General features: G+C 65.6%; 438 protein-coding genes, 4 tRNA genes, 1 other RNA gene and 1 riboswitch (2 of these 444 running past the window's edge). Of the genes, 294 read left to right on the top strand and 149 right to left on the bottom strand.

Annotation, left to right across the window (positions count from 1 at the left end; translation table 11 throughout):
• The 10 genes from CH249_RS24865 to secA form a co-directional block, all read left to right on the top strand.
• Nucleotides 1–741, top strand: the end of a protein-coding gene (locus CH249_RS24865) for an amino acid permease (RefSeq protein WP_032398289.1). Its footprint begins 777 nt before the window's first position; the window shows 741 of its 1,518 coding nt (coding positions 778–1,518); its start codon lies off the left edge, out of view; it ends in the stop codon at nucleotides 739–741.
• Nucleotides 742–1,007: 266 nt separating this feature from the next.
• The gene (locus CH249_RS24860; RefSeq protein WP_045199982.1) at nucleotides 1,008–2,111 is read left to right on the top strand and encodes an alkane 1-monooxygenase; all 1,104 of its coding nucleotides are present in this window, start codon (nucleotides 1,008–1,010) and stop codon (nucleotides 2,109–2,111) included.
• Nucleotides 2,112–2,232: 121 nt separating this feature from the next.
• On the top strand, nucleotides 2,233–3,717 hold the full coding sequence (ahcY, locus tag CH249_RS24855; RefSeq protein ID WP_032397661.1) for an adenosylhomocysteinase: 1,485 nt from the start codon (nucleotides 2,233–2,235) through the stop codon (nucleotides 3,715–3,717).
• Nucleotides 3,718–3,737: 20 nt separating this feature from the next.
• On the top strand, nucleotides 3,738–4,403 hold the full coding sequence (locus CH249_RS24850) for a dTMP kinase (protein ID WP_094656957.1): 666 nt from the start codon (nucleotides 3,738–3,740) through the stop codon (nucleotides 4,401–4,403).
• A 4-nt stretch (nucleotides 4,404–4,407) separates the two neighbouring features.
• Nucleotides 4,408–5,085, top strand: a complete 678-nt coding sequence (mtrA, locus tag CH249_RS24845; RefSeq protein WP_027496508.1) for an MtrAB system response regulator MtrA — start codon at nucleotides 4,408–4,410, stop codon at nucleotides 5,083–5,085.
• Nucleotides 5,082–6,767 carry an MtrAB system histidine kinase MtrB gene (mtrB, locus tag CH249_RS24840; RefSeq protein ID WP_094656958.1) on the top strand — a complete coding sequence of 562 codons (1,686 nt, stop codon included), beginning with the start codon at nucleotides 5,082–5,084 and terminating at the stop codon, nucleotides 6,765–6,767. The genes mtrA and mtrB overlap by 4 nt, the downstream gene beginning before the upstream one ends.
• Nucleotides 6,768–6,802: 35 nt before the next feature.
• Nucleotides 6,803–8,545, top strand: coding sequence for an MtrAB system accessory lipoprotein LpqB (gene lpqB / locus CH249_RS24835; protein WP_052050429.1), 1,743 nt, complete (start codon nucleotides 6,803–6,805; stop codon nucleotides 8,543–8,545).
• Between the two features lie 46 nt (nucleotides 8,546–8,591).
• Complete coding sequence (locus tag CH249_RS24830; RefSeq protein ID WP_032397664.1) at nucleotides 8,592–9,275, top strand: ComF family protein; 684 nt, start codon at nucleotides 8,592–8,594, stop codon at nucleotides 9,273–9,275.
• Between the two features lie 201 nt (nucleotides 9,276–9,476).
• The gene (gene hpf, locus CH249_RS24825; protein WP_032397665.1) at nucleotides 9,477–10,145 is read left to right on the top strand and encodes a ribosome hibernation-promoting factor, HPF/YfiA family; all 669 of its coding nucleotides are present in this window, start codon (nucleotides 9,477–9,479) and stop codon (nucleotides 10,143–10,145) included.
• A gap of 307 nt (nucleotides 10,146–10,452) precedes the next feature.
• Entirely contained in the window at nucleotides 10,453–13,359 is a 2,907-nt protein-coding gene (secA, locus tag CH249_RS24820; RefSeq protein ID WP_094648150.1) for a preprotein translocase subunit SecA, read from the top strand.
• Between the two features lie 37 nt (nucleotides 13,360–13,396).
• On the opposite strand, the gene CH249_RS24815 is transcribed toward secA, so the two are convergent.
• Nucleotides 13,397–13,972, bottom strand: a complete 576-nt coding sequence (locus CH249_RS24815; RefSeq protein ID WP_094682904.1) for an Rv3235 family protein — start codon at nucleotides 13,970–13,972, stop codon at nucleotides 13,397–13,399.
• A 185-nt stretch (nucleotides 13,973–14,157) separates the two neighbouring features.
• On the opposite strand from CH249_RS24815, the gene CH249_RS24810 reads away from it, so the two are divergent.
• The 5 genes from CH249_RS24810 to CH249_RS24790 all read left to right on the top strand — a co-directional run bounded on the left by CH249_RS24810 (nucleotide 14,158) and on the right by CH249_RS24790 (nucleotide 20,162).
• Nucleotides 14,158–15,603 (top strand): wax ester/triacylglycerol synthase family O-acyltransferase, encoded by a 1,446-nt coding sequence (locus CH249_RS24810; RefSeq protein WP_094657225.1) that lies wholly within the window; start codon nucleotides 14,158–14,160, stop codon nucleotides 15,601–15,603.
• A gap of 11 nt (nucleotides 15,604–15,614) precedes the next feature.
• A complete protein-coding gene (locus tag CH249_RS24805) occupies nucleotides 15,615–16,139 on the top strand; it encodes a hypothetical protein (protein ID WP_032397668.1) in 525 nt (174 codons plus the stop codon).
• Between the two features lie 124 nt (nucleotides 16,140–16,263).
• A complete protein-coding gene (locus CH249_RS24800; protein ID WP_032398293.1) occupies nucleotides 16,264–17,379 on the top strand; it encodes a ferredoxin reductase in 1,116 nt (371 codons plus the stop codon).
• Between the two features lie 108 nt (nucleotides 17,380–17,487).
• Complete coding sequence (locus tag CH249_RS24795; RefSeq protein ID WP_032398294.1) at nucleotides 17,488–18,789, top strand: fatty acid desaturase; 1,302 nt, start codon at nucleotides 17,488–17,490, stop codon at nucleotides 18,787–18,789.
• 122 nt (nucleotides 18,790–18,911) lie between these two features.
• Nucleotides 18,912–20,162 (top strand): fatty acid desaturase, encoded by a 1,251-nt coding sequence (locus CH249_RS24790; protein WP_032397669.1) that lies wholly within the window; start codon nucleotides 18,912–18,914, stop codon nucleotides 20,160–20,162.
• Between the two features lie 50 nt (nucleotides 20,163–20,212).
• Here the strand turns inward: CH249_RS24790 and rsgA are convergent, their stop codons facing one another.
• Genes rsgA through ybaK form a run of 3 tightly spaced genes read right to left on the bottom strand, consistent with a single transcriptional unit; the run spans nucleotide 20,213 to nucleotide 23,013 of the window.
• A complete protein-coding gene (gene rsgA / locus CH249_RS24785) occupies nucleotides 20,213–21,247 on the bottom strand; it encodes a ribosome small subunit-dependent GTPase A (RefSeq protein ID WP_045195765.1) in 1,035 nt (344 codons plus the stop codon).
• Nucleotides 21,199–22,515: a 3-phosphoshikimate 1-carboxyvinyltransferase gene (gene aroA, locus CH249_RS24780; RefSeq protein ID WP_032397670.1), complete on the bottom strand. Its 1,317-nt coding sequence runs from the start codon at nucleotides 22,513–22,515 to the stop codon at nucleotides 21,199–21,201. Before aroA ends, rsgA begins: the two co-directional genes overlap by 49 nt.
• A 6-nt stretch (nucleotides 22,516–22,521) precedes the next feature.
• Nucleotides 22,522–23,013, bottom strand: a complete 492-nt coding sequence (gene ybaK, locus CH249_RS24775; RefSeq protein ID WP_094656960.1) for a Cys-tRNA(Pro) deacylase — start codon at nucleotides 23,011–23,013, stop codon at nucleotides 22,522–22,524.
• Nucleotides 23,014–23,103: 90 nt separating this feature from the next.
• Here ybaK and CH249_RS24770 point away from each other — a divergent pair, with 90 nt between their 5' ends.
• Together CH249_RS24770 and rsrA are read left to right on the top strand one after the other, a co-directional pair.
• Nucleotides 23,104–23,886 carry a sigma-70 family RNA polymerase sigma factor gene (locus CH249_RS24770; RefSeq protein ID WP_230596997.1) on the top strand — a complete coding sequence of 261 codons (783 nt, stop codon included), beginning with the start codon at nucleotides 23,104–23,106 and terminating at the stop codon, nucleotides 23,884–23,886.
• The gene (gene rsrA, locus CH249_RS24765; RefSeq protein ID WP_176459171.1) at nucleotides 23,883–24,191 is read left to right on the top strand and encodes a mycothiol system anti-sigma-R factor; all 309 of its coding nucleotides are present in this window, start codon (nucleotides 23,883–23,885) and stop codon (nucleotides 24,189–24,191) included. The genes CH249_RS24770 and rsrA overlap by 4 nt, the downstream gene beginning before the upstream one ends.
• A 71-nt stretch (nucleotides 24,192–24,262) precedes the next feature.
• On the opposite strand, the gene CH249_RS28780 is transcribed toward rsrA, so the two are convergent.
• On the bottom strand, nucleotides 24,263–24,337 hold the full coding sequence (locus CH249_RS28780; protein WP_370878772.1) for a 50S ribosomal protein bL37: 75 nt from the start codon (nucleotides 24,335–24,337) through the stop codon (nucleotides 24,263–24,265).
• Between the two features lie 119 nt (nucleotides 24,338–24,456).
• Between CH249_RS28780 and CH249_RS24760 the strand changes: the two genes are divergently transcribed.
• Nucleotides 24,457–24,672, top strand: a complete 216-nt coding sequence (locus tag CH249_RS24760; RefSeq protein WP_008717734.1) for a biotin/lipoyl-binding carrier protein — start codon at nucleotides 24,457–24,459, stop codon at nucleotides 24,670–24,672.
• 21 nt (nucleotides 24,673–24,693) lie between these two features.
• Nucleotides 24,694–26,172, top strand: coding sequence for a sensor histidine kinase (locus CH249_RS24755; protein WP_094682903.1), 1,479 nt, complete (start codon nucleotides 24,694–24,696; stop codon nucleotides 26,170–26,172).
• Between the two features lie 110 nt (nucleotides 26,173–26,282).
• On the opposite strand, the gene CH249_RS24750 is transcribed toward CH249_RS24755, so the two are convergent.
• Both CH249_RS24750 and CH249_RS24745 read right to left on the bottom strand, forming a co-directional pair.
• Nucleotides 26,283–26,537: a WhiB family transcriptional regulator gene (locus CH249_RS24750; RefSeq protein WP_032366305.1), complete on the bottom strand. Its 255-nt coding sequence runs from the start codon at nucleotides 26,535–26,537 to the stop codon at nucleotides 26,283–26,285.
• 265 nt (nucleotides 26,538–26,802) lie between these two features.
• Complete coding sequence (locus tag CH249_RS24745; protein ID WP_032398298.1) at nucleotides 26,803–27,756, bottom strand: diacylglycerol kinase family protein; 954 nt, start codon at nucleotides 27,754–27,756, stop codon at nucleotides 26,803–26,805.
• Between the two features lie 191 nt (nucleotides 27,757–27,947).
• On the opposite strand from CH249_RS24745, the gene CH249_RS24740 reads away from it, so the two are divergent.
• Nucleotides 27,948–28,367 (top strand): hypothetical protein, encoded by a 420-nt coding sequence (locus CH249_RS24740; RefSeq protein ID WP_094656961.1) that lies wholly within the window; start codon nucleotides 27,948–27,950, stop codon nucleotides 28,365–28,367.
• Between the two features lie 18 nt (nucleotides 28,368–28,385).
• Here CH249_RS24740 and CH249_RS24735 read toward each other — a convergent pair whose 3' ends face one another.
• Both CH249_RS24735 and CH249_RS24730 read right to left on the bottom strand, forming a co-directional pair.
• Nucleotides 28,386–28,862, bottom strand: coding sequence for a GNAT family N-acetyltransferase (locus tag CH249_RS24735; protein ID WP_094682902.1), 477 nt, complete (start codon nucleotides 28,860–28,862; stop codon nucleotides 28,386–28,388).
• Complete coding sequence (locus CH249_RS24730; protein ID WP_094648146.1) at nucleotides 28,859–29,500, bottom strand: acid phosphatase; 642 nt, start codon at nucleotides 29,498–29,500, stop codon at nucleotides 28,859–28,861. Before CH249_RS24730 ends, CH249_RS24735 begins: the two co-directional genes overlap by 4 nt.
• 180 nt (nucleotides 29,501–29,680) lie before the next feature.
• On the opposite strand from CH249_RS24730, the gene CH249_RS24725 reads away from it, so the two are divergent.
• Complete coding sequence (locus CH249_RS24725) at nucleotides 29,681–31,147, top strand: DHA2 family efflux MFS transporter permease subunit (RefSeq protein ID WP_094682901.1); 1,467 nt, start codon at nucleotides 29,681–29,683, stop codon at nucleotides 31,145–31,147.
• Nucleotides 31,148–31,206: 59 nt separating this feature from the next.
• Complete coding sequence (locus CH249_RS24720) at nucleotides 31,207–32,001, top strand: ParA family protein (protein WP_045195745.1); 795 nt, start codon at nucleotides 31,207–31,209, stop codon at nucleotides 31,999–32,001.
• Nucleotides 32,002–32,022: 21 nt separating this feature from the next.
• On the opposite strand, the gene CH249_RS24715 is transcribed toward CH249_RS24720, so the two are convergent.
• Together CH249_RS24715 and CH249_RS24710 are read right to left on the bottom strand one after the other, a co-directional pair.
• Entirely contained in the window at nucleotides 32,023–33,267 is a 1,245-nt protein-coding gene (locus tag CH249_RS24715; protein ID WP_094682900.1) for a hypothetical protein, read from the bottom strand.
• Nucleotides 33,268–33,276: 9 nt separating this feature from the next.
• The gene (locus CH249_RS24710) at nucleotides 33,277–34,956 is read right to left on the bottom strand and encodes a DEAD/DEAH box helicase (protein ID WP_094657227.1); all 1,680 of its coding nucleotides are present in this window, start codon (nucleotides 34,954–34,956) and stop codon (nucleotides 33,277–33,279) included.
• Nucleotides 34,957–35,240: 284 nt separating this feature from the next.
• Here CH249_RS24710 and CH249_RS24705 point away from each other — a divergent pair, with 284 nt between their 5' ends.
• On the top strand, nucleotides 35,241–35,972 hold the full coding sequence (locus CH249_RS24705; protein WP_032397678.1) for a ferritin-like fold-containing protein: 732 nt from the start codon (nucleotides 35,241–35,243) through the stop codon (nucleotides 35,970–35,972).
• 106 nt (nucleotides 35,973–36,078) lie between these two features.
• On the top strand, nucleotides 36,079–36,306 hold the full coding sequence (locus tag CH249_RS24700) for a DUF3107 domain-containing protein (protein ID WP_032397679.1): 228 nt from the start codon (nucleotides 36,079–36,081) through the stop codon (nucleotides 36,304–36,306).
• Nucleotides 36,307–36,379: 73 nt separating this feature from the next.
• Here CH249_RS24700 and CH249_RS24695 read toward each other — a convergent pair whose 3' ends face one another.
• Nucleotides 36,380–37,033 (bottom strand): TetR/AcrR family transcriptional regulator, encoded by a 654-nt coding sequence (locus CH249_RS24695; RefSeq protein ID WP_032397680.1) that lies wholly within the window; start codon nucleotides 37,031–37,033, stop codon nucleotides 36,380–36,382.
• Between the two features lie 300 nt (nucleotides 37,034–37,333).
• Here CH249_RS24695 and CH249_RS24690 point away from each other — a divergent pair, with 300 nt between their 5' ends.
• From CH249_RS24690 to CH249_RS24680, 3 genes are all read left to right on the top strand, one after another.
• The gene (locus tag CH249_RS24690) at nucleotides 37,334–38,413 is read left to right on the top strand and encodes a DUF3152 domain-containing protein (RefSeq protein ID WP_176459170.1); all 1,080 of its coding nucleotides are present in this window, start codon (nucleotides 37,334–37,336) and stop codon (nucleotides 38,411–38,413) included.
• Nucleotides 38,414–38,506: 93 nt separating this feature from the next.
• Complete coding sequence (moeZ, locus tag CH249_RS24685) at nucleotides 38,507–39,673, top strand: adenylyltransferase/sulfurtransferase MoeZ (RefSeq protein WP_094682899.1); 1,167 nt, start codon at nucleotides 38,507–38,509, stop codon at nucleotides 39,671–39,673.
• Nucleotides 39,674–39,731: 58 nt separating this feature from the next.
• The gene (locus tag CH249_RS24680; RefSeq protein WP_032398302.1) at nucleotides 39,732–40,586 is read left to right on the top strand and encodes a TIGR02569 family protein; all 855 of its coding nucleotides are present in this window, start codon (nucleotides 39,732–39,734) and stop codon (nucleotides 40,584–40,586) included.
• Here the strand turns inward: CH249_RS24680 and CH249_RS24675 are convergent.
• Nucleotides 40,576–41,286, bottom strand: coding sequence for a FadR/GntR family transcriptional regulator (locus tag CH249_RS24675; RefSeq protein WP_094682898.1), 711 nt, complete (start codon nucleotides 41,284–41,286; stop codon nucleotides 40,576–40,578). The two genes, CH249_RS24680 and CH249_RS24675, sit on opposite strands and share 11 nt — an antisense overlap.
• A gap of 81 nt (nucleotides 41,287–41,367) precedes the next feature.
• On the opposite strand from CH249_RS24675, the gene CH249_RS24670 reads away from it, so the two are divergent.
• The 6 genes from CH249_RS24670 to CH249_RS24645 all read left to right on the top strand — a co-directional run bounded on the left by CH249_RS24670 (nucleotide 41,368) and on the right by CH249_RS24645 (nucleotide 49,238).
• Nucleotides 41,368–42,609, top strand: a complete 1,242-nt coding sequence (locus CH249_RS24670) for an MFS transporter (protein WP_045199967.1) — start codon at nucleotides 41,368–41,370, stop codon at nucleotides 42,607–42,609.
• A gap of 224 nt (nucleotides 42,610–42,833) precedes the next feature.
• Nucleotides 42,834–44,237: a NarK/NasA family nitrate transporter gene (locus tag CH249_RS24665; RefSeq protein WP_052050432.1), complete on the top strand. Its 1,404-nt coding sequence runs from the start codon at nucleotides 42,834–42,836 to the stop codon at nucleotides 44,235–44,237.
• A 61-nt stretch (nucleotides 44,238–44,298) separates the two neighbouring features.
• Nucleotides 44,299–46,794 (top strand): nitrite reductase large subunit NirB, encoded by a 2,496-nt coding sequence (gene nirB / locus CH249_RS24660; protein WP_094656964.1) that lies wholly within the window; start codon nucleotides 44,299–44,301, stop codon nucleotides 46,792–46,794.
• 121 nt (nucleotides 46,795–46,915) lie between these two features.
• The gene (nirD, locus tag CH249_RS24655; RefSeq protein WP_032398305.1) at nucleotides 46,916–47,308 is read left to right on the top strand and encodes a nitrite reductase small subunit NirD; all 393 of its coding nucleotides are present in this window, start codon (nucleotides 46,916–46,918) and stop codon (nucleotides 47,306–47,308) included.
• Nucleotides 47,305–48,510, top strand: coding sequence for a uroporphyrinogen-III synthase (locus CH249_RS24650; protein WP_094632495.1), 1,206 nt, complete (start codon nucleotides 47,305–47,307; stop codon nucleotides 48,508–48,510). Before nirD ends, CH249_RS24650 begins: the two co-directional genes overlap by 4 nt.
• Nucleotides 48,510–49,238, top strand: a complete 729-nt coding sequence (locus tag CH249_RS24645) for a sirohydrochlorin chelatase (protein WP_094632493.1) — start codon at nucleotides 48,510–48,512, stop codon at nucleotides 49,236–49,238. The genes CH249_RS24650 and CH249_RS24645 overlap by 1 nt, the downstream gene beginning before the upstream one ends.
• Here CH249_RS24645 and CH249_RS24640 read toward each other — a convergent pair.
• The 4 genes from CH249_RS24640 to CH249_RS24625 are packed head-to-tail and all read right to left on the bottom strand — an operon-like array spanning nucleotide 49,192 to nucleotide 52,551.
• The gene (locus CH249_RS24640) at nucleotides 49,192–50,976 is read right to left on the bottom strand and encodes an NTP transferase domain-containing protein (protein WP_094682897.1); all 1,785 of its coding nucleotides are present in this window, start codon (nucleotides 50,974–50,976) and stop codon (nucleotides 49,192–49,194) included. The genes CH249_RS24645 and CH249_RS24640 overlap by 47 nt on opposite strands.
• Nucleotides 50,977–50,989: 13 nt before the next feature.
• Nucleotides 50,990–51,436, bottom strand: coding sequence for a PaaI family thioesterase (locus CH249_RS24635; RefSeq protein ID WP_045195734.1), 447 nt, complete (start codon nucleotides 51,434–51,436; stop codon nucleotides 50,990–50,992).
• Nucleotides 51,433–51,774: an MGMT family protein gene (locus tag CH249_RS24630; RefSeq protein WP_094682896.1), complete on the bottom strand. Its 342-nt coding sequence runs from the start codon at nucleotides 51,772–51,774 to the stop codon at nucleotides 51,433–51,435. The genes CH249_RS24635 and CH249_RS24630 overlap by 4 nt, the downstream gene beginning before the upstream one ends.
• Entirely contained in the window at nucleotides 51,775–52,551 is a 777-nt protein-coding gene (locus tag CH249_RS24625) for an alpha/beta hydrolase (RefSeq protein ID WP_094632535.1), read from the bottom strand.
• A gap of 100 nt (nucleotides 52,552–52,651) precedes the next feature.
• Between CH249_RS24625 and CH249_RS24620 the strand changes: the two genes are divergently transcribed.
• Nucleotides 52,652–55,969 (top strand): ATP-dependent DNA helicase, encoded by a 3,318-nt coding sequence (locus CH249_RS24620; RefSeq protein ID WP_094682960.1) that lies wholly within the window; start codon nucleotides 52,652–52,654, stop codon nucleotides 55,967–55,969.
• Entirely contained in the window at nucleotides 55,966–59,379 is a 3,414-nt protein-coding gene (locus tag CH249_RS24615) for an ATP-dependent helicase (protein ID WP_094682895.1), read from the top strand. The genes CH249_RS24620 and CH249_RS24615 overlap by 4 nt, the downstream gene beginning before the upstream one ends.
• Here CH249_RS24615 and CH249_RS24610 read toward each other — a convergent pair.
• Nucleotides 59,342–59,728: a hypothetical protein gene (locus tag CH249_RS24610; RefSeq protein ID WP_094682961.1), complete on the bottom strand. Its 387-nt coding sequence runs from the start codon at nucleotides 59,726–59,728 to the stop codon at nucleotides 59,342–59,344. The genes CH249_RS24615 and CH249_RS24610 overlap by 38 nt on opposite strands.
• A gap of 105 nt (nucleotides 59,729–59,833) precedes the next feature.
• Between CH249_RS24610 and CH249_RS24605 the strand changes: the two genes are divergently transcribed.
• Nucleotides 59,834–60,901 (top strand): TrkA family potassium uptake protein, encoded by a 1,068-nt coding sequence (locus CH249_RS24605; protein ID WP_032398311.1) that lies wholly within the window; start codon nucleotides 59,834–59,836, stop codon nucleotides 60,899–60,901.
• Between the two features lie 24 nt (nucleotides 60,902–60,925).
• Nucleotides 60,926–61,828 carry an NAD(+) diphosphatase gene (gene nudC / locus CH249_RS24600; RefSeq protein WP_032398312.1) on the top strand — a complete coding sequence of 301 codons (903 nt, stop codon included), beginning with the start codon at nucleotides 60,926–60,928 and terminating at the stop codon, nucleotides 61,826–61,828.
• A gap of 7 nt (nucleotides 61,829–61,835) precedes the next feature.
• On the opposite strand, the gene CH249_RS24595 is transcribed toward nudC, so the two are convergent.
• Nucleotides 61,836–62,105 carry a mycoredoxin gene (locus CH249_RS24595; RefSeq protein ID WP_032398313.1) on the bottom strand — a complete coding sequence of 90 codons (270 nt, stop codon included), beginning with the start codon at nucleotides 62,103–62,105 and terminating at the stop codon, nucleotides 61,836–61,838.
• Nucleotides 62,106–62,221: 116 nt separating this feature from the next.
• Here CH249_RS24595 and CH249_RS24590 point away from each other — a divergent pair, with 116 nt between their 5' ends.
• The 3 genes from CH249_RS24590 (at nucleotide 62,222) to CH249_RS24585 (ending at nucleotide 65,260) form a co-directional block, all read left to right on the top strand.
• Nucleotides 62,222–64,336 carry an ATP-dependent DNA helicase UvrD2 gene (locus CH249_RS24590; RefSeq protein ID WP_373453537.1) on the top strand — a complete coding sequence of 705 codons (2,115 nt, stop codon included), beginning with the start codon at nucleotides 62,222–62,224 and terminating at the stop codon, nucleotides 64,334–64,336.
• 143 nt (nucleotides 64,337–64,479) lie between these two features.
• Nucleotides 64,480–64,785 carry a hypothetical protein gene (locus CH249_RS27665; RefSeq protein WP_032397689.1) on the top strand — a complete coding sequence of 102 codons (306 nt, stop codon included), beginning with the start codon at nucleotides 64,480–64,482 and terminating at the stop codon, nucleotides 64,783–64,785.
• 154 nt (nucleotides 64,786–64,939) lie between these two features.
• On the top strand, nucleotides 64,940–65,260 hold the full coding sequence (locus CH249_RS24585) for a WhiB family transcriptional regulator (protein ID WP_037189857.1): 321 nt from the start codon (nucleotides 64,940–64,942) through the stop codon (nucleotides 65,258–65,260).
• Between the two features lie 34 nt (nucleotides 65,261–65,294).
• On the opposite strand, the gene CH249_RS24580 is transcribed toward CH249_RS24585, so the two are convergent.
• The 3 genes from CH249_RS24580 to CH249_RS24570 all read right to left on the bottom strand — a co-directional run bounded on the left by CH249_RS24580 (nucleotide 65,295) and on the right by CH249_RS24570 (nucleotide 69,112).
• Nucleotides 65,295–66,605, bottom strand: a complete 1,311-nt coding sequence (locus CH249_RS24580; RefSeq protein WP_032398314.1) for an AarF/ABC1/UbiB kinase family protein — start codon at nucleotides 66,603–66,605, stop codon at nucleotides 65,295–65,297.
• 92 nt (nucleotides 66,606–66,697) lie between these two features.
• Nucleotides 66,698–67,591 carry a hypothetical protein gene (locus tag CH249_RS24575; protein WP_094682959.1) on the bottom strand — a complete coding sequence of 298 codons (894 nt, stop codon included), beginning with the start codon at nucleotides 67,589–67,591 and terminating at the stop codon, nucleotides 66,698–66,700.
• A gap of 123 nt (nucleotides 67,592–67,714) precedes the next feature.
• Nucleotides 67,715–69,112, bottom strand: a complete 1,398-nt coding sequence (locus CH249_RS24570; RefSeq protein WP_032397691.1) for a zinc-dependent metalloprotease — start codon at nucleotides 69,110–69,112, stop codon at nucleotides 67,715–67,717.
• A gap of 146 nt (nucleotides 69,113–69,258) precedes the next feature.
• Here CH249_RS24570 and CH249_RS24565 point away from each other — a divergent pair, with 146 nt between their 5' ends.
• A complete protein-coding gene (locus CH249_RS24565) occupies nucleotides 69,259–70,284 on the top strand; it encodes a PDZ domain-containing protein (protein ID WP_094682893.1) in 1,026 nt (341 codons plus the stop codon).
• A 13-nt stretch (nucleotides 70,285–70,297) separates the two neighbouring features.
• On the opposite strand, the gene CH249_RS24560 is transcribed toward CH249_RS24565, so the two are convergent.
• Nucleotides 70,298–70,876: a PPA1309 family protein gene (locus CH249_RS24560; protein WP_094648193.1), complete on the bottom strand. Its 579-nt coding sequence runs from the start codon at nucleotides 70,874–70,876 to the stop codon at nucleotides 70,298–70,300.
• A gap of 277 nt (nucleotides 70,877–71,153) precedes the next feature.
• Here CH249_RS24560 and CH249_RS24555 point away from each other — a divergent pair, with 277 nt between their 5' ends.
• Nucleotides 71,154–74,114: a UPF0182 family protein gene (locus tag CH249_RS24555; RefSeq protein ID WP_176459168.1), complete on the top strand. Its 2,961-nt coding sequence runs from the start codon at nucleotides 71,154–71,156 to the stop codon at nucleotides 74,112–74,114.
• 152 nt (nucleotides 74,115–74,266) lie between these two features.
• Here the strand turns inward: CH249_RS24555 and CH249_RS24550 are convergent, their stop codons facing one another.
• A complete protein-coding gene (locus CH249_RS24550) occupies nucleotides 74,267–74,830 on the bottom strand; it encodes a transglycosylase family protein (RefSeq protein ID WP_032397693.1) in 564 nt (187 codons plus the stop codon).
• 502 nt (nucleotides 74,831–75,332) lie between these two features.
• Here CH249_RS24550 and CH249_RS24545 point away from each other — a divergent pair.
• Together CH249_RS24545 and CH249_RS24540 are read left to right on the top strand one after the other, a co-directional pair.
• Nucleotides 75,333–75,409, top strand: a tRNA-Met gene (locus CH249_RS24545).
• Nucleotides 75,410–75,519: 110 nt separating this feature from the next.
• Complete coding sequence (locus CH249_RS24540; RefSeq protein ID WP_094682892.1) at nucleotides 75,520–76,032, top strand: putative immunity protein; 513 nt, start codon at nucleotides 75,520–75,522, stop codon at nucleotides 76,030–76,032.
• 177 nt (nucleotides 76,033–76,209) lie between these two features.
• Here CH249_RS24540 and CH249_RS24535 read toward each other — a convergent pair whose 3' ends face one another.
• Nucleotides 76,210–76,407: a hypothetical protein gene (locus CH249_RS24535; protein ID WP_256988451.1), complete on the bottom strand. Its 198-nt coding sequence runs from the start codon at nucleotides 76,405–76,407 to the stop codon at nucleotides 76,210–76,212.
• A gap of 51 nt (nucleotides 76,408–76,458) precedes the next feature.
• On the opposite strand from CH249_RS24535, the gene CH249_RS28250 reads away from it, so the two are divergent.
• Both CH249_RS28250 and CH249_RS28245 read left to right on the top strand, forming a co-directional pair.
• Nucleotides 76,459–76,653 (top strand): GNAT family N-acetyltransferase, encoded by a 195-nt coding sequence (locus CH249_RS28250; protein WP_218828409.1) that lies wholly within the window; start codon nucleotides 76,459–76,461, stop codon nucleotides 76,651–76,653.
• A complete protein-coding gene (locus CH249_RS28245) occupies nucleotides 76,650–77,003 on the top strand; it encodes a GNAT family N-acetyltransferase (RefSeq protein ID WP_218828410.1) in 354 nt (117 codons plus the stop codon). The genes CH249_RS28250 and CH249_RS28245 overlap by 4 nt, the downstream gene beginning before the upstream one ends.
• Here the strand turns inward: CH249_RS28245 and CH249_RS24525 are convergent.
• The 4 genes from CH249_RS24525 to CH249_RS24510 all read right to left on the bottom strand — a co-directional run bounded on the left by CH249_RS24525 (nucleotide 76,976) and on the right by CH249_RS24510 (nucleotide 81,493).
• The gene (locus CH249_RS24525; RefSeq protein WP_094656971.1) at nucleotides 76,976–78,271 is read right to left on the bottom strand and encodes an RNA polymerase sigma factor; all 1,296 of its coding nucleotides are present in this window, start codon (nucleotides 78,269–78,271) and stop codon (nucleotides 76,976–76,978) included. The genes CH249_RS28245 and CH249_RS24525 overlap by 28 nt on opposite strands.
• A gap of 16 nt (nucleotides 78,272–78,287) precedes the next feature.
• Nucleotides 78,288–78,632, bottom strand: a complete 345-nt coding sequence (locus CH249_RS24520) for a YciI family protein (RefSeq protein ID WP_094682891.1) — start codon at nucleotides 78,630–78,632, stop codon at nucleotides 78,288–78,290.
• 185 nt (nucleotides 78,633–78,817) lie between these two features.
• Entirely contained in the window at nucleotides 78,818–80,038 is a 1,221-nt protein-coding gene (locus CH249_RS24515) for an acyl-CoA dehydrogenase family protein (protein ID WP_094682890.1), read from the bottom strand.
• Nucleotides 80,039–80,083: 45 nt separating this feature from the next.
• Nucleotides 80,084–81,493: an acyl-CoA dehydrogenase family protein gene (locus CH249_RS24510; RefSeq protein WP_094629880.1), complete on the bottom strand. Its 1,410-nt coding sequence runs from the start codon at nucleotides 81,491–81,493 to the stop codon at nucleotides 80,084–80,086.
• Nucleotides 81,494–81,636: 143 nt separating this feature from the next.
• Here CH249_RS24510 and CH249_RS24505 point away from each other — a divergent pair, with 143 nt between their 5' ends.
• Nucleotides 81,637–82,005 (top strand): DUF1304 domain-containing protein, encoded by a 369-nt coding sequence (locus tag CH249_RS24505; protein ID WP_032398320.1) that lies wholly within the window; start codon nucleotides 81,637–81,639, stop codon nucleotides 82,003–82,005.
• A gap of 7 nt (nucleotides 82,006–82,012) precedes the next feature.
• On the opposite strand, the gene hisN is transcribed toward CH249_RS24505, so the two are convergent.
• Nucleotides 82,013–82,804 carry a histidinol-phosphatase gene (hisN, locus tag CH249_RS24500; RefSeq protein ID WP_094682889.1) on the bottom strand — a complete coding sequence of 264 codons (792 nt, stop codon included), beginning with the start codon at nucleotides 82,802–82,804 and terminating at the stop codon, nucleotides 82,013–82,015.
• Nucleotides 82,805–82,862: 58 nt separating this feature from the next.
• Nucleotides 82,863–83,354, bottom strand: a complete 492-nt coding sequence (locus tag CH249_RS24495; RefSeq protein WP_094629871.1) for a carbonic anhydrase — start codon at nucleotides 83,352–83,354, stop codon at nucleotides 82,863–82,865.
• Nucleotides 83,355–83,578: 224 nt separating this feature from the next.
• On the opposite strand from CH249_RS24495, the gene prfB reads away from it, so the two are divergent.
• The 19 genes from prfB to CH249_RS24400 all read left to right on the top strand — a co-directional run bounded on the left by prfB (nucleotide 83,579) and on the right by CH249_RS24400 (nucleotide 101,335).
• Entirely contained in the window at nucleotides 83,579–84,691 is a 1,113-nt protein-coding gene (gene prfB / locus CH249_RS24490) for a peptide chain release factor 2 (RefSeq protein ID WP_032398321.1), read from the top strand.
• Nucleotides 84,692–84,729: 38 nt separating this feature from the next.
• Nucleotides 84,730–85,629 (top strand): mechanosensitive ion channel family protein, encoded by a 900-nt coding sequence (locus CH249_RS24485; RefSeq protein WP_032397701.1) that lies wholly within the window; start codon nucleotides 84,730–84,732, stop codon nucleotides 85,627–85,629.
• Nucleotides 85,626–86,072: a hypothetical protein gene (locus tag CH249_RS24480; RefSeq protein ID WP_094682888.1), complete on the top strand. Its 447-nt coding sequence runs from the start codon at nucleotides 85,626–85,628 to the stop codon at nucleotides 86,070–86,072. The genes CH249_RS24485 and CH249_RS24480 overlap by 4 nt, the downstream gene beginning before the upstream one ends.
• An 86-nt stretch (nucleotides 86,073–86,158) precedes the next feature.
• The gene (gene ftsE / locus CH249_RS24475) at nucleotides 86,159–86,848 is read left to right on the top strand and encodes a cell division ATP-binding protein FtsE (RefSeq protein WP_027496574.1); all 690 of its coding nucleotides are present in this window, start codon (nucleotides 86,159–86,161) and stop codon (nucleotides 86,846–86,848) included.
• Between the two features lie 66 nt (nucleotides 86,849–86,914).
• The gene (ftsX, locus tag CH249_RS24470) at nucleotides 86,915–87,820 is read left to right on the top strand and encodes a permease-like cell division protein FtsX (RefSeq protein ID WP_094629868.1); all 906 of its coding nucleotides are present in this window, start codon (nucleotides 86,915–86,917) and stop codon (nucleotides 87,818–87,820) included.
• 83 nt (nucleotides 87,821–87,903) lie between these two features.
• Nucleotides 87,904–88,377 carry an SsrA-binding protein SmpB gene (gene smpB, locus CH249_RS24465; protein ID WP_032397704.1) on the top strand — a complete coding sequence of 158 codons (474 nt, stop codon included), beginning with the start codon at nucleotides 87,904–87,906 and terminating at the stop codon, nucleotides 88,375–88,377.
• Between the two features lie 8 nt (nucleotides 88,378–88,385).
• Nucleotides 88,386–89,240: a DMT family transporter gene (locus CH249_RS24460; RefSeq protein WP_094629867.1), complete on the top strand. Its 855-nt coding sequence runs from the start codon at nucleotides 88,386–88,388 to the stop codon at nucleotides 89,238–89,240.
• Between the two features lie 31 nt (nucleotides 89,241–89,271).
• A complete protein-coding gene (locus tag CH249_RS24455) occupies nucleotides 89,272–90,723 on the top strand; it encodes an SDR family NAD(P)-dependent oxidoreductase (RefSeq protein ID WP_254924073.1) in 1,452 nt (483 codons plus the stop codon).
• A 65-nt stretch (nucleotides 90,724–90,788) separates the two neighbouring features.
• Nucleotides 90,789–91,159, top strand: a transfer-messenger RNA (tmRNA) gene (gene ssrA / locus CH249_RS24450).
• A gap of 115 nt (nucleotides 91,160–91,274) precedes the next feature.
• The gene (locus CH249_RS24445; protein WP_094648190.1) at nucleotides 91,275–91,970 is read left to right on the top strand and encodes a S9 family peptidase; all 696 of its coding nucleotides are present in this window, start codon (nucleotides 91,275–91,277) and stop codon (nucleotides 91,968–91,970) included.
• Complete coding sequence (locus CH249_RS24440; protein ID WP_373453539.1) at nucleotides 91,949–93,238, top strand: NAD(P)/FAD-dependent oxidoreductase; 1,290 nt, start codon at nucleotides 91,949–91,951, stop codon at nucleotides 93,236–93,238. Before CH249_RS24445 ends, CH249_RS24440 begins: the two co-directional genes overlap by 22 nt.
• Nucleotides 93,229–94,008 (top strand): DUF1365 domain-containing protein, encoded by a 780-nt coding sequence (locus CH249_RS24435; RefSeq protein WP_094682887.1) that lies wholly within the window; start codon nucleotides 93,229–93,231, stop codon nucleotides 94,006–94,008. The genes CH249_RS24440 and CH249_RS24435 overlap by 10 nt, the downstream gene beginning before the upstream one ends.
• Complete coding sequence (locus tag CH249_RS24430) at nucleotides 94,005–95,306, top strand: cyclopropane-fatty-acyl-phospholipid synthase family protein (RefSeq protein ID WP_176459087.1); 1,302 nt, start codon at nucleotides 94,005–94,007, stop codon at nucleotides 95,304–95,306. The genes CH249_RS24435 and CH249_RS24430 overlap by 4 nt, the downstream gene beginning before the upstream one ends.
• Nucleotides 95,303–96,628, top strand: a complete 1,326-nt coding sequence (locus CH249_RS24425; protein WP_045195697.1) for a cyclopropane-fatty-acyl-phospholipid synthase family protein — start codon at nucleotides 95,303–95,305, stop codon at nucleotides 96,626–96,628. Before CH249_RS24430 ends, CH249_RS24425 begins: the two co-directional genes overlap by 4 nt.
• Nucleotides 96,616–97,416, top strand: a complete 801-nt coding sequence (locus CH249_RS24420; RefSeq protein WP_094629879.1) for a DUF1295 domain-containing protein — start codon at nucleotides 96,616–96,618, stop codon at nucleotides 97,414–97,416. The genes CH249_RS24425 and CH249_RS24420 overlap by 13 nt, the downstream gene beginning before the upstream one ends.
• A 71-nt stretch (nucleotides 97,417–97,487) precedes the next feature.
• The gene (pgm, locus tag CH249_RS24415) at nucleotides 97,488–99,128 is read left to right on the top strand and encodes a phosphoglucomutase (alpha-D-glucose-1,6-bisphosphate-dependent) (RefSeq protein WP_094648128.1); all 1,641 of its coding nucleotides are present in this window, start codon (nucleotides 97,488–97,490) and stop codon (nucleotides 99,126–99,128) included.
• Nucleotides 99,125–100,378, top strand: a complete 1,254-nt coding sequence (locus CH249_RS24410) for an MFS transporter (RefSeq protein ID WP_373453538.1) — start codon at nucleotides 99,125–99,127, stop codon at nucleotides 100,376–100,378. The genes pgm and CH249_RS24410 overlap by 4 nt, the downstream gene beginning before the upstream one ends.
• A 10-nt stretch (nucleotides 100,379–100,388) precedes the next feature.
• A complete protein-coding gene (locus tag CH249_RS24405) occupies nucleotides 100,389–101,135 on the top strand; it encodes a DsbA family protein (protein ID WP_254924069.1) in 747 nt (248 codons plus the stop codon).
• 127 nt (nucleotides 101,136–101,262) lie between these two features.
• Nucleotides 101,263–101,335: transfer RNA gene (locus CH249_RS24400), tRNA-Ala, on the top strand.
• Between the two features lie 114 nt (nucleotides 101,336–101,449).
• Here CH249_RS24400 and CH249_RS24395 read toward each other — a convergent pair.
• Nucleotides 101,450–101,794 (bottom strand): Lsr2 family protein, encoded by a 345-nt coding sequence (locus tag CH249_RS24395; RefSeq protein WP_094648189.1) that lies wholly within the window; start codon nucleotides 101,792–101,794, stop codon nucleotides 101,450–101,452.
• A gap of 537 nt (nucleotides 101,795–102,331) precedes the next feature.
• On the opposite strand from CH249_RS24395, the gene CH249_RS24390 reads away from it, so the two are divergent.
• Complete coding sequence (locus tag CH249_RS24390) at nucleotides 102,332–103,435, top strand: N-acetylmuramoyl-L-alanine amidase (RefSeq protein WP_094682956.1); 1,104 nt, start codon at nucleotides 102,332–102,334, stop codon at nucleotides 103,433–103,435.
• 11 nt (nucleotides 103,436–103,446) lie between these two features.
• Complete coding sequence (locus CH249_RS24385) at nucleotides 103,447–104,487, top strand: GTP-binding protein (RefSeq protein ID WP_094682886.1); 1,041 nt, start codon at nucleotides 103,447–103,449, stop codon at nucleotides 104,485–104,487.
• A gap of 4 nt (nucleotides 104,488–104,491) precedes the next feature.
• Here CH249_RS24385 and CH249_RS24380 read toward each other — a convergent pair whose 3' ends face one another.
• The 3 genes from CH249_RS24380 to glp are packed head-to-tail and all read right to left on the bottom strand — an operon-like array spanning nucleotide 104,492 to nucleotide 107,086.
• On the bottom strand, nucleotides 104,492–104,905 hold the full coding sequence (locus CH249_RS24380) for a molybdenum cofactor biosynthesis protein MoaE (protein WP_094648126.1): 414 nt from the start codon (nucleotides 104,903–104,905) through the stop codon (nucleotides 104,492–104,494).
• The gene (gene moaCB / locus CH249_RS24375) at nucleotides 104,898–105,899 is read right to left on the bottom strand and encodes a bifunctional molybdenum cofactor biosynthesis protein MoaC/MoaB (RefSeq protein WP_094682955.1); all 1,002 of its coding nucleotides are present in this window, start codon (nucleotides 105,897–105,899) and stop codon (nucleotides 104,898–104,900) included. The genes CH249_RS24380 and moaCB overlap by 8 nt, the downstream gene beginning before the upstream one ends.
• Nucleotides 105,896–107,086: a gephyrin-like molybdotransferase Glp gene (gene glp / locus CH249_RS24370; protein WP_094682885.1), complete on the bottom strand. Its 1,191-nt coding sequence runs from the start codon at nucleotides 107,084–107,086 to the stop codon at nucleotides 105,896–105,898. The genes moaCB and glp overlap by 4 nt, the downstream gene beginning before the upstream one ends.
• Before the next feature lie 177 nt (nucleotides 107,087–107,263).
• Between glp and moaA the strand changes: the two genes are divergently transcribed.
• The gene (moaA, locus tag CH249_RS24365; RefSeq protein ID WP_045199932.1) at nucleotides 107,264–108,322 is read left to right on the top strand and encodes a GTP 3',8-cyclase MoaA; all 1,059 of its coding nucleotides are present in this window, start codon (nucleotides 107,264–107,266) and stop codon (nucleotides 108,320–108,322) included.
• Nucleotides 108,315–108,569 (top strand): MoaD/ThiS family protein, encoded by a 255-nt coding sequence (locus tag CH249_RS24360; RefSeq protein WP_045195687.1) that lies wholly within the window; start codon nucleotides 108,315–108,317, stop codon nucleotides 108,567–108,569. The genes moaA and CH249_RS24360 overlap by 8 nt, the downstream gene beginning before the upstream one ends.
• 47 nt (nucleotides 108,570–108,616) lie before the next feature.
• Here CH249_RS24360 and nadE read toward each other — a convergent pair whose 3' ends face one another.
• Nucleotides 108,617–109,462 carry an ammonia-dependent NAD(+) synthetase gene (gene nadE / locus CH249_RS24355; RefSeq protein ID WP_094682884.1) on the bottom strand — a complete coding sequence of 282 codons (846 nt, stop codon included), beginning with the start codon at nucleotides 109,460–109,462 and terminating at the stop codon, nucleotides 108,617–108,619.
• Between the two features lie 61 nt (nucleotides 109,463–109,523).
• Between nadE and CH249_RS24350 the strand changes: the two genes are divergently transcribed.
• Nucleotides 109,524–110,306, top strand: coding sequence for a fructosamine kinase family protein (locus CH249_RS24350; protein WP_032397718.1), 783 nt, complete (start codon nucleotides 109,524–109,526; stop codon nucleotides 110,304–110,306).
• 9 nt (nucleotides 110,307–110,315) lie between these two features.
• On the opposite strand, the gene CH249_RS24345 is transcribed toward CH249_RS24350, so the two are convergent.
• On the bottom strand, nucleotides 110,316–110,915 hold the full coding sequence (locus CH249_RS24345; protein WP_032397719.1) for a TetR/AcrR family transcriptional regulator: 600 nt from the start codon (nucleotides 110,913–110,915) through the stop codon (nucleotides 110,316–110,318).
• Nucleotides 110,916–111,019: 104 nt separating this feature from the next.
• On the opposite strand from CH249_RS24345, the gene CH249_RS24340 reads away from it, so the two are divergent.
• The 7 genes from CH249_RS24340 to nrdF all read left to right on the top strand — a co-directional run bounded on the left by CH249_RS24340 (nucleotide 111,020) and on the right by nrdF (nucleotide 117,674).
• Complete coding sequence (locus CH249_RS24340; RefSeq protein ID WP_045195685.1) at nucleotides 111,020–111,586, top strand: NAD(P)H-dependent oxidoreductase; 567 nt, start codon at nucleotides 111,020–111,022, stop codon at nucleotides 111,584–111,586.
• Between the two features lie 43 nt (nucleotides 111,587–111,629).
• On the top strand, nucleotides 111,630–111,752 hold the full coding sequence (gene ykgO / locus CH249_RS24335) for a type B 50S ribosomal protein L36 (RefSeq protein WP_032397721.1): 123 nt from the start codon (nucleotides 111,630–111,632) through the stop codon (nucleotides 111,750–111,752).
• Between the two features lie 411 nt (nucleotides 111,753–112,163).
• Nucleotides 112,164–112,397: a redoxin NrdH gene (locus CH249_RS24330; RefSeq protein ID WP_032398330.1), complete on the top strand. Its 234-nt coding sequence runs from the start codon at nucleotides 112,164–112,166 to the stop codon at nucleotides 112,395–112,397.
• Nucleotides 112,398–112,421: 24 nt separating this feature from the next.
• On the top strand, nucleotides 112,422–112,883 hold the full coding sequence (gene nrdI / locus CH249_RS24325; RefSeq protein WP_032397722.1) for a class Ib ribonucleoside-diphosphate reductase assembly flavoprotein NrdI: 462 nt from the start codon (nucleotides 112,422–112,424) through the stop codon (nucleotides 112,881–112,883).
• A 36-nt stretch (nucleotides 112,884–112,919) separates the two neighbouring features.
• On the top strand, nucleotides 112,920–115,085 hold the full coding sequence (gene nrdE, locus CH249_RS24320; protein ID WP_094682883.1) for a class 1b ribonucleoside-diphosphate reductase subunit alpha: 2,166 nt from the start codon (nucleotides 112,920–112,922) through the stop codon (nucleotides 115,083–115,085).
• Between the two features lie 67 nt (nucleotides 115,086–115,152).
• Nucleotides 115,153–116,547 carry a DUF2252 domain-containing protein gene (locus CH249_RS24315; protein ID WP_094682882.1) on the top strand — a complete coding sequence of 465 codons (1,395 nt, stop codon included), beginning with the start codon at nucleotides 115,153–115,155 and terminating at the stop codon, nucleotides 116,545–116,547.
• A 161-nt stretch (nucleotides 116,548–116,708) separates the two neighbouring features.
• Nucleotides 116,709–117,674 carry a class 1b ribonucleoside-diphosphate reductase subunit beta gene (gene nrdF / locus CH249_RS24310; protein ID WP_008717549.1) on the top strand — a complete coding sequence of 322 codons (966 nt, stop codon included), beginning with the start codon at nucleotides 116,709–116,711 and terminating at the stop codon, nucleotides 117,672–117,674.
• 24 nt (nucleotides 117,675–117,698) lie between these two features.
• Here the strand turns inward: nrdF and CH249_RS24305 are convergent, their stop codons facing one another.
• From CH249_RS24305 to CH249_RS24290, 4 genes are all read right to left on the bottom strand, one after another.
• Nucleotides 117,699–117,896: a hypothetical protein gene (locus CH249_RS24305; protein ID WP_032397724.1), complete on the bottom strand. Its 198-nt coding sequence runs from the start codon at nucleotides 117,894–117,896 to the stop codon at nucleotides 117,699–117,701.
• A gap of 3 nt (nucleotides 117,897–117,899) precedes the next feature.
• On the bottom strand, nucleotides 117,900–118,817 hold the full coding sequence (locus tag CH249_RS24300; RefSeq protein ID WP_179273219.1) for an SPFH domain-containing protein: 918 nt from the start codon (nucleotides 118,815–118,817) through the stop codon (nucleotides 117,900–117,902).
• Nucleotides 118,818–118,916: 99 nt separating this feature from the next.
• Nucleotides 118,917–119,390: an NUDIX domain-containing protein gene (locus tag CH249_RS24295; protein WP_032397726.1), complete on the bottom strand. Its 474-nt coding sequence runs from the start codon at nucleotides 119,388–119,390 to the stop codon at nucleotides 118,917–118,919.
• A 4-nt stretch (nucleotides 119,391–119,394) separates the two neighbouring features.
• On the bottom strand, nucleotides 119,395–120,435 hold the full coding sequence (locus CH249_RS24290; RefSeq protein WP_094682953.1) for an iron-siderophore ABC transporter substrate-binding protein: 1,041 nt from the start codon (nucleotides 120,433–120,435) through the stop codon (nucleotides 119,395–119,397).
• A 347-nt stretch (nucleotides 120,436–120,782) separates the two neighbouring features.
• Between CH249_RS24290 and ctaD the strand changes: the two genes are divergently transcribed.
• The 3 genes from ctaD to CH249_RS24275 all read left to right on the top strand — a co-directional run bounded on the left by ctaD (nucleotide 120,783) and on the right by CH249_RS24275 (nucleotide 124,765).
• Nucleotides 120,783–122,573 (top strand): cytochrome c oxidase subunit I, encoded by a 1,791-nt coding sequence (ctaD, locus tag CH249_RS24285; RefSeq protein ID WP_032397727.1) that lies wholly within the window; start codon nucleotides 120,783–120,785, stop codon nucleotides 122,571–122,573.
• Between the two features lie 144 nt (nucleotides 122,574–122,717).
• On the top strand, nucleotides 122,718–123,944 hold the full coding sequence (gene serB, locus CH249_RS24280) for a phosphoserine phosphatase SerB (RefSeq protein WP_094682951.1): 1,227 nt from the start codon (nucleotides 122,718–122,720) through the stop codon (nucleotides 123,942–123,944).
• Nucleotides 123,945–123,985: 41 nt separating this feature from the next.
• On the top strand, nucleotides 123,986–124,765 hold the full coding sequence (locus CH249_RS24275; protein ID WP_094682952.1) for a peptidyl-tRNA hydrolase: 780 nt from the start codon (nucleotides 123,986–123,988) through the stop codon (nucleotides 124,763–124,765).
• Between the two features lie 658 nt (nucleotides 124,766–125,423).
• On the opposite strand, the gene glgX is transcribed toward CH249_RS24275, so the two are convergent.
• Entirely contained in the window at nucleotides 125,424–127,589 is a 2,166-nt protein-coding gene (glgX, locus tag CH249_RS24265; protein WP_094682881.1) for a glycogen debranching protein GlgX, read from the bottom strand.
• 31 nt (nucleotides 127,590–127,620) lie between these two features.
• Here glgX and CH249_RS24260 point away from each other — a divergent pair, with 31 nt between their 5' ends.
• The 5 genes from CH249_RS24260 to CH249_RS24240 all read left to right on the top strand — a co-directional run bounded on the left by CH249_RS24260 (nucleotide 127,621) and on the right by CH249_RS24240 (nucleotide 132,478).
• Entirely contained in the window at nucleotides 127,621–128,463 is an 843-nt protein-coding gene (locus CH249_RS24260) for an ABC transporter ATP-binding protein (RefSeq protein WP_094648183.1), read from the top strand.
• Between the two features lie 64 nt (nucleotides 128,464–128,527).
• Complete coding sequence (locus CH249_RS24255) at nucleotides 128,528–129,358, top strand: NUDIX hydrolase (protein ID WP_094682880.1); 831 nt, start codon at nucleotides 128,528–128,530, stop codon at nucleotides 129,356–129,358.
• Between the two features lie 11 nt (nucleotides 129,359–129,369).
• Nucleotides 129,370–130,149, top strand: coding sequence for an enoyl-CoA hydratase/isomerase family protein (locus tag CH249_RS24250; RefSeq protein WP_045195673.1), 780 nt, complete (start codon nucleotides 129,370–129,372; stop codon nucleotides 130,147–130,149).
• Between the two features lie 58 nt (nucleotides 130,150–130,207).
• Nucleotides 130,208–131,266 carry a class I SAM-dependent methyltransferase gene (locus CH249_RS24245; protein WP_094682879.1) on the top strand — a complete coding sequence of 353 codons (1,059 nt, stop codon included), beginning with the start codon at nucleotides 130,208–130,210 and terminating at the stop codon, nucleotides 131,264–131,266.
• A 39-nt stretch (nucleotides 131,267–131,305) separates the two neighbouring features.
• A complete protein-coding gene (locus CH249_RS24240) occupies nucleotides 131,306–132,478 on the top strand; it encodes an SAM-dependent methyltransferase (RefSeq protein WP_094682878.1) in 1,173 nt (390 codons plus the stop codon).
• On the opposite strand, the gene CH249_RS24235 is transcribed toward CH249_RS24240, so the two are convergent.
• Nucleotides 132,466–133,788: a PQQ-binding-like beta-propeller repeat protein gene (locus CH249_RS24235; RefSeq protein WP_094682877.1), complete on the bottom strand. Its 1,323-nt coding sequence runs from the start codon at nucleotides 133,786–133,788 to the stop codon at nucleotides 132,466–132,468. The two genes, CH249_RS24240 and CH249_RS24235, sit on opposite strands and share 13 nt — an antisense overlap.
• Nucleotides 133,789–133,937: 149 nt before the next feature.
• Between CH249_RS24235 and CH249_RS24230 the strand changes: the two genes are divergently transcribed.
• Entirely contained in the window at nucleotides 133,938–134,699 is a 762-nt protein-coding gene (locus CH249_RS24230; RefSeq protein WP_032397734.1) for an acyltransferase, read from the top strand.
• Between the two features lie 11 nt (nucleotides 134,700–134,710).
• On the opposite strand, the gene CH249_RS24225 is transcribed toward CH249_RS24230, so the two are convergent.
• From CH249_RS24225 to CH249_RS24215, 3 genes are read right to left on the bottom strand one after another with little or no spacing between them, the layout of a single operon-like run.
• Nucleotides 134,711–135,958, bottom strand: coding sequence for a glycosyltransferase family 4 protein (locus CH249_RS24225; RefSeq protein WP_094682876.1), 1,248 nt, complete (start codon nucleotides 135,956–135,958; stop codon nucleotides 134,711–134,713).
• The gene (locus CH249_RS24220) at nucleotides 135,955–137,493 is read right to left on the bottom strand and encodes a glycoside hydrolase family 57 protein (RefSeq protein WP_094682950.1); all 1,539 of its coding nucleotides are present in this window, start codon (nucleotides 137,491–137,493) and stop codon (nucleotides 135,955–135,957) included. The genes CH249_RS24225 and CH249_RS24220 overlap by 4 nt, the downstream gene beginning before the upstream one ends.
• A gap of 23 nt (nucleotides 137,494–137,516) precedes the next feature.
• Nucleotides 137,517–138,356: a bifunctional 2-polyprenyl-6-hydroxyphenol methylase/3-demethylubiquinol 3-O-methyltransferase UbiG gene (locus tag CH249_RS24215; RefSeq protein ID WP_052050271.1), complete on the bottom strand. Its 840-nt coding sequence runs from the start codon at nucleotides 138,354–138,356 to the stop codon at nucleotides 137,517–137,519.
• A 155-nt stretch (nucleotides 138,357–138,511) separates the two neighbouring features.
• Here CH249_RS24215 and CH249_RS24210 point away from each other — a divergent pair, with 155 nt between their 5' ends.
• From CH249_RS24210 to ligA, 10 genes are all read left to right on the top strand, one after another.
• Nucleotides 138,512–139,312 (top strand): electron transfer flavoprotein subunit beta/FixA family protein, encoded by an 801-nt coding sequence (locus tag CH249_RS24210; protein ID WP_032397738.1) that lies wholly within the window; start codon nucleotides 138,512–138,514, stop codon nucleotides 139,310–139,312.
• Nucleotides 139,313–139,354: 42 nt separating this feature from the next.
• Nucleotides 139,355–140,311 carry an electron transfer flavoprotein subunit alpha/FixB family protein gene (locus CH249_RS24205; protein ID WP_032397739.1) on the top strand — a complete coding sequence of 319 codons (957 nt, stop codon included), beginning with the start codon at nucleotides 139,355–139,357 and terminating at the stop codon, nucleotides 140,309–140,311.
• Between the two features lie 146 nt (nucleotides 140,312–140,457).
• Nucleotides 140,458–141,276, top strand: a complete 819-nt coding sequence (locus tag CH249_RS24200) for a GNAT family N-acetyltransferase (RefSeq protein WP_094682875.1) — start codon at nucleotides 140,458–140,460, stop codon at nucleotides 141,274–141,276.
• Entirely contained in the window at nucleotides 141,273–142,199 is a 927-nt protein-coding gene (locus tag CH249_RS24195) for a 1-acyl-sn-glycerol-3-phosphate acyltransferase (RefSeq protein WP_230596999.1), read from the top strand. The genes CH249_RS24200 and CH249_RS24195 overlap by 4 nt, the downstream gene beginning before the upstream one ends.
• An 82-nt stretch (nucleotides 142,200–142,281) precedes the next feature.
• Entirely contained in the window at nucleotides 142,282–143,520 is a 1,239-nt protein-coding gene (locus CH249_RS24190; protein WP_052050274.1) for a cysteine desulfurase family protein, read from the top strand.
• Nucleotides 143,520–144,608: a tRNA 2-thiouridine(34) synthase MnmA gene (gene mnmA / locus CH249_RS24185; RefSeq protein WP_032397742.1), complete on the top strand. Its 1,089-nt coding sequence runs from the start codon at nucleotides 143,520–143,522 to the stop codon at nucleotides 144,606–144,608. The genes CH249_RS24190 and mnmA overlap by 1 nt, the downstream gene beginning before the upstream one ends.
• Complete coding sequence (locus CH249_RS24180) at nucleotides 144,605–145,624, top strand: methionine synthase (protein ID WP_094631808.1); 1,020 nt, start codon at nucleotides 144,605–144,607, stop codon at nucleotides 145,622–145,624. Before mnmA ends, CH249_RS24180 begins: the two co-directional genes overlap by 4 nt.
• 132 nt (nucleotides 145,625–145,756) lie before the next feature.
• Entirely contained in the window at nucleotides 145,757–146,944 is a 1,188-nt protein-coding gene (locus tag CH249_RS24175; RefSeq protein WP_052050278.1) for a diguanylate cyclase, read from the top strand.
• Nucleotides 146,945–147,017: 73 nt separating this feature from the next.
• Nucleotides 147,018–147,200, top strand: a complete 183-nt coding sequence (locus CH249_RS24170) for a hypothetical protein (protein WP_032398339.1) — start codon at nucleotides 147,018–147,020, stop codon at nucleotides 147,198–147,200.
• A gap of 55 nt (nucleotides 147,201–147,255) precedes the next feature.
• Nucleotides 147,256–149,406, top strand: a complete 2,151-nt coding sequence (gene ligA / locus CH249_RS24165; protein ID WP_176459312.1) for an NAD-dependent DNA ligase LigA — start codon at nucleotides 147,256–147,258, stop codon at nucleotides 149,404–149,406.
• A 30-nt stretch (nucleotides 149,407–149,436) separates the two neighbouring features.
• On the opposite strand, the gene CH249_RS24160 is transcribed toward ligA, so the two are convergent.
• Nucleotides 149,437–150,087: an amino acid-binding protein gene (locus CH249_RS24160; protein ID WP_032397744.1), complete on the bottom strand. Its 651-nt coding sequence runs from the start codon at nucleotides 150,085–150,087 to the stop codon at nucleotides 149,437–149,439.
• Between the two features lie 340 nt (nucleotides 150,088–150,427).
• Between CH249_RS24160 and gatC the strand changes: the two genes are divergently transcribed.
• From gatC to CH249_RS24145, 3 genes are read left to right on the top strand one after another with little or no spacing between them, the layout of a single operon-like run.
• The gene (gatC, locus tag CH249_RS24155) at nucleotides 150,428–150,727 is read left to right on the top strand and encodes an Asp-tRNA(Asn)/Glu-tRNA(Gln) amidotransferase subunit GatC (protein ID WP_032397745.1); all 300 of its coding nucleotides are present in this window, start codon (nucleotides 150,428–150,430) and stop codon (nucleotides 150,725–150,727) included.
• The gene (gatA, locus tag CH249_RS24150) at nucleotides 150,724–152,196 is read left to right on the top strand and encodes an Asp-tRNA(Asn)/Glu-tRNA(Gln) amidotransferase subunit GatA (RefSeq protein WP_094648114.1); all 1,473 of its coding nucleotides are present in this window, start codon (nucleotides 150,724–150,726) and stop codon (nucleotides 152,194–152,196) included. Before gatC ends, gatA begins: the two co-directional genes overlap by 4 nt.
• Nucleotides 152,197–152,202: 6 nt before the next feature.
• Nucleotides 152,203–153,285 (top strand): esterase family protein, encoded by a 1,083-nt coding sequence (locus CH249_RS24145; protein WP_256988450.1) that lies wholly within the window; start codon nucleotides 152,203–152,205, stop codon nucleotides 153,283–153,285.
• Nucleotides 153,286–153,302: 17 nt separating this feature from the next.
• Here CH249_RS24145 and CH249_RS24140 read toward each other — a convergent pair whose 3' ends face one another.
• Entirely contained in the window at nucleotides 153,303–154,694 is a 1,392-nt protein-coding gene (locus CH249_RS24140; protein ID WP_094682874.1) for an alpha/beta-hydrolase family protein, read from the bottom strand.
• Complete coding sequence (locus tag CH249_RS24135) at nucleotides 154,691–155,347, bottom strand: hypothetical protein (RefSeq protein ID WP_143544575.1); 657 nt, start codon at nucleotides 155,345–155,347, stop codon at nucleotides 154,691–154,693. The genes CH249_RS24140 and CH249_RS24135 overlap by 4 nt, the downstream gene beginning before the upstream one ends.
• A gap of 217 nt (nucleotides 155,348–155,564) precedes the next feature.
• Between CH249_RS24135 and CH249_RS24130 the strand changes: the two genes are divergently transcribed.
• From CH249_RS24130 to CH249_RS24120, 3 genes are all read left to right on the top strand, one after another.
• Nucleotides 155,565–156,752: a sensor histidine kinase gene (locus CH249_RS24130; protein WP_094682872.1), complete on the top strand. Its 1,188-nt coding sequence runs from the start codon at nucleotides 155,565–155,567 to the stop codon at nucleotides 156,750–156,752.
• A 10-nt stretch (nucleotides 156,753–156,762) separates the two neighbouring features.
• Nucleotides 156,763–157,425 carry a response regulator transcription factor gene (locus tag CH249_RS24125; protein WP_094648112.1) on the top strand — a complete coding sequence of 221 codons (663 nt, stop codon included), beginning with the start codon at nucleotides 156,763–156,765 and terminating at the stop codon, nucleotides 157,423–157,425.
• 101 nt (nucleotides 157,426–157,526) lie between these two features.
• Complete coding sequence (locus CH249_RS24120; RefSeq protein WP_032397750.1) at nucleotides 157,527–158,558, top strand: ATP-dependent 6-phosphofructokinase; 1,032 nt, start codon at nucleotides 157,527–157,529, stop codon at nucleotides 158,556–158,558.
• A 19-nt stretch (nucleotides 158,559–158,577) separates the two neighbouring features.
• Here CH249_RS24120 and CH249_RS24115 read toward each other — a convergent pair whose 3' ends face one another.
• A complete protein-coding gene (locus CH249_RS24115) occupies nucleotides 158,578–159,042 on the bottom strand; it encodes an acyl-CoA thioesterase (RefSeq protein WP_179273223.1) in 465 nt (154 codons plus the stop codon).
• A 163-nt stretch (nucleotides 159,043–159,205) separates the two neighbouring features.
• Here CH249_RS24115 and gatB point away from each other — a divergent pair, with 163 nt between their 5' ends.
• Nucleotides 159,206–160,717 carry an Asp-tRNA(Asn)/Glu-tRNA(Gln) amidotransferase subunit GatB gene (gene gatB / locus CH249_RS24110; protein ID WP_094631802.1) on the top strand — a complete coding sequence of 504 codons (1,512 nt, stop codon included), beginning with the start codon at nucleotides 159,206–159,208 and terminating at the stop codon, nucleotides 160,715–160,717.
• A 60-nt stretch (nucleotides 160,718–160,777) separates the two neighbouring features.
• On the opposite strand, the gene CH249_RS24105 is transcribed toward gatB, so the two are convergent.
• Nucleotides 160,778–161,926, bottom strand: coding sequence for a sorbosone dehydrogenase family protein (locus CH249_RS24105; protein ID WP_032397753.1), 1,149 nt, complete (start codon nucleotides 161,924–161,926; stop codon nucleotides 160,778–160,780).
• Between the two features lie 93 nt (nucleotides 161,927–162,019).
• Here CH249_RS24105 and CH249_RS24100 point away from each other — a divergent pair, with 93 nt between their 5' ends.
• Nucleotides 162,020–162,994, top strand: a complete 975-nt coding sequence (locus CH249_RS24100) for a DoxX family protein (protein ID WP_032397754.1) — start codon at nucleotides 162,020–162,022, stop codon at nucleotides 162,992–162,994.
• A 75-nt stretch (nucleotides 162,995–163,069) separates the two neighbouring features.
• Here the strand turns inward: CH249_RS24100 and ilvD are convergent, their stop codons facing one another.
• Together ilvD and CH249_RS24090 are read right to left on the bottom strand one after the other, a co-directional pair.
• Nucleotides 163,070–164,911: a dihydroxy-acid dehydratase gene (gene ilvD, locus CH249_RS24095; RefSeq protein WP_045195643.1), complete on the bottom strand. Its 1,842-nt coding sequence runs from the start codon at nucleotides 164,909–164,911 to the stop codon at nucleotides 163,070–163,072.
• A gap of 60 nt (nucleotides 164,912–164,971) precedes the next feature.
• Nucleotides 164,972–165,520, bottom strand: coding sequence for a PH domain-containing protein (locus CH249_RS24090; RefSeq protein ID WP_179272765.1), 549 nt, complete (start codon nucleotides 165,518–165,520; stop codon nucleotides 164,972–164,974).
• 257 nt (nucleotides 165,521–165,777) lie between these two features.
• Here CH249_RS24090 and CH249_RS24085 point away from each other — a divergent pair, with 257 nt between their 5' ends.
• From CH249_RS24085 to CH249_RS24065, 5 genes are all read left to right on the top strand, one after another.
• A complete protein-coding gene (locus CH249_RS24085; protein WP_032397757.1) occupies nucleotides 165,778–167,721 on the top strand; it encodes an acetolactate synthase large subunit in 1,944 nt (647 codons plus the stop codon).
• On the top strand, nucleotides 167,718–168,221 hold the full coding sequence (gene ilvN, locus CH249_RS24080) for an acetolactate synthase small subunit (protein WP_032397758.1): 504 nt from the start codon (nucleotides 167,718–167,720) through the stop codon (nucleotides 168,219–168,221). Before CH249_RS24085 ends, ilvN begins: the two co-directional genes overlap by 4 nt.
• A 60-nt stretch (nucleotides 168,222–168,281) precedes the next feature.
• Nucleotides 168,282–169,283: a ketol-acid reductoisomerase gene (gene ilvC / locus CH249_RS24075; protein ID WP_170944858.1), complete on the top strand. Its 1,002-nt coding sequence runs from the start codon at nucleotides 168,282–168,284 to the stop codon at nucleotides 169,281–169,283.
• A gap of 185 nt (nucleotides 169,284–169,468) precedes the next feature.
• Nucleotides 169,469–171,064, top strand: a complete 1,596-nt coding sequence (gene serA, locus CH249_RS24070; protein WP_094648107.1) for a phosphoglycerate dehydrogenase — start codon at nucleotides 169,469–169,471, stop codon at nucleotides 171,062–171,064.
• A gap of 49 nt (nucleotides 171,065–171,113) precedes the next feature.
• The gene (locus CH249_RS24065; protein WP_032397760.1) at nucleotides 171,114–172,124 is read left to right on the top strand and encodes a 3-isopropylmalate dehydrogenase; all 1,011 of its coding nucleotides are present in this window, start codon (nucleotides 171,114–171,116) and stop codon (nucleotides 172,122–172,124) included.
• 81 nt (nucleotides 172,125–172,205) lie between these two features.
• Here CH249_RS24065 and CH249_RS24060 read toward each other — a convergent pair whose 3' ends face one another.
• Complete coding sequence (locus CH249_RS24060) at nucleotides 172,206–173,429, bottom strand: MFS transporter (protein ID WP_179272764.1); 1,224 nt, start codon at nucleotides 173,427–173,429, stop codon at nucleotides 172,206–172,208.
• Nucleotides 173,430–173,559: 130 nt separating this feature from the next.
• Between CH249_RS24060 and CH249_RS24055 the strand changes: the two genes are divergently transcribed.
• From CH249_RS24055 to CH249_RS24045, 3 genes are read left to right on the top strand one after another with little or no spacing between them, the layout of a single operon-like run.
• On the top strand, nucleotides 173,560–174,333 hold the full coding sequence (locus CH249_RS24055; protein WP_094631800.1) for a fumarylacetoacetate hydrolase family protein: 774 nt from the start codon (nucleotides 173,560–173,562) through the stop codon (nucleotides 174,331–174,333).
• A gap of 7 nt (nucleotides 174,334–174,340) precedes the next feature.
• Nucleotides 174,341–175,816, top strand: a complete 1,476-nt coding sequence (gltX, locus tag CH249_RS24050) for a glutamate--tRNA ligase (protein WP_094648106.1) — start codon at nucleotides 174,341–174,343, stop codon at nucleotides 175,814–175,816.
• A 46-nt stretch (nucleotides 175,817–175,862) separates the two neighbouring features.
• Entirely contained in the window at nucleotides 175,863–176,867 is a 1,005-nt protein-coding gene (locus CH249_RS24045) for a YihY/virulence factor BrkB family protein (RefSeq protein WP_179272763.1), read from the top strand.
• On the opposite strand, the gene CH249_RS24040 is transcribed toward CH249_RS24045, so the two are convergent.
• Nucleotides 176,825–178,444 carry a bifunctional 3'-5' exonuclease/DNA polymerase gene (locus tag CH249_RS24040; RefSeq protein ID WP_094682871.1) on the bottom strand — a complete coding sequence of 540 codons (1,620 nt, stop codon included), beginning with the start codon at nucleotides 178,442–178,444 and terminating at the stop codon, nucleotides 176,825–176,827. The two genes, CH249_RS24045 and CH249_RS24040, sit on opposite strands and share 43 nt — an antisense overlap.
• Nucleotides 178,445–178,689: 245 nt before the next feature.
• Between CH249_RS24040 and CH249_RS24035 the strand changes: the two genes are divergently transcribed.
• Together CH249_RS24035 and CH249_RS24030 are read left to right on the top strand one after the other, a co-directional pair.
• A tRNA-Gln gene (locus CH249_RS24035) sits at nucleotides 178,690–178,761 on the top strand.
• A gap of 91 nt (nucleotides 178,762–178,852) precedes the next feature.
• Nucleotides 178,853–178,925, top strand: a tRNA-Glu gene (locus tag CH249_RS24030).
• A gap of 62 nt (nucleotides 178,926–178,987) precedes the next feature.
• Here the strand turns inward: CH249_RS24030 and CH249_RS28095 are convergent.
• Both CH249_RS28095 and CH249_RS24025 read right to left on the bottom strand, forming a co-directional pair.
• Nucleotides 178,988–179,155, bottom strand: coding sequence for a DUF5302 domain-containing protein (locus CH249_RS28095; RefSeq protein ID WP_170946045.1), 168 nt, complete (start codon nucleotides 179,153–179,155; stop codon nucleotides 178,988–178,990).
• 113 nt (nucleotides 179,156–179,268) lie between these two features.
• Nucleotides 179,269–179,997, bottom strand: coding sequence for an IclR family transcriptional regulator (locus CH249_RS24025; protein ID WP_094631797.1), 729 nt, complete (start codon nucleotides 179,995–179,997; stop codon nucleotides 179,269–179,271).
• Between the two features lie 150 nt (nucleotides 179,998–180,147).
• Here CH249_RS24025 and leuC point away from each other — a divergent pair, with 150 nt between their 5' ends.
• From leuC to CH249_RS24010, 3 genes are all read left to right on the top strand, one after another.
• Nucleotides 180,148–181,572, top strand: coding sequence for a 3-isopropylmalate dehydratase large subunit (leuC, locus tag CH249_RS24020; RefSeq protein WP_032398343.1), 1,425 nt, complete (start codon nucleotides 180,148–180,150; stop codon nucleotides 181,570–181,572).
• A gap of 44 nt (nucleotides 181,573–181,616) precedes the next feature.
• Complete coding sequence (gene leuD, locus CH249_RS24015; RefSeq protein ID WP_032397767.1) at nucleotides 181,617–182,234, top strand: 3-isopropylmalate dehydratase small subunit; 618 nt, start codon at nucleotides 181,617–181,619, stop codon at nucleotides 182,232–182,234.
• Between the two features lie 148 nt (nucleotides 182,235–182,382).
• On the top strand, nucleotides 182,383–183,072 hold the full coding sequence (locus CH249_RS24010) for an HU family DNA-binding protein (RefSeq protein WP_032397768.1): 690 nt from the start codon (nucleotides 182,383–182,385) through the stop codon (nucleotides 183,070–183,072).
• A gap of 95 nt (nucleotides 183,073–183,167) precedes the next feature.
• On the opposite strand, the gene CH249_RS24005 is transcribed toward CH249_RS24010, so the two are convergent.
• The 3 genes from CH249_RS24005 to cofC all read right to left on the bottom strand — a co-directional run bounded on the left by CH249_RS24005 (nucleotide 183,168) and on the right by cofC (nucleotide 187,181).
• Complete coding sequence (locus CH249_RS24005) at nucleotides 183,168–184,103, bottom strand: NUDIX hydrolase (protein ID WP_032397769.1); 936 nt, start codon at nucleotides 184,101–184,103, stop codon at nucleotides 183,168–183,170.
• Nucleotides 184,103–186,223, bottom strand: a complete 2,121-nt coding sequence (locus CH249_RS24000) for an RNA degradosome polyphosphate kinase (RefSeq protein WP_230597037.1) — start codon at nucleotides 186,221–186,223, stop codon at nucleotides 184,103–184,105. Before CH249_RS24000 ends, CH249_RS24005 begins: the two co-directional genes overlap by 1 nt.
• A gap of 193 nt (nucleotides 186,224–186,416) precedes the next feature.
• Complete coding sequence (gene cofC / locus CH249_RS23995; RefSeq protein WP_371828404.1) at nucleotides 186,417–187,181, bottom strand: 2-phospho-L-lactate guanylyltransferase; 765 nt, start codon at nucleotides 187,179–187,181, stop codon at nucleotides 186,417–186,419.
• A gap of 102 nt (nucleotides 187,182–187,283) precedes the next feature.
• Between cofC and CH249_RS23990 the strand changes: the two genes are divergently transcribed.
• Both CH249_RS23990 and CH249_RS23985 read left to right on the top strand, forming a co-directional pair.
• The gene (locus CH249_RS23990; RefSeq protein WP_032397770.1) at nucleotides 187,284–188,282 is read left to right on the top strand and encodes an NAD(P)H-dependent glycerol-3-phosphate dehydrogenase; all 999 of its coding nucleotides are present in this window, start codon (nucleotides 187,284–187,286) and stop codon (nucleotides 188,280–188,282) included.
• Between the two features lie 73 nt (nucleotides 188,283–188,355).
• The gene (locus CH249_RS23985; protein ID WP_045199902.1) at nucleotides 188,356–189,462 is read left to right on the top strand and encodes a D-alanine--D-alanine ligase family protein; all 1,107 of its coding nucleotides are present in this window, start codon (nucleotides 188,356–188,358) and stop codon (nucleotides 189,460–189,462) included.
• Between the two features lie 18 nt (nucleotides 189,463–189,480).
• On the opposite strand, the gene CH249_RS23980 is transcribed toward CH249_RS23985, so the two are convergent.
• On the bottom strand, nucleotides 189,481–190,086 hold the full coding sequence (locus CH249_RS23980) for a DUF3515 domain-containing protein (protein WP_032397771.1): 606 nt from the start codon (nucleotides 190,084–190,086) through the stop codon (nucleotides 189,481–189,483).
• Nucleotides 190,087–190,089: 3 nt separating this feature from the next.
• Nucleotides 190,090–190,338 carry an Lrp/AsnC ligand binding domain-containing protein gene (locus tag CH249_RS23975; protein ID WP_094648103.1) on the bottom strand — a complete coding sequence of 83 codons (249 nt, stop codon included), beginning with the start codon at nucleotides 190,336–190,338 and terminating at the stop codon, nucleotides 190,090–190,092.
• Between the two features lie 191 nt (nucleotides 190,339–190,529).
• Here CH249_RS23975 and CH249_RS23970 point away from each other — a divergent pair, with 191 nt between their 5' ends.
• Genes CH249_RS23970 through CH249_RS23960 form a run of 3 tightly spaced genes read left to right on the top strand, consistent with a single transcriptional unit; the run spans nucleotide 190,530 to nucleotide 192,771 of the window.
• Nucleotides 190,530–191,519 (top strand): thiamine-phosphate kinase, encoded by a 990-nt coding sequence (locus CH249_RS23970; protein ID WP_306436636.1) that lies wholly within the window; start codon nucleotides 190,530–190,532, stop codon nucleotides 191,517–191,519.
• 38 nt (nucleotides 191,520–191,557) lie between these two features.
• Nucleotides 191,558–192,082: a gamma carbonic anhydrase family protein gene (locus tag CH249_RS23965; RefSeq protein ID WP_094682869.1), complete on the top strand. Its 525-nt coding sequence runs from the start codon at nucleotides 191,558–191,560 to the stop codon at nucleotides 192,080–192,082.
• Entirely contained in the window at nucleotides 192,079–192,771 is a 693-nt protein-coding gene (locus CH249_RS23960) for a uracil-DNA glycosylase (protein ID WP_032397775.1), read from the top strand. Before CH249_RS23965 ends, CH249_RS23960 begins: the two co-directional genes overlap by 4 nt.
• 5 nt (nucleotides 192,772–192,776) lie before the next feature.
• Here CH249_RS23960 and CH249_RS23955 read toward each other — a convergent pair whose 3' ends face one another.
• Both CH249_RS23955 and rpmB read right to left on the bottom strand, forming a co-directional pair.
• The gene (locus CH249_RS23955) at nucleotides 192,777–193,571 is read right to left on the bottom strand and encodes an enoyl-CoA hydratase/isomerase family protein (protein ID WP_032397776.1); all 795 of its coding nucleotides are present in this window, start codon (nucleotides 193,569–193,571) and stop codon (nucleotides 192,777–192,779) included.
• Nucleotides 193,572–193,702: 131 nt separating this feature from the next.
• A complete protein-coding gene (gene rpmB / locus CH249_RS23950) occupies nucleotides 193,703–193,894 on the bottom strand; it encodes a 50S ribosomal protein L28 (RefSeq protein ID WP_008717389.1) in 192 nt (63 codons plus the stop codon).
• 275 nt (nucleotides 193,895–194,169) lie between these two features.
• On the opposite strand from rpmB, the gene CH249_RS23945 reads away from it, so the two are divergent.
• The 14 genes from CH249_RS23945 (at nucleotide 194,170) to smc (ending at nucleotide 211,707) form a co-directional block, all read left to right on the top strand.
• On the top strand, nucleotides 194,170–195,849 hold the full coding sequence (locus CH249_RS23945; RefSeq protein WP_094682868.1) for a DAK2 domain-containing protein: 1,680 nt from the start codon (nucleotides 194,170–194,172) through the stop codon (nucleotides 195,847–195,849).
• Between the two features lie 13 nt (nucleotides 195,850–195,862).
• Nucleotides 195,863–198,139 carry an ATP-dependent DNA helicase RecG gene (recG, locus tag CH249_RS23940; protein ID WP_094682867.1) on the top strand — a complete coding sequence of 759 codons (2,277 nt, stop codon included), beginning with the start codon at nucleotides 195,863–195,865 and terminating at the stop codon, nucleotides 198,137–198,139.
• Nucleotides 198,140–198,271: 132 nt separating this feature from the next.
• The gene (locus CH249_RS23935; protein WP_094699025.1) at nucleotides 198,272–201,688 is read left to right on the top strand and encodes a pyruvate carboxylase; all 3,417 of its coding nucleotides are present in this window, start codon (nucleotides 198,272–198,274) and stop codon (nucleotides 201,686–201,688) included.
• Nucleotides 201,685–202,239: a 16S rRNA (guanine(966)-N(2))-methyltransferase RsmD gene (rsmD, locus tag CH249_RS23930; RefSeq protein ID WP_045195615.1), complete on the top strand. Its 555-nt coding sequence runs from the start codon at nucleotides 201,685–201,687 to the stop codon at nucleotides 202,237–202,239. The genes CH249_RS23935 and rsmD overlap by 4 nt, the downstream gene beginning before the upstream one ends.
• Nucleotides 202,240–202,275: 36 nt before the next feature.
• Nucleotides 202,276–202,764 carry a pantetheine-phosphate adenylyltransferase gene (gene coaD, locus CH249_RS23925; RefSeq protein ID WP_094682865.1) on the top strand — a complete coding sequence of 163 codons (489 nt, stop codon included), beginning with the start codon at nucleotides 202,276–202,278 and terminating at the stop codon, nucleotides 202,762–202,764.
• Nucleotides 202,765–202,883: 119 nt separating this feature from the next.
• Nucleotides 202,884–203,675 (top strand): DivIVA domain-containing protein, encoded by a 792-nt coding sequence (locus tag CH249_RS23920; RefSeq protein WP_032397782.1) that lies wholly within the window; start codon nucleotides 202,884–202,886, stop codon nucleotides 203,673–203,675.
• A gap of 91 nt (nucleotides 203,676–203,766) precedes the next feature.
• Nucleotides 203,767–204,375, top strand: a complete 609-nt coding sequence (locus CH249_RS23915; RefSeq protein WP_032397783.1) for a DUF177 domain-containing protein — start codon at nucleotides 203,767–203,769, stop codon at nucleotides 204,373–204,375.
• A complete protein-coding gene (gene rpmF, locus CH249_RS23910) occupies nucleotides 204,376–204,558 on the top strand; it encodes a 50S ribosomal protein L32 (RefSeq protein ID WP_032397784.1) in 183 nt (60 codons plus the stop codon).
• Nucleotides 204,559–204,584: 26 nt separating this feature from the next.
• Nucleotides 204,585–205,367 (top strand): ribonuclease III, encoded by a 783-nt coding sequence (gene rnc / locus CH249_RS23905; RefSeq protein WP_032397785.1) that lies wholly within the window; start codon nucleotides 204,585–204,587, stop codon nucleotides 205,365–205,367.
• The gene (gene mutM, locus CH249_RS23900; RefSeq protein ID WP_094682864.1) at nucleotides 205,367–206,233 is read left to right on the top strand and encodes a bifunctional DNA-formamidopyrimidine glycosylase/DNA-(apurinic or apyrimidinic site) lyase; all 867 of its coding nucleotides are present in this window, start codon (nucleotides 205,367–205,369) and stop codon (nucleotides 206,231–206,233) included. The genes rnc and mutM overlap by 1 nt, the downstream gene beginning before the upstream one ends.
• 58 nt (nucleotides 206,234–206,291) lie before the next feature.
• A complete protein-coding gene (locus CH249_RS23895) occupies nucleotides 206,292–206,720 on the top strand; it encodes an OsmC family protein (RefSeq protein ID WP_094682863.1) in 429 nt (142 codons plus the stop codon).
• The gene (locus tag CH249_RS23890; RefSeq protein WP_256988445.1) at nucleotides 206,720–207,628 is read left to right on the top strand and encodes an SMP-30/gluconolactonase/LRE family protein; all 909 of its coding nucleotides are present in this window, start codon (nucleotides 206,720–206,722) and stop codon (nucleotides 207,626–207,628) included. Before CH249_RS23895 ends, CH249_RS23890 begins: the two co-directional genes overlap by 1 nt.
• Nucleotides 207,625–207,900 carry an acylphosphatase gene (locus CH249_RS23885; protein ID WP_094682949.1) on the top strand — a complete coding sequence of 92 codons (276 nt, stop codon included), beginning with the start codon at nucleotides 207,625–207,627 and terminating at the stop codon, nucleotides 207,898–207,900. The genes CH249_RS23890 and CH249_RS23885 overlap by 4 nt, the downstream gene beginning before the upstream one ends.
• Before the next feature lie 60 nt (nucleotides 207,901–207,960).
• Complete coding sequence (gene smc / locus CH249_RS23880; RefSeq protein ID WP_256988444.1) at nucleotides 207,961–211,707, top strand: chromosome segregation protein SMC; 3,747 nt, start codon at nucleotides 207,961–207,963, stop codon at nucleotides 211,705–211,707.
• A gap of 16 nt (nucleotides 211,708–211,723) precedes the next feature.
• Here smc and CH249_RS23875 read toward each other — a convergent pair whose 3' ends face one another.
• Nucleotides 211,724–212,356 (bottom strand): pyridoxamine 5'-phosphate oxidase family protein, encoded by a 633-nt coding sequence (locus CH249_RS23875; RefSeq protein ID WP_045195605.1) that lies wholly within the window; start codon nucleotides 212,354–212,356, stop codon nucleotides 211,724–211,726.
• Nucleotides 212,357–212,460: 104 nt separating this feature from the next.
• Between CH249_RS23875 and ftsY the strand changes: the two genes are divergently transcribed.
• The 12 genes from ftsY to trmD all read left to right on the top strand — a co-directional run bounded on the left by ftsY (nucleotide 212,461) and on the right by trmD (nucleotide 225,226).
• Nucleotides 212,461–213,813, top strand: coding sequence for a signal recognition particle-docking protein FtsY (gene ftsY, locus CH249_RS23870; protein WP_094682948.1), 1,353 nt, complete (start codon nucleotides 212,461–212,463; stop codon nucleotides 213,811–213,813).
• 202 nt (nucleotides 213,814–214,015) lie between these two features.
• A complete protein-coding gene (locus CH249_RS23865) occupies nucleotides 214,016–215,305 on the top strand; it encodes an ammonium transporter (protein WP_176459326.1) in 1,290 nt (429 codons plus the stop codon).
• A 72-nt stretch (nucleotides 215,306–215,377) separates the two neighbouring features.
• Nucleotides 215,378–215,716 (top strand): P-II family nitrogen regulator, encoded by a 339-nt coding sequence (locus CH249_RS23860; protein WP_019664269.1) that lies wholly within the window; start codon nucleotides 215,378–215,380, stop codon nucleotides 215,714–215,716.
• Nucleotides 215,706–218,237, top strand: a complete 2,532-nt coding sequence (locus CH249_RS23855; protein WP_032398350.1) for a [protein-PII] uridylyltransferase — start codon at nucleotides 215,706–215,708, stop codon at nucleotides 218,235–218,237. The genes CH249_RS23860 and CH249_RS23855 overlap by 11 nt, the downstream gene beginning before the upstream one ends.
• A 257-nt stretch (nucleotides 218,238–218,494) precedes the next feature.
• Complete coding sequence (locus CH249_RS23850; RefSeq protein ID WP_045199891.1) at nucleotides 218,495–219,439, top strand: M23 family metallopeptidase; 945 nt, start codon at nucleotides 218,495–218,497, stop codon at nucleotides 219,437–219,439.
• 130 nt (nucleotides 219,440–219,569) lie between these two features.
• Complete coding sequence (gene ffh / locus CH249_RS23845; RefSeq protein WP_032398352.1) at nucleotides 219,570–221,129, top strand: signal recognition particle protein; 1,560 nt, start codon at nucleotides 219,570–219,572, stop codon at nucleotides 221,127–221,129.
• Between the two features lie 19 nt (nucleotides 221,130–221,148).
• The gene (locus tag CH249_RS23840) at nucleotides 221,149–222,255 is read left to right on the top strand and encodes an amidohydrolase family protein (protein ID WP_094638054.1); all 1,107 of its coding nucleotides are present in this window, start codon (nucleotides 221,149–221,151) and stop codon (nucleotides 222,253–222,255) included.
• Entirely contained in the window at nucleotides 222,252–223,082 is an 831-nt protein-coding gene (locus tag CH249_RS23835; RefSeq protein ID WP_179273221.1) for a type II CAAX endopeptidase family protein, read from the top strand. Before CH249_RS23840 ends, CH249_RS23835 begins: the two co-directional genes overlap by 4 nt.
• Before the next feature lie 187 nt (nucleotides 223,083–223,269).
• Nucleotides 223,270–223,746 carry a 30S ribosomal protein S16 gene (gene rpsP, locus CH249_RS23830; protein WP_032397793.1) on the top strand — a complete coding sequence of 159 codons (477 nt, stop codon included), beginning with the start codon at nucleotides 223,270–223,272 and terminating at the stop codon, nucleotides 223,744–223,746.
• Entirely contained in the window at nucleotides 223,743–223,985 is a 243-nt protein-coding gene (locus tag CH249_RS23825; protein ID WP_027496687.1) for an RNA-binding protein, read from the top strand. Before rpsP ends, CH249_RS23825 begins: the two co-directional genes overlap by 4 nt.
• 14 nt (nucleotides 223,986–223,999) lie before the next feature.
• Nucleotides 224,000–224,542: a ribosome maturation factor RimM gene (rimM, locus tag CH249_RS23820; protein WP_045195597.1), complete on the top strand. Its 543-nt coding sequence runs from the start codon at nucleotides 224,000–224,002 to the stop codon at nucleotides 224,540–224,542.
• 3 nt (nucleotides 224,543–224,545) lie between these two features.
• Nucleotides 224,546–225,226 (top strand): tRNA (guanosine(37)-N1)-methyltransferase TrmD, encoded by a 681-nt coding sequence (gene trmD / locus CH249_RS23815; RefSeq protein ID WP_094682862.1) that lies wholly within the window; start codon nucleotides 224,546–224,548, stop codon nucleotides 225,224–225,226.
• A 5-nt stretch (nucleotides 225,227–225,231) separates the two neighbouring features.
• Here trmD and CH249_RS23810 read toward each other — a convergent pair whose 3' ends face one another.
• Nucleotides 225,232–226,185, bottom strand: a complete 954-nt coding sequence (locus tag CH249_RS23810; protein WP_094631787.1) for a serine hydrolase — start codon at nucleotides 226,183–226,185, stop codon at nucleotides 225,232–225,234.
• 68 nt (nucleotides 226,186–226,253) lie between these two features.
• On the opposite strand from CH249_RS23810, the gene CH249_RS23805 reads away from it, so the two are divergent.
• From CH249_RS23805 to CH249_RS23745, 13 genes are all read left to right on the top strand, one after another.
• Nucleotides 226,254–228,608, top strand: a complete 2,355-nt coding sequence (locus CH249_RS23805) for a Tex family protein (protein WP_179273222.1) — start codon at nucleotides 226,254–226,256, stop codon at nucleotides 228,606–228,608.
• Nucleotides 228,609–228,715: 107 nt separating this feature from the next.
• Nucleotides 228,716–229,570 carry a hypothetical protein gene (locus tag CH249_RS23800; RefSeq protein WP_032398353.1) on the top strand — a complete coding sequence of 285 codons (855 nt, stop codon included), beginning with the start codon at nucleotides 228,716–228,718 and terminating at the stop codon, nucleotides 229,568–229,570.
• A gap of 132 nt (nucleotides 229,571–229,702) precedes the next feature.
• Entirely contained in the window at nucleotides 229,703–230,044 is a 342-nt protein-coding gene (rplS, locus tag CH249_RS23795; protein ID WP_027496692.1) for a 50S ribosomal protein L19, read from the top strand.
• Nucleotides 230,045–230,228: 184 nt separating this feature from the next.
• A complete protein-coding gene (gene lepB / locus CH249_RS23790) occupies nucleotides 230,229–231,005 on the top strand; it encodes a signal peptidase I (RefSeq protein ID WP_032397798.1) in 777 nt (258 codons plus the stop codon).
• A complete protein-coding gene (locus CH249_RS23785; RefSeq protein WP_082073708.1) occupies nucleotides 231,002–231,763 on the top strand; it encodes a ribonuclease HII in 762 nt (253 codons plus the stop codon). Before lepB ends, CH249_RS23785 begins: the two co-directional genes overlap by 4 nt.
• 37 nt (nucleotides 231,764–231,800) lie before the next feature.
• Entirely contained in the window at nucleotides 231,801–232,106 is a 306-nt protein-coding gene (locus tag CH249_RS23780) for a DUF2469 domain-containing protein (protein ID WP_008717288.1), read from the top strand.
• Nucleotides 232,107–232,533: 427 nt separating this feature from the next.
• Nucleotides 232,534–232,878: an Lsr2 family protein gene (locus CH249_RS23775; protein ID WP_045195586.1), complete on the top strand. Its 345-nt coding sequence runs from the start codon at nucleotides 232,534–232,536 to the stop codon at nucleotides 232,876–232,878.
• A gap of 346 nt (nucleotides 232,879–233,224) precedes the next feature.
• Entirely contained in the window at nucleotides 233,225–233,581 is a 357-nt protein-coding gene (locus CH249_RS23770) for a YraN family protein (protein WP_032398354.1), read from the top strand.
• Nucleotides 233,581–235,086, top strand: coding sequence for a YifB family Mg chelatase-like AAA ATPase (locus tag CH249_RS23765; protein ID WP_094682861.1), 1,506 nt, complete (start codon nucleotides 233,581–233,583; stop codon nucleotides 235,084–235,086). The genes CH249_RS23770 and CH249_RS23765 overlap by 1 nt, the downstream gene beginning before the upstream one ends.
• On the top strand, nucleotides 235,083–236,204 hold the full coding sequence (gene dprA / locus CH249_RS23760; RefSeq protein ID WP_094631786.1) for a DNA-processing protein DprA: 1,122 nt from the start codon (nucleotides 235,083–235,085) through the stop codon (nucleotides 236,202–236,204). The genes CH249_RS23765 and dprA overlap by 4 nt, the downstream gene beginning before the upstream one ends.
• Nucleotides 236,205–236,299: 95 nt before the next feature.
• Nucleotides 236,300–237,082, top strand: a complete 783-nt coding sequence (locus CH249_RS23755; protein WP_094648096.1) for a siderophore-interacting protein — start codon at nucleotides 236,300–236,302, stop codon at nucleotides 237,080–237,082.
• A 69-nt stretch (nucleotides 237,083–237,151) separates the two neighbouring features.
• Nucleotides 237,152–238,078 (top strand): tyrosine recombinase XerC, encoded by a 927-nt coding sequence (locus CH249_RS23750; protein WP_094648095.1) that lies wholly within the window; start codon nucleotides 237,152–237,154, stop codon nucleotides 238,076–238,078.
• 208 nt (nucleotides 238,079–238,286) lie between these two features.
• Nucleotides 238,287–239,465, top strand: coding sequence for a MinD/ParA family protein (locus CH249_RS23745; RefSeq protein WP_306436634.1), 1,179 nt, complete (start codon nucleotides 238,287–238,289; stop codon nucleotides 239,463–239,465).
• Nucleotides 239,466–239,468: 3 nt separating this feature from the next.
• On the opposite strand, the gene CH249_RS23740 is transcribed toward CH249_RS23745, so the two are convergent.
• On the bottom strand, nucleotides 239,469–239,975 hold the full coding sequence (locus CH249_RS23740; protein ID WP_094631784.1) for a M23 family metallopeptidase: 507 nt from the start codon (nucleotides 239,973–239,975) through the stop codon (nucleotides 239,469–239,471).
• 345 nt (nucleotides 239,976–240,320) lie between these two features.
• On the opposite strand from CH249_RS23740, the gene rpsB reads away from it, so the two are divergent.
• From rpsB to CH249_RS23710, 6 genes are all read left to right on the top strand, one after another.
• On the top strand, nucleotides 240,321–241,211 hold the full coding sequence (rpsB, locus tag CH249_RS23735) for a 30S ribosomal protein S2 (RefSeq protein ID WP_032397806.1): 891 nt from the start codon (nucleotides 240,321–240,323) through the stop codon (nucleotides 241,209–241,211).
• A gap of 160 nt (nucleotides 241,212–241,371) precedes the next feature.
• Nucleotides 241,372–242,196 (top strand): translation elongation factor Ts, encoded by an 825-nt coding sequence (gene tsf / locus CH249_RS23730; protein ID WP_032397807.1) that lies wholly within the window; start codon nucleotides 241,372–241,374, stop codon nucleotides 242,194–242,196.
• Nucleotides 242,197–242,373: 177 nt separating this feature from the next.
• Nucleotides 242,374–243,102 (top strand): UMP kinase, encoded by a 729-nt coding sequence (gene pyrH / locus CH249_RS23725; RefSeq protein WP_032397808.1) that lies wholly within the window; start codon nucleotides 242,374–242,376, stop codon nucleotides 243,100–243,102.
• A gap of 55 nt (nucleotides 243,103–243,157) precedes the next feature.
• The gene (frr, locus tag CH249_RS23720; protein ID WP_032397809.1) at nucleotides 243,158–243,715 is read left to right on the top strand and encodes a ribosome recycling factor; all 558 of its coding nucleotides are present in this window, start codon (nucleotides 243,158–243,160) and stop codon (nucleotides 243,713–243,715) included.
• 37 nt (nucleotides 243,716–243,752) lie between these two features.
• The gene (locus CH249_RS23715) at nucleotides 243,753–244,667 is read left to right on the top strand and encodes a phosphatidate cytidylyltransferase (RefSeq protein WP_032397810.1); all 915 of its coding nucleotides are present in this window, start codon (nucleotides 243,753–243,755) and stop codon (nucleotides 244,665–244,667) included.
• A gap of 38 nt (nucleotides 244,668–244,705) precedes the next feature.
• On the top strand, nucleotides 244,706–245,404 hold the full coding sequence (locus tag CH249_RS23710) for a class I SAM-dependent methyltransferase (RefSeq protein ID WP_256988468.1): 699 nt from the start codon (nucleotides 244,706–244,708) through the stop codon (nucleotides 245,402–245,404).
• Nucleotides 245,405–245,448: 44 nt separating this feature from the next.
• Here the strand turns inward: CH249_RS23710 and CH249_RS23705 are convergent, their stop codons facing one another.
• Nucleotides 245,449–246,291, bottom strand: a complete 843-nt coding sequence (locus tag CH249_RS23705) for a CoA ester lyase (RefSeq protein WP_094648093.1) — start codon at nucleotides 246,289–246,291, stop codon at nucleotides 245,449–245,451.
• Nucleotides 246,292–246,397: 106 nt separating this feature from the next.
• Nucleotides 246,398–246,817, bottom strand: a complete 420-nt coding sequence (locus CH249_RS23700; protein WP_032398357.1) for a lipopolysaccharide assembly LapA domain-containing protein — start codon at nucleotides 246,815–246,817, stop codon at nucleotides 246,398–246,400.
• Between the two features lie 127 nt (nucleotides 246,818–246,944).
• On the opposite strand from CH249_RS23700, the gene rlmN reads away from it, so the two are divergent.
• Nucleotides 246,945–248,096: a 23S rRNA (adenine(2503)-C(2))-methyltransferase RlmN gene (gene rlmN / locus CH249_RS23695; protein ID WP_094682859.1), complete on the top strand. Its 1,152-nt coding sequence runs from the start codon at nucleotides 246,945–246,947 to the stop codon at nucleotides 248,094–248,096.
• 8 nt (nucleotides 248,097–248,104) lie between these two features.
• On the opposite strand, the gene CH249_RS23690 is transcribed toward rlmN, so the two are convergent.
• Nucleotides 248,105–248,374: a DUF2631 domain-containing protein gene (locus CH249_RS23690; protein WP_032397812.1), complete on the bottom strand. Its 270-nt coding sequence runs from the start codon at nucleotides 248,372–248,374 to the stop codon at nucleotides 248,105–248,107.
• 217 nt (nucleotides 248,375–248,591) lie between these two features.
• On the opposite strand from CH249_RS23690, the gene puuE reads away from it, so the two are divergent.
• A complete protein-coding gene (puuE, locus tag CH249_RS23685; protein WP_176459324.1) occupies nucleotides 248,592–249,491 on the top strand; it encodes an allantoinase PuuE in 900 nt (299 codons plus the stop codon).
• A 13-nt stretch (nucleotides 249,492–249,504) separates the two neighbouring features.
• Here puuE and CH249_RS23680 read toward each other — a convergent pair whose 3' ends face one another.
• On the bottom strand, nucleotides 249,505–250,026 hold the full coding sequence (locus CH249_RS23680) for a DUF1990 family protein (protein WP_094631779.1): 522 nt from the start codon (nucleotides 250,024–250,026) through the stop codon (nucleotides 249,505–249,507).
• A gap of 121 nt (nucleotides 250,027–250,147) precedes the next feature.
• Between CH249_RS23680 and dxr the strand changes: the two genes are divergently transcribed.
• The 5 genes from dxr to CH249_RS23655 all read left to right on the top strand — a co-directional run bounded on the left by dxr (nucleotide 250,148) and on the right by CH249_RS23655 (nucleotide 256,569).
• The gene (gene dxr, locus CH249_RS23675) at nucleotides 250,148–251,287 is read left to right on the top strand and encodes a 1-deoxy-D-xylulose-5-phosphate reductoisomerase (RefSeq protein WP_094657251.1); all 1,140 of its coding nucleotides are present in this window, start codon (nucleotides 250,148–250,150) and stop codon (nucleotides 251,285–251,287) included.
• Between the two features lie 6 nt (nucleotides 251,288–251,293).
• Entirely contained in the window at nucleotides 251,294–252,514 is a 1,221-nt protein-coding gene (locus CH249_RS23670) for an RIP metalloprotease (protein ID WP_094682858.1), read from the top strand.
• Nucleotides 252,515–252,551: 37 nt separating this feature from the next.
• Nucleotides 252,552–253,715, top strand: a complete 1,164-nt coding sequence (ispG, locus tag CH249_RS23665; protein WP_176459303.1) for a flavodoxin-dependent (E)-4-hydroxy-3-methylbut-2-enyl-diphosphate synthase — start codon at nucleotides 252,552–252,554, stop codon at nucleotides 253,713–253,715.
• Between the two features lie 120 nt (nucleotides 253,716–253,835).
• Entirely contained in the window at nucleotides 253,836–254,672 is an 837-nt protein-coding gene (locus tag CH249_RS23660; protein ID WP_094631777.1) for a GNAT family N-acetyltransferase, read from the top strand.
• Nucleotides 254,673–254,805: 133 nt separating this feature from the next.
• Nucleotides 254,806–256,569, top strand: coding sequence for a penicillin-binding transpeptidase domain-containing protein (locus CH249_RS23655; protein WP_094682945.1), 1,764 nt, complete (start codon nucleotides 254,806–254,808; stop codon nucleotides 256,567–256,569).
• A 19-nt stretch (nucleotides 256,570–256,588) separates the two neighbouring features.
• Here CH249_RS23655 and CH249_RS23650 read toward each other — a convergent pair whose 3' ends face one another.
• Nucleotides 256,589–257,461 carry a helix-turn-helix transcriptional regulator gene (locus CH249_RS23650; RefSeq protein ID WP_094682857.1) on the bottom strand — a complete coding sequence of 291 codons (873 nt, stop codon included), beginning with the start codon at nucleotides 257,459–257,461 and terminating at the stop codon, nucleotides 256,589–256,591.
• A gap of 138 nt (nucleotides 257,462–257,599) precedes the next feature.
• On the opposite strand from CH249_RS23650, the gene map reads away from it, so the two are divergent.
• Entirely contained in the window at nucleotides 257,600–258,475 is an 876-nt protein-coding gene (gene map / locus CH249_RS23645; protein ID WP_094682856.1) for a type I methionyl aminopeptidase, read from the top strand.
• Between the two features lie 37 nt (nucleotides 258,476–258,512).
• The gene (locus CH249_RS23640) at nucleotides 258,513–260,042 is read left to right on the top strand and encodes a cobyric acid synthase (RefSeq protein WP_094682855.1); all 1,530 of its coding nucleotides are present in this window, start codon (nucleotides 258,513–258,515) and stop codon (nucleotides 260,040–260,042) included.
• Here the strand turns inward: CH249_RS23640 and CH249_RS23635 are convergent.
• Genes CH249_RS23635 through CH249_RS23625 form a run of 3 tightly spaced genes read right to left on the bottom strand, consistent with a single transcriptional unit; the run spans nucleotide 260,026 to nucleotide 262,000 of the window.
• Complete coding sequence (locus CH249_RS23635) at nucleotides 260,026–260,721, bottom strand: ABC transporter permease (RefSeq protein WP_094631774.1); 696 nt, start codon at nucleotides 260,719–260,721, stop codon at nucleotides 260,026–260,028. The two genes, CH249_RS23640 and CH249_RS23635, sit on opposite strands and share 17 nt — an antisense overlap.
• Entirely contained in the window at nucleotides 260,718–261,641 is a 924-nt protein-coding gene (locus tag CH249_RS23630) for an ABC transporter ATP-binding protein (RefSeq protein WP_094631773.1), read from the bottom strand. The genes CH249_RS23635 and CH249_RS23630 overlap by 4 nt, the downstream gene beginning before the upstream one ends.
• Nucleotides 261,638–262,000, bottom strand: coding sequence for a GntR family transcriptional regulator (locus CH249_RS23625; protein WP_045199880.1), 363 nt, complete (start codon nucleotides 261,998–262,000; stop codon nucleotides 261,638–261,640). Before CH249_RS23625 ends, CH249_RS23630 begins: the two co-directional genes overlap by 4 nt.
• Before the next feature lie 106 nt (nucleotides 262,001–262,106).
• Here CH249_RS23625 and CH249_RS23620 point away from each other — a divergent pair, with 106 nt between their 5' ends.
• Nucleotides 262,107–262,673: an alpha/beta fold hydrolase gene (locus tag CH249_RS23620; RefSeq protein ID WP_094631834.1), complete on the top strand. Its 567-nt coding sequence runs from the start codon at nucleotides 262,107–262,109 to the stop codon at nucleotides 262,671–262,673.
• A gap of 6 nt (nucleotides 262,674–262,679) precedes the next feature.
• Here CH249_RS23620 and mtr read toward each other — a convergent pair whose 3' ends face one another.
• Both mtr and CH249_RS23610 read right to left on the bottom strand, forming a co-directional pair.
• Nucleotides 262,680–264,065: a mycothione reductase gene (gene mtr, locus CH249_RS23615; RefSeq protein ID WP_094682854.1), complete on the bottom strand. Its 1,386-nt coding sequence runs from the start codon at nucleotides 264,063–264,065 to the stop codon at nucleotides 262,680–262,682.
• Nucleotides 264,062–265,102, bottom strand: coding sequence for an alpha/beta hydrolase (locus CH249_RS23610; protein WP_179273212.1), 1,041 nt, complete (start codon nucleotides 265,100–265,102; stop codon nucleotides 264,062–264,064). The genes mtr and CH249_RS23610 overlap by 4 nt, the downstream gene beginning before the upstream one ends.
• A 144-nt stretch (nucleotides 265,103–265,246) precedes the next feature.
• Here CH249_RS23610 and mqo point away from each other — a divergent pair, with 144 nt between their 5' ends.
• From mqo to CH249_RS23555, 11 genes are all read left to right on the top strand, one after another.
• On the top strand, nucleotides 265,247–266,815 hold the full coding sequence (gene mqo, locus CH249_RS23605) for a malate dehydrogenase (quinone) (protein WP_230597003.1): 1,569 nt from the start codon (nucleotides 265,247–265,249) through the stop codon (nucleotides 266,813–266,815).
• 11 nt (nucleotides 266,816–266,826) lie between these two features.
• The gene (locus CH249_RS23600) at nucleotides 266,827–267,303 is read left to right on the top strand and encodes a GNAT family N-acetyltransferase (RefSeq protein ID WP_027496727.1); all 477 of its coding nucleotides are present in this window, start codon (nucleotides 266,827–266,829) and stop codon (nucleotides 267,301–267,303) included.
• An 85-nt stretch (nucleotides 267,304–267,388) separates the two neighbouring features.
• Nucleotides 267,389–267,538, top strand: a riboswitch (cobalamin riboswitch).
• 40 nt (nucleotides 267,539–267,578) lie between these two features.
• The gene (locus tag CH249_RS23595; RefSeq protein ID WP_094682943.1) at nucleotides 267,579–269,546 is read left to right on the top strand and encodes a magnesium chelatase subunit D family protein; all 1,968 of its coding nucleotides are present in this window, start codon (nucleotides 267,579–267,581) and stop codon (nucleotides 269,544–269,546) included.
• 9 nt (nucleotides 269,547–269,555) lie between these two features.
• Nucleotides 269,556–270,176, top strand: coding sequence for a cob(I)yrinic acid a,c-diamide adenosyltransferase (gene cobO / locus CH249_RS23590; RefSeq protein WP_032397822.1), 621 nt, complete (start codon nucleotides 269,556–269,558; stop codon nucleotides 270,174–270,176).
• Nucleotides 270,170–271,600 carry a cobyrinate a,c-diamide synthase gene (locus tag CH249_RS23585; protein WP_094682853.1) on the top strand — a complete coding sequence of 477 codons (1,431 nt, stop codon included), beginning with the start codon at nucleotides 270,170–270,172 and terminating at the stop codon, nucleotides 271,598–271,600. Before cobO ends, CH249_RS23585 begins: the two co-directional genes overlap by 7 nt.
• A 13-nt stretch (nucleotides 271,601–271,613) precedes the next feature.
• Complete coding sequence (locus tag CH249_RS23580; protein ID WP_094631770.1) at nucleotides 271,614–272,000, top strand: cobalamin biosynthesis protein; 387 nt, start codon at nucleotides 271,614–271,616, stop codon at nucleotides 271,998–272,000.
• Between the two features lie 2 nt (nucleotides 272,001–272,002).
• Nucleotides 272,003–273,019, top strand: coding sequence for a zinc-binding alcohol dehydrogenase family protein (locus CH249_RS23575; protein ID WP_094682851.1), 1,017 nt, complete (start codon nucleotides 272,003–272,005; stop codon nucleotides 273,017–273,019).
• A gap of 57 nt (nucleotides 273,020–273,076) precedes the next feature.
• A complete protein-coding gene (locus CH249_RS23570; RefSeq protein WP_179273211.1) occupies nucleotides 273,077–274,744 on the top strand; it encodes an alkaline phosphatase D family protein in 1,668 nt (555 codons plus the stop codon).
• A gap of 53 nt (nucleotides 274,745–274,797) precedes the next feature.
• Nucleotides 274,798–276,480, top strand: a complete 1,683-nt coding sequence (locus tag CH249_RS23565; protein ID WP_094682849.1) for an ATP-binding cassette domain-containing protein — start codon at nucleotides 274,798–274,800, stop codon at nucleotides 276,478–276,480.
• Nucleotides 276,481–276,491: 11 nt separating this feature from the next.
• Nucleotides 276,492–277,727 (top strand): uroporphyrinogen-III C-methyltransferase, encoded by a 1,236-nt coding sequence (cobA, locus tag CH249_RS23560; protein ID WP_373453529.1) that lies wholly within the window; start codon nucleotides 276,492–276,494, stop codon nucleotides 277,725–277,727.
• A gap of 7 nt (nucleotides 277,728–277,734) precedes the next feature.
• Nucleotides 277,735–279,222: an MFS transporter gene (locus tag CH249_RS23555; RefSeq protein WP_045195540.1), complete on the top strand. Its 1,488-nt coding sequence runs from the start codon at nucleotides 277,735–277,737 to the stop codon at nucleotides 279,220–279,222.
• Nucleotides 279,223–279,235: 13 nt separating this feature from the next.
• On the opposite strand, the gene mgtE is transcribed toward CH249_RS23555, so the two are convergent.
• Genes mgtE through yaaA form a run of 3 tightly spaced genes read right to left on the bottom strand, consistent with a single transcriptional unit; the run spans nucleotide 279,236 to nucleotide 282,576 of the window.
• Nucleotides 279,236–280,582: a magnesium transporter gene (gene mgtE, locus CH249_RS23550; RefSeq protein ID WP_094638050.1), complete on the bottom strand. Its 1,347-nt coding sequence runs from the start codon at nucleotides 280,580–280,582 to the stop codon at nucleotides 279,236–279,238.
• A 42-nt stretch (nucleotides 280,583–280,624) separates the two neighbouring features.
• Nucleotides 280,625–281,836 (bottom strand): DUF2786 domain-containing protein, encoded by a 1,212-nt coding sequence (locus CH249_RS23545; RefSeq protein ID WP_094682848.1) that lies wholly within the window; start codon nucleotides 281,834–281,836, stop codon nucleotides 280,625–280,627.
• The gene (gene yaaA, locus CH249_RS23540; protein WP_094631764.1) at nucleotides 281,833–282,576 is read right to left on the bottom strand and encodes a peroxide stress protein YaaA; all 744 of its coding nucleotides are present in this window, start codon (nucleotides 282,574–282,576) and stop codon (nucleotides 281,833–281,835) included. Before yaaA ends, CH249_RS23545 begins: the two co-directional genes overlap by 4 nt.
• A 69-nt stretch (nucleotides 282,577–282,645) precedes the next feature.
• Here yaaA and CH249_RS23535 point away from each other — a divergent pair, with 69 nt between their 5' ends.
• On the top strand, nucleotides 282,646–284,397 hold the full coding sequence (locus CH249_RS23535; RefSeq protein ID WP_094682847.1) for a proline--tRNA ligase: 1,752 nt from the start codon (nucleotides 282,646–282,648) through the stop codon (nucleotides 284,395–284,397).
• Between the two features lie 75 nt (nucleotides 284,398–284,472).
• Nucleotides 284,473–286,197: an acyl-CoA dehydrogenase family protein gene (locus CH249_RS23530; RefSeq protein ID WP_094682846.1), complete on the top strand. Its 1,725-nt coding sequence runs from the start codon at nucleotides 284,473–284,475 to the stop codon at nucleotides 286,195–286,197.
• 3 nt (nucleotides 286,198–286,200) lie between these two features.
• On the opposite strand, the gene CH249_RS23525 is transcribed toward CH249_RS23530, so the two are convergent.
• Nucleotides 286,201–286,815 (bottom strand): TetR/AcrR family transcriptional regulator, encoded by a 615-nt coding sequence (locus tag CH249_RS23525; protein WP_032397832.1) that lies wholly within the window; start codon nucleotides 286,813–286,815, stop codon nucleotides 286,201–286,203.
• 83 nt (nucleotides 286,816–286,898) lie between these two features.
• Here CH249_RS23525 and CH249_RS23520 point away from each other — a divergent pair, with 83 nt between their 5' ends.
• Nucleotides 286,899–288,353: an MFS transporter gene (locus CH249_RS23520; RefSeq protein WP_094682845.1), complete on the top strand. Its 1,455-nt coding sequence runs from the start codon at nucleotides 286,899–286,901 to the stop codon at nucleotides 288,351–288,353.
• Here CH249_RS23520 and CH249_RS23515 read toward each other — a convergent pair.
• Nucleotides 288,316–288,756: a ferritin-like domain-containing protein gene (locus CH249_RS23515; RefSeq protein WP_094648082.1), complete on the bottom strand. Its 441-nt coding sequence runs from the start codon at nucleotides 288,754–288,756 to the stop codon at nucleotides 288,316–288,318. The two genes, CH249_RS23520 and CH249_RS23515, sit on opposite strands and share 38 nt — an antisense overlap.
• Entirely contained in the window at nucleotides 288,753–289,256 is a 504-nt protein-coding gene (locus CH249_RS23510) for a hypothetical protein (RefSeq protein ID WP_094682844.1), read from the bottom strand. Before CH249_RS23510 ends, CH249_RS23515 begins: the two co-directional genes overlap by 4 nt.
• A 168-nt stretch (nucleotides 289,257–289,424) precedes the next feature.
• On the opposite strand from CH249_RS23510, the gene rimP reads away from it, so the two are divergent.
• The 8 genes from rimP to CH249_RS23470 all read left to right on the top strand — a co-directional run bounded on the left by rimP (nucleotide 289,425) and on the right by CH249_RS23470 (nucleotide 297,779).
• A complete protein-coding gene (rimP, locus tag CH249_RS23505) occupies nucleotides 289,425–290,000 on the top strand; it encodes a ribosome maturation factor RimP (RefSeq protein ID WP_032398369.1) in 576 nt (191 codons plus the stop codon).
• On the top strand, nucleotides 289,997–291,004 hold the full coding sequence (gene nusA / locus CH249_RS23500) for a transcription termination factor NusA (RefSeq protein WP_032397835.1): 1,008 nt from the start codon (nucleotides 289,997–289,999) through the stop codon (nucleotides 291,002–291,004). The genes rimP and nusA overlap by 4 nt, the downstream gene beginning before the upstream one ends.
• Nucleotides 291,005–291,172: 168 nt before the next feature.
• The gene (locus CH249_RS23495; protein ID WP_373453528.1) at nucleotides 291,173–291,433 is read left to right on the top strand and encodes a YlxR family protein; all 261 of its coding nucleotides are present in this window, start codon (nucleotides 291,173–291,175) and stop codon (nucleotides 291,431–291,433) included.
• Nucleotides 291,434–291,530: 97 nt separating this feature from the next.
• Entirely contained in the window at nucleotides 291,531–294,443 is a 2,913-nt protein-coding gene (infB, locus tag CH249_RS23490; RefSeq protein WP_094648080.1) for a translation initiation factor IF-2, read from the top strand.
• Between the two features lie 154 nt (nucleotides 294,444–294,597).
• A complete protein-coding gene (locus tag CH249_RS23485; RefSeq protein ID WP_094648079.1) occupies nucleotides 294,598–294,888 on the top strand; it encodes a DUF503 domain-containing protein in 291 nt (96 codons plus the stop codon).
• Nucleotides 294,889–294,989: 101 nt separating this feature from the next.
• Nucleotides 294,990–295,454 (top strand): 30S ribosome-binding factor RbfA, encoded by a 465-nt coding sequence (rbfA, locus tag CH249_RS23480; RefSeq protein ID WP_032398371.1) that lies wholly within the window; start codon nucleotides 294,990–294,992, stop codon nucleotides 295,452–295,454.
• A gap of 1 nt (nucleotide 295,455) precedes the next feature.
• A complete protein-coding gene (locus CH249_RS23475; RefSeq protein WP_094682843.1) occupies nucleotides 295,456–296,454 on the top strand; it encodes a bifunctional oligoribonuclease/PAP phosphatase NrnA in 999 nt (332 codons plus the stop codon).
• Nucleotides 296,451–297,779, top strand: a complete 1,329-nt coding sequence (locus CH249_RS23470) for an MATE family efflux transporter (RefSeq protein WP_094648077.1) — start codon at nucleotides 296,451–296,453, stop codon at nucleotides 297,777–297,779. Before CH249_RS23475 ends, CH249_RS23470 begins: the two co-directional genes overlap by 4 nt.
• A gap of 7 nt (nucleotides 297,780–297,786) precedes the next feature.
• Here CH249_RS23470 and CH249_RS23465 read toward each other — a convergent pair whose 3' ends face one another.
• Genes CH249_RS23465 through CH249_RS23450 form a run of 4 tightly spaced genes read right to left on the bottom strand, consistent with a single transcriptional unit; the run spans nucleotide 297,787 to nucleotide 300,911 of the window.
• Nucleotides 297,787–298,881, bottom strand: a complete 1,095-nt coding sequence (locus CH249_RS23465) for a sulfate/molybdate ABC transporter ATP-binding protein (protein ID WP_094648076.1) — start codon at nucleotides 298,879–298,881, stop codon at nucleotides 297,787–297,789.
• Complete coding sequence (locus CH249_RS23460) at nucleotides 298,878–299,708, bottom strand: ABC transporter permease (RefSeq protein WP_045195519.1); 831 nt, start codon at nucleotides 299,706–299,708, stop codon at nucleotides 298,878–298,880. The genes CH249_RS23465 and CH249_RS23460 overlap by 4 nt, the downstream gene beginning before the upstream one ends.
• Nucleotides 299,705–300,502, bottom strand: a complete 798-nt coding sequence (gene modA, locus CH249_RS23455) for a molybdate ABC transporter substrate-binding protein (protein WP_373453527.1) — start codon at nucleotides 300,500–300,502, stop codon at nucleotides 299,705–299,707. Before modA ends, CH249_RS23460 begins: the two co-directional genes overlap by 4 nt.
• Before the next feature lie 10 nt (nucleotides 300,503–300,512).
• Complete coding sequence (locus CH249_RS23450) at nucleotides 300,513–300,911, bottom strand: molybdopterin-binding protein (RefSeq protein WP_032398374.1); 399 nt, start codon at nucleotides 300,909–300,911, stop codon at nucleotides 300,513–300,515.
• A 242-nt stretch (nucleotides 300,912–301,153) separates the two neighbouring features.
• Between CH249_RS23450 and CH249_RS23445 the strand changes: the two genes are divergently transcribed.
• The 3 genes from CH249_RS23445 to truB are packed head-to-tail and all read left to right on the top strand — an operon-like array spanning nucleotide 301,154 to nucleotide 303,707.
• Entirely contained in the window at nucleotides 301,154–302,077 is a 924-nt protein-coding gene (locus CH249_RS23445) for a metallophosphoesterase (RefSeq protein WP_032397841.1), read from the top strand.
• Nucleotides 302,074–302,739, top strand: coding sequence for a 4'-phosphopantetheinyl transferase Npt (npt, locus tag CH249_RS23440; protein ID WP_094631758.1), 666 nt, complete (start codon nucleotides 302,074–302,076; stop codon nucleotides 302,737–302,739). The genes CH249_RS23445 and npt overlap by 4 nt, the downstream gene beginning before the upstream one ends.
• 35 nt (nucleotides 302,740–302,774) lie before the next feature.
• Nucleotides 302,775–303,707, top strand: a complete 933-nt coding sequence (gene truB, locus CH249_RS23435; RefSeq protein WP_094631827.1) for a tRNA pseudouridine(55) synthase TruB — start codon at nucleotides 302,775–302,777, stop codon at nucleotides 303,705–303,707.
• Between the two features lie 12 nt (nucleotides 303,708–303,719).
• On the opposite strand, the gene CH249_RS23430 is transcribed toward truB, so the two are convergent.
• From CH249_RS23430 to CH249_RS23415, 4 genes are read right to left on the bottom strand one after another with little or no spacing between them, the layout of a single operon-like run.
• On the bottom strand, nucleotides 303,720–304,472 hold the full coding sequence (locus tag CH249_RS23430; protein WP_371828393.1) for a metal-dependent transcriptional regulator: 753 nt from the start codon (nucleotides 304,470–304,472) through the stop codon (nucleotides 303,720–303,722).
• Between the two features lies 1 nt (nucleotide 304,473).
• The gene (locus CH249_RS23425; protein ID WP_094631757.1) at nucleotides 304,474–305,346 is read right to left on the bottom strand and encodes a metal ABC transporter permease; all 873 of its coding nucleotides are present in this window, start codon (nucleotides 305,344–305,346) and stop codon (nucleotides 304,474–304,476) included.
• A 3-nt stretch (nucleotides 305,347–305,349) separates the two neighbouring features.
• Entirely contained in the window at nucleotides 305,350–306,177 is an 828-nt protein-coding gene (locus CH249_RS23420) for a metal ABC transporter ATP-binding protein (protein ID WP_045195510.1), read from the bottom strand.
• Complete coding sequence (locus CH249_RS23415; RefSeq protein WP_373453526.1) at nucleotides 306,174–307,136, bottom strand: metal ABC transporter substrate-binding protein; 963 nt, start codon at nucleotides 307,134–307,136, stop codon at nucleotides 306,174–306,176. Before CH249_RS23415 ends, CH249_RS23420 begins: the two co-directional genes overlap by 4 nt.
• Before the next feature lie 103 nt (nucleotides 307,137–307,239).
• Between CH249_RS23415 and CH249_RS23410 the strand changes: the two genes are divergently transcribed.
• The 4 genes from CH249_RS23410 to CH249_RS23395 all read left to right on the top strand — a co-directional run bounded on the left by CH249_RS23410 (nucleotide 307,240) and on the right by CH249_RS23395 (nucleotide 312,621).
• The gene (locus CH249_RS23410) at nucleotides 307,240–308,208 is read left to right on the top strand and encodes a bifunctional riboflavin kinase/FAD synthetase (protein WP_176459297.1); all 969 of its coding nucleotides are present in this window, start codon (nucleotides 307,240–307,242) and stop codon (nucleotides 308,206–308,208) included.
• Nucleotides 308,209–308,342: 134 nt separating this feature from the next.
• The gene (gene rpsO / locus CH249_RS23405; RefSeq protein WP_032397847.1) at nucleotides 308,343–308,612 is read left to right on the top strand and encodes a 30S ribosomal protein S15; all 270 of its coding nucleotides are present in this window, start codon (nucleotides 308,343–308,345) and stop codon (nucleotides 308,610–308,612) included.
• 393 nt (nucleotides 308,613–309,005) lie between these two features.
• A complete protein-coding gene (locus CH249_RS23400; RefSeq protein WP_045195505.1) occupies nucleotides 309,006–311,267 on the top strand; it encodes a polyribonucleotide nucleotidyltransferase in 2,262 nt (753 codons plus the stop codon).
• Entirely contained in the window at nucleotides 311,230–312,621 is a 1,392-nt protein-coding gene (locus tag CH249_RS23395) for a pitrilysin family protein (RefSeq protein ID WP_179272755.1), read from the top strand. Before CH249_RS23400 ends, CH249_RS23395 begins: the two co-directional genes overlap by 38 nt.
• Here CH249_RS23395 and CH249_RS23390 read toward each other — a convergent pair.
• Entirely contained in the window at nucleotides 312,602–313,174 is a 573-nt protein-coding gene (locus CH249_RS23390) for a TetR/AcrR family transcriptional regulator (RefSeq protein ID WP_254924386.1), read from the bottom strand. The genes CH249_RS23395 and CH249_RS23390 overlap by 20 nt on opposite strands.
• A gap of 52 nt (nucleotides 313,175–313,226) precedes the next feature.
• Here CH249_RS23390 and CH249_RS23385 point away from each other — a divergent pair, with 52 nt between their 5' ends.
• Together CH249_RS23385 and CH249_RS23380 are read left to right on the top strand one after the other, a co-directional pair.
• Complete coding sequence (locus CH249_RS23385; RefSeq protein ID WP_094631756.1) at nucleotides 313,227–313,901, top strand: 1-acyl-sn-glycerol-3-phosphate acyltransferase; 675 nt, start codon at nucleotides 313,227–313,229, stop codon at nucleotides 313,899–313,901.
• Nucleotides 313,898–314,698, top strand: coding sequence for an SDR family oxidoreductase (locus CH249_RS23380; protein ID WP_094631755.1), 801 nt, complete (start codon nucleotides 313,898–313,900; stop codon nucleotides 314,696–314,698). The genes CH249_RS23385 and CH249_RS23380 overlap by 4 nt, the downstream gene beginning before the upstream one ends.
• 9 nt (nucleotides 314,699–314,707) lie before the next feature.
• On the opposite strand, the gene CH249_RS23375 is transcribed toward CH249_RS23380, so the two are convergent.
• A complete protein-coding gene (locus CH249_RS23375; RefSeq protein WP_032398379.1) occupies nucleotides 314,708–315,451 on the bottom strand; it encodes a polyprenol monophosphomannose synthase in 744 nt (247 codons plus the stop codon).
• A gap of 96 nt (nucleotides 315,452–315,547) precedes the next feature.
• On the bottom strand, nucleotides 315,548–316,312 hold the full coding sequence (locus tag CH249_RS23370; RefSeq protein WP_094631754.1) for a 2-phosphosulfolactate phosphatase: 765 nt from the start codon (nucleotides 316,310–316,312) through the stop codon (nucleotides 315,548–315,550).
• A gap of 58 nt (nucleotides 316,313–316,370) precedes the next feature.
• Between CH249_RS23370 and CH249_RS23365 the strand changes: the two genes are divergently transcribed.
• Complete coding sequence (locus CH249_RS23365; RefSeq protein WP_032397852.1) at nucleotides 316,371–316,802, top strand: hypothetical protein; 432 nt, start codon at nucleotides 316,371–316,373, stop codon at nucleotides 316,800–316,802.
• Between the two features lie 12 nt (nucleotides 316,803–316,814).
• On the opposite strand, the gene CH249_RS23360 is transcribed toward CH249_RS23365, so the two are convergent.
• The gene (locus CH249_RS23360) at nucleotides 316,815–317,111 is read right to left on the bottom strand and encodes a hypothetical protein (protein WP_230597004.1); all 297 of its coding nucleotides are present in this window, start codon (nucleotides 317,109–317,111) and stop codon (nucleotides 316,815–316,817) included.
• Nucleotides 317,112–317,190: 79 nt separating this feature from the next.
• On the opposite strand from CH249_RS23360, the gene CH249_RS23355 reads away from it, so the two are divergent.
• A complete protein-coding gene (locus tag CH249_RS23355) occupies nucleotides 317,191–317,835 on the top strand; it encodes a hypothetical protein (protein WP_143544574.1) in 645 nt (214 codons plus the stop codon).
• A 79-nt stretch (nucleotides 317,836–317,914) separates the two neighbouring features.
• Entirely contained in the window at nucleotides 317,915–318,364 is a 450-nt protein-coding gene (locus CH249_RS23350; RefSeq protein ID WP_094648073.1) for a hypothetical protein, read from the top strand.
• Here the strand turns inward: CH249_RS23350 and CH249_RS23345 are convergent, their stop codons facing one another.
• The gene (locus tag CH249_RS23345; protein WP_094631824.1) at nucleotides 318,365–319,078 is read right to left on the bottom strand and encodes an aquaporin; all 714 of its coding nucleotides are present in this window, start codon (nucleotides 319,076–319,078) and stop codon (nucleotides 318,365–318,367) included.
• Between the two features lie 274 nt (nucleotides 319,079–319,352).
• Here CH249_RS23345 and CH249_RS23340 point away from each other — a divergent pair, with 274 nt between their 5' ends.
• The 14 genes from CH249_RS23340 (at nucleotide 319,353) to nuoN (ending at nucleotide 334,813) form a co-directional block, all read left to right on the top strand.
• On the top strand, nucleotides 319,353–319,712 hold the full coding sequence (locus tag CH249_RS23340; RefSeq protein ID WP_032397854.1) for an NADH-quinone oxidoreductase subunit A: 360 nt from the start codon (nucleotides 319,353–319,355) through the stop codon (nucleotides 319,710–319,712).
• Nucleotides 319,713–319,783: 71 nt separating this feature from the next.
• A complete protein-coding gene (locus tag CH249_RS23335; protein ID WP_032397855.1) occupies nucleotides 319,784–320,338 on the top strand; it encodes an NADH-quinone oxidoreductase subunit B family protein in 555 nt (184 codons plus the stop codon).
• Nucleotides 320,335–320,997 carry an NADH-quinone oxidoreductase subunit C gene (locus CH249_RS23330; protein WP_094648072.1) on the top strand — a complete coding sequence of 221 codons (663 nt, stop codon included), beginning with the start codon at nucleotides 320,335–320,337 and terminating at the stop codon, nucleotides 320,995–320,997. The genes CH249_RS23335 and CH249_RS23330 overlap by 4 nt, the downstream gene beginning before the upstream one ends.
• Complete coding sequence (gene nuoD, locus CH249_RS23325) at nucleotides 320,997–322,295, top strand: NADH dehydrogenase (quinone) subunit D (RefSeq protein WP_032397857.1); 1,299 nt, start codon at nucleotides 320,997–320,999, stop codon at nucleotides 322,293–322,295. The genes CH249_RS23330 and nuoD overlap by 1 nt, the downstream gene beginning before the upstream one ends.
• A complete protein-coding gene (gene nuoE, locus CH249_RS23320) occupies nucleotides 322,292–323,185 on the top strand; it encodes an NADH-quinone oxidoreductase subunit NuoE (protein ID WP_094648071.1) in 894 nt (297 codons plus the stop codon). Before nuoD ends, nuoE begins: the two co-directional genes overlap by 4 nt.
• 1 nt (nucleotide 323,186) lies before the next feature.
• Nucleotides 323,187–324,488 (top strand): NADH-quinone oxidoreductase subunit NuoF, encoded by a 1,302-nt coding sequence (gene nuoF / locus CH249_RS23315; RefSeq protein ID WP_094631748.1) that lies wholly within the window; start codon nucleotides 323,187–323,189, stop codon nucleotides 324,486–324,488.
• Nucleotides 324,485–326,926: an NADH-quinone oxidoreductase subunit G gene (locus CH249_RS23310; protein ID WP_094682842.1), complete on the top strand. Its 2,442-nt coding sequence runs from the start codon at nucleotides 324,485–324,487 to the stop codon at nucleotides 326,924–326,926. The genes nuoF and CH249_RS23310 overlap by 4 nt, the downstream gene beginning before the upstream one ends.
• Nucleotides 326,927–326,952: 26 nt before the next feature.
• On the top strand, nucleotides 326,953–328,233 hold the full coding sequence (gene nuoH / locus CH249_RS23305) for an NADH-quinone oxidoreductase subunit NuoH (protein ID WP_094682940.1): 1,281 nt from the start codon (nucleotides 326,953–326,955) through the stop codon (nucleotides 328,231–328,233).
• Complete coding sequence (gene nuoI / locus CH249_RS23300) at nucleotides 328,226–328,783, top strand: NADH-quinone oxidoreductase subunit NuoI (protein WP_094682841.1); 558 nt, start codon at nucleotides 328,226–328,228, stop codon at nucleotides 328,781–328,783. The genes nuoH and nuoI overlap by 8 nt, the downstream gene beginning before the upstream one ends.
• Nucleotides 328,780–329,541 carry an NADH-quinone oxidoreductase subunit J gene (locus CH249_RS23295; RefSeq protein ID WP_094631745.1) on the top strand — a complete coding sequence of 254 codons (762 nt, stop codon included), beginning with the start codon at nucleotides 328,780–328,782 and terminating at the stop codon, nucleotides 329,539–329,541. Before nuoI ends, CH249_RS23295 begins: the two co-directional genes overlap by 4 nt.
• Nucleotides 329,538–329,837: an NADH-quinone oxidoreductase subunit NuoK gene (gene nuoK / locus CH249_RS23290; protein ID WP_032397862.1), complete on the top strand. Its 300-nt coding sequence runs from the start codon at nucleotides 329,538–329,540 to the stop codon at nucleotides 329,835–329,837. Before CH249_RS23295 ends, nuoK begins: the two co-directional genes overlap by 4 nt.
• 13 nt (nucleotides 329,838–329,850) lie before the next feature.
• Nucleotides 329,851–331,722 carry an NADH-quinone oxidoreductase subunit L gene (nuoL, locus tag CH249_RS23285; RefSeq protein WP_179273209.1) on the top strand — a complete coding sequence of 624 codons (1,872 nt, stop codon included), beginning with the start codon at nucleotides 329,851–329,853 and terminating at the stop codon, nucleotides 331,720–331,722.
• Between the two features lie 32 nt (nucleotides 331,723–331,754).
• Complete coding sequence (locus CH249_RS23280) at nucleotides 331,755–333,254, top strand: NADH-quinone oxidoreductase subunit M (protein WP_373453535.1); 1,500 nt, start codon at nucleotides 331,755–331,757, stop codon at nucleotides 333,252–333,254.
• Nucleotides 333,251–334,813 carry an NADH-quinone oxidoreductase subunit NuoN gene (nuoN, locus tag CH249_RS23275; protein ID WP_094682839.1) on the top strand — a complete coding sequence of 521 codons (1,563 nt, stop codon included), beginning with the start codon at nucleotides 333,251–333,253 and terminating at the stop codon, nucleotides 334,811–334,813. Before CH249_RS23280 ends, nuoN begins: the two co-directional genes overlap by 4 nt.
• Before the next feature lie 3 nt (nucleotides 334,814–334,816).
• Here the strand turns inward: nuoN and CH249_RS23270 are convergent, their stop codons facing one another.
• Complete coding sequence (locus CH249_RS23270; RefSeq protein WP_094682838.1) at nucleotides 334,817–335,296, bottom strand: DUF4188 domain-containing protein; 480 nt, start codon at nucleotides 335,294–335,296, stop codon at nucleotides 334,817–334,819.
• Nucleotides 335,297–335,372: 76 nt separating this feature from the next.
• On the opposite strand from CH249_RS23270, the gene CH249_RS23265 reads away from it, so the two are divergent.
• Complete coding sequence (locus CH249_RS23265; protein WP_032397866.1) at nucleotides 335,373–335,966, top strand: TetR/AcrR family transcriptional regulator; 594 nt, start codon at nucleotides 335,373–335,375, stop codon at nucleotides 335,964–335,966.
• Here CH249_RS23265 and CH249_RS23260 read toward each other — a convergent pair.
• Nucleotides 335,960–336,880, bottom strand: a complete 921-nt coding sequence (locus tag CH249_RS23260; protein ID WP_094682837.1) for a YdcF family protein — start codon at nucleotides 336,878–336,880, stop codon at nucleotides 335,960–335,962. The genes CH249_RS23265 and CH249_RS23260 overlap by 7 nt on opposite strands.
• 125 nt (nucleotides 336,881–337,005) lie before the next feature.
• A complete protein-coding gene (locus CH249_RS23255; RefSeq protein WP_032398387.1) occupies nucleotides 337,006–337,260 on the bottom strand; it encodes a hypothetical protein in 255 nt (84 codons plus the stop codon).
• A 58-nt stretch (nucleotides 337,261–337,318) separates the two neighbouring features.
• On the opposite strand from CH249_RS23255, the gene CH249_RS23250 reads away from it, so the two are divergent.
• The 7 genes from CH249_RS23250 (at nucleotide 337,319) to CH249_RS23220 (ending at nucleotide 348,327) form a co-directional block, all read left to right on the top strand.
• The gene (locus tag CH249_RS23250; protein WP_045199857.1) at nucleotides 337,319–337,849 is read left to right on the top strand and encodes a DinB family protein; all 531 of its coding nucleotides are present in this window, start codon (nucleotides 337,319–337,321) and stop codon (nucleotides 337,847–337,849) included.
• A 50-nt stretch (nucleotides 337,850–337,899) separates the two neighbouring features.
• Nucleotides 337,900–339,426, top strand: a complete 1,527-nt coding sequence (locus CH249_RS23245) for an aldehyde dehydrogenase family protein (protein WP_094682836.1) — start codon at nucleotides 337,900–337,902, stop codon at nucleotides 339,424–339,426.
• A gap of 24 nt (nucleotides 339,427–339,450) precedes the next feature.
• On the top strand, nucleotides 339,451–340,962 hold the full coding sequence (locus CH249_RS23240) for an APC family permease (protein ID WP_094682835.1): 1,512 nt from the start codon (nucleotides 339,451–339,453) through the stop codon (nucleotides 340,960–340,962).
• Between the two features lie 12 nt (nucleotides 340,963–340,974).
• Nucleotides 340,975–342,522, top strand: a complete 1,548-nt coding sequence (locus tag CH249_RS23235) for a GMC family oxidoreductase (RefSeq protein WP_032397868.1) — start codon at nucleotides 340,975–340,977, stop codon at nucleotides 342,520–342,522.
• A complete protein-coding gene (locus CH249_RS23230) occupies nucleotides 342,512–344,434 on the top strand; it encodes a putative nucleotidyltransferase substrate binding domain-containing protein (protein ID WP_094682834.1) in 1,923 nt (640 codons plus the stop codon). The genes CH249_RS23235 and CH249_RS23230 overlap by 11 nt, the downstream gene beginning before the upstream one ends.
• Nucleotides 344,435–344,458: 24 nt before the next feature.
• Nucleotides 344,459–347,137: a glucosidase gene (locus CH249_RS23225; RefSeq protein WP_256988433.1), complete on the top strand. Its 2,679-nt coding sequence runs from the start codon at nucleotides 344,459–344,461 to the stop codon at nucleotides 347,135–347,137.
• 83 nt (nucleotides 347,138–347,220) lie between these two features.
• On the top strand, nucleotides 347,221–348,327 hold the full coding sequence (locus CH249_RS23220; protein WP_094631737.1) for an alcohol dehydrogenase catalytic domain-containing protein: 1,107 nt from the start codon (nucleotides 347,221–347,223) through the stop codon (nucleotides 348,325–348,327).
• A 3-nt stretch (nucleotides 348,328–348,330) separates the two neighbouring features.
• Here the strand turns inward: CH249_RS23220 and CH249_RS23215 are convergent, their stop codons facing one another.
• A complete protein-coding gene (locus tag CH249_RS23215) occupies nucleotides 348,331–349,119 on the bottom strand; it encodes an ABC transporter ATP-binding protein (protein ID WP_094631736.1) in 789 nt (262 codons plus the stop codon).
• Between the two features lie 91 nt (nucleotides 349,120–349,210).
• On the opposite strand from CH249_RS23215, the gene dapB reads away from it, so the two are divergent.
• Genes dapB through CH249_RS23200 form a run of 3 tightly spaced genes read left to right on the top strand, consistent with a single transcriptional unit; the run spans nucleotide 349,211 to nucleotide 350,898 of the window.
• Nucleotides 349,211–349,969 carry a 4-hydroxy-tetrahydrodipicolinate reductase gene (gene dapB, locus CH249_RS23210; RefSeq protein ID WP_094682833.1) on the top strand — a complete coding sequence of 253 codons (759 nt, stop codon included), beginning with the start codon at nucleotides 349,211–349,213 and terminating at the stop codon, nucleotides 349,967–349,969.
• 50 nt (nucleotides 349,970–350,019) lie between these two features.
• Complete coding sequence (locus CH249_RS23205) at nucleotides 350,020–350,439, top strand: hypothetical protein (RefSeq protein WP_052050479.1); 420 nt, start codon at nucleotides 350,020–350,022, stop codon at nucleotides 350,437–350,439.
• Between the two features lie 6 nt (nucleotides 350,440–350,445).
• Nucleotides 350,446–350,898, top strand: coding sequence for a flavodoxin family protein (locus tag CH249_RS23200; RefSeq protein ID WP_094682832.1), 453 nt, complete (start codon nucleotides 350,446–350,448; stop codon nucleotides 350,896–350,898).
• A 117-nt stretch (nucleotides 350,899–351,015) separates the two neighbouring features.
• On the opposite strand, the gene CH249_RS23195 is transcribed toward CH249_RS23200, so the two are convergent.
• Nucleotides 351,016–351,498 (bottom strand): hypothetical protein, encoded by a 483-nt coding sequence (locus CH249_RS23195; RefSeq protein ID WP_254924382.1) that lies wholly within the window; start codon nucleotides 351,496–351,498, stop codon nucleotides 351,016–351,018.
• A gap of 97 nt (nucleotides 351,499–351,595) precedes the next feature.
• On the opposite strand from CH249_RS23195, the gene CH249_RS23190 reads away from it, so the two are divergent.
• The 3 genes from CH249_RS23190 to zwf all read left to right on the top strand — a co-directional run bounded on the left by CH249_RS23190 (nucleotide 351,596) and on the right by zwf (nucleotide 355,835).
• Nucleotides 351,596–352,957, top strand: coding sequence for an OFA family MFS transporter (locus CH249_RS23190; protein WP_032397875.1), 1,362 nt, complete (start codon nucleotides 351,596–351,598; stop codon nucleotides 352,955–352,957).
• 148 nt (nucleotides 352,958–353,105) lie between these two features.
• Nucleotides 353,106–354,314 (top strand): winged helix-turn-helix domain-containing protein, encoded by a 1,209-nt coding sequence (locus CH249_RS23185; RefSeq protein WP_094682831.1) that lies wholly within the window; start codon nucleotides 353,106–353,108, stop codon nucleotides 354,312–354,314.
• A gap of 66 nt (nucleotides 354,315–354,380) precedes the next feature.
• The gene (gene zwf, locus CH249_RS23180) at nucleotides 354,381–355,835 is read left to right on the top strand and encodes a glucose-6-phosphate dehydrogenase (RefSeq protein ID WP_032398392.1); all 1,455 of its coding nucleotides are present in this window, start codon (nucleotides 354,381–354,383) and stop codon (nucleotides 355,833–355,835) included.
• A 27-nt stretch (nucleotides 355,836–355,862) separates the two neighbouring features.
• Here the strand turns inward: zwf and CH249_RS23175 are convergent, their stop codons facing one another.
• Nucleotides 355,863–356,342 (bottom strand): hypothetical protein, encoded by a 480-nt coding sequence (locus CH249_RS23175; protein ID WP_094682830.1) that lies wholly within the window; start codon nucleotides 356,340–356,342, stop codon nucleotides 355,863–355,865.
• Between the two features lie 140 nt (nucleotides 356,343–356,482).
• Here CH249_RS23175 and thyX point away from each other — a divergent pair, with 140 nt between their 5' ends.
• The 3 genes from thyX (at nucleotide 356,483) to CH249_RS23160 (ending at nucleotide 360,106) form a co-directional block, all read left to right on the top strand.
• Nucleotides 356,483–357,235 carry an FAD-dependent thymidylate synthase gene (gene thyX / locus CH249_RS23170; RefSeq protein WP_094682829.1) on the top strand — a complete coding sequence of 251 codons (753 nt, stop codon included), beginning with the start codon at nucleotides 356,483–356,485 and terminating at the stop codon, nucleotides 357,233–357,235.
• Between the two features lie 100 nt (nucleotides 357,236–357,335).
• Nucleotides 357,336–358,244 (top strand): 4-hydroxy-tetrahydrodipicolinate synthase, encoded by a 909-nt coding sequence (gene dapA / locus CH249_RS23165; RefSeq protein ID WP_027496818.1) that lies wholly within the window; start codon nucleotides 357,336–357,338, stop codon nucleotides 358,242–358,244.
• A gap of 107 nt (nucleotides 358,245–358,351) precedes the next feature.
• Entirely contained in the window at nucleotides 358,352–360,106 is a 1,755-nt protein-coding gene (locus tag CH249_RS23160; protein WP_094682828.1) for a ribonuclease J, read from the top strand.
• 31 nt (nucleotides 360,107–360,137) lie between these two features.
• Here CH249_RS23160 and CH249_RS23155 read toward each other — a convergent pair whose 3' ends face one another.
• On the bottom strand, nucleotides 360,138–360,917 hold the full coding sequence (locus CH249_RS23155) for a sulfite exporter TauE/SafE family protein (protein ID WP_094682827.1): 780 nt from the start codon (nucleotides 360,915–360,917) through the stop codon (nucleotides 360,138–360,140).
• A gap of 79 nt (nucleotides 360,918–360,996) precedes the next feature.
• Between CH249_RS23155 and CH249_RS23150 the strand changes: the two genes are divergently transcribed.
• On the top strand, nucleotides 360,997–361,620 hold the full coding sequence (locus CH249_RS23150; RefSeq protein ID WP_032397881.1) for a TIGR03085 family metal-binding protein: 624 nt from the start codon (nucleotides 360,997–360,999) through the stop codon (nucleotides 361,618–361,620).
• Between the two features lie 69 nt (nucleotides 361,621–361,689).
• Nucleotides 361,690–364,377 (top strand): DNA translocase FtsK, encoded by a 2,688-nt coding sequence (locus tag CH249_RS23145; RefSeq protein ID WP_179272753.1) that lies wholly within the window; start codon nucleotides 361,690–361,692, stop codon nucleotides 364,375–364,377.
• A gap of 86 nt (nucleotides 364,378–364,463) precedes the next feature.
• Here CH249_RS23145 and CH249_RS23140 read toward each other — a convergent pair whose 3' ends face one another.
• Together CH249_RS23140 and CH249_RS23135 are read right to left on the bottom strand one after the other, a co-directional pair.
• Nucleotides 364,464–364,748, bottom strand: a complete 285-nt coding sequence (locus tag CH249_RS23140) for a YciI family protein (RefSeq protein ID WP_045195454.1) — start codon at nucleotides 364,746–364,748, stop codon at nucleotides 364,464–364,466.
• 41 nt (nucleotides 364,749–364,789) lie between these two features.
• Nucleotides 364,790–365,377 (bottom strand): amino-acid N-acetyltransferase, encoded by a 588-nt coding sequence (locus CH249_RS23135; protein ID WP_230597007.1) that lies wholly within the window; start codon nucleotides 365,375–365,377, stop codon nucleotides 364,790–364,792.
• A 140-nt stretch (nucleotides 365,378–365,517) separates the two neighbouring features.
• On the opposite strand from CH249_RS23135, the gene pgsA reads away from it, so the two are divergent.
• The 5 genes from pgsA to CH249_RS28090 all read left to right on the top strand — a co-directional run bounded on the left by pgsA (nucleotide 365,518) and on the right by CH249_RS28090 (nucleotide 368,943).
• Nucleotides 365,518–366,210, top strand: a complete 693-nt coding sequence (pgsA, locus tag CH249_RS23130; RefSeq protein WP_373453525.1) for a CDP-diacylglycerol--glycerol-3-phosphate 3-phosphatidyltransferase — start codon at nucleotides 365,518–365,520, stop codon at nucleotides 366,208–366,210.
• Nucleotides 366,211–366,462: 252 nt separating this feature from the next.
• Nucleotides 366,463–366,804, top strand: coding sequence for a helix-turn-helix domain-containing protein (locus CH249_RS23125; protein ID WP_032397883.1), 342 nt, complete (start codon nucleotides 366,463–366,465; stop codon nucleotides 366,802–366,804).
• Between the two features lie 144 nt (nucleotides 366,805–366,948).
• A complete protein-coding gene (locus CH249_RS23120) occupies nucleotides 366,949–367,758 on the top strand; it encodes a PspA/IM30 family protein (protein ID WP_094682826.1) in 810 nt (269 codons plus the stop codon).
• 112 nt (nucleotides 367,759–367,870) lie between these two features.
• Nucleotides 367,871–368,671, top strand: coding sequence for a hypothetical protein (locus CH249_RS23115; protein WP_179272752.1), 801 nt, complete (start codon nucleotides 367,871–367,873; stop codon nucleotides 368,669–368,671).
• 98 nt (nucleotides 368,672–368,769) lie between these two features.
• Nucleotides 368,770–368,943, top strand: a complete 174-nt coding sequence (locus tag CH249_RS28090; protein ID WP_032398397.1) for a hypothetical protein — start codon at nucleotides 368,770–368,772, stop codon at nucleotides 368,941–368,943.
• Between the two features lie 18 nt (nucleotides 368,944–368,961).
• On the opposite strand, the gene CH249_RS23105 is transcribed toward CH249_RS28090, so the two are convergent.
• Entirely contained in the window at nucleotides 368,962–369,858 is an 897-nt protein-coding gene (locus CH249_RS23105) for a diacylglycerol kinase (protein ID WP_094648058.1), read from the bottom strand.
• A gap of 265 nt (nucleotides 369,859–370,123) precedes the next feature.
• On the opposite strand from CH249_RS23105, the gene CH249_RS23100 reads away from it, so the two are divergent.
• From CH249_RS23100 to CH249_RS23080, 5 genes are all read left to right on the top strand, one after another.
• Complete coding sequence (locus tag CH249_RS23100; protein ID WP_094682937.1) at nucleotides 370,124–370,720, top strand: TetR/AcrR family transcriptional regulator; 597 nt, start codon at nucleotides 370,124–370,126, stop codon at nucleotides 370,718–370,720.
• 124 nt (nucleotides 370,721–370,844) lie between these two features.
• On the top strand, nucleotides 370,845–372,017 hold the full coding sequence (locus CH249_RS23095; protein ID WP_179273208.1) for a glycosyltransferase: 1,173 nt from the start codon (nucleotides 370,845–370,847) through the stop codon (nucleotides 372,015–372,017).
• A gap of 10 nt (nucleotides 372,018–372,027) precedes the next feature.
• A complete protein-coding gene (locus CH249_RS23090) occupies nucleotides 372,028–372,219 on the top strand; it encodes a DUF3046 domain-containing protein (protein WP_032397886.1) in 192 nt (63 codons plus the stop codon).
• 194 nt (nucleotides 372,220–372,413) lie between these two features.
• The gene (gene recA / locus CH249_RS23085) at nucleotides 372,414–373,451 is read left to right on the top strand and encodes a recombinase RecA (RefSeq protein WP_008716921.1); all 1,038 of its coding nucleotides are present in this window, start codon (nucleotides 372,414–372,416) and stop codon (nucleotides 373,449–373,451) included.
• Nucleotides 373,452–373,463: 12 nt separating this feature from the next.
• Nucleotides 373,464–374,015: a regulatory protein RecX gene (locus CH249_RS23080; RefSeq protein WP_045195446.1), complete on the top strand. Its 552-nt coding sequence runs from the start codon at nucleotides 373,464–373,466 to the stop codon at nucleotides 374,013–374,015.
• Nucleotides 374,016–374,104: 89 nt separating this feature from the next.
• On the opposite strand, the gene CH249_RS23075 is transcribed toward CH249_RS23080, so the two are convergent.
• The 4 genes from CH249_RS23075 to CH249_RS23060 form a co-directional block, all read right to left on the bottom strand.
• The gene (locus CH249_RS23075; RefSeq protein WP_032397888.1) at nucleotides 374,105–374,977 is read right to left on the bottom strand and encodes an amino acid ABC transporter permease; all 873 of its coding nucleotides are present in this window, start codon (nucleotides 374,975–374,977) and stop codon (nucleotides 374,105–374,107) included.
• On the bottom strand, nucleotides 374,977–375,654 hold the full coding sequence (locus CH249_RS23070) for an amino acid ABC transporter permease (RefSeq protein ID WP_032377154.1): 678 nt from the start codon (nucleotides 375,652–375,654) through the stop codon (nucleotides 374,977–374,979). Before CH249_RS23070 ends, CH249_RS23075 begins: the two co-directional genes overlap by 1 nt.
• A gap of 85 nt (nucleotides 375,655–375,739) precedes the next feature.
• Nucleotides 375,740–376,573, bottom strand: coding sequence for a glutamate ABC transporter substrate-binding protein (locus CH249_RS23065; protein ID WP_045195442.1), 834 nt, complete (start codon nucleotides 376,571–376,573; stop codon nucleotides 375,740–375,742).
• A 53-nt stretch (nucleotides 376,574–376,626) separates the two neighbouring features.
• Nucleotides 376,627–377,355, bottom strand: a complete 729-nt coding sequence (locus CH249_RS23060) for an amino acid ABC transporter ATP-binding protein (RefSeq protein ID WP_179273214.1) — start codon at nucleotides 377,353–377,355, stop codon at nucleotides 376,627–376,629.
• Between the two features lie 282 nt (nucleotides 377,356–377,637).
• On the opposite strand from CH249_RS23060, the gene miaB reads away from it, so the two are divergent.
• Together miaB and CH249_RS23050 are read left to right on the top strand one after the other, a co-directional pair.
• Nucleotides 377,638–379,155, top strand: a complete 1,518-nt coding sequence (gene miaB / locus CH249_RS23055) for a tRNA (N6-isopentenyl adenosine(37)-C2)-methylthiotransferase MiaB (protein WP_094631816.1) — start codon at nucleotides 377,638–377,640, stop codon at nucleotides 379,153–379,155.
• Nucleotides 379,152–379,739 (top strand): hypothetical protein, encoded by a 588-nt coding sequence (locus CH249_RS23050; RefSeq protein WP_032398401.1) that lies wholly within the window; start codon nucleotides 379,152–379,154, stop codon nucleotides 379,737–379,739. Before miaB ends, CH249_RS23050 begins: the two co-directional genes overlap by 4 nt.
• Nucleotides 379,740–379,775: 36 nt before the next feature.
• Here the strand turns inward: CH249_RS23050 and CH249_RS23045 are convergent, their stop codons facing one another.
• Nucleotides 379,776–381,263: a DUF349 domain-containing protein gene (locus tag CH249_RS23045; RefSeq protein ID WP_094648042.1), complete on the bottom strand. Its 1,488-nt coding sequence runs from the start codon at nucleotides 381,261–381,263 to the stop codon at nucleotides 379,776–379,778.
• A gap of 152 nt (nucleotides 381,264–381,415) precedes the next feature.
• On the opposite strand from CH249_RS23045, the gene CH249_RS23040 reads away from it, so the two are divergent.
• The 5 genes from CH249_RS23040 to CH249_RS23020 all read left to right on the top strand — a co-directional run bounded on the left by CH249_RS23040 (nucleotide 381,416) and on the right by CH249_RS23020 (nucleotide 386,680).
• Nucleotides 381,416–382,138 (top strand): class III extradiol dioxygenase subunit B-like domain-containing protein, encoded by a 723-nt coding sequence (locus tag CH249_RS23040; RefSeq protein ID WP_179273207.1) that lies wholly within the window; start codon nucleotides 381,416–381,418, stop codon nucleotides 382,136–382,138.
• Nucleotides 382,131–383,060 (top strand): tRNA (adenosine(37)-N6)-dimethylallyltransferase MiaA, encoded by a 930-nt coding sequence (miaA, locus tag CH249_RS23035; RefSeq protein WP_094682824.1) that lies wholly within the window; start codon nucleotides 382,131–382,133, stop codon nucleotides 383,058–383,060. Before CH249_RS23040 ends, miaA begins: the two co-directional genes overlap by 8 nt.
• 24 nt (nucleotides 383,061–383,084) lie before the next feature.
• Nucleotides 383,085–383,954 (top strand): diaminopimelate epimerase, encoded by an 870-nt coding sequence (gene dapF / locus CH249_RS23030; protein ID WP_032397892.1) that lies wholly within the window; start codon nucleotides 383,085–383,087, stop codon nucleotides 383,952–383,954.
• A 78-nt stretch (nucleotides 383,955–384,032) separates the two neighbouring features.
• Nucleotides 384,033–385,583 (top strand): GTPase HflX, encoded by a 1,551-nt coding sequence (hflX, locus tag CH249_RS23025; protein WP_200893173.1) that lies wholly within the window; start codon nucleotides 384,033–384,035, stop codon nucleotides 385,581–385,583.
• A gap of 41 nt (nucleotides 385,584–385,624) precedes the next feature.
• Entirely contained in the window at nucleotides 385,625–386,680 is a 1,056-nt protein-coding gene (locus tag CH249_RS23020; RefSeq protein WP_256981242.1) for a hypothetical protein, read from the top strand.
• A gap of 21 nt (nucleotides 386,681–386,701) precedes the next feature.
• On the opposite strand, the gene CH249_RS23015 is transcribed toward CH249_RS23020, so the two are convergent.
• Genes CH249_RS23015 through CH249_RS23000 form a run of 4 tightly spaced genes read right to left on the bottom strand, consistent with a single transcriptional unit; the run spans nucleotide 386,702 to nucleotide 390,832 of the window.
• Nucleotides 386,702–386,959: an HPr family phosphocarrier protein gene (locus tag CH249_RS23015; protein ID WP_032397893.1), complete on the bottom strand. Its 258-nt coding sequence runs from the start codon at nucleotides 386,957–386,959 to the stop codon at nucleotides 386,702–386,704.
• A gap of 43 nt (nucleotides 386,960–387,002) precedes the next feature.
• Nucleotides 387,003–389,048, bottom strand: coding sequence for a fructose-specific PTS transporter subunit EIIC (locus CH249_RS23010; RefSeq protein ID WP_032397894.1), 2,046 nt, complete (start codon nucleotides 389,046–389,048; stop codon nucleotides 387,003–387,005).
• Nucleotides 389,049–389,057: 9 nt separating this feature from the next.
• Nucleotides 389,058–390,068: a 1-phosphofructokinase family hexose kinase gene (locus tag CH249_RS23005; protein WP_032397895.1), complete on the bottom strand. Its 1,011-nt coding sequence runs from the start codon at nucleotides 390,066–390,068 to the stop codon at nucleotides 389,058–389,060.
• Nucleotides 390,065–390,832 carry a DeoR/GlpR family DNA-binding transcription regulator gene (locus tag CH249_RS23000; protein ID WP_032397896.1) on the bottom strand — a complete coding sequence of 256 codons (768 nt, stop codon included), beginning with the start codon at nucleotides 390,830–390,832 and terminating at the stop codon, nucleotides 390,065–390,067. Before CH249_RS23000 ends, CH249_RS23005 begins: the two co-directional genes overlap by 4 nt.
• A 212-nt stretch (nucleotides 390,833–391,044) precedes the next feature.
• On the opposite strand from CH249_RS23000, the gene ptsP reads away from it, so the two are divergent.
• The 3 genes from ptsP (at nucleotide 391,045) to CH249_RS22985 (ending at nucleotide 395,322) form a co-directional block, all read left to right on the top strand.
• Complete coding sequence (ptsP, locus tag CH249_RS22995) at nucleotides 391,045–392,733, top strand: phosphoenolpyruvate--protein phosphotransferase (RefSeq protein ID WP_094682823.1); 1,689 nt, start codon at nucleotides 391,045–391,047, stop codon at nucleotides 392,731–392,733.
• A gap of 22 nt (nucleotides 392,734–392,755) precedes the next feature.
• Nucleotides 392,756–394,027: a uracil-xanthine permease family protein gene (locus CH249_RS22990; RefSeq protein WP_179273206.1), complete on the top strand. Its 1,272-nt coding sequence runs from the start codon at nucleotides 392,756–392,758 to the stop codon at nucleotides 394,025–394,027.
• 152 nt (nucleotides 394,028–394,179) lie between these two features.
• Nucleotides 394,180–395,322 (top strand): acyl-CoA dehydrogenase family protein, encoded by a 1,143-nt coding sequence (locus tag CH249_RS22985; RefSeq protein WP_094682822.1) that lies wholly within the window; start codon nucleotides 394,180–394,182, stop codon nucleotides 395,320–395,322.
• A 77-nt stretch (nucleotides 395,323–395,399) separates the two neighbouring features.
• On the opposite strand, the gene lexA is transcribed toward CH249_RS22985, so the two are convergent.
• Nucleotides 395,400–396,083 carry a transcriptional repressor LexA gene (lexA, locus tag CH249_RS22980; protein ID WP_032398406.1) on the bottom strand — a complete coding sequence of 228 codons (684 nt, stop codon included), beginning with the start codon at nucleotides 396,081–396,083 and terminating at the stop codon, nucleotides 395,400–395,402.
• A 384-nt stretch (nucleotides 396,084–396,467) separates the two neighbouring features.
• Between lexA and CH249_RS22975 the strand changes: the two genes are divergently transcribed.
• Nucleotides 396,468–396,878, top strand: a complete 411-nt coding sequence (locus tag CH249_RS22975) for a hypothetical protein (protein WP_032397899.1) — start codon at nucleotides 396,468–396,470, stop codon at nucleotides 396,876–396,878.
• 100 nt (nucleotides 396,879–396,978) lie between these two features.
• Complete coding sequence (nrdR, locus tag CH249_RS22970; RefSeq protein ID WP_008716872.1) at nucleotides 396,979–397,443, top strand: transcriptional regulator NrdR; 465 nt, start codon at nucleotides 396,979–396,981, stop codon at nucleotides 397,441–397,443.
• 12 nt (nucleotides 397,444–397,455) lie between these two features.
• Here nrdR and hrpA read toward each other — a convergent pair whose 3' ends face one another.
• Complete coding sequence (hrpA, locus tag CH249_RS22965; RefSeq protein WP_094682821.1) at nucleotides 397,456–401,352, bottom strand: ATP-dependent RNA helicase HrpA; 3,897 nt, start codon at nucleotides 401,350–401,352, stop codon at nucleotides 397,456–397,458.
• 68 nt (nucleotides 401,353–401,420) lie between these two features.
• On the opposite strand from hrpA, the gene CH249_RS22960 reads away from it, so the two are divergent.
• The gene (locus CH249_RS22960) at nucleotides 401,421–402,083 is read left to right on the top strand and encodes a Pr6Pr family membrane protein (protein ID WP_256988426.1); all 663 of its coding nucleotides are present in this window, start codon (nucleotides 401,421–401,423) and stop codon (nucleotides 402,081–402,083) included.
• 14 nt (nucleotides 402,084–402,097) lie between these two features.
• Nucleotides 402,098–403,348: an aspartate aminotransferase family protein gene (locus CH249_RS22955; RefSeq protein WP_032397901.1), complete on the top strand. Its 1,251-nt coding sequence runs from the start codon at nucleotides 402,098–402,100 to the stop codon at nucleotides 403,346–403,348.
• Here the strand turns inward: CH249_RS22955 and CH249_RS22950 are convergent.
• The gene (locus CH249_RS22950; RefSeq protein ID WP_032397902.1) at nucleotides 403,332–403,562 is read right to left on the bottom strand and encodes a hypothetical protein; all 231 of its coding nucleotides are present in this window, start codon (nucleotides 403,560–403,562) and stop codon (nucleotides 403,332–403,334) included. The genes CH249_RS22955 and CH249_RS22950 overlap by 17 nt on opposite strands.
• Before the next feature lie 38 nt (nucleotides 403,563–403,600).
• Between CH249_RS22950 and CH249_RS22945 the strand changes: the two genes are divergently transcribed.
• Nucleotides 403,601–404,245, top strand: a complete 645-nt coding sequence (locus CH249_RS22945; RefSeq protein WP_032397903.1) for a hypothetical protein — start codon at nucleotides 403,601–403,603, stop codon at nucleotides 404,243–404,245.
• Here CH249_RS22945 and CH249_RS22940 read toward each other — a convergent pair.
• The 3 genes from CH249_RS22940 to CH249_RS22930 all read right to left on the bottom strand — a co-directional run bounded on the left by CH249_RS22940 (nucleotide 404,235) and on the right by CH249_RS22930 (nucleotide 406,112).
• The gene (locus CH249_RS22940) at nucleotides 404,235–404,906 is read right to left on the bottom strand and encodes a PhzF family phenazine biosynthesis protein (protein WP_094682820.1); all 672 of its coding nucleotides are present in this window, start codon (nucleotides 404,904–404,906) and stop codon (nucleotides 404,235–404,237) included. The two genes, CH249_RS22945 and CH249_RS22940, sit on opposite strands and share 11 nt — an antisense overlap.
• A gap of 77 nt (nucleotides 404,907–404,983) precedes the next feature.
• Nucleotides 404,984–405,523 carry a carboxymuconolactone decarboxylase family protein gene (locus CH249_RS22935; RefSeq protein WP_032397905.1) on the bottom strand — a complete coding sequence of 180 codons (540 nt, stop codon included), beginning with the start codon at nucleotides 405,521–405,523 and terminating at the stop codon, nucleotides 404,984–404,986.
• A gap of 1 nt (nucleotide 405,524) precedes the next feature.
• Complete coding sequence (locus tag CH249_RS22930) at nucleotides 405,525–406,112, bottom strand: peroxiredoxin (RefSeq protein ID WP_032397906.1); 588 nt, start codon at nucleotides 406,110–406,112, stop codon at nucleotides 405,525–405,527.
• A gap of 155 nt (nucleotides 406,113–406,267) precedes the next feature.
• On the opposite strand from CH249_RS22930, the gene CH249_RS22925 reads away from it, so the two are divergent.
• Nucleotides 406,268–407,212 (top strand): hydrogen peroxide-inducible genes activator, encoded by a 945-nt coding sequence (locus tag CH249_RS22925; protein ID WP_094682819.1) that lies wholly within the window; start codon nucleotides 406,268–406,270, stop codon nucleotides 407,210–407,212.
• Here the strand turns inward: CH249_RS22925 and CH249_RS22920 are convergent.
• The 4 genes from CH249_RS22920 to sthA form a co-directional block, all read right to left on the bottom strand.
• Complete coding sequence (locus CH249_RS22920) at nucleotides 407,199–409,715, bottom strand: RNA helicase (RefSeq protein WP_094682818.1); 2,517 nt, start codon at nucleotides 409,713–409,715, stop codon at nucleotides 407,199–407,201. The genes CH249_RS22925 and CH249_RS22920 overlap by 14 nt on opposite strands.
• Before the next feature lie 70 nt (nucleotides 409,716–409,785).
• Complete coding sequence (locus tag CH249_RS22915; protein WP_032398408.1) at nucleotides 409,786–410,826, bottom strand: alpha/beta fold hydrolase; 1,041 nt, start codon at nucleotides 410,824–410,826, stop codon at nucleotides 409,786–409,788.
• 228 nt (nucleotides 410,827–411,054) lie between these two features.
• The gene (locus tag CH249_RS22910) at nucleotides 411,055–411,999 is read right to left on the bottom strand and encodes a proteasome assembly chaperone family protein (RefSeq protein WP_094682817.1); all 945 of its coding nucleotides are present in this window, start codon (nucleotides 411,997–411,999) and stop codon (nucleotides 411,055–411,057) included.
• A 183-nt stretch (nucleotides 412,000–412,182) separates the two neighbouring features.
• Nucleotides 412,183–413,598 (bottom strand): Si-specific NAD(P)(+) transhydrogenase, encoded by a 1,416-nt coding sequence (sthA, locus tag CH249_RS22905; RefSeq protein WP_094648034.1) that lies wholly within the window; start codon nucleotides 413,596–413,598, stop codon nucleotides 412,183–412,185.
• A gap of 163 nt (nucleotides 413,599–413,761) precedes the next feature.
• Between sthA and CH249_RS22900 the strand changes: the two genes are divergently transcribed.
• From CH249_RS22900 to CH249_RS22885, 4 genes are all read left to right on the top strand, one after another.
• Nucleotides 413,762–414,847, top strand: a complete 1,086-nt coding sequence (locus tag CH249_RS22900; RefSeq protein ID WP_032397911.1) for an S-(hydroxymethyl)mycothiol dehydrogenase — start codon at nucleotides 413,762–413,764, stop codon at nucleotides 414,845–414,847.
• Nucleotides 414,844–415,476, top strand: a complete 633-nt coding sequence (locus tag CH249_RS22895) for an MBL fold metallo-hydrolase (protein ID WP_045195419.1) — start codon at nucleotides 414,844–414,846, stop codon at nucleotides 415,474–415,476. The genes CH249_RS22900 and CH249_RS22895 overlap by 4 nt, the downstream gene beginning before the upstream one ends.
• 112 nt (nucleotides 415,477–415,588) lie before the next feature.
• Nucleotides 415,589–416,299 (top strand): DUF5642 family protein, encoded by a 711-nt coding sequence (locus tag CH249_RS22890; protein ID WP_082073702.1) that lies wholly within the window; start codon nucleotides 415,589–415,591, stop codon nucleotides 416,297–416,299.
• 214 nt (nucleotides 416,300–416,513) lie between these two features.
• Complete coding sequence (locus CH249_RS22885; RefSeq protein ID WP_179273205.1) at nucleotides 416,514–417,566, top strand: DUF4192 domain-containing protein; 1,053 nt, start codon at nucleotides 416,514–416,516, stop codon at nucleotides 417,564–417,566.
• Nucleotides 417,567–417,606: 40 nt separating this feature from the next.
• On the opposite strand, the gene galE is transcribed toward CH249_RS22885, so the two are convergent.
• Nucleotides 417,607–418,587 carry a UDP-glucose 4-epimerase GalE gene (gene galE / locus CH249_RS22880; RefSeq protein ID WP_045195416.1) on the bottom strand — a complete coding sequence of 327 codons (981 nt, stop codon included), beginning with the start codon at nucleotides 418,585–418,587 and terminating at the stop codon, nucleotides 417,607–417,609.
• A 46-nt stretch (nucleotides 418,588–418,633) separates the two neighbouring features.
• Nucleotides 418,634–419,320, bottom strand: coding sequence for a metal-dependent transcriptional regulator (locus CH249_RS22875; RefSeq protein WP_032397915.1), 687 nt, complete (start codon nucleotides 419,318–419,320; stop codon nucleotides 418,634–418,636).
• Nucleotides 419,321–419,505: 185 nt separating this feature from the next.
• On the opposite strand from CH249_RS22875, the gene CH249_RS22870 reads away from it, so the two are divergent.
• On the top strand, nucleotides 419,506–420,774 hold the full coding sequence (locus CH249_RS22870) for an acetoin utilization protein AcuC (protein ID WP_094682815.1): 1,269 nt from the start codon (nucleotides 419,506–419,508) through the stop codon (nucleotides 420,772–420,774).
• A gap of 64 nt (nucleotides 420,775–420,838) precedes the next feature.
• Nucleotides 420,839–423,496: a bifunctional GNAT family N-acetyltransferase/acetate--CoA ligase family protein gene (locus CH249_RS22865; RefSeq protein ID WP_032398411.1), complete on the top strand. Its 2,658-nt coding sequence runs from the start codon at nucleotides 420,839–420,841 to the stop codon at nucleotides 423,494–423,496.
• A gap of 127 nt (nucleotides 423,497–423,623) precedes the next feature.
• On the opposite strand, the gene CH249_RS22860 is transcribed toward CH249_RS22865, so the two are convergent.
• The 3 genes from CH249_RS22860 to CH249_RS22850 form a co-directional block, all read right to left on the bottom strand.
• Entirely contained in the window at nucleotides 423,624–424,595 is a 972-nt protein-coding gene (locus CH249_RS22860; protein ID WP_032377730.1) for a sigma-70 family RNA polymerase sigma factor, read from the bottom strand.
• 178 nt (nucleotides 424,596–424,773) lie between these two features.
• The gene (locus tag CH249_RS22855; protein WP_094682814.1) at nucleotides 424,774–426,267 is read right to left on the bottom strand and encodes a class I SAM-dependent methyltransferase; all 1,494 of its coding nucleotides are present in this window, start codon (nucleotides 426,265–426,267) and stop codon (nucleotides 424,774–424,776) included.
• Nucleotides 426,268–426,300: 33 nt separating this feature from the next.
• On the bottom strand, nucleotides 426,301–426,669 hold the full coding sequence (locus CH249_RS22850) for a DUF3099 domain-containing protein (RefSeq protein WP_032397916.1): 369 nt from the start codon (nucleotides 426,667–426,669) through the stop codon (nucleotides 426,301–426,303).
• 93 nt (nucleotides 426,670–426,762) lie between these two features.
• Between CH249_RS22850 and CH249_RS22845 the strand changes: the two genes are divergently transcribed.
• The gene (locus tag CH249_RS22845) at nucleotides 426,763–426,999 is read left to right on the top strand and encodes a DUF3039 domain-containing protein (protein ID WP_032398413.1); all 237 of its coding nucleotides are present in this window, start codon (nucleotides 426,763–426,765) and stop codon (nucleotides 426,997–426,999) included.
• Here CH249_RS22845 and CH249_RS22840 read toward each other — a convergent pair.
• Nucleotides 426,972–428,084, bottom strand: a complete 1,113-nt coding sequence (locus CH249_RS22840; RefSeq protein WP_045195405.1) for a YihY/virulence factor BrkB family protein — start codon at nucleotides 428,082–428,084, stop codon at nucleotides 426,972–426,974. The two genes, CH249_RS22845 and CH249_RS22840, sit on opposite strands and share 28 nt — an antisense overlap.
• Nucleotides 428,085–428,274: 190 nt before the next feature.
• Between CH249_RS22840 and CH249_RS22835 the strand changes: the two genes are divergently transcribed.
• The gene (locus CH249_RS22835) at nucleotides 428,275–430,014 is read left to right on the top strand and encodes a DEAD/DEAH box helicase (RefSeq protein WP_032397917.1); all 1,740 of its coding nucleotides are present in this window, start codon (nucleotides 428,275–428,277) and stop codon (nucleotides 430,012–430,014) included.
• Between the two features lie 113 nt (nucleotides 430,015–430,127).
• On the opposite strand, the gene CH249_RS22830 is transcribed toward CH249_RS22835, so the two are convergent.
• A complete protein-coding gene (locus tag CH249_RS22830; protein WP_027496884.1) occupies nucleotides 430,128–430,322 on the bottom strand; it encodes a hypothetical protein in 195 nt (64 codons plus the stop codon).
• 233 nt (nucleotides 430,323–430,555) lie between these two features.
• Here CH249_RS22830 and CH249_RS22825 point away from each other — a divergent pair, with 233 nt between their 5' ends.
• Both CH249_RS22825 and CH249_RS22820 read left to right on the top strand, forming a co-directional pair.
• The gene (locus CH249_RS22825; protein WP_094630072.1) at nucleotides 430,556–431,482 is read left to right on the top strand and encodes a DMT family transporter; all 927 of its coding nucleotides are present in this window, start codon (nucleotides 430,556–430,558) and stop codon (nucleotides 431,480–431,482) included.
• A gap of 28 nt (nucleotides 431,483–431,510) precedes the next feature.
• Nucleotides 431,511–431,870: a DUF952 domain-containing protein gene (locus tag CH249_RS22820; RefSeq protein WP_032397919.1), complete on the top strand. Its 360-nt coding sequence runs from the start codon at nucleotides 431,511–431,513 to the stop codon at nucleotides 431,868–431,870.
• A 69-nt stretch (nucleotides 431,871–431,939) separates the two neighbouring features.
• On the opposite strand, the gene CH249_RS22815 is transcribed toward CH249_RS22820, so the two are convergent.
• Both CH249_RS22815 and ppgK read right to left on the bottom strand, forming a co-directional pair.
• The gene (locus CH249_RS22815; RefSeq protein WP_032397920.1) at nucleotides 431,940–433,271 is read right to left on the bottom strand and encodes an RNA polymerase sigma factor; all 1,332 of its coding nucleotides are present in this window, start codon (nucleotides 433,269–433,271) and stop codon (nucleotides 431,940–431,942) included.
• A 159-nt stretch (nucleotides 433,272–433,430) separates the two neighbouring features.
• Nucleotides 433,431–434,252, bottom strand: coding sequence for a polyphosphate--glucose phosphotransferase (gene ppgK / locus CH249_RS22810; protein ID WP_052050332.1), 822 nt, complete (start codon nucleotides 434,250–434,252; stop codon nucleotides 433,431–433,433).
• A gap of 187 nt (nucleotides 434,253–434,439) precedes the next feature.
• On the opposite strand from ppgK, the gene CH249_RS22805 reads away from it, so the two are divergent.
• Entirely contained in the window at nucleotides 434,440–435,327 is an 888-nt protein-coding gene (locus tag CH249_RS22805; RefSeq protein WP_373453534.1) for an inositol monophosphatase family protein, read from the top strand.
• Between the two features lie 15 nt (nucleotides 435,328–435,342).
• On the opposite strand, the gene cei is transcribed toward CH249_RS22805, so the two are convergent.
• Nucleotides 435,343–436,023 carry an envelope integrity protein Cei gene (gene cei / locus CH249_RS22800; RefSeq protein ID WP_094648030.1) on the bottom strand — a complete coding sequence of 227 codons (681 nt, stop codon included), beginning with the start codon at nucleotides 436,021–436,023 and terminating at the stop codon, nucleotides 435,343–435,345.
• A 545-nt stretch (nucleotides 436,024–436,568) separates the two neighbouring features.
• On the opposite strand from cei, the gene CH249_RS22795 reads away from it, so the two are divergent.
• Nucleotides 436,569–436,871, top strand: coding sequence for a DUF4193 domain-containing protein (locus CH249_RS22795; RefSeq protein ID WP_027496891.1), 303 nt, complete (start codon nucleotides 436,569–436,571; stop codon nucleotides 436,869–436,871).
• A gap of 72 nt (nucleotides 436,872–436,943) precedes the next feature.
• Here CH249_RS22795 and CH249_RS22790 read toward each other — a convergent pair whose 3' ends face one another.
• Nucleotides 436,944–437,408, bottom strand: coding sequence for a DUF3093 domain-containing protein (locus CH249_RS22790; RefSeq protein ID WP_045199816.1), 465 nt, complete (start codon nucleotides 437,406–437,408; stop codon nucleotides 436,944–436,946).
• Nucleotides 437,409–437,628: 220 nt separating this feature from the next.
• On the opposite strand from CH249_RS22790, the gene dut reads away from it, so the two are divergent.
• Together dut and CH249_RS22780 are read left to right on the top strand one after the other, a co-directional pair.
• Nucleotides 437,629–438,081 (top strand): dUTP diphosphatase, encoded by a 453-nt coding sequence (gene dut / locus CH249_RS22785; RefSeq protein WP_032398419.1) that lies wholly within the window; start codon nucleotides 437,629–437,631, stop codon nucleotides 438,079–438,081.
• A gap of 64 nt (nucleotides 438,082–438,145) precedes the next feature.
• Nucleotides 438,146–438,988, top strand: a complete 843-nt coding sequence (locus tag CH249_RS22780) for a DUF3710 domain-containing protein (RefSeq protein ID WP_045195399.1) — start codon at nucleotides 438,146–438,148, stop codon at nucleotides 438,986–438,988.
• Here the strand turns inward: CH249_RS22780 and CH249_RS22775 are convergent.
• Complete coding sequence (locus CH249_RS22775; RefSeq protein WP_256988422.1) at nucleotides 438,970–439,692, bottom strand: alpha/beta fold hydrolase; 723 nt, start codon at nucleotides 439,690–439,692, stop codon at nucleotides 438,970–438,972. The genes CH249_RS22780 and CH249_RS22775 overlap by 19 nt on opposite strands.
• A 121-nt stretch (nucleotides 439,693–439,813) precedes the next feature.
• Here CH249_RS22775 and CH249_RS22770 point away from each other — a divergent pair, with 121 nt between their 5' ends.
• A complete protein-coding gene (locus tag CH249_RS22770; RefSeq protein ID WP_032397922.1) occupies nucleotides 439,814–440,191 on the top strand; it encodes an OB-fold nucleic acid binding domain-containing protein in 378 nt (125 codons plus the stop codon).
• Between the two features lie 109 nt (nucleotides 440,192–440,300).
• The gene (locus tag CH249_RS22765; protein ID WP_256980574.1) at nucleotides 440,301–440,951 is read left to right on the top strand and encodes a DUF3159 domain-containing protein; all 651 of its coding nucleotides are present in this window, start codon (nucleotides 440,301–440,303) and stop codon (nucleotides 440,949–440,951) included.
• Here the strand turns inward: CH249_RS22765 and CH249_RS22760 are convergent.
• Both CH249_RS22760 and CH249_RS22755 read right to left on the bottom strand, forming a co-directional pair.
• The gene (locus CH249_RS22760; protein WP_094682813.1) at nucleotides 440,925–441,584 is read right to left on the bottom strand and encodes a TrkA family potassium uptake protein; all 660 of its coding nucleotides are present in this window, start codon (nucleotides 441,582–441,584) and stop codon (nucleotides 440,925–440,927) included. The genes CH249_RS22765 and CH249_RS22760 overlap by 27 nt on opposite strands.
• Before the next feature lie 49 nt (nucleotides 441,585–441,633).
• Nucleotides 441,634–442,299, bottom strand: a complete 666-nt coding sequence (locus tag CH249_RS22755; RefSeq protein ID WP_179273204.1) for a TrkA family potassium uptake protein — start codon at nucleotides 442,297–442,299, stop codon at nucleotides 441,634–441,636.
• Nucleotides 442,300–442,475: 176 nt separating this feature from the next.
• Here CH249_RS22755 and CH249_RS22750 point away from each other — a divergent pair, with 176 nt between their 5' ends.
• Together CH249_RS22750 and CH249_RS22745 are read left to right on the top strand one after the other, a co-directional pair.
• Nucleotides 442,476–444,473 carry an APC family permease gene (locus CH249_RS22750; protein WP_045199809.1) on the top strand — a complete coding sequence of 666 codons (1,998 nt, stop codon included), beginning with the start codon at nucleotides 442,476–442,478 and terminating at the stop codon, nucleotides 444,471–444,473.
• Nucleotides 444,470–445,741: a class I SAM-dependent RNA methyltransferase gene (locus CH249_RS22745; protein ID WP_094647988.1), complete on the top strand. Its 1,272-nt coding sequence runs from the start codon at nucleotides 444,470–444,472 to the stop codon at nucleotides 445,739–445,741. Before CH249_RS22750 ends, CH249_RS22745 begins: the two co-directional genes overlap by 4 nt.
• Nucleotides 445,742–445,757: 16 nt before the next feature.
• Here the strand turns inward: CH249_RS22745 and CH249_RS28085 are convergent, their stop codons facing one another.
• Complete coding sequence (locus CH249_RS28085; protein ID WP_176459288.1) at nucleotides 445,758–445,919, bottom strand: hypothetical protein; 162 nt, start codon at nucleotides 445,917–445,919, stop codon at nucleotides 445,758–445,760.
• A gap of 25 nt (nucleotides 445,920–445,944) precedes the next feature.
• Here CH249_RS28085 and CH249_RS22740 point away from each other — a divergent pair, with 25 nt between their 5' ends.
• On the top strand, nucleotides 445,945–446,466 hold the full coding sequence (locus tag CH249_RS22740; protein ID WP_032397925.1) for a CGNR zinc finger domain-containing protein: 522 nt from the start codon (nucleotides 445,945–445,947) through the stop codon (nucleotides 446,464–446,466).
• A 24-nt stretch (nucleotides 446,467–446,490) separates the two neighbouring features.
• Here CH249_RS22740 and CH249_RS22735 read toward each other — a convergent pair whose 3' ends face one another.
• Together CH249_RS22735 and CH249_RS22730 are read right to left on the bottom strand one after the other, a co-directional pair.
• Nucleotides 446,491–447,330, bottom strand: coding sequence for an ABC transporter permease (locus tag CH249_RS22735; RefSeq protein WP_094647987.1), 840 nt, complete (start codon nucleotides 447,328–447,330; stop codon nucleotides 446,491–446,493).
• Nucleotides 447,327–448,295 (bottom strand): ATP-binding cassette domain-containing protein, encoded by a 969-nt coding sequence (locus CH249_RS22730; protein ID WP_094647986.1) that lies wholly within the window; start codon nucleotides 448,293–448,295, stop codon nucleotides 447,327–447,329. Before CH249_RS22730 ends, CH249_RS22735 begins: the two co-directional genes overlap by 4 nt.
• Before the next feature lie 180 nt (nucleotides 448,296–448,475).
• Between CH249_RS22730 and CH249_RS22725 the strand changes: the two genes are divergently transcribed.
• Together CH249_RS22725 and CH249_RS22720 are read left to right on the top strand one after the other, a co-directional pair.
• The gene (locus CH249_RS22725; RefSeq protein WP_094630067.1) at nucleotides 448,476–449,231 is read left to right on the top strand and encodes a sigma-70 family RNA polymerase sigma factor; all 756 of its coding nucleotides are present in this window, start codon (nucleotides 448,476–448,478) and stop codon (nucleotides 449,229–449,231) included.
• Complete coding sequence (locus CH249_RS22720; RefSeq protein ID WP_094647985.1) at nucleotides 449,228–449,986, top strand: anti-sigma factor; 759 nt, start codon at nucleotides 449,228–449,230, stop codon at nucleotides 449,984–449,986. The genes CH249_RS22725 and CH249_RS22720 overlap by 4 nt, the downstream gene beginning before the upstream one ends.
• Before the next feature lie 42 nt (nucleotides 449,987–450,028).
• Here CH249_RS22720 and glsA read toward each other — a convergent pair whose 3' ends face one another.
• Complete coding sequence (glsA, locus tag CH249_RS22715; protein ID WP_094630066.1) at nucleotides 450,029–451,855, bottom strand: glutaminase A; 1,827 nt, start codon at nucleotides 451,853–451,855, stop codon at nucleotides 450,029–450,031.
• Nucleotides 451,856–452,034: 179 nt separating this feature from the next.
• Between glsA and dxs the strand changes: the two genes are divergently transcribed.
• Nucleotides 452,035–453,915, top strand: coding sequence for a 1-deoxy-D-xylulose-5-phosphate synthase (dxs, locus tag CH249_RS22710; RefSeq protein WP_032397931.1), 1,881 nt, complete (start codon nucleotides 452,035–452,037; stop codon nucleotides 453,913–453,915).
• Here dxs and CH249_RS27660 read toward each other — a convergent pair.
• Nucleotides 453,902–454,084 carry a hypothetical protein gene (locus CH249_RS27660; protein ID WP_143544573.1) on the bottom strand — a complete coding sequence of 61 codons (183 nt, stop codon included), beginning with the start codon at nucleotides 454,082–454,084 and terminating at the stop codon, nucleotides 453,902–453,904. The two genes, dxs and CH249_RS27660, sit on opposite strands and share 14 nt — an antisense overlap.
• A gap of 172 nt (nucleotides 454,085–454,256) precedes the next feature.
• Here CH249_RS27660 and CH249_RS22705 point away from each other — a divergent pair, with 172 nt between their 5' ends.
• On the top strand, nucleotides 454,257–455,630 hold the full coding sequence (locus CH249_RS22705; protein WP_094682811.1) for a glycosyltransferase 87 family protein: 1,374 nt from the start codon (nucleotides 454,257–454,259) through the stop codon (nucleotides 455,628–455,630).
• Here the strand turns inward: CH249_RS22705 and CH249_RS22700 are convergent.
• The 5 genes from CH249_RS22700 to CH249_RS22680 form a co-directional block, all read right to left on the bottom strand.
• Nucleotides 455,600–455,869, bottom strand: a complete 270-nt coding sequence (locus CH249_RS22700; protein WP_032397932.1) for a YciI family protein — start codon at nucleotides 455,867–455,869, stop codon at nucleotides 455,600–455,602. The two genes, CH249_RS22705 and CH249_RS22700, sit on opposite strands and share 31 nt — an antisense overlap.
• Nucleotide 455,870: 1 nt before the next feature.
• Nucleotides 455,871–457,268, bottom strand: a complete 1,398-nt coding sequence (locus CH249_RS22695; RefSeq protein WP_094647983.1) for a sugar porter family MFS transporter — start codon at nucleotides 457,266–457,268, stop codon at nucleotides 455,871–455,873.
• Nucleotides 457,269–457,491: 223 nt separating this feature from the next.
• Nucleotides 457,492–458,238, bottom strand: coding sequence for an SDR family oxidoreductase (locus tag CH249_RS22690; RefSeq protein ID WP_094647982.1), 747 nt, complete (start codon nucleotides 458,236–458,238; stop codon nucleotides 457,492–457,494).
• A complete protein-coding gene (gene sigJ / locus CH249_RS22685; RefSeq protein ID WP_094647981.1) occupies nucleotides 458,235–459,209 on the bottom strand; it encodes an RNA polymerase sigma factor SigJ in 975 nt (324 codons plus the stop codon). Before sigJ ends, CH249_RS22690 begins: the two co-directional genes overlap by 4 nt.
• A gap of 97 nt (nucleotides 459,210–459,306) precedes the next feature.
• On the bottom strand, nucleotides 459,307–461,373 hold the 3' portion of the coding sequence (locus CH249_RS22680) for a 3-hydroxyacyl-CoA dehydrogenase NAD-binding domain-containing protein (protein WP_032397935.1). The gene runs 39 nt beyond the window's last position; 2,067 of the gene's 2,106 nt are visible here — the last part of the coding sequence; its start codon lies off the right edge, out of view; the stop codon is at nucleotides 459,307–459,309.

Raw genomic sequence — 461,373 nt, 5'->3', positions numbered from 1 at the left:
TTCTTCGCGTTCATCGGTTTCGACGTGGTCGCCACGACCGCGGAGGAGACCAGGGAACCCCAGAAGGCACTGCCGCGCGGGATTCTCGGATCGCTCGCGATCGTGACCGTGCTCTACGTGGCCGTCACGTTGGTGCTGACCGGAATGGTCAAGTACACCGATCTGGCCGGCGACAGCTCCACGCTGGCGACGGCGTTCGAGCTGAACGGGTTGACCTGGGCCAAGAACATCATCTCGTTCGGTGCCCTCGCCGGTCTCACGACCGTGGTGATGGTGTTGATGCTGGGGCAGACCCGAGTGCTCTTCGCGATGTCGCGCGACGGACTGGTGCCGCGGGGACTGGCACACACCGGAAGCAAGGGCACGCCGGTTCGGACGACGATTCTGGTGGGTGTCATCGTCGGTCTCCTCGCTGCCTTCGTTCCGCTGGGAACGCTGGAGGAGATGGTGAACATCGGCACGCTGTTCGCGTTCGTGCTGGTGTCTGCGGGTGTGCTGGTTCTGCGCCGGACTCGACCCGACCTCGAGCGTGGCTTCCGGGTGCCGTGGGTTCCGTTGGTGCCGATTCTCGCCGTCCTGGCCTGCTTGTGGCTGATGCTCAACCTGTCGGTGGAGACGTGGTTGCGGTTCCTGGTCTGGATGGCCGCAGGCGTCGTGATCTACGTCCTGTACGGCAGGCGTCACTCGGTGATGGGGCTGCGAGAAGCAGGCAAGTCCAGGACCGAGAAGCCCGAGCGCTGACCCATGCAGTGACAGCGCCGGGCGTTCATGACCGCTGACCAGCGATTGTGCGGCGAATTTAGATAGCGTCACATCAGACCGTGGGAATGTTATACCCTCGAAAACAGACTTGGAGGACTCAAAAAGTTCGATGAGAGGGTGTTGCAACAGTGAGTGTGGACGGCCGAATCACTTCTACGGAGGATTCGGGTGTCGCTTTCGGGGGGCGGGATTCGAAGGCCAGTGAACGGTCGGTTCGCTGGCAGGACAACAAACGTTATCTGTGGATGCTGGGGCTGTTGGCCCCGGCGTCGGCGCTACTACCGTCGCAGTTGGTCTACTGGACGGGCATGCCGCTCTTCTGGTGGAGCGGCGTGCTGGTGTTCTTCGTGATCATTCCGGTGATCGATCTGATCGCGGGCGAGGACGGACACAATCCGGATGCGTCGGCCAGCGAAAAATTGCAGAACGATCGGTACTACCGATGGTGTACGTATCTGTTTCTGCCCGTGCAGTTCGTCGGACTCTTCGTCGCCTGCTGGATGTGGGCCTACGGCGATCTGAGCGTGGTGGACAAGATCGGCCTCGCGGTCACGGTGGGCCTGGTGGCAGGCACGGGCATCAACGCCGCTCACGAACTGGGCCATCGCATCGAGCAGCACGAGCGCTGGTTGGCCAAGGTCGCCCTGTCCCAGACGCTGTACGGACACTTCTTCGTCGAACACAATCGCGGTCACCACGTCCGGGTGGCGACGCCGGAGGATCCCGCGAGCGCACGACTGGGCGAGAGTGTGTGGACCTTCGTGCCGCGCAGCACGATCCGCGGCCTTGCCTCCGCCTGGAAGCTCGAGGCGCAACGACTCCGGCGCAAGGGCCGCTCGGTCGCCAGCCCTTCCAACGCGCTGCTGCACACGTGGCTGCTCAGTGTCGTGCTGTTCGGTTCGTTGCTGATCGTGTTCGGCTGGTCCATCGCGCCGTATCTTCTGGTGCAGGCCGTCGTCGGATTCGTCCTGCTCGAGATGGTGAACTACGTGGAGCACTACGCCCTGCTCCGCGAAACGAACGATCGCGGGAAATACGTTCGGTGCTCGCCTCGCCACAGCTGGAACAGCGACAGAATCTGCACCAACATATTTCTGTACCACCTGCAGCGGCACAGCGACCACCATGCCAATCCGGGCAAGCGATATCAGACCCTGCTCTCCTGCGACGAGGCCCCGCAGTTGCCCGCCGGCTATGCGTCGATGGTGATCCTCGCCGCAATTCCGCCGCTGTGGCGTCGGGTGATGGATCCGCGGGTATCGGCGCACTACCAGGGAGATATCGCCCGCGCGAACATCCTGCCCCGAAAACGGGCTCGAATCCTGGCGCGAGCCGGACGAAACGGGTAGAGCGGGTTCTCGACGGTCGGTCGATTCGCCGGTTCCACTCCTGCTCGCTCGGGCAGCCGGTGGTGCCGCCGCGCGGACCCGATAGCCTGGGAACAGATACTCAGTCAACAGGAGAGGCAAGATGACGACCTCAGTTACGTCAGGATCGGCACTCACCGTGGATCGCCGCGGTGGAATCGACTTCAAGGTCGCAGACCTGTCGCTCGCGGAATTCGGCCGCAAGGAAATCCGACTCGCCGAGCACGAGATGCCCGGCTTGATCGCGCTGCGCCGCGAATACGCAGACGTGCAGCCGCTCAAGGGAGCGCGAGTCTCGGGATCGCTGCACATGACCGTGCAGACAGCCGTGCTGATCGAGACCCTGGTTGCACTCGGTGCCGAAGTTCGGTGGGCGTCGTGCAACATCTTCTCCACCCAGGACCACGCGGCAGCAGCCGTCGTCGTCGGGCCCTACGGCACCGTCGAGGAGCCCAAGGGCGTCCCGGTGTTCGCCTGGAAGGGTGAAAGCCTCGAAGAGTACTGGTGGGCGGCCGAGCAGATGCTCACCTGGCCCGAGCAGCCCGCCAACATGATTCTCGACGACGGTGGCGACGCCACGATGCTGGTACTGCGCGGCGCGCAGTTCGAGAAGGCAGGCGTCGTACCGCCGACCGACGACGATCACGATTCGGACGAGTACAAGGTGTTTCTCGGCCTGCTTCGTCGCTCGCTCGAGGCATCGAAGTCCAAGTGGACCGAGGTCGCCGAGTCCGTTCAGGGTGTCACCGAAGAGACCACGACCGGCGTGCTGCGGCTCTACCAGTTCGCGGCCGCCGGAGAGCTCACGTTCCCGGCCATCAACGTCAACGACTCCGTCACCAAGAGCAAGTTCGACAACAAGTACGGCACCCGGCATTCGCTGATCGACGGCATCAACCGCGGCACCGACGTTCTCATCGGCGGCAAGGCCGTTCTGGTCTGTGGCTACGGCGACGTGGGCAAGGGCTGCGCCGAGGCGCTCAAGGGCCAGGGTGCACGTGTGACCGTCACCGAGGCCGACCCGATCAACGCGCTGCAGGCGCTGATGGACGGCTTCGACGTGCGCACGGTCGAGGAGTTCATCGAGCAGGCCGACATCGTGATCACCTCGACGGGCAACCTGTCGATCATCACGTTCGAGCACATGCGCAAGATGAAGCACCAGGCGATCCTGGGCAACATCGGTCACTTCGACAACGAGATCGACATGGCCGGGCTGGAGAAGGCTCCCGATGTCACGCGGATCAACATCAAGCCGCAGGTCGACGAGTACCAGTTCAAGGACGGGCACTCGATCATCGTCCTGTCCGAGGGTCGCTTGCTCAATCTCGGCAACGCCACGGGACACCCGTCGTTCGTCATGAGCAACAGCTTCTCCAACCAGGTCATCGCTCAGATCGAACTGTGGACCAAGCCGGACGAGTACGACAACGAGGTCTACCGCCTGCCCAAGCACCTCGACGAGAAGGTCGCCCGCATCCACGTCGAAGCGCTCGGTGGTTCGATCACCAAGCTCACCAAGGAGCAGGCCGAGTACATCGGCGTCGACGTCGAGGGCCCGTACAAGCCCGAGCACTACCGCTACTGACCGACGGGGCAGGTCCGGGAGTGGGAAAACTGTTCGTCATCGAAGGAGTCGACGGAGCGGGCAAGAACACGCTCGCCCGTCGGCTCGTTTCGGCGTGGGAACGTGACGGCCTGTCGGTCGAGCGCATCGGGTTTCCCCGGTACCACCGATCGATCCACGCCGATCTGGCTGCGGAGGCGTTGCACGGCGAACACGGCGACACCGCAGGCAGTGTGCACGCGATGGCCCTGTTGTTCGCTCTCGATCGCCGGGACGCGGGCGACGAGATCCGAAGGTTGCTCTCGGACAACGACATCGTTCTTCTCGATCGGTACGTGGCATCCAACGCCGCCTACACCGCCGCTCGGCTCGAGCAGTCCGCCGACGGCGAGGCCGTCGAATGGATCAGGTCGCTCGAGTTCGAGCGATTCGCGGTGCCCGTTCCCGATGTCCAGATTCTCCTCGACGTCCCGGTGGCGCTGGCCGCCGAGCGTGCTGCGGCCCGGGAGAGTGCGGACGCCGCTCGCACCCGGGATTCCTATGAGCGCGACAGCTCACTGCAGAGCCGAACCTCGGCTGCGTACAGCACCCTCGCTGCATCGCATTGGGTGTCGCCGTGGCGGGTCGTCACCGCCGACGTCGACCCCGATCGACTCGCCGCCGACATGTTCAATCAGCCATCAGGGGTTCGGAAAGTGACACCATAGGACCATGAAGCCTCGGATTCTGGTTGTGGACGACGATTCGGCTCTGGCGGAGATGCTCACCATCGTGTTGCGCGGTGAGGGATTCGAGCCCTTCGTGGTCGGCGACGGCACCCAAGCTCTGGCTGCCGTACGCGAGAATCGGCCGGACCTGGTGTTGCTCGACCTGATGCTTCCCGGAATGAACGGCATCGACGTCTGCCGCGTCCTTCGTGCCGATTCGGGCGTGCCGATCGTCATGCTGACGGCCAAGACCGACACCGTCGACGTCGTCCTGGGTCTCGAGTCCGGTGCGGACGACTACATCATGAAGCCCTTCAAGCCGAAGGAACTGGTCGCTCGGGTGCGTGCGCGCCTGCGTCGGACCGAGGACGAACCCGCCGAACTGCTGTCCATCGCAGACATCGTCATCGACGTGCCGGCCCACAAGGTCAGTCGCGGCGACGAACTCGTCTCCCTGACGCCCCTCGAGTTCGACCTGCTCGTGGCGCTTGCCCGCAAACCTCGCCAGGTGTTCACTCGAGAGGTGTTGCTCGAACAGGTCTGGGGTTACCGCCACGCGGCCGACACCCGACTGGTCAACGTGCACGTGCAGCGTCTGCGCGCCAAGGTGGAGAAGGACCCGGAGAACCCCGAGGTGGTGTTGACCGTGAGGGGGGTCGGCTACAAGGCCGGACCGCCGTGATCCGTTTCTCCCATTCTCGGCGGCGGATCAACGGCAAGTTCTCACCGGTACTGCGTTGGTTTCGTTCGCTGAGTACGTCGCTCGGCCATGCCTGGCGACGGTCTCTGCAGCTGCGCGTCGTCGTGTCGACGCTCACGCTGTCCCTGGTGGTCATTCTCATCCTCGGTGTGGTGTTGACCAGCCAGATCACCGATCGACTGCTCGAGGCCAAGTTGTCCGCCGCGACCGAGGAGCTCGACCGTTCGCGGACCACCGTCGAGGGCAACCTCGCCGGAGCCGACGATTCGAGCGGGCTCGCGACACGCCTCGAACGGGCCAGGGCGGCACTGACCAACCAGGATCTGGACGCGGCGTCGACCACCGGGTCGGCGGGATCGTTCGATCCGGTCCTGATCGTGGAGGGCGATGCCACCCGAGCGGAGGCGTCCGTCGGTCCGGTCGATCAGATCCCGAACAGCCTGCGCGACTTCGTCAAGAAGGGCCTGATCAGTTCGCAGTACGCCACGGTGACCGACAGCGACGGCGGGTATTCCGGATCGGCGCTGATCATGGGATCGCCCACCGGATCCGACATCTCGGCCCTGCAGCTCTACCTCATCTTTCCGCTGGCCAGCGAGGATCGCACGCTCTCGCTCGTTCGCGGCACGCTGTTCATCGGTGCGGTGGTGCTCCTGGTTCTGCTCGCGGCGATCGCGATGCTCGTCGCGCGGCAGGTGGTTCTGCCCATTCGTTCGGCGTCGAGGATCGCGGTGCGATTCGCCGACGGCAGGCTCAAGGAACGCATGCCGGTCCGCGGCGAGGACGACATGGCCAGACTTGCGATGTCGTTCAACGAGATGGCCGAGAGCCTGTCCAAACAGATCACCCAGCTCGAGGAATTCGGCAATCTCCAGCGCCGATTCACCTCCGACGTCAGCCACGAACTACGCACCCCGCTGACCACCGTTCGGATGGCCGCAGACCTCATTCACGACGCCAGCGACGACCTGGAGCCTGCACTCAAGAGATCGTCGGAGTTGCTGGTCAACGAGCTCGATCGGTTCGAGACCCTCCTCGGTGACCTGCTCGAGATCAGCCGCCACGACGCGGGCGTGGCCGAACTGGCCGCCGAACAGCTCGACCTGCGCATGTGCGCTCGAGCGGCGGTGTCGACCGTGCGACATCTGGCCCGCGAGACCGGCACCGAAGTGATCGTCGACATGCCCGAGACCGCAGTGATCGCCGAGGTCGACCCCCGACGGGTGGAACGAATCCTGCGCAATCTGCTGGCGAACGCACTCGACCACGGCGAGGGCAAGCCGGTCCTGCTGCGGCTGCGCTCGGACGCCGACGCGGCAGCATTCGTGGTGCGCGATCAGGGAGTCGGGCTGCGACCGGGCGAAGAGAAGCTGGTGTTCAACCGGTTCTGGCGCTCGGATCCCTCCCGCGTTCGACGTTCCGGCGGCACCGGCCTGGGGCTGGCCATCAGCGTCGAGGACGCCCGCCTGCACGACGGTAAGCTCGAAGCGTGGGGAGTAGTGGGCGAAGGCGCATGTTTCCGACTCACCCTGCCGCTCGTGCGCGGGCACAAGGTGATCGGGTCCCCACTGCCCCTCAAACCCAGCACCAGAAAATTCGCACAAGGACAACCGATTCCCGCGATCACCGCACCCAAGACATCCGCGTCGGAGCCCGCGACGTGATCTTCTCGTGTCGTCGCAGCACCCGGGTGCTGGCGATGTGCGCGCTCGTCGTCGCCCTCGTGGGCGGCTGCGCCAGCCTGCCCGAATCGTCCAGCCCTCAGGCCATCGGCACCTTGACCGCCGGTGCCGTGCCGACCAGCGCCCCGGCCCCCGAGCCGGGACGCGAGCCCGATCGCCTGCTCGACGACTTCTTCGAGGCCAGCGCGGTCTCGGCCAATAGGCACCAGGCCGCCCGGCAGTTTCTCACCGAGGAGGCGTCGGGAACGTGGGACGACGGCGCACGGACGGTCGTAGCGGACCGGATCGACACCCTGTCCGGTCCACGAACTGCGGACACCGCGCAGTTCACCATCCGCTCGACGACGGCGGGAATGCTGGCCTCCGGCGGCGAGTACCAGGCCGGCTCGGACACGGTCGACGCCGCGATCGAGATGGCCCGAGTGGACGGTCAGTGGCGGATCTCGAAACTGCCGCCGGGCGTCGTCATCGATCGATCCGCATTTCTGAACACCTATCAGCAGCGATCGCTCTACTTCGTGGATCCGCTCGGTGGCGTACTCGTGCCCGACGTGCGGTGGACCAGCGGATCGCAGGACCAGCTCGCCAACCAGCTCGTGCAGCTGCTCATCGACGGCCCCAAGTCGGCGCTGGCGGCCGCGGTGAGCAACGAACTGTCCGACGATGTGAGTATTCGCGGGCCCATCACCAAGGCAGACGGCCAGACCTCGCAGGTGGGGGTGGGACTCGGCGGCATCAAGATCGACTTCGGTGGCCTGCAGAACAAGGGTGACCGCGATCGCGAACTGCTTGCCGCTCAAGTGATCTGGACTCTCGCCTCGGCGGAGGTGGCAGGGCCGTACGTGTTGCTCGCCGACGGTCAACCCATCGACACGACCAAGCCCGACGGGTGGACGACCGCGGGCGTCGACGCGTTCGATCCGCTGGGCGGTACCGACGACAGCATCGGGCTGCACGCACTCGCCTCCGGCACATTGCTCCGCGTCGACGAGGCGGAGACCACCCCCGCTCCCGGGTACTTCGGGCAGGCCCGCAACCTGCGTTCGGTGGCGCTGTCGAACGACGGCACCCTCGTGGCAGGCGTCGCGGACACCGGACGGCCCGCCCCTGCGCCGTCGAGCACGCTCATGGTCGGTAGCTACGACGGTGGCGCGTTCCCCGTGGCCGAGGGGCAATCGATCACGCGTCCCACCTGGGGAGCCGACGACAACGCGGCGTGGGCGGTGATCGACGGCACCAACGTCATCCGGGCCGCCCGCGATCCATCCACCGGTCAGGTGTCGGTGATCCCGGTCGAGGCCACCGCCGTCACGACACTCGGCAATCGGATCACCGAACTGCGACTGGCCCGCGACGGGGTGCGAGCGGCGCTCATCGTCGACGGCGTCGTGTACGTGGCGACGGTGGTGCGCGAGCCCTCGGGCGTGTACTCCCTGACCGAGCCGAGGGCCGTGGCCATCGGACTCGGTAGTGACGCCACGAGTCTGGACTGGAGTACGGGCGACACGATCGTGATCGCACGGGTCGCCACCGATACACCGGTGGTCGAGGTGACCGTCGACGGATCCCGGATGGATCCGCTGCCCTCACGCAACCTGACCACTCCGGTGTTGGCGGTGGACGCCTCGCCGGAAACGGAGTACGTGGCCGACGCGCGGGCCGTGTTCGCGCTCAACAACACCGATCCGGTCGGCGACCGGTACTGGCGCGAGGTCACCGGATTGACCGGAGTCGAAGCGGTGCCGATTCTGCCCGGCTGACGGGGCCGCAGAGGTCTGTCGGTGGGCCCGGGCAGAATCCCCGTCCATGCGATCGCTCCTCGATCTGATTCTGCCTCTCGAGTGTGCCGGGTGCGGTGTGCCGGGGGAGCACTGGTGCCCGGTGTGTTCCCTGGCTCTGTTCGTCCCGCCCATCGCCGTTCGTCCACGAGTCGATCCCGGCGTGCCGTGCTGGTCCCTCGGTACGTACACCGGGCCGCGTCGCAGTGGTGTGATCGCCTTGAAGGAGCGAGGTCGACGGTCGGTGGCCCGGCCCTTCGGGCGAGCGCTCGCCGGGGCCGTGGGACATCTGCGTGACGCAGGTGAGATCGATCCGCCCGAGCTCGGTTCGCTGGTTCTGATCTGCGCGCCCTCTCGGGCTCGGGCGGCGCGCGCTCGCGGGGGTGATCCCGTTCTGCGATGCGCTCGGATCGCTGCCGAACAGTTGGCACCGGAGCGAGTGCTCGTTCCCGAGGTGCTCCGCATGAGCGGCGCGGTCCGCGACTCGGTCGGACTGTCGGCCGGGCAACGGCAGCACAACGTGGCGGGCCGGATCGAGGCCGTCGGGGTGACTCGTCCGCGAACCGGCGCACGTGGGACGAAGTCGGCGGACTTCACCGTTCTGCTCATCGACGACGTCGTCACCACCGGCGCGACCTTGGCCGAATCGGCAAGAGTACTAACCGATTTCGGGGTCCCGGTGGCCGGCGCGCTGGTGGTGGCCAGTGCGTGACGGTGAGGTGGAGGGACACGCCGACAACCAATTCGGGGTGAACGGTGGCACACGAGTCGATGACCGACTAACGTCGCGGACACGCCCCAACTGAACCGGATGTGAGGTGATGCCCCGGACTCGAGATGCCGGAAGGTTCCCCATTCGGCATGCACACTTGCCACGTCCAACAGTGGGCGTGGCCGATATCGGGAGGTACGCGTGACGACCCCTTCACAAGCCTCGGTTTTCTTCGACGAGAAGCCCTCGGAAGAACCCGCCAAGAGCAATGCGGACGTTGTGGTCAAGGGCCGCAACGTCGAGATACCGGATCATTTCCGGATATACGTCTCCGAGAAATTGGCTCGCCTCGAGCGCTTCGATCCCTCCATCTACCTGTTCGACGTCGAACTGCAGCACGAACGAAATCGCCGCCAGGCCAAGGCATGTCAACGTGTGGAGATCACCGCGAAGGGCAAGGGCCCGGTCGTTCGAGCCGAAGCGTGTGCCGACAGTTTCTATGCCGCACTCGAAGCGGTGACGTCGAAACTCGAGAGCAGACTCCGGCGCACCAAGGACCGTCGCAAGGTCCACTACGGCGAGAAGAGACCCGTGTCCGTCGCCGAGGCCACTGCCGAACTCGCCGAGGACGACACGCTGGCCCTCGATCCCGAGATCAAACTCGACTCGTTCGAGGACGACCAGAGCGGTCCCGGGCACATCGTGCGAACCAAGATCCACTCGGCTGCACCGATGAGCGTCGACGACGCGCTGTACGAAATGGAACTCGTCGGTCACGATTTCTTCCTGTTCCACGACAGCGCAACCGATCGTCCCTCGGTCGTGTACCGACGGCACGCCTTCGATTACGGCTTGATCAGACTCACCTGACCGGACCGCTCGAGGCGGCGCGACTCGTTCGCCGTCCGTGAAATCTTTTCACCGCTGCAGGCTCGACACCGGAGACTCGATCCCCACGTCGAGCCTGCAGTGCTGTGTCGGTGTTGTCCGAATGGTCGATCGACGATCTCCGACGACCGACAGTCGGGCTGCCGGGTTCGCAGCGACACCGCCTACCATGGACGCGTTCGGGTTACCCGTCACGCAGAAGTCGTGGTGACGAACCCGTGAGCTCGTGCAGTATGCAGTGTTGTTCGTACCAGTACCCGTGAACCGAGGATCGAGGACGAGAAAGCCCGTGCCGTCGCTGTCGTTTTCCAAGCTGCTCCGTGTCGGTGAAGGTCGCATGGTCAAGCGGCTCAAGAGCATCGCCGACCACGTCTCGACCCTGTCTCCGGACGTCGAGAGCCTTTCCGACGACGAACTGCGCGGCAAGACCGCGGAGTTCAAGGAGAGGTACTCCGCCGGCGAGACCCTGGATCAGCTCCTGCCCGAGGCCTTCGCCGTGGCCCGCGAGGCGTCGTGGCGGGTGCTGTCGCAGCGACACTTCGACGTTCAGGTCATGGGTGGAGCCGCCCTGCACTTCGGCAACATCGCCGAGATGAAGACCGGTGAGGGCAAGACCCTGACCTGTGTTCTGCCCGCTTACCTCAACGCCATCTCCGGCGACGGTGTGCACGTGGTGACGGTCAACGACTACCTCGCCAAGCGCGACTCGGAGTGGATGGGCCGCGTGCACCGTTTCCTCGGTCTCTCGGTCGACGTGATTCTCTCCGGCATGACCCCGGTGGAACGCCGTGCCGCATACGCCGCGGACATCACCTACGGCACCAACAACGAGTTCGGTTTCGACTACCTGCGCGACAACATGACGCACTCGCTCGACGACCTCGTGCAGCGCGGCCACAACTTCGCCGTCGTCGACGAGGTCGACTCGATCCTCATCGACGAGGCCCGCACGCCGCTGATCATCTCCGGACCCGCCGACGCGTCGAGCAAGTGGTACGGAGAATTCGCCCGTATCGCGCCGATGCTCAAGGTGGACACCCACTACGAGGTCGACATCCGCAAGCGGACCATCGGTGTGCACGAGGCTGGCGTCGAACTGGTCGAGGATCAGCTCGGCATCGACAACCTGTACGAGGCCGCCAACTCTCCGCTGGTGAACTACCTCAACAACGCGATCAAGGCCAAAGAGCTCTACACCAAGGACAAGGACTACATCGTCCGCGACGGTGAGGTCATCATCGTCGACGAGTTCACCGGCCGCATCCTGGTGGGACGCCGCTACAACGAGGGCATGCACCAGGCGATCGAAGCCAAGGAGAAGGTGGAGATCAAGGCCGAGAACCAGACGCTGGCCACCATCACCCTGCAGAACTACTTCCGTCTCTACGACAAGCTCTCGGGCATGACGGGTACCGCCGAGACCGAGGCCGCGGAACTGCACCAGATCTACGGTCTCGGCGTCATTCCGATTCCGACCAACCGTCCCATGGTCCGCGTGGACAACGGCGACCTGATCTACAAGACGGAAGAAGCGAAGTTCGACGCCGTCGTCGACGACGTCGTCGAGCGGCACGAGAAGGGCCAGCCGGTCCTCATCGGCACCACGAGCGTCGAGCGCTCGGAGTACCTGTCGAAGCAGTTCACCAAGCGCGGCGTGGCGCACAACGTGTTGAACGCGAAGTTCCACGAGCAGGAAGCGACGATCATCGCCGAGGCGGGCAGGCAGGGCGCGGTGACCGTCGCGACCAACATGGCCGGCCGCGGCACCGACGTCGTGCTCGGTGGCAATCCGGACATTCTCGCCGACCTGAAACTGAGGAAGCAGGGTCTGGATCCGGTCGAGACCCCGGAAGAGTACGAGGCCGCGTGGGAGCCTGCGCTCGAAGAGGTCAAGGCGCAGGTCAAGGCCGATGCCGATACTGTGCGCGAGGCCGGTGGGCTGTACGTCCTCGGTACCGAGCGACACGATTCGCGCCGGATCGACAACCAGCTTCGAGGCCGCTCCGGTCGTCAGGGTGATCCGGGTGAATCGCGTTTCTACCTCTCGCTCGGCGACGAACTGATGCGTCGATTCAACGGTGGTGCACTCGAATCGATCATGACCCGGCTCAACCTGCCCGACGACGTCCCGATCGAAGCCAAGATGGTGTCCAAGGCCATCAAGAGCGCTCAGACGCAGGTCGAGCAGCAGAACTTCGAGATCCGCAAGAACGTTCTCAAGTACGACGAGGTGATGAACCAACAGCGCACCGTCATTTACGAGGAGCGTCGCCGGATCCTCGAAGGTGCCGACATGGAGGGCCAGGTCGAGGGCATGATCACCGACGTGATCACCGCCTACGTCGACGGTGCGACGGCCGAGGGCTACGTCGAGGACTGGGATCTCGAGCAGCTCTGGACCGCACTGAAGACTCTCTATCCGGTGGGAATCGACCACAAGGTGCTCGTCGGCGAGAACGAGGACGGCGAGAAGGACGACCTGAGCCGCGACGAATTGCGTGAGGCGCTGCTCGAGGACGCGCGATCGGCCTACGCCACCCGCGAGGCCGAGATCGACGGAATCGCCGGCGAGAACGGAATGCGTGAACTCGAGCGTCGAGTGCTGCTGTCGGTACTCGATCGCAAGTGGCGCGAGCACCTCTACGAGATGGACTACCTCAAGGAAGGCATCGGCCTGCGTGCGATGGCGCAGCGTGACCCGCTGGTCGAATACCAGCGCGAGGGCTACGACATGTTCCAGGGCATGCTCGACGGCCTGAAGGAGGAGTCGGTCGGCTTCCTGTTCAACCTTCAGGTCGAGGCGACACCGGCTCCGGCGGGGCCCGCGGCCTCGGCAGGTCTCGCCGTGGCTCCAGGACTGTCCTCGCCGGTGGGCTCCGGCCGACCGGCACCGACACCCGCCGCAGCACCGGCACCGACGGCACCCGCACCGACGGCTCCGGCACCCACTGCTCCGGCACCCGCCGCTCCCGCAGTGCCCTCGGCTCTGCGGGCGAAGGGTCTCGACGACCAGGACGAGCAGAGACTGACCTTCTCCGGTCCGGCCGAGGGCGGTGGCACTGCGGTTCGCCGTTCCGGTCCGTCCCCGTCCGGCAGCGAGTCCGCCGCCGAAGGCACCCGCCGCGAGCGTCGCGAAGCCGCGAGGACTCAGAGCAAGGCACCCAAGAAGGCAGCTCGCTCCAAGCGCAAGAGATAGTGCACGACGGTCGCGTCGCCTCCGGGCGAGGCGACCGTCACCCCACTCGTAGCGAGGTGACCGTCCACCCGGGGCGGCGCGGGTCGATCGCCAGCTCGATTCGGCCCGCGAAGGCGAACGTGCGTGGACCGCGGGTGTAGGAGCCGAAGATCTCCGCGGAGACGTCCGATCGATACGCCACGTGTACTCGACGCACGGCAGCGAATCCGAGTCGTCTGCCGGGCGGCGGGTTCTGCACGATGGTCCGCACCAGGTCGACCATCGAGGCGGTGAACAACGGTGACAGCTGGTCTGCGCTGCGTCGTCGATCGATGACCTCGATCATCATGCGCATGGCGCGGTCGGCACTCGACCGTGCATCGGCGGGTACCGGTGGCCGGCCGTAGGGCTCGACGCGCGGTCGAGAACGGTTGCTGCGCACGGATACTCGGTGCCGAGTAGGCGGCGGTTCGGTGGCCGACGCCGGATCCCACGTGTGTACGGCACCGGTGCAGAGCGGCGGTTCGAACGGTGCGGCACGCGAGAGAAAGCAATGATGTTCGGCGCGGACTCGGGGGCCGGGGGCCGAGGTGTCGGAGATGTCCGGCGGGTCGTTCGATTCGATGACGCTCACACCGTCATTGACGGTCCGAGAGCGCGTTCGGTTCCCGTCGGTACCCCGGATCGGCCCGCGATACGGTCCACGACCGACCCCGAGACCGACATCGGCCCGCCACGTACTCTATGTTCGAGCACACTGCGCGCTCGGCCACAGGAATCGGCGCGTACTTCACGCGAGGACGGGGACTGGAACACGCGATGGCGACCAGGCTGACAGCGCAGGATGCGTCGTTCTACTTTCTCGAGGCCAGTAGCAGCCCCATGCACCTCGGGTCGCTCGCCATCTTTCGGACTCCGCGCAGCGGATTCAGCTACGACCGACTGCTGTCGTTGGTCGAACAACGATTGGCCTTGGTTCCCCGGTATCGGCAGAAGGTGCGTGAGGTCGCCTTCGGTCTGGCCAGGCCGGTGTGGGTCGACGACGCGGATTTCGACATCACGTACCACATTCGCCGGTCGGCGCTCCCGAAGCCTGGTTCCGACGATCAGTTGCACGATCTGATCGCGCGACTGACCTCGCGCCCACTCGATCGCACTCGGCCGCTGTGGGAGATGTATCTGGTCGAGGGCCTGTCGAAGAATCGCTTCGCGATCTTCACCAAGTCACACTCGGCCTTGGTCGACGGCGAACACGCGCTCGACATCGGTCAGGTCATTCTGGATGCGAGCAAGAATCCGCCGCCGATGGCCGAGGAACTCTGGATGCCTGCGCGCGAGCCCAAGGACTCGGCGTTGGTCATCGATGCTCTGACCGAGTTGGTGGTGCGTCCTGGGGAGAGCGTCGAGGCTCTGCGCGGTGCGGTCCGCGGGGCTGCCGGTGTCGCGGGCGAGGCAGTGCGTGGCGCCGCGAAGGTCGCGGCAGTTCTGCGCACCGCGACCCAGAGCGCGCCGTCGAGTCCGCTGAACGCCCCGATCTCGCGAAACCGCAGATTCGCGGTGGCCAAGACCGAGCTCGCCGACTACCGGAGAATCCACAACAGGTTCGATTGCTCGATCAACGACGTGGTGCTCGCTGTCGTGACCGGGGCACTGCGCAATTGGCTGCTCTCTCGGGGAGAGCCCGTCACGGCCTCCTCGACGGTGCGGGCCATGGTGCCCATGTCGGTGTACGTCTCGGCCGATCGGGTCGGTTTCGGAGAAGCGGCCGAGCGGCCGGTCGAGCCGGCCGAGGACGATCGCAGCGAGGTCTCGTCGTTTCTGGTGGACCTGCCCGTCGGTGAATCGAATGCCGTGGTGCGGCTCTCGCACATTGCGCACGCCACCGAGGCGCATGCCAAGCAGAGTCGCGGAGTCACCGCACAGACACTGATGCGCATCTCCGGGTTCGCGCCTGCGAGCCTGCACGCGATGGGCGCGCGGGCGGGCAGCAGGCTCTCTCAGCGGGTGTTCAATCTGATCGTCACCAACGCGCCAGGACCCCAGTTCCCGCTGTACGTGGGCGGTGCGCGCATGCTCGAGATGTATCCGGTGTCGCCGCTGTTCGAGAACCAGGCGATGAGCATCGGGTTGACGTCCTACGACGGCTACGTGTTCTTCGGGCTCAATGCCGATCGAGGTGCCATGCCCGACGTGGACGTCGTCACGGCGCTTCTGCACGAGGCATTGGAAGAGTTGGTCGATGCCAGCAACGAATCGAGAGTGTGAGGTCTTCTGCAATGCGTGTCTACGTTCCGGCGACGCTGGAGTTCTTGAAAGTGTTGTCGGCAGAGGGCGAGTTCAGCCCGGTCTCGCGCACGGCCTTCGCGGTGACACCGACGCTGCGTGAGGCGTACTCGTCCGGCGACGACGAGGAGCTTGCCGAGGTGGCGATGGGGGAGGCCGCGCGGGCCTCTCTGCGACTGATCGCCGCCGCCGTCGACGACGAGAGCGATACCGGTACGGTCGCCGAAGGGGTGGTGTACCGGCGGGCGGTGATCGCGGCCGATGTGGACGATCCCACTCTGCGCCCCGATCTCGACGATGCCGTCGTCCGGCTGAAGGAACCGTTGCGGATGGATCAGGTCGCGTCGGTCCACGTCGATCTCGAAGGGGCCGAATCGGCGGTGGCCAAGGCCGTCGCTGCCGTCGATGCCGCGGACATGGGTGACGTGGACGCGGAGTTCGTGCTCGGCGACGCCGAGGATCACACGCTCGCGTGGTACGCCCCGCAAGAGTTGTCGTTTCTGCTCGAACTGCTGTGACTCGGCCGTGTTCGCTCGGGCACGATTCACATCGGCGCAGGTGTTCCCGAACCCGAACCTACGGTAGCGTAACCTCGATGACCGCAAGCGGTTCAGTATCTCGATCGAGGGGATGGAACACCCGATGGATCTGAAGAAGTGGCTGGAGGCTCCGGCGGCCGGAGTATCGGCCCCCAAGCGTCCGAGACTGAACATGGTGCGTGGTGCCTTCACCCGCATCACCACTCCCTTGTTGCCCGATGACTACCTGCATCTGGCGAATCCTCTCTGGTCCGCACGCGAACTCCGCGGTCGCATCGTGCGAGTGGAGAAGGAAACCGCGACGGCGGTGACCCTGGTGATCCAGCCGGGTTGGGGCTTCAACTTCGATTACCGGCCCGGCCAGTACATCGGGATCGGGTTGCACCTCGGCGGGCGTTGGCACTGGCGGTCCTACTCGCTGACCTCTCCGCCGAACTGGGAGGACAAGCTGATCTCCATCACCGTCAAGGCGATGCCGGAAGGCTTCCTCTCGTCACACCTGGTCGGCGGTGTCCCGCAGGGAACCATCGTTCGGCTGGCCGCCCCGAAAGGCAATTTCGCGCTGCCCGTGCCGCCGCCGAACAAAATCTTGTTCGTCACGGCAGGCAGCGGCATCACCCCGATCATCTCGATGCTGCGGGCATTGGATCGGCACGGCGACATGCCCGACACCGTGCACATCCACTCGGCACCCACCGAGGACGAAGTCATGTTCGCCGCCGAGATCGCCGCGCTGGAGAAGTCTCATCCCAACTTCACCTCGCACGTGCAACTGACGCGGTCGGACGGCAAGTTCGCACTCGCCTCGCTCGACGAGCTCTATCCCGACTGGCGCACGCGTGACACCTGGGCGTGCGGGCCTGCAGCTCTGCTCGAAGAGATCGAGAAGACCTGGAAACGCGAGGGGATCGAGGACCGGCTTCACCTGGAGCGGTTCGAGATCTCGCGCGCCGACACCTCCGGTGCAGGCGGCACCGTCACGTTTTCCAAATCGGACAAGAAGACCACCGTCGACGGCGCGACCAGCCTGCTCGAAGCCGGTGAGAACGTCGGCGTTCAGATGCCGTTCGGCTGCCGGATGGGTATCTGCCAGACGTGCGTTGTCCCGTTGACGGCAGGGCATGTGATCGACCTTCGTTCCGGTAAGGAACACAGTGAGGGCGACCGCGTCCAGACGTGCATTTCCGCTGCTGCGGGCGATTGCACACTGGAACTGTAGGTCTGTTTTTCGCACACCGCCTTCTCAGACTGTTCGGTTACGCTTACGTAGGTTGCCCACGTCGAAACCCGATATTTCGGGCACTGCACTCAACTGTTGGAGGACCCGGTGGCTATCACCGACATCAAAGAGTTCGCTCATCTCAGCGAAGCGGACATGGAAGCGTTCGGTCGTGAACTGGATGCGATTCGTCGAGACGTCGAAGACAGCCGCGGCGAGCGCGATGCCGCCTACATCCGTCGGACGATCAGACTGCAGCGGCTGCTCGAGCTCGGTGGCCGTGCGGTGCTGCTCGGCAGCAAGTATCGGCCGGCCTGGTTCGTGGGTACGGCGATGCTCAGTGTCGCCAAGATCGTCGAGAACATGGAACTCGGCCACAACGTGATGCACGGGCAGTGGGACTGGATGAACGATCCGGAGATTCACTCCACCTCGTGGGAGTGGGATCAGACCGGTCCGTCGGAGCAGTGGAAACGCGCCCACAATTACTCGCACCACACGTACACCAACATCGTCGGCATGGACGACGACATCGGCTTCGGCATCCTGCGGATGACCCGCGACGAGCCGTGGAAGCCGATCAACCTCGTTCAGCCGCTCGCCAACATCGTGCTGGCCACCACCTTCGAGTGGGGCATCGCGCTGCACGATTACGACGCGCAGAAGCAGTTGGACGGCGAGGACGAGAAGGGCCTGCTGAAGTCTCCGGCGACCCGCGCCTTCGCGCGCAAGATCGCCAAGCAGGTCGGCAAGGATTTCGTGCTGTTCCCGGCACTGTCCGGTCCGGCGTGGAAGTCGACGTTGACCGCCAACGCGACGGCCAACCTCGTCCGGAATTTGTGGGCGTACGCGGTGATCTTCTGTGGTCACTTCCCCGACGGGGCAGAGAAGTTCACGATCGGCCAGTTCGAGACCGAGACACGACCCGAGTGGTACCTGCGTCAGATGCTGGGCAGTGCGAACTTCGACGCCGGTCCGGTCATGGCGTTCATGAGCGGCAACCTCTGCTACCAGATCGAGCACCACATGTTCCCGGATCTGCCGAGCAACAGGTACTCGGAGATCGCCGAGAAGGTGCACGCTCTGTGCGAGAAGTACGACCTGCCGTACACCACGGGGTCGCTCGGCAAGCAGTACCTGCTGGCGCTGCGGACCATTCACAAGCTGTCGCTGCCCGACTCGTGGTTGCGTGCCACGTCCGACAACGCTCCCGAGACGTCCTCCGAGCGACGGTGGCGCGTAGGGGATTCGCCTGCCGTTCATGCTCTTCGGATCGATCCGCTGACCGGGCAACGTCGCGGTCTGCGGTCGGCGATGCAGGAGGCGCGTGTGAGCCTGCGCAACGCCAAGAAGGAAGCCAGGCGTCAGGCCAAGGCCCTTCGCCGATCGGGCGACCGCGCGTCGTTGTGAATCGTCACACACATTCCCGGCACTAACCTACGGAACCGTAAGTTACGATACGGTAGGTGACGGAATCACACATGGCCTGATACGCGAGCTGTGTGTTCACGACTGCCAGGAGGTTGTTTCCCATGGCGATTACGGACGTCAAAGAATACGCGCATCTGACCGATGCCGACATCGAGGCGTTGGGCCACGAGCTCGACGCCATCCGGCGTGACATCGAAGCGTCCCGCGGTGAACGCGACGCCCGGTACGTCAAGAACACGATCCGCCTGCAGCGATCCCTCGACATCGGTGGCCGGGCCGTGCTCTTCGCCAGCCGTCGTCGTCCGGCGTGGCTCGTCGGCACCGCCATGCTCGGTGTCGCGAAGATCATCGAGAACATGGAGCTCGGCCACAACGTCATGCACGGCCAGTGGGACTGGATGAACGACCCGGAAATCCACTCCACGTCGTGGGAGTGGGACAACACGGGGCCGTCCGCTCACTGGAAGCAGACGCACAACTACATTCACCACAAGTACACCAACGTGCTCGGTATGGACGACGACGTCGGCTACGGTCTGCTGCGCGTCACCCGCGATCAGCGGTGGAAGCCCTTCAACATAGGCAACCCCGTCTACAACCTGCTGCTGCAGCTGTTCTTCGAGTACGGAGTGGCGCTTCAGCACCTCGAACTGGGCAAGGTCGCCAAGGGTCGAGTGCCGCGTGAGGAATTCGAGCAGAAGCGGCGCGAGGTGCTCGAGAAGGTCGGCAAGCAGATCGGCAAGGACTACGTCCTGCATCCGTTGCTGACCGGTCCCGCCTGGAAGAGCACGTTGACGGCGAACATCGCCGCCAACATGATCCGCAACGTGTGGACCAACACCGTCATCTTCTGCGGCCACTTCCCCGACGGTGCGGAGAAGTTCACCAAGTCCGACATGGAGGGCGAAACTCAGGGTCAGTGGTACCTGCGTCAGATGCTCGGCAGTGCGAACTTCAACGCAGGCCCCGTCATGGAGTTCATGAGCGGCAACCTGTGCTACCAGATCGAGCACCACCTGTTCCCGGATCTGCCCAGTAACCGCCTGCGCGAGATCAAGGTTCGAGTGCTCGAACTGGCCGAGAAGTACGACCTGCCGTACACGACCGGTTCGATCGTCCACCAGTACTTCCTGTCGTGGCGAACCATCGCCAAGCTGTCGCTGCCGAACAAGTACCTGAAGGCGACCAGTGACGACGCTCCCGAGACTGCGTCCGAGCGCAAGTGGGCCGATGCTCCGGCCGGTTTGTTCACCGTCGATCCCGAAACGGGCAAGCGTCGCGGTCTCCGCACCGCCATCGCAGAGACGAAGAAGCGCAAGGGAATTCGCAGCCTGGTCCGCAAGGCCGCGTAAGTTCCGAACGGCGTGCAGCCTGGTGGCAACCGACCCCGAGAGGGGGGTTGCTACCAGGCTTCGTTCGTTCGAACGGCTTCGAGGAGCAGACGCACGGCCGCGACGCGTCGGGCCGCGTCTCCGGTCAAGGTGTCCAGAGCGCACTCGGGATCGGCGGGTGGGCCGAGGTGGGTGCATCCTCGGGGGCAGTTCTCGATGGTGTCGGCCAAATCGGAGAACGCTGCGACGACGTTCTCGGGGGAGATGTGCGCCAGTCCGAACGACCGGATACCGGGAGTGTCGACCACCCAGCCGCCGCCGGGCAGAGGGAGCGCCACCGACTGCGTCGAGGTGTGACGGCCCTTCCCGACGCCCGAGACCACACCGGTGGCGCGATATGCGTCGGGCACGAGCCTGTTGACGAGCGTGGACTTTCCGACGCCCGAGTGGCCGATGAGCGCCGTCACCGAGTTCGTCAGCATCGCGGTCAGCTCGGTGAGGTCCTCGGACTGGCCTGCCAACACCACCGGGACGTCGAGATCGGCGAAGGCCGCGGTGAATTCCTCGGGGTCGGCCAGATCGCTCTTGGTCAGGCACAGGACCGGTTCGAGTCCGCCGACGTACGCAGCCACCAGCGCCCGCTCGACGAAACCGGTCCGAGGCGGCGGGTCCGCGAGCGCGGCCACGATGAGCAGCCGGTCGGCGTTGGCCACCACCACCCGCTCGAACGGATCGGTGTCGTCCGCCGTGCGCCGCAACACCGTGCGCCGCTCGGCGACGCGCACGATTCGGGCCAGAGTGTCGACCTTGCCCGACAGATCTCCGACGATGCCGACCTCGTCGCCCACCACGATCGGAGTACGGCCCAACTCGCGGGCACGCATCGTCACCACCGGCCGTGCCGGGTCACCGCCGAGCACACAACCCCATCGGCCGCGGTCGACGGACACCACCATGCCTGCTTCGGCGTCGTTGTGTTCGGGTCGAGTCTTGGTCCGTGGACGCGAACTCTTGCCCGGTCGGATACGAACGTCGGACTCGTCGTATCGGCGCGCGGTCAGGAGCCGACCCCGCTCGGTGTCGACGCGGACAGCATTGCGTCCCACAACATCTCGAAACCGGGCAGAGTTTTGGCTGTGGTACCGATGTCGTCCACCTCGACCCCGGGGACACGCAGTCCGACGATTGCGCCCGCGGTGGCCATCCGGTGGTCGGCGTACGAGTGCCAGACGCCTGCGTGCAGCGGAGCCGGATCGATGCGGATGCCGTCGTCCGTTTCCACGGCGCGCCCACCCAGTCGGACGATCTCGGTTGTCAGTGCGGCGAGTCGGTCGGTCTCGTGGCCCCGCAGGTGGGCGATGCCACGCAGAATCGACGGACCTTCGGCCAGTGCGGCGAGTGCCGCGACCGTCGGGGTCAGCTCGCCGACATCGTGAAGATCGAAATCGATGCCGCGCAACGTATCCGGGCCCTCGACGGTCAAGATGCCTGCGGTCAGGTCGACTCGAGCGCCCATCCGGGTGAGTATCTCGCGGAAGGCATCGCCGGGCTGGGTGGTCGATTCGGGCCAATTCGGCACGCGCACTCGGCCTTCGGTCACCGCCGCTGCAGCGAGGAAAGGGGTGGCGTTGGACAGATCCGGCTCGATGATCCACTCGATCGGCGCGACCGGTCCGGGGTGCACCCGCCAGGTGTTCGCGTCACCACCGGACTCGGGGGAATCGACTCGGACGCCGGCGCGCCGCAACATGTCCACGGTCATGTCGATGTGCGGCATGGACGGAACGGGCTTGCCGATGTGGTGGATTTCGATTCCCTCGTCGAACGCCGCCGCGGAGAGCATCAGACCCGAGACGAACTGCGAGGAACCCGAGGCGTCGATGTCGACCGATCCGCCGCGCAGCGAACCGGTACCGCGCATCGTGAACGGCAGAGCGCTGCCGTCGATCTCGGCCCCCACCGCACGCAGGGCGTCGAGGATGGTGTCGAGTGGACGAATGCGAGCCTGTTCGTCGCCGTCGAACGACACCTCGCCCGCGGCGAGGGCAGCCAGGGGCGGCACGAAGCGCATGACGGTACCCGCCAGACCACACTCCACGGCTCCTCCGTGCAACGGAGCCGGAGTCACGCGCAACGCCGTCCTGTCGTCGTCCGCGGCGATGATCTCGATCCCCAAGGTTGCCAGGGCGTCGATCATGAGATCGGTGTCACGGCTGCGCAGAGCACCGGTGATCGTGGACGAGCCGGAGGCGAGCGAGGCGATGATCAGTGCGCGATTGGTGATCGATTTCGATCCGGGCAGAGTGACTGTCGCGTCGACGGGTGCGACGGCGGCTGGGGCTGTCCAATTGCTCACCGGTCCATCTTCTCTCATTCGATGTCAGCGCGCGGCGATGGGCGCGGTTGTGGCACGGGTGAGCCCGATGAGATCGGCTGGTGCGAGTTCGATTTCCAGTCCCCGACGACCTCCGCTGCACAGAATCGTCTCGAAGCCGAGCGCCGAGTCGTCGATCGCGGTGGGCAGGGATCTGCGTTGTCCGAGTGGTGAGATGCCGCCGAAGACGTACCCGGAGGAGCGCTCGGCGGCAGCCCTGTCGGCCATCGCGATCTTCCTGGTGGACAGCGCAGCGGCCGCGGCCTTGAGAGAGAGCATCGCCGTCACCGGAACGATCGCCACCGCCAGCGAGCGATCTGCTCGTTCCACGACGAGCGTCTTGAAGACCTGTTCGGGTCGAACGCCGAGCCGATCGACGAGTATCCGGGCTGCCTCCTCGCCGTAGGACTGCACCCGAGCATCGTGGTCGTACGAGTGGACGGTGTGCGCCACCTTTCGTGCGGTGAGCAGCGCGAGAGCGGGTGTGGACGCAGCCATTCACCGGACTCTAGCGACCGAGCGGGAACACGACGGGACGACGCCGTGTTGTGTAACGACAGATACGGATGCAGGCGGAAGGAATGACGAATGGCAGTGCTGACCGCGGGACGTCCCCTCGTGTTGAAGGGGGTGATCTCTTCGCAGAAGCCGACTACGGGCGCCGTAGCCTGGGCGGTGGAAGCTATCGAAGGGATCAGCGTGACAGAAGCCAGCAATCCCGTCGCTGACGTGGACGACGAAAAGGCGATCGCGGAGCGCAGGGCTGCCGAGACCGAGGCACAGTTGACCGAGCGCTTCGAGCGCGACGCGTTGCCGATGCTCGATCAGCTCTACGGCGCAGCTCTGCGAATGACGCGTAACCCTGCCGACGCCGAGGATCTGGTTCAGGAGACGTTCGTCAAGGCCTACTCGGCGTTCCGATCGTTCCGTGAGGGCACGAACCTCAAGGCATGGCTGTACCGAATTCTCACCAACACCTACATCAATTCCTATCGCAAGAAGCAGCGTCAGCCCGCTCAGTACCCCACCGACGAGATCAGTGACTGGCAGCTCGCCGCCACCGCCGAACACACGTCGACAGGGTTGCGATCCGCCGAGGTGGAAGCTCTGGACGCGCTGCCGGACGACGACATCAAAGCCGCGCTGCAGTCGCTGCCCGAGGAATTCCGGATGGCTGTGTACTACGCCGACGTCGAGGGATTCCCGTACAAGGAGATCGCCGAGATCATGGGCACGCCCATCGGCACGGTGATGTCGCGTCTGCACCGCGGACGCAAGCAACTGCGAGGCCTGCTGGCAGGGGTTGCACGGGAGCGCGGATTCAACCGGGACGGCGCAGTCGACCGGCACGAGCAGGAGGTAGTCCAGTGACGGGCACCGGAAAGATCGACGGCGGGGACGACGGCGACGCACAGTTCGAGCGGCTCGACTGCTCGGCGGTGATCGCGGACGTGTGGGTGATGCTCGACAACGAATGCGACGAAGCGAGCCGGACCCGTCTGCAGAAGCACATCGACGAATGCGGATCCTGCTTCGAGGCATATGGAATCGAAGAGAAGGTCAAGCGGCTCATCTCACGCAAGTGCGGGGGAGACCAGGCACCGGCCGGGTTGCGCGAGCGACTGAGCGTCGAGATCCGACGGACGGTGTTGATTCGTCAGACCGACTCCGAATAACCGCAGTTCGTACGACGACGAGGGGCCGAGAAGCAGTAGCTTCTCGGCCCCTCGTCGCTTGTGGCAAACCGTCAGCTGTTCGGACGTTTGCCGTGGTTGGCCTTGTTGCCCTTACGAGCACGCTTCTTACGTCCACGCTTTCCCATGATGGGCTCCTCTCGTTTGTTCACTACAGTCTCCCACGTGTGATTGGCTTACTGTGACGGGCCTGGCCTCCGGTGGGTGGTCCGCGCAGTTCGTGGTGACGTGAGAGAGGGGTTCGCCGGTGTCCGAGGACGTTCGTGCGGAGATGGTGTCCACGGTGTTTCAGGTGGTCGTGGCCCGAGGCGACGCAGTCGAGGTCGGTGACACCCTCGTCATCCTGGAATCGATGAAGATGGAAATTCCCGTGCTGGCCGAGACGGCAGGGACAGTCACATCGGTGGACGTCGCGGTGGGCGACGTCATTCAGCAGGGCGACCTCATCGCCGTCGTGTCCTGAGCAGTGATCACGTGAGCTGTCGTGTCGACCCTCAGTGACCTTCTGGCCGAGCACACCGACCTCCCCGGTGTCGCGGTCGACCACTTGCAACGAGTCGTCGGGGAGTGGCAGCTGCTGGCCGACCTGTCGTTCGCCGACGTGCTGCTGTGGGTCGGCACCGACGACGTGGCCAGTGGAACTGCCGACGTGCTGTGTGTGGCTCAGTGCCGGCCGACCACTGCGCCCACGGTCTTCACGCACGACATCGTGGGAACGACGATCTCCGAGTCCGAGCACCCCGACGTGATGGTCGCGCTGCAGCAGCGGCAAATAGTGCACGGAGGAGTGGTGACCCGGACCGAGAGCATTCCGGTGCGCTGCGGGGAGCACGTCATCGCGGTGCTGACCCGAGACACCAATCCCGCGCAGCTTCGACCGCCGAGTGCCCTCGAGGTCGCGTATCGGGAATGTGCCGACGACCTGTGTCTGATGATCAGCGAAGGGACGTTTCCCACCCCGGAGGAGCGGACCGATGTGAACTCGTCCCCGCGAGCGGGCGACGGATTCATTCGCGTCGACACCGACGGGCGGGTGGACTACGCCAGTCCCAACGCCCTCTCGGCGTACCACCGGATGGGACTGACGACGGAGTTGTCCGGTCGAGATCTGGCGTCGGTCACGCGATCTCTGGTCACCGACCCGTTCGACTCACAGGAAGTGGCCGACCACATCAGATCGTCGCTCAGCGGCAACGTGGGACACCGGATGGAGGTCGATGCACGCGGTGCCACCGTTCTCGTGCGTACGTTGGCTCTGCAGCCCCGGGGGAGGTCGGCCGGTGCGGCTGTGCTGATCCGCGATGTCACCGAGGTGAAACGACGCGATCGAGCCCTCCTCAGCAAGGACGCGACCATCCGAGAGATCCATCATCGGGTGAAGAACAACCTTCAGACGGTGGCGGCGCTGCTCCGGCTGCAGTCTCGTCGACTCGAGAACGAGGAAGCGCGGACGGCGTTGTCCGAGTCGGTTCGTCGGGTGACGTCCATTGCACTCGTGCACGAGATGCTGTCGATGTCGGTGGACGAGGAAGTGGATCTCGACGAGATCGTCGATCGTCTGGTGCCCATCATGTTGGACATAGCGACGGTCAACCCGAGAGTTCGAGTGGTGCGCGAGGGCAAACTCGGAGTCTTCTCGGCCGAACGGGCGACGCCCTTGGTGATGGTGCTCACGGAGCTGGTGCAGAACGCGATGGAGCATGGATTCGACGCCGGTTCTGCGGGTGTCGTCCGAATCGGAGCGGACCGGTCCGCGAAGTGGCTCGATGTTGTCATCCACGACGACGGGCGCGGGTTGCCCACGGGGTTCTCCCTGGAACGCTCGGACGGTCTCGGACTGCAGATCGTGCGCACGCTGGTATCGGTGGAGCTGAACGGATCGCTCGGTCTGCATCCGGCGGCGGGAGGGGGAACCGACGCGATGTTGAGAGTTCCTCTGGGACGGCGTGTGCCGAGGGCCTGATGCACGTTCGGTGAACAGTGTGTAACGAGCCCGCCGACGATCCGTGGAACGCAGAAGGCCCGGCATCCGCTGAGCGGGTACCGGGCCTTGCCGATTGCTGCGTGTGCGTCCTAGACGGAGCTGCGTGCGCGCGTACGTGCGTTGCGTCGCTTGAGAGCACGGCGCTCGTCTTCACTCATTGCGCCCCATACTCCTGCGTCCTGGCCGGATTCGAGTGCCCAGGACAGGCATTCAGCGGTGACGGGGCACCGAGTACAGACGACTTTGGCATCGGCGATCTGCGCGAGCGCCGGACCACTGTTTCCCACCGGGAAAAATAGTTCCGGATCTTCATCGCGACAAATTGCCTTGTGGCGCCAGTCCATCCTCTGCTCCTTACCGGGCGCCGAAGCGCCGTTTCGTTTCTCTTCTGTTCACGAGTGGGTAACCAATGTTTCCGCACTGTTGCTTGTGAATGCTTTCACGAACTCAGGTGAAGTCAAGGGGTACGCGCGTGACCGTGGTCAAGCTCACTCTGTTAGGCTCGCTTTAGCCTTCTGCGCTCCTTTGTACCCCGAGTGAACGGATTTCGCTCGTGGTTTCCCCAGAACAGCGTTGTGTGTTGCCGCATATGCCCAGGACGGGCGGCCCTCACCTGCCCGGCGCGACCACTTCGAGCGCGTCGGGAGTGGAGAAGAACTCCGCTTCCGTGCGCTCGCCCAGATAGTCGCCATCCATCTGCAAACCGACCGGTTCCGCCGACGAAATTCGGACACTCGGCACATCATCGATCCGAATCAGCTTGCGCGACTTCGGTTCTGCGCCCTTGGCCAGCAACTGGCGAGACACCCGCAAGGTAGGGAGCAAGGCAGTCGAACGCATGCCGAACACTCCCAGACCCGAATCGAAACCGGTACCCGGATTGGTGTGCACTGGCCTCTCGTTCAAATACGTCCACGGACTCGAATTCGACACGAACGCATAGTGCACACCCTCGAACGGATCCTGACCCGGAACCTCCACCGTCAACCGAGCCGGCTGCCGCTTGTGCTTGAAGAACTCCTGCACCGCCGACCGCACATAACGCGTCGCAGACACCGGCTTGCCGTCCTTGCGCCCGGCATCGATAGCCCGACACACGTCCGCATCCAGACCCATACCCGCGTTGAACGTGAACCAACGGTTGTCGCAGTGCCCCAACCCGATCGTCCGCCGCGCCCGTGCATCGAGCAGGCCGATCAACTGATTCGTCGCCGCCACCGGATCCGCCTCGATACCCAGCGAACGAGCGAACACATTCGCACTACCACCGGGAACGACCGCAATCGGCGGAATCGCACCGATCGTCACCGCCTGCATCGACGTCGGCAACGGCACCCCGAGCAACCCGTTGATCACCTCGTTGACCGTCCCGTCACCACCATGAACGATCACCAGACCCATCCCGTCCTCACGGGCACCCCGAGCAAGCTCCGACGCATGATCACGATGAGTCGTCTGCGCAACCGTCACCCGCACCCGACTCGACAACGCATGAGCCAACAGATCCCGAGCCGCAGCCGTCGTAGAAGTCGCATTGGGATTGACGATCAGCAGCGCACGCACGAGCACTGACACTAACGGGGTCGTTCCGCAGGCTCCACTCCGGTCACCTGCGTCGTTCCGCAGGCTCCACTCCGGTCACCTGCGTCGTTCCGCAGGCTCCACTCCCGTCACCTCGGGTCGTTCCGCAGGCTCCACTCCCGTCACCTCGGGTCGTTCCGCAGGCTCCACTCCCGGTTGCCTAGGCTGGTCGCGTGTCCACCTCACCCGAGAACCTCACCCCGCCGGCCACGTTCCGATCCGCCGGGGCGCTCGTCGCAGCGCAAGGCGTGGCGTCGCTGGTGGCCGCCTTCGTTCTTCTCGTCCGAGCGTTCTCCGGAGAAGGGGACAACGCCGTGGCCAACGGCTACGGCACCGCGGGATGGTTCGGTGTCCTCGGTATCGGAGTCGGGGCGGCGGGCATCGCCCTGGTGCTCGGAAAACGCTGGGGAAGGTCCATCGCCACCGTCGTACAGCTGCTGCTGCTACCCGTCGTGTGGTCACTGTTGACCGGATCGCATCAAACCGTCTACGGCATCGCCCTCGGAGTAGTTGTCGTCGGCGTGCTCGTGTTGCTGTTCAGCCCGCCGTCCTCTCGGTGGATGGCCGCCGAATACAGCGACGTCGACGACTGATTCCGCCGAGGTGGTCGTTCAACGCGCCCGGGTGGCCAGCTCTGCCAATGCCGTCTCGGTCAGGCGGAACGTGGTCCACTCGTCCTGCGGCTCTGCTCCGAGTGATCGGTAGAACCCGATCGACGGGGTGTTCCAATCCAGAACCGACCAGGACAGACGCGTGTACTGCCGATCGACGCATTCGGCAGCCAACGCCGCGAGCAGTGCCGTTCCCAGGCCTTCTCCGCGCGCGGCGGGCTGCACGTAGAGATCCTCCAGATAGATTCCGTTGACGCCGTCCCACGTGGAGAAGTTCAAGAACCACAGCGCGCACCCCACCACCATCCCCTCGTGCTCGGCGACGTGTGCGAACACCGACGGCTGCGCCCCGAACAGCGCAGAACGAAGCTGCTCGTCTCGAACGGTGCACAGCGAGGACGACTTCTCGTACGCGGCCAGTTCGTGCACGAGAGCAGTGACGGCGGGAACATCGGCCTCGGTGGCGCGGCGAATCATCCTGGGTTTCCTTTCGGTGCCGTGACAGCGGTGAGAATCGACGGGTGCACATTGTGCGCAACGAGCTGGCGAAACGAATGCTCGAAACCGAGCAACGAATACGCGGCGGGTGAGAGTGCGAAGCGTTTGCCCTCGGTCATGGCGGCCTCTGTCCAGCCGGCGATCAGCGCGCGCGAGAAGTGGCCGTGGCCGACCAACACGACGTCGCGGCCGCTCAACAGTGGCAGCACCACCGAAAGCACCAGTTCGACGCGCACAGCGATGTCTCCGATGGACTCACCACCCGGGCACGGATGCGTCCAGACGGTCCAGTGCGGCACCGTCTCGTGGATCTGCGTCGAGGTGATGCCCTCGTAGTCGCCGTAGTCCCACTCCGACAACGCATCCCACGTCCGGTCGACCTCCAGGCCTGCGAGCTCGGCAGTTCGACGGGCGCGCTCTCGCGGACTCGTGATCACCAGGGGATCGCGCAGCTTCAGGAGTCGGAGGAGCGATCCGGCCTCGACGGCCTGTCGCTCGCCGGTACTCGTGAGAGGGACGTCGGTGTTCCCGGTGTGCTTGCCGGCAAGCGCCCATTCGGTCTCACCGTGCCGAAGTAGAACGACTCTGCCGGCCTCGACGCCGCCGTGTGTTGTCATGGAACGATCATGCCCGCTCTCGGGATGTGGCCCTTGTCATAGGTGGCCTGCGGATGTGTCCGATTTGTCGATTGAGTACGGACCTACCGGCCGGTTACTCTCGGGGCGAATCTTCGCTGCCTCGGGCAACACAGCTCTTCCCGTCGTGCCTCACACTTCCTTCTCATCTCCTGGAGAACCATGACCGACCTGCAGAAGCCCGCGTCGTCCGATGCTCCGGAGAAGCTCGACGGCGCGTTGCTGAAGATCGCCGGTGTCGTCGTGCTCGGGGCGATCATGTCGATTCTCGATGTCACCGTCGTCAGCGTCGCACTCCGGACGTTCACCGACGTGTTCGACACCACCTACGCCAACGCCGCGTGGACGATGACGGGCTACACGCTCGCTCTGGCGACCGTCATACCTCTGACCGGTTGGGCTGCCGATCGGTTCGGGACCAAGCGCCTCTACATCACCGCGCTGGTGCTGTTCGTCCTCGGTTCGGTGCTGTGCAGCTTCGCCTGGGACATCACCTCGCTCATCGCCTTCCGGGTGTTGCAGGGTCTCGGCGGCGGCATGCTGATGCCGCTGGGCATGACGATCATGACGCGCGCCGCCGGTCCCGAGCGAATCGGGCGGGTGATGGCCGTGTTGGGTGTTCCGATGCTCATCGGTCCCATCGCAGGGCCCATCCTCGGCGGCTGGCTGATCGAGGCGGCGAGCTGGCACTGGATCTTCCTCATCAACCTGCCGATCGGCATACTCGCCCTGATCGCGGCCGTGGTGATCTTTCCCAGGGACAACCCGACTCCGTCCGAATCCTTCGACTTCCGCGGCATGCTGATGCTCTCGCCCGGCCTCGCCCTGTTCCTCTACGGCGCGTCCTCGGTCGTCGAAACCGAAACCGTTCTCGCGGTGAAGGTACTGGTCCCGGTCATCGTCGGGCTCGTGCTGATCGTCCTGTTCGTTTTTCATGCCCTGCGTGTGCAGCATCCGCTGATCGATCTACGGCTGTTCGCGAACCGATCGCTCACCGTGGCCGTGATCACCACCACGCTGTTCATGGTCGCCTTCATGGGCGCGGGACTGCTGTTCCCGAGCTATTTCCTGCTTCGCGGCGAAACGACGTTGACTGCCGGGCTGCTGCTCGCACCGCAGGGCATCGGCGCGATGATCGCGATGCCGATCGCCGGAGTGATCGCCGACAAGTTCGGTCCCGGCAGGATCGTGCTGGCGGGAATGGTGCTCATCACCGCAGGGATGGCGGTGTTCACCCAGGTCGGCACCGACACGTCCTACACCCTGCTCATCGGCGCACTGTTCGTCATGGGTCTCGGCCTCGGTTCGACGATGATGCCCATCATGACGGCCGCGCTGCAGACACTGACCGACGACACGGTTGCCCGCGGCTCGACGTTGATGAACATCGTTCAGCAAGCGGCCGGTTCCATAGGCACTGCGCTGATGTCGGTGGTGTTGACCGCTCAGCAGAAGCCCGCATCGACGGCGACCAGCCAGGTCGAGGCCTTCGACATCTCGGCCAGGGCGTTCGGAACCACCTTCATGGTCGCGCTGATTCTGATCGTCGCCACGTTCGTCCCCGCCTTCTTCCTGCCCCGAACGAAGCGCGTGACCGAGCGGTCCGCGGCACCGATCGCGATGCACTGACGCGCCCGAGAGATGCCGAACCCTCGCTCATCGGCTCGATGTAAGCAAGGATCAGGGCCGTGACGACAATTCTCGCGGTAGCGAATCAGAAGGGCGGCGTCGCCAAGACCACCACGGTGGCTTCGCTCGCGGCTGCGCTGCATGCTCTCGATCGACGCGTCCTGGTGGTCGACCTCGACCCGCAGGGCTGCCTGACGTTCTCGCTCGGGCACAACCCGGACAAGCTCGATTCCTCGGTCCACGAAGTGCTGACCGGGGATGCGAAGGTCGAGGACGTCCTGATCGAGACCGCGGAAGGAATCGTGCTGCTGCCTGCGACGATCGATCTCGCCGGCGCGGAAGCGTTGCTGCTGATGCGTGCGGGTCGCGAATTCGCCCTCAAGCGGGCCCTCGCACCGATCCTCGAGGATTTCGATGTCGTCGTCATCGATTGTCCGCCGTCGCTCGGGGTACTGACCCTCAACGGCCTCACCGCCGCGCAGTCGGTGTTGGTGCCCCTGCAGTGCGAGACCCTCGCGCATCGAGGAGTCGGTCAGTTGTTGCGAACGGTGTCCGAGGTGCAGCAGATCACCAACCCCGATCTGACGCTTCTGGGTGCCCTTCCCACACTGTTCGATGCTCGCACCACGCACAGCAGGGACGTGCTCGGCGATGTCTCGGATCGCTATTCGTTACCGGTGCTCGCGCCGCCGATTCCGCGGACCGTGCGCTTCGCGGAGGCCAGTGCATCCGGCGCGACGGTGCTCTCGGGCCGAAAGAACAAGGGCGCGCAGGCCTATCGAGAACTTGCCGAGAATCTGCTGGCGCACTGGGACGGCGAAGCCGATCTGAAGACCTACGATCCGGCGGAGTAGCACGAAGCCCCTGAGATCGAGTCAGCCCAGAGCGACCACGTCGGAACCGCGTTGCTCGACGACCACGTCGCCGATCACCGAGATCTGTATCGGGCCGTCGTAATCGCCTCGGTCGACCGGAATGTCGGCCGTCGAAACACCGGTGACGAGATCGACCACCGAGATGCCGTCGGCTACGGGTACGAGGAGTCGTCCGGCCATGACCGCGCCGTTCCCGAGGGCTCCGGGGACGGTCCACAGAGGGCCGAGGTTGTCGGGATCGAACGCCTGGACTCCCGCGCCGGTGAACCAGGTGAGCACCGAACCTGCTTTCGTTGCAGGGAAGTTCGGGGTAGGGGAGGAGCCTCCGGGGAGAGCGAATTCGGAGGTTCTCGCGGCCGCGTCGTCGTACAGTCCCACCCGATCGGGCGCACCGTTGTTCGCTGGGATCCACAGCGCGACAACGCTGCCCGTGATCGCGATGATCCGCCCGGCAGTCGGTGTGTCGGATTCGGGAACGAGTTCCGGTACCACCGCTGACCCGTACTCCTCGGGTTCACTGGCGTCCTTGGGGGCAGGATTGATGAGCGACAATCGCGCGGCGGGCTCTCCCGGGCACTGTTCGAGCACGGCCGTTCGTGAGTTCGTCGACGCCGAGGACAGCAATGTGCAGCCGGTTCTCGGCTGACTTCCCGGATTGACCGGGGCGTCCACTCGGCCGTATTCGAGGGTGCGCACCAGGTCCGACCGCCACAGCTCCATGCGGGTGTCGCCCCTCGATGTCACGTAGGTGCCGTCGGAGGACAGGCGGACCGCATCGTCGGCGTCGGACGTGCGCTGCGCCTTGCGGTCTCCGGTGGCCCCGTCGAGTTCGGTGACCTGAGAGCAGCCGCGGCCGTCGCGGTAGACCGCGACCGCGGTGTTCCACGACGCGACCACCGAGCAGAGCGGGAGATCGCGTGTGTACGACCAGGATTGCTCGCCCGACCGTGGATCGCGGCCGAGGACGGCACCCCCGTCGGCGGTGACCACCGTGGATCCGGTGACGACAGGAAACGGGGTTCGCGTCGAATCCGTCGCTGCGCTCGGTGCGCGCCACAGTTCGGTGAGCGTCGTGGGCACCGCGGCGGCGGGTTCGGCTCGAGGCAGTGGCTCCTCGGCCGGGATCGATGTGGTTCCGCGAGCATCACCGGTGAACCAGGCGATGCTCGCGGCAACGACCACCACCACTGCGATGACGGCGGCGACGACGAGGTCGGTTCTCGTCCGACGTTCTGGAGCCAGCACGGCGGGAGGTTACTCCGATGCGCTCGCAGTCGACGGTCCGGCATCGGCGGACGATCCACTGGGGCGACGACGCCTACGGCGGCGCGGCGCAGTCTTGGTGGCCGTGTCGGTGGTCGCTGTGTCGGTTGTATCCGACTGTCCGGCAACCGAATCCGAGGCGGAAGTGGATTCGTTCGTGGTGGTGGCAGAGCCTGCGGCGTTGTCGCCGTCCTGCCCTGCGCGGGTGCGCCTGCGACTGCGCGAGCGGCGCGGCTTCGTCGTCGACGACGCGTCGGCCGCAGGCGCTGCGGCATTCGTCTCGCCGTCGTCGTCCGTCTTCTCCGGGGCACGCGACGGTGCCTTGCGCACGGTGCCGGTGGCATCGGTGGGGATGTCGAGGTCGGAGAACAGGTGCGGCGAGCTCGAATACGTCTCGACCGGATCCGGCATACCCAGACCCAGAGCCTTGTCGATCAACTGCCAGCGCGGGATGTCGTCCCAGTCGACGAGGGTGACGGCGATACCGGTGCGCCCTGCACGGCCGGTGCGGCCGATGCGGTGGACGTAGGTCTTCTCGTCCTCGGGGCACTGGTAGTTGATGACGTGGGTGACGTCGTCGATGTCGATTCCTCGGGCCGCGACGTCGGTGGCGATCAGTACGTCGATCTTGCCGGTGCGGAAAGCCTTGAGAGCCTTCTCGCGCTGGACCTGGCCGAGGTCTCCGTGGACCGCGCCGACCGAGTAGCCGCGCTCGGCCAGCTCGTCGGAGACCTTCTGCGCGGTGCGCTTGGTGCGGGTGAACACCATCGTCGCGCCGCGACCTTCGGCCTTGAGGACCTTGGCGACCATCTCGACCTTGTCGAGGGCGTGGGCCCGGTAGACGTGCTGGGCGGTGCGATCGTGCACGGCCGAGGACTCCGCCTCTTCGGCGCGGATGTGCGTCGGCTGCGTCAGGAAGGTGCGGGCCAGAGTGATGATGGGGCCGGGCATCGTGGCGGAGAACAGCATCGTCTGACGCTTGTCGGGGACCATGCCGAGGATGCGCTCGATGTCGGGGAGGAATCCGAGGTCGAGCATCTCGTCGGCCTCGTCGAGAACCAGGACCCCGACCTTGCCGAGGATCAGGTGGTTCTGCTTGGCGAGGTCGAGCAGTCGGCCCGGGGTGCCGACGACGACGTCGACGCCGTTCTGCAATGCGCTGATCTGCGCCTCGTACGGACGGCCACCGTAGATGGAGAGCACCTTGACGGGGCCGTTCGCGCCGCTGAGGTACTTCGACGCGTTCTCGAGGTCGGAGCTGACCTGCACGCACAGTTCACGCGTCGGCACGATCACCAGGGCGCGGGGGGTGCCGTCCAGTGGGGAGGTGCCGGAGTTGTCGGTGGCGAGTCGGTGCAGCAGGGGCACACCGAAGCCGAATGTCTTGCCCATTCCGGTGCGTGCCTGACCGATGAGGTCGTCGCCCGCGATGGCGAGCGGCAGCGTCAACTCCTGAATGGCGAACGTGCGCTCGATTCCCATCTCGGACAGCGCGCGAACGATGGTGGGGTCCACGTTCAGCTCGGCGAAAGTGGGAGGTACGTGCGTGTCGTCCACGTGCGCCGACACCGTGGTGTCGCCGGTGTCGGACTCTTGGTCGATGACTGTCTTGCTCAGGGGACTGGCCTTCCTCGTGTTCGAACGTGCGCACGAGGAAGGGCATAGGCCTATTGCCGGCCGAAGTCGATGCCCTCGATCCGATGTGATGTCGCCGTCAGCCTCAGCGCGGCCGCGGACTGCGATGTCCGCTGCGGCGAAGCTGTCGAGGCGACCCGGATCAGGTGCGCACACATTATCGATGACCGTCGCGTGCTTCTTCGGTCCGTTTCATCGGTCCGCGAGCGACGATCGAGCACCATGGTAGCTTGCCGAACGGATTTCTCCATTGTCGGCAGGTCGCGGCAGGTCCGGCGCGCGCCGAGACGACGGGTCCGACACCGGACTACGATTGCCGCATGGGAGCCCATTCGTCGGAGCCGTCGTCCGCAGTTTCACCCACCACCGTCGTCGAGTCGCCGGAAACGGACCGGGTCGACCCGGCGATCGCGCACGATCACCCCGGCATTCCGGATCTGTTCGCGGTGCTCGCCTACGGCGAGATCTCTGCGTTCTATCGCCTGGCGGAGGACGCTCGAATGGCTCCGACCATGGAGGGTCGCGTCGCGCTGGCGAGCATGGCGGCTGCGGAGATGAGCCACTTCGAGACGTTGCAGAAAGCCCTGTCGGATCGCGGTCTCGATGTCTACGCCTCGATGGATCCGTTCGTTCGCGCTCTGGACGAGTACCACGAGTCGACGACGCCGTCGACGTGGTTGGAGTCGTTGGTCAAGGCCTACGTGGGTGACGGCATCGCGGCCGATTTCTACCGGCAGATCGCGCACAGTCTCGACCCGGCCGTGGCCGAGATCGTTCGAGACGTGCTCGCCGAGACCGGACACTCGGAGTTCGTGGTGCACGAGGTCTCCGACCGGGTTCGCGCCAGCTCGCAGGACAAAGCACGACTGATGCTGTGGGGTCGTCGTCTCCTCGGTGAGGCCATCACCCAGGCGCAGTTCGTGCTCGCTCGCCGCGAGTCGCTGACCGATCTCGTCATCACCGCGTCGGGAGACCTCAACGGTGTCGTCGCACTGTTCGATCGCATGCAGGAACAGCATGCGGAACGGATGTCCTCACTCGGCCTGGACTGACCGCACTGGGCGCTGTTCGCTGACAGCACAGGGCGTCGGGCATCCGGGGCGACACCTCTGCACTAGCCTGGCGTGAGCAGAGTTGTCGAGAGTTCGGAGGTTGACCGTGGAGGTCAAGATCGGTGTTTCGGAGAGTTCCCGTGAGCTCGTCGTGAACAGCACGCAGTCCCCAGCCGAGGTCGAAGCGCTCGTATCGACCGCCTTCGCCGGTAAGGACGGAGTGTTGTCGTTGGAGGACGAGAAGGGACGCAAGTTCTTGATTCAGGCTTCCAAGGTGTCGTACGTCGAGATCGGTCCGTCCGATGCTCGCAAGGTCGGATTCGCGACCGCCTGAGACCGCGCGGAACGAAAAACACGCCCCTCACTCGGATCGAGTGAGGGGCGTGTTGCGTTCGTGGGTCCGTTCCCTACGGTGCCTGCAGGGGAACGTGTGACAGACCGCCCCAGGCCAGCGACACCGTGGTGTCGACGGCGTCTTCCTTGGAGATCGGCCGGTCGGCTTCGAGCCAGTACCGAGCGGTGAACTGACTGGCACCGACCAGGCCGACAGCCAGTACGCGGGCCCGGTACGGATCGAGTCCGGAGTCGTGAGCAACCAGGTCGAAGACGGCGTCGACGCAGGCTTCCGTCGCCTGCTCGACGCGCGCATTGACCTGCGGGTCGCCCATCAGATCGGACTCGAAGACCAAGCGGAAGCCCTGTGTGTCGGTGTCGACGAAGTCGTAGAACGCCAGCACTGCGGCGCGAACGCGCTGCCTGTTGTCCGTGGTCGAGCGCAGGGCCTGACGGACTCCCGCGATCAGGGTGTCCACGTAGCTCTGCAGCACCGCCAGATACAGCTCGAGTTTTCCCGGGAAGTGCTGGTACAGGACCGGCTTGCTGACACCGGCGCATTCGGCGATCTCGTCCATTCCGGATGCGTGATATCCGCGGGTCACGAATATTTCGCTCGCAGCAGCGAGCAGTTGCGCCCGACGGGCATCGCGCGGCAACCGTGCGCCGCGGCGATTGCCGGTGGTGGCCGGCCGGTCGGAAGACCGCCGGTCGTCGAGATCTGTCATCAATTATGTTCCCATCCGCGTCGACAGCTGCGCTCGTCTTGGTTCGACAACGAACGGTCCGGCATGAACTTCCGGCGGGTGGCCGTCGGTTCGGACCGTTCGTAGCGCAGATCACGGGCAACGATACTCGTGGCTGCCCGCACTCACGGGATCCTGGGGGACCGTTGCGAAAAGTGGGCAATACCGGATCATGTCGAGCGGTTTGTTCGTACGATGTTTTCGTACCGAAAACCCGATAGTTCCGTTCCCGGTATCGGCGTGCCGAGCAGCGGGCGGTGAGGATTGTGAGATCGTGATCGAGTGACTGACCGAGGCGGGCCGCGTATCCGCGGTGGTGTGCAGTCGGGCGGCGTCGACGAGAGCTACGACGATCGGTCGGACGACTTCCCACGCACCGTGGGAAGTCGTGGGTCGCATCAACCGCTCCGCGCGCAGTGGGACCCGACGCAACGCGAGGTCAAGCAACGCAGTCCCAGACCGGATCGCGACATCAGGAAACAGAGCAAGCTCGGAAAGTTCGCGTCCACGTACGGCTGGCGGGCGTACGCGGTTCCGATTCTGATCGTGGTGACCGCGCTCGTCGTGTTCGATGCCGTGCGTACCGGTGACCCCGTCACCGGCACCGCCGCGCAGTCCACCAATGTCGATCCCGGATTCGGCACCCTGAGTGCGGACACGACCTCGGGCACCGGAGTCATCGGCGTGCCGCCGCAGGCCGACGGCAACTTCGCGGAATCGATCTCCTCGGGTGAACTACCCGACGGTGGTCCGTTCGCGGTGCAGGGAGCCGGAACGTGGCACACCGTGCCGGGCACCACCGAGCAGGTGGGTCAGGGGACCGAGCGGGTGTTCACCTACACGGTCGAGGTGGAGGACGGCGTGGACACGGTCGGGTTCGGCGGCGACGAGTCGTTCGGCCGATTGGTGGATCAGACCCTCGCCAACCCCAAGAGTTGGACGAACGATCCACGGTTCGGATTCCGTCGAATCGATCAGGGCGATCCCGACTTCAGGATCTCGCTGACGTCGCAATTGTCGATCCGCCAGGCCTGTGGCTACGACATCCAGCTCGAGGTCTCCTGTTACAACCCCGGCATCGAGCGAGTGGTGCTGAACGAGCCGAGGTGGGTGCGTGGGGCGATCTCGTTCCAGGGCGACATCGGCTCGTACCGCCAGTACCAGATCAATCACGAGGTCGGCCACGCGATCGGCTACCAACAGCACCAACCGTGCGAGACCGACGGCGGGCTGGCTCCGGTGATGATGCAGCAGACTTTCGGGACGTCCAACGACGACATCGCGCGACTGGACCCCGCGGGAGTCGTTCCGATGGACGGCAAGACGTGCCGTTTCAACCCGTGGCCCTACCCCCGAGGTTGATCGGCTGGGTTCGGGACGGGCCGGGGGATTAGATTCGAACGTGGCGTGCCGGGTACTCGGTCGTCGTGTCGAGTCGAGGAGCGTCGCTGCGTCGTGGTCCATCTCCCCCCTCTGGTCGAACCCGCGGGCGAACTGACTCCCGAGGAAGTCGCCCGATACAGCAGGCACCTGATCATCCCCAATGTAGGAACGGACGGTCAGAAGCGACTGCGCAACGCACGCGTGCTCGTCGTCGGTGCCGGGGGGCTCGGTTCACCCGCGCTGCTCTACCTGGCAGCCGCCGGTGTCGGCACCCTGGGCATCGTGGAATTCGACGATGTCGAACTGTCGAACCTGCAACGGCAGATCATCCACGGCCGATCCGACGTGGGTCGTCCGAAGGCCGACAGCGCCAGGGACTCGATTCTGGAACTCAACGACGGCGTCGAGGTGGCGCTGCACCGTGTTCGACTCGACTCCTCGAACGCGCTCGAACTCTTTCGGCAGTACGACCTCGTCCTCGACGGGACCGACAATTTCGCCACCCGATATCTGGTCAACGACGCGGCCGCCCTGGTCGGCATCCCGTACGTGTGGGGTTCGATCTACCGGTTCGAGGGGCAGGTGTCGGTGTTCTGGGACGCCGCGCCCGGTGACGCAGGCATCAACTATCGCGACCTGTACCCCGAGGCTCCGCCGTCGGGCATGGTGCCCTCGTGCGCCGAAGGTGGGGTGCTGGGGGTGCTGTGTGCGTCGATCGGGTCGGTCATGGTGACCGAGGCCATCAAGCTGATCACCGGAATCGGCGAGACGTTACTGGGTCGATTGATGATCTACGACGCGCTGGCGATGAACTACCGAACCGTCGGCCTGACTCGGGATCCGCATCGAACGCCGATCACCGAGCTGATCGATTACGAGGCATTCTGCGGAGTGGTCCCGGCCACCGAATCCACCGGAGAATCGATCACCCCGGCGGAGCTGCACGCACTGATGCAGTCCGGACGCGAGATCGCCCTCATCGACGTGCGCGAGCCGGTGGAGTGGGACATCGTCCGCATCGACGGTGCGCGTTCGATTCCCAAGGATCGAATCCTGTCGGGCGCGGTGATGGCGGAGCTTCCGCAGCACATTCCCATCGTGCTCTACTGCAAAACCGGCATCAGGTCCGCGGAGGTGCTCTCGGCCCTCGTCGGTGCCGGTTTCTCCGATGCCGCCCATCTGCACGGCGGAATAGTGGAGTGGGCCAAGCAGATCGATCCCGGTTTGCCCATGTACTGATGCGGTCCGTGTGCGCGTCGTCCGCAGTGGTGCCGCGATCGACGGTAGCGTGACGTTCGTGAGCTCTGTCGAACCTCCTCAGCACGTGATCTCTACGTTCGGGCTGCGCGATGTCGAGCCTGCACCGCTCGGTGCGGACTGGGACGGTGGATGGCGTCTGGGTGATGTCGTCCTGTCTCCGGTGGCAGACCATGCCCGAGCCGCGTGGTCGGCCAAGGTACGCGAGACGTTGACCGTCGACGGGGTTCGTCTCGCCCGTCCAGTGCGTTCGACCGACGGCCGATACGTCGTGTCGGGCTGGCGCGCAGACACGTTCGTCGCCGGCGAGCCGGAGCCCCGCCACGACGAGGTGATCTCGTTGTCGATGCGGTTGCACGCGGCGACCGCTCAACTCGAGCGACCCCGATTTCTGGTTCAGCCTCCCGTGGCCCCGTGGGCCGACGTGGACGTGTTCGTGGCTGCCGACAGGGCTGCCTGGGAGGCGGTCCCGCTACGCTCCGCCCGCGGTGCAGGCGCACCCGAGCCGTCGTCCAGTGACGGCAAGAGCAGTCTGGAATTGGTCAAACAGCTTGCGACACTGCGCAAGCCCGTCGAATCACCCGACCAGTTGGTGCACGGCGATCTGTTCGGAACGGTTCTGTTCTCCGGAAGCGAGGCCCCCGGGATCAGCGACATCACCCCGTACTGGCGTCCCGCGCCCTGGGCTGCCGGGGTGGCCGTGGTGGACGCACTTTCCTGGGGTGACGCCGACGACGGTCTGGTCGGCCGCTGGGACGATCTCCCGGAATGGCCGCAGATGCTGTTGCGTGCGTTGATGTTTCGTCTCGCAGTCCACGCGCTTCACCCGCGATCGACGTCGGAGGCCTTCCCAGGCTTGGCGCGGACAGCGGATCTGGTGCGCCTCATTCTGTGAGATCCGCTGCGCGAGCTGATAGTTCCACCGCACGAGCCGGCGATTCGGAGAGTTCGTGGAACAGTGACCTGGCGGCATGCATCGCACGGGCTGCGTCGCCGTCGATGACCGCCGCCACGAGTGCGGTGTGTTCGTCGATGTAATCGTCGTCGTGCTCGATCGCGTGATGGCGCATGGCGTCGTGGATCACCGGCAGCAGTGAATCGTAGAACTCGAGATAGATGGCGTTGTGGCTGGCCGCGACGATGGCGCGGTGCAGCCGTGCGTCGATCCGAACGGCATCGGCCAGCGGGGTGTCGTCGGACCACGCGGCGTTGCGATCGGCCAGCGCACCCAGCATGGCGCGGATGTCGGCGTCGTCGCGTCGGTCGGCTGCGAGTGCCGCCGCAGTGACCTCCAGGGTTTCGCGCAGCTCGGTGACGTCGCGGTGCCGGGCGTCCGAGAAGTACTTACCCAGTGTCCCGCCGAGGTCGGAGCACGTCATGACGAAGGTGCCCGAACCCTGTCTGCGTTCGACCATGCCTGCATGGACGAGTGCCTGCACTGCTTCGCGCACGGTGTTGCGCCCGGTACCGGTCATCTCGCACAGTTCGGGTTCGGTGGGAATCCGGGTACCCACCGGCCATCGCTGCGACGTGATCTCCTCGCGCAGTGCAGCTGTCACCTGGGATATCAGGCTCGATCGCTGGACCTGCCGCACGTGGGCTCCTCATGCCGGGGACATTGCAGCGTCGATAGTAGTACTTTGCACCCAATGATCCGGTCATCCTATGATTGCGCGGTGAGTGCGCCCACCGTCCCCGCCGGCCGAATCGTCGGTACCTCCCTCCTGCGCGGGCGAATTCTGGTCTTCTCCGCGATCATTCTCTCCGCATTGACTCTGCGCGCCGCCGTGACTTCGATCAGCCCGCTGTTCGGCAGAATCGGCACCGACCTCGAGTTCGGTGCCACGGTGATCGGCATCGTGGGCATGTTGCCTCCCGCGATGTTCGCAGTGTTCGGTTTGGCAACGCCGTTTCTCGCCAAGCGCACGGGGCTCGAGCGGGCCGCTCTGCTGGCCATGGCACTGACCACCATCGGTATGGCCACCCGCGCGTTCGCGCCGAACACCGCGTCGTTGTTGGCGCTGTCCGCGATCGCCCTCGCAGGCATGGGCATCGGCAATGTCGTCATCCCGCCGCTGGTCAAACGCTACTTCTCCGACCGGCTCGCCGTGGTGAGCACCATCTACATCTGCGCCCTGCAGGTCAGCACCATGGTGCCGCCTCTGCTGGCGGTCCCCGTCGCCGACGCCCACGGGTGGCGGCTGTCCATCGGAATCTGGGCGGTCGTCGGCCTGGCCGCAGCACTGCCGTGGCTCGGTGTCGTGGTGGCCCGACGCGGCCACGACGAGAAGGATGTGACGGCCGAGGCCGGATCGGACGCGGTGCACGTGGAGCCGAGCGGCCGAATCCACCGGTCCTCGCTGGCGTGGGGGATGGTCCTGATGTTCGCGATGACGTCCACGATCACCTATGCGATGCTGACGTGGCTGCCGACGCTGTTGATCGATGCGGGTATCGGCGAAGCCCTTGCGGGTGCGTCGGTGGCCGCATTCGGGGCGATGGGCCTGATCACGTCGCTGGCCGCACCCACTCTCTGCGCGCGGGTGCGCAACCCGTACGGCATCGTGGTGGTCGCAGCGGCGTGTTATCTCGGCGGCTTCGCGGGTCTGCACTGGTCGCCGACGGCCGGTACGGTCCTGTGGGTGTGTCTGGTCGGGCTGGGCACGATGACCTTCCCGATGTCGCTGACGCTGATCAACCTCAGGACGCGCACTGCGGTGGGCTCGTCCTCGCTGTCGGGATTCACCCAGGGGTTGGGCTACGTGGTGTCGTCGACCGGTCCGATTCTGTTCGGGCTGTTGCACACGCGGTCCGGTGGATGGGGACTTCCGTTGATACTGCTCACCGGATGCGTGGCAGTTCTGCTGGTCGGAGGGTTCCTGTGCTGCCGACCGCGGATGCTCGAAGACACCTGGTGACGCACGTCGACGTCGACGCGTCATCTCACGACGGTGCCGGTGGGCGCGTGAGACCGAGTTAATCAGCGAGTCACCGCACGCAGCGCCGCTGCAACATGGCTTTCCTATGTTCGGTTCACACACCGATCAGGAGGCCACACGTGACCAGCCTTTCTCGCAGCGCTTCGGCAGATGCCGGCTCAGCCACCACGGCGACAGTTCCACCCGGAACAGTTCCCGTCTCCGTGAACCATCACATCGCGCACTGGAATTCCGAGGACGTCGAGGCCTGGGAGGCAGGTGGCAAGCAGATCGCCAAGCGCAATCTGATCTGGTCGGTCATCGCCGAGCACGTCGGATTCTCGATCTGGTCGATCTGGTCGGTGATGGTGCTGTTCATGCCGATGTCGGTCTACGGCATCGACGCGGCGGGCAAGTTCTTCCTGGTGGCCGTCCCCACACTCGTGGGCGCGATCCTGCGGATTCCCTACACCTTCGCCACGGCCAAGTTCGGCGGGCGTAACTGGACCATCTTCAGTGCTCTGGTGCTCCTGATCCCCACCGTGCTGACGATGTACTTCATGCTCAACCCGGCGTCGTACACCACGTACATCATCGTCGCGGCGTTCGCCGGACTCGGCGGCGGAAACTTCGCATCCTCGATGACGAACATCAACGCGTTCTATCCTCAACGCGAGAAGGGATGGGCGCTCGGCCTGAACGCGGGCGGTGGCAACATCGGTGTGCCTGTCATCCAGCTCATCGGCTTGCTGGTCATCGCTACCATCGGCAACACCGCTCCCGAGATCGTGTGCGCCGTCTATCTCGTCTTCATCGCGGTGGCCGCCGTCGGTGCCGCGTTGTTCATGGACAACCTCGACAACCAGAAGACCAACGGCCGCTCCATGATCGACGTGTTGAAGTTCTCGGACTCGTGGTGGATCGCCTTCCTGTACATCGGCACGTTCGGATCGTTCATCGGCTTCAGCTTCGCGTTCGGCCAGGTACTGCAGATCAACTTCCTCGCCGGACTCACCGACGGCGGCCCCTCGACTCCTGCTCTGCAGGCGCAGGCATCGCTGCAGGCCGCTCAGATCGCCTTCATCGGACCGTTGCTGGGATCGCTGTCGCGTCCGTTCGGCGGCAAGCTCGCCGACAAGATCGGTGGCGGCAAGATCACCCTGTACACGTTCGTGGCCATGACGTTCGCCACCGGAATTCTGGTCGCGGCCAGTACCTGGGACGATTCGACGCCAGGGGCGGCCAGCGGCACGGTGATGGTGCTCTTCGTCGTCGGATTCATCGCACTCTTCCTGCTCTCCGGTATCGGAAACGGATCGGTCTACAAGATGATCCCGGCGATTTTCGCAGCCAAATCGGTTGCACTGCAGGGTATGACGGCCGACGAACAGCAGCACTGGTCGCGCAAGATGTCCGGCGCACTCATCGGCATCGCCGGTGCTATCGGCGCTCTCGGCGGCGTCGGAATCAACCTGGTGCTGCGGGCGTCGTACTCGGGTACCGCGAAGTCCGCCACGACGGCGTTCTGGGTGTTCCTCGGCTTCTACGTCGTGTGCGCGATCGTCACCTGGGCGATCTACCTCCGCAAGACCGACTCCGCCGATGCGAACGCTCCGGTAGCCGTCTGAGGTTCCGGCACCGGCAAGAACGAAACGCACTGCACGGCAACGAAGATCGGAAGGACCCGCAATGAAGAACGCGGTAGTGGTAGGTCACGGGATGGTCGGACACCGATTCGTCGAAGCGCTGCGTGCGCGCGACGAGGCGGCCGAGTGGAAGGTGACGGTCCTGTGCGAGGAGGCACTGGCGGCGTACGACAGGGTGGGACTGTCGTCCTACGTCGGTGCGTGGGACCACAAGGAACTCGCGCTGGCGGGCAACGACTATCCCGGTGACGCACTCGTCGAGATGCGCACCGGAGTACGTGCAGAGCGCATCGACCGTGACCATCGCACTGTCGTGACCTCGGCCGGGGACACCGTCGACTACGACGCTCTCGTCCTCGCCACCGGGTCCTACCCGTTCGTCCCGCCGATCGCCGGTCACGACCTGCCCGCGTGCTTCGTCTACCGCACCCTCGACGATCTGGACAGGATTCGTGCTCGCGCCGACGCCGCGGGCCCCGGAGCCGTCGGTGTGGTGGTCGGCGGTGGCCTCCTCGGTCTCGAAGCGGCGAATGCGTTGAAGAAGATGGGGATGACCCCGCACGTCATCGAGTTCGCTCCACGGCTGATGCCGTTGCAGGTGGACGAGGGCGGCGGCGCGCTGTTGGCTCGCCTCGTCACCGAACTCGGGTTGAACGTACATGTGGGAGTGGGCACGTCGTCGATCTCCGAGAACGACAGCGCCGGTCTGACGGTCGAACTGAGCGACGGCAGCAGCATCGACGCCGCGCTGCTGGTCTTCTCCGCCGGTGTTCGTCCGCAGGACCGACTGGCACGCGAGAGCGGCCTCGAGGTCGGTGAGCGCGGCGGCATCATGGTCGACATCGGTTGCAGTACATCCGATCCGGCCGTCTACGCGATCGGTGAATGTGCCGCCGTCGAGGGCCGGTGCTACGGCCTGGTCGCTCCCGGATATTCGACGGCGGAGGTGGTGGCCGACCGATTGCTCGGTGGCGCAGCGCAATTCCCGGGTGCCGACATGTCCACCAAGCTCAAGCTGATGGGCGTCGACGTCGCGAGTTTCGGCGACGCCATGGCGGCCACTCCCGGTGCGCTCGAGGTGGTGTTCAGCGATGCACCCAAGGGCACGTACGCCAAACTCGTCGTGACCGACGACGCGAAGACTCTCCTCGGGGGCATCCTCGTCGGCGATGCCTCCGCCTACTCGCTGCTCCGTCCGCTCGTCGGACGGGAACTGCCCGGCGACCCGGGTGCCCTGATCTCACCGGCAGCCGAACAGGTCGGTATCGGTGCGCTGCCCGACGACGCCGAGATCTGCTCGTGCAACGGTGTGAGCAAGGGGGCGATCTGCTCGGCGATCGCCGACGGGGCCTGCGATCTGGCGGCCGTGAAGAGCTGCACCACTGCGGGCACCACCTGCGGTGGATGCCTGCCGTCCATCAAGTCGTTGCTGGCGGCATCCGGGGTGGTGCTCTCGAAGTCGTTGTGCGAGCACTTCGCTCAGTCCAGGGCCGAGCTGTTCGAGATCGTTCGGGCCACGAACACCCGCACCTTCTCGTCGCTGATTACCAAGTACGGCACCGGAACCGGCTGCGACATCTGCAAGCCCGTCGTGGCATCGATTCTGGCGTCGACGTCCTCGGATCACATTCTCGACGGCGAGCAGGCGTCACTGCAGGACACCAACGACCACTTCCTGGCCAACATCCAGAAGAACGGCACGTACTCGGTGGTGCCCCGGATGCCAGGAGGCGAGTGCACGCCCGAGCAGCTCATCGTCATCGGTGAGGTGGCCCGCGATTTCGGGCTGTACACCAAGGTGACCGGAGGCCAGCGCATCGACATGTTCGGAGCCCGCGTCGAGCAGCTACCGGCGATCTGGAAGCGCCTCGTCGACGCCGGTATGGAATCGGGCCAGGCGTACGGAAAGTCGCTGCGGACGGTCAAGAGCTGCGTCGGCTCCAGTTGGTGCCGCTACGGCGTCCAGGACTCGGTGGGAATGGCCGTCGATCTCGAGAACCGCTACCGGGGTCTGCGATCGCCGCACAAGATCAAGTTCGGTGTCTCGGGCTGCGCGCGCGAATGCGCCGAAGCTCGGGGCAAGGACGTCGGGATCATCGCGACGGAGGGCGGCTGGAATCTGTACGTGGCCGGGAACGGCGGTCAGTCACCCAAGCACGCTCAGCTGCTGGCCTCGAACCTCGACGATGCCACCCTGGTCAGCTACATCGACCGCTACCTCATGTTCTACGTGCGTACGGCCGATCGGTTGCAGCGCACTGCGCCGTGGCTCGAGTCGCTCGACGGAGGCCTCGACCACCTCAGAGCGGTCGTGTGCGAGGACAGCCTCGGCATCGGTGCGGAGCTGGAGGCCGACATGGAACGCCACGTCGCCGGGTACAAGGACGAGTGGGCGGGTGTGCTCGAAGACGACGAGAAACTCGGTCGATTCGTCTCCTTCGTCAACGCCCCGGACGAGGCCGACCCCACCATCGCGTTCGACGAGTCCGGGGCACGCAAGGTACCCGTGCTGATGGGAATGCCGAGCATCGGCGCGTGAACCGCCGAAGGAGCTGACAACCGGCAGGTCACGAGACTGAGTGCATGTGCACAGACGAGTAATCGCGACTTAACGGGCCAGAAACACAAGCAACGTGGAATAGCTGATCAGGAGGTGCGCCATGACTGTCATCGATTCATCAACAGTGAAGTCACCAACAGCGGTACCGAACGGCATCGCTCGTGATTGGACCCCGGCCTGCACACTCGACGCACTGATTCCGGGGCGCGGAGTGGCGGTGCTCCTGCGAGGTGGCACCCAGGCGGCGCTGTTCCTGCTCGACGACGGACGACTGTTCGCGGTGGGCAACATCGATCCGTACGGACACGCAGCAGTGATGTCACGCGGACTGGTGGGAGACCGCGGAGGCGAACCCACCGTCGCGTCGCCGTTGCTCAAGCAGGTCTTCTCCCTGGCCGACGGGCGCTGCCTCGACGACCCGCAGGTCACCCTCGGATCCTTCGAGGTCTCCTGTGTCGAAGGCGTCGTGCTCGTCCGCGGCGGATCTACGTGAGCGAAATCGCCGGGGCAGCACTGCCTCTGGCCGGGTTCACGGTCGGAATCACGGCGTCGCGTCGGGCCGAGGAGTTCGCGACTCTGCTCGAGCGGCGCGGTGCCACCGTGATGCATGCACCTGCAATCCGCATCATCCCTTTGGCCGACGACGCCGAACTCGAACGCGTCACCGCCGCCGTCATCGCTGATCCGCCCGAGATCACCGTTGCAACAACAGGAATCGGCTTTCGTGGCTGGATCGAGGCAGCGGACGGGTGGGGGCAGGCCGAAGAACTGGGGCGCGCACTCGGCGCGTCACGCCTGCTGGCTCGTGGGCCGAAGGCGAAGGGTGCCATTCGAGCGGCCGATCTGCGCGAGGAATGGTCGCCCGCCTCGGAGTCCTCGGCGGAGGTACTCGAACATCTGCTCGCCGAAGGGGTGGAGGGTAAACGCGTCGCGGTGCAGCTGCACGGCGCGACCACCGAATGGGAGCCGGTCCCCGACTTCTGCGAGGTGTTGCGCTGCGCAGGGGCCGAAGTGGTTCCGGTGCCGGTGTACCGCTGGACGGCGCCCGACGACCAGAGCCCGATGGACCGGATGATCGAAGCCGTCGTCGTCGGCGAGCTCGATGCCCTCAGCTTCACCTCGGCACCGGCGGTGGCGTCGATGCTGATGCGCGCCGACGAGAACGGCGTGCTCGAACCCCTGCTGCAATCGATGAGATCGAGGGTGCTGGCGGCCTGTGTCGGGCCGGTCACGGCCGCGCCCCTGGAACAACTGAACGTGGCCACCACCCAGCCCGCACGGGCGCGTCTGGGGGCACTCGCGCGGCACATCGCCGAGGAGCTGCCGAGGCGAACCGGCCGGCTGCACGCTGGCGGACACGTGGTCAGCGTCCGCGGTAAGTGCGTGGTGGTCGACGGCGAAGTTCGACCGGTGTCGCCGGCAGGCATGGCGCTGATGAAGACGTTGGCCCGCAATCCCGGACGCGTCGTCTCCCGCGAGGACCTGTTGGCGTCACTGCCCGGCGGAGGCGGCGACACCCATGCGGTGGAAACCGCGATGACCAGACTCAGATCCTCGCTGGGCGCGCCGAAGGCGATCCAGACCGTGGTCAAGCGTGGCTATCGCATCGCACTCGATCACATCGAGACCGAAACGGACTGCGACTCCGACGAATCGGCCTCGCGTTCGGCCGTCGTCGAAGGAGGGAAGTACTGATGACACCCACTCTGGTGTTGGTTGCACACGGCACCCGAAACCCCCGTGGTGTCGAGATGATCGCCGCACTCGCCGATGCCGTGTCGACGCAGATCGGTACCACGCGCGTGGCGTTCGTCGACGTTCTCGGGCCGTCTCCGGCCGAGGTGCTGCGCGACACCGCCGAGTCGGCGGTGGTGGTTCCGGCTTTCCTTGCGTCCGGCTACCACGTGCACACCGATGTGCCGCGAGAGATCGCCGACAGCGCTCACACCTCGGTCGCGGTCACCCGCGCTCTCGGACCCGACCACGTGCTGGCCGAGGTCATGGTCGACCGACTGCGTGATGCAGGTTGGCAGGCGGGTGACAGTATCGTGCTCGCTGCCGCAGGATCGTCGGACGCTCGTGCGTTGGAGGAACATCGGCGCGCGGCAGCGATGCTGACCGACGTCGCCCGGGTTCCGGTCCGCATCGGCTACGTCGCCACCAGTACCCCCACCGTGTCCGACGCGGTGTCGACTCTGCGTGACGACGGGCATGCGCGGGTGTTCGTGGCGTCGTATCTGTTGGCGCGCGGGCTCTTTCACACCCGTTTGGCCGACGTCGGTGCCGACGGCGTCGGTGAACCGCTCGGAGTGCATGCCGCGATCGTCGATCTCGTGGTCGCGCGCTACCGCGAGGGTGTTCGCTCTCTCGGTGAATCTAGTGGTGCGGTAACGGAAGAATTGTCACCGGCTCGTCGGCGCTGACCTCGGCCGGGATCACCGCCAGTGCGTCGCGGCCGACGAGGTGAGCCAGATGTGCCGTGCGGACCTGGGTATCTGCTCGCCACCGCGTGCCGTCCGCGGTGACCGGGACGATGCGAGGAGTCGAGGACCGAACCTCGGCGGCATTGGTCAACAGGCCGATCCGCGATGGGCGCACCGTCCTCCCGGTCAGGGCGTCGACGATGGCGGGTGCGGTGAGCATCGCGGTGCCGACGGCGGCGAGCGGGTTGCCGGGTAGGCCGAGCACCACCGTGCCGTCGGGCAGCGCCGCGGTGATCTGAGAACCCCCGGGACGCATCCGCATTCGCCCGACGACGGTCTCCGCATCGAGGCCGACGAGGGTCGTGCGGAGCTGATCGGCGGCCCCGCCTCCGGTTGCCCCGACGACGATGATCACGTCCACGTCCTCGGTGCGGGTCAGCACGTCTCGAAACCCCGTCGCGGTATCGTCGAGCAGCGTCACATCGACGACGGTGATACCGCAGTGTGCCAGGTACTCCGGCAGTACCGATCCGAGAACGTCCCTCGTCTCGCCGGGGGCGAGTGGTCCGATGGATCGAATCTCGTTGCCGCTGATGACAACTCGCCCGCGGGCCGGGCCTCGAACCGCCATCTCGAACACCTCGGCGCTGGCGGCGAGCGACCGTACCGCGGCATCGATCGGGGTGCCTGCTGCGGCGAGTTCTGTGCCGGGCAGCCAGTCCTCGCCGCGTCGACGCGTGTCGTCCGACTGCGGGGCCGTCGGCATTCGCCGAGCGGACCCGTCGGGCTCGCGGATCACGTGTTCGTCGCGAACCACCGACGTCGCTCCGGGCGGAAGCGCGGCTCCGGTCGCTATGCGCACCGCCGTACCGTCGGTGAGTTCGGCGATGTTCGAGCTTCCGGCGTACGCGATGTCGGACCGCAGCGTCCAGGGTTCGGTGCCGCAGACGGCGTAGCCGTCCATCGCGGAGATGTCAACTGCTGGCAATGCGGTCCGGGACACGAGTGGTTCCGCGAGAACGGTTCCGACACTGTCCCGCACCATCACTCGATGGACCGGCAGGGGAGCGAGTCGACGCCGAATTCGCTCGAGCGCGTCGCCGACCTCCAACGTCTCGGGCAGCTGCGCGGCGCGGCGGGCCGCGAGCAGATCGGAACGGGTATCGCAGTCCTCGATGCCGGACATCGGGATGACCGTGTGTTCCGCGGGAACGATTCTGCGCATCGGTGCGCCGTCCACCGAATCGAGCTGTGCCACAGCAGAGCGCAAGGCAGACAGTTGCCAGATGCCGAGCAGGAACTGGGTGCGGCCGTGATCGTCGCGGGCGAAGACGGCGTCGGTGCGCGAGTGGGATATGGAACCGATCAGCGATTCGACCGCCGCGGCGTCGAGAAAGGGCAGATCCGACGCGAGAACCACGACCAGATCTGCGGTGCCCTCCGAATCTGCGGAGTCGAGTGACTTCAGTCCGGCGGCGAGGGCGGCGACGGGCCCACCGCCTGCGGGCGACTCGCGAGTCTGCACCACGTGCTCGGGAACTCCGGTTCGGAGCGGACCCACGAGAACCGTTCTGCGACAGCTCGATACCGCGTCCACGGCGATGTCGACCATGCGACGTCCGCCGACGGTCAGGGCAGGCTTGTCGACCCCCTCCGACGCAGCGGGGTGCTCGGGATCTGCCATCCTCGACCCTCGGCCGCCGGCGAGAACGATCGCGTCGCAGACCGGCCGTGTCACGGTGCGAGCTCGGTCATGTCGGCAGCGGCACGTTCTGCAGGCGAACCTGCCCTCGCGCAATGGTCTTGCCGCTGTCCGAGGCCGTGATCGTGACCAGCCACAGTTGCTGAACGCGGCCCTGCTGCAACGGTTCTGCGACAACGTCGACGCGACCGCCCTTGCTGGCGCGCAGAAAGTCGGTGCCGTTGTGTACGCCGACTGCGAATTCACCGCGATCCTTGACCGCCTCGCTGGCACCGATGCTGGCGGCGCTCTCGACGGCAGTGGTGTAGACGCCGCCGTGGACGACGCCCCACGGCGTGAAGTGCTCGTCCGTCAAATCGATGTGCCCCGCAACCCTGGTGCCCGAGACCTCGTCGACGACGAGACCGGCGGACGCGACGAAGCTGCTGGCCTTCGACAGAGCGAACTTCGCCGTGGGGCGTGGATCGAACTGCTCGAACGCGTCCCTGATGTTCATTCTCCGAGATTAGTGGTCGGCGCAGTCGGGGGTGGGAGCGCCCCGAAGTCGAACCGTATCGAGGTCAACGGCACGCGCCCGTCGTGACTCGGCACGCCTTCGTCGGCCAGGGCGGCGAGCTGTCTCGCGGCAAGGTGCGGGGCCGGCTTTCCGCTCGCGCCGAGGACTCGATGCCAGGGCAGGTCCGCTGAATCGGTGCGCATGATCCAGCCGACGATGCGGGGGCTCGACAGGTCCGCGGCAGCCGCGATGTCTCCGTAGGTGGCAACGAATCCCGGGGGGATCGACGCGACCAGCGAGCGAACCCTTTCGACCTGGGCTTCGGTGATCGGGGCCATCTACAGCACAGATCGCACCAGTTCGGCGACCTCGACCGGCTTGGCCTGGCCGACCATGTGATCGCAGTCGAGTTCGACGGTACGCAGGTTCTCACCGAGTTTCTCTCGCAGTGCAGCAAGGAATTCGTCGGTGACATAAGGGGGTTCGACGCGCATGGCCCGAACCACGATGGTCGGGACGCTCTCGGCGGGGACCACGATCGGACGAGCGAGCTCGCCCCACGTCGCGACGATCGCCGGAATCGACATTCGCCACGTAACCTTTCCGCCTTCTGCGGGGACCAGGTGGTCGGCGACCTCGCGGTCGAGCAATTCGGTGGGCACGTCTGCCCACGCCCCGTGGATCTTCTCCGATCGCGCCTCGTCGGCGTCGGTGTAGTCAGGGGACTTCGCGGTGGCCTCTGCCACCTCGAGCAGCTCGTCCGGCGGCAGAGCGATCGCGGGATCGAGCAGAACCAGCGCCCGCACCGCGTCCGGGAACCTCTGTGCGAGGTGCACGGCCAACGCGCCGCCGTACGAATGCCCGAGCACCACGACCGGACCGCGCGCGTGGGCGTCCAATACGGCCTTCAGAGCCGTGACCTGCGCGTCGATGTCCCAGGGCGGCGTGGCCGGAGAATAGCCGTGGCCGATCAGATCAGGAGCCAGAATCCGGGCCTCGGGCAGGTGATTCTCGGCGAGATCCCACCAGCGGGCACCGTGGCCGGTCACACCGTGGACGGCAAGGATTTCGGGACCGTCTGCGGGTCCGAACGTATGCAGATTCAACTCGGGCACGTCGACCACTATGCCGTATGCGCGGTCGCGTCTCCGGTTCGACGGGTGTCGACGACTGCCGTGGCCCGGTCTGTCGGTGGCTCGTGATTGCATCTGTGTCATGAGCTCGGACGGCAGACACGGCGCGACGGTCACTCTCGTCCGTGCACCCAAGGTGGCTCGCCCGGCACGGGAGTGGACCGGCTCGGCAGCTCGGCTGCTGTCGTCGACTCCCGACGCGGCAGCAGCGGCCGCGTCGGGTGCGCCGCGATGGAATCCATGGCAGATCCTGGGTGGTCCCGGCACGGGTAAGACTTCGCTCGTCGCCGATTACGCGGTCTCGCGCATCGTCACCGGTGATCCGGAGTCGGTTCTGGTACTCACCCAGTCCAAACGGGCGGCAACCGCGGTGCGCGAGGTCATCACCTCGGGTCTGTTCAGCGGCGATCACGCACTGCGGGCGACGCGTGAACCGTTGGTGCGCACGGTGCACTCCTACGCCTTCGCGGTGCTGCGGCTGCAGGCCTCGCTGTACGGCAATCCGCCACCGCGATTGCTGACCGGTGCCGAGCAGGACGCCGTGGTGCGCGAGATGCTGCGCGGCGATCTGGAGGACGGGGCGCTCGACTGGCCGGAGCGGCTGCGTCCGGCCCTCGGCACCGCGGGATTCGTCACTGCGGTGCGAGACATGATGCTCAGGTCCGCCGAACGCGGCATCGGACCGGAAGACCTGATCAAACTCGGCCGCAAGCACGGCAAGCCCGAGTGGGTCGCCGTCGGGAGGTTCGCTGCCCGATACGAGCAGGCCATGTTGCTGCGCGGTGCTGTGGGAGTGGAGGCGGCGGGAGCCACGGCTCCTGGTCTGGACGCCGCCGAGCTGATCGGTGCCGCGCTCATGGCGTTCGCCACCGATCCCGAACTGTTGCGCAGCGAACGCGCGCGTATTCGGCACCTCGTCGTCGACGACGCGCAGCACCTCGATCCGCAAGCGGCGCAGCTGGTTCGGTTGATCGGCACCGACATCGAATCGACAGTCGTCGCCGGGGATCCCGATCAATCCGTGTTCACTTTCCGTGGTGCCGATCCCGCTTTCGTGGCCGATCTGGTCGAGGCGGGCTCGCCGCGCCGCGTTGTGCTCACACGCAACTACCGCTCCGTGCCCGAGGTCGCCGAGCTGACCGACATCGTGGCGAGAAGATTGCCGGGCCTCGGTCGCCACCGCTGCCCCGAACCGGTGGGCAGGGCCCGATTCGGAGCGCCGGCAGCGCGGGTGCACGTCGTGTCCTCGCCTGCGAAGGAGGCGGCGATCATCGCCGACGCAATGCGTCGGGCCCACCTGATCGACGGCATGCCCTGGTCGGAGATGGCGATCGTGGTGCGGTCGGTACCGCGCACCCTCGCACCGTTGCGTAGGGCGCTGCACGGGGCAGGGGTTCCGATGATCACCCCGACCTCGGAGCTACCGTTGCACCGCCAGCACGGGGCCGTGGGTCTCCTGCTGGTACTGCGGGCGATCTCCGACCCGAGCTTCGACGGTGAAGATGCACTCGCGTTGCTCTCCGGGCCGATCGGCGGAGCCGACCCGGTGGGTCTGCGGCGACTTCGCCGGGGCGTGCGCAGGCTCGAGCTCGCATCGGGCGGCGAGCGCGACTCGGCGGAGCTGCTCAGAGTCGTACTCACCGACGACGCTCGGGGGAGTGCCGGGTGGACGCACGGACTGTCGGACGTCGAGTCCGCCCCGTTGCGCAGAGCCCTCGGTGTCATCCGGAAGGCGCGGGCTCTCGCCCGCACGGGCCGCGGGGTCGAGGACGTGTTGTGGGCGGCGTGGCAGGCTTCGGGACTCGAGCGGCGGTGGGCCGCGGCGTCCGCCTGGGGTGGCTCGGCCGGTGCTCAGGCCGACCGCGACCTGGATGCGGTGGTGGCGTTGTTCGACGCGGCGGCGGCATACGTGGACAGGTTGCCCCGGGCGCAGATCGGTGGATTTCTCGATTACATTGCGCAGCAGGAGATCCCCACTCTCAACTCACACCGCGCCACGGTTCGGGCCGACGCGGTGACGCTGCTGAGCGCGCATTCTGCCGCGGGTCGGGAATGGGAGCTCGTCGCGGTTGCCGGGGTGCAGGAAGGGCTGTGGCCGGGTCTGCGGTCACGCGGCAGTCTCCTGGGCACCGACACCCTGGTCGACCTCGCGTCCGGCAAGGTCGACGCGGCCGCGGCGCTCGACGGGCGACTGTCGAAGTCGGCACCGTTGCTGGCCGAGGAGCGCACCCTGTTTCTGGTGGCGTGCAGTCGCGCTCGATCGACCTTGCTCGTCACCGCCGTCGATTCCAGTACCGGAGATGCCGATCTGGTCCGGTCGCGATTCGTGGACGAACTCCGCGGCGTCGACGCGGGAGGTGAGTCGGATCTCGTACCCGAGCTCCCCGGGCCCGAGACCGCACACCGAGTGTTGGCGCTGCCGATGCTGGTGGCCGAACTGCGGAGTGTGGTGTGCGATCCGGTTGTCGCCGAGCAGGATCCGGACAAGCGAGCTCGAGCGGCCCGGCATCTGGCCACTCTCGCCCACGCCGGTGTCCGAGGTGCCCATCCCGACGAGTGGTTCGGGGTGGCAGGGCCCAGTACCGACGCGCCGTTGTGGCAGCTCGGCGACGGTCCGGTGCCGCTGTCGCCGTCCACGGTGGAACAACTCACCACCTGTCCGCTGCGGTGGATGCTCGAACGTCACGGCGGCAACGACGGCACCAACACCCATGCGGTCACCGGCACGCTCGTGCACACTCTCGTCCAGGCAGTGGCCGGTCGGATACCACCGGAGCAACTCCGTCGTGCCCTCGAAACAGCTTGGGATGCAGTCGATCTCGGATCGCAGTGGTACTCGCGGCACGAGCTCGACCGAACCGGGGCGATGCTCGAGACCTTCGAGACCTGGCTGCAGGGCAGTCGAGGCGAGCTCACCGAGGCCGGAGTCGAAGTGCGCGTCGACGGCATACTCGACGCTCGGTCGGAGGACGAACCGGCGGTGGCGTTGCGTGGCCGCATCGACCGACTCGAGCACGACCCGGACGGCCGGCCGGTGATCATCGACGTCAAGACGGCCAAGACCGTGATGTCCAAGGAGGATGCCCAGGGCCACCATCAGCTGGCCACCTACCAGGTCGCCGCAGCAGCCGGTGCGATCGAGGGCGAGCCTGCGGGCGAGCCCGGCGGAGCGCGGCTGGTGTTCGTGGCCAAGCCTCACAACAAGGACGGGGCGACGCAGCGCGTCCAGGACGTGCCGACACCGGAGAAGCTCGAGGAGTGGCGAGACACCGTGCACCAGGCCGCATCGGCGACGCAGGGACCGACGTTCGAGGCGCGTGTCAACGACGGGTGCAGGCACTGCCCGGTCAAGTCCAGTTGTCCGGCACACGAGACGGGTAGGCAGGTGACCGAGCAATGACGACATCGACGAAGACACGGACCGGTTCGGTACTGGTGTCGCCGGTCGAGCTCGCCCGGGCGCTCGGGCAGAAGCATCCACCGACCGACGAACAGGCCGCCGTGATCGCCGCCCCGCCCGGCCCGACGCTCGTCGTCGCGGGAGCAGGTGCGGGCAAGACCGAGACCATGGCGGCCCGTGTGGTGTGGATGGTGGCCAACGGTTTCGTCGACCCCGACCAGGTTCTGGGTCTGACCTTCACTCGAAAAGCCGCACAGCAGTTGACCTCTCGGATCAGAGCTCGGCTGGCTCGGCTGGCCGGATCCGATCTGGTGCGTGCACTCGATCCGAGTCTGGCGCTGCGCGAGCGAATCCTCGGTGCCGAGCCGGAAGTGAGCACTTACCACTCCTATGCAGGCCGCCTGCTCACCGAGCACGGCTTGCTGTTGCCGATCGAACCGTCCGCGACACTGCTCTCGGAAACCGAACTGTGGCAGCTGGCCCACCGTGTCGTCAGTACCTGGGACGGCGACCTGGACACCGACCGCAACCCCACGTCGGTGACCGAGGCCGTACTCGCGCTTTCCGGTCAATTGGCCGAGCATCTGATCGATCCCGAGGATCTGCGCCACGCGCACGTGGAACTGGAGAAACTGGTGCACACTCTCGGGCCGGGGCCACGACAACGCGGCGGGCCCACCAAGGAGTTGCTGAACATTCTCGACGCGCAGCATCAACGAATCGGGTTGCTGCCGTTGGTGGAACGGCTTGCGCAGACTCTGCGTCGCGAGGGCGCACTGGATTTCGGCTCGCAGATGTCGATGGCGGCGCGGGTCGCCGCCGAGCATGCCGAGGTGGGAATCGCCGAGAGGCAACGGTTCCGGCTCGTGTTGCTCGACGAGTACCAGGACACCGGACACGCTCAGCGTGTGCTGCTGTCGTCCCTGTTCGGTTCCGGCAGCGACCCGCAGTTGGCCCTGACCGCCGTCGGCGACCCGATGCAGTCGATCTACGGGTGGCGCGGCGCATCGGCAGCGAATCTGCCGCGGTTCGCCACCGATTTTCCGAATGCCGACGGAAGCCCCGCACCTCGGCTCGAGCTGCTCACCAGCTGGCGAAATCCGCCCGAGGCATTGACGCTGGCCAACCTGATCACCGACCCACTGCGTCGCGTCGGCGTGCCGGTGCCGACTTTGCGGGCTCGCCCCGGTGCGGTTCCCGGTGATGTTCGCCTGGCCGTCACCGACACCGTGCTGGACGAACGAGAGTGGATCGCGGACCGGATCGCGGGGGAGTACCGCTCCGCTCTCGAGCAGGATCGCATGCCGCCCACCGCCGCGGTTCTGGTGCGCCGCAACGCCGACGCCGAGCCGATCGCGGAGGTGCTGCGCAGCCGCGGACTACCGGTGGAGGTCGTCGGGCTCGGTGGATTGCTGCACGTTCCCGAGGTGGCCGACATCATCGCGATGCTGCGACTGGTGGCCGACCCCACTGCCGGTAGCTCGGCGATGCGCATCCTCACCGGCTCTCGGTGGCAGATCGGGCCGACGGATCTGCGGGCACTCTCCCAGCGCGCCCGAGAGCTCGAGATCCGCGGCGGCTACGGCACCAGCGGACGCGTCGACGACCCACAGGCGCTCGAGGCGGCACTCGGTAGCGCTCTGCCCGGCGAGCAGTCGGAGCAGGCCGGTCTGGCCGACGCGATAGCCGATCCCGGTCCGGCCGAGCGGTACTCGGAGGTGGGGCATCGCCGGATCGTCGCCCTGGCAGGCGAGCTCCACCTGCTACGCGACCGAATCGGTCAACCTCTGACGGAGTTGGTCGGCGACATCGAGCGGATCATGGGTATCGGTGTCGAGGCTCAGGCTCGCACGCCGTTCGGCACCGACGGCGCGGTCGGTCGTGAACATCTCGACGAATTCGCCCATGTGGTGGCCGATTACGCCGACAATCCGACCGCCACGGTCACCGGATTCCTGTCGTTCCTCGCCGCCGCGGAGACGGTCGAGGACGGCCTCGCCCCCGGTGAGGTCGAGGTCGCTCCCCATCGCGTGCAGGTGCTCACCGTTCATTCCGCGAAAGGCCTCGAATGGGAGGTGGTGGCGGTCCCGCACGTGGCCAAGGGTGTGTTCCCCTCCTCGAACGCCTCCTCGACCTGGCTCGGGGCGATGGCCGAGCTGCCGCCGTCTCTGCGCGGTGACCGCGCGCTCGACGGCGAAGGCTCGGAAGGGGTTCCGGTCCTCGAACTCGACGGGCTCCACAATCGCAAGGACCTGGAGGACGCAGTCAAGAGTCACAAGGATGCGTTGGCGAGGCGTCGGCTCGCCGAGGATCGCCGACTGTTCTACGTGGCACTCACCCGAACCGAACGGGTGCTGCTGGTATCCGCGCATCACTGGGACGAGAGCGCCACGAAGCCGCGTGGGCCGTCGGAATTTCTCGACGAGTTGCACACGCACGTCGAGGAGTTCGCCGACATCGCGGTGATCGAGCAGTGGGCCTCGGCCCCGGAGGACGGGGCGTCGAACCCACTCGGGGCCGTGCCGCACACCGCGTCCTGGCCGCGCGATCCACTCGGTCCACGACGAGGAGCGATCGAGAGCGGCGTGCACGAAGTGCTGCGCGCGTTGGCAGACATCTCGGCCACACCGAGCGAAGACGACGGCACCGATGGTCGAATTCGGGAGGACCCCGAGAACTGGGCCGCGGACGTCGACACTCTGCTGGCCGAGCGGGCCGCGAGATCGGTCGCAGGAGTCGACGTGGCTCTGCCCGGCAACCTGTCGGTGACACAGCTGGTGGACCTCGCGGCCGACCCCGACGCGTTGGCGTCGCGCCTACGCAGGCCGCTGCCGTTCCCGCCGAACCCGTTGGCCCGCAGAGGAACCGCGTTCCACGCCTGGATCGAGCGGCGCTTCGGTGCGACCCGACTGCTCGACCTGGACGAACTGCCGGGGTCGGCCGACACCGGAGCCTCGGCCGACGTGGACCTGGAAACCCTCCAGCAGGCGTTTCTCGACTCGGAGTGGTCGCTCCGCAGTCCCGTCGAAGTGGAGGTGCCGTTCGAGACGTCCGTGGCGGGAACGGTGCTGCGAGGACGTATCGACGCCGTGTTCGCAGACCCCGACGGCGGGTGGACCGTCGTCGACTGGAAAACCGGTGCCGAGCCGACGGCGTCGGAGCAGCGGGCGGTGGCGATGCAGCTCGCGGCCTACCGGCTGGCGTGGGCCGAGCTGATGTCGATCGGGCGCAGCGAACCGGTACCGCTCGATCGAGTGCGCGCGGCGTTCCACTACGTGCGCAGTGGTCACACCATTTCGCCCGAAAACCTTCCGGACGCAACAGAATTGGCCCAACTCCTGGAAGGCCCGGCCGGGCCCGAGCAACCGGGGGTCACGGTGCGTTCCGACGAGCCTTCAGAGCCTCGGTGACCAGTGGAATCTGCATCGGCAGTCGGGCGATCATCGCTGCTTTGAGAGCCGGCGAGGTCTTCGGGCTCTGCACGTACTTCCATGCCAGGTTGATGTTGGCGGGGAAGACCACGACGAACAGCGCGGCCGCGAGTGCACCGCCCAGTCGACGGGTCCGCGGTGCGGCAAGCGTTGCGGCCACGGCGAGTTCGGCAACGCCGGAGACCTGCGTGTAGGTCCGCGCCGAGCCGGGCAGGGCCGTCGGTACCTGGGCATCGAAGAACTTCGGGGTGGCGAAGTGCAGAACTCCGGCTCCGGCGAGCAGTCCGGCGAGGCGCAGTGCGGCCGCCTGACTCGATCTGTGTGTCATGCCCATACCGTGCCACACCCGGCGTCGTCGGCACAGAAGCCTGGCATGGGGTTACGCTGCGTGCCGTGAATGATCTCGACTTCGGTGAGTACCTCGGCGGACGACGTGGCAGGTAGGTTGCGAGCGCGGCTGAGTGACAGTGGCGCGCTGACCGACAAGCCCGACTTCGCGCTCGTCGGAGTGCTGCGGGTTCCGGAACTGGAGTCGAGTCCGTGGCGCGCTATCTACAAGCGGGTGCTGATGGCGCTCGGAATCCTGTTCCTCGCGGCGTTCGTCGTCTATCTCGATCGAGACGGCTACAGCGACAACCAGAACGGCGAACTGTCGTTTCTCGACGCGTTCTACTATGCGACGGTGTCGTTGTCGACGACGGGATACGGTGACATCGCACCGATGAGTCCGTCGGCGCGCCTGGTCAACATCCTGGTCATCACACCCCTTCGGGTCCTGTTCCTCATTCTGTTGGTCGGTACAACGCTGTCGGTTCTCACCGAGCGGTCCCGGCAGGCATTCAAAATTCAGCGATGGAGACGCAGCGTGCGCAATCACACCGTGGTCATCGGTTTCGGCACCAAGGGCCGTACCGCAGTCGACGCGATGCTCGGAGACGGTGTTTCGGCGTCCGACATCGTCGTCGTCGACACCGATCAGACGGTACTCGACGCCGCATCGGCCCTGGGCTTGGTCACCGTGCACGGGTCGGCGACCAAGTCCGACGTGCTCCGGCTCACCGGAGCCCAGCATGCGGCGGCCATCATCGTGGCGACCAACCGGGACGACACCGCGGTGCTGGTGACTCTGACCGCACGCGAGATCGCTCCGAAAGCAAAGATCGTCGCGGCCATCAGGGAAGCGGAGAACACGCACCTGCTGCGTCAGTCCGGTGCCGATTCGGTCGTCGTGTCGTCGGAGACCGCGGGACGTCTGCTCGGCATCGCCACGTCGACCCCGTCCGTGGTGGAGATGATCGAAGATCTGTTGACCCCGGAGGCGGGCTTCGCCATCGCCGAACGCGAAGTCGAGCGTGACGAGGTGGGCGGTTCTCCGCGGCACCTCACCGACATCGTCCTCGGAGTGGTGCGGGGCGGCAAACTGTTCCGAGTCGGCACCCCGGAAGTCGATGCGGTCGAGGCATCCGATCGATTGCTGTACATCCGTCGCGTGGGCGACTAGTCCCGGCCAAGTAGGGTCGTGCGCGTGCCGAAATTCCACCTCGCTCACCCACCTCGACTGTCCCGATCGCCACTGAACAGGGCAGAGGAACTGCGCCGAGACACCGCAACATTGACAGCGGGTTGGCCGACAGCTCGAATCCTGAACGTGGACGGCAGAGGCCGATTCCCGGTGGACGAGCACGGCCTGGTGCTCGGCTCCGCCGCGGACGTCGCCGCCGAGCCGACGGCCGATGCGGTCTTTCTCGGAATTCACGGCGATCGACACCTGTGGGCCAGGCGGGTCGAGGTGGTTGCAGGCACCCTCGGCGACCTGCGCACCGACGGTGATCGCCTCGACAGCGACGCGTTGTCGATGGTGACCGGAGCCCTGGCGATCCTCAACTGGCATGCGAGCGCACAGTTCAGTTCACTCGACGGTGCGCCGTCCGTCCCGTCGAGCGCGGGGTGGTCGAGGACGAGCACGTCCACCGGTCACGAGGAGTTCCCTCGTACCGATCCGGCGGTGATCTGTCTGGTTCACGACGGTGGCGATCGAGTGCTGCTGGCCCGAGCCCCTGCGTGGCCCGAGCGTCGATTCTCGGTGCTGGCGGGTTTCGTCGAGGCCGGTGAGTCGCTGGAAACCTGTGTGACTCGGGAGATCAGGGAAGAAGTGGGCCTCGACGTCTCCGACATCGAATATCTGGGCAGTCAGCCCTGGCCGTTTCCGCGCTCGGTGATGATCGGATTCTCCGCCGTCGCCGACCCGCAGCAACCGTTGCACTTTCAGGACGGCGAGATCGCCGAGGCCCACTGGTTCGACCGAGCAGAGGTGGTCGCGGCGCTCGAACTGGGTGACTGGGGATCGGATTCGACGTCACGGTTGCTGCTCCCAGGTTCGATCTCCATCGCGCGCGGAATGCTCGAGGCATGGGCGGCGTCGGCCTGACGGTCGGTCAGAGCGACAGCGCGCGCTTGACCTCGGCCAGAGTGGGGTTCGTGGCCGTCGACCCATCGGCGAACAGCACGGTCGGCACCACATGGTTGCCGTTGTTCACGCTGCCGACGAAGTCGGCCGACTCCGGGTTCTGCTCGATGTCGATCTCGGCGTACTCGATTCCGGCCTGGTCGAGCTGGGTCTTGAGCCTGCGGCAGTAACCGCACCACGTCGTGGAGTAGACGGTCAGCGCGGCCGGGGTCTGTGGGGTGTTCTCGGTAGTGGTCACGCCAACAGTCAACAGGAGCGCCGACGCGATTGTTCCGGCCGACACCCGCATCGGCCGTCGGACACCCGGATCGGCCCCGGGTGGAGCTGTCGGTAGGCACTGACACAATGGACCTCATGGCTGACGACGCGATGACCGCCGGACTCGATCCGGAGCAATCCGCGGCAGTGTTGGCTCCTCGCGGCCCGGTCTGCGTCCTGGCGGGTGCGGGCACGGGAAAGACTCGCACGATCACCCGACGCATCGCGCACCTCGTCTCGGCGGGGCACGTGTCCTCGGGGCAGGTGCTCGCAGTGACGTTCACTGCGCGCGCGGCCGGCGAGATGCGCGGCCGCTTGCGCGAGCTCGGTGTCGGGGGAGGCGGCCCTCCGGTGCAGGCTCGGACGTTCCACGCCGCGGCCATGCGTCAGCTCAAGTATTTCTGGCCGCAGGTGGTCGGCGACACCGGATGGCAGCTTCTGGATCGCAAGTTCACCGTCGTCTCGCAGGCGGCCAACCGCGCCGGGGTGTCCACGTCGACCGACGCCATCCGGGATCTCGCGGGAGAGATCGAATGGGCCAAGGGATCGTTGATCGCACCCGAGGACTATCCGCGCATCGCGGCGAGCAATCGCCGTGACGTTCCGATGGACGCGACCAAGGTCGCCGCCGTGTACGCCGGCTACGAGGAACTCAAGTCACGCGGCGGCGACGGGATGTTGCTCGACTTCGACGACCTTCTGCTACACACGGCCGCCGCGCTCGAAGAACATTCGTCGGTGGCCGACGAGTTCCGCGAGCGCTACCGCTGCTTCGTGGTCGACGAGTACCAGGACGTGACGCCGTTGCAGCAGCGGGTGCTCGATGCCTGGGTGGGTGAGCGTGACGATCTCACCGTCGTCGGTGACGCGAACCAGACCATCTATTCCTTCACCGGTGCATCTCCGCGGTATCTCCTCGACTTCTCACGGAAGTATCCCGAGGCCACCGTGGTTCGGCTCGAGCGCGACTACCGTTCGACGCCCGAGGTGGTGTCGCTGGCGAACCGCGTCATCGGAGCCGCCCGCGGTCGCATCGCAGGCACCCGACTGCAGTTGATCGGTCAGCGCGAGCCGGGTCCGGAACCGGAGTTCTTCGAGTACGACGACGAGCCGGCGGAAGCGGACGGCGTGGCGCGAGCGATCAAGAGGTTGATCTCGAAGGGCGTGGAACCGGCCGAGATCGCGATCCTCTACCGCATCAACGCTCAGTCCGAGGCACACGAGCAGGCGTTGACCGAGCTGAAGATCCCCTACCAGGTGCGCGGCGGTGAAGGGTTCTTCACCCGACCCGAGGTGCGGCAGGGTGTCAACGCGTTGCGGCAGGCAGGCGGTCGCGACGATCTGCCCGACGGCGCGCAGGCGGGCGAGGGGCTACCGGCTCTGGTGCGAGCGGTGTTGGCTCCGCTCGGCCTGACTGCCACCGAGCCGACGGGTGCGCAGGCCCGCGAGAAGTGGGCATCGTTGGGTGGTCTGGTGCAGCTCACCGAGGAGCTGCTGGTGCACGAGCCCGACCTGACGCTCGACAAACTGCTGGGCGAGCTCGCAGCACGCGCCGAGGCTCGGCATCCACCGACGGTGCAGGGCGTCACGCTCGCCTCGCTGCACGCGGCGAAGGGACTCGAGTGGGACGCGGTGTTCATCGTCGGTCTCGCCGACGGCACTCTGCCGATCTCGCACGCGATCGGCAACGACCCCAGCGCCAACAACGAGGCAGCCGTCGAGGAGGAGCGCAGGCTGCTCTACGTCGGTGTCACGCGCGCCCGTGTCCACTTGCATCTGTCCTGGGCACTCGCCCGCAACGAGGGCGGACGCAAATCACGGCGACGGTCGAGGTTTCTCAACGGTCTGATTCCCGAGGACGCACCCGCGTCGCGTATCGCCGCGCCTGCTGCCAAGAAGTCCGGTCCCAAGTGCCGGTTGTGCGGCAAGCCGTTGATCGGCACGTCCGCGACCATGCTCGGTCGGTGCGACAGTTGTCCGTCGAACGTCGACATCGCCCTGCTCGATGCGCTGAAGTCGTGGCGATTGGACAAGTCCCGCGAACTGAAGGTGCCCGCGTACGTGGTCTTCAGCGACAACACGCTGACGGCCATCGCGGAGCAGCAACCGCAGGACGAGCGTGGGCTGGTGGCGATTCCAGGAATCGGGGCCAAGAAACTGGAGCGGTTCGGCGAAGAGGTCCTCACCGTCGTGCGGGCCTCGGACGCGTGACGCAGAGGGTGAGAATTTCCGCGAAACCGCAGGTAGAAAATAACTTGTGCAGATATCGGCGGGGGGCTTAGTCTGTTTCACGTGCCGCGGGAGATCGCGCACTGTCCCATCCGCCGACGAGACCAGAACAGGAGCTGAAGAAAATGATCAACACATTGCACGCCGCCGTTGCCCACGCAACCGTCGCGTTCAGCCCTGTCCTCGGCACGGCACCCTTCGGAGTTGCCCCCCTCGGCACTCATGCCGCCGCCGCAGGCTCTGTTGCGCAGACGTGGATTCGTTCCTCCGCTTTCGGCCCCATCGACGAGTCCGCATACGCGGCCTCGGGTTCGAATTCCGCCCAGGTCGCCCTGGCACCAGGAGCGAAAGCCGTTGCTCAGGCAGCCCGACGTCACCGCGCACCACGTGCGTCCGTGCTCGACAGCAGACACCGACTTCACTGTCGGTAGACGCTTCGACAAGCCCCACCAGGCCACGGACCCGCACTCGCGGACCGTGGCCTTTCTCGTTCAGGTAGTTCCTCTATCCGAGCGTGAGGCCGACAGGGTTCGCATCACCCCTCGAACCGATAACGACGCCGCACGAAAAGTAGAGGAGACCGACGTGTCAACCGCCACGATCCGGACGACATGCCGACCAGAGTCCGAGAGTGCCTACGCTGCACAGTATTCGACCGAATCGGTCGAGCTGGCACTGTCGGTGCCCTGCCGAGCGGCGAACCCCGACATGTGGTTCGCCGACACCCCTGCCGAACTCGAGCAGGCGAAGGCGCTGTGCGCCGAGTGCCCCATCCGGCGTACCTGCCTGAGCGCGGCCCTCGACCGAGCCGAGCCGTGGGGCGTATGGGGAGGTGAGATACTCGAGCAGGGTGTCGTCATCGCCCGCAAGCGTCCCCGAGGACGGCCGCGGAAGAACGCAGCATGATGTCCGAGACCGGTGCCCGGTTTCGCCGAACGAATCAGTCGGCGAAGCCGGGCAGCCACTCGGTGAGAATGGCCATGTACGGCGCGTAGGCGTCCAGTTGCGCGCAGATACCGACCAGCCCACCGAGCACTCGGAAGATCATCACGTACTCGGCAGGCATGTTCAACGCGCGAACGGTGCGGAACTGCGCACTGTTGAAATCCGCGGCGGTGCCAGCAGCCTTCTGCAACCAGGCCCTGGTGAAGTGGAACGATTCGGTGTGAATCGGATCGGTGAACGGACGTAGATAGTCCTCGATCTCCTTCTGCGTCACCGTTCGGCCCGGCACCACGAAGCCGCTCTCGGTGAACAACACCACGAGTTCGTCGAACTTCTCGTCACGCGCGAGCGAGACCATTCTGCCGAGAACCGGAGGGAGGCCGTCGGGCATCGGAGCGCAGGCACCGAAATCGATGACGCCCATGCGTCCGTCCTCGAGCATCATGAAATTGCCCGGATGGGGATCGGCGTGCAACAACTTCGCCCGCGCCGGAGAGACGAATGCGAACAGTGCGAGCAGTTCGCCCGCCCGATTGCGTTCCTCGGCCGTTCCGTTCGCGATCACATCGGCCAGCGGCCGACCCGTCATCCATTCGCTGACAACCACTTTGGGTGCACTGGCGACGATCTTGGGAATGGCGAACTGTGGATCGCCCGCAAATTCCTTGCTGAAGGCACGTTGATTCGCCGCCTCGATGCGGTAGTCGAGCTCGTCCTCGGTGCGAGCGGTCAATTCCTCGAGCACCGGCTTGACGTCCGTGCCCGCGAGCACCGTGCTGAACAGGTTTGCGAACCTGTTCAGCGTCTTGAGGTCGGAGCGCAATGCGTCGTCCGCGCCGGGGTACTGGATCTTCACCGCGACATCGCGTCCATCCGACCACGTAGCTCGGTGCACCTGTCCGATGCTGGCCGAGGCGATCGCAGTGTCGTCGAAATCGAGAAAACGTGACCGCCACGCAGTTCCGAGTTGTTGGTCCAACACCCGATGCACGGTCTTCGCGGGCATGGGCGGTCCCTGCGCCTGCAGCTTGGTCAGCGCCTCGCGGTACGGCTCCGAGAACTCCTCCGGAACGGCCGCTTCCATCACCGAGAGCATCTGCCCGAGCTTCATGGCACCGCCCTTGAGTTCCCCGAGGACGGAGAAGAGCTGTTCTGCTGCTTTGGCGGCCATGTCCGCGTCGATTTCGTCGCGATTGCCGCCGGCGAGCTTCTTGCCGAACCCGACGGCAGCACGACCGGCCATTCCGAGGGGAATGCTGGCCAGTTTTGCAGTACGAGTCGATCCACGGCGCGGTATGTCAGACACAGCTCCATCATGGCTGAACCTTCCGACAATTGCTCGGACCGCCCCGCACCGACCGCTGTCGGTCGAGGTGAACTCGCTTTCGGTGCGTTTCGTCAGTGCCAGCAATCGCAGTGCGGATGCTTGGACCACAGCCGTTTGTGCACGGTGGTTCCGGCTGCCGCGAAGTCCAGCTCCATGGTGCAGTCGGCGGTCTCGGGGAGCGCGGCGTCGGAACGGCCGATGAGGTTCTCCAACTGAGCGAACGCGAACGCTGCCGTGGCCAACACCGTCGCGCTGCTGGCTTGGCCGACCGTGCCGAGCAGTTGAGCGGACAGATGTGGCCACTCGGGCTCGAAGTCGCAGCGCGTCAGATCGGCACACCGCAGGCAACTGGTCCGACCGGGCACCACGAAAGGACCGACTATCCCCTTGCCGTCTCGTAGCCGCACCTGCAGATGTGGGGTGCGCAGGCGCACCAGATCGGTCACCAATCGCGGTTCGGCAACCAGATCGTCGGCCAACACCACGACGTCGTAGTTCCAGGACTTCACCACCGAGTGCGGGTAGCGCGTCGGAGTCAGACTCGTCCGGCTCACCGTCACTCCGGTACGACTCAGACCGGAGGCCAACGCGTCGGAGATCGGGCCTCGCCCCACCAGGTGGACGGTCTTCACCGCCCCCGATCCGGCCTGCGAGGCACCCGGTGAGGCGTCCGACACCACCGGTTCGCTCGTGCCGTGCACCAGCAACCCGGAATCCTCCAGTTCGCCGAGCATCGCCGATGTCCGATTGGCGGACATTCCCAATGTCATTGCGTGACAGACGATGTGCGGTCTGGAGTGGCCTGCGGCGAGGAGTCGGAGAATGTCGAGTATCGAGCCCGGCTCGGTGCCGGGAGGTGGAGTGACGACGACGCTGGTCTCGGGATTCCAACCCAACTGAACTGTGCCGTCTCGCCGCGGCAGAATTGCCACCGCAGGATCGAGTCGAACTGTCGGTGTGATCATGAAACACACTCTGGCAGCCCAGACCGCGAAGAACGCCCACTCGGAGCGCGTTATCCACAGGGTGGAAGGGCCTCCGAGCAGGCGTTCGACGAGCTGGATCGAAGCGGTGCGACACCGCCCGGGTCAGGTTGTGGATGAACCTCTGTCGGGACCGTCGTCGGTGCCCTTGTCGTCGTTCTCCGCAGCGCGCTCGGCGCGCTCTTCGGCCTCCTTGGCCTCCATTGCTTCGAGCTGGGCGATCGGGTCGTCGAAGTTCGATGTTCCACCGCCGACCACTCGGTCGATGAACGCCGCGGGATTGTCGAGATCCGACGAGTCGGGCAGCAGATCGGGGTGTGCCCACACGCCGTCACGCCCCTCGATGTCGGCGGCGGCGAGGAGCTGACGCCACAGATCGGCTGCTTCGCGGACCTTGCGGGGGCGCAGTTCGAGGCCGACCAGCGTCGCGAAGGTCTGTTCGGCCGGGCCCCCCGACGCCCGGCGGCGACGGATGGTTTCGCCGAGCGCGACGGCACCGGGCAGACGGTCGCCGAGAGCGGCCGCCACCACCGTTTCGACCCATCCTTCGACCAGGGCGAGCAGTGTCTCCAGACGCTCGAGTGCGTGCTTCTGCTCCGGCGTCGTCTGGGGCTCGAAGGCACCCTGCTGCAGGATCGCCTCGATCTTCGACGGATCGGTCAGCGCGGACGGGTCGAGTCCTGCGGCGGCCTCCTCGATGGCCGAGAAGTCCATCCTGATGCCGCGGGCGTACTCCTCGACGGTGGCCAGAACCCGCTGCCGCAACCACGGGACGTGGCTGTAGAGCCGCTGATGGGCGGCTTCACGAGCGGCGAGGAACACCAACACCTCACGGTCGGGCTGCTCGAGCCCCTCACTGAACGACGCGATGGCCGACGGCAACAACGCCGCCGTCCCCGACGGTCCGAGGGGCAGGCCGATGTCGGTGGACGTCAGCACCTCTTTGGACAGCTGGCCGAGAGCTTGGCCGAGCTGCGAGCCGAACGCCATCCCGCCCATCTGCGTCAGCATGCCCATCATCGGCCCGGCCATCTGCTGGGCCTCGGCGGGCAGTCCGGATGTCCACATCCCCGAAATCTGCTCGGCGACGGGGTCGCACAGGCGCTTCCAGGTGTCGATCGTGTTGTCGAGCCAGTCGACCGGTGTCCAGGCAACGGTCTTCGTGGCACCGGCAGGCAGCGTCGTCGCCCCGTCCAGCCACAGCTCGGCGAGGTGCGCGGCGTCGGTAACGGCCTCCCGTTCGCCCGCCGACACCGGGCTGAAATCGCCCATCTGCTGGCGTGCCAGCTGCTTGGCCAGGTCGTAGTTCACCGGCCCCGAACCGGTTCCGCCCGCAGCTCCCATTCCGCTGAGCATCTGGCCGAACTGGGTGAGCATCTGGCCCAGCTGTGCGGGGTCGAAGCCCTCCGCACCGAACCCGAAGCCGGCAGGGTTGCCGGAGCCGTCCGGATCCTTCTTCTTGTCCGGGTCGTCGTCGGGGGCACCGAAACCAAAATTGCTCATGACTCAACGGTACAAGCCCGGAGAACGGAGAGAGTGGTGGATCGTCACGCTGACGGCGAACAGTCGGACCCGTGCGAAGCCGGCACCGACGCACTCGGTAGGGGCGGTCTGCACCGTGCACTTCGTTCGGATCTAGTGTCTACGGAGTGAACCGAAGGATCGCCACTCTCGTCGCTGCGCTGGTGCCCGTGGTGGTGCTGGGCGTCACCGGCTCGGTCGTCACCGTTCCCTTCGCCGCACTCGGCCCCGGACCGACGTACAACACTCTCGGCGACGTCGACGGGGTGCCCGTGGTGCAGATCGACGGAACCGAGGTCGACCCGACGGCGGGTCACTTGAACATGACGACCGTGGCCGTGCGTGATCAGCTCAATCTGTTCGAGGCTCTCGGCTTCTGGGCGAGCGGACGCCAAGGCCTGGTCCCGCGTGAAGAGGTCTATCCGCCGGACATGACGAAAGAAGAAGTGCAGGAAGGCAATCAGGCGGATTTCGAGCAGTCCGAATCCAGCGCCGAACTGGCTGCTCTGCACCATCTCGATCTCCCCGTGTCACTGGCGGTGGCCAGTGTGGCCGAGGACGGCCCCGCTGCAGGCGTGCTGAATGTGGGGGACACGCTGGTGTCGGTCGGCGGCACGCCCGTCGCGACTGCATCGGCCGTTCGTGAGGCCGTCAGTTCCAGAGCGCCGGGCGATTCTCTCGACATCGAGTACGTGCGAGACGGGTCGACGCAGACCAGCGCAGTGGTGCTCGGTGCTCGGCCCGACGATGCAGCCCTCGGATACCTCGGAGTCACGCCCGAGGAGCAGCCGGACGTGCCGTTCGACGTGAAGTTCAACCTCGCCGACGTCGGCGGTCCGTCGGCCGGACTGATGTTCAGCCTCGCCGTGGTCGACAAGCTCAGTCCCGGTGAGCTGAGCAACGGTGAGTTCGTCGCGGGCACCGGAACGATCGACGCCGACGGTACCGTCGGGCCGATCGGCGGCATTCCCTACAAGCTGATCGCGGCTCGCGAAGCGGGTGCCACCACATTTCTGGTGCCGGACGCCAACTGTGGTGAAGCCCAACAGAACGTTCCCGACGGACTGCGTCTGGTGCGCGTCGAATCGTTGGACAGTGCTGTCGACGCTCTGCAGGCGATCGGCTCCGGCGGCGACGCGCCGTCCTGCAGCTGACCGGGCCCTGCCGCTAGTCGTCGTCGACGACGTCGAACGTTGCGTAGAGGCCGTGCACGACGTTGGGGGCCAGATCCTCGGCGATGCGAAGGTCGATGGGCGCGAAGGGATCGGCGTCCTCGTCCGGGTGCAACTGCAGCAACGTCAGGGACGGGCCGTCCTTGAGCACCGCGACGATCAACCGAGCATCCCGTTTCTCGGGATGGTTCTCGGCGGCCGAGCGTGCGGCTTCGTCGGCTGCATCGGGATCTGCGAGCAACGGCATCAAGGCATCGTCGAGGGTCGATTCGGCAGTCGGTGGAAGCACGACAATCTCCTGAACCAGGGCACATCCGACCACACCCTCGGGCCACGTGGAGGTGGCGAGGAACTCGTCCAGGGCGGGGGAGCCGCCGGTGATGTCCTCGGGCAGCGAGTGCTGCTGGATCGGCGTCAGTGCGGCACCGTCGGCGAGATCGTCGAGCAGGCCGGGCTCGGCCGCGGCGAGCGCTGCGGTCGGCACCAACGCGAACATCTGCGGGGCCTGGTGCCATCCGCCCGCGTCGACGAAATCCGCCACCTCGCGGGCACATCGAGCCAGAGCCTCCGCCACGTCCTGCCCACCCGACTCCGGGTCGAACTCGCTTCCGAAATCGTCTCTGCCGGGCAGTCCGTTGCTGTCGTTGCTCACCGCACTATCCTCGCATTCCGATGGTTCTGTTCGACGCGACGCTCCTGACCTGGGTTCGGCAGTGGCCGCAGTACGGTTGTCGCAGCCGTAGGATCAACGTACGTACAGTAGGGCGAAACGGACATGCGGTGCACACTGAGTGCATCGCCGAAGTCATCTGCGGTGCCGATCGGCGCCGCCCGAAGTTGGAGTGTGGCACGTGGGCATGAGGCCCCCCACCGGTATGCCGTCCTTGTCGCGGCGAAGCCGGATCTTGCTCGTATTGGCCTTGGTGGCAGCAGGTTTGCTACTCATCGGTCCCCGTCTGATCGACGTGTACACAAATTGGCTGTGGTTCGGCGAAGTCGACTTCCGTGGCGTGTACACCACCACTCTGCTGACGCGGTTGGTGATCTTCCTCGTCGTTTCCCTGGTCGTCGGACTCATCGTCTTCGCGGCACTGCTGTTGGCGTACCGCAATCGGCCGGTGTTCGTTCCGGTCGCCGGTCCCAACGATCCGATCGCGCGGTACCGCACCACGGTGATGAGCCGTCTGCGCCTGTTCGGCATCGGAATTCCGGTGGTGTTCGGTTTCCTCTCCGGCATGATCGCCCAGACCAACTGGGTGACGGTCCAGCTGTTCCTGCACGGCGGGGACTTCGGGATGACCGATCCACAGTTCAATCTCGACGTCGGGTTCTACTCGTTCGATCTGCCGTTCTACCGATTCATCCTCAACTGGCTCTTCGTCGCCGTCCTGGTCGCGTTCTTCGCGAACTTGGTGACGCAGTACGTATTCGGCGGAATCCGGCTCGCCGGACGTGAGGGAGCCCTCACTCGCGCAGCGCGGATCCAGCTCGCTGTCCTGGCGGGCAGCTTCGTTCTGCTCAAGGCCGTGGCGTACTGGTTCGACCGCTACACCCTGCTGTCGAGCAGTCGGAAAGAACCGACGTTCACCGGTGCCAGCTTCACCGACATCAATGCGGTGTTGCCGGCCAAACTGATCCTGCTCGCGATCGCCGTGATCTGTGCCATCGCGTTCTTCGCAGCGATCTTCCTGCGTGATCTTCGAATTCCGGCGTTGGCCACTGCGCTGCTGGTGCTCTCGTCGATCCTGATCGGTGCCGTCTGGCCGATGGTGATGGAGCAGTTCTCGGTGCGCCCGAACGCGGCGGACAAGGAGAGCACGTACATCGAGCGGAACATCGCGGCCACCAGAGCCGCGTACGGACTGACCGACGACGTGGTCACCTATCGGAACTACTCCGGTGAGGCGGCGTTGAGCCCCGGCGAGGTGGCGTCGGAGTCGGCCACGATGTCCAACATCCGTCTGCTCGACCCGAACATCCTCGCGCCCACGTTCACCCAGCAGCGTCAGATCCGTAACTTCTACGGATTCCCCGACACTCTGGCCGTCGACCGGTATCCCGATGCCGACGGCAACCTGCGGGACTACGTCGTTGCTGCTCGTGAGATCTCACCGCAGACCCTCGACGCGAACCAGCGAGACTGGATCAACCGCCACACCGTGTTCACGCACGGCAACGGTTTCGTCGCAGCGCCGGCCAACTCCGTCGACGAGGCCGTCGCCGACGAATCCAGCGGCGGGCGCGGCGGTTACCCGAACTACCAGGTCAACTGGATCGAGAACGACTCCGAGGGCACCATCCGAAAGGACGGGCCCGGCGACCTGGACCAGCCGCGCATCTACTTCGGCCCGGTCATCGCGAACTCCGACGCGGACTACTCGATCGTCGGTTCCACCGGCGAGCCTCGCGAGTACGACACCGACAGCAAGAGCTACACCTACACCGGTGCAGCAGGTGTCGACGTCGGCAACTTCTTCAACCGGCTCGTCTTCGCCAGCAAGTACGCCGAGCGCAACATCCTGTTCTCCAGCGTGATCGGCGACGAGTCGAAGATTCTGTTCAACCGTGACCCCCGTGACCGCGTTCAGAAGGTCGCACCGTGGTTGACCACCGACGGATCGACCTACCCGGCGATCGTCGAGGGCAAGCTCGTCTGGATCATCGACGGGTACACCACGCTGGACAACTTCCCGTACGCCCAGCGGATGTCGCTCGAGGACGCCACGGCCGACAGCATCGAGTCGACGACGACACGTGCGCTGCCGAGCCGAGAGGTGTCGTACATCCGAAACTCGGTGAAGGCCACCGTCGATGCCTACGACGGCACCGTCAAGCTCTACGAGCAGGACGAGAACGATCCCGTGCTCAAGGCATGGGAAGGCGTGTTCCCGGGAACCGTCATCCCCAAGGACCAGGTGTCCGACGAGCTTCGTGATCACTTCCGTTACCCGGAAGATCTGTTCAAGGTTCAGCGTGAACTGCTGACCAAGTACCACGTCAACGATCCGCGAGAGTTCTTCACCAACAACGCGTTCTGGGAAGTTCCGACCGATCCGACCGCAGAGAACACCGCGGCCAAGCAGCCTCCGTACTACGTCGTCGCATCCGACATCTCCAACGAGGAGAATCAGGCGTCGTTCCAGCTGACCAGTGCGCTGGTCGGATATCGCCGAGAGGTGCTGGGCGCGTACGTCAGTGCGGATTCGGACCCGGAGAACTACGGCAAGATCACCGTGTTGCGATTGCCGACCGATACGTCGACGCAGGGTCCCAATCAGGTGCAGAACCAGATGACGACCACGACGGACGTATCCGAGAGTCTCGGCATCGTGCGCCGTGAGAACACCGTGGAGTTCGGCAACCTGCTGACACTTCCGGTCGGCAACGGTGGATTGATCTACGTGGAGCCGGTGTACGCCTCTCGAACCAACGAGGCGTCCGCTTATCCGCAGTTGATTCGAGTACTCGTCTCGTACGAGGGCCGCGTCGGGTATGCCGCGACACTGCCCGAGGCCATCGAGCAGGTGTTCGGAGCGGGTGCCGGACGCACGGTCACCGCACCCGGTGAGACCGACGGAAATACGCAGCCCGGCGCTGTTCCCGAAACCGCGCCGTCCGACGGTGGCACGCCTGCGGCAACTCCTGCCCCCGCCACCGGCGGTTCGGCAACGAGGGATGCTGCCGTTTCCGGTTTGAACGCTGCACTCTCCGCTGTGCGCTCTGCGCAGCAGAGCGGAAATCTGGCGGAACTCGGCACTGCGCTCGAGAACCTGCAGACCGCGGTCGACACGTACAACCGGGCCGGCAACTGATCGGGTCGGGTCAGGTCTGCTGACCCGAACCGGTCGATACGAGCGAAAGGGCCGCCTCACCGAATGGTGAGGCGGCCCTTCCGTCGTTCGTCACCTGCTCGCGCGTGAGATACGAGGCAACGTGAGAGGCAGTTCGACGAACTGTTGGGTGATCAGCGTCCGATGGGCGCGAGCACCGGGGCGTTCGCTGCAACGAGGTGCTGGAACTGAGTGCTCAGGCCGTACTGGTCGGCGAGCTTGGACGCCGCGTCGAACACGCCCTGTGCAGCCTGCGTGGCTGCTGCGGCCTCGGGGGCCACGACCGGTGCCGGTGCCGGTGCGGGAGCTGGCTGCGGAGCCGGTGCGGGAGCTGCCTCGGGCTCGGGAGTGGAGGCACCCTTGGTCAGCTGCTGACCGCACACGGGCCATGCGCCCGGTCCCTGACTCTGCAGGGTGTTCTCCGCGACGCGGATCTGCTCGGCCTTGGATGCGTTGGCCGGCGATCCGGTTCCGCCGTTGGCCGTCCAGGTGCTCTGCGAGAACTGCAGGCCACCGTAGTAGCCGTTTCCGGTGTTGATGCTCCAGTTGCCACCGCTCTCGCACTGTGCGACTGCGTCCCAGTTGTTCGAGGCTGCGTTGGCGGTTCCGGCTGAAACGCCGAGGGGGATCGCTACGGCGGCACCTGCGATGGCGACCAATCCGAGAGCGCGCTTGCCGAAATTGTTCTGTGTGGTCATGCGGGGTGAATCCTCTCCGCGCTCGACTGGCGCGACTGGCCTGCAATCACCTCGCCGGGATGTACGGCGTTCGTGACCAGGCACTTCGTATCGTCGCGGCTCTGCCCCCGTACGTATTGGGGACCACACCCGCGGGGCAGAGCGAAGGAAGCGGCGGGGTGGTGCAGGCCCAGCGGTTTAGGGCCGCCCGTGAAGGTAGTCGAGGATCTGCTCACCGTCACTGAGCAGGAATGGGACAGCAGATGTCCACATACTGGGACTCCAAGGGGTATTTCGCCAGCTCAGGCCCGGTCGTGGCGCTAATGTTTCTACTTCGTAACCCGACCGTTATGTGACTCGAAACACGCACGAAAAGAGACGCGGAGCACTATTTCGAGCCGCCTGAACCGTGATAAGCGCGAGCCACAACCTGCCGCGGTGCACTTCGTCGAGCGGGTGACAGCGCTCGGAAGTCACGTGATTTGCATTGGCCGTACGCACGGTAGTAACTTCGTAGTTGCAACGCGGGGTGGAGCAGCTCGGTAGCTCGCTGGGCTCATAACCCAGAGGTCGCAGGTTCAAATCCTGTCCCCGCTACCACTGACGAAGACCCAGGACCTATGTCCTGGGTCTTTTTCGTATTCTCGTATGTGCAGAAACGGCCCGTTCGGCCCGAGGGCGAACGCGATACCGTCGAAAGGACGACTCGTGTGATTCTTCCCGCCGTCCGAGACCCTCGCCTCATCACCGTGCAGCGCGGCGGACTTCTGTCCGAAGACGACCATCGGAGCCTCGCGCTCTGGGCGGCCGAGTGTGCGGAACACGTCCTCCACTTGTTCGAGACGGTCCGACCCGTCGACCCGCGACCACGCGAGGCGATCGAGGCCACCCGTGCGTGGGTGCGCGGCGAACTCGCGATGATGGCCACCCGCGCCCTCGGTGGCCACGCCATGGGAGCAGCACGGCCGCTCGTCGGTTGCTCTCGCTTCGCCGCGTACGCCGCGGGCCAGGCAGCCTGCGTGGCTCACGTACCCGAACACGACCTCGGAGCAGCCGCCTACGCCATCAAGGCAGCGCGGGCGGCTGCACCTGCAGGCCGAGAGACGAGTGCAGGCAGGAAAGAGCTCGAGTGGCAGCGTGACCGGCTTCCGAACAGCGTGCGCCGGCTGGTGTTGGAAGACCAGAAGAGAAGAAACAGCATCTGTTGGTCCGTGTTCGACTGATCCCGGCTACCGGTCGGTGTGTTCGAGCATTTCGGACAGTGCCGCGACGGTGGACATCCCGCGTCGGGTGCGTAGTCGCCGAGGCGAAACCTGGTGTGCGACAGATGATTCCGATCGACGTCCACCGACCGATCGTGTGTCGTCGTGGTCCGGCCGTGACGACTGGGTACCGTCGGTTCAGTCCGAAACCTGCTCGCGGGCATCGTCACTGGTGACCGTGTCGGAATCCTCGCCGTCCTCGGAGGCGTCGGCGGTGAGGTCGACCGTGTCCACGCCCTCGAGCGCCGTCAATTCCTGCTCCGCCTCCGCGATGAAGCCCTTCGCGTTCTCTTCGATCTTCTTGACCCACTCGGCCATGACGGTCACACCCTTCACTCGATTCCGTACCACCGGTCTACCAGATTTCCTCCCCGTAGGATCCGGCGTGTGCGAATACGAACCTCGCGTCTCGACCTCGACGAGCCGGCCGTCGCCGATCTCGATGAGTTGTACGCGATCTGCAGCGACCCGCAGTCGTGGACCCACTTTCCGAGCCTGCGGCACACCGATCCCGGCGTGACCGAACGAATGGTGCAGGGCTGGTCGGAGCAGTGGCGGCGGGATGGATTGTCCACCTCGTGATTCGTGAGCGCGGCAGCCACACGCTCAGTGGCTACGGCGGATATTCGAAGCGCCGCAACGCCTTCTGGAATCTCGGCTATCGCCTCCATCCCGACGCGCAGGGCAACGGGTATGCCGCGGAGATGTGTGAGATCGCAGTCGAGTGCGCGCACCGAACCGAGCCCGAACTGCCGATCGTGGCATACCTGCTCGAACACAATGTCGCGTCGGCGCGGGTGGCCGAACGCGCAGGCCTGGAGTTGATCACCCGCGGACCCGACGTCGGCAATCCGGATGTCGACGCAATTCGCGTGGTGTACGCGGACCGTGCGTTGACGGCAGATCAGGTGGGCGCGGTTCTGTCGGCCTGACCGCGGCAGGTGCTCACTTCCGTGAGCCGACGTCGGAGCAGGCGTTTCTCCGGTGCGGTTCGGGCGAAATCCAACGCACGGCGATACTGCACCGCCGCCTCCTCGAACCTGTCGAGTCGTTGCAGCAGATCGGCTCTCGCCATGGGATACGGATGATATCGGCGCAACGACGCCTCGTCGGCAAGCCGGTCGAGCTCGCGCAGACCGGGCTCGGGACCGTCGCGCATCGCCAGTGCGACAGCCCTGTTCATCGCGACGATCGCATTCGGTGTCCGTGTCATGAGCACGTCGTACAGCGCAACGATCTGGGGCCAGTCCGTGTTGTCGGTGTCGGGTGATTCTGCATGCAGCGCAGCGATGGCCGCCTGCACGGCGTACGGACCGCCCCGGCCGCCGCTGAGGGCCTCGACCACGAGTTCCGTCCCTTCGGCGATGATCTCGGCGTTCCAGAGTCCACGGTCCTGATCTGCCAACAGCACGATGTCACCATCCGAGTCGGTGCGAGCGTCGCGTCTGGCGTCGATGAGCAGCATCAACGCCAGCAGGCCTGCCACCTCGGGCTCGGTCGGCAGTGCGGTGTGGAGAAGTCGTCCCATACCGATGGCTTCGGAGACGAGATCGACTCGCCCGACACTCTCACCCGAGGTCGCCGAATAGCCCTCGGTGAAGATCGAATAGACCACCTCGAGCACCATCGGCACCCTGCCTGCCAGCTCGTCCGGGCCCGGGAGGCGAAACGGAATCCGTGCGGCCCGAATCTTGTTCTTGGCCCGCACAATTCGCTGCGCCGCCGTGGCCGGAGGGATGAGCAGCGCACGGGCCACCTCGCCGGTACCGAGACCGGCCAGGCATCGAAGCGTCAACGCGAGTCGGTCACCGGCCGCAAGCGCCGGGTGTGCACACGTGAAGAACAACTGCAGCCGGTCGTCGGGCAGAGCATCGTCGAGCGAATTCGGGCTGCTCGGTTCGCTGCGATCCGTATCCGCCTGCAACACTCCGACCTTGGCGGCCAGGCTCTGATCGCGGCGCAGCCGATCGACCGCCTTCCGGCGGGCAGTGGTGAGTAGCCACGCCCCCGGCCGTGACGGGACGCCATCGACCGGCCAGTGTTTCAGGGCCGACTCGATGGCGTCCGAGGTCACTTCCTCGGCGAGGTCGAGGTCGCGGTACCGCTGTACCAACGAGGCGAGCAGAATCGAGCGCTCGGCTCGGAAGACCGATTCGAGCGCTCGATGAACCCCCGACTCGTTCACCGAGGAATCCTGCATGGCGGAACTGCGCGGGTCAGAATTCTGCAAGGGGCCGCACGATCACCGCGCCGCCGTCCTTGGAGCCCGGGCATCGGGCCGCCCACTCGAGTGCCGTGTCCAGGTCGGGGACGTCGATCACGTCGTAGCCGCCGAGAACCTCGTGCGACTCGGCGTACGGGCCGTCGGTGACGGTCCGTTCCTCGGTGCGCGGATCGACGCGCACCGCCGTGGCGGTCGTCAGATCGGCCATGGCGTACCCGGAGACGAAGACGCCGGCTTCCTTCATCTCTTTCTCGTAGGTCATCCAGTCCTCGACACTGCTGCAGCCCGGTGCTGCTCCGGGCGTGGTGTCGGCGTTGATCAAGAGGATGTACTTCATGGTGCGCTCCTGGGTTCGGTACCTCGTTGTCGCGGCGCGAGTCGCCGTTCACGATGACGACGTCCGGCAGACCACGATATCGACACCGTCCCGGAATTTTTCTTTCCGACGCACGAAAAACGGCATCGGACGCGGGGTCCGATGCCGTTTCGCGGCTACATCTCGGCTCGACGACGAGCCAGGTATCACTTCAGTTCTGCGGACGACTTCCCGAGTACTCGACGAGCAACGATCAGCTGCTGGATCTGCTGAGTTCCCTCGAAGATGTCGAGAATCTTGGAGTCGCGGCTCCACTTCTCGAGCAGCGGGCGCTCGGAGTAGCCGTAGGTACCGGCGAGTTCCACTGCCTTGAGGGTGATGTCGACTGCCGAGCGGCCCGCCTTGGCCTTCGACATCGACGCCTGCAGCGAGTTGGGCTCCTTGTTGTCGGCCATCCACGCTGCCCGCAGTGCGAGCAGATGCGCTGCTTCCCAGTCCGCTTCGAGGCGGAGGAACTCTGCGGCCGCCGCGTGCTGGTTGTAGGCGGGTGTGTCGTATGAGATGTCGACTCCGGCATCGACCAGGATCGATCGCAGCTCTTCGAGCGCCGCCCGCGCCACACCGATGGCCATACCGGCCACCAGGGGGCGGGTGTTGTCGAAGGTCTGCATGACGCCTGCGAAGCCCTTTTCGACGTTCACCTCGGCGGTGCCGAGCAAATTGTCCTTCGGGATGCGGCAATCCTCGAGCAGCAGCGCAGCGGTGTCGGACGCCTTGATGCCCAACTTGTGCTCGAGACGTGCAACCGACAGGCCCGGTGCGTCACGCGGAACGACGAACGACTTGATGGCCGCGCGGCCGAGCGACTTGTCGACCGTCGCCCATACGACGATGTGGGTGGAACGCTCACCGGCGGTGACGTAGATCTTCTCGCCGTTGAGTACCCACTCGTCACCGTCGAGGACGGCGGTGGTGGTCACCGCTGCGGAGTCCGAGCCGAAGCTGGGCTCGGTGATGGCCATCGAGGCCCACACCTTGCCGAAGCGCTCGAGCTGCTCGTCGGTGGACACGGCTGCGATGGCCGAGTTGCCCAGGCCTTGGTAGGGGATCGACAGCGTCAGGCCGACGTCGCCCCAGCAGGTCTCGATCACGTTCACCAGGGCAGACATGTTGCCGCCGTTGGCGTTCGCGGTCTTGCTGGGCTTGGCCGACTCGCTGTCCTTCTCGCGGCCACCGGCGGCTCCGCCGATTTCGCCACCGGCGTCGGACATGCCTTCGACCATCGACGCCATGGTGTCGAGCTCGACCGGGTACTCGTGCTCGGCGAGGTCGTACTTGCGGGAAATCGGGCGGAAGATCTCGGCAGCGACCTGGTGAGCCTGATTCGCCTGCGCCCGAAGCTTCTTGGGAAGTTCAAGATTGATCATGGTGTGTGTCCTTGGGTGAGTGCCATGGAATTCGGGGGCGGACGGCTAGATGAGAACGATGCCTTCGGCGACGCCGACGGATCGCAGATCGCGGTACCACCGTTCCACCGGGTGCTCCTTGGTGAAGCCGTGACCGCCGAGCAACTGAACGCCATCGGAACCGATCTGCATGCCCTTCTCGGAGGCGAGTCGACGCGCGAGCGCCGATTCGCGGGCGAACGACAGTCCCTGCTCGGCCCGCGAAGCGCCGCGCAGCGTCACCAACCGCATGCCGTCGAGCTCGATGGCGATGTTGGCGACCATGAAGGCCACGGCCTGGCGGTTGCTGATCGGCTCGCCGAAGGCCACACGCTCGTTCACGTAGGGGACGACGTAGTCCAGCACGGCCTGGCTCGTACCGACGGCCAGCGACGCCCAGCCCAGTCGTGCGAGACCGATGGCGGCGCTGTACTCGGCGGCCCGCTGGTCCGCGTCACCGTCACCGAGCAATGCCGACTCGGGTACTGCGACGTCGGTCAGGATCAGGCGACCGAGACCGGCAGCGCGCAGTCCCATGCTCGGATCGGCCTCGACGACGAGACCCTTCGAGTCGGACTCGACGATGAAGAATGCCGGGCGGCCTTCGAGTTCTGCGGCGATGACGAACAGCTCGGAGCTGCCTGCAGCAGGCACGAGGCTCTTGACGCCGTTGAGCTTGTAACCGCTGGGGGAGCGAACGGCCTTGGTCTGCAACGCATACGGATCGAAGAGCGCGCGGGGCTCGTTGACGACCACCGCAGCGTTCGGAACCTTCTCGCCCACGAACGCGGGCAGGTAGGTCTTCTGCTGTGCATCCGTTCCCCATTGGGTCAGCGCGACGGCTACGCCGGAGGGGGCAAGGATGGGCAGGGCCAAGCCCATGTCGCCGTGCGCCAGCGCCTCGGCGACGAGCGAGTTGGTGACGGCCCCGCGCTCGGTGGCAGCGCCGTCGAGCTCCTCGGGAACGTTGATGAGGGTGATGCCGAGTTCGGCGGAGCGACGCACGAGGTCCTCGGGCGACGACGCGTTGTGGTCCGCATCGAATGCGGCAGGCCGGAGGATTTCCTCGGCGAACTCCTTGACCGTCTCGACGATCATGCGCTGCTCGTCGTCGGGCGTCAGGTCGAAGTAGCTCAGGTTCTTGGCGGCACCGTCGTCGAGACGCTTGGGCTTACCGCCACCGGTGACCTTGGCGAACGTGCGATTTGCCGCGCCGAGCGTCTTGAACCCGGTCTTGGTGCTCTCGTACGTCACCCGGTCGATCGTCTGACGAAGGTTGTACTTCTCCGCCAGTTCGGATCCGGTGATGGCGGTCAGAACGCGCATCGCGGTTCCGATCGCATCCCTCTTGAACGGGTTGAGGCCAACCGCAGAAGTATCGCGGGGCACCTTGGGGGCCTTCGCGTCGACCACACTGTCTTGCTTGCTCATGATCACCAGTTCCTCGGCGTCGGTCACGGACTCCACAGATCTTACTCCCGAGTAAGATAGCTGTCTACTATCGAGTAAGTTCACGCGCCGAGCCGAGTGGTTGCCGAGTGCATCGCGCCAGGCCGGGCTGGATGTGGCACGCTGATCCGGTGCATCCGATCGCCCAGGTTTTCGCAGGCCTCGCCGCGGCCCTCCACGTCGTCATCTTCGTCATGGAGAGCGTGGCCTGGTCCAGGCCCGCAGTATGGTCGCGTTTCGGCGTCGCCAGTCAGCACGACGCCGACGTCGTCAAACCGATGGCCTTCAACCAGGGCTTCTACAACCTGTTCCTGGCCATCGGCATCGTGGTCGGCCTCGTCGTGGGCGGCTCCGCGGGCGACGCCATCGTGTACTTCGCGTGCGCGAGCATCGTCGGCGCGGCACTTGTGCTCGCGACCGGTGGCGCGAAGTATTTTCGAGCTGCGTTCGTCCAGGGCATCACACCGCTGATCGCGCTGGTTGTGGCTGCAGTTCTCTAGGCGAATGTCAGGCCCGAGGGGACAGGTGCTCGAGGACCGCGTGCTGCAGTAGGCCGTTGGTGGCCACGGCACTGCCACCGTGTGGGCCCGCGGTGCCGTCGAGCGCGGTGAACTCGCCGCCTGCCTCGCGCACCAGGACATCGAGGGCCGCCAGGTCCCACAGCGAGACCTCGGGTTCGGCGGCGATGTCGACTGCCCCCTCGGCCACGAGGCAGTACGAGAAGAAGTCGCCGTAGCCGCGTACCCGCCACACGGCGTCGGTCAGATCGAGGAACCGATCTCGGGTGCCGAGGTCGGCCCAGCCGGACAGGCTGGAGAAGCTCAGACTCGACGACGCCAACGAAGCGACCTTCGAGACCTCGATCGGGCGCGGGGTGCCGCCGTCGGACGCCGTCCATGCTCCGAGATCGCTCGCGGCCCACCAGCGTCGGTTCAGGGCAGGCGCGCTGACGACTCCGACTCGCGGTACGCCGTCGTCGAGCAACGCGATGAGGGTCGCCCAGACGGGCACGCCGCGGACGAAGTTCTTGGTGCCGTCGATGGGATCCACCACCCACTGGCGTCCGCTGAAGGTTGCAGTACCGCCGAACTCCTCGCCCAGCAATGCGTCGGTGGGGCGCTGCGCACCCAGCGAGTTGCGGATTGCCGTCTCGACAGCCAGATCCGCGTCGGACACCGGGGTGAGATCCGGCTTGGAATCGACCGACAGGTCCATGGCGAGAAACCGTCGGCGTGTGATGGCGTCCGCCTCGTCGGCGAGAGTGAGGGCGAGAGCGAGATCGGAGGAGTAATCGGTCACCGGAGAAGACTATCGCCGCGCACGGGCTGCTCGTACGCGGCGACATGGGTGGTCGGGCCTATTCGGTGACTTCGTTCAGCTTTCCGGTTGCGACGTCGAAGACGAAGCCTCGAACGGATTCGTGCTTCGTGACGAACGGGCTCTGCTCGATGCGGGCGAGCGACTGGCGAACATCGCGGTCCAAGTCGGTGAACGACTCGGCAGCCCAGTGTGGCTTGATGCCCGTCTCGTCCTGTAGGTCTTTCTTGAACTCGTCGTCGGTGAAGGTGAGCATGCCGCAGTCGGTGTGATGGATCAGGATGATCTCCTTCGTGCCGAGTAGACGCTGACTGATGGCCAGTGAGCGAATCTCGTCGTCGGTGATGACACCGCCCGCATTGCGGATCACGTGTGCTTCGCCGTCGTGGAGACCGAGGATGCGGTAGACGTCGAGTCGGGCGTCCATGCACGCCACCACTGCCACGTGCTTCGACGGCGGCAACGGCAGGGGACCGTCGAACGTCGCGGCGTACGCCTTGTTGTTCTCGAGGTACTGGTCGGTGACGGTCATGCGACGCTCCTGTGTACTGCGGGTGTGGCCGGCACCGGGCGGTGGCAGGCATGTCGAGATGCGAATATGTCGATGAGCCGAAAGCTAGCAGTCCACCGATGGCCTGACGAGAGTTGAAATCTGCGCGGTTCGAACCCTCGACGTGGGTGTCAGTTCGGCTCGTGGGGGCCGGGGGAATCGGGGGCGGTCGGGTTCGGGTTCGCGTGCCGGTAACCTTGACTCTCGTGCATCCCGACGTTTCTGCAGACCTGGCCGAGCTCGACACCACTCTGTCCACCGTCGAGTCGGTGCTCGACGTCGAGGAACTGCGGCGACGCATCGACGAACTCGAGCATCAGGCGGCGTCGCCGGACCTGTGGAACGACCAGGAACACGCGCAGCAGGTGACCAGCCAGCTGTCCCATGCGCAGGCCGAGCTTCGCCGCGTCGAAGAACTCAGGCAGCGCCTCGAGGACATGCCGGTTCTGTACGAGCTCGCCGAGGGTGAAGAAGGCGAGGCAGCCGAATCCGCCACCGCCGATGCCGACGCCGAACGCGCCGCGCTCCGGGAGGACATCGCAGCCATGGAAGTGCGGACCCTGCTCTCCGGTGAGTACGACGCACGAGACGCACTGGTCAACATCCGTTCCGGTGCAGGCGGAATCGACGCGGCCGACTGGGCCGAGATGCTCATGCGTATGTACATCCGCTGGGCCGAGAAGCACGGCTACGGCGTCGAGGTCTACGACACGTCCTACGCCGAAGAGGCCGGTATCAAGAGCGCAACGTTCGCGGTCAAGGCTCCGTACACGTACGGCACGTTGTCGGTGGAACAGGGGACGCATCGGCTGGTGCGGATCAGCCCGTTCGACAACCAGGGTCGTCGCCAGACCTCGTTCGCGGAGGTGGAGGTGCTTCCGGTCGTCGAGACCACAGACCACATCGAGATCCCGGAGAACGACATTCGTGTGGACGTGTACCGCTCGTCCGGTCCGGGTGGGCAGTCGGTCAACACCACCGACTCCGCCGTTCGGTTGACGCACATCCCGACGGGGATCGTGGTGACCTGCCAGAACGAGAAGTCTCAGCTGCAGAACAAGGTCTCGGCCATGCGGGTGCTGCAGGCCAAGCTGCTCGAGGTCAAGCGCAAGGAAGAGCGTGCCGAGATGGATGCGCTCAAGGGTGACGGCGGTAGCTCCTGGGGTAACCAGATGCGCTCGTACGTTCTGCACCCGTACCAGATGGTCAAGGATCTGCGGACCGAGTACGAAGTCAACAATCCGTCTACAGTTCTCGACGGGGACATAGACGGATTCCTGGAATCGGGAATTCGTTGGCGAATGCGAGGGGAGCAGTAGATGACCGGTCATTGCGCAGGATCCGCTCCGTCGTTCCGATGACCAGCTGGCTGAACCCGACGCTCGACCTGAAGCTGAACGCCCTCGGGATCGTGCTGTACATCCTGGGCGGAATGCTGGCCGCGCGGTTCGTCACCTGGACCGGGTCCCGCATCACTGCCCGAATCGATCAGAACTACCAGCACAGCGATGCGCTCGTGCGGTCCGAGGCCGCCAAGCACCGGCACGCGCTGGCCCAGGTCATCACCTGGGTCGTGGTCACCCTCATCTACATCCTCGTCACCATCGAAGTGCTGCGTCGCTTCGGATTCGGCGTCGGCGGGCTCGTGGCACCCGCGACGGTCATCGGCGCAGCGCTCGGCTTCGGTGCTCAGCGCGTGGTCCAGGACATTCTGGCCGGGTTCTTCATCATCACCGAACGTCAGTACGGATTCGGTGACGTCGTGCAGATCGCCGTCAACGGTTCTGCCGAGGACGCCGAGGGCACGGTCGAGGACGTGACACTGCGCGTCACCCGGGTCCGCAGCGTCGACGGTGAGGTCATCACCGTGCCGAACGGGCAGATCGTCAAGGCGATCAACCTGTCGAAGGATTGGGCGCGCGCCGTCGTCGACGTTCCCGTGCCGAGCACCGCCGATCTCACCCAGGTGAACGCGCTGCTCCGATCGGTCGGCCGCGACGCGTTCGCAGACGCTCGGTTGCGTCCGCTGTTGCTCGACGAACCGACCGTGATGGGTGTGGAGAGCATCGAGGTGGGACAGGTCAACGTTCGCCTCGTTGCGCGAACATTGCCGGGTAAGCAGTTCCAGGTAGGACGAGAACTTCGAGTCCGAGTGGCCGCCGCGCTGCGACCCGAGGGCATCAGCGTTGCTCCCGACGTCAGTACGGCCGGGGTCGCGCCGGAAGCGTCGGGACGAGATCGGACGGAGGATCGATGAATACGCCCGATACCGGAACCGAACGGCCGCAGTGGAACTGGCGACAGTGGCGCATTCCGGCCAAGATCAACGGCCGCGTCCGCACGTCCACAGTCGCGTTCGGGATCTGCTTCGTGCTCACCGGTCTGTGGTACGGCCAGGTCAGTGCAGAGATCGCCGAGAGGGACAGTGAACGTATCCAGGGCCCGGTTGCCGTGGACCCGGGCGAACTCACCCCCTACACCCAGCCGCAAACCGTGGAACCGACCTATTCGAGTACCACCGTCACACCCACTCCGACCGCCACCACCGATCCCGACGGATCGGGAAGCGTCGACGAATCAGGGCAGCCGGCGACCACGACGACCCTGCCGTCGACGACCACCGCGCCGTTCGGTGTCCCGCTGCCACCGGTGATTCAGTCGCTGATACCCAGCCAGCCTGCGCCGACGTCGTCTCGCTGAGGCATCCTTTACCGTCTCTCGGGACTCGCCGCGGTGCTCCCTCGGTTCCGGCGGTTACCGGACGGTAAGGACTACACTGGCGACCCGTGATCAGCACCTCGAATGTCTCCAAGTCTTACAAGACCTCCACCAGGCCTGCCCTGGACAAGGTGACGGTCTCCATCGACAAGGGTGAGTTCGTGTTCCTGATCGGTCCGTCCGGTTCGGGCAAATCGACGTTCATGCGGCTGCTCCTCAAGGAGGAGACGCCCACCTCCGGCGACATCCACGTCGCCGATTTCCACGTCAACCGACTGGCGGCCCGACGCGTCCCCCGGCTGCGGCAGAGCATGGGCTGCGTGTTCCAGGACTTCCGCCTGTTGCAGCAGAAGACGGTGGTGGAGAACGTGGCGTTCGCTCTCGAAGTGATCGGCAAGCCGCGCTCGATGATCAAGCGCACCGTTCCCGAAGTTCTCGACCTGGTCGGACTCGGCGGTAAGTCGGATCGTCTGCCCAACGAGTTGTCCGGTGGAGAACAGCAGCGGGTGGCGATCGCTCGCGCGTTCGTCAATCGTCCACTCGTGCTGCTCGCGGACGAGCCGACCGGAAACCTCGATCCGGACACCAGCCAGGACATCATGCTGCTGCTCGAGCGCATCAACCGCACCGGAACCACGGTGCTGATGGCCACCCACGACAACCACATCGTCGACTCGATGCGCCGACGCGTCGTCGAACTCGACAACGGACGAGTCGTTCGTGACGAGGCCCGCGGGGTCTACGGCGTCGGTCGCTGACGCCGCCGCCGACTCAGGACCGCACAGACGTCACGACCGAACGAATCGAAGGGCTCGGATTCCGCGATGCGCGCAAGTTTCATCTTCAGCGAGGTCCTCACCGGACTTCGCCGCAACATCACCATGACGATCGCCATGATCTTGACGACCGCAATTTCTCTGGGCCTGTTCGGCGGAGGGCTGCTCGTGGTCCAGATGGCGGGAAAGACCCAACAGATCTTCCTCGATCGGGTGGAGGTGCAGATCTTCCTCACCGACGACATCTCGGCGAGCGACGCCGATTGTGCGCAGGAGACCTGTGCCACCCTGCGATCGGATCTCGAGAACACTCCGTCGGTGGTCTCGGTGCAGTACCTCAATCGTGAGGATGCGGTGAAGGACGCCACCGAGCGCGTGTTCAAGGATCAGCCGGAGTTGGCCGAACTGGTCAGTGCCGACAGCTTTCCCGCGTCGTTCAAGGTGCGTCTGAGCGATCCCGAACGGTTCGGGGTCATCAACGACAACTTCGAGAATCGACCGGGCGTGCAGAGCGTTCTCAATCAGCGCGATCTTGTCGAGCGTCTGTTCAGTGTGCTCAACGGCGTGCGCAACGCGGCTTTCGCCATCGCCACGGTGCAGGCGATCGCGGCAATCCTGTTGATCGCCAACATGGTTCAGATCGCTGCGTTCACCAGACGAACCGAGGTGGGCATCATGCGGTTGGTCGGTGCCACTCGGTGGTACACGCAGTTGCCCTTCCTCCTGGAGGCGGTGGTGGCGGCGTTGATCGGCTCGGCGCTCGCGATCGCCGGCCTGTTCACCGCGAAGAACATGTTCATCGACGACGTTCTGTCGGATGTGTATCAGGCCAACATTCTGGCCCGAATATCGAACAGTGACGTTCTGCTCGTCTCGCCGTTCCTCGCGCTGGTGGGAGTGGGCATGGCTGCGGTGACGGCGTACATCACGCTGCGGTTGTACGTGCGCGAATAAATTCGGTTGCCGTTCGGTTCTATGCTGGAGCGGTTGCCCGTGGAACCGATCCACGCGGCGCATGCTCGAGAAAGGGCCCTGCAGTGAGAGAGAAGGGCCGCAAGGCCATCGCGACCAATCGCAAGGCGCGGCACAACTACTCCATACTCGACGTCCTCGAGGCCGGAGTCGCCCTCGTCGGTACCGAGGTCAAGAGTCTGCGCGACGGTAAGGCTTCACTGGTCGACGCCTTCGCGACCGTCGACGACGGTGAAATCTGGCTGCGCGGGCTGCACATCGCCGAGTACACGCTCGGGAGCTGGACCAACCACGCGCCGCGGCGAAACCGCAAACTGCTCCTTCATCGCCGCGAGATCGATCGCCTGGCAAGCAAGGTCAAAGAGGGAAATCTGACGCTGGTGCCGTTGTCGATGTATTTCTCCGACGGCAAGGTCAAGGTCGAGCTGGCACTGGCCAAGGGCAAGCAGGACTACGACAAGAGACAGTCGCTGGCCAAGCGCACCGCCGAACGCGAGGTCACTCGCGAGCTCGGTCGTCGCGTGAAGGGAATGCGCTGACCGCTGTACTGCTCGCCCTGGTAGCCGCCGTCGGCTACGGAGTGAGCGATTTCGTCGGCGGAGTCGCATCCCGCCGAGTCGCCGCCCTCCGGGTGGTCATCGTGTCGTACCCCCTGTCGCTGTTGATCGTGCTGCTCGTCGCACCGTTCGTCGGCGGCACGATCGAGCTCCCGGCGATGCTCTGGGGGCTGGCATCGGGTGTCGCCGGTGGCGTTGCGGTGTGGTGGTTCTACCTGGCCCTCGCTGCCGGGCCGATGGCCGTGGTCTCACCGGTCACCGCCGTCCTGGTCGCCGGGATCCCGGTCCTGGTGGGGCTGTCCATGGGTGAGCGTCCGGGAATCATCGCGTTCGTCGGTATCGCCGTAGCACTGGTGGCCGTGGTGCTGGTGAGCAGAGAATCCCCGGACGAGGTGACCGGCGAGGTGGCCGGCGGACGCGAGATGAAGTTCACCCGAACGGTCGCTTGGTTGACGGTCGGTTCGGGGGTGACGTTCGCTTTCGCGTTCATCTTTCTGCACCGGATCGGCGACGGCAGCGGGCTGTGGCCGCTGGCGGCATCGCGCGCGTCCGCGACCGCGGTGGTCTGGATCGTGGCCCTCGCTTCCGGTCACTTCGCACCGCCGCACGGCAGCGTGCTCAAACTCGCGGCCTTCGTCAGCGTGCTCGACGTCGTCGCCAACGCGGCGATGATCTACGCCTATCAGGGTGGTCTGCTCTCCTTGGTCAGTGTCATCGCGTCGCTGTATCCGGCGGCGACGGTACTGCTGGCGATGGTGATGCTCGGCGAGCGAGTGGGAATGTTGCAGAAGATCGGAATGGCGTTGGCGCTCGGTGCGATCGCGATGATCGCGCTCTCTGGTTGAACCGCACCGCCCGGGGGTAATGACTCCGGTTATGACAGCTTTCGACTCTGCCTCCGACACCGCCGCGCCCGAGAAGTCGCCGCGCGTCCTCGTCACCGGTGCCACGGGATATCTGGGCGGTCGGCTGGCCCCGCGACTGCTCGACGAGGGGTACACGGTCCGCGTGCTGGCACGCACGCCCGCCAAGCTCGACTCCGTGCCGTGGGCGACCGATGTCGAGATCGTGCAGGGCGATCTGAGCGATCGGGAATCGTTGAAGGAAGCGCTCAGCGGAGTCGACGTCATGTACTACCTGGTGCACTCGATGGGCACCGCAGGGCACTCGGATTTCGCCGACACCGAACGCGACAGCGCCGAGAACGTCGCGGCCGTGGCGGCGGAATGCGGTGTGGGGCGCATCGTCTACCTCGGCGGGTTGCATCCGCCGACCGGTGAACTCTCGCCGCACCTGAAGTCGCGTGCCGAGGTGGGACGCATTCTGATCGACTCGGGAGTCCCGACGATCGTTCTGCAGGCCGGTGTCGTGATCGGATCCGGCTCGGCGTCGTTCGAGATGATCCGGCACCTCACCAATCGGCTTCCGGTGATGACCACACCGCGGTGGGTACACAATCGCATCCAGCCCATCGCTGTGCGGGACGTGTTGCACTACCTGATCGGTGCCGCGAGTGCGCCCATCACCGAATCCAGGACGTTCGACATCGGCGGTCCCGATGTCATGCAGTACGGCGAGATGATGAACATCTATGCCGACGTCGCGGGTCTGCGGCAGCGTCGGATCATCGTGCTCCCGGTGTTGACTCCGCGACTGGCCGGTCACTGGATCGGGCTGGTGACTCCCATTCCGCGCGGGCTGGCGATGCCGCTCATCGAATCACTGCAATACGACGCCATCGGTCACGAGATGGACATCGATGCCGTCGTCCCGCGCCCGGAGGACGGCCTGACCGGCTACCGCGATTCCGTGAGATTGGCGCTGCGCAAGATCGACGACGGGGAGGTGGAGACTCGGTGGACAGATGCCACCGGTACCGCGGCACCGTCGGATCCGTTGCCTTCGGATCCGACCTGGGCAGGCGAGGTCGTCTACACCGACACCCGGGTCGCCCGCAGTGCAGCGCAGTCGACCGCGATCAGGCCTGCACTCGAACGATTGGCCGATGCCGACGTTCTCACCGGCTGGCATCGCGACGTCACCGGACCCGACGCATCCGCGTCGGGCACCGAGCACACCACGCGGCTCAAGTCCTCCACACGACTTCCCGGCGAGGCCTGGCTGGACCTGACGGTCGGGGGAACTGCAAAGCAGCCGACGATCGAGCAGCGGTTGGTGTTCTTCCCTCGTGGACTGGCCGGCCGGGCGGTCTGGTACGCCTCGCTGCCCGTACGCCTGGTGATGGCCCGTCGGATGCTGCGCACGGTGGTGCAACGAGTCGACGCCGACGCTGCCTCGAATTCTGCGGATCGCCGAGTCGGCCGTTAATGGAATGAATGTGTCCGGGGGAGGCGTTACACTGAACAGCCCGGGCACGGTGTTCGGGAACATACGGGGCTGAACGGTTTCGACTTTGTATGTTGAGTCAGGGGAAGCGTGTCGGTGCAGGCGAGAGACCACCGTAAGCGTCATCGCAACCTTATAAGCGCCGATTCCAATCAGCGCGACTACGCACTCGCTGCCTAAGTAGCGACTGCGTGTCTGTCAGTCCGGGCTTGCCCTCGGCCCGGGTACTGGCATCAGCTAGAGGGCTCACCGATTCATCCGGCCGCGGGATGATGAGGAACATCAAACAGTGGCTGGGATCGTCATCCTGACTTGTTCGCGAGATCGGGAGATCCAAGTAGAGGCATAGCGGACTGCACACGGAGAAGCCCTGGCAATGCAGCAGAGGACCCGGGTTCGATTCCCGGCAGCTCCACCGACGAAGACCGGGCCGAGAGATACTCTCGGCCCGGTCTTCTTCTTTGTCGGCCAGGTCACAATCGACTCGGTCGAACCCATCCAACCCGAAGCGACCGCGGTGTCGAATAGTGGTCATGAGCAACGAGCCCACCCCAGTTCTGCATACCGGCAGACCGGTGCGCGCGCCGTCACTGGTCGTGCTGGTCCTCGGCGGCGGGAAAGACGTGAGCCGGGCCCGCAGTCGGCCGTGGCACCTGGCCGGTCTGCGCATGTGGACGTTCACCTGGATGCTTCGGCGCGTCGGCCGTACACGCGGCGTATCGGTGCAGCAGCTGCAGTACCGGTTCCGGGGCTGGAACGCGCCCGAACGGTCTCCGGTCGAGGACGCCCGATGGGCCCTGAACCGAATTCACGACGAGTACCCGGACGTTCACGTGGTGGTCGTCGGCCATTCGATGGGTGGCCGCACCGCCGCTGCACTGGTCGACGATCCTTCCATCCCAGGAGTGGAGCCGGCAGGAACGACCCAGAAGATCGTGGGTGTCGTGGCCCTGGCTCCGTGGTGGCCGGAGGGCACGGAGGTCGATGCGTTCGAACCGGGTAGGAAGCTGCTCGTGATGCACGGAACTGCCGACAGGTGGACCGATCCTCGAACGTCCCGCCGGGCGACCGAACGTGCGGCGGCGCGCGGGGTGGACGCTCGCTACCTCTCGGTGCCGGGTGGGCATTTCATGCTGCGCAATCCGCGGGTCTGGTCCAGGGCAACGCGGGACTTCGTTCTCGGTATCGCTGCCGATGCGCCGGCCGACTGCATGGGCAGGCAATCGTGACGCGGCGCCGGGTCGCGGTGGTGGGGAGCGGTGTTGCCGGTCTGACGGCGGCGTACGCGCTCTCGTCGACGTCGTCGGTGACGTTGTACGAGGCGGACTCCCGCCTCGGCGGCCATGCGGACACCCACTACGTGGACGGACCCGATGGCCGCGTCGGCGTCGACACCGGGTTCATCGTGCACAACGACCGGACATATCCGACGCTGCTTCGACTGTTCGACGAGCTCGAGGTGCCTACTCAGGATTCGGACATGAGCATGTCCGTGCGGTGCGACGGGTGCGGCCTCGAATACTCGGGCGGCCAGGGCATGCGCGGAATCCTCGCGCAACGCACAGCGGTGTTCAAGCCGCGATTCGTCTCGATGCTGCTCGACGTCAAGCGTTTTCATCGCCTGGCCAACGAACTGCTGGACAGTTCCGAACCGGTGGAGTCCGAGACGACTCTCGCGCAGTTTCTCGCAGAGCACTCGTTCTCGGCGTACTTCGAAGCACACTTCATGACGCCGCTGGTGTCCGCGGTGTGGTCGTGCAATCCGGACACTGCTCTCGCGTACCCGGCTCGCTACCTCTTCACCTTTCTTCGGCACCACGGGATGCTCACCGTCACCGGCTCTCCCACCTGGCGCACCGTCACCGGTGGATCCATCGAATACGTTCGGCGGGTTGCTCGGCACATCGACGAGGTGTTGCTCGATACCCCCGTGCACGCGGTCTACAGGTCCGAGGACTGCGTGCAGATCCGAGACGCCCGCGACGACCTGCGTACGTTCGACGCTGCCGTGATCGCGGTGCACCCCGGTGCCGCGCTGAAGATGCTCGCAGAACCGACTGCGCTCGAGCACAGCATCCTGGGAGCGATGCCGTACTCGACCAATCACACGCAACTGCACACAGATTCGTCGGTACTGCCGAAAAACACGAGGGCGCGAGCGTCGTGGAACTATCACCTCCCGTCGTGCGCGGCCAAACCCGACCGGGTGCTGGTCAGCTACGACCTGACCAGGTTGCAACGCCTGGGGGAGACCGATCGCAGAATGCTGGTCACCCTCGGTGGAGCGGATCGTATCGACCCGGGTCGGGTGCTGGACGAGATGACCTACGAACACCCGCAGTACACCCCGGAATCGGTTGCAGCGCAGCGTCGACTTCCCGAATTGGACACCGACACCGTGGCATTCGCCGGTGCCTACCACGGCTGGGGATTTCACGAGGACGGTGCGCTCTCGGGTGCGCGGGCCGCGCAACGGGTGGGTGCCACGTGGCTCTGACGTCTCTTCTGCCGGCCACCCGCGCGCACGGGGCGGCTCTGTATCGCACTCGAATCGACCACGTTCGGCGCGCGCCGATTCGAAACACGTTCTCGTACCGGAGCTACAGCTGGTTCGTCGACCTCGACGCGCTTCCCGAGTTGCCCCGGATACTGCGACCACTGGCCTCGTTCGACTCCCGTGACCACCTCGGTGACCCCGACGCCAGTCTTCGCCAGAACGTCGATGCGTTCCTCGCGGAGAACGGTATCGACCTCGGCGGCGGACGGATCACGATGTTGGCGAGCGCACGGGTGTTCGGTCACACCTTCAACCCACTGAGTGTGTACTGGTGTCACGACAACGACGGAGAGCTCCGCTGCGTCGTCGCCGAGGTGCACAACACCTACGGTGAGCGATACCGGTACCTGGTGCACACCGATCATCGCGGCGCGGCCCGTACGACCAAGGAGTTCTACGTCTCTCCGTTCAACGACGTCGATGGCGAATACTCCATGCTGCTACCCGAGCCGGACGCCGCGCTTCGGCTCTCGATCGTCCTCGAACGTGCCGGTCAGCCCCCGTTCGTGGCGACCGTCGACGGCCGTCGACGAGAAGTGACGACGCAGTCGATTCTTCGCACTGCAGTCGAGATCCCGATTGCGCCGCTACGAGTGGTGGTACAGATCCGATGGCAAGGGATTCGGCTCTGGGCGCGGGGGCTGAAGATCGTGCAGAAACCTGCCCCTCCCGGGGCACGAAAATCCCAGAAGCAAGGGGCCAACAGATGACTACTGTGTCGAAATCCAATTCGGTGTCGAACCCGGTCGGTGGTCCGAGCCCGCTGGTCGATCCGCAGGTCTGGCCCCAGATCGCCCATGTTCCCGGTGGTGCAAAGGTTGCGGTGGCCGCACCCGTGGCCGACTTTCTCTTTCGCCGTGCGGTGGCACGCCTGCAGGTTCGGGTCGCGATGCCCGACGGCGAGGTGATCGGTGCCGGTTCGGCCGAGGCACCGTTGATGACCGTCCATCGGCCACACGACTTCGCCGCACGGGTCGGGGACAGCGGACTCATCGGATTCGGTGAGGCATACATGGCCGGTGACTGGGATGCCGAGGACCTCACTGCTGTGCTCGAGGTCTTCGCCCGGCGAATGGCGTCGCTGATTCCCAAGTCGCTGCAGCGACTCCGAGGGCTGTACATCCCGAAACCCCCACGGAGCGAGCGTAATACGACTAAGAACACGCGATCGAACATCTCGCGCCACTACGACTTGTCGAACGATCTCTTCGAACTCTTCCTCGACGAGACGATGACCTACTCGAGTGCGTTGTTCGCCGAATCGGGGAGCGGAGACGACAGTGCGGAGCTCGCCGACGCTCAGCGCCGCAAGATCGATCGGCTACTCGACCGCGCGGGCGTCGGAGAGGGAACCAGAGTGCTCGAGATCGGCACCGGATGGGGCGAGCTGGCCATTCGTGCGGCCGCTCGTGGTGCGACGGTACGGTCGGTGACACTGTCGACCGAACAGCAGGAGCTGGCGCGTAAGCGCTGTGCCGCTGCCGGTTACGCGGACAGAATCCGGATCGATCTTCTCGACTACCGCTTGGTCGACGGCGAGTACGACGCGATCGTGTCGGTCGAGATGATCGAGGCCGTCGGGCATCAGTACTGGGCAACGTATTTCGAGACGATCGACTCGTTGCTCGCGCCGGGTGGGCGAGTTGCCCTGCAGGCCATCACGATGCCGCACGACCGAATGCTGGCTACTCGAAACACGTACACCTGGGTACACAAGTACATCTTTCCCGGCGGGTTCCTGCCGTCGGTGCGAGCCATCGAAGAGGTCACCGAGCAGAGCACCTCGCTTCGGGTACGGGAGCGACTGTCCATGGGTGATCACTATGCGCGAACCCTCGCGCTGTGGGACAGGCGTTTCCGCGAATACCGCAGCGAGGCAGAGCAGCTCGGTTTCGACGAGGTGTTCGCACGGATGTGGCACTTCTACCTGTGCTACTCGGAGGCCGGGTTTCGATCCGGGTACCTCGATGTTCAACAGATCGTGCTCGACCGAAGGGACAACCGATGACCACCTCGACACTCTCCGTGGACCGGACCGATCGACGAGTCGGCGTCGCGCATCGAATTGCCGAGTTGGTGGAACCCCTGGTGGGTGGTCCACTTCCCGTTCGGCTGCAGGCGTGGGACGGGTCCGTTGCAGGCGATGCCTCGGCACCGAGGGTGCTGTTGCGCAGTCCGAGCGCTCTTCGGCGATTGCTGTGGAGCCCCGGTGAACTCGGTGCTGCGCAGGCATACGTCACCGGCGAGTTGGACGTCGACGGCGATCTCGCCGCGGCTCTCGATCACGTCTGGGGTGTGGTGCGTGAGCGTCGACTCTCGGCGATCCGTCCGGGGCCGGCCTCGCTACTACGATTGGCGAAACTGGCCAAGGATCTCGGGGTGTTCGGCCGTCCACTGCCGCCGCCCGTGTCGCAGGCCTCGGTGAAGGGGCGGCTGCACTCGGTGCTCCGCGACCGCGCTGCGATCAGCCACCACTACGACCTGTCGAACGACTTCTACGAGTTGGTCCTCGATTCGCACATGGCGTACTCGTCGGCGTACTGGACCTCCGATTCACCGGATTACACCCTCGACGACGCTCAGCGCGACAAACTCGACCTCGTATGCCGAAAGATCGGCCTCGACAAGCGCGTAGGGCAACGCTTTCTCGACGTCGGTTGCGGCTGGGGATCCCTGAGCCTGCACGCGGCACAGGAGTACGGGGCAAAGGTCGTCGGAGTGACGATCTCCCGGGAGCAGAAGGCCTTCATCGACAAGCGCATCGCCGACCGAGGACTGCAGGACCGCGTCGAGATCCGAATCCAGGATTATCGAGAGATTCCGGACGGGCCCTTCGACGCGGTGGCGTCGATCGAGATGGGCGAGCATGTGGGGGAGGCCAATTACCCGACCTACACCGCCGCCCTGCATACCAACGTCAAGCCCGGCGGCCGCGTGCTGATCCAACAGATGTCGCGGAGGGAAGGCGACAACCCCGGCGGCGGAGCATTCATCGAATCGTTCATCGCGCCGGACATGTACATGCGCCCGGTCGGGCGGACCGTCGCGATGATCGAGGAGGCCGGACTCGAGGTTCGCGACGTCCACGCCCTCCGGGAGCATTACGTGCGGACCGTCGACGTCTGGACCGAGCGCTTCGAGGCACGCTTCGACGACGTGGTGGCGATGGTCGGGGAGGAGGTCGCTCGCGTGTGGCGGCTGTACCTGATCGGCGGTGGAATGGCGTTCCGGGACAACAGGATGGGCGTCGATCAGATTCTGGCGGTCCGGTCCGGGAGCGGACCGTCCGAGATGGAACCGGTTCGACCGGTGTGGGTGTGCCCGCGGTGAACTGGTCCGACTTCCTGACCGTATCGCTGGCGAGCCTCGGCGGTACCGCTGTCCTGATGATCGTCACCGCCCTCATCGGCGCGCGTATCGGACGCCACAACGTCGTGGACGTGACGTGGGGCGGCGGATTCGTTCTGATCGCCCTGATCTCGGCTGCGACCGGAACAGGTGAACTGTGGCGTCGCTTACTACTGCTCGTCCTGGTCGGTGTGTGGGGGCTTCGCCTTGCCGTGCACGTCTTTCGACGCTCGCGCGGGCACGGCGAAGATCCGCGCTACACCGAGATGCTCGCCAAGGCCCCCGGTAACGAAACCCTGTACGCCCTGCGGAAGATCTACCTGACGCAGGCGGTTGCATTGTGGTTCGTGTCCCTGCCGCTGCAGGTATCCGCTGTCGCACACGGATCCGTTCTGCCGGTCGTCGTGCTCGGAGTACTGGTCTGGATTCTCGGATGGACGTTCGAGGCAGTGGGCGATGCGCAGTTGAAAGCCTTCAAGGCCGACTCCTCGAACAAGGGCCGGATCATGGACCGGGGTCTGTGGGCCTGGACGCGGCACCCCAACTACTTCGGCGACTCGGCGGTCTGGTGGGGACTGTTCCTCGTCTCGGCGTCGGCGTGGCCCGGGGTGTTCACGCTTCTCTCGCCCATCGCGATGACGTACTTCCTGGTGTTCGCCACCGGTGCACGGTTGCTCGAGCGCAGCATGGAGAAGCGACCGGGGTATCGCGAATACCAGCAGCGAACGAGCTATTTCCTCCCGCGGCCACCGAAGCAGCACAGCAAGTAGCTCACGGGTGCGGGGGCGGCGCTAGGGTTGGTCGAGAAGTTCGGTTTCGTCGATCAACGAGGAGGCGCATCGTGGCGCACGAGAGAGCTGGAACCACTGCACTGCCGGAGGATCTGGTGGATCTTTCGCAGCTCGTGACCGCGTACTACTCGCGGGTTCCCGATGTGTCGGAACCGAGTCAGCAGGTGGTGTTCGGCACCTCCGGACATCGAGGGTCCAGTCTGGACTCGGCGTTCAACGAGGCGCACATCGTGGCGACGACGCAGGCGATCGTGGAGTACCGGTCCGCACAGGGCATCACCGGCCCGCTGTTCATCGGTCGGGACACTCACGCTCTGTCCGAACCCGCCTGGACGACGGCGTTGGAAGTGTTGGCTGCCAACGGTGTCGACGTACTGGTCGATTCGGGCGATCGGTACACGCCCACCCCCGCCGTCAGCCACGCAATTCTTCGCCACAACGAGTCCGGACCGTCGGCGAAGGCCGACGGCATCGTGGTGACTCCCTCGCACAATCCGCCGCGGGACGGCGGATTCAAGTACAACCCTCCGCACGGTGGTCCGGCCGACAGCGATGCCACATCGGTCATTGCCGCTCGCGCCAACGAGCTTCTGCGCGATGGCATTTCGGGCATCAAGCGGGTGACCCTGGCCCAGGCGTTCGCGGGGAGCGTCTCTCGCTACGACTTCCTCGGCACCTACGTGGACGACCTACCGAACGTGCTCGATCTCGACGCGATCCGCGCGGCCGGAGTGCGTATCGGAGCAGATCCGTTGGGTGGAGCGAGTGTCGATTACTGGGATGCCATCGCCGAGCGGCACAATCTCGACCTGACCGTGGTGAACCCGTTGGTGGACGGCACATTCCGCTTCATGACTCTCGATACCGACGGCAAGATCAGGATGGACTGCTCGTCGCCGAACGCGATGGCCTCGCTCATCGCTGCCCGCGATCGGTTCGACATCTCGACGGGCAACGATGCCGACTCCGATCGACACGGCATCGTCACTCCCGACGGTGGCCTGCTCAACCCCAATCACTTTCTCGCCGTCGCCATCGACTACCTGTTCACCCACCGACCCGATTGGTCGCCCACGGCGGCAGTGGGCAAGACGTTGGTGAGCTCGTCGATGATCGACCGGGTCGTCTCGGGTCTCGGCCGTCGTCTGCTCGAGGTGCCGGTCGGTTTCAAATGGTTCGTCCCCGGTCTGCTCGCAGGCGAGCTCGGATTCGGCGGTGAGGAGAGCGCCGGAGCGTCGTTCCTCCGACACAACGGCCGCGTCTGGACCACCGACAAGGACGGAATCGTGCTGGCTTTGCTGGCATCCGAGATCACCGCTGTCACCGGATCCACGCCGTCGCAGCGCTACGCCGAGTTCACCGCGAAGTTCGGCGATCCGACGTATGCCCGCGTCGATGCACCTGCCACCCGCGTGCAGAAGGCCGTTCTCTCCGAGCTGTCGCCCGATCAGATCACCGCCACCGAGCTGGCGGGCGAACCGATCACGGCAACGCTGACCGAGGCTCCCGGCAACGGAGCGGCCCTCGGTGGTCTGAAAGTGACGACGGAGAGCGCCTGGTTCGCTGCGCGCCCGTCCGGAACCGAGGACGTGTACAAGATCTACGCGGAGTCGTTCCAGGGCGAGGACCATCTGGCCCGGGTTCAAGCCGCCGCACGTGAGCTGGTGTCCTCCGCACTCGAGAGCTCGTGACCGACTCACCTCCATCCGACCACGACAGTTCGGCTCCCGAGCCCGCATTCAGACCCGGAGGCAAGCTCCCACCGGAGATCTGGGTACTGGTATCGGCGGCGTTCGTCATCGCGCTCGGATTCGGTATCGTCGCGCCCGCTCTGCCGCAGTTCGCCCGGGAATTCGGCGTCGGATACACGGCGGCGTCGGCGGTCATCAGTGCGTTCGCTCTCATGCGGTTGCTGTTCGCGCCCGCCAGTGGTGCTCTGGTGCAGCGGCTCGGCGAGCGGCCCGTTTACCTGATCGGACTGCTCATCGTTGCGGTGTCCACCGGCGCCTGCGCGCTGGCTCAGACGTACTGGCAGCTGTTGGTGTTTCGAGGACTCGGCGGCATCGGCTCGACGATGTTCTCGGTGTCGGCACTGGGATTGCTGATCAGGATCAGCCCTGCGACCAGTCGGGGCCGCATCTCCGGCCTCTATGCGACCGCGTTCCTGCTGGGAACCATCGGCGGTCCGCTCGTCGGCGGCGCTCTCGTCGGATTCGGGCTGCGGGTGCCGTTCGTGATCTATGCCGTAGCGCTCGTGATCGCGGCGGCCGTCGTGTACTTCACCCTGGGCAACTCCGACCTCGTCAAGCCGGAGAAGGGCTCGGCACCACCCACGATGTCGTTGCTCGCCGCGCTGCGGATCCCGTCGTATCGGGCTGCGTTGGCGTCGAATTTCGCCAACGGGTGGGCAGTGTTCGGTGTTCGAGTGGCCTTGGTGCCGTTGTTCGTCGTCGAGGCGATGCAGCGATCCGAGGTGTTCGTCGGTATCGCGCTGACCGTGTTCGCAGTGGGAAATGCCCTGGTGCTCACCAGTGCAGGCCGCCTGTCCGACGTGCGCGGACGCAAGCCGTTCATGGTGGGTGGGCTGGCGGTGTGCGGGCTGGGGACCGTCGTGATGGGGTACGTCCACGATCCCGTGCTGTTTCTCGTGGTGTCGCTGATCGCCGGAATCGGATCGGGTCTGATGAGTCCTGCCCAGCAGGCCTCGGTTGCGGACGTGATCGGCTCGAAGGCGCGCGGTGGGCCCGTGCTGGCTGCATTCCAGATGGCATCCGATGTCGGCGCGGTCATCGGCCCGATCGTCGCCGGAATGATCGTCGAACAAGTCTCCTTCGGTCCGGCATTCGCCGTGACGGGAGCGCTGCTTCTCCTTGCAGGACTCTGGTGGTCGCGAGTTCCGGACACGCTCGGGCACGAGCGCACCCGACCGACGCAACCGTAGTATTCGCTGTGTGAGCCAGAAGAAGACATCCAGTACGAAACACACACCCGAGGCAACCTCGAACACGATGACCTACGTATTGGGCGGCATCGCATTCGTCGTAGTGGTGGTCGTCATCGGGGTGGCGATCATGTGGCAGAGCGGAAGCGACGCTCCACGCAACGACGGCTACGGAACGGTCAAGAATCCGGCGGTCGAATTGTCGTTGCCGGGTGACGGGGTGGTTCAGCTGTCGCGTCCGGAAGCGCAGCGAGTCATCGATGTCTTCGAGGATCCGATGTGCCCGTTCTGCGGCGACCTCGAAGTGAAACACGGCCAGGAGTTGGCTCAGAAAATCGACGACGGCGTCGTCTCGGTGAATTACCACCTGGTCAATTTCCTGGATCCACAATCGGCGTCCGGTGACTATTCGACGCGTGCCGTTGCGGCGTCGCACTGCGTGGCAGCGACGGAGAACGCGCGGGTCTACTCCGCATTTCATGCCGGGCTGTTCGACCCGGAATTTCGCCCCGAAGAAGGAAGCGACTCCGACCGGACCGATGCCGAACTCGCAGAACTCGCTCGATCCGCAGGAGCGAGCGATCTGGCGACGGACTGCATCTCCGCCGGTGCGCAGCGCGAGACGGCAGTGGCGGATGCGAACACAGGACGGGATGCGCTGGCGGCGTCGGGTGCCCGCGGAACACCAGGAGTCCTCGTCGACGGTCAGGTTGTCGATGCGCTCGGTGACTCGGAATGGCTGGCGTCGATCAACTGATCTCCGGGCGTTCGTGCGGCCGGTCGTCGAGGATTCGGTACCGGCTGCACCAGGTGATTTGTTGCTGCTGCGACCGATGGTGTAACTTCGTTCGAGCAACCGCATGAGCGGGAGCACGCAGTAACTCGGGGCTATGGCGCAGCTGGTAGCGCACCACACTGGCAGTGTGGGGGTCAGGGGTTCGAGTCCCCTTAGCTCCACCGAGAATCAGAAAAAGCGTCGCCCTCGGGCGGCGCTTTTTTGTGTTTCGGTGACACCGACCGCCGAGTCGGCATCCGGGCGTCGTGCCGGGATGCCGACTCGGCTGTGTCAGCTCAGTGCGCGGCGTCGAATGCTTGCTCGACCTCGGCGGGGATTCTGCCGCGGGCCGAGATGTTGTGTCCGTTCGCCTTGGCCCATTCTCTGATGGCCTTGGTCTGATTGGCGTCGCGCTTGGCACCGGTTGTGGGGGCGCTCGACTTCTTCGTTCGCTTTCCACCGACCTTGGTGGAGTGCTCGATGTAATAGTCGAGTTTGCGGTGAAATTCCTTCGCGTTCTTGTCGCTCAGGTCGATTTCGTAGCTGACTCCGTTGACCGAATAGGTTATGTGTTCGCCACCGGATTCGATCGGTTTTTCGTCGATGTCATCGACAAGTTGCACATAGACTTTTCTGGCCATGCTGAAGCTCTCCAATGATGCAGGGGATGATGCGGGGATGTCCAGATCGAACTGATGCGACTATACGGCTGAACATTGTGTTCATCCATGCGGGTCGTGGGATTGTTACGCGTTTCGCAGAATTCCCACAGATATCGGCTCGCCTCTTCTCCGAAACCGACGAGGTGATTGTCCGTGGCATTCTCTCGGCGATCGGTGTTCGTCGTTATCCGAGAGAAAGACGAACCGTCCGGTTCGAATTGGTAGTGCCATCCATTGGGTCGGTTCGAGTGCGATCGAGCGACGATGTGCCGGTACCACTCTGGATCGGTGGCCTCGGGCTACGAATCGGTCACGAAACGCAATCGTTTTACTAACGAAAGATCACTCGATACTCGTCGATCGCGATATCTGCTTCACTTGATGCGCAAGTGTCTGTTGTGACGTGTGGAGTCCCGTGATGCGGTGACCCGTTCGGATCAGCGGTGTCCGAGGGGCCGAAAGGGGAGTTGCGCAGCGAGTACCACCGTTGCGCCAGACCATATGAAATCTGCACCGATGACCAGGTCGGCACTGACGGCGCTGATGTGCGCCGGAATTCTCGGTGCCGGGGTACTCGCGTCCGTACCGGCCAGTGCGACGCCGGCAGACACGGCACCTGCCGCGAGTGCGGAACTGTCCGGAAAGACGGTGTTCCTCGACCCGGGCCACCAGGGCACCGCACATTCGGAGAATCTGCAGCGGCAGGTGAACGACGGGCGCGGCGGCACCAAGGATTGTCAGACCACCGGCATGACCACCCTGGACGGTGTGCCCGAGCACACCATCAACTGGAAAGTCAGCGAACTCGTTCGATCGAGCCTGGAGAGTCTGGGTGCGACGGTGAAGACGAGTCGAGCAGACGACACCGGATGGGGCGGATGCGTCGACGACAGGGCGCGGGCGGCCGGCGAGTCCGGGGCCGACGTGGCCGTGAGTATCCACGCGGACTCCACGAGTACGACGACCGATGCCGACAAGCACGGCTTCCATCTGATCGTGCCCACGCTGCCGATTCCGAACGCGGCTGCCGACGCTGCCCAGTCCGAGGGCGGCCGCTCGGCATCGACGCTGATGCGGGACTCCTATGTGCGGGCCGGATTCGAGCCTGCCAACTATGCGGGAGTCGAGAACGGGATACAGGAGCGATCCGATGTCGCCGGGCCTGCACTGACCACGGTGCCCCTCGTGTTCGTCGAGATGGGCAACGGATCGAACCCCGACGACGCAGCTCTTCTCGAGAGCTCGGACGGTCAGCTGAAGCATGCGATCGCCATCTCGACGGGAATCATCGACTACCTTCTCGGGGCCGAAACCCCGTCCCCGTCAGCAACTGCCGCCACCACGCCGGCGTCTGCCGCCACCACGCCGGCGGCTACCGCCGCCACGACGCCCGCGACCCCTGACCCGACTTCGACGACCGGCACCGCCGCAACGGCACCCGGCGGCGTTGGCCCCACGGCCGAGGGACGCAGCGCGTTGTCCCGGTTGCTCGAGAGTGTGTCCCCGTACGTCGACTCGTTCGGCGTCGACGGCCTGGAAGGACTGGCGACCCCGGGCAACGTGAGCGCTGTGTCCACGTTCGCGCAAGGCCTGCTGAAGCAGATTCTCGCCGACCGGTAGTCTCGGACGCCGTGGCGCGTCGACGAATTCCGGTGGTGATAGTGGCCGGCTTTCTCGGCGCAGGTAAGACCACCCTCCTGAACCACCTGCTGCGCAACGATTCCGGCATCCGAATAGGTGTTGTGGTCAACGACTTCGGGGCGATCAACATCGATTCGATGCTCGTGGCCGGCCAGGTCGATTCGATGGTCTCCCTCGGCAACGGCTGTATCTGTTGCGCCGTCGACATCAGCGATATGGACGCGATGTTCGATGTCCTCGCACACCGCCGGTCCGCCATCGACGTGATCGTGGTCGAGGCCAGCGGTCTGGCCGAACCCCGCAACCTCATCAGGATGGTCCGCGGTAGCGAGAACGAATTCATCGTCTACGGCGGGCTCGTCGGGGTCGTCGACGCGGTCGAGTTCCCTCGGACGCGTGCGCGGCATCCCGAGATCGACCAGCACCTGCAACTGGCCGATCTGGTGGTGCTGAACAAGTCCGATGCGGTGACCGAGTCCGAACGCTCCGCGGTGCGCTCGACGGTGCAGGCCGTCGTCGCAGATGTGCCCGTCGTACCCGTTGCCTTCGGTCGCGTCGACCCGTTGCTGCTGTTCGATCGGCGCGAGGATCGGTCGGTGGATTCGGCAATGGCGGTGCAGCTGTCGTTCGACGAACTACTTCGGGAGAACCACGATCACGACCACGATCGTCACCTGCACGCGCAGTACTCGCACACCGAGTTCGTCAGTACGGATCCCGTCGAACCCCGGCGACTGATCGAGTTCCTGGAGAATCCTTCCGGAAACCTCTACCGCATCAAGGGATTCGTACACTTCGGCATCGCCGGCCACACCCAGAAGTTCGTCGTGCACACGGTGGGTCGACACATTCGATTCGAGGCCGCGTCGTGGTCGAGGGGTGAGCCCGTGCAGACCTCACTGGTGCTGATCGGTAGCGATCTCGATGCCTCGGCCGTCGAGCAGCGGTTGCGCGCGTGTGTGCGAGGACCGGACGACCCCGACGACGCCTCTGCGATGCTTCCGGTCCATCGCTACCTCGAGACCGGTTAGCTCGCTAGAGCCCGACCCACTCGGTGCGTCCGCCCTCGAATCCCTGACGCTTCCAGATAGGGACCTCGGCCTTGATGCGCTCGACGAGTCGCGCGCAGGCTTCGAATGCCTCGGCGCGATGAGCCGAGCCGACGGCGGCGACGAGTGCGAGGTCGCCGACCCGGAGATCGCCGACGCGGTGCACTGCGGCGACCGCCAATCCGGTCTCTGCCGATACCTCCGAGCAGCATCGGTTCAGGAAGCGTTCCGCGTCGGGGTGGGCTCGATATTCGAGGGTTTCCACGGCATGTCCGCCGTCGTGGTCACGAACGATTCCGCTGAACAGCACGACCGCTCCGTGCCGCGAATCCTGTACCGCTGCTTCGACTTCGGCGGTACTCAACGGTTCACTGGAAATTCGTGCGACGAGTTCACTCATCGTGGGGGCCTCCTCCGGCGATCTGTGCCAGTACATGGTCGAGGAGCGGGTCGAGGACGGAGAGTCCGTCCTTCACACCGCCCGGTGAGCCCGGCAGGTTGACGACGAGCGTGCGTCCGATCAGACCCGAGACACCGCGGCTGAGCACCGCATGAGGCGTCGCGGATGTTCCGCGGGTGCGGATCGCATCGGCGATCCCCGGCATGTCGATGTCCAGGAGTGCCGCCGTCGCCTCCGGGGTCGCGTCGGTGGGGGACACCCCGGTTCCGCCCGTGCTGACGATCAACGACGGTTCGCCGCGCAGGGCGTCGTGCAGTCCGGCCGCGATGTCGGCATCGGCGTAGACCAGTGGGCCTCGCACGGCGAAGCCTCGATCGGTCAACCAGGTGGCGATGGCGGGGCCGGTGGTGTCCGGTCGAGTTCCTCGCGCGCCGCCGGTGGAGGCCACCAGAACCACTGCGGACCGTGCGGACTCGAACACGGGATCACCCGCAGCCTCGTCGGCGCCCTCCGCACCGTCCCGTTGCCAATGCCCGTGTTTGCCGCCGTCTTTCGTGAGCAACCGGACGCCGTTCATGGTGGCACCGGGATCGACGGCCTTGACCATGTCGTGCAGGGTCAGGCCCGCGACGGCGACCGCGGTCAGTGCTTCCATCTCCACCCCGGTGCGTCCGGTGGTGCGGGCGGTGGCCTCGACCGTGATGGACGACTCGGTGAACCCGAACGAGATCTTCACCGAGGAGAGGGCGAGCTGATGACACAGCGGAATCAGGTCCGATGTCCGCTTCGCTGCCGAGATGCCGGCGATGCGGGCGGTGGCGAGGACGTCGGCCTTGGGCATGTCGTCCGCACGTACGAGGGCGATGACCTCGGCAGTGGTGACGAACTCACCGGCGGCGACGGCCGTGCGCGAGGTTTCCTTCTTGTGCGCCACATCGACCATGCGGGCGCGGCCCTGATCGTCGAGATGAGACAGCTGGGCATCGGTGGTCACAGCGGCCACACCTCCACGTCGGATCCTGCAGCGAGTTCGGTTGTCTCGGAATCGATGTCGATCAACACATCGGCCCATGCCAGTGCGGCGACCAGGTGCGAGCCGGGGCCGGCGACGAGCTCCACCCGACCGTCCTCGCGCATTCGGCCACGGAGCAACTGTCGTCGACCGGGCGGTGACACGATCGATTCGTGCAGGGCCGCAGTGGTCGAGAGCAGCGGAGGCAGGCCGGCCGCTCGCCGAACGATGTTGCGCGCGAACATGATGTACGAGACGACGGTACTGACGGGATTGCCGGGAAAGCTGAGCACGGGAACACCGTCGAACAGCGTCATGCCCTGTGGTCCGCCCGGCTGCATGCGAACCGATCCGAAATTGCCGCCGAGCGGTCGGAGTACGTCCTTGACCACTTCGAAGTCGCCCATCGACACTCCGCCGGACGTGATGATCAGCTCCGCCGATTCCGCTGCCGCGTCGAGGATCTCGCGGAAGCGGCTCGGCTCGTCGGAGCTGCGCGCGACGGAGACCACCTCGGCACCGCTGGCGCGTAGGTGTGCGGCGAGGGTGATCCCGTTCGAGTCGTAGATCTGACCGGGCGTCAGCGTCGAGCCGGCGTCGACCAGCTCGGCACCGGTGGTCACGACGGCCACACGAGGACGTGAGCGGACGTCGAGCTCACCGAAGCCGACGGCAGCGAGAACGGAGATGTGACGGGGTTCGAGCACTCGACCCGACTCGACGAGGACTGTTCCGACCCGCACGTCGCTTCCCTGCTCGCGTACGAATTCACCTGCTGCGCGGCCCTTGTGGATCGTCACCGAACCTTCCGCCGTCACGGAGGTGTCTTCGACGGGGACGATGGCGTCCGCTCCGTCCGGAATGGGGGCGCCGGTCATGATCTTGGCGGCACTGCCCGAGGCGAGCACTGCCGATTCCGTCGGGCCTGCGGCGATGATCGTCGAGACCGGAAGCGTCACCGGGGTGGTGGACACGGATCGCGAATCCACGGCGTAGCCGTCCATCTGCGAGTTGCGGAACAGGGGCAGATCGACCGGGGACCGTACGTCCTCGAACGAGACGCGTCCCAGCGCGTTGTCGAGAGCAATTCGCTGAGCTGTTCTCGTGGTCAGCGCCGCGAGCAGAGTGTCGACCGCGGCGGCGTGTTCCTCGACCGATACAGCGGTCACCGTGCGGATCCAGTGATCGCGTGCGTGTGCTCAACCGTCATGGGTGCCAATCCTAAGCACGCCGGTCCGTCGACTCGGTGTGGGCTGCGGCATAATGGGTAGACACATCTACGACAGACGTGATTTTCGACGGAGACGAGGTACGAGGTGACGGTGGACAGTGTCACCTCGCTGGGCATTCCCGGGTTCGGTACCACCACGGGTTCGGCGGCAGGCAGTGCGAACTCCGTGTCCGACCGGCCGGACGTGCCGCATCTGATCGATCGTTTCGGCCGAGTGGCCCGCGACCTGCGCGTCTCGATCACCGAGAAGTGCTCGTTGCGCTGCACCTACTGCATGCCAGAGGAAGGCCTTCCGGCGATCCCGGCTGCGGCGCTGCTGACACCCGCCGAGATTGCCCGAGTGGTCTCGGTGTCGGTACGCCTGCTCGGTATTCGGGACGTGCGCTTCACCGGAGGCGAGCCGTTGATGCGTCGCGATCTCGACGAGATTCTGCGGCTGTGCGCCGACGTCGCGGACGGTGTGCCGCTGTCGATGACCACCAACGCCGTCGGTCTCGAACATCGGGCACAGTCGTTGGCGGACGCCGGGTTGACCCGAGTGAACGTCTCGTTGGATTCGGTCGACCGCGAGGATTTCGCGCGCTTGACCCGACGAGATCGGCTGCCGTCGGTGCTCGCCGGAATCAGGGCAGCGCAGCGTGCCGGGATCGGGCCGGTCAAGGTCAACGCCGTTCTGATGCGCGACACCCTGTCGGGTGCCGTCGATCTGCTGCGCTGGTGCCTCGACGAAGGCGTTGCTCTGCGCTTCATCGAGCAGATGCCGCTCGACGCCGACCACGAGTGGGCCCGCGCGAACATGATCGATGCCCAGACCCTGCTCGACGAACTGTCCACCGAGTTCGACCTGCGTGAGGTGGGGCGCGTCGATCCCTCCGCCCCGGCCGAGGAATGGAGTGTCGACGGTACCGACGCCACCGTCGGCATCATCGCGTCGGTGACCCGCTCGTTCTGCGGTGATTGCGACCGCACCAGAGTGACTGCAGAGGGAACGATTCGGTCCTGTCTGTTCAGCGACGACGAAACCGATCTGCGGGCCGCTCTGCGCGGCGGTGCCACCGACGACGAACTGGCAGCCGTGTGGCGTGGGGCGATGTGGAACAAGTGGGCGGGTCACGGCATCGACGCCGACGGCTTCGTACCTCCCACCCGCAGCATGGGAGCCATCGGTGGGTGAGACCCAGGTGGAGGTGCGGTACTTCGCTGCAGCGGTCGACGCGTCGCACTGCGAGTCCGAGTACCTGACCGTGCCGCTCGGAGCCACTCTCGCAGATCTGCGGGAGCTGATCCTGTCCCGGCACGGCGCGCCGATGGAGCCGATACTCAGGGTGTCGGCTTACCTGGTCGGAGACGATCTCACCCGCGATCTCGGGCGCGTGATCGGCGGCAGGGTCGACGTACTGCCACCCTTCGCAGGCGGCTGAGCGCACGCGGTTCGCTGCGCCGCCACCGGCAGGTGGCGGCGCAGGATTCAGCTGCTCCTCTTCCACCAATCGTCGAACGGCGTCACGGGCACCGTGCGCTTGTGCCGAGTTGCGAGGAACATCGTCTCCAGCTTGTCGGCGATCTCCTCGGTGACGTCCTTGCCCTCGAGGTAGTCGTCGATCTGTTCGTACGTCACGCCCAGCGCTTCCTCGTCGGGTAGAGCGGGTCGATCGTCTTCGAGATCGGCGGTGGGAATCTTGCGCCAGGTGCTCTCCGGGGCTCCCAGTTCGCGCAGCAGCGCTGCACCCTGACGTTTGCTCAACCCGGTGAGCGGAGTCAGATCGACCCCGCCGTCACCGAATTTGGTGAAGAACCCGGTGATCGCCTCGGCGGCGTGGTCGGTGCCGACGACGACGTAACCGAGTTCGCCGGCAAGGGCGTACTGCGCGACCATGCGCTGGCGCGCCTTGATGTTGCCGCGGACGAAATCTCGAATTTCGGTACCACCGAGTGCCTCCGCCGTCGCGGCCGCTGCGGCGTCGGCAGCGGCTTTGATGTTCACCGTCACCGTGCGGTCGGGATCGATGAATTTCAGCGCGATCGATGCGTCGTCCTCGTCGGCCTGCACGCCGTAGGGGAGTCGAACGGCGACGAACTCGGCCTCGTGTCCGTCGGCTCGGAGCTCCGTCGCTGCCTGTTGGGCGAGCTTGCCGGTGAGCGTGCTGTCCTGACCGCCACTGATGCCGAGTACGAAGCCCGAGGACGGGGTCGACGTCAGGTAGTCCTTCAGGAAGTCCACGCGCCTGCGGACCTCCGTGATCGGGTCGATGGTCGACTGCACGGCCAGCTCGCGCATGATCCCCGAGCGCAATTCCGAGTTGATGTGTCCCATCACGTCATCCTAATGACGGGTGCCGGTGTGGTGCTTCGCGCCGTGCGTAGTGTCGACGGACGTGAGTGGATCCTCCGACACCTTCGTCAAGCGAAACCCGCACGCGCATCCCGATTTCTTCGCGGCCGAGGCCGCCGGGCTTCGGTGGCTCGGCGACGCGGCGGCCCCTGTCGTCGGAGTCCTCGGGCACGGCCGGACGTACATCGAACTCGAGCGGCTGATTGCGGCCCGCCCCACGCCGGGCGCAGCCGAACGATTCGGCCGCGCTCTGGCCGCGATGCATTCCGCCGGAGCCGCCGGGTTCGGTGCGCCACCGGTGGATGCCGACGGCGTCGCCTTCTCGGGTCAGCTGTTCATCGGTGCTCGGCCCATGACCAGCACAGTGCACACCTCATGGGGAGCGTTCTACGCCGCAGAACGAGTGTTGCCGTTTCTTTCGATCGCGCAGGACGCGGGCACTGTGACGCCCGGGGAGGCGGCGATCGTCGAGTCGGCGTGCCGACGTATCGCGGACGGCGACTTCGACGATGCAGAGCCGCCGAGCCGTATTCACGGTGATCTCTGGAACGGCAACGTGTTCTGGACCGACGCGGGAGTGGTGCTCATCGACCCGGCGGCGCACGGTGGGCACCGCGAGACCGATCTGGCGATGTTGGCGCTGTTCGGTTGCGCCCACCTCGACGCCGTCGTCGGCGGCTACGAGACGGTACGGCCGCTGCGATCCGGGTGGCGCGAGCGCACGGCCGTGCATCAGCTGCATCCACTCGCAGTTCATGCTGCCGGTCACGGCCGTTCCTACGGCACGGCGCTGCACGCGGCGGCTGCGGCCGTCGTCGGGCTGTGAGCGAAGGATCTACCGAGTGCGAGTTGCTCGGCGTACCAGATCTTCCCAGCCGTCGGCCAGGCGATCCATCGGCATCCCCAGATCTCGGTACTGGTGGAGTACCAGCGTGGCTTCGAGCGGTGTGAGCAGCCAGTACGCGAGCAATTCGAGATCCCCGTCCACCTCGGCTGCGCGGAGCAGCGACAGGACGTGGGTGAAGTTGACCATGTGCGCCGGGGCGGAGTACCGCGCGTCGTCGGCGCTCTCCGCGGCGCGCAGCACTTCCCCCTGGACGTTGACGAATTCGAGTCGAGCTCGGCCGAAGGCGACGAGACGATCGATGGGGTCGGCACCCGGACCCAGCGGGGGTTCGCCGAACATGAACGAGTGCTGCAGTTTCTTCTCGGTGTGGTCGAGCAGCGCGCGCATCAGCCCGGCCCGGTTCCCGAAGCGACGGAACACTGTGCCCTTGCCCACTCCGGCCTTGCTCGCCACGGCGTCCATGGTGATGGCATCGGCTCCGACGGTCGCCACCAGATCGGTTGCGGCGTCGAGGAGCAGGCGACGGTTGCGCGCTGCGTCGCACCGTTCGGATTCCTCGCCCGCTATGGGCAGCATCGGGCCGGTCACAGTGGAAGCCTACCTTGTCGGGAACATAAATGGACCACGGTCCGTTTGCATGGTAGGAATTGATCCGACGATCACGTCAACCGAACTTGCGAAGGAATAACCTCATGTCAGACGCTCATGTACTCGTTCTCGTCGGAAGCCTGCGCGCCGAGTCGGTGAACAAGCGAATCGCCGAGACTGCTGTCACAGTGGCTCCCGCCGGTGCCGAGGTAGTGGTGTACGACGGTCTCGGAGATGTCCCGTTCTACAACGAGGACATCGATGTCGAGGGATCGGCACCTGCAGCCGCTCTCGCTCTGCGGGCCGCTGCCGAGAAGGCTACGGCGTTGTTGTTGGTCACGCCCGAATACAACGGCACCATCCCGGCCGTGCTGAAGAACGCCATCGACTGGCTCTCGCGCCCGTACGGTGCGGGTGCCATGGTGGGCAAGCCGGTCGTCGTGATCAGCGCGTCGCCCAGCGGCAACGGAGCCAAGTGGGCGCACGAGGACACCAGCAAGGCCGTACGCATCGCAGGCGGAACCGTCCTCGAGGACGTCCAGCTCTCCATCGGTGGAACCATCGACAAGTTCGGCTCGGCCCACCCGCGCGAGAACGTCGAGGTCTCCGGCGAGATCGGGCACGTCGTCGCCGAACTGGTGAAGGCCGCCGACGATCTCGTGAGTGCGTGACCCTGTCACGGTTTCGATAATCGTTTTCATGTAGACTGGTTGCATGAAGGTGAGAAACTCGGTGAAATCGCTCAAGAACAAGCCCGGCGCACAGGTCGTTCGGCGCCGTGGCACGGTGTTCGTGATCAACAAGAAAGAGCCGCGGTTCAAAGCGCGCCAGCGTTGACGATCGCGTGATCGACCGCGAAGGACCCTCGGAGACATCCGGGGGTCCTTCGTCGTGTCCGGGAGTGTCGGCGGTCGTCGGCACATGTCATGGTTCGGGCCGAGTTTCGTTGTGATGGACAACACGTTGCCGGTGTGACGTGCGACACGCCGATATGGGTCGATTCTTGTGGCTCGACAACGCCGTGACCAGCGAATATCACGGATGTTGTTCGCAACATCTCGTGTTCTAGGCAGATGTCGGACACTAGGTGTAGTGTTTGACCGACCGAGAGGCCACAACTCGAAGAACGTGCACAAACGGGTTCGAGCAGGTCGAAGTCGCCCTGAGCGGGAGATGTTCTCGGTGCCACACGCAGAGCACATCGGTCGCGTCGGTGCACCCGATGGCGACAACGGAAAGAGGGACACCATGAGCATCACCGTTTACACCAAGCCCGCCTGCGTTCAGTGCAATGCCACCTACCGCGCCCTCGACAAAGCCGGTATCGAGTACTCCGTGATCGACATCTCGCAGGATCCCGAAGCACGTGACTACGTCATGGCACTCGGTTACCTGCAGGCTCCGGTTGTCGTCGCGGGCGACGATCACTGGTCCGGCTTCCGTCCGGATCGCATCAAGACCCTCGCAGCGAACGCTGCTTGAACAGTACGAGAGAGTGAGTGAGCGGTGAGTTCGCAACCGCAGTCCTCCCACTCACTGGTCTACTTCTCCAGCGCGTCCGAGAACACCCATCGCTTCGTCTCGAAGCTGGACATTCCCGCGACACGAATCCCTCTGCGTGATCCGAACGGCACCTTTCGTGTCGACTCTCCCTACGTACTCATCGTGCCGACGTACGGGGGAGGGACCACGTACGCCGGCCGCGACACCAACTACGTCCCCAAGCGAGTGATCAAGTTTCTCAACGACGAGCACAACCGTTCGTTGATCCGAGCTGTCATCGCTGCCGGAAACACGAACTTCGGTGACTCGTTCTGCTTTGCGGGAGATGTCATTTCGCAGAAGTGCGCAGTTCCGTATCTGTACCGATTCGAATTGATGGGCACCCCCGAGGACGTAGTGCGGGTCCGCGAGGGGCTGGAGGACTTCTGGGAACGTGAAGTCCGACGCGCCGCCCACACGCACTAGAGCACCACACCCCACATACCCAGTAGGAGCATCGCCGTGGCACCGACCATCACCGACGCAGCACCCGTACCCACCACCGTCCGCGGCGACGGCGACATGGATTACCACGCGCTCAACGCGATGCTCAATCTGTACGGCCCCAACGGTGAGATCCAGTTCGAGAAGGATCGCGAGGCTGCCAATCAGTACTTCCTGCAGCACGTCAATCAGAACACCGTGTTCTTCCACGATCTGGACGAGAAGCTGGACTACCTCGTCGAGGAGAACTACTACGAGCCCGAGGTTCTGGATCAGTACTCTCGCGAGTTCGTCAAGTTCCTGATCAACCACGCGTACTCGAAGAAGTTTCGGTTCCCCACGTTCCTCGGGGCGTTCAAGTACTACACCTCGTACACGCTCAAGACGTTCGACGGCAAGCGTTACCTCGAGCGTTTCGAGGACCGGGTGTGCATGGTGGCGTTGACGCTGGCCGCCGGCGACGAGGCTCTGGCCACCGATCTGGTCGACGAAATCATCGCCGGTCGCTTCCAGCCCGCGACGCCCACCTTCCTCAACTCCGGCAAGAAGCAGCGCGGCGAGCCCGTGTCCTGCTTCCTGCTGCGCATCGAGGACAACATGGAGTCCATCGGCCGCTCCATCAACTCCGCCCTGCAGCTGTCCAAGCGCGGCGGCGGAGTTGCGTTGCTGCTGAGCAATATTCGCGAGGCCGGCGCGCCCATCAAGCGCATCGAGAACCAGTCCTCGGGTGTCATTCCGATCATGAAGCTGCTCGAGGACTCGTTCTCGTACGCCAACCAGCTCGGTGCACGTCAGGGCGCAGGCGCGGTGTACCTGCACGCACACCATCCCGACGTCTACAAGTTCCTGGACACCAAGCGTGAGAATGCGGACGAGAAGATCCGCATCAAGACCCTCTCGCTCGGAATCGTCATCCCGGACATCACGTTCGAGCTGGCGAAGAAGAACGAGGACATGTACCTGTTCTCGCCGTACGACGTCGAGCGCATCTACGGTGTGCCTTTCGCCGACATCAACGTGTCGGAGAAGTACTACGAGATGGTCGACGACAAGCGGATCCGCAAGACCAAGATCAAGTCTCGCGAGTTCTTCCAGACTCTGGCCGAGCTGCAGTTCGAGTCCGGCTACCCGTACATCATGTACGAGGACACCGTCAATCGTGCGAACCCGGTCAAGGGCAAGATCACTCACTCCAACCTGTGCTCGGAGATCCTGCAGGTCTCGACGCCGTCGACGTTCAACGACGATCTCTCGTACAGCCATGTGGGCAAGGACATCTCGTGCAACCTGGGTTCGCTGAACATCGCCAAGACGATGGACTCGCCCGACTTCGGTAAGACCATCGCCGTGGCCATTCGTGGCCTCACCGCGGTGTCCGATCAGACGCACATCTTCTCTGTGCCGTCGATCGAGCAGGGCAACAACGATTCCCACGCGATCGGCCTCGGGCAGATGAATCTGCACGGCTACCTGGCGCGCGAGCGGATTCACTACGGCTCGACCGAGGGAATCGATTTCACGAACATCTACTTCTACACCGTGCTGTTCCACGCGCTTCAGGCGTCGAATCAGCTGGCGAAGGATCGCGGTCAGTACTTCAAGGGTTTCCCCGAGTCCAAGTACGCGTCGGGTGAATTCTTCGACAAGTACACAGACCAGGTCTGGGAGCCGGCCACGCCCAAGGTCGCGAAGTTGTTCGCCGACTCGGGCGTATCGGTTCCCACCCAGGCGGATTGGACGACGTTGAAGGCGTCCGTGCAGGAGTACGGCATCTACAACCAGAACCTGCAGGCCGTCCCGCCGACCGGCTCGATCTCGTACATCAACAACTCCACCTCGTCGATTCACCCGGTGGCGTCGAAGATCGAGATTCGCAAGGAAGGCAAGATCGGTCGCGTCTACTACCCGGCTCCGTATCTCGACAACGACAACCTGGATTTCTATCAGGATGCCTACGAGATCGGATACGAGAAGATCATCGACACCTACGCTGCCGCAACGCAACACGTCGATCAGGGTCTGTCGTTGACGCTGTTCTTCAAGGACACCGCCACCACTCGCGACATCAACCGTGCGCAGATCTACGCATGGCGCAAGGGCATCAAGACGCTGTACTACATTCGTCTGCGCCAGTTGGCCCTCGAGGGCACCGAGGTGGAGGGTTGCGTGTCCTGCATGCTGTAGCCGACCCGGTCGGTCGAGCTGTGGCCGATACCGCGATCTCGCGGCGCGTTGCGGAGCATAATCAGGCATGGACACCGAGGCGGACGACGAGGTCGAATCCGATATCGATGTGAGAATTGCTCGGAAGGATGCACGTCCTTCCGAGCAATTTCTGCGTGGTCGACACGCCCGTCGGCGCGTACCCCGCAGCGGGTTGGCCGAATGGGATCCGGTCTCGCGTGGTCACGATGCGCTCGACACGGTGCTCGCGCAGAACATCATTCGGGTGCCGGAGCTGCTGCCGATCCGCTACGCGAGAATGTCCGCATCGCCGTGGACCTACTTCCGCGGTGCCGCGGCCGTGATGGCAGCCGACCTCGCGTCGACTCCGCACACCGGCGTCGAGGTCCAGCTGTGTGGCGATGCCCACGTGTTGAATTTCGGATTGTGGGCCACTCCCGAACGGAACCTGTACTTCGACCTCCGCGACTTCGACGAAACGCTGCCCGGCCCGTTCGAGTGGGACCTCAAACGGCTGGCGACCTCTCTCGTGGTTATCGGGCGGGAGAACGGGGTCGATGCGCGACGCTCCGATCGGGCGGTGTCGGCGATGACGGCTGCGTACTGCCGAAAGATGAGGGCATACGCGAGCACGCCGGAGATCGACATCTGGTACGACCGCATCGACGTCGCCGGTCTGCTCGGTCACTTCTCCTCGGGCATCGCTCGACACGCAGAGAAACTCATCGAAACGAAAGCCGAGCGTCGTACCAGCCGTGGGGCGTCCCGCAAGTTCACCGAGACGAGGGACGGTCGTCGAAGGATTCGCGAGGACGCACCTTTTCGCACTCACGTCGGTGATTCCCAGATCGAGCTGGTGCAGGCGGTGATCGCCGGTTACAGCGAGTCGGTCGACGACCACATCTGGAGTCTGCTGACCAGATTCCGGGTTCTCGACGTCGTGCGGCAGGTGGTCGGCGTCGGGAGCGTCGGAATGCGGGTGTATCTGGCGCTGCTCGAAGAACGTCGAACGAAGGATCCGTTCTTCCTGCAGATCAAGCAGGCAGGGCCGTCGGTGTTCGAGCAGTTTCTCGAACCGAGCCGGTACGACAATCACGGTGCCCGCGTGGTCAACGGGCAGCGAATGCTGCAGAGCGCGACCGACATGTTCGTGGGATGGACGGCAGTGGGGACCATGAACTTCTACGTTCGGCAGTTCCGTGACATGAAGGTCATTCCCGACGGCGAGATCATCGGGCCGTACCTCACCGAATTCGCCACCGCATGCGGTGAAGTTCTCGCGCGAGCGCATGCCCGCAGTGGTGACGCGGAGGCGATCGCCGACTACCTCGGCCGCGGAGACAACGTCGGTCGGGCGATGGTGAGGTTCGCCCATGCCTACGCCGATCAGAACGAGCGTGATCACGCGCAGTTGGTCGCTGCCGTCGAGGCCGGAACCGTCCCGTGCTCGGTGGGGTGGTGACCGACCGAAGCAGCCGTAGAGGTCATCCCTGCGGGCAACACTCCCGGCACACTTTGTAGTGCCTACCGGACTTGTCGGACACAACGGGTAGTGTTCGTATCAGCGGCTTTTCACGTAGCTCCGTCCCCGTCTCTCGCTCATCGACCTGTAGGTAGGCACCCATGGTAAAGCTCATCGATCGCGTCTCCGCGATCAACTGGAATCGGGTCCAGGACGACAAGGACTCCGAAGTGTGGGAGCGCCTCACCAGTAATTTCTGGCTGCCCGAGAAGGTGCCGGTGTCCAACGACATCCCGTCGTGGGCAACGTTGACCGCCGTCGAGAAGCAGTTGACGATGCGTGTGTTCACCGGGTTGACACTGCTCGACACCATCCAGGGCACCGTCGGCGCTGTCAGCCTCATCCCGGACGCCATCACTCCCCACGAGGAAGCGGTGTACACCAACATCGCGTTCATGGAGTCGGTGCACGCCAAGAGCTACAGCTCCATCTTCTCCACCCTCAGCTCCACCCGCGACATCGACGATGCATTCCGCTGGTCCGAGGAGAACGTCAACCTCCAGCGCAAAGCCGAGATCGTCCTGAACTTCTACCACGGTGACGATCCACTCAAGCGCAAGGTGGCGTCGACGCTGCTGGAGTCGTTCCTGTTCTACTCCGGCTTCTACCTGCCGATGTACTGGTCCTCGCGGGCCAAGCTCACCAACACCGCGGACCTGATCCGTCTGATCATCCGCGACGAGGCCGTGCACGGGTACTACATCGGCTACAAGTACCAGAAGGGTCTCGAGAAGGTCAGCGAGGCGCAGCGCGAGGAACTCAAGAACTACACGTTCGAGTTGCTGTTCGAGTTGTACGACAACGAGGTCGAGTACACCCAGGACCTCTACGACGAGATCGGCCTGACCGAGGACGTCAAGAAGTTCCTGCGGTACAACGCCAACAAGGCACTGAACAATCTCGGCTACGAGGGCCTGTTCCCCAAGGACGAGACGGACGTCAACCCGGCGATCCTGTCGGCGCTCTCACCCAACGCCGACGAGAACCACGACTTCTTCTCCGGCTCGGGTTCCTCGTACGTCATCGGCAAGGCCGTCAACACCGAAGACGAGGACTGGGACTTCTAGAGATTCGTTCGCGCGTCGGGCCGCTCACTCTTTCGGTGGGCGTCCCGGCGCGCGAATGTCCTGTGCATCCTTCGGCATTCGGCCCTGCTCGCTCAATGCTCGACGCAGTAGGAACTCGATCTGAGCGTTGGTGCTCCGGAGATCGTCGGAGGCCCAACGGGCGAGGGCGTCGTGCACCGTTGGGTCCAACCGCAGCAGAATCTTCTTACGTTCGACGGCCATGGCTCACTGATACAGCGATCCGGTGTTGACGACAGGTTGCGTGTCGCGGTCGCTGCACAGCACCACGAGCAGATTCGACACCATCGTGGCCTTGCGCTCCTCGTCGAGCTCGACGACGTGCTTCTCCTCCAGCTTCCCGAGCGCCATCTCCACCATTCCGACGGCACCTTCGACGATCTGCTGACGGGCCGCGATGACCGCCCCGGCCTGCTGACGTCGCAACATGGCCTGGGCGATCTCCGGGGCATAGGCCAGCCGGTTGATTCGTGTTTCGATCACCTCGACACCGGCCGAACGCACTCGTGCGTGCACCTCCTCCGACATGGCAGCGGTGATCTCGTCGGCGTTCTCCCGCAACGACATTCGTCCTTCGGCGTCGTACGGATAGCTGCCGGCGATGTGGCGGACGGCCGACTCGGTCTGGACGGCGACGAACTCCTCGTAATCGTCGACCTGGAACGATGCCAGTGCGGTGTCGGCAACCTGCCAGACGACGATGGCGGAGATCTCGATCGGATTGCCGTCGGCGTCGTTGACCTTCGATTGGCCGGTCTCGTGGTTGCGGATTCGCGTCGAGATGGCCCGGCGGTAGGTCAACGGATTGGTCCAACGCAGCCCCGGCGTCCGCAGGGTGCCGCTGTACGAACTCCCGAGAAGCTGAAGAACGCGAGCCTGATTCGGCTGCACCAGCGTCAGGCCCATGAGTGCGGGCAAGGAGAGGACGAACAGGACGACTCCGGTCACGACCAGCGCGACGACGGCGAACACGAGTCCGAGCGCGAACGCGGCGATTCCGCCGAGGAACAGCGCGAGACCGATGCCGAGCATCGACCAGCCGGGCAGATCCCAACCCGGGCGCTCGGCGATGGTGGTGGTCGGGGTACCCGTCGGCTTCTCGGCGACGGTTGCAGGTGCGGACATGAGAACCTCCCTCTCGATGGTGATACTAAAGTGATATCACATTAAGCATCGACGAGCACGGAAATCTTGGGAACCGCTCACTGTCGTTCGGCGGGGGAGTCAGCGCCGGAACCACGCCGACGGCTCATCGGCGATGGCCTTCTCGATTCGCAATCGCGAAGTGGCCGTGAGGTTTTCCGGGAGCGCGTCGAGTGCGAACCAGGCGACGTCGAGATTCTCGTCGTCGGCCACGTGAGGAATGCCGCCGGTGTACCGAGCAAGAAACGTGATGTCGAGATACTGCGCGACGTCGCCGTTGGGGTACGTGATCGGCTCCGTCACGTCGACACTCGTCAGTCGCACGATCGTGGCGTCGACGCCGGTCTCCTCCCCGATCTCACGCAGGGCGGCCGGAGCAGGTTCCTCGCCGGGCTCGAGGATTCCGGAGACCACGGCCCAGGTGTTGTTGTCCGCGCGCAGAGTCAGCAGCACACGCCGGTCGTCGTCGAGGACGACCGCGCTGACACCGGACAACCACAGCGGCGACGTGCCGACGACGCTGCGCAGCGCCTGCACGAATTCGGGAATGGGCATCGCGTCAGGAGACGTAGGCGTTCAGCGACGCGGACAGATCGGCCAGAATCGCCCGAGCCGCGACGACCCCACTGCCGGACCACACCGTGTCGTTCACCGCGAACACACGACCGTCGGTGACCGAGCCCAGATCGTGCCACGCGTCGCTGTCCATCACCTCGCGGCCGTACGTCTCGCCGTCGGGGCCTGCGAATCGCACGTAGACGATGTCTCCCTCCACCGGCGAGAGGTCGTTCGCCTCGACCGAGAGATCGGCGTCGCGCTGGCTCTGCGGTCGCGCGACACCCACTTCGGCGAGCACCTGGCCGGCAAAGGAGTTCGGACCGTCCACTTCGATGGAGTCCGCGTCGAATCGAACGACGGACGCCTGGGTCTGGGTGGCGTCGATCTCGCGACCGACCCGCTCGGCATCCGCGGTGAACGACGCGAGTGCCTCGAATCCTGCCTGGCCGCGACCGAGCGCAGCCGCGGACTGCAGGAACGTGTCCTTCCACCCCTGTCCGGTCGCCGTGAAGACGGTCGGGGCGATGGCCGTCAGGTCGTCGTAGGTGTTCGATCCGAGAGAATCGGCACCCAGGATCAGGTCGGGATCGAGGGCGGCGATGGCATCGATGTCGGGTGCACCCACCGGGCCGACGGACGGGACGGACGCCAATCCGGTGCCCAGATACAGCGGTTGATCGCCGTCACCGCGGAAATCGGGGTCGATCGTGGCCGCTCCGACGACCCGCTCCCAGATTCCGACCGCGCAGCTCGCGTCGAGGCCTGCGGCGTCGAGCACGACGATGCGCTGCGGGTCGGCCGGAATGGCGCTGATCCCCTCGGCATGTCCCACGGGTCGGGTGTCACCCTCGATTCCGGTCGGGTCGAGTGGTGCGAGCGCGGGGCACAGTCCCACGGTGTCCCGATTGTTCCCGACCACTCCGGCACCGGCGATGTTCGTGGTGGTGCGGATGATGGTGGATGCGTCGTCCTGCGCTTCGGAATCGGAGCAGCCGACCAGCGCCATGGTGGCGGCAAGGCACACGGCGGCGACGGCGCCCATCCTGCGCGGTGCACACGAACGGGGGAGTCGTGGGTGGAGTGGCAACGCGGGACTTCCTTCGACGGGTCGGGTGGTCTCACACAGTATCGGAAGGCGGCCGTCGCAGAACACTCGAACGGACGCCGTCGAGCGTCCGGAATCGGCGACGATCGAAGCGTTGTCGAATGCGTCCGAAAGGCCGACAGCGCAGGCAGATCGCGCGATGTGGGCGTGCTCGATCGGGGCCAATACGACACACGGTAGGACCGGTTCGGCAAGTGTCGGTCCGACGGTCTACGATTCGAGGAGCGCACGACTAGATGACGTCGCCTCGTGGTTCGAGGTCCGACGCGCAATCAGGAGGATCTGTGACTGCCCTAGCGCCTAGGCCCGCTCCCGCGGTGGATGCTGCTCGGCCGTTCCCGCCGCGGACGGGACCGAAGGGGTCGTTCCTGCACAAAGCGGTGACGACCACCGATCCCAAGGTGTTGGGAATCATGTACATCGCGACATCGTTCGCGTTCTTCCTGATCGGTGGACTCATGGCGCTGCTGATGCGCGCCGAGTTGGCCATTCCGGGAATGCAGTTCCTGTCCAACGAGCAGTACAACCAGCTCTTCACCATGCACGGCACCATCATGCTGTTGCTGTACGCGACGCCGATCGTCTTCGGATTCGCCAACTACATCCTTCCGCTGCAGATCGGCGCTCCCGACGTCGCGTTCCCGCGGTTGAACGCGTTCTCGTACTGGCTCTACCTGTTCGGTGCGTTGATCGCCACGGCCGGATTCATCACCCCCGGTGGTGCTGCCGACTTCGGGTGGACCGCGTACACCCCGCTCACCTCGGCTCTGCACTCGCCCGGCGTCGGTGCGGACCTGTGGATCATGGGCCTGGCCGTCGGCGGTCTCGGCACCATCCTCGGTGGCGTCAACATGATCACCACCGTGATCTGCCTGCGTGCTCCCGGCATGACGATGTTCCGCATGCCGATCTTCACCTGGAACATCCTGGTGACGTCCATCCTGATCCTGCTGGCATTCCCTCTGCTGACGGCTGCGTTGCTCGGGCTGGCGGCCGACCGACATCTGGGGGCGCATCTGTTCGACCCGGCGACCGGCGGAGTGCTGTTGTGGCAGCACCTGTTCTGGTTCTTCGGTCACCCCGAGGTGTACATCATCGCGCTGCCGTTCTTCGGAATCGTCTCCGAGGTGTTCCCCGTCTTCTCGCGTAAGCCGATCTTCGGCTACTCGGGTCTGATCTACGCGACTATCGCCATCGCCGCCCTCTCCATCGCGGTGTGGGCGCACCACATGTACGCCACGGGCGCGGTGTTGCTGCCGTTCTTCTCCTTCATGACGTTCCTGATCGCGGTGCCGACGGGTGTGAAGATCTTCAACTGGGTCGGCACGATGTGGCGAGGCCAGGTGACACTGGAAACGCCGATGCTGTTCTCGATCGGGTTCCTGATCACCTTCGTCTTCGGCGGACTCACCGGTGTTCTGCTGGCGTCGCCGCCCATCGACTTCCAGGTCACCGACACGTACTTCGTGGTCGCCCACTTCCACTACGTGGTGTTCGGCACCGTGGTGTTCGCAACGTACGCCGGCATCTACTTCTGGTTCCCGAAGATGACGGGCCGGATGATGGACGAGGCGCTGGGCAAGTGGCACTTCTGGCTGACGTTCTTCGGATTCCACGCCACGTTCCTGGTGCAGCACTGGCTCGGAAACGAGGGCATGCCGCGTCGCTACGCCGATTACCTGCCCTCGGACGGGTTCACCGAGTTGAACGTCATCTCCACGATCGGTGCCTTCATCCTGGGTGCCTCGACACTGCCGTTCGTGTGGAACGTGTTCAAGTCCTACCGATACGGCGAGGTCGTCACGGTCGACGATCCGTGGGGCTACGGAAACTCGTTGGAGTGGGCCACCTCGTGCCCGCCGCCGCGACACAACTTCACCGAACTGCCTCGGATCCGTTCCGAGCGTCCGGCGTTCGAGTTGCACTACCCGCACATGGTCGAACGGATGCGCGCGGAAGCGCACGTCGGGCCGGGAGCGCACGGTGGTAAGACCACCGCCGTCCTCGAACAGGCCCGCCGGGCTCCGATCGCCACCAGCGATCACGAAGGATCCGGAGACCCGGACCCCAAGTAGTCCACAGCACAGCGAGAGCCCCTCCCGGCTACCGGGTGGGGCTCTTCGCTTGCGACAATCTCGTGGCGTGTTCGGGCTTGCTCGTCCACCACGGGTGACACGAAGACCAATCCGGCCGCTGGCCGTGTGCGAAAGGGAGATCCGGTGACTTCGAGCGACACCGCAGTGCTGGTGACGGTGACGGGACCCGACAAGCCGGGCGTCACATCGGTGCTGTTCGCAGCACTGTCACGGCACAACGTCAGCCTGCTCGACGTCGAGCAGGTGGTCATTCGCGGCAGGCTGACTCTGGGCGTTCTCCTGTCCTGCCCCCGCGACCCCGAAGCGCTCCAGGAGGAGCTGGAGGACGCGATGGCGACGGTCGGCGTGCACGTCGATGTCGAGATCGACACCGCGCGGGGCGGCGGGCAGAGCCTGGCCACCCACGTCGTCGTCGTTCTGGGCCGACCCGTGACCGCTCGTGCCTTCAGCACCATCTCCCGTGAGCTCGCCCGCCAGGGAGCGAACATCGACGCCATTCGCGGAATCGCCGACTATCCCGTCACGGGCCTCGAACTTCAGGTGACCGCAACCGACACCTCGCCGGATGCCGACATGCAACTGCGTGCCGGCCTCGCGGGAATCGCAGCCGGCATCGGCGTCGACATCGCCGTGCAGCGCGGCGGGATCGCACGGCGATCCAAGCGACTGATCGTGTTCGACGTCGACTCGACGCTCGTCCAGGGTGAGGTCATCGAAATGTTGGCTGCCCGTGCCGGGCGAGAGGACGAAGTTCGTGCGGTCACCGAAGCTGCCATGCGCGGTGAGATCGACTTCGCGGAGTCGCTCGAACAGCGAGTTGCCGCGTTGGCAGGGCTGGACGAATCCGTCATCGACGAAGTGGGCGAGAGCCTGGAGCTGACGGCGGGGGCCAGGACCACCATCCGTACCCTCCGTCGTCTCGGATTCGCCTGCGGCGTCGTATCCGGAGGATTCCGACAGGTCATCGAGGGACTCGCACACGAACTCGAACTCGACTACGTCAAGGCCAACACCCTCGAGATCGTCGACGGCAAGCTCACCGGCCGGGTGATCGGAGAAGTGGTCGATCGTGCTGCGAAGGCGACGGCACTGCGCGAGTTCGCGGCACAGTCGGGAGTGCCGATGGAACAGACCGTCGCCGTCGGCGACGGAGCGAACGACATCGACATGCTGACGGCCGCGGGCCTCGGGGTCGCCTTCAACGCCAAGCCGGCGTTGCGAGAGATCGCCGACACGGCCATCTCGCATCCGTATCTGGACGCGGTTCTGTTCATACTCGGTGTCACCCGCAACGAGATCGAAGCTGCGGACGCGGTCGACGGGGGAGTCCGCCGCGTCCCCATCCCATGACCGGCGATCCCATGACCGGCGACGACATGACCGACGGTCCGATGACCGGTGCCGGACCGGACGACGTGAGCGGCACCGAGGCGGCGGCCGAGGAATTCTCACCGGACAACACCTTCGCCTCGCGCCACGCCGAACTCGCTCGTGGATACGGCGGAGCCGAGGACCCGGCCGATCCGTCACAGGTGCTGGCCATGCCGTTGGTGCTGCACATCCCCAAATCCGATGCGCCCCGGCGTAGCGAGTTGCTCGAGGCGGCTGCCCGAGCAACCGTGTCGCTGTGCCTGGACCCACGGGTGGGCGTCGGCGCGTCGTGGAACGAGGCCTTCACCGAATGGACGTCGGCTCGGATCCGAAAAGTTGCTCGACGGGCACGCGGCGCACAGTGGCTCGCAGCGCAGGACGTTCCGGGTGTGACGGTCGACGTCGGGGGAGCGTCGGCCCGCGCATTCGTGCCGGGCCGGGTCGGAGATCTGGACCCGCGGATCAAGCGGCTGCAGATCGGTGGGACCGACGTGGCGGCCGAGGACGAGCCTGCGGTCTCGGCAGGCCCTGTGCTGTGGATCGACGCTTCCCTGTCCATGACGGTGGGCAAGGCGGCCGCTCAGGTGGGGCACGCGTCGATGTTGCTCGCGGGTGCGATGGGCACCGAGGAATGCCGCGAGTGGGCCGCGGCCGGCTACGCATGTTCGGTCCGATCCGCGAACCCGGACCAATGGACGCGTGCACTGGGCGAGGTTCGCGCCGGGCGCGCCGTCGCAGTGCGGGATGCCGGCTTCACCGAAGTGGCACCCGGTTCGACGACGGTGATTGCCGTTCTCTAGAGCTGGGGTCCACTGTCGCACAACTGGCTATGCCGAACATATCCAGTAGCCCCGAGACTGGAGGCATGTTCACCTCACCACGTCGTGTCGTCGCCGGTCGCCGGCTTCCCTCTCGGTTGGCTGCCCTCTACGTGGGGCTGTGGCTGTACGGGGCGTCGATGTCGTCGATGATCGCGGGTGGACTGGGCGTCAACCCGTGGGACGTCTTCCACCAGGGTCTCGAACGTCACCTGTCGCTGAGTTTCGGAACCATCACCGCGATCACCGGAGTGGCCGTACTGCTGATGTGGATCCCGCTGCGGCAACGTCCGGGCCTGGGTACCGTGAGCAACGTCGTGGTGATCGCCGTTGCCGTGGACGCGACGTCCGCGGTGTTGCCGCATCTCGACGGACTCCCGATCAGGACCGTTGCCATGGTGTCGGGCATCGTGCTCAACGCGTTCGCAACCGCGCTGTACATCGGTGCCGGGATGGGCCCGGGGCCACGAGACGGACTGATGACCGGTCTGGTGGCCAGGACCGGATGGTCGATTCGCCTGACCCGCACCGGAATCGAGCTGACGGTGGTACTCACCGGTTGGTTGCTCGGCGGGACGCTCGGCGTCGGGACGGTTCTCTATGCGCTCGGAGTCGGTCCGCTCGTGCAACTGTTCATGACTCACCTGCCTGCGCTGCGCAGTACCAGGACAGTCGATCCGGTCACCGATATCGTCGAACCCGGTTCCAGCGCAGTGGTATCCGCGGGCACCCCGTCCGCGCACGAGGAATCGAGGACCGGAACGAACCGCGACGACGACCAACTCGGGCACGCCAGAGTGATCTCGGCGGGGCCACCGGAATGGAGCACGAGGAGCGAGCTCGCGTCGTCGACCTGCCCACCGTCGGAGGCGTAGGAGCGGACGTCGGAACCGTCCACCCAGGCCTGAATGGTGCGCACCGAGTCGTCGTTCCATCGGTCCGTGTCGAATTCGATTCCGGCGGAATCGAACCAGACCAGATCGGGTCGGCCGGTCGGTGTCGCGCGGCCGGTGAAGAACTCCTGCTGACGAAGGGTCGGAGCGCTCGCTCGGACGCGGAGCAGTCGACCCACGAAGCGAATCATGTTCTGATCCGCGCCGTCCCAGTCGATGGCCCAGCTCTCTGCCGCCGGAGCGTTCCCGGCGACGCAGTACGCATTGTTGTTGCCTCCCTGGGTGTGTCCCAGTTCGTCGCCGGCGAGCAGCATCGGCGTACCGGTGGAGAGCGTCAGGGTTGCCAGTAGCGCCCGAACATGGCGTCCCCGGGCCTCGACGACCGACGGGTCCTCGCTCGGACCCTCGATGCCGTGGTTGACCGACGAGTTGTTGTCGGTGCCGTCCCTGTTCTCTTCGCCGTTGGCCTCGTTGTGCTTCCGCTCGTACGACACCAGGTCTCGGGCGGTGAACCCGTCGTGCGCGGTGACGAAGTTGATCGACGCCCACGGCAGGCGTCCGTTGCCTGCGAAGAGGTCTTCCGAACCGGCCAGGCGCGAGGCCAATTCGCGGACGCCGTGCTGGCCCGCCCAGAAGCGTCGCACCGTGTCGCGGTAGCGATCGTTCCATTCCGACCACGCCACTCCGAAATTGCCGACCTGATAGCCGGCACCGGTGGCGTCCCACGGCTCGGCGATCAATTTGACCCGAGCCAGGACCGGGTCGGTGGCAACGGCCGTCAACAACGGTGCGCGAGAATCGAATCGCCAACCACCGGGTCGACCGAGGGTGCTGGCCAGGTCGAATCGGAACCCGTCCACACCCATGTCCTCGACCCAGTACCGAAGGCTGTCGCACACCATCCGCACCACTGCAGGCGAAGCGGAATCGAGAGTGTTGCCGCAGCCGGTCAGATCGACGTCCGATCCACGTCCGTCCAGCAGGTAGTAGCCGGGCGCATCGAGCCCACGCCAACTGATCGAGGGGCCGTCGACCGCGGATTCGCACGTGTGGTTGTAGACGACGTCGAGGATCACCTCGATCCCGGCAGCGTGCAGCGCGTCGACCATGGTGCGAAACTCGTCCACCTCGGCACCGGGAGCAGCGGCGAAGCGCGGATCCGGGGCGAAGTACGCACCCGTCGAGTACCCCCAGTGGTTTCGCATACCGCGGGCGCGGACGCCCGGTTCGGTGAATGTGGTGTGTACGGGCAACAATTCGACCGACGTGATGCCGATGCGGGCGAGGTGTTCGAGTACCGCCGGCTCGGCGAGCCCGAGGTACGTACCGCGAAGATGCTCGGGCACAGCGGGATTGCGGGCCGTGAACGAGCCCACGTGCAGCTCGTAGAGGACGGTTCGGTCCCAGGGCACATCGGGGCGCGCGGGACGGCCCACGCGATCTGCGGCCGCGCGGACCACTCCGAGCGGGAGGTGTCCGAGCGAGTCTCGAGAACTGGGTGCCCCGAACGGATCGTCCTCGTAGGCGAGCAGTGCCGATGGGTCGCCGAAGGTTCCGGACACCTGGCGTGCTGCGGGATCGAGCAGAATCTTCGCGCCGTTGAACCGTCGTCCGGAGTGCGGATCCCACCTCCCGTGGGCGCGGAACCCGTATCGGTCACCGGGTCGAACTCCCGGCACGAAGGCATGTCGAACTCCGAACGTGCGGGTGGTCAGTTCCACCCGTCGTTCACCGCCGTCCGGATCGACCAGACACACCTCGACTCCATCGGCCTCGGGCGCATGGACTGCAAATTGAGTGCCAGTCGACAGTGCAGTGGCACCCAGCGGGAACGGTGATCCGGGTGGGTTCGCGCCGGATTCCCGGTCCGAGGTCCGGCGGGAAGTGCGGGGTAGATCGTCATTGGGCGACACGCGTGCACATCCTGCCGTGAATGCGCGGTCGATGTGCGAGAAGATAGGCGTCGTGTCTGAACCGGATCCCGACCTGCTCGTAGATTTCACCGACGTAGTCGTCCGCCGGGGCGGTGCGACCCTGGTGGGACCCGTCACCTGGAAGGTGGAACTGGACGAACGGTGGGTCGTGCTCGGCCCCAACGGTGCCGGAAAGACGTCCCTGCTGCGTATCGCTGCCGCCGAGATCCATCCCACGTCCGGTGTCGCCCACGTTCTCGGAGAGGTCATGGGCAAGGTCGACGTCTCCGAACTCCGACCGCGGATCGGCTTGTCCTCCTCCTCGCTGGCGCAGCGCATTCCGGCCGACGAACTCGTGTCCGATCTGGTCGTGTCCGCGGGCTACTCGGTACTGGGGCGTTGGCGAGAGAAATACGACGCGGTCGACACCGAGCGCGCAGTCGAGATGCTCGAGAGCCTCGGTGCCGAACATCTCGCCACCCGCACCTACGGCACGTTGTCCGAAGGCGAACGAAAGCGTGTTCTCATCGCCCGTGCCCTGATGACCGATCCCGAACTGCTCTTGCTGGACGAGCCGGCGGCGGGCCTCGACCTCGGCGGACGCGAGGAACTGGTGGCACGCCTGACCGACCTCGCAGCCGATCCCGACGCCCCCGCCACCGTGCTGATCACCCACCACGTGGAAGAGATTCCGCCGGGATTCAGTCACGCGTTGTTGCTCAAGGAAGGCGGGGTGGTGGCACAGGGACTGGTCGACGACGTCATCACCGCAGAGAACCTGACCGAGGCGTTCAGCCAGTCCATCACGCTCGATCGCGTCGACGGTCGGTTCTTCGCGCGGCGAACCCGCGCTGCCGGCGCGCACCGCCGATAGCACGCACCGCCGATAGCGCGGACCGAGCGACGGCGCTGCGCAGCGCAGCGGTACGTTGCCTTTCATGAGTTCGACTGGTGCTGCCGATCACGTGCAGGCGCGGGATGCCTCGACCGTCATCTTGATTCGTGACGGTCTGTCACGTCCGGGCATCGAGGTGTTCCTGCTCGAACGCGTCGGCGGTATGGCGTTCGCGGGAGGGATGACGGTGTTTCCCGGTGGCGGCGTCGACCCCACGGACGCGGCAGCGGACGTCCGCTGGGCAGGTCCGCCGCCGTCGTGGTGGGCCGAGCGCTTCGCGACCGACGAGGGCAGGGCGCAGGCCCTGGTGTGTGCTGCAGCGCGTGAGACGTTCGAGGAGTGCGGGGTGCTGTTGGCCGGCTCGACGCCGGAGTCGATCGTCGCCGATACCGCTCCGTTCGCTGCGGAGCGCGGTCGGCTCGAGCGCCGCGAGATCTCGTTCGCCGAATTTCTCACCGCCCACGACCTCGTCCTGCGAGCGGATCTGCTCCGGCCCTGGTCGCACTGGATCACTCCGGTCGGTGAAGCGCGACGGTACGACACCCGATTCTTCGTCGCCGTGCTGCCCGAGGGCCAGAATGCGGACGGCGAAACCAGCGAGGCGGCGTCGGTCAGCTGGCGCTCGACCGGTGATGCCTTGGCGGATTGGCGCTCCGGAAACACCATCCTGCTTCCGCCGACCTGGAGCCAGTTGGATGCGCTGTCCCGGTTCGACACGGTCGCGGAGGTCGTTGCGCACGAACGCCAGGTAACCCCGGTCCTGCCGGTACTGACCCGAGACGACGGCACCGTACGAGTGCTCTTCGACGGCGACGAGGACTACTACGCCGGAACGCGACATCCCTGGTCCGATCGCCGGGACGAGGCCCGGTAGCCTTTCGGCCCATGGCTGAGTTCGTGAATCTCGAGGTATCGGACGGTATCGGCACCATCCGCCTGGATCGCCCACCGATGAACGCATTGAACCGGCAGATGCAGGAGGAGATTCGCGCGGCGGCGCGTGAGGCCACCGTGAATTCCGAGGTCAAGGCCGTCGTCGTGTACGGCGGCGAGAAGGTGTTCGCGGCCGGTGCCGACATCAAGGAGATGGTGTCGTTGTCCGCGGCCGAGATGGCTGCCATCGCCGAGGATCTGCAGTCCGCTCTCGGCTCGCTGAGCACCGTTCCCAAGCCCGTCGTTGCCGCGGTGACCGGATACGCACTCGGTGGTGGGCTCGAGGTCGCGCTGGGAGCAGATCGTCGGATCGCGGGCGACAACGCGAAATTCGGTGTCCCCGAGGTGCTACTCGGCGTCATCCCCGGCGGCGGCGGCACCCAACGGCTGGCCCGGTTGATCGGCCCGAGCCGTGCCAAGGACATGGTCTTCACCGGCCGCTTCGTCGGTGCCGAGGAAGCGCTGCGCATCGGCTTGGTGGACGAGGTGGTGGCGCCGGACGAGGTGTACAACGCCGCCCGCACCTGGGCCATGCAGTTCACCACGGGTGCATCGCGAGCGCTCGCAGCGGCCAAAGCGTCGATCGACCAGGGGCTCGACGTCGATCTCACCACCGGTCTGCGAATCGAGGCCCAGCAGTTCGCGGCCCTGTTCGCCACCGAGGATCGCACCGTCGGCATGACGTCGTTCGTGGCCGACGGCCCTGGAAAAGCGACCTTCACCGGGCGGTGAAGCACCGGCCCGGCCGGAGAAGAGTTGTTCCACAGCTACCGGATAGTAGGCTCGCCTGATGACTGCAAGCCCCCACGACGGTGTCGATCGCTCGCTCTCGAACTCGACGTCCCTGGCCTCGGCCGAGTCCGATGACCGCCAGGTCGATCCCGCCCCGAATCCGCACGCCACTGCCGAGCAGGTCGAGGCTGCACGCTCGGACACCAAACTGGCGCAGGTGCTCTATCACGATTGGGAAGCCGAGACCTACGACGACAAGTGGTCGATTTCCTACGACGAGCGATGCATCGACTATGCACGCGGCAGGTTCGATCAGGCCGTCTCCGGTGACGCCTCCGCACAGTCCGACGTGCCGTACGGCCGCGCGCTCGAACTGGGTTGCGGTACCGGATTCTTCCTGCTCAACCTGATGCAGGCCGGGATAGCAGAGAAGGGCTCGGTCACCGACCTCTCGCCCGGCATGGTCAAGGTCGCACTTCGCAACGCCGAGCACCTCGGCCTGGACGTCGACGGCCGCGTCGCCGACGCGGAGACGATTCCGTACGACGACAACACCTTCGATCTCGTCGTCGGGCACGCCGTCCTCCACCACATCCCGGACGTCGAACAGTCCCTGCGTGAGGTGTTGCGGGTGCTCAAGCCGGGCGGTCGCTTCGTCTTCGCGGGCGAACCCACCACCGTCGGCAATTTCTACGCACGCTGGCTCGGACGCATCACGTGGGCGGCGACCACTCGCGCAACCAAGCTCCCGTTCCTGGCGAGCTGGCGCAAGCCACAGGAAGAGCTCGACGAGTCCTCGCGAGCAGCGGCACTCGAAGCCGTCGTCGACCTGCACACGTTCGATCCGACCGATCTCGAGCACATCGCGCTCTCGGCCGGTGCGGAGTCCGTGCAGGCCAACACCGAGGAGTTCGCCGCCGCTCTCCTCGGCTGGCCGGTGCGGACCTTCGAGGCCGCAGTGCCAGCGGGCAAGCTGGGGTGGAACTGGGCCAAGTTCGCCTTCGGTGGTTGGAAGACACTGAGCTGGGTCGACGAGAACGTGCTGCAACACGTGGTGCCGCGCGGGCTGTTCTACAACGTGATGATCACCGGCACCAAGCCTGCACCTCGCGATTGACAGGCAGTCACGCCGCAGGGGTCGACGGCGGGGCCTGCTGTGGGATATGACTTCACCGATGCCGACCTCGATTTCATGCACAGCGAGGTCGGCATCGAGGCACTCGACGCTGCGGACGGCCTCGAATTCGGTACGAGAACAGCGGTGCGAGACATCTCCTCGATCCGGGAGCGATTCCCCGCCCACGCGGGTGCCCTGATCGAAACCGTGACCGTCCGCCGCAAGGCGCGGGTGAAACTACTCGACTCCGACCGATGGTGGGTCACCGACGAGGCGGTGCAGCAGGCAACGCCGACGCTCGTCGCACGCAGGCGGGCCGCTCGACTGGCCGGACGACGGGTGCACGATGTCACGTGTTCGATCGGCAGCGAACTGTCGGTCCTGATCGGCACCGCGGAGTTGGCGGTGGGCAGCGATCTGGACCCGATTCGGCTTCGGATGGCCGCACACAACGTTCCGGACGCCACCGTACTGCGCGCCGACGCGCTGACCCCGACGACGCGTGACACCGTCGTCGTCGCCGATCCCGGCCGCCGAGCAGGTGGGCGGCGACGCCACGACCCGGCGGCGTTGCAACCACCGCTACCGGACCTGCTCGACGCCTATCGAGGCCGAGACCTGGTCGTCAAATGTGCGCCCGGCCTGGATTTCGACTCTGTCGACTGGGCGGGTGAGGTGGAGGTGGTCTCGCTGGACGGGGGAGTGCGAGAGGCGTGCCTCTGGTCGGAGGGGTTGAGCGAGAACGGTGTTCGGCGTCGTGCTGCGGTCCTTCGGTCCGACGGCGGTGTGTTCGAGATCACCGATTCGGAATCCGACGACATTCCGGTTCGGCCCCCAGGCAGCTACATCGTCGATCCCGACGGCGCGGTGGTCAGGGCCGGTTTGGTTCGGCACTACGGTGCCAGATTCGGTCTGTGGCAACTCGATCCGAGAATCGCGTATCTGACCGGCGACACGGTCCCGGCCGGGGTGCGCGGGTTTCGGATTCTGGAGCAGTCCAAGTTCTCGGAGAAGGTGCTTCGGCAACAACTGAATCGGATGGACTGCGGCTCGGTGGAAATTCTGGTCCGCGGAGTCGACGTGGATCCGGCGCTGCTGCGGCCCAAGCTCAAACTTCGGGGATCCGTGGCTCTGTCGGTGGTGATCGCCCGAGTCGATCGGTCCGCGGTGGCGTTCGTCTGCGCGCCAGGGGCTGTCGGTCAGCCCGTGTAGGTGAAGATCTCGCCGAGGTAGCTCGCTGTGACGACCTGGCCGTCCGGGCCGATCGACGTTCCGACGGTGGTGCCGACGACGTCGGGAACGGGCTGCACATCCACCGTCTCACCGGTGGCCGCGTCGAATGTGAGCAGCGCCAGTCCGTCGTCCTCACGCACGACGGTGTGGCCGCGTCCGTCGGCGGATTGAGCTGCCGTGCCTGCCTGTTCGACGTCGTCGCGAACCCAGACTCGCTCGGCCGAATCTCCGTTGTCGCGCAAGCCGACGAGAGTGCCGTCGCCGCCCGACGGCACGATCGTGCCGTCCGAGGCGATCGACGGAGCGGCACCGATGCCGAGGCCGGTACCCTCGGTCCACTTCTGTCGCCCGTCGGCGGTGTCGAACGCGGTCAGCCTGCCGTCGACATCGGCCAGGTAGACCGTCGATCCGTCCTCAGACAGCACCGGACTGGACGCGACCCCGGCGGGCAGCAGGTCCGAGGACCAACGCTCGACGAGCCCTGGCGTGCCATCGCGTTCGTACTGCAGTGAAACGAGTTGCGGTGCAATCGAACCCGGACGCCACAGGGTCAGGTAGATCGACCCGGTCGCGGCGTCGACGGCGGGTGCGGCGGGTACCGGGCACTCGGATCCGCCCGAGCTGCACCGGTCGAGTCCGGTATCGACCGGCAGAAAATCCGAATTCGGGTCGGTCAGGAAGTTCGGTGTCGGAACGAGATCGAGAATCGGTACTCGAAGTTGCCCGTTCTGCGAATCCAGAACGCTGACCTGCCCCATCTGGGTGATCGAGAGCACGCTGCCGTCCCCGAGGAACTGCGCGGACTTGGGCACTCCGTACACCGGTGTGCGCCAACGTAGTTGGCCGTGGTCGTTGTACGAGTTCATGCCGCCGTCGTCGCCGATGTAGACGTTGATCGCCGAATCGACCGTCGGCGTTGCAGTGACGACGGACGGTCCGACGCGATTGCACCAGCGCTTACGGGCGGAGTCGATCTCGAACGAGAAGAGGTTGCAACCGGATTCGGTGGCGGCAGTGACGAACATCTGACCGGTCGATCCGATGGACACCGGGGAGGTCACCGTGCCGCCGGTGGGGCGCGTCCAGTCCAGGGACAGTGGGGTCGACACCGACACCCCGGTGGTGGCGCTGTTATGGGAATTCGCGTGCGCTGCAGGCCACGAATCGGGAGAGAGCGGCTCTATCGCCGAGGTGTCGGTACCACAGCCGCTCACGGTCACCAGCGCCAGCGCTGCTGCGAAAGCGGTGACCTTTCTGCCGGTCCTACCGTTGGCCCTGACGCCGCGCATCGATCGCTCCCCATGACTCGAGTCCGTGCCCGACACGGTGCCGGGGCGTCTGTGTTCGTTCCGCCGACGAGCAACGGTCGACAGACAACCCTAGCCCGCGCGAGGGTGGCGGCAGAGAGCGGGCGAACGAGAAACTAGGGTGAACCACCATGACGAGTATGTGGAACGCGCCGCTGCGGACACGCTGGCGCGGGTCGAGACGACGCGACACCGACCAGGCGCGGTTCCTCACGCGTGCGTCCCTCGACTGGGTGCTCGCCAACAAGGCGTACACGCCGTGGTACCTGGTGCGCTACTACCGCCTCGCGAAGTTCAAGCTGGCCAATCCGCACGTGATCCTCAAGGGCATGGTGTTTCTCGGCAAGAACGTCGAGATCCACTCCACTCCCGAGCTCTCGCGCCTCGAGATCGGGCGCTGGGTACACATCGGCGACGGCAATGCCATTCGCTGCCACGAGGGTTCGCTGCGGATCGGCGACAAGGTGGTCTTCGGCAAGGACAACGTCGTCAACACCTACCTCGACATCGAGATCGGCGCGTCGACGCTGGTGGCCGACTGGTGCTACATCTGCGATTTCGATCATCGGATGGACGATGTGAACATGCCGATCAAGGATCAGGGAATCGTCAAGGGGCCGGTGAGAATCGGGCCGGACACGTGGATCGCGGCCAAGGTGACGATTCTGCGCGAGACCCGGATCGGTCGGGGCTGCGTGCTCGGAGCCCATGCCGTGGTCAAGGGTGAGATCCCGGATTACAGCATCGCGGTCGGTGCCCCGGCCAAGGTCGTCCGCAATCGCAAGGTCGCCTGGGAAGCCGGTGCCGCCGAACGCGCGAAATACATTGCCGCGCTGGAGGATATCGCTCGCAAGAAGGCGCTCGGACAGGCCGAGGCGGCACGAGAGAACTGACTCTGCTGGTCTCAGGTACGGCCGGGCAGAGCGCGCTCGACGATGTGCGGTCGGGCCAACGGATGCCGAACTTTGCGTTTGGCTTCCAGATAGACCTGGGCGGTCGTCTCGGCGACGTGCTTCCAGTCGAAGTCGACGGTGAGGCGTTCGCGGGCGGCCACGGCCCTCTCCTGTGCGGCGTCCGCATTGTCGAGAACGCGCCGCACTGCAGCGGCCAGCCCGCCGACGTCGCCGGGCTCGAAGGACAGGCCGGTCACGCCGTCGACGATCGCTTCACCCAGACCGCCTGCCGTGGACGCGACCAGCGGGGTGCCCGCGGCCGCGGCCTCTAGCGCGATGATGCCGAAAGGTTCGTACCGACTGGGAAGGACGATGGCGTCGGCTCCGTGCAGCCAGCCGAGGAGTTCGGTGTGGTCGAGATTGCCCAGAAACGACACAGCGCGGGCAACCCGGTGCGTGCGCGCCAGCCCGGCCAACCAGGCGAACTGTGTTCCTTCGCCGGCGATGTGCAGGGTGGTACCCGGGTGGCTCCGTCGGATGCGGGGCAGAGCTGCGATGGCATCCTGGATGCCCTTCTCGTACTCGAGGCGGCCGACGTAGAGCAACTTGGCCGGCTCGGATCGAGGCTCTCGTCGCCGAAAGTTCCAGGTGGAGCGGTCGATTCCGTTGCGAATCACCTTCACCGACGACTCCGATACTCCGAACAGGGTGGTGACCTCGTCCTTCATCGATGTCGAGCAGGCGATCACCGCATCGGAATCGTTGGCGAGCCACCACTCGACGGAGTGCACCTGGCGGTTGACGCGCCCGGATATCCACCCGCTGTGGCGTCCGGCCTCGGTGGCGTGGATGGTCGAGACGAGCGGTACGTCGTAGAACTCGGCGAGTGCGATCGCCGGGTGTGCGACGAGCCAGTCGTGGGCATGAACGACGTCGGGCTGCCAACCGTCACCCAGACCGGGCTTTCCCAGCGCGACGCCCGCACGCACCATCGCGTGCCCCATCGCGAGGGTCCATGCGAGCATGTCCTCCCCGAAGACGAAGTGGGCCGGGTCCTCGGCGACGGCGACGACGAGCACCCCGTCCTCGATGTGGTGAGACGTCGGGTGGGTGGCGGCGTCGGTTCCGGTGGGGCGACGCGACAGAACCACGACCTCGTGCCCGCATCGAACCAACTCGGTTGCCAGGTGGTGCACGTGCCGACCGAGTCCGCCGACCACAACGGGTGGGTACTCCCACGACACCATCAGGATTTTCATCGACGCCCCCCTGCACCTTCTCGCTCGCGGCCACCGTGTGCACCGGGCAGCCGGCGCGCATCCAACGCAGGAAACAGTCCGTCCGCGCGGTTCCATTGCCGAGCCAACTCGTCTGCACGGACGGGTGATCCAGCTGCGGCCGCGGCCGCGGCCGCGATCTCGCGCAGCGCATGTGCATGGACGTGCGCCCGCTCCCGCGCGTAGCCTGCGGCGGAATCCTTGCTGACCATGAATGCCCAGTCGCTGGCCACGGCCATCAGTGTCTCACGCAGTATCTGATCGTTGACGCGATTGCGTAGTTCGGGTCCACCGGCGCGACGCCGAGCGTCTCGGGCGGTATCGACGGCGTCGAGAGCGGCCCGGGACACCTCGGAATTGAGCGCGACCAGATCGGCTACGTCGTCGCCCGCCCACACGCGCCAGTCCTTGCCCGATCCCCACGACGAATCCTGCAGTTCGAGCGGTGCCCCGACGTAACCCTGCTCGCGGGCGTCGTTCAGCGTGCCGACGGTGATGCCTGCGGCGGGAAGCGCGCGCATGAGCTTGCCGAGCCACTGTGGGCCCTCGTGCCACCAGTGCCCGAACAGCTCGGTGTCGAATGCTGCGACTACCAGGGCGTCGCGACCGATGCGATCGGATTCGGAGATCAACCGCCTGCGCACCACATCGACGAAGTCGGCGACGTGACGGTCCACCGTCGCCGCGGCCCGTTCGGGGTCGTAGGGAGCCTTGTCGTTCGACGCGACCGAGCGGCCGGTGACCCGGGCCGGTTTGAGACCGGTGGCGTGATCGTAGGTGTGGAAATCTCGATAGGAACCGTGGCCGGGATAGCCGGACTTCGGTGACCAGACGCGGTAGCTGACCGGGAGATCGCGTCCGAACGCGACGACGTCGGAGTCCCACACCGGCCTGCCGAGGGAGGTGTCTCCGCGCATCGCCGGACCGTCGACCATGAAGTGCGAGACCCCGGCCGCGGCGTACTCGGTTTCCATGCCCGGGGTGAATCCGCATTCGGGTGCCCAGATCCCTCGGGGCGTTGTGCCCCAACGGGTGTGGGCGTCGAGCAGTCCTTCTCGGAGCGAGAAGGCGCGGAGTCGGGGATCGAGCAGCGGCTGGAACGGGTGCGCCAAGGGTCCACCCAGCAGTTCGACGGTTCCGGTGTCGATCAGCGGTCGAAGGACCGCGGACCCGCCGTGCCGCCACCGGGTCTCGAATCGATCGAGCGCGGCGGCAGAACCTCGGTGTTCCCGAACGGACAGGTCTCGGTCTGTCGCCTCGTGGGCTCTGAGCTGCCAGTTCCCGAGCCAGTGGTGCATTCCGGACAGGCAGTGTGGATCGTCGAGTTGAGCGGCCAGTACCGGGGTGACCCCCAGCGAGAGCACGTTGCCGTGGCCGTCCTCGGCCAGCCGCTCGAGCGCCTCGGTGATCGGTAGATAGCAGTCCGCCCAGGACTGGTACAGCCATTCCTCGCCGACGGGCCAGCGCCCGTGATTGGCCAGCCACGGCAGGTGGGAGTGCAGCACGAGGGAGAACATGCCCGGCACGGTGGCACCGGATGTCACCCGATCACCGCGCTCGAACTCTTGCGGGCGACGGCAACCAGATCGAGGCTGTCGTCGATGCGGTCGGCGGCGATGTCGAAGTCCTCGATCGAGATGGCCGCGACGTCCTCGGTGAGTTCGGCCGGCCAGGGCTCACCGGCCAGGGCCCGTTCGATCTGTGCGTCGATGAACGAACCGCCGTGCTTGGCGTCGAGTGCGGCCAGCGTGCGTCCGTGCCGGACTCCGGTGAGTTCGTCGACCTCGAGTCGAGCGTCCACGAGAAGCTCGGTGAGTTCGGCCGCGTCGAGTTCGCGGGTGTGGAACGGGTTGAGCGGGGTGTCGCGTCCGGGCGAGAACGTGATGCGGTTGGGCGTGCTGATCAACAGAATGCCGCCGGGCGCGAGCACCCGGTGCACCTCGGCGAGGAACGCACCCTGATCCCAGAGGTGCTCGATCACCTGGAAATTGACGACGACGTCGATCGAGGAATCGGCGACCGGGAGGCGGTCGAGGTTGCCGCGCAGCATCGTCACCCTCGGGTAGCGAGCGTGCACGTGCGCGGCGGCCGACCTGTCGTAGTCGAGACCGAGGACTGTCGTCGCGACATCGGCAATCATGTTGGCTCCGTAGCCTTCTCCCGATCCCGCTTCCAGAACCGTTCGGTCGCGGCAGTGCTCGACGAGTGCGCGGTAGACCACCTCGTGGCGGCGGAACCAGTAGTTCTCCTCGGCGATGCCGGGCACGGTGCGCTCCCCGGTGAGGGGCAGTGGTGCCGGTGCCGGTGCCTGAGCCGATGAATCGTTCACCGACGAAAGGTTAGTGGAGACGCGGGGGAGGTAAGCCAACGTGGTCTCCATAACAGTCGGGGTACAGATGTATGGTCGGACAGGCAGGGAGGTATGTTACCCACGGGTAACTACGGTGAGGTAACCTCGTCCCAGACCGTAGAACTGCACGAACCGTTAGAACACTCACGATCAGCAGAACATGACCAGGAGGTCGACGCAGACCCATGACGAACATCGTTGTTTTGATCAAGCAGGTTCCAGACACGTGGTCCGAGCGCAAGCTCACCGACGGTGACTACACCCTCGATCGCGAGGCTGCCGACGCCGTCCTCGACGAGATCAACGAGCGGGCCGTCGAAGAGGCACTGCTCATCAAGGAAGCCCAGGGCGGTGAGGTCAAGGTTCTGTCCGCAGGCCCCGATCGCGCCACCGATGCCATCCGCAAGGCCCTGTCGATGGGTGCAGACAGCGCAGTGCACCTCAACGACCCGACCCTGCACGGCTCCGACGCGATCCAGACCGGGTACGCGCTGGCCGCAGCGCTCGGCAACGTCGCATTCGAGAACGACGAGCCGGCCGATCTCATCATCGCAGGCAACGAGGCCACCGACGGCCGCACCGGTGCCGTTCCGGCGATCATCGCCGAATACCTGCAGATCCCGGCCCTGACGCAGCTGCGCAAGCTCACCGTCGCGGACGGCAAGGTCACCGGCGAGCGGGAGACCGACGAAGGCATCTTCGGCCTCGAAGCCGCGTTGCCCGCCATCGTGAGCGTCACCGAGAAGATCAACGAACCGCGCTTCCCGTCGTTCAAGGGCATCATGGCCGCCAAGAAGAAGACGGTGCAGACCATCACGCTGGCCGACATCGGTGTCGAGGACGGCATCGTCGGCGTCGACAACGCGGGAACGACCGTCACGTCGTCCACCCCCAAGCCTCCCAAGACTGCAGGCGAGCGGCTCACCGACGAGGGCGACGGCGGCGACAAGATCGCCACCTACCTCGTCGGCCAGAAGATCATCTGATCCCGCCCCACCGAGCAATCGAAGACAAACGAGGAGCAAGTCATGGCAGAAGTACTCGTGCTCGTGGAGCACGTCGAGGGAACACTGAAGAAGGTCAGCACCGAGCTGATCACCGCCGCTCGTGCGCTGGGTGAGCCGTCCGCGGTCGTCACCGGCCCGGTCGGCACCACCGACAAGGTCGCCGACGCGCTGACCGAAGCCGGTGCCGAGAAGATCTACGCCGCCGAATCCGACGCGGTCGACGGATTCCTGGTCACCCCGAAGGTCGACGTGCTGTCGGCTCTCGCGGAGTCGGTCTCGCCTGCGGCGATCATCACCGCAGCCACGATCGAGGGCAAGGAAGTTGCGGGTCGACTCGCAGCACGCCTCGGCTCGGGCTACCACAACGACGTCGTCGCACTGAACGGCGACGGCAGTGCCGTCTACTCCATCTTCGGTGGCGCGTTCACCGTCGAGGCCAAGGCCAACGGCGACGTTCCGGTCATCTCGCTGCGCCCCGGTGCAGTCGAGGCCGAGCCGAAGGCCGGAGCGGGCACCCGCGAAACCGTCGAGGTCCCGGCGCAGGAAGAAGGGGCCGTCAAGGTCACCTCGCGTGACCCGATCGTCGGCGGCGACCGTCCGGAGCTCACCGAGGCGTCGGTCGTCGTGTCCGGTGGACGCGGTGTCGGCAGTGCCGACAAGTTCTCCGTCGTCGAGGAGCTGGCCGACTCGCTCGGTGCCGCAGTCGGTGCTTCGCGCGCCGCTGTCGACTCCGGCTACTACCCGGGCCAGTTCCAGGTGGGTCAGACGGGTAAGACCGTCTCCCCGCAGCTGTACGTCGCACTGGGTATCTCCGGAGCCATCCAGCACCGTGCAGGCATGCAGACCTCGAAGACGATCGTCGCTGTCAACAAGGACGAGGAAGCGCCCATCTTCGAGATCGCCGACTACGGCATCGTCGGTGACCTCTTCAACGTCGCACCGCAGCTGACCGAGGCAGTCAAGAAGCACAAGGGATAGCTCCGAGCGCTGTTCCCCGACAGGCCCTCACCGCCCGCGCGGTGAGGGCCTGTCGTGTCGATCGGCGCAACCTTGTTCACGCAAACTCTTCCGACACGTTTCCCCGACGATGCCCGGTGGCCTTCCCCGCTCGTTAGACACACCTCATGACCACTTCCGTCATGAGCTCGACTGCATCGATCGTCCCGGCCACCGACCGCTACTCGCTCGTGTTGTCCACCGACCCGGAGCACCGACTCGCCGCGCAGCGTCTGCGCTACGAGGTGTTCGCTTCCGAGCCGGGATTTTCCGTTCCCACCGATACCGACGGCCTCGACGCCGATCGGTTCGACGAATTCTGTGATCACCTGCTCGTTCGTGACCAGTGGACCGACACGTTCGTCGGCTGCTACCGCATGTTGCCGCCGCAGGCCGCCGTCTCTGCCGGTGGGTATTACACGGCAACCGAATTCGATATATCCGCACTCGATCCCGTCGGCATGAATATCGTCGAAATGGGAAGGGCTGCAGTTCATCCCGATCATCGGTCCGGATCCGTCCTTGGGCTCATGTGGGCAGGAATCCTGCACTACCTCGATGTGACGGGATACGAGTGGGTGATGGGCTGCGTGTCGGTGCCCATGCAGTCGGCACCGGGGGACCCCATCGGGGCCAACGTTCGCAGTGTTCGAGACCGCCTGTTGAGCAAGCACGCCACGCCGCTCGACCGTCGGGTCAGGCCGTACTCTCCGGTCGTCGTCGACGGGGTGGACCTGATCGACATCGAACCCGCGACGCGAACGTCGATGCCGCCGTTGATGAACGGCTACCTTCGACTCGGTGCCTCCATCTGTGGTGAGCCCGCCCACGATCCCGAATTCGGTGTCGCGGACTTCGTCGCGGTGCTCGGCCTGCACGAGGCCAACACTCGCTATCTCGACCGCTTGCGCTCGGCAGCAACGACGTTCGAGTCGGGTGTCCGGTGACTCGACCGATCGAGCACGCGCACGCGTGGATGCCGTCGTCGCCGTGCAGTGACGGCTGTCTGCCGAAGAACCCACCGACGGTGGGACGAATCGTCCTCGTGCTGCGGGTCGTACTGGCGCTGGCCGCGTTCGGGTTACTGCCGGTGCTGGTCGTCCTCGGGGTCCCGTTCCCGCGGGTTCGCCGTTCGCTGACGCGAATCGGCGCTCGGACCCTGCTGTTCGCCATCGGAATCGACCTGACCGTGCTCGACGCCCGCTCGGAGCGGGAACGCTCCCGAACCGCTGCAGGCGCACTGCACGTCGCCGGTCACATCTCCTGGACCGACGTCGTGGTACTCACTGCAGTACAGCCGTCGACCTTCGTCGCGCGTGCCGACCTCATCGACTGGCCGGTGCTCGGCCGCCTCGCGCGGGCCATGAAGGTACTTCCGATCGATCGAGCTCGACTGCATCAGCTCCCCGGCGTCGTCGATCAGGTGGCCGATCGCGTCCGCGCAGGCGGATCGGTCGTCGTCTTCCCCGAAGCCACCACCTGGTGTGGTCGCGCGTACGGCTCGCTTCGGCCTGCGCTGCTCCAGGCCGCGATCGATTCGGAGACCTGGGTACAGCCGATTCGACTGCGCTACCTCGACCGGACCGGCGAACAGACCACCGCTACGTGCTTCGTGGGGGACGAGACGATCGGCGCATCCATCGGCCGGATCTTCCGATTGCGAGGCCTGCGTGCCGAGGTGGAGTTCACCGCCCCGGAGGCACCCGGTGGCGATCGACGCGACCTCGCTCGACGATGCGAGGTGGCGATTCGACGCGACGGAGTGGAGCTTGCGGAACGATACGGGAAGGACGTCTTCGACCCCACCGTGCACGAGGTGATGGCCGAGTCCGAACGCAGGCCGATGCCGCCGACGGTTGCGGCGGCCTGAACGAGCATCGATCACCGTGACCGCGGACCCGCCTCGCGCAGGTAGGTCCGCGGTCACGGCAGCGGGTATCGTTTAGCCTGTTATGCCTTCAGTGCGCAGTACGACTGCTTCCGTCCCGCCGCGGCCACCGGTGTACCTCGATCACGCAGCGACGACCCCGATGCTGCCGAGCGCGATCGAGGCGATGACCGCTGTGTTCGCCACGGTGGGCAACGCGTCCTCGCTGCACACCTCCGGGCGGTCCGCTCGGCGCCGAGTGGAGGAATCGCGCGAGTCGATCGCTGCGGACCTCGGCGCGCGCCCGTCCGAGGTGATCTTCACCTCCGGTGGTACCGAGAGCGACAACCTCGCCGTCAAGGGCATCTTCGCGGCCCGGCGCGATTCGGACCCCGCACTGACCAGGATCATCGCCAGTTCGGTGGAGCATCACGCGGTGCTCGACGCGGTGGAGTGGCTCGTCGCACACGAAGGTGCGAGCGTCACCTGGCTCCCGGTCGACACAGAGGGGCGAGTCACTCCGGACGCGCTGCGCGCCGAGCTGGCCCTGCATGCCGACGAGACTGCGCTCGTGACCGTGATGTGGGCCAACAACGAGATCGGAACCGTCATGCCGGTCGCCGAGCTCGCGGCCGTGGCCGCCGAATACGGAGTTCCGATGCACAGTGACGCGGTCCAGGCGGTGCCGCATCTGCCCGTCGGCTTCGCCGAGAGCGGTCTGTCCGCGCTCAGCATCGCGGCACACAAGTTCGGTGGACCGCAGGGGGTCGGTGCACTTCTGCTCGGCCGCCAGGTCCCGTGCGTTCCGCTCTTCCACGGCGGGGGGCACGAGCGAGACGTTCGATCGGGCACTCCGGACACTGCGGGCGTCGTGGCCATGGCGGCTGCGCTGCGTACGACCGTCGAGAACTCGTCGCGGCACCGCGCCGAACTGAGAGCACTGCGCGACCGGTTGATCGTCGGGATCAGAGACGCCGTTCCCGACGCCGTCCTCAACGGGCCGGAAGGCGACGATCGGCTGGTCGGGAACGTGCACTTCACCTTTCCCGGATGCGAGGGTGATTCGCTGTTGATGTTGCTCGATGCGGCAGGCATAGAATGCTCGACGGGCTCGGCGTGCACTGCCGGCGTGGCCAGCGCCAGTCATGTTCTGATCGCGCTCGGGTGCGATCCGGCCGTCGCCCGCGGATCACTGCGGTTCTCGTTGGGAACCGGCTCGTCCGAATCGGACGTCACCACTGTGCTTGCGGCTCTGCCGCAGGTCGTCGAACGCGCTCGTGCCGCCGGATTGGCCGGCGTCGGAGCTCGAGGAGGAAATCGCTGATGCGTGTTCTGGCTGCTATGAGCGGGGGAGTCGACTCGGCCGTTGCCGCGGCCCGTGCCGTGGACGAGGGCCACGACGTCGTCGGTGTGCACCTGGCTCTGTCGACCGCTCCCGGCGCTCTGCGCACCGGTTCACGTGGTTGCTGCTCCAAGGAAGACGCCGGTGACGCTCGTCGAGCTGCCGACGTACTCGGAATCCCTTTCTACGTATGGGATTTCGCGGATCGCTTCAAAGAGGACGTCATCGACGATTTCGTCGCGTCCTATGCCGCAGGTGAGACCCCGAATCCGTGCCTGCGCTGCAACGAGAAGATCAAGTTCTCCGCTCTGGCCGACCGCGCTCTCGCACTGGGCTTCGATGCCGTCGCGACCGGGCACTACGCGCAACTGCACGACGGAGTGCTGCGACGTGCCGTGGACGCGGACAAGGATCAGTCGTACGTGTTGGCCGTGCTGAACCGGGCCCAGCTCTCGCGTGCGATGTTCCCCATCGGGGACACTCCGAAGTCCGAGATTCGCGAGGAGGCTGCCGAGCGTGGGTTGGCCGTCGCCGACAAGCCGGACAGTCACGACATCTGCTTCATCCCGTCGGGCGACACTCGCGCATTCCTCGGCGCGCGGATCGGCGTACGCCCGGGCAAGGTCGTCGACTCCGAGACCGGAGCCGAACTGGCCGATCACGAAGGCGTGCACGGGTTCACCATCGGGCAACGCAAGGGCCTCGGCGTGGAAGGCCCGGCCGCGGACGGCCGTCCCCGCTACGTGACGTCGATCGAACCCGACAGTGGCACCGTCATGGTCGGCTCGGCACAGAAGCTCGACGTCTGGGCGATCAGTGGAGATCGCGCGGTATGGACCGAAGGTACCGCCCCGACCGGCCCCATCGAGTGCGTCGTCCAGGTCCGTGCGCACGGCGGACTGACCGAGGCGGTCGCCGAGGCAGCGGGTGACGGCATGGAGATCCAACTGCGGGCTCCACTGACCGGTGTGGCCAAGGGCCAGGCTGCGGTGCTGTACCGCAAGGACATTCACGGCGACATCGTCATCGGCAGCTCGACCATCTCGGGTACTCGATCCGAGCGCGAGTGACCCCGGGCGTCTTCGCTGGACTGGCGACCGGCATCGGTTCGTGGCCGGGCACCGACATCCGTGAGGCCGCTGCGGTCGTCGTCGGGGAGTTCACCGAGCTCCCACACGTCGTCGAACTTCCGGCTCGCGGCCTCGGTGCGGACATGATCGGACGCACCGGAGCCATCATGGTCGACGTCGAGCTCGACGTGCGCACCTCCGGTTATCGCGTCGTGCCACGCCCGATGCTCGCCGGCCGGCGGGCGACCGATTTCCTGGCCGAGGACCTCGACGTGCTCGAGGAACTGTGGGAGGTGTCGGGGCTTCGCGGCAGCGGCCGCACCATCAAGGTCCAGGCGGCCGGTCCGTTCACGATGGCGGCGCAGGTCGAACTTCGGCACGGGCATCGGGCCCTGACCGATCGCGGTGCGCTGCGGCATTTCGCCGAATCCCTCGGCGAGGGACTGCGCCTGCACTGCGCGGAAGTGACGCGTCGGCTCGGAGTCGACGTCCTCGTTCAGCTCGACGAACCCAGTCTCGCAGCCGTTCTGGCCGGCAGCCTGACGGGCATCACCGGGCTCGATTCTGTGCGGGCAGTCCCGGAACCGGATGTTCTCGACCTGCTCGATTCGTTGATCGAGACGATCGATCGTCCCGTTGCCGTCCACTGTTGTGCCGGCGACGTTCCGTTCGATCTGCTTCGCCGTTCGCGCGCGGTCGCAGTCGCCGTCGACGCGACTGCGCTGCGCCGCAGCGATTTCGACGGAGTCGGCGAGCTGCTGCAATCCGGCAAGACACTGATGCTCGGGTTGATTCCGTCCGAAACGCCGGAGCGGCCACCGCATTGGCGCGAACTGGCCGAGCCGGGCGTCACGTTGATCGACCGACTCGGATTCGACAGATCGATTCTCGCCTCCCATATCTCCGTGACGCCTGCATGTGGATTGTCCGGAAGTACACCGGAGTGGGCCCGTCGCGCAACAGGACTCGCCCGCGACGTGGCTGCCGCGTTCGCGGATTCCCCCGATTCGTTGTGAGATCACACAGCCGCTCGGAGTGAAACGCTGTCGACTTCGGGCCGATCGAACCCACTGCTGTTAGGACGCCGAACAGGTGTGACACTATTCACATGGCCGTCGGGGGTCTGTTGAACACGCGGGAGTTCGGAAATGGCATCAGGTGGTCGCGACTTCGACGAGGTCGCCTCCCTCCGGCGTTCCGGCAGGCACCGTCGAGGACTCGTGGCGAAACTGGCCGCGGCCACCTCCGACTGGTACCGAGCGCCGCACGATTTCGAGTGGATCATCAATCACAGATCGACCCGTCCGCTGACCGGGATCATCCGCGTGGTGTTCGGCACCGCCACGCTGATGTACGCCGTCACCTCGATCTTGATGCTGTTCAGCGATCTCGGGCCGCAGGGACCGACGGCCATCGGCTGGGTCCTCTTCGTTCTGGTCACTCAGGTGTTCGTCGCCGCCCGGTGCGTGCTCGGCCCGATCCCGGGAAAGAAGTTCTTCGTCGCGTTCCTGGCCTTCGGGGACATTCTCACGACCTCGGTGTTGATTCTGTACGCGCCTGTCGCGTCCCTGATCGGAACGGTGTTGTTCGCCGTCACAGGAGCGTTCTGCACCTACTTCCTCAGTCCGCGACTGCTGGTGGCGCATCTGGTGTGGACCGCAACGTTCATCGTCGGTTTCGGTATCCGCACCTTCCTGTCGGTGACGAGCGACGAGGTGGACTACATCGACGGGCCCGCGGTGGTGACGGCGACGGTGGTTCTGCTCCTGGCGACGGTGGGAGTACCGGTGTTCGCTCAGGTGGCCTGGACGACGCTGTCCAACGACGCCAAGCGGTCGGTTCTCGATCCCCTGACCGGGGTGTACAACCGGCGCGGCATCGACAGTGAACTGCTGGACTTGTGGCACGAAGCCGGTAAGCGCGGCATGTCCATGGCTTTCCTGGTTGTCGACATCGACAAGTTCAAGGCCGTCAACGACCGATTCGGGCACAGCCGCGGCGACGAAGTGATCGTGCGGGTCGCAGATCGGCTGCGCCGCGTGGTCCGGCATCAGGGGGGAGTGCTCGCTCGAACCGGTGGCGAAGAGTTCCTCGTCGCCATGGTCGGTGATGCGCGGGGGATGGTCGATCTCGGCTTCGACATCGTTCGGGTCCTCTGGGACCGCCGCGACGACATCCCCGTCACCGTCAGCGTGGGAATGGCGTTGCTGCGCGAGGACTCGGCTCTGTGGGACGTCGGTACGTCCGTCGTCGGCAGAGCAGCCCGTACGGCGGATGCGGCGATGTACCGGTCCAAACAGTCCGGTGGAAACAGTTTGGTCGTCGAAGAGATCTGAGGCCTCGAACCGACGTGCGTCGATGCGTCGATGCGCCGGTGTGCTCGGGTGCGACCTCTGCGATGATCGTGCGATGTATCGGCTATCGGATGCCCAGCGACGTGGACTACCCGCCGGAGTGCTGTTGTCGGTGATGGCGTCCGTGCTCGGCGGCATCTACGCGGACTCTTTCGTGACCGGCTTCGCTCTGACCGCCGGAATCTGCGCGGTGGCGATCGTCGCCGCGACATTGCTGCTGGGACTCATGGGTCGCTAGCCGCACGGTGTCGGCCGATGGGGCACTGTCGGTGGGGTCGGATAATCTTCGATACGTGCCCGAGCCGACCGAATCACCCGCAGGAACCGACGACAGCGCAGGGACGGTCGGTGTTGAACTCGATGCTGCGTCCTCTGCCGATCGCGAGCGATGGCAGACGCTGGCCGAGGAAGTTCGCGGGCACCAGTTTCGCTACTACGTCCGAGATTCGCCGATCGTGTCCGACGGCGAGTTCGATGCCCTGCTGCGCGAGCTGAACGAGCTGGAAGAGGCGCATCCGGATCTGCGCACGGCGGATTCACCGACCCAACTCGTCGGGGGCGGCTTCGCCACGGAATTCACCGCCGTGGACCACCTGGAACGAATGTTGAGCTTGGACAACGTGTTCGATCACGACGAGCTACGAGCCTGGGCCAAACGGGTCGAGACCGAAGCAGGGCCGGATCTGGAGTATCTGTGCGAGGTCAAGATCGACGGCGTCGCATTGAATCTGGTGTACGAGAACGGCACGCTCGTGCGCGGCGCCACCCGAGGTGACGGACGTACCGGGGAGGACGTGACGCTCAACGCGCGCACGATCGACGACATCCCGGACACCCTGACCGGGAGCGAGCAGTACCCCGTCCCGGAGCTGTTGGAAGTGCGCGGCGAGGTCTTCTTCCGGCTGGAGGACTTCCAGGCGCTCAACGCCGCACTGGTGGCGGAGGGCAAGCCCCCGTTCGCGAATCCACGAAATTCGGCGGCAGGGTCGCTGCGACAGAAGAATCCGGCGGTCACCTCCAAGCGGCGTCTGGGAATGATCTGCCACGGCTTCGGTCGCATGGTGGGTTTCACGCCCGAGTCGCAATGGCACGCCTACGAGGCTCTCCGCGCCTGGGGTCTGCCCATTTCCACCCACACGACCCGAGTGCAGGGCGTCGACGCCGTCATCGAGAAGGTCGTCTACTGGGACCAGCACCGACACGACGTCGAACACGAGATCGACGGCCTGGTCGTCAAGATCGACGACATGTCGCTGCATCGTCGACTGGGGACGACGTCTCGCGCGCCGCGGTGGGCGATCGCGTACAAGTACCCACCCGAGGAGGTCACCACGACGCTGCTCGACATCCGGGTCAGCGTCGGCCGCACGGGCAGAGTGACGCCGTTCGCCTACATGACGCCGGTGCTCGTGGCCGGCTCGACGGTGTCGCTGGCGACGCTGCACAACGGGTCGGAGGTCAAGCGCAAAGGCGTTCTGATCGGCGACACGGTGACCATTCGCAAAGCGGGAGAGGTCATTCCGGAGGTTCTCGGCCCCGTCGTCGACGCCAGGACCGGTGCCGAGACCGAGTTCGTCATGCCCACCGAGTGCCCGGAGTGCTCGACGCCTCTGGCCCCGGCGAAGGAGGGTGACGCCGACCTGCGCTGCCCCAACTCGCAGTTCTGCCCGGCGCAACGTCGCGAGCGGGTGTTCTTCGTGGCCGAGCGGCAGCGATTCGACATCGAGGGACTCGGCTACGAGGCCGCATCCGACCTGTTGGCCACCGGGGCCATCGAGGACGAAGGTGACCTGTTCTCGCTCACCGAGGACGATCTGATGAAGACGGCGATCTTCCGCACTAAGTCCGGGGCGTTGTCCGCCACCGGTCGAAAGTTGCTCGACAACCTGGCCACCGCACGGAACCAGCCGCTGTGGCGGGTGCTGGTCAGTCTGTCCATCCGGCACGTCGGTCCCTCGGCAGCGCGCGCATTGGCAGGGGAGTTCGGCAGCCTCGACCGAATCCGGGCAGCGTCGGTCGAGGAACTCTCGGCGGTCGACGGGGTGGGCGGCACCATCGCAGCCGCAGTCTCCGAGTGGTTCGAGGTCGACTGGCACCGCGCCATCGTCGACAAGTGGCAGGCCGCGGGCGTGCGCATGGAAGACGAGCGGGACGCGTCCATCGAGCGCAATCTCGAGGGACTGTCGATCGTGGTCACCGGGTCGCTCACGTCGTACTCGCGTGACGAGGCCAAGGAAGCGATTCTGCTGCGCGGTGGCAAGGCTGCAGGTTCGGTATCGAAGAAGACGGCGTTCGTTGTGGTCGGCGACGCTCCGGGGTCCAAGCACGACAAGGCGATCGAGCTCGGCGTGCCGGTGCTCGACGAAGAGGGATTCACCCTGCTTCTGACCGAGGGCCCCGATGCCGTGGCTCCGACCGACGCAGAACCCGAATCCTCGGACTGATCGGGCCGGGAACTCGTCGGTTCGGACGCGTCAGTTCAGAACCGTCGCGACGATGCCGGCGAGATACCCGAGTCGGGCGATCTCCGAGGGCCTGAACTCCGGGCCCCCGGGCCTGCCCAACATCAGCACGGTTCCGGTGGTACCGAGGGGAGCCGCGGCGATCTTGGTGTCCATGTCCCGCCAGACCTGGGGCACCCAGTCGGCGTCCGAGTCCAGAGCGGCAGGGGCGTTCAGTGGGAACCAGGGCAGCTCGGCGGCGTGCGTCTCGGGAGCCCCCGAGCTGCCCACCAGACGGAACGGGCCGTGTGCGTTGGTGGCAACGACTGTGCTCCACCCCACCCGCAGAACGCGGGGGGCTCCGTCGACGAGCACCTGAAGTCGGTCGTCGGACGCCGCCGCGACCCGATCGATCAGTTCCAGTTCTCGGTGCGTATCGAGGACGCCGGTGTACGGGCGGATGGAATCGACCCGAACGTCGGTCAGGTTTTCGGCCGCAGTGATGAGCGTGTCGGGAAGCGACCCCGGAGCGACGTCGACCACAAGATCGTCGACTGCGTAACCGTCACCGCGTTCGATGACGTCGAGGGAGAGGATGTCCGCCCCGACCGAACCGAGCGCGACGGCCAACGATCCGAGGCTGCCCGGCCGATCCGGCAGTTGGACGCGGAGCAGGTAGGACATGTCACGCTCCCTTTCGACTTCTGGCGTATTTCGGCCACCCCAGCGTCATCGGTCGTTGCTGGCGAGTAGCGTGCCGCTCTTGGGTCGTTCGGCAGGCTCCGCTCCTGGGAACACTGTGCACCCCGGCGCGAGCAATCCTTGCATCTTCGACCCGTCGGGTACGTCGCGCAACGCGGGCCGTGACAATTCCGACACTCCACGCGGCCGCGAGGCGTGAGTGAAGTCCGCGTAATGCTGCGCACTAGGCTGGACCGCGTTCGCGAACCCACGAGGTTCGCTCTGCACGAATACGGGGCCGCTTCTGCAGGCTCCGCTCCTATGTCCGAAAGGGGTCTACGCGGTGCCAGACATCTCCCGCGACGAGGTCGCTCACCTCGCCCGGCTGTCGCGCTTGGCTCTCAGCGACGCCGAACTCGACGAGTTCGCCGGCCAGTTGGATTCGATTCTTCATCACGTCAAGACGGTGGCGGAGGTGGCAACCGACGACGTCCCACCGACCGCCAACCCCAGCGACATCGTGAACGTGACGCGTCCCGACGTGATCGTTCCAGGCCTGACGCCGGAACAGGCACTGTCCGGCGCACCGAACGCCGAGGAGGGCCGTTTCGCGGTGCCGCAGATTCTGGGAGAGAGCGAATGACCGACCTGACGAAGCTCGACGCGTCCGAGCTCGCCACCCGAATCCATGCGCGTGAGGTCAGCGCCGTCGAGGTGACTCAGGCGCATCTCGACCGGATCTCCGAGGTCGATGGTGACCTGCACGCTTTTCTGCACGTCGCAGGATCCGAGGCACTCGCAGCGGCGACCGACGTCGATGCGGGATTGTCCGCCGGACACGCACCTGCTTCGGCTCTGGCAGGCGTGCCGCTGGCCCTCAAGGACGTGTTCACCACGACCGACATGCCGACGACGGCCGGATCGAAGATTCTCGACGGGTGGATGTCGCCGTACGACGCGACGCTCACCACGAAGCTGCGGGCCGCGGGCATTCCGGTGCTGGGCAAGACCAACATGGACGAGTTCGCGATGGGCTCGTCCACCGAGAACTCGGCCTACGGACCGACCAAGAACCCCTGGGACACCACCCGCATCCCCGGTGGCTCGGGCGGCGGCAGTGCTGCGGCGCTAGCGTCGTACCAGGCCCCGCTGGCCATCGGCACCGACACCGGAGGATCGATCCGCCAGCCGGCGGCGCTCACCGGCACCGTGGGAACCAAGCCGACCTACGGCAGCGTCTCGCGCTACGGACTGATCGCCTGTGCCTCCTCTCTCGATCAGGGTGGCCCGTGCGGTCGAACCGTGCTCGATACCGCGTTGCTGCACGAGGTCATCGCCGGCTACGACTCGCGCGACTCCACGTCGGTGGAGACTGCAGTTCGACCGGTGGTCGAGGCGGCACGAGAGGGTGCTCGCGGTGACCTGACCGGAGTGCGTGTCGGTGTCGTCAAGGAATTGCACTCGGACAAGTACCAGCCCGGTGTCATCTCGTCCTTCGACGCCGCGGTGGCGACACTGACCGAACTCGGTGCCGAGGTGGTCGAGGTGTCGTGCCCCAACTTCGTGCACGCACTGGCCGCCTACTATCTGATTCTTCCGTCGGAGGTGTCGTCCAACCTGGCTCGGTTCGACGGCATGCGGTACGGGTTGCGGGCGGGTGACGACGGCAGACACAGCGCCGAGCAGGTCATGGCCACCACGCGCGCACAGGGGTTCGGACCGGAAGTCAAGCGTCGCATCATGATCGGGACCTATGCCCTCTCCGCGGGATACTACGACGCCTACTACGGCTCTGCCCTGAAGGTGCGCACCCTGATCGCCCGTGACTTCGACGCCGCGTACGAGAAGGTCGACGTGCTGGTGTCGCCGACTACCCCGACCACGGCATTTCCGTTGGGGGACAAGGTCGACGATCCGATGGCGATGTATCTCAACGACCTGTGCACCCTGCCCACGAACCTCGCGGGTCACTGCGCGATGTCGGTGCCGTCGGGTCTTGCTTCCGAGGACGGACTGCCCGTCGGTCTGCAGATCATGGCTCCGGCGTTCGCGGACGAGCGGCTCTACCGTGTCGGTGCCGCATACGAGGCCGCCCGCGGCGATCTGAGGTAGTTCGAGGTGCTGCATCGGTTTGCTGCCGATCTGGCTCATCAGCCACTGCTGTCCGGTGCAGTGCCCGCGGTCGCACTGACTGCGACGGCGGTCCTGACGACCGTCCTCGTGTTCGCGGTCGTCCGAAGGACACGGCGAGGCCGAACGCTGGGAACGGTGTTCGGCCCGCTGAGTGCTCTGGGTCTCGTGGGATCGCTTGTGGTGGCGGCGACGGTGCTCACCAATCTGACCGTCACTCGGTACCCGACGGTGGCCGTGGCGCTCGGCCACCGACCGGCCGTCCCGATCGAGGGCACCGGCAGGTTGATCGATATGGACGTGCCCGGCACGGTGTCGCACTTCGACGCGCGACCCGCGACCGTCTACGTTCCGGCGTCGTACGACGCAGGAGCGAGCGATTTACCGGTGCTGGTGCTGCTCACCGGCCAACCCGGCCATGTCGTCGACTGGATCGAGGGTGGTCGTCTGGCCCAGACGATGGACGCCTTCGCGGCACGTCACGACGGCGCGGCCCCGATCGTCGTGGTGGCCGACGGCCTCGGCGACACCGAGGCGAATCCGATGTGCATGGATTCGGACCTCGGGAATGCCGCGACGTACCTGTCCGTCGATGTGCCGCAGTGGGTTCGGTCGAACTTCCGGGTGTCCTCGGATCCGAGGGCGTGGGCGGTGGGCGGCTATTCCTACGGCGGAACGTGCGCGCTGCAGCTGGCGGTGACTGCACCGTCGGTGTACCCCACCTTTCTCGACATCTCCGGCGAGGACGAGCAACGGCGCGGGACGAGAAGCGAATCCGTTGCGGCGGCATACGGCACGGACACCCCGGCGAACGAGGCGCGTTTCGAGCGATCGACGCCGCTGAACATACTCTCGCGCAACAGATTTCCCGATTCGGCCGGTGCGTTCGTGGTAGGTGCCGACGACGAGGAATTTCGGCCACAGACCGAGCGAACCTTCAAGGCTGCAGAGGCTGCGGGTCTCGAGGTGCACTACAGCGAGCTGCCCGGCGGGCACTCGATGCAGGTGTGGGCTCCCGCGCTGGAGCAGGAAATGGACTGGCTCGGTGGGCGATTGGGGCTTGTCGACTGAATCGCCCGGCGTGGTCGTCACCGACACCGTTGCATGCTCGTACCCTGGTCGGTTCCGTACCGATGGCCGTGACCGGCTCCGACGTCGAGTGCGGCCGCAAGATCGACGGACGTCTGGAGGAAGCTCACGCCGGGCAGCCACATCGGTGTGGGCGCGTCGGGTCGGGTGCTCGACGTGTTCGGCGGTGACCACAGCAGGTCGGTCGACCACCGGACGACGGGGTCCGAGGAATTGGCCACCACCGTTGCGCCGTCGGTGTTCACGGCCCCGGCGGGCGGACCCGCCCACACGGCACCGCAGATACCCGGATCGCTCCGTCCGATCGAGAGGAACACGTCGCTTCCCGCCACCGCGCCCAGACTCTGGCCGTACACGATGATGTCGGGCGGTGTCGGTTCCGATGCCGCGCGCGTCGCCACAGCGCGAACCACCGCGTCCGCGGAACTACGCGCGTCGTCCTCGGCGAACAGGAATGTCGCCCAACTGGGCGCGCTCGAGTACTGCACCGCCACTGTGGCGACGTCACCACCGAATCTGCTCTCGGCACCGGTGACGGCGTTCTCGTCCACCCACCCCGATCCGGTCGGTATCGCGACGACCACGACGCTGCGCTGGAAACCCCCGGCTCGATCCAGGTCCGCGACGGCCAACGCCACCCTGCGATCGACCGTCGGAGCCGAATCCAGACCCGCGTAGGCGCGCACGGTGCCGGGAGCGAGACCGCCGGAGACGAACTTCCGGCCCTCTGCGCCGAGCGTGCGCCACGGGACGAGCGAGGCCGGAGCTCCTGATCTCGTGTTCGAGCTCGGAGCGGGCTCCGCGTCGTCCACAACGGAGTTCGAGGCCGAGAACGAGTCCGATACGGCCGACCCGACCGAAGGCGCGGCAACGAACGACGCAAGACCGACGATGGCAACCGCAATCACCGATCGACCACGGCCGAGTGCGCCGCCGATTCCGACAGCCGCACGGCCGAGTCCGCAGAGAACCACCGCAACACCGATCGCCCCTGCCGCCACCTCCGCTGCGTACCGCCAGTCCACCGTCCCGACGTCCATAGAGATCCGTAATCGGTTCTGCCACACAATATTCGCTGCAAAGAAGCAGGTCGATATCCCTGCGCCGACACCCGCCGACCAGGCCTGCAGGCGCCGCCGAGCGGGCGTGCCCGAACCGAACACGCGCCGGGCCGACCATGCGGCCGCGAGTGCCGTCGCCATCACAGTGCCGGTGAACAGGGCCTGGGTGACGGCCGGCCGTGGGAGCAACGAGGGAGCCGAGGACACCATCACCGCAACGGTGAGTGCCACCGAGGTGCCGATTCGGGGGAATCGGACACCCGTCTCGGCCGGGGCATTCGGGTGAGCCGAACCGGCAACTCCGGTGCCTGCGACGATCGGCGCGATCATGCGGGCTCGATCGTCGCAGGCACCGGCTCGGTGGTCAGCAGGCGTCGGCGCGCATGTCGGCCGGTCGCGATGCCCCACAGTGCAATCGGAACGATCCCCGCGCCGCCGAACACGAAGGGCAATGCCGGCTCGGCCACCGGTGCGCCGAAGGACTGTCGCCAGGAGTTGAGGTCGACGGCCGTGGCAGCCACAGATGCGGCGGCGTCGCAGACCTGACGGGGCCCGTCGTCGGCCCGGTCCGTGCAGGCGGCGTGCATACGCCCCTCCAACTGGGCATCGAACGATCTGCGCCACTGCGGATCCACTGTCGTTCCTGTGGCAGCGGCGTACCGAATCAGGTCGTAGCCCAGGTCGTGGGCCCTGCATGCGGAATCGAACTCGGACGGAAGCGGAACGGGCGACGAGCAATCGCCGTGTGGGTTCTCTGCCATGTCGTCCTGCACCCGAGGCCGGTATCCCATCACCGGTCCGAAGTCGTCGGGGATGGTCAGGGCGGCGACGTCGGCCGACTCGGTGACCAGTGCGTGTACCGAGACCGCGACAGGCGAAGTCGATTCGGCAGCAGGCGGTGTCGATGCCGCGCCGGTCGTTGCCGTCACCGCTGCGATCGCCGCCGCCGTGCACATGACGACGCGAGAAGTGTTCCTGTTCATGGCTTTCGACGCTAGGGAGCGGCGTATTCATCGGTCATCGCACCGAAGTCTCGTTCTCCCGTACGTGCATCGGTGTTCCCCAGGGACGATCCGATACCTGGATACTGCACAGAACTGATACCCAGGTATGACGACCTCGTCGGCTCACAGTCCCTAGGCTCGGTGCGTGCGAAGGAACAGATCAGGCGACGCCGAACTCGGAGCGATTCGGCGTCGAGTGCCGACCCGACTCGGTGGCTTCCGCGCGATCGACGTGCTGATCGTTGCGATCACCGCAACGCTGTATTCGATTGCATGGCCGACTCTGCCGGTCACCCATCAGGTCTCGGGTCCGCTACTGCCCATCGTCGGCGCACTCGCCGCGTTTCCTTTCGCGTTGATCCGCGTCAATCCCGCACTGGGATGGGCCGTCTCGGCTCTGTTCGCTCTGGTGATACCGGTAGCGTTCGACCGTGTACCCGGCTACGACTACCCGTGGCAGGTGGTGCACATACTCGTTCTTCTGGCGTTGTTGTTCGCCGTCGCGGTTCGCTCGCCGATATCGGTGCTGCTCGTCGCTTGGCCGGCCAGCATGCTGGTGTTCTTCGCCTACATGCCGGGCGCGGACGGCGTCGGCTGGTCGGTGGGTCTGACCGCGATCGTGGTGTTCGGACTGTTGATCCGCTGGCTCGTTCTCTCCCGTAGGCAGCTCGCGCAGCAAGAGGAAGTCAGTGAGCTCGAGCGCACCCGACGCACCGTTCTCGAGGAGAAAGCCAAGATCGCCCGCGATCTGCACGATGTCGTTGCGCACCACATGTCGATGGTCGTCGTGCAGGCGCAGAGCGCGCAGTATCGACTCGATGATGTATCCGATTCCGCAGCACAGGAATTCGAGTCGATCGCCGTCACCGCCCGGGAAGCGCTCAACGAGATCCGGGGAATGCTGGGCGTGCTGCGCAGCGACGGAGCGCAGTGGCAGGACGCGCCGGCACCGAATGCACTCGACCTCGAACGCACCCTGCACGCCAGCCGCAAGGCCGGTATGGACGTGCGGTGGACTGTCACCGGCCGGATCGAATCGATCTCCGACACAACAGGGTTGGCGCTGTACCGAGTTCTGCAGGAGTCGCTGTCCAACGCTGCCCGGCACGCGCCCGGGGCCGCGGTGACCGTCGACATCACGGTCGGGCCGAGTACGGTCGTCATGACCGTGATCAACACTGCGTCGCCGAGCACGAGTGTCCGACGCACTGCTGGAGCCGATACCGGTGGGCACGGGATAACAGGTATGCACGATCGTGCGCGCGCGGCGCACGGCACGCTGCACGCCACCTATCTGCCCGACGGAGGATTCGAGGTCGCGGTGCACGTTCCGAACGGCATGCCGATCTCGACGGCACCGGTTGTTCGGCACGATCTCGCCTAGGCTGTTGCGCGTGGCTACAACGGTGTTCATCGCCGACGACCAGGCAATGGTGCGGCAGGGGTTCGGTGCCCTTCTCGGTGCGCAGGCCGACATCTCGGTCGTCGGAGACGCCGACAACGGCAGGACCGCGGTCGGTGAGGTCGCCCGGTTGTTGCCCGACGTGGTGCTGATGGACGTTCGGATGCCCGAGATGAACGGCCTCGATGCCGCTCGCGCCATTCTCTCTGCGTCACTTCCGTCGCCGGTGCGCATTCTGATGCTGACGACGTTCGACATCGACGACTACGTCTACGAGGCCCTGGCGCTCGGCGCGAGTGGCTTTCTGCTCAAGGATGCTCCGGCCGAGGAGTTGATCAGGGGTGTTCGGGTCGTCGCCGCAGGCGAGGCGTTGTTGGCGCCGTCGGTGACGAGACGGCTCATCGCCGACGTCACCTCCCGGCGGGGAGCTCGGCGGCAGACGTCCGCGCGTCTGAGCGATCTGACTCCGCGGGAACGCGAGGTTCTCGAACTGATCGCCACCGGCATGTCCAACTCCGAGATAGCGGGTTCGCTGTTCCTGGCCGAGCAGACCGTGAAAACGCACGTCGGCAAGGTCCTCGCGAAGCTCGGACTGCGCGATCGCGCTCAGGCGGTCGTCCTGGCCTACGAGACCGGCGTCGTCACGCCGAAGTGAGGACCGGACGGTACCGACGCGCGCAGCATCCAACGCCCGATTAGGCTGACGTCCGTCACCGGGTCCGCTTCACGGACCCGCGAGCAGAGAGGCGAAAATCGATGCGCATCGGAGTTCTGACCGGAGGCGGCGATTGCCCGGGGCTCAATGCGGTGATTCGCGCAGTCGTACGCACCGCGGACGCGCGCTACGGCTCCACTGTCGTCGGTTTCCAGGACGGATGGCGCGGGCTTCTCGAAGACCGTCGGGTGCAACTGCGCAACGACGACCGTAACGACCGGTTGCTCACCAAGGGCGGCACGATGCTCGGCACCGCGCGCACCAATCCGGATGTGTTGCGCGCCGGACTCGATCGGGTCAAGCAGACTCTCGAGGACAACGGCATCGACGTGTTGATCCCGATCGGCGGCGAAGGGACCCTGACCGCTGCCGCGTGGTTGTCGGAGGAGGGTGTGCCCGTGGTCGGCGTGCCCAAGACGATCGACAACGACATCGACTGCACCGACGTCACATTCGGCTTCGACACGGCGCTGACGATCGCCACCGATGCGATCGACCGTCTGCACAGCACCGCCGAATCCCACCAGCGCGTGATGCTGGTCGAGGTGATGGGTCGGCACGCGGGGTGGATCGCTCTGCACGCCGGTCTGGCGTCCGGTTCGCACATGACGCTGATCCCCGAGCAGCCGTTCGACGTCGAAGAAGTATGCACGTTGGTGCGCAAGCGTTTTCAGCGCGGAGACTCGCATTTCATCTGTGTCGTCGCCGAGGGTGCCAAGCCGATGGAGGGCTCGATGAAGCTTCTCGACGGCGGTATCGACGAGTTCGGCCACGTTCGATTCACCGGAGTCGCCCACCAACTCGGTGTCGAGATCGAACGCCGCATCAACAAGGAAGTAAGGACCACGGTGCTCGGCCACGTCCAACGCGGTGGAACACCGACGCCGTACGATCGCGTTCTCGCAACACGATTCGGCGTCAATGCGACCGATGCGGCCCATTCGGGCGACTTCGGCAAGATGGTCTCGTTGCGCGGAACCGAGATCGGCCTGGTGTCTCTGGCCGAGGCCACCAAGCAACTCAAGCGGGTACCCCAGACCCGATACGACGACGCCGCCGCGTTCTTCGGCTGATCGGGCGGGGCGTCGACCGTCAGATACGTCCTGAGGCTTCCTGGATCTCGGCCTCACGTTCCTCGGTCTCGCGGCGTAGTTCGCGCCGTCGTCGCGCCGCCTCGAAACGCTGGGCACCGATCTCGGTGGTCGGCGTCAACTGGGGCAGTGTCTTCGGCTTGCCGTCGTCGCCGATCGCCACCATGGTGAAGTAGCAGCTGTTGGTGTGGCGTAATTCACCGCACTGGATGTTCTCGGTCTCCACTCGGATGCCGACCTCCATGGAGGTGCGGCCGGTGTAGTTGACCGACGCAGAGAACGTGACCAGTTCTCCGACGTGGATGGGTTCGCGAAACACGACGCGATCGACCGACAGGGTGACGACGTAGGCCCCCGCGTAGCGACTGGCGCAGGCGTACGCCACTTGGTCCAGGAACTTCAGAATCGTGCCGCCGTGGACATTGCCGGAGAAGTTGGCCATGTCGGGTGTCATCAGCACGGTCATGGACAGTGTCTGTCGCTCTGGGGGAGTCACCCGTGCACGGTAACGAGGACTCGTTGTTACTCGCGCGTTGTAGGCGGGAGTGGAGCCTGCGGGAACGATCCGGGTGGGCGGGAGTGGAGCCTGCAGGAACGGCTGGCGGTGGGTAGGACATAAACTTGCGTGCATGACTGCTGCAACCGTCGATTTGATCGATTACGACGATGTGCTCGCCAAGTTCGACCCCGTGTTGGGCATGGAGGTCCATGTGGAGTTGGGCACGGCGACCAAGATGTTCTGCGGCTGCCCCACCGAGTTCGGTGCGGAGCCGAACACCCAGGTGTGCCCGGTGTGCCTGAGCCTTCCCGGCGCGCTTCCGGTGGTGAACGCTGCTGCCGTGGAGTCGGCGATTCGGATCGGGCTGGCTCTCAATTGCTCGATCACCCCGTGGGGGCGGTTCGCTCGCAAGAACTACTTCTACCCGGATCAGCCGAAGAACTATCAGATCTCGCAGTACGACGAGCCCATCGCGACCGAGGGTTACCTCGATGTGCTGCTCGACGACGGCAGCACGTTTCGTGTGGAGATCGAGCGCGCGCACATGGAGGAGGACACCGGTAAGTCGACGCACGTGGGCGGGGCTACCGGGCGCATCGAGGGGGCGTCGCACTCGCTGCTCGATTACAACCGTGCCGGTGTGCCGTTGGTGGAGATCGTGACCAAGACCATCACGGGGACCGGTGCGCGTGCGCCCGAGGTCGCACGTGCGTACGTGACCGCGCTCCGTGACCTGTTGAAATCGCTGAACGTGTCCGATGTGCGGATGGATCAGGGCTCGTTGCGTTGCGACGCCAATGTGTCTCTGATGGAGAAGACGGCTACCGAATTCGGCACCCGCACGGAGACGAAGAACGTCAACTCGCTCAAGAGCGTCGAGGTTGCCGTTCGGTACGAGATGCGGCGTCAGGCGGCGGTTCTCGAATCGGGTGGGGAGGTGACGCAGGAGACTCGGCACTTCCAGGAGTCGGACGGCACCACCACCGCAGGCCGCAAGAAGGAGACCGCCGAGGACTACCGCTACTTTCCCGAGCCCGATCTTGCGCCCGTCGCTCCCGACGCGGCCTGGATAGAGGAGCTTCGGACGACGCTGCCCGAGCTGCCGTGGTTGCGCCGTGGTCGGATTCAGAAGGAGTGGGGTGTCTCCGACGAGGAGATGCGCGATCTGGTGAATTCCGGTGCACTCGAGCTCGTTTCGGCGACGGTCGAGGCGGGTGCGTCGGCGCAGGCGGCACGCTCGTGGTGGGTGTCGTACCTGGCGCAGCAGGCCAACATCGCCGGCGTCGGACTGACCGATCTGTCCATCACCCCGGCTCAGGTTGCCGAGGTGGCTGCGCTGGTCGCCGACGGCAAGCTCAACAACAACGGTGCCCGTCAGGTGGTGGACGGGGTGCTGGCGGGCGAGGGTGAGCCTGCGCAGGTCATGGCGGCGCGCAATCTCGTACTGGAGAAGGACGACACCAAGTTGCAGGCCGCCGTGGACGAAGCGCTCGCAGCGAATCCCGGTGTCGTCGAGAAGATCCGCAGCGGCAAGATTCAGGCCGCCGGGGCGATCGTCGGTGCGGTGATGAAGGCGACGCGCGGCCAGGCCGATGCCGCCCGCGTCAAGGAGCTGGTACTCGAGGCCTGCGGTCAGCCCTGATCACGACCGAGAACGACTGCGGCCGAGCGCGTATCGCGCTCGGCCGCAGTCGTTCGTCGTTCAGTCGAAGCCGCCTCCGCCGCCGCCGGGGAACGGCACCTTGACGACGCGGTCGTCGGTGGGTCCGACGGTCGGCCCGTTCTTGTTGACGGTGCCCACCAGGATCTGTCCGTCGGCCGAGCTCGTCGCGCCGTTCAACTGGCCGTATTCGTCCTGGATCAGCAGTGTCGGTTCGGCCGAGACAGCTCCGGTGTTCGGGTCCGTGGTCAGTGCTGCAACAGCTTTGGCCGTCGTGAGGGCCACGGCCACCCCACCTGCGCCCGCTGCGCATCCGGCAACACCGGGACGGTCCGGCCACGTCCACACCGGGTTGAACACTGCACCGAGAGTGTCGATGCGCTGCAGGCGATCCTCCAGCGCGGTCCGGTCGGTGACGTAGATGTTTCCGGTGCCGTCGGTGCAGACGTCGCCCGCCGTGCCGATGCCGCTGAGTGCGATCTGCGGGCGTGGGGGGTTTGTCGTCGGGGACAGCGACGTCACCCGTAACAGCTTGCCGGACAGGGAGTTCGGGCTCGCGGCCGCGGCCGGATCGCCGTTGTCGCCGGTGAGGACCAGTAGTTCGTTCGGTGTGTAGAAGTCGATGGCTCCGCGATTGCCCGTCGCGCCGCGGGGGATGCCGGTCAGGATGTCCTTGGGTACATCGCCCTGAGCGAGTCTGACCACTCTGGTGTCCGCGGATGTGGTGATGAGGGCGTAGAGCAACCCGTCCTCGATGTACGTCGGAGACAGCGCGATGTCGAGCAGGCCGCCGTCGCCGGTGCCGTCGACATCGATTCGAGCCACCTCGACCGGCGTGCGGCCGGCAGCGACCTCCATGATGCGACCGGTGCGACGCTCGGCGACCAGTGCCGACTGTCCGTCGGGGAGCGCGACGAGACCGCCCGTGGTGTCCAGACATGTCGCGATCACCGCCGAATCCGGGTCGACACACGGACCGGACGGCGGCGGCGGAGCGTTCGGATCGGACGGCGGCGGCGTGTCGCTGGGAGTCGTCGGCTCCAGCTCGGCCGCCCCCACCTCCGGCGCAGGAGTGAACGGAGAGGCGTTCGAGTCGTCGAAACGGGCGCACCCGGCGAGCAGGGCTGCGGTCATCGACAGGGCGACGACGGCAGCGGTTGCAGTTCGTGGCGACGCTCCGACCGGCTTCATGCTTCGAACGTTACGGAACGTGGAGGGAGACACGCCACGCGGCCGTGAGCGTCGACGTCGGTGAGGAGCGCACTTCGGCTCTACTGTGGGGAGGTGACCGATACACCGCGCGACCCCAACCGGCCGGATCAGTCGTACGAACCGGCCGAGAGCCCGTACGACAATCCCACGGAGAAGATTCCACCCTCGCGCTCCACCTCGGAGACGTCGGCGTCCGACCGCACCGACGCCGCGGGTCCGCCGACCACGGCGTTCGGTGCCCAGCGCTCGGACCGGCTGCCGCGAACCGACGACGAACTCGACTTTCCGTACTCGTCGTCGTCCGACGCACGCTCGGCAGACGCACAGCCCACGGAGAAGATGCAGACGTATCGACCGTCGGCCTTCGCCGATTCGACGTCCGATCGCCCGTCGACCTCCGAGAGCACGACGTCGAGTGCGTACTCCGATCGCTCCACCGAGTACCTCGGGACCACCGCAGCGGCAGCGCCCGCGGCGGCCGTTGCCCCGGAGCCCGAAGTTCGTACCGAGACCGTCGAGGTTCCCGCACGCCGCGGCAGCACCGACCTCGGTCTGTTCGTCCTCCGTGTCACCATCGGAGCGGTGTTTCTCGGTCACGGACTGCAGAAGCTCGTCGGACTGTGGAACGGCCCCGGTCTCGACGGATTTCAGAACCTATTGGAGAGTTCGGGATTCCGCTACCCGGAAATTCTCGCGATCGCGGCCGCGGCTGGCGAAACCCTCGGTGGAGCGCTGCTGATCCTGGGTCTGGCGACACCACTTGCGGGCGCGGCCGTGCTGGCCACGATCATCAACGCCTGGTGCTTCAAGCAGGCCGTCGAGCCCGGATTGCAGTTCTCGGGCAGCGGCGGTGTCGAGTACGAGACGGTCCTCGGCTTCGCTGCAGCGGCGATCATTCTCACCGGCCCGGGACGCATCGCGTTCGACGGCCGACGTGGATGGGCCACCCGGCCGCGGATCGGTTCGTTCCTGGCGCTCGTCGTCGGCATCGCCGCAGGCGTGTGCATCTGGATCTTCCTCAACGGGGCCAACCCCGTCGTTCGCTGACCTCTGACAGCCGCCCGACCACGTGAGCGGAAGTTCGTAGCCTGCTACGAAGTTCCGCTCACGTGGTTTTCACCCTCAGGGGACGTAGCGAACGGCACCCTTGTCCGCCGATGTCGCCAGGGCGGCGTAGGCGCGTAGAGCGGTGGTGACCGTGCGCTGGCGATCGACCGGCTGCCACGGCCGCTCGGACGCGTTCATCTTCGCGCGTCGCGTCTCGAGGGTCTCGTCGTCGACGAGGATCTCGAGGGTGCGGGTGGCGACGTCGATTCGGACCTGGTCGCCGTTCTCGACGAGCCCGATCACACCGCCGGCGGCGGCCTCGGGGGAGATGTGTCCGATGGACAGTCCCGAAGTTCCGCCGGAGAAGCGGCCGTCGGTGATCAGTGCGCAGACCTTGCCCAGTCCGGCCCCCTTGAGGAAGGCCGTCGGGTGCAGCATTTCCTGCATGCCCGGGCCGCCCTTGGGGCCCTCGTAGCGGACGACCAGCACGTCACCGGGCCGAATCTTCTTCTGCAGGATGGCCGAGACCGCTTCTTCCTGCGACTCGACGACCAGTGCCGGACCCTGGAAGGAGAACAGGTCCTCGTCGATCCCTGCGGTCTTGAGGATTGCACCGTCGACGGCGATGTTGCCGCGCAGTACCACCAGACCACCCTCGACCGTGTAGGCATGCTCGAGATCGCGGATGCAGCCACCTGCGGCGTCCGTGTCGAGCGAGGACCAGCGGTTGCCGGTGGAGAACGGTTCGACGGTGCGGACACCGCCCGGGGCGGCGTGGAACAGCTCGACGGCCTCGGCGGAGGCCTTGCCGGATCGAATGTCCCAGGTGTCGAGCCATTCGTCGAAGCTCTTCGTGTGCACGGTCGAGACATCGGTTTCGAGCAGGTTCGCGCGTCGCAGTTCGCCGAGCAGGGCCGGGATTCCGCCGGCGCGGTGCACGTCCTCCATGTGGTAGTCGGAATTGGGGGAGACCTTCGACAGGCACGGGACCTTGCGGCTGATGGCGTCGATGGAGTCCAGATCGAAGTCGACCTCGCCTTCCTGCGCGGCAGCGAGGGTGTGCAGCACCGTATTGGTGGATCCGCCCATCGCGACGTCGAGAGCCATGGCGTTGCGGAACGCGGCCGGAGTGGCGATGTTGCGGGGGAGGACCGATTCGTCCTCGTCGCGGTAGTACTTCAGCGCTGCCTCGACGATGGTGGTGCCTGCACGTGTGAACAGCGCGCGGCGGGCCGCGTGAGTGGCCAGCGTGGAGCCGTTGCCGGGCAAGGCGAGACCGAGCGCCTCGGTGAGGCAGTTCATCGAGTTGGCCGTGAACATGCCCGAGCACGACCCGCACGTGGGGCACGCGCTGCGCTCGACCTCGTCGAGGCCCGCCTCGGACACGGCGTCGTTGGCGCTGGCGGAGATCGCGGTGATCAGGTCGGTCGGTGCCTGCGCGACGCCGTCGACGACCACGGCCTTGCCTGCCTCCATCGGTCCACCGGAGACGAAGACGGCAGGGATGTTCAGGCGCATCGCGGCATTGAGCATGCCGGGAGTGATCTTGTCGCAGTTCGAGATGCACACCAAGGCGTCGGCAGTATGGGCGTTGGCCATGTACTCGACGGAGTCGGCGATGATCTCGCGGCTGGGCAGCGAGTACAACATGCCGCCGTGACCCATGGCGATTCCGTCGTCGACGGCGATGGTGTGGAACTCCCGGGGTACCCCGCCTGCAGCTCGTACGGCGTCGGCGACGATCTCGCCCACGTTCTTCAGATGCACGTGGCCGGGGACGAACTGGGTGTACGAGTTCGCGATGGCGACGATGGGTTTTCCGAAGTCCGAATCGGTCATTCCGGTGGCGCGCCACAGCGAGCGTGCGCCCGCGGCGTTGCGTCCGACAGTGGTGACCCGTGAGCGTAGCGGCGGCATAGTGCGTTGTCCTCGTTCGTTGCAGCGGTTTCTCGCACCGAGGAGATTACTCGCCGTCGACTACCGGTCCTTCGGTGCCTGTTCGCCGTCGCCCTCGGTGTCGTCGGCTTCCTCACGGTCCCGATCCTTCGCGGCGGCAGCAGCGGCGGCCGCGGCGTAGGGGTCGGTGATACGGCCGCCGCTGGCCGCGGCGAGCTGGGGGAGTAGGTCGAATCGCACGAGCGGTAGGGACTTCTCGCTCTTGTCGGTCAGGACCACACGCGCCCATCGACGGTCCGGGAAGTGCAGACCCGCCACCGAGTCCCACGCGATCACATCCGAACCCACGAACCGTCGCGCCGTGATCGCCTCGGGAGAGACGACCGTGCGCACCCGAAACACCCAGATGCCGGCGACGATGGGCAGTATGAGCAGCCAGCCCATGGCCAGGGGCCAGCTGGCGGCGGTCAGTCCGGTGCCGAAGAGCAACAGGCCGACGCCGAGGAGCGCGAGGCGTGGGACTCGAATGACCTGCGCTGTCGGTGGTTGCGGTCCCTCGGCACCTTTCGGTGACTCGGGTGCGGTGTGGGATGATGGCCGAGGTGGTTCGGACTGCTGCGAAGACGACACCCATTCATCTTCGCATTGCATCTACGCGATCTCACATAATGGGATTGCGTCGTGACGAGTTTGACTCTTCCCTGTGCGCGCGCCTACCGTCGAGCGCGTGAAGCGGAATTGGATACTCGTAATCGGCCGGCGCGTCAACGCCTGAGCCGGTTGTTCAAACTCGCATCGACGCGCCACCCTCGTACAGCTCACGCTGACGGGGGTTTTTTCTTGCCCAGAGATCGCCCAGCAATTTCACATTCCTGAGGAAGCAATCAGTGAGCGCACCAACCGCACGCCCAGGGCCCACGACCCGTAAGTCGGGGACAGCCGCCAGCCCGTCCGCAGACGCAGTGACCAACGGATCGCGACGCCACGTCGCACCGGAGAAGGTCACCGGCGCACAGTCGGTCGTTCGGGCCCTCGAAGAACTCGACGTCGACACCGTATTCGGCATTCCCGGTGGCGCGGTTCTCCCGGTCTACGACCCGCTCTTCGACTCGGTGAAGGTGCGCCACATTCTGGTGCGCCACGAGCAGGGTGCAGGCCACGCCGCGACCGGCTACGCCCAGGCGACCGGCAAGGTCGGCGTCTGCATGGCAACGTCCGGTCCCGGCGCGACCAACCTCGTCACCCCACTCGCCGACGCTCAGATGGATTCGGTTCCCGTCGTCGCGATCACCGGCCAGGTCGCCCGTAGTCTCATCGGGACCGACGGCTTCCAGGAAGCCGACATCTCGGGTATCACGATGCCGATCACCAAGCACAACTTCCTCATCACCGACGGTGCCGACATCCCGCGCATCATGGCCGAGGCGTTCTACATCGCCGCCTCGGGCCGTCCCGGTGCGGTGCTCGTCGACATCCCCAAGGACGTCCTGCAGGCGCAGACCACGTTCTCGTGGCCGCCGGAGATGCGTCTGCCCGGCTACCGTCCGGTCACCAAGCCGCACGGCAAGCAGGTCCGCGAAGCGGCCCGCTACATCGCCGACGCCAAGCAGCCGGTGCTCTATGTCGGTGGCGGCGTCATCAAGGCCGACGCCTCGGCGGAGCTGCTCGAGCTGGCCGAACTGACCGGAATTCCTGTCGTGACCACTCTGATGGCCCGCGGCGCGTTCCCCGACTCGCACAATCTGAACCTCGGCATGCCGGGTATGCACGGCACCGTCGCCGCGGTGGCCGCATTGCAGCGGAGCGATCTGCTGATCACGCTCGGTGCCCGGTTCGACGACCGAGTCACCGGCCAGCTCTCGTCCTTCGCACCGGATGCCAAGGTCATCCACGCCGACATCGATCCGGCCGAGATCGGCAAGAACCGCTACGCCGACGTGCCGATCGTCGGCGACTGCCGTGAGGTCATCACCGAGCTCATCGAGGCACTGCGGGCGGACCGTGCGACCGGAACCACGCTCGATCTCGAGCAGTGGTGGGTCTACCTGAACGGCATCCGCAAGACCTACCCGCTGAGTTACGACCGCCCGTCCGACGGATCGATGTCACCGGAGTTCGTCATCAGCTCGGTCGGCAAGTTCGCCGGCCCCGACGCGATCTACTGCGCCGGCGTCGGTCAGCACCAGATGTGGGCTGCACAGTTCATCAACTACGAGAAGCCGCGTACGTGGCTCAACTCGGGCGGCCTCGGCACGATGGGGTACGCGGTTCCGGCCGCAATGGGTGCCAAGAGGGGCCTCCCCGACGCCGAGGTGTGGGCCATCGACGGCGACGGATGCTTCCAGATGACCAATCAGGAACTCGCGACCTGCGCGGTCGAGGGCATCCCGATCAAGGTCGCACTCATCAACAACGGCAACCTCGGCATGGTTCGCCAGTGGCAGACCCTGTTCTACGAGGAGCGCTACTCCAACACCAATCTCGGTACCCACGGTGCCGTTCGCATCCCCGATTTCGTGAAGCTCGCCGAGGCGCTCGGTTGCGTCGGGCTGCGGTGCGAGCGGGAAGAGGACGTCGACGCGGTGATCGCTCAGGCACGAGCGATCAACGATCGTCCGGTCGTCATCGACTTCATCGTGGGAGCCGACGCACAGGTGTGGCCGATGGTCGCTGCCGGTACCGGCAACGACGAGATCATGGCCGCGCGCGGAATCCGTCCGCTGTTCGACGAGGACGAGACCGTGGGAAGCGAGCCCGGCCTCGACGAGGCCATGGAGCGCGAGCAGGCCCCACACCCGCAGATCGACGACGTGAAAGGCACCGACAAGTGAGCACGAGCCATACCCTCAGCGTCCTCGTCGAGGACAAGCCAGGTGTGCTGGCCCGCGTCGCCGCGTTGTTCTCGCGCCGTGGTTTCAACATCTCCTCGCTTGCCGTCGGCGGTACCGAGATTCCCGAGATCTCGCGGATGACGATCGTGGTCACCGTCGACGAATTCCCGCTCGAGCAGGTGACCAAGCAGCTCAACAAGCTCATCAACGTCATCAAGATCGTCGAGCAGGACGACGACTCCTCGGTGGCTCGCGAGTTGGTGCTGATCAAGGTCCGCGCCGACGCGAGTGTGCGCAGTGAGGTCATCGAAACGGTGAACCTGTTCCGCGCCAAGGTGATCGACGTGTCTCCCGAGGCCGTGACGGTCGAGGCGACGGGCACCCGCTCGAAGCTCGATGCGTTGCTGAAGATGTTGGACCCCTATGGAATTCGAGAAATAGTTCAGTCGGGAGTCGTTGCCGTCGGACGTGGACCGAAATCGATCACAGCGTCGCGCTGAGCGACGGACGTGATTTTCAGCGAAATCGAAGAGGAAAGGTTACAAACAGTGGCAGTCGAGATGTTCTACGACGACGATGCTGATCTGTCGATCATCCAGGGCCGCAAGGTCGCTGTGATCGGTTACGGAAGCCAGGGCCACGCGCACTCGCTGAGCCTGCGCGACTCCGGTGTCGATGTGCGCATCGGCCTGGCCGCGGGCTCGAAGTCCCGCGCCAAGGCGGAGGAGCAGGGCCTGAAGGTCGGCACTCCCGCCGAGGTGTCCGAATGGGCCGACGTGATCATGGTGCTCGCACCCGACACCGCGCAGGCCAAGATCTTCTCCGAGGAGATCGAGCCCAACCTGAAGGACGGCGACGCGCTGTTCTTCGGGCACGGACTCAACATCCACTTCGACCTGATCAAGGCACCGGAGTTCGTCACCGTCGGCATGGTCGCACCCAAGGGCCCCGGCCACCTCGTGCGTCGCCAGTTCGTCGACGGCAAGGGCGTTCCCGCGCTCATCGCCATCGACCAGGACCCCAAGGGCGAAGGTCAGGCACTGGCTCTGTCCTGGGCCAAGGGCATCGGCGGAACGCGCGCAGGCGTCATCAAGACCACGTTCAAGGAAGAGACCGAGACCGACCTCTTCGGCGAGCAGGCCGTGCTGTGCGGCGGCACCGAGGAGCTCGTCAAGACGGGCTTCGAGGTCATGGTCGAGGCCGGATACGCGCCCGAGATGGCGTACTTCGAGGTGCTGCACGAGCTCAAGCTCATCGTCGACCTCATGTACGAGGGCGGCATCGCTCGGATGAACTACTCGGTGTCCGACACCGCGGAGTTCGGTGGCTACCTCTCGGGACCGCGCGTGATCGACGCAGGCACCAAGGAGCGCATGAAGGCGATCCTGGCCGACATCCAGTCGGGTGAGTTCACCCGTCGCCTCGTCGCCAACGTCGAGAACGGCAACACCGAGCTCGAAGGCCTGCGCAAGGCCAACGCCGAGCACCCCATCGAGGTCACCGGCAAGAAGCTGCGCGACCTGATGAGCTGGGTCGATCGCCCGATCACCGAAACGGCCTGATTCTCATCGAATCACGTTCTCACGCATGCTGATCGAAGGGCACCCCTGCATCCGTAGGGGTGCCCTTCGATGCGTGAGGCAGGTGGCGTCACAGTTCGACGTCTCCGGCCTCTAAACTGTTTCTGCTGCACCAGCTCCGACTTTTCACCGACAACAGTCTCGAACCGACATAGGGAGTTCTTCACGTGAGCCAGCCAGGCCGTCCTGTCGTTCTGATCGCCGACAAACTTGCGCCGTCCACCGTCGAGGCATTGGGCGACGGCGTCGAGGTCCGTTGGGTCGACGGCCCGGATCGCCCCGCGCTGCTGGCCGCGGTCCCCGAGGCCGACGCGATCCTGGTGCGTTCCGCGACCACGGTCGACGCAGAGGTTCTCGCCGCCGGAACCAATCTCAAGATCGTCGCCCGCGCCGGCGTCGGTCTGGACAACGTCGACGTACCTGCAGCCACCGAGCGCGGTGTCCTCGTCGTCAACGCCCCGACCTCCAACATCCACACCGCCGCCGAGCATGCGGTGACGCTGCTGCTGTCGGCCGCGCGCCAGATCCCCGCCGCCGACGCCACTCTGCGTCGGCACGAGTGGAAGCGCAGCAAGTTCAACGGTGTCGAGATCTTCGGCAAGACCGTCGGCGTCGTCGGACTCGGCCGCATCGGTCAGCTGTTCGCACAGCGTCTTGCAGCATTCGAGACCCATATCATCGCCTACGACCCCTACGTCTCGGCCGCGCGCGCCGCCCAGCTCGGCATCGAACTGGTGAGCCTGGACGAGCTGCTCGAGCGCGCCGACATGTTCTCGGTTCACCTCCCGAAGACCCCGGAGACCAAGGGCATCATCGGCAAGGAAGCCCTGGCCAAGACCAAGCCGGGTGTCATCGTCGTCAATGCTGCTCGCGGTGGGCTGGTGGACGAGCAGGCCCTGGCCGACGCCATCACCAGTGGACATGTGTTCGCCGCCGGAATCGACGTCTACGCCTCCGAGCCGTGCACCGACAGCCCCCTGTTCGAGCTGCCGCAGGTCGTGGTCACCCCGCACCTCGGCGCGTCGACGACCGAGGCACAGGACCGGGCGGGCACCGATGTCGCCAAGTCGGTTCTGCTCGCTCTCGCAGGCGAATTCGTGCCCGACGCCGTCAACGTCAAGGGTGGCGCCGTGGGCGAGGAGGTGTCGCCGTGGCTCGAGATCGTGCGTAAGCAGGGTGTGCTGCTCGGCGCTCTGTCCACCGAACTTCCCACGTCGCTGTCGGTCGACGTCCGCGGCGAACTCGCCGCCGAGGACGTCGAGATCCTCAAGCTCTCGGCGCTGCGCGGTCTGTTCTCCGCCGTCATCGAGGACTCGGTCACGTTCGTCAACGCCCCGTCGCTCGCCGAGGAGCGTGGCGTCACCGCCGAGGTCACCACCGCGTCCGAGAGCGAGAACCACCGCAGCGTGGTCGACATCCGCGCCGTCTACGGCGACGGCTCGGTGCTCAACGTCGCGGGCACTCTGACCGGCACCACGCAGGTCGAGAAGATCGTCAACATCAACGGCCGCAACTTCGACCTCCGTGCCGAGGGCAAGAACCTCATCGTCAACTACGCGGATCAGCCCGGCAGCCTCGGCCGGATCGGCACCCTGCTCGGCGATGCCGGCATCGACATCCAGGCCGCCGCACTGAGCCAGGACTCCGAGGGCGACGGCGCAACGATTCTGCTGCGCGTCGACAAGGACGTGTCGGAGGAGTTGAGCGCGAGCATCGCCACCGCGGTCGGCGCGTCCACCATCGAACTGGTCGACCTGTCCTGAGCATCGCTCGCAGTCGATAGAACGAAGTCGAAGAATCACGAGGAGTGAGATGAAGCTGGCCGTCATCGCCGGAGACGGTATCGGACCGGAGGTCGTCACCGAGGCGCTCGCCGTGCTCGACGTCGTTGCACCCGGTGCCGAGAAGACCGAGTACGACCTCGGCGCGCGTCGCTACAACGCCACCGGGGAACTGCTGCCGGACTCGGTGTTGGCCGAACTGCGCGAGCACGACGCAATTCTGTTGGGAGCCATCGGTGATCCGTCGGTTCCGAGCGGCGTGCTCGAGCGCGGACTGCTGTTGCGCGCTCGGTTCGAGCTCGATCACCACATCAACCTGCGTCCGGCCAAGCTGTACCCGGGTGTCGTCGGCCCACTCGCCGGTGACAAGGACATCGACGTCGTGGTCGTGCGGGAGGGCACCGAGGGGCCGTACACCGGCAACGGTGGCGCGCTTCGTGTCGGCACCCCGCACGAGGTGGCCACCGAGGTCAGTGTCAACACCCGTTACGGGGTCGAGCGGGTGGTGCGCAACGGTTTCGAGCGGGCTCTGACTCGGCGCAAGCATCTGACGCTGCTGCACAAGACCAATGTGCTCACGTTCGCAGGCAGCCTCTGGGCTCGCACGGTGGACGAGGTCGCGGCCGAGTTCCCGGACGTCGAGGTCGCGTACCAGCACATCGACGCCGCGATGATTCACCTCGTGACCGACCCGGGCCGGTTCGACGTCATCGTCACCGACAATCTGTTCGGTGACATCGTGACGGACCTGTCGGCGGCGGTGACCGGCGGAATCGGTTTGGCCGCAAGCGGAAACATCGATGCGACCGGAACCAATCCGAGTATGTTCGAGCCCGTGCACGGCAGTGCTCCCGACATCGCAGGGCAGCAGAAGGCGGACCCGACGGCCGCGATCCTGTCGGTGTCGTTGTTGCTCGATCATCTCGGCGATGCGGCAGGTGCGGCGCGGGTGGAAGCCGCTGTCGCAGCGGATCTCGCCGAGCGAGGAACCACAACCGCGTCGACGAAGGACATCGGCGCGAGAATCGCAGCGCGTCTGTAGCAGGGCCGTCACGACATGCCACGGTGGGCCGACTGCCCACCGTGGCATGTCGTGTTTCTCGGGCATCCCCGCAGGTCTGGATCAGCCGGCGCTGTCGGAATTCTCGTCGAAAGTCTCGGAACGCGGATCGTCGGGGACGATCGGCACGGAGAGTGCAGGGAAGATCGCCGACACCAGGAATGCGACGGGAAAGCTGACCGTCGCAAGCGCCCCGAAGATCGGCGGTACGGCCGACGCGAACACGTACTGACTCGTGTTCTGCACGCCGAGGGCGCGTCCGCTCCAATACGGTCCCGATATCTCTGCGACAGCAGTGAAGGCAAGGCCGTTCGGTGCAACGGTGGCGACGGACGCGACGACGAGCAGGACGATTGCGGCGGGGGAGTCGAACCAGTCGGCGATGCCGAGCCCCAGCATGCTGACGGTGGCGGTGGCCGCAACCCACCGTAGGGGCCGCATGCGGCTACCGACCCGATCGGAGAGTGCTCCGACGCTCATCCGGCCCAGTGCACCGAGGATCTGGGTGACGGTGACGAGGACGCCCGCGGCCGCAGCAGTCCACCCTCGGTCGGTCATCAGCCACACGAGCGCAAATGTCCAGACCACGTACTGCGGAACCACCAGCAGGATGGACGTGGCATGAATGCGCCACAGTTGGCTGCTGCCTCGGTACGGATTGTCGAGCAGACCCTGCGCCGCCGCGTCGATACGATTCGGACGGGGAGGGTCGACGACCGCCAGGCAGAGCAGGGCGCTCGCAGCGCACACCGCAGCGGGTACGAGCAGTGCCACTCCGACGCCGTGGTCACGGGCGATGGGTGGGATGGTGAGGGCGGCAAGGGCAACGCCCAGGGGCACCGACATCTGCCTGATGCCCATTGCCAGTCCACGGCGATGCGGCGGGAACCATCCCACCACCACGCGTCCGCTCGCGCTGTTCGCACTGGCCGCTGCCATACCGCCGACCAGCAGCAGGACGGCGAGCACCGGGATGGACGTGCTGACCACCGCGCCGAGACTCGCTGCGGCCGTGAGCCCGAGCCCGATCACCAGAACGAGACGTTCGCCGATGCGGTCGACGAGCACGCCCCATGCGATGAGGGTCAGCATGATGCCGACGGTGGGCATCGCAACCACGAATCCTGCAGTCGCAAGGCCGAGTCCCCGGTCGTCGTGCAGGGCAGGAATGAGAAATGCAGCACCGTTGATGAAGACGGCGCCCGCAGTCTGCGCGAGCATCCCGAGCACGAGCATGAACCACCGTCGCGTCTCGCCGATGCTGGACAACTGCTTCGTGTCGCTCATTCCGGCCTTCCGTCTCAAAATATGGACATACGATCTTGCTATGTGGATCAACGCGAACTTTACACCGGCGAAAGATCGGTGGATCGGACGGCGTCGACGTGCGGAGAACAACGGTCGATAGACTTCCGTCATGCGTCTCGGTCGAATTGCAAGTCCTGATGGTGTGGCATTCGTGAGTATCGAAGGTGAGGGTGACTCGCAGACTGCGAAGGAAATCGCCGAACATCCTTTCGGCACACCCACGTTCACGGGTCGGTCGTGGCCTCTGGCCGACGTGCGACTGCTCGCCCCCATCCTCGCCAGCAAGGTCATCGCCATCGGGAAGAACTACGCCGCGCACGTGGCCGAGATGGGCGGTGAGGCTCCGAAGGACCCCGTGATCTTCATCAAGCCGAACACCTCCATCGTCGGGCCCGGAGCGCCCATCGTGCTGCCACCGTCCTCGAACGAGGTGCACTTCGAGGGTGAACTGGCGATCGTCATCGGCCGCCCGTGCAAGGACGTCCCGGCCTCCAAGGCGTACGAGGTGGTGCTCGGATACACCGTCGCCAACGACGTCTCGGCCCGTGACCACCAGAAGCACGACGGACAGTGGACTCGCGCCAAGGGACACGACACCTTCTGCCCACTCGGGCCCTGGATCGAGACCTCGCTCGACCCGACCGATCTCGAGATCAAGACCGAGGTCGACGGCGTGGTCAAGCAGCAGAGTCGTACTTCGCTTCTGCTGCACGACATTCCGAAGATCATCGAGTGGGTGTCCGCGGTGATGACACTGCTCCCCGGAGACGTCATTCTCACCGGAACCCCCGAGGGAGTCGGGCCCATCACCGACGGAGACAGCGTGTCGATCACCGTCGAGGGAATCGGTACCCTGACCAACCCCGTCGCAGCGAAGAAGTAGGGCGAGCATGACCACAGCAACAGATGTCCGCGTTCGGTTCTGCCCGTCGCCCACCGGGACCCCGCACGTCGGTCTGGTCCGAACCGCACTGTTCAACTGGGCGTTCGCCCGGCATCACGGCGGCACCTTCGTCTTTCGCATCGAGGACACCGACGCAGCACGCGACTCCGAAGAGTCCTACGCCGCCCTGCTCGACGCGTTGCGCTGGCTCGGCCTCGAGTGGGACGAGGGCCCCGAGGTGGGTGGCCCGTACGAGCCCTACCGGCAGTCGCTGCGTCGCGAGCAACACGTTGCCGTCGTGCAGCAGTTGCTCGACGCCGGCGAGGCCTACGAGTCGTTCTCCACGCCGGAGGAAGTGGAATCCCGTCACAAGGCAGCCGGACGCGACCCCAAACTCGGTTACGACAACTTCGACCGCGACCTGACTCCGGAGCAGCGCGAGGCCTATCGAAGCGAGGGACGCGGGGCCGTCGTGCGACTGCGGATGCCCGATCACGATCTGACGTGGAACGACCTCGTGCGCGGGGAGACCACGTTCAAGGCCGGGACCGTACCGGATTTCGCTCTGACCCGAGGCAACGGAGTTCCGCTGTACACGTTGGTCAATCCGGTGGACGACGCACTGATGAAGATCACCCACGTCCTGCGCGGTGAGGACCTGCTGTCGTCGACGCCTCGTCAGCTCGCTCTCTACGAGGCACTGATCCGGATCGGCGTCGCAGAACGCACCCCCGAGTTCGGGCACCTGCCGTTCGTCATGGGCCAGGGCAACAAGAAGCTGTCCAAGCGTGACCCCGAATCGAATCTGTTCATCCACCGCGATCGTGGGTTCGTTCCGGAAGGTCTGCTGAACTACCTCGCTCTTCTCGGCTGGGGCATCTCGGACGATCACGACGTCTTCTCTCTCGACGAGATGGTGGCGGCGTTCGAGATCTCGTCGGTTAATTCCAACCCGGCACGCTTCGATCAGAAGAAGGCCGACGCGATCAACGCCGAGCACATCAGGATGCTGGCAGCTGACGATTTCGCGGCGCGGTTGCGCGAATACCTCGTCGCGCAGGGCAATCTCACCGAGCCGGTCGACGAGAAGGTGTTCGCCGTCGCGGCCGATCTGGTGCAGACCCGCATCGTCGTCCTCTCGGATGCCTGGGGACTGCTGAAGTTCCTGTTCGTCGACGAGGCGGACTTCGAGATCGACCCTGCAGCCGCGGCGAAGAACCTCGGTGCCGATGCCGCACCCGTTCTCGACGCCTCGGTCGAGGCGCTGACGGCGTTGCAGACCTGGACCACGGCCGATCTGGAGGCGACTCTCAAGGACGCGCTGATCGAGAAGCTCGAGCTCAAGCCGCGCAAGGCTTTCGCCCCGATTCGGGTGGGAGTGACCGGGTCGCACATCAGTCCGCCGCTGTACGAGTCCATGGAATTGCTCGGGCGCGAGAAGACCCTGGCACGCCTGGCTGCAGCACGCGCCCGGGTGGCGTGACGGCGCACGGCCCCAGGCGCACCGCGGGCCGCGGGGGCAGCCTCGAATGAGTGTCTCCGATCGACTGGATCGACTCCAGCGCAGGCGACCGGTTCTCGGCTATCCCATTGCGGTGGTGTACAAGTTCGTCGACGATCAGGGCGGCTACCTCGCCGCCCTGATCACGTACTACGCCTTCGTCTCGCTCTTTCCTGCGCTGCTGCTCTTCTCCGTGATTCTGGGCATCGTGTTGATGGGCAACCCGGAGCTGCAACAACAGATCCTGAACTCGGCACTCGGTCAGATCCCGGCGGTCGGTGAAGAATTGGGGCGTCCCGAACGGATAGGTGGCGGCACGGTCGGTCTGACGGTGGGTATCCTCGGGTCGCTGTACGGCGGGCTCGGTGTGTCCGTTGCGCTGCAGAACGCGATGAACACCGCATGGGCCGTACCGAAGAATCTCCGGCCCGATCCGATTCGAGCCCGAGTGCGGGGACTGGGTTTGCTGAGCACCGTGGGCCTGGCGGTACTGGCTATCACCGCACTGAATGTGCTCAGTGCCGCAGGATATTTCGGCCCGGAATCAGGTCTCGTCGTCTTCGTGATCGGAACGCTGCTGTACGTCGGGGTGTTCGTCGTTGCGTTTCGGCTCGCCACAGTGCGAGCGGTGTCGATCGGACAGGTACTTCCGGGAGCCGTAGTGGCCGGTCTGACGTGGCAGCTACTGCAGACGTTCGGCGGTGTGTACGTGAAATACGTCGCCGCGAGTTCGACGGTGACGAACGGTGTCTTTGCAGTGGTGCTCGGGCTGTTGGCCTTTCTGTACGTGACCTCGGTATCGATCGTGATCTGCATCGAGATCAACGTGGTTCGTGTCGACAGGCTGTTCCCGCGGTCCCTTCTGGCCCCGTTCACCGACGATGTCGAACTGACCGAAGGTGACAAACTCACCTACACCGGACAGGCAGAAGCACAACGCAGCAAGCCGTTCGAGGACATCGACGTGACGTTCGCCGACCCACCGGGAGCTCAGTCCGAATCCGGCTCCGAGCGGGCAGCCGAAGCGCCGTAGAAGCGGTCGATTCTCGTCTCCATCGGAAACCGGACGGCCGTGTCGCCGAACATCAGCCGAGTTGCCGACAACGCCGATGCTGCAATCGCTTCGGCGGCACGCTCCGAATCGGCGACGGGACAATGCACCACCACCTCGTCGTGTTGAAAGAACACCAACTCGCTGCTGGTCCCGGAATCCCCGTCGCTCCTGCGGGCTCCGCTCCCGGCATTCGGGTCACTCCTGCGGGCTCCACTCCCGGCCAACCGGCCACGCAGATCGGCCAACAAGCACAGCGCCCACTCGGCGGCGGTGGCCTGCACGACGAAATTGCGCGTGAACCGGCCCCGCGCGTGCGCGTCACCTTCCGACCACCACTGCGGCGAGGGCGGTGGGCAGGCCCGTCCGAGCCACGAACGAACGACCTCGCCCCGTTCTCCCGCGCGGGCGGCCTCCTCCACCAGTGCGACGGCACCGGGGAACGAGGCCCGTAGTCGCGTCAGCAGCGAACGCGCCTCGCCGGAGGTCGCCCCGTACAGGACCCCGAGAACGGCAACCTTGGCGTGGCTGCGATCGCCGCCGAACGATGCTGCCGCCACCGGTGCATACAGATCTGCGGTGCCTGCCGCGGCGACCATACCGGGATCGCCGGACATCGCAGCGAGAATGCGCGGTTCGAGCTGACCGGCGTCGGCGGCCACGAAGGTGTAACCGGGATCGGCGATCACACTGGCGCGCAGGGGTTTCGGAATCTGCAGGCCGCCTCCGCCGCGACTGGCCCACCGGCCCGAGACCACAGCGCCGGGAACATAGACCGGACGGAAACGATCGTCGCGAACCCACGCGTCGAGCCATGCCCACCCGTTCGCAGCGTGCAGCTTCGACAGATCGCGGTGGCGCAGCAGCAGCGGAACTGCCGGGTGGTCGATGTCGCGGATGACGTGCGCGCGAGTCGATGTCAGTTCGATACCGACGCGCGCGAACGCGGCCACCAGCTCCACGGGAGAGGCAGGGTTGACGCGCCGCCCGAACGCCGACGAGATCTGGTTCTCGAGCTCGACGAGAGCCGGGGGTGGAGAACCGTCCAGCGGCCGCGCACCGAGCATCGTGTCCAGATGACGGCGATGTGCCGACGCGGAGAACGGCAACCCGTCGAAGGTCATCTCCGCGGCGGCCAGGCCCCCGGCCGACTCGGCCGCCGCCAGCAGGTGCAGTGCGCGATCGTCACCGATGTCGCGAAGCTGACGCCGATACTCGGTGAGCACGGCCGCGGGATCGGAGTTGGGGTTCGCGTCGAACAGCCCCGGCCGCAGGTCGGCGGGAGCCGAAGGGGCAGTCGCCGAGCCGGCGCGCATCGCCAGAATCGCACCGACCAGGGCCAGATCGTGACAGCGGCGGACGCGTACTCCTCGTTCGAGCAACCGAGGGTAGATCCGGCTGGTGTCCTCCCACACCCACCTCGGCCGTTCGTCTCGCTCCAGCCCGGCAACGGCCGCGACCGGATCCTCGGCCACCGTGGGTTCACTCTGCATCGAGCCGTCGTCGGCGAGGTACGTCAGTACCGCCTGCTCGCCCTGAGGAACGAGCAGAACCCTCATCGGACTCGGCTGGGTCTGCGATCGGTCACGGAGAACAAGTCTGCTCCACTGGTCGGACGAGGCGTCGAGGGGGCTCCTGGGGCCCGAGGAAGCTGCGACTCGGGCCGGCCCCGAAGTCTGCGCCGCGCGGTTTCGGTGGCTCTGAGCAGCCGATTTGCAGAATGGGTAGTCACCTTTGATAGTCTCTATCCCGGCTCGAAACGCAGTGCACATCGATCGTGATGCGCAGTTCGATTCAAGTCCATTGGGGTATGGTGTAATTGGCAACACAGCGGTTTCTGGTACCGCCATTCTAGGTTCGAGTCCTGGTACCCCAGCGAGCAGGTGAAGGCGATTTTGTCGCCGAGGCCGAGGCAGTTAAGCTGGCTCAGCGTTACAAGCTCGAACAACAATGCAGGTGAAGTTCCTGGCCCCGTCGTCTAGCGGCCTAGGACGCCGCCCTCTCAAGGCGGTAGCGCGGGTTCGAATCCCGTCGGGGCTACAACAGACAACACCCTCTCGATCCGTGGATCGGGAGGGTGTTGTCGTTTCGGTGTGGGCGTCTCAGACGCTCTTGCGGCGGAACATCTTCTGATGGTCGGCCGGACCGTGAGCGTTGTTGACCTTCGGCCCACCGTCCTTGTGTTCGACGGAATTGTGGGACTTGCTGTTCTTCTGTTCCAGGACTTCGCGGAATTTCTTCTTCAGTTCTTCACTGCCGGATTCGGGCATGGGTGACTCCTCGCAGTCGACGACCGGCCGGGTAGGCCGCTCGAGACGAAGGTACCCCACTCTCGCAGCGCGATCAGCTGGTTTTCCTCGGGCCGTGAGGTCTGCGCCCTGCCTCAGAGTCGCTTGTGCAGTGCGTCCGCGGCCGCCAGGAGATCGGCTGCCCAGCGCGCTCCGGGCTTGCGCCCGATTCGATCGATCGGTCCCGACACCGAGATCGCCGCCACCACAGCGTCGTTGCTGTCGCGCACCGGCGCGGCAACGCTCGCGACGCCCGGTTCGCGCTCGCCCGCACTCTGCGCCCAACCGCGCCGTCGAACCTCGAGGAGGGTGCGCTCACCGAATTCCGCATCGGGCAGAACTGTTCGTTGAGTCTGTGAATCTGCCCATGCGAGAAGCACTTTGGCACCCGACCCGGCCGTCATCGGCAGGCGTGCTCCGACGAGCACGGTGTCTCGAAGTCCGGTCGGCGGCTCCATGGACGCCACGCACACCCGCACCGTTCCTTCGCGCCGATAGATCTGCACACTCTCGCCGGTGATCTCGCGTAGGCGGGGGAGTACCGAGGCAGCAGCATCGAGGAGGGCATCCGATGCGCTCGCCGCGAGCTCGCCCAGTCCCGGCCCGGTCCGCCACAGGCCGTCGGCATCTCGTACCAGAAGCCGGTGGGTCTCCAGGCCGACCGCGAGCCGGTGGGCCGTGGCCCTGGGCAGGCTCGTTCGAGCGCACAGATCGCCCAGATTGCAGGGCTTCTCGGCCACCGCGTGCAGCACCGCCATCGCCTTGTCGAGGACACCGATACCGCTCGATTTGTCGACGAGGCCATTGGGGCTATGCTGTCTCATAGAACGATATTAGCCTCCCGCATGCTGAGATTGCACAACTACGACATCTTCGGTGCGCGCCGGGGGCATGATGTCGAGACGATCACGCGAGGTGAACCAGCCCGTTCACCGGCGCGACGACGACAGGGAAAGACGAGGTCCGCGACAGCGATGTCCGAAACACCGAAGACTTTGGCGGAGAAGGTATGGGACCAGCATGTGGTGGTCCGAGGCGGCGGCGAAGGCGGGGCGCGTGAGCCGGATCTGATCTACATCGACCTCCATCTGGTGCACGAGGTGACGAGCCCGCAGGCGTTCGACGGACTTCGGTTGGCCGGCCGCGGGCTCCGTCGTCCCGATCTGACGATCGCGACCGAGGACCACAACGTCCCGACGGCCGACATCTTCGCGCCCATCGCCGATCTGGTCTCGCGCACGCAGGTCGACACCCTTCGACGCAACTGCGAGGAATTCGGTGTTCGGCTCTACCCGATGGGCGATCTCGATCAGGGCATCGTGCACATCATCGGCCCACAGCTGGGTCTCACCCAGCCCGGCATGACCGTGGTGTGCGGAGACAGTCACACCTCGACGCACGGTGCCTTCGGCTCGATCGCAATGGGCATCGGCACCAGTGAGGTCGAGCACGTCATGGCCACGCAGACCTTGTCGCTGCGTCCTTTCAAGACGATGGCCATCACCGTCGACGGAGAACTCGCCCCCGGTGTGACGAGCAAGGATCTCATCCTCGCCGTCATCGCACAGATCGGCACCGGCGGCGGTCAGGGCTACGTCCTCGAATACCGCGGTGAGGCCATTCGCAAGCTGTCGATGGAAGCGCGAATGACCATCTGCAACATGTCGATCGAAGCCGGAGCGCGGGCAGGCATGATCGCACCCGACGAGGTCACCTACGAGTACCTGAAGGGACGCCCGCACGCTCCTCGGGGAGCCGACTGGGATGCGGCGGTGGCCGCGTGGAACGAATTGGCGACCGATCCGGATGCGGTGTTCGACAACGAGGTCCACATCGACGCCGACACGTTGACGCCGTTCGTCACGTGGGGAACGAATCCGGGTCAGGGTGCGCCACTTGGCGATACGGTGCCCGATCCGGAGGCGATGGTCGACGAGAGCGAGCGGGTGGCAGCCCAGAAGGCCTTGCAGTACATGGGTCTGGAAGCGGGAACGCCCATCCGCGATATCGCCGTCGACACCGTGTTCGTCGGCTCGTGCACCAACGGCCGAATCGAGGATCTGCGGGCCGTCGCGTCCGTTCTCGAAGGACACCGGGTTGCCGACGGAGTGCGAATGCTGGTGGTACCGGGTTCCATGCGGGTGCGAGCGCAGGCCGAGGAGGAAGGTCTGGGTGAGATATTCACGGCCGCAGGAGCGGAGTGGCGTCAGGCCGGTTGCTCGATGTGCCTGGGAATGAACCCGGACCAATTGGCGTCGGGCGAGAGATCGGCGTCGACGTCCAACCGCAATTTCGAGGGTAGGCAGGGCAAGGGTGGGCGCACCCATCTCGTGTCACCGTTGGTAGCAGCGGCAACGGCAATCCGTGGAACCCTGTCGTCTCCGGCGGATCTCGCGTAAACGCGTCTTCGCTCGGATCGATCGAACTCAGAGGAGCACATTCGATGGAAGCTTTCACTCGACACACCGGTATCGGAGTTCCGCTCCGGCGGTCCAACGTCGACACCGACCAGATAATCCCCGCGGTCTACCTCAAGCGCGTCACGCGCACCGGATTCGAGGACGGGTTGTTCGCCGCCTGGCGCTCGGACCCGAACTTCGTGTTGAACCTCGAGCCCTACGACCGAGGCTCGGTGCTCGTTGCCGGGCCCGACTTCGGTACGGGATCGTCACGCGAGCATGCCGTCTGGGCACTCTCGGACTTCGGATTTCGGGTCGTGATCGCCTCCCGTTTCGCCGATATCTTCCGCGGAAACTCGGGTAAGGCCGGGCTGCTGGCTGCCGAAGTGGATCAATCCGACGTCGAATTGCTGTGGAAAGCCTTAGAAGAACAGCCCGGTCTGGAAATAATTGTCGACCTCGTCGACAAGACCGTAACGGCTGGAACGTTGGTGGTGCCCTTTGCGATTGACGACTACACGCGGTGGCGTCTGCTGGAGGGCCTGGACGACATCGGATTGACATTACGCCAGGTAGAGGCCATTACGGAGTACGAAAAGTCAAGGCCTTCATACAAACCCCTGACCCTTCCGGCGCGGATCGAGACACCCGCCGAAAGCTGATCGGCGGCGGTCCGACACGCTTTGCGGCCGTGAATCATTCCGCGACACCAGAATGAAAATTGGCGTGGCGCATAGACTCTTGACGACTTGGGGTTTACCGTTGTAGTAGTCGGTCCGACGATGGGCCACCATATAGCGGAGGAAATCCATGAACAAGGCAGAGCTGATTGACGCCCTGACCGAGAAGTTGGGGTCTGATAGGCGGAGCGCCACAGAGGCTGTCGAGAACATCGTCGACACCATCGTGCGCGCAGTGCACCGCGGCGAGAGTGTCACGATCACGGGCTTCGGCGTGTTCGAGCAGCGTCGTCGCGCAGCCCGCGTCGCCCGTAACCCCCGCACCGGCGAGACCGTTCGCGTGAAGCCGACCAACGTTCCGGCATTCCGTCCGGGTGCGCAGTTCAAGGCCGTCATCGCCGGTGGGCAGAAGCTGCCCGCCACCGGTCCTGCCGTCAAGCGCGGTGCCGCTGCGGCTCCGGCCAAGAAGACTGCGGCTGCGAAGAAGACGGCTGCGAAGAAGGCTGCCGTGAAGACGACCGCCCGCAAGGCAACCACCGCTGCCGCCAAGAAGGCAGCGCCGGCCAAGACCACTGCTCGTAAGGCAGCGGCTCCCGCGAAGACCGCCGCCAAGAAGGCAGCTCCCGCGAAGACCACCGCACGCAAGACCGTTGCGAAGAAGGCTCCGGCCAAGACGACTGCGCGCAAGGCCGCAACGACTGCTGCTCCCGCCAAGAAGGCTCCGGCCAAGACAGCGGCCAAGAAGACCGTCGCCAAGAAGGCTCCGGCCAAGAAGGCACCGGCCAAGAAGGCCCCCGCGAAGCGCGCAGCGAAGAAGTAGAGCCTGCCTGCTTCACGTATGACAGTGTGAACACCGCGGAAGGCCCCCGACTCGAACATCGAGTCGGGGGCCTTCCGTCGTTGGTGTTGCGCCGCTCAGCCGTCGGCGGTGAGGGTGGGCAACGGACTGGCGATGTGGTCGGCAGCGATGAGCCGACCGTCACGGCGCGAGAGCACCCAAACACTACCCTTACGATTTCGGTTGGCAGGCAACGTGATTCCGTCTTTCTCCGCCCACCATCGCATCAGGTCGGGAATCACCTTTCCCTGGCTGCAGACAACAGGGGTGCCGGGCAGTTCGGCTATGTCGCGAGCGCGATGTCGCCCCTTGCGAGGGTCGTCGGCGTAGCCTTCCTCGGACAGCAGATGCTCGGGAGTGATGTCCACCCCCAACGATTCGGCGAACGGAGCGACTGTCTGGACGCATCGAGCGCGGTCGGCTGCGTACACGGAATCACCGCCGAAGGCACGAAGCAGCGAGACCAAGGATTGGGCCTGCCGCCGTCCGGTCCTGTCGAGCGGACGGTCGACATCGTTGCCCTTGAACCGCGAGCGCGACCCGGCACTGCCGTGACGAACCAGCAGCACCGTCGAGGTGTCGGCAGGCTTGGCCACGAACCGGCGAAGGATCTTGTGGTCCATGGGGTACGAGAGTTCGCGGCCGACGTCCTCGGGTGCCACCCAGCGCAGTTCGTCCACCTCGACATTGGGGACGAACTCGCCCCCGGTGACCTCGGCCGCCCAGTACAGCACCTTCTTGACCCGACGGTGCCCCGGAATCGGGTAGGTGACGTAGGACAGCGACCGCCCCAGTCGTGAGTCGAATCCGGTCTCCTCCTTCACCTCTCGGACCGCTGCGTCGACAGCTGTCTCGCCGGGATCGAGCTTGCCCTTGGGGAACGACCAGTCGTCGTACTTGGGCCTGTGCACCAAGGCGACCTCGACGCCGGAGTCGCCGCTCGGTGAACGACGCCACAGGATCGAGCCGGCCGCAAAGATGTTGGCGCGGGGAGAACCGTCGGAAGTGCCCATCAGGACGCCTGATTCCTCCGACTGCGCATCAGGTCGACCTGATGTTCACGAACCTTCTCGCCCCGAGCAGGTGAGGCGACCCAGCCGCCGTCCGGTCCCAACTCCCAGCATCGAGTGGTGGGGTCGAGGGCGGAATCGAAGATGTCGCTGAGCTGGTTCGCCAGTCGGGGATCCTTGACCTGAGCCATCACCTCCACTCGGCGATCGAGGTTGCGGTGCATCATGTCTGCGCTGCCGATCCAGAACTCGTCCGCACCCTGGAAATGCAGAACCCGTGAGTGTTCGAGGAATCGACCGAGGATGGAACGAACTTCGATGTTCTCCGACAGCCCGGGAACTCCTGGCTTGAGCGCACAAATTCCGCGCACCACCACCTTCACCGGCACTCCGGCAATCGATGCTCGGTAGAGCGCGTCGATGACCTGCTCGTCGACCAAGGCGTTGGCCTTGAGGCGAATTCCGGCCGCACGGCCACTCTTGAGGTGTTCGACCTCCGCTTCGATGCGCTCGACGATGCCGCGCCGCACCCCGTACGGAGCGACCAGAAGGTTGCGGTACTTGGACTTTCGCGAGTATCCGGTCAGCGAGTTGAACAGATCGGTGAGGTCGGCCCCGATTTCGGGCGATGACGTCAGCAGGCCCACGTCCTCGTAGATACGCGCTGTCTTGGGGTTGTAGTTGCCGGTACCGATGTGGCAGTACCGGCGAATGACCGACCCCTCTCGGCGCACCACCAGGCAGGTCTTGCAGTGCGTCTTGAGGCCGACGAGGCCGTAGACCACGTGCACGCCCGCCTTTTCGAGCTTGCGTGCCCACTCGATGTTGGCTTGTTCGTCGAAACGCGCCTTGATCTCGACCAGTGCAACGACCTGCTTGCCCGCTCCGGCCGCGTCGACGAGTGCGTTGACGATCGGCGAATCTCCCGAGGTGCGATAGAGAGTCTGCTTGATGGCGAGCACCTGAGGATCGGCCGCTGCTTGCTCGATGAAGCGTTGGACGCTGGTGGAGAAGGAATCGTACGGATGGTGCACCAGGACGTCGCCGTCGCGCAGAGTCGAGAACACGCTCTTGGGGGTCTCGCGTTCACCGAACGCGGGGTGGGTGGCAGGAACGAAGGGTGCGTCCTTGAGGTTGGGGCGGTCGACGCTGTAGACCTGCCACAGGCAGGACAGATCCAGCAGTCCGGGAACCTGGATGACATCGCCGGGATCGACGTCGAGCTCACGCAGCAGCAGTTCGAGCATGTGCTCGGTCATGTCGTCGGCGATCTCGAGACGGACCGGCGAGCCGAAGCGCCGCCGAGCGAGTTCTCGCTCCAGAGCCTGCAGCAGGTCCTCGTCGCGGTCTTCCTCGACCTCGAAATCGGCGTTGCGCGTGATCCGGAACGCGTGGGACTCGACGACCTCCATGCCGGGGAAGAGCACATGGAGGTGAGCGGAGATCAACTCCTCCATCGACAGGAAGGCGTCGATGCGGTGAGTGCCCTCGCCGCGCTTGACGCGCACGAAGCGATCGACGTTGTCGGGGACCTTGACGCGGGCGAAGTGCTCCCCGGTCGTGGAGTAGTCCTTCACTGTCACAGCGAGATTGAGGCTCAGGCCGCTGATGTAGGGGAACGGGTGCGCCGGGTCGACGGCCAGCGGTGTGAGAACCGGGAACACCTGTTCGGTGAAGTAGTCCGACAGTCGCGCACGTTCGTCGCTGTCCAGATCGGACCACCGGATGATCGCGATGCCCTCGGCGGTGAGCTCGGGCAGAATCGAATCCAGCAGCACTCGCGCGTGTTTGAGCGCAAGTTCCTGGGTGCGCTGCCCGATCACCGCCAGCTGTTCGCGAGGAGTCATTCCGTCGGCCGATCGAACCGACAGACCGGTTTCGTCGCGACGTTTGAGACCGGCGACCCGGACCATGTAGAACTCGTCGAGATTGGACGCGTAGATGGCGAGAAACTTCGCCCGCTCCAGCAAGGGCAGCGAGGAGTCCTCGGCGAGAGCGAGGACACGCGAGTTGAAATCGAGCCAGCTCAATTCTCGGTTGAGATAGCGATTTTCGGGAAGAACGGTCGCAGCGTCCACCGATTCCGGTGTGGCGGCCGGTAGTGCGGACGGGATGCTCGGCATCGTCGACGCGATCGGCGCGCTCCACGCCGGCTCCGAGCCTGCGGCCTTTCCTGTCTCGATCGGCGGATCCTGGTTCGCTGGCTGCACGTCGTCTTTGCTCACCGCACGATCATCCCCCATACCCGGCGTCGGTGAAACTCCGATGGCCGAACTCGGGTCGGTGTTCACCCGGCTGCCGTGGCGGTCCCTACCGTCACGCAGTCGTCGCGGATGCCTCGTCGTTCCACCCGAGCGAGTGGAGAACGGCCGCCGTCGCCGGTCCGACTCCCAGACGATGCGCTCTGCGGACGTCGTCGGCGGTGTCCACGTCCAGTCGAAGGCCAGGCCACTCGCCGTCGAGTTCCCGTGCGCCCGAGGCGGTATGGCGGCGTGCGGAGTCCGGTCCGAACAGCGGTGTCAACTCGTCGGGGGAATCCTTGAGGATCAGGGCAGCGGTTCCCGTGCCGTGATGATCGACCACGAGTGATCTGCCTCCCCGCCGGGCGCGCTCGTAGGCCTGGGCGAGTTCTGTCGAACGCATCGCCGGAAGGTCTGCCTGCAACGCGATGATGTCGACGTGGCCCGCGCTGACGGTCTCGTCCCCATCGACGTCCGCGCCGACGTGACCGTGACGCAGTACGTGCGCCGCGGCCGCGAACGCGTGATTGAGGCGTTCGTCCGGTTGCAGTGCCGGATCGCGGACCGGTTCGTCGAACACCCGTGCACCGATTCTGCGGGCGGTGTCCGCGACGAGAGGATCCGGGGTGACCACCGTGACCGAATCGACCGCCGACACCGAGTCTGCGGCGGCCACGGTGTCGCTGAGCATCGCGAGCACCAATCGTGTCCGGTCGGGTGCCGAGAACTCCGCCGCCAGGCGCGACTTCGCCGTGGCCAGATCCTTCACCGCGATGAGAACCCTGACGACGCGGTCGCCGTCATCGTCTCGTGATGCACCCATGGTGCTCGATCCTGCCAGCGTCATGGATCTGTGCCGACTCCGACCGCCCGAGCAGGTCTGCGAGTTAGGGTGATGCGCGCGTGGACAGGGCATCGGCGAAGTAGGCGAGGGGTTGGCGGAATGAGCAGAGCAGCGGTATTGGGGTCGGGTTCGTGGGGCACCGCATTCGCCAAGGTGTTGGCCGATGCCGGAACGGACGTCACCATGTGGGCCCGCCGTGAGGAACTCGCCGCATCCATCACCGACGACCACGAGAACAAGGACTACCTTGCGGGAATCGAGCTGCCGTCCTCGATTCGCGCGACGAGTGATCCCGTCCGTGCACTCGACGGAGCCGACATCGTGGTGCTGGCCGTGCCCTCACAGAGTCTGCGGGCCAATCTGGGGGCGTGGACCGACTCGATTCCGCCGCACGCGACGCTGCTCTCCCTGGCGAAGGGGATCGAGACCGGAACGCTCATGCGGATGAGCCAGGTGATCTCTCAGGTCACCGGTGCGGATCCCAGCCGGGTCGCGTGCCTGTCCGGTCCCAACCTCGCGCGCCCGATCGCCGAGGGACAGCCCGCCGCGACGGTCATCGCGTGCTCCGACTCCCAGCGTGCCCTCGAGATTCAGAAATCCTGTGCCACAGGATATTTCAGGCCCTACACGAACAGCGATGTCATCGGTGCCGAGATCGGGGGTGCCTGCAAGAACGTCATCGCCCTCGCGTGCGGGATGGCCGCAGGCGTCGGATACGGCGAGAACACCCTCGCGTCGATCATGACCAGGGGCCTGGCCGAGATCATCCGCCTCGGAGTAGCACTCGGTGCCAAGCCGTCGACGCTGTCGGGCCTGGCCGGCGTGGGCGACCTGGTCGCCACCTGCTCGTCCCCCCTCTCGCGTAATCGCACGTTCGGAGAACGACTGGGTTCGGGTGGCTCCCTCGAGAGTGCGCAGGAAGCAGCGCACGGGCAGGTTGCCGAAGGCGTCAAGTCGTGCACCTCGGTCCGGGCGCTCGCCGAGAGTTACGACGTCGAGATGCCGCTGACCGACGCCGTGCATCGCGTCTGTCACGGCGGCATGTCCGTACCGGATGCGGTCGGGCACCTGCTGGGACGTCGCATCAAGCCCGAGTGAGGCAGTGATCGCGGTCTCGCGACGAACAGGGCGAATCCGCGTTCGACGAGCCGCGGCGGTACGGTTTCTCATCGTGAGTACTCCCCGCATCAAAGTTGCCGTCGTCTTCGGGGGCCGCAGCAGCGAGCACGCTGTGTCCTGTGTATCGGCAGGTAGCGTGCTGCAGAACCTCGATCCGGCCAGGTACGAGGTGGTTCCCGTGGGAATCACCCCGGACGGTGCGTGGGTACTCGGCTCCTCCGACATCGACGCGCTGACGATTCACGACCGCGTCCTGCCCACCGTGGACAAGACCGGGGCAGCGCTCGCTCTCAGTACGGACCCGGGTCACGCCGGAGCTCTACTCGCCCTCGGCGAGGGGGAAGGCGGGACGGTGCTCGCATCCGTCGACGTCGTGTTCCCGGTTCTGCACGGACCGTACGGCGAGGACGGCACCCTGCAGGGTCTGCTCGAGTTGGCAGGCGTTCCGTATGTCGGGCCGGGCGTGCTGGCCAGCGCTGCGGGGATGGACAAGGAATTCACCAAGAAGCTGCTCGGTGCCGAGGGATTGCCGATCGGTCGCCAGGTGGTACTCCGACGCGGTGTCGACGACCTGACGGCAGGCGAGCGTGACCGAATCGGCCTGCCCGCATTCGTCAAGCCGGCCCGAGGCGGATCGTCCATCGGAATCTCGCGTATCACCGCGTGGGACCAACTCCCCACCGCGATCGCCGTCGCACGCGAACACGACCCCAAGGTCATCGTCGAAGGCATGATCCACGGCCGCGAGGTCGAGTGCGGAGTGCTCGAATTTCCCGACGGCACCGTGCGCGCGAGCGCCATCGCCGAGATCCGAATTCCCGACGCGGACATCGACGATCATGCCTTCTACGATTTCGACACAAAGTATCTCGACGATGTCAGTGAGTTCGACATCCCGGCTGCCCTCGACGACGCCACGAGCGACCGCATTCGTGAACTCGCCGTCGCCGCCTTCCGCGCGTTGGACTGCCAGGGTCTGGCGCGGGTGGATTTCTTCGTCACCGAGAACGGCCCGGTCATCAACGAGATCAACACCATGCCCGGATTCACCTCGATCTCGATGTACCCCAAGATGTGGGCCGAATCGGGCGTCGACTACCCGACGCTGATCGCCACCCTGATCGACACCGCTCTCGCCCGCGGTACAGGTTTGCGTTAGAGCTGTTGCGGCCCGGCGCTACTGCAACGGAGCCGGGTCGAGAGGTTGCTGGGGCAGCGCGCCCGACACGGCGGAGGACGCGTCCTGCAACGGGGTGGGGCCCGAGTCGCCCGGAATCGTCAGGGCAACGTACACACCGCGATCGACGACGAACCACGTGCTGGCGTCGATCCCGTCGTCTGCGCCGGACACCTCGAACCACTGAACGCCGTTGATCACCTGAAGCGGCGCGGCCACATCGAACCCGATCGGCCGGGGCAGACCGCAGCGCAACACGACCGGCTCGGCGTTCTCCTCGGCCGAGACCCACGCGCGGACTCCGACCGGGGCCGGGTCGGCCAGTTCGGCTCTCGTGTAGTCGCCGAGGTCTTCGGGCAGGGCGTCGAGCAGCGACGTGCACTGCGCACTCGCGGCATCGGGGGAGTCGACCGGGCCGAGCGCGACCGGATCGAGGACGGGTGAGCGATTCACCGCGATGGCGGCAACCAGAACTCCGACGACGAGCGCGACCGGTAGCGCGATCGCGGTGGCGATGACTGCGGGATGGCGCTGCTCGCGAGTGCCCTCGGTCTCGGCGGGGCCGTCTTCGGTGCCGGCGTCGTTGCCGGTGTCGGGTGAATTCACGAGCTATCCGACGGACGTCGTCGACCGAGGGGCCACGGGGCAGGTGAGGGTGCGAGTGATGGCATCGACCTTTTGGATGCGAGAGACGATCTCGGCGATCCGGGCGTCGGAGGCACCGTCGGCGCGCGCGATCACGTCGTAGGGCCCGACCACTGCCTCGGCCGACACGACACCGTCGACGGCCTCGATCTGTTGTGCGACGGCCGTCGCACGACCGACCTCGGTCTGAACGAGAACGAATGCTTGCACCATCGGTGGTCCCTTTCCCCTGCCGGACTTCTCGACTGTAGGTTGGTTCGACTACGTTCTCTTCGCACGTAACCTGCTGCATCGGTACTGTCCCGACCGCCGCTAAAAGGTACCGCAGGCGCGGCACTCGCTCCGCGCGAGACCGTCGCTCACGCACCGCGTTCTCAGGGAGGAACATCATCGACGACACCGTCATCGACTCGGCCACCGGCAGCGAGCGCACCGTCGCTCAGGTCGGCGAATTCGACGTGATCGCTCGGGCCATCACGGGCCGCGAGCAGCCGTCGTCGACCATCGTCGGGCCCGGCGACGACGCAGCCGTGGTCGCCGCGTCCGACGGTCGGATCGCGGCATCGACCGATATGTTGGTGCACGGCAGGCACTTTCGGCTCGACTGGTCGAGTCCGATACAGATCGGCCGCAAGGCGATTGCGCAGAACGGCGCGGACATCGCCGCGATGGGCGCGCAGTGCTCGGGTTTTCTCGTCTCCCTCGGATGCCCGGCCGACACTCCGGTGAGCGTGACCGACGGTCTCAACGAGGGCATGTGGCGCGAGGCGGTTGCTGCGGGATCGGCCGTCGTCGGTGGCGATGTGGTGCAATCGCCGGAGCTGGTGATCTCGATCACCGCGCTGGGCGATCTCCAGGGCCGGGCCCCGGTTCTTCGATCGGGGGCGCGTGCCGGTGATGTGATCGCCTATGCGGGGCGGCTCGGCTGGTCCGCGGCCGGCCTGGCCCTGCTGCTCGGCGACCGGGACGGAACGGGCCACGACGCCGTGTTGGACGCACACCGAGTGCCCGTCCCGCCGTACCGCGCCGGGATCGACGCCGCAGAGGCGGGTGCGACCTCGCTCACCGACGTCTCCGACGGGCTGCTGGCCGATCTCGGCCACATCGCCGACGCATCGGGCGTTCTCGTCGACCTCGATCCCGACCTGCTGGAGATCCCCGTCGAACTGCGTTCGGCAGCAACGCTGATGGGGCACGATCCGCTGGAGTGGGTACTGACCGGAGGCGAGGATCACGCGCTCGTCGGCACCTTCCCCGACGCCGCCGCCGTTCCCGGGGGATGGACGGTGATCGGCCGCGTCGAGCACGGAGACGGTGCGCCTGCGGGTCGAGTGACGGTCGGCGGACGCGTCCACGCGGGTAGCTCGGGATGGTCGAGTTTCGAGGGCGAGTGAACGCGGGTCGGGTCGGTCGAGTCGGCTAAGTTGCAGAGATGGCTATCTATGCGCTCGGTGATCGCGAACCCGACATCCACCCCGACGCCTACGTTCATCCCGACGCCGTCGTCATCGGAGCGGTGACCTTGGCTGCCGGATCGTCGGTGTGGCCCACTGCGGTTCTGCGGGCCGACTACGGCACCATCTCGATCGGCGAGGGCACCAACGTGCAGGACGGGACCGTGGTTCACTGCACTCCGATCGACGCAACGGTCATCGGTTCCGGGTGCGTACTGGGCCACAATGCGCACGTCGAGGGTGCGACCATCGGGGACAACTGCCTCATCGCGTCGGGCTCGGTGGTACTGAACGGATCGAAGATCGGGGCGGGCTCGATCGTCGGTGCAGGCGCGGTGGTGCCGTTCAAGTTCGTCGTTCCCGAACGTTCCATGGCGCTCGGCGTGCCCGCCAAGATCCGCGAGGGCTACCAGGTTCCCGAGGGGCATGTCGACATCAACGTGCAGATGTACTCCGCCAATGCCGCGTGCTACCGCGACGCGCTGCGCCGGATCGACCGGTGACGCCCCGGCCGCTGTCCGAGAGCGTCGAGTCGGGCTGGGCTGCTGCCCTCGCTCCGGTCGAGACGAATGTCGCTGCGATGGGCGACTTCCTGCGAGCCGAACTCGCCGCCGGACGGCACTACCTGCCCGCGGGTGAGAACGTGCTGCGCGCTTTTCGCTACCCCTTCGATCGGGTTCGCGTGCTCATCGTCGGTCAGGATCCGTATCCCACGCCGGGACACGCAGTGGGCCTGAGCTTCTCTGTCGCGCCCGACGTGCGACCCGTACCGCGGAGTCTGAGCAACATCTTCAAGGAGTATTCCGACGATCTCGGTCTGCCCACGCCGAGCACCGGCGATCTCACACCCTGGTCGGAGCAGGGAGTGATGTTGCTCAACAGGGTGCTCACCGTCGAACCGTCGCAGGCGGCGTCACACCGCAAGAAGGGCTGGGAAGCGGTGACCGAGCAGGCGATTCGGGCATTGGTCGCCCGAGCGGAGAACCCCGACGCGCCCGGACTGGTGGCAGTTCTCTGGGGACGTGACGCGGCAACCCTGAAGCCGATGCTCGGGTCGGTGCCCTTCATCGAATCCGCTCATCCGTCACCGCTGTCCGCCTCACGCGGTTTCTTCGGATCCAAGCCCTTCAGCCGCGTCAACGAACTGTTGGTCGAAGGCGGAGACGAACCGATCGACTGGACGTTGCCGTGACCGGTTCAGGAGAAGTCGGGACGACGCTTCTCGACGAACGCGTCGACGCCTTCACGTCCGGCCGGTGACGCCGCAGCGACCGATATCGAGGCGGCTTCGGCGTCCAATTGTTCTGTCAGAGTTGCTGATTCGGAGCTTCCGAGCAGTCTCTTGATGCCCTGGTACGCCGATGTCGGTCCGTTGGCGAGGGTTCGAGCGAGGCGCTCGGCCTCACTGTCGACGATGTCGTCGCCCACCAGCCGGCTGAGGATTCCGAGCCGAACGGCATCCTCTCCGTTGATGATCGAGTCACCCAGAAGTATGTCCATCGCGCGGCCCGAACCGACGATTCGGGGGAGTGTCCAGGACATTCCTCCGTCCGGGGTGAATCCGATGGAAGGGTACGCAGGGCGCAGTTTGGTCGACGGACCGCCGATGGCGATATCGGTGAGACAGACCAGACTCATGCCTGCCCCGGCCGCCCAGCCGTGGACCCCGGCGACGACCGGGACGGTGACGGCGGCCAGTTCGCGGACGAATGCATGGAACGTGTCGGCGACCGAACCGACGAATGCGCCGCGGTCGTCGGCTCCGGCGAAATCGCGTACGTTTCCGCCTGCGCAGAAGTTGGGCCCGCGGCCGATGAGGAGCACACTTCCGATCGCGGTGGTACCGGCGTTGACGGATCGCAGTGCCGCCGTGCCGGCGTCGATGCCTTCGAGGTCGAGAGAGGCACCGCCCGCCTCGGTGGCGACGACGATGCGCAGCACGCCGTCCTCGATGCTGACCTTGCTGGGACCGTAGTCATCCGAATCACTCACGATCGGGATTCTAATGGACGTCCAAGTGTTCGAGTGCACCGACGACTGTGCCCCGCCTCCGAATACGGGGGCGGGGCACAGTTCTCGCACGCGAGGAACGCCGTGGAGGAAAACGAAGAGCGAGGCCGAAATCAGCCCCGGACCACCTTGCCTGCCTTCAAGCAGGAGGTGCACACGTTCATGCGCTTGGAGTTACCAGGCGCAACCTGAGCGTGAACGGTCTGGATATTCGGGTTCCAACGACGGTTGGTCCGTCGGTGCGAGTGCGAGACCGACTTACCGAAGCCGGGCCCCTTGGCGCATACGTCGCAGACGGCAGCCATAGTCGCGAACTCCTTGATAGATGTTGATCGATACATGTGGTCGAAGACATCGAAACGAACTACGAGCAGATGCAAGGATTGCAATGCGTGAAGATCGCCTCGAGGCAACCCTGCAAGAATAGCGGCGTCGCACGCAATCACCAAACCGCCACGGCAGACGCTCCGCGGGGCTCACGTACGGCGCGCCACCGATCATGCCCGACTAAGCTTCGGGCACTGTCCGCGAGGGAGTTCGGACGAGGTGAGGGACGTGACGCGGGGGGAGGCTGGCCGAGGTGGTCGACGTTCTCGAATCGATCGATGCCGCGGCCCTGCGCCGGTGGGCCTACCACTGCGTCGATTCCCTCACCGCGCGGTGCGACGAGATCAATGCACTCAACGTGTTCCCCATCCCCGACTCGGATACCGGCACCAATCTCATGTTCACCTTCCGCGCCGCGGTGGAATCGATGCGCGCAGCCGGGCCCGCTGCGGACGCCCGCTCCATTGGGCGAGCGCTGGCAGTGGGGGCGGTCGCGGGGGCGCGGGGGAACTCGGGAGTGATCGTGTCCCAGCTGTTGCGCGCCGTCGCCGAGGCCGCAGCGGACGGCCCGCTGGACACGGTGTCGATGCAGGCGATGCTGCGTCGCGCCAGAGTCCTGGTCGCGGGCGCGGTCAGCGTTCCCGTCGAGGGCACGATGCTCACCGTTCTGGCCGCAGCCGATCGCGAAGCCTCGGCGCACGATGCCAATGTCAGCCTCTCCACGCTGGTGGTCGACATCGCCGAGGCCACTGCTAGAGCTGTCGACAGCACGACGGACCAACTCGCCGAACTCCGCGAGGCCGGTGTCGTGGACGCAGGAGCTCTCGGTCTCTCGGTGATCGTCGACGCGTTCGTGGAGGTGGTGATCGGCCGCACGCCGCCGCGCAGGCGATACCGTCGCCCACACGAGCACGAACGCCGGACGGGCGACGATGCGCCGAACCTCTCGTCGGACTGCGGCCGTGCACCCGTCGCGGTGTCGGAGTACGGATCGTCTCGCTCCCTCGGGTACGAGGTGGTCTACGTCGTGCACGGGCCGGACGACGCGGGGGCGGCGGAACTTCGCCGAGCACTGGCCGACATCGGAGACTCGGTCGTCGTCGCCGGTGACGGTTCCGGGGCCTGGTCCGCGCACGTACACACCACCGACCCCGGTGGTGCCGTCGACCGCGGCATCGCCGCCGGAGATGTTCGCGGAGTGCGTATCTCGTGTTTCGGTCCGGCCGAGTTCGCCGCAGTCGCGATCCCCGAAAGCCGCGACACAGCGGTGCTGTCGGTCGGTCGCGATATTTTGGCGCTGGTGGCCGGTGACGGTGCCGCAGACCTCTACGTTCAGGAAGGTGCGACGGTGGTGCGGTGCGACGAGGCGATCGACTCCTCGGTGCTGCATCGCGCGATCGTCGGGATGAAGCATCGTGAGGTGTTGGTGTTGCCGAACGGCGCGTTGTCCGCGCAGGAACTCGTCGCGGTCGGCGCCGCTGCCCGAGCGGACGGCAAGGACGTGGTGATGTTGCCGTGTTCGGCGATGGTGCAGGGACTGGCCGCGCTCGCGGTGCACGATGCCGCCCGCGCCGCAGTCGACGACGCGTTCACGATGTCCGAGGCGGCGGCGGGCACGAGGTGGGGTTCTCTACGTATCGCACAGGAGCGATCTCTGACGTGGGTCGGCACCTGCGAGCCGGGCGACTGCATCGGGCTGGCGGGGCAGGAGGTGGTGATCGTCGCCGCTCGTCCGCTCGATGCGGGGTGTCGGTTGCTCGATCAGCTCCTGGCCACGGGAGGGGAGCTGGTGACGGTGCTCGTCGGGGCCCAGGCGTCGGATGACTTCGGTGATCGGTTGGCCGAGTACGTGGCGGGCGCACATCCCGGGGTCGACGTGGTGGTCTATACAGGTGGACAGCCGGGGGATCTCGTGCAATTCGGAGTGGAATAGGGAATCTCGGACAATGGCAACGCTGGTGGATCGGCTCGATCACATCCTGGGAGCCGCGGCGGCGACGCCGCTGGCCGACGTCTTCGGAATTCACACTGTCGAGGACCTGCTGCGGCACTATCCGCACCGCTACATGACGCACGGTTCGGAGCTGGGGGAGAAGGAGCCGCCCGAGGGCGAGCACATCACCATCGTCGCAACGGTCGAGTCCGCGACGCTGCGTTCGATGAAGAACCGCAACGGTCAGTTCCTCGCCGTGACACTCGCTGCCGACGGGCAGCGGATCGACGCCACCTTCTTCAGTCCGCACAAGCTCAAGCACGTTCTGCTGCCCGGTCGTCGAGGAATGTTCTCGGGCAAGGTCAAGTACTTCGGCAAGCGGTGGAATCTCACGCACCCCAGCTACGTGATTCTCGGCGGAGACGGCAACGACGGTGCCGTCGTGCCTGCAGGTCGAATCGTCGGCGGTGGCACCCTGGCCGGACTCGCTCGCGGCTCGGTCGATTCCTCCGGTGCCGTGGACATGTCGGTGTTCGATCGCGCGTTCGTGCCCATCTACCCGGCCGCGAAGGACGTCGAGAGCTGGACCTTCATGCGCTGTGTCCGACAGGTGCTCGACCAACTCGACGATGTGGTGGATCCGTTGCCCGAGTCGGTTCGTGCGCAGCGCGGTCTCGTCGACATCGACACCGCGCTGCGGTCGGTCCATTTCCCGGATACCGCACAGGACAAGGACTCTGCGCGCGAGCGGCTGAAGTTCGACGAGGCGCTCGCCGTTCAGCTCGTCCTCGCCGACCGCCGACGCGACGCATCCACCCGCGTGGCTCCGCGATGCCCACCGATCACCGACGGTCTCGCCGCGGAGTTCGATCGGCGTCTGCCGTTCGAGTTGACGGCCGGCCAGCACCAGGTGGCAGCCGAGATCGCCCACGATCTGTCGGCACCGCATCCGATGTCGCGACTGTTGCAGGGTGAGGTCGGCTCGGGCAAGACGATCGTTGCCCTGCGGGCGATGCTGCAGGTGATCGATGCCGGGCATCAGTGTGCGTTGCTGGCACCGACGGAGGTTCTCGCCTCCCAACACGCGCGCTCGATTCGGTCGATGCTCGGGAGCCTCGCGGCCGGCGGCGAACTCGGATCGCACGAGCTGGCGACCAAGGTCGCCTTGTTGACCGGTTCGATGTCCACTGCGGCCAAGCGATCCGCGCTGCTCGACGCCGTCACCGGTGATGCAGGCATCGTGATCGGCACCCACGCCCTGATCGAGGACCGCGTCGAATTCCTCGATCTCGCGATGGTCGTCGTCGACGAACAGCACAGGTTCGGCGTCGAGCAACGAGATGCGTTGCGCGCGAAAGCTCGCGACAACACCAGTCCGCACTTGCTCGTGATGACCGCAACCCCCATCCCGCGGACCATCGCGATGTCGACGTTGGGCGACCTCGAGACGTCGGTGCTCACCGAACTGCCCCGCGGCCGATCGCCCATCGTCAGCAACGTGGTGCCTGCCAGGAGCAAACCGGGCTGGGTGGATCGAGCGTGGCAGCGTATTCACGAGGAAGTGGCAGCCGGTCGCCAGGCCTACGTGGTGTGCTCCCGCATCGGCGACGACGAGGACGCGGAGACGGGGAAGAAGAGCGCTGCGAAGAAGAAGAGTGCGAGCACGGAGGACGGCCCCGAGACCACGGCTGCGGTGGAGCTGTACGAGACCCTCTCCACCGGACCGATGCACGATCTGCGCGTGGGTCTGCTGCACGGACGACTGTCGGGAGACGACAAGGACATCACCATGTCCGAGTTCAACTCCGGCGAGATCGACGTCCTGGTCTGCACCACGGTGGTCGAAGTGGGAGTGGACGTTCCCAACGCGACGGTCATGGTCATCATGGATGCGGACCGATTCGGCGTGAGCCAACTGCACCAGTTGCGAGGCCGAATCGGCCGAGGTGGGCATCAGGGCCTGTGCATCATGATCAGCTATCTCAGCCCCGCGGGCGGCTCGTTCGCCCGGCTCGAGGCGGTGGCAGCGACCAACGACGGTTTCGAGCTGGCCAAGCTGGATCTGGCCACTCGTCGCGAGGGCGACGTTCTCGGTGCTGCACAGTCGGGCACGGTCAGCGGGTTGCGGCTGCTCTCGTTCATCGACGACGAGGACATCATCGCGGACGCGCAGGACTGCGCCCGGTCCCTGTTCGCGCGGGACCCCTCGCTGGCGAACGATCCCGGCATCGCGTCGATGATGCGATCGGCTTGGCGATCGGATCGAGTCGATTACCTCCAGAAGTCCTGACGGGTGGGCAGGAGCGGTCGAGGGGTCGGTCGTTACCTACTGCACCGTTTCAGTGGAGAAAATCGAGCACATCGTCCCGCATGATGAGATCAGTACGCCTCGGTGGCCGACGCTGCCGGGTAAGTTGAGCCAATGTTCTCCAAAGTTTTGGTTGCCAACCGCGGTGAAATTGCCATCCGTGCCTTCCGCGCCTCCTACGAACTCGGGGCCTCGACCGTTGCGGTGTTCCCGTTCGAGGACAGGAACTCGGTACATCGGACGAAGGCCGACGAGGCGTACCAGATCGGGGAGAAGGGCCATCCCGTTCGCGCGTACCTCTCGGTCGACGAGATCGTCGCCGCTGCCAAACGCAGCGGTGCGGACGCGGTGTACCCCGGATACGGATTCCTTTCCGAGAACCCGGATCTGGCCGCGGCGTGCGCCGAGGCAGGCATCACCTTCGTCGGCCCGTCCGCCGATGTTCTCGAACTGACCGGCAACAAGGCCCGCGCGATCGCGGCAGCCAAGGCGGCTGGACTTCCGGTACTGGCGTCGTCGGAACCGTCGTCCGATGTGGACGCGCTCGTGGCCGAGTCCGAGTCGATGACGTTCCCGCTGTTCGTCAAGGCCGTCGCGGGCGGTGGCGGCCGCGGTATGCGCCGAGTGGCCGAGCCCGAGCAGCTGCGCGAATCCATCGAAGCTGCTGCGCGCGAGGCGGAATCGGCCTTCGGTGATCCGACCGTGTTCCTCGAGCAAGCCGTGATCGATCCCCGGCACATCGAGGTTCAGATCCTGGCCGACGGCCAGGGCAACGTGGTGCACCTGTTCGAGCGCGACTGCAGCGTACAGCGTCGGCATCAGAAGGTCATCGAGCTCGCTCCGGCTCCGAATCTGCCCGAGGGATTGCGGGAGAAGATCTGCGCCGACGCCGTCGCGTTCGCGAAGCAGATCGGCTATTCGTGTGCCGGTACCGTCGAGTTCCTGCTCGACACCCGCGGTAATCACGTCTTCATCGAAATGAACCCTCGAATCCAGGTGGAGCACACCGTCACCGAAGAGGTGACCGATGTGGATCTGGTGCAGTCTCAGCTGCGGATCGCCTCGGGAGAGACACTTGCCGATCTCGGTCTGCAGCAGGAGAACATCGTGCTGCGTGGTGCGGCTCTGCAGTGCCGCATCACCACCGAGGATCCGGCGAACGGATTCCGCCCGGATGTCGGACGCATCACCGCGTACCGGACGCCGGGCGGTGCCGGAGTGCGCCTCGACGGTGGTACCACTCTGGGTGCCGAGGTCGGTGCCTACTTCGACTCCATGCTCGTCAAGCTCACCTGCCGAGGCCGTGACTTCGACACCGCCGTGGCGCGTGCCCGACGAGCCCTGGCGGAGTTCAGGATTCGCGGTGTCGCCACGAATATCCCGTTCCTGCAAGCGGTTCTGGTCGATCCCGACTTCACCGCGGGCCGGGTCACCACCTCGTTCATCGAGGAGCGCCCCGAACTGCTCACCTCGCGCTCCTCGGGCGACCGCGGCACCAAGATTCTCGCGTACCTGGCCGACGTGACGGTGAACAAGCCGCACGGCGAGCGTCCGTCGTCGGTGTACCCGCACGACAAGCTGCCGCCGGTGGACTTCGCAGCCCCGATCCCGGACGGTTCGAGGCAGCGGCTGCTTGCGCTCGGACCCGAGGGGTTCGCTCGCGATCTGCGCAATCGAAAAGCCCTCGGCGTCACCGACACCACGTTCCGCGACGCGCATCAGTCGTTGCTGGCCACGCGCGTGAGGACGAGCGGACTGCTCGGAGTCGCTCCGTACGTCGCGCGCACCACGCCGCAGCTGCTCTCCATCGAGGCGTGGGGCGGTGCCACCTACGACGTGGCACTGCGATTCCTGCACGAGGATCCGTGGGAGAGATTGGCGAGCCTGCGAGAGGCCGTGCCGAACATCGCAATTCAGATGTTGCTGCGCGGCAGGAACACCGTCGGCTACACCCCGTACCCGGAGAAGGTGACCCGCAGCTTCGTCGCCGAGGCCACCGACACCGGCATCGACATCTTCCGCATCTTCGACGCGCTCAACAATGTCGATCAGATGCGTCCGGCCATCGATGCCGTGCGCGAGACCGGCACGGCGCTCGCCGAGGTGGCACTGAGCTACACGGGTGATCTGTCGAACCCGAACGAGAACCTCTACACCCTCGACTACTACCTGAAGTTGGCCGAGCAGATCGTCGACGCAGGCGCGCACGTGCTCGCCATCAAGGACATGGCAGGACTGCTGCGCGCACCCGCAGCCAAGACTCTGGTGACGGCACTGCGCTCGAACTTCGATCTGCCCGTTCACGTACACACCCACGACACACCCGGTGGTCAGCTCGCGACCTACCTCGCCGCATGGGAGGCCGGGGCCGACGCCGTCGACGGTGCCAGCGCCGCGATGGCAGGCACCACCAGCCAGCCTGCGTTGTCGGCGATCGTGGCGGCTGCCGCGCACACCGAGCGCGACACCGGCCTGAATCTGCAGGCTGTCTGTGACCTCGAGCCGTACTGGGAAGCCGTGCGAAAGGTGTACGCGCCGTTCGAGTCCGGTCTGCCGGCACCGACGGGTCGCGTGTACACCCACGAGATCCCCGGCGGACAGCTCTCGAACCTACGGCAGCAGGCCATCTCGCTCGGGCTCGGTGATCGGTTCGAGACCGTCGAGGCCAATTACGCTGCAGCCGACCGCATGTTGGGCCGTCTGACCAAGGTGACACCGAGCTCGAAGGTCGTCGGCGACCTGGCACTTGCTCTGGTCGGTGCAGGCGCGTCCGCCGAGGAATTCGCCCAGAATCCCGGTCGCTACGACATCCCCGATTCGGTGATCGGATTCCTGCGCGGCGATCTGGGTACGCCTGCGGGCGGATGGCCGGAACCGTTGCGGACGAAGGCGCTGGAGGGTCGTGGCGAGGGCAAGCCGGTGACACCGCTCACCGATGAGGACGAGAAGAACCTCGACGGCACCTCGGCTCAGCGCCGCGAGACTCTCAACCGTCTGTTGTTCCCCGGTCCCACAGCCGAACTCGCCGCTCACCGCGAGAAGTACGGCGATACGACGCGGCTGTCGGCCAATCAGTTCTTCTACGGCCTGCGGCAGGGCGAGGAGCATCGGGTGGCCCTGGAGAAGGGCGTCGAACTGCTGATCGGGCTCGAGGCGATCTCCGACCCCGACGAGCGCGGAATGCGCACCGTCATGTGCATCCTGAACGGACAGTTGCGTCCGGTCTCGGTGCGTGACCGGTCCATCTCGAGCGAGGCCCCCACGGTCGAGAAGGCGGATCGATCCAACTCCGGTCATATTCCGGCACCGTTCGCCGGTGTGGTGACGCTGTCGGTCGAGGAGGGACAGAAGATCTCGGCCGGAGACACCGTCGCCACGATCGAGGCGATGAAGATGGAGGCCGCGATCACCGCTTCCCGCGGTGGCACCGTGACCCGGTTGGCGATCTCCGGTGTGCAGCAGGTGGAAGGCGGCGATCTGCTCGTCGTCATCGGTGGGGGGTCGACGGGCGAAGAGGCCGGCAGCGAATGACGCGGATCGTGGCGGGTGTCGCGGGTGGTCGACGATTGTCGGTTCCCGGCCAGGGCACCCGCCCCACCTCCGAGCGAGTTCGCGAAGCGCTGTTCAGCTCGCTGGAGAGTCGGATGGAACTCGGCGGTGCCGCGGTACTGGATCTGTTCGCGGGATCGGGAGCACTGGGGCTGGAGGCACTCTCGCGTGGAGCGTCGTCGGCGGTGTTGGTCGAGTCCGATGCCCGAGCGGCGGCGGTGGTGCGAAAGAACATCGAGTCGGTGGGGTTGCCCGGCGCTTCGGTCCGCTGCGCCCCGGTGGCCTCCGTGCTGGCCGGGGCAGCGGATGCCGAGTACGACCTGGTGTTGGCCGACCCGCCGTATGCCGTCACCGACACTGCCGTCGCCGGGCTGTTGGACAGGCTCGTCGTCGGGGGATGGCTCACACCCGATGCGGTCGTCGTCCTGGAGCGGTCGTCGCGTTCGCCGGAGACCCGATGGCCGACCGGACTGGTCCCGGAGAAGTCGAAGAAGTACGGCGAGAGTCGAATCGAGATCGCTGCACGTGCGTAGCGAGCGTGCACGGGATCGGCTGATAGGTTCGCGGGCATGACTGGCGCACTCTGCCCTGGATCCTTCGACCCGGTGACCAACGGTCACCTCGACATCTTCGAGCGGGCGGCCACAGCCTTCGACGAGGTGGTGGTCACGGTGATGGTGAACAAGAGCAAGAAGGGAATGTTCAGCATCGACGAGCGGATCGAGATGCTCGAGGTCGCCACGGAGCATCTGCCGAACGTCAGGATCGGCTCGTGGTACGGACTGTTGGTCGATTACGCTCGGCAAGAAGGCTTTTCGGCGATCGTCAAAGGTCTGCGCAGTTCGGTCGATTTCGACTACGAGTTGCAGATGGCGCAGATGAATCGAACCCTCACCGGAGTGGACACGCTGTTCCTCCCGGCGAATCCAGCGCACAGCTTTCTGTCCAGTTCGCTGATCAAGGAAGTCGCGACCTTCGGGGGAGACGTCACCGGGATGCTGCCGCCCTTCGTTCAGGACCGCCTGACCGCCCGTATCGCCGAGCGGGCCGCAGAGTAGTTCGAAGAGCGACACACCGAGCCGGTATAGCGCAGACGTCCGCCTCGGCGGGCAGACTGAACAGCGCAGCACTGCGAGTGAAGACCGCGCAGTGGCAGATTCGACGATTGGGGTAACCGGTGTACCGCGTATTCGAGGCGCTCGACGAGCTCGTCGCCATTGTCGAGGAGGCGCGCGGCGTTCCGATGACTGCCGGGTGCGTCGTCCCTCGCGGCGATGTCCTGGAACTGCTCGACGACGTTCGGGACGCGATCCCCGGCGAGCTGGACGACGCCCAGGACGTACTGGACCATCGCGACAAGCTCGTCGGCGATGCCAGGGCCACCGCGGAGAAGACGGTCGGCACCGCCAACGCCGAGGCCCAGAACACGGTCGAGAACGCTCGGGATTCGGCCGATCGCATTCTCGCCGACGCCAAGGCACAGGCAGATCGCATGGTGTCCGAGGCGTCGGCGCATGCCGACCAGCTCGTGGCCGATGCCGAGGCGGAGGCCGAGCGAACGGTGCTCGAAGGCCAGCGCGAGTACGAGGCTCTGACCGTTCGCGCCCGCACCGAGGCCGATCGGATGATCGAGTCCGGGACGGCGTCGTACGAGCGGTCCGTCGCGGACGGTACTGCCGAACAGAACCGCCTCGTGTCGGAGACCGAGGTCGTTCAGGCGGCCCACGCCGAGTCGGCTCGGGTGATCGACAGCGCTCACGCCGAATCGGACCGGATGCGCAGCGAGTGCGACGTCTACGTCGACACCAAGCTTGCAGAGTTCGAGGAGTTCCTCAGCGGCACCATTCGTTCGGTCGGACGTGGGCGTCAGCAGCTGCGAACCGGCTCGGGCGTGCCCGAGTACGGCAGTGAGCCGTACGGAGAATCCGCGTACGGGAGCCAGGAGCAGGGGCGTCGCAGCCGCCACTGATCGGCAGCGATTTGCCCTCGTATGCACGTATGCGTATCGTTGTGGGGTTGCTTACCGACAGTAGGCATACCGACAGTAAGGAAGAACAGACGTGCCCCCGCCCAAGAGAACGACCCGTCCGGAATTGGACGACGGATTCGTTCTGGACATTCTCAACCTCGGTCGTCGACCCGGGTCGACGAAGGCCATCGAGCGGACGGTTCCGGCTCCTTCCCGAATCGGCCTCGATGCCATAGCCATCGAAGCCGGTGTTCCGGTCTCGCTCGATCTGCAGTTGCAGGCGGTCTCGGAGGGCGTTCTCGTCACCGGCTCCGTACGAGCGGCCACGGCCGGGGAGTGCACTCGTTGCCTCGACCCGGTCGGTGGCAACGTCGACGTCTACTTGACGGAGTTGTTCGCGTACCCGAACAGCATCACCGAGGAGACAACCGATGCGGACGAGATTCACCGCATCGTCGACGACCTGATAGATCTCGAACCCGTCATTGTCGACGCGGTCGGTCTGGAGCTTCCACTCCACCCCGTGTGCAGCGACGAGTGCGAGGGATTGTGCCCAGAATGCGGCGTTCGCCTGGCGATTGCTGAATCCGGCCACAGTCACGATACAATTGATCCTCGCTGGGCTGGTCTTGCAGCCAAATTTGGCGTGGATCCAGAACCGAGCACAGAACTTGTGAACAACGAAGCCGAGGAGAAGTAAGTGGCTGTCCCGAAGCGCAAAATGTCGCGTTCCAACACGAGGTCGCGTCGTGCACAGTGGAAAACCACTGCGCCCACCCTCGTGACGTGCCCCAACCGCGGTTGCGGCGAGAAGACTCTGCCCCACATCGCGTGCCCCTCGTGCGGCACCTACAAGGGCCGCCAGGTCGTCGCAGCGGTCTGATTTCCGCTTACGTGACAAACGAAGTAGTGGACCGGCACAACAGCGGTTCACAGAAGAATAGCTCCACTGCCGCCGGCGGCGGGGACGACCGAGAGTCGCTCCTCGCCGCTATCGGTGTTTCCCTGTCGGAACCTCTGCTGACGCTGGCGCTGACGCACCGATCGTTCGCGTACGAACACGGTGGTCTGCCCACCAACGAGCGGCTCGAGTTCCTGGGAGATTCCGTCCTCGGTCTTGCGGTGACCGAGCACCTCTACGCGGTGCATCCCACCAAATCCGAAGGTCAGCTGGCCAAGATCAGGGCGAGCGTGGTCAACATGCACGCCTTGGCGGAAGTCGCGCGTGGTCTCGGTGACGGCGGACTGGGTCGCCATCTGCTGCTGGGTAAGGGCGAGGAACAGACCGGTGGGCGCGACAAGCCGAGCATCCTTGCCGACGGCATGGAGTCGTTGCTGGGTGCAATCCACCTCCAGCACGGCATCGACGTCGCTCGCACCGTTGTCCTGACGCTGTTCGCAGGCCTCCTCGATCGAGCTCCCAAGCTCGGTGCCGGGCTGGACTGGAAGACGAGCCTGCAGGAACTGACCGCCGAACGTGCACTCGGCGTTCCGGCGTACGAGATCTCGTCGACCGGACCCGACCACGACAAGGAATTCACCGCGACCGTGTTGGTCGGCGGATTCCCGCGCGGCGTCGGTATCGGTCGGTCGAAGAAGGAAGCAGAACAGAAGGCCGCCAGTCTGGCGTGGAACACGTTGTCGAACAACGACACCGCGATTCCCGGCGAGCCGGCAACCGACGAATCCTGATGCCGGAACTCCCCGAGGTCGAGGTCGTCCGGCTCGGTCTGGAATCTCACGTCGTCGGCAGGACGATGCAATCGGTGGAAGTTCTGCACCCTCGCGCCGTGCGGCGTCACGATCTCGGTGGCCTCGATCTGATCGGCCAGCTGCGCGGTCAGCGCGTCTCCTCGGCTCGGCGGCGCGGAAAGTACCTGTGGCTGGTGATGGAACCCGGCGACTTCGCCACCGTCGTGCACCTGGGCATGAGCGGACAGATGCTGGTGCAGCCGCCATCCGCCCCGGACGAGAAGCACCTCCGGATCCGGGCACGACTCGACGACGGCGCCGATCTGCGCTTCGTCGATCAACGCACCTTCGGCGGCTGGGCGCTCGCCCCGATCGTCACCGTTGACGGCACGGAGTTACCCGAACCGGTCGCACACATCGCCCGCGATCCGATCGATCCACTGTTCGACGCCGAATCGGTGGTCGACGTGTTGCGCGGCAAGCACACCGAGATCAAGCGGGCACTGCTCGATCAGACGGTGCTCTCGGGCGTGGGCAACATCTATGCCGACGAGGCGCTGTGGCGCGCGAAGATCCACGGCAATCGAATCGCGGAGGCGCTGACGCGGCCGGCGCTGCGGCGCCTTCTGACCGCAGTGCACGCCGTCATGGGCGAGGCCCTCGCGCAGGGTGGAACCTCGTTCGACGCGTTGTACGTCAACGTCAACGGGCAGTCCGGCTACTTCGATCGTTCCCTAGACGCCTACGGTCAGGAGGGTCTGCCGTGCTCGCGGTGCGGAACCCCGATCAGACGCGAGAAGTTCATGAACCGCAGCTCGTTCAGCTGCCCCACCTGCCAGCCGCGACCCCGACACGTGCGCAGCTGACAGCGCCCAGGTCATTCCGCGGGTTCGACTCCTGAAGAGCCCGCCTAGTATTTCCGTCATGGCAGAACAGAGCACGCCGACCAACCTCTGGGTCGAGCGCACAGGCACCCGTCGCTACACCGGCCGCAGCTCCCGAGGAGCCGAAGTGCTCATCGGGTCGGAATCGGTGGAGGGCGTCTTCACCCCCGGCGAGCTGCTCAAGATCGCACTCGCCGCATGCACCGGCATGAGCTCGGACCTACCGCTCTCGCGGCGAGTGGGCGACGACTACGCAGCCACCGTCGAGGTCTCCGGGGCCGCCGATCGCGAAAACGAGCTCTACCCGGAACTGAACGAGATTCTCCGAGTCGACCTCGGCGCGATGGACCCCGAGGCGCAGGAGCGTCTGCTCACCGTCGTCGAGCGCGCCATCGACAAGGTGTGCACCGTCGGGCGCACCCTGAAGGCGGGTACGAAGATCACCTTGGACATCGACGTGGACGCCTGATGAGAGCCGGGGCGGCCGTAATAGTCGCGGGTCTGATCCTCGGCACGGCGACCGCCCTGGCTCCCACCGCCGAGGCGTCGAGCAGTTGCACTCCGTGGTCGGTGAGCACGGTGGCGTCGGGATTCGGGGTGCTCGAGAACCTCGAGTTCGACGGCCGCGGCTCGATGATCGTGTCCGAGACCTCTCTCATCGGACCCGGCGCGCTGCGTACCGTGGCCCCCAACGGCGCACGGGGCACACTCGTCGCCGACGTCCAGTCGCCTGGCGGACTGGTCCGCGACGCCGACACGCTGTACTTCACGACCGGAAACAGCGCTGCCGCAGGTCTTCTCGATAGCCGAACCGGCACCGTCGACACGATCGATCTCGGCACGGGGGTTCGGTCGACGTACGCGTCGGGCCTGACGATGCCCAACGGGCTGGCGCGATCGGCGACCGGTGATCTGTTCACCACCCGCAACCTGGGTGGCCACTCCGGCCTGACGCGCGTTGCGGTCGACGGTTCGGTGTCGACGGTGCGTACCGATCTGGGATCGGCCAACGGCATCGGAATCGGTAACGGAAAGATGTACGTGGCCAACACGTTCGATCTCGAGACCACGCTCACCGTGCTCGACGAGCAGAATCCGTCCGGACCGTCCGCGCGCATTCGCATCGACGGTGTCGGACCACTGGCGATGTCGGACGACCTGACCGTCGGCGACGACGGAACGGTCTATCTCGCACAGAATCTCGCCGGCAGGGTGGTCCGTATCGATCCGGAATCCGGTGCCTCCTGTGTGATAGCGACCGGCGTTCCGCTGACCTCGTCGGTCGCCTTCGGCGGCGTCGGATTCGACGAGAAAGCGTTGTACGCCACCAGTTTCGATGGAACTGTCAGGAAGCTCGAGCCCGGATGGCAGGCATGAAGGACGAACGGTTGACGGCGTGGGTGCACGGGCTCGTTCAGGGCGTCGGGTTTCGGTGGTGGACTCGCTCGCGCGCACTCGAACTCGGACTCGTCGGTCACGCGACCAATCACGCGGACGGACGAGTCCTGGTGATAGCGGAGGGCCCACGTGAGCATCTCGAAGCGCTCCTGGCCCTGCTCCGAGGTGATCGGACTCCGGGCAGGGTCACGCTCGTCGTGGAGAGTTGGGACGCCGCCCGCGGAGATCTGGCGGGATTCGTCGAACGCTGATCGTCCGTTGCGGGAGGCTCGGCGCACTTTCGGGCAGCGTGCCGGTAAAGTACGGACGCTATGTATCTCAAGAGTCTGACGCTGAAGGGCTTCAAGTCCTTTGCTTCGGCGACGACTCTTCGTTTCGAGCCCGGAATCACCTGTGTCGTCGGCCCCAACGGCTCCGGCAAATCCAATGTCGTCGATGCCCTGACCTGGGTGATGGGTGAACAGGGCGCCAAGGCGTTGCGCGGCGGGAAGATGGAAGACGTCATCTTCGCGGGCACGTCGGGTCGAGCCCCGCTCGGCCGCGCAGAGGTCACTCTGACGATCGACAATTCCGACGGCGCACTCCCGATCGACTACTCCGAGGTCTCGATCACCCGCCGTATGTTCCGTGACGGCGCGGGTGAGTACGAGATCAACGGCAGTTCGTGCCGATTGATGGACGTTCAGGAACTGCTGAGCGACTCCGGTATCGGTCGCGAGATGCACGTGATCGTCGGGCAGGGCCGGCTCGCCGCGATCCTGGAATCGCGGCCCGAGGACCGTCGAGCCTTCATCGAGGAAGCAGCCGGGGTGCTCAAGCACCGCAAGCGCAAGGAAAAGGCCGTTCGCAAGCTCGACGCGATGCAGGCCAACCTGGCGCGGTTGACCGACCTCACGACGGAATTGCGCCGCCAACTCAAGCCTCTCGGGAGGCAGGCCGAGGTCGCGCGTCGCGCGCAGACCGTCCAGGCCGACCTGCGCGACGCCCGGCTGCGACTGGTGGCCGACGACCTGGTGGCCAGGCGCGAGGAATTCGCGAACCAGACCCAGGACGAGGAAGCGGCGCGTGAGCAGTACGCGATGGTGCAGGACGCCCTCGAAGCCGGCTCGGTGGCACTCGGCGAACACGAACAGGCCGTCGCCCGGCTGACCCCCAGCGCCGAGGCCGCCGGGCAGACGTGGTTCCGTCTGTCGGCCCTCGCCGAACGCGTCAACGCGACGGTTCGAATCGCCCACGAACGTGCTCGGCATCTCGACGCCGTGCAATCCACCGGTCGGGGACAGGACCCGGACGAGCTCGAAGCGCAGGCCGATCGAGTCGCCGAAGAAGAGATGGAACTCGTCGAGGCCGTCGAGATGGCACGCGAAACCCTCGAGGCGGCACGTGAGCAGCTGGCCGAGCGTGAAGCCGCCGCTGCGGCCGCCGAGCGTGCCCACCTCGCTGCCGTGCGCGCGGTGGCCGACCGCCGCGAGGGATTCGCGCGTCTGTCCGGCCGAGTCGATACCTTCCGAACCAAGGTCGAGTCGATCGACGCGGAGGTGGCGCGTTTGTCGGTGGCCATCGACGAGGCCCGCGAGCGCGGCGAATCGGCTCAGCGCGAATTCGAGAGTGTGCAGGATCAGATCGGCACCCTCGACGCGAGCGAACTGAGCCTCGACACGCACTACGAGCGAGCCGTCGCCGCACTGCGACATGCCGACGCCCGAGTGACGGAGCTGCAGGCAGAAGAACGCATCGCGGGCAAGAAGGTGGCGTCGTTCGAGGCCAGGATCGAGGCGCTCACGATGGGCCTCGAACGCAAGGACGGTGCCGGGTGGCTGGTGGAGAATCAGCAGGACGGTCTGTCGGGTCTGCTCGCGGGCCATCTCACGGTCGAACCGGGATACGAGATCGCGGTGGCAGTGGCCATGGGTCCGGCCGCCGATGCCGCACACGCCGAATCGTTCGATGCCGCGCGTGATGCCGTGCTGGCGCTGCGTGCGGCCGACGGTGGTCGCGCGTCCATCGTGCACGGCAATGTCGTTGCAGCGCAACCGGTTCCACGTCCGGACCTCCCGAACGGCGCTCGATGGGTGCTGGACCTGATCGAGTATCCGGACCGGCTGGCCGGGGCCATGGCGGCCCTGCTCGACGGTGTGGTCGCCGTCGACTCGCTCGACGCGGCCCACCGTCTGGTCTCCGATTCCGGTGAGCTGCGTGCGGTGACCAAGGACGGCGACGTCGTCGAAGCCGGTTGGGTCACCGGTGGCTCGGACCGTCGTCCGAGCACCCTCGAGGTTCAGTCGGCCATCGACACGTCGACGGTGGAGTTGGCCGCGGCGGTCCGCCGCGCGGAGGAGCTCGACGCGGCGTTGGCAGGCGCGTTGGAAGAACAACGGGATCGGCGCGAATCGGCCGAGCAAGCGCTCGCAGCACTCAACGAATCCGACGCCGCGATGGCCGCGGTGTACGAACAGTTGGGCCGATTGGGTCAACTGGCGCGTTCGGCTCACGCGGAGTCTGCGCGATTGACGACGCAGCGTAGCTCTGCCGAGGCCAGTCGAGAAGAAGCGATCGCGCGGCTGGCCGAGCTGGAAGAGAACCTGCGGACGGCAGAAGACGAGCAATCCGGCTTCGCGGGAGACGGCGAGAGCGGTGACGCTGCGACCACCATGGAACGGGAGATGGCGGCAGCGGCACTGACCGAAGTGCGTGCGGTAGAGGTCGAAGCTCGGTTGAACGTGCGGACCGCCGAAGAGCGCGCACAGTCCGTACGAGGCCGGGCGGATTCGCTTCGACGGGCGGCGCGAGCCGAGCGTGAGGCCAGGGCGCGAGCCGAGCGCGAGAGCGCAGCGCGTCGGCATGCGGCCGCAGTGGCGGCGGCGGTCGGGGAAGCGGGCGAAGAAGTCGCCGCGCGGTTGGCCACGGTCGTTGCGGCCGCTGCCCGTAGGCGCGACGAGCTGTCCGCCGAGCGTGCAACGCGCACAATCGAGCTCGACAAGGTCAAAGAGCAGGTCCGAGCCCTGCAGGGTCAGCTGGCGTCGATCACCGACGCCGTGCACCGGGACGAGGTCGCCCGTGCGCAGGCAGCGCTGCGGATCGAACAACTCGAGACGACGATTCTCGAGCAGCACGGCATCGGCCTCGACGATCTGGTGGCCGAGTACGGGCCCGATGTGGCCCTGCCTCCCACCGAACTGGAGATGGCCGAGTACGAGGCGGCCAAGGAGCGGGGTGAGCAGGTGGTGGCACCTGCCCCGATGCCGTTCGACCGAGCCACCCAGGAGCAGCGCGCCAAACGCGCCGAGCGCGACCTCGCCACACTCGGCAAGGTGAACCCGCTCGCCCTCGAGGAGTTCGCGGCCCTCGAGGAGCGCTACAACTTCCTGTCCACCCAGCTCGAGGACGTCAAGTCCGCCCGTAAGGACCTTCTCGGCGTCGTCGCCGACGTCGACGAACGGATCCTGCAGGTCTTCACCGAGGCCTGGCTCGACGTCGAACGAGAATTCACCGGGGTGTTCGCCAAGCTCTTCCCCGGCGGTGAAGGACGACTGATCCTGACCGACCCGTCGGACATGCTCACCACCGGCATCGAGGTCGAGGCCCGCCCGCCCGGCAAGAAGGTCAAGCGACTCTCGTTGCTCTCCGGTGGCGAGAAATCGCTGACCGCGGTGGCCATGCTGGTGGCCATCTTCCGCGCCCGACCGTCACCGTTCTACGTCATGGACGAGGTCGAGGCCGCACTGGACGACACCAACCTGCGTCGTCTGATCGGACTGTTCGAGCAGCTTCGCGAGAAGTCGCAGCTGATCGTGATCACGCACCAGAAGCCGACGATGGAGGTGGCCGACGCGCTGTACGGCGTCAGCATGCGCGGCGACGGCATCACCACGGTCATCTCGCAGCGGTTGAACCGAGAACGCGTCGCGGTGTCCGCGGCCGAGTCGGACGCAGTGGAGCCGGACGCAGTGGAGCCGCACGCGGTGGAGCCGGACGCCCACGAGCCGGACGCAGCGGAGCCCGACGCACACGAGCCGGAGGCGGCATCCGTCGTCGCCGAACCCGACACCGTCTCCTGAGGTTCGTCCGCCGCAGCTACTGCTTCGGATAGAGCTGCTCCGCGTAGGACGGTCCGTAGTACTCGCGTAGTTCCTCCACCGTCTCGGGAGCCTGCGGAATCAACGCCTTCGTCAGAGTGGCGACATCGGGGATGGCGTCGGCGTCCCACGTCTCGGGCTGCCACAACTTGGACCGCATGAACGCCTTCGCACAGTGGTGGAACACTTCCTCGATGTCGACGACCAGGCACAAGATCGGGCGATGACCCTCGACCCGAAGCTCGTCGAAGAACGGCGCGTCGGTGACCAGGGACGCGCGACCGTTGATGCGAAGGGTGTCGCCGCGGCCGGGGACGAAGAAGTTCAGGCCGACGAACGGGTTCTCGAGAATGTTGCGATAGCCGTCCATCCGGCGGTTGCCCGGCCGCTCGGCGAGGGCGATCGTGGTGTCGTCGAGGACGTGCACCAGACTGCCGGCCGGATCGCCCTTGGGTGAGACGTCGCATCTCCCGCTCGCGTCGGAGGTTCCGAGGAGGCAGAACGGTGAGGCAGCGAGCCACTGCACGTCGAGGGGGTGCAGCGTGCGTCGGTCCTTGTTCGCGGCTCGGAAGCTCGGCGTTCCGAACATCTCGGTCAGCTCGGCGGCGTCACGCACCGTGGTCCACTCCATGACCGTGAATGCTATCGACTCGAACTCCCGGGCGGGAAGCGCTTTTTCGCGGTCGGTGCACCACCGGTGACGAGCGGCCACGATCGCCTGAGAGGATGTTCCACGTGAGTAACCAAGCGTGGATCATCGTCGCGGCGATCGCTGCCGTCCTGCTCGTCGTCCTCGTCGTCGGGCTGGCGCTCTCCCGTCGTCGGAGAGTGTCCCTCAAGTCGGACGAGGCGGCGCGAATAGAGGACGCGGCCACCAAGGACAGATCCGGTGGCTACACCGCGGGCAGCGGTTTCTCGTTCAGTCAGGGAACGGCGACAGCCGAGCCCGTGATCTCGAAGGCCCCCAAGCCGGCCGAGCCGAAGCCGGTGGAGCCGCCGCCGGTGGTTCCCACGGCCGAACCGGTCGAATCGGAGACCGTCTGGATCGAGCCGGAAGTGCTCGAACCGGAGGCCTCGGCGACCGATGTCACCGTCGCCGAGCCTGATGCGCCCGAGCCTCCGGTGGAAGACACCGTTGCTCCTGCGCCTCGACGGTTGGACACCATCGACCCGACCGAGGGCCGTCTCGATCGTCTCCGTGGACGGCTCGCACGATCTCAGTCCGCGGTGGGCAAGAGCCTGCTGGGACTGCTCGGCGGCGGCGACCTGGACGAGGATTCGTGGGAAGAGGTCGAGGACACGCTGCTGATCGCCGATATCGGGTCGGCGACCACCGCGGAGATCATGCGGACGCTGCGTGAGCAGATGGCGGCCCGCAGTATTCGCACCGAAGCCGATGCCAGGGCCCTGCTGCGCGAAATTCTCGTGGCGCAGTTGCACCCCGAGTTCGACCGGTCCATTCGTGCTCTGCCACACGACGGTGCCCCCGCGGTGTTGCTGGTGGTCGGAGTCAACGGCACCGGCAAGACCACCACCACGGGCAAACTGGCTCGGGTCCTGGTCGCGGACGGGCGGCGGGTGCTGCTCGGTGCCGCCGACACGTTCCGCGCTGCTGCGGCCGATCAGCTGCAGACCTGGGCCGAGCGAGTGGGTGCCGAGGTGGTTCGCGGCAAGGAGGCAGCGGATCCGGCTGCGGTCGCCTTCGACGCGGTGAGCAAAGGGATCGAGAACGGCGTCGATGTGGTTCTCATCGACACCGCGGGACGGTTGCACACCAAATCGGGTCTGATGGACGAACTGAGCAAGGTCAAGCGTGTCATCGAGAAGAGGGCCCACGTCGACGACGTTCTGCTCGTTCTCGACGCAACCGTGGGCCAGAACGGACTGACGCAGGCCCGTGTCTTCGCCGAGATCGTGAACATCACAGGTGTCGTGCTGACCAAGCTCGACGGAACCGCGAAGGGTGGCATCGTTTTTCAGGTGCAGCGTGAGCTCGGAGTGCCCGTCAAGCTCGTCGGTCTCGGGGAAGGTGCCGACGATCTGGCACCGTTCGAGCCCGGTGCGTTCGTGGACGCGCTGCTCGGCTGATCGACCCCGCAGGGTGGCCTGCGAAACGGGGAAAAAGCACAAACGCCAGCACGAAACCTTTTTGCAACAGAATCCGGTCATGCGTTCACATGCCCGAAACACCCGAGTGTCACGGATGAAACCTCGTGAAACCACTCTTCTTGCTTAACGGCGCGCCAACCGGTGTGCAGGAGAATGGAGGGTGTACGTGAGTCCCGAGGATATGTTGGCCAACTCCGGCAACGCCGCGTGGATGCTGATGGCAGCATCGCTGGTACTGCTGATGACGCCGGGCTTGGCGTTCTTCTACGGCGGTATGTCGCAGCAGAAGTCCGTGTTGAACATGATGATGATGTCGTTCGGAGCAATGGCCGTCGTCTCGATCATCTACTTCCTGTGGGGCTGGTCGATGTCCTACGGCACCCAGGACATCGGCGGAGTCTTCGCCAACCCGTTCGAGTTCTTCGGACTCAAGGATTCGATCACCGACGCGGACGGCAACTACATCGTCGGAGCTTGGGGCTACGCCAACGTCATCGACGTGGCATTCCAGGTCACCTTCGCCATCATCACGGTCGCACTGATCAGCGGCTCGATCGCAGGCCGCGTCAAGTACGGCACCTGGCTCGCCTTCGCCGGTATCTGGGTCACCCTCGCGTACTTCCCGCTCGCACACATGGTCTGGGGTGGCGGACTGCTCTCCGGATCCGAGAACGGTCTTGCGGCAATGATCTTCGGCACCACCGACGACGGTGAAGGCGGACTCGTCGCCAACGTCGCTCCGATCGACTTCGCCGGTGGCACCGTCGTGCACATCAACGCCGGTATCGCCGGTCTGATTCTGGCGATCATCATCGGCAAGCGCGCCGGCTTCGGCAAGGTCGCCTACCGCCCGCACAACCTTCCGTTCGTGATGCTCGGCGCAGCTCTGCTGTGGTTCGGCTGGTTCGGATTCAACGCCGGTTCCGCCTTCGCGGCCGACGGAATCGCCGGTGTGGCCTGGGTCAACACCACCGCAGCCACGGCAGCCGCCATCGTGGGCTGGCTCATCACCGAGCGCATCCGCGACGGACACGCCACCAGCCTCGGCGCCGCCTCGGGCATCGTTGCAGGTCTGGTCGCGATCACCCCGGCCGCAGGCGCACTCACGCCGGTCGGAGCCATGATCCTCGGTGTCATCGCCGGTGTGCTCTCCGCACTGGCCGTCGGCCTGAAGTTCAAGTTCGGTTACGACGACTCGCTCGACGTCGTGGGCGTTCACCTCGTCGCAGGCCTGTGGGGAACCATCGGAATCGGCTTCCTCGGATCCGAGACCGGCCTGTTCTACGGCGGCGACTACAAGCAGCTCGTCGTGCAGATCGTCATCGCACTGTTCGCGCTGATCTTCACCGCCATCGTCACCGCGGTCATCGCGTTCGCGCTCAAGCCTCTCGGCTGGCGTGTGACGGACGAGGAGGAGGCGAACGGCATCGACGAGGCCGAGCACGCCGAGACTGCATATGATTTCGCCTGACAAGGTAGAGATAGACGTGAACGCTGCACCGTACGACAACGGGCACTCGAGGTCTTGTGAAGGGAAGCAAAAATGAAGCTGATCACGGCAATCGTCAAACCGTTCACCCTGGAGGACGTCAAGACGGGGCTGGAGCAGGCCGGCGTACTCGGAATGACAGTCAGTGAAGTTCAGGGTTACGGCCGCCAGAAGGGCCACACCGAGGTGTACCGAGGTGCCGAGTACTCGGTGGACTTCGTCCCGAAGGTCCGCGTCGAGGTAGTCGTCGACGACGCCGCTGTGGAGAAGGTCGTCGAGGTCATCGTCGAGGCTGCACGCACCGGCAAGATCGGTGACGGCAAGGTCTGGGTTTCCCCGGTCGACTCGGTCATCCGAGTCCGCACCGGAGAACGTGGCGCTGATGCACTCTGACCCCAAAGGGTCTCGGGCCGTGGGCCCCGGTTCTGGCGCGAAAGCGTCAGGATCGGGGCCTTCGGTCTCCACGGGCTCCGCATCGAAGGGCACGAGCGATGCTGCAGCAGATCTCGCTCGGGCCAGAAAACAACTACTCGACGGCGGAACACGCAATCGTCGACTCGATGCACCCTCGCTCCGGCAGGCTCTGGTCGATCTCCACGAGTTCTGGCTGACCACCAAAGGTGCCGAGCTCGGGATCAAACCGGACTCCGGCTTCGCGATCGTCGCTGTCGGCGGTCTTGCTCGTCGTGAACTGCTGCCCTATTCGGATCTGGACCTGATCCTGCTGCACGACGATCTCGAACCACGCATCGTCTCCGATGTCGCCGACAAGCTGTGGTACCCACTGTGGGACGCGCACATCAAGCTCGATCACAGTGTGCGCACGGTGCCGCAGGCTCTGCAGGTCGCTGCAGCCGACATGACGGCATCCCTCGGAATGCTCGAGGCGCGTCACATCGCCGGCGACGTCGAATTGAGCAATCTTCTCATCGGCGGCGTACGTCGCCAGTGGCGCAACGGTATTCGAGGGCGTTTCGACGAGCTGATCGAGCAGACCCGCGGACGGTGGTCGCGCAGCGGTGAGATCGCGCACCGCGCCGAACCCGATCTCAAGAGCGGCCGCGGGGGACTGCGTGACGTCCAGTTGCTCGACGCCCTCTCCATCGCACAGTTGACCGACGGTATGCCCGGGCTCGGACCCGAATCACCGGGTGGCGGTTTGGCGTTCGCGCACGGACGCCTGTTGGACGTGCGCACCGAACTGCACCGCGTCGCCGGTCGAGCACGGGATCAACTGCGCGCGCAGGACGCCGACGAGATAGGTGCCGCGCTGCGCATCGGGGATCGCTTCGATCTCGCACGAGTGCTGAGCGATTCGGCTCGCACCATCAGCTATTCGGTGGACGTCGGGTTGCGAACCGCAGGCAATTCGTTACCGCGACGGGGTCTTTCGAGACTGCGTCGAGTCCCGGTCAGACGCCCGCTGGACGAGGGAGTCGTCGAACACGGCGGCGAGGTCGTTCTCGCCCGCGACGCTCGACCGAACAAGGATCCCGGCCTGATCATGCGAGTCGCAGCGGCGTCGGCCCAGACCGGAATGCCGATGTCCGCCTCGACCCTGAACCGGCTGTCCGACAGCGCCCCCGAACTTCGGGAACCCTGGCCCAAGGAAGCACTCAACGATCTGCTCGTGTTGCTCGGATCGGGTCGCAAGGCGATCGCGGCGATCGAGGCGTTGGATCGAACCGGACTGTGGGGCAGGCTCATTCCGGAGTGGGGCGCGGTACGCGACCTACCGCCGCGAGATGCGGTGCACACGTGGACGGTCGATCGACATCTGGTCGAAACCGCAGCCTACGCAAGCGCATTGACCACCCGCGTTGCGCGTCCTGACCTGTTGGTGCTCGGCGCACTGATCCACGACATCGGCAAGGGACGCGGCGGCGATCACAGTGTCGTCGGCGCAGATCTGGCCATCCAGATCGGCAACAGGCTCGGCCTGTGGCCCTCCGACGTGGCACTGCTGACGGCGATGGTGCGATACCACCTACTGCTGCCGGAGACCGCCACCAGACGCGACCTCGACGACCCCGCAACCGTGCAAACCGTCGTCGACGCGCTCGGTGCCGACACGATTCTGCTGGAGCTGCTTCACGCACTGGCAGAAGCGGATTCGCTCGCCACCGGCCCCGGGGTGTGGGGTGACTGGAAGGCCTCGCTCATCCGTGAGCTCGTGCGTCGGTGCAGATTGGTGATGGCGGGGGAGAGTCTGCCCTCACCGGATCCACTCGACCCGGCGCACATCGAACTCGCCGCGCGGGGAGGCGTCCACGTCGACATCGCGCCGACCGACGGGCTGCACACCTTCGTCGTCACCGTCATCGCCCCCGACACGCCCGGGCTGCTGTCCGATGCCGCGGGAGTCCTCGCACTGCACTCGCTGCGCGTGCTCTCGGCCTCTCTCGGAAGTCACGAGGGATCGGCGATCAACTCGTTCGACGTCGCGCCGCTCTTCGGATCCCCGCCGCAGGCCGGTCTGCTGCGGCAGGAGATCATCCGCGCTCAGGCCGGCGAACTCGACCTCGTCGCCGTGCTCGACGCCAAGGAACGCGACGCAAGAGCCGACACCGTCGAGGACGACGCAGAGGATTCGGCCGTCCCGGTTCTCTACGCTCAAGCTCCGCCTCGGGTGCTCTGGTTCGACGACAACGAACCAGGTCAGGTGGTACTCGAGCTACGAGCTGAGGACCGGCTCGGTCTGCTCTGCCGATTGGCCAGCGCGATCGAACAGCAGGGATCCGACATCCGGTGGGCACGCGTGTCGACCCTGGGCAGCTCGGTGGTCGACTCGTTCTGTATCGACCTGGCGGGAGCAGACAGCAGGGCGGTGCGCGAGGACCTCGAGCGAGCGATCCTCGCGGTCGTACCCGCCCCCGAACCGCCCAAGCCTCCGGAAAAGCCGGAAGGCACCTGACCGCGGGTCGGAATGCGACAGCAGACCGACTCGCGCTGGTGACTTCTCACGAACTTCCGGCCGACGGGACTGCCGCCGATGCCGATTTGTTACATTCGTCCCCACGCAGAAACGACACTCTCAGCCGTTCCTGCACACTCCACACTGCTCGAACCACATCGTTCCTGCTGGAACCATGTCGTTCCTGCAGGCTCCGCACTGCTGGAACCACGTCGTTCCTGCAGGCTCCACTCCTGGTCATTCGAGAGGCACGAACTGTGGGATCCCACCGACGGTCGACCGTCCACACACCGACCGACTTCGCAGCGCGTCCCACGGGCGGCAGGCACCGCGCCGTACCGGACAGCCCCGTCGTCGGTCGACGGGCGGCCACCATCGTCGCCGCGACCGGCGCGATCGTCGTCGGCGCGACGTCGATGGGTGCAGGCACCGCCGCGGCCGCGCCGATTCCGGAGCCACCCGCAGCCGGACTCCCGTTCGCCGTACCGGAGGGACTACTGCCCGCTGGATTCGAGCTACCCCAGTTCGAGCTACCCCAGCTCGAGATCCCGCAGTTCGTACCCCCACAGCTCGCGCCCCCGCTTCCGCCGTCGCAGCCCGCACCGCCCGAGGCCGCGCCTGCCGAAACCGCGCCCGCTGCGGAACCAGCACCCGCACCGACCTCCGACCCACTGGCCGCATTCGGAGCCGATCCCGGCGCTGCCGCCCAGCAATGGCTCGACGATGTCGGCCTGGGGCAGCTGGGAGCCGGTGTTCAGTCACCCCTCGAGAGCCTGCGCTCGCTGAAGAAGGGCACAGTGCAGCCCGTGGCAGGGGTGTTGACCTCCAACTTCGGCTCGCGATGGGGCACCCAGCACAGTGGCCTCGACATCGCAGCACCCATCGGAACGCCCATCTACGCCGCCGCCGACGGCACCGTGTCCGACGCAGGACCGGCATCCGGCTTCGGTCTCTGGGTCAAGGTGCGGCACGACGACGGTACCGAGACGGTCTACGGACACGTCAACGACTTCTCCGTTCATCCCGGCCAGCGTGTGTCGGCCGGTGAGCAGATCGCCACCGTCGGCAACCGTGGCCAGTCGACAGGCCCACACCTGCACTTCGAGGTGCACGATCCCTCCGGCGTCAAGGTCGACCCCGCGCAGTGGCTCGCCACCCGGGGTGTGGCAGTGACGTGGAACGATTCCGCGCGCAACGCCTGACCGGTCGGCATCGACACGTTCGACACGACAGTCGAACGCCCCAGCGACGACGAGGCGTGCTGCCGCTAGTCTGGTGACCGTGCCGGATTCGGCTCGTTTTCGGTGATCGGCTAGCTCAGGAGTGCAATCGGTGTTCGAATCCCTTTCCGACAGGTTGACCGGGACTCTCAAGGACCTGCGTGGCAAAGGTCGACTGTCCGGCGCGGATATCGACGCCACGGCCCGTGAGATCCGTCTGGCCCTGCTCGAAGCGGACGTGGCACTGCCCGTCGTACGTGAATTCATCAACCGCATCAAGGTCCGGGCCAAGGGTGCCGAGGTCTCGGGCGCGCTCAACCCGGCCCAGCAGGTCGTCAAGATCGTCAACGAGGAACTGGTCGGCATCCTCGGCGGCGAGACTCGCAGGCTCGTCTTCGCCAAGAACCCGCCCACGGTGATCATGCTCGCCGGTCTGCAGGGTTCGGGTAAGACGACGCTGGCGGGCAAGCTCGCGAAATGGCTCAAGGGCCAGGGCCACACCCCACTGCTCGTCGCGTGCGACCTTCAGCGTCCCGGTGCCGTGAGCCAGCTGCAGATCGTGGGCGAGCGCGCCGGTGCCGCCGTCTTCGCGCCGCACCCCGGCACGTCCATCGGCGGCGGCGACAATGCACTCGGAGTCTCGGCAGCGGATCCCGTCGAGGTTGCCAGGGCCGGCATCGCCGAGGCTCGCAGCAAGCAGTACGACGTGGTCATCGTCGACACCGCAGGTCGCCTCGGCATCGACAGCGAGCTGATGAATCAGGCCGCGGGAATTCGCGACGCGGTCGAGCCGGACGAGACACTGTTCGTTCTCGATGCGATGGTCGGTCAGGACGCCGTCAGCACCGCCGAGGCGTTCCGTGACGGCGTCGGCTTCACCGGTGTCGTACTCACCAAGCTCGACGGCGATGCCCGGGGCGGTGCTGCGCTGAGCGTCCGCGAGGTCACCGGCCAGCCGATCATGTTCGCGTCGACCGGTGAGAAGCTCGAGGATTTCGACGTCTTCCACCCCGATCGCATGGCGAGCCGCATCCTCGGCATGGGCGACGTGCTGAGCCTCATCGAGCAGGCCGAGCAGCACTTCGATGCCGAGCAGGCCGAGGCGACGGCCAACAAGATCGGCTCGGGGCAACTCACGCTCGACGACTTCCTCGAGCAGATGATGGCCGTCCGCAAGATGGGGCCGATCGGAAACCTGCTGGGCATGCTGCCCGGTGCCGGCCAGATGAAAGAACTCGCCAACGTCGACGAGAAGCAACTCGACCGGGTTCAGGCCATCATCCGCGGCATGACGCCGCAGGAACGTACCGACCCGAAGATCATCAACGCGTCACGACGGTTGCGTATCGCGAACGGTTCGGGCGTCAAGGTCTCCGACGTCAACCAGCTGGTCGACCGGTTCTTCGAGGCTCGCAAGATGATGTCGGCCATGGCCGGTCGGATGGGCATGCCGGGCGCGCGCAAGCAGGTACGGAACAACAAGAAGGGTAAGAAAGGGAAGAAGGGCGCTCGCGGTCCGACGCAGCCGAAGATCCGCGGTGGATTCCCCGGCATGCCGGGTGGAATGCCGGCGGGAATGCCCGATCTGTCGTCCATGCCCAAGGGCCTCGACCAGTTGCCGCCAGGGCTGGAAGGCATCGACCTCTCGCAACTGAAACTGCCCAAGAAGTAAGCGCGCGCACGTGTCGGCCATGCGGGTGCGGGGCCGCGGACTGCCGGACGGGACGGAGATCGACCTCTGGATCGAGGGCGGTGTTCTGTCCACCGAGCCCATTGCGGATGCGGATTTCGTCCACGACGGCGGGTGGGTCCTGCCCGGCCTGGTCGACGCGCACTGCCATGTCGGGATCGAATACGGCGGGGGACACACCGACCTGATCGGGTCGATCCGACAGGCCGAGACCGAGCGAGGCGTCGGCGCGCTGCTGCTGCGCGACGCCGGGTCCCCGGTCGACACACGCGCCCTGGACGAGTACGAGGACCTACCTCGCATCATCCGAGCGGGCCGCCACATCGCATCACCCAAGCGATACATCCCGGGTCTGGCGATCGACATCGAGGACGAATCGCAACTGCCCGAGGCGGTGGCTCAGCAGGCCCGGTTCGGCGACGGCTGGGTCAAGCTCGTCGGCGACTGGATCGACCGCTCGGTGGGAGATCTCCGGCCACTGTGGAACGACTCGATCCTCGTCGACGCCATCGCTGCCGCCCACGCCGAGGGAGCGCGGGTGACAGCCCACGTGTTCGGCGAGGATGCTCTGCCCGGTCTGATCGCGGCGGGAATCGACTGCATCGAGCACGGCACCGGTCTGACCGACGAGACCGTCGAGATGATGGTCGACCACGGCACCGCTCTGGTACCGACGCTGATCAACATCGAGACGTTCCCCGGCATCGCCGATTCCGCCACCCGGTATCCGGTCTACGCCCGGCACATGCGGGCGCTCCACCAACGCGTCGCCGCCACCGTCGGACGAGCCCATGACGCAGGCATTCCCATCTACGCAGGTACCGATGCCGGTGGATCGATCGCGCACGGACGCATCGCCGACGAGGTAGCCGCGCTGGCCGCCGTGGGTCTCTCTCCGACCGACGCGCTCGGTGCTGCCTGCTGGGACGCCCGGTCGTGGCTGGGTCGGCAGGGACTCGAGCACGGCGCGCCCGCGGATCTGGTCGTCTACTCCGACGATCCGCGAGGGGGACCGGACGTGCTGGCCGATCCGGAGCTGGTGATCCTGCGCGGACGCGTGACCGATCGGCGCGGCCGCACGACGAACGGGCCGGTGGGCCGAGGGTGACCGATCCGAGAAGCGATGCAGGACAGCCCGATCCGAACCGACCCAGCTGGGCCGCAATGGCACCGATGAATCGAATCGAGCAGCAGGGTTCGGGGTTGTCCGAAACCTACTGGCGAGCCGAGCAGGCCGCGCTCGAACGCAGAAGCGGTCAACGGTGGGGACTGCCGGCCGCGGCGCTCGTGCTGGGGCTCAACCTGGCGGGATTCCTGATACTCGGGCTCGTCGTGACGTCGGACGCCTCGGCCGTCTTCGTGGTGGGCATCATGATTCCGAGCCTTCTCGCTGCGGGCGTGGCGGTGGCCGTCTCGATGACCCGAGGAAACGGACCCGTCGTCGACTTCGGCCTCCCCAGGTCGACCCCCGAGTTCCTCGGTCACCTCCGATCCGGGTTGGCGTGGGGTGGCGTCGCGGTGGTCGGTGGCCTCCTGCTGGCGCTGATTCTGTTGTCCGGTATCGAGTTGGACGATCCGATGCCGCTCGGCGACGTCACCGACACGACCGTCGGCTGGAAAATCGCTCTGGCCGTGTGGATCTGGCTCGGTGCACCGATCTGCGAGGAAACGATGTTCCGCGGCATGCTGTGGGGAGCACTCGAGAAACGCACCCGCCCGATGCCCATGGCCTGGTTGGGCAATCGATGGGTCGTCCTGGCGATCACCGCGGTGGTGTTCGCGATCTGGCACCGCGAGTGGTGGCGCTTCGTGGTGCTGCTGTGGGGTGGATTCGCGATCGGCATCGCACGGATGCGTTCCGGTTCGATCGTCGCGTCGACCACGGCGCACTCGGTGAACAACACCCTCCCCGCCCTGGTGGTCCTGTTCGCGTGAGGTGAGGGGTCCACAGGCCCGATTCACCGATCGAGCCGCCCGTCTGGCACAATGAACAGCTGTTCGCCCGTCTTCCGGTTACGTACCGCGCGGCGGTCACAACAACCCTCAACGCAAAACCGGGCTCGCATGCCGTGCGAACCGCTGAATTGCGCCGTGACCAACTTTCGAAAGGCTCCACCAGAACATGGCTGTCAAGATCAAGCTCATGCGTATCGGCAAGATCCGCACCCCGCACTACCGCGTCGTCATCTCCGATGCTCGCACCCGTCGTAACGGCCGTGCGATCGAGACCATCGGCACGTACGAGCCCAAGCAGGACCCCAGCGTCATCGAGATCGACTCCGAGCGGGCTCAGTACTGGTTGGGCGTCGGCGCACAGCCGACCGAGCCTGTCGAGGCACTGCTCAAGATCACCGGTGACTGGCAGAAGTTCAAGGGCCTCCCCGGTGCCGAGGGAACCCTCCGCGTCGCCGAGCCCAAGCCCTCCAAGCTCGACCTGTTCAACGCAGCGCTGGCGCAGGCCGACTCCGAGCCGCAGGGCGAGGCCACCACCGCCAAGAAGAAGAAGGCTCCGAAGGCCGACGACGCCGCCGCGGAGACCACCGACGCTGCAGCAACCGAGACGGCAGACGCGCCGGCCGCCGAGGCTGCTGAGAAGTGAGTGCCGTTGTCGCCGATGCCGTCGAACATCTCGTTCGCGGCATCGTCGCCAATCCCGATGACGTTCGCGTCGAGATGATCACCGGCCGTCGTGGCCGCACCGTGGAAGTCCACGTGCACCCCGACGATCTGGGCAAGGTCATCGGCCGTGGCGGTCGTACCGCTACGGCGCTGCGCACGCTCGTCTCGGGAATCGGTGGTCGCGGCATCCGTGTCGACGTGGTCGACACGGACCAGTAGGTCACGTACCCATCATGGAGCTGGTCATCGGCCGTGTCGCGAAGTCGCACGGCATCAAAGGCGAAGTCGTCGTCGAGGTTCGCACCGACAACCCCGACGACCGCTTCGCCGAAGGAACCGTTCTCTCGGGCCGCAGGCCCCGATCGAACGCGGAACCGGCCTCGTACACAGTGGAAGCCGTCCGGGAACACTCCGGACGGCTTCTGCTGCGTCTGAACGGTATCGACGACAAGACTGCCGCTGACCAACTGCGCGGCATATTGTTCGTCGTCGAATCCACCGACCTACCGCCGTCCGACGATCCGGACGAGTACTACGACCACGAACTCGAAGGCCTCACGGTGATCCTGACCGACGGCACCGTCGTCGGAACGGTCCGCGAGGTCCTCCACTCCGCAGCGGGGGAGCTGCTCTCCATCACGCCGAGTCCGGGCTTCGGCGAAGCCACCCGCGCCGAAATTCTCGTGCCGTTCGTAGCGGCCATCGTGACGACGGTGTCGTTGGCCGACAAGACGATCGAGATCGATCCGCCCGAGGGTCTGCTGGATCCGGAGTAGATCGTGCGCCTCGACGTCGTCACCATCTTTCCCGAATACCTCACGCCGCTCCGAACTGCGTTGCTGGGCAAAGCAATCGACCGCGGCCTCGTCTCGGTCGAGGTTCACGATCTGCGGTCGTGGACTCACGATGTGCACAAGGCCGTCGACGATTCGCCCTACGGCGGCGGGCCCGGAATGGTCATGAAGCCGACAGTGTGGGGCGACGCACTCGACGACGTGCTCACAGACGATGCTCTCCTCGTCGTCCCGACCCCGGCCGGCGTGCCGTTCACCCAGCGGACAGCCGAGCGATGGTCCTCCGAGCAACATCTCGTATTCGCCTGCGGCCGATACGAAGGCATCGACCAACGCGTGTTCGACGACGCCGCGCGTCGCGTGCGTGTCGAGGAAGTCAGCATCGGCGATTACGTGCTCATCGGCGGCGAGGCGGCCGTCCTCGTCATGGCCGAGGCCGTGGTGCGACTGATGCCGGGGGTTCTGGGCAATCAACAGTCTCATCAGCAGGATTCGTTCTCCGACGGTCTGCTCGAAGGACCGAGCTACACGCGCCCCGCTCGGTGGCGCGATATCGACGTTCCGTCGGTGCTGCTCTCGGGTGATCACGCGAAGATCGCAGCGTGGCGTCGAGAGCAATCATTGGACAGGACCGCCGAGCGTCGTCCGGACCTGCTGCAGGACTGACGAAATCAGCTGACGGTGCCGTCGGGAAAGAGCATCGAGACGAATCCGGTGAGAGTTTCCCTGGCGTGCAGTGCGCTGGCGTCGTCGCTGACGTCGACGACGGCGGTGTCCGGATAGCTTTCCATGTCGTCCGCGTAGAAGATGTCCTCGCGTGAGGACAGAGCCAGAACGTAGCGGTTGTCGACACCGATCGTGCCTGTCGACAGGTGGACCCACCGATCGGACACGCAGCACATCCAACCCTGTTTCACAGCATGCACGCTCTCTCCGGGAAGACCGTCGACGATCCCGAAATGCTGCTTGTAGCCGTCCGCGGCGATCGGTGCCGAACGCCGCAGCATTCCGATCACCACGTCCGTCGATGCAGTCGTCAAACCGCCGCTGCCGCCCAGCAACCCCGCGTAGTAACCGACCAGGTCACTGGGCGTGGTCTCGGTGTTGTACCACTGGTCGTCGCCGGGAGCTGTGGTACTCGTCAGGCCGTAGCGAGCTGCGACCGTGCGCACGATGTCGGACGAGCCGTAGCGGTACCAGAGCGTGTACGCGGCGTTGTCGTCGGACAGCTCGAGCATGCTGGTCATGGTGGCCAGATCGTCGGCGGAGACCGGGCGGTTCTCCGACTGCGCTCGGAACAACACCTCGTCGGCGATGAAGAGCTTGGACACCGACGCGGTTTCGACCTGAACATCGGCATTGCTGCTGTAGTAGGAGCCCGTCTGACGATCCAACAGCGCGAAATCCACATCGGCGCCACGGGCCCGGGCCGACGCGATCGCCATCGGGATACGAGCTTCGAGGGCGACGCCGTCGACCTTGTCCATATCGGGAAAGGGCGATGCCGACGTCTCGGCGGTCTCCTTCGACGCGGAGTCACCGACCTGATCGTCGGGAGGAACCGAACAGCCGACCAGCAGCAGGGAGGCGCAGGCTGCAGCCAGGAATCGAGACAACCTGACCATCCGCGAAACTCTCCCACACGTTGAACCGCCGACCGACTCGTCCCACAGTAGCGGTAGGGTCCATCGCCGTGACCACTGCTCTGAAATCTGTGAACAAGCGCATAGCCGAAGAACTCGACGTTCGTGAAGAACAGGTTCGTGCCGCCGTGGAATTGCTCGACGGCGGGTCGACGGTCCCGTTCATCGCGCGCTACCGCAAGGAAGTCACCGGCACCCTCGACGACACGCAGCTGCGTCAGCTCGACGAGCGGCTGCGGTACCTGCGCGAGCTCGACGAGCGCAGAGACGCCGTCATCGAGTCCATCCGCTCGCAGGGCAAGCTCGACGAAGCGCTCGAGCAGTCGTTGATGCTGGCCGACACCAAGGCTCGCGTCGAGGACATCTATCTGCCGTTCAAGCCCAAGCGCCGAACCAAGGCTCAGATCGCACGGGAGGCCGGGCACGAGCCCGTCGCCGACGCCCTGTTCTCCGACCCCACCACCGACCCGGCCCAGTTCGATCAGGAGCAACTCGACGGCGCGCGGGCGATTCTCGTCGAGCGTTTCGCCGAGGACGCGGATCTGGTGGGTGAACTGCGCGAACTGATGTGGACGTCCGGCAAGCTCGTCGCGTCCGTTCGCAAGGGCAAAGAGCAAGAGGGTGCCAAGTTCTCCGATTACTTCGAGTTCTCGGAACCGTTCACCAGGCTGCCCTCGCACCGCATCCTCGCCACGCTCAGAGGCGAGAAGGAAGAAGTACTCTCGCTCGGCTTCGAGCCCGAGCGAGACGAACCGACCCCCGGCGTCCCGAGCGTCTACGAGGGTCGGATCGCTACCAAGTTCGGGATCGCGAATCGAGGACGGCCCGCCGACAAGTGGCTGCTCGATACCGTCCGATGGGCGTGGCGTACCAAGATGCTGGTGACCGTCTCCCTCGATACCCGCATGCGACTGCGCCAATCGGCCGAGAAGGACGCCGTCGACGTGTTCGCGAGCAACCTCAAGGACCTGCTGCTCGCCGCGCCCGCGGGCAACCGCACCACGATGGGCCTGGACCCGGGCTTCCGTACCGGCACCAAGGTCGCGATCGTCGACGCCACCGGAAAGGTCGTCGACCACGACACCATCTACCCGCACAAACCGCAGGGCAAGTGGGATCAGGCGGTGGCCACCCTCGCCGGACTCGCCGCCAAGCACAAGGTCGAACTGATCGCCATCGGCAACGGCACCGCATCGCGTGAAACCGACTCGCTGGCAGCAGAATTGATCGCCAAGTTCCCTGCCGCCAACCTGACCAAGGTGGTGGTGTCCGAGGCCGGAGCGTCGGTGTACTCCGCCTCCGCGTACGCCTCGAGCGAGCTGCCCGAACTGGACGTGTCGATCCGCGGTGCCGTCTCGATCGCCCGCAGGTTGCAGGATCCGCTGGCCGAGCTGGTCAAGATCGATCCGAAGTCCATCGGCGTCGGGCAGTACCAGCACGACATCTCCGAAACTCTGCTGGCCCGATCTCTTGGCGCCGTCGTCGAGGACGCGGTGAACGCCGTCGGCGTCGACGTCAACACCGCGTCGGTACCGTTGCTCTCGCGGGTCTCCGGTATCGCCGGCTCTCTTGCCGAGAGCATCGTGGCACACCGTGACCAGAACGGTCCGTTCTCCAGCCGCAGCACACTCAAAGACGTTCCGCGGTTGGGGCCCAAAGCTTTCGAGCAGTGCGCCGGATTCCTCCGCATCTCAGGGGGAGAGGATCCACTGGACCGGTCGAGTGTTCACCCGGAGGCATATCCCGTTGTGCGCCGCATCATCGGCAAGGCCGGCGTCGGGGTGCGCGAGGTCATCGGCAACACAGCACTGCTGCGCGGGCTCGACCCCGCCGAATTCGCCGACGACCGATTCGGTCTGCCCACCGTCACCGACATCATCTCCGAACTCGAGAAGCCGGGCCGCGATCCACGTCCGGAGTTCAAGACCGCGACCTTCGCCGCCGGTATCGAGAAGGTCGCCGACCTGGTGCCCGGCATGACGCTCGAGGGAGTCGTGACCAACGTGGCGGCGTTCGGGGCGTTCGTCGACGTCGGTGTGCATCAGGACGGGCTCGTGCACGTCTCGGCGATGTCGCACAACTTCGTCAAGGACCCGCGTGAGGTCGTCAAGTCCGGTGACGTCGTTCGCGTCAAGGTGATGGAGGTCGACATCCCCCGTCAGCGCATCGGTCTGAGCCTGCGGCTGGACGACGAACCCGGCGCGTCCGGCGGCAAGGACGCCGGACGCGGACAGCAGGGTGACCGTCCGCGAGGCCAGGGACGGGGCGCGGGCGCACATCAGGCCGGCCCTGGACGAGACGCACGCCCGCAACGGGATCGTCGTACGGCCGGGGGCGCTGGTACGGCGACACCGGCTGCCGGTTCCATGGCCGACGCGTTGCGGAAGGCGGGATTCGGAAAATAGCGAACGGTTCCTCGGTCGATGCTGCCCTGGGTGGTCCCGGACGCGAATAGGGTGAAACGCGATCACCGGTCGTTCGGCAGGAAGGACGTGAGGCACACGTGAGGTGGTTGCAACACGGGGTCATCGATCACGGCCGCCTGCCGCTGCTGTGTTTCCTGCTGGGGCTGTTGGCGGGGTTCCTCCTGATCCGCCTCAGCGTCAGAATGATTCGCGCAGACGTGAAATGGTGGCCGGGAAACATCACGCCCGGGGGTCAGCACATCCACCACGTCGTGTTCGGAATCGTGCTGATGCTGCTGGCGGGGATCGGCTTGATCGCGGTGTACGTCGACGGTTCCGAGCCGGTCGGCGCGGCGTTGGCGGCGATCTTCGGCATCGGCGCCGCTCTCGTCCTCGACGAGTTCGCGTTGATCTTCTATCTCCGTGATGTCTACTGGTCCGAACAGGGCCGCACGTCGGTGGACGCCGTGTTCGCGGCAGTGGCGTTCACCGGCCTGCTGCTGCTCGGCTTCCACCCCCTGGAGTTGCTCAGCCCGGCCGACTTCCGGGCCGATCCCGACCCGTGGGTGCGTGGCACCCTGGCGGTGTTGGCCCTGGCCAATCTCGCGCTCGGTGTCATCGTTCTGCTCAAGGGCAAGATCTGGACCGGACTGCTCGGGCTGTTCGTCCTGCCGATCCTCGTTCTGGCCGCAGTGCGGTTGAGCAGGCCGAGCGCACCGTGGGCGAGGTGGCGCTACACCACCAGGCCGAAGAAGATGGAACGCGCTCTGCGCCGAGAGAAGCGGTGGCGACGGCCGATCATCCGGGCCAAGATCTATCTCCAGGACGCGATCGCCGGGAAGCCGAGCATCGTGCACGCACGCGAGGCCACCGAGGACGAATTGGCGCGGACGGTCCTACCTGCGCCGATGGCGAGCGAGACGGCGTCGAGCCGAGAAGCGCCGATTTCGTCGAACGCCTGATGGTCTGGCACAATGGTCGGGTTGCCTCTAGCAGGCACGGACCTCACTCGGAGTACGAACCAGTCGAGCCGTTGCATCAGCGAGCCGCTCGGTTCCTCTACTCATGCGCAGAACGCAAGGATGGCACAACCGATGAACACTTTGGACTTTCTCGACAATCAGTCGCTGCGTAGCGACATCCCCGATTTCCGCCCCGGCGACACGCTGAACGTGCACGTCAAGGTCATCGAAGGCTCGAAGGAGCGCATTCAGATCTTCAAGGGCGTCGTCATCCGACGTCAGGGCGGTGGCGTTCGCGAAACGTTCACGGTCCGCAAGGTCTCGTTCGGCGTCGGCGTCGAGCGCACCTTCCCGGTGCACAGCCCCAACATCGCGCAGTTCGAGGTCCTCACCCGTGGTGACGTCCGTCGCGCCAAGCTCTACTACCTCCGCGATCTGCGTGGCAAGGCTGCCAAGATCAAGGAAAAGCGCTGACCGGTTCCGCCCGGACACTTCAGTTCACACCATGCCGCGTTGCCCGTCAGGGCGACGCGGCATGGTGCTTTCCACCCGCTGTCGTCCCACGTTTCTCCCGGCCGGCGAGCGGATCGAGAGCCGCGAACCGCCCATGCGCACACCGTCCGGCCGTGCGGGCGACGGTTCCGGCTAACCTGATCACGTGACGCAGTCCCCACAGGATCCGACCGACGAGCCCGACGACGAGTCTTCACGGAAGAAGCGTCGAGAACGCAAGCCCAGATCGTTCTGGCGTGAGCTTCCCATTCTCATTCTGGTAGCGCTGGTACTGAGTTTTCTGCTCCAGACATTCGTTGCCCGGGTCTATCTGATCCCGTCCGAATCGATGGAGCCGACCCTGCACGGCTGCACCGGCTGCACCGGTGACCGCATCGTGGTGGAGAAGATCGGATACCGGTTCGGCGACCCGAAGCCCGGCGACATCGTCGTCTTCCGCGGCCCGGATTCGTGGAACGACGAATTCGTGTCACAACGGTCCGACAACGCGGTGATTCGGGGAGCACAGGAAGTCGGCTCGCTGATCGGCGTAGTCGCTCCCGACGAGAACGATCTGGTCAAGCGCGTCATCGCCACCGGCGGTCAGACCGTCGAATGCTGCGACGACCAGGGTCGAGTCCTCGTCGACGGACAGCCGTTGGACGAGCCGTACATCCAGATGGATTTCCCGTTCACCCCGGGGACGATGACGTGCGACACCGAGTTGAAGTCCGGACGGTGCTTCGACCCCGTCACCGTGCCGGAGGGCAACATCTGGGTCATGGGTGACAACCGGAGCAACTCGCGGGATTCGCGGTATCACGTCACCGACGAGCTCACCGGCACCGTTCCCCTCGACAACGTGATCGGTAAGGCCGTGTTCATCGCGCTGCCGCCGTCACGAACCGGCATCCTTGATTCTCCCGACATCCAAGGTCGATGACTTCGACCCCCAGGCGTGCGCCGCGTGCGCGCGCAACCCTGACTAGGTCGTCGTGGCCGCCGCGTCCGGTCATCCGACGAGCGGCAGGCCTACGGACGATGGAATCGGCGCTCGAGCGCAACGGTCTCGGACCGGTCGCTGGAGTGGACGAAGCGGGACGAGGAGCATGCGCCGGTCCACTGACCGTTGCGGCGTGTGTTCTCGGTGCGCGGGCTCATGCCGCTCTCGCGGACCTGGACGACTCGAAGAAGCTGACCGAGCGACGACGCGAGGAACTTTTTCCCAAGATCCAGAGGCTGGCACTGGCATGGAGCGTGGTGTCGATCGATGCGGCCGAGATCGACCGCATCGGAGTCCACGTGGCGAACATCGAGGGAATGCGACGCGCGGTTGCCGGGCTCGGCATGACCCCGGGCTACGTACTCACCGACGGCTTTCGAGTACCCGGTCTTCCGGTTCCGTCGTTACCGGTGATCGGCGGCGACGCCACCGCGGCGTGCATCGCCGCGGCGAGCGTGCTGGCGAAAGTCTCCCGGGATCGATCGATGGTGAAGATGGACGAGTCGATTCCCGGCTACGGATTCGCCGTGCACAAGGGGTACAGCACGCGCGCACATTCCGCCGCGATGATCGCCCTCGGCCCGAGCTGCGAACATCGAATGTCCTACGCGAATGTCGCAGCGGCGGCCGCAGGGCTCTCTCGTGACGCCGTCGACGCCCTGGGGCGAATGGACTGCGGCGACGCCGGTACGCGATGATTGCAGTTCACGCCCGACTGGAGGATGAAAGAAACCGATGAGTGCCGAAGATCTCGAAAAGTACGAAACCGAGATGGAGCTCTCGCTGTATCGCGAGTACCGGGACATCGTGGGTCAGTTCAACTACGTCGTCGAAACCGAGCGTCGGTTCTATCTGGCGAACTCCGTCGAACTCATTCCGCACAACGCCGACGGTGAAATCTACTTCGAATTGCGAATGTCCGACTCGTGGGTGTGGGACATGTATCGCCCCGCCCGATTCGTCAAGCATGTCCGTGTGATCACCTTCAAGGACGTCAACATCGAAGAGTTGGACAAACCAGATCTTCGCCTGCCGGAATAGCTCTCCTCGTCCGACGGTGCGGCGTGGCCGAGCCGCCCGAACATCGGGCTCGAGTGGACGTGCCGCACATCCGGCTCGGAGGGACGGGCTGCGAACCGCCTGATTCGAATCGGTCGTCGAAGTTCCGATCGTATTGCCGGACGAAAAGCTGGACACCCGGCCAAATCGGTCCGCATGTTCTGTTTCTGTGTTCGATGTCCCGAAGATTTGTTCTGCGTCGAACGGTGCAGGTGGGTAGTGCAGGTGAAAACGATTGCGCAACAGGGTTATTCGATATCAGCGATTACTCACTCGAAAAGCCGTCGAATTTCTGCACCGATATTCGTCGATTCGACACGTCGCGAAACGCTTGCAGTTCTTTGCGTGAAAACGAGAATGGGTGGTAGAACTTGAATATCACATCCCCCAGACGTGTAAGAGGTACGAGATGGCACGCAAGACACTTGTGCAGATGATCGACGATGTAGACGGTTCGGTCATCAAAGAAGGCCAAGGTGAATCCATCGAATTCGGCATCGGTGGAAACCAGTACCGCATCGATTTGAATCTCAAGCATGCGAACGAATTGCACGAACAGTTGGCATTCTGGATCGAGCATGCCGAGAAGATTTCCGGCCGCCGCACACGTAAGGGCGGCGCTGGAGCAGCACCGGTTCGCGGCAAGGTCGATCTGCAGGACATTCGAGCGTGGGCACGCGAGAACGGCCACGAGGTCAGTGCCCGTGGCCGCATCAGCCAGGATGTGCAGGCGGCCTACGAGGCTGCTCACTGACCGTTCTTCTCGAACCGAGGCGCGAGGTCTCGGCACCGTTTTCGTATCGGTACTTTCGCCGTCGTATCGATACACCGCATCAGCTCCGTCCGAATCCGGACGGAGCTTTTTGCTTGTCGGGTCTGTTCTCGGCCGGTAACTCGGACGTGCTCGAGCGCTAGCACGGCCGTCCGACACAGCGGGTGAATCGCCGCTGATGATCGGACCGTTGTTCCCCAGCCGAACAGTTGTCCACAGGGCAATCGTCCACCTGCGCTTTCTTCGCTATTGCTCTTCCGAGTCGTGCCACCGTCGAGACGACCGAATCGACCGCATTGAGCGGTCGGAGAGTGGAGGAATGGCGGACATGGCAACCAACCAGGAACTCGGTGCGCGCGGTGAGGAACTCGCGGTGCGTTATCTCGAGGACATCGGCCTGGATGTGGTCGAGCGGAACTGGCGGCATCGAACCGGTGAACTCGACATCATTGCGCGCGAGGGCGAGACAGTGGTGTTCGTCGAAGTGAAGACCCGATCGGGAATCGGTTACGGAACGCCCGCCGAAGCGGTGACGTACGCAAAACGGACTCGGATCAGAGGGCTCGCGCTGCGGTGGCTCTCTCTGCAGCAGGGACCGTGGGTGCAGATCCGCTTCGACGTGATCGCGATAGTGGTCGGTCCGCACGACGAACCGGTCGTCACGCACGTTCGGTCGGCATTCTGATGCCGCTCGGGAGAGCGCATTCGGTGGCGGTCAACGGGGTCGACGGTGTGCTGGTGGAAATCGAAGCAGATATCGGGCAGGGCCTGCCCGGTACGCATCTGGTCGGGTTGCCCGACACTGCGCTCAACGAATCGCGTGATCGCGTGAAAGCCGCCGTGAAGAATTCGGGTGGCACCTGGCCGGACAGTCGGGTGATTCTCGCGCTGTCACCCGCGACGTTGCCCAAGGGCGGATCGGTGTACGACCTTGCGCTCGCGTTGTCGGTTCTCGATGCCGCGAAGGCGATTCCGCGCGGATGCCTGTCCGACACCGTATTTCTGGGTGAGTTGGCACTCGATGGCAGGCTGCGCGCAGTTCGTGGGGTCCTGCCCGGGGTGCTCGCGGTCAAGAGTGCGGGGTGGCAGAGGGTGGTCGTTCCGCTGCAGTGCCTACCCGAGGCGGGTCTGGTGGACGGAATCGAGGTGCTGGGTGCGGGTTCGCTCGGGGACGTGGTGGCGTGGCTTCGTGGTGAGCAGGCCCTCGAGTCGCCCGTCCCGACCGAATGGCACGAGCAGGCCTACCCGGATCTCAGTGATGTCGCCGGACAGGCCGATGCGCGATGGGCCCTGGAAGTCGCCGCTGCGGGCGCGCATCACATCATGCTGACCGGGCCGCCGGGAATAGGAAAAACGATGCTCGCGCAACGGCTTCCGGGAATTCTCCCGCCGCTGACCGAATCGGAAGCGCTCGAAGTGACCGCCATTCACTCGGTGGCGGGTCTGTTGACCACGGCGCGGCCTCTGATCACGTCGCCGCCGTTCATCGCGCCACATCATTCGACCTCGGTCAGTGCCTTGGTCGGGGGCGGAACCGGAATGGCCAAACCGGGAGCGGTCAGCCGAGCACATCGGGGAGTCCTGTTCCTGGACGAGTGCGCCGAGATGAGCGTTCGAGTACTAGAGGCATTGCGTACTCCGTTGGAGGACGGTGAGATTCGCATTGCTCGCCGTGACGGTGTTGCCAGGTACCCGGCCAGATTTCAGTTGGTTCTCGCAGCCAATCCGTGCCCGTGTGCGCCGGCGCGACAAGTGGACTGTGTCTGCCCGCCGATAGCGCGGCGCAAGTATCTCGGCAAGCTGTCCGGGCCGTTGCTCGACCGTGTCGATCTGCGCATTCAGATGATGGGTGTGGCGACGGGCGCACTGGTCGACTACGTGGGGGAGGGTACGAGCGAGATACGCGCACGCGTGACCGGGGCCAGGGACGCCGCTGCGGAGCGGTGGCGGGAGTTCGGGTGGAGGACCAATGCGGAGGTGCCGGGACCCGCTCTGCGCCAACGATTTCGATTGGCGCGCTCGACACTCGCTCCGGTCGAGCGGGCGTTGCGCAACGGATCGCTCACCGCGCGCGGCGCAGACCGAGCCATTCGGGTGGCGTGGACGCTGAACGATCTCGCCGGCGGCGCGGTCCCCGGTGCCGACGAGGTAGGAGCCGCGTTGGACTTCAGGGACAGGGGAGTGGCATGACACACGACTCGCGACGACTGGCCTGGGCGTATCTCTCCCGCGTGGCGCAGGGCCCGCATCGACCGGTGGTCGATCATGCCGCAGCTCACGGTCCCGAATCGACGGCAGCAGCGGTGCGGGCCGGTGGGCTGGGGGAGCGGCTCGCGGTTCGCGCCCACCTCGACACTGCGGCAGCAGACCTCGATCACATCGCTGCGCTCGGAGGCCGATTGATCACCCCGGACGACGACGAGTGGCCGGCGTGGCGCTTCCTCGGATTCGACGGACCGGGTATGACCGCAGGGGTGGACACCTGTCCACCGATTGCATTGTGGGCGCTGGGAACTCGTCCGGTCGCGACGATCACAGAGCGATCGGTGTCCATCGTGGGGACACGCGCATCGAGTCCCTACGGTGATCATGTGACGGCGGAGATATCGTCCGATCTGGCGCTCGACGGCTGGACCGTCATCTCGGGAGCGGCTTTCGGCATCGATGCCGCGGCACATCGAGCGGCCCTCGGAGTCGAGGGAACGACGATGGCGGTACTCGCCTGTGGCGTCGATCGTGCGTATCCAGCGGGCCATTCGCGGCTGTTGCGGCAGATCGCTGCTCACGGACTGGTTCTCAGCGAGTATGCGCCGGGCACGACCCCGGCGAAGCATCGCTTCCTCGCTCGCAACAGGCTCGTCGCGGCACTCGGATCGGCTGTGGTGGTCGTCGAGGCCGGGTGGCGCAGCGGTGCACGCAACACGGCGGCGTGGGCAGCCAAACTGGGCCGTCCGGTGCTCGCGGTACCCGGTCCGGTCACCTCACCCACCTCGACGGGTTGTCATCGCATGATCCGAGAGGGCGAGGCCGTGCTCGTGTCGAGCTCTCACGACGTGGTCGCCGAGGCGGGCGTACTCGGGTCGCCCGAGGAGTCTCGGCCCGAGCTCTTTCGCGAGACCGATGCGCTCTCGGACACCGCCCTGTTGATCTACGACGCGTTGCCGGCGACCGGATCATTGTCGAGTCGAGAGTTGTCCGAGCACTCCGGTGTGCCGCTGAGCAAGGTGCGTGCATCCCTGCCGGTACTGGAGATGGACGGATTCGTGGCCAGCGACGAGACCGGATGGTTCCGCGTGGTGCGTGGATGAGCGCACCACGACCTCGAGCCCGAACGGTAGGGTGTTAGGTAATGCTTAGTCGATGCATCGGGTATCGGCGTCGTTCGCTCGAAGAGGGGTCCGAAGTGCCACGCAAGAAAACCACCCTGTCCGTCCTGCGCACCGAAGCGCTCACCCCGCACATGCACCGGGTCTACCTGGGTGGGGCCAACTTCGACGATTTCGATGCGATCGACGAGACCGACGCCTACGTCAAGTTGTTCTTCGGGACCGACGACGAACCGATCATGCGCACGTACACCGTTCGGTCGGTCGACACCGGCGCGCGGGAGATCGCCATAGATTTCGTGGTGCACGGCGACGAAGGAGTCGCCGGGCCGTGGGCCACTCGGGCGAAGCCGGGAGACGAGATGTCGTTCTACGGCCCGTCCGGTGGGTACGCCCCGCGCCCCGACGCGGACTGGCATCTGTTCGCCGGCGACGAATCGGCGATTCCGGCGATCTCGGCTGCCGTCGAGGCGCTTCCGGAAGACGCCGTCGCCAAGGTTTTCATCGAAGTTGCCGACCGGCACGACGAGATCTACATGGAGACGCTCGCCGTCGTGGATGTGACCTGGGTCCACCGAGGTGCGTCCTCGAACGAGGTCGGAGACGACCGGGCCGGAGACAATGCGCCGTTGATCGCAGCGGTGAAGGAAACGGAATGGCTGCCCGGGCAGGCGCAGGTCTTCGTGCACGGAGAAGCGCAGGCCGTCATGCACAACATCCGGCCCTACATCCGCAAGGAGCGGGAGGTCGGTGCCGAATGGGCCTCGATCTCGGGTTACTGGCGTCGCGGCCGAACCGAGGAGACGTTCCGAGTGTGGAAGCGCGAACTCGCACAGGCCGAATCCGCAGTCGACGCCTGATCCCACGACGAACCACCTCCGACGGCGTGTCCGGTTGTCGCCCGGCCTGCCGGCGCTCAAGCTGAGTCGATGACCGATTCGCTGCCGCCGCACCTCGAGATTCACGTCGAGGAATTCGCCGAGCACCTGCGACTCGGTCGAGAGCGATCGGAGCACACCATCCGGGCCTACGTCTCCGATGCGCGTTCCTTGCTCGCGCACTTCGCGGAGTCCTCTCCGGATGCGAGCATCGCCGACCTCGACCTCCGCGCGGTGCGTTCGTGGTTGGCCACGCACTCTGCAGCCGGCTCGGCCAGAACGTCGATGGCGAGGCGAACCTCGTCGGCGAGGACCTTCGGGAAGTGGCTCGAGCGGGTGGGAGCGGTGACAGCAGCGCCGGCGGAACGCCTGGCCGGCCCGGCCGGTCATCGCACATTGCCCGGTGTTCTTCGCCACAGCCAGGCGGCGCAGGCCTTGGCCGCTGCCGAATCGGGTGCCGCGGAGCTCGATCCCATCGCGCTGCGGGACAGGGCCATCGTGGAACTGCTGTACGCGACCGGGGTGCGGGTGGGGGAGCTGTGCGGACTCGACGTCGACGACGTGGACACCGATCGCCGCCTGATTCGCGTCATCGGCAAGGGCAACAAGGAACGCTCGGCTCCGTTCGGTGCGCCGGCGGCACATGCAATCGAGAACTGGCTGGTCAGCGGCAGACCCGAACTGGTCTGTGATCGATCCGGTGCGGCCCTGCTGCTGGGACGTCGAGGTGGACGGCTCGATCAACGGCAGGCCAGAACGGCGGTGCACGCGGTACTCGAGACCGTCCCCGGTGGTCCCAGCCTCGGTCCGCACGGCCTACGTCACACCGCGGCAACTCACCTCCTCGAGGGAGGAGCCGATCTGAGAGTGGTGCAGGAGCTGCTCGGTCACGCGTCGTTGGCGACCACCCAGATCTACACTCACGTGTCGGTCGAACGGTTGCGGGCCGTGCACGATCAGGCGCATCCCCGAGCCTGAGCCGAGCGTCGGCGGCACAACGTTTGGTAGCGTCGTGTCCGACTGACGACACCGAATACGGGGGACCGTGGACCGCGACCGACCGCAAGGTACTTCGGAGACGTGGTCCATGCATGTCCGTAACGGCTCTTCCGCCGACCGACGGAGTCCCGACGGTCGGTCGGACGACGCACGCGACACCGGCGACAGGCCCGTATCGTCGGATTCGATGTCCGCACCTCGCTCGACTCCTCGGCAGCCACCACCGTGGCAGACGCCCGACTCGGGCGACCGGCAGCCCCTGCCGCCGCGGTACAACCCTCCCGTGCCGCTCGAACCCGGGCCACCTCCGGTGCAGCCGGACCGGTATCTGCCGGCACCGCCGTACACCGAGGATGCGCGAACGCAGCCCGATCGATGGTCGCCGCAACCGTGGTCGGGAGCGCCCAACGCCTACCGCCCCAACAGTCAGGAGCTGGGCGCGGATTCGTTGCTCAAGCGCCCCAAGCGAGCGTCGAGCTCGGGCTGGCGGCGCGGGGTGCACCGGCTCACCGGCGGGGTCATCAGCCCCGGAGAATCGACGGCCGAAGAGCGGTACCGAAACCAGGTCGAACGCATTCGGCAGCCGGTGCTCGGCGACTACCGGATCGCGTTCCTCTCGCTCAAGGGTGGTGTCGGCAAGACAACGACCACGCTGGGCCTCGGCTCGACTTTCGCGTCCCTGCGCGGAGATTGCGTCATCGCTGTCGACGCAAATCCCGACTTCGGCACTCTGGGGGAGCGAGTTCCGCGTCAGACGTCGTCGACCGTGCGAGATCTGCTGGCCGCGGCACCGCACATTCGTCGCTACTCCGACATCCGCGAGCACACCTCGCAGGCACCGAGTCGACTCGAGGTGTTGGCCGGCGAACGTGACCCCGCCGCGTCGGAGATGTTCGGCGAGCAGGACTACCGCGCCGTCATCGACATGCTGCAGGTGTACTACAACCTGATCCTGACCGATTGCGGTACCGGGATCATGCACTCGGCGATGAACGGGGTGCTGCAACTGGCGAACGCGCTGGTTCTGGTCAGCTCGCCTGCGGTCGACGGTGCTCGCAGTGCTGCCGCGACGCTGGACTGGCTGGAGCTGCACGGCTACGGCCATCTGGTCGAGCGCACCGTGGTGGTGATCAGCTCGGTTCGCCCGGGTTCGTCGGCGGTGGACATGAACTTGTTGCAGCAGCACTTCCTCGAGCGCTGTCGCGCCGTGCTGGTGGTTCCGTTCGACGAACACCTCGCAGAGGGAGCCGTGGTCGATCTGGACCAGTTGCGTCCCCAGACTCGAAGCGCGTTCGTCGAACTCGCTGCCATGGTGGCCGACGACTTTCCCGCGGCGTCCGGCAGACACTCCGGCCCACAGCGCTGACGATCATCTGCCGTCCTCGTCGAGCGGTTTCAACCTGATCGGACTCACGCGCACCAACGCCGTGGGATCGAGATACTCGCGGCCACGTCTGACGCCCCAGTGCAGGCACGTCGACGGACAGCTCTCGTGCCCCGACGCCAACGAACCCAGCACGGTCCCTCGCCGAACACGCGCGCCGGCGGCAACCGAGGCCACCACCGGTTCGTACGTCGATCTCAGTCCGCCCGGATGATCCACCGATACGACGGGCTTTCCCGCGACCGACCCGGCGAACACCACGGTGCCGTCGGCGACGGCCAGTACCGATCGGCCTTCCGGTGCGGCGAGGTCGACACCGCGATGGCCGGGCAGCCAATTCTGTTCCGGGCGGTCGAAGGGGGTGACGACCTGCGGCCTCGGCTGCAGCGGCCAGGCGAATGCGCCCTGCTGTGCCGATGCGACCGGCGTCGAGAGTGCAACCGCGGTCGCGAGGCACACCGCGAAAGTGCGGCGCGGGAGGCAGACGTTCACCCGTCGACCATCTCCTGGATCGGGCCGACCGAACGACCGCGGAGGAGATTTGTGGACAAGGGATTTCTTTGTCCACAGGTCTCGGAAACTCTTGACAGACGGGCCTGGTTATGACGGGGGCGATGGCAGGTCTACACTCGTACTGCGGCCTGTGCGTGCACGGGTCGACTTCGCGCGTCCGCTTCCATCGCATCGTCTGCCTTGCGCAGAATCGACGATACGAGAACCGGTTGTCGGCGGTCCCGAGATCTTCGTGATGTCGGGTCCGGCAACTTCAGCGGCCGCCAGGGCAGAGGTCACCGACACTCTGCGTCAACCGCACCATCGAAAGAGAGTTCTTCAGCCATGGCTGTAGTAACAATGAAGCAGCTGCTCGACAGCGGCACACACTTCGGACACCAGACCCGTCGCTGGAACCCGAAGATGAAGCGATTCATCTTCACCGACCGCAACGGCATCTACATCATCGACTTGCAGCAGACTCTGACCTTCATCGACAAGGCCTACGAGTTCGTCAAGGAGACCGTCGCCCACGGTGGCACGGTTCTGTTCGTCGGTACCAAGAAGCAGGCGCAGGAGTCCATCGCCGCTGAAGCAACTCGCGTGGGTATGCCCTACGTGAACCAGCGCTGGCTCGGTGGCATGCTCACCAACTTCCAGACGGTCCACAAGCGTCTGCTCCGCCTCAAGGAGCTCGAGGCCATGGAGCAGACCGGTGGCTTCGAGGGTCGCACCAAGAAGGAAATCCTCATGCTCACGCGTGAGATGACCAAGCTGGACCGCACCCTCGGTGGTATCCGGGACATGGCCAAGGTTCCCTCGGCCATCTGGATCGTCGACACCAACAAGGAGCACATCGCCGTCGGCGAGGCGCGCAAGCTGAAGATCCCGGTCATCGCGATCCTCGACACCAACTGCGATCCCGACGTGGTCGACTACCCGATCCCGGGCAACGACGACGCCATTCGTTCCGCAGCGCTGCTGACCAAGGTCGTTGCATCCGCAGTGGCCGAGGGTGTGCAGGCCCGCGCGGGTCAGAACACCGCGTCCGACGCCAAGCCCGAGGTCGGCGCAGGCGAGCCCCTCGCCGAGTGGGAGCTCGAGCAGCTCGCACAGGCTTCACCGGCAGCCGACGCTCCCGCAGCGGACGCCCCGGCAGCAGAGGCTCCGGCCGCCGACGCACCGGCAGCAGAAGAAGCACCGGCTGCAGAAGAAGCACCGGCCGCTCAGGCTTGATCGAATTCGGTCCCGGTTCACCCTCAGGGGTGGGCCGGGGCCGCTTCGGTATGTCAGGGTTGTGATCGGTCCGGCTCAGTTGCGAGCTCGTCGATCACGCCCTGAGAACAGCATTTTTCGTCAACGCCCGTACCCAGACTTTTGAGGAGGCTCGCCCACGATGGCGAACTACACTGCCGCCGACGTCAAGCGGCTCCGTGAGCTCACCGGCTCCGGAATGATGGACTGCAAGAACGCGCTCGCCGAGAACGACGGCGACTACGACAAGGCCGTCGAGTACCTGCGTATCAAGGGTGCCAAGGACGTCGGCAAGCGCGCCGAGCGCAACACCGCCGAAGGCCTCGTCGTCGCCGAGGGTGGAGTGCTCGTGGAGATCAACTCCGAAACCGACTTCGTGGCCAAGAACGACGAGTTCCAGACGTTCGCCGCGTCCGTCGCGTCGACGGCTGCAGCAGGCAAGCCTGCCGACGTCGACGCCCTCAAGGCGCTCGACCTGAACGGCAAGACCGTCGAGACGGCTCTGAACGAGCTGTCGGCCAAGATCGGCGAGAAGCTCGAACTGCGCCGCGTCGTGTCCTACGACGGCAACACCGCGACGTACCTGCACAAGCGCAGCGCGGACCTGCCGCCTGCCGTCGGCGTGCTGGTCGAGTACACCGGTGACGGCGATGCCGCGGGCGATGCTGCGCGTGCTGCCGCGATGCAGATCGCGGCCCTCAAGGCCAAGTACGTCACGCGCGACGAGGTCCCCGAGGATCTCGTTGCCGCCGAGCGTCGCATCGCCGAGGAGACCGCTCGCGAAGAAGGCAAGCCGGAGCAGGCGCTGCCGAAGATCGTCGAAGGTCGCGTCAACGGATTCTTCAAGGACGTCGTTCTCACCGAGCAGAAGTCGGTGCAGGACGGCAACAAGACCGTCAAGGCCATTCTCGACGAGGCCGGCGTGACCATCACGCGCTTCTCACGGTTCGAGGTCGGTGCCAGCTAGTCTGCGTACCGGTTCGGTCGAGGCGATGCCGTTCATTCGATTCCATCGAGTGGGCGGCATCGCTCGTGCGCGGGGCAGGTGGGTGTGCATGCAGGAGCCCTGTCCATCGCCCGGGCCTCGATAGGGCAGGATGATCCAAGAGGAAACCGTAGTGTTCGACGAGTACCGAGGAGAGCTATGACCGATCCGGCCCCTGACCGTCCCGGGTTCCGCCGCGTGATGCTCAAACTGGGTGGGGAGATGTTCGGAGGCGGCCAGGTCGGTCTCGATCCGGATGTCGTGAACAACGTTGCCGAACAGATCGCCGAGGTGGTGGCCACCGGGGTTCAGGTCGCCGTGGTGATCGGTGGTGGCAATTTCTTCCGTGGTGCGGAACTGCAGCAGCGCGGCATGGACCGGTCTCGCTCGGACTACATGGGCATGCTCGGTACCGTCATGAATTGTCTTGCGCTGCAAGACTTTCTGGAGAAGCAGGGCGTCGCCACCAGGGTACAGACGGCGATCACGATGGGTCAGGTCGCCGAGCCGTACCTTCCGCTTCGCGCGCGACGACACCTGGAGAAGGGGCGCGTGGTGATCTTCGGAGCCGGCATGGGCATGCCGTACTTCTCCACCGACACCACCGCTGCGCAGCGCGCCCTGGAAATCGGTGCCGAGGTGTTGTTGATGGCCAAGGCAGTCGACGGCGTGTACTCGGCCGATCCGCGCCTCGATCCCGATGCGACGATGTTCGACACCATCACGCATCGCGAGGCCATCGAACAGGGACTCAAGGTTGCCGACGCGACGGCCTTCAGTCTGTGCATGGACAATCAGATGCCGATGCTGGTGTTCAATTTGCTGATTCAGGGAAATATTGCTCGCGCTGTGTCCGGTGAGAAGATCGGCACGCTGGTCACGTCGTGATCGTTGCCGACGGTGACGCGAGCGAATCGAAGACGAAGACGATGGAGGACAGATCGTGATTGACGAAGCTCTCTTCGATGCCGAAGAGAAGATGGAAAAGGCCGTATCGGTTGCGCGTGACGATCTGTCCTCGATTCGCACCGGACGTGCCAACCCCGGAATGTTCTCTCGCATCGTCATCGAGTACTACGGTGCTCCGACGCCGATCACTCAGCTGGCCAGTATCAGCGTCCCCGAAGCGCGCCTGGTGGTCATCAAGCCGTACGAGTCCAGTCAGCTCGGACCCATCGAGACCGCTATTCGCAACTCCGACCTCGGCGTCAATCCCACCAACGACGGCAACCTCATTCGGATCGGAGTTCCGCAGCTCACCGAAGAACGTCGCCGCGAATTCGTCAAGCAGGCCAAGGGCAAGGGCGAGGACGCAAAGGTGTCGATTCGCAACGTCCGCCGAAAGACGATGGAAGAGCTCAAGCGGATCCAGAAGGACGGCGAGGCAGGCGAGGACGAGGTCGTCCGAGCCGAGAACGATCTGGACAAGACCACTGCGAAGTACACCGCCTCCGTGGACGAACTCGTCAAGCGCAAAGAGGGCGAGCTGATGGAGGTCTGACTCGACCTCGACAGCTGCTTTTTCGAGACGGACGACGATGAATTTCGAGGAGATGACGACAGTGGTGGGACCGGATCGGCAGGAGGGCAGCGGTACGCCCGCTGCCTCGTCCGGTGTCGCCGCAGCGAAGTCCGCCGGGAAAGCCGGCCGTAATCTGCCTGCCGCGATCGGCGTCGGCGGCAGTTTGGGTATCGGGTTGATTCTCGTGCTCGTGTTCGTCCCGCTGGTGTGGATCGGTGTCGTTGCGGTTGCGTTGGCCGTCGCGACGTACGAGGTGTCCAAGCGCCTGCGTGAGGGCGGTGTGCTGGTTCCGCGCATCCCACTGATTCTCGGCGGGCAGGCCATGATCTGGCTGGGCTGGCCGTTCGGGGCGGTCGGCGTACTCAGTGCCGCGGTCGGAACCGTCGTGGTCTGCATGGTGTGGCTGCTGCTGCGCCAAGGATTCGGCACAGCACCGAAGAACTACCTCGAAGAACTCTCCGTGACCGTCCTGGTGGCCTGTTGGCTGCCACTCCTGGCCTCGTTCGCCGTTCTGATGGTGCTGCAGGACAACGGGGCAGGACGCATCCTGGTGTTCGTGATCGGAGTCGTCTGTTCGGATGTCGGCGGTTACATCGCCGGTGTGTTGTTCGGCAAGCACCCGATGGCACCGGCCATCAGCCCGAAGAAGTCCTGGGAAGGGCTCGTCGGGTCTCTCATCTTCTGCATCATCGGGTGTCTGCTGACCGTCACGCTCATTCTCGAGGCCAACTCGCTGATCGGCATCCTTCTCGGTGTGGTGCTCGTGGTGACCGGCACGTTGGGCGATCTGATCGAGTCGCAGGTCAAGCGTGATCTTCGCATCAAGGACATGGGCACGCTGCTGCCCGGCCACGGCGGCATCATGGACAGGCTCGATTCGCTGCTGCCCTCGGCGTTCGTGGCATGGCTCGTGTTCACCGTGCTCCTCTGAGCGGACTGCTGTCCGGCGTGCGCAGTGATGTCACCGGGGTGATTCCCAGCCCGAACATCTGGAATTGGCCGCACCTGTACGAGGCGGAGAATCGCGCTCAGGACGTCGACGGTGCTGTGTTCGATGCGATCAGGTCGGTAGCGGACTGGACAGCGAGGACGGTCGTCGACGTCGGTTGCGGAAGCGGCTTTCATCTTCCGGTGTTCGCGGCCGACGCCGAACGGGTGCTGGGCATCGAGCCGCACGAACCACTTGCCGACGCGGCGAGAAGGCGAGTCGCGGGCCTGCAGAACGTCGAGGTGAAGACCGCGCGGGCGGATTCCCTCCCGATCGGCGACGGCACCGTGGACGTCGTCCATGCGCGCACCGCGTACTTCTTCGGACCGGGCTGTGGGCCGGGAATCGTCGACGCCATGCGAGTACTCCGGCCGGGCGGAGCGTTGGTCGTGGTGGATCTGGACGCGACCGCTTCGCCGTACGGGGACTGGATGCGGGCGGATCTACCGCACTACGCCCCGTCGACGGTCGAGGCGTTCTTCGAAGCACAGGGTTTCGCGCTCACCCGCGTCGACACGAGGTGGACGTTTCCGAACCGACGCATACTGCGCGACGTGCTGGGAATCGAGTTCGGGCCACGCGTTGCGCGCGATGCGGTGAAGTCGGTGGACGGTGTCTCGTTCGACGTGCGGTATCGAGTGCACGTCCGATACAGGCCGACCGGAATCGAGGTGCGGTAACGAGCCGGTCGGATTCGGCCGAAGCACCTCGACCGCGGGCGTTGTCAGGAAGCGGCGGAGATCCCGAAGATCTCGGCCAACTCGTTGATCTTGAGTGCTTTCGCCAGACGCGGAAGGTCGCTTCCGTCCTTGACGTGCGCTCCGTCGGCACCGAGGGCATCGATGACGTCACGGGCCCACGACACATCCGTCGGTGACGGGGCGAGCTCGCGGTTGACGATGGCAGCCTGCTCCGAATGCATGCACAACTTGCCCGTCATGCCCATGGACAGGGTCAGCGCGGCATCGCGTCCGAGGATGCTGTCGTTGGCCGTCAGCGTCGGTCCGTCGATCGGTCCCGGAATGCGCGCTGCGCGTGAGGAGACGACCAGGCGCGAACGCGGGTACGCCATCGCCAGGGGGTCGTCACTCATGCCGGTGTCGCGGCGGAAGTCCCCGCTACCGAATGCGAGTCGGAACGTCGAATCCGCGCGGGCGATCTCCGTGGCGGCTTCGAGGCCCATCGCCGACTCCACCAGTGCCAGGATCGGGGTGCCGGGTGCCAGGCGAGCAGCTGTGGCCTCGACCTGGCCACCACTCTCGGTCTTCGCGAGCATGACTCCGACCAGTCCGGGCAGGCCGGACAACGCGGCGAGATCGTCGGCCCAGTACGAGGTCGTGGCGTCGTTGATGCGGACCCACGCCGAGTTACCTTCACGGAGCCATCGAACGACGGCCTCGCGCGCGGCCGGCTTCTTGGCCGGAGCGACTGCGTCTTCGATGTCGAGGATGACTGCATCGACTCCCGACGCGACGGCGTCGCCGAAGGTTTCGGGCTTGGTGGCCGGTACGAGCAGCCAGGACCGTGCGCGGTCGGGGGCAACGCCGGATGCCACGGGTGTCTCCATGAAAGTTGTCACGTCATGCTCCTCGAGTGAAGTGGGGCACCCGAAATCCTGATCGATTCAGTCGATCAGCGCCACCTTCTGTGCATAGTGTTCACGGTCCGTGCCGCTACTTCTTCTTCGCTGCGCGTCTGACCTGAAGGATTCGCGCTCCGCCGACCATCGCCATCACCAGTGCGCCTGCGATCGCTGCCAGCAGCATGCTGATGCCCAGTGGCAGATCGAGCTGCCAGGCGAAGATCTGGACGGTGACGGAGTCGAGATTCTGCACGATGAAGACGAGCAGAACGACCAGGACAACGGCTCCGACCACCAGGCCGGTCCACAGCGCAGCGGTGCGGGTGTGAGCGACGTCGGTCGAAGTGCTTGCCTGGGGCTCCGGGGCGAACTCCGGATCCGGTGCCGAACGACCGTCCGAATCCGGCGTCGTGATGGGCGCGAGGTCACCCGAGGCGCTGTGGTCGCCGGGATGAACCGCGCCTGATTTGTCCAGCGATGTCTCGTGACTGTCGTCAGCTCTGGTGGCCATGTCGATGATCCTTCCGCACGTGAAGGCCGAATGCACGCGCATCCGGCCACGACCTCGATACCCATCGGGTAACGGACGGAAACCGGCGCGAATAGGACTGCGAGGCAAACGGGTGGACAATGAAGGTATGAGTGAGGCCCCCGACGCAACGAACACATCGACCGAGCAGAAGAGGCCGAATCTCCCCTTGGTCTTCACCGCCCCACGTCGCGGTATGCCGTCGCGCCACCTCGCCGATCTGGACAGAGAGGGATTGCGCGAGGCCGTGAAGGCACTCGGCCTGCCTGCGTTCCGTGCCGATCAATTGGCTCGGCACTACTACGGCCGGCTCGAAGCCGACACGACGAAGATGACGGATCTTCCCGCCGAGGCGCGAGAGAAGGTCGGAGCCGACCTCTTTCCGACCTTGCTCACGGCGATCAAACATCTGGCGTGTGACGACGGTGACACCCGCAAGACCCTGTGGAAAGCCAACGACGGCACTCTGCTCGAGAGCGTCCTCATGCGTTACCCGGACCGCGCGACGCTGTGCATCTCGAGCCAGGCCGGTTGCGGAATGGCCTGCCCGTTCTGTGCCACCGGTCAGGCCGGTCTGACCCGGAACCTGTCGACGGCCGAGATCGTGGACCAGGTGCGGTCGGCGGCCGCGGACATGCGCGACGGTGTTGTCCCCGGTGGGGAGGGTCGTCTGTCGAACGTGGTCTTCATGGGGATGGGCGAGCCCCTGGCCAACTACAAGAGGGTCGTCGCCGCGGTGCGCAAGATCGTCTCGCCTGCACCCGACGGGCTCGGCCTCTCGCAGCGCTCGGTGACGGTGTCGACGGTCGGCCTGGCACCGGCGATTCGGAAGCTGGCCGACGAAGGGCTGTCGGTGACGTTGGCGGTATCGCTGCACACACCCGACGACGAACTCCGCGACACGTTGGTTCCCGTCAACAACCGTTGGTCGGTTGCCGAGGTGCTGTCCGCAGCGCGGTATTACGCCGACCAGACGGGACGACGGGTGTCCATCGAGTACGCGATGATCAGGGACGTCAACGATCAGCCGTGGCGGGCCGACATGCTGGGAAAGAAGCTGCACAAGGCACTCGGATCCCGGGTCCACGTGAACCTGATCCCACTGAATCCGACTCCGGGCAGCGAGTGGGACGCCAGCCCGAAGCCGGTGGAGCGAGAATTCGTTCGACGGGTGATTGCCCAGGGTGTTTCGTGCACCGTCCGCGACACCCGCGGTCAGGAAATCGCCGCGGCGTGCGGTCAGCTGGCAGCCGAGAACTGAATCGGTTGCTAGCGGGGCTTGCGGCGGACGATCACATCTCGCACGACGAGCCCTACCAGCGTCGCAGCGAAGCCGATCAGCCACAGGTCCTCGACCTTGCCGGTGTGGTTTCCGATCATCATGAACAGCAGGAACGCGGCGACGACGAGGGCGGCCACGCGCATCGCGCGGTTCGACTCACCACTCCAACCCCACTCGGCGGACGGCACGTCCGGCACCTCGTTGCGGGTATCGACGACCGGGTCGTACGAAGCGGATTCCAGTTCGGTATTTGCCACCGGTCGGTCCTCTCGGGTCATGAATTCTCGAAGTCGCTCTTCACGAGGCGTCGAGCCTGCCGCGTTCGGACAATATTGGCATACGACCGTCCGTCGTAGCCATCAGGGTTGTGCGCTCACTCGGCGAGACTGCCGAGTTCGGTGAGAGACTGCGGCGGTGACGTCCGAGCGCCTTCCGCATCCGTTGACCCAGTTTCCGCTGAGCTACCCACGAGACATGGTGGGGTACGGCCGCACGCCGCCGCATGCGCAGTGGCCGGGTCAGGCCAACATCGCCGTCCAGTTCGTCCTCAACTACGAGGAAGGTGCGGAGAACAACGTCCTCGACGGTGACACCAAGTCCGAGACGTTCCTGTCGGAAATGATCGGGGCACAAGCCTTTCCGAATCGCCACATGAGCATGGAATCGCTGTACGAGTACGGCTCGAGGGCAGGCGTGTGGCGAGTGCTGCGGGCGTTCGAGAAAAGAGACCTACCCCTGACGGTCTTCGCCGTTGCGAAGGCCATGGAACGAAACCCGGAAGTGGTTGCCGCCCTGGCCGAACTGGGCCACGAGATCGCCTGTCACGGACTGCGGTGGCTGTCTTACCAGCAGATCGACGCGAACGTCGAGCGCGAGCACATGGCCGAGGCCGTGGCCATCCTCCGGGGCCTCACCGGATCGGCCCCCCTCGGGTGGTACACCGGTCGTGACTCTCCGAACACCCGGTCGCTCGTGGTCGAGCACGGCGGATTCGTGTACGACTCGGATTCCTACGCCGACGATCTTCCCTACTGGGAGAAGGTGACTCGCGGCTCGGACGTGGTCGATCATCTGGTGGTGCCGTACACCCTCGACACCAACGACATGAGGTTCGCCTCGCCGGGCGGCTTCTCGACCGGGGACGAGTTCTACGCGCATCTGCGGGACGCGTTCGACGTGCTCTACGCCGAGGGGGAGAACGGCAGTCCCAAGATGCTCTCGGTCGGACTGCACTGCAGGCTGGTCGGCAGGCCGGCGCGCATCGCCGCCCTCGAACGTTTCCTCGACCACGTTCAGTCCCACGAGAAAGTATGGGTCGCAAAACGAATAGACATCGCCGAGCACTGGCGCGCGGTGCACCCACCCGTGTCCTGATGGAGGCCTCGGGTCAGTGCGGCGACCGACACTGCGTTTCCAACGCACTCAGGTAACGATCGGTGAATAGGGCCTGCACCCGCCTGCCCACCGGTCCGCCGAGCCTGGTGTACCAGCGGCCCGGGTTCGAGAACGCGGTGATGTGCGCGGAGACCGTCCCGTCCTCGGGGGAGTAGTCGACGTGGAACAGCTCCTCACCGGATTCGGGATGGCCGTCGAGTGTGCCGTACGCGAAACCCTGACGGTTGGCTTCGTCGATGACGTAGACGACCCGGCACGGGATGCGGACGGGTCCGAGCGCGAGGACGACCACCGCGTCCGGGACGGCGTGGTCGACGCTGGAGTGAACCTTCAATCCGGTGCCGCGATGCATGTCCCAGCGCATCAGCGCGTCGGCCGCGGCCACGAAGTCCTCGACTCCGGATCCGATGACCCGTGACGTCTCGACGTGGTGGTAGCCGGCCGGGAGCCTGCCGCTCGTCGCCCCCACATCGGCGTAGTTGAACGGTGCCGCGCGATACTTCGAGACGTCCATGCCCTCCAGCGTGCCAGCTACGGCGACGCATAGGGGTTTCTCAGCCTCGGTAGGCAACAATGGACCGGTGCCAGACCATCGTGAGCGAACGACCTCCTCGGATCGTGCCGAGCCGATTCGTGTGTTGCTGTTGGGGAGCACCGGCTCGATCGGAACCCAAGCGCTCGACGTCATCGCCGCCGACCCCGACCGTTTCGTCGTCGTCGGTCTTGCGGCGGGCGGCGGAAACATCGCCCTCCTTCGCCGTCAGATCGCCGAGACCGGTGTTCGACGTGTCGCTGTGGCCGACCCCGCCGCTGCCGCCGAGCTCGACTTCCCCGGGGTTCTGAGTGGGCCCGGTGCGGTGACCGAGCTCGTCGAGTCGACGCAGGCCGATGTGGTGCTCAACGCGTTGGTGGGCTCGCTCGGTCTCGAACCGACGTTGGCGGCGCTGAAGACCGGCGCTCGGCTGGCGTTGGCCAACAAGGAATCGTTGGTGGCAGGCGGCGAACTCGTACTCGCTGCCGCCGCGCCGGGTCAGATCGTTCCGGTGGACTCGGAGCATTCGGCGCTGGCGCAGTGCCTGCGCAGTGGCCACCGGAGCGAAGTGGATCGCCTGATCCTCACCGCATCGGGTGGACCGTTCCGGGGCTGGAGCGAAGCGGAACTGAAGTCGGTGACCCCTGCTCAGGCCGCAGCTCATCCCACCTGGTCGATGGGCCCGATGAACACGTTGAACTCGGCAACTCTCGTCAACAAGGGCCTCGAGCTGATCGAGGCGCATCTGCTGTTCGGGGTGCCCTACGAGAAGATCGACGTCACGGTGCATCGGCAATCCATCGTCCATTCGATGGTCACGTTCGTGGACGGATCCACCATCGCGCAGGCCAGCCCGCCGGACATGAAGCTGCCGATCGGGTTGGCGCTCGGATGGCCGGATCGAGTGCCCGACGTCGCGCGCGCACTCGATTTCACTGCAGCGTTCTCCTGGGACTTCGAGCCACTCGACGATCGAGTCTTCCCCGCCGTACAGCTGGCCCGCGAGGCCGGAATCATGGGCGGGTGCATGACTGCGGTGTACAACGCGTCCAACGAGATCGCCGCCGACGCATTCCTGTCCGGTCGCATCGAATTCCCCGAGATCGTGCACACGGTGCGGTCGGTTCTGAGCGACGGCGGCGGGGACTGGTCGGCGGTGCCGACTACCGTGGACGACGTCCTCGCAGCGGATTCCTGGGCTCGCGCACACGCGCGTGAGCTTCTGAAACAGAAGGGCCTCTAGACTCACATGCTGTTCGCTCTGGGTGTGGTGCTGTTTGCCGTCGGCATCGGTGTGTCGATCGCGCTGCACGAGGCGGGACACATGTGGACCGCGAAAGCGCTCGGCATGAAGGTCCGCCGCTACTACATCGGCTTCGGCCCCAAGATCTTCTCCTTCCGACGCGGCGAGACCGAGTACGGGCTCAAGGCGATCCCCGCCGGCGGATTCTGTGACATCGCCGGAATGACGGCGATCGACGAGCTCGCACCGGACGAGGTAGAGCGGGCGATGTACCGCCAGAAGACGTGGAAGCGCATCGTCGTGATGGTCGGCGGTATCGCGATGAACTTCGTGCTCGGCATCGTGCTGGTGTACGCCCTGGTACTCGGATGGGGTACGCCGGATCGGGTGACGCCGCCGACCGTTCAGGTCAGTGACGTCGTGTGTATCGCGCCGACACAGTCCGAGGACGGGGAACTTGCGCCGTGCTCGGGAGCCAGCCCGGCTCAGCAAGCGGGGCTCCGCACGGGCGATGTGGTCACCGCGGTGAACGGTGTACCGGCGCAGTACTGGTCCGAGGTCGTCGAGGCCGTGCAGGCGTCGTCGGGATCGGTCGATCTGACGGTCGAGCGGAACGGAGCGTCGATCGACCTGACGATTCCCGTGACCGAGGTGCAGCGTTTCGTCACCGACCCGGATACCGGAGCCAAGGAGTCGACGACGGTCGGCGCGGTCGGGGTCAGTGGCTCCACGATCGCCCCTCCACCCATTCGATACAACCCGATCGAGGCAGTCCCCGAGACGTTCGCCTTCACCGGAGAGATCTTCGTCCAGACCGGTAAGGCTCTCGTGCAGCTGCCGACGAAGGTGGAGGCCCTGTGGGAGTCGATCTTCGGCGGCGAGCGTGGACTGGACACTCCGATGAGCGTCGTCGGTGCCAGTGTCATCGGCGGTCAGGCTGCCGAGACGAACAACTGGGCGACGTTCGTCGGACTGCTCGCGTCGTTGAACTTCTTCCTCGGAGCGTTCAACATCGTGCCGTTGCTGCCGCTCGACGGTGGCCATATCGCGGTGACCGTCTACGAGCGGATCCGCAACATCTTCCGCAACCGTCGCGGCCTGCCCGACGGTGCGCCGGTGGACTACATGAAGCTCATGCCGGTCACCTACGTGGTGATCGTCGTTTTCATCGGGTTCTCCTTGTTGACACTCACGGCGGACATCGTCAACCCGATTCAATTGTTCTAAGTAGACTCGACAGTCGTAGCTAGGAAAGAAGGCCACTGTGTCCGTGTCAGTCGGATTGGGAATGCCGGCACCGCCGGTTCCAGTACTCGCGCCGCGTCGAAAGACCAGGCAGCTCCAGGTCGGGTCGGTGGGAGTGGGAAGCGACAGCCCCATCTCGGTGCAGTCGATGTGCACCACCAAGACCCACGACATCAACGCCACGCTGCAGCAGATCGCAGAGCTGACGGCGTCCGGCTGCGACATCGTCCGTGTGGCATGCCCCACACAGGAGGACGCGGACGCGCTGTCGATCATCGCCCGGAAGAGTCAGATCCCGGTGATCGCCGACATCCACTTCCAGCCCAAGTACATCTTCGCGGCGATCGACGCCGGTTGCGCCGCGGTGCGCGTCAACCCGGGAAACATCAAGGAATTCGACGGCCGCGTCAAGGAGGTCGCGAAGGCGGCCGGTGACGCGAACATTCCGATCCGTATCGGCGTCAACGCCGGATCGCTGGACCCTCGGCTGATGAAGAAGTACGGCAAGGCGACGCCGGAGGCGCTCGTGGAGTCCGCGCTGTGGGAGGCGGGCCTGTTCGAGGAACACGGATTCGGGGACATCAAGATCTCCGTCAAGCACAACGACCCTGTCGTCATGGTCGCTGCCTACGAGCAGCTCGCTGCACAGTGTGACTACCCGCTGCATCTCGGCGTGACCGAGGCCGGGCCGGCGTTCCAGGGCACCATCAAATCCTCGGTGGCGTTCGGTGCCCTGCTGTCCAGGGGAATCGGCGACACCATCCGCGTCTCCCTGTCGGCACCGCCCGCCGAGGAGATCAAGGTGGGCAACCAGATTCTGCAGTCGCTCAACCTGCGTCCTCGCAAGCTCGAAATCGTCTCCTGCCCGTCGTGTGGGCGGGCACAGGTGGACGTGTACACCCTTGCAGACGAGGTCACCGCAGGCCTGGAGGGCATGGAGATTCCGCTGCGCGTCGCCGTGATGGGCTGCGTCGTCAACGGTCCGGGAGAGGCGCGCGATGCCGACCTCGGCGTGGCGTCGGGCAACGGCAAGGGCCAGATCTTCGTCAAGGGCAAGGTCATCAAGACCGTGCCCGAGGCGCAGATCGTCGAGACCTTGATCGAGGAAGCAATGCGCATCGCCGAGGAATTCGACAAGGATGAGACTGCAGACGGTGGCGCACCGGTCGTGACCGTCAGCTGAGCGGGTTCGACCGGTTCGGTGTCCGGTTTGCCGCTCTGCCACCGGCGGAACGGGTTCTCTGGAATGATTCGGTACACGCTCGGTCGGTGTGTATGCGGTAGGTGGTCAGGAGGTCGGTAGGTGCTCAAGCTCCTCGGTGCGAAGCCTCTCGGTAATCGGGATGTTGCGCACGTCCTGCGGGTGCTCGACGCCGACCCGGTCGCCACCTGCATGGTTGCCGCTCGGGTGCAGGAATCCGGCCTGGATCCGAGGTCGTTCCACGGTGAGATGTGGAGCCGAGGTGGACCGGACGAGTCGTTGTGTTTCTACGGTGCCAACCTGGTTCCTCTGCTCGGATCCGGCGACGATCTGCGCTCGTTCGCCGATCGCGCGTGCCGCGGCCCGCGGCTGTGTTCGTCACTGGTCGGTCGAGCCGAACTGACATTGCCGTTGTGGGAGATGCTCGAGACCGACTGGGGCCCGGCCCGTGAGGTTCGCGGTGAGCAGCCGTTGCTGGCCACGTCGGTTCGATCGTCCATCACGCCCGATCCGCACGTACGCCTCGTTCGTCCCGAGGAACTGGACGTGTATCTGAGTGCGGCAGTGGCGATGTTCATCGAGGAAGTGGGCGTCGACCCGAGACAGAACGACGGCGGCCGTGGATACCGGCGACGGATCTCGAGTCTCATTGCCGCGCAGCGTGCGTGGGCTCGATTCGAGGACGGTCGGGTGGTGTTCAAGGCCGAGATCGGATCGCAGTCGGCGACGGTGGGTCAGATCCAGGGGGTGTGGGTTCATCCCGATCGGCGCGGGCACGGCCTCGGCGCGTCCGGTACCGCAGCGGTGGTGAACTCGGTGGTCCGCCAGGGCCGCACCGCGAGCCTGTACGTCAACAGTTTCAACTACGTCGCCCGGCGCGCATACGCGAAGATCGGCCTGACCCAGGTGGCGACCTTCACGACGGTCCTCCTCGACTGACTCCGACGTCGCTCGATCGGGTCGTGGCGAACCGCGATTCGTTGCCGCGGCCGAAGGCAGCGCCCTATTACGATGGGGCGCAATGAGATCACGTGGTGCAACCGAAGTGCGGTATCGAGTCGGAGCGGTGTCGATGGTTGCAGCCGTCGTTGCCGCCGCCCTCACCGGATGTACCCCCAAGCCCGACGGCCCGGAGCCGGCCGCCCAGGCATTTCTCGCCGCGTTCGAGGCCAACGACATCGCCGCCGCGGCTGCCGATACCGACAAGCCCGACGCAGCGGCGACGGCACTGACCGAGGCGTGGACCAACCTCCAGGCCGAGGCGCTCGAAGCCGAGACGACGTCGGTACAGGTCGACGGCGACACGGCCACGGTCGGCTACACCTACACGTGGCAGCTGCCGAGGGATCGCGTGTGGACGTACGACGGTCAGCTGAACATGGGCCGCAGCGAAGGTGAGTGGGTGGTGCGCTGGACGGCGTCGGACATCCATCCCAAGCTCGGCGACACTCAGACGATGTCCTTGCGGTCCACGGCGGCTCCGCGTGCCCGGGTCAACGAACGCTCCGGGACCGACGTGCTGGTGCCGGGGGTGGTGCACCGAATCAAATTCGATGCCGCTGAAGCGAACAACGTGGTCGCCTCGGCAACGGCGCTGTCGACGCTGCTGACGCCTTTCGATGCGTCCATCACTGCGCAGTCGATCGTCGAATCCGCCACCTCGGTCGACGGCGACTACCCGGTGGTTTTACTTCGAGACAGTGACTACCAGCCGATTTCGGCCGCACTGACCGAGATCCCCGGAGTCACCGCGTCCGACGAATCGGATCTGGTGTCCACCGACCCCACGTTCGCGCCGGACCTGGTGGGCCAGGTCAAGAAGGCCGTCATCGACGAGGTCGACGGCAAGGCGGGGTGGAGCGTGGTGACCACGAACCGCAACGGCGTCGACATCGATGTCCTCACCGACACCCCGCCGGAGCCCTCGCCGTCGTTCTCGATCAGTCTCGATCGCAACATTCAGGTCGCGGCACAGAGAGCGGTGAATGCGCGCACCGAGCAGGCGATGACGGTGGTCATCCAGCCGTCCACCGGTGCCATCCTCGCGGTGGCACAGAACCCGGCTGCCGATCGGGACGGGCCGGTGGCGTCGGCCGGCCTGTACCCACCCGGATCGACGTTCAAGATCATCACCGCCGGTGCCGCCATCGCGAGCGGACTCGCGACTCCGGGCAGCACCGTCCCGTGTCCGGGGCGCATCGTGATCGGTGAGCGCAGTGTGCCCAACTACAACGAGTTCTCACTGGGTGACGTGACGATGAGTACCGCCTTCACTCGATCGTGCAACACCTCGTTCGCCAAGCTGGCCAGCGAGATGACACCCGATGCGCTGACCGTCGCGGCCTCTCAATTCGGCGTCGGCCCGGATTACGACGTCGTCGGATTGCCGACCGACTCCGGTTCGGTGCCACCGGCCGAAGAACTGGTTCAGCGCACCGAGGACGGCTTCGGTCAGGGCAGGGTGGTCGTGTCGACGTTCGGTATGGCCCTGGCCGCCGCGACGGTGGCTCACGGTTCGACGCCGGTGCCGAACCTCCTGGTCGGACGCGACACCGTGATCACCGGGGATCATCCGCCGATCGAACCGGCGATGGTCGACGGATTGCGCGGGATGATGCGGTCGGTGGTCACCAGCGGTACGGCCGAACGCATCGCAGACCAGGGCGAGGTCTACGGAAAGACCGGCGAAGCAGAAGTCGACGGCGGTTCGCACTCGTGGTTCGTCGGGTACCGCGGCGATATCGCCTTCGCCACCCTCGTGGTGCGCGGCGGCAGCTCGGACAACGCGGTCGCGGTGACCCGAGAGATGTTCGAGCAACTTCCACCCGGGTACTGACGACGCTGCGGCGTTCGGATCAGGAAGGCAGAACGCCGAGTCGACGGCACGCCACCACGGCTTCGTATCGGGTGTGCGAATCGGTTTTGCGCATCACACTGCGCAGGTACGACTTGACCGTCTCGGCACCGATCGACAGGCGCGCAGCGACCTCGACGTTGGTGCAGCCCAGGGCAACCTGCGAGATGACGTCGATCTCGCGTGGCGTCAACGACTGCGACACCTCCTGGGCTCGTGGGTCGTCGCGCGTGTTCTGTCCGAACGACGCGGCCACGCGAGCTGCCACTGCGTCGAGTCTGCGCCGGATCGCTGCGTCACCGACCGACCGGGCGAGATCGGACAGTTCCTCGTGGACGCTGCGCAGCTCGGCGGTCCGCGAGACATCCGAGTCGAGCGGCGAGCGGATGGTCGCCAGCAGACGGATCCTGCGGTCGACCTCGTCCCGCACGGAGATCTCCTGGCCGAGACGCCTGGCGGCGGTGGTCATGATGTCGCCGACACGATCTCCGAGGGGGCCGCGTTCGCGCAGCGCCGCGTACATCACTATTCGCGCGACTCCGGCCACGACCACCGGTACCGCCAGTATCGATTTGAGGCCCTCGCCGAGCACGGGTCGATCGAAGTGGTGGGTGATCGACATCGATGCGCCGTAATCGCTGACGGCCGCGGGCCTGCGCTGTTCCATGACTCGACCGCCGAGACCGGATCTGGGTGGGATGGCGAGTCCGTCCAGGCCTCGGGTTCGGGTTCCGTGGAATTCACTCAGGTACAGGGTCTCCGAGGAGACCTCGCCGCCGAACACGACGGGTACCTCGGACGTCGCTGCCACCTGGCGCAGCTCCGCGCGCAGGGCATCACCGTCGCGGGGCCGCAACAAATTCGAATGGACCACGGGGCTTCCTTTCTCGTGTCGACTGCACGAGCGACGAACGTGATCCAGATCATATCTGCACCGGCATGTGCTGTTTCGACTGGTACGGGCACTGCGCTGCGGTCCGCGGCCGAGTGCGAGCCGACTACTCTTGGGTCCATGTCTGTGACCGCCGAGAGCAAGCCCCGTCAGCCACTCGTACCAGGCGTCGTCTCGCCCGTCCTCGCGGTGCCCAAGTCGATCGAGCGCCCCGAATACGCGTGGAAGTCGACCGTGGCCGAGGGCAGCGAGCCCTGGGTTCAGACCCCCGAGGTCATCGAGAAGATGCGGGTGGCGTCGAAGATCGCGGCCGGGGCGCTGCAGGAAGCGGGCCGGGCAGTGGCACCGGGCGTCACCACCGACGAGCTGGACCGCATTGCCCACCAGTACATGATCGATCACGGCGCATACCCGTCCACATTGGGCTACAAGGGTTTTCCGAAGTCCTGCTGCACCTCACTCAACGAGGTCATCTGCCACGGCATTCCGGATTCGACGGTGATCCAGGACGGCGACATCGTCAACATCGACGTCACCGCGTACATCGACGGCGTCCACGGCGACACCAACGCAACCTTCTTGGCGGGCAACGTCTCCGAGGAGGCCCGACTGCTGGTCGAACGCACCCACGAGGCCACCATGCGGGCCATCAAGGCCGTCAAGCCCGGTCGCGCGCTGAACGTGATCGGCCGCGTCATCGAGTCGTATGCGCACCGGTTCGGCTACGGCGTGGTGGAGGACTTCACCGGCCACGGTATCGGTACCACCTTCCACAACGGTCTGGTCGTGCTGCACTACGACCAGCCGTCGGTGGACACCGTCATCGAACCGGGAATGACGTTCACGATCGAACCGATGATCAACCTGGGCACGATCAACGCCGAGATGTGGGACGACGGCTGGACGGTGGTCACGCACGACAAGAAGTGGACCGCGCAGTTCGAGCACACGCTCGTGGTGACCGAGACGGGTAGCGAGATCCTGACACTGCTGTGAGCGGAGCCTGCGTAGCGAATCGAGATCTGGTAGCGCCGTGAAAGGCGCTCTGTTGGTCGCCGGGACGACGTCCGACGCGGGCAAGAGTGTGCTGGTCGCCGGGCTCTGCCGAATGTTGGCGCGTCGGGGTGTGCGGGTGGCTCCGTTCAAGGCGCAGAACATGTCCAACAATTCGGTGGTCACGCTCGACGGCGGCGAGATCGGTCGAGCCCAGGCGATGCAGGCGGCAGCCTGTGGCCTGGAGCCGAGTGTGCGTTTCAATCCGGTGTTGCTGAAACCGGGGAGTGACCGGACATCGCAGTTGGTGGTGCGGGGGCGGGCCGTGGCGCAGGTGAGTGCAAGCAACTACATCGAGCATCGGCAGTCTTTGCGCGCGGTGGTGGCGGACGAATTGGCCTCTCTGCGTTCGGACTTCGATGTGGTGATCTGCGAGGGCGCTGGCTCGCCCGCCGAGATCAATCTGCGCGCCACGGATTTGGCCAACATGGGGTTGGCGACGGCTGCGTCCCTTCCGGTGATCGTGGTGGGGGATATCGATCGTGGGGGAGTGCTGGCCCATCTGTTCGGCACCGTGGCCGTACTGTCTCCGCAGGATCAGGCGCTCGTCGCCGGGTTCGTGATCAACAAGTTCCGGGGCGACCCAGCTCTGCTGGCACCCGGTCTCGACCAGTTGCGCGCGTTGACGGGTCGGCCGACGTACGGTGTCGTCCCGTTCGCCGACGGCTTGTGGATGGACGCCGAGGATTCGCTCGGAACCGTCCCCGATGCTCCGGTGGGGCGGCCGCGTCCACCGCACGGCTCGCAGTGGTTGCGCGTTGCGGCGGTGCGTCTGCCGAGAATCTCCAACACCACCGATGTCGAGGCGTTGGCCTGCGAGCCCGGGGTGTCCGTGCACTGGGTCACCGAGCCGTCCCGGCTCGAGGACGTGGATCTGGTGGTCGTTCCGGGCAGCAAGTCCACCGTGTCAGATCTCGAGTGGCTGCGGCGCAGCGGTCTTGCCGATGCGATCGCGGCACGCGGGGCCGCGGGACTACCGGTTCTGGGGATCTGCGGTGGGTATCAGATGCTGGGTCGGACGATCGACGACACCGTCGAATCCGGAGCCGGTTCTGTCCAGGGGCTCGGTCTGCTCGATCTCTCGGTCGAGTTCGCGAGCGACAAAGTGCTCGCGCAGGTGACGGGGCGATCGAAACAGTACGGCTCGAATTGCGCGTCGGGCTACGAAATTCACCACGGTCGGGTTGTGCGGAACGGCGACGATGCGCTTCTTGCTACTGCGTCGGGCACCCCGGAGGGCAGTGTGCGCGGGACTGTCGTGGGAACCCACTGGCACGGCCTGCTCGAGTCCGACGACTTCCGGCGTTCGTTCCTCACCTGGGTGGCAGGGAAATCGGGCCGTTCCGGCTTCGTGGTGGCGCCCGCTACATCGGTCGCTGCGTTGCGTGAGCAGCAGTTGGACCTGCTGGCGGATCTGGTGGAAGACAACCTCGACGTCGATGCCGTGCTCGACCTCATCGAGCACGGCGTCGATTCTGCGACGAAAAAGATTGTCACGCAGTTGCTTTGAGAAGACCGAACCAGCTGGCCACCGACAGCACTGCGGTGATGATCAAGGGGATCACGACCAGAAGAAGAATACGTGGGGTGTCGGTGAAGAAGGTGCCGATGTTCGGCCACCACCGTTGCCAGGTCACGAGTACAGATCCGCCGCCGAAGACTACGAGCGCTCCGAGTCCGAGGGTGAACAACCCGTTCGTGCGGAACCGTCGATACACGACGCCGATGAATGCACCGATGCCGCCGAGGAGCAGCATGACGGTAACGAGTGCGGCCCACTGCACCAACGGATTGTCGGTCGCGTACCGAGCGATGCCGAACATTCGCAGTTTCAGGCCGAATCCATCCGTGGCTGCTTCGATCAAGGACAGCACGTAGATGATCGTGCCGAATGCAATCGACTGGCACACACCTACCAACGCTGTGGCGGTGAGGAATTCGCGGCGGGTGACGCTCAGACCCAGGGCATAGGGAAAGCACTGAGTGATCGCGGTGATGTAGAACGCCATGGCGAATCCATAGATCGAGAAGACGCTACCGGTGAAGTTGTATTCGGAGTCTGTGGTCGGGATGACCAGAAATATGCCGAAGGTGATCACGAAGGCGATCGCGAGAACCGCCATCGGCCACACGAATGTCGTTGCCCAGGACGTGTTGTGGATTCGAGCGACGTTCAGTATTCGTTTCATGACACTGCCTCCTCGGGTTCGGCGGTGGTGCGTTCGATGATCAACTGCTGCAACGGGACCGGTTCGATGGTGAGCCCTACTGCAGCACCGTCCGATTTCTGCCGGTCGGTCAGTCGGCCGTCGATCGTGGCCCGAGCGCTGGCGCCGAGTGCCGTGCGACGCAGAGTGCGATGGCCCGAGGCGAAGGAGTCGACGGCGCGCGTCGGTCCGGTGATCTCGAAGGCGCTCTCGCGTAGATCGTCCGAGTCCGCGTCGAGCAGGATCTTGCCCTTGTCGATGAGAATCACGTGTTCGATCAGATCGCTGACCTCGTCGATGAGGTGGGTGGACAGAACGACGGTCCTGGGGCGTTCGGCGTAATCGGCAAGCAGTCTGTCGTAGAACAGGTGTCGCGATACCGCGTCCAGTCCCAAGTAGGGCTCGTCGAAGAAGGTAAGTGGTGCCCGTGACGCGAGTCCGATGACGATGCCGAGCGCCGAGGTCATTCCGCGGGAGAGCTTCTTGATCTTGCGGCCGAGGGGCAGGTCGAAATCGCGCAGCAAGTCGGCGGCGAAGTCATTGTCCCAGTAGGGAAGAATCTGCGAGGCATGCGCAACGGCGTGCTTGACCTTCAGATCGTCGGGGTACTTCTGGCTCTCCTTGACGAAGCACACGTGACCCAGTGCAATCGGGTTCTCCCACGGATGTTGCCCGAATATCGAGACCTCGCCCGCGCTCTGGCGCATCTGCGCGGTCATCATCTGCATGACGGTGGTCTTGCCTGCGCCGTTGCGGCCGAGAAAGCCGTAGATCTTGTTCTGTTCGATCTCGAAGCTCACGTCGTCGACAGCGGTGAACGATCCGAACTTCTTCGTGAGGTGGGTGGCCTTCGCGATCACGCGGCCGTCGTCGCCGATCGAATCGAATTCATGGATGCTCATCGCGCTGCCTCCCAGTTGTCGAGCATTGTCTTGAGTTCGTCGACGGTCATGCCGAGCTTGCGCGCCTCGGTGACGAGCGGGTCGATGTACTGGCGAGCGAAGAGGTCGCGGCGACGGAATCGAAGAGCGTCGCGAGCCCCGGTGGTGACGAACATTCCGATTCCTCGTTTCTTGTAGACGACGCCGTCGGCGACGAGCTTGGCAAGTCCCTTACCTGCGGTGGCCGGGTTGATTCGATGGAATGCGGCCAGTTCGTTGGTCGAGGGAACCTGCTCTTCCTCTGCCAGTGAGCCGTCGATGATGGAGTTCTCTACGATCTCGGCGATCTGCAGAAAGATGGGCCTGCCCTCGTCCATCAGAACCACCGCCGATGCGTCGAGGTTGGTCGCCTCGCTGGTTCATTACTCATGTAACTAACCATAGAACCGATGTGTGGTCGGCGCAAGAGGCAGTACCGTCGTCTCCATGGAGTTCACGCATGTGAGTGCTGCGGGTGGGCAATGTTCGGTTCGGGTCGCAGGCCCGGACAGCAGGCACGCCGTTCTCTTGCTTCCCGATGCAGGCGATCCAGTGGATGTGTACGACGCCGTCAGTGAACGGCTGCACAATTCGGATCTGAAAACCGTTGCGCTGGAAAGCATCGACGGCATCAGCGACGATGCGATCCTGACTGTTCTCGACGAGCTGAAGCTGTCGTGGGTGCATCTCGTCGGCAGCGGCGCGGGTGCGGAGTCGGCTTGGACGTTGGCTGCCAAGACTTTCGGGCGCTTCGCCAGTCTGATCGCGGTGAACCGTTGCCACCCCGCGATCGCCGACGAGCAGGGCACCGTGCGCGCCGCGGACTGCCCCCCGGTCGAGTTGCCGACGACACTGGTCGTCGGGTCATCACTGGGCCGCGCATCCGCCGACGCGAGCGGCCGGTTCGTCTACTCGGACTTCCGCGTGGTTCAACTCGACGGTGCCGCGAATGTCGTCGCCGACGAGCCGGCCGCGCTGGCAACGGAAATCGTGCTGCGTACCAGCCCGTGGTGACCGGAACTACAGGTCGAGTCCCAGCAGAGCGTTCTCGACCACCTCGGGCAGGCCGGGGTGAATCCAGTACTGACCGCGCGCCATGTCCTGGGCGGACAGGCCGAAGCTCATCGCCTGAATGATGGGCTGAATCAGGGTCGGGGCCTGAGCGCCGATGATGTGCGCGCCGAGGATCTTCCCGGTGCCCTTCTCGGCGATGATCTTGCACAGACCTTCGCTGTCTTCCATCGCCCAGCCGTAGGCGACGTCGCCGTAGTTCTGGACCTTGACCGTGATGTCCAGGCCGGCGTCACGGGCTTGTTCCTCGGTCATGCCCACCTCGGCGATCTGCGGATCGGTGAACACCGCCGCGGGAACGAAACGGTGGTCGTTGGTGCGCAGCGCGGCGGTGTCACCGTTCCATGCGTCGTGCAGCAGGTTGTGCTGGACCACTCGTGCTTCCTGGTTGGCCACATGCTTGAGCTGGTAGGGCGAGGAGACGTCGCCGAGCGCGAACACGCCCTCGGCGGTGGTGCGGCCGAACTCGTCCACCACGATGCGGCCCTCGTCGTCCATGTCGATGCCCGCCGTGTCCAGATCCAGCCGATCGCCGTTCGGCTCGCGGCCCACGGCCACCAGGAACGCGTCCCCGAGAACCTTGGTGCCGTCGGCCAATTCGACGCCGTGCAGGGCGCCCTCGGTGACGGCACGGGTCTCACCGGAGTCGAGATGGACGTCCCATTTGGCGCGGGCCAATTCGGTGAACCGCTTGGAGATGTCGGCGTCCAGTGCGCGCAACAAGGTGTCCTTGCGGGCGACGATCGACACCTTCGAGCCGAGCGCGGAGAACACGTGCGCGAATTCCGCTGCGATGTAACCGGATCCGAGAATCACCAGATGCTCGGGAAGCTCCGGCAGCCGCATCACATCGCTGTTGGTGTGATAGCTGACACCCGAATCGGCGATGGACTGCGGCACCACCGGCCGGGATCCGGCCGCGATGACGACCTGGTCTGCCGTGATGACGGTGCCGGTGCCGGTGTCGATCGTGCGGGGGCCCACGAACCTCGCGTGGCCCTCGAACAATGTGACGTTGGGGCTGCCTTCGGCGCGGTAGCGCTTGCCGCCCTCCGAGATGGGGTCGATGCGGCCGAAGACGCGGTCGACGATGTCCGGCCAGCGCACCGCGTCGACATGGGCGTCGACACCGTATTTGGACGAATCACGCACCGTACGGGCGACTTCGGCGGCGTAGACGAACATCTTCGTCGGGATGCAGCCGACGTTGAGGCAGGTGCCGCCGAATGTCGAGTTCTCTTCCAGAAGTGCGATCTTCTTGTCCTCGAAGCGCGAATCGGCGATGGAGTTGCCCGATCCGGAGCCGATGATCGCGACGTCGAAATGCTCGGTCATGAGATGTGCCCGCTCTCGGTGTGGTCCTTGCCCGACGCGTGGTCGGTGCCCTCGCTTCGATGCAACCACTCGATCCACTCGTCCATTTCCTCGAAGGCCCGCGCACGTGGCTCCTCGGTGGACAGGAACACGTCGTGACGGGCTCCCTCGATGGGGACGATGGTGGTGCGGTCGCCCAGGCAGCCGGCCCAGCGGGCGATCTGGCGGACGTCGAGGACGGCGTCTGCGGCGTCGACCGCGGAGCTGTACCGGCGTGAGAAGTGCGTCACCTTCGAGCGCAGGACGAGCGACGGAATGCCGATATCGAGGCCGCGATGCAGTTCGGCGTGACCGTGGCGGACAGCGCGGATCCAGCCGAAGGTGATGGGGAAGCCCGCGAGCGGTTTCCAGTCGAGGTCGTAGTCCCATTCGCCGTTCTCGGAGGCGGCGAGCGAGAGTCCGTAGGTGTCCAGGCCGCTGCCCGGCACCTGCGCCTTGGCTCGGAACCGTCCGATCACGTCGATCGCTGCGGTGCCGACGCTGCGTATCGCCGGTGGACCCTGCAGATCGAACCAGGGGCTGTTGAGCACGACGCCCGACAGGCCGAGGCCGGCCGACCCGCCTTCTCGGCGGTTGAGGCGGTTGAGCCAGAGCGGCAGTACGAGTCCGCCCGTCGAGTGCGCCATGAGCAGCACCGGGGCATCGGCGCGTTCGGCGCGGACCAGGGCGAGAGCCTCGTCGAGCTCGGCGTCGTACATCGCCAGATCGGTCGCGAAGTGCGCGGTCTGACCCTCACGGCGCGACCGTCCGCACTTGCGTAGGTCCAGCGCGTAGAAGGCGTAGCCCATCGCGGCGAAGTGTTCGGCGATGTGTCGCTGGAAGAAGTAGTCGGTGAATCCGTGGACGTAGATCACCGCGCGCTCGACGTTCGTGGCACCCGACGGTTGATACCGCACGAGAGTGGCCTCGACCTGCCCCTCGCCGTCCGGATCGTCACCGAGTGGAATGGTCGTCTGTTCGTAGCCGTCGCCGAGGACATCGGGCACCCAGGTAGTCACAGATCACAACTGTAGTGGGCGCCGCGAGCGGCGTCCGAGGAGCACAATCGAGACCGGGTTGACGTGGTGTCCGATGGGGTAGGCCCAGCTAGTAACCTGACCGCACCGGGTGAGTAGCCCCTCTACAACAGAGTTCTTCGGTCGATGCCGCCACCGGCCGAGATCTCGACAGACAAGGAAGTCGATTCTCCAGTGTCCAAAGATGAGCAGGGTAAGCGGATCAAGACCGACGTCGTTCTGGTCGGTGCCGGAATCATGAGCGCCACCCTCGGTGCGCTGCTCCGTCAGCTCGAGCCGAACTGGTCGATCGACGTCTACGAGCGGCTCGACGCGGCCGCAGCCGAGAGCAGCGATGCGTGGAACAACGCGGGCACCGGCCACTCGGCCCTGTGCGAGCTGAACTACACGCCGCAGAACAAGGACGGCAGCGTCGATATCGCCAAGGCGCTCAACGTCAACGAGCAGTTCCAGGTGTCGCGTCAGTTCTGGGCACACGGTATCGAAACCGGTGTTCTCTCCGACGCCAAGAACTTCATCAACCCCATTCCGCACGTGAGCTTCGTGCACGGGGAAGAGAACGTGAAGTACCTCCGAGCGCGGTACGAGGCGCTCGTGGGCAACCCACTGTTCGCAGGCATGGAGTACATCGACTCCAAGGACGAGTTCTCCGCGCGACTGCCGTTGATGGCCAAGGGCCGTGACTTCTCCGACCCGGTGGCGTTGAACTGGAGCCAGGAAGGCACCGACGTCGACTTCGGTGCGCTGACCAAGCAGCTGCTCAACTACCTGTCGTCCGCGGGCGGCACCGTGCACTTCGGGCACGATGTGCGCAACATCACCAAGCAGTCCGACGGCACCTGGGACGTCAAGGTCGCCAACCAGCGCACCGGGGCGAAGAAGACCGTCAACGCCAAGTTCGTGTTCGTCGGCGCAGGCGGCGGCGCACTGCACCTGCTGCAGAAGTCCGGGATCGCGGAGATCAAGGGATTCGGCGGCTTCCCGGTCAGCGGCGAGTGGTTGCGATGCACCGATCCGGCACTGATCGAGCAGCACTCGGCCAAGGTGTACGGCAAGGCGTCGGTCGGCGCTCCGCCGATGTCGGTGCCGCACCTCGACACCCGCGTGATCAACGGCCAGCAGGGTCTGCTGTTCGGCCCGTACGCCGGTTGGTCGCCCAAATTCCTCAAGCAGGGCAAGATCACCGACCTGCCCGGCTCGGTCAAGCCCGGCAACCTGATGTCGATGCTCGGAGTCGGCGTGACCGAACTCGGACTCGTCAAGTACCTGGTCAGTGAGCTGGCTCAGTCGCAGGCGGATCGTGTCGAGACGCTGCGCGAGTTCGCACCCTCGGTGCTCGGCGAGAACTGGGAGCTCGTCACCGCGGGTCAGCGCGTGCAGGTGATCCGCAAGAAGGGTCGCGGCGGCGTACTCGAGTTCGGCACGGCCGTGGTCAACGCTGCGGACGGCACGATCGCGGGACTGCTCGGTGCATCGCCCGGCGCATCCACCGCCGTTCCGGCCATGCTGGACGTGCTGCAGCGGTGCTTCGGCGACAAGTACGACGCATGGCAGCCCAAGCTCAAGGAGATGGTTCCCTCGCTCGGGGTCAAGCTGGCGCAGAACAGCTCCCTGTTCGACGAGGTCTGGGCCTGGACGTCGAAGACGCTGGAACTGGAAAATGCTCGTGAGCTCGCACAGCCCTCGGGTGTGTGATAGCAAAAGGTATGAATACGCAAGCAGCAGCTCTCAAACGATCATGGGCACTAGACCTGTCCAACAGCACGTTGTACGACCTGTTGAAGCTGCGTGTCGAGGTGTTCGTGGTCGAGCAGGCATGCGCTTACCCGGAGTTGGACGGGCGTGACCTACTGACCGAGACACGACACTTCTGGCTCGAACGGGACGGCGAAGTGGTGTGCACCCTTCGCCTGCTCGAGGAGCACGACGACGGCGAGAAGGCGTTCCGTATCGGCCGGCTCTGCACGCAACGCTCCGCCAGGGGACAGGGCCACACCACGCGAATTCTGCGCGCGGCGCTTGCCGAGGTCGGCTCTGCGCCGTGCCGGATCAACGCGCAGAGCTACCTCGTCGACATGTACGCCAAGCACGGGTTCCTGCCCGACGGCGAGGAAGTTCTCGAGGACGGCATCCCGCACACCCCGATGCGCCGGGGCGGCGGCACCGCCTGGAGCGAGGCCTGACCTCCTGTAGTACTCGATTACCAGTGGGGTCATTCCGCAGGCTCCACTCCCGGAACGAATGCCACACCCGGTCCACACCGTGTGTGGCATTCGTTCGTTCGGCGGTAGTGTTCCGTTCGAAGTCGGTCGCGGAGAAGTCCTGTGTCAATCAGGCGCGGTCCCGCCACTGTGTTCAGGAGACTCTTCATCGGAAGATTCCCCTGTCAGCCAGATCGCCGCCCGGCTTCGTGTATCTCGACCGAACGTCCGGCGCGGAACTCCGGGCACGAAGGGAATTGGCTGTGCAGCGAAATGGGAGTGTTCCCGAACCGGGATATCCGTTCAGTGCGATCGTCGGTCAGGATCAGCTGAGGTTGTCGCTGATTCTGTGCGCCGTACACCCCGGTATCGGCGGCGTACTGGTTCGAGGAGAAAAGGGCACCGCGAAATCGACGGTGGTGCGCGCGCTCGCGACCCTACTGCCCGCCGTGGACGACGAGGACGGGTCGCGCCCGGCGAAACTCGTCGAACTTCCGGTGGGCGCAACCGAGGACCGAGTGGTGGGGTCCATCGACCTCGAGAAGGTTCTGCGCGACGGCGAACGTGCGTTTCAACCCGGTCTCCTCGCGGCCGCGCACCGTGGTGTGCTCTACGTCGACGAAGTGAACCTGCTGCACGATCATCTGGTCGACGTGCTGCTCGACGCGGCCGCGATGGGCCGGGTACACGTCGAGCGGGACGGTGTATCTCATTCTCACCCTGCACAATTCGTGCTCGTCGGCACGATGAATCCCGAGGAGGGCGAGCTACGTCCGCAGCTGCTCGACCGGTTCGGTCTGGCAGTTGAGGTGACGGCATCGCGGGACGTGGACGTCCGCATGAACGTCGTCCGCCGCCGGATGAACTACGAGCGTGATCCGCACGCGTTCGCTGCAGAGTTCCGCAACGACGACATCGCCGTGGCCGAGCAGATTCTGGCCGCCCGGAAGATTCTCGACGACGTGGTGTTGAGCGACAAGGAACTTCGTCGTATCGCCGCGCTGTGTGCCTCCTTCGACGTCGACGGCATGCGCGCCGATCTGGTGCTGGCGCGTACCGCGTCCGCGCACGCCGCCTGGCGAGGGGCGAGCGAGGTGGCCGAGGAAGACGTGCGAATCGCCGCCGAACTGGCTCTGCCGCACCGGCGTCGGCGCGACCCCTTCGACGAGCCGGGAATCGACGACAAGCAGTTGGACGACGCCATGCGCGACGCTGCGGAACAGGCCGAGCAACAACCCGACCCGGAGCCCGATCCCGACCTGGAGCCCGATCCCGACGGCGGGGGAGCGCCCGAGCCCGAGGCCCCAGACGATGGGTCCCAGTCCCAGTCCCAGTCCCAGTCCTCCGACTCCGAGTCCTCCGATTCACGCGACGAGTCGAAGCAACCACCGCCGTCCTCGGGTGCCGGCAGCGAGAAGCAGGCGGGCACGCCGGGAGCACAGTTCAGAGCGCGGTTGCTCGAGGTTCCAGGAGTGGGCGAGGGCGCGCCCGGCCGACGGTCGCGGTCGCGGTCCTCGCACGGACGGTCGGTACGGCCCACTGTCGAGCCAGGCAGAGGTCTGCACCTGGTGGGCACCCTCTTCGCCGCGGCCGAGCAGCAGGTCGTCCGCGGCCGCACCGCCGGCCGGTTGAAGCTAGAGCCCGCGGACCTGCGGGGCGCGATCAAGGAGGGGCGTGAAGGCAACCTGATCGTCTTCGTCGTCGACGCCTCGGGATCGATGGCTGCGCGAGATCGGCTCTCCGCGGTGACCGGTGCGGTGCTGTCGCTGCTGCGCGATGCGTATCAGCGCCGCGACAAGGTTGCCGTGATCACGGTGCGCGGCACGCAAGCCGAGACCGTACTGCCACCGACGTCGTCGGTGGACGTGGCCGTCACTCGATTGCGGAAGATGAAGACCGGCGGTAGGTCGCCACTGGCGCAGGGATTTCTGCAGGCGCGTGAACTCGTTCTGCGAGAGCGTGTTCGAGATCCGCTGCGCCGCGCTCTGCTGGTCGCGCTCACCGACGGACGGGCCACCGGCGGTACCGATCCGGTCGGCCGGGCCCGCATTGCCGCCCGGCGCATCGCGTCGGACAAGATCGCCTCCGTCGTGGTGGACTGCGAATCGGGAATGGTCCGCCTCGGACTCGCTTCCGATTTCGCGGCGTGCCTCGGCGGTGGCTACGTGGCCCTCGCGGACCTGTCGGCCGAGCAGGTCGCCGCTGTCGTTCGCGCAGCGGCGTAGGAGTACGCGATGCCTCAGGGTGTACCGGCTCCCGGAACCGTTCCGCAGGACGGCCTCACGACGCGTCAGCGCCGCAATCTGCCCGTGCTCGCGGTGCACACCGGACCGGGCAAGGGGAAATCGACGGCCGCATTCGGGATGGCGTTGCGGGCCTGGAATCAAGGATTCGACGTCGGAGTGTTCCAGTTCGTCAAGAGCGCCAAGTGGAAGGTCGGCGAGGAAGCGGCGTTTCGCACACTCGGCGACCTGCACGAGAGCACCGGGGTCGGCGGAGCCGTCGAATGGCACAAGATGGGCGAGGGGTGGTCGTGGACCCGCAAGAAGGGCAGCGACGTCGACCACGCCGAGGCGGCAGCAGAGGGTTGGCGGGAGATCGCCCGGCGGATCGAGCAGGAGTCACACCGCTTCTACGTGTTGGACGAGTTCACTTACCCGCTCAAGTGGGGTTGGGTCGACGTCGCGGAGGTGGTCGAGGTTCTGACCCATCGACCGGGCAACCAACACGTCGTCATCACTGGACGGGATGCGCCCCATGAGCTGATCGAGGCCGCGGATCTCGTGACCGAGATGGCAAAGGTCAAGCACCCGATGGATGCCGGCCGCAAAGGACAGCGAGGCATCGAATGGTGACTCCGTCGTGCCCCGCCGTGGTCATTGCGGCCCCCGCGTCGGGCAGCGGGAAGACGACGGTGGCAACCGGGCTGATGGGTGCGCTGCGCAGTGCCGGCCGCACCGTCGCCCCGTTCAAGGTGGGGCCGGACTACATCGACCCCGGTTATCACTCGCTCGCCGCCGGGCTCCCCGGCCGCAACCTCGACGCCGTGATGGTCGGTGCCGACCGCATCGGCCCCTTGTTCCGACACGGCAGTCGAGGCTGCGACATCGCGGTCGTCGAGGGCGTCATGGGACTGTTCGACGGCAAGATCGACATGACCGGCCCGGGGGAGGCGTCTGCCGAGGGATCGACCGCACGGGTGGCCGCGATGCTCGGTGCGCCGGTGATCCTGGTGGTCGACGCCCGCGGGCACAGTCAGTCGCTCGCCGCGGTGCTGCACGGGTTCTCGACGTTCGATGCCAGCGTCCGCATCGGGGGTGTGATTCTCAATCGCGTCGGCAGTCAGCGGCACGAGGACGTGTTGCGTCAAGCGTGCGAACGGGTGGGTGTTCCGGTACTCGGCGCGCTGCCGCGCATGAGCGAACTGGTCGTCCCGTCACGGCACCTGGGGCTGATCACCGCGGTCGAACACGGTGGTGCCGCAACCGATGCCGTGGACGCGATGAGCGCCCTGGTCTCCCGATTCGTAGACATCGAGGCTGTGAGCGCACTGGCTCGATCGTCGGTGACCGCGCCGCAGTGGTCCCCGGAGGACGAGGTACGCACCTGCGAGGGATCGCCCGTGATAGCGGTGGCGGGTGGACCGGCATTCACCTTCGGCTACACCGAACACGTCGAACTGCTCCGCGCGGCCGGGGCCGATGTGGCCGTCTTCGACCCGCTGCGTGACGGGTTGCCCACCGGCACAGCAGGAGTCGTACTACCCGGCGGATTCCCGGAGGAACACGCAGCCGCACTGTCGGCGAACGAGGTGTTGCTCGCCGACATTCGAGCCGCGGCGGCCCAGGGATTGCCGATCCACGCCGAATGCGCCGGATTGCTCTATCTGGCAAGGCGATTGGACGGTCATGCCATGGCCGGGGTCGTCGATGTGGACGCGGAATTCGGGAACACCCTCACTCTGGGATACCGCGACGCGGTTGCCCTCGAATCGTCGACACTGTTCGACGCCGGTACCCGCGTCACCGGCCACGAGTTCCATCGCACGAAGCTCGTCGTGGGAGTGGAGCCTGCAGGAACGAACCGATCCAGGGACGTGCGCGAGGCGGTGCCGGCCGCCTGGGGCTGGCACAGGCAGAACCCCGACGGCAGAACTGCAGTGCGCGAGGGCTTCGTGCAGGGCGGCGTCCACGCGTCGTATCTGCACACCCATGCCGCAGGCAATTCCGAGTCGATCACCCGATTCGTCTCGGCCGCCGTCGATTACGCGCGCGTGTAAGAGAGGTCGCGAGATGCGGGTGGTCGTCGGAATCGGTGCCCGAGCCGGCGTCGGCTCCGCCGCCGTCGTGGCCGCGATCGCCACGGTGCTGCAACCGGACTGGCGTGTCGAGGCCATCGCCTCGATCGACCGGAAAGCAGAACTGGTGGCGGCGGTGGCGTCGAGCATGGGGGTTCGGGGAGTGACCTACTCGGCGAGGGAACTGTCGACCGTCGTCACGCCGACGACATCGGTTCGGGTGCTCCGTGCCGTCGGAAGTGCCAGCGTCGCCGAGGCGGCGGCATTGCTGGCCGGCGGTTCGACGAAGTTGACGGTGCCCAGGTTCGGTTCGGCCGGTGTCACCGTTGCCGTGGTCGAGCTCTGCCTTGACGGTGGACCGGGGGTTCGGGCCATCCTGTAGGTATGACCGAGACGATGACAGCCGTTGCCTACACCCGCTCGCTTCCGATCGACGACCCCGCCAGCCTCACCGATGTGGTCGTCGACGTGCCCGCCGTGCGGCCGCGAGACCTGCTGGTCGAGGTGCGAGCCGTGTCGGTGAACCCGGTCGATGTCAAGGTCCGGGCCGGCAACGATCCACAGGGCGAGCCGAAGGTGCTCGGGTTCGACGCCGCTGGTGTGGTGCGCGCTGTCGGTGCCGACGTCACCATGTTCGCGCCGGGGGACGAGGTCTACTACGCGGGAGACATCGGCCGACCCGGGACCGACTCGCAGTTCCATGCGGTGGACGAACGCATCGTGGCGAAGAAACCGACGACCCTCGATTTCGCACAGGCCGCGGCGTTACCGCTGACCGTGATCACCGCATGGGAAGGACTGTTCGACAAGCTCCGCATCACTGCCGAGACCACCGGAACCTTGCTGATGGTCGGTGCCACCGGAGGTGTGGGATCTGTTGTGCTGCAACTACTTCGGACCCTGGTTCCTGGTGTGCGCGCGATCGCGACGGCAGCGGGTGAGGACGCGGTGGAGTGGGTTCGTTCTCTCGGAGCAGCCGAGGTGGTCGATCACCACCGCGATCTTCGCGACGAAGTACGCCGAGTGGCACCGGACGGCATCGACTACGTGTTCACTGCACATTCCGCCGGCCAGGTCGAGATCTATGCAGACCTGTTGACGCCGTTCGGACAGATAGTGGCGATCGACGATCCCGAGACACTTGACGTTCTCCCGCTGAAGACGAAGGCGATCTCCTGGCACTGGGAATTCATGTTCGCTCGCCCGATGCACGAGACTGCGGATCTGATTCGTCAGCACGAGCTACTGACCAGGGTGGCCGAATTCGTCGATGCGGGTTCGGTGCGTACGACCGCGACGACGGTCCTCTCTCCGATCGACGCCGAGCAGCTCCGCGAAGCACACCGGTTGCTCGAGACCGGACACGTACGGGGAAAGGTCGTGGTCGCGGCCCGTTCCTGAGGACCGATCCGCGCCACCGACTGGCGAAAGCGGGCCGACGCAGGCAATGTGGATCAAATGACTTCCGACAGCATCGTCCTGCTCGGCCCGATCGTCCGGTACGTCGGCACCGAGACGGCGACCCTGTGGTTCGAGATGGCCGAATCGTCGACGGTTTCCGTGGTCACCGACGCCGGCGTCCGGGGTTCCGAACGTACGTGGGGAGTGCACGGCCACCATTACGCGCTGGTACCGCTCGAAGGACTGCCGGCCAACGCAACGGTGAACTACGAGGTGTTCGTCGACGAGCGTCGCGTGTGGCCCCCGGAAGGTCGGACGGCGGTCATCCACACCGTCGACGCCGAGGGACCCGTCACGTTGGCCTTCGGCTCGTGTCGGCGCGGTGACAACTACAGCGACGAGTCCTTGAAGCAGATCGGGGCCGACGCCTTGGCCGGGCTGGGGAACGCGCTGATCGAGCAGGATCCGAGTCGATGGCCGCAGGCGCTGCTGCTTCTCGGTGACCAGGTCTACGCCGACGACCCGTCTCCGGAGATCGTCGAACGACTCCAGGCGCGCCGAAGTTCGGGCGAAGGACCGCAGAGCGCCATCGGTACCGACGCGGAGAACGAGATCTGCGATTTCGAGGAGTACTCCTGGCTGTACCGGGAATCGTGGGGACTCGAGCCGGTACGGACTCTGATGGCGAGCATCCCGTCGTGCATGATCCTCGACGACCACGATCTGCGCGACGACTGGAACTCGTCGGCCTCCTGGCGTCGGGACATCGTGACACGGCCGTGGTGGAACGATCGTGTGGTCGGCGCGTACTCGTCCTACTGGGTGTACCAGCACCTGGGCAACCTCTCGCCCAAGGAGCTGGCGCAGGACGAGATGTACGCCGCAGTTCGGTCTGCCGACACCGATGCCGAGCGGGAGAAGCTGTTGGCCGACTTCGCGTTACGTGTCGACCGCAGGCCCGAGACCGGACGATGGAGCTTCTACCGAGATTTCGGCGACACGCGGTTGATCATGATCGACTCGCGGTGCTCACGGAATCTGGATCCGAACAACAGAGAGATGGTCGACGAGAAGGAGTGGGCGTGGGTACGCGAGCGCGCACTCGAGAAGACCCCACGACATCTGCTGTTCGGGTCGTCGTTGCCCTACCTCATGCTGCCCGCCCTGCACTACCTCGAACAGTGGAACGAGGCCGTGGCACAGGGCAGTTGGGGGTCGATGTCGGCCAAGGTGGCCGAGAAGATGCGGATCGGCCTCGACCTCGAACACTGGGCGGCCTTCACCAACTCCTTCAACGACATGGCGGCGTTGACGCGTGAGCTCTCTCGCGGCGAGAACACACCCGCCTCGATCATGTGGCTCTCGGGCGACGTGCACTGCTCGTACGTGGCGAACGCGGACTTCGGGGTCGGCGGGCGCGAGGTACCGGCCACGTATCAGCTGACCATGTCGCCGTTCCGCAATCCGCTCGATCTGCCGATTCGCGCCGTCAACAAGCTGGCCATCAAACGTCCCGCTGCCCGCATTCTGTCGAAGCTGGCGCGGGCGGCACACGTGGGCCCGTCCGGTGTCGAGTGGGAGGCCGAGGCGGGCCCCTGGTTCGACAACGGTGTCATGTTGCTGACCCTGCACGGCGACTCGGCTCGGTTGCGGGTGCACCACGCGCACGTCGACGATGCGGGCAAACAGGTGCTCACCGAGACGTCGGTCCTGGCCCTCGCCTAGCGGACGAGTAAACGATTGGCCATCGCCGGGCCGATGAGGTTGGCTGGTTCGTTGTGGCCCACCTCGAACTGAACGACATCGTCTACTTCCTGCCCGACGGACGGCAGCTGCTCAACGGTGTCGGGTTTCGCGTCGGCGACGGTGCCAAGACGGCGTTGATCGGTCCCAACGGAACCGGCAAGACGACACTGACGCGGATCATCGCGGGGGACGAGACCCCCGACGAAGGATCGGTGTCGAGCTCGGGCTCGCTCGGGGTGATGCGGCAATTCGTCGGTCAGCTGCGAGACGACTCGACCGTTCGTGATCTGCTGCTGTCGGTTGCGTCGTCGGCCGTGCAGACGGCCGCTGCGGCCCTCGACGCCGCCGAGAACACGATGATCGAGGTCGACGACGAGAAGACCCAGATGAAATACGCGCAGGCCCTCTCGGATTGGGGTGACGTCGGCGGTTACGACCTCGAACCGTTCTGGGACAAGGTCACCACTGCTGCACTCGGAATGCCGTTCGACCGCGCGAAGTGGCGCGCTGCGTCGACCCTCAGTGGCGGCGAGCAGAAGCGTCTCGTGGTCGAGGCTCTGTTCGCCGGCTCGGACAATCTGCTCCTTCTCGACGAGCCGGACAACTACCTCGATGTGCCGGGCAAGCGCTGGCTCGAAGCGACCATTCGCGACTCCGACAAGTCCGTCCTGTTCATCAGCCACGACCGGGAACTCATCGCCAACGCCGCGAACCGGATCGTGACGCTGGAACCGGGCGTCAGCGGTGCCACCTCGTGGGTGCACGGCGGCGGGTTCGCGACCTATCACGCCGCGCGTGAGGACCGGAATGCTCGGCTCGACGAACTGCGACGGCGGTGGGACGAGGAACTGGTCAAACTTCGGGCGCTGGTGCTGCGTCTGCGAGAGAAGGCCAAGTTCAACGACGGTGTCGCTGCTCGGTACCACGCGTCGCAGACTCGGTTGGCCAAGTTCGAGGAGGCCGGGCCGCCCGAGGCGGTGCCGCTGAAGCAGCACGTCACCGTTCGGCTGCGTGGCGGCCGAACAGCCAAGCGCGCGTTGGTGTGTACGGCGCTGGAACTGACCGGACTGATGAAGCCCTTCGACACCGAGATCTGGTACGGCGACCGCGTTGCGGTGTTGGGCTCCAACGGTTCCGGTAAATCGCATTTCCTCAGGTTGCTGGCCAACGGTGGCACCGATCCCGAGAAGGAGCACGAGCCGGTTCAGGAACTGGCACTCGATCCGGTTCCGCACACCGGCACCGCGGTGCTCGGCGCTCGCGTCCGGCCCGGTCTGTTCGCGCAGACCCACACTCGTCCGGATCTCGCGGGCAACACGCTGCTCGACATCTTGCACATGGGCAACGAACATCGTGACGGTATGGGCCGCGAGGCCGCAGGACGGGCATTGGACCGCTACGGTCTGGCCCGAGCCGCCGAGCAGTCCTACGACAACCTCTCCGGCGGCCAACAGGCGCGCGTGCAGATTCTGCTGCTCGAACTGTCCGGTGCCACCCTGTTGCTGCTGGACGAGCCGACCGACAACCTCGACCTCATGTCCGCCGATGCACTCGAAGACGCGATCGCCGCGTTCGACGGCACCGTCATCGCCGTGACGCACGACCGGTGGTTCGCCCGCAGCTTCGACCGATTCCTCGTGTTCGGCAGCACCGGTCAGGCCTACGAATCCGATGAGCCCGTATGGGACGAAAAGCGGGTGCAGCGCGCGCGGTAGCGTTTCCTCTCGTGAACGCGACTGACTCTCCCTATCTGGTCGGCCTCAATCTGGAAGGTCGACGCGTCGTCGTGGTCGGTGGCGGCACCGTCGCGCAGCGTCGATTGCCACTGCTCATCTCCTGCGGCGCTGCGGTGCACGTCATCACGCGCGAGGCCACACCGGCAGTCGAGGCGATGGCGACCTTCGGACAGGTGACGATGGAGTTGCGTGACTATCGAGAGGGCGACCTCGCCGACGCCTGGTACGCCGTCGCCTGCACCGACGAGGCCGAGACCAACATCGCGATCGTCGCCGAGGCCACCGCGTCCAGGATCTTCTGCGTGAGAGCCGATATTGCCAAGGACGGCACCGCCGTCACCCCGGCGTCGGCCGAATGGGACGGGCTGACCCTCGGTGTCCTCGCCGGCGGTGAGCACCGTCGATCGGCCGCGGTGCGCAATGCCGTGATCGACGCTCTGCAGTCCGGTGTGGTCGCCGATTCGGCGCATGCGCCGTTGACCGGCGTGGCACTGGTGGGTGGGGGACCGGGCGATCCGGACCTCATCACCGTCCGCGGCCGCAGGTTGCTCGCCTACGCCGACGTCGTGGTGGCCGATCGGCTCGCACCGCCCGAGCTGCTCGCCGAATTGGGTCCGCACGTGGAGGTCATCGACGCCTCGAAGATTCCGTACGGCCGCGCGATGGCGCAGGAGGCCATCAACCAGGCGCTGATCGACGGAGCGAAGGCAGGCAAATTCGTCGTCCGGCTCAAGGGCGGCGACCCCTACGTGTTCGGTCGGGGATACGAAGAACTCGAAGCGCTCGCCGCCGAGGGAATCCCGGTCACGGTGGTGCCCGGAATCACCAGCGCCATCTCGGTACCCTCGTCCGCCGGGATACCGGTGACGCACCGCGCCGTCACCCACGAGTTCGTCGTCGTCAGCGGCCACGTGGCACCCGACCATCCCGATTCGCTCGTCGACTGGAATGCGCTGGCCAAGCTCAAGGGCACCATCGTGTTGCTGATGGCCGTCGAACGCATCGGCCTGTTCGCCGACGTTCTCATCGCCGGTGGTCGGCCGTCCGACACCCCGGTGATCGTCGTTCAGGAAGGCACCATGCGCACCCAGCGCGAAGTGCGCGCCACTCTGAGCACCGTCGCCGATGCTGTTCGCGACGCGGAGATCAGGCCTCCGGCCATCGTGGTCATCGGAACCGTTGCCGGTTTCTCTGTACACGCCGGTAACGTGAACGCCCGTGCCTGAATCATCGATGCCCGATACCTCCAGCACCGAGGTCAAGTACCCGGTGACGACCCGCGCGTTCGGGTTGGCGATCATCGTCCTGAGCGGCCTGCAGTTGATGGTGGTGCTCGACGGCACCGTCGCCAATCTCGCTCTGGCACCGTTGCAGGCCGATCTGGGTCTCTCCGATGCCGGACGCAACTGGGTGCTCACCTCGTACGCCCTCGCCTTCGGCGGGCTGATGCTCCTGGGCGGCAGACTCGGTGACGCCTTCGGCCGCAAGAAGATGTTCCTGGCCGGTGTCGTACTGTTCACCGTCGCCTCCCTGCTGTGCGGGCTCGCGGTCAACGAGGCGACGCTGGTAGCGGCTCGTGCGCTCCAAGGCGTCGGAGCCGCGGTGGCGTCGCCCACGGCGTTCGCGTTGGTGGCGACCACGTTCGCGCCGGGCCCGGTTCGAAATCAGGCCATCGCGATCTACGCGGCCATGACCGGTGTCGGCTCCATCGCCGGGCTGATCATCGGCGGTGCGTTGACCGAGGTGTCGTGGCGGTGGATCTTCCTGATCAACGTCCCCATCGGTGTCGTCATCGTGGTGCTCGCAGTCGTGTCGCTGCAGGAGACGGTGGGGGCGAGGCTACCGCTCGACGTGCCGGGAGCGATTCTGGCGACGCTCGGCTGCACCGGCGTTGTGTTGGCTCTGAGCGAGGGCACCGAACTGGGCTGGACCAACCCGATCGTCATCGTCTCGCTGCTCGCCGGCCTGCTGTTCCTCGGGTTGTTCCTGATGGTCGAGCGACGCGCCGACAACCCGCTGCTTCCGTTCTCGCTGTTCGGCAGCCGAGACCGTGTGGCGACGTTCGTGGCCATCTTCTTCGCCGGTGGGGTGATGTTCTGCCTCGCCGCGTACGTGGCACTGTTCGTTCAGGACATCCTGGGATACAGCCCGTTGCACGCGGGCCTGGCGTTCGTGCCGTTCGCCTTCGGGCTCGGTGCCGCCGCATTCCTGGCCTCGCAGCTGGTGACGCGCATCGCCCCACGGTGGCTGATTCTGAGCGGTGCCGTCATCATGGTCGGTTGGCTGATGGTGTCGGTTGCGACCATGAACGCAGACTCGTCGTACTTCCCCGGACTGTTTTTCCCCGTCATCGGCATCGGATTCGGCGTCGGCCTGACGGTCGTGCCGCTCCCGCTGTGCGCCATCGCCGGAGTGAGCCCCACCGAGATCGGCCCCTTGACCGCCATCGCCCTGGTTGCTCAGACCCTCGGCGGGCCCTTGGCGCTGGCCGTGATCGGCGCGCTGGTGACCTCCCGCACCCTGTCGTTGGGCGGCATTTCCGGACCGGCGACGCTGATGAACGACACCCAGCTCGATGCGTTGAGCTCGGGCTACATGTTCGCGCTGTTCTGCTGCGCCGTCTGCGCCGTGGTCGCGGGAATCGCTGCGGTGTTCATTCGTTTCACCCCGCAGCAGGTCGCACAGGCCCAGGCCGCTCAGGAAAACGCCCAGAAGGGGTGACCAGCAGCGCCGATCACACGCCGAGGACGGCCTTGGCGATGAGGAAGTAGACGATCAATCCCGTCGCGTCGCAGAAGGTGGAGATGAAGGGTGTCGAGAAGACCGCCGGGTCGACACCGATCTTCCTGGCGATCAGCGGCATCGCTCCGCCGACAGTGGCTGCGAGTGTGCAGATCGACAACAGCGTCGTACCGATGACGAGCCCGAGGTGCCAGTCGTAGACGAGTCCTGCGATCACGAAGCCGAGGGTGCCGAGCATCGCACCCATCGTCGCTCCGACCCGAATCTCGCGAAACAGCACCGCGGCTATGTCTCGCGGTCGCACGTCACCGAGCGCGAGTGCCCGCGTGACGGTGGTCGCGGCCTGCGAGCCGGTGTTGCCGCCGGTTCCGGTCAGCAGCGGAATGAACAGCGCGAGAGTGACGACGGCGGCGAGCGCGTGCTCGAAGATCTCGAGCACCTGCACCGTGAGGATTGCCGACAGCGCCAGCACCAGCAACCACACCACGCGGGAGCGAACGATGGACAGCACAGGCGTCGACAGATACGGCCTGCGCAGCGGCTCCGAGCCGCCGGCGCGGGCAGCGTCCTCATCCTCGGCTTCTTCCAGGATTCGTGACGACTGCTCGAGGGTGAGAATGCCGATCAGCCGTTGCTCTGAATCGACCACGACCACTGCAGGACTGCGGTGCTCGAAGCACAGTCGGGCAGCTTCCTCCGCCGACGAATCGGCCTTGACCACCGGATGATCCGAGTACAGCTTGCCGACGGGAGTGGTCGGTGCCGCAGTCGCCAGGTCGGCGAGGGTCACCACCCCCAGCAGAGTTCGGTGATCGTCGGTGATCGGTAACAGGTACACCGACTCGGCGTCCGAGCCGGTGCGTCGCACGGCATCGAGTGCGTCGGCAGTGGTCGCGGCACTGCGCAGCCGAACGAACTCCGGGCTCATGCGGCGACCGACCGACCCGCGCTCGTACCCCAGCATGGGGGCGGTGAGCGCGCGCTCGTCGGGAGACAGGCCAACCAACAGTCGATGTGCCACGTTGGAGGGGAGTTCGTCGAGCAGTTCGACACGGTCGTCGGGGTCGAGATCCTCGAACAGAGCGATCACATCGTCACTGCGAAGACTCTCGAACAACTCGCCGCGAACGGTGGCGTCGAACCGCTCGAAGACCGTGACCGCTTCGTCCTTCGGCAGCAGACGAAACAACACCGCTCGTCGAGACGAGTCGACCCGCTCGAGCATGCGCACCGCATCGGTGGTCGACAGCTCGGCCATCAGAGTGGACAGGGCGGCCATGTCGCGGTCGGTCAGCAGATCGGACGTACGGGTCATGATGTCGTCGAGAGTTTCGGGCACGGAACCATTTTGCCTTGCGTACGAGCGGTGGACTCGAACACCTCAGCGCGAGAGGTCCGCTCGATCCGCCGCAGCCTGCCCCGAATCCCAGCCCTCGGCGTCCAGGCGGGGGCCGCGCATCGGCTTCGCCGTCGGGAACAGTCGATCGAACTCGGCTTCGACGGCGACGGTCTGCGCGGCGAGAATCGGTAGCAGATCACCTGATTCGTGACGAGCCACTTCGAGTGCGAGCGCGTCGGCATCGGTGAGGCGGTCTCCGATGCGGACGGCATAGGCGTACAGAAACGCCTTGCCGAACGCCGCCGATCCGGCTTTCTTGCGCTTCTTCGCCTGCGGTGAATGCCCGAGGGCGCGCGTTGCCTGAACCAGCAGCGAGGTGAACAGCAACTCGGTCTGTTCCACGTCCACCGGAGCCCCGACCAGGGTTGCGACGGCGAACTCCGGATCCCAGATCGCCTTGACGCGGTTGGCGGTTGCGACGACGTGCAGCAGTTGCGCCTTGGCGGGCGCATGGGGGCCGTCGACATGTACCCGTCGGCCGTGAATGTCGATGTGGCCCTGAGAGAGCAGCATGGTGTCGATGGAGTAGCGCGTCATCAACTCCTGCGCCTTGGCCGTCAGTGTCTCGGCCTCCTCCTCGAAATCCGTGGCGTCGGCCTTGGCCAGCAGTCCGCGAATCTTGCTCAGCATCTTGGTGTTCGGTGAGTCGGTGCCGGCGACACCGGTCACCGTGGGACGAGTGCGCGGCCATTGGGACGGCTTGGGGCCGAGTTGAGGCCACCGGGGCAGCGTCTGCCATCGGCCGAGCAGGGTGAGCACGTCGAGCCACTGATCACTGGCTGCGATGTAATCGGACTTACCCGAGGAGGCCAGGTACGCGGTCAGGAAATCGGGCGTGGCCTCCACCCGCGCCGCAACCTTGGGGAACTGCTCACAGATCGTGGACATCTGATCCACCCAGTCCTGCGGGGCCCGTGCATCGGCGTCGGTGAGGTCGGCCTGATGCAGCAGCACCGCGGCAGCGAGATCGGCGACGGCCACCGTGTGCTGACGCCGCACGACATGCACCAGATCCATGGGCTGCCAGCCGTTTTCGTACATCGCCTCGATCATGTTCGTCAGCGCCCGAGAGCCGATTTCGGTCGCGTCCATCGACACCAGCCGATCCGCGACGTCGTCGGCGACGCGCTGGCTCCTGGTCTTGCCGACCGATGCGTCGGCACCGAGGCGGAGCAGTCCCGGAATGTCGTTCATTCGGTGAGCACGATCAATTCGGTGCTCGACGCCACTTCGACCCGAAGGCCGGCCTTGGATGCAACGCGCGCAACAGCTTTCACGTCCTTCGGCTCGGCGGTGGTCAGGGTCAATGCGCGTGCCAGCAGACCCTTGTGATGCTTGTTGAAGTGGCTCACCACCGATCGGCTGCCGTCGGGCTTCTCGGTGAGCACCGTTGCGGTGATCGCGCCCGGGACGGGACCTAGTTGCTGATAGGTGCCCGATCGCAGGTCGACGACGATCCCCTCGTCCTCGGCGTCGATGGCATCGGAGAGTTCGGGCTTCCAATGTGATCGCAGCGTTCCGAAATTCGGAACGGTCGAGCCACCGGAGAGACGGTAGGACGGAATCGGATCGGAGGCACGGACGGCCCCGAACAGTGCCGAGCCGATCCACAGCCTCGCGTTCGCTCTGGCCCGACCGGCACGGGTGAACGACGCCGCGTCGAGGGCGTCGTAGAGCACGCCGGTGTACCGCTGCAGCGCAGGGGTGGTGGGTGAGGTCCACAACCGGGCGTTGCGTTCGATCTCGTCGACCTGAGTGGGGCCGAGGCCGAGCGCCGTGATCGATGCGTCGACGTCGCTGGACAGTTCCACCAGCGCGTCGGCGAGCTTTCGGCGAAGCGGCGTCAGCGAGGGCAACGACAGGCGGTCCAGATCGAGGGGTGCTCCGGAACCGCCGTCGGACTTCGTCTCGGAGGGAGGCAGCAGAATCAGCACGGGCTCGAGGCTACTCACTGCACGGCCGCCTGCTCACAGGCACTGCGTGAGCGACTAGTCTGACAACCTGTGATCACCCGTCTTTCGCAGTTGTTCCTTCGTACCCTTCGCGACGACCCGGCCGACGCCGAGGTCGACAGTCACAAGTTGTTGGTCCGCGCCGGTTACGTCCGCCGTATCGCGCCGGGCGTCTACTCCTGGTTGCCGCTGGGTCTGCGGGTGCTTCGGCAGGTCGAGCGTGTTGTGCGCGAGGAGATGAACGCCATCGGTGCGCAGGAGATATCCCTGCCCGCACTGCTGCCGCGCGAGCCGTACGAGACCACCAATCGGTGGACCGAATACGGCGACGCCCTGTTCCGGTTGCAGGATCGCAAGGGCAACGACATGCTGCTCGGCCCCACGCACGAGGAACTGTTCGCGCTGACGGTCAAGGCCGAGTACAACTCGTACAAGGACCTGCCGGTCACGCTCTACCAGGTTCAGACCAAGTACCGCGACGAAGAGCGTCCCCGCGCCGGCATTCTGCGTGGCCGCGAGTTCGTGATGAAGGACTCGTACTCCTTCGACATGGACGAGGACGGACTGAAGAAGTCCTACGCCGCCCACCGTGAGGCGTACCAGCGCATCTTCGCCCGCCTCGGGGTCAGCTACGTCATCGTCGCCGCGACGTCCGGTGCCATGGGAGGCAGCGCCTCCGAGGAATTCCTGGCCGAGAGCGACATCGGTGAGGACACCTACGTGCGCTGCATCGAGTCGGGATACGCGGCAAATGTCGAGGCCGTCACCACGCCGGCACCTGCGCCGCTGCCGATCGAAGGGCAGCCCGCTGCCGTCGATCACGAGACCGGCGACACCCCCACCATCGCGACCCTGGTGGAGTGGGCCAACTCGGCAGATCTCGGACGCACCGTCACCGGCGCGGACACACTCAAGAACATCCTGCTCAAGGTGCGGGGCGCCGAAGGGGAGTGGGAACTGCTCGCCATCGGCCTGCCCGGTGACCGCGAGGTGGACGAGAAGCGCCTCGAAGCGTCACTCGAGCCTGCCGAATTCGCTCTGCTCACCGACGCGGACTTCGCGGCCAATCCGTTCCTCGTCAAGGGGTACATCGGGCCTCGTGCGTTGCAGGCCAACGGAGTTCGATACCTCGTCGATCCCCGGGTGGTCGACGGCACGTCGTGGATCACCGGCGCGGACGTCAAGGGCAAGCACGTGGTCAACCTCGTCGCCGGTCGCGATTTCGTTCCCGACGGCACCATCGAAGCAGCCGAGGTGCGTGACGGCGACATGTCTCCCGACGGTCGTGGACCGCTCGTCAGTGCTCGCGGAATCGAGATCGGACACATCTTCCAGCTCGGCTACAAGTACACCGATGCGTTCTCTGTCGACGTCCTCGGTGAGACCGGCAAGCCGGTTCGCCTGACTCAGGGTTCCTACGGCGTCGGCGTCTCGCGTCTGGTCGCCGTGATCGCCGAGCAGATGCACGACGACAAGGGTCTGCGGTGGCCGTCGGAGGTTGCACCTGCCGATGTCCACCTGGTGATCGCGAACAAGGACGACGCTGCGCGAGCGGGTGCGGAATCCATTGCGACACAACTCGATTCCCAGGGCATCGAGGTGCTGTTCGACGATCGCAAGGCCTCGCCCGGAGTGAAGTTCAAGGACTCGGAACTGATCGGTGTTCCGCTGGTGGTCGTTCTCGGCCGGGGTTGGGCCGACGGCAAGGTCGAGATCCGTGATCGCTTCACCGGTGAGAGTCGCGAACTCGACATCGACTCGGCGGTCGAGGGGATCGTCGAGGCCGTGCGGCGCACGCCGTAGGACAGTCTCGCGATCTTTCTGCGCGGTCGGTTACCCGCTGGTAGCTTCGGGTCACCGACTAGGAGAGGTCACACCGTGGCTCAGTATTCGCTGTTCGATCCGACAACGTTCGATCCGGCCGAACTGGACGAGGAATCTCGCCGACAACTGCGCGCACTGATCGAGTGGTTCGAAAGTCGCGGCAAGGGCAGACTCCTGGCCGACGATCTGGACAGCGTCTGGCCGGCCGACTTTCTCGAATTCGTCGCCGAGAAGAAGCTGTTCGCGACCTTCTCCACGCCCGCCGCGTACGCGGAGGGATCGCCGAACACGCGGTGGGACGCTGCACGCAACGCTGCCCTGAGCGAGGTTCTCGGGTTCTACGGACTGGCCTACTGGTACACCTGGCAGGTCACCGTGCTGGGTCTGGGCCCCATCTGGATGAGTGCCAACGACGACGCCAAACGCCGCGCCGCACGCGAGCTGGACCGCGGCGGTGTGATGGCGTTCGGACTGTCCGAGCGCGCACACGGAGCCGATGTCTACTCCACGGACATGCTGTTGACGCCCGCGTCCGAGGATTCCGAGCTCGAGTTCACCGCGTCGGGGGAGAAGTACTACATCGGAAACGGCAACGTTGCGGGCATGGTCTCGGTGTTCGGCCGACGCACCGACGTGGACGGACCCGATTCGTACGTGTTCTTCGTGGCCGACAGCTCGCATCCGGCCTACCGGCTTCGCGAGAGCGTCGTCCACGGGCAGATGTACGTCAGCACGTTCGCGCTCGAGAACTACCCCGTCCGGCAGCAGGACATCCTGCACACCGGTTCCGATGCGTTCTCGGCCGCGCTGAACACGGTCAACGTCGGCAAATTCAACCTCTGCACCGGCTCCATCGGCATCTGCGAGCACGCGTTCTACGAGGCGATCACGCACGCGAACAACCGAATTCTGTACGGCAATCGCGTCACCGACTTCCCGCACGTGCGCAGCGCATTCGTCGACGGCTACTCGCGTCTGATCGCCATGAAGCTGTTCAGTGCTCGGGCGCTGGACTACTTCCGCGGCGCGGGAGCCGAGGATCGGCGCTACCTCCTGTTCAATCCGATGACCAAGGCCAAGGTCACCTCGGAGGGCGAAACGGTCGTCCGTCTGTTGCACGACGTGATCGCGGCCAAGGGGTACGAGAAGAACACCTACTTCCGTGAGGCAGCCCAGTTGATCGGAACACTTCCCAAACTCGAGGGCACCGTGCACGTCAACGTCGCCCTGATGCTCAAGTTCATGCCTGCCTACATGTTCTCGCCCACCGACTACCCCGATGTCGGCACTCGGACCGAGCCGGTGGACGACAGCTTCTTCTTCGCTCAGGGCCCGGCAAGGGGTGCGAGTTCGGTGCGGTTCCACGACTGGAATCCGGTGTACCGGAAGCACTCCGGTATCCCCAATGTCGGACGGTTCTACGAGCAGGCGCAGGCGTTCAGGGCGTTTCTCGCCGAGTGCGCGCCCGACGAAGCGCAGCAGAAGGACCTCGACTTCCTGCTCGTGGTCGGCCACCTGTTCTCGCTCGTCGTCTACGGTCACCTTCTGCTCGAGCAGGCCGACGAGATCTCGACCGAGATCATGGACCAGATCTTCGATTTCCAGATCAGGGACTTCTCCGGTTACGCCGTCGCGCTGTACGGGAAGCCGTCGTCGACTGCTGCACAACAACAGTGGGCTCTGGATGCGATTCGCAAGCCGGTGGTCGACGAAGGCCGTTTCGAGACGGTCTGGAACGAGGTCGTCTCGTACGACGGTCGGTACGAGATGCGTCCCTGATCGTCACAGCGCTCCGGGATCGGTCGGAACGAGCTTCGTCCCGAACGCGCACATCGTCATCTCGTGCAGTCCGGCGCTGTCCTCGGGATGCTCCGGTGCCTGCATCGACATCAGGACGTTGAGCAGCATTCCGTGCGCGATGAACGCTCGTGCTTGATCTTCCGAACAGCCCGTTCCGTTGCGGATCTGGCTGTAGATCGCGCCCATTCCTTCTCGGGCCTGCCGGCCGATCTCGGGTACCGCCCCTGCGCCGAACCCGTGCATCATGACCATCAACAGGTCGCGATCGGCCACCAGGTCGGCGTAGGCACCCCCGAGGTCGGCCCAGGTCCGGTCGTCGGTCGGGTCGAGAGGGCCCGAAGCCAGGACTCGGTCGAACGCCGTCATGATGCCGTCGATGGAGCGTTGGAACACGAGCCGGAACAATTCGACCTTGGTTCCGAACATACGGACCACGTACGGCTGCGATACGCCGGCCAGTTTCGCCACTGCGTCGGTACTCGTTCCGGCGTAACCCCCGCGTGCGAACGCCTGTGTCGCGGCGTCGAGGACGAGTTCGCGGCGGTCGGCCGCGTCCATCCGGGTGGCTCTGGGCTTGGCGATCGAGGCGTCGGACATGTTGACAGGTTATCAGTCGATAACTTACGGTCTGGATTAAGTAATCATTCGATGCTTACAAGCTCCGAGACGGGACGTCCACCATGACCGCCACAACCTCTCCGCCTGCAGTGCAACCGGCCACTCGGAACGTTCCGGTGTGGCTCGGCATCGTCGCAGCATCCCTGCCGATGTTCATGGCAACGCTCGACAATCTCGTGATGACCAGTGCACTCCCGGTCATCCAGCAGGATCTGAACGCCTCTGTCGGACAACTGCAGTGGTTCCTCAACGCGTACACCCTCAGCTTCGCGACGTTCATGCTCACAGCGGCGACGCTCGGTGACCGATGGGGCAGACGCGCGGTGTTCCTCGGCGGAATCGCCGTCTTCACCGCCGCCTCCGTTGCCAGCGCGCTCGCCACGACTCCAGCGATGCTCATCGCGGCACGCGCAGTACAAGGAATCGGTGCTGCCGCGATCATGCCCTTGTCCCTGGCCCTGCTCGCCGCGGTCGTGCCGGTGGGCAAGCGTGCGATGGCAATCGGTATCTGGGGAGGAGTCTCCGGCCTCGGCGTCGCACTGGGGCCGGTGGTCGGCGGAGCCGTCGTCGACGGGATCTCATGGCAGGCGATCTTCTGGATCAACGTACCGGTGGCACTCGTCGCAATACCGCTGGCGTACATCGCGCTGAAGGAAACCGCAGGGCGCAGCCGACCGCTCGATCTGCTCGGCGTGCTGCTCTCGGGCGGCGGAGTCTTCCTCCTGATCTGGGCGGTGGTGCACGGCAACGACGACGGGTGGGCGTCGGCGTCGGTGCTCGCCGGCTTCATCGGCTCGGCGGTACTGCTCGTGGCCTTCGTCCTGCGTGCCTCGCGCACCCGATACTCGGTGCTGCCCCTTGCCCTGTTCCGTTCGCGAAGCTTCACCATCGCCAACATCATCGGAATCATGTTCTCGCTCGGCATGTTCGGCGCGGTGTTCCTCCTCGCGCAGTACCTGCAGATCGTCATGAACTACACGCCGTTCCAGGCCGGACTACGCACCCTGCCGTGGACTGCCGCACCGATGGTGGTCGCACCGATCGCCGGTCTGCTCGCCGAGCGCGTCGGGCTGCGCGGACTACTGGTCGGCGGCCTGGCGCTGCAGTCGGTCTCGCTCGTGTGGATGGCGCTGATTCTGGGACCCGATACCGAGTACCCGGCGATGGTCCCGGCGTTGCTGATGGCCGGAGTGGGCATGGGACTGACGTTCGCTCCGTCCGCCACGGCGGTGCTGCGCGATATGAAGGACGACGATCACGCCACCGCGAGCAGCGCGAACTCCACCGTGCGGGAGGTGGGTATCGCGCTCGGCATCGCGGTGCTGACTGCGGTGTTCATCGGAGCGGGTGGATCACTGACGCCCACCGGTTACACCGACGCCCTGGCACCGGCACTGCTGGTCGGTGCAGGGGCAGTGGCGATCGGACTCGTGGCGGCGCTGTTCATGCCGGGACGTTCCGCCGGACCGGCAGGCGCGATCACGGTTGGCCGGGAAATGCCGTCGACGACGGACTGACGCCCAGAATCTGCTGCCACGTCGCGAGGCGAACCGCGGCGTCGGTCAGTGCCTGCACTGCCATGTCGCGGGTCGCTCCCGACCGGCTGCGTTCGATGGACGAACGCCACGCGATGCTCGTGTCGATCTCCGCCTGCGCGGCCAACTGCGCAGCCGAGATCGCGTCGGTCACCGGGAACGGGGACGCGTACGCCGGATCGGGCAGTGGCACAGTGACGCTCGCCGCCCGGAGCGCATCGATGGTCGCGTCTCGGCGCGCGCGGTGAGCGGCAGTGTTCGACGCCACCAGCTCGGCGCGCGTCGGGTTGGAGAACGCCGCGACGACGCCGTAGGCGAACACCGCCGCGTACTCCGCGTGCAGGGCATCGACCAGGCCTTGCTGTTCCGGACCGAGATCGCTCATGCCAGAACCACCAGGGCCGAGACGGTGCACGAGGCGCTGATCGATCCGAGAAGGCCTGCCCGGTAACCACTTTCGTTGCGAGCCGCATCCGCTGCGCTGCGAGCGGACGCAGTCAACATCTCCCGTACGGCGGCCAGATCGGGCGGCGGCGTCGTGGGAGCCGGTGTGGTGGTGGCCGTGACCGACGACGTGTCGGTCGAGGTGCCGGTGGCGCGGGCGATCTCGGTGTCGAGCGCATCGGCGTGTTCGGTCCGCTGCGCCGCAACGATTCCGAGTGCGGCCGCGTAGTCGGCGATCACGGCCGCGGCCGCGGTCGCATCGGCGGCATCGACTCGGGCTGCGCGCAACTGCGCGGTCAGGGTATCGAGGGCAGGACCCGAGATCTCTTCTCTGCCGCAGGCCACCATCGTGGAAACGGTGGTCGCCGACAGTACGGCGGCACCGGCGAGTCGGAACAACCCGCGGCGACTGAGCGCGAAGGGGACGGTCGGCGTTGGCACTCCGATATCGTGCCAGACCGCAGCGCCGGCACGCGCCGTGCCCGTGCGTCGCGTCGACCGATCGTGGTCACGAGCAGTGCCTGCGGGGCGGTAGGCTGTTGGTTCACCAAACGCAGTCCGGCTGCCGCACGCCGGATCGCCCACAACTACACACGAGGAGTTCGCGACATGCCTGTTCCGTCCAAGGAAAGGGTTGTCGAACTGCTCGCCGACCTCGTTCGGGAACGGGGTTACGACCTCGAAGACGTGAACGTCGTCGCCGCAGGAAAACACAGCGCAGTGCGGATCATGGTCGATCGCGAAGAGGGAATCGACCTCGACGCGCTCCCGGAACTGAGCCGCGAGATCTCGGACGCCTTCGATGCCGTGACCGATTTCGGGGAAGCCCCGTACACGCTGGAAGTCACCACCCCCGGAATCGACCGCCCGCTGACCGAGGCTCGGCATTGGCGTCGGGCCCGCGGACGCAAGGTGCGTATCGAGCTCGGCGACGGCAAGTTCGACGGTCGCGTGGGCGTGCTCGACGGTGATTCGGTCACCGTGGTGACCAAGGAGAAGGGTGTGCTGGCGACTCGCTCCGTTGCACTGTCCGATGTAGTGAAAGCTGTTGTACAGGTGGAGTTCTCGCGGCCGAGTGCCGAAGAGATGGACCTGGCGGGTGGTGTGGTCGGAGGTCGGCCGTCACCCGCGAACACCGATGAGATCGTGGACGTGGAAGCACCGGAAGAAGGGTCGGACAAGTGAATATCGACATTGCCGCATTGCGTGCCATCGAGGCGGACAAGGGAATTCCGATCGAGATGGTGATCTCGACGATTCAGACCGCGTTGCTGACGGCCTACCGGCACACCGAGGGGCACCAGTCCAACGCGTGGATCGACGTCGATCGCAAGACCGGTTCCGTTCGAGTGATGGCCAAGGAAATCGACGCCGACGGCAATGTGATCTCCGAGTGGGACGACACCCCGGAAGGCTTCGGACGCATCGCGGCGACCACGGCGCGTCAGGTCATCCTGCAGCGCCTGCGCGACGCCGAGCACGAGCGGTCGTTCGGTGAGTACGCCACACACGAGGGCGAGATCGTCAACGGCGTCATCCAGCGCGACACGCGCGCCAACGCCAAGGGCACCGTCATCGTCCGCATCGGCAGTGACGCCAACGGAGCCGACGGCCTCCTGCCGCCTGCCGAGCAGGTGCCGGGTGAAAGCTACGAGCACGGCGAACGAATCAAGTGCTACGTCGTCGGAGTCGCCCGAGGTAATCGGGGTCCGCAGATCACGTTGTCGCGCACCCATCCGAATCTTGTGCGCAAGCTGTTCGCCCTCGAGGTGCCCGAGATCGCCGACGGTTCGGTCGACATCGTCGCAGTGGCCCGCGAGTCGGGGCACCGCTCGAAGATCGCCGTTGCCTCCACCGTGTCCGGTCTCAACGCCAAAGGCGCGTGCATCGGGCCGATGGGACAGCGCGTGCGCAACGTGATGAGCGAACTTGCCGGCGAGAAGATCGACATCATCGATTTCGACGAGGATCCGGCCACGTTCGTCGGGAATGCACTGTCCCCGTCGAAGGTTGTCTCTGTGACGGTCGTCGACGCGGTTGCTCGCGCGGCCCGGGTCGTGGTTCCCGAGTACCAGCTTTCTCTGGCCATCGGCAAGGAAGGGCAGAACGCTCGACTGGCCGCTCGATTGACCGGCTGGCGCATCGACATCCGCAGCGATGCGGCGGCACCCGAGACGACCAGCGCATAGGGCCGGAATGCGGAGTTCGGGGCAATACAGCGGTAGAGTGGTCGATGGTTCGGTAACGACCTCTCGGCCCAGAGGCATGAACGCGAGTATCCGGTGGTGACAAGCCGGCCGATTCGTACATGCGTCGGGTGCAGGGAGCGACTGCCGGCCGCCGATCTGTTGAGGATCGTGGTTCGAGAAGCTGGTTCGCACGAATTCGCTCTCGTCCCCGACGTCCGGCATTCGATGTCCGGCCGTGGTGCGTGGTTGCACTACAGCCGAGAATGCCTGCACAATGCGGAACGACGCCGAGTCTTCGGACGTGCGTTTCGGATATCGGGAAATGTGGACTCGTCCGCAGTGACAGTCGTGCTCGACGAGTACGAGCAGCTGCAGGCCGAGAACACGACAAGAGCAACACCCGTCGACAAGAACAGGCAACAGCACTGATGAGCACACCGTGAAGCACCAACGATGAACGTCCATCGGAGATAACCCGAGGTCGTGCGGGCACCAAGCCTCGCTCGGCCTCTCAGTGAGGAGAGCAGTGGCAGGCAAGGCCCGCGTGCACGAGTTGGCAAAAGAACTCGGTGTCACCAGTAAGGAACTACTCGCACGGCTCAAAGAGCAGGGCGAGTTCGTCAAGTCCGCATCATCCACAGTCGAAGCCCCAGTGGCACGTCGACTTCGTGAATCCTTCCCGTCCGACGGTGCGGACGCGTCCGCACCCGCCGCAGCTGCACCGAACGGTCGCGCAGCGGCCGATCGCGCTGCAGGCAGCACCGCGAAGCCGGGCGCAGCGAAACCGGGCGGACCCCGTCCCGGCCCCAAGCCGGCACCCCGTCCGGCAGAGCCGGAAGCACCCGCTGCGCAAGCTCCGGCGGAGGCAGCTCCCGCTGCGCCCGCAACTCCGGCAGCCGCACCGGCTCCGGCCCCGGCAGCGCCGACCCCTTCGCCCGCAGCGCCCGCCGCTCCGGTCGAGCAGGCTCCGGCCGCGTCGGCTGCGACCAGCGACGCTGCACCGGCCCCGGCCCCGGCAGCTCCCAAGCCAGCAGGTCCCGGCCCCAAGCCCGGCCCCAAGGCTCCGCGTGTCGGTAACAACCCGTACTCCTCGGCTCCCGTGGAGCGACCGGCTCCCCGTCCCGCACCCGGTGCTCCGCGCCCCGGTGGCGGACGGCCGGCTCCCGGACAGGGTGGACCCCGTCCCGCAACACCGTCCGGTGGCACTCGTCCGGCTCCCGGCCAGGGTGGGCCCCGTCCCGCACCGGGCCAGGCCGGACCTCGCCCGAGCCCGGGCTCGATGCCTCCTCGCCCCAACCCCGGTGCCATGCCGACCCGTTCGGCACGTCCCGGTCCCGCAGCAGGTCGTCCCGGTCGTCCCGGTGGCGCTCCGGGCGGACGTCCCGGCGGCGGCGGTGGTGGCGGTGGTTACCGCGGCGGCGGCGCTCCCGGTGCTCCCGGTGGTGCCCCCGCAGGCGGCGCTCCCGCAGGTGGTTTCCGCGGTCGTCCCGGCGGCGGTGGACGCCCCGGTCAGCGCGGCGCAGCAGCAGGTGCATTCGGTCGTCCCGGCGGAGCAGTTCGTCGTGGCCGCAAGTCGAAGCGGGCGAAACGCGCCGAGTACGAAAGCATGCAGGCTCCCGCAGTCGGCGGCGTCAGGCTGCCCCGCGGCAACGGTGAGACCATCCGTCTCGCCCGCGGCGCATCGCTGTCGGACTTCGCGGACAAGATCGACGCGAACCCGGCCGCACTCGTGCAGGCCCTGTTCAACCTCGGCGAGATGGTCACCGCGACGCAGTCCGTCAACGACGAGACGCTGGAGCTTCTCGGCGGCGAGATGAACTACGTCGTTCAGGTCGTCAGCCCCGAGGACGAGGATCGTGAGCTGCTCGACTCGTTCGACCTCACCTACGGCGAGGATGCCGGCGGCGAGGAAGACCTGGAACAGCGTCCCCCGGTCGTCACCGTCATGGGCCACGTCGATCACGGTAAGACGCGACTGCTGGACTCGATTCGTAACACGACGGTGCGCGAAGGCGAGGCAGGCGGAATCACGCAGCACATCGGTGCGTACCAGGTGCTGACCGAGCTCGAGGGCAACGAGCGTCTCGTGACGTTCATCGACACCCCCGGTCACGAGGCCTTCACGGCCATGCGTGCCCGTGGTGCCAAGGCCACCGACCTCGCGATCCTCGTGGTCGCAGCCGACGACGGCGTCATGCCGCAGACGGTGGAGGCCATCAACCACGCTCAGGCGGCCGACGTGCCGATCGTGGTCGCGGTGAACAAGATCGACAAGGAAGGCGCGAACCCGGACAAGATCCGGCAGCAGCTCACCGAATACGGTCTGGTCGCCGAGGAATACGGCGGCGAGACGATGTTCGTCGACATCTCCGCCAAGCAGGGCACCAACATCGATGCCCTCCTCGAAGCGGTGCTGCTGACGGCCGACGCGTCGCTCGATCTGCGCGCCAACCCGGACATGGACGCGCAGGGTGTCGCCATCGAGGCGCACCTCGACCGTGGTCGTGGCCCCGTCGCGACCGTGCTCATCGCTCGCGGAACGCTCCGGGTCGGTGACTCGATCGTCGCAGGCGACGCGTACGGACGCGTTCGTCGAATGGTCGACGAGCACGGCGAGGACGTCACCGAAGCGATGCCGTCCCGTCCGGTGCAGGTCATCGGCTTCACGTCGGTGCCCGGTGCAGGCGACAACCTGCTGGTCGTCGACGAGGATCGGATCGCCCGTCAGATCGCCGACCGTCGAAATGCGCGCAAGCGCAATGCCTTGGCAGCCAAGAGCCGCAAGCGCATCAGCCTCGACGATCTCGATGCAGCTCTGAAGGAGACCTCGCAGCTGAACTTGATCCTCAAGGGCGACAACTCGGGAACCGTGGAAGCACTCGAAGAGGCGCTGCTCGGTATCGAGATCGACGACGAGGTGGAGCTGCGCGTCATCGACCGCGGTGTCGGTGGCGTCACGGAGACCAACGTCAACCTGGCGTCGGCATCCAACGCGATCATCATCGGCTTCAACGTTCGAGCGGAGGGCAAGGCCACCGAGCTGGCCAACCGCGAAGGCGTCGACATCCGGTACTACTCGGTGATCTACCAGGCCATCGACGAGATCGAGAAGGCCCTCAAGGGCATGCTCAAGCCGGTGTACGAGGAGGTCGCCCTCGGGCAGGCCGAGATCCGCGCGCTGTTCCGTTCCTCCAAGGTCGGAAACATCGCCGGTTGCCTCGTCACCTCCGGTACGATCCGTCGCAACGCAAAGGCGCGGCTCATCCGAGACAGTGCAGTTGTCGCGGAAACCGTCACGATCTCCTCGCTCCGCCGCGAGAAGGACGACGCGACGGAGGTTCGTGAGGGATACGAGTGTGGTTTGACGGTGACGTACTCCGACATCAAGGTGGGCGATGTCATCGAGGCGTACGAACTCCGTGAAAAGCCGCGCGACTAGAACCGATGCGGAGCCGTTCGGCTCCGCATCCGGTCGCGTCGGCTCGGTGGTGAAGCCAGGGGAGTGACACTGCGCTCCGACTTTCGAGCCGGTGGTGGTACGACAGCTGTACCACCACCGGCTTTGTCGTCGAAGCTGATCGAAGGACGTCAGCGTGTATCTGGGTGCTTTGGAGTTGGACGTGTTGTTGGGGGACGTGCGTTCGCTCGCCGAGAAAAGGTCGATGGTCGAACCGGTCCTCGGTGATCTGCAACGGCTGGGAGTGTCGGCGGCCGAAACCGGTGAGCGAGAACGTATTCGGCGGTCCCTGCTGGGGATCGCTGCAGCCGGTACCGATGTAGATCTACTGCACGACAAACTGGACGAGTGCGAACGGCATGTCGCCGAACGCAACGATCTGGAACTGTTGGCGGTACGCCGGAGAATCTTCGGACCCGAGGATTGATCCGGTGCCGGTGCCGAGCACTGTTCGGCAGAGGTGAAGTGCACAACCGTCGGTACGTCGCGAGAATCGACGTCCGGCCATGAAAGAGGAGTGTGATTGTCGTGGTGGATCAGGCCAGGGCTCGTAAGTTGTCCAAGCGAATCGCCGCCATCGTTGCAACGGCGATCGATCACGAGATCAAGGATCCCCGGCTGGCGTTCGTGACCATCACCGATACCAAGGTGACCGCAGACCTGCACGACGCGACGGTGTACTACACCGTCATGGGTGAAGACCTCGATACTCCGCCCGACCTGCAGGCTGCCGCAGCAGGACTCGAGAAGGCCAAGGGCGTCCTGCGCTCGAAGGTCGGGGCAGGAACGGGTGTGCGGTACACGCCGACGTTGACGTTCGTGACCGACACGGTGCCCGACACCGCACGCCACATGGAAGACCTTCTCGAACGCGCCCGAGTGGCCGACGAGGAACTGGCCCGCGCCCGTGCGAACGCCAAGCCCGCAGGCGACCCCGACCCATACAAAGCCCCGCGCGAGCCTGCAGACGTCGAGCCCGCCGAAGCCGACTGACATGGCCGATGGTTCGGGGTCGGTGTCGGAGACCGACGGGGATCTGACCCGGGCGATCGAGATGCTCGAACGTGCATCCTCGGTGACCGTGCTGTGTCACGTTCAGCCCGATGCCGACACGATCGGCAGTGGGCTCGCGCTCGGTTCGGTACTCGAACGTCGCGGTGCGAGGGTCCAGGTGGCGTTCGCAGCTCCGTCGTCTCTGCCCGAGTCGATGGACGAGCTGCCGGGAAGGCACCTTCTCGTCGACGCCGACAAGGTCACGGACACCGTCGACCTGGTGGTCATCGTCGACGCCGGAAGTCGGGGCCGGCTGGGTTCGCTGGGCGCTCGGCTCGATTCCGCGTCGGCGAGCCTCGTGATCGATCATCACCGCAGCAACACCCGATTCGGCACGGTCAACGTGGTGGATGCCTCCGCGGAGTCGACCACCGCTGTGATCGCGCGGATGTTGGACCAGTGGGGTGTGGAGATCGACGCGGATCTGGCGCACCTGCTGTTCGCGGGCCTGGTCACCGACACCGGTTCGTTCCGGTGGGTTCGTCCCGGGTCGCACCTGCTGGCCGAACGACTGCTGGCGACGGGCATCGACGGCGCCCACATCGCTCGCAAACTGCTCGACACCCATCCGTTCGAGTGGCTCCCGATGCTCGGTTCGGTCCTGGGTTCGGCCTCGCTGATTCCCGATGCCGTCGACGGACGCGGGCTGGTGTACGCCGTGATTCGCAGCGAGGATTCGGCCGGGTTGCGCTCCGAGGAGATCGAGAGCGTGATCGACATCGTGCGCACCACCTCCGAAGCCGAGGTGGCCGCCGTGCTCAAGCAACAGGACTTCGGCTCGATCTGGGTGGTTTCCCTGCGCTCGAAGACCGAGGTCGACGTCTCGGCAGTGGCGTGCGAACTCGGCGGCGGCGGGCACCGCAATGCAGCCGGCTACACGGCGACCGGCGAATTGTCTGACGTGATCGAAGCGCTGCGCGGAGCCTTGTCCACGTCGTGAGCTCCACTCCGGTCACCGCTCGAAAGATTCTCGGCCTGTCGCTGCCCTCCCTCGGCGTCCTCGCCGCCGAACCTCTCTACCTGTTGTTCGACGCCGCCGTGATCGGCAGGCTGGGTGCCTTGGCCCTCGCGGGCCTGGCGATCGGCGGGCTCGTGCTGGCCCAGGTCAGCACCCAGCTGACCTTTCTGTCCTACGGCACGACCTCGCGCGCGGCTCGTATGCACGGTGCCGGTCGCGAACGTGATGCTGTCGGCGAGGGTGTGCAGGCAACCTGGTTGGCCTTCGCGATCGGTATCGCCATCGTCGCGGTGATGCAACTCGCGGCAGAGCCCGTGGTGTCGGTACTCACCGGAGGTGGCGACATCGCCGCCGAGGCTCTCGCGTGGCTACGGGTGGCTCTGCTCGGTGTGCCGTTCATCCTGGTGTCTCTGGCCGGAAACGGATGGATGCGCGGAGTCCAGAACACGGTGACCCCACTGCGTTTCGTCGTGTTCGGCTTCGGTGTGTCGGCAGTTCTGTGCCCACTGCTGGTTCATGGGCTGCTCGGATTCCCGCGTCTGGAGCTGGTGGGATCGGCCGTGGCCAACGTGATCGGGCAGGGCCTCGCCGGTGCGCTGTTCGTGTTCGCAGTCGTGCGAGCGAGCACCGAGTTGCGCCCGCGCTGGTCGGTGATGCGCGCGCAGCTGGTGTTGGGACGCGACCTGATCGTGCGCAGCCTGGCGTTCCAGGCCTGCTTCCTGTCTGCCGCCGCGGTCGCGTCGCGCTTCGGTGCGGCGTCGGTCGCCGCCAATCAGGTGGTCCTGCACATGTGGAACCTGGTGTCCCTGATGCTCGATTCCTTGGCGATTGCCGCTCAGACCCTGGTGGGTGCCGCCCTCGGCGCGAGCAGGACCGACGACGCGCGCGCACTCGCGTGGCGGCTGACCGCATGGTCGACGGTCTTCGCGGTCGTCCTCGCAGGCGTGTTCGCGGTCGGACGCTCGTTCGTCCCGGAGTTGTTCACCACCGACGCATCGGTCATCGACGAGATGCATGCGATCTGGTGGATCTTCGTGGCGATCATTCCCGTTGCGGGCGTGGTGTTCGCGCTGGACGGAGTGCTGCTCGGCAGTGGCGATGCTGCGTTTCTGCGGAACGCGACCATGGCGTGCGCCGTCGTGGGCTTTCTACCGTTCATCTGGTCGGCTCTGGTGTTCGACTGGGGGTTGGTCGGGATCTGGACCGGGCTCGGCGTCTTCGTCGGGCTACGCATGCTCGCCGTCGCGGGACGGGCGCTGTCCGGTAAGTGGTTGGTCGTCGGCAGCGACCGCCAACTACGCCACTGACCGTCGGTCAGGGCTGCGACGGCAACGCGGGGTGTAACGCCACCTCGTGGCTCTTGACGACGAAGAACACGCTGCGGCCGGGCTCGAGCCCGAGATCCGATACCGCAGCCGGGGTGATGTCGGCGGCCATGCCGGGGGAACCGTCGGGTTGCGGACGTGACCGAACACGAATGCCGGAGCCCTGCACCTCCATCTCCTCGATCACCACCTCGAACACGTTGCGGGGGCTTGCATGCGGTGGTGTCGGGTGTACCGACACAGCGGCGGGGGAGAACACCGCTACCAGTGGAGTGTCGGTGGCGTGCCGCCCGGAGCCGTGCACCGTCACTCCCCAGTCGGTGGTCAGGGACGTCGAGTCGTCGGCGTCGACGGCCCGTCCCGAGATCAGGTTCACCCCGGCGATGCGGGCACCGAATTCGCTGCGAGGGGCAGTGAGGACCTCGGTGACCGAGCCTCTCTCGACAACGCGCCCGCCGTCGACGACTGCGACGGAATCGGCGAGTGCAACGACGTCGAGCAGGTCGTGGGTCACGATCAAGGCCGTGCGGCCGCTCTTGCGCAACACCGTGCGCAGCACGCGCCGAATGCCCGGTGCCGTGTCGACATCCAGTGCCGCCAGGGGTTCGTCGAGCAGCAGCAGGTGTGGATCGGCCGCGAGAGCGCGCGCGATGGCGATCCGTTGGGCCTGGCCGCCGGACAACTGCGCAGGGCGGCGATCGGCCAGGTGGGAGGCTCCGACGGCGTCGAGCCAGGTATCGGCGACGGTTCGCGCGGTGGCGCGGTCCGCGCCGGCGCTGCGTGGTGCGAAGGCCACGTTCGTGCGAGCGTCCATGTGAGGAAACAGCAGAGCTTCCTGAGCGAGGGTCGCAACGCCTCGCGCATGAATCGGCACGGCGGTGTTCGAGGCGGTGTCGGTCAACACGTCCTCGCCCAGTCGGACGATTCCGTGGTCGGGTGCCACCACGCCCGAGACGAGTTGCAGCAGTGTCGATTTGCCCGCCCCGTTCGGCCCCAGAACAGCCACCGTCTCGCCCTCGCGGGCATCGAGTTCGAGATCGATGCCGCGGATACCGAGGGTGGCCCTCAGGTGTAGTGAACTCACAGCGTTCCCGACGATCGGGTGCCGCGTGCGGTGACGACAACGAGTGCCGCGACGAGAATCAGCACCAGCGACAGCGCCACCGCGGCATCGGGGTCGCTCTCGCGCTGCAGGTAGATTTCCAGCGGCAGCGTCCTGGTCACGCCTTCGAGAGAACCGGCGAAGGTCAACGTCGCGCCGAATTCTCCGAGTGCGCGGGCGAAGGCGAGGACTGTTCCGGACATCAGTCCGGGAAGAATCAGTGGAACGGTGACCCGCCGTAGGACGGTCGTGGGGGTGGCACCGAGGGTGGCAGCCACCACGTCGTATCGGTCGCCGGCCGTACGGAGGGCACCCTCGACGCCGACGACGAGGAAGGGGAGCGACACGAACACCTGCGCCAACACGACGGCCGAGGTGGTGAACGCTATTCGAATACCGAAGGCTTCGAGGTGCTCGCCCAACAGGCCTTGGCGTCCGAAGGTGTAGAGCAGCGCGATGCCGCCGACCACCGGGGGAAGAACCAAGGGCAGGACGACGAGAGAGCGAAGGATCGACAGCCCTCGAATCGAGCTGCGCGAGAGCACGATTGCCATCGGCACGCCCAGAAGCACGCACACTGCGGTGCTGGCCGTCGCTGTCTTCAGGCTCAGAACCAGTGCTGCGACGGCGGATTCGGAGGTGACGAGACCGAGAAAATTCGACCAGTCGATTCGGGTGAACATCGCGGCCAACGGCAACACGACGAGCAGGGCGCCCACGGCGGCCGGTGCGAATATCCACGGCGGTACCCCGACGGTCGGACGGCGTCCTGCCGATGGTTGCCCGCCGTCGACGGCTCTGGCGGTCACGGCGCCGCGAAACCGGCTCGACCGAGCACGTCTCGGCCGACGGGTCCGGTGACGAACTCGGTGAATGCGCGCGCTGTGTCGGGGTTGCCGGAACCCCGCAGTGTCGCGATCGGGTAGGTGTTGACGGCCTCGCTCGACTCCTCGAAGGGCACCGTGGTCACGGCTGCGCCTGCTCCGGCGGCGTCGGTGACGTAGACCAGTCCGGCATCGGCCTGCCCCGAGGTGACCTTGCCCAGTACGTCGGTGACCGAGGATTCCTCGCTCACGGCCGGGACGAGCGTGCCGGTTGCGGTCTCGACCGCGGCCGTCGCCGCACCGCAGGGCACCTGGGGCGCGCAGATCACGGTCAGAACATCGGGGTTCGCCAGATCGGCGAACGAGGCTATGCGGTTCGGGTTTCCGGGGGCGGTCACGATGGTCAGAGTGTTGGACGCGAAGTCGACGGGACTGCCGGCCACCAGATTCTCGTCGACCGTCGCGGTCATGTTCTTCGTATCCGCGGAGGCGAAGACGTCGGCGGGCGCGCCGGAGATCAGCTGTGCGGCCAGATCGGACGAACCCGCGAAACTGAACTCCACCGAGGTTCCGGGGTGTTCGGCCTCGAAGCGAGTACCGAGATCGGTGAACGTCGCGCGAAGCGAAGCTGCGGCGAAGACCGTGATCTCGCCTCCGACTGCGTGGGCGTCCGAGGCCACATCGGGCGTTGTCGAATCGGACTGCGAGCTGCATCCGACGAGCATCAGGGTGGCTGCAACCACGAGGGCGGATACCTGGCGCATTGTCTTCACGAACATCTCCTGCGTTCTACGGTGTCTCGACGATGACGGTGGTCGCCTTGACGACAGCGACGGTGACCTTGCCGGGCTCGAGCCCCAGTTCGCGAACCGATCGGGTGCTCATCAGCGACACGATCGTGAACGGCCCGCACTGCATGCTCACCTCGCTCATCACCGCGTCCGAGACGACCTCGGTGACCAAACCCACGAGCCGGTTGCGGGCGGAGCTGCCACCCGACGAGATCTCGGGCGGAGGAACGGCATGTTCGCGTGCGTAGTCCGCGAGGTCGCGACCGGCGATGACCTTGCGTCCGGTCTCGTCCTCGAGCGCGGGCAGCGCTCCGCTGTCGATCCATCTGCGCACGGTGTCGTCACTGACACCGAGGAGGGCTGCGGCGTCACGAACGCGGACCGGGGGCACTGTCATCGGGGTGCAATCCCAGAAAACGTCCGCAAACAAGTCATGAGAGGCACCATATACCCGAATCTGCGGGTCTTTCGACTCGATCTCGGTGTCGGTGAGCAACACCGTTCGGTCGTCGACCGAATCGCCGCGTCACCCCGCCCGGACACTGCGCGGAATCTGCATGGAGTATTGGACGTTGGTACGTTCTCGGACGGTTCTGGCGATTCGACGCCGGCGGCCGAGCGCATCGGAAGGAATTTTCAGTGGCAGCGAAGCTGTGGGCAGTGAGCGACATTCACGTCGGACATCGGGGTAACCGACCCGTGACCGAAGACATCTTTCCCGAATCTCCCGACGACTGGCTGATCGTTGCCGGCGACGTGTCGGAGAAGACCGACGACATCAAGTGGGCGCTCGAGCTGCTCCGTAGCCGTTTCGCGAAGGTCATCTGGGTTCCCGGAAATCACGAGCTGTGGACGACGGTGAAAGATCCTGTCCAGATCCACGGCGCCGCCCGCTACGAGTACCTGGTCAACCTGTGCCGCGAGATCGACGTCGTCACCCCGGAGGATCCGTACCTGCGTTGGGAGGGTGAAGGCGGCCCGGCGACGATCGTGCCGATGTTCCTGCTCTACGACTACACGTTCTTGCCCCAGGGAGCGCGCGACAAGGAGCACGGCCTGGCGATCGCGCGAGAGAAGAACGTGGTCGCCACCGACGAATTCCTGCTGTCCTCGCAGCCGTACGCGACGCGAGATGCCTGGTGCCACGCGCGGATCGACGCCACCCGGGAGCGTCTCGATGCGTTGGACACATCCGTTCCGACCGTGTTGATCAACCACTTCCCGATGGTCCGGCAGCCCACCGAGGTGCTGTTCTACCCGGAGTTCGCGCTGTGGTGCGGGTCCACTCTGACGGCGGATTGGCACACGCGGTACAACGCGATCTGCTCGGTGTACGGACACCTGCACATCCCGCGGACGACCTACTACGACGGCGTTCGCTTCGAGGAGGTGTCGGTGGGTTACCCGCGCGAATGGCAGCGCCGCGGCCTGCCGAAGAACGTTCTGCGCCAGATTCTTCCGGTCCCCGAGTATCCGCCGGGTGCGTTGAACAAGTGGGGCGGACACTTCACGGTGACGCCCGAGATGGAGGCAGAGGTAGAAAAGATGAGGGCAGGCAAGTGATCGAATCGATACTTCCCAACGGCGTCGTCTCGGCCGAATTGTTCGCGGACCCACCGGGTTTGACGCCGCATCCGCTCGAAGCTCCGCTGGTGGCCAAGGCGGTGGACAAGCGCAAGCGTGAGTTCACCTCGGCTCGACACTGTGCTCGGGTGGCGATGGAGAAGTTGGGCGTGGAGCCCGCGCCGATCATGCGCGGCAAGTCCGGTGCACCGCAGTGGCCGAAGGGTGTGGTCGGATCCTTGACCCACTGCGACGGTTATCGCGGCGCGGTGCTGGCCTATTCGATGCAGGTGCGGTCGGTGGGGATCGACGCCGAGCCGCACGGCCCCTTGCCCGACGGCGTGCTCGAGGCGGTGAGCCTGCCGGCCGAGCGGGAGTGGCTGGAGGCGGCCGGTCGTGAGGACATCCACTGGGACCGAGTGTTGTTCTGTGCCAAGGAAGCGACGTACAAGGCCTGGGAGCCGTTGACCGGACGGTGGCTCGGTTTCGAGGACGCGCACATCACCTTCGAGCGAACCGGCTCCGGCGACGACCTCTCGGGAACGTTCCATTCCGAGTTGTTGGTGCCGGGCGACACCGTCTCCGGCCCGCCTCTGTCGGCGTTCGACGGTCGCTGGATGGTGGCCGGCGGTCTGGTGATGACGGCGATCTCGGTGATGTGACGGCCGGATTCGCGGGCCTGGCACAATGCTCTCTCGTGAGTGCCCGTGAAAAGATTTCGTCCGGTCTCGTCGGTGCCGGCCTCTTGGTGGTCGACAAGGGGCCGGGTGTGACGAGCCACGACGTGGTGGCGTCGTGTCGAAAACTGTTGCGCACCAGGAAGGTCGGCCACGCGGGGACTCTGGACCCCATGGCGACGGGCGTGCTGGTGCTCGGCGTGGAGCGTGCGACCAAGATGCTGGGATTGCTCTCGCTGACCACCAAGTCCTACACCGCGACCATCCGGCTCGGCCGGAGCACGACGACCGACGACGCCGAGGGCGACCTGCTGGCCGATGTCTCGGCCGTGCACGTCTCCGACTCCGAGATCCAGGCCGCGATCGCCGCCCTGACGGGCGACATCGAGCAGGTGCCTGCGAGCGTCAGCGCCATCAAGGTCGACGGGCAACGCGCCCACAAACTGTCCCGCGCAGGTGAGGAGTTCACCCTCGCCGCCCGCAAGGTCAGCGTCACCCGATTCGACGTGACCTTTAGGCGCGATGTCGTGGACAACGAATCGGCATTCGTCGACCTCGATGTCGAGGTGGACTGCACGTCCGGGACCTATGTGCGTGCCCTGGCGCGCGATCTCGGCGCTGCACTCGGCGTCGGCGGCCACCTGACCGTGCTGCGTCGCACTCGCGTCGGACCCTTCACCCTCGACCATGCGCGGACGCTCGAAGAGCTGGCCGAGAACCCGGCCGTGAGCCTGGACATCGACCAGGCGGCGCGAACGGCCTTTCCGCACCGGCAGATCGACGCGGGTGAGGCGGAGTCGTTGAGCCAGGGAAGGTGGCTGGATCCGGTCGGAATCGACGGGGTGTACGCGGCGGTCGATCCCACGGGTCACACCATCGCTCTGCTTCAGGAGAAGGGCAAGCGCGCCAGTTCGGTCATGGTGGTCCGGCCCGCGACCTTGCGCGGACACTGAAGCGAACCGACGTCAGTTCGCCGGAACCATCCAGATCGCTTCGGCGGCGCGGTGGCCGAGGTCGATCGAATCGGTGGCGTCGGTGCGGGCGAGCTCGATGGCGACGGTGCCGGCGTAGTCACGTCGTTCGACCACCGTGATCGGCAGGTCCAGCGTGATGCCGACGGAATCGAAGTAGCGGAGCATGGCCGGGTCGGAGTCGGAAATTCTGGCGACTCGGCCGGATTGTCCGTCGAGGTACTCGCTCAGGCGAGTCGCGGACGGAGTCTCGATCGCACCGTCCACCGACGGAATCGGGTCACCGTGCGGGTCCCGTTCGGGGTGACCCAGTTTGGCGTCGATTCGATCCATCATCAGATCCGAGACTGCATGTTCGAGAATCTCTGCCTCGTCGTGCACTTCGTCCCAGCCGTACCCCAGTTCGCGGACCAGATAGGTCTCGATCAGACGGTGCCGACGCACCATGCCGATGGCAGCCAGGCGGCCCTTCTCCGTCAACGAGATGGCTCCGTAGCGGGCGTGGTCGACCATGCCCTGGTCGGCGAGCTTGCGAATCGCCTCGGACACCGTCGATGCGGAAACGCCGATGCGCTCGGAGAGCATCTTGGTGCTGACGGAGTCCTCGCTCCACTCACTGGCCGTCCAGATGACCTTGAGGTAATCCTGCGCAACCGCGGACAGCTGGACGCCCTCGTCGGCCGGTGCGGGATCGTCTTTTCGTTGCGCCACGTCGCCGAGCTTAGGCAATCCAATGGAAAAAGACATCTCACCCGGCCGGAGCCACCGGTACCTGTCCGCGTCGGCGCACGGCGCGGACGACGATGCCCTGTGAGGGGCTGAAGAGGTAGGCAAGGACGAAGACCAACCCCTGAGTGAGCACGACGCTGCCACCGGAGGACACGTCGAGATAGAAGCTGGCGTAGATCCCCACCAGCGCGCAACCCACCGAAACAAGCGGTGCCAATACCAGCATGCGGCCGAAGCTGTGCGTGAGCAGATACGCCGACGCACCTGGGGTGATGAGCATCGCCACCACGAGAATCACGCCGACGGCCTGAAGTGCCACCACCGTCGTCAAAGCCAGCAGGGTCAGCATCACAGCCGAGATCACCGTCGGATTGATGCCGACGGCGCGGGCCTGGGTGCGGTCGAAGGCGAAGAGAGTGAAGTCCCGACGCTTGACGATCATGACGGCCAACGCGATGCCGCCGAGTACGAACACCTGGATCATGTCCGCCTGCGAGACGCCGAGCAGATTGCCGAACAGGATGTGGTTGAGGTCGATCTGGCTCGGAAACTTGGAGATCAGGACGACACCGAGCGCGAACAAGGTGGTGAAGACGACGCCGATGGCGGCGTCCTCCTTGACGATGGTGGTGTTGCGCACGACCCCGATGGCACCGACCGCGATGAGGGCGAACAGAAGAGCGCCGATCGCGAACGGTGCACCGAGCAGATACGACAATGCGACGCCGGGCAGCACGGCGTGCGAGACGGCGTCGCCCATCAGCGACCACCCGATGAGAACGAGCCAGCAGCTCAGCACCGCGCACACGATCGAGGCGGTCACGGTCACCAGGAGGGCCCGCTGCATGAAGGTGTATTCGAGTGGTTCGACGAGAAAATCGACGAGATACACGGTTCAGCTCGCTTCCGTGGTCGGGGTGGCCTGGGTTCGATTGCCTGCACCGAGTTGGTCGACCTTCGACGGGTCGATGCCGAAGGCCAGCGCCAGGTTCTCCGGACGCAGTACCTCGGCGGGACTGCCGTGCATCAGCACCCGTTGCTGCAGCAGAATCGCCTCGTCGCACAGATCCGGCAGAGCATGGAGATCGTGTGTCGACACGAGAACCGAGGCGCCGTGTGCGGCGAGTTCGCGGAGCAGCCGGGTGATGGTGGCTTCGGTCTTCTTGTCCACGCCGGCGAAGGGCTCGTCGAGCAACAGCAACGACGCCTCCTGGGCGATGGCGCGGGCGACGAACGCACGCTTGCGTTGACCGCCGGAGAGCTGACCGATCTGTCGGCTCGCGAGTTCGGCCAGATCGACGCGCTCGAGAGCCTCGTCGACCGCCCGTCGATCGGCTGCTCGGGGAGTGCGAAGAAAATTCTGCTTCCCGTATCGGCCCATCATCACCACGTCGCGCACGCTGATCGGGAACGTCCAGTCGACGGATTCGGCCTGGGGTACGTAGCTCACCGTTCCTGCCTTGCGCGCCCGAGCCGGGTCGCCGCCGAACACGGTGATCGATCCGGAGTTCGGCTTGACCACTCCCATGACGGCCTTGAACAGCGTCGACTTGCCCGATCCGTTCATGCCGACCAACCCGCACACCCGGCCCGGTGCGAGCGTCAGACTGGCATCGGTGAGCGCCACGACGTCGCGGTATCGGACATTGACGGTGTCCACCGCCAGCGCTGCCTCGTTCTCGTGCGGGGCCCTGAGATTCGGGGCCCCAGTGTGCTCGCTCATCGTTCTCCCACCAGTGCGTCGGCGATCAACCGTGCGTCGTAGCGCAGTAGGTCCAGGTACGTGGGGACGGGGCCGGCCGCATCGCTCAGTGAATCGACGTAGAGCTGTCCGCCGAACCGAGCGCCGGTGTCCTCGGCGACCTGCAGCTGCGCCTTGTCCGAGACGGTCGACTCGCAGAACACGGCGGGTACGTCGTTGTCGCGAACGAAATCGATGGTGCGGACCACCTGTTTCGGTGTGCCTTCCTGCTCGGCGTTGACCGGCCACAGGTACGCCTCCTGCAGATCGAAGTCACGAGCCAGATACCCGAATGCGCCCTCACAGGTGACCAGCGCACGTTGACGAGCGGGCAGTCCGGAGAGATCGGCGTCCAGCTCGTCACCGACCCGGCGGAGTTGCTCGACGTACGCCGCTGCGTTCGCGCGGTAGTCGTCGGTGTTGGCGGGGTCGAGCGCAACGAACGCGTCGGCGATGTTCTCGACGTACGTCTCGGCCACGACGGGGGACATCCACGCGTGGGGGTTCGCTTTGCCCGCGTACGCGTCGTCGCGGATGTAGATCGGATCCACGTTCGCACTCACCACGGCATGCGGTGCGGGGATGCGCTCGACGAATTTCTCGAACCAGGCCTCCAGCCCGAGTCCGTTGTCCAGGATCAACTCGGCCTGCTCCGCGGTGCGTAGGTCTCCCGGTGTCGGCTCGTAGCCGTGGATCTCGGCACCGGCTTTTGTGATCGATTCCACTCGAAGGTGGTCGCCGGCCACATTGGCGGCCATGTCGGCGAGGACGGTGAAGGTCGTCAGAACCAAGGGTCTGTCGTCGTCGAGCACAGTCGGATCGTCCTCTCCGACGGCGCGGGCGCAGCCCGTCGACGCTGCTACCAGTAGTCCAACCACGGCCCAGCTCGCAAGAATCCGTCCGGCGTGAAATCCACGCTGGCGAAGAAATAAGTTAGGCACCCCGAAATATTTACCGTGGGAATACCTTTTTGTCCATAGCAACCGCGCGCGACACGCCTGTCCGAGAGTGACCGAGCGGCCGTCGGGCCGTAGGCTTCGCGGTGTGCAGAGATGGCGAGGTCTCGACGATGTACCTGCCGACTGGGGCAGATGCGTGCTCACGATCGGCGTCTTCGACGGCGTTCACCGCGGGCACGCACAGCTGATCGAGCGAGCGGTGGGCGCTGCGAAGAAGCGCGGCGTTCCCAGCGTGCTCATGACATTCGATCCGCACCCGATGGAGGTCGTGCGGCCGGGAAGTCATCCCGCGCAGTTGACGACCCTGACGAGACGAGCCGAACTCGCCGAGGAACTGGGAATCGACGTGTTCTGTGTGATGCCGTTCACGCCCGAGCTGATGAAACTCACCCCCGAGCGGTACGTGCACGAGATTCTGATCGAACGACTCCACGTTGCCGAGGTCGTCGTCGGCGAGAACTTCACCTACGGCAAGAAGGCGCTCGGCACGGTGCCGATGCTCCGGAAGATCGGCGAACGATCGGGATTCGCGGTCGACGGAGTCAACCTGCTCGCCGAGCATGCCGTGACGTTCTCCTCCACGTACATCAGATCGTGCGTGGATGCCGGAGACGTCGCCGCAGCCGCCGCCGCGCTCGGACGGCCGCATCGCGTGGAGGGTGTCGTCGTGCACGGCGACGGCCGGGGTCGTCAGATGGGTTATCCCACAGCCAATGTCGCGCCACCCATGTACTCGGCCATCCCCGCGGACGGCGTCTACGCGGCGTGGTTCACCGTGCTCGGGCCCGGCCCGATCATGGGGACGGTCACTCCGGGGGAGCGGCACCCTGCGGCGGTGTCCGTGGGCACCAATCCCACGTTCTCGGGGCGCACCAGAACCGTCGAGGCATTCGTACTCGACGGCGAGGCCGACCTGTACGGGCAACATGTGGCAGTCGACTTCGTCGACCGACTGCGGGGCATGGAGAAGTTCGACTCGATGGAAGCTCTCGTGGAGGAAATGGGCCGCGACGCCGAGCGTGCCCGCTCGATCCTGGCGGCTAGCACGGCCTGATAGGCTGTCCCCTCGGTGCACGCTGCGGTCCGTGGCGGCTGTACCGGCTTCGATCCCGTCGTGTCGACCTCGGTCGTTCGATCGGGGCGCGTTGCTTCCTTTCACGCGGACGTCATTGATCAGGAGTAGTACCAGTGGCATTGACCACCGAACAGAAGAAGGCCGTTCTCGGCGAGTACGGCTTGCACCCCACCGACACGGGCTCGCCCGAGGCGCAGGTTGCAATGCTCACCAAGCGCATCGTCGACTTGACCGAGCACCTCAAGACGCACAAGCACGACCACCACTCCCGCCGCGGCCTGCTGCTGCTGGTCGGACGTCGTCGTCGTCTGCTCAAGTACATCGCGAAGGTCGACGTCACCCGCTACCGTTCGCTCATCGAGCGTCTGGGTCTGCGTCGATAGTCTTCGGAGACGCGAGGATGTCACCGATGCACCGTTCGACGCGCCGGTGCGCACCCGACTCGCAGCAATAGTGCAGTAGCCAACGAGGCAGTGCTTAGACTGTTCCTCGTTGGCTATCTGTGTTTGTACCGCAAGAAACAGTTCGACCAGCACGAGAAAGCGGATGCACGGCATCCGCACACCGCCGTGTATGCCTGTCACGCCGTGGTGACGGTCTTCGGTAGTGGCCTTTCGGATACGAGATCCGGTGGGCTTCGATCGATGGCCGCCTCCGCGTAGCCGCGTCCCGAGAGAAGCTCGGAGATGGACGGCACAGGTATGCCGCCGCAGCCAGGAGGGCTCGTGGTGTGTCCACGCGGGCACGGCAAAGACGAGAGGACGAGAACAGAACACATGTCGGAAACCACAACATTGGACGTCGAAGAAGGCGTCTACGAAGCAACTGCGATCATCGACAACGGCACGTTCGGCAAGCGGACCATCCGCTTCGAGACCGGCCGCCTCGCACAGCAGGCCGCAGGCGCAGTCGCCGCGTACCTCGACGAGGACACCATGCTGCTGTCGGCAACGACTGCAGGTAAGCACCCCCGTGAGGGATTCGATTTCTTCCCGCTGACGGTCGACGTCGAAGAGCGCATGTACGCCGCGGGCCGCATCCCCGGATCGTTCTTCCGCCGCGAGGGACGTCCGTCCACCGATGCCATCCTCACCTGCCGCCTGATCGACCGGCCGCTGCGTCCGACGTTCGTCGACGGACTGCGCAACGAGATCCAGGTCGTCATCACGGTCATGAGCCTCAACCCGGCCGATCTGTACGACGTCGTCGCGATCAACGCGGCATCGGCCTCGACACAGATCGCCGGACTGCCGTTCTCCGGCCCGATCGGCGGCGTTCGCGTCGCACTGATCGACAAGCAGTGGGTTGCGTTCCCCACCAACGAGCAGCTCGAGAAGGCCGTGTTCAACATGGTCGTCGCCGGCCGCATCGTCTCCGGCTCCGGTGCCGACGCAGACGTCGCGATCATGATGGTCGAAGCCGAGGCCACCGAGAACGTCATCGAGCTCATCGAGGGTGGTGCCACCGCCCCCAACGAGACCGTCGTCGCCGAGGGCCTCGAGGCATCGAAGCCCTTCATCGCCGCGCTGTGCACCGCGCAGCAGGAGCTCGCCGCCAAGGCAGCCAAGCCCACCGGCGACTACCCGGTCTTCCCGGCGTACCAGTCCGACGTCTTCGAGGCCGTGGAGAACGCCGCCAAGATCCCGCTGAACGAGGCGCTGACCATTGCCGGCAAGGCCGAGCGTGAGAACAAGCTCGACGAGGTCAAGGCTCAGGTCCTGACGTCGGTCGGAGACAGCTTCGCCGGTCGCGAGAAGGAAATCGGTGCGGCGTTCCGCGCACTGACCAAGAAGTCGGTTCGCCAGCGCATCCTCACCGATCACTTCCGCATCGACGGTCGCGGCATCACCGACATCCGCTCGCTCTCCGCCGAGGTCGCGATCATCCCGCGTACCCACGGATCGGCCCTGTTCGAGCGCGGGGAGACCCAGATCCTGGGCGTCACCACCCTCGACATGGTCAAGATGGCGCAGCAGGTCGACTCGCTCGGGCCCGAGACGTCCAAGCGCTACATGCACCATTACAACTTCCCGCCGTACTCCACCGGTGAGACCGGCCGCGTCGGTTCGCCGAAGCGTCGCGAGATCGGGCACGGCGCACTCGCCGAGCGCGCTCTGCTGCCGGTGCTGCCCAGCCAGGCGGAGTTCCCGTACGCCATCCGTCAGGTCTCCGAGGCGCTGAGCTCCAACGGCTCGACCTCGATGGGCTCGGTCTGCGCATCGACTCTGTCGCTGCTCAATGCCGGTGTGCCGCTGCGTGCCCCGGTCGCCGGTATCGCGATGGGCCTCGTGTCCGACGAGGTCGACGGCGAGACTCGCTACGTCGCACTCACCGACATTCTCGGTGCCGAGGACGCGTTCGGTGACATGGACTTCAAGGTCGCCGGAACAAAGGACTTCGTCACGGCTCTGCAGCTCGACACCAAGCTCGACGGCATCCCCTCCAAGGTGCTCGCCGGCGCGCTGTCGCAGGCCAAGGATGCTCGCACGACGATCCTCGAGGTCATGGCAGAGGCCATCGACACCCCGGACGAGATGAGCCCGTACGCACCTCGCGTCACCGCGATCAAGGTGCCCGTCGACAAGATCGGTGAGGTCATCGGGCCCAAGGGCAAGATGATCAACTCCATCACCGAGCAGACCGGTGCCAACATCTCCATCGAAGATGACGGCACTGTCTACGTCGGTGCAGCGGACGGCCCGTCCGCACAGGCCGCGATCGACATGATCAACGCCATCGCCAACCCGCAGCTGCCGAAGGTCGGCGAGCGATTCCTCGGAACCGTTGTCAAGACAACGGCTTTCGGCGCATTCGTCTCGCTGCTCCCGGGCCGCGACGGACTGGTGCACATCTCCAAGCTCGGCAACGGCAAGCGCATCAACAAGGTCGAGGACGTCGTCAGCGTCGGATCCAAGTTGCGCGTCGAGATCGCCGACATCGACAACCGCGGCAAGATCAGCCTCGTTCCCGTCGAGGACGACAACGCGGCTGCTCCCGCCGATGCTTCCGAGGCACCCGCCGAGGTCAGCGCTGAGTAAGAAGCAATCGAGTCGAACGGTACGTCCCCTCGGGACGTACCGTTCGGCCGTTCCAGAGAGCATCACCATCGATACGGGTGTGCAACGGACGACTCTGCCCGGTGGTCTTCGGGTCGTCACCGAGTTCGTGCCCGGCGTTCGCTCGGCTTCGGTCGGTGTGTGGGTCGGGGTCGGCTCACGAGACGAACAGCCCAGTGTTGCCGGTGCGGCACATTTCCTCGAACACTTGCTGTTCAAGTCGACTCCTACGCGTAGTGCGCTCGAAATCGCCCAGGTGATGGACGGCGTCGGGGGCGAGCTGAACGCGTTCACCTCGAAGGAGAGCACTTGCTTCTATGCGCACGTGCTCGACGAGGACGTGGCGCTCGCCATCGATCTCGTCAGCGATGTGGTGCTGCGTGGTCGGTGCCGATCGGCCGATGTGGACGTCGAGCGTCAGGTGGTCCTCGAAGAGATCTCCATGCGCGACGACGATCCGGAGGATCTGCTGGGAGATGCCTTCCTGGAAGCCATGTTCGGCGATCATCCGATCGGACGCCCGATCATCGGCTCCGTCGAATCCATCGAGTCGATGACGCGTGCGCAACTGCACTCGTTCCACGTTCGTCGATACACCCCGCAGCGCATGGTCGTTGCGGTTGCGGGCAACGTCGATCACAAGCAGATCGTCTCGCTCGTGCGCCGAGCGTTCTCCGGTCATCTGGACAAGGGCCTGAGGCCGGCCGAAAGACGTTCCGGTACAGCGCGATTGCGTAGCGCACCCACGTTGAGCCTGACCACTCGTGACAGTGAACAGGCCCACCTGTGCCTGGGTGTACGGGCGTTCGGTCGACACGAGGGGCACCGCTGGGCGTTGTCCGTGCTGAACTCGGCCGTGGGCGGCGGGCTCAGTTCTCGTCTCTTTCAGGAGATCAGAGAAGAGCGCGGTCTGGCGTATTCGGTGTACTCGTCGGTGGACACGTTCGCCGACAGTGGCGCCTTCTCCGTCTATGCGGGTTGCCAGCCGGAGAACTTGGGCGAAGTGACGACGGTGATCAGGGAAGTGCTGGCCAAGGTCGCCTCCGAGGGCATCACCGACGCGGAGTGCGCGCGGGCCAAGGGTTCGTTGAGAGGCGGATTGGTTCTGGGCCTCGAAGATTCGGGCTCTCGGATGAACCGGATCGGTCGTAGTGAACTGAACTACGGTAATCACCGCGACATCACCGACACGTTGGCGCGGATCGACAGCGTCGGCAACGACGAGGTGCGCGAGGTTGCAGCCGTGTTGCTCGAGCGTCCTTTCGGTGCCGCGGTGGTCGGCCCCTACAAGAACGTTCGCCAGCTGCCTGCGTCGGTCAGGTCCCTCGTTCGGTAGCGTCGGCGATCACGTCGCGCACTGCGCGGCGGGTCAACTCCGTCACCGCCGAAACGTCGGTGATCGGCTCCAGCGCACGGGTGGAGTGGAGCGCCGCTATTCCGTGCACGGAGGTCCACAGTCGCAGGGCTGTGAACTGTGGATTCTCCGGCGCAACGGCTTCGACCGCGTCGATCAACGCGTCGAACACCGGCCGCGACGCCAGCCGCAGGTTCTCGCCCGAGCCCTCGAGCAGGTCGTGCCTGAAGATGAGTGCGAACATCGCCGGGCGCTGCGCAGCGAACTGCACGTAGGTATGTGCCATCGCATCCAGTGACTCGCGGGGTGAAACGGCTTGTTGGGCCGCCGAGTTCAGCGCCAGCCCCAGGTCGACCAGACCGACTCGAGCCACCGCCGCGGCAAGTGCGCTCAACGTCGGAAAGTACCGTCTCGGTGCGCCGTGCGATACGCCCGCTTCGCGGGTGACCGCTCTGATGGTCAGCGCGCCCTGTCCCTCGCTTTCGAGCAGGCGAACACCCGCGTTCACCAGTCGAGTCCTGAGGTTGTCCGGCACGTAGACATTGTCTACTCTCGGTGTCGACGCTGTCCAGCCGAGAGGATCCGACGTGTGGTACCTGCTGTTCGAATACGTGTTGATCGGGCCGATTCTGCGCATTCTCGGTCGACCGAGAGTGTCCGGGACGCAGAATCTACCGACCTCGGGTCCGGTGATCATCGCGGGCAACCACCTCACGGTCGTCGACTCCTTCTTCCTCGTCCTCCTGGTGCGTCGCCGCGTCACCTTCATCGCCAAGAGCGAGTACTTCACGGGCCGGGGAATCAAGGGGGCGGCGCTTCGGTGGTTCTACAGCGCGACGGGTCAGGTTCCGGTCGATCGACGCGGTGCCGACGCGTCGGCACCGGCGCTCGCGGCGGCGAAAAGTATTCTGCGACAAGGGAAGGTATGGGCGGTGTACCCGGAGGGAACTCGATCGCCCGACGGACGGCTGTACACGGGCAAGACCGGCCTGGCGCGCGTCGCGATCGAAACAGGTGCCCCCGTCGTACCGTTGGTGATGCACGGAACGCTCGCCGTCAATCCGGTCGGCTCGAGAATGTGGCGTCCGGGAAAGGTGCGCATGGTCGTCGGCGAACCATTGGATTTCACGAGATACGCAGGGGGAGAGAACAGCAAGGCCATTCTGCGAGCGGTCACCGATGAGGTGATGGCGGCGCTGGCGAACCTGTCGGGGCAAGAATACGTCGATGTGTACGCCGCGTCGGTCAAGGAAGCGGCATGAGAAACTCGGACGTGTCGGCACGAGGCAGAACAGTCCTCGTCACCGGCGTAGGCCGGCGGCAGGGAATCGGCTTCGCTGTCACCCACCGTCTGCTGCAGGACGAGACCACCCGCGTCTTCGCGCACTCGTGCGACGGCTACGACGCCACCGAGCCGTGGGGAGCAGGCACACCGGGAGCGAGGAAGGTGTTGGCCGAGTTGTCGATCGCCGACGACAGGCTCGGCCACCTCGACATCGATTTCGTCGATCCCGCGGCACCGGCAGCCCTGTTCGACGCGGCCGAATCCAGGCTCGGTGCGATCGATTCTCTGGTGGTCAACCATGCGCGGTCGCAGGTGGGTGATCTGGATTCGATGACGGCGGAGTCGCTCGACCTGACCTGGGCGGTGAACGTGCGAGCGTCTTTGCTCCTGGTTCAGGAATTCGTGCGGCGCTACGTGGATCATCCCGACGGTGGTCGCGTCGTACTGTTCACCTCCGGGCAGAACGAAGGGCCCATGCCGACCGAAATTCCCTACGCAGTGAGCAAGGGTGCCATTGCGTCGATCACCTCTACGCTGGCCGATTCGGTGATCGAGCGAGGCATCACCGTCAACACGATCAATCCGGGTCCGACCGATACCGGCTGGGCCAGTGCGGATCTGGACGAGTTCGTTTCACGCCACATGCCGCGCGGTCGGTGGAACTCTCCCGACGAGGCCGCGGCCGTCGTGGCGATGCTGCTCTCGCCCGATTCGGGCTCGATCACCGGTCAGGTGATCGGGGCCGAAGGCGGATTCCGACGCTTCACGCCTTGACGTGTGGGGTCAGAGTTTCTTCTTGCCCAGCAACAACTTCCAGGGCACCAATGCCGACTCGAGCTGCACCGACAGGCTCATCTTGGATTCGCCCTCGCTGCGCTCCTCGAACGTGATCGGCACTTCGGCGAGAGTGAGGCCGTGTTTGACGGTTCGATAGTTCATCTCCACCTGGAACGCGTACCCGTTGCTCTCGACCGAGGCGACATCGATGGTGCGCAGGGTGCGCGCGTGCCACGCCTTGAATCCCGCGGTCGCATCCTTGACTCCGAGGCGCAGGATCGTGTTCACGTAGAAATTCGCCCATGCGGACAGGGCCTTGCGATGCCAGGGCCAATCGGCAGCGACCGCTCCGCCCGGTACGTATCGCGATCCGAGCACCACGGCCGCGTCGCTGGTGTTGAGTTTGTCGATCATCGCCGGAATCACCTCGGTGGGGTGCGAGAGATCGGCGTCCATCTGAATGACGATGTCCGCACCTTCGTCGAGCGCTCTCGTCATGCCTGCGACGTATGCGCGGCCGAGCCCGTTCTTCTCGGTGCGGTGCAGAACGCTGACGTCGATGGGTCCGTCGATGGCCAATTTGTCGGCGACCTCGCCGGTGCCGTCCGGCGAATTGTCGTCGACCACCAACACACCGAGCCCTTCCACCTGTAACCCGGCCAGCAGCTCGACGAGCTTGGGGAGGTTCTCACGTTCGTTGTACGTCGGTACAACGACGGTGGTCTTGGGGGCGACTCGTTCCGTACTCACCACCGTATGATCCGTGATTCGGGTGTCCGATCCAAATATCGGACACGATCGGCCGTGTCGGGTCGGCATCGTGGGTCGTGTCGATCGCCCGTCGACTCACGACCGAGCCGCGTCGACGAATACTCCGTCGCGCAGAATCGGAACGCAGGAACTCGAATCGACCTCGGCTGCGATGTCGACGTCTTCCGGGTGTCTCATCCCGGCCAATTCGCGACCCGAGGCGCATTGCCGCAGCTCGGAGCCTACGTCGTGCATGACGGCTCGCCACGCGGCAGCGGCTGTTCTCGCCTCGGGGGAGGCATCGGGTGCTCCGGCGTCGAGCAGGGCGGCGATGACTGCACCGGCCCCCCACAGGTCCTCGACGGCGGGGCGGAGCGATCCGTCCGGCCATCGTTCTCCGGCCGCTATGACCGCTGTCACCGCACTGCTGTTTCCGGCCCGTATCCACTGCCCCACTGCGGACGCGTTTCTCAGCGACGCTCCCACACACAGCGGGGCCGTGCTCGCGAGATCGTGGGCAATGGTGGACCCGTTCGGTGACGGCAACACCAGCCGAGCCGGTGCCGGCGCGGCCCGTACGGTGGCCGGGCACAAGCTGATCCGGCCCGGTGAGGCGGCCGACCGCCCCACGGCGAGGGCCGCGTCGAACTGCTCGGCCAACTCGGTGGCCCGGTCGTCGCGCCACCGACTGGGGATGACGTCGATACCCGCGTCCACAGCGACCGTGAGAGTGGTCGTGAACGACAGGACATCCACGACGACGGCGATGTCGGCGCCGTCGACACAGGCATCGGCACCGCGCAGACCCCAGTCGAAGCGGAGTCCGTACGCGTTCTGGGACAGTTCGGGGTCGGCCGGCATTGCCGAAAGGTAGCAAGTCCGGTGATACCTTCGGCGCGGGATCTAGTGGGGGAGAAACATGCAGTTGGAACTGGACACCAAGGTGATCGTCCTCGTGGCCGGTCTGCTGCTGCTGTGGGCACTGGGGTTGGGTGTCGTCAAGTACCACCAGATGTCGACGTCTCCGGACGGCACTGCCCACCGGTACGTCGACATCGCCCATCGGGCAGCGTTGATGTACTCGTTCGCCGCTCTGGTACTCGCTGTGCTGGCGCAGTTCAGCGCGTGGTCGGTGCCGGTGGATCTGATCGCCGCATCGGTGGTGCTGTTGTTCTTTGTCGCTGCCGTCGTGAGCTACACCGTGCACGGGTTTCGTCGGGACACCGAGAACCAGTTCGTCGATCCCGTCCCGGGGACGCATCTGTTCATGGTGTCGTTGATCGTCGGCGAAATCGGAGGAACAGCGGTGCTCGTGGCCGGCTTCGCCGTCGAGCAGTTCGGTGCGCGCTGAGAGACTCGGAAACTACCGAGGGTCCAGGTACAGCTCGGCGGTCTCGGTGGCGACGGCGGACACCGCAGTTGCGAGACCGGGCTCGAGGTCCAGTGCAGCTGCCAGCGGTTCTCCGCGCAGGCCCTGCGTTCGGAGTAGCTCCCAGGCCCGTTCCACCAAGCGCACCGATGTGGGATGGTCCAACTCGGGGCGGTTCGAGCGCAGTGCGGTGGCAGCCCAGTCCGCGTCGAAAGTCCCGTTGGGCGGACCGAACACACGCTCACCGGACGAATAGCTCTTGGGCTCCATACCCTCCGACGCTAGCAGCATCGCAGGACGGTGCAATCGTGACCGATTTGCGTCGGGACAGCACTACCGAACCGATCGGTTTCTTCAGTACGGTATGGCGATGTACGACGGCCACCGCAGGTCTCCACTCGCGCTCTGGGTCGTCGGATCGCTGGCGCTCGGTCTTCTCGCGGGCTGTGCCGGCGAGGACGGCAGCGGCCCGGTCGACGAGGTCTCGGCCGGCACGAACTACGTGACGGTCACGGGATCGTTGGTGGTCGGTGATCCCGTGACCGATCCCGCGCCGACCGTCGAAGCGCCGCCGCCCGTGGTGATAGAGCTACCCCCGAGCCTCGATGGCGCGCGGTTCCCGAGCGCATCGCCGGTCGGTGTCACCGACGTGGTGTTCGAGGGGTCGTCGACTGTCGAATTCCGGTTGGCGGGCAACGGCCCTGTCTCCTACACGGTGCGGTATGTCGACGAAGCCGTCCGCTACGCCACGAGTGAACCGCTGGCCGTGCCGGGAAGATCGGTGTTGCAGGTGGATCTGTCCGGTACATCGACGGACTCCGACGGCACGTTCTCTCCGTATACCGGGCCCGAACGTGTCCGAGGACATGGGGGTTCCGCTGTTGCCTCGGTCGATTTTCTGGCCGATCCCGGCGGAATCTCGCAGGCCTTCGTCGGTGTTGCGGCCGATCGACCCGAGTTCACGGTGACGACCACCGAAGAACCTACCGCGGTGATCGTCACCGTCGAGTCCTGACCGGACTCGCAGCGTCGAATGCATGTCGGCCGTAGCTGTTTCGGGCTGATTCGCGGGGACAGCGCGGTAGCATCGCGGTGTGTCCGACGCCACAGTGGGAGAGAGTTCATCCGGTCGTCTGCGCGTGCTCGTGTACAGCAGCAATGCCGCCACCCGTGCCCAGGTGCAGTCTGCGGTGGGAACTCGACCGGATCCCGCACTCGGTGACATCGAGTACGTCGACATCGCCACGGCTGCCGTAGTCATCGAGCACATGGATGCAGGCGGTGTCGCGTTGGCGATTCTCGACGGCGAGTCCTCACCCGTCGGCGGTCTGGGTCTGGCGAAGCAGCTGAAGGACGAGATCGTCGATTGCCCACCGGTGTTGGTGCTCATCGGACGTCCGGACGACGCGTGGTTGGCCGAATGGTCGCGCGCCGAGGCTGCAGTACCGCACCCGTTGGATCCGATTCGGCTCGGGCGTGCGGTGGTCGATCTGCTGGGGCAGCGCTCGGCACGCGTCGGTGCCCGGGTCTCTCGACCGCGGTAGTCAGACCGTCTTCTCCGATGCGGGGACCGTCAGCACGAACCGGTGGATCGAACCGGCGATGACTGCTCCGAGCAACGGGAACACCACGAACACCCACAGCTGTGACAGGGCCGGTCCGCCGGAGACGAGGGCCGGGCCGAGGGACCGAGCAGGGTTGACCGAGGTCGAGTCGATGCCGATGCCCAGCAGGTGAACCACGGTCAGGGTGAGGCCGATCGGGATGCCGGCCGCCACGACGGGGTGAACGGTGGGAGCGGTCGTGGCCAGTACGACCAGGACGAGCAGGCCGGTCGCGATCGTCTCGAACACCGCCACCGACGCCAGCCCGTATCCTCCGGGTGACGAGCTGCCGAAACCGTTGGTGCCCAGACCGTCCGACGACATGTCGTATCCGGGGCGGCCGGACGCCACGAACAGTACGATCAGCGCGCCGATCACTGCACCCACGGCCTGCGCAGCGATGTAGAACGCAGCTTTGACCGGGGTGATGGCGCGAGCTATCAGGGCTCCGATCGTCACGGCCGGGTTGATGTGGCATCCCGAGACAGGCCCGATCGCGTAGACGAGGGCGAGCAGTGTGAGCCCGAACGCCAGGGCGATGCCCGGGGTGCCGACAGTGTCGCCCGCGATGACGGCGGTGCCGACTCCGAAGATCACGAGCAGGGCAGTTCCCAATCCCTCGGCGGCGAGTGCCGAGACGGAAATCGATTTCATCATTCCTCCTGTTTCATGCCGCGGCCTCGTTCGGCCGGGATCGTCGGGAGGTTTGTCGTTGACGTCCGACCGGATCGCATGGGGCCGGGTAGTGATCTGAGTCACACTGTCGAGATCGGGTGCCCCATGCGTGTCAACGGATTACGAAACTGGAGTCCTCGAAATCCCGCGAGATCGACACCGAACCCATATCGTGTGTTTCAGGTCACATTGGTACGGCCGTCGCATTTACTCCGCGCCGGCGCGGTAGTCGATCGAGGGAGCAGATGCCGGGATGAACGCCTACGTTCCGATCCTCGTTCTCGGTGCCATTGCGGTCGTGTTCGCGGTGTTCTCGGTGATGGTCGGAACCATGGTGGGTCCGGCGCGGTACAACCGAGCGAAGTTCGACGCGTACGAGTGCGGCATCGAGCCCACGATGCATGCGCCTACGGGCCAACGATTTCCGGTGAAGTTCTACCTGACCGCGATGCTGTTCATCATTTTCGACATCGAGATCGTCTTCCTCTATCCGTGGGCCGTGCACCTCGACGTCCTGGGCGCTTTCGGACTGGTTGCCATGGCACTGTTCGTCGTCAACGTGTCGGTGGCCTACGTCTACGAGTGGCGGCGAGGCGGACTCGGATGGGACTGACGCCCGAACGCTGATCGGCGGCGGCACGATGCACTGTTCTCACCTCAAGCGGATGCGAAAGAGCGTGATCGATGGGACTCGAAGAGAAGCTACCCAGCGGATTTCTGCTGACCACCGTCGAGGGGTTGGCGGGCTACGCCCGTAAGGGTTCGTTGTGGCCCGCGACCTTCGGTCTCGCGTGCTGTGCGATCGAGATGATGGCCACCACCTCCGGTCGGTTCGATCTCGCGCGATTCGGCATGGAAGCGTTCCGTGCGTCTCCGCGTCAAGCGGACCTGATGATCGTGGCGGGGCGTGTCAGCCAGAAGATGGGGCCCGTACTGCGGCAGGTGTACGACCAGATGGCGGAGCCGAAATGGGTCCTCGCCATGGGTGTCTGCGCGTCCTCGGGCGGAATGTTCAACAACTACGCGGTGGTTCAGGGTGTCGATCATATCGTCCCCGTCGACATCTACCTGCCCGGTTGCCCGCCCCGGCCCGAGATGCTGCTCAACGCAATCCTGGAGCTGCACAAGAAGATTCAGGAAATGCCGCTCGGTGTCAACCGCGAGCAGGTGCGCGCGGCCGCCGAGGCTGCAGCGTTGGCGTCCACCCCGACCATCGACTTGAAGGGGCTGCTGCGATGACGACGCACGGAGCCCGCGGGATGTTCGGTGTCCGGGGGAGCGGCGACACGTCCGGCTACGGCCGGTTGCAGCCGCCGGTGGCGTCGGTCGATACCGCGCTCCGACCCTACGGCAGCTACTTCGACGCCCTGGTCGATCGCTTGGCCGCTGTTCTCGACTCCGGGGACGCAGCCGTACCGTTCGAGGACGCCGTCGAACGTGTGGTGATCTTCCGCGACGAACTGACGTTGCATCTCTCGCGGGAGCACGTACCCGCTGTCGCCCGTGCTCTCCGTGACGACGGGGAACTGAGATTCGAATTGTGCACGGGGGCATCGGGCGTGCACTACCCGGATCATGTCGGCCGGGAATTGCGCGTGGTCTACCATCTGGTCTCCATCACCCACGGACGCCGTGTGCGACTCGAAGTGGCTGTGCCCGATGCAGATCCGCACACGCCCTCGCTCTGCGCGGTGTATCCGACCAACGATTGGCACGAACGCGAGGTCTACGACTTCTTCGGCATCGTCTTCGACGGTCATCCCGCCCTGACGCGGATCGAGATGCCCGACGATTGGGTCGGCCACCCCCAACGCAAGGACTATCCCCTGGGCGGAATTCCCATCGAGTACAAGGGCGCTCGGGTTGCGCCTCCCAACGAGCGCAGGTCGTACAACTGATGAGCGCAACGGACGAAACCATCTATGCGGTGTCGGGTCAGGACTGGGACGACGTGGTCGAGCTGGCCCGCGGGTCGACCACGGAACGCATCGTGGTCAACATGGGTCCGCAACACCCGTCCACCCATGGTGTGCTGCGGTTGATACTCGAGATCGAAGGCGAGACCGTCACCGAGGCCCGGTGCGGAATCGGCTACCTGCACACCGGTATCGAGAAGAACCTCGAGTATCGTAACTGGACCCAGGGCGTCACGTTCGTCACTCGGATGGACTATCTCTCGCCCTTCTTCAACGAGACCGCGTACTGCCTCGGGGTGGAGAAGCTACTCGACATCACCGACGACATTCCCGAGCGCGCGACGGTGGTCCGGGTGATGCTGATGGAGCTCAATCGGATTTCCTCGCACCTCGTGGCGTTGGCCACGGGCGGAATGGAATTGGGTGCCGTGACGGCGATGCTGTTCGGCTTCCGGGAACGCGAACTGATACTCGACGTCTTCGAGGCCATCACCGGACTTCGGATGAACCACGCCTACATCCGTCCCGGGGGCTTGTCTCAGGATCTGCCCGCCGATGCGATCGCCAAGGTCCGCGAGCTACTGCGGGTTCTTCCCGGCCGTCTACGCGACCTCGAACTCATGCTCAACGACAACCCGATCTGGAAGGCCAGAACCGAGAACGTCGGCTACCTGGACCTGACGGGGTGCATGGCCCTCGGCGTCACCGGTCCGGTGCTTCGCTCGACCGGGCTTCCCTACGATCTGCGCCGGTCCGATCCCTACTGCGGGTACGAGAACTACGAGTTCGATGTCGTCACCGACACCGGATGCGACTGCTACGGGCGCTATCTGATTCGCGTGGAAGAGATGAAGGAATCGCTCAAGATCGTCGAGCAGACTCTCGATCGGCTGCGACCCGGACCGGTGGTCATCGACGACAAGAAGATCGCCTGGCCGGCAGAACTGGTCTCCGGACCCGACGGTCTCGGCAATTCTCAGGACCACGTGCGCACCATCATGGACACCTCGATGGAGTCGTTGATCCACCACTTCAAACTGGTGACCGAGGGAATGCGAGTGCCGGCGGGCCAAGTGCTGTCCACCGTGGAATCGCCGCGAGGCGAACTGGGCGTGCACATCGTCAGCGACGGCGGCACTCGGCCGTACCGAGTGCATTTCAGAGACCCCTCGTTCACCAACCTGCAGGCGGTTGCCGCGATGTGCGAGGGCGGCATGATCTCCGACGTCATCGCTGCCGTGGCCAGTATCGACCCGGTGATGGGCGGGGTGGACCGATGACCACGCCACGCTCGGAGCCGGTACTCGTCCAACTCGGAGCCCGCCCCGAGGAAGCCGTACAACTGGTCGGCCCCGACGCACGCGAATCCTATCCCGACGACGTCCTGGCCCGCCTGCGCGCCGACGCCGACATCGTCCTCGCCCGCTATCCTCAGACCCGATCCGCGTTGCTGCCGTTGCTGCACCTGGTGCAATCCGAGGACGGATACCTCACGCCGGCCGGAATCGAATTCTGCTCGGACGTACTCGATCTCACCGGAGCAGAGGTGACCGCGGTCGCGACGTTCTACTCGATGTATCGCCGCGAGCCCACCGGCAACTATCGCGTCGGAGTGTGCACCAACACCCTGTGTGCCGTCATGGGCGGCGACGCCATCATGGACGCCCTGCGGGACCACCTCGACATCGATCACGGCGGGACCACGGCCGACGGTGCCATCACCCTCGAGCACATCGAGTGCAATGCCGCGTGCGACTTCGCGCCGGTGATGATGGTCAACTGGGAATTCTTCGACAACAGAACTCCGGCGTCGGCGCGGGAACTGGTCGACGCGCTTCGCTCCGGTGAGCAGGTGACCCCGACTCGCGGCGCGCCGCTGTGCACGTTCCGCGAGACCGAGCGAATTCTCGCCGGGTTCGCCGACGACCGGCCCGGGGCACTCGAATCCTCCGGCAGCGCAGGCGAAGCCACCCTCGCCGGCCTCCGGTACGCCCGAGAGCACTCGATGTCGGCTCCCCGGGCGGCCGCCGGCTCGCCGGACGATCATCCCGATCTCGGTGCCGAAGCCGTGGCGGAGACCGTGCGCGAGAAACCCGCTCCGGCTCCGTCGGCGACCGTTCCACCGCAGCCGAACACCACCGAAACCGATTCGTCGACGAAGGGGAAGTGACATGGCCCTGACGCCGGTGCTGAGCGAATTCTGGGACGAGAAGAACTCGTGGACCCTCGACACCTACCGCAGTCACGACGGATATCGAGGGCTGGAGAAAGCCCTGTCCATGGACCCCGACGATCTCATCGCCTTGGTCAAGGAATCCGGTCTGCGCGGCCGTGGCGGTGCGGGATTCCCGACCGGAACGAAGTGGAGCTTCATTCCACAGGGTGACGGGAAAGTTCACTACCTCGTGGTCAACGCCGACGAATCGGAGCCGGGCACCTGCAAGGACATGCCGCTGCTGATGGCGAGCCCGCACACGCTGATCGAAGGAATCATCATCGCGGCGTACGCCATTCGGGCATCGCATGCATTCGTGTACGTCCGCGGCGAAGTGGTACCGGTGTTGCGCAGACTGCATGCCGCGGTCGCCGAGGCATACGCGGCCGGCTACCTGGGCAAGGACGTTCTCGGAACGGGATTCGAGCTCGAGCTGGTGATCCATGCCGGTGCAGGCGCGTACATCTGCGGCGAGGAGACGGCTCTGCTCGACTCGTTGGAGGGTCGGCGCGGACAACCCCGGCTGCGTCCACCGTTCCCCGCGGTCGCAGGCCTGTACGCACGCCCGACGGTGGTCAACAATGTCGAATCGATAGCCAGCGTTCCGGTGATCCTGCGCAACGGAATCGAGTGGTTCCGGTCGATGGGCAGCGAGAAGTCACCCGGATTCACCCTCTACTCGATCTCCGGTCACGTGTGTCGTCCCGGCCAGTACGAGGCTCCGCTGGGTATCACCCTGCGGGAACTGCTGGACTACGCGGGCGGCATCCGGCCAGGTCACGAGTTGAAATTCTGGACACCGGGAGGTTCGTCGACACCGATGTTCACCGGCGACCACCTCGACGTGCCACTCGACTACGAAGGCGTCGGCGCCGCCGGATCGATGTTGGGTACCAAGGCATTGCAGATCTTCGACGACACGACGTGCGTGGTGCGAGCGGTACTGCGCTGGACGGAGTTCTACGCACACGAATCCTGCGGCAAATGCACGCCGTGCAGAGAAGGAACCTATTGGCTGGTGCAGATACTGCGCCGCCTCGACAGTGGAACCGGCACCGAAGCGGACCTGACGACACTGCTCGACATCGCTGACGGCATCGCCGGAAAGTCGTTCTGCGCGTTGGGAGACGGAGCTGCGAGCCCCATCGTGTCCTCGCTGAAGTACTTCCGCGAGGAATACATCCGACATGTCACCGAACAGGGATGTCCCTTCGATCCACACCGATCGACTCTGATGGCAGAGGAGCTGACGTCATGACCGCAGCTGCACATGGTCGTTCCGCGGTGACCCACGTGGAGATGGTGACACTGACCATCGACGACCACCAGATCAGCGTTCCCAAGGGCACGTTGGTGATTCGCGCCGCCGAGCTGATGGGTGTGCAGATCCCGCGCTTCTGCGATCACCCGCTGCTCGATCCGGTGGGGGCGTGCCGTCAATGTCTGGTCGACGTCGAGGGGCAGCGCAAGCCGTTGGCGTCCTGCACGACCACGGTGGCCGAGGGCATGGTCGTGCGCACTCAGGTGACATCGGAGTCGGCGGAGAAGGCGCAGCGAGGCGTCATGGAACTGCTGCTGATCAATCATCCGCTGGACTGCCCGGTGTGCGACAAGGGCGGCGAGTGCCCGCTGCAGAACCAGGCGATGGCGGCGGGTCGAGCAGAGTCCAGATTCGTCGAGACCAAACGCACGTACCCCAAACCGATTCCGCTGTCGGCGGAGGTCCTGCTGGACCGGGAACGGTGCGTCCTGTGCGCGCGCTGCACTCGGTTCGCGGCACAAGTGGCCGGCGACCCGTCCATCGACCTGCTCGAGCGCGGTGCGATTCAACAGGTCGGGATCTTCGGTAACGAGCCGTTCGACTCCTACTTCTCGGGCAACACCGTCCAGATCTGTCCGGTGGGTGCGCTGACCAACACCGAATATCGGTTCCGGGCGCGTCCCTACGATCTCACCTCGTCACCGAGCGTGTGCGAGCACTGCGCAGGCGGCTGTGCTCAACGAACCGACCATCGGCGCGGCAAGGTCCTTCGCCGGCTGGCAGGTGACGACCCGCAGGTCAACGAGGAATGGAACTGTGACAAAGGACGGTGGGCGTTCAAGTACGCCACCGAACCCGATCGCATCACCGCGCCGATGATCCGGGACGGATCAGGGGAGTTGATCGAGACGTCGTGGTCGGCTGCGCTGGCCGCCGCGGCGTCGGGGCTGGCCGCATCGGTCGGCCGGGCGGCGGTGTTGATCGGCGGAAGGTCGACCCTCGAAGACGCCTACGCGTACGCCAAGTTTGCTCGAACAGTGCTGCACACCAACGACGTCGACTTCCGCAATCGCAGCCACAGCACCGAAGAAGCCGACTTCCTGGCCGGCCGAATTGCAGCGACCGGGTTGGGGGTCACCTACACCGACCTCGAGCAGGCCCCGGTGGTGTTGCTGGTCGGCTTCGAGCCCGAGGAAGAATCGCCGCTGGTGTTCCTGAGGCTTCGCAAGGCGCACCGCACGAGCGCAGTGGTGGTGGCGTCGATCGCGCCGTTCTCCACCCGAGGTCTACGAAAGCTCGACGGCGTTCTGCTGCAGTCGATTCCCGGTGACGAGCCGGCGTGGCTCGATGCGTTGCACGTCGGCGATCGTGGGACCGAATCCATTGCGCACCTCCTTCGCGAGCCCGGTGCGATCGTGCTCGTAGGCGAGCGGCTCGGCTGCGTGCCCGGCGGTCTGTCGGCGGCTTCGAAACTGGCGGACGACACCGGGGCGCGCCTGGCCTGGATTCCGCGACGTGCTGGAGAACGCGGTGCCCTCGACGCCGGGGCGCTGCCGAACGTCTTGCCCGGCGGTCGTCCTGTGGCCGATGCGGCTGCGCGCGCCGAGGTTGCCGCGGTGTGGGGTGTGTCCGGGTTGCCGGCGGAGGTGGGCCGCGACACCGCGGCGATCCTGGCCGACGCCGGACCGAGTCGTGTCCTGGTCACTGCCGGAATCGATCTCGACGATCTACCGGACCCTGCGGGTGCACTCGATGCACTGGACCGATCGGCGTTCGTGGTGAGCCTGGAGCTACGCCGCAGTGCGGTCACCGAGCGGGCCGACGTGGTGTTCCCGGTGGCGCCGGTGGTCGACAAGCCGGGAACCTTCGTCGACTGGGAAGGACGACCGCGCGCGTTCGACACTGCGCTCGGTGCCGGTGCACTGATGCCGGACCAACGCGTCCTCGATGCGATCGCCGCACAGATGGGCGTCGAACTGGCCGTGCCCGACGCGGCGGCGGCACGCGCTCAGTTGACTCGCCTCGGTGTGTGGAACGGCCCGCGCATCCCGGTGGCCCGGATCGCGTCCCGCGCGGACGTTCCGACCCTCGGGCCCGGGGAGGCGATTCTGGCCACGTGGCGGATGCTCCTCGATGCGGGACGGATGCAGGACGGTGAGGACAATCTCGCCGCGACCGGTCGCCCGCCCACCGTTCGGTTGTCGGCGGCGAGGGCCTCGGCCATCGGAGCGGAGACCGGTGACCCGGTGAGCGTCGCGACGGACCGGGGCTCGATCACGTTGCCGCTGACGATCACCGACCTGCCCGACACCGTGGTCTGGCTGCCGCTGAACTCGTCCGGTTCGGCGGTGTACCGGTCGCTCGGTGTGCAGTCGGGCGCGGTGGTTCGCATCGGTCGGGGTTCTGTGGAACGACCAGAGGGTGAGCAGTCGTGATCGTGGCCGCGCCGACCGATCTGTCGATGTTCGGCAACGACCCGTGGTGGTTGGTTGTCGGGAAGGCCTTGGCGGTCTTCGTGTTCCTGGTGCTCACGCCGCTGGTGGCGATCTACGCCGAACGGAAGATCATGGCGTGGATGCAGATGCGGGTCGGTCCCAACCGGGTGGGGCCGTGGGGCCTGTTGCAGTCGTTGATGGACGGGATCAAGCTGGCGCTGAAGGAGGGGATCACTCCGACCGGCGTCGACAAACCGATTTACGTTCTGGCTCCCATCATTTCGGTGGTGCCCGCGTTCATGGCCTTCGCGGTGATTCCGTTCGGGCCCGAGGTGTCGGTGTTCGGTACCACGACGCCACTGCAGATGACCGACCTGCCGGTCGGGGTTCTGTACATCCTCGCGGTCACGTCGGTGGGTGTGTACGGGATCGTGTTGGCAGGGTGGGCGTCGGGCTCGACGTACCCGCTGCTCGGTGCGCTCCGTTCGACTGCGCAGGTGATTTCCTACGAGGTCGCGATGGGCCTGTCGTTCGCGGCGGTCTTCCTGTACGCGGGTACCATGTCGACGTCCGGAATCGTTGCTGCGCAACAGGACACCTGGTACGTGTTTCTGCTGCTGCCGTCGTTCCTGGTGTACGTGACGGCGATGGTCGGCGAAACCAACCGCGCTCCGTTCGATCTGCCCGAGGCCGAGGGTGAGTTGGTGGGCGGGTTTCACACCGAGTACTCGTCTCTTCGTTTCGCCATGTTCATGCTCGCCGAGTACATCAACATGGTCACCGTGTCGGCACTGGCGACCACGCTGTTCCTCGGCGGCTGGCGGGCTCCGATTCCGCTGAGTCTGTGGAGCGGTGCCAACTCGGGGTGGTGGCCCGTGCTGTGGTTCACCCTCAAGGTCTGGGTGTTCCTGTTCGTGTTCATCTGGCTGCGTTCGACGCTGCCGAGGCTGCGCTACGACCAGTTCATGAACTTCGGCTGGAAGATCCTCATTCCGGTTGCCCTCGTCTGGGTGATGGTGATCGCGACGGTTCGGGTCCTCGGGGCCGAGCGCTACGACGTACCAGTGGTCACGTTCGGAGTGTCGATGATCTTCGCGGTGGCCGTGCTGGGTGCGCTGCTGCTGATGGTGCGCAGGCATGCACGGGAACGGAACGTGCCGCCTCCTGCATCTGTCGTCGAGTTCGATGCGTTGGCAGGCGGATTCCCGATACCTCCCATTCCCGAGCAGGGCTCGAATTTCCCGAGCCGGCACGCCGGTGTGCGCTCATCCGCCGCCAGGTCACCGAAGGAGAACGCCGATGCCTGAATTTCTCGGTCCCATAGCAGGTTTCGGGGTCACCTTCGCCACGATGTTCAAGAAGCCCGAGACGGAGCTGTATCCGGAGGAGAAGAAGCCCACCGAGATTCGCTACCACGGGCGGCATCAGCTCAATCGGTACGCCGACGGTCTCGAGAAGTGCATCGGCTGCGAGCTCTGCGCGTGGGCCTGCCCGGCCGACGCCATCTACGTCGAAGGAGCCGACAACACCGAGACCGAAAGGTACTCTCCGGGCGAGCGCTACGGCGGGGTCTATCAGATCAACTACCTGCGGTGCATCGGGTGCGGACTGTGTGTCGAGGCCTGTCCCACACGGGCTCTGACGATGACCAACGAGTACGAACTCGCCGGTGACAACAGAGCCGATCTGATCTACGAGAAGGACGCGCTGCTGGCCCCGCTGCAACCGCAGATGACCGCACCGCCGCACGCGATGGCGCCGGGCCTTACGTCCGATGACTACTACCGGGGAGCCGTCACCGGCCACGAGTCAGGAGCCGAGTCCGCAGCCGAACCCGATGGTGGTTCGGTGCGATGAGTGCACCGGAAGCTGCGGTGCAGCTCGCCCTCGATGCCACGTCCACCGGTGAGGCCGTGCAGTTCTGGACCCTCGGTGTCGTCGCCGTCATCGGCGCACTCGGGGTGGTGATGAGCACCAAGGCCGTCTACTCGGCGTTGTTCCTCGCTGCCACGATGGTGGTGCTGGCCACCTTCTACATGGCGCAGGGAGCGCTGTTCCTCGGTGTCGTGCAGATCGTCGTCTACACCGGCGCGGTCATGATGCTGTTCCTGTTCGTTCTGATGCTCGTCGGGGTCGACACCTCGGAGTCGCTGACCGAAACTCTCCGTGGCCACCGCATCGCTGCCGTCGTCATCGGAATCGGCTTCGGACTGTTGATCATCGGGATACTGCTGCGCGACGCGGCCCGTGCCGGTCGGCTCGACTTCGCCGGTCTCGACGCCGCCAACTCGACCGGAAACGTCGAGGGCCTGGCAGAGCTGATCTTCGTCGAATACGTGTGGGCGTTCGAGTTGACCGGAGCACTGCTGATCACTGCCACGATCGGAGCGATGATTCTGGCGCACCGAGAGGTTCTGGGGCCGGTCAAGGGTCAGCGAGAGATGGCGCAGGATCGCTTCCGCGACGGCTCGAGGGTGACACCGCTGCCGAGCCCGGGAGTGTATGCCAGGCACAACGGGGTCGATCGCCGCGCCTTGTTGCCCGACGGAACCGAATCCGAGTCCTCCGTCAACGCCATGTTCGCCGATCCGCGGGTCGAGAGTGACGAACGATGAATCCGGAGAACTATCTCTACCTGTCCGTTCTGTTGTTCGCGATAGGCGCGGCGGGCGTCATCGTCAGGCGCAACGCCATCATCGTGTTCATGTGCATCGAATTGATGCTCAACGCAGTCAATCTCGCGTTCGTCACCTTCTCCCGCATGCACGGCAACCTCGACGGCCAGTTGTTCGCGTTCTTCACCATGGTGGTCGCCGCCGCCGAGGTGGTGGTGGGCCTGGCCATCATCATGGCCATCTTCCGATCCCGTCGGTCGATATCGATGGACGAGAACTCCCTGATGAAGAATTGACGGGGGCGCAGAAATGATGTCGATGCTGTGGCTTCTTCCGGCTCTGCCTGCGTTCGGTGCGGCGTTCCTGCTGCTCGGTGGCAGGCGTACCGACCGCTGGGGGCACCTCGTCGCGACGGCGGCAGCAGTGTCCTCGTTCGTCGTGGCCGCGGTGGTGTTCGGCTCGATGCTCGGTCGCGCCGAGTCGGGCCGCGCCCTCACCCAGACCTTGTTCCGGTGGGTTCCGGTCGACGAATTACAGGTCGAGTTCGGCTTGCGCGCAGATCAATTGTCGATCTGCTTCGTCCTGCTGATCACCGGGGTCGGTTCGCTCATTCACGTGTACTCCATCGGCTACATGAGTCACGACGCCGAGCGGCGTCGCTTCTTCGCGTACCTCAACCTGTTTCTGGCAGCCATGCTGCTGCTGGTTCTGGCCGACAACTTCCTCGGTCTCTATCTGGGGTGGGAGGGTGTCGGTCTGGCGTCGTATCTGCTCATCGGCTTCTGGCAGCACAAGCCGTCGGCCGCGTCGGCTGCCCGAAAAGCGTTCGTGGTCAACAGAGTCGGCGACATCGGCCTGGCGGTTGCGCTGATGATCATGTTCGTCAACTTCGGCTCCGTGCAGTACGACGACGTGTTCGCCGGAATCGGCGGGGCGAGCGAATCCGTGGCCACCGCCATGGCGCTGATGCTGCTGTTGGCGGCATGTGGAAAGTCGGCGCAGGTGCCGTTGCAGTCCTGGCTCGGTGATGCCATGGAGGGTCCGACACCGGTGTCGGCACTCATTCACGCGGCCACGATGGTCACGGCCGGGGTGTATCTCATCGTGCGCTCGGGACCGGTGTTCGAGGCGTCGCCTGCCGCCCGCGCGGCCACCGTCACCGTGGGGGCGGTTACCTTGCTGTTCGGTGCCGTCATCGGATGTGCGAAGGACGACATCAAGAAAGCGCTCGCGGCGTCGACGATGAGTCAGATCGGGTACATGGTGCTCGCGGCCGGGCTCGGCCCCTCCGGGTACACCTACGCCATCGTGCTGTTGATCTCGCACGGCTTCTTCAAAGCGGGCTTGTTCCTGGGCGCGGGATCGGTGATGCATGCGATGAACGACGAGACCGACATGCGACGGTTCGGCGGACTCCGCGTCGCGATGCCGATCACGTTCGTCACGTTCGGCCTGGGGTATCTCGCCATCATCGGACTGCCGCCGTTCTCCGGCTTCTTCGCCAAGGATCCGATCATCGAGGTCGCATTCGCCGCCGGGGGAGTGGCAGGCCCGATTCTCGGCTGCGTGACGTTGCTCGGTGCAGGCCTGACGGCCTTCTACATGACTCGGGTGATGCTGTTGACGTTCTTCGGTCCGAAACGCTGGTCCGCGCAGGCACACCCGCACGAGGCGTCGGCGACGATGACCGCTCCGATGATCGTGTTGGCCGTCGGCTCGGTGGCGTCGGGTGCCATTCTCGCGGTGGGCGGTCGCCTCGAGACATGGCTCGAGCCCGTGGTGGGATCGGCTCACGAGGAGCACGCGATTCCGGCTTGGGTCGTCACCGTCGCCGTCCTGGTGGTCGTTGTGGTCGGCGCGACCGTCGCCTACCGCAAGTACATCGTCGGTGAGGTTCCGTCGACGCCACCCGAGGACGTGTCGGCCGTGACCCGAGCCGCACGTGCCGATCTCTACGGAGACGCCTTCAACGAGGCGGCATTCATGCGTCCGGGACAGACCCTCACGCGCGCACTGGTGCACGCCGACAACGGTATCGACGCCGTCGTGGACGGGGTGGGTAGCTCGATCGGTGGTGCATCGACGCGGTCCCGGCGGCTGCAGACGGGATACGTGCGGTCGTATGCGTTGGCGATGTTCGCGGGAGCCGTTCTCGTGGTACTGATGGTGGTGGCTCTGTGACTCCCTGGTTGACCGTTCTCTGGGTGCTCCCGATGCTCGGCGCGGTCGTCGTCGCCCTGGTGCCCGCCGCTCGTCCGACCGTCGCGCGCAGTGTCGCAGTGGGTTTCGCTGCCGTGACCTTGGCCGTGTCGGTCGCCTTGGCAGTGTCGTTCGACTCCGGTGGCGATCGGTACCAGTTCGTCGAGGACCATTCGTGGATAGCGGCTTTCGGTGCGCGGTACACCCTCGGCCTCGACGGCATCGGCCTCGTGCTGGTGTTGCTCACCACCGTTCTCACGCCGTTGCTGCTCGTCGCAGGCTGGTACGACGGCAGTCGCGTCGCGCACTACGGCTCCCGTCGGGTGTCGCACACGTACATGGCGTTGATCCTGGTGGTCGAGTCGATGGTCGTCGTCTCGTTCCTTGCCTTGGACGTGTTGCTGTTCTATATCTTCTTCGAAGCGATGTTGATTCCGATGTACTTCCTCATCGGCGGCTTCGGGGGCAAGCATCGTACGCGCGCCGCGGTGAAGTTCTTGTTGTACAACCTCTTCGGCGGTCTGGTCATGCTGGCGGCCGTCATCGGCCTCTACGTGGTGACCGCGAGACCCGACGGGCCGTTCGACGGCGGCACATTCGATCTGCGTGTGATCGCCGACGCGGCGGCATCGGGCGGACTCGGAGTGGACCCGATGGTCCTGAACGCGCTGTTCCTCGGCTTCATGTTCGCTTTCGCGATCAAGGCACCGTTGTGGCCGTTCCATTCGTGGCTACCCGACGCCGCCGTGCAGTCCACGCCCGCGACTGCGGTCTTGATGATGTCGGTGGTGGACAAGGTCGGCACGTTCGCGATGCTGCGGTTCTGTCTCGAACTCTTTCCTGGCTCGTCGCAGACGTTCGCGCCGTGGATCATCGCTCTTGCGGTCATCGGCATCGTCTACGGCGCGATACTGGCGATCGGTCAGACCGACATGATGAGACTGATTGCGTACACGTCTATTTCGCATTTCGGGTTCATCATCCTCGGCATCTTCGCCATGACCGGTCAGAGTCAGGCCGGTGCCACGCTGTACATGGTCAACCACGGAATTTCCACGGCCGCCCTGTTCTTGATCGCGGGCTTCCTCGTCTCGCGTCGAGGGTCACGAGCGATAGCCGACTACGGCGGTGTGCAGAAGGTGGCACCGGTGCTCGCCGGCACGTTCTTGATCTCGGGACTTGCCACGCTCTCTCTACCCGGCCTCGCCCCCTTCGTGAGCGAATTCCTGGTGCTGATCGGCACGTTCGGTCGATACGGAGTCGCTGCGATCGTGGCCGCCGGAGCCCTCGTGCTGTCGGCGATCTACATACTGTGGCTCTACCAGCGCGTCATGACCGGGCCGGTCCGTGAAGACAACCGGACGGTGCCCGATCTCGTCCGACGCGAGCTGGCCGTGGTGGTGCCGTTGATCGCGTTGCTGATCGTGCTCGGTGTCTACCCGAAACCGGCGCTCGATGTCATCACTCCGGCAGTGCAATCCACGATCGTCGACGGTTCAGGAGGTCAGCGATGACCACACCCGAGGTGCAGTACGGTCTGCTGGCACCGATGCTGATCGTGTTCTCGGTCGCAGTTCTCGGCGTTCTCGTCGAAGCGTTCGTGCCGCTGCGGGCCCGTCGGCTCATACATCTGGGTCTTGCTCTCGCAGGACTGGTGGTAGCGCTGGCGGCGATCCTCGGTCTGGCCGGAACCGAGGCGTCGGCGATGAACGGGGCGGTCGCGATCGACGGCCCTACCCTTTTCCTGCAGGGAACCATTGTGCTGGTGTCGATTCCGGCAGTCGCACTGCTGGCGGAGCGCACCGTTGCAGTCACCGGGGCCGGTGCCGAGCGCCGGATCGATTCGTTCACTCCGCAGGCATCGACCACCCCGGGCAGCGTGGCGGAGAAGGAGGCCATCGATGCAGGCGTCGCCCAGACGGAGGTATTTCCTCTGGCGATGTTCGCGATCGGCGGGATGCTGCTGTTCCCGGCCTCCACGGATCTGCTGACGATGTTCGTGGCGCTGGAAGTGCTGTCGCTTCCGCTGTATCTGCTCTGTGGACTCGCCCGACGGCGGCGGCTGCTCTCACAGGAAGCGGCTCTGAAATACTTTCTGCTGGGCGCGTTCTCGTCCGCGTTCTTCCTGTTCGGAGTCGCGTTCCTGTACGGATACGCCGGAACCGTTCGGTTGGACGGCATCGCCGACGCCATCGCGGTGGACGGCCCGGGCAGATCGCTCGCGCTGATCGGAACCGCCTTGCTCGCAGTGGGTCTGCTGTTCAAGGTCGGCGCGGTGCCATTTCATTCCTGGATTCCCGACGTCTACCAGGGTGCACCGACGCCGGTGACGGCGCTGATGGCCACGGTGACCAAGGTCGCGGCGTTCGGTGCGATTCTTCGCATCTTCGGAATGGCTCTGCCCGGTCTCGACTCGAGTTGGCGACCGATGCTGTGGGTGGTCGCCATCGCGACGATGGTGCTGGGTTCCGTTGTCGCGGTGACGCAGACGGATGTCAAACGGATGCTGGCGTACTCGTCCGTTGCACACACCGGATTCATCCTCACGGGAGTGACGGCACTGGGTGATTCCGGTGATGGGGGTGACGCCGGTGTGTCGGCCACGATGTTCTACCTGGTGGCGTATGCCTTCAGCACTCTCGGAGGGTTCGCGATCATCGGGTTGGCGCGCGACGAACGCGGTGAGGTGAGCGATCTCGATCGGTGGGCGGGAATCGGCCGTCGGTCACCGCTGGTGGCGGCGGTGTTCGGGTTGTTTCTGCTCTCGTTCGCCGGGATTCCGCTCACCAGTGGGTTCATCGGCAAGTTCGCGGTGTTCAGTGCTGCCTCCGGTGCAGGCGGAGCGGCGCTGGTCGTGGTCGGTGTGGTGTGCAGCGCGATTGCGGCGTTCTTCTACGTGCGGGTGATCGTGCTGATGTTCTTCACCGATCCGGGAGAGACGACTGCCACGATCGTGCGCCCGACTGCGTCGGTGTCGTGCTCGATAGGGGCCTCGGTGGTGGTCACCGTCGCTCTCGGAGTCTTTCCGCAGCCCGTTCTCGACCTCGCTGCGCGTGCCGCGAACTTCCTGTAGCTCTTACTTCGCGGACTTCATTCGCTGCTTCCACGTGTGCGAGCCGGTACCGACCGGTAGTCCGCCGATTGCTCCCGCAAGGCCGAACGCGGGCATGTTGACGTAGATCGCCTCGCTGTTCTGTGCTGTGGCGGTATAGGTTTCGTGCCACACGCCGACGTGGCGGGTTGCGGCCACCGATCGATTGAAGGCACGCCAGGCGGGTGCATGTGGTGCGTCGGGATCGGAGGCGAATCGCGTCAGATCCTCGGCAGTGCGCCAATAGCTGACCAGCATGGTGGTGCGCCCCAGCCACGAGTGGTAACCGAGCAGCCCGGAAGCGGGATCCTGCTCGAGATGGCCGAGCATCCGCGGCATCGCGCGCACCACGGGTAACCAGGAGCGAACGGCCACCGGATTGTTGATCCGCATTCCGATGAGGAAGACCGTGACGGTGTCTCGTTCGAATTCGACCGTCCGGCGGCCGTCGATGATGGGTGGCATGACGTGTTCCCGTCTGTTCGGTGGGTGAAGCATTGTGTGGCACTGTTATAAAACACCGTTGTGATAGATTCCGCAAGTGGCGAGACCCAGAATTCACGACGAGCAGTTGCGGACCCGGCTACTGGAGGCCGCGGCGGAAACCGTTGCGCACCAGGGCGTCGACTCGTTGTCGCTGCGTAAACTGGCCGCTGCACAGGGCACATCCACAACGGCGATCTATTCGTTGTTCGGCGGACGTACCGAGTTGCTCGTGGCACTGTTCGCCACCTCGTTCGCGAGTTTCGGGGACTCCCAGCGCCGGGTTCCGGTCACCGGCGATCCCGAAGTGGACCTACGGGAGCTCGCCGTCGCGTACCGCACCTGGGCACTGGCCAATCCGCATCTGTACGCGGTGATGTTCGGGGGAGTGCTCGGTTCGATCGATGTTGCAGACGAGGCGCATCGCGCGGACGCGGCCATGGATCCGCTCCGCGCTGCCGTGTCGAGCGCCGTTGCGGCGGGAACCATGGACGGGGCATCGGTCGAGTTGATCAGCCACTCGTTCTGGGCGATCGTGCACGGATTGGTGTCGCTCGAATTGGCAATGCCCTCGACCGCCGACGACGAGACTCGTCGGGCGATGTTCGACGCGGGAGCGGAGTGCGTGCTGCGCGGGTGGACGCGTCAGTAGGTGCGCGGTATTCCGAGAATCTTGGTCGCATCCACGGTCATACCCAACCGCGCCGTCGGAGCGAGTGTGGGCAGGTCCGGGACATCGTCGACATCGACGGTCGCAGCGCCAATCACGTCGGATCCGGCGATCTCGAAGTCCGACATCGCGCGCCGCAGGTGGCTCGGAGTCGTTGCCAGCACCAGATTCTCGACGCCGATCTCGGCTGCCAGTGCGGTGGTGCGCTGTGCGTTCTGCACCGTCGAATTCGCGGTCGATTCGGTGTGAATGCGATCGGCCGCGATGCCTTCGTCGACGAGCCATCGGTGCATGGCCTCGGCTTCGGTGATACCGCTCTGCGGATTCCCGCCGGTGACGACGATGGGGGACTCGGGGGAGCGCTCCGCCGCGGCGACGGCCGAGCGTAGACGTGCCACCAACTCGTCTGTCATGCTGCCGTCACCCTCCAGCCCCAGCCCGAGCACCACGATCGCTGTACGCGGTCCGTCGGTGGTCGGGGCGAAATCGATTGTCTGCGTGGCGGCTTCGTCGATGATGGCGATGGCGCGATCGACTGCATCGGCGAGGGTTGGAGACAGGCCGCGCAGGCGGGTCCTGTGCTCCGTCAGAGCAGCGGTATCGGCGGTCGCGTTGGCATAGAACGTCTGCAGAGCTGCCACGTTGGCGTCGTCCGGGGCAGCGGTTGCGAGCGCATCGAGTGCCGCGAAACCGGCGTCGTAGCGCCCCTTCACCAATGCATTCTGCGCGTCGTTGTAGCGCTCCGCGTCGGCCGAACGGACCGTTTCGGCGACGGTTGCCGGGGCCGAGGCCTCGGGCGCGGCAACCGCCGAGATCGAGCCGAACCCGACAGCGAGCGCGGTGGCGCAGGACACCACGGCAACGCGAACGGTCGGTCGTACTCGGCCTTGTCGCACTACTGACGTCCTTTTCGAGCGGTGACGGGTTTCCGCCACCCTAGCTCAATTCGGTGCCGGTGTGACTGGTGTGAGCAGAGTTGTTCGAGTTACATGAATGTACTTCTGAGCAGGGACTTCTTCCGTCACAAAGTGACCGGGGCGCGTCCGCGGTCGGCGGGTTCGATGGTCACCTCGGCATCGGGAAGAAAAACGCGTTCGGTCGTCGTGGTGCCGTCGACGCCGTCGGTCACGGTCACCGCCACGTTCTCGGCGACCTGGCCTGCGCTTTCGATGAACCCGGTCGCGACACCCTCTTCTATGAGCAGGTGATCACCCACCAGGAGAAGAAGCTCGTCCGCCGTCACCGTTCGTCTGCCGCCTACATCTTCGATAGTCATGAATCCCACCGTAATGCGCGGCGCTGCACAGCGCCGTCGCATGTTCGACAATCTCTGCATGACCGAACGGCGGAAGACATGGACAGCGCCCACACCCGAACAGGTCACGGGTCCGCTCGTCGGCGACGAGCGGCCGATTCTCGAAGGAATGCTGCAGTGGCATCGAGCGACGCTGCTCAACATCTGCGCCGGTGCCGACGCCGAACAGTTGGCGCGGCGACCGTTTCCGCACTCGACGCTCTCCCTGCTCGGACTCGTGCGTCATCTGGCGAAGGTCGAACGCATCTGGTTCCGAGAGCGACTGGAGTCGATGTCGTTCGCTCCGATGTACGACGCGGCGTTCGGTAAGGACTCCGACTTTCTGGGAGCGACCGAGTCCGGGGCCGAATCCGACTTCGCGCGATTCTCCGCCGAGTGCGGTGCCTCGGACGAGATCGCGGCCCGGCACTCGTTGGACGATCTGGTCGACTCGCGCGGTGGGCCGATGTCGCTGCGGATGGTCTACGTGCACATGATCGGTGAATATGCCCGGCACAACGGACACGCGGACATCATCCGCGAACAGATCGATGGAGTCATCGGCCGTTGAGGGCATAGCGTAGACACACCACCCGACCCCCTACGAAAGAAGGTGTTTCGGTGACCGATTCCGATGCAGCACTCGATCCGACCTCGCTGCGCCCGTCGTTGTACATCGACGGACAGTGGCAGGGGGCCGGTGACGGCGGTACCCGAGACATCGTGAACCCAGCGGACGGCAGCACGGTCGCCGTGGTGGACGAGGCCACGCCGGACGACGCTCTGCGGGCGGTGGCAGCCGCGCGAGCGGCGTTCGACGACGGACCGTGGCGCTCGGTCACGGTGGCCGAGCGCCGCGATCTGCTGAACCGCATCGCCGATCTGCTCCAACGCGACAAAGCGACGTTGGCGCGCATCGAGACCCTCGACACCGGAAAGACATACGGCGAGAGCGAGATCGACATCGACGACGTGACATCGGTCTTTCGCTTCTACGCCGATCTCGCTGTGGTGCAGGCCGATCGTCTGATCGACGTCGACCGATCCGAAATCCTGAGCCGTGTGGTGCACGAGCCCATCGGTGTCTGCGTCATGATCGCACCGTGGAACTACCCACTGCTGCAGATCTCGTGGAAGATCGCCCCCGCGTTGGCAGCCGGCTGCACCATGGTGCTCAAGCCGAGCGAGGTGACTCCGCTGTCCACCATCGCGTTCACCAAGCTGGTGGAAGAAGCCGGAGTACCGGCCGGTGTGGTCAACCTGCTGCAGGGCAGCGGCGCGGTTCTCGGGGACGCGCTCACCAGGAACCGCGACGTCGACTTCGTCTCGTTCACCGGCGGACTGGCGACGGGCAGACACATCCTGGCCGCGGCGGCCGAGAACGTCACCAAGGTGGCCGTCGAACTCGGCGGCAAGAATCCACACATCGTGTTCGCCGATGCGGTGGCCGACGAACAGGCGTTCGCCGACTCGGTCGACAACGTCCTGACCGGAGTTTTTCTGCACTCGGGTCAGGTGTGTTCGGCAGGCACTCGACTCATCATCGAGGAATCGGTCGCCGACCGCTTCGTCGCTGCGGTGGCCGAACGGGCGAAAACCATCGTCATCGGCCCGGGCATGGACCCGGCGAGCGAGACCGGTCCACTGGTGTCGCAGGCACAGCGAGAGAAGATCGAGGCCTTCGTGGCGACCGGCGTCGAGGAGGGCGCGACGCTGGTCATCGGCGGAACGAAGCCGGACGATCCGGCCCTGGACAAGGGTAGCTATTTTCTGCCGACGATCTTCGACCACTGCAATCGGTCCATGAATATCGTGCAGGAGGAGACATTCGGGCCCATACTCACTGTGGAGCGCTTCGGCTCCGAGGCCGAAGCACTCCTGTTGGGTAACGATACGAATTACGGTCTCGCCGCGGGAGTTCGGACATCGGACGCCGCGCGAGGCGAACGGATGGTCCGTGGGCTTCGCCATGGCACGGTGTGGCTCAACGACTTCGGTGTCTACACCGCTGCCGCGGAATGGGGCGGCTTCAAACAGTCCGGCAACGGACGCGAGCTCGGACCGTCCGGAATGTCCGAATACCAAGAGGCAAAGCATATTTGGCACAACACCTCACCCACCGCGGCGGGGTGGTTCGGTACCCGATAGCGAAAGATCGGAAAGGCCAGGCGCATGGCACTACTGAACGACAATTCGAGCGGAATGGACGACTTCGGTTACAAGGAGTCACTCGATCGAAGTCTCGGGAAATTCGCCAGCTTCGCCGCGGGAGTCAGTTACATCTCCATTCTCACCGGCACGTTCCAGCTCTTCTACTTCGGTTTCGGCACCGCCGGGCCGGCGTACCTGTGGTCGTGGCCTGCAGTGTTCGTCGGCCAACTCTGCGTGGCTTTGTGCTTCATGGAGTTGGCCGCGAAGTATCCGGTGGCGGGATCGGTGTACAACTGGGCGAAGCTGTTGGGCCGCAGGATCGTCGGTTGGTCGGCGGGCTGGTTGATGCTCACGGCATCGATCGTGACACTGTCTGCCGTCGCTCTGGCTCTGCAGTTGAACCTGCCACGTATCTGGAGTGGGTTCCAGATCATCGGTGACGGCTCGGGTGCCACCGACTTCGCGGCCAACGCAGTGCTGCTCGGTGCGATTCTGATCGCGATCACCACCACGATCAATGCGCTCGGAGTCCGGCTGATGGCCATGATCAACAGCGCGGGCGTGTTCATCGAACTCATCGCTGCCGTTCTCATCGCGATCCTGCTCGCGGCCAACATCACTCGCGGGCCGGAGGTGTTCTTCTCGACCAACGGCTACGGAGCCGGCGAGAGCGGCGGCTACCTCGGTGCCTTCCTGGTCGCGTCGCTGGCGTCGGGTTACGTGATGTACGGATTCGACACCGCGAGCTCGCTCGGCGAGGAGACGGTCGAACCTCGGCGCACGGCCCCCAAGGCGATCTTTCGCGCCATCCTCGCCTCGTTCGTCATCGGCGGAGCCATCCTGGTGTTCGCCGTCATGGCCGCACCGGACCTGAACGATCCTTCCCTCGGCAGTCCCGACGGCAGCCTGCAGTCCATCGTGGAATCGGTGATGTGGGGCCCGCTGGGCACCGTCTTCCTCATCTGCATCGTCATCGCGGTCTTCGTCTGCTCACTGGCAGTGCACACCGCGGCGATCCGGCTCACGTTCGCCATGGCCCGAGACAACGCGTTGCCCTTCGGCGAGAGTCTGGCCAAGGTGAATCCGAAGACCCAGACCCCGGTGGTGCCCGCGGTGACCATCGGCGTGCTGGCCATCGTCATTCTCGTCGTCAACATCGGTCAGCCGCAGATCTTCACGGTCCTCACCTCGATCGCGATCATCATGATCTACCTCGCCTATCTGATGGTCACCGGTCCACTGTTGGTCAAACGAGTCAAGGGTGAGTGGCCGCCGGCAGATCTGAAGCCCGGCGGATACTTCACGATGGGCAGGTGGGGCCTGCCGGTCAACATCGCGGCAGTGGTGTGGGGCACCGGAATGGCGATCAACCTCGCGTGGCCGCGCGAGGCCGTGTACGGAACCCCCTGGTACAACACGTTCGGAGCATTCGTCTACATCGGCGGCATCCTCGGCGTTGGCCTGCTGTGGTACGCAGTCAAGGGACGCAAGCACATCGGCACTCTGAAATCACATGCCTCCACGGGCAACTAGAAGGAGCGTGCAGTGACAGACACCCAGTTCGATTACGTCGTCGCAGGTGGCGGGACGGCGGGATGCGTCCTCGCGGCACGTCTGAGCGAGGACCCCTCCGTCAGTGTCTGCCTCGTCGAAGCAGGGCCGACCGACGTCGGCGACAAGGCGATTCTCGAACTGGTGGAGTGGATGCACCTGCTCGACTCCGGCTACGACTGGGACTATCCCGTCGAGCCGCAGGAGCGCGGAAACAGCTTCATGCGGCACGCGCGCGCGAAAGTGCTCGGTGGCTGCTCCTCGCACAACTCCTGCATCGCGTTTCACCCACCTGCGGAAACCCTCGACGATTGGGCGGCGGCCGGTGCGACGGGGTGGGGCGCGTCGGACATCCTGCCGTACGTCGCGCGCGTGGAGAACAACGACACCGGCCGCGGACACGACGGCCCCGTGCGCATCCGCGACGTGCCGCCGAACGATCCGTGCGGTGCCGCGGTACTCGAATCGGCCGCCGGGATAGGTCTTCCCACGGTCGCATTCAACCGCGGAACGCCTGTACTCAACGGTGCCGGTTGGTTTCAGATCAATGCGGGAGAAGACGGCTCACGCATGTCGACCTCGCATGCGTACCTGCACCCGATCATCGGCTCACGGCCGAACCTCGAGGTGCGCACCGACTGCTGGATCAGCGAGATTCTGATCGACGAATCGCTGACCGCGACGGGTGTGCGATACCAGCGCCCCGACCTGACGGGCTACGACACCGTCTCCGCACGGCGCGAGGTCATCGTGACCGCCGGGGCCATCGACACGCCGAAGTTGTTGATGCTCTCGGGAATCGGACCGGCAGCCCAACTGCGCGAGATGGGAATCACGGTGCGAGTCGATTCTCCCGGTGTGGGTGAGAACCTCGACGACCACGTCGAAGGTCTGGTGTTCTGGGAAGCGAGCAAGCCGATGGTCACCACGTCCTCGCAGTGGTGGGAGATCGGGGTGTTCGCGCAGACCGACGATTCGCTGAACTACCCGGACGTGATGATGCATTACGGCAGTGTGCCGTTCGACATGAACACCCTCCGCTGGGGCTACCCGACCACCGACAACGGATTCTGCCTGACTCCGAACGTGACGCAGGGGCGCTCGCGCGGCACTGTTCGCCTGCGCAGCAGAGATTTTCGTGACCGTGCCAAAGTGGACCCGCGCTACTTCACCGATGCCGACGGCCACGACGACGCGGTGATGCTGGCCGGACTGAAGCTGGCGCGCGACATCGCCGCGCACGGTCCACTCTCGGAATGGATCGAGCGCGAACTCGCCCCAGGGCCCGAGGCCGTCACCGACGACGACCTGCTCGACTACGTGCACAAGACCCACAACACGGTCTATCACCCGGCGGGCACGGCGCGGATGGGCTCGGTGGACGACGCCATGGCCGTGCTGGATCCGGAATTGCGAGTCAAGGGAGTCTCGCACCTGCGCGTGGTCGACGCGTCGGCGATGCCGAAGCTGCCGTACGTCAATCCCAACATCACGGTGATGACCATGGCGGAGAGATGCGCCGACCTGATCCGTGGCGGATAGATCGGAGCTGGCCGATTTCCTCGGCGCGCATCCACCGTTTCAGGGCGCGCCACCGGCTGTGCTGGCCGAGGTGGCCGCGGCGGCCGTCGAACGCGAGTACGGCAGTGGCGCATGGGTTGTGGACCCTCGACGGATGGACGTCTCGACCGATACCGACACCGTATGGGTGGTGCATACCGGGCGCGTGGTGATCATGCACCCCGACGCGACCTCTCCCACCGAGGTGCCGATCGACACCATCGGTGAAGGTGGAGTCTTCGGATTCTCGGCTCTGCTGTCCGGTGGAACTGTCGAATTCCGAGCGCGGGCACTCGAACCGAGTGTCGTCCTGCAGTTGCCCGGTGCACTGGTTCGGCCGTTGTTCGCAACGCCCACCGGTCTGGCGTTCCTGGCCGATGCCGTCAATTCGTCGTCTGCATACCGTGGGGGACCGGTCGAGGGTAGCGCCGGCCGCACCGTCGGTGAATTGCTCTCGGCCCCAGCGGTGTTCGTACCCGTCGGCACCACCGTTCGAGACGCCGTCCGGCACATGACCGATCAGGGCAGCTCGTACGTTCTGGTTCCGCTGCGTGGCTCGCGCCATGGCATATTCACAGACCGAGACCTCCGAATTCGTGTGGTGGCCGCCGGGATCGGAGTCGATACTCCGATAGAGCAGGTCATGACGGCACCCGCCGAGACCGTCACGGCGGACCGGCTGGCCGGCACCGTGCTGATGGACATGCTCGAACTGGGGCTGCGGCACATGCCCGTGGTGTCCGATCGGGGCGAGGTTCTCGGTGTCGTCGAGGATTCCGATCTGCACGCTGCGTCGACTCGACGCAGTTTCGTAGTGCGCCGAGCGGTGGCGTCGGCGTCGACCTCCGCCGAACTCGCCGACGCAGGCAGGCTCGTGCCCCGACTGGTGGTGGATCTGTTCCAGGGCGGAACCGATGCGATGGCGGTCAGCGCGATCCTCTCCGTCGTGGTGGACAGCATCGTCCGCCGTGCCGTCGAGATCGAATGGACTGCACGTCCGGACGTGCCGCGTGACCGATTCGCCTGGATCACTCTCGGCAGTGTGGCGCGTCGAGAAGCCATGCCCTCCTCGGACGTCGACAGTGCGCTGAGCTGGGCGGACACCACCGCCGACCCCGAGATCCGAGGGAAAGCGAACGCGGTGCAGAGAACCCGCGACGAGGCGTTGATGGACTTGGCCGCCCGTGTGCACGAGAGCCTCGACGGTGCCGGGCTACCGTCGGACACCAACGGCGCGGTCGCGAGCTCACCTCGATTCGCACGCTCGGCCGGTCAGTGGGAACGCGCCGCGGCGCACTGGCTCAGCAACCCCTTCGGCCAACGTGGCAACCCGGCAGAGGACTCCGGCCTGATCATGTCCTCGCTGATGATCGACGGCAGAGTGGTGTGGGGCCCGAGAGAACTGCACACCGTGCCCGAGGCCTACCGCCGACTGCTGGTCGATCACCCCGACGCACTGCGGTTGCAGCTGCGTGATGCGCTCGCCGGCCGCGCCCGGCTGCGATCGCTACGCGACGTCCTGGCTCGGCGCGGCGGGACGTTCGATCTCAAGGCCCACGCGCTGACGCCCATCGTCAACCTCGCTCGCTGGGGTGGGCTGTCGGTCGGCATGGCCTCGGCCTCCACGCCGGCGCGACTCGCGGCGGCGTCGGGTAACGGCATGCTCTCCGAACGTGATGTCACTGCGCTGTCCGAGGTGTTCGCGCTGCTGCAACGGCTCCGATTGTCGCATCAGATCGACCAGATCACAGCGGGCCACCGCCCCGGCGACGTGCTGATCATGGCCGATCTGTCGCCGCTCGAACGAAGCCTGCTGACCGACGGCATCCGCGAGATCGCCGCGGTACAACGACGCGTCGGCTACCTCGCGGCCAACGTCGGCGTGCATCGATGACCGCCAACGACCAGACTGTGTGCCGTGACCACCAATCCCGTGAGCGTTCCCACCCCGTCCACCGTCGAACACAATCGGTTGGCCGAATCGCCCGGAGTCAGCGGACCGTGGCGCCAGTGGGGTCCGTATCTGGCGGGACGACAGTGGGGCACAGTGCGCGAGGACTACTCCGAAGACGGGAACGCCTGGGCGTCGTTCCCGTTCGACCAGGCACACAAGCGGGCCTACCGCTGGGGCGAGGACGGGATCGGCGGAATCTGCGACCGCTTCGGGTTCCTCAACTTCTCGTTCGCACTGTGGAACCGCAAGGACCCGATCCTGAAGGAACGTCTGTTCGGCCTGGCCAACGAAGAAGGAAATCACGGCGAAGACGTCAAGGAGTACTTCTGGGCCGTCGACGGAACACCGACGCACAGTTGGATGCAGTGGCTTTACCGCTACCCGCACGCGGAGTACCCCTACGCCCACCTGCGAGAAGAGAACGCTCGACGCGGACGTGACGACCGCGAATACGAGCTGGCCGACACCGGCATCCTCGACGAGAACAGATTCTTCGACGTCCAGGTCACGTACGCCAAGGCCTCGCCCGACGACATCTGCATCACCATTTCGATCACCAACCACGGCCCCGAGGCGGCATCGGTCGACCTGTTGCCGCACCTGTGGTTGCGCAACACCTGGTCCTGGGGACGCGACGAGCGGGGCGGAACACTGGCGCAGCTGAGCCCGCCGGACCTGATGGCAGGTGGACTCGAAGCGATCGCCGTCGATCACGGATTTCTCGGTCGTTACTACCTCAGTGCCGAAGGCACGCCGGCAGTTCTTTTCTGCGACAACGAAACCAATGCCGAAGCCCTGTGGGGGCAGGAGAACATCTCGTCCTACCCCAAGGACGGCATCGGCCGCCGAGTCGTCGACGGGGAACTCGACGCGGTCAACCCCGAGCAGACGGGAACGAAGGCTGCGTTCTGGTATCGCTTCGACGACATCGCCTCGGGTGCAACGGAATCGGTCAGGCTGCGGCTCTCGCCCAACCGCCCGGACGAGCAGACGTTCGGGGCCGGATTCGATGCCGTCAACGTCGATCGCCAGGTCGAGGCGGACGAGTTCTACGGTGCCGTGATCGGTGCCGATCTCACCGATGTCGACCGGCACGTGGCACGGCGCGCGTACGCCGGCCTGTTGTGGACCAAGCAGCTCTATCGATACGACGTCGAGGAGTGGATCGAGGGCGACAAGGTCGGAGCTCCGGCACCGGACTCGCGGCAGGACCCGGGTGGGCGCAACGCGCACTGGCGTCACCTGGCATTGGCCGATGTGATCTCGATGCCCGACGAGTGGGAGTATCCGTGGTTCGCGGCCTGGGACCTGGCCTTCCACGCGATTCCATTGGCGCACGTGGACGCCGATTTCGCCAAGGAACAGTTGGTGCTCATGTGCCGGGAATGGGCCATGCACCCCAACGGTCAACTGCCTGCGTACGAATGGGAGTTCGGTGATGTCAACCCACCCGTGCACGCGTGGGCGGCGTGGCACGTCTATCGCATCGACGGCTACCGGGATCGCGAATTCCTGGTGCGGGTGTTCACCAAGCTGCTGCTCAACTTCGCGTGGTGGGTCAACCGCAAGGACTCCGAGGGCTCGAACATCTTCGAGGGCGGATTCCTCGGCATGGACAACATCGGACTGTTCAACCGATCTGCACCACTGCCTCCCGGCTTCCGACTCGAGCAGTCCGACGCGACCAGTTGGATGGCGTTCTACTGCCAGCAGATGTTCAAGATCGCACTCGAGCTCGCGCGGCACGACAGCGCCTGGGACGACGTCGCGACCAAGTTCTTCTCGCACTTCCTCTCGATCGCGAAAGCCGTCAATTCGTTCGGTTCGCAGCATATTTCGCTCTGGCACGAGGAAGACGGCTTCTTCTACGACGTTCTCGTCCAACCTCAGGGCGATGCGGTTCCGATGCGGGTGCGATCGATGGTCGGCCTGCTGCCCATCCTCGGGGCCACCGAGATTCCGCCGTGGGTCGAGGAGGAATGCCCCGACCTCACCGCCCGTCTGCGTTGGGTTCAGCGTCGACGGCCGGAGATGGTCAGCCCACTGCTGGCTCGGCGTGAGGGCGGCGAGGTGCGGATGCTGCTCACGCTCGTCCAGCCCGAGCGTCTCAAGCGCATCCTCTCGCGGATGTTCGATTCCGAGGAATTCCTGTCGCAGTTCGGAATTCGATCGCTGTCGGCCTCGTATCGCGAGCCGGTGACCTTCGACGTCGACGGACGAAGCCTGTCCATCGAATACGAGCCGGGGGAGTCGCGTACCGGAATGTTCGGTGGTAACTCGAATTGGCGTGGACCGGTGTGGTTCCCGGTGAACGTACTGCTCGCCGACAAGCTGCGCGCGTACGGCCGGTACTACGGCGACTCGTTCACCATCGAGATCCCCACCGGCTCGGGCAACCACCGCACCCTCACCGACGCCGCCGATCTGATCGACAACGGTCTCGCCGGACTGTTCCGGCCGGTGGACGGCAAGCGGACGGCGGACGGCGATCGCATCGAGTCCAGTGCCGACCCGTTGTGGTCCGAGCATCCCAGTTTCAACGAGTACTTCGACGGAGACACCGGCGAGGGACTCGGGGCAACCCACCAAACCGGGTGGACAGCGCTGGTGGCGCACCTGCTCAGGCCGCGTCTGCCGCTCTGAGGGCCTGCGGCCCATGTGAGTGGAACTTCGTAGTGGGCTACGAAGTTCCACGCACATGCGGCGGAGCCGCATAGTCTGGCGGGATGAAGATTCGCGGCGCAGTACTCGAAGAAATCGGCCGATCTCGTCCCTTCGCGGACTCGCATCCCATCACCGTCTCGGACCTCGAGCTCGGTTCGCCGGGCGACGGCGAACTGCTGATCAGAATCGAAGCCGCGGGGCTGTGCCACTCGGACCTGTCGGTGGTCGACGGCAATCGAGTTCGTCCGGTCCCGATGCTGCTCGGCCACGAGGCCGCAGGCCGAGTCGAGGAAGTCGGACCGGGCGTCGACGACATCGCGATCGGTACCCGCGTCGTCATGACGTTCCTGCCGCGCTGCGGCGAGTGTGCCGGGTGCGCCACCGACGGTCAGATGCCGTGCATCACCGGTAGCGCGTCGAACAATGCCGGGACCCTGCTCGGCGGCGGCATCAAGTTGCACCGTGACGGGGAAGAGGTCAAACACCACCTCGGAGTCTCCGGATTCGCCACCCATGCGGTGGTGAGCCGAAAGTCCGTGGTGCCGGTCGAGGACGACATCCCGGCCGATATCGCCGCAGTTCTCGGTTGTGCGGTACTGACCGGCGGTGGCGCGGTGCTCAACGCCGGAACTCCGAAGCCCGGTCAATCGGTGATGGTGGTGGGTCTCGGCGGAGTCGGCATGGCCGCCGTTCTGACAGCCGTATCGCTGGGTGCAGGCGAGGTGATCGGAGTCGACGGAGTCCCGGACAAGCTCTCCACCGCAACCGATCTGGGCGCAACGCAGGTCTATTCACCGGCCGAGCTCGCCGAGAAGGGAATCAAGGCCGATATCGTGATCGAGGCGGCAGGCAACGCCCGAGCCTTCGAAACTGCCGTCGCTGCAACGGCTCCCGGCGGCAAGACCATCACCGTCGGTCTCCCGTCGCCCGACGCCCGCTCGTCCATCTCGCCGCTGGGCCTGGTGGCCGAGGCGCGCACGATCATCGGCAGCTACCTGGGCTCCGCCGTGCCGGCGCGCGATATCCCGACCTATGCCCAGATGTGGCGTGAGGGACGGCTTCCCGTCGAGAAGCTGATCTCCTCGAGAATCACGTTGGACGAGATCAACCGCGGCATGGACGAATTGGCCGACGGCAACGCGATCCGTCAGGTCATCGTCTTCGACTGAGCATCAGCTGTTGGCGGCGGTCGCGACCCACCGGCCGCGCTGCGTCGAGATCTCGATGGGATGGTCGAAACACTCACTGATGTTTGCGGTGGTCAGCACCGCGTCGACGGCTCCCTGCGCCAACACCTTTCCGTTGCGGATGAGCAGGGCGTGGGTGGTCGAGACGGGGATCTCTTCGAGGTGGTGCGTCACCAGAATGCTCGCCAGGCTCGGGTGCTCGGCCCGCAACGAGTCGAGCGCACCGAGGAGTTGTTCGCGGGCAGCGAGATCGAGTCCGGTGGCGGGCTCGTCGAGCAACAGCACTGCGGGGTCGGGGAGCAGGGCGCGCGCGATGAGCGCTCGGCCACGTTCTCCCTGGGAGAGCGTGTGCCACGATGCCTCGGTGCGATGGGCGACGCCGAGGGAACCGATCAACCGATGGGCACGGGCGATCTGGTCCTCGGTGGCCGACCATCTCGGGATCAGGTCGGGAGTGTTGGTCAGGCCGGTCAGCACCACCTGGAACAGAGTCAGCGGAGCCTCGACCGTCAGACGGGGATCGACGTGGCCGATGCGCGTCCGCAATTCGCGCATGTCCACCCGGCCGAGGCGATGACCGAGAACGTGCACGGAACCGTGCGTGGGATGCACCACGGCACCGAGCAAGCTGAGCAGAGTGCTCTTACCTGCGCCGTTCGCACCGAGCAACACCCAGTGCTCGCCCTCCTCGACCCGTATCGTGGCGTCGCTGAGCAGGTATCGGCCGCCGCGGACGAAATCGACTCGGTCGGCGAACAGGACGCTGGATGGCACCGGACGACCGTAGCTGCCGGTGCGGATCGCGGAGAAGTAGGCTCTGAGGTCGGTACAACCGACAAGACGACGAAACGAGTGTGGGTACGACGTGAGTGCAACGGCACCTGTTCGAGTAGGGGTACTGGGGTCACGCGGCAAGGTCGGTCAGGCAATCTGTGCCGCCGTCGAGGCGGCCGACGATCTCGAGCTCGTGGCGACCGTCGACCAGGGTGATCCGCTGGCGAATTTCGTCGACGCGAACGCCCAGGTGGTCGTCGATTTCACCCATCCCGACGTGGTGATGGACAACCTGCAGTTCCTGATCGAGCAGGGCATCCATGCTGTGGTCGGTACCACCGGTTTCGACGACCGGCGGCTCGAGCAGGTTCGCGAATGGCTGGCGGGATCGCCGCAGACGGGTGTGCTGATCGCGCCCAACTTCGCCATCGGTGCGGTGCTGTCGATGCGATTCGCGCAGCAGGCAGCGCGGTTCTTCGACTCCGTCGAGGTGATCGAACTGCACCACCCCAACAAGGCCGATGCGCCGTCGGGCACGGCGTATCGCACTGCCGCGCTGATCGCCGAGGCACGTGCCACCGCAGGAACTCCGAAGAGCCCCGATGCGACGACCACCGAACTCGACGGCGCACGTGGTGCCGACGTGGACGGCGTGCGGGTGCACTCGATCCGGCTCGCGGGACTCGTTGCGCACCAAGAGGTTCTGCTCGGCACGCAGGGGGAGACGCTGAGCATCAGGCACGATTCGCTCGACCGAACGTCCTTCGCGCCCGGAGTCCTTCTGGGAGTCCGCGAGATCGCCGGACGACCGGGGTTGACCGTCGGGCTCGATCCGCTGCTGGATCTGTGAGCTGATCGACGGTGAACAAGACGACGAAGGTGCTTGCCATCATCACGGTGATGGTGCTGATCCTCGGCTTCTACTTCTTCCTGCTCGGTCAGCGCGGTGTGACGCTGATCCAGAACGGTGGTGTGGCGAGCATCTCCCTGGGGATCGGGGTCCTGCTGCTGCCGATACTCGGGTTGTGGATCGTGTGGGCCACCTTGAAAGCCGGTTTCGACCATCAGAGGCTGGCATCGCGCATTCACGAGGAAGGCCTCGAACTCGACGTCTCGGACCTTCCGCGCAGACCGTCGGGACGCATCGAACGTGATGCCGCAGACGAGTTGTTCCAACGGATCAAGACCGAGTGGGAGAAGGATCCGGACAACTGGCGCAACTCGTACCGGTTGGCTCGTGCCTACGATTACGCCGGTGACCGCGGGCGGGCCCGCGAGACGATGAAGCGCGCCGTGGCACTCGAACGGAACGAGAACTGACCGTCGATGCCGCGCACCCTGCTGGTCGTTCATCACACCCCGAGCCCGCTCACACGTGAGCTGCTCGAGGCAGTGCTCGACGGCACACACGACCCCGCGATCACCGGCGTTGACGTTCGCAGTGTGCCTGCTCTCGGTGCGACCGTTCCGGATGTCCTCGGTGCCGACGGATTTCTCTTCGGAACGCCGGCGAACTTCGGGTACATGAGTGGGGCGCTGAAACACTTCTTCGACACCGTGTACTACCCGTGCCTCGGTGCCGTTGCCGGAAAGCCCTACGCCGCTTGGGTTCACGGCAACGACGACACCGTGGGTGCCGGACGGGCCATCGAGAAGATCGCGTCGGGTTGGGGCCTCGAGAAGGTCTTCGGGACCGTACACATTGCCGAGAGCGGCAAGCCCGCACGTGAACGCTGCTACGAATTGGGCGGAACCGTCGCGGCGGGGCTGTCCGACTGACGGTGGCGGTTTCCCGACGGGCTTCCACGTTGACTCGCGCGCCCCGAGAACTACGACGGTCCGTCCGACACCTGCGACGGCCGACGCCATCAGGTCCGTCCCGGGTCGCCACCGAATTCAGTCGGAATTGTCGGGGGAGTCGGCACGCAGAATCTCGTCGGCAGGAATCTGCAGCGGAATCTCGAGCAGCCGCTCCGGCCAGCTCGGATACGCGGGCCTGATCCACACCCGGTTGTCGTCGAGTTGTGTCATCAGCACCCGCCGCCAGGGCCAATCGTCATGCGGTGCGGACAGGTCCGTCTCCGGCTCGAGTGGTAGCGGGGCCTTCGTCCAGTGCGGCGCCGACAGCGATGCCAGCCCCCGATCCTCCAGGTGCTCGATTGCGCGCTCGATCGGAACGCCCCGAGCCACGGTGACCCCGACAGGATTGACGGCATCGACGAGATAGCCCTCGTCGTACTCGTCCCGCGTATTCGATTCGTGCGCGACGGTCCATCCGATCACTTCGCCGTCGGAGGCCCGTTTGACGGGCAGGCGACTGCGCCACCGTTCGATATCCACTTTCTCGAAGATACCCGGAGCCGATAGTGACTTCGGCACAGAAACTATTCCTGATTGTGAGCAGCCGGGGTGGTGCCCGTGTTTGACTGCTAGGGCTCGTCCAAGTTTGTACCACTTTCTATTCCAAGGGATTTCGATGACCCTCCCCATTCTCGACCGGTCCAGAATCGTCGCCACACCCGAGTGGAGTCGCTGGTTGATACCCCCGGCGGCCCTGTCGATTCACCTCGCGATCGGGTCCGCCTACGCCTGGAGCGTGTTCAAGAACGCCATCTCGCAGCCCGACGCGCTCGGACTCAGCGGAACCGTCACCGCCATTCCGTTCCAGCTCGCCATCGTCATGCTCGGCCTGTCCGCGGCGATCTTCGGAACCCGCGTCGAGAAGAACGGTCCACGGTGGGCCATGGCCGTCTCCCTGGTCTTCTTCGTCTCCGGACTGTTGCTGTCCGCGCTCGGCATGGCCCTCGGACAGTTCTGGCTGGTGATCTTCGGCTACGGATTCGTCGGCGGCATCGGCCTCGGAATCGGCTACATCTCACCTGTCTCGACGCTGATGAAATGGTTCCCCGACCGGCCGGGTATGGCCACGGGAATCGCGATCATGGGCTTCGGCGGCGGCGCACTCATCGCGTCTCCGCTCACCAGCCAGCTGATGGTCAACTTCGGCGGCTTCACCGACGGTTCCATCGCCAAGACGTTCCTCACGCTGGGCGTCGGATACGCGGTGTTCATGGCTCTCGGTGTCGTGCTCATCAGAGTGCCGGCCGAGGGATGGAAGCCGGCAGGCTGGACCCCGCCCGCGTCGTCGTCGATGATCTCGACGCACAACGTCTCCGCCGCGAACGCAGTGAAGACTCCGCAGTTCTGGCTGCTGTGGGTTGTGTTGTGCTTCAACGTCACTGCCGGAATCGGCATTCTCGAACGCGGATCGGGCATCTATCAGGACTTCTTTCCCGACGCGACCTCGCCCGAATCCCTTGCTGCCGCAGCCGCCGGTTTCGTCGCGTTCCTTTCCCTGACCAACATGATCGGGCGGTTCGTCTGGTCCTCGGTCTCCGATGTGGTCGGTCGCAAGAACATCTACCGGATGTATCTCGGTGTCGGAGCGTTGCTGTACCTGTACATCGCGCTGTTCACCAACACCAACAAGATCCTGTTCATGGTCTCGGCTCTGTTGATTCTCTCGTTCTACGGTGCGGGTTTCGCGACGGTTCCGGCCTATCTCAAGGACCTCTTCGGTACGTACCAGGTCGGCGCGATCCACGGACGACTGCTCACCGCATGGTCGGTGGCCGGTGTGTTGGGGCCACTGATCGTCAACGCCATCGCCGACGCGGGTGAGCCGGGGACCACCGGCCGATACCTGCCGGCGTTCTACGTGATGATCGGCCTGCTGGTGGTCGGCTTCCTGGCCAACGAGGCGATCAAACCGGTCGCCTCCAAGTACCACGAATCCGATCACGCGGGTTCTGCAGCCACTACGGGAGTGAAGGCATGAGCGGCGTACAGAGGCAGGTCACGATGGCGGTCGCATGGGCGTGGGTCGGCGTGCCGTTCGCCTACGGACTGTACGAATTGATCCTCAAGGCGGCGAATCTGTTCAGTACCTGATTCGACGTGTCGGTGGGCCGTGACAGGCTGGCCCGATGCAGGAGATGAGTGCCGCCGCCGCCCGTCGCACGGCCCTGGCCGCCCAGGGGCTGGCGTCGAGGCGGTCGCGTACTCGGCCGGCGAGCAGGGCCGCGGTGCACGCGGCGATCGACACCACCGGGTTGCTGCAGATCGACTCGGTGTCGGTGGTGGTTCGTGCGCACTATGCACCGGTGTTCAGCCGCGTCGGCGTGTACGACCGCTCGATCGTCGACGACGCCGCATGGACCGACACCGCTCGTCGGCCCCGTCGATTGGTGGAGTACTGGGCACACGAGGCCGCGCTGCTACCCGTCGAGGACTGGGCGCTGATGCGGTGGCGAATGGAGCTGTATCGACACGGGCGGTGGGGCGGAGCTGCCCACATTCTCGACCGTGAACCGACTCTCGCCGACGACGTCCTCGCGGTGATCGGCGACAACGGTGCGGCCAGCGCAGGTGAGATCGAGAAGCACCTCGAGGTGGACACACCCGGTCGCAAGGGGCCGTGGTGGGATCGCAGTGACGTCAAGGTCGTCTGCGAACAGCTGTTCGCGGCGGGCGTGGTGACCGTGCCGGCCCGGACGGGTTTCGTGCGCCGGTACGAGCTCAGCGAGCGGGTGATCCCGGACGACGTTCTGCGCAGGCGCGTCGACGAACCGGTCGCGGTACGTGCACTGATCGAGAAGTCCTCGCGGGCACTGGGAGTCGCCACCGAGCCGGATCTGAGGGATTACTACCGACTCTCGCAGAAGCAGGCCAAGGCGGCGATCGCCGAACTCGTCGAGGACGGTGTGCTCGAACAGGTGACCGTCCGAGGCTGGAACGCACCGGCATTCCTGCACCGCGAGGCCAGGACACCGCGAACGGCCACCGCTGCCGCTCTGCTGTGCCCGTTCGATCCGATGATCTTCTACCGGCCGCGGGTCCAGCGAATCTTCGACTTCCACTATCGAATCGAGATATACACCCCACAGCACAAGCGAGTTCACGGCTACTACGTGTTTCCCTTTCTGCTGGACGGGCATCTGGTGGCCCGACTCGATCTCAAGGCAGTGCGAGCGCGGTCCGAGCTGCACGTGGTCGCGGCCTTCGTCCAAGGCGACCGCAACGCGGGCGACATTGCGCCTCGACTGCGAGAGGTGCTGCGGGAGATGGCGGATTGGCTCGAACTCGAACGCGTGGTGGTGGGTGACCGGGGAGACCTCGTCGCCGCATTGCGTTGACCTTCGTCGGCTGGGTCGGGTCCCGCCGAAGTGCACTCGGGCAGAATCGGTGCCACTATTCGAACCGTGACTTCACGCCGGTCGGACACCGCCACGGAACTCCCACCCCAGGTCGTCGTCCTGTTCGGGGCGACAGGAGACCTGGCCAAGCGAAAACTGCTGTCCGGGATGATGCATCTGGCGCTGTCCGATCTCGCGCCGAACATCCGGGTTGTCGGAACCTCGCTCGAAGAGATGTCGACCGACGAATTCCGCGCTCTCGCTCGCGAATCGATCAACACCTACTCGAGCCGCAAAGTCGGCGACGAGCAGTGGAGTCGTTTCGCCTCGCGACTGACCTACGTGTCGCAGAAGGCAGGACCGGCGGCGCTGGGGGAGGCCGTGGCCGAGGCCGAGATCGAACTCGGAGGAAGCGCCAAACGGCTCCACTACCTGTCCGTTCCGCCGAGAGCTGCTCTGGCAGTGGTGGATACGCTCGCGTCGGCAGATCTGGTCAAGCGCTCCCGAATCATCATGGAGAAGCCGTTCGGCACAGACCTCGAGAGTGCGATCGCCCTGAACGCTCGGGTTCACGAGACGTTCGACGAGGATCAGATCTTCCGGATCGATCACTTTCTCGGCAAGGAACCCGCGCAGAACATCCTGGCCTTCCGCTTCGCCAACGGGTTGTTCGAGCCGATCTGGAATCGCAACTTCATCGATCACGTCCAGATCGACATCCCGGAGAAGCTCGCCCTCGACGGACGAGCCGGGTTCTACGAATCCACCGGCGCGTACAAGGACATGGTGGTCACCCACCTGTTCCAGGTGCTGGCATTCATGGCGATGGAACCGCCGACGGCGCTCGAACCCCGCGCCATCAGCGAGGAGAAGAACAAGGTCTTCCGGTCCATGATGCCGCTCGACCCGAAAAACGTTGTCCGGGGCCAGTACACGGGCTATCGCTCGGAGGAGGGTGTGGCCGCCGACTCCGACACCGACACCTTCGTGGCCCTCAAGTGCGAGATCGACAATTGGCGCTGGGCCGGAGTGCCCTTCTACCTGCGCAGCGGCAAACGCCTCGCCGAGGGGCAGCGCATCATCTCGATCGCGTTCAGGGAACCACCGAAGAGCATGTTCCCGGCCGGCTCGGGCGTGGGTGCGCAAGGTCCCGACCACCTGACCTTCGACCTCGCGGACGCCTCGAAGGTGTCACTGTCGTTCTACGGCAAGCGTCCAGGACCCGGTATGCGTCTGGACAAACTCAGCATGCAGTTCGCCATCCAGGAAACCGAGCGGGTCGGCGACGTCCTCGAGGCGTACGAACGGCTCATTCTCGACGCCATGTACGGCGACCACACGCTGTTCACCACGGCCGAGGGCATCGAGCGGCTGTGGCAGGTGTCGGAGCCGCTGCTCGCCGATCCGCCCCCGGTTCGTCTGTACGCACCAGGGTCGTGGGGTCCCAACGCAATCCATCAACTCATCGCCCCACACGCGTGGCGGTTGCCGTTCGAGCGGGAGTGGCGCGAGAAGAAGTAGGGCCAGCGCTCGCTCGAACTCCTGGGCTCAGTTGTTCCAGCCGCGTTCCTTGCGCATCTGATCGCGCAGTGCGCCCTGAACTGCTTGCGACAACCACGAATTGAGCGACACTCCGCTGTTGTTCGCGGCGTCCTCGGCACGTTCCTTGATCTGCTCGACCAGTCGCAGCGTGACCCGTCGCACCTCACCGGACACATCGTCCATGGTGGGGTAGTCCTCGGTGACGGGCTCCGCCGGATCGCCCTCGTGCAGACCGGGCACCGGGCTGTCGCGTCGAACATCGGCGTGCGCCTGCGTGCCGTCGAGACGAACGGTGACCGTATGTCCGTCCAGATCGTTCGAGACCTCGGCCGCGAAGTCGGACAGCGCGGTGAGCAGCATCAATCTGGCCGACGCTTCGGCCGGCTTTCCGAGAGCCTCCGCTGTCTGTCGGGTGTGCTCGTCTCCCAGGGCGGCCGCCGCGAGTAGATCCGTGCGCAGTGACGCGGTGTACTTGTCCAGTTCCATGACGCCAGTGTGACGCCATGAATGACGTCGGTCAAGGAGTGCTGGTGGCGTCACGTCTCCGTGCAGTGACGCCATCGCTCGCCGGGCATCGGTGCCGCGTTTAGGGTTGTGCGGTGTCAGCAGAAAACGAAGGTAGAGCTGTGCCGCGTACGGTTGCGTTGAGAGTGCAACTGGTCGCCCGAACCGAGTTCGTTCCGCCCGTCGACATCCCCTGGGAAACCGACGCGGACGGGGGACAGGCGTTGGTCGAGTTCGCCGGCCGGGCCTGCTATCAGAGCTGGTCCAAGCCCAATCCCCGGACCGCAACCAACGCGTCGTACCTGCGGCATCTGCTCGACGTCGGACACCTCTCGGTTCTCGAACACGCGAGCGTGAGCTTCTACATCACCGGAATCTCACGATCGTGCACGCACGAGCTGATTCGGCACCGGCACTTCTCCTACTCGCAGCTCTCGCAGCGATTCGTTCCCGAGCACGACGCCAACGTGGTTCTTCCGCCCGCAGTCGAAGGCGATCCCGAACTCGAGGCGCTGTTCGCCTCGGCTACCGAGGCCAGCCGGGCGGCCTACACCGAACTGCTCGGTGCGCTCGAAGGAAAGCTGGAATCGGTCACCAACGCCGCGCTGCGAGGTAAGCAGGCGCGTCAGGCGGCCCGGTCGGTGTTGCCGAATGCGACCGAGACGAGGGTCGTGGTGAGCGGAAACTACCGCGCATGGCGACATTTCGTGTCGATGCGAGCCTCCGAACATGCGGACGTGGAAATTCGACGTGTTGCCGTGGAATGTCTGCGTAAGCTCGTGGACGTGGCTTCGGACGTTTTCGGTGACTTCGAGATCTCGACGCTGCCGGACGGCACGGAAGTCGCCCGCAGCCCGTTCGTGACCGAGGTCTGACGACGAGGTTCGGTTGCCTCGAAGACCGGGTATGCACCGGCGGTGTCGGCGGGGAGTCCCGCTGCGCGAGAGTGGGCAAAGCACCGGGTAATCTGCTGCCATGACCTACGGTGACGCCGCTCCTTCCGTTGCGCCTGTGTTCGGTACGGTGCTCACCGCCATGGTGACCCCGTTCACAGCGGACGGTAAGTTGGACATCGATGCAGGCGTTCGGCTGGCACACCACCTCGTCGAGCAAGGCAACGACGGATTGGTTCTGGCCGGCACGACGGGCGAGTCGCCCACCACCACCGAGAACGAGAAGCTCGAACTTCTCCGTGCGGTGATCGCCGCGGTCGGCCATCGGGCTCGCATCATCGCCGGGGCAGGCAGCAACGACACCGCGCACAGCGTCGAACTCGCTCGTGATGCCGCTCGCGCAGGTGCGCACGGTCTTCTGGTCGTCACCCCGTACTACTCGCGGCCACCGCAGGCCGGTCTGTACGCGCACTTCACCGCGGTCGCGAATGCCACCGACCTGCCCGTGATGCTCTACGACATTCCGCCGCGATCGGTCGTTCCCATCGAGACCGAGACACTGCGTCGGCTGGCCGAGCATCCCCGGATCCTCGCGGTCAAGGACGCCAAGGGCGATCTGAACGCCGGTGCCGAACTGATCGCGTCGACCGGATTGCAGTTCTACTCCGGCGACGACCCGCTCAACCTGCCCTGGCTCTCGGTGGGTGCCACCGGCTTCGTCAGCGTCATCGGCCACCTCGTTCCGGCGCGTCTGCGTGAGCTGCACACCGCTTTCATGATGGGCGACATCGCACGCGCACAGGCGATCAACGTCAGCCTCATCCCGGTCATCCGTTCGGTCGCGCGCCTCGGCGGCGTCAGCGCATCGAAGGCCGGACTTCGCCTCATCGGACTCGATGTCGGCGAACCACGACTTCCCCAGGTGCCACCGAGCATCGACCACATCGAATTGCTCGCAGCAGAGCTGCGGGCGGCAGGAGTTCTTGTATGACACGACCGAACCGATCGCGCGGACGCGCAACCCGAAACGCCGGACCTCCCTCCGAGCGTCCGGCCCCGAAACAGGGCCAACCGGCAGGATCCCGCCAGGGCAAGCCGATGGTGCAGAACTCTGCGCGCACTCAGCGTCCCGACAAGCGTCGTGAATTCGATCCGACGGAGCGCCTCGGCACACCGCCGAAGGCCCCGTTCAAGGGCCTTCGGGTGGTGGCACTCGGCGGCATCGGAGAAATCGGTCGCAACATGACGGTGTTCGAGCATCAGGGAAAGATGCTGATCATCGACTGCGGCGTGCTCTTTCCCAAGGACCAGCAGCCCGGCGTCGACCTGATCCTGCCCGACTTCCGCCACATCGAGAATCGCATGGCCGACGTCGAGGCAGTGGTCCTGACGCACGGTCACGAGGACCACATCGGAGCAGTGCCGTTCCTGCTGCGTCTGCGTCCCGACCTGCCCGTCGTCGGATCCAAGTTCACCCTCGCACTCGTCGCGGCCAAGTGCCGTGAGCATCGCTTGCGTCCCAACCTCGTCGAGGTCGTCGAGGGCCAGCACACCCAGCACGGTCCGTTCGACTGCGAGTACTTCGCGGTGAACCACTCGATTCCCGATGCGCTTGCCATCGCCATCAGAACCGACGCCGGTCTGGTGCTGCACACCGGTGACATCAAGCTCGATCAGCTGCCGCTCGACGGTCGCCTGACCGACCTGGCCGGCTTCTCACGGCTCGGCGACGAGGGCGTCGACCTGTTTCTGGTCGACTCCACCAATGCCGAGGTGCCCGGATTCGTCACGCCGGAACGTGAGATCGGCGGAGTGCTCGACACCGTCATCGGCAAGGCGAAGCAGCGCGTCATCGTCGCGTCGTTCGCCAGTCACGTGCACCGCATCCAGCAGGTCATCGACGTCGCCGAGCGGTACAACCGCCGAGTGGCATTCGTCGGGCGGTCGATGGTCCGCAACATGCAGATCGCTCAGGACCTCGGTTACCTGCGTGTGCCCGACGGCCTCGAGGTCAATGTCGACACGGCCGCAACACTTCCCGACGACCGGTTGGTGCTCATCTCCACCGGCTCGCAGGGCGAGCCGTTGTCGGCGCTGTCCCGGATGGCTCGCGGCGAGCACCGCCAGATCAACGTCAAGGCGAACGACCTCGTGGTGCTGGCGTCCTCGCTGATTCCGGGTAACGAGAACTCGGTGTTCGCAGTGGTCAACGGCCTCGCCAAGCGGGGTGCGACCGTCGTGACGCAGCAGAATGCGAAGGTTCACGTCTCGGGCCATGCCTCGGCGGGCGAGCTGCTGTACCTCTACAACGCGGTGCGGCCCACCAATGCCATGCCGGTACACGGCGAGTGGCGTCACCTGCGCGCCAACGCGGCGCTGGCCAAGGCAACGGGTGTCCCCGAGGACCGGGTGGTGCTGGCCGAGGACGGCGTGGTGGTCGACATGGTCGACGGTCTCGCCGAGATCGTCGGACAGGTGCCCGTGGGGCATGTGTACGTCGACGGCCTCTCGGTCGGCGACGTCGGCGATTCGACGCTCTCCGATCGATTGGTATTGGGCGAGGGCGGATTCATCGCGATCAGCGTTGCCGTCGACTCGGCCACCGGACGTGCGGTGACCGCACCCGAGGTGTCCGGTCGCGGATTCTCCGACGATCCGGCCGCACTCAAGGAGGCCGGTCAACTCGTCGAGTCGGAGTTGCAGCGGTTGGCCTCCGACAACGTGTCCGATACGCATCGCATCGCGCAGGCCGTGCGCCGCGTGGTCGGTCGGTGGGTGGCGGACAAGTATCGCCGCAAGCCGATGATCGTTCCGACGATCATCGCGGTCAAGCCGCAGCCGCAGTCGAACTAGGCACGCCCGCAGCCGAACTGGACGCGATCGGCTAGACGAGCAGTCGCCAGAGTCCGATCAGACCGAGAACGACGATGGCACCACGCAGGGCCGCCGGCGAGAGCCGGCGGCCGTAGCGTGCTCCGACGGCTCCACCGATCAGAGAGCCGACCGCGATCAGTCCGGCTGCCTGCCAACTGATGTCGTCGAATCGAAAGATCGTGTACGTCACCGCCGCAACGACATTGACGACCAGTGACAGCAGATTCTTGGCGGCGTTCATCCGCTGCATGGTTTCGGGGAGCAGTGCCCCCATCACTCCGATGAGCAGAATTCCCTGTGCGGCAGTGAAATAGCCGCCGTAGATGCCGACCAGCAGAGTGCCTCCGGTGACCAACGCCATCCTGGTGCGACTGATGTGGTTCGCGGCCTTGCCCGCGGCCTCCGATCGACGCTTCGCCCAGGCCTGGATTCTCGGTTGTGCGACAACGAGGATCAGCGCGCCGATGAGCAACACCGGAACCACCGCGGCGAACACCGTTTCGGGCAGATGCAGCAGCAGCCAGGCCCCGCCGAGTGCTCCGAAGAACGAGGCAGGCAACTGCCATCGCAGTCGATGCCACTGTCCGCGCAGCTCGCGGCGATAGCCCCACGTACCCGAGACACTTCCCGCGACCAGTCCCACCGCATTGGACATGGTGGCAACCACCGGGGGATAGCCGAATGCGACCAACGTCGGAAACGTGATCAACGTCCCGGAGCCGACGACGGCGTTGATGGCTCCGGCTCCGAACCCGGCGAGCAGGATGACGAGAATTTCCGATACCGGCACTGTTGGGAGGTTACCCAGGCAAAGGGTGGTACCCCGCGGCAGGATGCCGCTGGTTCCGTCTGGCCGTAGCCTGGAGCACGTGAGCCTTGCCCAGGATGAACGTTCCCAACTGGTCCAGACCCTTCTCGACGTGGGTCCCGATGCGCCGACGCTGTGCGGTGAGTGGACAGCGGCCGATCTGGCGGCGCATCTCGTCGTTCGGGAGCGACGCCTGGACGCCTCGCCGGGCATATTTCTGTCTCCGCTCGCGGGGTACACGGCGCGGGTTCAGCGATCCGTGGCCAACAAGCCGTTCGCCGCCGTGGTGGAGGACGTTCGGACCGGGCCGCCCATGTGGTCACCGTTCGCACTGCTGGACCCGTTGATCAACCTCGGTGAGATGTTCGTTCATCACGAGGATCTGCGCCGAGCAGGCGAGAATTGGACTCGGCGAGTGTTGCCCACCGCCGTGGAGACCCGACTGTGGACGCAGGTCCGTTTGGTGGGTCGGGGCGGTCATCGCTCGTCACCCGTACCGGTTCACGTACGCACACCCGACGGGCGACGGGCGACGTTCAAAGGCGGGTCCGGCCCCGGCGTCACCGTGGTGGGGGAGCCGTCGGAACTGTTGCTCTACGCATTCGGACGCGACCGGATCGAGGTTCTGTACGAGGGTTCGGCCGACGATGTGGCTGTCGTGAAGGCACTCGATCTGAGCTTCTGACACATTCGGCTCCGCTGTTACTGGTGTTGCGGATGGTTTCGACGGGGCTGTTGCGACTAGCCTGGGGGCATGGCAGGAAAGACCAGCACCTCCACCGCCAGGGCCGGGTCCAGTGGATCCGGCTCCTCGCGCGCGTCCGGCACCGCCCGTAAATCCGGTGGCGGCCGCACCGCGCGCACCGTCACCACGCCCAAGAAGCCCACCGCGCCGCGCAACCCGGCGACATCCCGTGCGAACGCATCCTCGCGCGGCAAGGGACCCGCCAGGGGTGCGTCGACGGCTCGGCGGCCTGCGGCGAAGAAGAAGTCACGCGGTGCTCTCGATGCGATCGGGCGGGGCATCGCGTCCACCTGGTCGATGGCGGCACGCGGAGTCGGTGCCACGACTCGGACGGTGAGCAAGGCCGCCGACATCGAGCACGGCCACCGCCGGGACGGCATCGCTCTCGGACTGATCGCCGTCAGCGTGGTCGTCGCCGCGAGTGTCTGGTTGAGCGCCGGGGGACCGGTCGGTGAATGGATAGAGGTGGGCATCCGCGCCGTCATCGGCGAAGCCGGCTACGTCGCGCCCGTGCTCGGTGTCGCGATCGCCGTTGTTCTGATGCGGTCCGAACCGCATCCCGAGGTACGACCGCGACTGGTCCTGGGCTCGATCCTGCTCGGTCTGCCGATCCTCGGACTGTGGCACATGGCCGCCGGTTCACCGACCGATGCCGCCGGCCGATCCGAGGGCGCAGGCTTCGTCGGCTACGTAGCGGGCGGACCCATCGCCGACGGCCTCACCGTGTGGCTGGCTGTGCCGCTGCTGCTGCTCGCCGGTCTGTTCGGAGTACTCCTGCTCACCGGCACCACCGTGCGCGACGTGCCGGATCGGATGCGAGCACTGTTCGGCACCGACAGTCGCGGAGACGAATACGACGAGTACGACCCGGCCGACTTCGGCTCCGAGTTCGGAGACGAGGGCTACGGCGACTACGACAGCAACTTCGACGCCGACGGCTACCCGGTCCACGGCAGCGCGGACCCGTACGACAACTACCCGACCGAGGAGTACATCCCGGTCACCAAGCCGCCCCGCGCGCGCAAGACCCCGCCACCCGAGGCGGCCACCGAGGTCATCGTGCCCGACGCGGCTGTCCCCGCACCTGCCCCCGAGCCGGTCGCGCCCCCACGGCCCAAGCCCAAGCCGATCGTCAAAGCGGCCGAACCGAAGCAGGCAGCCGAGGACGACAAGATCGTCGTCGATCGAGTCGTCGACGGCGATTACACGCTTCCGTCGCTGTCGCTGCTGATCGACGGTGATCCGCCCAAGACCCGCAGCCAGGCCAACGACGCCATGATCGAGGCGATCTCCGAGGTACTCGAACAGTTCAAGATCGATGCCGCGGTCACCGGTTTCACCCGCGGGCCCACGGTCACTCGCTACGAGGTGGAGCTCGGACCCGGCGTCAAGGTCGAGAAGATCACCGCGCTCGCACGCAACATCGCCTATGCCGTCGCGACCGACAACGTTCGCCTGCTCGCGCCGATCCCCGGGAAGTCCGCGGTCGGTATCGAGGTACCCAACTCGGACCGGGAGATGGTCCGTCTGGCGGACGTGCTGACCGCGCCGTCGACCCGCAAGGATCACCACCCGTTGGTGATCGGACTGGGCAAGGACATCGAGGGCGACTTCGTCAGTGCCAATCTCGCGAAGATGCCGCACTTGTTGGTGGCCGGATCCACCGGTTCCGGTAAGTCGAGCTTCGTGAACTCGATGCTCGTCTCACTGCTCGCGCGGGCGACGCCGGACGAGGTTCGGATGATCCTGATCGACCCGAAGATGGTCGAGCTCACGCCTTACGAGGGCATTCCGCACCTGATCACTCCGATCATCACGCAGCCCAAGAAGGCTGCCGCGGCGTTGGCCTGGCTCGTCGAGGAGATGGAGCAGCGCTACCAGGACATGCAGATCAACAAGGTCCGCCACATCGACGACTTCAACAAGAAGGTGCGTTCCGGCGAGATCACCGCACCCCTCGGCAGCGAGCGCGTCTATCGGCCCTACCCCTACATCCTCGCGATCGTCGACGAGTTGGCCGACCTTATGATGACCGCTCCCCGCGACGTCGAGGAAGCGATCGTGCGGATCACACAGAAGGCACGTGCGGCCGGCATTCACCTGGTGCTCGCCACTCAGCGTCCGTCGGTCGACGTCGTCACCGGTCTGATCAAGACGAACGTGCCGTCGCGTCTGGCCTTCGCGACCTCGTCCCTGACCGACTCTCGCGTCATCCTGGATCAGCCGGGTGCGGAGAAGCTGATCGGTATGGGTGACGCTTTGTTCCTGCCGATGGGCGCGGGCAAGCCGACGCGTCTGCAGGGCGCGTTCATCACCGACGAGGAGATCTCTGCGGTCGTCGACTTCGCCAAGAATCAGGCGGAGCCGGAGTACAACGACACCGTCACCGCAGCGAAGGTCTCGGACAAGAAGGATGTCGACCCCGACATCGGCGACGACCTCGACGTGCTGTTGCAGGCGGTCGAGTTGGTCGTGACGAGTCAGTTCGGTTCGACGTCGATGTTGCAGCGGAAATTGAGAGTCGGATTCGCCAAGGCCGGGCGATTGATGGATCTGATGGAGAACCGCGGGGTGGTCGGCCCGAGCGAGGGATCGAAGGCCCGCGAGGTGCTCGTCAAGCCGGACGAGCTCGACGGTCTGCTGTGGTCGATCAAGGGCGGCGACCCGGACGAGCAGCCCGTGTCGGAAGAGTTCTGAGCGCTCCCCGGTCCCGGGTGAATGGACCACTGCAGCCGTCTGGTCGGTGCAAGGGTCCATTCACCCGAACCGGGTGAGCGGGCCGATCAGGACGTGAAGGTCCCCATGACGGGCGTCCACTCGTGGAACGTCGCCGTCTCGATGAGGTTCTCCACCGCGAACGGGTCCTGGGCGAACAGCGTTTCGACGGTGGCGGCATCCGGTCCCTCGACCAGCAGCAGCGCTCCGCTGCCGTCGGCGTACGGTCCGCTAGACACCAGGGTCTTCCGGTCGAGCAGATCGGCCAGCCAGGCGCGATGTGCCGCGCGATGGGTGTCGCGTCCGTCCGTGGTGGCGGGGGAGTAGGTGTAAGTGACGGCGATCAGGGGCATGGAGCTCTCTTCCGGATTCGAGGATCGATACCGGAATTCTGTCAGAGCGAGAGCAGCATCCGCGTGTTGCCCAGAGTGTTCGGTTTGACGTAGCTCAGGTCCAGGAATTCGGCCACGCCGGTGTCGTACGACCGGCACATCTCCGCGTAGACCTCCGCCGTGACCGGGGTTCCGTCGATCTCGGCGAACCCGTGCCGGGAGAAGAAATCCACCTCGAAGGTCAGCACGAACACCTTCTGCAGTGCCAGCTCACGAGCGACCTCGATCAGTTTTGCGACGATCAGGTGGCCTGCGCCGTGCCCCTTCGCCGCAGGATCGACGGCCACCGTGCGAACTTCGCCCAGATCGGCCCACAGCACGTGCAACGCACCGCAGCCGATGATCTCACCGTCACGTTCGGCGATCCAGAACTCCTGCACTGCCTCGTAGAGGGTGACGAGGTTCTTTTCGAGCAGGATGCGTCCTGCGTAGATGTCGATCAAACGTTTGATCTCGGGGATGTCGGAGGTCCTGGCTCGACGCACGACGAGGGTGCCGTCGTTCACGGAGCCACGGTCCGCGAGGTCGGAATGCACGTCGGATTCGGGGTCTGCGATGTCGCGACTCGCCCGATTCGGCCCAGAAGTCATGGGGTGAACAGTAGTCAGTCCCTCAACCGATAAACTTTCCGTGTGTCGCTTCTGCAGCTGTGTCCCCGTCTCGGCGGATCGGTGCTGCGCAACAGCGGACATACGAGCCGGTACGTCGTCGACGGCTCGCGGGTGTGCCGATGACCGGGCCGGTTGCGCCCGATCACGGCGTTCCGTCCAGCGGTGAGATTTCCGGCAACCGCGCCTCCGGACCGGCTGATGCTCCGCGCACGACGGGGCTGCCCCACAGCAACGCTGTCGCGGGCGGCCCGGACGAAGTGCCGTTGCTCAATATCGCGAACGTGCTCACGGTGCTCCGGATCGCACTGGTTCCGGTCTTTCTCGCAGCGCTGTTCGTCGGCGACGGCCACGACACCTCCTGGCGGCTGACCGCGACCGCCATCTTCGCCGCCGCTGCCATCACCGACCGGATCGACGGCCAGCTGGCCCGCAAGTACGGTCTCGTCACCGACTTCGGGAAGATGGCCGACCCCATCGCCGACAAGGCGTTGATCGGCGCCGCGCTCGTCGGGCTGTCGATGTTGGGCGACCTGTCGTGGTGGGTGACGGTGATCATCGGAGTGCGAGAAATCGGCATCACCGCAGTGCGGTTCGCCGTCATCCGCCACGGCGTCATACCCGCAGGCCGCGGCGGCAAGGTCAAGACACTGGTGCAGACGTTCGCGATAGGGGTGTACCTGTGCCCGCTGCCGAGTGTCGTCGACCCGTTCGCCGTTGCCTTGATGGCGCTGGCGGTACTGCTCACCGTGTACACCGGCCTGGACTACGTGGTGCAGGCCGTTCGCCTGCGCCGAGGCGTGTCCTCGACGTGAATCGCTCCGACGTGCCCTCCGCAGCGGCCGTGTGGCGCGCGGGCGAGCAGGATGAGGATTCGGCGGGATACAGTCTTGGGAGCCGTGTCGGAGCAGCTTCGGCACGTGTTGGAGTGAACGGGCATATAGGGTCGGGAACCAATCGGACCGGCTGGGACGTTGAACATCGTGACGGCTCCGGACGAACGAGATATGAACGTTGTCGTCCCGACGGCACAGTCGTCGGCACGAACACCAACGAGGAGGAGCGAGATGGCGCTGCTATTGCGTGAAGCACTCGGCGACAGTTTGCGGCGTACTCGCGTCGCACAGAGCCGAACCCTGCGTGAAGTCTCGAACACCGCACGCGTGAGCCTCGGATACCTTTCCGAGGTGGAACGCGGTCGCAAGGAGGCATCGAGCGAACTCCTCGCCGCGATCTGCGACGCACTCGCCGTCCCGCTCTCGGACGTCATGAGCGATGTCAGTGTGACGCTGTCCGACGCCTCCACCGCCGCAGCGCGGCTCGACGAGGCAGCGGTCGCCACCCGTATCGACGGCGATACTCGCGTCGTGATTCCGGCACCTGCTGCCAGAGCTCTCGCCGCCGCCTAAGATCGGAAAAGCAATCAGTTTCCACTCCTGACCCAGATCACGCACCCGACTTTCACAGCACGGACAGGTTCATTTCGGTCACTGCGAGAGCAGCCGACCCGTACGCGGCCACCGCGGCGCAACAGATGGAGGCAGGACCACCCCATGGCTAATCCTTTCGTCAAAGCCTGGAAGTACATGATGGCGCTCTTCAATTCCAAGATCGACGAGAAGGCCGACCCCAAAGTTCAGATTCAGCAGGCGATCGAGGACGCACAGCGCCAGCATCAGGCTCTGTCCCAGCAGGCCGCGTCCGTCATCGGTAATCAGCGCCAGCTCGAGATGAAGCTCAGCCGGCAGCTGGACGAGGTCGAGAAGCTCAATGCGAACGCTCGGCAAGCGGTGACGCTGGCCGATCAGGCCGCCATCGCGGGCGACATCGAGAAGGCCACGCAGTACACGAACGCCGCCGAGGCCTTCGCCGCGCAGCTGGTGACCGCCGAGCAGAGCGTCGAGGATCTCAAGGTCCTGCACGATCAGTCGCTGCAGGCGGCCACTCAGGCCAAGAAGGCCGTCGAGCAGAACGCCATGGCCCTGCAGTCGAAGGTCGCAGAACGCACCAAGCTGCTCAGCCAGCTCGAGCAGGCGAAGATGCAGGAGAAGGTCAGCGAATCCCTTCGGTCGATGGACAGCACCCTGTCCGCGCCCGGCAACACCCCGAGCCTCGACGCCGTCCGGGACAAGATCGAACGTCGCTACGCAGACGCCCTGGGATCGGCGGAGCTGGCTCAGAACTCGGTCTCCGGTCGCATGATGGAGGTCCAGCAGGCATCCGTGCAGATGGCGGGCCACAGCCGCCTCGAGCAGATCCGCGCTTCGATGGCAGGCGACTCGCTGCCGTCGGGGAATGCCGCGGCGAAGCCCTCGATTGCCAAGTCCCCGGACGCGACGCCCGAGCCCCCGGCTCAGGCGTAGATCGACCTGACGAACAACTCGGTCGTCCGACAGCAGCGCCGAGATGGGTAGAAGAGATCACGAATCCGGCCGGTCGCGTAAGCGGCCGGCCGTTTCGCTCGATCGAGAATCCGTGACCACCGCCGTCTCCGAGTCCGGTGCAGTGGTCAGATCTCTGGCGGAGTCCGCTCGAAGTGTCGGTACCTCGATCCTCGACGCCGCCGGCCGTCGGAAAGACCCCCGTGTCAAGCATCTGAAGAAGATTCGCCGTGCCAGACGACGCGGAATCAGGTTCGGTGCTGCGTCCACGACGACAGCGGTGGGAACCGCGGGGATGGCCGTGCTGTCGGCTCCGGAGTGGACTCTGTTCGTGGGCGGCGGTAGTGCTGCCCTCATGGCGGTACCGGCGGCATTCGCGGTGACGCGGCTGCGGCGTCTTCGCGCCCAACCGGTCCCCGTCGGCCTGCCCACCAAGCGCGTGTCGCCGCAGCGCGGATCCGCCGCGTACGAGTCGATGGCCCGACTGGCCGGTGCCGAGCAGAGTCTGTTCGAGCTGCTGGGGATCCTCGCGAGGTCCGAGACGATCGGTACCGACGACGTCGAGGAGATGATCGGGGTTACTTCCGATGCGGCTCGCGGTCTCGAAGGAGTTGCTGTCGACATCGCTGCTCTGGAACGTGCGGGGGCGGCGAGCGCTGTGACCCGCGAGCACCTCCGCGGCGCAATAGCCTCGGCGGCAGCCGAACTCGCGACCGGGGTCGATCAGTACGAGCAGCTCGTCGCCGCGGCCGCGCGGATGACCGGGCCCGCCGGACCGGCGTCGACGACGGTCGTGGAATCGCACCGACGTGAGCTGTTGTCGGCGACGGATCGACTGCAGGGGTGGGCCGAGGCACTCACCGAAATCGATCAGATCCGGTCGCGGCACCGCTGAGACAATTCAGGGTTCACCCCGATGTGTTCGTCGCGGCCGGATGCCAGGATCGACGTACGCGATACGACACGGTGCGCGGCGACACGGTAGGAGCACTCATGTTCTGGAAGATTCTGGGATTCATCGTTCTGATCTGGATTGCGCTCGCGCTTCTGGGCAGCATCATCAAGGGTCTGTTCTGGCTGGTGGTGGCGGGCGCGATCGTGATGGGACTGGTGTGGCTGTACAAGGCGATCGCCTCCGACAACGATCGCTCGTCGCTGAAGTTCTGACGCCGATGCGGTGTTCCGTCACCCGAGAGCAGCAGAGCCCTGCTCGACGAACACCCGAAGGGCCCGCGGTACGCAGCGTGCCGTGACGGGTAGTTCCGCGACACGTTCCCCGTCGGCGTAGGCGACGATTCCGTCGCACCGCAACGTGACCTGCGTCGAGGTGTACGTGTCGACCTCCGGTAAGTCGATGTGTGTTCCCCGATAGAGAGTCGGCGACAGTCCGAGCAGGCGCGTCCGACTCGCCCCGCGAACGACGGTGACATCGAGCAGACCGTCGTCCACTCGCGCGGCAGGGCACACGGCCATGCCGCCTCCGTAACTCCTGCCGTTTCCGACCGCGACCAAGGTGGCATCGAGTCGAAGTTCGGCATCGTCGAGTTCTATGACGTACGGCAGCTTCGTGAGTGACGCCAGCTGTAGCACCATGGCCGCGTTGTACCGGAGAGGTCCGCGCGGCCAGCGCAGTCGCTTGGCCCTCTCGGTGACCAGCGAGTCGAAACCACTGGACAGGACGGTGGTGAACCATCGGTCGCCGATCCGTCCGAGATCGATTGCGCGCGTGACGTTGTCGGCGACGATATCGGCTGCGTGGGCAGCGTCGTCGCGAGGTAGTCCCAGGGTTCGGGCCAGGTCGTTGCCGGTGCCTGCCGGGATCAGGCCCATCGGAACGTCGGTGCCGGCGAGCACTTGAACGACGAGATTGACGAGCCCGTCGCCGCCGACGGCGACCACGGCGTCCGTACCGCTGCCGACGGCCTTCTCGAGCAATGACAGTGCATCCCCGGGCGTGCGGCCTTCGATGGTCGTGACGTGAAGTTCTCGCTCCCGCAAGCGCGCCACGGCGCACCGCCCGGCGTGGCCCGCGCGACCACCGCCGGCCATCGGATTGGTCAACACCGTCACCGATCGGGTCATGGTCGCAACGATTCGTCGATCACATCGATCAGCTTGCCAGGGTCGACGGTTCCCGTGGTGGTGACCGAGGCGATTCGCGGCGGTATGCCTCCGGCGTACGTTGTCCGGGCGTGTGGCCGGTGATTTCGGGGCCGAAGGTGCGCGTAACCGTGAGGTACTGTAGCGAAAGAGACTGTTATTGCTGGAAATACAGTCCTTTTGTCCGAACTGCGAAGGGTGGCACGTGATCGAGCAGCCGGTGTCGAGTCCTGCCTCGTCCGAGCCCCTGCAGTCGCCGTCCCGAACAGAAGCTCCCGAGAAGTCGGTCGAAGACGCCGTTCTCGACGCGGCCCGGTCCTGCATCCTCGAACACGGCGTCAAGCGCACCACCTTGGCAGAAATCGCGCGCCGCGCCAAGGTCAGCAGGCCCACCGTGTACCGGAGATGGGCCGACACGCGAGCTGTGGTGTCGAGCCTGCTCACTCGTGAGATCGGTGCGCTGATTCCGAGTTTCGACGCCACCGCGTCGGCTCGCGATCAGATCGTCACTGCCGTGGGTGAAGTGGCCGACCGCACTCGACTCCATCCGTTGTTCGTGAAGATTCTGCGTTCCGATTCCGACGTGCTGGCCACATACATTCTTCATCGACTCGGAACCAGTCAGTCGTTGATCATCGACGCGTTGTCTTCTCTGGTCGTTGCCGGACAACGTGATTGCTCGATTCGCGCAGGGGATCCCACGACGCTGGCCACGCTGGTGCTACTGATGGTGCAGTCAGCGGTGCAGTCCGCGGAGATGGTGTCCGAGCGCGTCTCGGGGACCGAGGTGACGCGTCAGATGGCGTACGCAGTGGACAGTTACCTGCGGCCCGAGAGTGCGTGAACGAGTCTGCGTCGACCGCGATCGGGACCGAGTGCACATTTCGCCGCTCGGGTTCGGGCCGGCTCTCCCGACCTGATCCCGGCACACGTCGAGCGGTACGGCTCGAGTGTGGCACGCTGGGTTCGTGCGAGTAGCAGTGGTGGCCGGGCCCGATCCGGGGCATGCCTTTCCGGCGATCGCGCTGTCCCTGCTCTTCCGCGCGGCAGGCGACGAACCGATCCTCTTCACCGGTAGCCGCTGGGTGCCCGATGCGCACGCAGCGGGGCTGCGGGCGTTTCCGCTGGGTGGTCTTGCGCCGCGGCCGGAGGACGACGATCTCGACGCCGGACAACGTATCCATTCACGGGCGGCGTTCGTCTCGACCGAGTTGCTGCCCGACCTCGCGCGGGAGAACGTCGATCTCGTCGTGTCCGACATCCTGACCGCAGGGGGCGGCATGGCCGCGGAGCGGCTCGGGATCACCTGGGTGGAGCTCTCGCCCCATCCACTGTATTCGCCCTCGAAAGGGTTGCCTCCCATCGGAAGTGGCCTGGCTCCGGGTACCGGGGTTCGCGGCAGGTTGCGCGATACCGTGATGCGCGCGTTGACGGCACGCTCGATCGCTCAGGGACGAGCTCAGCGGTCCAGCGCACGGACGAGCATCGGGCTGCCTGCCGAGGATCCGGGCCCGGCTGCTCGGCTCGTCGCCACCATTCCTGCGCTCGAGGTGCGCCGTCCCGACTGGCCGGAGGACGCACACGTGGTCGGTCCGCTGCTGTGGGAACCGACGGACGACCTGCTCGACACTCCGGACGGCACGTCACCGCTGGTGATGGTCGCGCCGTCGACAGCCTTCACCGGGGCGGAGGGAATGCTCGAGATGGCGCTGAAAGGGTTGGACGGCAGGGGAGTTCGGGTGGTGGCGTCCGTTCTCGACGGAGTTCCCGCCGTACTCCCGAACTGGGCGAACGCCGGTTTGGGCCGCCAGGACGAACTGCTGCGTCATGCCGATGTGGTGGTGTGCGGTGGTGGGCACGGAATGCTGGCCAAGGCGCTCATGCACGGCGTTCCGGTGGTGACCGTCCCGGGCGGTGGCGATCAGTGGGAGCTGGCCAACCGCGCCGCACGGCAGGGGAGTGCCGTCATCGTACGACCCCCGACGCCGACCTCGATCGCCGACGCGGTGGCCACCGTACTGTCCGATCCGCGCTTCGCCCGGGCGGCGGCGACGGCGGCGGACGGGGCGCAGTCCGTCGAGGATCCCGTGTCCGTCTGTCATCGGGTGCTCGACCGCAGCACTCCACGGCGCGGACGTTAGGGTTGTCGTTGTGCGTCTGACCGAATTTCGTGAACTGCTCACCGAGGAGTTCGGCTCCGTTCGTGGCGATTCGCTGCTGACCGATCACGTGCTGTCCGGTATCGGCCGAACGGGAGCGCAGGCCATCGAGGACGGCGTCGATCCACGGGAAGTGTGGCGGTCGATCTGCTACGAGTTCGATGTACCGAGAGAACGCTGGTAGTTCCCCGGGTCCTGTCGATCCTCTCGGCGTGTCGATTGCTGCGGTAGTTGACTCGAACACGTGTTCCCCTATGCTTGGGTCAACGGTTGCCGGTCGGTGTCGAGAAACTTCTTGTCGGTACCCCGATCTAGCGTTACCGACGACAAAGCTGATCGACACGACACAGCTGAACGACACGACACAGGGAGCTCACGATGGCTGCATACGATCGCGACAAAGCGCTCGATCTCGCACTCGCGCAGATCGACAAGAACTTCGGCAAGGGTTCGGTGATGCGCCTCGGTGACGAGGTCCGCCAGCCCATTGCCGTCATCCCCACGGGATCGATCGCGCTCGATGTGGCACTCGGCATCGGAGGGTTGCCGCGTGGACGTGTCATCGAGGTCTACGGTCCGGAATCCTCGGGTAAGACCACCGTCGCCCTGCATGCGGTGGCCAGTGCTCAGCGAGCAGGCGGCATCGCGGCCTTCATCGACGCCGAGCACGCTCTGGATCCGGACTACGCCAAGAAGCTCGGTGTCGACACCGATGCATTGCTGGTGTCGCAGCCCGATACCGGTGAACAGGCTCTCGAGATCGCCGACATGCTGATCCGTTCGGGTGCACTCGACATCCTCGTGATCGACTCCGTGGCGGCACTGGTACCGCGCGCCGAGATCGAGGGCGAGATGGGCGACAGTCACGTCGGTCTGCAGGCCCGCCTGATGAGCCAGGCGTTGCGCAAGATCACCGGCGCGATGAGCAACTCCGGTACCACCGTGATCTTCATCAACCAGCTGCGCGAGAAGATCGGCGTCATGTTCGGCTCTCCCGAAACCACCACCGGTGGTAAGGCATTGAAGTTCTATGCCTCGGTTCGCCTCGACATCCGCCGCATCGAGACCCTGAAGGACGGAACCGACGCCATCGGTAACCGCACCCGGGTCAAGGTGGTCAAGAACAAGGTTGCGCCGCCGTTCAAGCAGGCCGAGTTCGACATCATCTACGGCAAGGGCATCAGCCGCGAGGGCTCGTTGATCGACATGGGCGTCGAGCACGGCTTCATCCGCAAGTCGGGTTCGTGGTTCACCTACGAGGGTGACCAGCTCGGTCAGGGCAAGGAGAACGCCCGCAAGTTCATGCTCGAGAACCCCGACGTGCGGGACGAGATCGAGAAGAAGATCATGGAGAAGCTGCAGATCGGCGCGGACGTCACCGCGGAGGAGCCTGCAGCCGCTCCGGTGGACTTCTAACCTGTTGTCGCTGTGCAGCAGCGAGACGAGGGTGGCGGCACCGAGGCGCAGGCGAAAGATGTCTGCCTTCGGTTGCTGACCGATCGAGCGCGTAGCAGGCACGAACTCGAAGCAAATCTTGCGAAGAAGGGCTTCACTGCCGAGATCGCGAACGCCGTTCTCGACCGGCTCGAAAAGGCAAAGCTTGTCGACGACGAGTCCTTCGCGCAGCAATGGGTTCAATCCCGGCACAAGTACTCGGGCAAGGGTAAACGCGCACTGAGTATGGAGCTCCGCAACAAGGGAGTCAGTAACGAACTCGCTCTGCACGCACTGGATACGATCGATGCCGACGACGAACGTCAGCGCGCAGCCGAGCTGGTACGCAAGCGATTTCGCACACTGCAAATGCCGGACTCGAGTGGGCCGGATGCCCGCGCCGAGCGTGACAAGGTTGTCCGAAAATTGGTCGGCATGCTCGCGCGCCGTGGCTACTCGCAGGGCATGGCGTTCGCGGTGGTCAAGGAGCAACTCGACCGCGCAGGTGCCGACACCGAAGGCTTCGACGGCCCAGACTCGATGTGATCGTCCACCTCGAGTAGGAGCCGTCGAGAAACAGTAAGGCCCGCAACACCATCGGTGTTGCGGGCCTTACTCGTTGCCGGCGATGGTGATCAGGCTGCCTGACCACCATCGAGAGCGGGAACCACGTCGGTCGCGCCGGCTTTGCGCTTACGCGAACGCAAACGACGTTCGACCACGGTGGCCAGCTTCGTCAACGCGGAGTTGATGATGATCATGATGACGGCGACGATGATCAGCGAGGGGAGGTAGTTGCTGTAGAACGCGCCTACCTGCTGACCGGAACGGACCACTTCGACGTACCCGATGACGTAACCGAGCGCCGAGTCCTTCAACGCCACAACCATCTGCGAAATGATCGCCGGAAGCATGGCGGTGACGGCCTGGGGGAGCAGAACCAGAAGCATGACCTGGCTCTTGCGCATTCCCAGCGCGGACGCAGCTTCCCGCTGCCCCTTGGGCAGTGAATTGACTCCCGCGCGAACGATTTCGGCGATGACCGATCCGTTGTACAGCGTCAGGCCGGTGACCACGGCCGCCAACGCCAGGTACTTGACCTTGAAGACCTCGTAGTCGGCGTAGACCGCGTACAGGAAGATCATCAGAATCAGTACGGGTACTGCGCGGAACACCTCGACGATCGCGCCGCTGACGATCCGTACCGCGCGATGATCCGAGAGGCGGCCGATACCGAGGACGGCACCGAGGATCAGTGCGAACACGATCGAGAGCGCCGCTGCAACCAGCGTGCCCTGGATTCCGGGGATCAGATACGTGGTCCACGTGGTCGATTCGAGGAACGGATCCCACTTCTCGGCGGTCAACTGACCCTTGGAGTCGAGTGCTCGGTAGATGAGGAACGCGACGCCCAGCGAGACGACGGCAACGACCCCGGTCAGAATCCGGTAGCGCAGCACCGCTTTCGGGCCCGGAACGTCGTAGAGAACTGCTACTGCATCACTCATCATGACACCGCCAATCGCTTGCTGATGTAGCCGAACAGCAACCCGGTCGGGAGCGTCAGGATCATGAAACCGAGCGCGAAGATGCCGCCGACCACGAAGATCGCGGCCTCGTTCTCGATCATGTTCTTCATCAGGAACGACGCCTCGGCGACGCCGATGACCGATGCGATCGTCGTGTTCTTCGTCAGTGCGATCACGACACTGCCGAGCGGTCCGACCACGGCGCGGAACGCCTGTGGCAGAACGACGATGGAGATGTTCTGGGTGAACGTCATACCCAGTGAGCGGCCGGCCTCGGCCTGACCGACGGGGACCGTGTTGATTCCCGATCGCAGAGATTCTGCGACGAACGACGCGGTGTAGACACTCAGACCGAGGATTGCCAGGCGGAAGTTGTTGTCGTCGAGGAAGGTCGAGGACGATTCCGACGCGAGCGAGACACCCATGGTCTGGTACAGGCCGAACGAGGTGAACAGGATGATCAGGGTCAACGGGGTGTTACGGAAGATGGTGACGTACGTCGCGGCGATGCCACGCGCGATCGGGATGGGTGACACCCGCATCGCGGCAATGATCGTTCCGATGACCAGCGCGCCGACGAGGGATGCCAACGTCAGGTAGATGGTCGAGAGAAACGCGTCGATCAATTGATCGCCGTACTTGCTCAATAGGTTCACGGTGCTTGTTGATCCTCACGGCTCGGCGAGATCCAACCGTCGTGTTCCGCGCGCACGCGCTCGCGGAACACGACGAGAGGGTCGATCAGTAGCGGTCGACGGTGGGCGGGGTCGGCAGCGGGTAGCCCGATGCGCCCACGGTGTCGTTGAAGGCCTGCTCCCATGCACCGCTCGACACCATCTCCTCGATGGCGTCGTTGATCTGGTTACGTCCTTCGGTGTCGTCCTTGTTCAGGCCGATGCCGTAGTTCTCCGTGGTGAACGGCTCACCGACCACCTTGAACTGTCCGGGGGACTGAGCGGCGTAGCCGGCGAGGATGATGTCGTCGGTGGTCACCGCATCGACGGTGCCGTTGCGCAGCGCCTCGACGCACGCGGAGTACGTGTCGAACGGCTGCAGCTGCACGCCGGGGTACTCGTCGGCGATGTTCTGGGCCGGGGTGGAACCGGTGACCGAGCAGAGTCGCTTGCCGTCGTTGAGGGAATCGGCACCGGTGATGTCGGTGTTGTCCTCACGAACGAGCAACGACTGTCCCGCCACGAAGTACGGGCCGGCGAAACCGACCTTTTCCTTGCGGGTGTCGGTGATGGAGTAGGTGGCGACGATGTAGTCGACCTCGCCGTTCTCGATCAGAGTCTCGCGCTGCGCCGAGGGGGACTCCTTGAACTCGATGTTGGCCTCGTCGACACCGAGCTTGCCGGCGACGTACTTGGCCACCTCGACGTCGAAGCCGCTGAACGTGCCGTCGGGATTGCGCAGACCGAGACCGGGCTGGTCGAACTTGATGCCGACGATGAGGTTGCCGGACTCGGCGCTGCTCGAGATGGTGCGAGCTTCCTCTCCGCCGCCGCAGGCGGTGGCGACGATGGACAGAGCGGCGATGGCGACACCGAAGCGAAGCGGTCGGGTGATTCTCACAGTGAATGTCCTTAGGGATCGGTTCGGGTATTCGGGGTGAACGGTGAAGCGGGTCAGTGACCGAGGATCTTGCCGAGGAAGTCCTTGGCACGCTCGGACTTGGGCGACTTGAAGAAGGTCTCGGGATCGGTGTCCTCGACGACGGCTCCGTCGGCCATGAAGATGACGCGGTCGCCGGCCTTGCGGGCGAAGCCCATCTCGTGGGTGACGACGAGCATCGTCATGCCCTCCTTGGCGAGCGAGGTCATGACGTCGAGTACCTCGTTGACCATCTCGGGGTCGAGGGCCGAGGTCGGCTCGTCGAACAACATCACCTTGGGGTTCATGGCGAGAGATCGCGCGATGGCGACACGCTGCTGCTGACCACCGGAGAGCTGAGCGGGGTACTTGTCGGCCTGGTTGGCGATTCCCACGCGTTCGAGCAGAGCCAAGGCGCTCTTCTCGGCCTCGTCCTTCTTCTGCTTGCGTACCTTCATGGGCGCGAGCATGACGTTCTGCAGGATCGTCTTGTGCGCGAACAGGTTGAACGACTGGAACACCATGCCCACGTCGGCGCGCAGGGCCGCAAGGGCCTTGCCTTCCGCGGGAAGTAGATCTCCGTCGACCTCGATGGCACCGGAATCGACCGGCTCCAAGCGGTTGATCGTCCGGCACAGAGTCGACTTGCCCGAGCCGGAGGGGCCGACGACGATGACGACCTGACCGGCCGGCACTTCCAGGTTGATGTCCTTGAGGACGTGCAGATCACCGAAATGTTTGTCGACGGATTTGAGCGAGATCATCGAGGGCGCGCCCGGCGGGGGTGTCGATGCCGGCGCGTCGGTGGCGTGCGTCATAAGTCGAAACCCTATGCGTAGTTTCCTCGCCGACCGGTGTTTTCGCCCGCCATCTTCGATTATGTAATGGAAACTTTACTGTTGCCCCGCATCGGCCCTGCACAGTCTGCGGTGGAGCCCGCGACCCCGGCGGGCCGGTCGGTGCGATGGACGTACCCTGGAGGGGTGCAAACGAGTGTTTTTCCGACCGTGGACGTGGCCGATCACGGGAGTACCGATCCCGTCCCGGTGACGGACCCGTCGGCGTCGGTTCCCCGCAGCTACGAAGTGCGTACGCACGGATGCCAGATGAACGTCCACGATTCCGAGCGGTTGTCCGGGCTGCTCGAGGAAGCGGGCTACGTTCCGGCCGACGCAGGCACCGACGCAGATCTCGTCGTCTTCAACACCTGCGCGGTGCGCGAGAACGCCGACAACAAGCTGTACGGCAACCTCGGCATGTTGCGGCCCGCGAAGACGCGAAACCCAAACATGCAGATCGCGGTCGGTGGTTGCCTGGCGCAGAAGGATCGCAGCACCGTCGTCGAGAAGGCTCCGTGGGTCGACGTGGTCTTCGGAACCCACAACATCGGGTCGTTGCCGGTGTTGCTCGAGCGCGCCCGGCACAACGAACGGGCACAGGTCGAGATTCTCGAATCCCTCGAGGCCTTCCCGTCGACCCTGCCGGCGAAACGCGAATCGACATACGCCGGCTGGGTCTCGATCTCGGTGGGCTGCAACAACACCTGCACGTTCTGCATCGTCCCGGCCCTGCGCGGCAAGGAGATCGACCGCAGGCCGGGCGACATCCTCGCCGAGGTACAGGCTTTGGTGGATCAGGGTGTACTCGAGGTGACGCTGCTCGGCCAGAACGTCAATGCGTACGGTGCCTCGTTCGCCGATCCGGACATGCCTCGCGACCGCGGCGCGTTCGCGTCGCTGCTGGCCGCATGCGGCTCGATCGAGGGTCTCGAGCGAGTGCGGTTCACCTCTCCGCACCCGGCCGAGTTCACCGACGACGTCATCGAGGCGATGGCGTCCACCCCGAACATCTGTCCCACCCTGCACATGCCGCTGCAATCCGGATCGGATCGCATCCTCAAGGCGATGCGCAGGTCCTACCGGCAGAGCAAGTTCCTGGGCATCATCGACAAGGTGCGCGCGGTCATGCCACACGCGGCCATCACCACCGACATCATCGTCGGCTTCCCCGGTGAGACCGATGAGGACTTCGAGCAGACGCTCGACGTGGTTCGGCGGGCGAAGTTCGCCAATGCCTACACCTTCCAGTACTCGAAGCGGCCGGGAACGCCTGCCGCCGAGATGCCCGATCAGATCCCCAAAGAGGTTGTGCAAGAACGGTATCTGCGATTGATCGCTCTGCAGGAAGAGATCGTTCTCGCTGCCAACCGAGAGTTGATCGGTACCGAGGTCGAACTACTCGTCGCCACCGGTGAAGGTCGCAAGAACGCCGCGACGCATCGGATGAGCGGGCGAGCCAGGGACGGCCGACTCGTGCATTTCGCAGTCGACGCCGATCGCGTGAGCGAGATCCGCCCGGGCGACGTCGTCACCACCACGCTGACGGCCGCTGCGCCGTACCACCTCATCGCCGACGCCGGCGTGCTCACGCATCGCCGTACGGCAGCAGGAGACGCCCACGAACGCGGTGTGATGCCCAAGACGGCACCGATCGGCGTCGGCCTCGGACTTCCCTCGATCGGCGCACCGGCGCCGCTACCGGTAGAGACAGGATGCACCGCATGACAGACACAGACGGACCCGATCGCGTCGTACCCTCTCGATCCGCCGAGGAACTCGGGCGAACGGAGAGGGCGGTGATGACGGAACTGGACCCGGGAGCGCGGGCCATGGTCGTGGCCGGGCTGGTGCTGGTCCTGTTGGTCACGTTCGCGTTGCCGCACACCGGATCGGCCAGCGGATTCGACGTGCTCACGGGTGGAGAAGCCGCAGTTGCCGAGTCCATCGCGCTGCCGTCACGCGTCTTCGTCGTGCTGGTGCTGACGTTCGGCGTGGTGATGTCGGTGCTCGCGCTCGTCACCCGTATCTGGGCGTTGGCCTGGGCCGCCCTCGCGGGATGTGCGGTGTCGTCGGTGTACGGGATGCTCTCGATCTGGACACGGCAGACCGTGCCGGACAACCTGCAGGGTGCCGGACCGGGAATCGGACTGATCATCGCGTGGATCGCCGTCATCGCGTTGACGTTCCATTGGCTCAAGGCCGTGTGGAACAAGACGAACGCCCAGCTCGCGGCCCAGGAGCAGCGACGCATCGCCGCTGCGTCGGGCGAACAGAAGCTGCGCCTGTGGGACGGCCACTCGGCCCCGTAGGTCCGATCGGCCGCCCCGGTCAGGAGTGCCGGTCGATCACAACTCGTCGACGGCGCTCTCTGCTGCGTCGGCCCACTCGCGCCACTGCTGCGCCTGTGCGAGCGCACGCTCGGCATCCTTGGTCTTGCCTGCTGCGGTCGCCTTGGCGGCCTGATCCTCGAACTGAGCCACCCGCTCGCGGAACTGGGCGGCGCGGGCGACGGCCTCGGGATCCGAACGACGCCACTGGGCCTCCACCGCGTCGTGGACGGACTTCTCGATCGCCCTCAGCTTGCCCTCGAGTTCCTGCATCTTCTCGCGCGGAACCTTGCCGATGGCATCCCACTTGTCCTGCAGGTCGCGCAGTGCCGAACGGGCGGCATCGAGGTCCTTGCTCGGATCGATGTGTGTCTTGGCCAGCAGGGCTTCCTTGGCCTCGGCGTTGGCCTCGAACTCGGCGTCCCGCTCGGAGGCCGCGGCGTTGCGGGCAGCGAAGAACACGTCCTGTGCGGCCTTGAAGTTCTTCCACAGCGCGTCGTCGGCATCGCGTGGGGCACGGCCGGATGCCTTCCATTCCACCAGCAGATCGCGGAACGCTGCTGCGGTGGGTCCCCAGTCCGTGGACGACGACAAGGCTCTGGCCCGCTCGACCAGTTCTTCCTTGCGAGTCTTGGCCGCACCGCGCTCACGATCGAGATCGGCGAAATGGGCGCCGCGGCGACGGTTGAAGTTCTCCCGTGCCTTGGAGTACCGCTTCCACAGGGCATCGTCGATCTTGCGGTCGACCCCGCGGATCGTCTTCCACTCGTCGAGGATCTCTCGCAGCCGATCGCCCGCGTGCTTCCACTGGGTCGATTCGCTACCGATCTGCTCGGCTTCGACGGCGAGGGCTTCCTTGCGCGCGGTGTGCTCGGCGCGTTCGAGCTCCCTTTCGTGTTTGGCCACCGCTGCTGCGGCGTCCGAATGCTCGACGACCGCGTCGAGTCGCCTGGCGAGCAGATCGAGGTCGCCGATCACAGCAGCGGTCGGCAGGCTCTCCAACAACGCGGACGCTGCGGCCTTGGTCTTCTTGGCATCGCCGGTACCGGAGGTCAATCGAGCTTCGAGCAGAGCGACCTCGGTGGCCAGATCGTCGTAGCGCCGACCGAAATGGGCGAGTCCTTCCGCCGCGTCTCCTGCCTGCCAGGACCCGATCTGCCGCTCACCGTCGGCGGTGGTCACCCATGCGGTGCCGTCGTCGTCGACTCTGCCGAACTTGCTGGGGTCGCTCGCAGGCGCGACCGTCGGGATCGCGGTCGGGACGTGGGAGGGGGTCGGGTGGGGCTTGGCACCGGCCGAACCGCCGGGACGAGGAGAGCCGGGACCCGGGCCGCCGGGCCTGGGTCCTCCACCGGGCTTCGGTCCACCGCCGGGCTTGGGTCCACCGCCGGGCTTGGGTCCGCCGTGGTTCGCTGCACCGGGCGCGGTCGCACCGGGGGTCTGGGCGGGTGCATCCGAGGATGCAGCCTCTGGGGTGGTGGGAGTGCCGGCGTTCGGGTCGGTCATTGTTCCTCATCTCTGCCGCGCGTCACGGCTGCCTTCAATCGCGATCTGGACACCATTGAACTAGGTGACGACCGATCGGACCATTGAAACAGCTCAGACGACTCGAGGTGGACTCGTCGGGACAAGTCGCGCCACCGACTAGCGTGGTGCTCGTGTTTCGTGCCGCGGCCCTGGTGCCCTCTCCACCGTTGCTGGTCCCCGAACTGATGGGCGCGGGGGCGGCCCGGACAGCCGATCTGCGGACCGCCGCCGTCGACGCGACCACCCATCTGGCGTCGACGGTCGACCGCTGGATCGCCGTCGGCGTCGACCGCGTGTCGTCCACCTACGGCACGGCCACCGTCGGCACGTTCCGGGGCTTCGGAGTCGACGTGGTGGTGAGCCTGTCCGGCGGCGCAGCGCACACTGCGGCAGATCCGGACCTGCCGCTGGCGGTTCTGATCGCCGGGTGGCTGCGCGGGGTGGCAGCGCCCGACGCTGCGGTCGAGGTCCGCACGATCGCGGCCGATGCGAGCCCCGGGTCGTGCGCCGAGTTCGGCGAGCAGCTGCGCCGAGAGTTCGACGCCTCGGCGGAGACCTGGGGCGTTCTGCTGCTGGCAGACGGGGCGAACACACTGACTCCGAAGGCACCCGGATCGTTCGACGAGCGCGCCGAGGGGGTCCAGCGCAGTATCGACGATGCCCTCGCGAGCGCCGACGTCGATGCATTGGCGGATCTGGATCCGGACCTGTGCGCTTCGCTCGGTGTCGGCGGCAGAGCGGCGTGGCAGGTGCTGGCGGCACTCGCTGGAGCCGATGCGACGACGAACGCAGAGCTCTACCGAGGTGCGCCCTTCGGGGTCGGATACTTCGTGGGGACCTGGGCTCGTGGTTGACGGGGCGAGCGATTCGGCCACGACACCGGTCGCGGTCATCGGGCCGACTGCCACAGGAAAGTCCGATCTGGCTCTCGATCTGGCCGAGGAACTCGGCGGCGAAATCGTCAACATCGACGCGATGCAGCAGTACCGGGGGATGGACATCGGGACCGCGAAAGTGCCCGTCGCGCAGCGGCGCGGGATTGCGCACCACCAACTCGATGTGCTCGAGGTCACCGACATCGCTACCGTCGCCCGCTACCAGGAGGCTGCGGTCGCCGACGTCGAGGACATTCGATCGCGGGGTTCGCGGCCGATCATCGTCGGCGGATCGATGATGTACGTGCAGTCGTTGCTCGACGAGTGGGCGTTTCCGGCCACCGACCCCGTCGTTCGAGCGAAATGGGAAGCCGTCCTCGAACGCGACGGCGTCGAGGAGATCCATCGCGTGTTGACGGCCGCCGATCCCGAGGCTGCCGCGTCGATCCTGCCCACCGACGGCAGGCGCATGGTCCGAGCGCTCGAGGTGGTGGAGCTGACCGGGCAGCCGTTCGCGGCATCGGCCCCGAAGATCGGTGCACCTCGCTGGGGCACGGTGGTGTTGGGAGTCGACCGCGACACGGCCGAACTGGACGAGCGGATCGCCGAGCGCACTCGGCTGATGTTCGAGACCGGATTGCTCGACGAAGTGGAAGGGCTGCTCGCCCTGGGACTGCGTGAGGGCGTCACCGCGTCGCGGGCCATCGGGTACGCGCAGGCTCTCGATGTGCTGGCGGGTGACTACGACGTCCAGCACGCACTCGAACGGACGTTCATCGGAACCCGACGCTACGTACGACGCCAGCGATCCTGGTTTCGTCGCGACGAACGCGTCCGGTGGCTCGACGGCACCTCGCCGACGCTGACCTCGGACGCGCTGTCCGCGATCGACCCCTCCTAGCCGTACGCCCGTAGACTCGCGACCATGGAATTCGCCAAAGGCCACGGAACTCAGAACGACTTCGTCGTGCTGCCGGATCCGGCAGCCGAGCTCGAACTCACCAGGTCGGCGGTGTCGGTGTTGTGCGATCGACGCCAGGGCCTCGGTGCCGACGGGATTCTGCGCGTCGCCCGGGCCGGTGTGCTCCGAGATGCAGGCGTACTCGACCGAATGCCGCCGGGTGTCGAGCCCGAGGACTGGTTCATGGACTACCGCAACGGTGACGGCACCATCGCCGAGATGTGCGGCAACGGTGTGCGGGTGTTCGCGCACTACCTGCGGGTGCACGACCTCGAACAACGTGACCAGTTCGTGGTGGGTTCGCGGGCAGGCGCACGCGCTGTGACCGTTCACTCGTTCGACGACACCGACGCCGATGTCACCGTGGCGATGGGGGACGTCACGCTGATGGGCTCGAGCTCGGCGACCCTCGCGGGCGGGACGTACGAGGGCATCGGAATCGACGTCGGCAATCCTCACCTGGCCTGTGTCGACGGTGCGTTGACACGCGCATCTCTCGGCGCGCTCGACTTGTCCCAACCGCCGACACTGGATTCCGAGTTCTTCCCCCACGGTGCGAACGTCGAGATCCTGACCAGGCTCGACGACGGTGCCGTCCAGATGCGTGTGTTCGAACGTGGCGTCGGGGAGACGCGATCGTGTGGCACCGGAACCGTGGCAGCGGCCGCAGCGGCGCTGTCCTACGAGGGCCTCGAGACCGGGGAGGTGAGCGTCGGTGTGCTCGGCGGTCGGGTGCGTGTGAACATCGATCACGTCGGTGCCACTCTGCGCGGACCGTCGGTGTTGCTGGCCCGGGGCGAGATCGACGACCGGTGGCTGAAGGCCCGGTCCTGACGATCGCGCAGGCCTCGGCACCCACGTGACCGAAACCCGCGTGCATACGCTGGGCTTTTCGTGGATCATGGAGCTCGTATGACGAACTCACATGAAACATCCCCTGCAGGCGAGCCGGTCGACGACGGTCGCGACGACATCGACGGCGCTCCCGAAACCGAATCCGCCTGGACCCGCGAAGAGTCCGACGCGTGGTCGAGACGACTGGCTCGGTCTCCGCTCGGCGACGAGAATTCCCCGTCCTCCGGCGACATGCAGCTCGAAGACCGCACCGCGCTGCGTCGAGTGGCCGGCCTGTCCACCGAGCTCACCGACGTCACCGAGGTCGAGTACCGGCAGCTGCGGCTCGAACGCGTCGTGCTGGTCGGAGTCTGGACCACCGGCACGGCCGCGCAGGCCGAGTCCAGCATGACCGAACTGGCTGCATTGGCCGAGACCGCCGGCTCGGAGGTGCTCGAAGCGCTGATGCAGCGACGTGACAAGCCCGATGCCGCGACGTACATCGGTTCCGGTAAGGCCAAGGAGGTGCGCGACATCGTCCTCGCGACCGGCGCCGACACGGTCATCTGCGACGGTGAACTGACCCCTGCTCAGCTCAATGCGCTGGAGAAGGTCGTCAAGGTCAAGGTCATCGACCGCACCGCGCTGATCCTCGACATCTTCGCCCAGCACGCGACCTCACGAGAAGGCAAGGCGCAGGTCGCGTTCGCGCAGATGGAATACATGTTGCCCAGGCTTCGCGGCTGGGGCGAATCCATGTCGCGGCAGGCCGGTGGACGGGCAGGCAGCAATGGTGGTGTGGGTCTGCGCGGACCGGGTGAGACGAAGATCGAGACCGACCGTCGACGCATCCGTGAGCGCATGGCCAAGCTGCGCCGTGAGATCAAGGGCATGAAGCAGGCCCGCGACACCAAACGCGAACAGCGCCTGAGCGGTACGGTGCCGTCGATCGCTATCGTGGGCTACACCAACGCAGGCAAGTCGAGTCTGCTCAATGCGCTGACCGGATCCGGTGTGTTGGTTCAGAACGCTCTGTTCGCCACCCTCGATCCCACCACGCGCAAGTCGACGCTCGAGGACGGTCGCGAGATCGTGCTGACCGACACGGTCGGCTTCGTCCGGCATCTTCCGACTCAGTTGGTCGAGGCGTTCCGCTCGACGCTCGAGGAGGTCACCGATGCAGATCTGCTGCTGCATGTGGTCGACGGTTCGGATCCTCTTCCGATCGATCAGATCAAGGCCGTGCGTGAGGTGATCACCGAGGTGGTTCGCGAGCAGGACGCGAAGATGCCGCCGGAATTGTTGGTGGTCAACAAGATCGACGCTGCCGATCCGGTTCAACTGACTCAGCTGCGCGGGCTGCTCGACGGCGCTCGATTCGTCTCGGCCAAGACCGGCGAGGGAATCGACGCTCTGCGAGATCATCTGGCCGAGATCCTGTCCGAGCCGGACGTGTTGGTCGATGTTCTCGTGCCCTACACCCGTGGTGATCTGGTCGCGCGAATCCACACCGACGGCCGGATCGTGAAGACGGCCCACGAGGAAGAGGGCACGCGTGTGGAAGCTCGTGTGCCGCAATCGCTTGCGGCGGCGCTCGTCGAATTCACGGCGATCGTGCCCAGCGTCTGACCTCGGTGGTGGGACCACGGCTGGTGGCCCGTGGTGCTGTCGTGGCTGTCGTGGCCTCGGCCGCCGCATTCGGGGGAGTCGCCTCGGGTGCACCGATCGAGACCGAAACCTATTGTGGTCCAATCGATCCTGGACTCGCGGAGTTGTCGGGGCTGACCTCGATCGACGGCGTCCTCTACGTGATCGGAGACAGCGGAGCCGATGATCGGGTCGCCGAACTCGATGCGAACTGCGCGGTCACGCGATGGATCGACGTGCCCGTCGACCCGTACGACGTCGAGGACCTGACGTCGTACGACGGCTCGCTGTGGTTGGCGGACATCGGCGACAATCGGATGCGCCGCGACACAGTGGCATTGACGCGAATGGACCCGGCCTCGGGCGGGGGCGAATTGTACCGATTGACCTACCCCGACGGCGCGCACGACGCCGAGACGATACTGATCGAGCCCGGTGGTAGGCCGGTGATCGTGACAAAGGATCTCTCGGGCGTGAGCGGGGTGTACGTACCCGCCGCCGACCAATCGGTCGCAGATCTGTCCAGCCCTGGCCCGACGCCGATGCGCAAGGTCGGGAATCTGGCGTTCACGGCGACCGACACGGTCGGTGGGCCGCCGTTCGTGGTCGGATCGATACTGGCGACCGGGGGAGCGGTGAGCGCCGACGGTGCCGTGGCCGCAGTGCGCACCTACACCGACGCCTACCTGTTCCGCGTGCCGGACGGGGACATCGCGTCGGCGTTGGTCGATCCGACAGCGCCTCGCGCCGTGGTGGCGTTGCCCGATCAGCCGCAGGGTGAGGCATCGGTCTTCACCGACGACGGTTCCTTGCTCATCGCATCCGAGGCCGGATTCGGATCCGCGGAGGCCACGCTTCCGCCGATCCTGAGGGTCCCCGACGCGGTCGATCTCGAGATGTCTGCCCCCGAACCTGTTGCTGTGGAGCCGGTATCGCCGACCGTCGTTCCCGAGCAGTCGGCACAGACGCCGACAGCGACGGACTCGGAATGGACATTCCGAGCGGCCGTCGCTGCCGGTGTGGTGCTGATCGCCGGAGCGGTGGGATTCACCGTCCGGCGATCGATGCGTTCTCGTTAGGCGCTTGGCCAAACAGTCTGGTCAGGCATCCAAGTCTGCTTCGACGAGGGCGACCACCTTGTCGTGTGCTGCCTGGTCGTCGCTGCTGACGGTGACCTCGGTGCCCTTGGTGGCACCAAGCGTCATGATCATCAGGGCCGAACCTGCGTCCACGGGCTCGGAGTCGGCCACTGCGAGGGTGACGTCCACGCCGGCTTCGGCGACGGCGTCGGCGATCAGTGCTGCGGGTCGAGCGTGCAGACCGATCGAGGATCCGACGGCGACTGTGGTGCTGGGCATGTGGTGCTCCTTCGTAGTGGGGTTGTTGCGATCGTAGCGAGTGTCAGACGGTGGCGAGTGCCGGATCGAGCTCGGCCTCGGTCGGGGCGTTCTTGCCCTTGACGAACTGCTTGGCCGAGACGACCAGGAACGCCGAGACGATGGTGCCGACGGCCAGAGACACGATGAACCACAGGATGTTTCCGATGGCGAAGAACACGAAGATTCCGCCGTGGGGAGCGCTGAGGGTGACGTCGAAGGCCATGATCATGGCACCGGTGACTGCGCCGCCGGCCATCATCGAGGGGATGACGCGGAACGGGTCCGCCGCGGCGAACGGAATCGCACCCTCGGAGATGAATGCTGCTCCGAGGAACCAGGCTGCCTTGCCGTTCTCACGCTCGGCTTCGGTGAACAGACGCGAGCGAACGGTCGAGGCCAGTGCCATGGCCAGCGGCGGCACCATACCTGCGGCCATGACTGCTGCCATGATGCGCAGTGATGCGGTGTCGGTGACCGACAGGCCTGCGGTTGCGAATGCGTAGGCAGCCTTGTTGACCGGTCCGCCGAGGTCGAAGCACATCATCAGGCCGAGAATGATGCCGAGGATGATGACCGAGGAGCCGCTGAGACCGTTGAGCCAGTCGGTCAGTCCGCTGGTGATCGCGGCGAGCGGCTTGCCGAGCAGCAGGAACATGATCGCGCCGACGATGAGGGTGGCGAACAGCGGGATGATGACGACGGGCATCAGGCCACGCAGTACCGCGGGGATCTTCCATTTGCTGATCCACAGTGCGACGAAGCCGGCGATGAGACCACCGACGAGGCCGCCGATGAAGCCTGCGCCGACGAGAACGGCCACGGCACCGGCGGTGAAGCCTGGCGCGAGTCCCGGCCTGTCGGCGATGGCGTAGGAGATGTAGCCGGCCAGTGCGGGCACCAGGAAGCTGAAGGACAGTGCGCCGATCTGGAAGAGCACGGCACCGAGGTAGGCGGCGATTCCGCCTTCGGGGAGGGAGGTGATGGAGTTGTTGACGACGATGTCCTCGGCAACTCCGGAGATCTCGTATCCGCCGAGCAGGAAGCCGAGGGCGATCAGCAGACCGCCGGCGGCGACGAACGGAATCATGTAGCTGACGCCGGTCAGGAGAATCTGGCGGATGCGGGTGCCCCAGCCGAGTTCGCCTGCGGATTCGGTGGAGCCTGCGGCCACTGCGGTACCGCCGACGCGGGCTGCGTCCGGGTTCAGTGCAGCGCGAAGGGCTTCGGTGAGCATGACGTCGGGCTCGTTGATGGCGCGCTTGACGCCCGAGGAGATGACGGGCTTACCGGCGAACCTCTCCCTACCCTTGACGCCCACATCGGTGGCGAAGATGACTGCTTCGGCTCCGGCGATGATCGAGGGGTCCAGCGGCGTGCTGCCGCTCGAGCCCTGGGTCTCGACGTGAACGGTGACTCCGGCACGCTCGCCCGCTGCGACGAGTGAATCGGCAGCCATGTAGGTGTGCGCAATTCCGGTGGGGCAGGCGGTGACTGCGACGATGTGCTTCGGGGCAGTGGTCTCGGCCGGGGTGGCGGCCGCGCTGTGCTTGGCGGTCGACACAGGAGCTGCGGCCGGGGCCGTCACGGCCGGCTTGGCGGCGGGGTTGATGACCCCGTCGACGAGGGTGACGATCTCGGCGGCCGAGGACGCGTTGCGCAGGGAGGTGACGAATTCCGGCTTCACCAGTGCGCGCGCAAGGCTCGAGAGCAGCTTCATGTGGGCCGAACCGGCACCGGCAGGAGCGGCGATGAGGAACACCAGGTCCGCGGGGCCGTCGGGGGCACCGAAGTCGACCTTCGGGTTCAGACGGGCGAATCCGAGAGAGGCCGAGGTGACCGCTTCGGAGCGGCAGTGCGGGATGGCGATGCCGCCGGGCAGGCCGGTTGCCGACTGCGCCTCGCGGGCCAGAGCGGCGTCGCGCAGGGCATCGGTTTCGGTTGCGCGACCCGCGGAAGCCAGAACGCCTGCGAGGCGTTCGATGACGGCTTCCTTGGACTCGCCGAGATCGGCGTCGAGGAGGATCAGATCCTCGGCGATGATCTGCTGATCTTCGGTGGGGGTGGACATTGCAGGCTCCTAGAGACGGTTCGAAGAAGGGGAGAGCGTGGACGGAGTGACGGAGGTGGGGATGTCGAGCGCACGGACCGTCACCGAATTCGGGTGGGTCTGCTCGGGCAGGGGAAGCGTGGTGCCTGGAAGCGCGGTCGCTGCCGTTCCGTAGGCGACGGCGCGGCGGAGTTTGTCTGCGTCGGAACAGTTCTCGGCGTCGGCGAGGATGTAGCCGGCGAGCGAGGAATCGCCTGCGCCGACCGTGCTGACCGCGGTGATCGGGGGCGGGCTGGCGTACCAGGAACCGTCCTCGGTGACCAGTACGGCTCCGGCACTGCCGAGAGTGGCAAGTACCGCGCCGACGCCTCGGCCGAGAAGGATCGTGCTGGCTGCGATAGCAGCCGTCGGATCACCCTGCGCCGCTGCGCTTTCCAGCTCTTCGGAATCGTACCCGGTGAGTTGGGCGAGTTCCTCGGAATTGGGTTTGATCAGATCGGGTGCCGACTCCGGGAAGGCAGCGGCGAGAGCGAGCAACGGCTCGTCGGAGGTGTCCACCGCTACCTTCGCCGACGTGGCACGCAGGGCAGTGACGAGCTCGGCATACCAGTCGACGGGGAGGCCCGGCGGGAGCGAACCGGAGAGAACCACCCATTCGGCATCGACTGCGAGAGCGAGGATCCGCTCCCGCAGCTCCGCACGGGTCCGCTCCGACACCGTGGCACCGGGCTCGTTGATCTTGGTGGTGGTCCCACCGACTTCGCTCACCGTGATGTTGGTCCGCGCCGGACCCGACGTCGGAACCGCGGAATACCGCACTCCCTTCGCGGCCATCGCGTCGAGCAGGGGGTCTCCGACGTTGGCCGGGAGAACTGCCAACGCCCCGACTCCCGATCCGCCGAGAACGCGAGCGACGTTGACGCCCTTGCCTCCTGGGTCGATGGCCGACGTCGATGCCCGGTGGACGCCGCCACGGACGAGCGGCGTGTCGAGCGTGACCGTCCGGTCCATGCTCGGGTTGGCCGTGAGTGTGACCATCATGCGATCACCACCTCGATTCCTTTGTCGCTGAGATTCTTTCGGTCATTGATCGAGATGTCGCTATCGGTGACGATGACATCGATGGAGCCCACTCGGGCGAAGCTGACCAGATGCTCGCGCCCGATCTTCGACGAATCCGCCAGCACCACGACATGATTGGCTGCCTCGACCATGGCACGCTTGACGGCTGCCTCGTCGCTGTCGGGAGTGGACAGTCCGTGCCCGACGCTGATGGCATTGGTGCCGATGAACGCGACGTCCACCCGGAGCCATTCGAGGGCGCTCAGCGCTTCGTCGCCGACTGCCGCCTGGGTGGTCCCGCGTACCCGCCCGCCGAGTAGTCGAAGGTTGACATTCGACATCGTCGCGGCGCGCGCGGCGATCGGGACCGAGTTGGTCACCAACGTCAGTTCGCGATCGTGAGGAAGCAAACCGGCGAGTCGACCGGTTGTGGTGCCGGCATCGAACACGGCGCTGCCTCCGACGGGAGGGAGGAAGGACAGGGCGGCGGCCGCGATCGCGTCCTTCTGATCGGCCCGGGTGAACTCTCGTTCCGAGACGCCCGGTTCGAGTGTGGTCAGTGCCGACGCGGGCACTGCGCCACCGTGGACGCGGCGCACGACACCCATTCGATCGAGAGTGGCGAGATCACGGCGCACGGTTTCCGTTGTGACGCCGTAGGTGGCGGAGAGATCGTTGACGGAGACGCGGCCCTGGGTGCTGATGAGTTCGGCTATGGAGTGCTGTCGTTCTTCTGCGTACACCTGCGTCTCCTTCCTCGTTGATGTTGCTTTATGTTGTTTTACGCCCGTGTGTGTTGACATGTCAAGGGTTTGGAGTAATCTCGGTCACAACACAAGCGACTGATGGCCCCCACCACAGCTCGCCGGACAGTACGAAGACCTTTGTTCACGCAGGATCCGAGGAGGACCACATGACGGGATCGGTTAGCACCGCTTCGACCGGACACAGCGACATGACAGTCGATGCAGCCGGAACCGGAGCAGCGCAGACCACGCTGCACGGCACGCCTGTCGTGCCCGGCGTGGGATACGGCCGCGTGATCCGCCCCGGTGCCCGTCCCGCCATCCCTGCCGATACCGGCGAGGTGGCCGAGGCGGATCGAGATGCCGAGAAGGACGTCTTCGACGCCGCAACGAACGCCGTCGCCGCTCGACTGCGCGGTCGCGCGGAGCTGGCGACCGGAGCTGCCTCGGAAGTCCTGTCGGCCAACGCCGCGATGGCAACGGACCGCGGCTGGCTGGGAGCCGCGCGCTCCTCGATCGCCAAGGGCAGTTCGGCCGTCACCGCGACAGCGGCGGCGACGGACAAGTTCGCCGCGATGTTCACCCAGCTCGGCGGACTGATGGCAGAGCGCGTGACCGACCTGCGCGACATCCGTGATCGCGTCATCGCCGAGATCCTCGGCGTTCCGGAGCCCGGTGTTCCGGTGCCGGACGAACCGTCCGTGCTGTTTGCCGACGACCTGGCACCCGCCGACACCGCCGGCCTCGACCCCGCGCTGATCGTGGGTCTGGCCACCTCGCTGGGCGGTCCGACCAGCCACACCGCGATCATCGCGCGTCAGTTGGGCATTCCGTGCATCGTCGCCGTGGCAGGCCTCGACGACATCGCCGCGGGTACGAACGCATCGGTGGACGGCACCAGCGGCCGGATCGAACTCGAACCCGATGCCGAGTCGGCCCGCGCCGCCGTCGTCTCCGCCCGCGACGAGCTCGACCGGGTGTCCCAGTGGGTCGGTCCCGGTACCACCGCCGACGGCCACGCGGTCGACATTCTCGCCAACGTCCAGGACGGTGCCGGTGCTCGCGCGGCGCGATCCAGTGCAGCGGACGGCGTCGGACTGTTCCGTACCGAACTGTGCTTCCTCGACCGCGACTCCGAACCCACCGTCGACGAGCAGGCCGAGATCTACGCCCAGGTACTCGACGCGTTCGCGGGCAAGAAGGTCGTCGTGCGGACTCTCGACGCAGGCTCGGACAAGCCGCTTCGGTTCGCCACGCATCCCGACGAGGCAAACCCGGCCCTCGGCATTCGCGGAATCCGCATCGCCGAGGCCGACCGCGGGATTCTGTACCGCCAGCTCGACGGCATCGCGGCAGCCGCGAAGGCGACCGACTCCTCCCCGTGGGTGATGGCTCCGATGATCGCAACCGCGTTGGAGGCGAAGGATTTCGCCGCCGACGTCCGTGAACGAGGACTCACCCCCGGCGTCATGATCGAGGTACCCGCAGCCGCGCTGCTCGCCGAACACATCCTCGAGCACGTCGACTTCCTGTCCATCGGCACCAACGACCTGGCGCAGTACACGATGGCCGCCGACCGCATGTCCGCTCAGCTCGCCGGCCTGACCGATCCGTGGCAGCCGGCGGTACTGGCACTGGTCGCCCACACCGCTGCCGCGGGAGCCAAGGCAGGCAAGCCGGTCGGGGTCTGCGGCGAGGCCGCTGCCGATCCGCTCCTGGCCTGTGTGTTGGTCGGCCTCGGCATCACCTCTCTGTCCGCTGCATCGGCTGCCGTCGCGCACGTGGGTTCGAAGTTGGCGACGGTCACGCTCGATCAGTGCAAGGAAGCGGCCGCCGCAGCCCTGAAAACGGACAGCACCGCCGCCGCCCGCGAGGCAGTGAGCGCGATCCTCGGCTGATCCAATAGTGTTGCCTTCCATCATGAGAACTCTGGGTTGGACGCTGCACGGAAACGGAAAGACCGTCGAGGCCGGGGCGGTGGTCTCACCCGACGAACGATTGACGTGGCCACGCACCATCGGTATCGGAATGCAGCACGTCGTCGCGATGTTCGGTGCGACACTGCTGGTTCCGACGATCACCGGATTTCCGGTATCGACGACGCTGCTGTTCTCGGGCATAGGAACGGCACTGTTCCTCGTCATCACTCGAGGGCGCGTTCCCAGCTACCTGGGTTCGTCCTTCGCTTTCCTGGCCCCGCTCGGTGCCACCCAAGCGAACGGACCCGCCGCCCAACTCGGAGCGGTCCTGTGTGTCGGCCTCGTACTGGCCGCCGTCGGCTTCGTAGTGAAGTTCGCGGGCCAACGGGTACTCGACGCGGCCATGCCGCCCGTCGTGACCGGTGCCGTCGTCGTGCTCATCGGGCTGAACCTGGCACCGGCCGCCACCACGTCGTTCGAGGCACAGCCGCTGATCGCAGCCGTCACCCTGATCGCGATTCTGCTGGCGACGGCGCTCGGACCCGGCTTGATCGGACGACTCGGAATTCTGCTCGGTGTCGTCGTGGGTTGGGTGTTCGCCGCCGTCACCGGGGGCATCGCGCAACCGCGTCTCGACGCACTGAGCGCGGCGAGCTGGATCGGTCTGCCCGAGTTTCGCGGTCCGTCCTTCGAGCTGTCGGTGATCCTCGTGGCGCTGCCGGTGGTGATCGTCCTCGTCGCCGAGAACGTGGGACACGTCAAAGCCGTCGCCGCGATGACCGGCAAGAACCTCGACGACGTGGCCGGTGACGCATTGATCGCCGACGGGCTGGCGACCACACTCGCCGGAGCCGGCGGCGGTTCGGGAACCACCACCTACGCGGAGAACATCGGTGTCATGGCCGCCACCCGCGTGTACTCGACCGCGGCGTACTGGGTCGCATCGATCACGGCGATGGTGCTCGCGTTCTCGCCCAAGTTCGGTGCGCTGATCTTCACCGTCCCCGACGGAGTCATCGGCGGCGCAACTCTGGTGCTGTACGGCCTGATCGGGCTTCTCGGCGTACGCATCTGGACCGACGCGAAGGTCGACTTCACCGACCCGGTCAATCTCATCGTCGTTGCTGCGGCGCTGGTCGCCGGAATCGGTGACCTGACACTGTCCGTCGGATCGGTCGAACTCGGCGGTATCGCCTGGGGTTCGGTGGGCATCCTGCTGGGGTACCCGATCGTCTCGGCGCTCGCCAGAGGTGCAGGCACCCGAGGTCGTTAGCGGGGTCGGTCACGGATCGCGCGCGTTTTGGTCATCGACCGCCCCGACGCCGCGGACGTAGTGTTTCCCTGTGACGTCAGTCGTACCGGCGATCGAGATTCGTAGAGATTTCGCGTGGTCGCTGCCGGTATGCACCGAACAAGGAGACATTCGTGGAACGCACACTTTTCGAGCCCGAGCACGAGCTGTTCCGGGAGTCGTACCGGAAATTTCTCGATCAGCACGTAGCGCCGAACCACGCGAAGTGGGAAGAGCAGAACATCGTCGATCGCGACGTCTGGGTCGAGGCCGGTAAGCAGGGCTTCCTCGGAACGGCAGCGCCCGAGGAATTCGGCGGCGGCGGAGTCAAGGACTTCCGCTACAACGCCATCGTCACCGAGGAAACCACCCGCGGCGGATACAGCGGTATCGGTTTCACCCTGCACAACGACGTCGTCGCGCCGTACCTGATCGATCTTGCGAACGACGAGCAGAAGGCGCGCTGGCTTCCCGGATTCTGCTCCGGCGAACTGATCACCGCGATCGCGATGACCGAGCCGGGAACCGGAAGCGACCTGCAGGGAATCAAGACCAAGGCCGTACGTGACGGTGCCGACTGGGTGCTCAACGGCTCGAAGACGTTCATCACCAACGGAATCAACGCCGACCTGATCATCGTCGTGGCCTGCACCGACCCCGAGAAGGGCGCGCAGGGCTTCAGCCTGCTGGTCGTCGAACGCGACATGCCCGGATTCGAGCGAGGCCGCAACCTCGACAAGATCGGCATGAAGGCCCAGGACACCGCCGAACTCAGCTTCACCGACGTTCGCGTGCCCGCCGCCAACCTGCTGGGCGAGGAAGGCATGGGCTTCATCTACCTCATGCAGAATCTGCCGCAGGAACGCCTGTCGATCGCCGTCGTCGCGGCCGCGGCAATGGAATCGGCACTGGACATGACGATCCAGTACTGCCGCGACCGCAAGGCCTTCGGAAAGTCGATCGGCAAGTTCCAGAACACGCGCTTCGTGTTGGCGGAACTGGCCACCGAAACCACCGCCACCCGCATCATGGTGGACAAGTTCATCGAACTGCTCAACGCAGACAAGTTGACTGTGCAAGAAGCCGCCATGGCGAAGTGGTGGACCACCGAGAATCAGGTCAAACTGATCGACCGGTGCCTGCAGCTGCACGGCGGCTACGGCTACATGAAGGAATACCCGATCGCCAAGGCGTACATGGATTCCCGTGTACAGACCATCTACGGCGGCACCACCGAGATCATGAAGGAGATCATCGGCCGCGGATTGAATCTGTGATCCGCTGATCCGAGACACGCGAAGGGCCGCAGCACTCCTGTGCTGCGGCCCTTCGCGTGTCACCTCGGTGACGATCCCTACAGCTTGCGCATCACGGTGACGACCTTGCCGAGGATCGCGGCGTTGTTGCCCGGGATCGGCTCGAACAGCGGGTTGTGCGGCAGCAGCCACACCTCGCCCTTGGACCGCTTGAACGTCTTGACGGTGGCCTCGCCGTCGATCATCGCAGCGACGATGTCGCCGTTGTCGGCCACGGACTGCTGACGAACCACCACCCAGTCACCGTCGCAGATGGCCGCATCGATCATCGATTCACCGACCACCTTGAGCAGGAACAGCGAACCCTGTCCGACCAGCTCGCGGGGGAGCGGGAAGACGTCCTCGACGGCTTCCTCGGCCAGAATCGGACCGCCTGCAGCGATCCGGCCCAGTACCGGCACGAACGTCGGGGTAGGCAACCGATCCTGCTCCTCGGACGCCTGCGATCCGTCGACCGCGGCGGCTGCCTGATCGGCCTGCACCTCGTCGAGACCGCGGACGTCGACCGCGCGGGGCCGGTTGGCGTCGCGCCGGAGGAAACCCTTGCGTTCGAGCGTACGGAGCTGGTGAGCGACGGAGGAGGTCGATGTCAGGCCGACCGCGTCACCGATCTCTCGAATGCTCGGTGGGTAACCGCGCTCGGTCACCGAAGCTCGAATGACCTCGAGTACCTTCCGTTGCCGCTCGGTCAGACCCGCGCTGATGTCGGTGCCGACTTCCATGGCCTTGGATGTCGGTTCCGCGGCAGGCTTACCCGCTGCGGCCTTCGGTGCGGTGGCCCTGGCTCCGGTCGCCTTGGAACCGGTGGTAGTGGAAAGCGTGGTCGACCTCGTCGAGGTCTCGTCCTTCATGCTGTCGGCCTCCTGCTGGTGTCCTGGATCCGGTCTGCGTGGTAGGTCTGCGCGGACTGGAGTTGATGGTGTCGACTCGTGTGGCGTGTGGTTTCTGACACGAATCTAGCGTGTATCAGCTGTTGAATCAAACATCTGTTCGACTCGTGTCGCGTTTTCTGCAGACTTTGTCGGAGGCTCGTGATAGAACTTCGAACAAGCGTCCATCGAACGCCTGATCGAACAATCGATCCAACGAGCGAAGTCGAGGTTCCGATGACCATCATCACCGATCGCCCCACCGCCGCCGGTGTCCGCGCCCGATCCACTGCCGTCGAGCGCCGCCGCCGGGCGCGTCCCGTTCTGCAGAGTCCCATCGGAACGCACGGTGTCACGGGACCCCGCACACAGAGTTCACCGTGCCTCCCGGTCCTCGATCCGTCGTGGACCGATGTCACCGATCGCGAGCAGGCCGATCGCGAGTTCGACGCGACCTCGGCGCACTTCGCCGGCCAGCCGGTTCGGATGCGGTCGATCGTGCTGACGGTGTTGGCGGTCCTGGTGGTGGCGGGCGGGCTGATCGGCATTGCGAACCTGCGGGCCGTCGCCCCCGATGCCGGCGCGCAACCGGCGGGTGTGGTCGAGGTGCACGACGGAGCTGTCGTCGAGTACACGCCCGGCAGATGACCACCGGCACCGTCGGGTTCGAGGAGACTGAGTATCCTCGACAGACTGCCCCGATGTGCGTGCTCGTCGTCGGAGCATCGGCTACGACGGAGGATCCCTCATGCATTGCCCGTTCTGCAGGCATCCCGACTCACGCGTGGTCGACTCGCGTGAGATGGACGAGGGGCAAGCAATCCGGCGTCGTCGCTCCTGCCCGGAGTGCGGTCGCCGATTCACGACGGTCGAGGCCGCAGTGCTGGCCGTCGTGAAACGCAGTGGTGTCACCGAGCCGTTCAGCCGAGAGAAGGTCGTCAAGGGAGTCCGTCGCGCCTGCCAGGGCAGAGATGTCGACAACGACGCGCTGAACCTACTGGCACAACAGGTCGAGGACGCCATCCGTGCAGCGGGATCCGCGGAGATCCCCAGCAACGAAGTGGGCTTGGCCATTCTCGGTCCACTCCGTGACCTGGACGAAGTGGCCTACCTTCGCTTCGCTTCCGTCTACCGCTCGTTCAGCTCGGCAGAAGACTTCGAGAAGGAAATCCACGAACTGCGCAAGCACCGCGAGTCCGCAGACATCGACTGACAGGCCCGGCCATCAGCGACGCTGGTCCGAGATCGCCTTCTCGATGCGCTTCTCCGACACCGGGTACGCCGTGCGAATGCCCTGCGCGAACAGTCCGACGCGCAACTCCTCGATCATCCAGAACAGTTCCTGTACCCCAGAGCTGTTCTTTCTGCTCTCCGGCAGCGAATCCAACAATCGCCCGTACGAGGCGTACACCCGATCGAGCACGTCCATCGCAGCCGCGTCCCGGCCTGCGCTGCTCGGCAGCGTCGCCAACCGCTTGGTCGCCGCGGCGAGGTAGCGCGGCAGGTCTGCGAGTCTGCGAGAGCCGAATTCGGTGACGAACCCTCGAAAGATCAAGCCGTCGAACTGTTCCCGAACATCGTCCGCCGGCTCGCCCGAGGAGGACTGAAGTTGCGCGGACAGCGCCAGGGCGGCGGTCAACACCGGGCGAACCAACGCCAGGACCGCAGCGGTGCGCTGCGGAACCTCGGCGTTGACGAGTGCCCTCAGTTTCTCGAAGGCATCCGGATCCCGGACCGGTCCTCCGTGCGCATCCATGGCCTCTTCGACCGCAAGTACTCGGCACTCCTCGAGGAGTGCGTCGACTCCACCGTACGGATTCTGGCCCAGTGCAAGACGTTCCGCGGTCGGTAGGCCGGCCAGCAATGCCTTGGTGCCCTTCGGAGCCGTCGACAGAAGCAGAGTTCTGGTTCCCGAGCGCATTGCCGCCCGCGCCTCGGCGGGGGTGCTGAGGACCCGCACCGCAACGCCGGGTCCTTCCGGAACCAGCGCCGGATAGCCGGTGACCTTCTGTCCACCGACCTGCCGAGTCACCGTCGGCTCCAACCGACCCAGCGTGCCGGAGGTCCAGGCCAGAGAGGGTGCGCGCTCCGCGTCGCCGACCGCGCTCGCCACCTGACGGCCGACCTCGCCCGACAGGCTCGTTCGAAGAGCAGTCAGATCCTTGTTGCTGCCCAGCACCTTTCCGGACGGGTCGACGGCCGCGAACGTCATCTTCAGATGCTCGGGCAGCGCGGCGGGGTCGAAGTCCTCCGCCGTGATGTCGCACCGGGCAGCCCGGGACAACTCACGGGCCAGCGCCGTCACCAGAGTTTCCGCGCGCGGCTTCATGGCCGCCAACGCCGCGGCCGCGAAGTCGGGAGCCGGAACCACGTTGCGCCGCAGTGCCTTCGGCAGCGTCTTGATCAATGCGGTGACCAGCTCGCCGCGCATTCCCGGGACCAGCCAGTCGAAGCCCACCGGCTGTACCTGAGCGAGCAGCGCGATCGGAATGCGCGCGGTGACTCCGTCGGCCGCGGTGCCCGGCTCGAACTGATACGTCAGTGGGAACTGGATCTCGCCCTGTCGCCATGCGTCGGGATACGCGCCGGTCAGTACCGAGGCCGCGTCGGAGTTGACGACGGTGTCGGTGGTGAAGTCGAGTAGGTGCGGGTCCTGTCTGCGTGCCTTCTTCCACCAGGTGTCGAAGTGTCGCGCCGACACCGCCTCCGGGGCGATACGTGCGTCGTAGAAGTCGAAGAGAGCGTCGTCGTCGACCACGATGTCTCGTCGCCGAGCGCGATGTTCGAGTTCACCCACGTCGTCGAGCAGCGCCCGGTTCTTGTGGAAGAACGCGTGCTGGGTCTTCCATTCACCCTCCACCAGCGCATGTCTGATGAACAGCTCTCGAGACGCCTCGGCGTCGATGCGGTGATAGTTCACCGGACGTTGCGTCACCAACGGAATGCCGTAGAGCGTGACCCGTTCGTAGGCCATCGCCGATTCCCGTTTGATGGACCAGTGCGGCTCCGAGTACGTCCGCTTGACCAGGTGCGGCGCCAACCGCTCGGCCCACTCGGGCTCGATGCGCGCAGCCATCCGGCCCCACAGGCGTCCGGTCTCGACCAATTCGGCGGCCATGACCCAGCGCGGGGGTTTCTTGAACAGACCCGACCCGGGGAAGATCGCGAAGTGAGCCCCACGCGCGCCGAGGAACTCACGCTTGTCACCCTCCCGGAGCCCGATGTGCGAGAGCAGTCCGGACAGCAGCGACTGATGCAGCGCGGTCTCGGTGGAGTCGGCGTCGGGAACCGTCCACCCGAGTCCACGGGTGATCTGACGTAGCTGACCGTGCAGATCCTGCCACTCGCGAATACGTAGGTAGTGCAAGAACTCGGTGCGGCACATACGGCGGAACTGGTTGGAGGACAACTCGTTCCGCTGTTCGCGCAAATAGGTCCACAGCTTCACGTACGCGAGGAAGTCGGAGTTCTCCACCGCGAAGCGCGCATGCTTCTCGTCCGCCGCCTGCTGATGCTCTGCCGGCCGCTCCCGAACGTCCTGGATCGATAGCGCGGCAACGACCACCAACGCATCGCGGAGAGATCCGTTGCCGTTGGCCTCGACCAGCATTCGCGCCATCCGTGGATCGACCGGAAGCGCCGAGAGTTCCCGGCCGATGGGGGTGAGCTCCGCGGTGCCGTCCTTGGTAGCAGGCTTCAGTGCCCCGAGCTCTTCGAGCAGTCCGATTCCGTCTCGGATGCTCCGCGGATCGGGTGGTTCGACGAACGGGAACGCGTCGATCTTGCCCAGCCCGAGTGCGGTCATCTGAAGGATCACCGACGCCAGGTTGGTACGCAGAATCTCCGGCTCGGTGAACTGCGGACGTGACTCGAAATCTTCTTCCGAGTACAGCCGGATGCAGATGCCGTCGGCGACGCGACCACAGCGGCCGGCCCGCTGCCGCGCCGATGCCTGGGATATCGGCTCGATGGGAAGTCGTTGAACCTTGGTACGCAACGAGTATCGCGAGATTCGGGCGGTACCCGGGTCGACCACGTAGCGGATTCCGGGGACCGTCAGCGATGTTTCCGCAACGTTCGTCGAGAGCACCACGCGCCTGCCCGAGTGCGGGGAGAACACTCGATGTTGTTCGGCCGCAGAGAGTCTCGCATAGAGTGGAACGATCTCGGTGTTGCGCAGATTTCGGTCGTTCAAGGCGTCGGCGGTGTCGCGAATCTCGCGCTCACCGGACAGGAACACCAGAATGTCACCGTCGCCCTCGGCCATCAACTCGTCGACGGCCTGGCACGTCGCGTCGACGGGGTCGAGATCGATCGTGGTGTCCCCGGCGTCGACGGTCAGTGGCCGGTAGCGCATCTCGACCGGGAACGTGCGGCCGGAGACCTCGATGATCGGCGCGGGCACGCCGTCGCGCGCGAAGTGCCGAGCGAAACGCTCGGGATCGATCGTCGCCGAGGTGATGACGATCTTCAGGTCGGGTCGGCGGGGGAGGAGCTGCGCGAGGTAGCCCAGGATGAAATCGATGTTGAGGCTGCGCTCGTGGGCCTCGTCGATGATCAGGGTGTCGTACTGGCGGAGCAGCCGGTCTCGCTGGATCTCCGCCAGCAGGATGCCGTCGGTCATCAGCTTGACGAGGGTCGCATCCGAGGACTGATCGGTGAATCTCACCTTGTAGCCGATGGATTCACCCAGTGGTTCACCCACCTCCTCGGCGATACGTTCGGCCACGGTGCGAGCGGCGAGTCGACGGGGCTGTGTGTGACCGATGGAGCCCCGGATCCCGCGCCCCAGTTCGAGGCAGATCTTGGGGATCTGAGTGGTCTTGCCGGAGCCGGTCTCGCCGGCGACGATCACCACCTGGTGCTCGGCGATGGCCGCGGCGATGTCGTCCTTGCGAAGACTGACCGGAAGTGACTCGGGAAATTCGAGCTTGGGCACCGCAGCGCGGCGGTTGGCGACCACGGTCTCGGCGCGGGTGATGTCGCGGTCGAGTGCGGCGAACGCGTCGTCGGTACGCGCCTTGTCCAATCGCCGCCGCAGCCGGTTCTCGTCGCGGATGGTGACCTGGGCCAGACGTGTGGCGAGAGCGCGACGCTGAACGGACGGGTTCGAGGTAGACATACTTCACCCAGGATATCGGTTTCGGCAGTGCCACCGAATGCAGGTCGTGACTGTGCCAGGATCGCCACATGAGCATCTCGCAGGATGTGATGGTCCAGCCGCGCACTCCCGTACCGATCAGGACGTTGCGCGTACTGTTCGCGGCGCTCACCGCCTCGGCACTGATCTCGATCGTCCTGGACGGTCTCGCCTCCACGACGTTCTCGCTGGCCAACTACTTCAGCTACTTCACCGTCATGAGCAACGTGCTGACGGTGCTGGTGCTGCTGGTCGGCGGCGTCGTCGATCCACGCGCAGCGCACTGGCAGCTCGTTCGGGGTGCCGTCACCCTCTACATGGTCATCACCGGAATCATCTACGCCGTACTGCTCGCCGACATCGATGTGGGCGTGGCGGATCCGTGGACGAACAACGTGGTGCACCGCATCATGCCCGTCGTCCTGCTGATCGACTGGATCCTCACGCCACCGCGACGGCAGATCTCGGAATCGCGCAGCCTGACATGGCTGCTGTTTCCGCTTCTCTACGGGATCTACACCCTCGTCCGTGGGCCCGTTGTCGACTGGTATCCCTATCCGTTCCTCGACCCACGCGTCCAGGGCTACCTCGCGCTCGCCATCGGCCTGCTCGTTCTCACCGTCGCCTTCGCGTTGATGGCTCTCGCGGTCGGTGCACTCGGGAGGATCGCCGGACGGTGGAGGTACGGATCGGGCTCGGCCGGAACCACGTGACTACTGTGTACCGCATGTCTTCTGCCACCGGAACCACACACTCTTCCGCGCTCTGGCACGGTTTCGCCGACATGGGAGCCGTCACGACCAGCGGCCCGTTCGTCGTCTCCCGCGGTGAAGGTGCCTACATCTACGACCACGCGGGTACCGAATACCTCGACGCCACCGCGGGCCTGTGGTTCACCAACGTCGGCCACGGCCGTCGGGAGATCGCCGACGCCGTTGCGACGCAGTTGAGCTCGATCGCCCACTACTCGAACTTCGGTGACTTCGTACCCGAGACCACACTGGCACTCGCCGATCGTCTCGCGGCGATCGCCCCGGTACCGGGCAGCAAGATCTTCTTCACCTCGGGTGGCTCGGACTCCATCGACACCGCCGCGAAACTCGCCCGGCGCTACTGGGTCGAAATGGGTCGACCGAGCAAGACACTGATCGTCGGCCGGCAGAAGGCCTACCACGGGATGCACGTCGCGGGAACAGCGCTGGCCGGCATTCCGGTGAACAAGGAGCACTACGGCGAGCTCATGTCCGACGCCCGAACGGTGGCGTGGGACGACGCGAAGTCGCTGCTGGCACTGATCGAGGAGGTCGGTGCCGAGAACGTGGCCGCATTCTTCTGCGAGCCCGTGATCGGTGCCGGCGGCATCTACCTCCCACCGGAGGGCTACCTGCGCGAGGTGCGGCAGATCTGCCGCGACAACGACGTACTGTTCGTCGCGGACGAGGTCGTCACCGGATTCGGCCGTATCGGCGGCAGTTGGTTCGCCTCCACTCGATTCGAGCTCGAACCGGATCTGATGACCACCGCCAAGGGGCTCACGTCCGGATACGTACCGATGGGTGCGGTGTTCATCGCCCCGACGATCGCCGAGCCGTTCTTCGCGGGCGGCGTGTGGTGGCGGCACGGGTACACCTACGGTGGCCATGCCGGAGCGGCCGCGGCCGCGATGGCCAACCTCGACATCATCGAGCGCGAGGAACTGTTGTCACACTCGAAGCGCATCGAGGCGGCGTTGCACACCCACCTCGCGCCGTTGGCCGCACACGAGAGGGTCTCGGAGATCCGGAGCGGAATCGGTGCGGTTGCCGCCGTGCAGCTCGCCGACCCGGCCGAGGCATTGCCCTTCGTCAAGACGCTTCGAGCGCACGGTGTGTCCAGTCGCGCGGCCGGTCAGGGTGCGATGCAGATCTCGCCGGCATTCGTCATGACGAATGCCGAGATCGAAGAGCTGGCCGCGCGAATCCTCAGCGCGCTCGGCTGAACCGGAGCCTGCTGCGCAGCTGCTGTCCGCGTGAGCGCGGGGCAGCAGCTGCGGGCTGCGGCTCGTCGGGGACGGCGGCGAAGCGCCGGTGCAGCCGATCTCGTACTTCCTCGGGCGCGTATGCGCGACGCTTGCGTTCGGATCGGACCACCAACGCCCCGGTGGCCGCGACACCGACCATCCCGGCGAGACCGAGGGCCTTCCACACGTTCATCCGGCCACCGTACCGTCACGAGATCTAGGGTGTGGACCATGAATCCGTCGCGAATCAGCCTCGATACTGCAGTCGAGGCCACCAGAACGGGCGACATCTGGATCTTCCGCGGACAGTCGAACGCCGATCGCGCTATCCAGGCACTGACCAACAGTCCCGTCAACCACGTCGGAATGGCCGTCGTGATCGACGACCTGCCTCCGCTGATGTGGCACGCCGAACTGGGAAAGTCGTTGCAGGACATGTGGAGCGGAAATTTCCAACGCGGGGTTCAGCTGCACGATCTGCGTGCGGCCGTCACCCAGTGGGCCACGAAGTACGAACAGCGTTGTTGGCTGCGGCAATTGGACGAGTCCGTGACGACTGCGCAGGAGGACGCCCTGCTGCGCACGATCGCCCGCATGGACGGAACCGCGTTCCCGACCACTGCGGCGCTCGCCGGTCGGTGGTTCCGGGGCCGAGTCCCCGCACTGCGTCGCAACCGACGCGAGGGAGCGGCACTCGAAACCGCCTACTGCGCCGAGGTGGTCGCCATGACCTACGACGCGATGGGTCTGCTCACGGGCAACAAGAAAGCCAACTGGTTCGACCCGGGAAAGTTCTGGAGCGGCGACCGACTGCCACTGGCCGACGGAGTTCGTCTCGGCGAGGAAATCGAAGTGGACGTACCCGTCACACGCTGATCGACGCGTCCGCCGCGGTGCGTCCGCCCAGTTCCACCCAGCCGTCGCCGATGGTGGTGCGCAACCGAGATCCGGCTCCCTGCACGATGTTCAGGCTCCGGCCGAGTTCACCGGTCAGCCGGACGGCGGCAGCACCGGTCGCCTCGTCCTCGGCGATACCCATCTTCGGTGCGAACATGCGCGATCGCAGCGTGCCGTGTTCGTCGTCGGTCCAGGCCCAGACGTAGTGGTGCCCACTGTCGTACGCACTCGGATCGGCTGCCGCCACCTCGGCCGCATCGTGAACCCGATGGAAGGTGAACTGCGGAGTCCAGTCGGCGCGAGCGCGAACCCAGGTGTGCTCGCCGTCGTAGCGGATGCTCAACGGTCCGGCAGGGACGGTGAGCACGTCGACGGGATGTCCCTGCTCGCGGAGCCACCACGAGAGTCCGACCGTGGGATGTCCGGCGAAGGGCAGCTCCACGGCGGGGGTGTGAATGGTCGCCGAGGCCGTACCGGACTCGCTGCGATCGACGAACACCGTCTCGCTGAAGCCGAGCTCGGCGGCGAACTGCTGCCTGTCGGCCTCGTCCACGTCGCCCGCGGCCACGATGCCGAGGGGGTTGCCGAACCTGCCGTCGGCATCGGTGAACACTCGGACGACGGAGACGTCGGTAGCCATGCCCGGATGGTACCGAACGCAGAACGAGGGACCCGCGGCCGCGGATCCCTCGTTCGGTGAACAGTGCGAGACGACGCTCAGACGGCGGCACCGTCGAGGATTCGCCCTGTTTCGATCGCCTGCGCGACACCTGCGACGATCGACGCGGCACGGATGGCCTCGAAGATCTTCTCGCGGTCGACGCCCTCGGCGCGCAGGGTCTTCTCGTGTGCCTCCAGACAGTGGTTGCACCCGTTGACGGCCGACACCGCGAGCGACCACAGCTCGAAGTCGGCCTTGTCCACGCCAGGGTTGCCGATGATGTTCATGCGCAGGCCGGCGCGCAGATCGTCGTACTTGCCGCCGAGGTATCCCTTGGTTCGGTAGAAGACGTTGTTCATGCCCATGATCGACGCCGCACCGAGTGCCGCGTTGTACGCCTCGGCCGACAGTGAATCGGCAGCGTCCTCGGCGATCTCCTTCAACGTCGTCGCGGACTTCGACGCTGCCGCCACCGACAGCAGCGTGCCCCACAGCTGCTGCTCGCTGAGCACCGTGGAACGGGCGATGGAACCGAGATTGAGCTTGAGGTCCTTGGCGTACTCGGGGACGGCGTTCTTGAGGTTGTCGATCGTCATGTCAGACGCTCGCCGTCAGCAGTTCGCCTGCGTCGATGGTGGGATCACCCTTCTTCCAGTTGCAGGCGCAGAGCTCGTCGGACTGCAGGGCATCGAGAACTCGAAGGACCTCGTCGACGTTGCGGCCCACCGAGCCTGCCGTGACCGACACGAACTGGATCTCGTTGTTGGGGTCGACGATGAACGTGGCGCGGTCGGCGACACCATCGGCGTTGAGAACACCCGTGGCAGCAGCCAATTCACGCTTGAGATCCGACAGCATCGGGAACGGGAGGGTCTTGAGCTCGTCGTGCTGTGCCCGCCACTGGAAGTGGACGAACTCGTTGTCCACCGACGCACCGAGGACCTGTGCGTCACGGTCCTCGAACTCCTCGTTCAGCTTGCCGAACGCGGCGATCTCGGTGGGGCACACGAACGTGAAGTCCTTGGGCCAGAAGAAGACGATGCGCCACTTGCCTGCATGATCGTCACTGGTGACGGTGGTGAAGTAATCGTCGGGCTGCTGAGCGTTCACCTTGGACAGGTCTCCGCCGATGACGGCGGTCAGGTTGTATGAAGGGAACTGGTCGCCAATTGTCAACAGTGCCATGTGGTCTCCTCGTGTCGAATGATCGCGTCGGTTCCGTATGTGAGCGGTTCGGGGTCGGTGGCGTGAATGCAGCCGTACGAGCCCGGCCGACCGGTACGAGTGTGCCAAAAGTGTGGTCAAAGGTAAACGTGATGAGTGGCACTACACTGATAGGCGTGACCGATCGAAGCTATCAGCCGACCCTGTCGCATCTGCGGGCTTTCGCGGCGATCGCACGTCATCGCCACTTCGGTTCTGCCGCAGCGCAACTGAGTATCACCCAGCCTTCGCTGTCGCAGGCTCTTGCTGCGCTCGAGCAGGGGCTGGGGGTGCAGCTGATCGAGCGCAGCACTCGCCGGGTGTTGTTGACGCCTGCCGGCGGTCAGTTGCTCGCTCGGGCCACCGCGGCACTGGACGCGGTGGACGGATTCGTCGCTACCGCAGCAGGATTGGGTGGCCACCTGACCGGTGGTATCAGGCTCGGAATCATTCCGACCGTGGCACCGTACGTGCTGCCGGCAGTACTCCCGGCCGTACGCGCCGAGTACCCCGACCTCGTGCCGAGGATAGTGGAGGATTACACCGCCCGACTGCTCGACGCACTCCGCTCCGGTGACCTCGACGTCGCCGTTCTCGCGCTGCCCCTCGCCGACCCGGGATTGATCGAAATATCCATGTACACCGAGGATTTCGTGCTCGCGTTACCTGCCGAGCACCCACTGGCGGGGCGGCGGGATCTGGACGTCGCCGACCTCCGAGGCCTGCCTCTGCTCCTGCTCGACGAGGGGCACTGCCTGCGCGAGCAGACCCTCGACCTGTGCCGCTCGGTCGACATCGAGCCCGACGCGAGCGCTACCCGGGCGGCGTCGTTGACCACGGTGGTGCAGTGCGTTGCAGGCGGGCTGGGTCTGACGCTGCTGCCGCGCAGCGCCGTCGAGGTCGAGGTCGAGGTCGCTCGTGCGGGCCTGTCCACCGCGGAATTCGCACACCCGGCTCCCGGCCGCACGATCGGTCTCGTGCACCGATCCACGAGTGCGCGCTCGGCCGAATACCGGGCGCTGGCAAGTCTTCTCGCCACCGAGGTTCGTGCCGGCCAAGCAGATGGCCTCAGCCGGGCGTGATCACGATCTCGTCGAACACGATCTCGCCTGCCGCATCGGACTCGGGCACATCGACGACGGCGTCGAGCGACCAGCCGTGGTCCCCGTCGGGGTCCTCCAACACCTGACGCACCGTCGTGGACTCCGCACCGACGTTCAGGGTGAACAACGCGGGGCCACGGGCCGACGGGCCGGTTCCGATCGAGCCGTACTCGGCGAAGAACGGCTCGAGTTCGGCCTCCCAGTCCGGGCCGTCGTCGAGGTCGTCGAGCGTGTTCCACTGTCGGCGCGCCGCCAGGTCCACGCGGCGGAAGATCGCGTTGCGCGCGAGGATTCGGAAGGCTCGCGGGTTGGCCGAGATCGGACGCGGCACGTCGGATCCGTACGCCTCCACGAGCGCTTCCGGCTCGGCACCGGGATCGGTGAGGTTCTCCCACTCGTCGAGCAGGCTCGAATCCACCTGCCGAACGAGCTCACCCAGCCACTCGGTGATGTCCTGTACCTCTTCGGTTCGAGACTCCGGCGGAACCGTCTGGCGCAGTGTGCGATAAGCGTCGGCGAGATACCGCAGGACGAGTCCCTCGGACCGCATCAGACCGTAGTGGCTGATCAATTCTGCGAACGTCATCGCGCGCTCGACCATGTCGCGGACCACGGACTTGGGCGACAGGTCGACCTCGGAGAGCCACGGATGGGTGCCGCGGTAGATCTCGAATGCCGGAACGAGCAGCTCTGCAAGAGGTTTCGGCCACGTGACCTCCTCGAGCAGCTCCATTCTCTCGTCGTACTCGATGCCGTCGGCCTTCATCTGCGACACCGCTTCGCCGCGCGCGGCGTGCTGCTGTGCCATGAGGATCTGACGCGGATCGTCGAGGGTCGATTCGATGATCGACACCACATCGAGGGCATGGGTCGGTGATTCGGCGTCCAGCAGGTCGAAGGACGCGACCGCGAACGTCGACAGCGGCTGATTGAGCGCGAAGTCCGGTTGCAGGTCCACCGTCAGTCGAGCATGTCGACCGTCGGCGTCCGGCTCGTCGAGTTGCTCGACGATGCCCGCATCGACCAGACCGCGGTAGAGCGAGAGCGCCCGTAAGATGTGCTTGCGCTGAGCGGGCCGGGTCTCGTGATTGTCCTCGAGCAGGTGTCGCATGGCATGAAAGCAATTGCCCGGCCGGGCAATGACATTGAGCAACATCGCGTTGCTCACCGAGAACCGGGACGTGAGCGGCTCCGGGCTGGCGGCGATGATCCGCTCGAATGTCGGCTCACCCCACGAGACGAAACCGTCGGGTGCCTTCTTGCGCTGCACACGCTTGAGCTTCTTCGGATCGTCGCCGGCCTTGGCCACCAGACGCGCGTTCTCGATGTCGTGTTCGGGGGCCTCCACCACGACGGTGCCGAGGGTGTCGTAGCCGGCTCGGCCCGCGCGTCCCGCGATCTGATGGAACTCGCGGGCCCGAAGCTTGCGGGTGCGGATGCCGTCGTACTTGGTCAGTCCGGTGAACAACACCGTGCGAATGGGAACGTTGATGCCCACCCCCAACGTGTCCGTTCCACAGATCACCTTGAGCAGACCGTCCTGCGCCAGCTTCTCGACCAACCGTCGATACTTGGGAAGCATGCCGGCGTGGTGCACCCCGATGCCGTGCCGAACCAGTCTCGACAGGGTCTTCCCGAAACCTGTGGTGAAGCGAAAGGCGCCGATGGCCTCGGCGATCTCGGCCTTCTCCTGCTTGGACGCGACATTGACGCTCGTCAGCGCCTGGGCTCGTTCGAGTGCCGCGGCCTGCGTGAAATGTACGACGTACACCGGCGCGAGATGCGTTTCCACCAGTTCTTCGATGGTCTCGCTGATCGGAGTGGTGACGTACGAGAACATCAGTGGAACCGGACGTTCGGAGCCCGAGACGACGGTGGTCGTGCGTCCGGTGCGCCGGGTCAGATCGTCCCGGAAGAACGAGACATCGCCCAGGGTCGCGGACATCAACAGGAACTGGGCGTGCGGCAGTTCGATCAACGGCACCTGCCAGGCCCACCCTCGATCGGGCTCGGAGTAGTAGTGGAACTCGTCCATGATCACCTGGCCGATGTCGGAGCCGCGGCCCTGACGCAGGGCGAGGTTCGCGACGATCTCGGCGGTGGCGCAGATGATCGGGGCTCCGGAGTTGACCGACGCGTCGCCCGTCATCATGCCGACGTTCTGAGCACCGAAGATCTCGCACAGAGCGAAGAACTTCTCGCTGACCAGTGCCTTGATCGGCGCGGTGTAGAAGCTGCGTATGCCCGCGGCCATCGCGGCGTAGTGGGCTCCGATGGCCACCATCGACTTACCCGATCCGGTCGGCGTCGCGAGGATGACGTTGGAGCCGGAGACCAGCTCGATGAGAGCTTCCTCCTGCGCGGGATACAGGGTCAGACCGCGATCGGCAGTCCAGGTGGTGAACGTGTCGAACAGGACGTCCGGGTCGACGCCGTCGGACCGAGCGGCGGCGGTATCGGGAATCAGTTCGGTGAGAAGCACCTCTACAGGCTATGTGGGATCGACGGCCGGACCCGCATCGACACTGCGCCGGGCGGGGTCCGTCGATGCGTCAGGTGGCGCTGCGTTCGTCCGAGCCCATGGCTCCGAGCACTGCCAGTCTCGTACTCGCGCTGCCGGTGATCATGTCCTCGCCGACACCGGTGATGAGCAGGTTGCGCCACCGCACTTCGTCGAACGTCAACGACGGGGTGGAATCGATGAAGTCCTCCACGACCTGCAGGAAGCGCATCGGGTCGTCTCGGAACGGAAAATGTCCGGAATTCTCGAACACCTCCAACGTGGAACCGGGCATGGCCGAATGAGCGAGGTGCGCATGACTGACCGGAATCACCGAGTCCTGATCACCCCAGACGAGCAGCACCGGCAGATTCTCGGTCAGGTAACACCGGTCCAGCATCGTGACCACCTGGCCGCGCCAGTCCACGACGGCGCGCAGGGTCCGCAGATACGCCTCGTACGTCGTCGGGGCCGGAAGCTCGCTCAGCACTCGGATCAGATCCGGAGTGTCGTGCAGGAGCGACCCGGGACGCAGGGGAGAGCTGTGCAGTGTGCTCAGGAGGCTGCCCGCCAACTTCACCGCGGGGATGGCACCGGGCAGGCGGAGCAGTTTGACCGCCTCGCTGAGAAACGGCATGGATGCCAGTCGAAGAAGGGGATGGACGTCCTTGGTGACGCCACCGGAGGACACCAGAGCCAACCTGTCGACCATGCCCGGGAACTGGTAGGCGAACTGCATGGCGACCCCGCCGCCCAGTGAGTGTCCGACTACGGTCACGTGTTCGATGCCCAGCACCGAGAGCAGGTCACGCATGCCGTTGGCGTACGCGGCGACGGAGTAGTCGGCACGGGGCTTGTCCGAGCGACCGTGCCCGAGCAGATCCGGAGCGATGACGGTGTAGTTCTTCGCGAGGTGCGGGATCACCTCGTTCCACGTCTCGGAGTTGTCGCCGATCCCGTGGATCAACAACAGGACCGGTCCTTCACCGGCCATGCGGAACGCCCGCCGGTATCCGTGAATGGTCCGGAAGATCAGCCGTGGCTCTTCGTCGGGAACCGGGCGGAGCTTGCGACTGCGCGGATTGGTGCTCATCTGCGCCTCCTGAAATTCCCTGGTGCACCGCGCGACGCGGCACACGACGGCGACGCCGTGCACGAGTGTGTGGACGTACGTACCCGAGTACGTGTTGGTACGACTCTTGCACGAGATGACGCTCGGGGCAGAACATCGGGCGTATTTGCGGTTACAGGTATGTTTCGATCCGCCCGAACTGTCCGATGTGCGCGCCCGAGCGATCATCCTCTGTGACCGCTCACACTGCTACTGCTCGGTGGTGTCTTCTCCCTCGTCGAGACCGGCCTGCTCGGCGAGGAAGCGCTCGAACTCGGCCCCGAGCTCGTCGCCGCTCGGCAGTGGCTCGTCGCTGGCCAGCAGCGTCGACTGCTGTTCCTGCGCGGCCACGTAGGTGTCGTACTGACGCTCGAGTGCCTGCACCACCGACTGGACTTCTTCGTTTCCGGTGATGTGCTCGTTCACCTGCTCCCGAATCCGTGCGGCAGCTTCACCCAGCGCGGCCAGCGGCAGGTCCAACTCGGCGGCTTCGCTGACGTTCTCGAGCAGCGTTTCGGCTGCACCGGGGTAGTCCGTCTGGGCGAGGTAGTGCGGTACGTGCACCGAAAAGCCCATCGACTCGTGACCGTGCTGCGCCATCCTGAGCTCGAGCAGGGACGACGCGCTGCCGGGCACTTGCAGGTCACCTGCCCAGCTGTTGCCTTCCTTGACCAGCTCCTTGTCGCTGGCGTGGGCCGTCACACCGAGCGGCCGAGTGTGCGGAATGGCCATCGGGATCGAGCCGAGACCGATGGTCCGACGGACTCCGAGCTGTTCGGCGAGCAGGCGAACGGCAGTGGTGAACTTCTCCCACCGCAGATCCGGTTCCATACCGGCCAGCAGCAGGAACGGGGTGCCGGTGCGGTCCTTGACGGCATAGAGATTCAGTTCGGGAGCGTCGTAGTCCGAGAAATGATCGGACTTGAACGTCATCGTCGGCCGACGGGACCGGTAGTCGATCAACTCGTCGACGTCGAACGACGCGACGAGTTCCGACTCCAGGCTCTCGCGCAGATGAGTCGTCGCCAACTTCACTGCGTGACCCGCGTCGGAGAAGCCCTCCAGACCGTGCACGAGGACGGGTCCGACTCCGTCGTTGGAGAAGATTTGCGGTGCCGGAAACTCCAGCTCGTACATCTTCGACTGTTCGGTCATGGCCGGGCCCCTTTCGGATCGACTCGTAGGTACCTCGAAGCGAGCATCGGGTAAGAATACGCCGATCCTGGGCGCGAGCCCCGTACCCGCCGACGTCGATCGTGGCGATTCACTATCCGAAAGAACAACCGGTGGACCGCTGTTCATTCCCCGTCCCGGGTTGCCCTCGTGCCGAGGACGACATCAGCGGTCGAAGTTGGCCAGCGCACGGATCTTGTTCGTGACATCGAGGGCGGCAACCTTGTACGCCTCCGACAGTGTGGGGTAGTTGAACACCGCATCGACGAGGTAGTCGACGGTGCCGCCGCACCCCATCACGGCCTGTCCGATGTGCACCAGATCCGTCGCACCCGACCCGAAGATGTGTACGCCGAGAATCGACCGGTCCTCGGTGGAGACGAGCAGCTTGAGCATGCCGTACGAGTCGCCGGCGATCTGACCCCGAGCGAGTTCGCGGTACCTCGACACCCCCACCTCGTAGGGAATCGATCCCTTCGTCAGGTCGACCTCGGTGGCTCCGACGTACGAGACCTCGGGAATCGAGTAGATGCCGATGGGCTGCACATCGGTCAGTTTCGCGCTGGATTCGCCGAACGCGTGGTACGCCGCCAGCCTGCCCTGATCCATCGACGTCGCGGCCAACGCCGGAAATCCGATGACATCACCGACCGCGTAGATGTGATCGACCTTGGTCTGGAAATGTTCGTCGACGAAGATGCGACCGCGCGCGTCGGCCTCCAGACCGGCGTTCTCGAGTTCGAGTGCTGTCGTCAGACCCTGACGGCCGGCCGAGTACATCACCGTCTCCGCCGGGATCCGCTTGCCGCTGGCAAGGGTGGTCACCGTTCCGTTCGGGCCGACGTCGACCGCGGTCACCGCCTCCCCGAAGCGGAACGTCACCGCGAGATCGCGGAGGTGGAACTGCAACGACTCGATGATCTCGCGATCGCAGAAGTCGAGCATCGAATCGCGCTTCTCGACAACGGTGACCTTCGTTCCCAGGGCAGCGAACATCGATGCGTACTCGATTCCGATGACCCCGGCCCCGACCACGACCATGGACGCCGGAATGAATTCGAGATTGAGAATCCCGTCGGAGTCGAGGACGCGGTAATCGTCGAACGCGATGTCGGCGGGACGCGCGGGAGCGGTGCCGGTGGCGATCACCACATTGGCTGCCTTGACCGTGATGCGTTCACCTCGCGACTCGTCCTCGATCACGATGGTGTGCGCGTCGAGGAACTTTCCGACGCCGGTGATGAGCTCGATCCGGTTGCGCAGCAGTTGCGAGCGCACCACCTCGATCTCCTTACCGATCACGTGCTGGGTTCGCGCCAACAGATCGGCCGGAGTGATGTCGGCCTTCACCCGATAGCTCGCCCCGTACAGCTCACGTTGATTCATGCCCGTGAGGTACAGAACGGCCTCGCGCAGCGTCTTGGACGGAATGGTGCCGGTATTGACGCAGACCCCGCCGAGCATGTGGCCCTTCTCCACGATCGCCACCCGCTTGCCGAGCTTCGCAGCCGCAATGGCCGCCTTCTGGCCACCTGGGCCGGAGCCGATGACCACCAGGTCGTACTCCATGGGTTCAGACATTCGTCATAGGTACCGCCCGCACGCAAAGACTGCGTGCCCACCCGGTCACAACCTTGTGAACTCCGAGATTCGGAGGCCGAACCCATGCAGATGTCGCCACGTACTGATGCGTTGTGCGAGGCTGAGCCCAGCACGAAACACCCGATTCACAGTGGAGGAACACATGCCGCAGCAGGTCCGCGCTGTCGTTGCCAAGAGCAAGGGCGAGCCCGTCTCCATCGAGACGATCACCATCCCCGATCCCGGGCCGAACGAGGTCGTGGTCAAGATCGCGGCCTGCGGGGTGTGCCACACCGACCTGCACTACCGCGAAGGCGGCATCAACGACGAGTTCCCGTTCCTGCTCGGACACGAGGCAGCCGGAATCGTCGAGACCATCGGCGACCGCGTCGAGCACGTCGAGGTCGGCGACTTCGTCGTCCTGAACTGGCGTGCCGTGTGCGGCGAATGTCGAGCCTGCAAGCGCGGCACCCCGTGGTACTGCTTCGACACCCACAACGCAGCACAGAAGATGACCCTCGAGGACGGCACCGAGCTGACCCCTGCGCTGGGCATCGGCGCATTCGCCGAGAAGACCCTGGTGCACGAGGGCCAGTGCACCAAGGTCGCCGCAGACGCCGATCCCGCCGTCGTCGGACTGCTCGGCTGCGGAGTGATGGCCGGGCTCGGGGCAGCGATGAACACCGGCAACGTCTCGCGCGGAGACTCGGTGGCCGTGATCGGCTGCGGCGGCGTCGGCGATGCCGCGATCGCCGGAGCCCGATTGGCGGGCGCATCGACGATCATCGCGGTCGATCGCGACCCGGGCAAGCTCGAATGGGCCCTCGAACTCGGAGCCACCCACACCGTCGATTCCTCCGTGGTCGACGCCGTCGAGGCCGTGCAGGAGCTGACCGGAGGCTTCGGTGCCGATGTGGTGATCGACGCCGTCGGCCGTCCGGAGACCTGGAAGCAAGCGTTCTACGCACGCGACCTCGCCGGAACCGTGGTGCTCGTCGGCGTTCCGACTCCCGAGATGACTCTCGAGATGCCGCTCATCGACTTCTTCTCCCGCGGCGGTTCGCTGAAGTCGTCCTGGTACGGCGACTGCCTGCCCGAGCGCGACTTCCCGCAGTTGGTGGATCTGTACCAGCAGGGCCGTCTGCCGCTCGAGAAGTTCGTCACCGAACGCATCACCATCGAGGACGTCGAAGCCGCGTTCGACAAGATGCACAAGGGCACCGTGCTGCGGTCGGTGGTGATCCTGTGAGTGGTCGATTCCGTGTCCAGAACGTGGTGACCTCGGGCACGTTCAGTCTCGACGGTGGCACCTGGGACGTCGACAACAACATCTGGCTCATCGGCGACGACGACGAGGTCGTGATCGTCGACGCAGCACACACGGCGGCCCCGATCGTCGACGCGGTAGCCGGTCGCACGGTCAAGGCCGTCGTCTGCACACACGGTCACAACGACCACGTGACCGTGGCACCCGAGCTCTCGGACACCCTCGACGCGCCGATTCTGCTGCACCCGGCCGACGAGATGCTGTGGGAGCAGACTCACCCGGGTGTCGGGCACTCGACCCTCGAGGACGGCCAGCGCATCACCGTGGCCGGAACCGACATCCTGGCGTTGCACACACCCGGACACTCTCCGGGATCGACGTGCCTGTACCTGCCGGAGGCGGGGGAGTTGTTCAGCGGCGACACCCTCTTCTCCGGCGGTCCGGGTGCCACCGGCCGGTCGTACTCGGATTTCCCGACCATCATCGGGTCCATCCGTGATCGACTCTTCGCGCTTCCCGTCGAGACTCGCGTCAACACCGGGCACGGCGACGGCACGCGTATCGGCGACGAGGCACCGCACCTCGAGGAGTGGATCGCCCGCGGAAGCTGACATCGCGACACTGCGGTAGGTCGCCTGCCGCGTTCGAGGTGGTCGGAATGAGACAGTGGTGGGACGCCGGAGCGAGTGCTGCGGCGTCCCACCTACTCGAAGAGGACGTCTTGTGAGCCCCGCCGCACGGAGAACCCGCCTGACCAGCGCTGCCACGTCGGCGGCGATCGGAGCGCTCGTACTGGTGGGGTGCAGCTCGACCGTCACGGGCACCGCTGAACCCAGCGCAGGCAGTGCCACCTCGTCGGCGCGGTCCGGTGTGGATCTCAGCACGCTGCTGATCGACCCGTCCAGCTTCCCGGCACCGTACGACGCCCTGGTTCTGCCCCAGCAGGCGATCTCGCAAGCCGCACCCGATCTCAGCGGAATACCGGCCGGTGCCGAGGTCAGCCCGGCGGGATGCAAGCCTGCCGACCAGGACTTCGGCCCGACGGGAACGGCCATGATCGTCGGAACCGACAACGACAGTCGATCGACCATCTCGATCGAGTTGACCGCAGTGGACGAACCGCTCTCGGCGCGCAAGGAGCAGCTCGAACAGTGCGGGGAGGTGACGGCAACCAAGTCCGGTGCGACCTCGACGGTGACCTCGACTCTGACGCCGGCACCGCCCATCGACGCGGACGACACCTTGGCCGTCCGGCAGACCGTTGCATCGGGTGCAGGCGGCGACGCCGTCACGCAGTCGATGCTGACGTTGATGGCCCAGATCGACGGGGTGCGAGTGTCGGCCACGTTCATGTCGTTCGGCTCGGGCACGCCCGACGCGATGACCCTCGACGAGCTGTTCACCGCGGCCGTCCAGAAGGTCGGCCAGGGCTGACGGAGCGATAGCAGATCGCACCGACACGAATCGGTCGTCCACAGCTCCGGCGACACGATCGGTCCACAACACACCGGTTCTCCACAGGGCAGTTCGAAAGCCCAGGTCGGGACTTCTTCGGTCGTCAGGACCCCGGCCAGGATTCTCCGGTATGCACACACCGACGAATTCACACGACAACTTCGACTCCCGCCATCGCGTTCGACTCGGTCACGTGAGCGACCTGATGGCAGCCGTGCCGGCCATGCTCGGATTCCACCCGCATCGATCGATGGTGCTCATCGCGGTCCAGGACGGCGGTGCCGGCGTCGGACCCACGATGCGTCACGACCTCGTCCTGGCAGGCGAACACGCCGATCGGCGCGCAGGCGGTCGTACCCGCGCGACCGAGGAGATGCTCGACGCCATCGGCTACCTTGCCGGCTACTGCGCGAGGGAGAACATCCCCGCGGTCATGGCGGTGTTCGTCGACGACAGGCTCGACCGAGCCGTCAGAACAGCTCATCTGCTCGACGTCGAAGCGCTGGTGATCGAACTCGACGCTGCACTCGCGTCGTTCGGAGTGCAGCTCGGCGAGGCCCTCGCGGCGTCGGAGATCGCCGATTCCGCCGAGTGGTGGACCTTGCGCGGACCGCAGCGGCACGGCCTGATATCCGATCCTTCGGCGTCTCCGATGACCGTGGCACGCGTGCTCGACGGCTACTCCGTCCGAAAGGCCAGGTGCGAGCTCGCCGAGACCATCGCACCGGGCCCCGACGCGACGGTGCGGGCCGTGGCGGCCGAGATGTCGCGACAACGACGCGAGGGCACCCGGTCTCGTACCGACGACTTGACCTCGGTGCTGTCGTACATCGCACGCGGACCGTACGACACCGAATTGGATCCGGCCGACATCGCTCGGATCGCACTCGCGATCGGCCACGTCCAGGTGCGTGACGCGGTGCTGGCGTTGACGCTTGGCGACGACGCGGGATTCGTCGAAGAGTTCTGGGCAAGAATGTCCCGCGTCCTGCCGAAGGGCGCACGCGCCGTCGCCGCAACACTTCTGGCCTTCAGCGCGTACGTGCGCGGAGACGGGCCGATGGCCCGCGTCGCGATCGACGCTGCACTGGAAGCCGACGAGACGTACTCACTGGCGCGACTGCTGGACCGATCGCTCAGCGCTGGCGCAGGTCCCGAACTCGTTCGCGAAGTGGCCGAGAGCGGCTTCGCGTGCGCGCGCGCCTGCGGAGTTCGGTTGCCCGGGGACCCGTTCGGTCGACGGTGACGGCCGGTCGGGCACATCGATGATCGGCCGGCAACGCGGGTCAGCGCGCTGCGTGCGACCGATCGCCGAGCTGCTGCAGGAATGTCCACGCATCGGCCACGATCCGATCGAGATCGGTCAGCTCCGGCGTCCATTTCAGCTCCTCGACCGCACGCGCACTCGAGGCGATCAGGACCGCAGGATCACCGGCACGACGGGGAGCATGTTCGACGGCGATGGGCAGACCGGTGACGCGCTCGCAGGACGAGATGACCTCGTGCACCGAGAACCCGGTGCCGCTGCCGAGGTTGTAGATGGTGTGCTCACCCGGTTGTGCGGCATCGACGGCGAGAATGTGTGCCTCGGCCAGGTCTGCGACGTGGATGTAGTCGCGAACAGCCGTACCGTCCGGAGTGGGCCAGTCGGTGCCGAACACCGAGATCTTCTCGCGCTGCCCCAGAGCGACCTGAAGCACGAGCGGAATCAGGTGGGTCTCGACGACGCGATTCTCGCCGAAACCGTTGTAGGCACCGGCGACGTTGAAGTACCGGAGGCTGGTGGCGGCGAGGCCGTAGGCCGCGGCGTACGAGGTGATCGCGTGATCGATCGCGAGTTTGGTGGCACCGTAGGGATTGGTGGGGCGGGTGGGTGCGTCCTCGGTGATGGGAGTCTTCTCGGGCTCGCCGTACGTGGCGGCAGTCGAGGAGAACACCAGCTTCGCGGTGCCGGATGCTCGGATGGCATCGAGCAACGCCAGCGAGGTGACGACGTTCCCGCTCCAGTACTTGTCGGGCGAGACCACCGACTCGCCCACCAGAGATTGCGCGGCGAAGTGCAGGACGGCGTCGAAGCCGCCGCCGATCAACACGTCCGCGGCGACGTCCTTGACGTCACCTTCGACGAACGTGGCACCACCGGGCACGGCGTCCCGGTTACCGGTGGACAGGTTGTCCACGACCACGACCTCGTGTCCGCGCTCGACGAGCACGGCCGCGCAGACGCTGCCGACGTAGCCCGCACCACCGGTGACCAGAAGCTTCACTGTTCGTTCTCCCTCACACGCGTCGAACGCCGTCGTCGGTGGGAGGTCAGACCTTCTTCACCTGGACGGCGTGCGCCATCTCCTCGGATATGTCGACACCGCTGTGTCCTGGCACCGTGATCGTGATCGATCCGGGCTTGGCCTCGACTGTAACGCGAGCATCGGGGACCACGCCTGCTTCGCGGAGCTGAGCGATCACCTCGGGGTCGGACTGGACGTGCTCGGCGAGACGACGCACCACGACGGCAGTCGGTTGGCCGACCGGAACGTCGGTGAGGCGGATGAGAGCCTCCGGTGCCAGAGTCGACTGGCCGAGCCCGAGTTCGGCCAACCCCGGGATCGGGTTGCCGTACGGCGAGGTCGTCGGGTTGTTCAGTACGGTCACCAAACGACGCTCGACCTCCTCGCTCATCACGTGCTCCCAGCGGCACGCCTCGGCGTGAACGTCTTCCCAGCGCAGACCGATGATGTCCACGAGCAGGCGCTCCGCCAAACGGTGCTTGCGCATGACCGCAACCGCCAGACTTCGGCCCTTCTCGGTCAGCTCCAGGTGCCGATCGCCCGCGACGGACAACAGCCCGTCGCGTTCCATTCGAGCAACGGTCTGGCTGACGGTGGGACCACTTTGTTCGAGCCGCTCGGCGATTCGCGCGCGGAGCGGAATCACGCCCTCTTCTTCCAAATCGTAGATCGTCCGGAGGTACATCTCCGTGGTGTCGACCAGATCCTTCACACTCAACCCCTTCGTCGGGCTCGATCCTACCGTCAGCGTCCCGAAATAGGCGCTGCACCCAGTCGCAGCGGGCGCGGCGCACCACAACGGTGGACGTCTTTTCCCGTGGCTTCTCACAGGGGGACTCCGGGGACAACAACGGAACCCGGCAACACCATCCCGCCCGACAACGTAGTTTTGTCCCTATGTCTGATCAGGCGACACGCGCCGCCGCGTCCATCCCGAACCGCCCCGAGGACATCGTCGTGTGGAGCGCGGACTACCTCGGCTACCGGTGGAGCGACGACCACCCGATGAACCCGACTCGACTCGATCTGACGATGGCGCTCGCCACCGACATCGGCCTGCTCGAGGGTGTCGAATTGGTCGAGCCCGCCGCAGCACCGGATTCGGAGTTGCTCCGGTTTCACACCAGCGCGTACATCGAGGCCGTCAAACAGGCACCGTCTCAGGGCCCGGCCCTGCGCGATCCCGACGACGTCGTCCACGGACTCGGTTCCGACGACAATCCGGTGTTTCCGCAGATGCACGAGGCGAGCGCCATGCTCGCCGGCGGCTCGCTGGCCGCCGCCCGCGAGATCGCGTCGGGTCGCGCTCGACGCGCGGTGAGCATCGGTGGCGGTATGCACCACGCGATGGCCGACTGGGCATCGGGCTTCTGCGTCTACAACGACGCCGCCATCGCCATCTCGTGGTTGCTGGACAACGGGTTCGACCGAATCGCCTACATCGACGTCGACGCTCACCATGGGGACGGCGTTCAAGCGGCTTTCCTCGGTGACCCGAGAGTGCTCACGGTCTCGTTGCATCAACATCCGGCGACGCTGTGGCCGAACACCGGATGGTCCACCGAGGTGGGAACCGAACGCGGTGAGGGAAGCTCGATCAATGTCCCGTTGCTGCCCGGAACCGCGGACAGGTTGTGGTTGCGCGCGTTCCACGCGATCGTGCCGGGCGCGATCGCGGCGTTCCGGCCCCAGATCATCGTCAGCCAATGCGGTGTGGACAGCCACCGCGAGGATCCCCTCGCGGACCTCGCCCTGACCGTCGACGGCCAGAACGCTGCGTTCCTGGCCATGCGCGATCTGGCGGACAAGCATTCCGAAGGTCGGTGGTTGGCCGTCGGCGGTGGTGGGTACGGCTTGGTGCGCGTCGTTCCACGGTCCTGGACGCACCTCATCGCTGCCGCGCTCGGCCGCGACATCGACCCGATGTCGGCGCTGCCGGACACGTGGCGCGAGCGGGTGCGGACCATGGCACCGAGCGTCGACCTACCGCAGACCATGGGTGACGGGGGAGACGTCGACTATCCCGCCTGGGACGGACCCGGTGGGTCTCTCGCAGGCGCGGACGGCACCGACAGGGCGCTCGAACGCGTCGATTCGGCGATCATCGCCACCCGTCGAGCAGTGTTTCCACTGCTCGGACTCGATCCGGAGGACCCGCGTGACTGATCCGACCGACAGCCCCTCGGCCGAGGAGCCTGCCGTTGCGGCGTCGGAGCCGAGCGAGAAGGACCTGGCACGGGAGCGAGCGGAGACGTCGTTTCCGCGGCACTGGGTTGCCGACGTCCTGACCTCCGACGGCGGTGTGGTGCACCTGCGTCCCATCGTCCCGTCGGACTCCGAGCGCATCGTCGCGTTCCACGGCCGGCTGTCCGAGCGGACGAGGTACCTGCGGTATTTCGGTCCTTACCCCACGATGCCCCAGCGTGACGTGCTCAACTTCACCACCGTCGACCACCACGACAGAGTCGCGTTCGTCGCGGTGCTCGGTGACGACATCATCGCGGTCGGCCGGTACGAACGACTTCCCGAGGGAGACGGCAATTCCGCCGAGGTGGCCTTCGTCGTCGCCGACGCGCATCAGGGCCGCGGGCTGGGGCCGATCCTGCTCGAACACCTCGCGGGGGCGGCTGCCGAGAACGGGGTGAACATGTTCGTCGCCGAGGTGCTCGCCGAGAACCGGAACATGGTCACCGTCTTCCGCGAAGCGGGTTATCAGGTCAGCAGGTCCTTCGAGGGGGGAGTGTTGCGACTCGAGTTCGCGATCGACCCGAGCGAAGCGCTGCTCTCGGTGCGCAATTCGCGTGAACGTGCCGCCGAGGCCCGCAGTGTGCGCAACGTGCTCAGCCCTCGATCGGTCGCCGTGATCGGAGCGTCGACGGACAGCTCCAAGGTGGGCAACGCCGTTCTCGCGAATCTGCTGGCGGGCAACTTCACCGGCCCGGTGTATCCCGTCAACGCCGACCACCGTTCGGTCCGCGGAGTCCGCGCCTACGCCACGGTGCACGACATCCCGGATCCGGTCGATCTGGCGATCGCTGCGGTACCCGCCGATGCGATCGACGCGGTACTGGACGACTGCCTCGACAAGGGCGTCAAAGCGTTGCTGGTGGTCTCGGGCGGATTCGGCGAGACCGGACCCGCGGGACAGGAGAGCGAACGCAGGCTGGTGCTCGCCGCGAGGGCGCACGGAATGCGCTTGATCGGGCCCAACGCGCTCGGTGTGGCGAACACCGATCCCGAGTTCGGTCTGAACGCCACCCTGGCTCCGCATCTGCCCACGCCGGGTAACGTCGGGTTCTTCTGTCAGTCCGGAGCCCTCGGCATCGCGATTCTGGACGAGGCCGCCAACCGCAGGCTGGGACTGTCGACGTTCGTCTCGGCTGGAAACCGCGCCGATGTGTCCGGCAACGACCTACTTCAGTACTGGGACTCGGATCCGGCCACCGAGGTGATCCTGCTGTACCTCGAGAGCTTCGGTAATCCCAGGAAGTTCACCAGGATCGCTCGACGGGTCGCACGCACCAAGCCGATCATCGCGGTCAAGAGCGGACGCGGTGCCGTGCCGCCCGCCCACGCGATCGGTGCCGACATCGACGACTCGATCGTGCGCGCACTGTTCGCGCAGGCCGGCGTCATCCAGGTCGACACCATCTCCGAACTGTTCGACTGCGCCGTCCTGTTCGGAAATCAGCCTCTTCCTGTCGGCCCGCGGGTTGCCGTGGTGGGAAATTCGACGGCTCTGGGTGTGCTGGCCGTCGACGCTGCGCGAGCCAAGGGCCTGCATGCGAGCAATCCGACCGACGTAGGTCCGCAGGCGGGTCCCGAAGAGTTCGCTGCGGCGGTGTCCTCGGCCTTGGCCGCGTCGGACATCGATGCCGTCATCGTCGTGTTCGTGCCTCCGGTCGCCGTCGAGGTCGAACCGTTCGCGGCCGCGCTCGGCAATGCCGTTCGTGGATCCGACAAGCCCGTGCTCTCGACCTTCCTGGCCACCGAAGGAATCCCCGACGTCCTGGCGGTACGCGGACCGGGTGGTCATCCCGTTCGCGGTTCGGTGCCGTCGTACTCGAGTCCGGAGCGGGCGGTTGCGGCCCTGGCTGCCGCGTGGCGCTACTCGTCGTGGCGTTCGCGACCGGTGTCGAACCTCGTCCGTCCCAAGAGCATCGACTCCGATCGCGCGAAGCGACTGGTGGAAGGGTGGCGGTCGTCGGGCAGTCACGGACGGTGGCTCTCGGACTTCGAGACCGCAGAACTGTTGTCCTGCTACGGACTCGACGTCGTGGCCTTCAGAATCGTGACCGACGAGGACGAGGCGGTCGCCGCGGCGGACGAACTGGGTTACCCGGTGGCGGTGAAGGCGACCGGTGAGCGGTGGCGACACCGGCCCGATCTCGGGGGAGTGCGCTTGGACATGGCCGACGCCTCGGCAGTGCGCGTGGCGTACCGGAACCTCGCTGCGGACTCCGGCGAGCCGTTGCTGCACGTTCAGCGTATGGCGGTCAAGGGCATCGGATGCGTCGTGCGCGTGCAGGACGACCCGTCGTTCGGATCACTCATCTCGTTCGGGCTGGCCGGGGTCATCTCGGACTTGTTGGGTGACCGCGCGTACCGGGTGCTGCCGCTGACCGAAGACGAGGCCGCGCAGCTCATCGACGCGCCCAAAGCGGCTCCGCTGCTGTCCGGATACCGAAATGCGGTGCCCGTCAACAAGAATGCCCTGATCGACCTCGTTCAGCGTATTTCTGCTCTGGCAGAGGACATCGCCGACATTCGCGAAATCTCCTGCGAGCCGGTGTTGGCCTCCGCCGACGGCGCGCAGATCACCGACGCCCGGGTGCGCATCGGGCCCGAGCCCACCAAGGCCGATCTGGGTCCGCGTCGCCTGCGCTGAGCGGACGGGCCACGACAAAGCGGCAGCCGAGTCGACGTTCCGAGGGGGAGAGAACGTCGGCCCGGCTACCGCGTGAGGTGGAGCGAACGGGGACGGTCACCGCTGCTCCACCGGTCGGTGGCTGTGCTCAGCTGGCGTAGGACCGAAGCTTCTCGGCGCGGTCGCCCTGCCGAAGCTTGACCATCACCTCGCGCTCGATCTGGCGGACACGCTCGCGGGAGAGCCCGAAGAGCTTGCCGATCTGATCGAGGGTGCGGGGCTGTCCGTCGTCCAGGCCGTAGCGCAGACGGATGACCTGCTGCTCTCGCTCGTCGAGAGTTCCGAGGACCACACGGACGTCGCTGTGCAACAGGCCGGCGATGACGGCGTTCTCGGCGGACGTCGCCTCGGAATCCTCGATGAAGTCGCCGAGAGGCGCTTCCTCGTCGCTGCCGACCGGCATGTCCAGGCTGACCGGGTCACGGCTGTGGTCGAGCAGGTCCGCGATCTTCTCCACCGCGATGCCCGATTCGCTCGACAGTTCCTCGTCCGTCGCCTCGCGGCCGAGTTGCTGATGCAGCTCACGCTTGATCCTGGCCAACTTGTTGACCTGTTCGACCAGGTGGACTGGCAGCCGGATCGTGCGGCTCTGATCTGCCATGCCGCGGGTGATGGCCTGACGAATCCACCACGTCGCGTAGGTCGAGAACTTGAAGCCCTTGGCGTAGTCGAACTTCTCCATCGCGCGGATGAGTCCGAGGTTGCCCTCCTGGATCAGGTCGAGCAGGGGCATACCGCGACCGGTGTACCGCTTGGCGAGAGACACGACCAGGCGAAGGTTCGCTTCGAGCAGGTGGCTACGCGCAGCACTTCCGTCGCGAACGATGATGGCGAGGTTGCGCTTCTTGACCGCGCTCAGTCGCTTCGTGTTCTCGAGAACCTGCTTCGCGTAGAGACCGGCCTCGATCCTCTTGGCCAGATCGACCTCTTCGGCAGCCGTCAGCAATGCGGTGCGGCCGATGCCGTTGAGATACACGCGAACGAGATCGGCTGCTGGGCTCTGAGCGTCCAGATCGGCATCGGTTGGCCGCGGACGAATCGTTGTGCTGGGGCTGGTCATGACTTGCCTCCTGGTCGGTGGTGTCTCACAAGGCTCAACGCTTGGGAGACTCCGATAAGTTCCCACGCCGATCCCGTGGATACCCGCGTGACCAGGGATTACGTCATGTTCGTCCTGAGAAGTTGCTGAGAAGTGAAGCCGCCGGGAACGCGCGCTCTCCCGGGTCGATGTCGGCGACTCATCGAGCCGGCACAACCAACCCGTGCCGGACGAGACCCTGCATCATCGTCACCGCATGCACTGCCAGTTCCTCGGCGTCCTCGCCGTGCGCAGCAGCGAGCAACTCCACCAGTTCACCGACCGGTAGACCGTCGGGTCGCAGCCCGGCGAGCAGAGCCGCACCGAGTTCGTCGATGTCGTGTTGCCACTGCGGGCCGTTCCCGCGATGGACCCGCACTGCCACTTCGGCCCAGCCCTCCTCGCCGGGAAGGTAGACGCGTTCGAGCGCGGTGTTCGGGTCGACGGTGAGCACCGAGTCGAGAATGTCGTGCTCCCGCAGCCAGTCCAGCCGCGCGAAGTACTCGATCGATTCGTTGCCGAGCGGGTCGGAGAAGCCATGAGTGAGTTCCTCCGCGAGAAGATCGGTGGGCTCGTCCGTTCTGCGGAGATATACGAACCCGAAACCGATTCCTTCCACGTCGGCGGCGGCGAAGTGATCGAGCCAGGACTGTGCCACCGCGGCTGCGTCGGGATCGCGTGGATCGAGTCCGCCGTCGCGCATCCACGTGCCCACGTAGAGCGCGGGATCGGCGACGTCACGCTCGACGACCCAGGCGTCGATGCCGTGCGCAGGCAGCCACGACGCCACCCGCGCGCGCCAGTCCTCGCCGCGGACGTGCACCCAGGACGCCAGGATCGCCGCAGTACCGCCGAGCGTCAGGTGGTCCGGGGCTCGGCCGATCATCAGAGCGCTCGCTCCGTCGAGGTCGAGGCCGGAATCGCGGTACGAGTGCTGCACTTCGGCGCGGCCGACGACGAAGGGCGGGTTGGCGACGATGCGATCGAACCGACGCCCGGCGACGGGCTCGAACCAGGAACCGTGCAGCAACTCGACGTCGAGGTTGTTGAGCGCCATCGTCGCCGCAGCCAGGTCCATCGATCGCGGACTGATGTCGGTCGCGGTCACCTGCTCTGCGTAGCCGCAGGCGTGTACGGCCTGGACGCCGCAGCCGGTACCGACGTCGAGAACACTGGTCGCCGGGGACGTGGGCGTTCCGCGCAACAGAGACAGGGAAGCCTGTCCGACGCCGAGCACGTGATCGGGAGCGGTCTCGGCGGCGCGCATGCTGCCGTCGGGATCCGAGACGATCCACCGAGTCCCGTGGCCGGCGTCGAGAGGCCGAATGTCGAGCAGCGTCCGCACCGTCGATCCCGATCGGTAGAGAATTCCGGCTGCGACGGCGTCGGCGACCGTCAGTGGCGCGATGGCGTCGGCGACGTCGGACTCGGGGCAGTCGTCGACGAGAAGGAACAGGCGTACCAGAACACCCAGCGCACCCCCGTCCCGACTGGCGTTGCGTACCGGCACCGGTTCGCTGCGACCGAGGGCAGCGTGGGCGTCTTCGCCGAGCAGTGTCAGTACGCCGTCGGCGTCGTATCCCGCCCGCTCGAAGGCCTCACGAAGACCGGAGCAGGCGACGGTGAGCGGGGACGTGGGATTCGGTGCAGTCACGACGCAAGTGTCGCACCGGCGACGGCCGGGGCGTCAGTCGTCGCCCGGTTCGATCACGCGGTGGTTGCTCGATTCCAGTTGCGGCCTGTCCACGGTCCGGTAGTCGTATCGGCTCATCTCGTCCTTGGTGCGGGGCGGCCGATCGTTGGCGATCAGCACCGCCATCCACGGCAGTGGGATGGACGCTCCGACTATCGCCATGGAGATCCACGGATTCATCCACATCCCGTACGCGATGGCAGCCAACACCAGCGCCGGGATGCGGAACGACATGATGAACATGTATTTGCGGACGCGAGCTTTGTGCTGCTCCTCGACCGATTGCTGCGCCTCGGTGATCAGGACGGGCCCATCCGGCGAGTCGCTGTACGCGCTTCCGTCGAACCCTGGGGTTCTCGTCATACCTCCACTGTGGCACTACTGCTCACAGAATGCATACGACGAGCTGTGGAACCGGTTACCCCATGCTGTGGATGCACGGATTAATCTGTGTTCATGAGCACTCAGACGAAGGACCGTCCCGATATCGCACCGGACGAAACCACCGATGACGACCGGCCGAAGTTCTTCCACTACGTGAAGAAGAACAAGATCGCCGAGAGCGCGGTGATGGGTACACACGTCGTCGCGCTGTGCGGTGAGGTGTTTCCCGTCACCAAGTCCGCGAAGCCCGGATCACCGGTGTGCCCGGACTGCAAGAAGGTCTACGAGGGTCTCAAGAAAGGCGACTGAGCACCGTCGCCCGGGTGCCGGTCCTGGGTCGGTTCCGGTCGATCCGAACGGGCTCGGTCGCCGGTCAGTTTGATCGGCCCCGTGGCCAGCCGTCGGGCGACGGCGGTCACCGGTCCCGACGGCTTGTCGTCGGTGGCGGCCTGCGCCGCGATCCACTCCCGCATCTGGTCCATTCGTGTCGCCCGGGCGGGCCAGAACTCCTGGATCGTCGCGTTGAACTCGGCACCGAGAACGACGGCGAAGCCGAGGAAGAACGTGAACAGCAGGAACGCGATGGGCGTCGCCAGCGCGCCGTAGGTGTATCCGGTGCTCGTCACCCAGCCGAGGTACCGGCGCAGTACCGCGCTCGCGATCATGAAGAACACCCCGGCCAGCAGAGCTCCGCCGAGGAGGCGATGCCAGGGCAGCGAGGTGTGCAGGGCCACCTTGTACAGCGTGGTCAAACCGATGATCAGCAGGAGCCCGACGGCCGGATAGTAGAAGAAGTCGATGACCTCGCTGCCCACGGTGATCCACGAGTCGGGCAGGATCTGCTGCACGTACACCGGTCCGAGTGCGACGAGCGGAAGCACGAAGACCGCGATCACCAGGAAACCCACGTAGAGAAGCAGCGCGAAGAACCTCTGCCAGACGGGATGTCGTGCGTCGGCCTGACCGTGCGCTTCGACAATGGAGTCGACGAACGTCGAGATCGCAGAGGACCCGGCCCACAACGAGAGCAGGAAGCCGACGGACACGATCTCCCCGCTGCCCTGGGCGAGAACGTCCTTGACCGTCGGAGCGATGATCTGGTCCACGACGCTACCGCTGAAGAGGGTGTTGCTGAACGTGATGATCTTGGACTCGATGATCTCGACGGTGTTGGGTCCGAACCATCCGCCGACGAGTCCCAGGCTGCCCAGCACGCCGAGCAACAGCGGTGGCAGCGACAGCGTCTGCCAGAACGCGGCCGTTGCGGCCTTGCTGAAGATCGAGTCGTCCCACGCCTTGCTCAGAGTGCGCAGAGTCACTTTCCACGCGGCGTGTATCGGCCTTCTCGCCGACAACCGTTCCGGTGGTGGAGTTCCGCCTGCAGACTCGCTCATGGTTCCTCCAGCATTCCTGACGACAGGCGACTTCGCCTAACAGCCGACTCGCCGTGTCGCATCCGACTCACCCCAGCGATGTGGGATCGGTCGGTGCGGAGCGATAGGCTCCTCCGCGGACACTGCAGGGCTACCGAGAGCGCGAGGAATTTACATCGATGCCAGGAACCGGCGGCCAGTGAGCGCTGACATGTTCGATCCCACACCACCGTCCACCGAGCAGACTGCCGCTCCCGCGATCGGGGGCGCACCGCTGCGTGCGTGGCAGCGACGGGCGTTGACGAAGTATCTCGTCGCCTCGCCCAAGGATTTCCTCGCCGTCGCGACGCCCGGCGCAGGCAAGACGACCTTCGCCCTCCGGGTGGCCGCGGAGCTGCTCGCGCATCGCACCGTCGACCAGGTGACGGTCGTTGCGCCCACCGAACACCTCAAGCACCAGTGGGCGGAGTCGGCCGCCAGGGTCGGAATCGCCTTGGACTCGCGCTTCTCGAACTCGACCGGTCAGACGTCGAGCGACTATCACGGCGTGGTCGTGACGTATGCGCAGATCGCCTCGCACCCGTTCAAGCATCGAGTGCGCACCGAATCACGCAAGACCCTCGTGATTCTCGACGAGATCCACCACGGCGGCGACGCGAAGAGCTGGGGTGAGGGAATTCGCGAAGCGTTCGGAGACGCCACCCGACGTCTCGCACTGACCGGTACGCCGTTCCGTAGCGACGACAGTCCCATCCCGTTCGTCAACTACGAACCCGATCAGGACGGGTTGATGCGGTCCAAGGCCGATCACGCGTACGGCTACTCCGATGCTCTCGCGGACGGCGTCGTCCGTCCGGTCGTGTTCCTCGCGTACTCCGGTGAGGCGCGCTGGCGGGACAGCGCAGGCGAGGAATACACCGCTCGTCTGGGGGAGCCGCTCAATGCCGAACAGACCGCGAGGGCGTGGCGCACCGCGCTGGATCCGCAGGGCGACTGGATGCCTGCGGTGCTGTTGGCGGCCAACACCCGGCTCGCGCAACTGCGCGCAGGCGGCATGCCCGATGCCGGCGGTCTGGTCATCGCGACCGATCAGACGGTGGCGCGGGCCTACGCGAAACTGATCGAGGTGATCACGGGGGAGACGCCTGCGATCGTGCTCTCGGACGACCCCACGTCCTCTGCTCGCATCGCCGAGTTCGGCAAGAGCGACCAGCGGTGGATGGTTGCCGTCCGCATGGTGTCCGAGGGCGTCGACGTTCCGCGTCTGGCCGTCGGTGTCTACGCGACGAGTGCGTCGACCCCGCTGTACTTCGCGCAGGCCATCGGCCGATTCGTGCGGTCTCGGCGCAAGGGTGAGACGGCGAGCGTCTTCCTGCCGTCGGTACCGGTGCTGCTGGATCTCGCGTCGCAGCTCGAGGCGCAACGCGATCACATCCTCGGCAAGCCGCATCGGGAGAAGGACGGCTTCGACGACGAGTTGCTGGCCGACGCCAACAAGCAGAAGGACGAGCTGGGCGAGGAGGAGAAGGCGTACACCTCGCTGGGCGCGGATGCGGAACTGGACCAGGTGATCTACGACGGTTCGTCGTTCGGTACCGCGACGTTCTCGGGCAGCGACGAGGAAGCCGATTATCTCGGTCTGCCCGGTTTGCTCGACGCGACGCAGATGCGCGACCTGCTGCGCCAGCGCCAACAGGAACAGATCGACAAGCCGGCCGCCGGGCCGGCGGTTCCGGCACCTGCCGTCGTCAACGACAGGGCCACCAGTGCGGGCCAGTTGGCCGGTCTGCGGCGTGAACTGAACAGTTTGGTTGCGGTGTACCACCACCGCACGGGGAAGCCGCACGGGGTGATTCACGGCGATCTGCGACGAATCTGCGGTGGCCCGCCGACGGCGATGGCGTCGGCGGATCAGTTGGGTGAGCGAATCGCGCAGTTGCGGAAGATGTAGAGATCCCCGGCGGGTCCGGGCACGAAAAAGACGGACGGTCTGGTGACCGTCCGTCTTCGTCGTTGTGTTCGTCGATCGTGGCGAACCTGTTTTCCCCCGACACAAAAGGTGGGTTACACCGTGGAGTCCGATTCGGTCATCACCGTTGCGTTCACTTCACGCAAACGGGCTTCGTGCTCGGTGGCGTGGTGACCGCAGAAGAGAAGTTCTCCACCGGTCGAGAGCACGACACGCGCGCGAGCCCCTGCACCGCACCGGTCGCACCGGTCCGCTGCTGTCAATTGTGGGCTGGTCAATGTTCCGGGCATGACTCCTCCGTACTGGCTTGCGGGTTGTCCCGTTCGCCTGGGGCCGGTCCGCCGCGTCGGTATGGCGCGGTCCGTTCACTCTGTCAGACGTATGGCGGTCATGCGTTGTTCCCGAGCGCGTTTCTTTGTGTTGTCACTAACACGAAACATCGTTCACGAGCAGGAACGCCGTCGACGGTGTTCGCTGACAGCTGATCGGAGTCCGCCCGTGCCGCGGCAGTAGGGTCGCCGGTGTGGCTTCGACTTCTACTTCGCTCTCCGGCGCATCGAAGCTGGGTATCCCCTCGCTGTTCGTGATCGGTGCGCTGTGCATGTACGTCGGTGCGGCGATCGGTGTGTTCCTGTTCGACACCGTCGATCCGGCCGCGGTGGCGTGGCTGCGCGGGTTCGGTGCGGCGCTGGTGTTGGTGCTCTGGCGGCGCCCGTGGCGGCGTCGGGCCGGTGCCGGCGCATGGACCGTGCGTCGGGCAATCACGGCCGCCGCGTTCGGCGGTGCGACGATCGGCATGAACGCGATGTTCTACGAGGCGATCGCCAGGTTGCCGCTCGGCGCGGCCGTGGCCATCGAGTTTCTCGGGCCGATCGCGGTCGCCGCTGCCGGGTCCAGAAGGCCTGCCGACGTGTGCGCGCTGCTGCTGGTGGTGGCCGGCGTCGGAGCCATCGCCTCTGCGCAGTTCGAGGGCGGCGAGGTGGGGTTGGTCGGGATCGCGTTCGCGCTGGGCTCGGCGGCGCTGTGGGCTGCCTACATCGTGCTGGGCAAGTCGGTTGCCGACGCAGGCCAGGGACTCGACGACATGGCTGCCGGTTTCGCAATCGCGTCCGTGCTCCTGGCCGTTCCCTTGTTCGGGCCGTTCGCGGTCGCGCACCCGAATGCGTTGGGAGACTGGCGGATCTGGGTTCTCGGTTTGGGCGTCGGGCTGTTGTCGAGTGTGGTTCCCTACGTTCTCGATCAGTACGTCTTGGTGCGAGTGGGCCGGGCCCGCTTCGCGTTGTTGCTGGCTCTGCTTCCGGCAACGGCGACGGTGGTCGGTGCCGTGGTGCTGACTCAGATTCCGACGACGTACGAGGCTCTCGGAATCCTGGCCGTCATCGTGGCAGTCGTGGTCGGTGGGCTGCCGACCCGAAGAGATCGGGGCGTTGCCGACATTCCGCCGCCCTGACCCGCGCACGACACGGCAGAATGGACATGTGACCAGCAAGCAGGACGACCTCGTTCACATCTGTACGGCAGGGGAGTGGCTCGCGATGCGTGGTCGGGCCGACTACACCCCGGACTCGTACGAATCCGTGGGCTTCGTGCATCTGTCCACACCCGAGCAAGTGCACTTGCCGGCGAACCGGCTCTTCCCGGGCCGCACGGATCTGGTTCTGCTGCGTGTCGATCCGACTCGTCTGACTGCACCCGTTCGGTGGGAACCGGGGGTACCGTCCGATCCGGAGTCCATGCGCTTTCCGCACCTGTACGGACCGCTTCCGATCGCGGCCGTCACGGCAGTGCTCGACTATCGGCCGGGGCCGGACGGAACGTTCGGGGTGCCGCAGGTGTGACGCCCGCGCACAGAACAACGACCGCCGATCACGTGATCGGCGGTCGTTGTTGGAGGTGGAGCGAACGAATCAGTCCAGGTAGTCGCGCAGTACCTGAGAACGCGACGGGTGCCGCAGCTTGGACATCGTCTTGGACTCGATCTGACGGATCCGCTCGCGCGTGACACCGTAGACCTGACCGATCTCGTCGAGCGTGCGGGGCTGACCGTCGGTGAGGCCGAATCGCAGTCGAACCACGCCCGCCTCGCGCTCGGACAGCGTCTCGAGAACCGACTGCAGCTGATCCTGGAGCAGCGTGAACGACACGGCGTCCACGGCGACGACCGCCTCGGAATCCTCGATGAAGTCGCCGAGCTGGCTGTCGCCCTCGTCACCGATGGTCTGGTCGAGCGAGATCGGCTCACGCGCGTACTGCTGGATCTCCAGCACCTTCTCCGGCGTGATGTCCATTTCCTTCGCCAGCTCTTCAGGGGTGGGTTCGCGGCCCAGATCCTGGAGCAGCTCGCGCTGGATACGGCCGAGCTTGTTGATGACCTCGACCATGTGCACCGGAATTCGGATGGTGCGGGCCTGGTCGGCCATGGCCCGGGTGATCGCCTGTCGGATCCACCACGTGGCGTACGTCGAGAACTTGTAGCCCTTCGTGTAGTCGAACTTCTCGACCGCGCGGATCAGACCGAGGTTGCCTTCCTGAATGAGGTCCAGGAAAGCCATGCCACGACCGGTGTAGCGCTTGGCGAGGGAGACGACGAGACGAAGGTTTGCCTCGAGGAGGTGATTCTTGGCGCGATTACCGTCACGGCAGATCCACGTCATGTCGCGGCGCTGCGCAACGGGGAGCTTCTCGCCCTTCTCCGCGGACTCGCGCATCTTCTCGACCGCGAACAGGCCGGCCTCGATGCGCTTGGCCAGTTCGACTTCCTCCTCTGCGTTGAGGAGCGCGACCTTGCCGATCTGCTTGAGGTAGGCGCGGACGGAGTCGGCGGACGCGGTGAGCTCGGCGTCCTTACGGGCCTGGCGCAGTGCCTCGGACTCTTCTTCGTCCCAGACGAAATCACCGGATGCCTTGTCCTCGGCGGTCGGCTCGGCGGTGACGTCCTCCTCGGTGTCGTCACCTGCAGCGACCACCTCGACGACATCGTTGGCGGCGGCGGCGAGGTCGCCCTCGGAGATGTCGATGTCCTCGATGCCGGGAGTGCTCTCGTCGGCGTCGTCCCCGGATGCCGGTGCGGCTGCTGTCTTCTTTGCTGCGGCCTTCTTCGCCGGTGCCTTCTTGGCTGCGGCGCGCTTGGCGGGAGCCTTCTTTGCCGGTGCCTTCGCAGCGGGTGCCTTGACAGCAGGTGCAGGTGTCGCAGACTCGGTTTCGGAATCTACGGTCTGACGGATATCGGTGGCTGCCACGTACGCCCTTTCGTGACGAAGTCGTGCGGCGTCACGCCAGAGTTGTTTCCGGCGGAGAGGTCTTCGGATTCGGCCGGCTGCGTACCGGCACACACCATTGTAACGACCTCTCAGGAGTTTGTTACCGACCCTTGCCCTATGCAGGTGGCAACCCGCGTGTCAGTGTGCCGATCCCGCGGACGTACCGGTCTCGGCGGACGGTACGGCGGAGTCCGCTGCGAGAGCGGCACCGACGATCCCGGCAGTGTTCAGCAGGGTTGCCGGAACCACGGGCGTGCGATTGGTCAGGTGCGGAATCCACTTCTCGCTCTTGCGGCTGATGCCGCCGCCTGCGATGAACAGATCCGGCCACAACAGCGCCTCGAACGTCTCGAGAACCTTCGAGACCTCCTTGGCCCACTCCTTGTAGGACAGTCCCTGGTTCTCCTTCACCGACGACGCCGCACGATGCTCGGCTTCCTTGCCGTCGATCTCCATGTGGCCGAATTCGGTGTTGGGAAGCAGAACCCCGTTGTGCAGGACGGCCGAACCGATCCCCGTGCCGAACGTCAACAGCACGACGACTCCGTCCTTGCCCTTGCCGCCGCCGTACTTGTCCTCGGCCACTCCGGCCGCATCCGCATCGTTGAGCACGGTGACGTTGTCGGTGCCGATGGCTTTCGCGAACAACGCGCGGGCGTCGGTGTCGATCCAGGACTTGTCGATGTTGGCGGCCGAGCGAGCGACACCGCCGGTCACCACGGCGGGCAACGTCACGCCCACCGGGCCGGTCCATTCGAAGTGCGCGACGATCTCGGCGACGGTGCGCGCGACGGCATCGGGGGTCGACGGTTGCGGCGTCTCGATCTTGTGGCGGTCGCCGACGAGCTCGCCGGTGCTCAGGTCCACGATTCCGCCCTTGATGCCGCTGCCGCCCACGTCCACGCCGAATCCGTGGCGCGCTGCCGCAGCGGTGGTGTTGTCCGAACCTGCCTGTGTCATGAGGATGCCGCTCCTGGCGTGATCGAATCCGTGTGATGCCGTCGCCTCCGAACAATAGTGCGTTTCGGCGCTCGCGGGACGCTGACGTCATCGGCGGTCGCTGCGGTGGTGCTCGGAGGTCGGTGTGTGTTGCGATGTACGCGTGCCGACACCAGACCGATCGCAGACCGACACCGCCAGTACACGATTGCCGGAAGAGCAGGTGGCAGCCGAGGGATCGAACACGCGCGAGGTCGATGCGCTGCGCGAGGTCGCCGTACGGGTCGCGACGCGAGCCGCCGAGCATGTCGGACGGCGCCGCCCGGAGGTCTTCGGCGGCGATTCGAGCGAGGGTGACGGCGCGGTGCACTCCAAGAGCACGCCGACCGATCCGGTGACCGTCGTGGACACCGAGACCGAGCGCGTCCTGCGCGAGATGCTGGCGCGGCTGCGGCCGGAGGATGCGATTCTCGGAGAGGAGGAAGGCAGCGACGACGACTCGCTCGACGGTGTGCGCTGGGTGCTGGACCCGATCGACGGAACCGTCAACTTCATGTACGGAATTCCGGCGTACGCGGTCTCGGTCGCGGTCCAGATCGACGGTGTCAGTGTTGCCGGGGCCGTGATCGATGTTGCCCGCGGGCTCGTCTACTCGGCCGCTCTCGGGCGTGGGGCGACGGTGGAGAGGGCCGACGGTACGCAGGAGCAGCTGCGCTGTTCCGGTGTGACCGACGTGTCGATGACGTTGTTGGCCACCGGATTCGGCTACGGATCAGGGCGTCGAGCGGTGCAGGGCGCGATCATCGCCGAACTGCTGCCTCAGGTGCGAGACATACGCCGGATCGGTTCGGCTGCGCTCGATCTCTGCATGGTCGCGTCCGGAGTGGTGGACGCTCACTTCGAACACGGACTCAGTCCGTGGGATTGGGCGGCGGGTGCGCTGATCGCCGCCGAGGCAGGCGCGATCGTCAGGGTGCCCGCCGCCAACAGCAGCAGTGCGCAGGGTGCGGTGACGGTGGCAACGGCCCCGGGGATCGCGGACGCCTTCGTGGCCGTCCTGCGCAGCGCGGGCGCCCTCGATCCGATTCCCGGCTGACAGGCCGTCGGCGCGTCAGCAGCGGGATTCGCGTGCTGCCGCGAGCAGATCGGCATCGAGTGGGGCAGGCGGAGTACCGGGTGCGGCCCCGGCCAGAGTGCGCAGCACTTCCTCGGCGTCGTCGTTGGGCTGGATCTCGCTGAAGTAAGTACCGAGTGCCAGATCGACCGAGTCGTCGGTGCGGGCATCTTCGATGAGTTCGGCGCATGGGGCGACCAGCGACACCGCGCTCGCTGCCGCCAGGCCGGCCGGGCCGAACCGAATCTGCCCCTGGCACTGCATGTTCTGGTCGACGTAGACCGGATCGTTGCCGACCTGGACGTCCGGTGCGCTCGCGAACCCGTAATCGCTGAGCTGGGCGGCCACGTGAGCGGCCTGTCCGCGCTCACCGTTCGCGTTGAAGACACGGACCTTCGATGCGGACAGGGCGGCGGGCTCGACGTCGAGCAGGGTCGACGGGTCCACTTCCTCGCCGAGCGGTACCGGCTGGGTACCGTCCGTCGCGGCGGCTGTGGTCGGGGCATTGCACTCGGCGGTCGCCGAGGTGGCCTCGGCGGTGGTGAACACCTTGACCCACACCAGCACTCCGAGGAGAGCGAGCACCGTGAAGACCGCGATGATCGGAAACGCACGGCGTCGACGGAACGGACGACCTTTGCCGTCGACCGAATGGCCTTCGGTGATCAGAGAAACCACAGTGATCTTCGCCTTTCCGTCGGCAGTCGCCGAGACCGGTTCGCAGAGTCGGTTCACACCGACGCGGTGCCTACTGTAGATGGCCGGGGTGCGCGAGGGTGGCACACTCGGCCGTACCCTCCTTCGATCCAGTGCGCGGTGGCCGATTCGGAGGCCGAAACCGGCACCGAGAAGTGTTCTGTGAAGGGTGGAATGAAGCTGCCCATCCCGGTGTTGATGCGGCGTGCACCCAGGTGATGGACTCGTCGGCGGTTCGGTTTCTGCTTTGCTACCGGCTTCGGCTATTGTCTGGCGGCCGCGGTGCTTCAAGAATCGGACGCCGGTGCACCAATCGATCAGGTGAGCGAGGTCTCGATCGGGTTTCAACCCGCGAGTTCTGGGAACTACCCGGTGTAGTTTCGGGCACCGCGCGACGACGAACGATTCGAACAGATACGAAGATCGGTGGGAGCGAGCAAGCGCCCTCTTCACAGCCGACGGCCACAAGCCGACCACATCGGCAGCTTTCACCACACACACGCACGAAGATGAGGGGTACGAGGACAATGGCAACCGACTACGACGCACCGAGAAGAACAGAATCCGACGATGTGTCGGAGGACTCGCTCGAAGAATTGAAGGCCCGACGCAACGAGGCCCAGTCCGCCGTGGTGGACGTGGACGAATCCGACACCGCGGAGTCCTTCGAGCTCCCCGGTGCAGATCTGTCCGGTGAGGAGCTCTCGGTCCGGGTGGTTCCCAAGCAGGCCGACGAGTTCACCTGCTCGAGCTGCTTCCTGGTCCATCACCGCAGCCGTCTGGCCAGTGACGCCAACGGTGTTCTGATGTGCCGCGACTGCGCGGCGTGACCTTCTCCGCACAGACCTGATCGGTTCGGTCAGGTCTGTGTCGATGGTTCCGACCGTCGAGCGACCGGTAGGTCAGCGCGCCTCGACGCCGTGGGCGGTCAGGACGGCCAACAGCTCCTCGGGGCGTTTGGTGCTGATCAGCCAGTAGGGCGTCGGATCGTCGGGGTCGTCGAGGACCACGATCACCATCTGTTTCACCCAGGTGCGGTGCTGCACGAAGGCCAGCGGATCGAGCTGCCTTCCCAGCGCCGCACTTTTTGCTGTCCCGGGAACGACGGCGGCCTTGGACGCCACATCGAGGGGCAGATGAGCGGATCCGACGCGTAACTCGGCACCGGTCGCACCGGCGACCACCTCGACGCGCAGCCTGCTGAAAGCGAACAACGCCCACGCGATGAGCGGGAGCAACACGACGTAGGGCAGCCAGGCACGGATGCCGGGCGCACCCATGTGGATCTCCGCAGCCAGCAACACAGCGACGGCCGCGCCCGCTCCCCACCACCAGATCGGTACCCACAGTCGCTCGGAGTACAGCACCGAGTTCTCGGGTGCGGTGGAGCCCGTGTCGGGGGTGGAGTCGCCGGACTCCGACGCGTGTTCGGCCTGTCGATCTGCAGTCACGAGTCCCAGGGTAGTCGCCACGCCGAGACCGAAGCCGGCCAGCGTAGTCTCGTTCGACGTGAGCGACGAAGTCACCGAGACCGGCACCGAACCGTCCGTCGACCGACCCCGCACCCCGCGCCGGCCCTCCGATCCGTTGTCCGAGGTCCGGGTGCGCCGACTCGATCCGGAGCTTCCGGTGCCGACACGGGCGCACGAGGGTGATGCGGGAGTCGATCTGCGAACGACGGCCGCAGTGACCATCGCTCCGGGCGAACGCGTCCTGGTGGGGACCGGAATCGCGATCGCTCTCCCGGTCGGAACCGTCGGACTGGTGCATCCGCGATCGGGGTTGGCGGCGAAATCGGGTCTGTCGGTGGTCAACACCCCGGGCACCATCGATGCCGGGTATCGCGGCGAGATAAAGGTCTGTCTGATCAATCACGACCTGCACACTCCGATCGAGCTCGAGCGAGGCGACCGTATTGCTCAACTGCTCGTGCAGCGAGTCGAGCTGGTGACTTTCGTCGAGGTCGACGAGTTGGACGACACCGTTCGAGGAGCCGGTGGTCACGGTTCGACCGGTGGCCATGCGAGTCTGGAGCAGTGAGTTCCGCCACGACGTTCGCCGCGGGCAGGCACAGTGGAAGCAACCGAGAAGAAGAGAGTTGAACATGTTCGGACGGCGTAAGAAGAACGACGCCGGCAGTGCCTCCGCGCCCGGTGCGGAGCCATTCGTCGACAGCGTCGAAGACGAGGACGACGATATCGAGGCCGCGAACACGGCCGCCGACGGTCCCCACGACCTCGGGGACCTCGACGACGATCGCGAGACGGTCGCGGCGACGCGTCTCGACCTCGGTTCGGTGCTGATTCCGTTGCCGGAGGGCGGGCAACTCCAGGTCGAGATGTCGCAGGCAGGCAGCCCGCAGGCAGTGCACATCGTCACGCAGTTCGGGCGCATCACCATCGCGGCCTACGCGGCACCGAAATCGCCCGGTCAGTGGCGTGAGGTGGCAGCGGATCTGGCGACGTCTCTGCGCAACGACAAGGCCGAGACGACGGTCGAGACGGGTCCGTGGGGACGCGAACTGCTCGGTGTCACGGCCAACGCAGACCTGCGCTTCATCGGAGTCGACGGATATCGCTGGATGGTTCGCTGCGTGCTGGCGGGTCCCTCGGGCGCGGTGGCCGAGGGCCAACCGCTCGTCCGGCTGGCACACACGATCCTGCGGCAGACGGTGGTGGATCGGGGTACCGAACCGCACCCCGTTCGGACACCGCTACCGGTGGTGTTGCCGCAGGTGTTGGCCGAGCAGCTCGCGGCAGCCGCACAGCAGCAGGCGGCAGCTCAGCAGAGCGCGGCGCAACCGGCCGCGGAGCCTCGGGCTGCGGTACCGACGTCGGAATCTGCAGCGCCGCAACAGGAAACGGCTCCGCAGCCGACCGCTGCCGAGCGTGACCGAGCGCCGCGTCGGGGAGCGTCGGGATCGGCAATTCAGCAGCTGGGCGGCTGACCCGACCGCTCGTCGAGACCGTCGACGGCCGCTCGGCCGAGGCATCCCGGGTCGATTCCTATGCTGTCCAGGGTCACCGTGCGCAGTTCGCAGTTCGGCAGTGCCCGAGCCCACTGGCGAGCGACCTCGATCGGATGGACTGCATCGTCCACCGCACCCACGACGACAGCGGGTACCTCTATCCGAGCGAGCTCGTCGAGTTCGAGGCTGCGGTGGCGAGCCGCCTCGTCCAGCGCGCCGGGAAGGGCGGGCCACTGGGCAGCCCAGGACCGGCGCAGAGTGCGCGCGAGCCATGGCGGGCTCGACGCTGCCATCGCCGCGGTGACGGCGTCGAGTCCCTGCTCGCGCAGGGATCGCGCGGTGAACTCCGCACTCAGGGCCGCGGGGGAGCCGGCCGGGTCTCCGGTCCACGCCGGCAGCGCGAGTGCGAGAGCCGCGGTGTTCGATGCGTTGTCGGCAGCCCAGCGAACCGCGACGGCCGCCCCGAGGGATATCCCTGCGACCACGACGGGTCCGAGGCGATGTGCTGCGTCGTCGAGGGCGGACAGGTAGCTTTCCACCACCGCGGTCGGGTCGGGTTCGACGGCCACGGTGGTCAATCCCACACTGTCGAATGCCGCCGAGAACGCGTCGGCGGCGAACCGCGCATCGGACCCCGTCCCCGGTAGAACGACCGCGGTGCGGGTGTGGAATCGGCTGTGCACGACACGATTGTGCACGCCTGCCGACACCGCTGTGACGACGGTTGGTCAGCGTGACACTTCGGGTCTACAGTGGCGAAGTACCACCCCGACGAGGGGACGACCCACACCGCTGGAGCACAGAATGGCACCCGCTGCCGCAGGATACTTTCGCCGTCTGACGCGGAAGTTGACAGAGGACATCGATCAACTCGATGCCGAGGAGATGGCCGAAACCTCCGAAGCCTCCGGGGCTCGGCGGGCGTGCGATTGCTCGCGAGGTGAAGAAGTCACGATGCTGGGTCGACTGCGCAGCGTCGAAGCCTGTTCGAAGGCGGCCAACGCCAACATCGAGGCCGAGTTCTTCGACGGCACCGACACGGTGACGCTGCTGTGGATCGGACGACGCAAGATCGCTGGAATCGAGCCCGGCAAGACTCTGCTCGTTCGCGGACGCGTCGGCGAGCGCGACGGACGCAAGATCGTCTACAACCCCTATTACGAACTGCGCGACGACAGCTGATCGTCGCCGGTATGGCACTCTCGTTGTCGTGACCAACAGCGACGATTTCGTGCCGCCCCCGTCGACGACGCCGGAACCTGCGCCCGACGCGTCGACGACCGCCGAGAAGGTGGCTCCCACCGTCCTCGAGCAGCTCGGCGGGTTGAGCGGGCTCGTCTACTCGACCTTGCCCGTCGTCGTCTTCGTTCCGGTGAACAGCTATGCCGGTCTCGCCGCTGCTCTGTGGTCCGCTCTGGGAGTCGCCGCTGCGGTGTTGGTGTGGCGGCTGGTTCGTCGTAGCCCGATTCAGCCCGCCATTTCGGGATTCTTCGGGGTCGGAATCTGCGCATTCATCGCATACCGGACGGGAGATGCCAAGGGCTACTTCCTGTTCGGCATCTACACCTCGCTCGCCTACGGCGCGGCGTTCGTGCTGTCGGTGCTCGCGCGCTGGCCGTTGGTCGGCATCATCTGGGGATACCTCAACGGCAACGGAACGTCGTGGCGTGGCAACCGGTCGGCCGTGCGGTACTACGACGTGGCCACGATCGCCTGGGCGTCGGTGTTCGGTGCCCGATACATCGTTCAGTCCCAGCTCTACGACTCCGACCAGACGGGTTGGCTCGCCGTTGCCCGCATCGGCATGGGCTGGCCGCTCACGGGAGTGGCGCTGTTGGTCACTCTCTGGGCCGTGCGTGCGGCCGATCGTGCGCTCGACGCAGCGTCGAGCGAAGTCCGCAAGCAGGACCGGCCGTCAGATCAGGCCGACAGCGGCGCGTAGTTCGTTCTCGACCTCTTTGGCCGCGACGAACAGCAGCTCGTCGCCTCCCTCGAGCGGATCGTCGTGCTGGGGAACGATTACTCGACCGCCGCGCAGAATCGTCACCAGCGCTGCGTCCCTGGGCAATTGGAGCTTGCGGACCGGCTTGCCCGCCAGGGGAGTGTTCTCCGGCAGCGTGATCTCGACGAGGTTGGCCTGACCCTTACGGAACGTCATCAGGTGAACGAGGTCGCCCACCGATACGGCCTCCTCGACCAGGGACGCGAGCATACGCGGGGTGGACACGGCGACATCGACACCCCAGGCAGCGTCGAACAGCCATTCGTTGCGCGGATCGTTGACCCGGGCCACTACGCGGTTGACGCCGAACTCGGTCTTGGCCAGCAGGCTGAGCACCAGGTTGGCCTTGTCGTCTCCGGTGGCAGCGATCACCACGTCGTAATTCTCGAGGTTCGCGGCTTCGAGCAGACTCAACTCGCACGCGTCGGCCAACACCCATTCCGCTTCCGGGATGGCGGCCTGATCGACGTGGTCGAGTTTGCGTTCGAGGAGCATCACATCGTGTTCGCTGCGAATCAACTCGCGTGCGATGGATCTGCCGACTGCGCCGGCTCCGGCGATAGCGACTTTCATGGCTTCCCGTTCGGGTCGATGGGGGAGGTGGGGAACGTGCGCTCGTGCATCAGTCGTCCGAGGGCGGCGGGTTGCCGGCCAGCGCAATGGCTTCGGCGACGGTTCCCGAGACCGCGGCGACGTACACCTCGTCGCCGGCCTGGATGACGGTTCGCTTGTCCGGTAGCAGTCCGCTGCCGAACCGGATGACGAACGCGGCCCGCGAGTTGGTGGCGTCCTCGAGTACCGAGAGCTTCTTGCCGATCCAGGCGTCGTGGAAGTCGAGCAGGACGACGGCGACGCTGCCCGAGGGATCGCGCCATTTGGTGGTGGGGTCGTCGCGCAACAGGTTGTGCAGAAAACGATCGGTGGCCCAGGGGACGGTGGCGACCGTCGGGATGCCGAGGCGTTCGTAGACGGCCGCGCGCTTGGCGTCGTAGATCCTTGCGACCACTTTGTCGACGCCGAACGTCTCTCGAGCGACGCGGGCGGAGATGATGTTGGAGTTGTCGCCGGACGACACGGCCGCGAAGGCCTCGGCCTTCTCGATTCCTGCGCTCACCAACACATCTCGGTCGAAACCCATGCCGACGACGCGATGCCCGGCGAACTCGGGGTCCAGGCGCAGAAAGGCTGTTTCGTCGCGGTCGATGATCGCGACCTCGTGTCCGATGCGTTCGAGCGCCCCGGCCAGCGATGCGCCGACGCGGCCACATCCCATCACAACTACGTACAACGCCCAGCTCCGTCCCGATCTCGATGGTCGACCACTGCCGACCGACACTGCCACGACCGGCAGGCGTGCACCAACGTATCGGGGGATCGGTCACCGTACCGACCGAGGGTGCGCTCCGACGCAGTTTCGGGCGCGTGGTTGAGACGTCCGCAGGAGGACGGCCTACGCTTCTGTGCGTGTCCAAGGTCTCGACTGCCGCCAAGCGGCTAGTGCTCGGTAAGCCGTTCCGCAGTGACAAGCTCGGTCATACGTTGCTTCCCAAGCGGATCGCGTTGCCGGTGTTCGCCTCGGACGCCATGTCGTCGGTTGCCTATGCACCGGAAGAGATCTTCCTGGTGCTGTCGGTGGCGGGCATCTCGGCAGTCGCCTTCACCCCGTGGATCGGTCTCGCCGTCTGCGTGGTGATGGCCGTCGTCGTGGCCAGCTATCGACAGAACGTGCATGCTTATCCGTCCGGCGGCGGCGACTACGAGGTCGCGACCACAAACCTGGGCCCCGCGGCCGGATTGACGGTCGGTAGCGCACTGTTGGTCGACTACGTGTTGACCGTGGCGGTGTCGATCTCGGCGGCGGCGTCGAACATCGGATCAGCGGTTCCGTTCGTGGCCCAGCACAAGGTGCTGTTCGCCGTGGTGGCCATCGTCCTGGTCACCTCCGTCAATCTTCGGGGCATCCGCGAGTCCGGGGCTGCGTTCGCGATCCCGACGTATGCCTTCATGGGTGGCATGTTCCTGATGTTGGCGTACGGCCTGTTCAGGGTCTACGTTCTCGGCGACGACATTCATGCAGAATCGGCAACCTTCGATCTGAAGGCCGAGGATTCGCACCTGTACGGCATCGCATTCGCGTTCCTCATCGCGCGCGCCTTCTCTTCCGGTTGTGCGGCGCTGACCGGGGTGGAGGCCATCAGCAACGGGGTACCCGCATTCGAGAAGCCGAAGTCGCGTAACGCCGCGACCACCTTGTTGCTGCTCGGAGCCATCGGCATCACATTGCTGATGGGCATCATCGTGCTCGCACAGAAGATCGGCATCAAGTACGCCCTGGATCCCGATATTCAGCTGGTCGGCGCGCCGGAGGGGTACCAGCAGAAGACGTTGATCGCGCAGCTCGCGGAGGCGGTGTTCAGCGGATTCCCCGCTGGATTCTTCTTCATCACGACCGTCACGGCCCTCATCCTGGTACTTGCGGCCAACACCGCGTTCAACGGCTTCCCCGTTCTCGGTTCGGTTCTGGCCCAGGACCGGTACCTGCCGAGGCAGCTGCACACTCGTGGCGACCGTCTTGCCTTCAGCAACGGCATCCTTTTTCTGTCCGGAGCTGCGATCGTCTTCGTCGTCGCGTTCGGTGCCGAGGTAACCAAGCTCATTCAGCTCTACATCGTCGGGGTGTTCGTCTCGTTCACCCTCAGTCAGACCGGGATGGTTCGGCACTGGACGCGGCTGTTGGCCACCGAGACCGATCCCGAGCAACGGCGGCGCATGCACCGCTCACGGGTGGTCAACGGAGTCGGTCTCGGCATGACCGGAACGGTGCTGGTCATCGTGTTGATCACCAAGTTCGCCGCCGGCGCGTGGATCGCGATCGTGGCGATGGTGGCGATCTTCGTCCTGATGCGCATGATCAGAAAGCATTACGACACCGTGGCGCGGGAGCTCGAGAACGAGGAATGGGACGGAGTTCTGCCCAGCCGCACACACTCGATCGTGTTGGTCTCGAAGCTGCACATGCCGACCCTGCGCGCGTTGGCGTACGCCCGAGCAACCAGGCCCGACACCCTCGAGGCCGTGACCGTCAACGTCGACGAAGCCGATACTCGCGCACTGGTTCGGGAGTGGGAAGCCAGTGACGTCTCGGTGCCGCTCAAGGTCGTCGAGTCGCCCTACCGAGAAGTCACCAAACCGGTCCTGGACTACGTGAAACGGGTTCGCCGCGACTCGCCTCGGGACGTCGTCACGGTCTTCATTCCCGAGTACGTGGTCGGTCACTGGTGGGAGCAGGTTCTGCACAATCAGAGCGCGTTGCGACTGAAGTCTCGCCTGCTGTTCCAGCCGGGCGTGATGGTCACGAGCGTGCCGTGGCAGCTGCGGTCGTCCGAGAAGGCCAAGCGTGAGGTGCTCGGCAATGCGCCCGGTGCGTCGCGTCGCGGCTACGAGCCTCCGGCGGGCAAGTGAGCGAGAGCTGGTTCGGGCTGCTGCTGGAGGTCGAACTGGGCGCGCCGGGGCACGGAGGATTCTGCGTGGCCCGCCACGACGGCCGGGTGATGTTCGTGCGTCACGGATTGCCCGGTGAACGGGTCCTGGCCAAGGTGACCGAAGATCGAGGCGGGTCGTTCTGTCGTGCCGATGCCGTCGAGATTCTGTCGGCCTCGCCGGACCGAGTGGACGCGCGCTGTCCCATTGCCGGACCGGGCGGCTCGGGCTGCTGCGACTACTCCCACGCCACTGCCGATGCCGGGCGGCGACTGAAGTCGTTCGTCGTCGCCGAACAACTTCGCCGCGTCGCCGGAATCGAGCGTGAGGTGCAGGTGGAGGAACTACCGGGGTCCGGCGACGGCACCGGGTGGCGAACCCGAGTGCGACTCGCCGTCGATGCCGGCGGTAGGCCCGGCTATCACCGCTATCGCAGTAGCTCGATCGTCACCGAACTCACCTGTCCCCAAATGGATTCTGCCGCGTTCGTGGGACTGTCGGATCAGCAGTGGCGGCCGGGTGCCGAGCTGCAGGTGGTGCTCGACGGGGACGGGGAGCGGCATGTGGTGGAGATCGCGCCGGCGCAACTCTCGCCCACCGGACGCCGATCGCCGGGGCGTCGTGGAGCGTCGGCGCGTCGGGCAGCGTCGTCTCGCTCCCGGCCCGAGAAGGCCGTGATCGGATCGGGTCGGGTGACCGAATACGTCTCGAGCAGGGCATGGACCCTCGACGCCACCGGGTTCTGGCAGGCTCACCGCGGCGCGCCGCAGGTGTACACCGATGTGGTGCGGGAATGGGCGGACGCCACGTCGGGTGACGGTGCGTGGGATCTGTACGGAGGCGTCGGGGTGTTCGCCGCCGCCCTGGCCGATCGGGTGGGTCCGAGCGGCCGGGTCACCAGTGTCGAGTTCTCCCGTCGGGCAGCCGAGGACGGCCGTTCGGCGCTGCGGGATCTGCCGCAGGTCACGTTCGTGCCGGGTCGGGTCGAGCGCTCGATCGATGCGTTGACCGATCCGGTGTCGGTAGCGGTGCTCGATCCACCTCGCGCGGGAGCAGGACGGGACGTCGTCGATGCCGTCGCCGTCCGGTCTCCGTGTTCGGTGGTGCACATCGGATGCGATCCGGCCTCGTTCGCACGGGATGTGAGCTTGTATCGGGCTGCTGGATACGAGCTCGACGACATGCGCGCTTTCGACGCCTTTCCGTCGACCAGCCACGTCGAGTGCATCGGTCGTTTCGTTCGTCGGTGAGGGCTGCGGCAATCGATCAGATCCGGTGTGCAACTTCGGCGACCGGGGCGAAGGTGTGCATGGGAACGGACACGATGCGCTGAGCACCGCACCGGCAGCCCTGGTATCCGACGAGCCCCTCGCTCGTGTCGTGGGTGGAGTGGGTGGTCCAGGTGTGTGTGGTGTGTTCGGTGTGCATGCGTCCATCGTGATGTAATGGTCTTGTGCACATCAACCCTTACGGCGAGTATGCCGTGAAACTCGGTATCGACCTGCTCAATTCGCCGCCCACGTCGGCGACCGAGCTGGGCGAACGCTGCGTGGACGCCGGCCTCGTACCGGACTGGATCGCCACGGATGCCGATCTGGTCGACACCCTCCAGTTCCTGCGTGACTGGGCGCGGGTGGTGGACGCGAGCACCGAAACCGATCGGGCCGACGAGCTCAATGCTCTACTGGCACAGGCGTCGGCCTACCCACGGTTGACCAACCATGCCGACGACGGCTGGCACATGCACTATCGCGACCCCAACATCGAACTCGGCGGGGTCATCAGGGCCCTGGTGAGCGTCGGCACCGCGTTGCATCTGACCGGACGCGGGATGTCTCGCCTCGCTCGCTGCGCCGCCGCAGACTGCACACTCGCCTTCGCCGACACCTCGAGAACGGGCAGGCAGCGGTACTGCGGAACGGTGTGCTCCAATCGCGACGCAGTACGCAGGCATCGAGCACGCGCGGCCTCGTGATCGAGGCGCAGCGCAGCGCGTTCGTCAGGACTTTCGGTTGTACAGGCGCATCGTGATCGGCCCGAACACCGCCAGCATTGCCGCGCACAGCATCAGCGTCACTCCAAGCCCGCCCGTGTCGACATCGCCCTGCATCAGTCCACGCAGCGACGTGACCAGAAAGCTGACCGGGTTGACGTCGACGAACGCGCGCAGCCAACCGGGCATCGTGCTGGGGTCGACGAAGATGTTGCTCGCGAACGTGAGCGGAAACAGGATGAACATCGACACCCCCATCACCGCAGCCTCGGTACGGACGATCATCGCGAGCATGGTCCAGATCCAGGAGAGGCAGAACGAGAACAGCAGCAGCAGAGCGATCGACGCGACCACACCGACAAGACCACCCTGCGGCCGGAAACCGAGGATCAATCCGAGGATCAGCACGATCACCGAAGCCAGCGTGTAGCGCACGACGTCGCCGAGCAGGGCACCGACCAACGGCGACGGCCGCCAGATGGGCAGCGAACGGAATCGATCGAAGACGCCCTTCTCGATGTCCTTGTTCATCGTCACTCCGGTGTACATGGTGATCATCACCACGGTCTGCACGAGAATGCCGGGGAGCAGGAACTGGATGTACGCCTCGGTCGACCCGGCCAGTGCGCCGCCGAACAGGTACGTGAAGAGCAACGTGAACATGATGGGAAAGGCCGTCACGTCGAACAATTGCTCGGGAACGTGCTTGATCTTGAGCAGCGCTCGCCATCCGAAGCTCAACGACGTCGACAACGACGACGGACGAGGCGGGCGAGGCCCGGCGGCACCGAGTACATCGATGATCGTCGACGCCTGTGGCGCCGTCTGCTGGGCTTCGGTGGTCATGATGCAACCTCCCGGTCGGATTCGACTGTGGCACCGGCGTCGTGCCCGGTGAGAGCGAGAAACACCTCGTCCAAGCTCGGCTGTCCCAGCGTGAACGACGCGATCGAGATGCCTGCGGTCTCGAGTGCAGGCAGGACCGGTGCGGCCTGCGCCGGGTTGCTCAACCGTGCGGTGACGGTGGACGGATCCGGGTCCTCGGTGACGTTGCTGCCGAGTAGATCTCGCAGGATCCCTGCGGCGGCCGACCGCTGGGACGCCTCGAGAACTCGCAGGTGCAGTGAATTCGATCCCACCGACGCCTTCAGCTCGCCCGTCGTTCCCTCGGCGATGACCTTGCCGCGATCGATGACTGCGACACGCCCGGCCAATTGATCGGCCTCGTCCAGATACTGTGTGGTCAGCAACACAGTCGTCCCGCCTGCGACCAAGGCGCGGACGATCTCCCACACGTGGTTTCGGCTGCGAGGGTCGAGTCCGGTGGTGGGCTCGTCGAGGAAGATCAGTTCGGGAGTGACGATGATGCTGGCGGCGATGTCGATGCGACGGCGCATGCCGCCGGAGTACGTCTTGACCTGTCGCGGTCCGGCATCGGCGATGTCGAATGCCGTCAGCAGCTGCTCGGCTCGTGATCGGGCGGCGGGACGGGAGTAGCCGAGCAACCGGGCGAGCAGCACCAGGTTCTCCGTACCGGTGAGATCCTCGTCCAGAGACGCGAATTGCCCTGTCAGAGCGACTTTTTGGCGTACGGCCTCCGGTTCGCTCGCGACGTCGTGACCGAGCACCCGGGCGCTGCCTCCGTCGATCGGAAGCAGCGTGGCCAGCATCCGGATGGTCGTCGTCTTCCCCGCCCCGTTCGGCCCGAGCACGCCGTAGACACCACCGGAGGGGATGGAGAGGTCGACTCCGTCGACCGCGGTGTTCGTTCCGAAACGTTTGACCAGACCGTGTGTCTCGATCGCCGCCATGTCTCTCGATTCCTCCGATGGGCCGCCGCCCGATTCCCCGCGATTGTCCGATTCTCCACCAAGGATGAAATGCGGTCCACATCTGCGCAAACGAATTTTCGTCCCGAACCATCCTCCGGTCGGTTTGTTCCGAATATGTACTGCGGCGGGAAAACGCGGAGGTTTCGATATGAGAGCGATATGACCACTAGTGTCGTGATCGATGAACTCGATCATGAACCCGTCTGTTGGGACGACCTTCCGATGAGCGCGCCGATGTCGGATGCGTCGGGAACGTCGAATGCCGGCCGTGACCGGACGACGCCCGATGCCTCGGATAGCTACGCGGCACAGGACGCGGTGTGCGCTGTTCCCAGTCCACAGCTCAAGAACCTGCGTGCCGACGAAACCGATCGTCTGCGACGGTTGATGGCGTCGGTTGCCCAAGGCGACCGGGCGGCGTTCGCCGAGCTGTACGACGCGACGTCGTCGCGGGTCTACGGAATGGTGCTGCGGGTGCTTCGAGACCCGGGGTACAGCGAGGAGACAGCGCAGGAGGTGTTCCTCCAGATCTGGCGCGCGGCACCCAATTACGACCCGAACCAGGGCAGTCCACTGGCGTGGATCATGACTCTGGCGCACCGTCGCGCGGTCGATCGTGTCCGGAGCGAGCAATCGGGTACCGATCGTGAGGCCGCGTACGGCGCAGTCAGCCACACACCGGAGCACGACGAGGTACTCGAGACGGTGACGCAGCGGCTCGAGTCCGAGGCCGTCGTGGCCTGTCTCGAAACTCTGACCGATACGCAGAGCGAGTCGGTACGAATGGCTTACTACAGCGGTTACACCTATCGCGAAGTTGCGGAGCGGCTCGGGGTCGCGGTTCCCACCATCAAATCGCGCATACGAGATGGATTGATCAAGTTGAAAACATGTCTGGGGGTGATCCCGCAATGAGCGACTCGTCACGGCAGCGACTACTCGACGACGCGGAGGTCTACGCCCTCCACGCGACCACCGACGCCGAGCGACGCGACATCGAGGCCGAGCGCCTACGCGTCGACGACGCCGCGCGAGCCCAGTTCGACATTCTCGTGAGCGAGATCCACGAGACGCTGGCCCTGGCGGCCGCGGCGGATGCGACACCCGCACCCGACCGGCTGCGTCGTTCGGTGCTCGATCGGGTCGCGGTCAGCGACCAGGAGCCCACGGTCCACCAGTTGCCACCGAACGTCACACCACTGCACCGGCATCGGCGGGAGCGCTCGAAGGCCTGGCGGTACTCGATGGTCTCGGCTGCGGCCGCGGTGGTCGTCGCCGTCGGCGGAGTGGTGGTCGTCAGCCAGACGATGGGCAACGATGCGCAGCCGTCTCAGGCGGAGCAGATCGTGGCCGCGCCCGACTCACGTCAGGTGTCGGCGGAGTTCCCCGGTGGCGGCTCGGCCACCGTGTCGTACTCGCTTTCCCAGAACGCGGTCGTCGTCGATCTCGACGGAGTCCCACAGCCGCCGCCCGGTCGCGTGTACCAGATGTGGTTCGTGGACGGCTCACCTCGCTCGGCCGGCGTCGTGACCGAGGATCAGCTGACCTCGGAGTCCGGAACGGTGGTCGACGGTCTCGGTTCCTCGACCAACTTCGCGTTCTCGCTGGAACCCGCAGGCGGGTCGGCCCAGCCCACCGAGGTGCTCACGATGCTCACGTTGGGTGCCTGAGCACAGCACAAGAACAGTCGCCTCGGGCGGTTCGACATTCGGTCAGATGCCGATGTCGAACCGCCCGAGCGTTCTGATCACCGCTGCCATCTGGCCGTAGGCGCCGGTGGCGAGATTCTCCAGCAGCGCCAGCTTGACCTCCGGTGCGTCGCGTGTGAGTGCCTGGAAGTGCTCCACCGACACCACCACGAGGTCGACCGGTGTCTCGGCGACCATGTCGAGCAAGAAGGGCACCGACATCAGCAACGGCATCTCGCCGAAGCTCATGCCGGGGGAGAGAGTCGTGATGCGGTGCTTGCCACCGTCGGCGGCGACGGCCGTCGAGGTCACCTCGCCGCGCAGCATCAGGAAAAGGCCTGCCGCCGGGGCACCGTGACGAACGATCACGTCGCCACGCGCGTAGTGCCGCTTCTCCAGGTAGGGCGTCACCGCCTCGAACTGTTCGGCCGAGAGCCCGGCAAGCAACGGGTGCTCTGCGATAGCGACGACGGCCGGCTGTCGCGCGCCTGCGCAGTGACGATCCAGCAGCAGGTTCTCTGCCCATTGAACGGCCGAACCGAGGCTCGAGTACACCCGACCGGCCGGATCGGACGGGTCGAGGCTCGAGGTGGTGTGCCCCATGATCGCTCTCGGGTCGACCAGAGCCACCACGCAGCCGTGTTCGGCGAGATCCCGACGAAGGTCCTCGAACATGGTGCGGGCGATCGCACTGACCTCGTCGACGCCGCGCACGTCGATGACGAGCGCATCGAGTTCCCGATCCAGGTCGCCGATCTCACGAACGGCGGTCTCGGCACCGGAGAACAGCAGATCGCCGTGCAGTTCGTACACGCGGGCGCGTTCGCCCACGGCGGCCAGAGTGGCCTGTTCGGTGTCGGAACGCCGCTTGCGCGACGGAGCCTCGGTCACCACGTAGCGACGCCGGATCGAGGACTTCGCCGCACGAGTAACGTGCAGAAAGTGCAGTTCGAGGCGTGTCGAGAGTTCGCGACAGGCGGCGACTCCGCGCACGCTGTTGCCGTGCGAGTCGAGCCGCGGGGAGTAGACGGCGATGCCCATCTGTCCCGGAAGAACCGCGAGGATCCCGCCCCCGACTCCGCTCTTGGCCGGCAGGCCGACCCTCGCGACCCAGTCGCCTGCGCCGTCGTACATCCCACATGTCGTCATGACCGACAGCACTCGTTCGACGAGGGCCGGTGCGAGCGCACGCTCCCGCGTCCGGGGATTGACGCCGTTGTTGGCCATGGTGGCCGCCATCATGGCGAGGTCGGCGGCGGTGACATCGATCGAGCACTGGCGGAAGTACAGATCGACGGCAGCATCGGGATCGTGGTCGATGATGTCGAACGAACGGAGCATGTACCCGATGGCGCGGTTGCGATTGCCGGTGCGCGCCTCCGACCGATAGACGGCGTCGTTGAACGTCAGAGACCTCCCCGCATACCGCGAGTACGAGGCGCGAATGCGCTCGAATCGATCCTCGGCACTGCGACCGGCGATGAGCGACGCCGACGTGATGGCACCGGCGTTGATCATCGGGTTGCGTGGTCGCTCGGTGACGGGATCGAGGCTGATCTCGTTGAAGGGTTCCCCGGACGGTTCGATGTCGATCTTGCTCGCCACGACGTCCAGGCCCCGGTCGGCCAGCGCCAATGCGTACGTGAACGGCTTGGAGATCGATTGGATCGTGAAGGGGAGTCCGGTGTCTCCGACTTCGTAGACGTAACCGTCCGTGGTCGTCAGCGCGATACCGAATCCGTCCGGCGTGACGGCAGCGAGTTCGGGGATGTAGTCCGCCACCTGCCCGGACGTGTCGTCACGGCACAGTTCGTGAACTCGGCGCAGGATGGCATCGACCACGTTGCTCATGGGCCACACTGTATGTGTGATGTCCGATTCGGCAGCGTCGAGGTTAGGGGCGGCTGACCCAGGGCACCTCGACGTTCGACGGTACTGTCGGCGTCACGACGCTGGGCGGAGCAGCAGGGCACGGTCACTCCGTAGACTGAAATTTCCATTGTGTTTTCCGGCCGAAGGGAGCGATCTCGTTGGGTGTCCTAGCTCGAATTCAGACGCCCGAGGACTTGCGCGACCTCGGCAGTGCGGAGCTGGCCGAACTGGCTCGCGAGATCCGCGCGTTTCTCGTCGAGAAGGTGTCCGCTACCGGCGGCCACCTCGGTCCCAATCTCGGTGTCGTGGAACTGACGTTGGCGATTCATCGCATCTTCGACTCCCCGAACGATCCGGTCATCTTCGACACCGGTCATCAGGCGTACGTGCACAAGATGCTGACCGGACGCACGGGTCTGTTCGACACGCTCCGTAAGCAGGGCGGCCTGTCCGGCTACCCGTCACGGGTCGAGAGCGAGCACGACTGGGTGGAGTCCTCGCACGCGTCGGCCTCGCTCTCCTACGCCGACGGCCTTGCCAAAGCCTTCGCGCTCAAGGGCGAAACCGACCGGCACGTCGTCGCTGTCGTCGGTGACGGTGCGCTCACCGGCGGCATGTGTTGGGAGGCGCTCAACAACATCGCCGCAGGCCGCGATCGATCCCTCGTGATCGTCGTCAACGACAACGGTCGCTCGTACGCCCCGACCATCGGGGGATTGGCCGATCATCTGGCGGCCCTTCGCCTTCAGCCCGGGTACGAGAAGGTGCTGGACAACGGTCGCCGCATCGTTCGTCGCATTCCGATCGTCGGTCCCACTGCCTACGCCATGTTGCACGGTATGAAGGCCGGGGTGAAGGACGCCATCAGCCCGCAGGTCATGTTCACCGATCTCGGCATCAAGTACCTGGGTCCGGTCGACGGTCACGACCAGCATGCAATGGAATCCGCGCTGCGCCGAGCCAAGGCATACGGCGGTCCGGTCATCGTCCACGCGGTGACGCGCAAAGGTATGGGCTACGTTCACGCCGAGAACGACGTCGCAGATCAGATGCACGCCACCGGGATCATCGATCCGTTGACGGGGCTGGCGCGGTCCAAGTCGGCTCCGGACTGGACCTCGGTGTTCTCTGCGGCACTGATCGAGCAGGGCGAGCAGAACGAGGACGTCGTAGCGATCACCGCAGCGATGGCCGCGCCCACCGGTCTCGCCGCGTTCGGGGTTCGCTTCCCCGATCGGTTGTTCGACGTCGGGATCGCCGAGCAGCACGCGATGACGTCGGCGGCCGGGCTCGCGCTGGGCGGAATGCATCCCGTGGTCGCCATCTACTCCACCTTCCTCAATCGCGCGTTCGATCAGTTGCTGATGGACGTGGCGTTGCTCGGACTGCCGGTCACGGTGGTGCTGGACCGTGCCGGTGTCACCGGGGCCGACGGTGCCAGCCACAACGGCATGTGGGACATGTCTCTGCTCGGCATCGTCCCCGGTATGAAGGTGGCGGCACCGCGAGATGCCGAGACCCTGCGAGAAGAACTGGCAGAGGCCATCGCAACGTCCGACGGACCCACTGCCCTGCGCTTCCCGAAGGGCGCGGTGACCGAAACCGTGCCCGCGACGCGCAGACTGGACGGAATCGTCGACGTGCTGACCGAGCCGTCCGGTGCCACGGGCGATGTGCTGATCGTGGCCGTCGGAGTGTTCGGGCAGATGGCCATGGATGCAGCCGAGAAGCTGCAGCACGACGGCATCTCCGCTGCCGTGGTCGACCCAAGGTGGGTGCTGCCGATCCCGCAGTCGCTGTTGAAGCTGGCCGAGGATTACCGGCTCGTGGTCACCCTCGAGGACAGTGGCCTGCACGGTGGCATCGGTTCGACACTGTCTGCGGCTCTGCGTGGCGCAGGCGTCGATACCCCGTGCCGCGATCTCGGTGTGCCACAACGATTCCTGGACCACGCATCGCGCGATCAGCTGCACCACGAACTCGGCCTCACCTGCGAGGACGTCGTGCAGCGCGTGTCGCACTGGGTCAAGAGCCTCTGACGACGGTCTCTCGCCGGACGTCGACGCCGTAGAACGCGCGTCGTCCGGCCACCGCGCCCGCGACTGCTCTCGGAGCCGTCATCACGAGAAGGAACAGAACCGACGGTTCCCACCGTTGCGTCGCCCAGTGCACGACGCAGCACACCGAAGGCCCGCGGGATGCCGGCACCGTAGCCGACAGTCCGAGCAATCGAACTCGGCAATGCACCGTCGCGTGCCGTTGCGGCCCGCAGGTTCGTCGGCGTCGTCTCCGGGCTTCGATGTTTTTCTTTGCGAATATGTGACCTGTGTGACTGGTGTGTCGTAGATGCCGAAACCGGGACGACTGGCATGTTTCGCTCATGACCCTCGTCTTCGACGGTAGAACCGGCGTCTCGGACAGCGAAATCGATCCGACTCCACGCAACGGTGACCCCGACTGGGCGGCCATGGAATCCGTGGATGGAACACCGGCACCGGATTCCCGGAACGACGGGACCGGGCGACGGCATTCGCGGTGGTTCGTGGCGATGACGGCGGTGATCGGTGTGGTGGCGTTCGCCGCACACGATCGTCTGCTGTCGTTCGACTCCTTGTACGGATTGTTCGGCAACGGTGTCGACGCGCTCGTCTACCGACACGGCGGTGCAACCGTGCTCAGTAGCGAAGAGCTGTACTCGTTCTCGCTGTTCGGCACACTGCCGTTCACGTATCCACCGTTCGCTGCTGTGCTGTTCGCTCCGCTGGGGTTGCTGTCCGACACCGCGGCCGGATTGCTGGTGAACATATCCAATGTCGTATTGCTCTACGTCGTCGTCCATCTGAGTTGGCGACGACTCGGATACGAGAACTGCACACGGACCAGAGTGGTGAGTGCTGCTCTGGCACTGGGCTGCTCGTGGCTCGAGCCGGTGCGCATGTCGCTGTGGTTGGGTCAGATCAACCTGTTGTTGCTCGTGTTGGTGCTGTGGGATCTCGGCCGGCCCGAGGGCAGTCGGCTTCGGGGGGTCGGCGTCGGAATCGCGGCCGGTCTGAAGCTGACGCCCGGCCTGTTCATTGTCATGTCGATCGTGCAGCGGCAGTGGCGAGCGGCATGGACGGCGGCCGGCACCGGTCTGGTCACGGTGGTGATCGGGTTCGTGGTCGTGTCCTCCGACGCGTGGCGCTATTGGACCTCGGCGATCCTCGCCTCGGACCGAGTGGGGTCGACCACGTCTCCCGCGAATCAGTCGGTTCGGGGAATGGTGGCGCGGGCGTGGGGAACCGAGCACCCGCCGGTGATCGTGTGGTTGCCGGCCGCGATGGTCGTCCTCGCTGCGGGGATGTGGGTGTCGTACCGAGCTCACCGTGCGGGTAGAACACTGCTGGCCATGACGGTGTGTGGTCTCACGGCCCCGATGGTCTCGCCGTTCTCCTGGGGCCACCATTGGGTGTGGTGTGTTCCGCTGCTGGTGATCGGACTCGACGCGTGTACGAGTTCGCGAACGAGCGGGCGCGGCCGCACGCTGCGTGTCCTCGGAGTGCTCGCCGCCACTGCACCGTTCGTGGCCTGGTATCGCACCCAGGCCGATGTTGTGGTGATCGGCACGTTCATGCAGTCCGTATCGCCGATCGTCGACGCCGGACTACGGAACGCGTATTGCGTTGTCTACGTGATCGTTCTGGCGGTGGCGGCCGTAGGACTGCGCAAGGACTCGACGGCCTGCTACGTCCCGGCCACACGTTCTTCGATCTGAACGCGATCGATCAGATGGGCCAGGGCGAAGGGATCGTGTGCGAACATTCGCTCCACACTTGCCTTGTCGGTGCCTTCGACGATCATCGTGGCACCACTGTGATCGGCGAGTGGGCTCGACGATCGGAGGATCTTGCGGCGCTCGAGTTCGCGCAGCCACGCGCGGTGATCGGTTCGGTGATCGTCACGCCCGGAGGACGTTTCGGGGGTGTAGGTGTATTGGACGACGAACATCGGCATGTCAGATCTCCATGTCCTCGAGCTCCATTCCCTTGGTCTCCTTGATCTTGTACTTGACGAAGAAGAAAGACAGGATCGCGAAGAACGCGAAGAACGAGTAGATGAATCCGAGTCCGATGGTGTCGGACAACGGCGGAAATGCCAGTGTGATGGCGAAGTTGGCGATCCAGTTCGCGGCGGTACTGATACCGAGGGCGACGGCGCGCATTCGGTTGGGGAACATCTCGCCGAGCATCACCCACATGATCGGACCCCAGGTCGCGGCGAAGAAGACCACGAACAGGTTGGCTCCGACGAGAGCAACCGGGCCCCACGGCGACGGCAATTCGAGTTGGTCGCCGCTGCCCACGGCCTGAGTGAACGAGATGGCCGCCAGTACGAGACCGACGAACATCCCGATCGAGCCGATCATGAGCAGATTTCGTCGGCCGAATCGGTCGACGAACAAGATGGCGACGAATGTCATCGAGACATTGATGACCGAGGTGATCACCGAGGTGACGAACGACTGATTCTCGCTGAAACCGACGGACTTCCACAACGTTGTCGAGTAATAGAAGATCGCGTTGATTCCCACGAACTGCTGCAGAATCGCCATGGTGATGCCGACCCAGACGATCGGTTGCAGACCGAACTTCGGTCCACGGATATCGGCGAACGAGGACTTGGATTCCCGGCGCAGGGTCAACCGGATTTCCTTGACCCTCTCGTTCGGGTCCACTTCCCCGGTGATGTCTCCCAGAATGCGGGCCGCTTCTTCGTCGAGGTGCTTTCCGACGAGATATCTGGGCGACTCCGGAATCAGAGTGGCGAGAAAGCCGTAGACGAGGGCCGGTGCGACGCCGACCAAGAACATCCACCGCCAGGCTTCGAGTCCGAACCACAGGTCGTTCGACGGTCCGCCCGCGGCGTTCTGCAGCACCGCGTCCGACAGCAGCGCGGCGAAGATTCCGACGGTGATCGCCAGCTGTTGCAGCGAGGCCAAACCACCCCGGTAGCGGGCCGGGGCAATCTCCGAGATGTACGCGGGCGCGATCACCGAGGCGATACCGATACCAAGGCCGCCGAGTACACGCCAGAGCATGAGATCCGGGACGCTGAACGCGAACCCGGACCCCAGCGACGAGATGGTGAACAGCGCGGAACCGAGCAGCATCACCTTTTTCCGGCCCCAGGTGTCGGCGAGACGGCCGGCGAACCAGGCACCGACCGCACAACCGAGAAGTGCGATGGCGACGGCGAAGCCGGTGACGAACGACGACAGGGCGAAGTTCTCCTGAATGGAGTCCACTGCGCCGTTGACAACGGAGGAATCGAACCCGAACAAGAAGCCGCCGACAGCGGCGGCAACGGTGACTCCGATGACTTTGGCAGTGTGTCGATCGGTGGATTGCGTCATCACGTGACCCAGCTTTCGAGGTGAACCAGCGTCCTTGGTGGTCGATCGCCATCATCGTCCTCGCACCGACGCAATGGGAGCGAAATCGACACGGCATTCGCGGCGGGTGGAAAACGGCTCGCCGAAAACGGCGAATTGTCCGATATTCCACCGGTCGAGCTCGAAGTTGTGGACGAAAAAGGCCGGAATATCGTCCACAACTTCGAGTTCGGCGCGATGCGACTCAACGCGCCTGGGCGTCCGACCACTGATCGAAGGTCTGTAGACCGTGATCCGAATCCTGTGTGGTGACCAGCGTTCCGTCTCGCATCGCGCGGCCGTACGCGCCGGGAAGCGGCACCTCGAGCACCGGGCCGCGCGCACCGATTGCTCGTGCGTAGCGCCGCACCATCTTCGCCATGCGCTCTTCCCGTGGTCCACCGAGATCGGCGACTCGGCCTGCCGGTGGCCGCTCCGCCAGGTCGATCAGTCGCTCGGCGACCTCGCGGGCTGCGATCGGTTGCGAGACCATCCTCGGGACGACCGTCAGTGGACCGAACGAGGTCTGCGACCGGATCTGCGCGGCGAACTCGTGGAACTGAGTAGCTCGCAGGATCGTCCACGGTACGGCTCCAGCGCGAACGAGGCGCTCCTGCTCCACCTTTCCGGCGTAGTACGCGTACGGGGCCTTGTCTATCCCCACGATGGACAACGCCACGTGGTGCCGGACTCCGGCCGCGCCTTCCGCCGTCAGCAGGTTACGGGTGACGGCAGCGAAGAACGCCGTCGATTCCTTCGCCGAGATCGTCTGCGTCGAGGCGACGTCGATCACCGCGTCGACGCCGGACAGGGCGTCGGGCAGTCCCGATCCGGAGACGAGATCCACACCGGCAGACCGCGACAGGACTACCACCTCGTGTCCGCGTTCCCGCGCAACCTCGACGACGTGCACTCCCACGGTTCCGGTTCCACCGGCTACGGCTAGCTTCATCGCGTTTCCACCTGATTCTCGAGTGATGATGCGGACCGCACTGCGCGGCCCTCCACTCTCTGACGACGCAGCCGAGGCGAATGTCTGTCGTGTGTGGCGACCCAGTGCCGGAGTTTGTCCGGATTGAGCACGATCCAGACGCTCGCGACCATGCAGTCGGCGGTGTCGAACCCGATGACGTCGAACCCGATGACGCCGAACACCGCGCCGTCGCGCCGCATCACGATGCCCGACAGGCCGTTGACGGGTTCTATCGACCAGTCGAGATCGATCGACTTGGCAGTGATGCCGCGAACGAAGCGAGCCACCCGATCGGATCCGAGGATGGCATTGCGGGCCGCGGATACATGGCCGCCGCCGTCGCTGACCAACGTGACGTCGGGTGCGAGCACTGAGATCAGGGATGCGATGTCCCCGCTTGCGGAGGCCGACGCGAAAGCCCGCACCACGCGGTCGTGCTCGATGGGGTCGGCAACGGAGCGGCGACGGGAACGGACGTGAGTTCGTGCAGCAGAGGCGAGTTGACGGCAGGCAGCCGGGGATCGATCGAGAACGGTCGCGATCTCGTCGAACGGAACGGCGAACGCGTCGTGCAGTACGAATGCGACTCGTTGCGCCGGACCGAGCGATTCGAGTACCACGAGAAGTGCCAGCGTCACCGATTCCTGCTGCGCAACTCGGTCGGCGGGGTCCGCGGCGGCAGGAGTCTCGGAGTCGAGGCCGCGGACGGGTTCCGGCAGCCACTGCCCGATGTAGTCCTCGCGGCGAGCGCGAGCAGAGCCGAGCAGGTCGAGACAGATGCGGCTCACGACGCGGGTCAGCCACGCCGCTGGAACGTCGATGGCTTCACGTTCGACGTCGGTGAGTCGGTACCAGCGAACGAGAGCCTCGGATGCGGCGTCCTCGGCGTCGCTGTAGGAGCCCAGCATCCGGTAGGCGATCCCGATCAGCCGACCGCGTTCGTTGTTCATCGGATCGCACCATAGCGCGAGCGGACGATACCGAGTTCGAGGTTACGGACGAAAAAACGCGAAAATCCGTCCGTAACCTCGAACTCGGCGGGCCGTACTAGACGCTGGCGACACCCGGCGCGAGGAAGCGCCGACCGGTCGCTGCCTCGGAGGCACCGCTGCGGTCCAGGTACGGGGTGATGCCGCCGTTCCAGAAGCCGAAGCCGCCGCCGAGCAGCAGGCAGAGATCGATGTCCTCGGCTGCAGCTACGACTCCCTCGTCGAGCATGATGCGGATTTCGTCGGCGAATGCCCGACGGGTCCGGTCGAGAACCTGCTCGGCAGTCGAGGGCGAATCGCCCTGCGGCCACAGCGCGGCGACCTCGGGATCGACGACCTGGCCCTCGGGTCCGTAGGTCCACACACCAGGCTTCTTCGCCTCGACGAGAGCGCGGAATCCCGGCGAGTCCTTGAACCTCTCCGGGTATGCCTCGGCGAGGGTCTCCGCGGTGTGCAGTGCCACGGCCGGGCCGACGAGAGCCAGCAGGGTCAGCGGACTCATCGGCATGCCGAGTTCGCCCACTGCGCCGTCGGCGACATCGAACGGGGTGCCCTCGTCGATGGCGCTGATGATCTCGTTGGACGCACGTGTGACGAGACGATTGAAGACGAATCCGGGGAGATCCGCAGACAACACGGCCGACTTCTTGAGGGTCTTGGCCGTCGCGAATGCCGTTGCCAGGGTGGCGTCGTCGGTCTTCTCACCCTTGACGACCTCGAGCAGTGGCAGGACCGCAACGGGGTTGAAGAAGTGGAAGCCCACGACGCGCTCGGGGTGCTTCAGGTCTGCAGCCATCTTGGTGATCGACAGCGAGGACGTGTTGGTAGCAAGGATCGTTTCGGCAGAGACGAACTCCTCGACCTCGGCGAACACCTTCTTCTTCACGTCGAGGTTCTCGAACACGGCCTCGATGACGAAATCGGTGTTCGCGAACGCCGACTTGTCGATGGAGCCGGACACCAACGCCTTCAACCGATTCGCGGCATCGGGGGACAGACGCTTCTTGCCGAGCAGCTTGTCGATCTCCCCGTGGACGTACCCGACACCCTTGTCGATGCGCTCCTGATCGATGTCGGTGAGGATCACCGGCACCTTCAGCTGGCGCACGAACAGCAGGGCGAGCTGGCTGGCCATCAGGCCGGCACCGACGATGCCGACGCCGGAGATCTTGCGCGCCAACGACTTGTCGGGTGCACCGGCCGGACGCTTCGCGCGCTTCTGCACCAGATCGAAGGCGTACAGCCCGGCGCGGAGCTCGTCCTTGACCAGCAACGTCGACAGCGCCTCGTCCTCGGCCGCGAAGGCCTTGTCGAGCGAGGCCGAGTCGGTGATGTCGGTGCTCTTGGCGAGCTCGAGCAGATCGACTGCGGCGACGGGGCCCGGTGCGAAATTACCGGTCTTGCCGGCCACGATGCCCCTGGCACGGGCGATGGCGTCGTCCCAGGCCTGTCCGCGGTCGATCTCGGGACGGTCGGGAACGATCTCGCCCTTGACGACCTGAGCAGCCCACGCGAGGGACTGTTCGAGGAAGTCGGCTCCGCCGAAGAGGGCGTCGGCGATGCCGAGATCGAGTGCCTGCTGCGGCTTGAGGACGCGGTTCTGGTTGAGAGCGTTCTCGATGACGACGGTGACGGCGTTCGAGGCTCCGATGATGTTGGGCAACAACTGGGTTCCGCCCCATCCCGGGACCAGGCCGAGGAAGGCCTCGGGCAGGCCGAGGGCAGCGGCGTTCTCTGCGACGGTGCGGTAGTGCGAGTGCAGTCCCACTTCGAGGCCGCCGCCGAGTGCAGCACCGTTGATGAAGGCGAACGTCGGAATCGTCGACTCGCGCAGGCGACGGAACACCTTGTGCCCGAGCTGCCCGATCTGCAGCGCCTCGTCCTTGGTCTCGATGTTCGGCACACCGTTGAGGTCGGCACCGACGGCGAAGATGAACGGCTTGCCGGTGACGGCGATGGCCACCGGGTTCGCTGCGAACGCCTCGTCGAGTGCGGCGTCGAACTTGGCCAGACCGCCGGGACCGAAGGTCGACGGCTTGGTGTGATCGAAGCCGTTGTCGAGCGTGACGAGGGCGATGGAGCCCTCGAGCCCCGGTACGGAGACGATCTTGGTGAATGCGTTCGT

This window comes from Rhodococcus sp. 05-2255-3B1 (assembly GCF_002258545.1).
Classification (GTDB): domain Bacteria; phylum Actinomycetota; class Actinomycetes; order Mycobacteriales; family Mycobacteriaceae; genus Rhodococcoides.
This window is presented reverse-complemented; position numbering and strand designations above follow the sequence as displayed.

Coding starts and splice junctions, on each gene's coding strand:
- CH249_RS24860 (WP_045199982.1), top strand. CDS start 1,008: ATGCTGGGGCTGTTGGCCCCGGCGTCGGCGCTACTACCGTCGCAGTTG.
- ahcY (WP_032397661.1), top strand. CDS start 2,233: ATGACGACCTCAGTTACGTCAGGATCGGCACTCACCGTGGATCGCCGC.
- mtrA (WP_027496508.1), top strand. CDS start 4,408: ATGAAGCCTCGGATTCTGGTTGTGGACGACGATTCGGCTCTGGCGGAG.
- lpqB (WP_052050429.1), top strand. CDS start 6,803: ATGTGCGCGCTCGTCGTCGCCCTCGTGGGCGGCTGCGCCAGCCTGCCC.
- CH249_RS24830 (WP_032397664.1), top strand. CDS start 8,592: ATGCGATCGCTCCTCGATCTGATTCTGCCTCTCGAGTGTGCCGGGTGC.
- CH249_RS24810 (WP_094657225.1), top strand. CDS start 14,158: ATGGCGACCAGGCTGACAGCGCAGGATGCGTCGTTCTACTTTCTCGAG.
- CH249_RS24805 (WP_032397668.1), top strand. CDS start 15,615: ATGCGTGTCTACGTTCCGGCGACGCTGGAGTTCTTGAAAGTGTTGTCG.
- CH249_RS24800 (WP_032398293.1), top strand. CDS start 16,264: ATGGATCTGAAGAAGTGGCTGGAGGCTCCGGCGGCCGGAGTATCGGCC.
- CH249_RS24790 (WP_032397669.1), top strand. CDS start 18,912: ATGGCGATTACGGACGTCAAAGAATACGCGCATCTGACCGATGCCGAC.
- aroA (WP_032397670.1), bottom strand. CDS start 22,515: ATGAGAGAAGATGGACCGGTGAGCAATTGGACAGCCCCAGCCGCCGTC.
- ybaK (WP_094656960.1), bottom strand. CDS start 23,013: ATGGCTGCGTCCACACCCGCTCTCGCGCTGCTCACCGCACGAAAGGTG.
- CH249_RS24770 (WP_230596997.1), top strand. CDS start 23,104: ATGGCAGTGCTGACCGCGGGACGTCCCCTCGTGTTGAAGGGGGTGATC.
- CH249_RS24750 (WP_032366305.1), bottom strand. CDS start 26,537: ATGGACTGGCGCCACAAGGCAATTTGTCGCGATGAAGATCCGGAACTA.
- CH249_RS24735 (WP_094682902.1), bottom strand. CDS start 28,862: ATGATTCGCCGCGCCACCGAGGCCGATGTTCCCGCCGTCACTGCTCTC.
- CH249_RS24730 (WP_094648146.1), bottom strand. CDS start 29,500: ATGACAACACACGGCGGCGTCGAGGCCGGCAGAGTCGTTCTACTTCGG.
- CH249_RS24725 (WP_094682901.1), top strand. CDS start 29,681: ATGACCGACCTGCAGAAGCCCGCGTCGTCCGATGCTCCGGAGAAGCTC.
- CH249_RS24705 (WP_032397678.1), top strand. CDS start 35,241: ATGGGAGCCCATTCGTCGGAGCCGTCGTCCGCAGTTTCACCCACCACC.
- CH249_RS24695 (WP_032397680.1), bottom strand. CDS start 37,033: ATGACAGATCTCGACGACCGGCGGTCTTCCGACCGGCCGGCCACCACC.
- nirB (WP_094656964.1), top strand. CDS start 44,299: ATGAAGAACGCGGTAGTGGTAGGTCACGGGATGGTCGGACACCGATTC.
- nirD (WP_032398305.1), top strand. CDS start 46,916: ATGACTGTCATCGATTCATCAACAGTGAAGTCACCAACAGCGGTACCG.
- CH249_RS24645 (WP_094632493.1), top strand. CDS start 48,510: ATGACACCCACTCTGGTGTTGGTTGCACACGGCACCCGAAACCCCCGT.
- CH249_RS24635 (WP_045195734.1), bottom strand. CDS start 51,436: ATGAACATCAGGGACGCGTTCGAGCAGTTCGATCCACGCCCCACGGCG.
- CH249_RS24630 (WP_094682896.1), bottom strand. CDS start 51,774: ATGGCCCCGATCACCGAAGCCCAGGTCGAAAGGGTTCGCTCGCTGGTC.
- CH249_RS24620 (WP_094682960.1), top strand. CDS start 52,652: ATGAGCTCGGACGGCAGACACGGCGCGACGGTCACTCTCGTCCGTGCA.
- CH249_RS24615 (WP_094682895.1), top strand. CDS start 55,966: ATGACGACATCGACGAAGACACGGACCGGTTCGGTACTGGTGTCGCCG.
- CH249_RS24610 (WP_094682961.1), bottom strand. CDS start 59,728: ATGACACACAGATCGAGTCAGGCGGCCGCACTGCGCCTCGCCGGACTG.
- CH249_RS24590 (WP_373453537.1), top strand. CDS start 62,222: ATGGCTGACGACGCGATGACCGCCGGACTCGATCCGGAGCAATCCGCG.
- CH249_RS27665 (WP_032397689.1), top strand. CDS start 64,480: ATGATCAACACATTGCACGCCGCCGTTGCCCACGCAACCGTCGCGTTC.
- CH249_RS24575 (WP_094682959.1), bottom strand. CDS start 67,591: ATGATCACACCGACAGTTCGACTCGATCCTGCGGTGGCAATTCTGCCG.
- CH249_RS24570 (WP_032397691.1), bottom strand. CDS start 69,112: ATGAGCAATTTTGGTTTCGGTGCCCCCGACGACGACCCGGACAAGAAG.
- CH249_RS24550 (WP_032397693.1), bottom strand. CDS start 74,830: ATGACCACACAGAACAATTTCGGCAAGCGCGCTCTCGGATTGGTCGCC.
- CH249_RS24525 (WP_094656971.1), bottom strand. CDS start 78,271: ATGCAGGATTCCTCGGTGAACGAGTCGGGGGTTCATCGAGCGCTCGAA.
- CH249_RS24520 (WP_094682891.1), bottom strand. CDS start 78,632: ATGAAGTACATCCTCTTGATCAACGCCGACACCACGCCCGGAGCAGCA.
- CH249_RS24515 (WP_094682890.1), bottom strand. CDS start 80,038: ATGATCAATCTTGAACTTCCCAAGAAGCTTCGGGCGCAGGCGAATCAG.
- CH249_RS24495 (WP_094629871.1), bottom strand. CDS start 83,354: ATGACCGTCACCGACCAGTACCTCGAGAACAACAAGGCGTACGCCGCG.
- CH249_RS24485 (WP_032397701.1), top strand. CDS start 84,730: ATGACCAGCTGGCTGAACCCGACGCTCGACCTGAAGCTGAACGCCCTC.
- CH249_RS24480 (WP_094682888.1), top strand. CDS start 85,626: ATGAATACGCCCGATACCGGAACCGAACGGCCGCAGTGGAACTGGCGA.
- ftsX (WP_094629868.1), top strand. CDS start 86,915: ATGCGCGCAAGTTTCATCTTCAGCGAGGTCCTCACCGGACTTCGCCGC.
- CH249_RS24455 (WP_254924073.1), top strand. CDS start 89,272: ATGACAGCTTTCGACTCTGCCTCCGACACCGCCGCGCCCGAGAAGTCG.
- CH249_RS24445 (WP_094648190.1), top strand. CDS start 91,275: ATGAGCAACGAGCCCACCCCAGTTCTGCATACCGGCAGACCGGTGCGC.
- CH249_RS24430 (WP_176459087.1), top strand. CDS start 94,005: ATGACTACTGTGTCGAAATCCAATTCGGTGTCGAACCCGGTCGGTGGT.
- CH249_RS24425 (WP_045195697.1), top strand. CDS start 95,303: ATGACCACCTCGACACTCTCCGTGGACCGGACCGATCGACGAGTCGGC.
- CH249_RS24395 (WP_094648189.1), bottom strand. CDS start 101,794: ATGGCCAGAAAAGTCTATGTGCAACTTGTCGATGACATCGACGAAAAA.
- CH249_RS24390 (WP_094682956.1), top strand. CDS start 102,332: ATGACCAGGTCGGCACTGACGGCGCTGATGTGCGCCGGAATTCTCGGT.
- CH249_RS24380 (WP_094648126.1), bottom strand. CDS start 104,905: ATGAGTGAACTCGTCGCACGAATTTCCAGTGAACCGTTGAGTACCGCC.
- nadE (WP_094682884.1), bottom strand. CDS start 109,462: ATGGGACACATCAACTCGGAATTGCGCTCGGGGATCATGCGCGAGCTG.
- CH249_RS24340 (WP_045195685.1), top strand. CDS start 111,020: ATGTCAGACGCTCATGTACTCGTTCTCGTCGGAAGCCTGCGCGCCGAG.
- ykgO (WP_032397721.1), top strand. CDS start 111,630: ATGAAGGTGAGAAACTCGGTGAAATCGCTCAAGAACAAGCCCGGCGCA.
- CH249_RS24330 (WP_032398330.1), top strand. CDS start 112,164: ATGAGCATCACCGTTTACACCAAGCCCGCCTGCGTTCAGTGCAATGCC.
- CH249_RS24315 (WP_094682882.1), top strand. CDS start 115,153: ATGGACACCGAGGCGGACGACGAGGTCGAATCCGATATCGATGTGAGA.
- nrdF (WP_008717549.1), top strand. CDS start 116,709: ATGGTAAAGCTCATCGATCGCGTCTCCGCGATCAACTGGAATCGGGTC.
- CH249_RS24305 (WP_032397724.1), bottom strand. CDS start 117,896: ATGGCCGTCGAACGTAAGAAGATTCTGCTGCGGTTGGACCCAACGGTG.
- CH249_RS24300 (WP_179273219.1), bottom strand. CDS start 118,817: ATGTCCGCACCTGCAACCGTCGCCGAGAAGCCGACGGGTACCCCGACC.
- CH249_RS24295 (WP_032397726.1), bottom strand. CDS start 119,390: ATGCCCATTCCCGAATTCGTGCAGGCGCTGCGCAGCGTCGTCGGCACG.
- CH249_RS24290 (WP_094682953.1), bottom strand. CDS start 120,435: ATGGGCGCCGTCGCCGCCGTGTGCCTTGCCGCCACCATGGCGCTGGTC.
- CH249_RS24275 (WP_094682952.1), top strand. CDS start 123,986: ATGACCGGTGCCGGACCGGACGACGTGAGCGGCACCGAGGCGGCGGCC.
- CH249_RS24260 (WP_094648183.1), top strand. CDS start 127,621: ATGTGCGAGAAGATAGGCGTCGTGTCTGAACCGGATCCCGACCTGCTC.
- CH249_RS24255 (WP_094682880.1), top strand. CDS start 128,528: ATGAGTTCGACTGGTGCTGCCGATCACGTGCAGGCGCGGGATGCCTCG.
- CH249_RS24250 (WP_045195673.1), top strand. CDS start 129,370: ATGGCTGAGTTCGTGAATCTCGAGGTATCGGACGGTATCGGCACCATC.
- CH249_RS24245 (WP_094682879.1), top strand. CDS start 130,208: ATGACTGCAAGCCCCCACGACGGTGTCGATCGCTCGCTCTCGAACTCG.
- CH249_RS24235 (WP_094682877.1), bottom strand. CDS start 133,788: ATGCGCGGCGTCAGGGCCAACGGTAGGACCGGCAGAAAGGTCACCGCT.
- CH249_RS24230 (WP_032397734.1), top strand. CDS start 133,938: ATGACGAGTATGTGGAACGCGCCGCTGCGGACACGCTGGCGCGGGTCG.
- CH249_RS24225 (WP_094682876.1), bottom strand. CDS start 135,958: ATGAAAATCCTGATGGTGTCGTGGGAGTACCCACCCGTTGTGGTCGGC.
- CH249_RS24220 (WP_094682950.1), bottom strand. CDS start 137,493: ATGTTCTCCCTCGTGCTGCACTCCCACCTGCCGTGGCTGGCCAATCAC.
- CH249_RS24215 (WP_052050271.1), bottom strand. CDS start 138,356: ATGGAGACCACGTTGGCTTACCTCCCCCGCGTCTCCACTAACCTTTCG.
- CH249_RS24210 (WP_032397738.1), top strand. CDS start 138,512: ATGACGAACATCGTTGTTTTGATCAAGCAGGTTCCAGACACGTGGTCC.
- CH249_RS24205 (WP_032397739.1), top strand. CDS start 139,355: ATGGCAGAAGTACTCGTGCTCGTGGAGCACGTCGAGGGAACACTGAAG.
- CH249_RS24200 (WP_094682875.1), top strand. CDS start 140,458: ATGACCACTTCCGTCATGAGCTCGACTGCATCGATCGTCCCGGCCACC.
- CH249_RS24190 (WP_052050274.1), top strand. CDS start 142,282: ATGCCTTCAGTGCGCAGTACGACTGCTTCCGTCCCGCCGCGGCCACCG.
- mnmA (WP_032397742.1), top strand. CDS start 143,520: ATGCGTGTTCTGGCTGCTATGAGCGGGGGAGTCGACTCGGCCGTTGCC.
- CH249_RS24175 (WP_052050278.1), top strand. CDS start 145,757: ATGGCATCAGGTGGTCGCGACTTCGACGAGGTCGCCTCCCTCCGGCGT.
- CH249_RS24170 (WP_032398339.1), top strand. CDS start 147,018: ATGTATCGGCTATCGGATGCCCAGCGACGTGGACTACCCGCCGGAGTG.
- CH249_RS24160 (WP_032397744.1), bottom strand. CDS start 150,087: ATGTCCTACCTGCTCCGCGTCCAACTGCCGGATCGGCCGGGCAGCCTC.
- gatA (WP_094648114.1), top strand. CDS start 150,724: ATGACCGACCTGACGAAGCTCGACGCGTCCGAGCTCGCCACCCGAATC.
- CH249_RS24140 (WP_094682874.1), bottom strand. CDS start 154,694: ATGATCGCGCCGATCGTCGCAGGCACCGGAGTTGCCGGTTCGGCTCAC.
- CH249_RS24135 (WP_143544575.1), bottom strand. CDS start 155,347: ATGAACAGGAACACTTCTCGCGTCGTCATGTGCACGGCGGCGGCGATC.
- CH249_RS24120 (WP_032397750.1), top strand. CDS start 157,527: ATGCGCATCGGAGTTCTGACCGGAGGCGGCGATTGCCCGGGGCTCAAT.
- CH249_RS24115 (WP_179273223.1), bottom strand. CDS start 159,042: ATGACCGTGCTGATGACACCCGACATGGCCAACTTCTCCGGCAATGTC.
- gatB (WP_094631802.1), top strand. CDS start 159,206: ATGACTGCTGCAACCGTCGATTTGATCGATTACGACGATGTGCTCGCC.
- CH249_RS24105 (WP_032397753.1), bottom strand. CDS start 161,926: ATGAAGCCGGTCGGAGCGTCGCCACGAACTGCAACCGCTGCCGTCGTC.
- ilvD (WP_045195643.1), bottom strand. CDS start 164,911: ATGCCGCCGCTACGCTCACGGGTCACCACTGTCGGACGCAACGCCGCG.
- ilvC (WP_170944858.1), top strand. CDS start 168,282: ATGTTCTACGACGACGATGCTGATCTGTCGATCATCCAGGGCCGCAAG.
- CH249_RS24065 (WP_032397760.1), top strand. CDS start 171,114: ATGAAGCTGGCCGTCATCGCCGGAGACGGTATCGGACCGGAGGTCGTC.
- CH249_RS24060 (WP_179272764.1), bottom strand. CDS start 173,429: ATGAGCGACACGAAGCAGTTGTCCAGCATCGGCGAGACGCGACGGTGG.
- CH249_RS24055 (WP_094631800.1), top strand. CDS start 173,560: ATGCGTCTCGGTCGAATTGCAAGTCCTGATGGTGTGGCATTCGTGAGT.
- gltX (WP_094648106.1), top strand. CDS start 174,341: ATGACCACAGCAACAGATGTCCGCGTTCGGTTCTGCCCGTCGCCCACC.
- CH249_RS24045 (WP_179272763.1), top strand. CDS start 175,863: ATGAGTGTCTCCGATCGACTGGATCGACTCCAGCGCAGGCGACCGGTT.
- CH249_RS24040 (WP_094682871.1), bottom strand. CDS start 178,444: ATGAGGGTTCTGCTCGTTCCTCAGGGCGAGCAGGCGGTACTGACGTAC.
- CH249_RS28095 (WP_170946045.1), bottom strand. CDS start 179,155: ATGCCCGAATCCGGCAGTGAAGAACTGAAGAAGAAATTCCGCGAAGTC.
- CH249_RS24025 (WP_094631797.1), bottom strand. CDS start 179,997: ATGAGACAGCATAGCCCCAATGGCCTCGTCGACAAATCGAGCGGTATC.
- leuC (WP_032398343.1), top strand. CDS start 180,148: ATGTCCGAAACACCGAAGACTTTGGCGGAGAAGGTATGGGACCAGCAT.
- leuD (WP_032397767.1), top strand. CDS start 181,617: ATGGAAGCTTTCACTCGACACACCGGTATCGGAGTTCCGCTCCGGCGG.
- CH249_RS24010 (WP_032397768.1), top strand. CDS start 182,383: ATGAACAAGGCAGAGCTGATTGACGCCCTGACCGAGAAGTTGGGGTCT.
- CH249_RS24005 (WP_032397769.1), bottom strand. CDS start 184,103: ATGGGCACTTCCGACGGTTCTCCCCGCGCCAACATCTTTGCGGCCGGC.
- CH249_RS24000 (WP_230597037.1), bottom strand. CDS start 186,223: ATGCCGAGCATCCCGTCCGCACTACCGGCCGCCACACCGGAATCGGTG.
- CH249_RS23990 (WP_032397770.1), top strand. CDS start 187,284: ATGAGCAGAGCAGCGGTATTGGGGTCGGGTTCGTGGGGCACCGCATTC.
- CH249_RS23975 (WP_094648103.1), bottom strand. CDS start 190,338: ATGGTGCAAGCATTCGTTCTCGTTCAGACCGAGGTCGGTCGTGCGACG.
- CH249_RS23965 (WP_094682869.1), top strand. CDS start 191,558: ATGGCTATCTATGCGCTCGGTGATCGCGAACCCGACATCCACCCCGAC.
- rpmB (WP_008717389.1), bottom strand. CDS start 193,894: ATGGCTGCCGTCTGCGACGTATGCGCCAAGGGGCCCGGCTTCGGTAAG.
- recG (WP_094682867.1), top strand. CDS start 195,863: ATGGCAACGCTGGTGGATCGGCTCGATCACATCCTGGGAGCCGCGGCG.
- CH249_RS23935 (WP_094699025.1), top strand. CDS start 198,272: ATGTTCTCCAAAGTTTTGGTTGCCAACCGCGGTGAAATTGCCATCCGT.
- rsmD (WP_045195615.1), top strand. CDS start 201,685: ATGACGCGGATCGTGGCGGGTGTCGCGGGTGGTCGACGATTGTCGGTT.
- coaD (WP_094682865.1), top strand. CDS start 202,276: ATGACTGGCGCACTCTGCCCTGGATCCTTCGACCCGGTGACCAACGGT.
- mutM (WP_094682864.1), top strand. CDS start 205,367: ATGCCGGAACTCCCCGAGGTCGAGGTCGTCCGGCTCGGTCTGGAATCT.
- CH249_RS23895 (WP_094682863.1), top strand. CDS start 206,292: ATGGCAGAACAGAGCACGCCGACCAACCTCTGGGTCGAGCGCACAGGC.
- CH249_RS23890 (WP_256988445.1), top strand. CDS start 206,720: ATGAGAGCCGGGGCGGCCGTAATAGTCGCGGGTCTGATCCTCGGCACG.
- CH249_RS23885 (WP_094682949.1), top strand. CDS start 207,625: ATGAAGGACGAACGGTTGACGGCGTGGGTGCACGGGCTCGTTCAGGGC.
- smc (WP_256988444.1), top strand. CDS start 207,961: ATGTATCTCAAGAGTCTGACGCTGAAGGGCTTCAAGTCCTTTGCTTCG.
- CH249_RS23875 (WP_045195605.1), bottom strand. CDS start 212,356: ATGGAGTGGACCACGGTGCGTGACGCCGCCGAGCTGACCGAGATGTTC.
- CH249_RS23865 (WP_176459326.1), top strand. CDS start 214,016: ATGTTGGCCAACTCCGGCAACGCCGCGTGGATGCTGATGGCAGCATCG.
- CH249_RS23860 (WP_019664269.1), top strand. CDS start 215,378: ATGAAGCTGATCACGGCAATCGTCAAACCGTTCACCCTGGAGGACGTC.
- CH249_RS23855 (WP_032398350.1), top strand. CDS start 215,706: ATGCACTCTGACCCCAAAGGGTCTCGGGCCGTGGGCCCCGGTTCTGGC.
- CH249_RS23840 (WP_094638054.1), top strand. CDS start 221,149: ATGCGGGTGCGGGGCCGCGGACTGCCGGACGGGACGGAGATCGACCTC.
- rpsP (WP_032397793.1), top strand. CDS start 223,270: ATGGCTGTCAAGATCAAGCTCATGCGTATCGGCAAGATCCGCACCCCG.
- rimM (WP_045195597.1), top strand. CDS start 224,000: ATGGAGCTGGTCATCGGCCGTGTCGCGAAGTCGCACGGCATCAAAGGC.
- CH249_RS23810 (WP_094631787.1), bottom strand. CDS start 226,185: ATGGTCAGGTTGTCTCGATTCCTGGCTGCAGCCTGCGCCTCCCTGCTG.
- rplS (WP_027496692.1), top strand. CDS start 229,703: ATGAACACTTTGGACTTTCTCGACAATCAGTCGCTGCGTAGCGACATC.
- CH249_RS23785 (WP_082073708.1), top strand. CDS start 231,002: ATGACTTCGACCCCCAGGCGTGCGCCGCGTGCGCGCGCAACCCTGACT.
- CH249_RS23780 (WP_008717288.1), top strand. CDS start 231,801: ATGAGTGCCGAAGATCTCGAAAAGTACGAAACCGAGATGGAGCTCTCG.
- CH249_RS23775 (WP_045195586.1), top strand. CDS start 232,534: ATGGCACGCAAGACACTTGTGCAGATGATCGACGATGTAGACGGTTCG.
- CH249_RS23770 (WP_032398354.1), top strand. CDS start 233,225: ATGGCAACCAACCAGGAACTCGGTGCGCGCGGTGAGGAACTCGCGGTG.
- CH249_RS23765 (WP_094682861.1), top strand. CDS start 233,581: ATGCCGCTCGGGAGAGCGCATTCGGTGGCGGTCAACGGGGTCGACGGT.
- dprA (WP_094631786.1), top strand. CDS start 235,083: ATGACACACGACTCGCGACGACTGGCCTGGGCGTATCTCTCCCGCGTG.
- CH249_RS23750 (WP_094648095.1), top strand. CDS start 237,152: ATGACCGATTCGCTGCCGCCGCACCTCGAGATTCACGTCGAGGAATTC.
- CH249_RS23745 (WP_306436634.1), top strand. CDS start 238,287: ATGTCCGCACCTCGCTCGACTCCTCGGCAGCCACCACCGTGGCAGACG.
- rpsB (WP_032397806.1), top strand. CDS start 240,321: ATGGCTGTAGTAACAATGAAGCAGCTGCTCGACAGCGGCACACACTTC.
- tsf (WP_032397807.1), top strand. CDS start 241,372: ATGGCGAACTACACTGCCGCCGACGTCAAGCGGCTCCGTGAGCTCACC.
- pyrH (WP_032397808.1), top strand. CDS start 242,374: ATGACCGATCCGGCCCCTGACCGTCCCGGGTTCCGCCGCGTGATGCTC.
- CH249_RS23715 (WP_032397810.1), top strand. CDS start 243,753: ATGAATTTCGAGGAGATGACGACAGTGGTGGGACCGGATCGGCAGGAG.
- CH249_RS23705 (WP_094648093.1), bottom strand. CDS start 246,291: ATGGAGACACCCGTGGCATCCGGCGTTGCCCCCGACCGCGCACGGTCC.
- CH249_RS23700 (WP_032398357.1), bottom strand. CDS start 246,817: ATGGCCACCAGAGCTGACGACAGTCACGAGACATCGCTGGACAAATCA.
- rlmN (WP_094682859.1), top strand. CDS start 246,945: ATGAGTGAGGCCCCCGACGCAACGAACACATCGACCGAGCAGAAGAGG.
- puuE (WP_176459324.1), top strand. CDS start 248,592: ATGGTGGGGTACGGCCGCACGCCGCCGCATGCGCAGTGGCCGGGTCAG.
- CH249_RS23680 (WP_094631779.1), bottom strand. CDS start 250,026: ATGGACGTCTCGAAGTATCGCGCGGCACCGTTCAACTACGCCGATGTG.
- CH249_RS23670 (WP_094682858.1), top strand. CDS start 251,294: ATGCTGTTCGCTCTGGGTGTGGTGCTGTTTGCCGTCGGCATCGGTGTG.
- CH249_RS23655 (WP_094682945.1), top strand. CDS start 254,806: ATGGTTGCAGCCGTCGTTGCCGCCGCCCTCACCGGATGTACCCCCAAG.
- map (WP_094682856.1), top strand. CDS start 257,600: ATGTCTGTGACCGCCGAGAGCAAGCCCCGTCAGCCACTCGTACCAGGC.
- CH249_RS23635 (WP_094631774.1), bottom strand. CDS start 260,721: ATGAAACGAATACTGAACGTCGCTCGAATCCACAACACGTCCTGGGCA.
- CH249_RS23630 (WP_094631773.1), bottom strand. CDS start 261,641: ATGAGCATCCATGAATTCGATTCGATCGGCGACGACGGCCGCGTGATC.
- CH249_RS23620 (WP_094631834.1), top strand. CDS start 262,107: ATGGAGTTCACGCATGTGAGTGCTGCGGGTGGGCAATGTTCGGTTCGG.
- mtr (WP_094682854.1), bottom strand. CDS start 264,065: ATGACCGAGCATTTCGACGTCGCGATCATCGGCTCCGGATCGGGCAAC.
- mqo (WP_230597003.1), top strand. CDS start 265,247: ATGCCGCCACCGGCCGAGATCTCGACAGACAAGGAAGTCGATTCTCCA.
- CH249_RS23600 (WP_027496727.1), top strand. CDS start 266,827: ATGAATACGCAAGCAGCAGCTCTCAAACGATCATGGGCACTAGACCTG.
- cobO (WP_032397822.1), top strand. CDS start 269,556: ATGCCTCAGGGTGTACCGGCTCCCGGAACCGTTCCGCAGGACGGCCTC.
- CH249_RS23585 (WP_094682853.1), top strand. CDS start 270,170: ATGGTGACTCCGTCGTGCCCCGCCGTGGTCATTGCGGCCCCCGCGTCG.
- CH249_RS23580 (WP_094631770.1), top strand. CDS start 271,614: ATGCGGGTGGTCGTCGGAATCGGTGCCCGAGCCGGCGTCGGCTCCGCC.
- CH249_RS23575 (WP_094682851.1), top strand. CDS start 272,003: ATGACCGAGACGATGACAGCCGTTGCCTACACCCGCTCGCTTCCGATC.
- CH249_RS23570 (WP_179273211.1), top strand. CDS start 273,077: ATGACTTCCGACAGCATCGTCCTGCTCGGCCCGATCGTCCGGTACGTC.
- CH249_RS23555 (WP_045195540.1), top strand. CDS start 277,735: ATGCCCGATACCTCCAGCACCGAGGTCAAGTACCCGGTGACGACCCGC.
- CH249_RS23545 (WP_094682848.1), bottom strand. CDS start 281,836: ATGAACGACATTCCGGGACTGCTCCGCCTCGGTGCCGACGCATCGGTC.
- CH249_RS23525 (WP_032397832.1), bottom strand. CDS start 286,815: ATGTCCGACGCCTCGATCGCCAAGCCCAGAGCCACCCGGATGGACGCG.
- CH249_RS23520 (WP_094682845.1), top strand. CDS start 286,899: ATGACCGCCACAACCTCTCCGCCTGCAGTGCAACCGGCCACTCGGAAC.
- CH249_RS23515 (WP_094648082.1), bottom strand. CDS start 288,756: ATGAGCGATCTCGGTCCGGAACAGCAAGGCCTGGTCGATGCCCTGCAC.
- rimP (WP_032398369.1), top strand. CDS start 289,425: ATGCCTGTTCCGTCCAAGGAAAGGGTTGTCGAACTGCTCGCCGACCTC.
- CH249_RS23475 (WP_094682843.1), top strand. CDS start 295,456: ATGGCCGATGGTTCGGGGTCGGTGTCGGAGACCGACGGGGATCTGACC.
- modA (WP_373453527.1), bottom strand. CDS start 300,502: ATGTTCGTGAAGACAATGCGCCAGGTATCCGCCCTCGTGGTTGCAGCC.
- CH249_RS23450 (WP_032398374.1), bottom strand. CDS start 300,911: ATGACAGTGCCCCCGGTCCGCGTTCGTGACGCCGCAGCCCTCCTCGGT.
- CH249_RS23430 (WP_371828393.1), bottom strand. CDS start 304,472: ATGTCTTTTTCCATTGGATTGCCTAAGCTCGGCGACGTGGCGCAACGA.
- CH249_RS23420 (WP_045195510.1), bottom strand. CDS start 306,177: ATGAGCGAGCACACTGGGGCCCCGAATCTCAGGGCCCCGCACGAGAAC.
- CH249_RS23400 (WP_045195505.1), top strand. CDS start 309,006: ATGTCGGAAACCACAACATTGGACGTCGAAGAAGGCGTCTACGAAGCA.
- CH249_RS23395 (WP_179272755.1), top strand. CDS start 311,230: ATGCTTCCGAGGCACCCGCCGAGGTCAGCGCTGAGTAAGAAGCAATCG.
- CH249_RS23380 (WP_094631755.1), top strand. CDS start 313,898: ATGAGAAACTCGGACGTGTCGGCACGAGGCAGAACAGTCCTCGTCACC.
- CH249_RS23370 (WP_094631754.1), bottom strand. CDS start 316,312: ATGCCGGCCGACCCCGAACTGTCCCAGAACGCGTACGGACTCCGCTTC.
- CH249_RS23365 (WP_032397852.1), top strand. CDS start 316,371: ATGCAGTTGGAACTGGACACCAAGGTGATCGTCCTCGTGGCCGGTCTG.
- CH249_RS23360 (WP_230597004.1), bottom strand. CDS start 317,111: ATGCTGCTAGCGTCGGAGGGTATGGAGCCCAAGAGCTATTCGTCCGGT.
- CH249_RS23355 (WP_143544574.1), top strand. CDS start 317,191: ATGTACGACGGCCACCGCAGGTCTCCACTCGCGCTCTGGGTCGTCGGA.
- CH249_RS23345 (WP_094631824.1), bottom strand. CDS start 319,078: ATGAAATCGATTTCCGTCTCGGCACTCGCCGCCGAGGGATTGGGAACT.
- CH249_RS23340 (WP_032397854.1), top strand. CDS start 319,353: ATGAACGCCTACGTTCCGATCCTCGTTCTCGGTGCCATTGCGGTCGTG.
- CH249_RS23335 (WP_032397855.1), top strand. CDS start 319,784: ATGGGACTCGAAGAGAAGCTACCCAGCGGATTTCTGCTGACCACCGTC.
- CH249_RS23330 (WP_094648072.1), top strand. CDS start 320,335: ATGACGACGCACGGAGCCCGCGGGATGTTCGGTGTCCGGGGGAGCGGC.
- nuoD (WP_032397857.1), top strand. CDS start 320,997: ATGAGCGCAACGGACGAAACCATCTATGCGGTGTCGGGTCAGGACTGG.
- nuoE (WP_094648071.1), top strand. CDS start 322,292: ATGACCACGCCACGCTCGGAGCCGGTACTCGTCCAACTCGGAGCCCGC.
- nuoF (WP_094631748.1), top strand. CDS start 323,187: ATGGCCCTGACGCCGGTGCTGAGCGAATTCTGGGACGAGAAGAACTCG.
- CH249_RS23310 (WP_094682842.1), top strand. CDS start 324,485: ATGACCGCAGCTGCACATGGTCGTTCCGCGGTGACCCACGTGGAGATG.
- nuoH (WP_094682940.1), top strand. CDS start 326,953: ATGTTCGGCAACGACCCGTGGTGGTTGGTTGTCGGGAAGGCCTTGGCG.
- nuoI (WP_094682841.1), top strand. CDS start 328,226: ATGCCTGAATTTCTCGGTCCCATAGCAGGTTTCGGGGTCACCTTCGCC.
- CH249_RS23295 (WP_094631745.1), top strand. CDS start 328,780: ATGAGTGCACCGGAAGCTGCGGTGCAGCTCGCCCTCGATGCCACGTCC.
- nuoK (WP_032397862.1), top strand. CDS start 329,538: ATGAATCCGGAGAACTATCTCTACCTGTCCGTTCTGTTGTTCGCGATA.
- nuoL (WP_179273209.1), top strand. CDS start 329,851: ATGATGTCGATGCTGTGGCTTCTTCCGGCTCTGCCTGCGTTCGGTGCG.
- CH249_RS23280 (WP_373453535.1), top strand. CDS start 331,755: ATGCTCGGCGCGGTCGTCGTCGCCCTGGTGCCCGCCGCTCGTCCGACC.
- nuoN (WP_094682839.1), top strand. CDS start 333,251: ATGACCACACCCGAGGTGCAGTACGGTCTGCTGGCACCGATGCTGATC.
- CH249_RS23270 (WP_094682838.1), bottom strand. CDS start 335,296: ATGCCACCCATCATCGACGGCCGCCGGACGGTCGAATTCGAACGAGAC.
- CH249_RS23255 (WP_032398387.1), bottom strand. CDS start 337,260: ATGACTATCGAAGATGTAGGCGGCAGACGAACGGTGACGGCGGACGAG.
- CH249_RS23250 (WP_045199857.1), top strand. CDS start 337,319: ATGACCGAACGGCGGAAGACATGGACAGCGCCCACACCCGAACAGGTC.
- CH249_RS23240 (WP_094682835.1), top strand. CDS start 339,451: ATGGCACTACTGAACGACAATTCGAGCGGAATGGACGACTTCGGTTAC.
- CH249_RS23220 (WP_094631737.1), top strand. CDS start 347,221: ATGAAGATTCGCGGCGCAGTACTCGAAGAAATCGGCCGATCTCGTCCC.
- CH249_RS23205 (WP_052050479.1), top strand. CDS start 350,020: ATGGTGCTGATCCTCGGCTTCTACTTCTTCCTGCTCGGTCAGCGCGGT.
- CH249_RS23200 (WP_094682832.1), top strand. CDS start 350,446: ATGCCGCGCACCCTGCTGGTCGTTCATCACACCCCGAGCCCGCTCACA.
- CH249_RS23190 (WP_032397875.1), top strand. CDS start 351,596: ATGACCCTCCCCATTCTCGACCGGTCCAGAATCGTCGCCACACCCGAG.
- CH249_RS23185 (WP_094682831.1), top strand. CDS start 353,106: ATGCAGGAGATGAGTGCCGCCGCCGCCCGTCGCACGGCCCTGGCCGCC.
- CH249_RS23175 (WP_094682830.1), bottom strand. CDS start 356,342: ATGGAACTGGACAAGTACACCGCGTCACTGCGCACGGATCTACTCGCG.
- dapA (WP_027496818.1), top strand. CDS start 357,336: ATGACCTACGGTGACGCCGCTCCTTCCGTTGCGCCTGTGTTCGGTACG.
- CH249_RS23160 (WP_094682828.1), top strand. CDS start 358,352: ATGGTGCAGAACTCTGCGCGCACTCAGCGTCCCGACAAGCGTCGTGAA.
- CH249_RS23145 (WP_179272753.1), top strand. CDS start 361,690: ATGGCAGGAAAGACCAGCACCTCCACCGCCAGGGCCGGGTCCAGTGGA.
- CH249_RS23140 (WP_045195454.1), bottom strand. CDS start 364,748: ATGCCCCTGATCGCCGTCACTTACACCTACTCCCCCGCCACCACGGAC.
- CH249_RS23135 (WP_230597007.1), bottom strand. CDS start 365,377: ATGACTTCTGGGCCGAATCGGGCGAGTCGCGACATCGCAGACCCCGAA.
- pgsA (WP_373453525.1), top strand. CDS start 365,518: ATGACCGGGCCGGTTGCGCCCGATCACGGCGTTCCGTCCAGCGGTGAG.
- CH249_RS23125 (WP_032397883.1), top strand. CDS start 366,463: ATGGCGCTGCTATTGCGTGAAGCACTCGGCGACAGTTTGCGGCGTACT.
- CH249_RS23120 (WP_094682826.1), top strand. CDS start 366,949: ATGGCTAATCCTTTCGTCAAAGCCTGGAAGTACATGATGGCGCTCTTC.
- CH249_RS28090 (WP_032398397.1), top strand. CDS start 368,770: ATGTTCTGGAAGATTCTGGGATTCATCGTTCTGATCTGGATTGCGCTC.
- CH249_RS23105 (WP_094648058.1), bottom strand. CDS start 369,858: ATGACCCGATCGGTGACGGTGTTGACCAATCCGATGGCCGGCGGTGGT.
- recA (WP_008716921.1), top strand. CDS start 372,414: ATGGCTGCATACGATCGCGACAAAGCGCTCGATCTCGCACTCGCGCAG.
- CH249_RS23075 (WP_032397888.1), bottom strand. CDS start 374,977: ATGAGTGATGCAGTAGCAGTTCTCTACGACGTTCCGGGCCCGAAAGCG.
- CH249_RS23060 (WP_179273214.1), bottom strand. CDS start 377,355: ATGATCTCGCTCAAATCCGTCGACAAACATTTCGGTGATCTGCACGTC.
- CH249_RS23050 (WP_032398401.1), top strand. CDS start 379,152: ATGACAGACACAGACGGACCCGATCGCGTCGTACCCTCTCGATCCGCC.
- CH249_RS23045 (WP_094648042.1), bottom strand. CDS start 381,263: ATGACCGACCCGAACGCCGGCACTCCCACCACCCCAGAGGCTGCATCC.
- dapF (WP_032397892.1), top strand. CDS start 383,085: ATGGAATTCGCCAAAGGCCACGGAACTCAGAACGACTTCGTCGTGCTG.
- hflX (WP_200893173.1), top strand. CDS start 384,033: ATGACGAACTCACATGAAACATCCCCTGCAGGCGAGCCGGTCGACGAC.
- CH249_RS23015 (WP_032397893.1), bottom strand. CDS start 386,959: ATGCCCAGCACCACAGTCGCCGTCGGATCCTCGATCGGTCTGCACGCT.
- CH249_RS23010 (WP_032397894.1), bottom strand. CDS start 389,048: ATGTCCACCCCCACCGAAGATCAGCAGATCATCGCCGAGGATCTGATC.
- CH249_RS23005 (WP_032397895.1), bottom strand. CDS start 390,068: ATGATGGTCACACTCACGGCCAACCCGAGCATGGACCGGACGGTCACG.
- ptsP (WP_094682823.1), top strand. CDS start 391,045: ATGACAGTCGATGCAGCCGGAACCGGAGCAGCGCAGACCACGCTGCAC.
- CH249_RS22990 (WP_179273206.1), top strand. CDS start 392,756: ATGAGAACTCTGGGTTGGACGCTGCACGGAAACGGAAAGACCGTCGAG.
- lexA (WP_032398406.1), bottom strand. CDS start 396,083: ATGGAAGTCGGCACCGACATCAGCGCGGGTCTGACCGAGCGGCAACGG.
- CH249_RS22975 (WP_032397899.1), top strand. CDS start 396,468: ATGACCATCATCACCGATCGCCCCACCGCCGCCGGTGTCCGCGCCCGA.
- nrdR (WP_008716872.1), top strand. CDS start 396,979: ATGCATTGCCCGTTCTGCAGGCATCCCGACTCACGCGTGGTCGACTCG.
- hrpA (WP_094682821.1), bottom strand. CDS start 401,352: ATGTCTACCTCGAACCCGTCCGTTCAGCGTCGCGCTCTCGCCACACGT.
- CH249_RS22960 (WP_256988426.1), top strand. CDS start 401,421: ATGAGCATCTCGCAGGATGTGATGGTCCAGCCGCGCACTCCCGTACCG.
- CH249_RS22955 (WP_032397901.1), top strand. CDS start 402,098: ATGTCTTCTGCCACCGGAACCACACACTCTTCCGCGCTCTGGCACGGT.
- CH249_RS22950 (WP_032397902.1), bottom strand. CDS start 403,562: ATGAACGTGTGGAAGGCCCTCGGTCTCGCCGGGATGGTCGGTGTCGCG.
- CH249_RS22945 (WP_032397903.1), top strand. CDS start 403,601: ATGAATCCGTCGCGAATCAGCCTCGATACTGCAGTCGAGGCCACCAGA.
- CH249_RS22940 (WP_094682820.1), bottom strand. CDS start 404,906: ATGGCTACCGACGTCTCCGTCGTCCGAGTGTTCACCGATGCCGACGGC.
- CH249_RS22935 (WP_032397905.1), bottom strand. CDS start 405,523: ATGACGATCGACAACCTCAAGAACGCCGTCCCCGAGTACGCCAAGGAC.
- CH249_RS22930 (WP_032397906.1), bottom strand. CDS start 406,112: ATGGCACTGTTGACAATTGGCGACCAGTTCCCTTCATACAACCTGACC.
- CH249_RS22915 (WP_032398408.1), bottom strand. CDS start 410,826: ATGAGCACCAATCCGCGCAGTCGCAAGCTCCGCCCGGTTCCCGACGAA.
- CH249_RS22910 (WP_094682817.1), bottom strand. CDS start 411,999: ATGACCGAACAGTCGAAGATGTACGAGCTGGAGTTTCCGGCACCGCAA.
- sthA (WP_094648034.1), bottom strand. CDS start 413,598: ATGTCTGAACCCATGGAGTACGACCTGGTGGTCATCGGCTCCGGCCCA.
- CH249_RS22900 (WP_032397911.1), top strand. CDS start 413,762: ATGCCGCAGCAGGTCCGCGCTGTCGTTGCCAAGAGCAAGGGCGAGCCC.
- CH249_RS22870 (WP_094682815.1), top strand. CDS start 419,506: ATGTCTGATCAGGCGACACGCGCCGCCGCGTCCATCCCGAACCGCCCC.
- CH249_RS22860 (WP_032377730.1), bottom strand. CDS start 424,595: ATGACCAGCCCCAGCACAACGATTCGTCCGCGGCCAACCGATGCCGAT.
- CH249_RS22850 (WP_032397916.1), bottom strand. CDS start 426,669: ATGACGAGAACCCCAGGGTTCGACGGAAGCGCGTACAGCGACTCGCCG.
- CH249_RS22845 (WP_032398413.1), top strand. CDS start 426,763: ATGAGCACTCAGACGAAGGACCGTCCCGATATCGCACCGGACGAAACC.
- CH249_RS22840 (WP_045195405.1), bottom strand. CDS start 428,084: ATGAGCGAGTCTGCAGGCGGAACTCCACCACCGGAACGGTTGTCGGCG.
- CH249_RS22835 (WP_032397917.1), top strand. CDS start 428,275: ATGTTCGATCCCACACCACCGTCCACCGAGCAGACTGCCGCTCCCGCG.
- CH249_RS22830 (WP_027496884.1), bottom strand. CDS start 430,322: ATGCCCGGAACATTGACCAGCCCACAATTGACAGCAGCGGACCGGTGC.
- ppgK (WP_052050332.1), bottom strand. CDS start 434,252: ATGACACAGGCAGGTTCGGACAACACCACCGCTGCGGCAGCGCGCCAC.
- CH249_RS22795 (WP_027496891.1), top strand. CDS start 436,569: ATGGCAACCGACTACGACGCACCGAGAAGAACAGAATCCGACGATGTG.
- CH249_RS22780 (WP_045195399.1), top strand. CDS start 438,146: ATGTTCGGACGGCGTAAGAAGAACGACGCCGGCAGTGCCTCCGCGCCC.
- CH249_RS22770 (WP_032397922.1), top strand. CDS start 439,814: ATGGCACCCGCTGCCGCAGGATACTTTCGCCGTCTGACGCGGAAGTTG.
- CH249_RS22760 (WP_094682813.1), bottom strand. CDS start 441,584: ATGAAAGTCGCTATCGCCGGAGCCGGCGCAGTCGGCAGATCCATCGCA.
- CH249_RS28085 (WP_176459288.1), bottom strand. CDS start 445,919: ATGCACACCGAACACACCACACACACCTGGACCACCCACTCCACCCAC.
- CH249_RS22735 (WP_094647987.1), bottom strand. CDS start 447,330: ATGACCACCGAAGCCCAGCAGACGGCGCCACAGGCGTCGACGATCATC.
- CH249_RS22730 (WP_094647986.1), bottom strand. CDS start 448,295: ATGGCGGCGATCGAGACACACGGTCTGGTCAAACGTTTCGGAACGAAC.
- CH249_RS22725 (WP_094630067.1), top strand. CDS start 448,476: ATGACCACTAGTGTCGTGATCGATGAACTCGATCATGAACCCGTCTGT.
- CH249_RS22720 (WP_094647985.1), top strand. CDS start 449,228: ATGAGCGACTCGTCACGGCAGCGACTACTCGACGACGCGGAGGTCTAC.
- glsA (WP_094630066.1), bottom strand. CDS start 451,855: ATGAGCAACGTGGTCGATGCCATCCTGCGCCGAGTTCACGAACTGTGC.
- CH249_RS22705 (WP_094682811.1), top strand. CDS start 454,257: ATGACCCTCGTCTTCGACGGTAGAACCGGCGTCTCGGACAGCGAAATC.
- CH249_RS22700 (WP_032397932.1), bottom strand. CDS start 455,869: ATGCCGATGTTCGTCGTCCAATACACCTACACCCCCGAAACGTCCTCC.
- CH249_RS22695 (WP_094647983.1), bottom strand. CDS start 457,268: ATGACGCAATCCACCGATCGACACACTGCCAAAGTCATCGGAGTCACC.
- CH249_RS22690 (WP_094647982.1), bottom strand. CDS start 458,238: ATGAAGCTAGCCGTAGCCGGTGGAACCGGAACCGTGGGAGTGCACGTC.
- sigJ (WP_094647981.1), bottom strand. CDS start 459,209: ATGAACAACGAACGCGGTCGGCTGATCGGGATCGCCTACCGGATGCTG.